Origin of the sequence: Enterobacter sp. A103, from assembly GCF_034427535.1 — a bacterium.
Taxonomy (GTDB): domain Bacteria; phylum Pseudomonadota; class Gammaproteobacteria; order Enterobacterales; family Enterobacteriaceae; genus Enterobacter; species Enterobacter asburiae_B.
Genome location: NZ_JAXQPQ010000002.1, coordinates 168,195 through 624,455 on the forward strand (window position 1 = coordinate 168,195; position 456,261 = coordinate 624,455).

The window sequence follows — 456,261 nt, forward strand, 5'->3', positions numbered from 1 at the left end:
TTTTACTGTCATCAGAGCCCTGACCAACGTCAGCACCGTTAAAGCCGCCGGTCTGGCTAATATTCAGGACGGAATTTCTGGCGTCTGTCTGCAGGGCAACCGCGGAGTTACCGCCACCGTTCTGATAAATATTCAGAGTTGAATTTGGGCCACTGTTTCCACCATGACCATGTCCATGACCCCATCCGCCCTGATTAATAGAACCCGCCATAGCACTACCAGAAACTACGATTGCTGCAAGTGCTGCCACTTTGATAAATTTCATGGTAAACCCCCATCGGATTGATTAAAGTCGTCGCGAACGCGCTAATGTTGAATAACGTTAATCGCCATTTGCGACTGTTTCTGCACTACAACTGCGGTTTTCTGCGTACCGTACTGCGTAATATTTGCTCTATTACCCGACCCTTTCTGGATAATTTTCGCGCTATTACCGTATCCATCTTGCGTAATACCTGCATCATTCCCGTTACCGCTCTGATCGATCCAGGCTAAATTGTAACTCCCTGATTGATCAACTCTCGCTCTGTTACCCGCCCCATCCTGAGATACAATGGATAAGAGTCTTGAACCGTCCTGGCTAACCTCAGCGTTATTGAAAACGCCCCGTTGACCAATAATGGCTGCCTGATTGAGTGATGAAAGACTTAATTCGTTAACCGCAAAGTTATATTCAGCATTTGCCAAATCTGAATTCGCTGCGGTTACAAATCCAGGCGCACCCAGTAATGTAAACATCATAATTAACGATGTGTTTTTCATGTTGTCACCCTGGACCTGGCTATTTAATCACGCCATAACCCTATAACAATGCTACTTGTTAAAACGACTCGTATTGTGTTAACGCGTCGTTACGGTGAAGAGTATGTCCGCTGAAACATTTTAAATATCTCACCCGCGCGGCTTATTTTTATTTATCGGCTCACCACAAAGTCGTAATTTACATCAAAAATCACTTTAATCAGGTCAGCTTATATTTTTTATTAAGCAGGTCTTGCGATCGGGTTGTACAACGGGATGAAGGCTGTCCAGGCGTCATCCCGCGTTGTTTAAACGTAACGGCTGGAGATCATTTTTCTCAGTGCGTGACACGACGCCTGTTTTCTTAAGCCAGGCAGTAGCCCATTCATGGGCTTAGAAATAATCTGAAACTCATACTTAATTACTGTTGCGCAAAAATAACAAATAATCTCAAAAATCAATCACATAAAAATATTTGTATGATTTTTAAAATCTGTGCACATCTATTTATATGTACAACTTTTTCATCAATTATTACCATTAACAACAAGCAGTTTTCACAAATTAATATTGATTTTTACATTCTGTTACACGTTTAACACTTGCTTTAAACTTCGTAAAAGCTAGATTGAAATTAGATGTACGAAATTGGTTTTATATTTACCTCCCTGTGGAGGTTATGGTCTGATTCTACACACAGCAGTGCAACATCTGTCAGTACTTCTGGTGTCCTCTAATAAACAGGAGGACAGCTGCCAGGTGCCAAAAAAAAGTGGGGTTTCATCATGTATAATGAAGTCCATAGTTTACATGGTCATACATTACTGTTGATCACAAAACCTTCTTTGCAAGCGACAGCGTTATTACAACATTTAAAGCAATCTTTATCACTGAACGGGAAATTGCATAATATTCAACGTTCTTTTGATGATATTGCACCTGGCAGCATCATTCTTTTCGATATGATGGAAGCTGATAAAAAGCTTATCCATTACTGGCAAGATATTTTAAGCAGGAAAAACAATAATATCCGCGTGCTATTGTTGAATACGCCTGATGAATATCCTTTCAGAGATATTGAAAGCTGGCCGCATATCAATGGCGTGTTCTACGTCACGGAAGAAGAAGACCGGGTGGTAGAGGGGCTGCAAGGTATATTGCGCGGAGAGTGTTATTTTTCGCAAAAGCTTGCCAGCTATCTCATCACGCACTCCGGAAATTATCGCTATAACAGTTCAGAGTCCGCACTGCTCACGCACCGTGAGAAAGAGATCCTGAACAAGTTACGCATTGGTGCTTCAAATATTGAAATCGCCCGTTCGTTATTTATCAGCGAAAATACGGTAAAGACGCACCTTTATAATCTTTTCAAGAAGATAGCTGTTAAAAACCGAACTCAGGCTGTTTCGTGGGCAAACGATAACCTCAGGCGTTAATCACATGAAGCGCACGTTGAGTTGGATCGCCGCAGCGAGTTTCCTGCTCGCTGCCGGGAATCTGAAGGCCGTCGAGGTCGAAGTTCCCGGATTGTTAACAGACCACACTGTCTCATCGGTCGGGCACAGTTTTTACCGCGCCTTCAGTGACAAATGGGACAGTACCTACACCGGAAATATAACAATCAACGAGCGGCCCAGTGCACGATGGGGAAGTTGGATAACAATAACGGCTAATCAGTACGTTATTTATCAAACGTTTTTATTCCCGACCAAAATAGACTTCGATAAAAACGTAGCCTTAGCACTGGCACAATCAGAAGACGCTATTAATCGCCTGCAAATAGATAAAGCCCTATTAAGCACCAGCGATTTAGCAAAAGACGAGTTCTAGCGAACCGATATGCGGAGGCTGTCATGCGTATTGCATATGCAGTTGTTTCGATAATGCTGATAACACCCATAAGCTGGGCCGGAAACATGACGTTTCAGTTCCGTAACCCTAACTTTGGCGGTAACCCTAATAACGGCGCGTTCCTGCTGAACGAAGCCCAGGCGCAAAACTCCTATAAGGATCCCAGCTTAAAGGATTTTAGCGTTGATACCCCGTCCGCACTGGACAACTTCACTCAAGCTATTCAGTCGCAGATTTTAGGTGGGTTACTGACCAACATTAATACCGGTAAACCCGGCCGCATGGTGACCAACGACTTTATCGTTGATATCGCCAATACTGACGGACAGCTTCAGTTGAACGTGACCGATCGTAAAACCGGAAGAATCTCCACTATTCAGGTTTCCGGTCTACAAAGTAATTCAACTGACTTTTAAACAATAGCTAAATAAGGACAACGATCATGCAGCGCTTCCTGATATTTGTTGCAGTGTGCTTATTGAGCGGTTGTTTAACTGCTCCACCTAAAGAAGCTGCAAAACCGACATTAATGCCTCGGGCCCAGAGTTATCGTGATTTAACGCATTTACCTTCACCGACGGGGAAAATATTTGTCTCCGTATACAACATTCAGGATGAAACCGGGCAATTCAAACCTTACCCGGCAAGTAACTTCTCCACGGCTGTGCCGCAAAGCGCCACCGCCATGCTGGTTACCGCGCTCAAGGATTCGCACTGGTTTATTCCGCTGGAACGTCAGGGGCTCCAGAACCTGTTGAATGAACGCAAAATCATTCGTGCCGCTCAGGAAAATGGCACCGTCGCGGACAATAACCGCATGCCTCTGCAATCTTTGGCGGCAGCGAACGTGATGATCGAAGGATCGATTATTGGCTACGAAAGTAACGTTAAGTCGGGTGGTGCAGGAGCTCGTTACTTCGGTATCGGTGCGGATACCCAGTACCAGCTTGACCAAATCGCCGTGAACCTGCGTGTGGTTAACGTCAGTACAGGCGAAGTGCTCTCTTCGGTGAACACCAGCAAAACCATTCTGTCTTATGAAGTGCAGGCAGGGGTATTCCGCTTCATCGATTACCAGCGTTTGCTGGAAGGTGAAATTGGCTACACCTCTAACGAGCCGGTCATGATGTGCCTGATGTCAGCCATTGAAACCGGCGTGATCTTCTTAATCAACGACGGTATTGACCGCGGGCTGTGGGATCTGCAAAACAAAGCAGACGTGCAGAACCCGATACTGGTGAAATACCGCGATATGTCAGTCCCTCCGGAATCCTGACAGGAAGCGCATAAAAAAGGCGAGATGATTATCTCGCCTTTTTTTATTCGCTCACCGCAGTGATGTTTTGCGCTTTTCCCCGTCGCGATGCCAGCCAAAGACCGCTGTTTTTCATGGCATAGCCAAACAGCAACCCCAGCGCCAGGGAGGGAACCACCAGCTTCCAGTCACCCTGCCCTGCAAAGGTCGCGCACGCCCCCATAAAGGTCCCCGGCACAAATGAAAGCAGCAGATGCTTAGCCTGGATGCACATTAAAAAGGCAACGACACCCGTCATGACGTACCCCAGCATCTCCAGATGTGGCGCCAGCGCGCTGCCCTTCATGATCACCAGCGCCCAGATAACACCGCTCATCAGCGTGCAGCCAGAGATAAAGAGCCCTTTGACGCCCCCCTGCGGACAGGCGAAATAGGCGGTGCAGCCGAGGAACCCGGCCCAGCTGAGCAATCCGAGAGACACGGCTACCCATCCCCAGAGCCCGGAGAGAATACCTGTCGTTAGTGCGATACAAAGTAATATATTCATGGCGCGCATCTTAGCAGATGCGCACTATAGAAATGAGATCAGAAGCACATTACGTGCAAGTTGAAATGTTGAGTTGCAGAATTTATGTGATCTAAATCACTCTTTGTTCTCTTCTTCCAGCTCATCCCACATTGCCGCGATAGCGTCGCGGGTCAGCGGAGCCAGCGTTCTCCAGAATGGCGAGGTGGCATGCGCTTCGACTTTACCCAGGAATGTCCCGACCCACGGCAGCAGGTACGTTTCGAACAAGGTTTCGATGGCTTCATTCTCATCATCACCGGCGTTGTCTTCGATCCAGGACGCCGCCAGCAGCAGCGTACCGATATGATCGGCTGGCGTATCGCTCAGCGGCATACCGCGCGTGGAGAGGAACGCGCGGACTTCCGCTTCCGTTGCCCCTTCCTGCCAGGCTGAACGGTATGGCGAAACGCGGCACTCATCGCCAACGAACAGCGCATTGTAGTCCGTCGCAATCTGCTGCATGTCGCAGCTTTTTTGCAGACGTTCCAGTAAATCATCCTGTTCCAGCGGCCAGTTCTGCGCCAGTTTGCCTTCACGAATTAACGTAAAGAGCGGAACCAACAGCGGGTCTTGCGGCTGGCGATAATAGAGCGTACCCAGCACGCGGCAGAGGATGGAAAACTCGTTCATTTTTATGATTCCATTACACAATTAAAGATCGGCAAATTCGGCTATCGGTTCCATTCCGCGCGACTCGAGGAAATCGAGCATGCGGCGTGGGGTCACGTTCAGGATTTGCGCTTCCGGGAAGTTAACATCATTCAGCACTTTCAGGCACTCGCTGAAATCGCCCAGCGTAAACGCGGTATGAGAGTCTGAGCCCAGCGCCACCATGCCACCTGCGTCACGCACGGCGGCAGCCACTTCGCGACAGTTGGCTTCACTGCCCTTACGCGAGTGCACAAAAGAGGAGTTATTAATCTCCAGCGCCACGCGGTGCTTCGCTGCCGCCTGCGCGACAGCCTGAATATCAATCGGATACCTCGGGTTACCGGGGTGGCTGATAATGTGCACATTGCCGCTGGCAATGGTAGCAATCATCGCCGCGGTGTTGGTGTCTTTATCCTGAGGCGGGAAAACCGGCTCATGAAAACCGGCGAGGATAAGGTCAAGAGACGTCAGCATCGGGCCGGTGCAGTCGATCTCACCGTCGGTATTCTTGATGTTCGCTTCAATACCGCGCAGTATCCCAATGCCGTCCACCAGGCGTGGCCAGATCCGCATATTCACAAAATGCCAGTAGTGCGGCGCATCCGCCATGTCCGGGCCATGATCGGTGATCGCGAACAGCTTGATGCCTTTAAGCTTCGCCTGGGCGATATAATCATGGAGGTTGCTATACGCGTGGGTGCTGGCGACGGTGTGCATATGCAGGTCAACGGGATACATCTCTCTCTCCTCTGCGGTTTTTCCAAAGGATAGCAGTTATCAGCGGCGAATATTAGCAAAAACCCGGCGAACGCCGGGTTTCTCTCAGTAGCCGCGCTGTCTGTGGACCTGTCCGGTGACCGCGTTACCCTTTTCCATTTCGCTGATGGTATGGGATATATACGCCACCGCTTCTGCCGGACGCGTCACGGCAGCCACGTGCGGGGTCATCGCCACGCGCGGGTGCGCCCACAGCGGGCTTTCCGCGGGCAGCGGCTCACGGCTATAGACATCCAGCATGGCGCCTTTTAGCTTTCCGCTGTCCAGCGCCTTCAGCAGATCGCCTTCCACGACATGGACCCCGCGCGCCAGGTTCATCAGGTAGCTCTGGTCGACGAGCTGATTGAGCAGGGCTTCATTGATGATCCCTACCGTTTCCGCCGTGTTTGGCAGCAGGTTAATAAGCACGCGCGTGCCTTTCAGGAATGCAGGAAGCTCATCCGTTCCGGCAAAACTCTCAACGCCCGGATAATCCTTGCGGCTGCGGCTCCAGCAGCGCAACGGGAATCCCCACGGGGCAAGCGCTTCGGCCACTTTTGAGCCCAGCACGCCCGCACCGAGTATGCCGATCGTAAAGTCTTCGCGATGGTACTCCGGCAGCGGCTCCCAGTGGGCTCGCTGTTTAAAGGCCTGATAATCATCAAAGCGGCGGAACCAGTGCAGCACCTGGCTCACGGCATATTCCTGCATTTGCTGGCCCATTCCGGTATCTTCCAGGCGGAAAAGGGGGATATCTTCCGGCAGCATTTCAGGGTGTGCCTTCAGTTTGCTCAGAATGGAATCCACGCCGGCTCCCAGGGCAAAAACGGCCTTCAGCTTGCGGCCCTGGAGCATTTCTACCGGAGGATGCCAGACCAGCGCATAGTCAGCATGTTCATTATCGCCACGCTTCCACTCGCGAACGCGGGCGCCGGGTAACGCCGCCGAAAGCGCCTTGATCCAGTATGCCGTATCAAACGTTGGGTGATAGAAAAGTATATCCATTGTCATTCCTGCCTTTTATTGCGCTGATTTATTTTGCTTTTTCACTGGACGGTCAGCATATCAAATTTATAGCGCAACTGTGTTGCTGATAAAAAAGACGCTTTCAGCACATTTAAGAATCATGTTGCCTGAAGTTTGTCTAAACGCGCTAAATTACTGAAAAAGTGAGTTGACGGCAGTTCGGCTTTTCCTTACATTAGCGCCCGTCCCGGCAACAACGGGATGACAATATGGTGAGGTGTCCGAGTGGCTGAAGGAGCACGCCTGGAAAGTGTGTATACGGCAACGTATCGGGGGTTCGAATCCCCCCCTCACCGCCATATTTAAGATGAGAGCTCGTACGAAAGTACGGGCTTTTTTCTTTTATATTCTCCGTGAAGGGGGGGAAGAGAACCCCCGACCGGGGTTCGACAACTGGCGACAGCCAGTTGGACAGACTGAGAGCGCAGCGAACAGGCTGCCCGCACAAAAACGCCGGGAGCGTTTTTGAACAACGCCTGCGTTGGCCCAAAGGGGCGAGGCCCATGGATGGGCCGAGTAACCGCGAGCGAAGCGAGTCAATCCCCCCCTCACCGCCATATTTAAGATGAGAGCTCGTACGAAAGTACGGGCTTTTTTCTTTTATATTCTCCGTAAAGGGGGGGAAGAGAACCCCCGACCGGGGTTCGACAACTGGCGACAGCCAGTTGGACAGACTGAGAGCGCAGCGAACAGGCTGCCCGCACAAAAACGCCGGGAGCGTTTTTGAACAACGCCTGCGTTGGCCCAAAGGGGCGAGGCCCATGGATGGGCCGAGTAACCGCGAGCGAAGCGAGTCAATCCCCCCCTCACCGCCATATTTAAGATGAGAGCTCGTACGAAAGTACGGGCTTTTTTCTTTTATATTCTCCGGAAAGGGGGGGATGAGAACCCCCGGTGCTATATGCAGCTCGGTGCGGTCTGAGCCCCTCACCCTGCCCCTCTCCCCAGGGGAGAGGGAAGTGTTATTCTTCCACCATCCGCGCATACTCTTCGGTCAGAAAATCCACCAGCGTCCTGACGGACGGCAGCAGGCCGCGCCGCGAAGGATAAACAGCATGAATCACTTCCCGTCTGGGTTCCCATGCGTCGAGCACCCGTACCAGTTCCCCCGTCGCCAGCTGGTCCTTAACCATCAAAATCGGCAGCTGCACCACGCCGATGCCTGCCATGGCAGCTTCACGTAGCGCCAGCATGTCGGTGGTGATCAATCGAGGATGGTAATGGATCTCCGCTTTGGCACCTCCGGGACCGGACAGCTCCCATTTATGAATATGTTTCCCCTCGTTCATGCTTAACCCGGGCCAGGCACTGAGTTCAGACGGCACGACGGGTTCTCCCATGCGTTGAATCAACGCCGGACCCGCGACCAGACAATGTCCCCTGTCAGCCAGCACCCTTAATACCAGGTCGCTGTCATCAAAGGGACGCGGGCGTACGCGGATCGCGATATCAACCCCCTCTCCCACCAGGTCTACCCGCCGGTTGGTCGCCTCAAGCTGAAGATTGATCCCGGGGTAGCGCGCCATAAATCTGGCCAGCATCGGACCCACGTGGACATGCAACAGAGTTATTGGGCACGTAATTCTGACAACACCGCGCGGTTCAGCCTGCAGTGCCGCCACGGCTTCCTCCGCGGCCTCGGCCTCCACCATCATCGCTTTACAGTGCTGGTAGAAGGTCTGCCCGACCTCGGTCACCGTAAACTGTCGGGTTGTTCGGTGGATAAGCCGCACGCCAAGGCGTTCTTCCAGCTGCGCTATCCGGCGGCTTAGCCTGGACTTTGGCAGATCAAGCGCCCTTCCCGCCGCCGCAAAGCCGCCGTAGTCCACCACCTTCACAAACCAGACGAAGTCATTGAGATCCTGCATAAATCCTCATCGTTCCATTTTCAGAACAGTGAATGCCATTTTCACTATCTACCGGAGTATTAACTCTGAATATAAGCTAATTACATCAACAGAACATCAGGAGTTAATCATGAAAAACGTAACAGGCGTTTATACCGCTCCCCGCCAGCACTGGGTTGGCGATGGTTTCCCGGTACGTTCGATGTTTTCTTACCAAACCCACGGCGAGCCGCTGAGCCCGTTCCTGCTGCTGGACTACGCGGGCCCGTACACCTTTCCGGCAGATGGGGCGAAACGCGGCGTAGGCCAACACCCTCACCGGGGTTTTGAAACGGTCACCATCGTCTATTCCGGTGAAGTAGAGCATCGCGACTCCACGGGCAAAGGCGGCGTCATTGGCCCCGGCGACGTGCAGTGGATGACGGCAGGTGCAGGCATTTTGCACGAGGAGTTCCACTCCAGCGCGTTCTCGCAGAAAGGCGGAGAACTGAAAATGATGCAGCTTTGGGTCAACCTGCCGGCCAAAGACAAGATGGCGGCACCGGGCTACCAGAGCATGACGAAGGATGCGATCCCGGTCGTGACGCTACCGGATAACAGCGGTTCGCTGCGGGTTATTGCCGGTCGCTACGAGGCTGTAACCGGCCCGGCGCACACCTTCTCACCGCTCAACGTCTGGGACATCGCGCTGAACCTGGGAAGCCATCTGACGCTCAATCAGCCCGAAGGCTGGAGCACCGCGCTGGTCGTGCTTGAAGGCAACATTACGGTGAACGGTACAACGCAGGCGGGTGAAGCCCAGCTGGTCGTTTTGAGTCAGGAAGGCGACAAACTGCACCTGGAGGCGAACAGCGATGCCAAAGTGCTGCTGATGGCGGGCGAGCCGCTGAATGAACCCATCGTGGGCTATGGCCCGTTTGTGATGAACAGTAAAAGCGAAATCAACGAAGCCATTCGTGATTTTAATTCCGGCCGCTTCGGCCAGATCTGAAATTAATAAAGGAGAAGATAATGTCTACACCTGCGAATTTTAATGGCGCACGTCCGGTTATTGATGTGAACGATGCGGTGATGTTGCTTATCGATCACCAGAGCGGTCTGTTCCAGACCGTTGGGGATATGCCAATGCCGGAACTGCGCGCCCGTGCGGCTGCGCTGGCAAAAATCGCGACTCTGGCGAAGATCCCGGTGATCACCACCGCGTCAGTCCCGCAGGGACCGAACGGACCGCTTATCCCGGAGATCCACGCCAACGCGCCGCATGCGCAGTATGTTGCCCGTAAAGGCGAGATCAACGCCTGGGATAACCCGGAGTTTGTTGCGGCGGTCAAAGCGACCGGGCGCAAGACGCTGATTATTGCGGGTACAATCACCAGCGTCTGCATGGCCTTCCCATCAATCAGCGCGGTGGCGGACGGCTATAAGGTGTTTGCGGTGATTGATGCCTCCGGCACCTACAGCAAAATGGCGCAGGAGGTCACCCTGGCGCGCGTGATGCAGGCCGGTGTGGTTCCGATGGATACGGCGGCGGTGGCCTCTGAGATCCAGAGAACCTGGAACCGTGAGGACGCAGCCGAGTGGGCTGAGGTGTATACCCACATCTTCCCGGCTTACCAGCTGCTGATCGAAAGCTACGGCAAAGCACAGGAAGTAGTTAAAAACAGCGAAGTGCTCGATTCACAGCGTTAATAACCCGTGCTGCGACAAGAGCTGATTAAGGCTTAACCGAACGAGCACGAATACAGAAAATCTGCTTGACCGTGTTAGCGCAACTCCCTATAGTAGCGCCCCGTTGCCCCCCAAGCGGTCAGGCAGCAAAACAATATGGTGAGGTGTCCGAGTGGCTGAAGGAGCACGCCTGGAAAGTGTGTATACGGCAACGTATCGGGGGTTCGAATCCCCCCCTCACCGCCATATTTAAAGAAGAGCTCGCATGAAAATGCGGGCTTTTTTTTCGTATGTTGCACACCTCTGGGGGGATGAGAATCCCCCGACCGGGGTTCGACAACTGGCGACAGCCAGTTGGACAGACTGAGAGCGTAGCGAACAGTCTGCCCGCAGGGCGAGCGAAGCGAGTCAATCCCCCCTCACCGCCATATTTAAAGAAGAGCTCGCATGAAAATGCGGGCTTTTTTTTCGCATGTTGCACGCCTGCGGGGGGGATGAGAATCCCCGACCGGGGTTCGACAACTGGCGACAGCCAGTTGGACAGACTGAGAGCGTAGCGAACAGTCTGCCCGCAGGGCGAGCGAAGCGAGTCAATCCCCCCTCACCGCCATATTTAAAGAAGAGCTCGCATGAAAATGCGGGCTTTTTTTTCGCATGTTGCACGCCTGCGGGGGGGATGAGAATCCCCGACCGGGGTTCGACAACTGGCGACAGCCAGTTGGACAGACTGAGAGCGTAGCGAACAGTCTGCCCGCAGGGTGAGCGAAGCGAGTCAATCCCCCCTCACCGCCATATTTAAAGAAGAGCTCGCATGAAAATGCGGGCTTTTTTTTCGCATGTTGCACACCTCTGGGGGGATGAGAATCCCCCGACCGGGGTTCGACAACTGGCGACAGCCAGTTGGACAGACTGAGAGCGTAGCGAACAGTCTGCCCGCAGGGCGAGCGAAGCGAGTCAATCCCCCCTCACCGCCATATTTAAAGAAGAGCTCGCATGAAAATGCGGGCTTTTTTTTCGCATGTTGCACGCCTGCGGGGGGGATGAGAATCCCCGACCGGGGTTCGACAACTGGCGACAGCCAGTTGGACAGACTGAGAGCGTAGCGAACAGTCTGCCCGCAGGGTGAGCGAAGCGAGTCAATCCCCCCCTCACCGCCATCTTTAAAGAAGAGCACGCATGAAAATGCGGGCTTTTTTTTCGCATGTTGCACACCTCTGGGGGGATGAGAATCCCCCGCTGCTATATGCAGCCCGGTGCGGCCTGAGCCCCTCACCCTGCCTCTCTCCCCAGGGGAGAGGGGATAAAAAGCACAAAAAACAAAGCCCGGTTTCCCGGGCCTTGAACACAACAGCAAACTCAATAATACGCTTGCAGCGTGCGCTGACAGAGCGCTGAACGCACGCAGTCCTCTTTAGTGAAGCGTACCACCCCAATCATCTCATCTTCCTCAAAACGTGACATGGCGTCGCTCAGCCCGGATTTCACGCCGGATGGCAGGTCACACTGGGTAATATCGCCGTTAACGATAACCGTCACGTTCTCCCCGAGGCGCGTTAAAAACATCTTCATTTGCGCAGCGGTCACGTTCTGAGCCTCGTCAAGAATGACGACCGCATTTTCAAATGTACGTCCGCGCATATAGGCGAACGGCGCGATTTCCACCTTGCCAATCTCTGGTCGCAGGCAGTACTGCATAAAGGATGCACCCAGTCGCTTCACCAGCACGTCATAGACGGGCCTGAAGTACGGAGCAAACTTCTCCGAAATATCTCCGGGCAGGAAGCCGAGATCTTCATCAGCCTGCAGTACAGGACGGGTAACAATAATGCGCTCCACATCCTTATGAATCAGCGCTTCCGCCGCTTTGGCTGCACTGATCCAGGTTTTCCCGCATCCGGCTTCACCGGTTGCAAAGATGAGCTGTTTACTCTCGATAGCATTCAGGTAGTGCGCCTGAGCCTCATTGCGCGCCACAATTGGAGAATTATCACGGCTGTCTCGGGCCATGCCAATTGCTTCTACGCCACTCATCTGCACAAGCGAGGTGACCGATTCTTCTTCACGCTGTTTATGGCTACGTGAATCCCGTCTCAGCACACGTTTTGCTTCGCGACGAGCTTTGATCACTGCTTTTTGTCTTCCCATGGATAGCACCTTGAGTTGTTGGTATTCATCACACGCGCCAGCTTCGGCACGATTATGCGCACGAACATCAGAGGGTTGGCTTCCTTGTAAGCCATTGCTTGCTTTATCGGATAACGATACGGAACAGCTACGCGCACCGTTCTGCACGTCGGTCGAATCAGATTCTTGAGGAAGGGGGGAGAATTTAGTGGTGAGGAAATCGCTGCCGGAGTCTGAGCCTCCGCGCCGGGTGCTGCGGTTGTTATGTTTACCTTGTCCAGTACAGGACGCAACCATTCGCGATCTCCATAGTGATTCAGCATCACTGCCGGGAACTACCGCTGTCTTACCTTAAGTACATCAGGAGTTATCATAAATGCAACATTTATTTTACCTGAATGCAACTTTTAAGACTGTCCCTACAGGTGAAATCAGTCTCATATAGAAATATTACAGAAATATAACAGGAGGATAGTCATATGAAAAAATAATGTCCCCGCGAACGGTTGCGGGGACAATTATCAGGCTTCAATAAGACCTTGAGCGAGGTACGCGTTCCGATCGCGCACGCCCGGCAGGGCAAAGAAATAGCCGCCGCCGATGGGCTTAATGTACTCTTCCAGCGCTTCGCCGTTGAGCCGCTTCTGCACGGTCAGGAAGCCTTTTTCCAGATCGTGCTGATAGCAGACGAACAGCAGGCCCATATCAAGCTGACCGGCGTTGGTCACGCCGAGCGAATAGCTGTAGCCACGACGCATCATCAGGCTGGACTGCGTCTCTTTGGTGCGCGGATTAGCCAGACGAATGTGGCTGTCCAGCGCGATGGTATCGCCATTGGGATCGCTGGCGTAGTCGGGCACGTCATGCTCGTTCTTCATGCCGAGCGGCGCGCCGCTTTGCTTATCGCGACCAAAGATCGTCTGCTGTTCTTTGAGCGGCGTGCGGTCCCAGAACTCCACGTGGAACTGGATAATCCGCACCGCCTGATAGCTGCCGCCCACCGCCCACGCCGGTTCGCCCTGATCCGCCGTCACCCATACCACGTCTTTCATCAACGCCGCATCGCTGCTGTCCGGGTTGGCCGTACCGTCCTTAAAGCCCAGCAGGTTCACCGGCGTCTCTTTCCCTTTACTGCGGGCGGCGTGGTCCGAGATAAAACCTTCCCGCTTCCAGCGCACGCTCAGCAGATCCGGCGTGTGCTTGATGATATCGCGCAGGGCGTGGATCACCGTGTCCTGAGTATTGGCGCAAATCTGCAGGAGCAGGTCGCCATGGCACAGCGCCGCGTCCAGAGAGTCATTCGGGAAACGCGTCATTTTCTGCAGCACTTTCGGCTTCTGTTTTGCCAGCCCATAGCGCGCGTCAAACAGCGATTCACCCAGCGAAACGGTAATGGTCAGGTTATCCGGGGCGATAAACGGCCCCAGAATGCCGGAGTCCATTGGCGGCAGACGCGGGTTCGGCGTATCGGGCGCCGGTCCGCCAGCGGTAAGAAACGCGATGCGCGTCGTCAGCAGGCGGAACAGGCGCTCCAGATCGGCTTTATCGCTGGCCAGCGAATCAAAGGCCACCAGCATCATGGACGCCTGCTGCGGCGTCAGGATGCCTGACTGATGCTCGCCATAAAACGGCTGCGTCTCCATGCGGGCATTGGGTGACAGCGTGCCGGGCGCGCTCTGCGGTTTCGCCGCATGCGCTACCGGACAGCCACCGGCCAGAGCAAGAGCGCCCCCCAGCGCCCCCACCCCTTTTAACAATCGACGACGTGAAGGCTCAACCACATCGTTCTCGTTATGCTTATTCATCGTGCTTAGTCCAGACCCAGTACGCCGCGCAGCAGAGAGAGATCTTCCGCCAGGGCGGTAATTGGGCCTTTCAGCGCGTTACGGTCGGCATCGGTCAGCTTGTCGTAGGTTTCAAACCCGTCTTTGGTACGGTACTTCGCCAGAATGGTGTCGACTTTTTTGAAGTTGGCATCCACTTTGGCCAGCAGTTCGCCGTTCTCTTTCTGCAGCTGTGGACGCAGCAGGTTAACAATTTTCTGCGCGCCGTCGACGTTGGCCTGGAAGTCCCACAGATCGGTATGGCTGTAGCGATCTTCTTCGCCGCTGATTTTGCTCGCGGCCACTTCTTCAATCAGACCAGCCGCGCCGCCCACCACTTTTGACGGCGGGAAGGCCAGCTCGCTGATGCGCTTTTGCAGCTCCAGCACGTCGCCGTTCAGCTGCTCGGCGTATTTCTCCATCCCTTTGGTGGAGTTGTCGCCAAACAGCGCTTTTTCCAGACGGTGGAAACCGGTGAATTTCGGATCGGCGGCTTTCTGCTCGTAATCGTCTTCGCGGGCATCAATGCTGCCATCAAGGTCAGAGAACAGTTCGGCAATCGGCTCGATGCGCTCGTAGTGCTGACGGGTTGGTGCATACAGGGATTTCGCTTTTTCGATGTCACCGGCCTTCACCGCATCGGTAAAGGCTTTGGTTGCCGCCGCCAGGTCCGCCGTCTCTTTCGTGACATAGGCTTTATATGCCGTAATCGCGTCGCCCAGGCTCAGCACCGCAGCGCCTTTCGCCGCATCGGCCGTCGCTTCACCTTTGACGATCAGCTTCCCTTTAGGGTTGGTCAGCAGGCCGCAGGTCATCTCATACTCGCCCGGCTGCAGGTTGGCGGTCATCTTCTGTGTGAAGCCAGGGGCGATGTTTTCACGCTCCTCCACCACCAGAACCCCTTTCAGGATTTCCCATTCCAGCGCCTTCTGGCTGTGGTTCTGAATAATGAACTGGGTTTTGCCGCTGTTCACCGTGAGGGTCATCGGCTCACACTGCTTATCATTGACGGTGACTTTGACCTGAGGAACATCCGCGCCCCAGGCGGAGAATGCAGAAGCGAACAGCGCGGCAATGCCTGCGCATAACGCACTACGACGGAACTGAATTGCCATGACTCTTCCCTTTAAAAGTATGTTGTAACTAAAACAAAAATTATGGCGTAACGCGCGACGCCTGCGTGCCGGTACGCGGCGGCATTGCGAACAGCACCAGCGCCGGAACCAGATAGATAAAGTACATCGCCACTTCGCTGACGCTCGGCGTTTCCTGATAGCCGAAGATACCTTCGAGCAGGGTGCCGGTCAGAGAGTGCGTGGAGAGCACGTTGCTGAGGTCGAACGCGACGTCCTGGAAATGGTTCCACAGGCCCGCCTCGTGGAAGGCGCGAATCGCCCCTGCCGCCAGCCCTGCCGCCACCAGCAGAATAAACAGGCTGGTCCACTTGAAGAAGGCGCCCAGGTTCAGGCGAATACCGCCCCAGTAGAGCAGAAAGCCGAGCACAACGGCGGTTGCCAGCCCGAGCATCGCGCCAACCGGCGGCCAGATCCCCACGTCCTGCTGAAATGCCGCCAGCAGGAAGAAAACGGACTCCAGGCCTTCACGCGCGACGGCAAAAAAGACCATCATGATCAGCGCCCAGCCGTGGTTATTGCCCTTTTGCAGCGCATTATCCACCGCCTGCTCCAGCTGCACCTTCACGTTACGGGAGACTTTACGCATCCAGAACACCATCCAGGTCAGGATCACCACCGCAATTACGGCGACGATCCCCTCAAACAGCTCCTGCTCTTTCTGCGGGAACTCCCCGGTGGTTTCGTTGATGAGGATACCGAGGCCCAGACAAAGTGCCGCGGCAAGGAATACCCCGACCCACATGACGCCAATCCAGCGTGCGCGCTGGGTTCGCTTCAGATAGCTGGCGATGAGACTCACGATAAGGGCAGCTTCAAGCCCTTCACGTAACATAATGAGAAATGGAACAAACATGCCGACACCTTAAATGTTTATCGCGGTCAACTGATGCAAAGAAAGGTAAATTCTTGTGATAGTGATTATCATTACGGCGAAAAGAAACACAAGCGAAATGTGTGGTGTTTTGATGACGAGTTGTAAACGCAAAGCCTGTTAATAGTTGCCGACGTTACCGTTAAGTTTATAAGTTATAATAAAATTGCCCATTTACGGTTAACCAGCGCTGTGGCTAAATATCCGCCTCAAACACCTGGTGAAAATTAACTATGTTTAAAATTGTCCATTTCCTGCTGGCGCTGGTGATTATTCTTGCGCTTGCCTGGCTGGTAAGTTTCGACCGCCGAAAAATTCGCATTCGTTATGTTTTACAGCTGATTGTTATTGAAATTGCGCTGGCGTTCTTTTTCCTGCACGCCGAAAGCGGGTTATTCCTGATTAAATATGTTTCCGGCTTCTTTGAATCACTGCTGAAATTTGCTTCGGAAGGGACCAATTTCGTCTTTGGCGGAATGGGTGAAAAAGGGCTGGCGTTCATTTTCCTCGGCGTGCTTTGCCCGATTATTTTTATTTCCGCGCTGATTGGTATTCTTCAGCACTGGCGGATCCTGCCGATTTTTATTCGGGTCATCGGCACGCTGCTGTCAAAACTGAACGGTATGGGCAAGCTGGAATCCTTTAACGCGGTGAGTTCGCTGATCCTCGGTCAGTCGGAAAACTTCATTGCCTACAAGGGCGTGCTGGGCGATCTCTCCTCTCGTCGTCTGTTCACCATGGCGGCCACGGCCATGTCGACGGTCTCCCTGTCGATTGTCGGCGCCTATATGACCATGCTCGACGCCAAGTTTGTCGTCGCGGCGCTGATTCTGAACATGTTCAGCACCTTTATTATTCTCTCGGTCATCAACCCGGCGCGCCCGGAAGCGGAGCCGGATATCAAGCTGGAAAAACTGCATGAATCGCAGAGCTTCTTCGAAATGCTCGGCGAGTATATTCTGGCCGGTTTTAAGGTGGCGATGATTATTCTGGCCATGCTGATCGGCTTTATCGCGCTTATTAGCGCCGTTAACGCCCTCTTCTCCAGCGTATTTGGCATGAGCTTCCAGCAGATCCTGGGCTATGTATTTTATCCCCTGGCGTGGCTGGTGGGTATTCCGCTGAGCGATGCCTTAAACGCGGGCAGTATTATGGCGACCAAGCTGGTGGCGAATGAATTTGTGGCGATGATTGAGCTGCAAAAAATCGCGCATCAGATGTCCCCTCGCGGGCTGGGCATTTTGTCCGTCTTCCTGGTGTCCTTCGCGAACTTCGCGTCCATCGGCATTGTGGCCGGGGCGATTAAGGGCCTGAACGAGCAGCAGGGGAACGTGGTGTCGCGGTTTGGTCTGCGTCTGGTGTACGGCGCGACGCTGGTGAGCCTGCTGTCGGCGAGCTTTGCGGGGTTGGTGCTCTGATGCAATACCGGGTGGCGCTGCGCTTACCCGGCCTACAAAACAACAACGGCGGGATTTCCCGCCGTTTTTATTAGAACTGCACGCACACCGGCTGATCGACGCGCATCACCGACTCCTGCGCGAAGCGGGATTTATAAATCCCGCGTAACGCTTCGATGTTCTTCTCGCTCTGCGCATCCTTACCGTGGATCAGCATCAGCGCTTTGCTGGGTTCACGCGCCACTTTCCCGTCGTTCCCCAGCCACTGCCCGCGCGCGTCAAACACCGTTAAGCCATCGCGGAAACGCGGCGTCACGTCCTGATCGACAAACTGCTGCCACTCGTTGCTGGTGATTTGCGCCCCGGCAGGACGATTTAAGCCGAAATAGAGCGTGGTTTGCTGCATCTGGTTACCCGCCTTGCAGGTCTCCACCGCCGCATGTTGCGATGGCGCCGTGCAGCCAGCGAGCATCAATAATGCCGCTGCCATTACCCCTGTTTTGATTGTCATGCTTCGCTATCCTCATTGTTATAAGCACAGGGATATCACAGGAAATTACGGATTTTGGCAAGAAAAAAGCCGGGTGCGCTTGCGCTCACCCGGCCTGCATTGTGCAGCGAGAATAATTATTCTGCCTGGAGCTTAGACGGCGGCGCAGTGTGGTAATGCGCGTCGGCTTCAGCAAAGCGTTTCTGCATGGAGGCAGACGGGGCTTTACCCAGCAGGCTGAACACCACGATGCCGATGCTGCCGAAGATGAAGCCCGGAATGATTTCGTACAGGCCCAGCCACGCGAACTGTTTCCAGACGATAACGGTCACCGCACCGATGATCATCCCCGCCAGCGCGCCGTTACGGGTCATACGTGACCACATGACGGAAAACAGCACGACCGGACCAAACGCCGCACCGAAGCCCGCCCACGCGTAGCTCACGAGGCCCAGCACGCGGTTTTCCGGATTGGCCGCCAGCGCGATGGCAATCAGCGCCACCAGCAGCACCATAAAGCGCCCTACCCACACCAGCTCTTTCTGGCTCGCGTTTTTACGCAGGAAGGCTTTGTAGAGGTCTTCGGTGATCGCACTGGAGCAAACCAGCAGCTGACAGCTCAGGGTGGACATCACCGCCGCCAGGATTGCGGAGAGCAGAATACCGGCAATCCACGGGTTAAACAGAATTTGCGCCAGCTCGATGAACACGCGCTCGGCGTTCTGGTTCACCGCGCCCGCCTGCGCCGGGTTGTTGTTGAAGTACGCGATGCCGAAGAAGCCGACCGCACACGCCCCCGCCAGACACAGGATCATCCACGTCATGCTGATGCGACGGGCATGAACGATGGTGTGGTGAGAATCCGCCGCCATAAAGCGCGCCAGGATATGCGGCTGACCGAAGTAGCCCAGACCCCAGCCCATCAGCGAGACGATGGCCACGAAGTTCAGCCCTTTCAGCATGTCGACGTTTTCGATGCTCTTCTGCTTGATCACTTCCAGCGATTCGCCAAAGCCGCCAACGGTGAAAATCACAATCACCGGAGTCAGGATCAGGGCGAAGATCATCAGGCTCGCCTGCACGGTGTCGGTCCAGCTTACCGCCAGGAATCCGCCCACGAAGGTATAGAGGATGGTCGCCGCCGCACCGGCCCACAGGGCGGTTTCGTAGCTCATGCCGAAGGTGCTTTCGAACAGACGCGCGCCGGCCACGATGCCGGAGGCGCAGTAGATGGTGAAGAACAGCAGGATAACCACCGCAGAGATAATGCGCAGGATGCGGCTGTTATCTTCAAAACGTCCGGTGAAATAATCCGGCAGCGTCAGGGCGTTGTTGTTGGCCTCGGTATGCACGCGCAGACGGCCTGCCACCAGCTTCCAGTTGATCCACGCGCCGACGGTCAGACCGATGGCGATCCAGCTTTCAGAGATACCGGAGATGAAAATCGCGCCGGGCAGCCCCATCAGCAGCCAGCCGCTCATGTCGGAGGCGCCCGCAGAGAGTGCGGTCACCATCGGGCCTAAACTGCGTCCGCCCAGAATGTAGTCGTCAAAGTTCTTTGTAGAACGCCACGCCAAAAACCCTATCAGGATCATGCCAAAAATATAAACGAGAAATGTCACCAGCATCGGTGTGCTAATAGCCATTCAAATTCTCCAAAATGTCGAGCGACAACCATCCGGGCTGCCTTGTTATATGATCACCGGAACGAGGTGAATGTATCTTGTGTTTCGGTTGGGCGCGCTATCCTGCCGTATGCGCCTTCCGCTGACAAACGATTTAACACTGCATTTACATCAATTTCATCCCCGGTTTGATACGAGTTTTCTATAGGTTGCACTCGCTCACGCTTTTACGGGTTGCACCTTTGAAAAGTGTTAACTACCGCATAAAACCAGGCTTCCCGCACAAAAGCCAGCGCGTTTTCCCAGCTAACTATTCGTTAACAATCCATTCATTTCCCGGGTTGCAAACCAGGTCACATTTAACACGGTTGCACAAAGTTGCAACATGGTGGATATTTCACGCTATCAACAGAACGCTATTACAGAACAACAGGAGCTTTGGCATGGGTATGACCACCATGGGGGTTAAGCTGGATGACGCAACCCGCGAACGGATTAAGACCGCAGCAACCCGCATTGACCGCACGCCGCACTGGTTAATTAAGCAGGCGATTTTTAACTATCTCGAAAGACTCGAGAGCGATGAGGGCCTGCCGGAGCTGCCTGCCCTGCTGGCCGGCGCGGCGAACGAAAGTGAAGAAGCCCCGGCCGCTGGCGACGAGAACCATCAGCCGTTCCTTGAATTCGCCGAGCAGATCCTGCCGCAGTCCGTCAGCCGTGCCGCCATTACCGGCGCCTACCGCCGTGCCGAAACCGACGCCGTACCGATGCTGCTGGAGCAGGCCCGCCTGCCGGAAGCCATTGCCGCGCAGGCGCACAGCCTGGCGTATCAGTTAGCCGACAAGCTGCGCAACCAGAAAACCGCCACCGGCCGCGCCGGGATGGTTCAGGGCCTGCTGCAGGAGTTTTCCCTCTCCTCTCAGGAAGGCGTGGCGCTGATGTGCCTCGCGGAAGCGCTGCTGCGTATTCCGGATAAAGCCACCCGCGACGCGCTGATCCGCGACAAGATCAGCAACGGCAACTGGCATTCCCACATTGGCCGCAGTCCGTCGCTGTTCGTCAACGCGGCAACCTGGGGCCTGCTGTTTACCGGCAAACTGGTCTCCACCCATAACGAAGCCAACCTCTCCCGCTCCCTGAACCGCATCATCGGCAAGAGCGGCGAGCCGCTGATCCGCAAAGGCGTGGACATGGCGATGCGCCTGATGGGCGAGCAGTTCGTCACCGGGGAAACCATTGCCGAAGCGCTGGCGAACGCCCGCAAGCTGGAAGATAAAGGTTTCCGCTACTCGTACGACATGCTGGGCGAAGCGGCCCTGACCGCCGCCGACGCGCAGGCCTACATGGTTTCTTACCAGCAGGCGATCCACGCCATTGGTAAAGCGTCCAACGGTCGCGGTATTTATGAAGGCCCGGGCATCTCCATTAAGCTCTCCGCCCTGCACCCGCGCTACAGTCGCGCGCAGTACGACCGGGTGATGGAAGAACTCTACCCGCGCCTGAAGTCCCTGACCCTGCTGGCGCGCCAGTATGACATCGGCATTAACATCGACGCCGAAGAGGCCGACCGTCTGGAGATCTCCCTCGATCTGCTGGAAAAACTGTGCTTCGAGCCGGAGCTGGCAGGCTGGAACGGCATTGGCTTCGTTATCCAGGCCTACCAGAAGCGCTGCCCGTTCGTCATTGATTACCTGATTGACCTGGCAAGCCGCAGCCGCCGTCGCCTGATGATCCGTCTGGTGAAAGGCGCCTACTGGGACAGCGAAATCAAACGCGCCCAGATGGAAGGGCTGGAAGGCTATCCGGTCTATACCCGCAAGGTATACACCGACGTCTCTTACCTCGCCTGTGCGAAAAAGCTGCTCGGCGTGCCGAACCTGATCTATCCGCAGTTCGCTACCCACAACGCCCACACCCTGGCGGCGATCTACAGCCTGGCCGGGCAAAACTACTATCCGGGCCAGTACGAGTTCCAGTGCCTGCACGGCATGGGTGAACCGCTGTACGAGCAGGTCACCGGTAAAGTGGCGGACGGCAAGCTGAACCGCCCGTGCCGAATTTATGCTCCGGTGGGAACGCACGAAACCCTGCTGGCGTACCTGGTGCGTCGTCTGCTGGAAAACGGCGCGAACACCTCCTTCGTCAACCGCATCGCCGACACCACGCTGCCGCTGGACGAGCTGGTGGCCGACCCGGTGCAGGCCGTTGAGAAGATGGCGGCGCAGGAAGGCCAGGTTGGCCTGCCGCATCCGAAGATTGCCCTGCCGCGCGAGCTGTACGGCAAAGGCCGCGTCAACTCGGCGGGTCTGGATCTCGCCAACGAACACCGTCTTGCGTCCCTCTCCTCTGCCCTGCTCAACAGCGCGCTGCAGAAGTGGCAGGCCAAACCGATGCTGGAGCAGCCCGTTGCAGACGGCGAAATGCAGCCGGTGATCAACCCGGCCGAGCCGAAGGATATCGTCGGCTACGCGCGTGAAGCGACCGAAGCGGAAGTGGATCAGGCGCTGGACAGCGCGGTGAACAACGCCCCTATCTGGTTTGCCACGCCGCCGCAGGAGCGCGCCGCGATTCTGGAGCGCGCGGCGGTGCTGATGGAAGATCAGATGCAGTCGCTCATCGGCATTCTGGTGCGCGAGGCGGGTAAAACCTTCAGCAACGCGATTGCCGAAGTGCGCGAGGCGGTTGATTTCCTCCACTACTACGCCGGTCAGGTGCGCGATGATTTCGATAACGAAACCCACCGTCCGCTGGGTCCGGTCGTCTGTATCAGCCCGTGGAACTTCCCGCTGGCGATCTTCACCGGCCAGATTGCCGCCGCGCTGGCCGCAGGCAACAGCGTGCTGGCAAAACCGGCAGAGCAGACCCCGCTGATTGCCGCGCAGGGCATCAGCATTCTTCTGGAAGCCGGCGTGCCGGCGGGCGTGATTCAGCTGCTGCCGGGCCGCGGTGAAACCGTCGGCGCCAAACTGACCTCCGACAACCGCGTGCGCGGCGTGATGTTTACCGGCTCGACCGAAGTGGCGTCGCTGCTGCAGCGCAACATTGCCACCCGTCTGGATGCGCAGGGTCGTCCTACGCCGCTCATCGCGGAAACCGGCGGGATGAACGCCATGATCGTTGACTCCTCCGCGCTCACCGAGCAGGTGGTGGTCGACGTGCTGGCCTCCGCGTTCGACAGCGCCGGTCAGCGCTGCTCCGCCCTGCGCGTGCTGTGCCTGCAGGACGACGTGGCGGACCACACGCTGAAGATGCTGCGCGGCGCGATGGCCGAATGCCGCATGGGCAACCCGGGCCGTCTCACCACCGATATCGGGCCGGTGATCGACGCGGAAGCCAAAGCCAACATCGAAAACCACATTCAGACCATGCGCGCGAAAGGCCGCCCGGTGTTCCAGGCGGTCCGCGAGAACAGCGAAGATGCCCGCGAATGGCGGACCGGCACCTTTGTGCCGCCAACGCTGATTGAGCTGGCAAGCTTCGACGAGCTGAAAAAAGAGGTCTTCGGCCCGGTGCTGCACGTGGTGCGCTACAACCGTAACAACCTGAACGAGCTGGTTGAGCAGATCAACGCCTCCGGCTATGGCCTGACGCTCGGCGTGCATACCCGTATCGACGAGACTATCGCGCAGGTGACCGGCAGCGCCAAAGTGGGCAACCTGTACGTTAACCGCAACATGGTTGGCGCGGTCGTGGGCGTGCAGCCGTTCGGCGGCGAAGGCCTTTCCGGCACCGGTCCGAAAGCGGGCGGTCCGCTCTACCTGTACCGTCTGCTGGCGAACCGTCCGGAGAACGCCCTGGGCGTCACCCTGGCACGCCAGGATGCGGACTATCCGGTGGATGCGCAGCTGAAAACCGTGCTGACGCAGCCGCTGGAGGCGCTCATTACATGGGCAGAAAAACGTCCTGAACTGCGTGCCGTCGCGAAGCAGTACGGCGAGCTGGCGCAGGCGGGCACGCAGCGTCTGCTGCCGGGGCCAACCGGCGAGCGCAACACCTGGACGCTGATGCCGCGCGAGCGCGTGCTGTGCGTGGCCGATAACGAGCAGGACGCGCTGGTGCAGCTGGCCGCCGCGATGGCAACCGGCTGTGAAGTGCTGTGGCCGGAAGATGCCCTGCATCGCGATCTCGCCAAACAGCTGCCGAAAGCGGTCTCGGCCCGCATTCGCTTCGCGAAAGCCGATAGCCTGCTGACCCAGCCGTTTGATGCGGTGATCTACCACGGTGATTCCGATCAGCTGCGCGAACTGTGCGAGCAGGTTGCGGCCCGCAGCGGCGCCATCGTTTCCGTGCAGGGCTTTGCGCGCGGAGAAACCAACCTGCTGCTGGAGCGTCTGTACGTGGAGCGCTCGCTCAGCGTCAACACCGCGGCGGCAGGCGGTAACGCCAGTCTGATGACAATAGGCTAACGCTGTGTTAATAAGGCTCCGGAGACGGAGCCTTATTTTTTTGGGGAGTATATGAAACGATTTCTTATCGCCAGTGCGGCACTGCTAATGAGCGCCAGCGCGCTGGCCGACGAGTGCGACAACGCGACCACCCAGCTTGAACTGAATACCTGTAGCGCGCAGCAGTACCAGGCTGCCGATAAAAAACTCAACCAGACGTATCAGGCCGCCATCAAACGCGCGGCAGCTCCTCAGCGCGACCTGCTGAAAAAAGCGCAGCAGGCGTGGATTACCCTGCGCGATGCGGACTGCGCGTTTATCGGTTCGGGGACGGAAGGCGGGAGCGTCCAGCCAATGATTGTTAACCAGTGCCTGGCGGAAAAAACCGTGGAGCGCGAAGCGTTTCTGGCCTCGCTGATGCAGTGTGAAGAGGGCGACTTAAGCTGCCCTCTCCCGCCGGGCTGAGGGATCCCCACAAAATAATACCTGCGCGGACGGCCCCCTCTCCCTTGAGGGAGAGGGCTGGGGTGAGGGGGAACTAGCGCAGGCGGATCCCTTCAATAATCATCCGCTGCACGTTTTCCAGGGTGCTGTGGAAAAACGCCTCGTCCTGGAGCGTTTTACCGGTCACCGCCTCAACCTGGGCCGCAAAGTCAGCGTAATGCTGGGTGGAGGCCCAAATCATAAAGATCAGATGATGCGGGTCGACCTGGGCCAGCTTTCCGCTGGCGACCCATCCGGCAATAATGGCCGACTTATCGTCCACCAGCTGTTTTAAATCTCCGGTTAATTCCGCCTGCAGCAGCGGCGCGCCCTGCAGCATCTCAAGACAAAACAGTCGCGACGCCTGCGGGTAATCGCGCGACACCTCCAGCTTCAGGCGAATGTACTCTTTGATCGCCACCAGCGGGGCCAGCTCCGCGCGGAACGCTTTGAGGGGCGCCAGCCAGATATCGAGGATCTGCTGCATCACCGCCACATAGAGCGCCTCTTTCGACGGGTAATAGTAAAGCAGATTGGTTTTGGATACGCCGGACTGCTCCGCCACCTGCTCCAGGCGCGTGCCGTGAATACCAAACTGCGAAAAAGTCTCCAGCGCCGCGCTGAGGATCGCCTGCTTCTTGGCGCTCACCGCCTGCGAACGTTTACCTGGTGTTTTCACTGCGCCTTGTGCCATTCCCGCTCTCCTTATTCTGCGTTGCCCTCAGCATAGCAAAACCCCCGACTCGCCACGACATCCTGCACTCCGATCGCGCATGAATGCCTGTTTTCTGTGCAATGTTTTTGACCAGTTAGTCCACATTTAGCCGCATCAATCTACCAACTTCTGATTAACACATTAATAACACAGCCATTTTCAAAACTGGCACCGCCTTTGCAAAAACACCGATACACCTGCGACGTAATGAAGAGAGGTTCGTGATGAAAATTGGCGTATTTGTACCCATCGGCAACAACGGCTGGCTTATCTCGACCACTGCACCGCAATACATGCCGACCTTTGAGCTCAATAAAGCCATCGTGCAGAAAGCAGAGCACTACCATTTCGACTTTGCGCTTTCGATGATCAAGCTGCGCGGCTTTGGCGGCAAAACTGAATTCTGGGATCACAACCTGGAGTCCTTTACCCTGATGGCCGGGCTGGCCGCGGTCACCTCGCGGATCCAAATCTACGCCACCGCCGCCACGCTCACCCTGCCCCCGGCGATCGTCGCGCGCATGGCCTCCACCATCGACTCCATCTCCGGCGGGCGTTTTGGCGTCAACCTGGTCACCGGCTGGCAAAAACCGGAGTACGAGCAGATGGGGCTCTGGCCGGGTGACGAGTACTTCTCGCGTCGCTACGACTACCTGACCGAATACGTGCAGGTGCTGCGCGACCTGTGGGGGACCGGCAAAAGCGATTTCAAGGGCGATTTCTTCACCATGAACGACTGCCGCGTCAGCCCGCAGCCGTCGGTGCCGATGAAGGTGATTTGCGCCGGACAAAGCGACGCGGGGATGGAGTTTTCCGCGAAATACGCCGACTTCAACTTCTGCTTCGGTAAAGGCGTGAACACGCCTGCCGCCTTCGCCCCGACCGCCGCGCGCATGAAAGAGGCCGCCGACAAAACCGGGCGCGACGTGGGCTCCTACGTGCTGTTTATGGTGATCGCCGACGAAACCGACGACGCCGCGCGCGCCAAATGGGAGCGCTATAAGGACGGCGCCGACGAGGAGGCCCTGAGCTGGCTCACCGAACAGAGCCAGAAGGATACCCGCTCCGGGGCGGATACCAACGTCCGCCAGATGGCTGACCCGACCTCCGCCGTCAATATCAACATGGGCACGCTGGTCGGCTCGTACGCCAGCGTCGCCAGAATGCTTGACGAAGTGGCGGCCGTTCCCGGTGCGGAAGGCGTTCTGCTGACCTTCGACGATTTCCTCACCGGCGTGGAGACCTTCGGCGAGCGCATCCAGCCGCTGATGCAGTGCCGCGCCCACATTCCTGCCGTCACGAAGGAGGTGGCGTAATGACGACCCTTAACGCACGCCCGGAAGCCATCACCTTTGCGCCACAGCAGAGCGCGCTGATCGTGGTGGACATGCAAAACGCCTACGCCAGCCAGGGCGGCTATCTGGATCTGGCGGGGTTCGACGTCTCCGCCACCAGGCCGGTGATCGAGAACATTAAAACCGCCGTCGCCGCCGCGCGCGCCGCGGGCATGCTCATCATCTGGTTCCAGAACGGCTGGGATGAACAGTACGTCGAGGCCGGCGGCCCCGGCTCGCCCAACTTCCACAAGTCGAACGCCCTGAAAACCATGCGTAAACGGCCCGAACTGCAGGGCAAGCTGCTGGCGAAAGGCGGCTGGGACTATCAGCTGGTGGATGAGCTGGTACCGCAGGCGAGCGATATTGTCCTGCCCAAACCGCGCTACAGCGGCTTTTTCAACACCCCGCTCGACAGCCTGCTGCGCAGCCGGGGCATTCGTCATCTGGTGTTCACCGGCATCGCCACCAACGTCTGCGTGGAGTCGACCCTGCGCGACGGCTTTTTCCTCGAGTATTTTGGCGTGGTGCTGGAAGACGCGACCCACCAGGCCGGGCCGGAATTCGCCCAGAAAGCGGCCCTGTTCAACATCGAAACCTTTTTTGGCTGGGTCAGTAACGTCAATGATTTCTGCGACGCCCTGACTCCCCCGCTTGCCCGTATCGCCTGAGGAGACGCCTGATGCCAAAATCCGTGATTATTCCGCCGGGCACCAGCACGCCGATTGCCCCGTTTGTTCCCGGCACCCTCGCCGACGGCGTGGTGTATGTCTCCGGCACGCTGCCGTTTGATAAAGACAACAACGTGGTGTTTATCAACGACCCAAAGGCGCAAACCCGCCACGTGCTGGAGACGATCAAAACCGTGATCGAAACGGCGGGTGGGACGATGGAGGATGTGACCTTCAACAGCATCTTTATCACCGACTGGAAAAACTACGCCGCGATTAACGAGATTTACGCCGAGTTCTTCCCCGGCGATAAACCGGCGCGGTTCTGCATTCAGTGCGGGCTGGTGAAGCCAGAGGCGCTGGTTGAAATCGCCACCGTTGCGCACATCGCGAAGTGAGGCAGGTATGAAACTTTCCGTCTCGCCGCCCCCGTACGAGGGCGCGCCCGTGGTGGTCTTTATTTCCGGTCTCGGCGGCAGCGGCAGCTACTGGCTGCCCCAGCTGGCCGCGCTGGAGCCGGAGTATCAGGTGGTGTGCTATGACCAGCGGGGAACGGGCAATAACCCCGCCACCCTGCCGGAAGGGTACAGCCTTGCGCAGATGGCGGACGAGCTGGCCCAGGCGCTGGCTGAAGCCGGGATTGTCCGCTACAGCGTCGTGGGTCACGCGCTGGGGGCGCTGGTCGGCCTGCAGCTGGCCCTCGACAGGCCCGACGCCCTCACCGCGCTGGTGTGCGTTAACGGCTGGTTGACCCTCAATCCCCACACCCGCCGCTGCTTTCAGATCCGCGAGCGCCTGCTGCATTACGGCGGCGCGCAGGCGTGGGTCGAGGCGCAGCCGCTGTTTCTCTACCCTGCGGACTGGATGGCCGCCCGCGCCCCCCGTCTGGAGGCCGAAGAAGCGCTGGCGCTGGCCCATTTCCAGGGTAAAACCAACCTGCTGCACAGGCTCAGCGCCCTGAAAAAGGCCGACTTCAGCCGCCATGCCGCGCGCATACGCTGTCCGGTACAGATCATCTGTTCCGCCGACGACATGCTGGTGCCCTCCGTCTGCTCGTCGGAACTGCAGGCGGCGATCCCGCACAGCCGCAGCGCGGTGATGCGCCAGGGCGGGCACGCCTGCAACGTCACCGAGCCGGATACCTTCAATACCCTGCTGCTGAACGGGCTGGCCAGCCTACTGCACAGCCCGGAACCCGCTTTATAAGGAGCTTAAATGAGCGAAGCCATTACCCCCGCCGCGCTGGAAACGCTGTTCACCGGCGCCCGCACCCATAACGGCTGGCAGGATATGCCCGTCAGCGACGAAACGCTGCGCGAAATCTACAACCTGATGAAATGGGGGCCCACGTCCGCCAACTGCTCCCCGGCGCGAATTGTGTTTGTGCGAAGCGCGGAGGGAAAAGAGAAGCTGCGCCCGGCGCTCTCCAGCGGCAACCTCGAGAAAACGCTCACCGCCCCGGTCACGGCGATTGTCGCCTGGGACGGTGAGTTCTACGAGCGCCTGCCCGAGCTGTTCCCGCACGGCGATGCAAAGAGCTGGTTCACCACCAGCCCCGCGCATGCGGAAGAGACCGCCTTTCGCAACAGCTCAATGCAGGCCGCCTACCTGATTTTCGCCTGTCGCGCCCTGGGGCTGGACACCGGCCCGATGTCGGGATTTGACCGCCAGAAGGTCGACGAAGCCTTTTTCACCGGCACGACGCTTAAAAGCAATCTGCTGATCAACATAGGCTATGGCGATACCCGCAAACTTTACGGGCGCCTGCCGCGCCTGGACTTTGACGATGCCTGCGGGCTGGCGTAAGGAGCGATGATGACATCACCGGATAAACAAACCTTTCGCGACGCCATGGCCTGCGTTGGCGCGGCGGTCAACATCATCACCACCGACGGCCCGGCGGGGATGGCAGGCTTCACCGCCAGCGCGGTGTGCAGCGTCACGGATTCACCGCCCACCCTGCTGGTGTGCCTGAACCGCGGTGCGTCCGTCTGGCCAACGTTTAGCGAAAACCGCACCCTTTGCGTGAATACCCTGAGCGCCGGACAGGAGCCTTTATCTAACCTGTTTGGCGGTAAAACGCCGATGGCGGAACGCTTTGCCGCTGCCCGCTGGCAGACGGGCGACACGGGCTGTCCGCGTCTGGAAGATGCGCTGGCCTCGTTTGACTGCCGCATCAGCCAGGTGGTGAGCGTCGGCACCCACGACATTCTGTTTTGCGACATTATTTCGATTATTCGCCACCCCGCGCCGCAAGGGCTGGTGTGGTTTGACCGCGGCTACCACGCGCTTATGCGACCCGCCTGTTAACCCGCCTTAAGGAGACAGACCATGTTCGGATTTCCCCACTGGCAGTTGAAATCGACCTCCACAGAAGCAGGCGTGGTCGCGCCGGATGAACGTCTCCCGCTCGGGCAGACGATGGTGATGGGCGTTCAGCACGCGGTCGCCATGTTTGGCGCCACGGTGTTGATGCCGATGCTGATGGGACTCGATCCCAACCTGTCTATTCTGATGTCGGGTATCGGCACGCTGCTGTTCTTTTTCGTCACCGGCGGGCGCGTGCCCAGCTATCTCGGCTCCAGCGCCGCCTTTGTCGGCGTTGTCATCGCCACCACCGGGTTTAACGGCCAGGGGATCAACCCCAACCTGAGCGTGGCCCTCGGCGGCATCATTGCCTGCGGCCTGGTGTACACCCTGATTGGTCTGGTGGTGATGAAAATCGGCACGCGCTGGATAGAGCGAATGATGCCTCCCGTCGTGACGGGCGCCGTGGTGATGGCAATTGGCCTCAACCTCGCGCCAATTGCGGTCAGGAGCGTCTCCGCCTCGCCGTTTGAAAGCTGGATGGCGGTGATCACGGTGCTGTGCATCGGCCTGGTGGCGGTGTTCACGCGGGGCATGATCCAGCGTCTGCTGATCCTGGTTGGGCTGATTGTCGCCTGTCTGGTCTACGCCCTGCTGGCTAATGTTTTCGGTCTGGGCAAGCCGGTTGACTTTACGCTGCTCCATCAGGCCGCCTGGTTCGGCCTGCCGAAGGTGACCTCGCCCACCTTTAACACCCAGGCGATGATGCTTATCGCACCGGTGGCGGTGATCCTGGTGGCGGAGAACTTAGGCCACCTGAAGGCGGTTGCGGGGATGACCGGGCGCAGCATGGATCCGTACATGGGCCGCGCGTTCGTCGGTGACGGTCTGGCGACCATGCTCTCCAGTTCCGTAGGCGGCAGCGGCGTCACCACCTATGCCGAAAATATCGGCGTGATGGCGGTAACCAAGGTCTACTCGACGCTGGTCTTCGTGGCGGCGGCGGTGATGGCGATGCTGCTCGGCTTCTCACCGAAGTTCGGCGCGCTGATCCACACCATTCCGTCCCCGGTCATCGGCGGGGCATCGATTGTGGTGTTTGGGCTGATCGCCGTGGCCGGCGCGCGCATCTGGGTGCAGCATCGCGTCGATCTCAGCCAGAACGGCAACCTGATTATGGTGGCGGTCACGCTGGTGCTGGGCGCAGGCGATTTTGCCCTGACGCTGGGCGGGTTTACGATTGGCGGGATTGGCACGGCGACCTTTGGGGCAATTCTGCTTAACGCCCTGCTGAGCCGCCGGATGGTCGCCGCGCCGCAGGGCGCCGTGGTGCATCAGGATTCGTGAAATCTACATGTCGGGTGACGGCCAGGCCTTACCCGACGTGTACATTCCTTCAGAACAACAGGTAATAAAGCAATCACTCTTGCTCAAACAGCCGTTCGATAGATTTTGTAGGGAAGAACAAAGAATGGCTGTTTTCAGCTGTCAGCGGGATAAAGCCCTGCTTCAGATAAAATCGTTTTGCCCGCTCGTTAAGGGCATCAACAAATATTCCGTGTACCCCCACAGCCTGTGAAGCCAGGTAGACAACGCGCATAGCATGCGCAACGAGCGTTGTTCCCCACTCGTTTCCCTGTAGTGTTTTATCTACAGCCAGACGTCCCAGCGTCACGCTGGGTACGTTGATATAAGGGATTCGGCGCTGCTGAGTCTTAGAAGGAAGCATCGCTCTTTCAAAACAGCTTCCCGATAAAGTGTAATAACCCAGGACTCGCGGACGATCGCGCTCTTTAAGCAGGTAGGCTCGTAAAATACGCCCATTGTGCTGACGCACCAGATGTTCAGCAAGGAAGGCATTTAGCGAGGGTTCGCCACAATCAAAATCCTCGAAGTCATAATCGGTTCCCTCTGATAACATTTCGATCGTGAGATTCTCCACGGCGCTTCACTCCATGTTTCGAAGCCGTTTTGCTGCTCGTTTCAGGCGTTCATTTGGCTCAGGCGGATTGTCGATGGCATCCATCACCGCATTCCATGATGCTTCGTTTAATACGAGACGACGGTGCTGCTCAATGACCTCTGCAGCACGCTCTGACGCACTGTTCACCATAAACTGGGTGATCGTTTGGTTCGTCATCGCCGCCGCTTCTTCAATCATTGTTTTGTCTTCGTCCGTTAAGCGAAGATCGATACGCTGTTTTTTAAGTGCTGGCATGGTTTACATCACCGTGTACGGTATTTATCCGTACACATCGTAAATAAGCCTGTCCATTTTTTCAATCTAAACCTTCTTTTGCCGTCAAATCCCTGACCTCACTCCGACGTTTTCTGAGCTTTAACTCGCTCACCAGCACCCCGGCGACAATAAATGCCGCTCCCACCAGCGCCAGAAGCGGCAAACGCTCACCTGCAATGCGTCCGAAAATCCCCGCCCAGACCGGTTCGCCGGTATAAATCACCGTCGCGCGGGTTGGCGATACGCTGCGCTGCGCCCAGTTCATGGTGACCTGAATAATGGCGCTGAAAATACCCAGCCCCAGTGCGACCACCACCAGGCCGGTGGACATCGGCGGCACGGACTCACCTGCCGGCACCATCGTCGCAAACGCCACCAGCGACGCCGTGGCGAGCTGCACCACCGTTACCCGCTTGACGTCGACCTTGCCCGCCCAGGCGCTAATCAGAATAATTTCCGCCGCAATGGCAATCGCCCCTATCAGGGTGATGATTTCGCCCGGCCCCAGCGCAAGCAGGTTGTTTTCCGGCCCGGCCAGTAAGATCAGGCCGATAAACGCCAGCACGATGCCAATACAGGACATCAGCCCCGGCAGCCGCCCCAGGCACAGCCACTGCAGCAGCGGCACCAGCGGCACATACATGGCGGTGATAAACGCGGATTTACTGCTGGAGATGGTCTGCAATCCCCATGTCTGCAGGCTGTAGCCCATCGCTATCGCCACCCCAATCGCCACGCCGGCCTTAAGTTCTTTGAGCGTCAGCCCCCGCAGCGTTTTAAGCGAAATCAGCCCCACGGCAAGCGCCGCCGTCGCAAAGCGCAGGCCAACAAAAAAGAACGGATCGCTGAGGGTCACCGCGTACTGAACGGCCAGAAACGTCCCGCCCCAGAACATGGTGATGAGAATCAGGATGGCTTCCTGCGGTTTAACGGAGAATTTGAAGCGTGAAACAGACATGCGGCACTCGCAGTTAAGATCAATTCCCTAGTGTGCGTTGCCTTTGGTTACAGTTCAATGTTGCAGAAATAAAAAAACCGCCGGGAGATCCCGGCGGCAGGGGTTCAACCCGGCGTGTTACTTACTGCTGCCGTGGCTGTTTTTCCCCCCTTTCTTGCCAGCTTCAGATGCGCGTTGCGGGTCATTCTTGAAGTTGCCCCCGCTATGCTGGCCACCTTTACGGCCTGCTTCTGATGCTCTTTCACGGTCTTCTGCGAAATTACCTGAACCACCACGATGGTTTGCCATCTCTAACCTCCAGAATGTGAAACATTAGACATCATATTGCATTCAGTAAAAGAGGATTCTTTCACCTCGCAACACAAGGACAGTGCCTTTATCTGTGCCGCGTGAAACTAAGCTTAGTGGAATGCCGCTATCCGGCAAGCCGCAGGTAATATTCTGCAACATGAACTCAGCCTTTCGGGTGAGATGACGCGGCGGCGATTCATAAACCTTTCTTATCATTTCAAAAATCTGCTGCCAAAAAGTTGTTTCATTTTGCTACAAAGCCTTTTTGTAACCATATTGTTATAAATCAAAGAAATGCCGTTCATTTTTGCAGTCTGGCTGTGATGGCATATCTTTAAAAGAACGCAGCGATCCGCTGTCAGAAAAACCAACGAGGAGTGATGCAAAATGGCAAAAGTTCTGGTGCTCTATTATTCCATGTATGGACACATTGAAACCATGGCTCACGCGGTAGCAGAAGGTGCGAACAGGGTTGATGGCGTTGAGGTTGTGGTGAAACGCGTACCGGAAACCATGCAGGCGGAAGCCTTCCTGAAAGCCGGGGGGAAAACGCAAAACGCCCCGGTCGCCACCCCGCAGGAGCTGGCGGACTATGATGCCATCATCTTCGGCACCCCGACCCGCTTCGGCAATATGTCGGGCCAGATGCGCACCTTCCTCGATCAAACCGGCGGACTTTGGGCATCCGGGGCGCTCTACGGCAAACTCGCCAGCGTATTCAGCTCTACCGGCACCGGCGGCGGTCAGGAGCAGACGATTACCTCAACCTGGACTACCCTTGCTCATCACGGGATGGTGATTGTGCCGATTGGCTACGGCGCCCAGGAGCTGTTTGACATTTCCCAGGTGCGTGGCGGTACGCCGTACGGCGCAACCACCATTGCCGGTGGGGATGGCTCACGTCAGCCAAGCAATGAAGAACTGTCTATCGCCCGCTATCAGGGTGAATACGTCGCGGGTCTGGCCAAAAAACTGAACGGCTAACACCCAACAGGAGGACAAGCATGCCAACTCAAGAATCCAAAGCTCACCACGTGGGCGAATGGGCAAGTTTACGCAACACCTCTCCGGAGATTGCCGAAGCTATCTTTGAAGTCGCGAAGTACGATGAAAAGCTGGCCGAGCAGATTTGGGAGGAAGGTAACGATGAGGTGCTGGTGCGCGCCTTCGAAAAAACGGATAAAGACTCGCTCTTCTGGGGCGAGCAAACCATCGAACGTAAAAACGTCTAAGCGTTTCCCCCCGCCGCAGCGGGGGGTTCTCCTTTACTTCGCCGCGTTATTCATCACCGCATTGAATTTATCGACAGGACAGAAGCCGTTCGCATCCACCGGGCAGCCTTTCAGCTCCAGCGTCACGCGCTGCGCGGGCGACTGCAGCGACAGGACGCTGGCGTTACGCAGCTGCTCTGAGCTCTGGTAGACATACTCAATTTTCATCAGCTCCTGGTTGGCATTTTTGTCATGCCAGCGCTGGAAAACAATCTTGCCGCCAATCGGGGTGCGCTCCTGCTGGTCGTGCAGCTGGTACGGTTTGAAATCCAGGGCCGTCAGCAGGGAAGCGATGTTCGAGTCATGCCCCACCAGCAGGGTGATTTTCGGCGCTTTTGCCTGTTCGGTGACCAGCGTTTTATCGATATATTTCACCAGCGGTTTCGCCACGTTTTGCGCCACTTCGGTGGAGGTAAACAGCGAGTCCTGATAGCCGTTCTTCAGCTTCGACAGCACGCGCCACTGCTGGTCGGTTTTGATTTCGCCCCAGGCTACCTGGTCGGCCGGGAAGCCTTCGTAATACTGCAGCGTGAACGCGTCCACCAGCGAGTTACCCACCTTCAGCGGGCCGGATACGCCAGGCTCTTTTTCATAGTCGGCGCTGAAGGTATCTTTCGCGTCAGCCAGCGAGCAGACCTTTTTCTCTTTGCAGGACGGAGAATCCGCGTAGTTCGTCATCTGCTCCAGCAGCTTATAGCTTTCGCCCAGCTGCATTTTCTGCCGCTCGGTCTCCATCGCCTTGAGCGCTTTTTCACGGAATTCCGGCGAGTTATCGGTTATCACCGGATTGAAGGTCGGATCCATGGTGCCCATTTTTTCCTGATGGTGCACGGGAACGTCGCAGCCCGGGAACGCGCCGGTGATGAAGAACTGCGCGGTCGCGACGGTACGCTGCAGGCTGTTGGCGTAAGCATAAACGCTATCCGCAGCAGGACATTCTCCCGTCTTCACCATCCCCTGCTGCGCCAGCCACTCGCGCATGTAATGGCCCATATAGACTTCCAGCACGCCGCCCTTGGTGGTGAGCTGACCGCCCGGCACCTCCCACTCCGGCCACTGCTTCGGCGTGGACTGCTCCAGCACGCTGCCGTTATTGGCGAGCGGCGCGCGCAGGTTATGACGGCTCATGATTAAAACTTGCTCCAGCTGATACCCTTCCGGCGTCTCTTGCGCCTGCACGCCAAACGTTGCTGAAATGGAACCGGCGACTGCCAGCGCGAGTAGTGCTTTTCTCATCCCTAATTCCTCACTCGTTTTAAAATGTCGCGTTCAGTGTGACAGATTCGTGACAATTTTCCGGGAAGCATTTCTCAAACTGATGATTAACGTGCTTACGGTGTGCACCAATAAGTTTTATAATAAAACCACACCCCACCGGAGAATTGACCGTGAAACGTACCCGCCTCGAAGAGAGCACCTGCCCCGTCGCCCGTTCGCTGGATATCATCGGCGACTGGTGGTCGCTGCTGATTGTGCGCGACGCGCTGCGCGGGATTAAACGCTTCGGCGAGTTCCAGAAAAGCCTCGGCATCGCGAAAAACATGCTGACCACGCGGCTGAAACTGCTGGTCGACGAAGGCATCCTCCGGCTTCAGCCCGCGTCCGACGGCAGCGCCTGGCAGGAATACGTCCTGACCGACAAGGGGCGTGCCCTGCAAACGGTGCTGGTTGCCCTCTCCCAGTGGGGCAATGAATTTTTGTTCGCGGATAACGAATGCGGCACCGTGCTGGTCGATACCGAACAGCGCAAACCCCTGCGCAAACTGGCGCTTATTGCCGACGATGGCCGCGAACTGACGCCTGAAGAGATCGTGGCAAAACTCCCATCCTGATCGTTCCCGACGGCAACAGCACAAAATGCTCGCAAATATGGTTGCATTATAAAACCAAATAGCGGAGAGTTTATTCAGTTTCATCTTGAAACCAAATAACCCACTTTGCCCTGAGGTAACACACGATGACTACGCAAATCACCACCGCCCTGATTACGGGCGCCTCTTCCGGGATTGGTGCCGTTTATGCCGACCGTCTTGCCGCGCGCGGCGCTAACCTGGTGCTGGTCGCACGTCGCGAAGATCGCCTGAACACCCTTGCCGCCGACCTTCGCGCGCGCTACGGCGTGGCCGTCGATATTCTGGTGGCCGATCTTACCGATGAAGCCGGGATCCGCGCCGTGGAAGAGGCGCTGCGCAGCAATACCGCCATTGATACGCTCATTAACAACGCGGGCACCGCGCAGATGGCGCCGTTCCTCGCGGGCGATGTGGCGCAGCATCAGGCCATTAATACCCTGAATACCACGGCGCTGATGCGTCTGACCTACGCCATCCTGCCGCGCCTGGCGCAGAACAATCGCGGCACGCTGATCAATATCGCGTCCGTGCTGGCCCTGCACGTCCGGGCGGGCAGCGCGCTCTACAGCGCCACCAAGGCGTGGGTGTTGAGCTTTACCCGTGGGTTACAGGAAGAATTTGCCGACAGCAGCGTGCGCATTCAGGCCGTGCTGCCCGCCGCCACGGCGACAGAAATCTGGAGCCATTCGGGCGTCACGGTGAACGATCTGCCGGAAGGATCGGTGATGACCACCGACGATATGGTGGATGCATCGCTGGCGGGTCTGGATCAGGGTGAACCGATCACTATCCCGCCGATGCATGACGCCGGCCTGTGGGATCGCTACGAAGCGGCGCGTCTTGAGCTGTTCAACAGCGCGCGCACCGGCATTCCGGCACCGCGCTACGCAAAACAGTAGCCTAACGCTCAAGCTGGTCGCCGTACTCACTCATCCAGGCGGCCAGCGGGGAGAGTGCGTCCTGCAGGGTTAACCCCAGCGCGGTGATCTGATACTCCACGCGCGGCGGGATCTCCAGGTAGACCGTCCGCGTCACCAGCCCGCGCTGCTCAAACAGGCGTAGCTGCTTGGTCAATTCTTTCTGAGTGATGGGTGTGGCCGCCCGCAGCAGATCGCCAAAGCGTACGGGCGTGTTGAACACAATCAGACGGTACAAAATGGGGATCGCCCATTTACCGGAAATCAGGTTCACAAACTGCGTCATCGGGCAGGTATACGCCTCAGATTTTTTTTCACAGCACACCTCCAGCATTTCTGCCATAGCACACCTCTTGCCTCTTTAGTATCCATTTGGTACCTGGTTTCCTTTCGATACTAACGTTTCTATAGTGCTTTCTCCAGAGACATTTCAGGAGAAGAACATGGGTCGTTTAACAGATAAATATACGCTGATTACCGGCGGCACTAGCGGCATCGGTCTTGCCACCGCGCAGGCGTTTATCGCCGAAGGCGCGCGCGTCGCCGTGACCGGACGCAACCCGGACACCCTCGCCGAAGCAGAACGTATTCTTGGCGATAAGGCCTGGGTGATCCCGACCGATGCGGGAGATATCGCCTCGCAAAAAGCGCTGGCGGAAACCCTCGCCGCCCGCTGGCCACGCCTGGACGCGGTGTTTCTCAACGCCGGTGACGTGACGCACGCGCCGCTGGAAGCCTGGCAGGAGGAGGCGTGGGACCGCCTGATGGGCATCAACCTGAAGGGGCCGTTCTTTTTAATTCAGGCGCTGCTGCCGCTGCTGAATAACCCGTCGTCGGTGATCCTCTGCGGCTCGGTGAGTGCGCGTATCGGCCTGCCGACCAGCAGCGTGTATGCCGCGAGCAAGGCCGCCCTGCTGTCGCTGGCGCGCACGCTGTCGGCGGAGCTGCTGCCGCGCGGGATCCGCGTCAACGGCCTGAGCCCCGGTCCGGTGGAGACCCCGGCGTTTACCAAAACGGGCTTAAGCGACGAGGTGCTTAACGCGATGATGGCGGAGATCATCAAGCTGGTGCCGCTCGGCAGAATGGGCTCGACGACGGAGCTGGCAAAAGCCGCGCTCTATCTGGCCTCCGAAGAGTCGAGCTACACGGTGGGAACCGAGCTGCTGGTCGACGGCGGAATGGGGAGTTTGTAATTCAAAAGGCGCTGATGCTGGTGACGATGCTGACATACAGCGCCGCCCATGCGCAGGCGGAAAGCAGGCTGACGGCATAGACCTTGACTGCATTCAGCCTGAGCATTCCCGCCGCCAGCGGCACGATGTAGCGCAGCACCGCCAGGAAGCGCGACGTAAACAGCACGATAACGCCGTTCTTTTGCAGCTGATGCTGTACCCGCAAGAACTTATCGGCATGCTTTGAGGTGAAACGCGTGACCAGCCGGGTGTGCCCCATCAGCTGGCCGATATGGTAGTTCAGCACCGAACCCGCCGTTGCCCCCAACACCACGGCCAGCCACGCCTGCGCAGGATGCATGCTCGCCTGGCTGACGGTAATGCCCGCCAGCAGCATCACCGAGGCGGGCGGCAGCACGGAGGAGACTAGCACCGTCGATTTACTCAGCGCCATCACAAATAACAGCGCGAAAAGATGTGCAGGATACAGCGCAAAATGATTCAGCAGATTATCAAACCACGCCATTATCCTCTCCTCCGTTGATTATTTAATCCTCCATTAGAAATGAATTAACCTAAATAAACCCTCAACATTTTATTAAAAATAATCGCTTAAACCGTTCTTAAACATTATTTAATTTTCTGAGCGGTAAATTTAAATAAGCGTATTATTCCTCACGTTTTACAACGATCTCGTTATGGCGAGGCTCCTGTACAAATACACGTTATCGCTCTGGTAGGTTCGAGAGAACCGACACAGGGTAAAACAGGCACTGTCGAATCAAGGCTTTGTCAGTATAACTTCCCTCGTGGGATACGGTGTACAGTGCTGAACCCAGGACGTGGGGATCTCCTCTTCGACATGCCCTGTCTTGCTCGCCCCTGAGAGATGTTATTATTCAAAGGGAATTCACTATGTCTTACGCTATTCACAACCAGAACCTGGCATTCAATGACAGCGCGATCGCGCAATATATGAATACCGATTTTATTGTCCTCGATATTTCATTATGCGTGGCGCTGGCGCGCGAGCAATTCTTCGAAAAATTAAAAGACGACGATATTCCGTCTCATATTTTTATTGAAGACAATGGCCGCCTGGCGGGCATGATTGCCGTGCGTAAATTGCTGCAAACCGCCGATACGGTACAGCCGGTGAAATCGCTGATGATTTCGCAGTTTTTGCAGGTCAAACCGGAGGATGAACGTGCCGACGTTGCCGGACTGCTGGCGCACGGCGGCGCGGATGTGGTGCCCGTGGTCACCCACGGCAAGCTCGTCGGCTGCCTGACCGAGCGCGAAATCGCCCATCTGCTGGAAGATGACGTCACCGAAGACGCCCAGCTTCAGGGGGCGACGCTGCCGCTGGAGAAGCCCTATCTGGACACCAGCCCGTATAGCCTGTGGAAGAAACGCTCCGTCTGGCTGCTGCTGCTGTTTGTCGCGGAGGCCTACACCAGTTCGGTGATCCAGCATTTTGAAGAGGCGCTGGAGTCCGCCATCGCGCTGGCGTTCTTTATTCCGCTGCTGATCGGCACGGGCGGCAACAGCGGGACGCAGATCACCTCCACGCTTGTGCGCGCCATGGCGCTGGGGGAAGTTCGTCTGCGCGACGTTGGCCGCGTGCTGCGTAAAGAGATGACCACCTCGCTGATGATTGCCGCCACGCTCGGTATCGCCGGGTGCATTCGCGCCTGGATGATGGGGATTGGGCTGGAAATTACGCTTATCGTCAGCCTGACGCTGGTGTGCATTACGCTCTGGAGTGCGATTGTGTCGTCCGTGATCCCGATGGTGCTCAAGCGCTGCGGCATTGACCCGGCGGTCGTCTCCGCGCCGTTTATCGCGACGCTTATCGACGGCACCGGGCTGATTATCTACTTTAAGATTGCGCAATATACGCTGGGGCTGGAGTAACGCGGTTCGCCAGCTGGATCACCGCTCGCGAAAACGCCTCAATCGCCAGGGCGACATCTTCAGCCATCACCGATTCCGCCGGATGGTGGCTGACGCCCCCTTTGCAGCGCACAAACAGCATGCCGACCGGCCAGCATTCCGCGATGGCAATCGCGTCGTGTCCCGCACCGCTGGGCAGCGATAGCGAGCGCCCCTGTACCGATGTGACGGCCTCTCCCAGCACGTTTTGCAGGTGGATATCGCACGGCGTGGCGGCAATGCGGTAAAACTCCTCGGCGCTGAAGTCCAGACCGCGACGCGAGGCGATCGCCTGCGCATGTTCCAGCAGGTCGTTAAGCAACCGATCCAGCGGCGCATCCTGCGGCCCGCGAATATCCAGCGAGAGCTGTACCTCGCCGGGGATCACGTTCACCGCCCCCGGCAGGCAGCGCAGTTCGCCAACCGTCGCCACCAGGTTGCCGCCCTGTTGTCGGGTAGCGTTTTCAATGATAACCATCCACTCGGCGGCGGCGGCCAGCGCGTCCCTACGGTGGAGCATCGGCACGGTTCCCGCGTGCCCGGCCTCGCCGGTAAAGCGGCAGTTCAGACGGCGCGCGCCGTTAATGGCTTCCACCACGCCAAGGGCGAGCGCCTCCTGCTCAAGGCACGGCCCCTGCTCAATATGCAGCTCCAGATAGGCGCTGAAATCCTCCTGACGGCGCGCGGCATGCAGCACGCGGGCAGGATCGAGCCCCATCAGGGTCATCGCCTGCGCCACGCTGATCCCGCTGGCGTCGGCTTTTTCCAGCCAGCCCTGCGGCCAGGTGCCCGTCAGCCCCCGGCTGCCTAACAGCGTAATGCCGAAGCGGGTTCCCTCTTCGTCGCAAAAGCCGACAATCTCAATGGCCTGGGCCAGATGCACCCCCTGCTGGTGCAGGCTGTCCACCACCTCAATGGCGGCAAGCACGCCGAGCATGCCGTCGTAGCGCCCGGCATTGCGCACGGTATCGAGATGCGAGCCGAGCAGCACCGCCTGCGCCCCTTCCTGCGCGCCCTCATAGCGTCCACAGATGTTGCCCACGCTGTCCTGCCAGACGGTCATTCCCGCCTGGCTCATCCACTGCCCCACCAGCTGGTTGGCCTGCAGATGCTGGGTGGAGAGATAGACCCGCGTCAGCGCATCCGGGGTTTCGCTGATGGCGGCCAGCGCGTCGGCGCGCGCCATCACCCGTTCTGCCGCCGGGCTCATTGCGGCGTCTCGCGACGATAGTGGTCCCACGCGGCCTGCATGGCGGCCCCCTGCGTGGTGGTGAATTTCAGGTAGTTCAGCACCGACTCCAGCGCGCTCAGGGTGGTCATCACGCAGTCTTTGCGCGCGTTGTAGCCCATGGTGCCAATGCGCCACACTTTGCCGTGCAGCGGGCCAAACGAGGTGCCGATTTCAATCCCGAAATCCTCCAGCATCAGCTTACGCACCTGGTCGCCGTTGACGCCCTGCGGGATAACCACGCCCAGCACGTTGTTCATCTTGTGCTTCAGGTCGCCGAAGGTCTCCAGCCCCATCGCCTGAATGCCCTTCAGCAGCGCATCGCCGTGCAGCTTATGGCGCGCGATGCCGTTATCCAGCCCTTCCTGCAGGATCAGACGCGCGCACTCGCGGGCGCCAAACAGCGCGGTGGTGGCTTCGGTATGGTGGTTAAGGCGCTCCGGCCCCCAGTAGTCCATCACCATGCCGAGATCGAAATAGTTGGAGTAGATCATCTCCTCGTCGCCATCGCGGTGGGCGTCGGTGCGGATGCCCTCCTCAACGCATTTACGGCGGCGGATCGCCTCCTCCATGCGCGCGCTCAGGGTGATCGGCGAGGTGCCCGACGGGCCGCCGAGGCACTTCTGCATCCCGGCCGATACCGCATCCAGTCCCCAGGCGTCGGTTTCCAGCGCGTTGCCGCCGAGCGACGCGGTGGCGTCGGTATAAAACAGCACGTCGTAGCGGCGGCAGATCGCGCCAAGCTCGGCGAGCGGCTGGAGCATGGTGGTGGAGGTATCGCCCTGCACGGTCAGCAGCAGGCGCGGACGAACACGCTTAATCGCATCCTCCACCTGGTCGGGGGTGAACACCTCGCCCCACGGCACCTCGATGGTATGCACCTCCGCGCGGCAGCGGCGGGCAATTTCGCACAGCAGATGACCAAAGCGGCCAAAGACCGGCACCAGCACCTTATCTCCCGGGCGGATGGCGGAGACCAGAATGGCTTCAATCCCCCCGCGGGAAGTGCCGTCCACCAGCATCGTCCAGCGGTTCTCGGTGCGGAACACCCCGCGATAGAGCGCCATCACCTCGTTCATGTAGTGGGTCATGGCCGGATCGTACTGGCCGATCAGCTGGCTCGACATGGCGCGCAGCACGCGCGGGTCGGCGTTGATCGGGCCCGGCCCCATCAGCAGGCGCTGGGGCGGGTTGATTTGCGGAAAGCGTGCGATATCCATTGTTAAGTCCTTATCAGTTGAGGCCGCGCACGGAGGAGATGAACTGCTTCAGTTCCGTGGTCTGCGGGTTGGCGAACAGCGTTTTGCTGTCGCCCTGCTCCCAGACTTTCCCCTGGTGCATAAACACCACGCGGTCGCCCACTTCGCGGGCAAAATTCATTTCATGGGTAACAAGTATGAGCGTCATCCCCTCGGCCGCCAGCTGCTCCAGCACCTTGAGCACTTCGCCCACCAGCTCCGGGTCGAGCGCGGAGGTGATCTCGTCGCAGAGTAAAACTTTCGGCGACATCGCCAGCGCGCGGGCAATCGCCACGCGCTGCTGCTGGCCGCCGGAGAGACTCGACGGGTAGTAATCCAGACGATCGCCTAAGCCCACTTTCTCCAGCATCTGCTGCGCCAGCTCGCGGCATTCGGCGGCGCTTTTCTTCAGCACCCGACGCGGGGCGAGCATCACGTTTTCCAGCGCCGTCATGTGCGGAAACAGGTTGAAGCTCTGGAACACCATCCCGACCGAGCGGCTGATTTCGCGCGCCTGAGAATCCCGGTCGGTAATGGTCATGCCGCCCAGCTTGATGCTGCCGTCCTGATAGCCTTCCAGTCCGTTGATGCAGCGCAGCAGCGTGCTTTTGCCCGATCCGCTGCGCCCGATAATGGAGATCACCTGGCCCATGTCGATATCCAGATCGACGCCCTTGAGCACGTGGTTATCGCCGTAGTACTTCTGCACCTGATTAATGGTGATGAGAGGCATTGAATTTCGTCTCCAGATAGCGGCTGTAGCGCGACAGCGGATAACACAGAATAAAGTAGCCGAGCGCCACCAGCGCAAAGACCTTAAACGGCTGATACGTCACGTTGGTCAGCATGGTCCCGGCCTTGGTCAGCTCGATAAAACCGATAATCGACGCCAGCGCGGTGCCCTTGATCACCTGCACGGCAAAGCCGACCGTCGGGGCGATACCGATGCGCAGCGCCTGCGGGGCGACCACGCGAAACAGGGTCTGGCCAAAGGTCAGCCCCAGACAGCGCGAGGCTTCCCACTGCCCCTTGGGCAGAGCGCGAATGCTGCCGAACCAGATATCGAGCAGAAACGCGCTGGTGTAGAAGGTGAGCGCCAGCGAGGCGGCGGTCCACGGCGAGACGTCGATGCCGAACAGCGCCACGCCGAAGAAGGCCAGGAACAGCTGCATCAGCAGCGGCGTGCCCTGAAACAGCTCAATATAGCCGCGGATGATGCGCCTGACCGTGCTCCCGCCCTTCAGGCGCAGCAGCAGGAGCGGCAGCGTCACCGCCGCCCCGCCGACAAACGCCACCAGCGACAGCAGCACCGTCCAGCGCCCGGCCAGCAGCAGGTTGCGAATAATGTCCCAGTCGGTAAAGGTGGTCATCATGCCTGCACCCCCAGCCATTTGCGTCCCGCCGCCATCATCAGCTGGCGAAGGGTAATCGACAGCGCTAAGTAAATCCCGGTTGTCACCAGATAAACCTCAAAGCTCAGAAACGTTCTGGACTGGATCAGGTTGGCGGCGAAGGTCAGCTCTTCATACGAGACCTGCGACACCACCGACGAGCCGAGCATCACGATGATGCACTGGCTCACCAGCGCCGGGTAAATGCGCTGCAGCGCGGGCGGCAGCACCACGCGGATAAAGGTCTGCAGGCGGGTTAGCCCCAGCACGCGTCCGGCTTCCCACTGCCCTTTCGGCGTGACCTGAATGCCCGCGCGGATAATCTCGGTGCTGTAGGCGCCCAGGTTCACCACCATGGCCAGCAGCGCCGCTTCCCCCGCCGTCATCTTCATCCCCAGGTTCGGCAGGCCGAAGACGATGAAAAACAGCTGCACCACAAACGGCGTGTTGCGGATGGTCTCCACGTACGCGCCCCAGATCCGGCTGTACCACGTTGGGCGCGCGCTGCGGATCGCCGCCCCGAAAATCCCTATTGCCAGCCCGCCGACGGTCGCCATCACCGTCAGCTGAACGGTGACCCACAGCCCCGCCAGCAGCTCCGGCCAGTGCGGCCAGAGCGCGGAGAAATCAAGTTGCTCCGTCATCGGCTCAGGCGCCAAGGTTTGCCGGCAGCGGGGCCTTCAGCCATTGCTCGGACAGGCCGTTCAGCGTGCCGTCCTTGATGCCCTGCTCAATCAGCGCGTCCACTTTTGCCTTCAGGGCCGGTTCGTTTTTCTTCAGGCCAATAAAGCACGGCGAATCTTTCAGCATAAAGCTCGGCACCGGGGCTTTATCCGCGTTCTGGCGCGAAATAGCCGCCACCACCAGGTTGCCGGTTGCCACGTACTGCACCTGTCCGGAGAGGTAGGCGGAGAGCGTGGTGTTGTTGTCTTCGTAGCGCTTCACGTCCGCGTCTTTCGGCGCCAGGCCGGTCAGCACCATGTCTTCCACCGCCCCGCGCGTCACGCCGATGGTTTTTCCGCTCAGCGCGGCGGCATCCTTCAGCTCGGCCCCTTTCGGACCAAACACGCCGAGGAAGAACGGCGCGTAGGCGCGGCTGAAGTCGATCACCTTCTCGCGCTCCGGGTTTTTACCGAGGCTTGAAATGACCAGATCCACCTTATCGGTTTGCAGGTACGGCACGCGGTTGGCGCTGGTCACCGGCACCAGCTGCAGCTTGAGCTTCATCTGTTTGGCCAGATAGCGCGCCATGTCGATGTCATAGCCCTGCGGCTGCAGATCGGTCCCCACCGAGCCAAACGGCGGGAAGTCCTGCGGAACGGCAATGCGAATGGTGCCGCGCTTCTCGATATCCTGAAGCTGGTCGGCCTTTGCCGGCAGCTGTGTGAAGAGACATGCGGCCCCGGCCAGTGCAATCAACAATTTTTTCATGGTGCTTCCCCGTAACGTTAACATGAAACAAAAGATTCTTTGAATGTGATTTTGCAACTAATGTGCCAGATAGGGCGAAGCGGGAAATTTTGTTGTAAAGCCTGATAAAACACGGACGGGTCGAAAAAACCTGCGTTTCCCCGACCCGCCACATGCACCATTTCAATGCAAAGCACCAGCCTGATGCCCCATTATCGTTGTTCGAGTTCGTCCAGCTGCTGGTAAAGGGAGGCAATCTCGTGAATGCGCGGACGGCCTTTATCGAGAATTTCATGCAGGAAGGCGTTTGCCAGCAGGTTGATCAGGCTATTAACCGAGGAGTAGCTGTCATAGGCCGAGACGCTGTCCAGCGGGGCGCAGAGCTGCCAGCTCGCCAGCGGAAACAGGCTGTGCGCCTGCGGCTCGCACATCAGCAGCACCGGAATACCGCGACTCTGAAGCTGCTGCATCAGCGGGCGGATAATGCGCGGGCGGCGGCGAAAGGCCATCATGACCACCAGATCGTCCGGCGTTAAATCCACCAGCTCCTCGCTCAGGCTCTGCCCCGGCTGCGGCAGGACCAGCACCTGACCGCGCGCCTGCAGCAGCTGCTGGCGCAGGTGCAGCGCCGCCGGATAGGCGTTACGCATGCCGATAATGACGATGCGCCGCGCCTTCACCATGCAGGCCATCGCGTCGGCAAACTGCTGCGCGTCGAGGGCGTTGACCCACTGGGTCAGGTTCGCCATCTCCTGCTTATAGTGGCGCGCCAGCAGCGTATTGCCCTGCACCGCGTCGCGGTTATCGGTGAGCGGCATCCCGCTCTGGCGCAGGGTGCGCAGCTCGTCGCGCATGTCCTTATATTTCTCATAGCCCAGACGCTTAAACAGACGGCTAACCGTGGCTTTCGACACCCCGCTCAGCTGCGCCAGCTCGGCGCTGTTGTAGCTAATGAGATCGTCAAAATGATCGAAAATAAAGTCCGCCACCCGCTGCTCCTGCGGCGACAGCGACGGGTACTGTGCTTTCAGACGTTCATCCAGTTGTTCCATAGCGCCTCTGTAACTTTTGTTTCATCACATTGTACCTTTTATTATGCGTATTCATTATACGTGCCAGTTTACTGAAACTTTTCTTTCAGAACTGGAACAGCTTTTGCAGCGCCTTGTGACTTTCAGGGTTACGAGGATTCTATATGCAAAGTAATGTCTCCACGCACGGCATGGCCGTTGCGCCCCACCATCTTGCCAGCCAGAGCGCGCTGGCTGTGCTGCGCGAAGGCGGCAGCGCGATAGAGGCGATGGTCGCCGCGGCGGCCACCGTTGCCGTCGTTTACCCGCACATGAACGGGCTGGGCGGCGATGGCTTCTGGCTTATCGTGCCACCGGAAGGCGAACCTGTCGCCATTGACGCCAGCGGCGCGGCGGGATCGCGCGCGACGCTCGCCGCCTACGACGGTCTGGCGCATATCCCCCATCGCGGCCCCCGCGCGGCGCTGACCGTCGCCGGCACGGTGAGCGGCTGGGACGAGGCGCTGAAGGTCTCGCGCGAGTTGACAGGCAAGGCGCTGCCGCTGGCCCGCCTGCTGGCCGACGCCATTGACTATGCGCAGAACGGCACGCCGGTTACGGCCTCTCAGGCCCATGCCACGGCCAGCAAATTCGACGAGCTGAAATCCATCCCCGGCTTCGCGGAAACCTGGCTGGTGGACGGCAAGCCGCCAGAGGTCGGGAGCCGCTTTTACCAGCCCGCCATGGCCACGACGTTGACGCGCCTGGTGGAAGACGGTCTGGACAGCTTTTACCGCGGCCCGCTGGCGGACGTGCTGGCGCACGGCATGGAGACGCTGGGCCTGCCCGTGACGCTGGCCGATCTCAACGCCCACGCCGCCCGACGTACCGTGCCGCTGAAGCTGCAGCATCAGCAGGGGGAGATCTTTAACCACGCCCCGCCGACGCAGGGGCTGGTCTCGCTGGCGATACTCGGCATCACCGACCGCCTGAACATGGCCGAGGCCGACGACGCCGATACCATTCACCGCATCGTTGAAGCCACCAAGCTGGCCTTTGGCCTGCGCGATGCCCACATTACCGACCCGCGCGAGCTGAAAACCGATATTCAGGGTCTGCTGGATCCCGCCGCCCTGCAGGCGCTTGCCGACAGGGTTGACGACGGCCGCGCCGCGCCGTGGGGGACCGGAAAAGGCCCCGGCGATACGGTGTGGATGGGAGTGATGGATAACAGCGGGATTGCCGTGTCGTTTATCCAGAGTATCTATCACGAGTTCGGCAGCGGCGTGGTGCTGCCCGACACCGGCATCGTCTGGCAGAACCGGGGCGCATCGTTCAGCCTCGATCCCGCTAGCCTTCTGGCCCTCGCGCCGGGCAAACAGCCCTTCCATACCCTGAACCCGGCGGCGGCGCGTCTTAAGGACGGGCGCGTGATGGTCTACGGATCGATGGGCGGTGACGGACAGCCGCAAACCCAGGCCGCGCTTTTTACCCGCTACGCGATTCAGGGCGTGCCTTTACAGGAGAGCATTTCCCGCCCGCGCTGGCTGCTGGGGCGCACCTGGGGACAAACCTCGGACACGTTAAAGCTGGAAGGACGCTTTACCGCTGAGACGGTCTCACGGCTTCAGGCACTCGGGCACGAGGTGGAAATGTTCCCTGACTTCAGCGAAGCGATGGGCCACGCGGGCGCGATTGTCCGCCACCCCAGCGGGCTGTTCGAAGGGGCATTTGACCCGCGCAGCAACGGCGCGGCCGCCGGATTCTGAGGAGAAAACTATGACGACACAACAACCCGACTGGCAGGCGTATCTGGCGCAAATGGAGTCCGTGCTCGGCGTGACGCTGGACGATGCCCGCCGCGCCGAGCTGCAGGTGCAGTTCAGCCGCATAGCAAACATGGCCGCCCCGCTGATGGCGCTGCCGCTCGATGACCGTCTGGAGATCGCAGGAGTGTACAAAGCATGAGGCTACACGAGATGAGTATCAGCGCGATCCAGCATGCGCTGGGCGCGGGCGAGCTGAGCGCTCGCGAAATTGCCCGCCAGACGCTGGAGGCGATTGCGCGCGTTAACCCGCAGATCGGCGCCTGGACCGCCGTGACGGAAGCACGCATGCTCGCCGAGGCCGAGAGCATCGATACCCTGCGCCGCGAAAAGCGCCCCCTGCCCCCGCTGGCGGGCGTGCCCTACGCGGTAAAAAACCTGTTCGACGTTGCCGGCCACACCACCCTTGCCGGGGCAGAGCTGTTCAGCCAGCGCCCCGCCGCGGCCGCTGACAGCTTCGCGGTGCGCCAGCTGCGCAGCGCGGGCGGGCTGCTGACCGGGATGGTGAACATGGACGCCTACGCCTACGGCTTCACGACCGAAAACAGCCACTACGGCACGACGCGTAACCCGCACGATCTGGCGCGCATTGCGGGCGGCTCGTCCGGGGGCTCGGCCGCCGCCGTGGCCGCCGGGCTGGTGCACTTTTCGCTCGGCACCGACACCAACGGCTCGATTCGCGTTCCGGCCTCCCTGTGCGGCATCTACGGCCTGAAGCCCACCTTTGGACGCCTGTCGCGATCCGGCAGCCATCCGTTTGTCGCGAGCCTCGATCATATCGGCCCCTTTGCCCGCCGCGTGTGCGACCTGGCGTCCGTCTACGATGCGCTGCAGGGGCGGGACAGCAGCGACGCTTTTCAGGCAGAGAGCTCGCGCGAGCAGACGCGCCCCCTGCTCGATCGCGGGCTTGACGGCCTGCGCTGCGCGGTGCTCGGCGGCTACTTCGCCACCTGGTGCGATGCGGATGCCAGAGACGCCGTGGCGCGGGTGGCGAAGGCGCTCGACGTGCGGGATGAGCTGCAGTTCCCGGACGCCGAGCTGGCGCGCTCCGCGGCGTTTATCATCAGCGCCTCCGAAGGGGGAAACCAGTACCTGCCGGCGCTTCGCCGCGAGCCCGAGCGTTTTGAGCCGCACTCCCGGGAACGCCTGCTGGCAGGCGCGATGATCCCCTCCGCCTGGTACATTCAGGCCCAGCGGTTTCGCGCGCACGCCCGACAGGCGTTTAAAACCCTGTTCGCGCAGGCCGACGTGCTGATCGCGCCGGCAACGCCGCGCAGCGCCACGCTCGCGGGTGAGCAGACCATGGAGATTAACGGTCAGCCGCTCCCCATTCGCGCCAGCATGGGGATGCTGACCCAGCCGATTTCATTTCTGGGCCTGCCCGTGACCACCGTTCCGCTGCGCACAGCACAGGGTGCGCCGATTGGCCTGCAGCTGATTGCCGCGCCGTTTAACGAGCAGGCCTGCCTGCGCGCCGCGCGCGTGCTGGAAGAGAGCGGCATCGCCGACGCCCGTCCGGCGGAGGTGGACGCATGATGAATCACGATGACATTAACCTGCCGTGGGTGGTTGCCGAGGTGACCGCCGCGTTTTATCGCTATGAAGACGCGCTGGTGAGCAACAACGTTGCGGTGCTGGACGAGCTGTTCTGGCACGACAAAAACACGGTGCGTCTGGGGGCGGGTGAAAACCTGTACGGGATTGATGAAATCCGCGCCTTTCGGGCGGCGCGCCCGTCCGCCGGGCTGCAGCGGACGCTGCGCCACACAGTGATTACCACCTTCGGGGAGGATTATGCCGTGTGCAGCACCGAGTTTACCCGCGAGGGCACGGAACGCATTGGCCGCCAGCAGCAGACGTGGGTGCGGTTTGCCTACGGATGGCGGATCGTGGCGGCACAGGTGAGTTTGATGTCGTAGTCCTAGGCCGGGTAAGGCGCAGCCGCCACCCGGCTAAACACGGCTCAGTTATTTCTGAAACGGATGCACATCCCGCCAGTGGTCGGCAATCTGCTGGCGGGTACAGACCCACACCCGCTCGTGCTGCTGCACGTAATCCAGGAACCGCTGCAGCGCGCGAAAACGCCCCGGCCGCCCCAGCAGGCGGCAGTGCATGCCGATGGACATCATCTTCGGCGCGCGTTCCCCCTCTTCGTACAGCACGTCAAAACTGTCCTTCAGATACGTATAAAACTGCTCGGCTGTGTTAAACCCCTGCGCGGTGGCGAAGCGCATGTCGTTCGCATCCAGCGTATACGGCACGATCAGGTGCGGTTTACGGGAGCCGTCGCTGCAGGCCACTTCCGTCCAGAAGGGCAGATCGTCGCCGTAGTAGTCGCTGTCATAGTCGAAGCCTCCGTGCTCCACCACCAGCTGGCGGGTGTTGGGGCTGTCGCGCCCGGTGTACCAGCCCGTCGGTGGCTTGCCGAAAAGGTCGGTCAACACGTGCACCGCCTTGTGCAGGTGTTCGCGCTCCTGGCTGATATCCATGCTCTGGTAGTGGATCCAGCGCCAGCCGTGACTGACCACGTCATAATCCGCACTCTTGATAGCCTCAACGATCTCCGGGTGACGCGCCAGCGCCATCGCCACGCCAAAGACCGTCAGCGGCAGGCCACGCTTTTGAAATTCACTGTGGATCCGCCAGAATCCGGCGCGGCTGCCGTATTCGTAGAGGGAGTCCATCGACATGTGTTTATCCGGGTAGCTGGCCGCGCCGATAATGTCCGACAGGAACTGCTCGGATCCGGCATCGCCGTGCAGAACGTGGTTTTCCGCCCCTTCCTCATAATTGAGCACAAACTGCACGGCGATGCGCGCCTGGTTCGGCCACCGCGCGTGCGGCGGGTTTCCCGCGTAGCCGCGCAGATCCCGCGGGTAATCCTGTTCAAAAAGCCCCATTGCCACCCCCAAAAATTAAAATGGATTCAGTGCCTGAAACTGTCCGCTTAACGCTTTTTTCTCCGGGAAGGCCAGATCCCCGTGCTTGCTGGTCGACAGCCCCAGCGCCACCAGCGACTCCACCATCTTCACCGCCGCGCTGACGCCGTCGATGACCGGCACGCGCAGCTCGCGCGTCAGCTCCTGCGCCAGCGTCGCCATTCCACCGCAGCCCAGCACGATGGCGCCGCAGCCGTCCTCTTTCAGCGCCTGTATACAGCGCGCGCGCACCTTCTCCTGCGCCAGACCGCTGCCGTCCTCCAGCGCCAGCACCGGGAGATCGATAGCGTGCAGCGCCGCGCAGCGATCGTGAAAGCCATACTGGTGCAGCAGATGGCGGGCAATAATCAGCGTGCGCGGCAGCGTGGTGACCACCGAAAAGCGCGTCGCCACCAGCGTCGCCATATGCATGGCGGCTTCCGCAATGCCCACCACCGGCCCCTGCGCCAGCTCGCGCGCCGCCAGCAGGCCCGGATCGCCAAAGCAGGCGATGACGTGACCGTCCACGCCCTGCTCTCTGCCGAGCTTAACCTGTTCGAGAACCCCCACGGCGGCGACGGCCTCATCAAAGTGGCCTTCTATAGACGGCACGCCCGCGCTCGGGCAAACCGCGAGGATCTCCGTACCCGGCGCCGCCACCGCGCGGGCCGCCGCGCCGATGGTTTCCGTCATCGCGAGGCTGGTGTTGGGGTTGATCACTTGTATACGGACAGAGGACATTACGACTCCTTGTGGCCGGCAAACAGCCGGGCAAAATCAGGCAGACACTCGCCCGCCCGCTCGAAGCAGAGGCTGGCGACGATATGTTCAAAATGGTGCATTAAGGCGTCGCTGAGCGGCTGTAGCGCCTTCTGGCGCAGCAGATCCACAAGCTGTTCGTGGTCGTTGCAGCGACAGCCCTGACGCCACGGCGCGCCCCAGGTGGCAATCACCAGCGACGAGCGCTGGCTCAGGCCGGTCACCATCTCCGTCAGCACCTGGTTGCCGGAGATGGCCTGCAGCTGAATGTGGAAATTGGCGGAGTGGCGAATTGCCGCCGGGCCGTCGTACGCCTCGTGCGCCTGCTGCTCCTGGCGAATAATGGCCTCCAGCGCGGCAAGGTGCGGCGGCTGGCAGCGGGCCAGCACGTCCGGCAGGTTGGCGACCTCCAGCAGGGCGCGGGTGCGGAAGATGTGCTGCGCCTCTTCCACCGTCGGGCTGGCAACGTGTGCACCACGCTTGGGCGTTAAGGTGACCATTTGCACAGCCGCGAGTCGCTGAAGCACCTTGCGGATGCCCGTGCGGCTTACGCCAAAGACCTCGGCCAGCGCCTCCTCCGGCAGTTTGCTCCCCGGCAGCAGCTGATGTTCGACAATCGCGGTCATCAGCGCCTGAAAGATCGATTCGTCTTTGTCATGCAGGTCTGGCGCGGTCTGCAGGGCGTTTATGTTGTTCATTCACCACTCCGTCTTTTACTCTTCGTTATCGAATCGTATACATAAAAATAAAATATTGCATACAAGATTTATTATTTTGGCCTGGATCCTGCAACACCGTCTGCACTCCCGCTTAACGGGTTTTCATTCACAGGAGCAGGTTTCATGCCAAACAGTCAAAACGCGCAGCAGGGTACGGCCGCTGATTCCGGTGCGGTTTACAGCCCACGTCTTTGCAATGAGGATCTGGCACCGACGCGTGACCAGAACTGGAGCTGGTACAACATCTTTTCGTTCTGGATGTCGGACGTCCACAGCATGGGGGGTTATGTTGTCGCCGCGAGCTTCTTTACGCTCGGGCTGGCAAGCTGGCAGGTGCTGCTGTGCCTGCTGGTGGGGATTTGTATCGTGCAGCTGTGCGCCAACCTGGTGGCTAAACCGAGCCAGATGGCGGGCGTGCCCTACGCGGTGATCAGCCGTCAGGCGTTTGGCGTGTTCGGGGCCAATATTCCGGCGGTGATCCGCGGGCTGATCGCCTTCGCGTGGTACGGCATTCAGACCTATCTGGCCGCCAACGCCCTGATGCTGGTGGCGCTGAAGTTCTGGCCGTCGCTCTCTTCGCTCACTACCGGCGCATTCCTGGGCCTGTCGCATCTCGGCTGGATCTGCTTTGCCATCATGTGGGTGCTGCAGGCGATGGTCTTCTGGCACGGCATGAGCGCCATCAAGCGCTTTATTGATATCGCCGGTCCGGCGGTCTACGTGGTGATGCTGGCCCTCGCAGGCTGGATTGTATACAAGACCGGTTTTGACGGCATTTCCTTCACTCTCGCCAGCAAATCCCTGAGCGCGGGGGAGCAGACCTGGCAGATGATCACCGCGACCGCGCTGGTGGTGTCTTACTTCTCCGGCCCGCTGCTCAACTTTGGCGACTTCTCCCGCTACGGCAAAAGCATGGGCGAGATCCGCCGCGGCAACCGCTGGGGGCTACCGTTTAACTTCCTGCTGTTCTCCATCGTCACCGTGGTGATTGTCTCCGGCACCCAGTCGCTGTTTGGCCGCATGATCACCGACCCGATCGAAACCGTCAGCCGCGTGGGCAACGATCTGGCCGTGGCGATTGGCCTGCTGACGATGATCACCGCCACCATCGGGATCAACATCGTCGCGAACTTTGTCTCCCCGGCGTTTGATTTCTCTAACTGCTCGCCGCAGAAAATCAGCTTCCGCACCGGGGGCATGATTGCCGCCGTCGGCTCGATCCTGCTTACCCCGTGGAACCTGTTCAACTCGCCGGAGCTTATCCACTACACCCTGGACGTGCTCGGGGCGTTCATCGGCCCGCTGTTCGGCATTCTGATTGCCGACTTCTACCTGATTAAGCGCGGCAAGGTGTCGGTTGACGATCTGTTCGACGACACGCCGAAGGGCAAATACTGGTACCGCAACGGTTTCAACCCGAAAGCCATTGGCGCGCTGATCCCGTCCGTTGCGGTGGGCCTGGTGATTAGCTTCATCCCGGCCCTGCATGAGGTGGCGAACTTCAGCTGGTTTATCGGCGTCTTCCTCGGCGGCGTGACCTACCGCTGGCTGGCGCGGGAAGATCGCGAGACGGCGGGCGCGACGTCGTTCAGCTCCCGCGTGGCGACGCAAAAAGAGTAACTTCATCCTTCCGGCCGCAGCCTATCTGCGGCCCGTTCATTCTGGCACCGTTCTTGCTGCGCCTTCTCACCCCGCTATGCAAACAATAAGGCAGGAACCATGATGGATTACCAGACAGCGATCCGCGGCGCATTTTTTGATATTGCCCAGGTCTGCGATAGCGCAGACGCGATTGCCCGGCACGCGCGCTACCTTGAGGACGGGGTGCTGTTTATACAGAACGGAAAAATTCTGGCGCACATGCCGTGGCAGGAGGGCGAGCAGTATCTTGACCCCCACAAGGGCTACACCGACCTGCGCGGTAAGCTACTGCTGCCCGGTTTTGTCGATACCCACGTCCATTATCCGCAAACGGAGATGATCGGCGCCTTTGGCGAACAGCTGCTGGAGTGGCTGACCACCTACACCTTCCCGGTGGAGAGCCAGTTTTCCGATGAAGCCTACGCGAAAGAGATCGCCGAATTTTTCATTCAGCAGCTGGTGAGCAACGGCACCACCACCGCGCTGGTGTTTTGCACGCTGCATCCGGAATCGGTCGAGGCGCTGTTTACCGAAGCCCTGCGCCTCAACATGCGCCTTATCGCCGGAAAGGTGATGATGGACAGACACGCGCCGGACTATCTGAGCGAAGACGCGAAGCAGAGCTACCGGCAGACGCGGGCGCTGATCCAGCGCTGGCACCACCGGGGACGGCTGGGCTATGCCATTACCCCGCGCTTTGCGCCGACCTCATCCCCCGAGCTGCTCGCCGCGGTCAGCCTGCTCAGAGAAGAGTTCCCGGATACCTGGATGCAGACCCACCTGAGCGAAAATCCCAACGAAGTGGCCTGGGTGAGCGACCTCTGGCCGGAGCACGAGCGCTATCTGGACGTGTATCACCACTACGGCCTGACCGGCGAGCGCAGCGTGTTTGCCCACGCGATTCACCTTCACCACAGCGAGTGGCAGTGCCTGCATGACACCGGTTCGGCGGTGGCGTTTTGCCCCACCTCTAACCTGTTTCTCGGCAGCGGGCTGTTTCGCCTGCCCGCCTGCTGGCAGCACAGGGTGCGGATGGGCATCGGCACCGACGTCGGCGCGGGTACCACCTTCAGCATGCTGCGCACCCTGGGGGAAGCCTACAAGGTCGGCCAGCTTCAGAGCTACCGCCTGCGCGCCAGCGAAGCGTTTTACCACGCCACGCTGGGCGGCGCGCACGCCCTCAGGCTCGACGATAAGATTGGCAACTTCGCGCCCGGCAAAGAGGCGGATTTCGTGGTGATCGACCCTGACGTGACGCCGCTGCAGCGCCTGCGCAATCGCCGCTGTCAGGATATCTACGAGCAGCTTTTTGTGCTGATGACCCTCGGCGACGAGCGCAACATCAGCGAGACCTGGGTCAACGGCGAGCGGGTGTGGTCAACTTCCCCGGTAGGTTGACCACCCGCCGGGCGCAATCACAAACGGCAGGTGGAAATGCTCGTCTGCCGCTTCTCCCGTCACAAAATCAATTTGCGCGCAGGGGTAGAGCGTGTCGCGGCCGGTTTCGCTAAACCACGCGCCGATCTCCGCCACCAGCCGATAGCGGCCTGCGGGCAGAGAGGGAACGAACGCGGCGATGCGCCCCTGGACGTTGGTCACGCCCGAGGCCATTATTTCGCCCTCCCGTTCGAGATGAACCGTCACGCCCTCTGCGGGTTTGCCCGTCGAGATATCCAGAATATGGGTGCTGAGTGTGCTCATTCGCTAATGACTCCTTCCAGCCGTAGCAGCGTAATTTCCCGCAGCTGTTCCAGCGCGGCACGGACTTCCTGCGCGTCGCTGTTCTCCAGCCGCGCGTGCAGCGCCTGTAAAATCTCCTCGCCGCTGCGGCCCTTCGCGCGGATCAGAAACACGCGTCCGAAGCGGGCCTCGTAGCGGGCATTGCCCTCACGCAGCGCCCGGGCAAGGGCAGCATCGCCTTCATTCACCGCGCCCTGCTCCTGGCGCGACAGCGCCGCCTCCGCCTGTGAACCTGCGGGCTTTTCCCCGATGCGCGGATGGGCGCTCAGGGCCTGCGCCAGCACCGCTTCGTCCCAGTTTTGCGTCAGCGCGTTTGCCGTATCGAACAATTCCTCCCGGCTGGCGTAGGGTCGCCCCAGAGCCAGCGCATCGGCCCACTCGGGGAGCGCCACGCAGGGATGAATCAGCGCTAACGCCTTTTCGTGGGGAAGATGATTGAAGTCGTGCAGTGCGATCATAGCGTCTCCTTTATTGTCTTCCTCCGGGCTGTTGCACAAACCACGCCACTCTGAGCGCGGGCGTGAAACAGTCGATTCCGTATAGCTCAACTGGAAATTTTTGATTCAAAAAAAGGCACGCTCACCGCGTTTGCGCACCTTAGCAGTGCAAACGTCGCCCTCACAACGCCGTTTTCGCCACTCTGCAGCCTGGTACGCAAATTGCTGAATGTCTTTACACCCTGCAAAAGGAGAGAAGCATGAGAGCAATCGTCATTGGTGCGGGTATTGGCGGCCTGAGCGCCGCCGTCGCGCTGAAGAAAGCGGGCATCGACTGTACCGTGTTTGAAGCCGTCAAAGAGATCAGGCCCGTCGGGGCGGCCATCTCCATCTGGCCTAACGGCGTGAAATGCATGCAGCACCTCGGTATGGGCGACATCATCGAGACCTACGGCGGGCCGATGCGTTTTATGGCCTACAAGGATTACCGGCGCGGCGAGACCCTGACCCGCTTCAGCCTTGCCCCGCTGGTTGAGCGTACCGGCGGGCGCCCCTGCCCCGTCTCGCGCGCTGAACTTCAGCGCGAAATGCTGGACTTCTGGGGGCGCGACAGGGTGCAGTTCGGCAAGCGCGTCGAACGCGTAAGCGAAGACGACGCGGGCGTGAGCGTGACCTTCACCGACGGCACCACGGCAGTGGGCGATTTTCTGATTGCCGCCGACGGCAGCCACTCCGCCGTGCGCCCGTACGTGCTGGGGTATACCCCGGAGCGCCGCTACGCCGGGTACGTGAACTGGAACGGGCTGGTGAAGATTGACGAAGAGATCGCCCCGGCGCACCAGTGGACCACCTTCGTTGGCGAAGGCAAACGCGTGTCGCTGATGCCCGTCTCCGGCGGACGCTTCTACTTCTTTTTTGACGTACCGCTGCCCGCGGGCCTGGCGGAGGATCGCACCACCCTGCGCGCCGACCTCACGGGCTACTTCCGCGGCTGGGCGCCGCCGGTGCAGAAGCTTATCGCGGCGCTGGATCCTGAAACGACCAACCGCATTGAAATCCACGACATTGAGCCGTTCGACAGCCTGGTGCGCGGCAACGTCGCGCTGCTCGGCGATGCCGCGCACAGCACCACGCCGGATATCGGCCAGGGCGGCTGCGCGGCGATGGAAGACGCCGTGGTGCTGGGTGAGTGCCTGCGTGAAAACCACAGCATTACGCTGGCGCTGCGCCAGTACGAAGCGCTGCGCTGCGACCGGGTGCGCGACCTGGTGCTGAAGGCGCGTAAACGCTGCGACGTCACCCACGGGAAAGACATGGCTCTGACGCAGGCCTGGTATCAGGAGCTCAAAGAGGAGACCGGTGAGCGCATCATCAACGGTCTGTGCGAGACCATTCAGGGCGGCCCGTTAGGCTGAACGCAAGAGGGACAATGATGAAAAGAGAACCGACTCCACCTGCCCACTGCACGTTTGAGCCAGAGGACTGGCTGCGCCTCGCGAAATGCTGGCATCCGGTCGCGCGCGCCTGCGACGTCGGCCCGGCGCCGGTTAAGGCGACCCTGCTGGACGAACAGCTGGTGATTTACCGGATTAACGACCAGGTCGTGGTCGCCCGTGACGTCTGCCCGCACCGCGGCGTGCCGCTGACGCTCGGCTTTCACGACGAGCACGGAATTATCTGCCCCTACCACGGCTTACGCTTTGGAGAAGACGGGCGCTGCAACCGTATTCCGTCCAGCCCCGACCAGCCCGTTCCGGCGAAGCTGAACCTGATTAACTACGCCGTGGAGGAGCGCTTCGGCCTGATCTGGACCTGCCTGGCGTTTGACCCGGACAATCCTGTGCCGCTGCCCACCATGCCGCACTGGGATGACGACGGATTTCAGCAGATCAACTGCCCGGCGTTTGAGGTGAACGGCTTTGCCGGTCGTCAGGTAGAGGGGTTTCTGGACGTGGCGCACTTTGCCTGGATCCACACCGATACCTTTGCCGACCCCAATAATCAGCGGGTCCTCACCTATCAACCGCAGGAGACGTCGTTCGGTTTTGTTACCGATTACTGGAGCTCCGTGAGCAACTATCCCGCCAGTTCACCCGTGCAGGCGCCGGAAGGGTTCCAGTGGCTGCGCCATTTTGAAATGCATCTGCCGTTTACCGCCACCCTGACGATTCATTTTCCGGGAGAATCGCGACTGGTCATCATGAACGCCGCGTCGCCCGTGTCATCGCGCGTCACCCGCATGTTCGCCCCTATCGCGCGTAACTTTGACCTGCATATTCCGGTGGAGGATGTGCATGCCTTCAATCTGCGCATTTTTGAAGAGGATCGCCTGATGGTGGAAACCCAGCGCCCGGAAAGTCTGCCGCTGGATCTGACGCTGGAAGCGCATATTCCCGCCGATAAGAGCTCAATTGCCTACCGTCGGGGACTGAAGAAGATGGGCTTTGGCGAATTTTTCCTCGTATGACGGAGGCCGATATGCTGAGCGTAATTGTTGACGGGCTGTGGCGCGAGGGCGACAAAAGCCTCGCCGTCAGGCTGGTGGCTGAAGACGGTAACGCGCTGCCGGCGTGGCAGCCCGGCGCGCACATTGATGTCCACTTGCCCTGCGGCGCGGTGCGCCAGTATTCCCTGACCGGTGCGTGTGGAGACGAGAGCTATCTTATCTGCGTGGGGCGGGAAACCGCCTCGCGCGGCGGATCGCGCTACGTTCACGAGACGCTGCGACCCGGGCAGAAATTAGCAATCTCTGCCCCGCGCAATCTGTTTCCGCTGCATCAGGCTGAGCGGGTGTTGCTGCTGGCGGCAGGCATTGGCATTACGCCGCTGTATGCGATGGCCCTGCAGCTGAAGGCGGCCGGAACGCCGTTTACGCTGCACTATTACGTCAAACGCCGCGAAAGCGCGGCGTTTGCGCGCGAACTCTCCCGGTTCGGTGAGTGCCAGATTCATACCGCCAGCCCGCGCACGGCGCTGGCAGAGCATATCCCCGCGCCTGAGGCGGGGCTTCACGCCTGGATCTGCGGCCCGGCAGGGTTTATGGAAAAAGTGCGAGACGTGGCGACGGCCAGGGAATGGGATGATGGCCATCTTCACAGCGAGGCGTTTCAGCCCGCGGCCCCTGCCGCACGCGGTGACGCGGGCGAGATCTTTACGGTCAAACTCGCCTCGACCGGGGAGCGCTGGCCGGTGCCCGCGGATAAGACCATCGCTCAGGTACTACAGGAAAACGGCGTGGACGTACCGCGTTCATGCGAAATTGGGATCTGCGGGGCGTGCCTGACGCCGGTGCTTGACGGCGTGGTGGATCACCGGGATAGCGTGCAGTCGGAGGCGGAACAAAGCGCGACGGACCAGCAGGTAGCGCTGTGCTGTTCGCGGAGCCATTCCGGGGAGCTGGTGATTGCCCTGTAAAACGAAAAAACCCTGCGATATTGCTATCGCAGGGTTTTCAAATTTGGCGGAAGCGTAGAGATTCGAACTCTAGAACCCTTTCGGGTCGCCGGTTTTCAAGACCGGTGCCTTCAACCGCTCGGCCACGCTTCCAAAGTGAGGCGCACTATAAACATCTATTAGCCCCTTGTAAAGCAGGAATTTTTCTATTTTCACCCGCCGGCGTTTGACTGCGCAAAAATCACCCAGGCGCTTGCCGCGCACCGGTCACAGCCACCTTGTACATACCGTTACACAGCAACGCTCATCCTTTTAAATCGCTCTGGTATAGAATGCCACAAAAATAAACGGTCATTTGTTGTGTAATTGTTATAAATCTGAGTACCCGCAGATTTAGAAATTACTGCCATGCAGTGTTACTGGTTGATGATGAAAATCAAAAATACGCTTTGCTTACATATCCTGATGGCAACCCTGGCCATTTTGTTCCTCTGTGTTCACCCGCTGGTGACGAGCTTCAATCCGCCCCTCACCTTCCAGCCGCTGATTAAATCAATGGCGGGCACGCCGAAAGAACAAGCGGAAAAAATTGCGACTATTTCCCATGCCTTAGAAGGGAATGCTATTTTCTTCATTGGCGCGTCTGAGGTGGCCACCTCAGAAGATGAACATTACGCTGTATATAATTACTTTAATAAGCAATTGCACAAACCCGTCGTGGCGTATGGCGATGCGTTCGTCGATGATGAAACGCAATTTTTACTGTTCTCTCGTTTTAAAAATAGCCTTAACGCAAACAGTAAAGTTGTTTTGCTTCTGGCTCCTGACAGCTTTTATTCAAAAGGGCTGCCACCGGCTATCTATGCCGATAATTTCCCCGGCTCTATTTTTAATCCGCTGATGAAGGATCCGCAGGCGCGCCCGCTGCTGGTTAATTATTTAAAGCATATTGATAGTAAAGAAATAAGCCATTTAACCTTCGGCCAAATGCGGGTCTTTGGCTGGCACCCCGATCTGATGTGGGACGAGCTGAGCTTCCAGTTTGCCAACGTCTGCACCCTGATAAAAAACGACTGGCTGGCGCTGCTCAACATCACGCCCCAGACGGTACAGCCCTGGCCGCAGCAGCCAGCCGCCCACATTGCCCCCGACTGGGATAAAGAGCTGGCGAATGCGCGCGAGTTAAATAAAAAACGCCAGCAGAGCGCGGCCACCCTGTGGATGGACAAAACGATTTACGAGGAGGACAGTACGCGGCAGCAGTGGGATGACACGCCGGTCGTGCCTGCGCAAATCGCCGCCTTCAGTAAAACCGTCCAGCTGCTTAAGGAACACCACGTGCAGGTGATTGCTATCGTCGACCCGGTTAACCCCTGGGCGCTTTACAATACCGATACCTTCCGCCCGGTTGATAAACAAATAAAAACCATTCTGGTAAAGAACCAGATCCCTTATTTAGATATGTACGCCATGCCTTATCAGAATGGCTGGAACTGGGATCGTTTGCACCCTTCCGAACTGGCCTGGGTTCCTATGATTCGCTTTATTGCACAGAGTTTTAAATGATGAAAATCGCGATCCGTCTTTTTTTCCTTTATCTCCTGCTGGCGATCACCATCGTCGCGTGGACCTCTGTCGATGACAGCATGAGTATGCAGCTGCATTTTGAATATCAAAAGTTCTGAGGCCGAATGATGTACAGCTCAGGAATGTTTTTTGTTTATTTGTTTTCATCCGCGCTGGCGTTTGCGCTGGTTAATCGCGTATTACGCCATCGTCTGACCTGGTTATCTGCACTCTCGGTGCTGACGGCGCTGGGATGGGGATATATATTTCAGGGTGATTATATTGTCCCCGTCGCCGTTTTTTTCAGCTTTTATGTTTTTGCCACGCTAAAAGAGAAGGGATGGTTAAAAACGTGGCAGGCGGTCGTTCTGACATTATTGCCGCTGCTGCTGGTGAAATTACATTTAAATAACCACTGGGGCATGATCGGCCTCTCGTTTATGACGTTCCGCGCGCTGGACGTGCTGCTCTATCGCAGTAAAAAAGAAGGTCAGAATTTCCTGCACTATTTCTGTTATCTGTTTATGCCCTTTATTATCCTGGCAGGCCCAATGTACCGCTGGCGGACGTGGATGAGTGACGTCAGCAAGCCCGTATTTGCCCTTAACCGCGAACAGTTTTTAGTCGCGTTAGAGCAAATCATTACCGGCATTGTCCAGAAGTTCCTGTTTGCCATGCTGATTGATTCCCTTGTCGTGCAGCCCTGGAGCCATAAGCCGTTTACGCTGACCGTGGGCGTGGTGATGTCGATTGCCTACAGCACCTACCTGTACTTTGATTTTGCGGGCTACAGCAATATGGCCATCGGCGCGGGCCGCCTGTTTGGGCTCAGCATTCCGGCAAACTTCAACATGCCGCTTCTGGCAAAGAACCCGCAGGATTTCTGGCGCCGCTTCCACATCAGCCTGTCTGAATGGCTGCGCGATGTGGTCTTTATGCCCGTTTATATGAACCTGATGAAATTCAACTTTTTCCGTCAGAACAAAACGCTGGCGCAAAATATCGGTATTTTTTGCACCTTATTCTGTATGGGGGCATGGAATGGCCTGGAACGCCATTACGTCATCAGCGGCGCGCTGTTTGGCGCGATTTCCGTCGCTCACAATATGCTGCTGTGGTCAGCCAAACGCAGCCCGGCATTGCACCGCGGCCTGCAGTATCCGGCCGTTGCGTTTTTAGGGCGAATTCTGACGCTGGGAAGCGCCGCAGGATCCCTTTACATCTTTAGTGGAATGTCACCTCTATGAAAAATCACTCCGATCTTCAGGAACTGCAGGATTTCTTACGTGCGGCATTATGCGATCCCGCCTCCCCGCAGCAGCTGGCCATCAGCGGCAGCGACGAAGCCTTAAGCTGGCTACAGCTTTCTGCTGCCGTGACGGACTGGGCGCAGCGCTATCAGCGCTGCCAGCCTGTTGCCGGTACGCCGGTCGTATTGTACGGTCACCAGCAGGCTGAGTTCGCCGTGGCGATTTATAGCTGCCTGCTGCACAACATTCCGTACATCCCGGTAGACTGCATCTATCCGCAGGAGCGCCTCCGGGAGATCTGCCATCTGGCCAGCGCCCCTTACTATTACGACGTCGCGACCCGGCAGTTCATCGCCACCGGGGAACCGGGCAAGGTACTGGAGGAGCAGGATCTGGCCTACATCATGTTTACTTCAGGCAGCACCGGTAAACCTAAAGGCGTGCAGATTGGGCGTGAAAGCGTATGGCACTTCATGAAATGGGTCAGCCAGGACTTTTCACTGCCGGAAAAACCGGTCCTGATGAACCACGCGGTATTCAGCTTTGATCTCTCCCTGATCCCTTTGCTGGCGAATCTGGCGATGGGCGGACACATCGTGCTGAACGCCAAAGAGGACATTCAGAAAGAGAACTGGCTGGAGCGACTGAAAAGCAACGCGGTCTCCGCCTGGGTTTCCACCCCTTCTTTTGCATACCAGCAGCTGCTTTCCCCGCAGTTCAACAGCGAGTATTTGCCCGCGCTCAACGTCTTTATCTTCATTGGCGAAGTGCTCAATAAAGCGCTGGTTAAACAGCTTCGCCGCCGCTTCCCGCAGGCCAAAATCATTAACTCGTATGGCCCAACGGAAGCGACCATCGCGACGACCGTGGTTGAAATCACGGATGCGATCCTGAACAGCGACAGCGCCGTGCTGCCGGTGGGGGTCATGATGCCTGAGAGCAAAATGGAAATTTCCGCCGACGGCGAGCTGATTATCTGGGGTAAAAACGTCATGCGCGGCTACCTTGGTCTGCCGCAGGAGAACGCGGCGAAATTACTCCGTCGGGAAGATGAAGCGTTTCGCGGCTACCGTACCGGCGATCTGGGCTATGAAGCGGGGCTGATCTACTGTCAGGGCCGCAACGACAGCCAGGTCAAACTGAACGGCTACCGTATTGAAATCAACGAGATCGAGAACCGCCTGCTGGCCATGTCCGGCATCAACGAAGCGGTGGTCCTGCCGCTGATGAAATCCTGCGGCAGCGTACTGCGCATTGCCGCGTTCTGCGTGACGGATATGGCACCGGACACCATCAAAACATCGCTGTCGAAGGTCGTTCCGCACTATATGGTGCCTTCACAAATTATCGTAAAAGACGCTTTGCCGCTGAATCCTAACGGCAAAATTGACCGCAAGCTGCTGGACGCTTACGCCCGCACAAATTAATGACTCCAGGAAAAATTATGGAACAAGAAATTCTCGCCCTGTTCGAAAAAGTGTTATCCCGCAAGGTGGGCTTTCACGATGAACTGATTGAATCCGACATTCTCGACTCCATCCTGGCGGTCGATATGGTGCTGGAAGTGCAGGACGTTTACGGCTGCATGATCCCGCCAACTGACGTGGCGACGGTGCTAAAAACCCCGGCGGACCTGGCCCGCTATATTGAAGAAAACCGCTAAACGCCCCTGCTGTTAATGCTGCCCTGAAGGCTCAGGAGGATCTCTCCAGAGCCTTCATTCGTTCCCCCTCCCCCTGAACGCTGTTCTGCTCCTTTTCACAGGAATGAAACCGACTGCTTTTACTATTTCTCCTACACTTTAGGAGTACTGTCGGTACGGGAAAGAGAAAAAAGCCAACTTAATTAAGGCATTAATGATTCGCTGTGCGCTCAGCCGGGGAACGTTTTGCCTTTAACAGAGGAGTCTGCGGTATGGCATTCGTAACAACGAAAGACGGCGTCAATATTTACTACAAAGACTGGGGCCCAAAAGAGGCTCAACCCATCGTTTTCCACCACGGCTGGCCGCTAAGTGCCGATGACTGGGATAACCAGATGCTCTTCTTCCTCGCAGAAGGCTATCGCGTTATCGCTATCGATCGTCGTGGTCACGGGCGTTCGGACCAGGTAAGTGAAGGCCACGATATGGATCATTACGCGGCCGACGCGTCAGCCGTGGTTGAAAGCCTGGACCTGCGCAATGCCGTGCACGTCGGTCACTCCACCGGCGGCGGACAGGTCGCCCGCTATGTTGCGCAGTACGGGCAACCGCAGGGGCGCGTCGCCAAAGCGGTGCTCGTCAGCGCCGTGCCGCCGCTGATGGTCAAAACGGACGGTAACCCCGGTGGTACGCCCATCGAGGTTTTCGACGGCTTCCGCAAAGCGCTGGCGGCTAACCGCGCCCAGTTTTACCTCGACGTCGCCAGCGGTCCGTTCTACGGCTTTAATCGGGATGGCGCGGACGTTTCACAGGGCACGATTCAAAACTGGTGGCGTCAGGGAATGATCGGCAGCGCCAAGGCCCACTACGAGGGGATTAAGGCATTTTCAGAGACCGACCAGACGGAGGATCTAAAAACCATCACGGTTCCCGTTCTGGTGTTGCAGGGCGATGACGATCAGGTCGTGCCGTATAAGAATGCAGCCCTGCTGCAGGACAAGCTGCTAGCGAACAGCGTACTGAAAATTTATCCGGGCTTCCCGCACGGGATGCATACCACGCACGCGGATACCATCAACGCGGACATTCTGGCCTTTATCCGCTCTTAAACGTCGCCTTTATTGCCGGGTGGCGCTGCGCTTACCCGGCCTACACTCCTGCATCCGCAACGATATCGCTAAATTGCCAGTTCAATGCATGAACGCCACCCGCGGATGGCGTTGTTTATTCCGCTTAACGATTATCCAGCGGGGCGCGAACGTTGTTCAGCCCGGTAGTGTTGATGCGGTAAGGCTGCCCGTTCACGGAACGGATCAGCTTTTTGGTGCGGAGTTTTTTAAAGACGCTAAGCGTGCAGTCGCTCAGCACCAGCCCTTCACGGGTGTAGCACTCTACGGAAGTGACGCGGCCAGAGCTGTCGCGGACGTGCACAATACGTCCACCTTTGGCGAGAACGTGTAAGGTGCGTTGTTCCTGACGGGATAAATTCATACTGGAAAACCTGTGTAATCATCATGCGTAAAAACGAGCCCACACCCGCAGGTGCGCGCGTAAGGTTTAAGCGCAGCGATAACCAGTCCGTCCTGAAAAGGGCGGGAAACTGATTATCTGATGAAAACATTCTCCAGCATCAAAGCCTCGGTAAGAGATAGCAATATATTTACGGGATGAATGATAACGCCTGTTTTTTACAGGGAAATAGCAGAGTCTTAAAAGTGTGAGGCGGATCGATCCTAAAAATCGTGTTTAGTCAGTTTTACTGCCAGACTGGGATCCCCTGATGGACACTGACTGGAGCTTTTTTATGCCTGATAACTATACCGTTGTTGAGACCGTCCCCACTGCAGAAGCGTTTTGTCGGCTGCGCGAAATCTCGGGCCTCAGCCCTCGTCCTCTGGAGGCAGCCCGGAAAGCACTGCCTGGCAGCTGTTACGGCATGCATATTCTTTATGAGGGTAAACCAGTGGGTATGGGGCGAATCGTGGGGGACGGTGCGTTGAATTTCGATATTGTCGATGTCGCCGTTGATCCCCTTTATCAGGGGAAAGGGCTTGGCAGAGTCATTATGGAAACGCTTGTAGCCTGGCTGGATACCCATGCCTGTAAAGGGGCCTACGTTTGTTTAATGGCGGATGTGCCTGAGCTTTATGCAAAATTTGGTTTTACGCTCGTTCGCCCGGAAAGCGAAGGAATGGCCAGAATCTGGTAACAGACAAACCCGCGTTAAGACAAAAGAAAAACCCCAGGTTAACGAGTAACCTGGGGTTTATATCTGGCGGAAGCGCAGAGATTCGAACTCTGGAACCCTTTCGGGTCGCCGGTTTTCAAGACCGGTGCCTTCAACCGCTCGGCCACACTTCCTAAGTGAGGCGAACTATAAACACCTCACCGCGAGCTGTAAAGAGTGGCTGCACTCGTTCGCTGTAAAAATAGTCAAAACGTGTCTAATCGGTTGAACTGACGACACATCGACGATTTTATCAGCACAGGCCTAGTGTTTTTTGATGTACATGTCTTTCGTGAAATAGTACCCCAGCTTATCCGGCGTAAATCCGCCTACCCACGGTTTCACCAGGTGCGTGCGGACGTAGTGATAAACCGGAATAGCTGGCACATCACGCCCCAGCAGATCTTCCGCCTGCTGGTAGAACTTACCCCGCTCTTCCGCTGATTTGGCTTTTGCGGCATCGAGCAGCGCCCGATCGTATTCCGGATTGCTGTACTGGCTGGTGTTTTCGCTGTCGCCAGAGCGGAAGTTGTTCAGGAAGGTCGCCGCATCGTCGTAATCGGCAATCCACGCGTACCGCACAGCGTCAAAGTTGTGGGTGTGCATGGTATCCAGCATGGTTTTCCACTCCTGGTTTTGCAGCTTTGCCTCCACGCCAAGGTTTTTCTTCCACATGGAGCTGGCCGCAATCGCGATGCGCTGGTGCGATTCAGAGGTGTTGTAGAGCAGGTTGAAGCTCAGAGGATGGCTGGCGTTATATCCGGCCTCGTTCAGCAGCTTTTTCGCCTCCGCGATGCGCTTGTCCAGCGGCCAGCTGGCGTAATCCGGGTTCTGTAGCTTCACGCCGCCGATATCCGGCTGGCTGATGAGCCACGCCGGGCGCTGCCCCTGCCCTAATACTTTTCCGGCAATGATGTCTTTATCCAGCGCCATGTTCAGCGCCTTACGCACGCGCGCGTCGTTGAACGGCGGCCGGGTGGTATTGAATTCGTAGTAATAGGTCGCCAGCTGAGGTGAAACGTCCAGCTCGCTGCCGAGGGTTTTCTTGAGCTGGGCAAACTGGTTAATCGGCACCGTGTACACGATGTCAATTTCGCCCGCCTTATAGCGGTTCACATCCGAGGCCTCGGACGTGATGGGCAGGTAGGTGACTTTGTTAATCACGGTATGCGCGTTATCCCAGTAGCGCGGGTTGCGCTCCGCCACGATGCGTTCGTTGACCACCCACTGCGACAGCTTATACGCCCCGCTGCTGACGAAATGCTCCGGCTTGGTCCACTTATCCCCGAAGCGGCCAATCAGCACTTTATCCACCGGCACCAGCGACGGGTGCGCCAGCATCGCGAGGAAGGCCGCGTTTGGCTGCGTGAGCGTCACTTCCAGCGTGGTGTCGTTAATCGCTTTTACGCCCAGCGTATCGGGCGCTTTTTTCCCCTGAGCAATATCGGCCGCGTTGACGATATGCATGTTGCCCGGATAGCTGGCATACGGCGAAGCCGTTTTCGGATCGATCAGGCGCTGCCAGCTCCAGACCACATCCTCAGCGGTAATCGCCGTGCCGTCACTCCAGGTGATGCCCGGGCGCAAATGGAACGTCCAGACGGTGTTGTCCTTGTTCTCCCATTTTTCCGCCAGTCGGGGTTGAACTTCTCCTGCCGGGGAAACGCCCACCAGCCCTTCGAATAAATCACTGATAATATTGAATTCGACATCGCTTTCGACTTTATGCGGGTCGAGCGAAGCCGGTTCACTGCCGTTGTTTCTGACCAGTTCCTGTTTGTCGGCCAGCGCGGTTCCTGCCGGCACGTTAGCCGCCCAGGCTGCCGTGCTGGCGCACAGGATCCCTGCGGTTAACAAAGAGAGCGTAAAGTGAGTGCGTGTTTGTGGTTTCATTTCCTTCGCCTTATAGTCTGTTTTATGACGATCCGGAAATAACTCTTAGCGTTCGAATGGTAATAACGCAATATTTTTCAGTAACCTATAAGAGCTTGATCTGGTAAATTGTCGCAAACCGCTGTTCATACTGGCGAAACGGATTTCTGCAGAAGAAATAACCGCCTCCAGCGCTAACGTGCTGAGTAAAGATGGGTAAAACCACTTTGAGACTGGCGTGCCGTTTCCTATTCTTTCCACTAATTACATCTGTCATAAGAGAGTGACTCATGGATCGTATAATTACTTCTTCACGCGACCGCACATCGCTACTCAGCACCCACAAGGTGCTGCGCAATACCTATTTCATGCTCAGCCTGACGCTGGCTTTCTCAGCGATCACCGCCACCGCCAGCACCGTGCTGATGCTGCCGTCTCCGGGGCTGATCCTGACGCTGGTGGGTATGTATGGTCTGATGTTCCTGACCTACAAAACCGCTGACAAGCCCGTCGGCATCCTGTCCGCGTTTGCTTTCACCGGCTTCCTGGGCTACATCCTGGGGCCGATGCTGAATGCGTATCTGTCTGCCGGTATGGGTGACCTTATCGGCATGGCGCTGGGCGGCACCGCGCTGGTGTTCTTCTGCTGCTCGGCCTACGTGCTGACCACGCGTAAGGACATGTCCTTCCTCGGCGGTATGCTGATGGCGGGTGTTGTGGTAGTGCTGGTGGGCATGGTGGCAAACATCTTCCTGCAGCTGCCTGCCCTGCATCTGGCAATCAGCGCCGTGTTTATTCTGATTTCTTCAGGCGCGATCCTGTTCGAAACCAGCAACATCATTCGCGGCGGCGAAACGAACTATATCCGCGCCACCGTGAGCCTGTATGTGTCGCTGTACAACATCTTCGTCAGCCTGCTGAGCATCCTGGGCTTCGCCAGCCGCGATTAAGCACAACGGATACGAAAAAGGAGAATGCCTGTGGCATTCTCCTTTTTTTATGCCCTACTCACCCCGGCAAATATAGGTGGGATAGCGCCGGTCCTGAATCAGCCACACGGAAGGCGAGAGTTCAGAGATCGTCAGGTAGTAGCGTGCGGTCGGATTGGCGAAGCTACCCCACTGAGCATCAGGCGTATTGTCATTGTGCCGACGCCAGGTTTTGGTGTAGCTCAATACGATGACGTTATCATCGTCCCGCTGCTGCCAGGTAAAATCCACATCCCTGTCAACGATCAAACATTGCCCGCCAGCCCTTGCCGCGCCTTTATAGGTGGTCAACCCGGTACCGTCCCGATGAAAATAGAACTGGGCAACGGTATTGACCTTCACTTCACTGGCTTTTCCCTCATTGCGCGTGAAATTAAATTCAGTGCTGCAGGCCAGCACATCCTTTTTACCCACGCTGCCGGAAAAGTAAAAAAATGCCAGCGAACAACCAACCAGGACACCGCCCACGCCAAAAAGAAGTTTTATTTTCATTTTTGTGCCCCGCTTTTATAACGTATGGTTTTACACAGGCTGGTTTTGCTGACCGGGCAGGCACCAATAAACACCTCATCTGCAGCGGAAATAGTAAAACGGGCGCTGAAATAATAAATGTCGTACTCCTCCCGTCCGCACGCCACGTTATTAGCCTCCAGCCGCTCCGCTAATTTCGATAGCACCAGCGGTCGTCCGTGATCGTTGATAATCCAGATGCTGCAACGCGCGATTTTTTCCTTAACCGGCTTGAGTTTCGCCGGAATGAAAATCCCCTGCTGTCGGCTAAAGTAGAGACTCGTCCCCAGCGCAGCGACGATCAATACGGCCACAATCGCCCATTTTTTAATGGAGGCGCGTTGAGGCTTTACTTCTTGCGGTGCGACCGAGGGCTGCGGATCGACGGATGGAATATTCTCTCCAGGCTGAAAAATCACCTCAGCATCAAAGCGAAATCCGTAACGGGGTACGGTCACAATAAATTCGTGCCCCTCTCCCAGAGACTGGAAGCTTTTACGTAATTCGCTTACCGCTTTATTGAGATTATTTCCCGATGGCGTAAAGCCAAATTCCTCCCAAACGCGAGTGATCAATTCCTCCCGACTCAGGTCGTGCCCTTTGTGTTTTATAAATTCCTGCAAAAGCCGCACGGCTGGCGCCGAAAGCGTTAATACAGATTCTGGTTGTCCAACAAGACTTATTGCATGTGCTTCAGGATCGAATAACAACGAATTATTGCATATAAAAAACATCTTTTATTCTCGGCTGTTACCGCATGCTTTTTTAATCCCTGGTACATCGACATGAAAACCGCCTCCTGACCTGCTTATTTTTTCATCAGAAGGAATTTTCTTCCTATCCCTGGTCGCGGTATTTTCGCTTAACTATACAACCTTAAAGACAGAAAAGCAGGATAAAAACCTGTATTTAACGAGTTAATTAATACAAATTTTCACAAACCGCTGTTCTGGTTAAAGTTTCCCTGCCCTGAAGCAATACGAAAGCAGACGGTGTCCTGGTGTTAACGCGCCGCCGATGAACTCAGAGCAGGCAGACTGAATGTGAAACAGAAAAATAGAGTGAACATGACAACCGCCTTTTATGTCGCCGCGCTGTCATTGCCATTTTTCTCAGAAATGGCAATGGCCAATATGAGCGTGTACCCCATGGAACTGAATGTGGACAGGTCCGGTGCGGCGCAAATTAAGGTAGCGTCGAAAACGGATGATATTCAGTTCATTCGGGTGAGGCAAAAGAAAATTCTTAATCCCGGCACGGCCCAGGAAAAAGAGATTGATGTGGCCTCGTGGAAAGAAGGTGGCGTTGTTGTCACGCCCGAAAAATTTGCTCTTGCGGCAGGCGCAATGCGCGTCGTTCGTCTGGTATCGCTTACGCCACCGGAAAAAGAGACCACCTGGCGCGTCTATTTTGAAGGGGTAAAGCAGCCTGACAGCATTATTCCCGGCAAGGCAGAAAGCCCGGCTGCGACGGCGACATTGGGCGTCAATGTGATCTGGGGCGCCCTGATCCACCTCGCCCCGGAAAAAAGTGTGGTTTCACTCTCGATAGACCCTCGCAGGGGCACGTTAAAAAACAACGGTACGCTGCGCGTGCCGCTGAGAGAGATCGGTATTTGTGACGCAGATTCGTCGTGTAAATGGGTTAAAGAAGACGCGACGATTTATCCGGATACCGAACGGAAATTAAAAACGCTCACAAATACACAAGGCCAGAAATATAAATTCCGCTACTTCAACTGGGTGAATAAAACCGCTGAAGAAGCTGATTTACCCGTCGTGCAATAACACGACGTTACCGTAAAGACCCCAAAGGGTTTGTTTAAAGAGCCAGGGTGCTCATTTGTAAATATGGAGATATCAATGCGTAAGTACTTTAAACCTCTGATGATTGTTGCCGCGATGACCACGTCCGTTAGCGCGCTGGCGATCCAAAAAGATATTACCGTCAACGCCAGCGTTGATTCACAGCTGGACATGACCCAGGCCGATAACACGCCGCTGCCGGCAAGCATCGATATGCAGTATCTGCCTGGCCGCGGTCTGGAAAGCTATCGCCTGAATACCAAGGTGTGGTCTAACTCCGCCACCAGCAACGTGAAAGTCCGTCTGGTAAGCGCCGCGAAGCTGGCAAATGCCGACGGTGCTGAGACCATCCCAATGACGGTGAAGCTGGGCGACAAAACCCTCTCTACCGCCGATGTGGAATATACCGGTACCGAACTGTTCCCGGGAAGCATTGAAAACGGTTCAGCGGTACTGCCGCTGACCATTTCTCAGACCACCAAAGGCATTCTGAAAACCGGTCAGTACAGCGGCGTTGTCAGCCTGATGCTGACGCAGGCGACTACCACGGAAGGCGGTGCGTAACACCACAGCACCTAAGGAATAACGTCAGAGGGTGCCCACCCTCTGACGTCAGGATGATGTCGAGGCTCGTTCATGGCGTTTCACAGAAATACTCTCCTCTTTGTTGCTTTGTTACCCGCATCCATCCAACTCGCCTGCGCCGGGATGGCCGTCCCGGCAGGTTTTGAAGATCTGGCTAAAACGCAGCGCCTGTGGACAGAGGTCAACCTCTACGGCGAGTCGCTTGGACTTTTTGAAACGGATATCACGCTTGAAACGGTCAGTTTTGTCGCACCTGAAACCGTGGTTGCGGCCATCAAACGTCGGTTTAACGACGACCCTGCTCTCGTTGGCACCGTGTCTGCCGCGCTGGCCGTTCCGCTTGCCCGTAACGGCAACCTGGCCTGCAGCAGCAACGGCTCCGCAGCGGGCTGCGATTACATTGATACCGACCGCGCGGCCATTATCTATGATGAGAATAACGCCCGTATTAGCCTGTTTTTGGACAAGAAATTTCTGCCTAAAGCCACCGCGGAAAATCAGTGGTATCAGCCCACGCAGGACACCGAAAATGCGCTGATCCATCAGCAGAATATTAACTTCGTTGCCGACAGGGATTATCAGTCGGCTACCGTGCAGGGCAACGGCGCGCTGGCGCTCACGCAGGACGGCTATGTTAACCTCGACTGGACCTGGCTGGGACAGCGTTCACGGCGTCAGCAGCAGCAGGAAATCACCGTCAACAACGCCTGGTTCCGCCAGGATATCCTGCGTCAGTACTATGTCCAGCTGGGCGAGATGGATACCCGCGATCTGTTCAGTAATGCCGGCGGGAATATCAACCTCAGCCAGCTGCCGCTGGGCAAAATTCGCGGTCTGCGCACGGGTTCAACACGGGCGTGGATTAATCCGGTTCAGCAGTCAAAGGGAACGCCTGTCACCGTACTGCTTTCCCATGACGCGCGTATCGACGCCCGCCGTGGCAATCAGCTGCTGGCCAGCTTTTATCTGAATGCCGGGGCGCAAACCCTCGACACGCGATCGTTTCCGGACGGGAGCTACACCGTCACGCTGTCGGTCTATGAAAATAACCGGCTGACGCGTACCGAGCAGGTGCCGTTTACCCGAACCGGCATTACGCCATTTGACCGCGTCGAGTGGTTCCTGCAGGCGGGTGAAACCGACAATAGCGATCGGAACGAAGAACGCAGCGCGGTTGCGCAGGCGGGTGTGCGCCTGCCCGTCACCCCGACCCTGGCGCTGACCAGCGGAGCAACGATAAAGAAAAACCAGCGTTTCCTGGAAAATGCGCTCGACTGGAGCCGGGGCTTCAACGCGGGCCCGATCGACGGCGTGCTGAGTACCCGGTTTAGCTACCTTTACGGCAGCGAAGGCCAGCGCGGCAATATTCAGCAAATCAGCTACAACGACGGTTTTTCGCTGAGCCTCTATCGCAACGCGCTATCAGCGGAAAACTGCAACACCCGAAGCGCGGGGTTTGACGCCGTGAACGGCTGCTATCGCACCCTCTCGGTGATGTTTTCCGTCCCTGTCGGCGCCTGGTATGCGAGCCTCGGATATTCGGATAACCGCAACGAAGGACGGTACGTTTCACGTCGGGAGCTCCCGGACAGCGACGATCGCCACGATGCGGGTTTGCCGTGGGAATCGGTCTATATGACCCGCTCGCGCTCGCGCGCCTGGCAGGGAGGGCTGAGCAATGCCTTTAGCACCCGAGGCCTCAACATTAACAGCAGCATTAACCTGTTCATGCGTCACGATGACGCCCGCGACGGCAGGGACAAAGGCGGCTACCTGAGCGTGAGCCTGTCCATGGCGCATAACCGTCAGGGTGATGCGTCGAGCTATACCTCTTTGGGCGCGACCTGGCAGCACCAGCAGCGTGAAAAAAATCAGCTGAGCTACAACGTGGCGCATAACTGGTACGCCGATGCACGCGGCGAAAATGAGTACGGTCTGAGCGCGTCGGGCATTAACAGCGACTCGCTGAATACCTCAGCCTATACGCGCCAGGGCGGGCGATACGGCAACGGCAGCCTGACCGTCAGCGACGCCTGGGATCGTCAGGACAGGCGCCATACGCTGAGCAGCAGCGGCAACTACAGCTCGACCCTTGCGCTGTCGCGTTCTGGCCTGTGGCTGGGACGCTGGAGCGACGGTCGTCCTGCTTCCGCCGTCGCGGTTAACGTTGCCACACCGGAGGATACCCAGGTTCCTAGCGTTGCCGTGTCGCTGGATAACAGCGGGAGCGCAGACATTCCGGGCAATAGCCGCGCCCTCTTCGCAGTGCCGGGCTACCAGCAGACAACGTTGACGATTAACGAATCGCTGGACGTGTCCCGGGGAGCCAGCAGTGAGATCACGCAAGGTTCAGGCAGCAGAACGCTGTTTATGGTGCCTGGCAAACTGCTGCGTCGGGATGTGCAAACCACCGCAAGCTACACCTGGCTCGGCCAGTTAACCGACGAGCGTCATTCGCCGTTTATCGGTGGCGTGCCGCTGAACGTTAACGGCTGGAGCGATCTTGGCAACGGCGGATTCAGCGCCCAGAGCGATGCCCTGCTGCATAACCTCTACCTGGTGCGCCAGCAGCAGTTTTATCAGTGCGAACTCAACGTGAAAAGTATGCGCGACGTGGTGCGCTATGTCGGCTCAATTCCTTGCCGGGAGTTAACCTTCTCCGCCCTGCCGGATGCCGTCCAGCAGCAGGCGCAGCTGATGCTCGCCGGACGATCGGTACCTGCCGGTCCAACTGCCATGAACGCCGACAACCTCACTAAAGGGAAATGATGTGATTAAGTGCTTCTTTATATTACTGTTCTTAAGCCTGTGGACAGGCCAGGCGCTGGCGGGCGCCCCTGCGGGACGAAACACCAGCGTTGGGATCAGCTTCGATCGTACGGCACCGCCTGCGCGTTTCGATATCTGGTTTCATGAATCGGGCGGCTATGACCTCGCCGACCCGCAAAAGTGGGGACGTAATACCCTGACCTGTGAGTCCCGGACTGATACCACGAACGGGGCCTGCATGAACTCACCGGTCTGGTTCTCAGCTAACCCGGCCGCGCCCTATGCCATCAATTTACGTTTCACGCATGCCCTCACCAGCAAGACGGTGGATATCAAGGTGTATGGCGATCACTATATGTTTATCAACAATAAAGTCTTTACCTTTGCCAGCTTTGTCACGGGGGGAACGGGCGATCTCAGCGCCTGGAACAGAGAGCCCTATTTCGATTTCTATATTGTGAAAAGCGAACTGGATAAGCTCGCCCTGCCGGGGATCTGGACCGCAACGCTGAAGCAGAACCTGCGTCAATGGGGGAGCGCCGACTGTGGCGGGAACTTCAATGACGTAAACGTCGGATGCCCTGGCTACCTCACCATCGCCAGGTGGCAGGCAAACATTCGCATTGAGGTGGTCGATCCGGGTAATCAGCAGATTTATCTGCCGGCATTTCCGCACTCAACGCCCATCGTTAACCTCAACCTGACCAACTTCCCGGGGCGGCCGGGAGGTAGTGAGATCCAGGGTGAAAACTCGCTGGATATGTGCCTGTACGACGGCAAAAACAGTACCAGCACCCGCGCCTATCTTCGCTTTGAGGATGACGGACTCCCCTCAGCGGATCGTGCCGAAGGCGCGTTTTCAATCAGGCGACGCGGCGGTAGCCAGACCGATGCGCGGGATCGTCTCGATTATCGGGTCTCCGTCACCAATCCAATAACAGGCGCAACCGAAGCCGTCGCGAACGGTAAAACCCTGGTCTGGCAAGGCACGAACAATCCGCAGCATCTGCGTCAGGTCGTGCTGCCCGGCGGACGCGAGAGCGTATTGTGCATTCCTGCCCCTATTATCCTGAAAACCCCAGCGTTTGCCGCCAGCAGCAAAAACGCGGGCGACTATACCGGCACGCTGCGCGTTATCTATACGCCCAGCACGTTATAACGAGGTCACCGTGAGTTACGCTATTCTCGACAATAATCGATTTTACGCCGAAGGGTTGCGCTACGCGCTGCTGCGTCGGGGCGTTCAGCCAGAGGTCCAAAGCGACACCGTGCAATGGCAGCCAGCGCTGCTTACCCGCCGCGTGGTTGTCGTACGCTGCCGTTTTTCCGTGGCGGGTACGCATCAGGCATTGATAAACATTTTGCTCAGACTGGAAGCCGCCCGCTGGCAAGGCAGCCTGTATCTGGTCTGCAATGAAAAGGGGTGGGCGCTGGCGACGCATTTACGCAAGCGTTTCAGTACGTTGACCCTTTATATCATCGATGACCGGATCGCCGTCGCTGATGCGGCATATTTGCTGGCAAAAGAGCCTCGCCGCGTCCGAAGTCTTGACTGCTGTCTTACCGGCCTTGAATTCAACGTGCTCGATCTGATGCTTACCGGCTTGCCGGTACGCCACATTGCCATCGTGACGCGTATGTCTGAGAAACAGGTTTCAACCCATAAATGCAACGCGCTGAAAAAGCTTAATGCCAACAATCTGCTGCAACTGCTCCTGTAGGGCACGACTTATCCTGCGGCGGCTTTTTTGCTACACTGTCGCCGTTTTTTTCACAGATGACAGAAGATTATGTTCATTTTTGCAGGCCAGGAAATTGAGACCGATAGCGAAGGCTATCTAAAAGATACGACGCTCTGGAGCGAGCCGCTGGCGGAGAAAATTGCGGAAAACGAAGGGATTACCCTCTCCCCCGAACACTGGGAAGTGGTGCGTTTTGTTCGCGAGTTCTATCTTGAATTCAACACCTCTCCGGCGATCCGCATGCTGGTCAAAGCCATGGCCAATAAGTTCGGCGAAGAGAAAGGCAACAGCCGCTATCTGTATCGTCTGTTCCCGAAAGGCCCGGCAAAACAGGCCACCAAAATTGCCGGCCTGCCTAAGCCGGTGAAGTGTATTTAATACCGAATCCCGAAGTTTACGTATTCGCGCCCGGGTTGATGCGGTTCCGTTAACACCTTATCAACCCGTGCGCTGCGCGGCCCGCCCGCTTTCAGCCACGCCACCAGCTTGTCGACCTGCTCCGCTTCGCCGCAGGCGACCACCTCAACGCTGCCGTCGTCCCTATTTCGCGCGTATCCCGTGAGCCCAAGCTCAACCGCTTCGCGCTGGGTGCTGTAGCGGAACCCCACGCCCTGAACAACGCCGTGAACCCAGGCAATAATGCAGATTTTGGACATTTTTCTTCTCCTTAACGTAGCGTTTTCGGCAAACAGCCATAGTGCTGCCGGAAACGGGCGGTGAAACGAGAGCTGGAAAGATACCCACATTGTAATGCGATTTCGCCAATTGGTAATCGGGTTGACTGAAGCTGTGACAAAGCAACGGCCATCCTCACCTCCTCCACGATCTGGCGAAAACTCTGCGACTCTTCACGTAAGCGTCTGCGCAGCGTCGGCACGCTTAAGGCCAGACGGCTGGCAACGTCCTGCGCGGTCCAGTCTCTGGCGGGCGACAGCATAATGAACTGCCGCACCTGCTCGGTCAGGTTACTGTTGCGCTCAACAAGCAGCGGACCCGCCACGCCATCGTGCAGCAGGGCCAGCAAAAGGCCGAAAGCCTGATGCTTTTGTAGCGCCTCCGGTAAATCCTGACGCACGGCGTGCAGCAGATTGTCCCACATAAACGCCAATCCCTCGCTCAGCGGGGCGCAGAGCGAATGCAGCGTCGTGCGCGGCCAGGATTTCAGGTAATGCGCCTTAAACTCGGCGACGATCTCCGGGGATAACATCAGCAAATCCGAGTGAAACAGACCGTTTACAGGCTGATTGATAATCTCCATCGCCGTATTGGCCGGGATAATAATGAGCTCATCCCGTGTCGCCTCCAGGCGGTTATCATCCTGAACTATCACCTTAGTGCCGTGAGTGATATGACAAATAGCCGGAAAAAACAGTTTAACCTGGTGCAGGCGATGCATTTTGCTGGCAGTCACTTCACCCGCGGTAAGATGGTTATGTCGAAAATGAAACTCCTGCACCCTGCCATCCTTATCTGCTGTAGGTTGCTGTTAACTGAGCCTTTGCCAGAACGTGACTATTGAGCATAAAACCGACCAGCGCGCCGCTGGCATTGTTGTCGACGGGCAGTTTATCCACGTCCAGGGCCCAGACGGTAATCTGATAGCGGTGAGGCTTGTCCCCTTCGGGTGGACATGCGCCGCCGAATCCAGAATAGCCGAAATCATTACGCCCCTGCACAACGCCGGCAGGTAATTTCTCGCCGTTCGGGTTACCGGCATCAGCGGGCAGCGTCATTGTCTTCGCCGGAATATTGGCTACGGTCCAGTGCCACCAGCCGCTGCCGGTGGGCGCATCCGGGTCATATACCGTGACGGCAAAACTTTTCGTACCGGCAGGCGGATTTTTCCATGCCAGCTGCGGTGAGATATTCCCACCGTGGCAGCCAAACCCCTCAAATACCTGCTGTTGCGCCAGCCGCCTTTCGCCGGAAATATCCCGGCTGGTGACGTCGAAAGGCGTTGTTGCTAAAACCTGAAAACTCATCGCCGCCAGAGCGGCTATGGCTATCACACTGCGCTTTTTCATGGGTGCTCCCTCTGCTGTACCGGAAGCCCTACTGTAAAGCCTGCTGCAATGCCGGAATGTGCCTAAGCGATTTAATTTTGTGCCGAAACGCTCAACGGTATCCGCAGATGATTGCGCCTTGCTGAATGTGGTAATCTACGCGCCATTTCCTGAAATCGACAGAACAGCAAATTATGAGTGTACGTTTAGTGTTAGCCAAAGGGCGCGAGAAATCATTACTGCGCCGTCATCCCTGGGTCTTTTCCGGCGCGGTTGCCCGTATGGAAGGCAAAGCCAGCCTCGGTGAAACCATTGATATCGTTGACCATCAGGGGAAATGGTTAGCGCGAGGCGCCTACTCGCCAGCGTCCCAGATCCGCGCTCGCGTCTGGACGTTTGATAAAGATGAAACCATCGACATCGACTTCTTCGTTCGCCGTCTGCAGCAGGCGCAGCAGTGGCGCGACTGGCTGGCAAAACGCGACGGGCTGGACAGCTACCGCCTGATTGCCGGTGAGTCCGACGGCCTGCCGGGCGTGACCATAGATCGCTTCGGTAACTTCCTGGTGCTGCAACTCCTGAGCGCCGGAGCGGAATACCAGCGTGCCGCGCTGATCAGCGCGCTGCAAATGCTGTTCCCGGAATGCGCCATTTACGACCGCAGCGATGTGGCGGTGCGCAAAAAAGAAGGCATGGAGCTGACTCAGGGGCCCGTAACGGGCGAACTGCCACCGGCCCTGCTGCCGATTGAAGAGCACGGCATGAAGCTGCTGGTGGATATTCAGGGCGGGCACAAAACGGGTTACTACCTCGACCAGCGCGACAGCCGTCTGGCTACGCGTCAGTACGTTGCCGACAAACGCGTGCTGAACTGCTTCTCCTATACCGGCGGTTTTGCCGTTTCGGCGCTGATGGGCGGCTGTGCTCAGGTGGTGAGCGTGGACACCTCGCAGGAAGCGCTGGACGTGGCAAAACAGAACGTCGAGCTCAACAAGCTGGACTTGAGCAAAGCGGAGTTTGTCCGCGATGACGTGTTCAAGCTGCTGCGTAAATATCGCGATCAGGGCGAGAAGTTCGACGTCATCGTGATGGATCCGCCGAAGTTTGTGGAAAACAAAAGCCAGCTGATGGGCGCGTGCCGCGGGTATAAAGATATCAACATGCTGGCTATCCAGCTGCTGAACCCGGGCGGGGTTCTGCTCACCTTCTCCTGCTCCGGCCTGATGACCACAGATTTATTTCAGAAAATCATCGCCGATGCCGCAATAGATGCTGGTCGTGATGTACAATTTATAGAGCAGTTCCGTCAGGCAGCCGATCACCCCGTGATTGCTACCTACCCGGAAGGACTGTATCTGAAAGGGTTTGCCTGTCGCGTCATGTAACTTGAAAAGAGAAATATTGCCCGCACATAACGTGTAAGTCGTATTTCCCGGGAGGTGACTATGATTGCCAGCAAATTCGGTATCGGCCAGCAGGTCCGCCACACTTTGCTAGGGTATTTGGGTGTGGTCGTGGATATCGACCCGGAGTATTCCCTTGATGAACCGTCAGCAGACGAGCTGGCGGTGAACGCAGAGCTTCGCGCCGCGCCCTGGTACCATGTGGTAATGGAAGGTGATGATGGACAACCCGTTCACACCTATCTGGCCGAAGCGCAGCTGAGTAGCGAGCTGCAGGAAGAGCATCCGGAGCAACCCACAATGGATGAACTTGCTCAGACTATCCGCAAACAGTTACAGGCTCCGCGCCTGCGGAACTAAGCGTGTAAAAAAAGCCCGATAACGGGCTTTTTTTTTATTACTTCGCCAGCCCCAGACGGGGGATGTCGATCGCCGGACAGCGATCCATGACGACCTTCAACCCCGCATCCCGCGCCAGCACAGCGGCCTGCTCGTTAATCACGCCCAGCTGCATCCACAGCGTTTTCGCCCCTACGGCGATAGCGTCCTGCGCCACTTCCCACGCTGCCTCGGAATTACGGAAGACATCGACCATATCAATTTTTTCCGGCACGTCCGCGAGTGTGGCGTAACCCTGCTGGCCCAGCAATGTTTTACCCGCCACTTTTGGCGAGACCGGGATAACGTGATAGCCCTGATCGAGAAGGTATTTCATCACCCGATAGCTGGGACGATCGGGTTTATCGCTCGCGCCCACCAGCGCAATGGTACGCGTGGATGTCAGAATCTCGGCAATATCGTTCTCTTTCATGGTTTTTCTCCTGGCTTTTTTAAAAGTGTACGCCAAACCGCACATCTCAACCATCCATCCCATACAGATGCATGAGGGCAAAACGGCGAAATATGTCTATATGTTAGTAAACGTGATTATCGAAAAATTTAGATACATTAATGCGGCGACAGGATTTCTGACGGGAGCCTTCTATGAAAACCGGTATTGCCACTGCCCTGATTGCGTTAGTGATGCCGGTCTGCGTTTTTGCTACCACGCTCCGGCTCTCTACCGACATTGATCTTCTTGTACTGGACGGAAAAAAGGTCTCCAGCTCGTTATTGCGCGGTGCAGACAGCATCGAGTTAGATAACGGGCCGCATCAGCTGGTCTTTCGGGTAGAAAAGTCGATCGGTCTGGCTAATCACGAGCAACGGATGTACATCTCCCCGCCGCTGATCGTCAGCTTTAATACCCGGCAAATCAGTCAGGTGAACATCACCCTGCCTCGCCTTGAAACGGAGAAGGAATCTGCGGCCTTCGACGCTTCACCCCGCGTTGAACTGCTGGACGGGAATGCGATGCCGATTCCGGTGAAGCTGGATATTCTGGCGTTAACGACCTCGCCGAAAGGCCCGGATTACGAGGCCGCGACCCAGACCTATAACAAAGCGGGAAAACGCGCATCGCTTCCGCAGTTTGCCACCATGATGGCGGATGACAGTACGCTTTTATCCGGCGTCTCTGAACTGGACGTTATTCCTCCCCAGTCCCAGACCCTGACGGAACAGCGCCTTAAATTCTGGTTCCAGCAGGCCGATCCCGACACGCGGGCCCGTTTTTTACAGTGGGCAAAACAACAACCTTCATCATAAGCCACATTTTTTACGCCTTTCTCTTGCAGCGTCAGACGGTTCCCGTCATCGTGTAGTCAGTTAACCTGATGGATATGATTATGGAACTGACAACACGCACGCTGCCTGAGCGCAAACACATTGCTCTTGTGGCGCACGATCACTGTAAACAAATGCTGCTTAACTGGGTTCGCCGCCATCAGCCTTCGCTGGAAAAGCACGCCCTGTCGGCGACCGGCACAACCGGTAATCTGATCCAGCGCGAAACGGGTCTGCAGGTGAATGCCATGCTTAGCGGCCCGATGGGCGGCGATCAGCAGGTCGGCGCGCAGATTTCCGAAGGGAAAATTGATGTGCTGATCTTCTTCTGGGACCCGCTGAACGCGGTTCCGCACGATCCGGATGTTAAAGCGCTGCTGCGCCTGGCGACGGTGTGGAATATTCCGGTGGCGACAAACCTGTCGACGGCGGATTTCATCATCGAATCGCCGCAGTTTAACTCGCCGGTTGATATCCTTATTCCGGACTATCAGCGTTATCTTTCCGATAGACTGAAGTAGCTTTTTTGCCGGGTGGCGGCTACAAAATCTTGCCTGACATCGTTATGGCTTACGCGCCACCGGCACATCAATACTCTTCAGGATATCGACAAACACGGATGGCTCCTCTTTATTGAACAGCAGCCACACGCGATGTCGCGCGCGGGTGATGGCCACATACAGCAAACGCCGCTCTTCGGCATCCGGGAAGTCTTCCGGCACCGGCAGCAGGGCCTCTTCCATCACCGACTCGCGGGCCGGGGCCGGGAAACCGTCGCTGCCCTCTTTCAGCCCCACCACAATCACATAGTCAGCCTGCTGCCCTTTGCTGGCGTGAATTGTCATAAATTCAAGCTTCAGTTTCGGCCAGCGGGTGGCGGCTTTTTCCAGCGCTGCGGGCTTAAGGTGATGGTAGCGCGCCAACACCAGAATACGTTCATCGGGCTTCGCGTAGCCGCTGAGCTTGTCCAGCAGCGGCTCCAGCTGGTCATCCGCCAGCAGGGTGACCGCTTTTTTATCCCCTGGGCGCAGGCTATTGAGCGGCTTGGCCAGCTGATGCGGGTTTTGCTGGATAAAGCGGTTGGCGATCTCACCAATGCGTGAATTGAAGCGGTAGGTGGTGTCCAGATCGCTGCGATCCCCTTCGCCAAAATAGTGGTGGAACGCGGTCGTCAGGGAGAGCTGCGCCCCGCTGAAGCGATAAATGGCCTGCCAGTCGTCCCCCACCGCAAACAGCGACGTATGTTTATTTTGCGCCCGTAGCGCCGAGAGCAGTGCAGCACGCTGCGGAGAGATATCCTGGAACTCATCCACCAGAATGTGTTTCCACGGGCTGACAAAACGTCCCTTCTCAAGAATGATGATGGCCTGATGGATTAAACCGGAGAAATCGACGGCATTTTCCTCTTTCAGCGCGGTTTTCCAGGCTTTCAGCAGCGGAGCCATCAGCTTGACCCGTTTCGAGAACAGATCGCGGATCGCCTCCGGCGCGCTTTCAATCATCTCTGCCTGCGTTCCACCGTGCATTCGCATCAGGCTGACCCAGCGGTCAAGTCGCGAACCCAGCCGACGCGCCAGTTTGTCATCCTGCCAGAAGCTGCCCTCTGGCACCTCCCAGCGGAGCTCCTCCTCCAGCCACTGACGCCACCCTTTCGCCTGCGCCTTTTTCTCACTGCACTGCTGGCGCCACGTTTTGATGAACAGCGCCTGACGCGCCTGCGCGTCGTTTTCCAGCTTACTGATGGAAGGCACTTTTTTACTGCCCTGCTGAATAATATGCAGCGCAAGGGCATGGAAGGTTCTGGCCGTGATATCCCGCGTGTGCAGGCGTTCCTGGATACGTTCGTCCATCTCCTGAGCAGCCTTGCGGCCAAAGGCCAGAAGCAGTATTTGATCGGCTACCGCTTCTCCGGTCGTCAGCAGCCAGCCGGCACGCGCCACCAGCACCGACGTTTTACCGCTACCGGCCCCCGCCAGCACCAGCAGCGACTGCTCGCCGTTGACCACCGCGCGCGCCTGGGCCGGATTGAGCGGTGAAGATTCCACCGTACTGAAAAAGTCGGCGTATTGGGTGAGCATGGCGTCCGTCCAGGCCTGGTTATGGGCGAGACGGCTTTTATCCTTATCATTCAGCCAGGCCTGACACTGGCGCCAGGCGTCGCGACAGTTGTCAAACTCGTCGAGACGCGTCACGGAGAGCGGCAGCGCCGAGAGTGCCTGTCGGATCTTTTGCTGCAGCCCGGCGGTCTGCTGACGGGTCAGCCACGCGTGCTGTGCGTTGCTCTGCGCGATATCGTCCAGCACCTGCTGCAGCACCTGGGCGGCAATTACGCTCATATCCTGGCTCCACTGCTGCCACAGTGCGTTCAGGTGATGATGAAAACGCTGGGTTTCCGCCCACTCGGTGCCGTGAAGACGCACGACTTTATCGTCAGGCAGAACGAACTCCAGCTCGCCCCACACCAGCCCGCGCTTACAGTGGATAGCCAGAAGCTGATTAAACGGAATAAGGTATTCGTGGCGTTCCCCGGAGACTTTCACCCCGGCATTAAGGAGAACCACCCTGTCGTAAGGGTGTTGCGCCAGGCGTTTGCCTAACGACGTTGCTTTCAGTTCCATGTTCCGCCAAATCCACGAAGAGATAATTTACCTGACAGTTTAACTGCCAGTTTTAAGGTGCTCCAGCCTAAAAAAACGTTACAATCATTGGGCGTTAATTTTATCGAAAGGAAGTGAGGGTTTATGCGTACCGTTCTGAATGTGTTGAATTTTGTGCTGGGCGGTTTTGCCACCACCCTTTCCTGGCTTTTTGCCACGCTGGTGAGCATCGTCCTGATTTTCACGCTTCCCCTGACTCGTTCCTGCTGGGAGATCACAAAACTCTCCTTAATCCCCTACGGGAATGAAGCTATCCACGTTGACGAACTCAATCCGGAGAGCAAAAACGCCCTGATGAATACGGGCGGAACCCTGCTGAACATACTGTGGCTGATTTTCTTCGGCTGGTGGCTGTGCATCATGCATATTTTTGCCGGTATTGCACAGTGCATCACGATTATTGGTATTCCTGTGGGGATCGCAAACTTTAAGATCGCCGCTATCGCCCTTTGGCCCGTCGGTCGCAGGGTTGTTCCGGTAGAAGTGGCCCAGGCGGCGCGTGAAGCAAACGCGCGTCGTCGTTTTCAGTAAATAAGGACCGGCCGCGTTTATGCTAAGCCCATTGCTTCGCCGTTATACCTGGAACAGCACCTGGCTATACAACGTCAGGATATTTATCGCGCTTTGCGGCACGGTTGCCCTGCCCTGGTGGCTGAATGATGTCAAGCTCACCATTCCGCTTACGCTGGGAGTGGTAGCCGGGGCGCTGGCGGACCTGGACGATCGTCTGGCCGGACGTTTACGTAACCTGGTCATTACGCTCGTCTGCTTTTTCATTGCGTCAGCGTCCGTTGAGCTGCTTTTCCCGTGGCCCTGGCTGTTTGCCCTGGGCCTTACGCTCTCAACCAGTGGGTTTATTTTGCTGGGCGGCCTCGGGCAGCGCTATGCCACCATCGCGTTTGGTGCATTGCTGATCGCCATCTACACCATGCTGGGCGTTTCCCTGTATGACCAGTGGTACCAGCAGCCGGTTCTCCTGCTGCTGGGCGCCATCTGGTATAACCTGCTGACGCTAACCGGTCATCTGATCTTCCCGGTTCGCCCGCTGCAGGATAACCTTGCCCGCAGCTTTGAGCAGTTAGCCCACTATCTGGAACTGAAATCCCGGCTGTTCGACCCGGATATCGAGGAAGAAAGCCAGGCTCCGCTCTACGATCTGGCGCTGGCAAACGGCCAGCTGGTCGCCACCCTTAACCAGACAAAAGCCTCTCTGCTTACCCGTCTGCGCGGCGATCGCGGTCAGCGTGGAACGCGAAGGACCTTACACTACTATTTTGCCGCCCAGGACATTCACGAACGTGCCAGCTCCTCGCACGTTCAATACGCGGCCCTGCGCGAGAAGTTCCGCTACAGCGACGTGATGTTCCGCTTCCAGCGCCTGTTGTCCATGCAGTCCCAGGCGTGCCAGCAGCTCTCGCGCTCCATTCTGCTGCGTACGCCCTATCAGCATGACCCCCGCTTTGAACGCGTATTCAGCCATCTTGATGCGGCGCTCGACCGCGTTCAGGCCAGCGGAACGTCACCGGAGCACATCAAAGCGCTGGGCTTTCTGCTGAACAACCTGCGGGCGATTGATGCCCAGCTGGCAACCATTGAGTCCGAACAGGCGATGGCGCTGCCGGGCAGTGAGGTGGAAAATCAGCTTGCTGATGACAGCGTGCACAGCGTTAGCGATATGTGGCTACGTCTGAGCCGTAACTTTACGCCGGAGTCGGCACTCTTTCGCCACGCGGTAAGAATGTCGCTGGTGCTGTGCGTGGGGTATGCCTTTATCCAGATAACCGGGCTGCACCACGGCTACTGGATCCTGCTGACCAGCCTGTTCGTCTGCCAGCCAAACTATAACGCCACCCGACACCGTCTTGCGCTGCGTATTATCGGCACGCTGGTCGGCGTCGCGATCGGCCTTCCGGTGCTCTATTTCGTGCCCTCCGTTGAAGGTCAACTGATTCTGATTGTGATCACCGGCGTGCTGTTCTTCGCGTTTCGCAACGTGCAGTACGCCCACGCCACCATGTTCATCACGCTGCTGGTGCTGCTCTGCTTTAACCTGCTGGGTGAAGGGTTTGAAGTTGCCCTGCCCCGCGTGATCGATACCCTGATTGGCTGTGCGATTGCCTGGGCTGCGGTCAGCTTTATCTGGCCGGACTGGCGTTTCCGCAATTTGCCGCGCGTGGTAGACAGGGCAATGAACGCCAACTGTCGATACCTTGACGCAATCCTGGAGCAGTACCACCAGGGGCGCGATAACCGCCTGGCTTACCGGATAGCCCGTCGCGACGCGCACAACAGTGACGCAGAACTGGCCTCCGTTGTCTCTAACATGTCAACGGAGCCTCGCGCCACGGCGGAGATTCGTGAGACTGCGTTCCGCCTGCTCTGTCTGAACCATACGTTCACCAGCTATATTTCGACGCTGGGTGCCCACCGTGAGAAACTCACCAACCCGGGCATTCTCAACCTGCTCGATGATGCCGTCTGTTACGTTGATGACGCACTTCATCACCGACCGGCCGATGAGCCGCGCGTTCAACAGGCCCTGGATGAACTGGCTCAACGCATTGCGCATCTTGACCCAGGAAACGACAGCAAAGCGCCGCTGGTGCTTCAGCAAATAGGCCTGCTTATCGCTCTGCTGCCTGAAATTTGCCGGCTGCAACAGCAAATCGCTACCTGGAGGAGTGATTCTCCTGTGGCTCAGGCAGCGCATTAAACCACTCCGTCAGCTCCCGGCGAATACCTGCCGGGAGTGCCGCCTCATGCAGCCCCTCGATAGCCCCTTCCAGCGCGAAGAGAACTTTAATACCGAGCGCTTTGTTTTTTGCCCGCATCTTCAGCCAGCTCGCTCTGGCACCCAGCGCCCGCAGCGTTTCCTCATCGGTAATGCCAGCTTCAAAGAGCAAGACTTCAAGCTGAAAGGTCAGGTTTGGCAGATCCTTGAGTCGGTTTCGTTGATGGCGCTGATAGCGCTCTTTTCTTGCCGCACTGAGCGCAAACGAGGAGAGCTGAAGCAACCGCTCCCTGTCCTGCCATAATCCGTCATCCACACGATAATAGTTGAGCAGCACCGGGCGGCCTCGCTTCATCAACGTCAAAAAAGAGGAGGCATTTTTTACACAGTATTTCGCACTCTCTTCACAGGCGCGAAGATAAAGCTCTCCGTCTGACACCATGGCAAAAACCGCATCATCCACCGCCAGGGTATAGCCTCCAAACAGCGCGCGATGATGAATCTCGCCCAACGGGGAGAGGTATTCCTGGGATTTATAAATCCGTTCATAAGATATCTTTTTCATGATATTTCCCTTCAAAATCATAAAGTAACAACGAAATTTCTTACTAGCGGATCCGTTAGCAGGAAAATAGGCAACTTATTGCCGATGAGCAAGATGATTTTTCGAGGGACATCAACATTGAATGAATTTTGCGAGTCGCTTTCCGAAAATGAGGTTGATCTTTATGCATACAGGGGTTACTGTATATCCATACAGTAACTACAGGGCTGGAATGAATATGCACACTTCAGGCTATGCAAATCGCTCAACCTCTCTCTCTTCTACCGCAGGCAATGTCGCGCAGAATTCCGTCGAGCGTGTTTCCACGGGGCTTATCAGTGAAGTGGTTTATCGTGAAGACCAGCCCCTGTTGACGCAACTTCTGTTGTTGCCGTTATTACAACAGCTTGGTCAGCAATCGCGCTGGCAGCTTTGGCTCACGCCTCAGCAAAAACTGAGCCGTGAGTGGGTTCAGTCCGCAGGCCTTCCGCTTACTAAGGTCATGCAAATTAATCAGCTCCCGCCGTGCGATACCGTTGAGTCGATGATCCGCGCGTTACGCACCGGAAATTACAGCGTGGTGATTGGATGGTTACCGGAAGAATTGACGGAAGAGGAACATTTCCGTCTGACTGAAGCAGCCGAAGAAGGGAATGCGATCGGGTTCATTATGCGTCCGGTTCGATCGGATTCTTACCGCAGAGGACAACTTTCTGGGCTAAAAATTCACTCAAATTTGTATCATTGAGTGAAATTAAGATTTTTCCTGGAATTTTTTTTGACCACAAGATGGCATTAAAGTTCCCGGCCTGAAAATTGCGGCAAGGCTTGTCTGGTGCGGTTCTCCTTAATTTTATTGCACAAAATTCGTTCGAAAAATGTTAAATAATCGGTATACGGAACTTTTTTTTTCATATGCCTGACGGACTTCACACTTGTAAGTTTTCAGCTACGTTGTAGACTTTACATCGCCAGGGGTGCTCGGCCTAAGCCGAAGATATCGGTAGATTTATATTTGACCACGCCCCCCGGTGAAGGATTTAACCGTGATTCTCTCCTGAGACTTTCATGGCGAATTTTGGATGATAACGAGGCGCAAAAAATGAAAAAGACAGCTATCGCGATTGCAGTGGCACTGGCTGGCTTCGCTACCGTAGCGCAGGCCGCTCCGAAAGATAATACCTGGTATGCAGGTGGTAAACTGGGCTGGTCTCAGTTCCACGACACTGGCTGGTACAACAGCAGCCTGAACAATGATGGCCCAACTCACGAGAGCCAGCTTGGTGCAGGTGCGTTCGGTGGCTATCAGGTTAACCCGTATGTTGGTTTTGAAATGGGTTACGACTGGTTAGGTCGTATGCCATACAAAGGCGACACCATTAACGGCGCTTTCAAAGCACAGGGCGTTCAGCTGACCGCTAAACTGGGCTACCCAATCACTGACGATCTGGACGTGTACACCCGTCTGGGCGGCATGGTATGGCGCGCAGATTCCAGCAACAACATCTCTGGTGACAACCATGACACCGGTGTTTCCCCAGTATTCGCTGGTGGCGTTGAGTGGGCTATGACCCGTGACATCGCTACCCGTCTGGAATACCAGTGGGTTAACAACATCGGCGACGGCAACACCGTTGGTGTTCGTCCAGACAACGGCATGCTGAGCGTAGGTGTTTCCTACCGTTTCGGCCAGCAGGAAGAAGCAGCTCCAGTTGTTGCTCCAGCGCCGGCTCCAGCTCCAGAAGTACAGACCAAGCACTTCACTCTGAAGTCTGACGTTCTGTTCAACTTCAACAAAGCGACTCTGAAACCAGAAGGCCAGCAGGCACTGGATCAGCTGTACACCCAGCTGAGCAACCTGGATCCTAAAGACGGTTCCGTAGTGGTTCTGGGCTTCACCGACCGTATCGGTTCTGACGCTTACAACCAGAAACTGTCTGAGAAACGTGCTCAGTCTGTTGTTGATTACCTGATCTCTAAAGGTATCCCAGCTAACAAGATCTCCCCTCGTGGTATGGGCGAATCTAACCCAGTTACTGGCAACACCTGTGACAACGTGAAAGCTCGCGCTGCACTGATCGACTGCCTGGCTCCAGATCGTCGCGTAGAGATCGAAGTTAAAGGCATCAAAGACGTTGTAACTCAGCCAGCGGCATAAGTTATCGTCTTATAAAAAAACCCCGCCATGCGGGGTTTTTTATTGTCTGAAGAAAAGAAAAATCTATTTTTTACCCAACAGAGCCTGAAGGTCGTTCTTCAGCGTCGACATCTGGTTGGCGTACTTCTCTTTATGTTCGGCATCCTCGATCAGCTGCACGATGGTTTCCGACAGCGTTTTGCCCCGTCGTTGTGCCAGCCCAGCCAGGCGTTGCCAGACAACGAACTCCAGGTCGATTGATTTTTTGCGAGTGTGCTGATGCTCAGCATTAAAATGCCGTTTGCGTCGCGCGCGGATAGTTTGCTTCATCCGGTTTAACAGCGCAGGATTGATATGTTTCTCAATCCAGCCGTTAACCTGTACCGGTTCATTTTCGAGGGTCAGCAAAATATCCACGGCTTCTTGCGCAGCGCTGGCTTCGACGTAGCAGGTGATCAGCTCCCCTTCACGGTGCTTTTTGACCAGGTACTTCCATTTCCAGCCGCTTTCGAGATTTTCCAGTTGTTGATATTTCATTGCGATCTCAGTGTTACCACGTAACTCTGTTCAGAATATCAGTTTTTTAGCAATCTGCTGAAAAGAAATCATATCCTGTGAGTGAATGCAGCCAATCGCCCTGTCGAAATCCCCAATCCTGCTTGGGTACAGCCCCCCGCTTACGGTATACTCCACGCTTTTACATCTGACTAAAAAACATCAACTTTGACCATTACGAAACTTGCATGGCGTGACCTTGTTCCGGATACCGAAAGTTACCAGGAACTGTTTGCACAGCCCGAACTCGCAAAAGAACACGAATTCATCCTTAGCGATACGCAGCCTCGTTTGCATTATGCGCTGGAGCAGGTGTTAAGCCCATGGGCAACAGCGCCCTTCATGCTGCTCAAGGCCCCGGAAGAAGCGGAATACCTGACGCTGCTCGGTGATGCCGTGCGCCAGCTGAAGCCGGAAGCGAACGCAGTTTTTGGCGGCCAGTATCGTATTGCGGGACATGATGTCACTTTCGAACCGGCGGCGCAGGCCGATGGCCGTTTTGCCGCTAAGGGCGAAGTGATTACCGCTAACTGGGTCGAGGCGGAACAACTCTTTGGTTGTCTGCGCCAGTTTAATGGCGAACTTTCGCTGCAGCCGGGGCTGGTGCATCGCGCAAATGGCGGTGTTCTCATCATCTCACTGCGAACCCTGCTCTCGCAGCCGCTGCTGTGGATGCGTCTGAAAACCATCGTCCACCAGCAGCGTTTCGACTGGGTCGGCTACGATGAGTCTCGTCCTCTGCCTGTCTCTGTTCCGTCTATGCCGCTGTCGCTGACCGTCGTGCTGACGGGCGACCGTGAATCGCTGGCGGACTTCCAGGAAATGGAGCCAGAACTCGCTGAGCAGGCGGTGTATAGCGAATACGAAGACAACACCCAGATTGCTGACGCCGACGATATGGCGCAGTGGTGCCAGTGGGTTATGGCCGTTGCTGAGCGTTTTGCGCTGCCAACCCCTGTGGCTGACGCGTGGCCGGGCTTAATCCGCGAAGCGGTACGCTATACCGGTGACCAGGAAACGCTGCCGCTATGCCCGCTCTGGATCGGCAAACAGCTGCGTGAAGTGGGTGTGATCAGCGGTAACGGTGCGTTCACCGGAGAACAGCTCACTCAGATGCTGGCTCAGCGTGAGTGGCGAGAAGGCTATCTTGCCGACCGTATGCAGGATGAAATTCTGCTGGAACAAATTCTGGTGGAAACCGAAGGCGAACGCGTCGGGCAGATCAACGCCCTGTCGGTGATTGAATTTCCTGGCCATCCGCGCGCATTCGGGGAGCCGTCCCGTATCAGCTGCGTTGTGCACATTGGCGATGGCGAGTTCACCGATATTGAACGAAAAGCCGAGCTGGGCGGCAACATTCACGCGAAAGGCATGATGATCATGCAGGCGTTTTTGATGTCAGAGCTGAAGCTTGAGCAACAGATCCCCTTCTCCGCCTCGCTGACGTTTGAGCAGTCCTACAGCGAAGTGGATGGCGATAGCGCCTCTATGGCCGAGCTTTGCGCCTTAATCAGCGCCCTGGCGGAAGTGCCCATCAATCAGAACATCGCGATCACCGGTTCGGTGGACCAGTTCGGTCGTGCACAGCCAGTGGGAGGCCTCAACGAAAAAATTGAAGGCTTCTTCTCTATCTGTCAGCAGCGCGGTTTAAACGGCAAACAGGGTGTGATTATTCCTGCTCCCAACGCACGCCATTTGAGCCTCAGCCAGGATATTCTGGATGCGGTTGAGCAAGAGCAATTCACCATCTGGGCCATCGAAGGGATTGAGGATGCGCTACCCTTACTGACAAATCTGGTTTGGGATGGCGAAGGGCAAACCACCCTGATGCAGACTATCCAGGAGCGCATAGCTCAGGCGACACAGCAGGATGCTCGTCATCGTTATCCATGGCCGTTACGCTGGCTGGGCTGGTTTAGTTCGAACTGATCGGACTTGTTCAGCGTACACGTGTTAGCTATCCTGCGTCCTTCACTAAAATAAGGCTTACTGAGAACATGGTAGATAAACGCGAATCCTATACAAAAGAAGATCTTCTTGCCTCTGGTCGCGGTGAACTGTTTGGCGCTAAAGGCCCACAGTTACCGGCCCCGAACATGCTGATGATGGACCGTGTCGTGAAAATGACCGAAACCGGCGGCAACTTCGATAAGGGTTACGTAGAAGCAGAACTCGATATCAACCCGGACCTGTGGTTCTTCGGTTGCCACTTTATTGGCGATCCGGTAATGCCTGGCTGTCTGGGCCTGGATGCCATGTGGCAGCTGGTTGGCTTCTATCTGGGCTGGCTGGGCGGCGAAGGTAAAGGCCGCGCGCTGGGCGTGGGCGAAGTAAAATTCACTGGCCAGGTTCTGCCTACGGCGAAGAAAGTGACCTATCGTATTCACTTCAAGCGCATCGTTAACCGCCGCCTGATTATGGGCCTGGCAGATGGCGAAGTGCTGGTCGACGGTCGTCTGATCTATAGCGCAAGCGACCTGAAAGTTGGCCTGTTCCAGGATACTTCAGCTTTCTGATTGTGCTTTTGGCCCCCCCCAGAAAGGCGAAACCTCCGCATTGCGGAGGTTTCTTTTTTGAAAGAGACGTTATCAGGCTATGAGTGCCCTGTCGCCGATGGCTTCTCGCCAGCCTCCAAGCCATTGTGACCTTTGATTTATCGTCTGATAAGGACACATTTCTTTAGAACGTCCAGCGATGCCGGCCTGATAACCACGTTGATGAGCCCGTTCCAGGCGATCTCGTTTCTGTCTCTTCATGCCTCGTTTCCCTCATTCTTTTGTCTGGTGGAAAGAAAACAGTGTCTGCACTCAATGCACAGGCACAGATAACGAATACCCCGAATTAGTCGCATCGTCAATGTTCAAAATTCATACGGGTGTCATATTTGTGAGCTAGCCGGAAGTTCATTTGTACAAAAATTGTGACGTGGCACAAGTAACAAACTGAACTGAAAACGAAAAAAAACCGCAATCAGCAACAGGCCAACTGCGGTTTTTGATGATGAATTTTACTTATGGCAGCCGGGAAATTTCTCTCGCGATGCTGGCCGACTCCTGTGCCCAACCCTGAGCCAGGACTTTCACCATTTCATCATAGCCATCTTTCTGCTGCTTCAGCTCCAGATGGAAAGGACGCTTAATCAGCTGCCCCTGATGGTTCAGCAACCACTCCCCGCTGATCACCACCGCACCGTCATAACGGCCGTGGAAGCCTGTTACCGTGACGTTAAGCGTATCCTGGTCGTTACCCAGCGGCTGCGACGCGACAACCCAGCCCGGAAGCTGGCTGCCCAGATTGGCCACCAGCGTGTTGCGCAGCTGCTGATCCAGCGGGCTGGCCCACAGGTTGTTCGTCGCAATCACGTATTTAACGTCGCTGGTCTGATAGACCACGCCGTTTCCTGCCAGATAATCCGGCACGGCAACCTGCTCAACCCACAGCTGGCGGTTTCCCAGGCTGGCCGTGCTTTGCCCACCGCTGTGGGTAGCCACAGGCAGCTGATAGTAGCTTTTATTATCTACCCCTGAACTGCACGCCGTTAACAGCAGAGCGCCAACCATCAATAGCCACTTTTTCATTCTTTTGCCCTCTTCGGCTCAGGATCCTTTTTATCTTTCGCTTCGAACACCAGCGCATTGCTCTTCTCGTTGAGAGTTTTCAGCACCGGCTGCAGTTCACGCAAGACCTGATCAAGACGCTGCATATCTGCCACCATCTTATTGTACGCCGCTGAACCCGGCTGGAAGCCCTGCATGCTGCGGTTCAGCTCACGCAGCGTTTTCTGCATATCCTGCGGCAGCTGCTGCATGCTCTGGCTCGCAGTGATCTTGTTGATGTTATCCAGCGTGGTTTGCAGACGACGCATCGTTGCCTGGCTTTCGCTCAGAGAATTCGTCGCCGCTTCAATCATCGGATTCAGTGGCAGATTGTTGATCTTATCCAGCGTTTCCATCAGACGCTGCTGGATCTGAGCCAGACCGCTGCTCACCGTTGGGATGATCTTGTAGCCACCAAATTCACGAATACCGGTAATCGGCGGTGCTTTCGGGTAGAAGTCCATATCCACATACAGCGCGCCGGTCACCAGGTTACCCGTTTTCAAGGATCCACGCAGACCACGGTTCATCAGTTCGTTAATATGCGCCGCGATATCCTGGTTCTCGCCAATCTGGTTAAGCAGACGCTCCGGCTCAATGCGGATCAGCACCGGAATACGATAATCATCGTCCAGCATCTGGCTCAGGCCCGGTACAAAGAACGGAACTTGACCAACCGTACCAAGACGAATACCGCGGAACTCAACGGGTGCGCCCGGCTGCAGACCGCGGACGGAATCCTTGAAGAACATCAGGAAGTCGATGTGGTCGGTATAGAGCGCGTCCTGAATGCTTCGCTGATCGTCAAAGAGTCTGAACGCCGTTTTCTCGGCAACCGGCTGCCCCAGATCCTGCCCTTCCGGCACATCAAAGCTCACCCCGCCGCCAAACAGCGTGGTTAAGGAACCCATTTCTACGCGCATCCCCGCCGACGTAAGATCGACCGCGATCCCGCTGTCCTTCCAGAAGCGAACGTTGCTGGTCACCAGACGATCGTTTGGCGCATTGATGAAAAGCTGATAGCTGATGGTACGCTTTTGCGCATCGAAGGTGCTGGTTTCAACGGAACCGACGCGGTAGCCGCGGAACAGTACTGGATCACCCGCCGTAAGCTGGCCCGCTTTTTTGCTGTCGAGGATCACGCGGATACCCTTGGCATCAGGCGGCGCAAGCGGCGGTGAGTCGAGAAGCTGATATTGCCCAGGCTGGCTGCCCTTCGTGCCGGGCTGCAGTTCAATGTAGGCTCCAGAGAGCAGCGTCCCTAAGCCGCTGATCCCTTCGCGCCCCACCTGCGGTTTAACGACCCAGAAAACGGAATCGCCGTGCAGCAGTTTTTCCATGCCGGCATTAAGGCGCGCCTTAATTTCCACATGGGTTAAATCGTCGGTCAGGGTTGCGCTTTCGACCACGCCCACGTCCACGCTACGGCTTTTGATGGTCGTTTTACCGCCCTCAATCCCCTCGGCATTGGTGGTTATCAGCGTGACTTCCGGTCCCTGATGGCTGTAATGATAAAACAGGATCCATGCACCGATCAGCGCGGTCACGATGGGGAAAATCCACACCGGCGACCAGTTTTTGACCTTCTGCACTTTCGCCTCTCCACTCTTATTTTCCATGCTCTTACTCTTCCTCATGGCTTGATTCAGGCTCACGATCCCACGATAAACGAGGGTCGAAGGTCATGGCCGCAAACATGGTCATAATCACGACCAGTGCAAACATTAAAGCCCCCATCGCGGGATAAATACTCATCAAACCGCCCATCCGCACCAGTGCAGAGAGAACGGCGATGACAAACACGTCAATCATTGACCAGCGTCCGACAAACTCGACCACTTCATAAATCAGGTGCATGCGCTCGCTGTCGCGTTTTCCATGCCCCTTCGCATCCCAACAGAGCCAGGCGATGGCGATCATTTTTAAGGTTGGCACCATAATACTGGCGATAAAGATCACGCCGGCGACAGGATAGGAACCTTCGCCCCACAGCAGGATCACCCCGGCGAGGATCGTCGAGGGCATTTTATCGCCGAGCAAATCGGTGATCATGATCGGTAGAATATTGGCAGGCAGATACAGCATGATGGAGGTGACCAGCAGGGCCATCGTCCACTGCAGGCTATTTTTACGGCGTACGTGACCTTTCGTTTCGCAGCGCGGACAAACGTCGAGATCGGCGGGCAGCACGGCGGTACAGCACGGGCAGGAACGCAGCCCCTGACGAATGCCGGGCACGCCGACTTTTACCGTTTGCGCAAGCGTCGGTGCCGGGGCGATATCATCCCACGCCCAGCGTCTGTCCACGCACTGGAAGGCACGCAGCTGCAGGACACAGTACAGGCACCACGGAATAAAGCTGCTGCCGATCCCCACGTCGCCGTATGCCATAAGCTTCACGAAACTGACCAGAATGCCCGCCAGAAAGATCTCGGCCATACCCCAGCTTTTAAGCTGAAAAAGGATACGCGCCAGCCGGATTTTCAGCGATGTCGGCATCCTGACGCGGTTGACCAGCAAAAGGATAACGACCAGGCAAAAAGCCGGGACTATCTGGACAAACAGGAGAAAAAAGGTGCCGAGGCTGGCGTAATCTTCCGAGAACATCACGCCCGGGATTTCAAGCAGATCCACCTGGCTGGTTATCCCCCCCACCTTCATATAGATGAAGGGGAAGAGATTGGAGAGCAGCAGCATGAACAATGCTGCCAGAGCGTAAGCAGTGGGACGCTGCCGCGGCGCGTCCCACTCGGTTGTCAACGTTGCGCCGCAACGTGGACACAGGGCTTTATGTCCGTGACCAAGCTCTGGCAACGCCACGAGCATATCGCATTGCGAGCATAAAATATGCCTGTCGGCATGGTGCTGGTCACACATATGTTATCCCTGTCTATGCGCCGTTTTTCAGAGACTCAAGGTACTCCCAGCGCTCAAATGCTTCTTCCAGGGCTTTTTCAGCCGCGGACAGTTCAGCCAGTACTTTCTGAGTATAGTCATGCGATTGGGTAAAGAATGACGCATCAGCAACCTGTTTTTGCAGATCCTCAAGCGCGGCCTCCAGCTCTTCAAGACGCTGCGGTAGCCCCTCCAGTTCGCGCTGCAGGTTATAGCTTAGTTTAGCCGAGGTTTTCTTGACAGTTTCTGCTTTTGTTACAGCAGGTTCTGAACTTATTTTGGACTTTGACTGTTTCTGCGCCAGAGACTGCGATTGCTGCCCTTTTGCATCGTGATAACCACCTACGTATTGTCCAATTCCCCCTTCACCTTCGAAGATCCAGCACTCGGTTACGGTGTTATCCACGAACTGACGATCGTGGCTGACCAGCATTACGGTCCCCTGATAACCGTCAATCAATTCTTCGAGCAATTCCAGCGTTTCGACATCCAGGTCGTTCGTTGGTTCATCGAGAATCAACAGGTTACTTGGTTTCAGGAATAGACGCGCCAGCAGCAGACGATTACGCTCTCCGCCAGATAACGCACGCACTGGGGTCATCGCACGTTTCGGATGGAACAGGAAGTCCTGCAGATAGCCCAGTACGTGGCGCGGTTTGCCGTTTACCATCACCTCTTGCTTGCCTTCGGCGAGGTTATCCATCACCGTGCGGTCCGGATCCAGCTCCGCGCGGTGCTGGTCGAAGTAGGCCACTTCCAGCTTAGTCCCACAATGAATGCGGCCGGTGTCGGCCTGCAGCTGGCCCAGCATCAGCTTCAGCAGCGTGGTTTTACCGCAGCCGTTCGGGCCGATAAGCGCAATTTTGTCGCCGCGCTGAACCTGGGCGGAGAAATCTTTCACCAGCACTTTGCCATCAACCTGATAGTTGACGTTTTCCATTTCGAAGACAATCTTGCCGGAACGGGACGCTTCTTCCACCTGCATTTTGGCGCTACCCATCACTTCACGGCGTTCGCTGCGCTCACGGCGCATTGCCTTCAGAGCGCGCACGCGGCCTTCGTTACGGGTACGGCGGGCCTTGATGCCCTGGCGGATCCACACCTCTTCCTGCGCCAGCTTGCGGTCGAACTCCGCATTTTGCAGCTCTTCCACGCGCAGGTTTTCTTCTTTCTCCAGCAGATAGGTGTCGTAATCGCCAGGATAGGTGACCAGCTTGCCGCGGTCGAGATCGACAATACGCGTCGCCATGTTGCGAATAAACGAACGGTCGTGCGAGATAAAGATGATGGTGCCGCTGAAGGTTTTCAGGAAGCCTTCCAGCCAGTCAATCGCTTCGATATCCAGGTGGTTCGTCGGTTCGTCCAGCAGCAGCACCTTCGGCCCGCTGACCAGCGCGCGGCCCAGGGCCGCTTTACGCAGCCAGCCGCCGGAGAGCGCCGACAGCTCCATGTCCGGTTCCAGACCAAGCTGGGCCAGAACCTCGTTAATGCGGTTTTCGAGCTGCCACAGACCGTGGTGATCGAGCATCTCCTGCACTTTCGCCAGTTCGTTGAGGTTCTTGTCGCTCGGGTCGGTCATCACCAGATGCGAAATCTCGTGATAGCGCTTCAGGTATTCGGCCTGCTCAGAAATGCCTTCCGCTACGAAATCGTAAACGCTGCCTGTCACGTGACGCGGCGGGTCCTGCTGGAGGCGGGAGACGATCAGATCCTGCTCGTAAACGATGCGACCGTCATCCAGCCCCTGTTCGCGGTTGAGGATTTTCATCAGCGTGGATTTACCCGCGCCGTTACGGCCCACCAGACAGACGCGCTCGTTATCTTCGATATGCAGCTCTGCATTATCGAGAAGCGGCGAGTCGCTGAAAGAGAGCCACGCGCCGTGCATACTAATTAAAGACATTTATTTTTCCTTTCAGGCCGCGGTAATCAACCAGCAGTTATGAATTTGACGGTTACGGGCAAAGTCCTGAGACAGCGTTTTTTGGCTGATTTCTTGTGCTTTCAGTCCCAGGGCTGCTAAGCCGTCATGATCCATACGGAAGCCGCGTTTGTTGTTCGAGAACATAATGGTACCGCCCTTACGCAGCAGGCGCTTCAGGTCGGTCATCAGGCGCAGGTGATCGCGTTGAACGTCAAAGCTATCCTCCATGCGCTTGGAGTTGGAGAAGGTCGGCGGATCGATAAAGATCAGGTCGAACTGCTCGTCGGTATCACGCAGCCAGCCCAGCACGTCGGCCTGCATCAGACGATGCTGACGTCCGGTCAGCCCGTTAAGACGCAGGTTGCGCTCCGCCCACTCCAGATAGGTGCGGGACATATCCACCGTGGTGGTGCTCCGCGCACCGCCCAGACCCGCATGCACGCTCGCGCTGCCGGTATAGGAGAACAGGTTGAGGAAATCTTTGCCCTTGCTCATCTGGCCCAGCATGCGACGCGCGATACGGTGGTCGAGGAACAGGCCGGTATCCAGATAGTCGGTCAGGTTCACCCACAGGCGAGCGTTGTATTCGCCCACTTCGATAAAGTCACCCTTCTCGCCCATCTTCTGGTACTGATTTTTCCCTTTCTGACGCTCGCGGGTTTTCAGCACCAGCTTGTTTGGCGCAATGCCGAGCACGGCGATGGTGGCCGCGATAACGTCCAGCATGCGCTGACGCGCTTTTTGCGCATCAATGGTTTTCGGTGGCGCATATTCCTGAATCACCACCCAGTCCGCGTAGCGGTCAACCGCCACGTTGTACTCCGGCAGGTCGGCGTCGTACAGGCGGTAGCATTCAATCCCTTCCTGCTTCGCCCACTTTTCATATTTTTTCAGGTTCTTGCGCAGGCGGTTGGCGTAATCTTCCGCCACGCCGGATGGCTTGCTGTCCGCCGCTTTCTCCGCCAGATGGTAGTTTTTCTGCACGCAGTCCAGCGGGCCGTTTTTCGCTTTAAACTGGCGATCGGCACGCAGCTGCAGACAGCTCAGCAGCTCCGGCGAGGCGCTAAACAGCGACAGGTTCCAGCCGCCGAAGTAGTCCTTCATATTGCGGCCCAGCAGGCTGTGAAGGGCAATCAGCGCCGGCTCGCTGTCCAGACGCTCGCCGTATGGCGGGTTGCTGATCACGGTACCGTACGGGCCTTTTGGCAGCGGGTTGGTCAGATTCGCCACGTCTTTCACCTCGAAGGTGACCAGCTCGCCGATACCGGCGCGACGGGCGTTGCTGCGCGCGCGTTCGATTACGCGCGGGTCGCTGTCCGAACCGTAGAAGTGGGAGGTGTACTCCGCCAGACCTTTACGCGCGCGGGTCTGCGCGTCGTCTTTGACCTCTTTCCAGAGCGCTTCGTCGTGCTGGGCCCAGCCTTTAAAGCCCCAGTGACCGCGATGCAGGCCTGGCGCGCGGTCGGTTGCCAGCATGGCCGCTTCAATCAGTAACGTACCGGAACCACACATCGGATCGAGCAGCGGCGTGCCCGGCTGCCAGCCGGAGCGCATCACAATAGCGGCTGCCAGGGTTTCTTTAATTGGCGCCATACCGGTACGATCGCGGTAGCCGCGCAGGTGCAGGCCCGCGCCGCTCAGATCGAGAGAAATACTCGCCGAGTCACCGTTGAGCCAGACGTTAATACGCAGATCCGGATTTTCGCGATCGACGTTCGGACGTTCCTTATTTTTACGCGTGAAGCAGTCCACAATGGCGTCTTTTACGCGCAGGGCACCGTACTGGCTGTTGCGGATCTCGTCATTCACGCCGTTGAAATGCACCGCAAAGGTGGCATTGGGCGTGAAGATCTCTGTCCAGTCGATCATCTGTACGCCGGTATAGAGGTCCAGGTCGCTATAGACCTTGCACTCCTTCATCGGCAGCATGATGCGCGACGCCAGACGGCTCCACATCAGGCTCTGGTAAATAAGCCGCGTGTCGCCCTCAAAGTGGACACCACCCTGAACCACCTGGCACTCTTGCGCGCCCAGGCTTTCCAGTTCAGTTTTTAACAGCTCTTCCAGCCCACGGGCCGTACTGGCAAACAGAGAATTCATATCGTCACTTTTACTCTTAGAAAATTGTCGCGCATTATAGCTAATATGGCGTGTATGTCATAAAGTTGAAGGCTTATTTTCATTTGTGGGAGTGTGCAGTGGCGACGTTATCCAGGCTTTTTATTCATCCGGTGAAATCCATGCGCGGCATCGGCGTCTCTCACGCGCTGGCCGACATGAGCGGATTCGCCTTCGATCGTATTTTTATGGTCACCGAGCCTGACGGCACGTTCATCACCGCACGCCAGTTCCCGCAGATGGTTCGCTTTACCCCTTCCCCGCTTCATGACGGTTTGCACCTTACCGCGCCGGACGGTTCCAGCGCGGTCATTCGCTTTGCTGATTTTGCGCCTGTCGATGCGCCAACGGAAGTGTGGGGCAATCATTTTACCGCGCGCATCGCCCCGGATGAGATTAACCGCTGGCTGAGCGGTTTCTTCTCCCGCGACGTGCAGCTGCGCTGGGTAGGTCCTGAACCGACGCGTCGCGTGAAGCGCCACGACGCCGTTCCCCTCTCCTTCGCCGATGGTTTCCCATTCCTGCTGACTAACGAAGCCTCGCTGCGTGATTTACAAGGCCGCTGCAAGGCCAGCGTTCAGATGGAACAGTTCCGTCCGAACCTGGTGGTTACGGGTGCCGACGCCTGGGAAGAAGACACCTGGAAAGTGATCCGCATCGGCAGCGTCATCTTTGATGTCGTAAAACCCTGCAGCCGCTGCATTTTCACCACGGTGAGCCCTGAGAAAGGCCAGAAGCACCCTTCCGGCGAACCGCTGAAGACGCTGCAGTCTTTCCGCACCGCGCAGGACAACGGCGATGTGGATTTCGGCCAGAACCTGATCCCTCGCTCCAGCGGTGCAATCCGCGTCGGTGATGAGGTAGAAATTCTTGCCAGAGGGCTTGCAAAAGCCTACGGCTCGGGTCAGGAAGAAGAAATGGTCGACGTTGTGACAAATGTCGCTTCTGCGGTAGATATTCACTGGCAGGGCAACGTCATCCGTGGCAACAACCAGCAGGTATTACTGGAGCAACTGGAGCAGGCAGGTATTCGCGTACCCTATTCCTGTCGCGCAGGCATTTGCGGATGCTGCCGCATCAGGCTGGTGGATGGAGAGGTTAGTGCGCTGAAAAAATCGGCAATTGGAAATGACGGCACAATTCTGTGCTGTAGCTGCATACCGAAAACGTCCGTACAGCTGGAAGCTTAAACCGCCTGTTCAAGGCTGAAGGAATCTACGCGCAGCTGCGGCTTCAGCCTGTCGTTCATCACTTTAATGGCATCGCCAAGCTGCATCGTCCGCCCGGCAATGGTTACGCCGGGCTGTGCCAGCAGGCAGAGTGCAGCATTTTCACCTGGCTCAACCACCAGCAGGCTCACCTCTTCTGCGGTATCGCTCAGATTGACGCTGGCCGCGTCACCCGTTGCCGGGGTCCAGCTCATACCATGCGCAAGAAAATGCCAGCTTTTTGGCATTTGCGGTTTCAGGAAGCGGATAGCCACCAGCGCATTTAATACCAGCTCGGCACGCTGCTCTTTAGAGAGCACCAGATCGCGGCATTTTTCTTCAAAAGAGAAATAAAGCGCCGCATCGTCAACGCAAAAGCCCGACGGGGAAAATGCATCCGGGGTTAACATTCGGCGGGCAAAACGAGAACGAAACAACATGCCATTGGCTAAATCGAGCATCATTCGGTCATGCTCGTCGCAAAAATACCAGCGCCAGTTATCGTCAGGTTTAATTCGCATGTGTCTCTCCCGTCCCCAAACGTCCTGTACTAAAAATGTCCTGTTTGCCGCCTCGTTTATAACACCATTAATAAAAGACTATAATGACTAAATAAGCAACAGTGACGGAATATAAAACAACCAGGGCTGGAAATAAAGCCCTGGTTGTCTGATTAAGAGAAAAGATTAGATATGAGTAACGATTTCTTTAATCAGCGGCGGTCCTTTAAAAATAAAGCCGGAATAGATTTGCACCAGTGACGCACCTGCCGCCATCTTCTCGCGCGCAGCAATCACTGAGTCAATGCCGCCGACGCCAATAATCGGCAGACGTCCTTTTAATTCCGCAGACAGGGCGCGAATAATTTCGGTGCTTTTTAATTGCACCGGACGTCCACTTAACCCACCCGCTTCGTCACAGTTTTTCATTCCCTGCACGAGGGAACGATCGAGAGTGGTATTGGTCGCAATAACACCATCAATATTATGGCGAACCAAACTGTCGGCAACCTGGATCAATTCTTCAGGAGAAAGATCCGGGGCGATCTTAACCGCGACCGGAACATATTTATGGTGGATCGTCTGGAGTTCATTTTGTTTATTTTTAATGGCACTCAGAAGATCGTCCAGCGCTTCGCCATATTGTAAGGAACGCAGACCCGGAGTATTGGGTGAAGAAATATTCACCGCGATATAACCGGCATAGGCGTAGACTTTTTCCATACAAATCAGATAGTCATCTTTACCCTGCTCTACCGGCGTGTCTTTATTTTTACCGATATTGATGCCTAATATTCCGTCAAAATGGGCTTTTTTTACGTTCTCAACCAGGTGATCAACACCGAGGTTATTAAAGCCCATGCGGTTGATCAGCCCTTCGGCTTCAACCAGGCGGAACAGGCGCGGCTTGTCATTTCCCGGCTGCGGGCGCGGCGTGACGGTACCGATTTCAATGGAGCCAAAGCCCATCGCGCCCAGGGCATCAATGCACTCGCCATTTTTGTCCAGACCGGCCGCCAGACCCAGCGGATTCTTAAAGGTCAGACCCATGCACTGCACAGGTTTTTCCGGCACATTCTGACGCACCAGAGCGGCCAGCGGCGTTCCGGTAATACGACGTAATTGCTGGAATGTAAATTCATGAGCGCGCTCAGGGTCGAGCTGGAAAAGGGCTTTACGAACGAAGGGGTAGTACATGAACTCTCCTGGATTCCCGGTGTGCAAACCGGGAGGGGATTATGGGCGATCCACGCGCGAAAGGGAATTGACCTGCGGCAAAAAATCAGCGTAAAACGCAATCGTTTACCTCCCCGTCTATTTCTTATGCACTTTTTCGCATTTTAATTGCAGATAAATCATTTAGTGGAATAACCGCGCAGTGTCACACTCCTGAAAATTGTTATGAATGTTAGATAAAAGCAAACAATTGGTTATAAGGAGGAAGTATGCGCGTCATTACCCTGGCCGGAAGTCCACGATTCCCTTCGCGCTCCAGCGCCCTGCTGGAATATGCCCGCGAAAAACTCAATGCCCTGGATGTGGAAGTGTGCCACTGGAACCTGCATAACTTCGAACCTGAAGATCTGCTCTACGCCCGCTTCGACAGCCCAGCGCTGAAAACGCTCATCGAGCAGCTTAACGGCGCTGACGGCTTAATTGTGGCAACGCCTATTTATAAAGCCTCTTTTTCCGGGGCGCTGAAAACCCTGCTCGATCTGCTTCCGGAGCGCGCCCTGGACGGCAAAGTCGTGCTGCCGCTGGCAACGGGCGGTACGGTTGCCCATTTACTGGCCGTGGATTATGCCCTGAAGCCGGTGCTGAACGCGCTGAAAGCGCAGGAGATCCTCCACGGCGTTTTCGCAGATGACTCCCAGGTTATCGATTATCAACATAAACCTCATTTTACGCCGAACCTGCAAACCCGCCTCGATACTGCCCTGGAAACCTTCTGGCATGCTCTGCACCGCCGGGATATCCAGGCGCCGGCGTTTGGTCAGCCTCAAGGAGTCGCACATGTTTAAAACGTTAACCCGCATCGGCCTGGCAGGTCTGATGGCGCTTACCTCGCTGGCCCATGCAGCAGAAACGGCTCCGGAAAGTTTACGCATTGGCTATCAGAAAGGCAGCGTCAGCATGGTGCTGGCGAAAAGCCACCAGCTTCTGGAAAAACGCTTCCCGGACACCAAATTCTCCTGGGTGGAATTCCCGGCTGGCCCGCAGATGCTGGAGGCCCTGAACGTCGGCAGTATCGATCTCGGCAGCACGGGTGATATTCCGCCGATATTCGCCCAGGCGGCGGGAGCGGACCTCGTCTATGTTGGCGTTGAGCCGCCCAAACCGAAGGCCGAAGTGATCCTGGTGCCTGAAAACAGCGACATTAAAAGCGTCGCCGACCTCAAAGGGCATAAAGTGGCTTTCCAGAAAGGTTCCAGCTCGCACAACCTGCTGCTGCGTGCCCTGCAGGAAGCCGGACTCAAGTTCACTGACATTCAGCCCGTTTACCTGACGCCTGCCGACGCGCGCGCCGCGTTCCAGCAGAAGAACGTTGATGCCTGGGCCATCTGGGATCCGTACTACTCCGCCGCATTGCTGCAGGGCGGCGTTCGCGTGCTGAAAGACGGTACCACGCTGAAGCAGACCGGCTCGTTCTATCTGGCCGCGCGTCCTTATGCGGAAAAGAACGGCGCATTTATTCAGGGCGTACTGGATACCTTTACTCAGGCCGATGCGCTGACCCAGACCCAGCGTCAGGAGAGCATTGCCCTGCTGGCGAAAACCATGGGCTTACCTGAGCCGGTGATTGCGAGCTATCTCAACCACCGTCCGCCGACCACCATTACGCCCGTGGACGCGCACGTCGCCGCGCTTCAGCAACAAACGGCTGACCTTTTCTATCAAAACCACCTGGTGCCAAAACAGGTCACTATTCGCGAACGCATCTGGCAGCCCGCAGGCAAAGAAGGAGCTAAATCATGAGTCTGAATCTTTTCTGGTTTTTACCCACCCACGGTGATGGACACTATCTTGGTACAGAAGAGGGCTCGCGCCCGGTTGACCACGGCTACCTGCAGCAGATTGCGCAGGCGGCGGACCGAATCGGTTTCACCGGAGTGCTGATCCCGACCGGACGTTCATGTGAAGATGCCTGGCTGGTCGCCGCGTCGATGATCCCGGTCACCCAGCGTCTGAAGTTCCTGGTTGCCTTACGCCCGAGCGTTGTCTCCCCCACCGTGGCGGCGCGTCAGGCGGCAACGCTGGACAGGCTGTCCAACGGCCGCGCCCTGTTTAACCTGGTGACGGGCAGCGATCCGCAGGAGCTTGCGGGCGATGGGGTGTTCCTCGACCATACCGAGCGCTATGAAGCCTCCGCCGAGTTCACCCGCGTCTGGCGACGTCTGCTGGAAGGTGAAACCGTCACCTTTGAAGGCAAGCATATTCACGTTCGTGACGCGAAGCTCTACTTCCCGCCGGTGCAGCAGCCGCGACCGCCGCTCTATTTTGGCGGATCGTCGGACGTAGCCCAGGATCTGGCGGCAGAGCAGGTCGATCTCTATCTGACCTGGGGCGAACCGCCTGAGCTGGTGAAAGAAAAAATTGCCCAGGTACGCGCTAAGGCGGCCGCCCATGGTCGCAAGGTGCGCTTCGGCATTCGCCTGCACGTAATTGTGCGGGAAACCAATGAAGAAGCCTGGCAGGCCGCCGACCGCCTGATTTCCCACCTGGACGATGAGACCATCGCCAGGGCGCAGGCCGCCTTTGCCAAAACCGACTCCGTCGGACAGCACCGAATGGCGTCCCTGCACAACGGCAAGCGCGAGAACCTGGAGATTAGCCCGAACCTGTGGGCGGGCGTTGGCCTGGTGCGCGGCGGTGCGGGCACAGCGCTGGTCGGCGACGGACCGACCGTAGCCGCCCGGATTAATGAATACGCAGACCTGGGTATCGACAGCTTTATTCTCTCCGGTTATCCGCATCTGGAAGAGGCGTACAAGGTGGGCGAGCTGTTATTCCCGCATCTGGATGTCGCCATCCCGGAGATCCCGCAGCCGCAGCGGCTTCAGCTTCAGGGCGAAGCCGTGGCGAACGAGTTTATTCCACGCAAAGCCGCACAGAGCTAAGGAGTGACTATGTCTGCCACCTCCCAAAAATGGCTGCTGCGCGCCGCGCCGTGGTTTTTACCCGTCGGCATTGTGGCTCTCTGGCAGCTCGCGTCGTCCACCGGCTGGCTGTCGAGCCGCATTCTGCCCTCTCCGGAGGGCGTCGTAGAAGCGTTCTGGTCGCTGAGCGTCAGCGGTGAGCTGTGGCAGCATCTGGCGATCAGCTCCTGGCGCGCCGTGATTGGGTTTTCCATCGGCGGCAGCATCGGTCTGGTTCTGGGCCTGATCAGCGGCCTTTCCCGCTGGGGCGAGCGGTTGCTGGATACCTCCATTCAGATGCTGCGCAACGTGCCGCATCTGGCGCTGATCCCGCTGGTTATCCTGTGGTTTGGTATTGATGAGAGCGCCAAGATCTTCCTCGTGGCGCTGGGCACACTGTTCCCGATTTACATCAACACCTGGCACGGCATCCGCAATATCGATCGCGGTCTGGTGGAGATGGCGCGCAGCTATGGCTTATCGGGTTTTTCCCTCTTTATTCACGTGATTCTGCCGGGCGCCCTGCCCTCCATTATGGTCGGGGTGCGTTTTGCGCTCGGCCTGATGTGGCTGACGCTGATTGTGGCGGAGACCATCTCGGCCAACTCAGGCATTGGCTACCTGGCGATGAACGCCCGCGAATTCCTGCAAACGGACGTGGTGGTGGTTGCCATCATTCTGTATGCCCTGCTCGGCAAACTCGCCGACGTCAGCGCCCAGTGGCTTGAGCGCAGCTGGCTGCGCTGGAACCCGGCCTATACCCTTCAGGAGGCGAAAGCATGAATACTGCACGACTGAACCAGGGAACGCCGTTACTGCTGAACGGCGTGACCAAACGCTACGGCGAAAACACCATTCTTAACGGGCTGGATCTGCATATTCCCGCCGGACAATTTGTGGCCGTTGTCGGGCGCAGCGGCGGCGGCAAGAGTACCTTGTTACGACTTCTGGCCGGGCTGGAAGCCCCCAACGGCGGTGACATTCTGGCAGGAACGACGCCGCTTTCGAATATTCAGGACGATACCCGCATGATGTTTCAGGATGCACGCCTGCTGCCGTGGAAAACGGTTATCGACAATGTCGGGCTCGGTCTTAAGGGCAGCTGGCGGGATGAAGCCCGCCAGGCGCTGGCTGCCGTTGGGCTGGAAAATCGTGCGGGTGAATGGCCTGCCGCCCTCTCGGGTGGGCAGAAGCAGCGCGTGGCGCTGGCGCGGGCGTTGATTCACCGTCCGGGCCTGCTGTTGCTTGATGAACCGCTCGGCGCGCTCGACGCCCTGACGCGGATCGAAATGCAGGATTTGATTGGCTCCCTGTGGCAGGCTCACGGCTTTACGGTACTGCTGGTGACGCATGACGTGAGCGAGGCCGTCGCGATGGCTGACCGGGTGCTGCTAATTGAGGACGGGAAAATAGGTCTGGATCTGACGGTGGATCTTCCGCGCCCTCGCCGCGTGGGCTCGGCAAGGCTGGCGGAGCTGGAAGCTGAGGTATTGGATCGGGTGATGAAGCGCGGGGGGACGGAGTTACAGCGAGCCAAGGCTAATGCCTGATGCCCTCACCCCGGCCCTCTCCCACGGGAAGAAAACACTAAAAACGGCAACCGAGGTTGCCGTTTTGCTTTTACCTGCCTACCGGGCAATTTTTTATTACGCTAAGGCTTTAGCAATCTTCTCGTACAGATCGCCAGACAGGTTCTCCAGCCCTTTCAGCTGCTCAAGCGCGGCACGCATCTTCGCCTGACGCTTCGCATCGTAGCGTTTCAAACGGATCAGCGGCTCAATCAGGCGCGACGCCACCTGCGGGTTACGGCTGTTCAGCTCGGTCAGCATTTCCACCATGAACTGATACCCGCTGCCGTCTTCGGCGTGGAACGCGGCCGGGTTGCTGCTGGCAAACGCGCCAATCAGAGAACGCACGCGGTTTGGGTTGCTCAGGGTAAAGGAGCGATGCTTCAGCAGGCTGCGCACGTTGCTGAGCGCATCGGCCGCCGGGCTGGTCGCCTGCAGGATGAACCATTTGTCCATCACCAGGCCATCCTGATGCCACTTGTCGTCGTACTCCTGCATTAACGCATCACGGCACGGAAGTTCAGCGGCAACGCTTGCACCCAGCGCGGCCAGGGCGTCGGTCATGTTATCCGCTTCGTGGTACTGCTTGCTCACCAGAGTGTTCGCCAGCTCGGTTTCACCAAACGCCAGATAGCGCAGGCAGGTATTGCGCAGAGAACGTTTGCCAATGTCCGCGTGCTCAACGCGATAAGCATCAAGCTTATTGGCGTTATATATAGCCAGGAACTCATCGGCCAGCTCTGCAGCCAGCGTACGGGTCAACGCTTCACGCACCGCCACGATGGCAATCGGGTCGATGATGTCAAACAGCTCGGCGATTTCAGTCGCTGACGGCAGGGTCAGAATTTCAGCGGCCAGGGCCGGGTCAATCTTCTCATCCAGCAGGATCGCGCGGAACGCGTCAGCCACATGGACAGGCAGCGACAGCGGCTGGCCCTGCTGATGGCGGTTTACGTTGAGCTTGATGTAGGTCGCCAGCAGGCTTTGCGCCGCGTCCCAGCGGGAGAAGTCGTTACGCGCGTGACGCATCAGGAACGTCAGCTGCTGATCGCTCCACTTGTATTCCAGCTTCACCGGCGCGGAGAATTCACACAGCAGCGCAGGCACCGGCTGGAAGTAGACGTTATCGAAGATAAAGGTCTGCTCGGCCTGAGTCACGTTCAGCACGTGGTGTACCGGGTGGCCGCCCTTCTGGAGCGGGATGACTTTGCCTTCGTTATCGTACAGCTCAATGCTGAACGGAATATGCAGCGGATATTTCTCTTCCTGCTCCGCCGTCGGCGGCGTGCGCTGGCTGATGGTCAGGGTGTACTGCTCGGTTTCCGGATTGTAATCGTCTTTGACGGTGACAACCGGCGTCCCGGCCTGGCTGTACCAGCGGCGGAAGTGAGAGAGATCGACATTAGAGGCATCTTCCATCGCCTGCACAAAATCGTCGCAGGTGGCCGCGCTGCCGTCATGACGCTCGAAGTACAGCTGCATCCCTTTCTGGAAGTTCTCCTCGCCCAGCAGGGTGTGGATCATGCGGATAATTTCAGCGCCCTTCTCGTACACCGTCAGGGTGTAGAAGTTGTTCATCTCGATGACTTTATCCGGACGGATCGGGTGCGCCATTGGGCTGGCATCTTCCGCAAACTGCAGACCACGCATGGTGCGCACGTTGTTGATGCGGTTCACCGCGCGTGAACCCAGATCGGAGCTGAACTCCTGATCGCGGAAGACGGTTAGGCCCTCTTTCAGGCTCAGCTGGAACCAGTCGCGGCAGGTAACGCGGTTACCGGTCCAGTTGTGGAAATATTCGTGGCCGATAACGCGTTCGATATCAAGGTAGTCTTTGTCCGTTGCGGTATCGGTACGCGCCAGCACGTATTTGGAGTTAAAGACGTTAAGGCCTTTGTTCTCCATTGCGCCCATGTTGAAGAAATCGACGGCGACGATCATATAGATGTCGAGATCATATTCGAGGCCGAAGCGCTCCTCGTCCCACTTCATGGAGTTGATGAGTGAGGTCATCGCCCACGGCGCGCGGTCAAGGTTGCCGCGGTCAACAAACAGCTCCAGCGCCACCTCGCGGCCTGAGCGCGTTTTGAAGGTGTCGCGCAGCACGTCGAAGTCCCCCGCCACCAGCGCAAACAGGTAGCACGGTTTCGGGAAGGGATCCTGCCACTGCACCCAGTGACGGCCATTCTCCAGCTCGCCTTCGCCTACGCGGTTACCGTTGGAGAGCAGGAAGGGATACAGGGTTTTATCGGCGATGATTTTGGTGGTGAAGCGCGCCAGGACGTCCGGACGGTCGAGATACCAGGTTATATGGCGGAACCCTTCCGCTTCACACTGGGTACACAGCGCCACGCCCGACTGGTAAAGCCCTTCCAGCGCGGTGTTTGCGGCTGGGCTGATTTCATTCACGATGCGCAGCGTAAACTGTTCCGGCAGGTTGTCGATGACCAGCTGGTTGTTTTCTTCTTTATAGTCTGACCAGGCTTCATCATTAATATGCAGGGAGACCAGCGTCAGGTCTTCACCATCCAGACGCAGCGGCACCGCAGTTGAGCTATGGCGCGTCACCTGGCTCACCGCCGTGACAACGGTTTTTGTGGCATCCAGGTCAAAAGTCAGATCGATTTCGCTAATCAGGTAATCCGGCGCACGGTAGTCGTGGCGGTATTTGGCTTGTGGCTGTTGTGTCATAGAAAACCTTATGCATCGTTTGTCGAGTAACGTTTCAATATATTCCTGTTGCGCAAATCGCGCTATGCAGAATGTTCATCTTTTCAGGGTCAAAACCTTTTTTTGCTACATTTGTATAACACGGGGCACAAAATGCCCTCGACCATAAAACGCGCTTATGTTGTGATCGGGGTTCAATAAATCACTAAACAAGGTATACTCCGGAGTTGTTTATTGTACTAAACGCTCCTGTGAGAGGATGCTACTGCGCACCTATGACTCAATTCGCTTCTCCAGTTCTGCATACGTTGCTGGATACCGACGCGTATAAACTGCATATGCAGCAAGCCGTTTTCCACCATTACTATGACGTTCACGTCGCGGCGGAATTCCGCTGTCGTGGCGACGACTTGCTCGGTATCTACGCAGACGCCATTCGTGAACAGGTCGATGCTATGCAGCATCTGACGCTGCAGGACGAGGAATATCAGTGGCTTTCTGGCCTGCCCTTCTTCAAAGCCGACTACCTGAACTGGCTGCGCGATTTCCGCTATAAGCCGGAGCAGGTCAGCGTGGTTAATGATAACGGCAAGCTGGATATTCGCCTTGAAGGTCCGTGGCGGGAAGTGATCATGTGGGAAGTGCCGCTTCTGGCGGTGATCAGTGAACTGGCTCACCGCTACCGTTCGCCGGAAAAAGGCGTCGAGCAGGCGGTTGCCGCGCTGGAAAATAAACTCGCAGCCTTCTCCACGCTGACCGAAGGGCTGGACATGTCCCGCTTCCGCCTGATGGACTTTGGCACGCGTCGCCGTTTCTCGCGTGACGTTCAGGAGGCCATCGTTAAACGTCTGCAGCAGGAGCCGTGGTTCGTGGGCACCAGCAACTACGATCTGGCACGACGCCTCAGCCTGACGCCAATGGGCACCCAGGCGCACGAGTGGTTCCAGGCGCATCAGCAGATCAGCCCCGATCTGGCTAACAGCCAGCGCGCGGCACTGGCCGCATGGCTTGAGGAGTACCCGAATCAGCTAGGGATCGCCCTCACCGACTGTATTACGATGGATGCTTTCCTGCGCGACTTTGGTCCAGAGTTCGCTGAACGTTACCAGGGGTTACGCCACGACTCCGGGGATCCGGTTGAATGGGGCGAGAAAGCCATTGCCCATTACCAAAAACTCGGCATTGACCCGATGAGCAAAGTGCTGGTCTTCTCGGATAATCTCGACCTGGCGAAAGCGGTCGACCTCTATCGCCATTTCAATACCCGTGTGAACCTGAGCTTCGGGATTGGTACCCGTCTGACCTGCGATATTCCTCAGGTAAAACCTCTGAATATCGTCATCAAACTGGTGGAATGTAACGGCAAGCCGGTGGCAAAACTCTCCGACAGCCCGGGTAAAACCATCTGCCATGACAAAGCGTTTGTCCGCGCGTTGCGCAAAGCGTTCGACCTCCCCTTGATCAAAAAAGCCAGTTAAGCGCTTACGGGAGCCTTTATGGCTCCCTTCTTCTTATTTATTTCTCAATTCTTCTCTTTTGACTGCGAAATTTACTTGTCTGATAGCGGATGGCAGGTAACATAGATATCCCCCCATAAGGGTGGACAAGTGTTTATTTTTTCCGACTATTAACAGAGAGAATATTATGAGCGTTGTGCCTGTAGCCGACGTACTCCAGGGCCGTGTCGCCGTTGACCAGGAAGTCACCGTGCGCGGATGGGTGCGTACCCGCCGAGATTCTAAAGCTGGCATCTCCTTCCTCGCCGTCTATGACGGTTCCTGCTTTGATCCTGTACAGGCCGTCATTAATAATTCTCTGCCCAATTACAATGATGACGTTCTGCGACTGACAACGGGTTGCTCCGTCATTGTTACCGGCGTGGTTGTGGCTTCACCGGGTCAGGGCCAGAGCTTCGAAATTCAGGCCACTGCGATTGAAGTCACTGGCTGGGTTGAAGATCCGGACACCTATCCGATGGCGGCAAAACGCCACAGCATCGAATATCTGCGTGAAGTCGCCCACCTGCGTCCGCGTACCAACCTGATTGGTGCGGTGGCGCGCGTGCGTCATACGCTGGCGCAGGCGCTGCATCGTTTCTTCGATGAGCAGGGTTACTTCTGGGTGTCTACCCCGCTGATCACCGCGTCCGATACGGAAGGTGCCGGTGAGATGTTCCGCGTTTCGACGCTGGACATGGAAAACCTGCCGCGCACGCCTGAAGGTAAAGTGGACTATGACAAAGACTTCTTTGGTAAAGAAGCCTTCCTGACGGTATCTGGTCAGCTCAACGGCGAAACGTACGCCTGCGCGCTGTCTAAGATCTACACCTTTGGCCCAACCTTCCGCGCCGAAAACTCCAACACCAGCCGTCACCTGGCGGAATTCTGGATGCTGGAGCCTGAAGTGGCCTTCGCCAACCTCGACGATGTTGCGGGTCTGGCTGAAGCCATGCTGAAGTATGTCTTCAAAGCGGTACTGGAAGAGCGTCCTGACGACATGAAATTCTTCGCAGAACGCGTAGACAGCGATGCTGTAGCGCGTCTGGAGCGTTTCGTCTCTGCCGACTTTGCGCAGGTGGACTATACCGACGCGGTGGCGATCCTCGAGAAATGCGGTGAGACGTTCGAGAACCCGGTTTACTGGGGCGTTGACCTGGCGTCTGAGCACGAACGCTATCTGGCCGAGAAGCATTTCAAAGCGCCGGTTGTCGTTAAAAACTACCCGAAAGACATTAAGGCCTTCTATATGCGCCTTAACGAAGACGGTAAAACCGTGGCAGCGATGGACGTACTGGCGCCGGGCATTGGTGAAATCATCGGTGGCTCTCAGCGTGAAGAACGTCTTGACGTGCTGGACGCGCGTATGGAAGAGATGGGCCTCAACCCCGCTGACTACAGCTGGTACCGCGATCTGCGCCGTTACGGTACCGTACCGCACGCCGGTTTTGGTCTGGGCTTCGAGCGTCTGATTGCCTACGTTACCGGTGTTCAGAACGTACGAGACGTGATCCCATTCCCACGCACTCCACGTAACGCCAGCTTCTAATCGGTAAAAGACTGAAATGGCCAGCAGATGCTGGCCATTATTTTATTCTGTATTGTCAGTTTTCGTCAGCGCAAAGTCAGCGTCTTTAAACCTTCCCCCCGTCACAACCACTACCTGTTACGTTTTGTTTCCGCGAAATATCCAGCCACAAAAAATAAACCCCATTCTTATTGCGATTATTACACCCTCAATCGATAGCACAAATTTCGACCAATCTTACAGCCATCCGGAAGGCCTTTTGCAGTCATAAGAAAAAACGAGCCGTTTAAGGTCTGTTTATACGAATCGCCTTTATCTCAATTAATCATAAGGAATTCATATATATAGGATAGCCATTGCTGTTTAATTCGCCAGGGAGTTCTGAAGTTTGAGATGGTTCACAAAGTTCCCAAAAATACATATTTAGTTACACATATTTTCTTTCGGTTACTTAATCTTGAGAATTGTAGCACTTTCAGGCTAGCGAAACGCTTCGCCGAATGGAAAGATGCCTGTCAGATACATAAAGACACCAAACTCTCATCAATAGTTCCGGAAATATTTATTGACAGAATTTATTGACGGCAGTGGCGAGTGTCATAAAAAAACCAATGAGGGTAATAAATAATGATGAAGCGCAATATTCTGGCAGTGGTAATCCCTGCCCTGCTGGTAGCCGGTGCAGCTAACGCTGCAGAAATCTATAACAAGAACGGCAACAAACTGGACTTCTACGGTAAAGTTGTGGGCGAACACGGCTTCACCACTTCTGGCGTACACAAAAACGCTGACTCCTCTTACGGCCAGATCGGCTTCAAAGGCGAAACTCAGATCAATGACCAGCTGACCGGTTACGGTCAGTGGGAATACCGTGCACGCGCCGGTGCAGCTGAAGGTGATCAGACTAACGTAACTCGTCTGGCTTTCGCTGGCCTGAAAATCGCTGACGCGGGTTCTCTGGACTACGGTCGTAACTACGGTATCGTGTATGACGTAGAATCCTACACCGATATGGCTCCGTCCTTCTCTGGCGAAACCTGGGGTGGCGGCTATGTTGATAACTACATGACCAGCCGTTCTACTGGCCTGCTGACCTACCGTAACAACAACTTCTTCGGTCTGGTTGATGGTCTGAACTTTGGCGTTCAATACCAGGGTAAAAACGATCGTAAAAACCTGAATGAAGCAAACGGCGACGGTGTTGGCCTGTCCCTGGGTTACGAGTTCGGTGAAGGCTTCGGTCTGATCGGTGCCTACAGTACCGCTAACCGTACGCTTGAGCAGAAAAAAGATGGTAAAGGCGATAAAGCTGAATCCTGGGCTGTTGGCGCGAAATACGACGCGAACAACATCTACCTGGCGACCGTTTATGCAGAGACTCGCAACATGAGCCGCCTGGGTAACAGCGGCGAAAACTATGTTCCGAATGATGATGGTAATGTTTATAACATTGCTAACAAGACCCAGAACTTTGAAGTTATCGCTCAGTACCAGTTCGACTTCGGCCTGCGTCCTTCCGTTTCTTACGTTCAGTCCAAAGGTAAAGACCTGAACGGCATCGGCGACCGTGACCTGGCGAAATACATCACCACTGGTGCGACTTACTACTTCAACAAGAACTTCAACGTGTACGGTGACTACCGCTTCAACCTGCTGGACGACAAAGATGCGTCCACCAGCTGGGTTGGCTCTGACAACCAGGCTACCGTTGGCGTAACCTACCAGTTCTAATCAGTACACCACTTTGTTATATGCTTAATGAACAGGGCTTCGGCCCTGTTTTTTTATGCGTGACAGAAAATAATGGCGACTTTTGAAAAGCCGCACGCTTTTCGTCGCAAACGGTTGGCATTTTGTAAATCTACCGTTAACCTGATAGCGGATTTCACTTCTGTAATCACAATGGAACTTCGTCATGTTTGAGAACATTACCGCCGCTCCTGCCGACCCTATTCTGGGCCTGGCCGATCTGTTTCGTGCCGACGACCGCCCTGGCAAAATCAACCTGGGTATTGGTGTATATAAAGATGAAACCGGCAAAACTCCGGTACTGACCAGCGTTAAGAAAGCTGAGCAGTATCTGCTGGAAAACGAAACCACCAAAAACTACCTCGGTATTGATGGTATCCCTGAGTTTGGTCGCTGCACCCAGGAGCTGCTGTTCGGTAAAGGCAGCGCAATTGTGAGTGACAAACGTGCCCGTACAGCACAGACCCCAGGCGGTACCGGTGCGCTGCGCGTGGCGGCGGATTTCCTTGCGAAAAACACCTCTGTTAAGCGCGTATGGGTGAGCAACCCAAGCTGGCCGAACCACAAGAGCGTGTTTAACTCTGCGGGTCTGGAAGTGCGTGAATATGCATACTACGACGCGGCAAACCACTCTCTCGACTTTGACGGCCTGCTGGCGAGCCTGAGCGAAGCGCAGGCAGGTGACGTGGTGCTGTTCCACGGCTGCTGCCACAACCCAACCGGTATCGATCCGACGCTTGAGCAGTGGCAACACCTGGCGAAACTGTCCGTTGAAAAAGGCTGGCTGCCGCTGTTTGACTTTGCCTACCAGGGCTTCGCCCGTGGTCTGGAAGAAGATGCCGAAGGCCTGCGCGCGTTCGCAGCCGTTCACCAGGAGCTGATTGTCGCAAGCTCGTATTCCAAGAACTTCGGTCTGTACAATGAGCGCGTGGGTGCCTGTACGCTGGTTGCCGCTAACGAAGAGACTGTCGATCGCGCGTTCAGCCAGATGAAATCGGTTATCCGCGCTAACTACTCTAACCCACCAGCACACGGTGCGTCTGTTGTTGCCACTATCCTGAGCAACGATGCGCTGCGAGCTATCTGGGAACAAGAGCTGAACGATATGCGTCAGCGTATTCAGCGCATGCGTCTGCTGTTTGTGAACACCCTGGCTGAGAAAGGCGCGGACCGCGACTTCAGCTTTATCATCAAACAGAACGGCATGTTCTCGTTCAGCGGCCTGACCAAAGAGCAGGTTCTGCGTCTGCGTGAAGAGTTTGGCGTGTACGCCGTGGCCTCTGGCCGCGTGAACGTTGCTGGCATGACGCCTGACAACATGGCGCCACTGTGCGAAGCGATTGTCGCCGTACTGTAATTTGCGTCCATAAAAAAGCCTGCGTTATGCAGGCTTTTTTTATTCTGGTTACCAGACAGGCATCTCATCCTGAAGGAACGGATTATGGAGCCGTTCGTAGCCCAGCGTCGACATCGGACCGTGTCCAGGGATAAACGTAACGTCATCGCCCAGCGGCAATAACTTTTGCTTAATCGACTGAATCAGCTGCCCGTGATCGCCGCGCGGAAAATCGCTGCGTCCTACGCCACCTTTGAAGATCACATCGCCGGAAATCAGCAGACGGGACTGGTCATCAAAGAAGACGATATGGCCTGGCGTATGCCCAGGACAATGCAACACCTGTAAAGTCACATTCCCTACGTTAACGCGCTCTCCTTCGTTCAGCCAGCGATCGGGCGTCAGGGGCTGACACTCATCAAGGCCAAACATGCGGCTTTGGGCGGGTAACCCCTGCAGCCAGAACTCATCTTCTTTTTCCGGACCGACGATCGGCACACCGTAGTGTTTAGCGAGTTCAGCCGCTGCACCCACATGGTCGAGGTGACCGTGCGTCAGTAAAATCTGCATGAGCGTCACGCCGCTGTCGGCGACTTCCTGCTTGATTTTCTCAGCGTCACCGCCGGGATCGACAAGCGCGGCCAGTTTAGTCTGTTCGCACCAGATCAATGAACAATTCTGGGAGAACGCGGTAACCGGAATAATACGATAGTTCATACTGCTCCTGTGTTTCGTTATTACCAGTGCCGAACCGGACCGGTATCAATATGCACAAAGTTGCTGCTGGGGTAATATCCTACACCACCTGCGCGCATAGATAACGCGGCTTTGCGAATATTGGCTAACGAAACGCCTTCAATATGGAAATCCATTGCCTGTCCCTTCGTGTGATAGCTTTTTTTGGCTACCCCGCGACTGTGGGCGCGCAGTTCATTATTGGTATCAATCGAACGATAGCCAGAAATGAGCTGCACCGGCCTGCTGGTGCCCAGCAGGCCCTGAAGGCGGAAAATCTGATCAAACAGTCCTGGATCGATGGCTTTTATTTTATTCGCGCGGAAATCACGGAAAAAATGGTTAAGTCTTGCTAATTCATCCTGAATATAGCCTCTGCCATCGAAAAACTCCGCTTTTAGCGACTCACCGGTATGCAGGTTGTTGAGCGTTAAAACTCGCGGACGAGGTGTCGAGAGGGTGGCAAATGCTGGCGTCGGCAAGATGGCCGCTGCGCCAAGCGCAACACCACCTAACGCCAGCAGTTTGCGGCGATTAGCGTCAAATTTGTCCATGATAATCAGGTCTACAGGTAAAAGAAATCGTAATATGCTTAGCGCACGAAGGGCACCTTAACTGGCAAAACCAGGTACGTCAAGGCGCCCAACCCCAGTGAATACGCGGCTTACAGCGATATTGCCCCCTATTCACCCTAACTTACGACAATCATTTTTCCCGAACTGCTTCATTTACCTGATTAATTGTTCCGCTTTTGGCAAAATTTGTGCGCCGGATCGCGCGGTGAGATCATAATTGTAAATATCTGTACGATACTGGGTACGCCCGTCCTCCCCCACAAATGCCGTCAGATAGTAAAGATTGACCGGAATATTGTGGCGAATATTCACGTAACGCGTATCCCCCTGCTTCAGGGCATCCGAGATACGCGTGTCGTTCCAGCCCGCATCCTGCAACAGCATATTGGCCAGCTCCGAGGCTTTGTTCACGCGCACGCAGCCAGAACTCAGCGCGCGCGTATCTTTCTGGAACAGGTTGTGGTTCGGCGTATCGTGCAGGTAGATCGCTTCTGAACTCGGCATGTTGAATTTGTAGCGCCCTAAAGAGTTATGCGCTCCGGGAGCCTGCTGGAAGCGGAACGGCAGATTCGACGCTGTGATCGTCGACCAGTCGACCATATAAGGATCGATGGCCTCTTTACTGTTCCATCCACGCATCACCGTGTAGCCATGACGCTCCAGATAACCCGGATCGTTCCAGACCTTCGGCAGAATGTCTTTACGCGCCAGCGTCGGCGGCACGTTCCACGGCGGGTTAACCACCACGTTATTCAGCGCGCTGCTCATCATCGGTGTTTTACGATCCGGACGCCCGACAATCACGCGCGACGCCAGCACTTCGCTGCCGTTCTGGTAATAGACCAGGGAATACGCCGGGATGTTAACCATAATTCCGGTAGAGAGCGTTCCCGGCAGCAAGCGCAAACGCTGGATATTGAGCGCCAGCACCCCTGCCCGCTGCGCAGGCGATACGTTCAGCCAGTCGCGCGTCGTCTGGCCAATGACGCCATCGGCCCCCAGTCCCTGAGCGGCCTGGAACTGTTTAACGGCCGCAACCAGCTCGCGATCGTAAGCAGCGGGTTTGTTGCTCAGGGCAACGGCTTTCTTCTCTTTAACTGGCGCTGACGGGCTGACGGCGACGTTTTGTGGATCGTCACCCGGGAGAACAATCTTTGGCCCGCCGTCAAGAAGACCAGAACGCGTCAGGATCTCGCGCAGGGCAGGAACATCGCTGCTCCACTGTCCCGGACGCAGCGTCGCGGTGCCGCGCATCTGCGGCCATGGACGCGTGTCCCCCACCAGCGTGAGGAGCGACTGGTGCAGAGTGGCATAGTGCGGATGCGCCGGTGCCAGGCTGGCAATAAAGCGCGGCAGTTCGCCGTTATCCAGCGCGAGCTGCCACTGGTTAATCACCGACAGCGCCGGCGTCGCCAGCTTGTACGGCTTATCGCTGTACAGCCAACGGTTGCCGTTGACCGGAATACCCGCCACGAACTGCAGGTAGCCCATCATGGCATCGGAAAGCACCACGTCCCGCGCCTGCCCGGTGACGGCAGGATCGGTTAACAGCTCAACCCACTTTGTAAACTGCGGCTGAAACCCTGCAATCGCAACCTCTGCCAGCTGCTGCTGGAAGGCGCGCACGGCATCGCGATTTTCCCACATCGGTTTCATATCGCGGGCAGCATAGAGGAGCGTGAGCTGGTTGATATAGACAGGCGTGTAGCCTGACGGCAGCTCCGACTGCAGCTGCTGACTGAGCGATTCCGCGTCGATGCCTTCCGGCAGCGGTTTAATACCGGCCATGATAGCCGTCGCCGGAGACTGCTCCAGCGGCTGGGACAACGACGTTGGCTGAGCGCCTGTCGTTGCCGAGCTGTCAGTCGGCACAATTTCAGGCTCGTCGGCCTGGGCGGTTAACAGCGGAGCAAACATCACTGCCAGGCATAAACTCAGCGCAGACAGCTGACGACCACATTCTTTCTTTAGCAACATCCCTTGCCCCCTGTTTTCACGACATGCCCATCACGCTGGGGCTTTCTTTCATTATAGGTAGACGCCTAAGCTGTTGCCTTACCTTATGTAAAGAAGTTTAAAGATAACGCAGCCCCAAGCACAAGTTAAGTTTAAAAAAAAAGCGGCGCCAGTGCGCCGCTTCGGGTCAGAAAACGCTTCAGGAAGCGTCCGCCGTGGTTTCCGTCAATGACTCCGGCGGCTGCGGCGCAAAGCCGCGCAGCCCCACAACGTGAACGTGTTCGCTGTTCTGGAACACCTTACGCACCAGTTTGTAGGTGGTGCCCTTCTCGGGGCTGATGTTCTCCGGCGCCGCGATAATGAGCTGCATATCGAGACGTTCGCAAAGCTCGAACAGCGTGGCAATTGAGCGGGCATCAAGTCGCGCCGCCTCATCCAGGAACAGCAGTCGGCATGGCGAGATATCTTTGCCGCGCAGGCGGCGCGCTTCATCTTCCCAGCTCTGTACGACCATCACCAGAATTGACATCCCGGTACCGATCGCTTCACCGGTAGAGAGCGCCCCGGATTCCGCACGCAGCCAGCCGTCTGAGCCACGGTTTACCTCAACTTCCATTTCCAGGTAGTTACGGTAGTCCAGCAGCTCTTCACCGATGGTTTGTGGCGTACGCTGGCCCATATCAATCTGCGGGTTCAGGCGCTGATACAGCTTCGCCAGCGCTTCGGAGAAGGTCAGACGGTTGCTGTTGAACAGATCCTGATGCTGCTCGTGCTGCTCTGAGAGCACTTCCAGCAGCGTCGCGTGGGCCTCACGCACGTTGACGTTGAGGCGCACGCTGTTCACCTGGCCAAACGACACGCTCTGCAGGCCCTGGTTCAGCTGGCGGATACGGTTCTGCTCGCGCTGAATGGTTTTACGAATAATGTTCGCCACGCTGCGGGAGCTGATCGCCAGCTTCTGCTCGCGGGAGGTCAGTTCTTCCGTCAGACGGCCCAGCTCGATTTCCATCTGTTCGATGGCTTCAACCGGATCGTCGGTACGGATGATGTCCTGACGAATACGCTCGCGCAGGTGCTGGTAAACTGCCACGAAGAACTGGATTTTACGTTCCGGACGTTTCGGATCCTCCGACATGCGCAGCACGTCGCGCAGGTGTTCGTTATCCGCCACCGCCAGACGCAGCGCACCCAGCGCCTTATCCGACATGGAGCGCAGCTCATCGGCAGAGAGATACGCCAGCTCGCGGCGGTGCAGACGACGCTCAACGTTATTGTCTTTCACCATGCGCATCACCGCGCACCAGCCCGCCTTGGCGGTCACGACCTGCTCGCGCATTTCGTGATAGTCGCGTTCCAGCTTGCGCAGGCGACGGGTCAGGTTATCCATTTCGGCTTCGCAGAAGGTCAGCGCTTTTTCCAGCTGATTACGACGCGCGCGGTTATTGCTGAGCTGCGAATGCAGCTCGTCACGACGAATACGCGCGCGCTCTTCTGCCCCGCTGTCGGCACGCACGCCGATGTCCTTAAGCTCTTTCTGCAGATCGTTTAACAGCTCTTTCTTGGTGTCGAAGGAGCTTTTCAGCGAGGCCAGCACCTGGTTGTACTGGTTCAGCTGAGCGGAGTGGCTGCGCATCGCTTCGCGGGCGCGAGTACGTTCCGCCTCCGCCTGCTCAAGGCGCTGACGCAGTTTTTCATTCAGATCGCTGTTACCGCTCAGCATTTCAGCCGAATCGGAGTAGCCAAAGTGGGCCCGACGCTGCACCACTTCCGTCAGGGCAAACGCCTGCTGACGCGCTTCGCGCTGCACCTGCTGCGACCAGGCATAATCTTCTTTTAACTGCTCGAACTGTTCCGGGTCGCTCTGCAGGACAGACACGACGGGCTCCAGCTTCGCCAGCTGATTGCCGTGCTGCTGAACGAAACGCGCGGCTTCCTGCGCTTCATCCAGACGCTCCTGGATCTCATCCACACGGTCAGCCAGCGTGTCATCCGCCAGCAGATTCAGGCGCGGCAGAATGCGGTTAAGGGCAGCGACGCCCTCTTTCGCCTGTTCAAACTGAACGCGACTCTGCTGGTTATCGCTTTCATGGCTTGCAATCGCACGTTCCAGCTCGCCACGGCGGGTATTGAGCTTGCGGATTTCGGCTTCCGGATCCGCGTCAAACGCTACGGCGAGATGGCTGCCGATAAAGCGGCTGAACGACTGGTGCAAACGCTGGGTTTTCTGCACGTCAAACGACAGGGTCGCAAAACGTTCAGACAGCGTTTCACGCTCGGCGTGCAGGCTCTCGATGCGGCTTTCGCGCGCGGCGCGGCCAAACAGCGGCAGCTCCGGGAAGCGGGAATAACGCCACTGACGGTCGGCAATTTTCACCACCACCGCTTTTTCCAGCTCGTCGACGCTGAATACGCTGTCATCGAACGACTGCGGATCCCCTTCGATCAGGTAGAGATCTTCCGGGCAATCTTCCAGGCCGGCAAGCTGCTCAGAAATCAGCGACAGATCCGGGACCACAATCGCGTTGCGGGATGGACCGTACAGCGCGGAGAAGTACGGAGCATCGTCCAGGCCAACGTCGTCATAAATCTCGGACAGCAGCACGCCGCCAAAACGCTCCGCTAGCGCATTCAGGCGTGGATCTTCTGACCCGCCCGGCTGGCTTAAGCGCTCAATTTCTTCATCGACGTCGCGCTTGCGGGCGCCCACTTCATCACGCTCAACGATGGCTTCACGTTCGCGCTCCAGCAGCTGCTGCAGGTATTCGGTCACTTCCTGACTGGATTCGAACTGCTCGCCGCACTGCTCGCTGAGCTGGTTCAGGCTGCTTTGAGCCGCCAGCCAGACCGGCGCACGCTCCAGGAGCGTCTTCGAACGGGACTGAATCTGCTCCAGCTCCTGACGCAGCGTCATACGCTGTTCGCTGGCGTTTGATACGGTATCGGACAGGGCCGCAATACGCGCTTCCAGCTCCTGATGCAGGGCCTCAAGCTCGTCGAAATCGTAATTTTTTCCCTGACGCTTGCAGAATTCCGCCAGCAGACGCTCGGCTTCCTGCTGCTCGCGCAGGCGCTGCTCCAGTTCGTTCAGACGCATACGCAGCGGCTGAACCTGCTCGGCCAGATGGCGCTGGTTCACACCGTCGCGCAGCAGTTCACGGGCAACGTCCCAGGCTTCGTTACGCGCCAGCGGGCCGTTAATCGCGACTACCAGCTGATAAGCCTGCTCAAACTGGCTGTGCGCCGTTTGCGCGACGCTCATTTTCTGTTCAAGGGAGAGCAGTTTCTCGGTGGCTTCCTGCTCTTTGGCCTGGAAGGTATCCAGCCACTCGTCGGCGCTGTCCGGCGTCAGGTCAGGCAGATGGCACAGCTCTTTTGCACGCTGTAATGCCTGCAGTGCCTGGGTGTACTGAATCGCTCGCGTCTGCTGCACGTCGAGTGCCTGCTGGTAATCGGCAAGCTGGCTTTTCAGCTCATCCACTTCCAGCTCGGCCGCTTCGGCGCGGGCTTCGTTCTCTTCCTGCATGTCGGCGGCTTCAGCCACCACTTCATTTTGCTCTTCGAGACGAATCTGCAGCTCATCGAGGTCCGCTTCATAGCGCTCGATTTTTTCCTGCTGACGCAACGCGGTCTGCACCAGGTTCAGGTGATCGCTGGCGGCCTGGTAATCGGCTTCCAGGTCGCCTTCAGCACCGTTGTGCTCACCCAGCTCGCGCGCCATTTCGACGTGCTTGTACTGCTCGGCCACAAGCTGTTTACGGGAGGTAAACAGCTCGCGACGGTATTCTAATGCCTGATCGAGATGCACGCGGCGCTCGTTGGCGTGGCGCATGTAGTCTGCCGCCACGTAGTTGGTGGCTTCGCTGATCAGGTGTTTAAACAGGTCGCGGTCAGACTGGGTAACGCGAATCGCTTCCAGCGTCATGCGGTTTTCGCGCAGCGCCGCTTCCATATCCTGGAAGGCCTTACGTACGCCGCTGTTTTCCGGCAGCAGGTAGTCGCGCAGGGAGCGGGTAATCGCGCTGGAGATACCGCCGTACAGAGACGCTTCGATCAGGCGGTAGTATTTGCTACGGTCTGATGCCGTGCGCAGACGACGCGCCACCACGCCCAGATCGAACATCAGCGAGTGGTAGTCGGTAATGGAGTTGAACTGCTTGAACTGTACGCCTTCGATGGCTTCAAGCTTGTCTTTCAGCTCCTGCAGCGTCAGCACGCGCGCCTGGCGTTCGTTCAGGGTTTCCGTCAGCAGCGCCGTCGGCTGCACGGAGGTCGGCAGTCCCTGGATCGCAAACGGCTTGATATCCACTTTACGGTCGCGACCGGCGACCTGCTGCAGGCGCACGCCCACTACCACACGCTGATGACGGGAGTTAATGACGTCCAGAACCGAATAACAGACGCCGGCCTTCAGCTTACCGTGCAGACCTTTATCACGTGAGCCGCTTGTGGCTCCCGCTTCGGTGGTGTTACGGAAGTGAAGCAGCGTCAGATCGGGGATCAGCGCCGTAACAAAGGCCGCCATGGTGGTGGATTTACCCGCACCGTTACCGCCGGAGAGCGTCGTGACCAGCTCATCCAGATCGAAAGTTCGGGCAAAGAAGCCGTTCCAGTTAATCAGCGTCAGTGAGCGAAATTTACCGCGTTCAATCATTACTCTTCCTCCCCGCTATCCGGCAGATTCTCTTCATGCTCGTCATTGAGCTGCAAATGGTTTTCCACCGGCATCGCTTCACCGTCGCGGATCATGCGGAGCTGCGCTTCACGCGCGTCATCGCCCGCGCGCACGTCGGCGCCGAAGCGGAAGACAGATTCCGTAATGCGGAATTTGCTGCTGTCGTGGCCCATAAACCAGACCATCCCCAGACGGCGCAGACGGTTCAGGGAAGAGCGAACTTTTTCCTGTAATTTCTGACGGTCAAGATCCGACCCCGTGGAGCGGTTGTTCACCAGCTTCAGCAGCTTGCTTTCATCTGCCAGCGTCAACAGCTCGTCGTAAAGTTCCTGCTGGGTGAAGATCCCTTCATTCGCCAGACGTTCCGGGCTGAGGTAGAGGTAGCAAAGAATTTTGCCTACCATCATATCCAGCTCGGAGAGCACGGAACGCGGGATCAGCGTCGTGGAGCGCGGACGCAGGTAGAAAAACCCTTCCGGCGCGCGGATAAGCTCCACGTTGTAGCGCGCGTAAAACTCTTCCAGGTACTCCTGGAAGTCCATCAAAAAGGCGTGATTATCCAGCTCGTCTAAGCCAATGTGACGACCGGCACGCAGCTGGCTGTCCAGCGCCGGAAATAACGGATTCGCCAGCGCCTGTGCCAGCTTAACTGGCATCACTTGTTCAATATTTGTCAATGACATGCGCCTGTACCTTGGCTCCGTAATCGTTGATTGGCTGCCACTTCGGCGGCAGTCCGGTGAAATCTGCTTGCGCAACGCCCAGGCGCACCGCCTGGTCTACCACAATGCGGGCAATGTCGAAGTGGCGCGCGCGTGGATATTGCGCCAGATAGTCGCGCACCACGAGCCCAAGATCCAGCGGCACTTGTCTGGTTTTGTAGACAGCGAGCTGTTCTTCAATCATCGCCGCAAGCTGCTCGCGAATTTCGTTAAATTCTTCGTATTCCAGATCCGGCGGCAGTTCACCGGTCACCTCTTCATCGCGCAGCGCCATCTCTTCGTCGCGCATATCCAGCAGACGATCGGCATTGGCGTAGGTCAGCGCCCACGGCGCATCGAAATAGGTCTGCACCGACTGACGCAGACGCTGAGCAAAGACGCGGTTTTTATCCATATCAATCGCGGTACGGATAAATTTATGCACGTGTCGGTCGTAGCCGATCCACAGGTCGATCGACTGCTGGCCCCAGCTGATAATGCGATCGAGTTTGCTCTGCAGATCGAACACCAGGCGGTCGACAAAATGCAGATCGTCGTGTGCCAGCGTCGCATCCTGGATACGCAGCAGGTTAGCCTGCAGCTTGTCTCCTGCGGCTTCCAGCGTATCCTGGAGCTCACGCAGCGTGCCGGAGGTTTCTGACAGCAGAAGTTCACAGCTGGAGATGGCCGCTCGCCAGTCTTTATTAAGCAGCTGGGCGATATCGTCTTTCACCTGCTGCTGCTGTTCGTCCATCAGGCGCTGGGTGAGATCGATACTGTCGAAAATCTCGGCCACCGAATATTTCAGCGGCGCGTAGACGTTACGGTGCCAGTGGAATTCGTCACCGTTTTCATCCGCCGCGTCGGCGGCGCGCTTAAGCTCACCCGCCACGATCGAGAGCTGCATGGAAAGACGCAGCGTAGAAAATTCACGCTGGCGAATATAGTAATCGGTGATGCCGATGCCCAGCGGCGTCAGGCGATAGATGGCGTTTCCTTCCGCCTGCTCGCTGGTAAAGCGGTTCAGCAGACGTTGACGCACCATATCGTTGATTGCGTTGTTGGCACGCACGCTAATGGTTTCGCTGGTTTGCTCAAACGCATCACTGACATGGCGGAACGCATCCACCAGTTCACCCTCGCTCATTTCACCGTCCAGCCGTTCGCCGTTCAGTGTCGCAACCGCCAGCAGGAAAGAGAGTCTGTCTACCGGCAGCGAGATGGAGAAATCGTTTTTCCTGGCCCAGGCAACCAGTTCGGGGACTGTCTGGGAAAATTCACTCATAGGTTATCCTTGCATCTGCGGCTTGTGCGCGGTGACGTGAATATAGCGGCCAAGGCTGATAAAAGGCTCCTGACGGCAATACCGCGTTTCTAATTCTGTTAAGGTGTCAAAACAGTCACGCTGTTTGTGTTTTTCACGCAGATAATCATGAAACACCCTGACGCCCGTCTTCCCGACGATCTGCCAGCCAATCGCTTCCAGCCAGCCATAAACCTGCTGTGGATCGCGCGGATAGTCCGGGGAAAGCGTGCGCTTTTTCTTTTTGGGCATCCCGACCTGCACATAGTCGAAGTTTCCTGCAACCATGTTGTGCATCAGGAAGCCGTTAGCATTGTAGAACATCAGCGACAGCGTGCCGCCCGGGCGCAACATAGACCACAGGGTTTGTAACACGCTTTGCGGATCGGCAACCCACTCCAGCACCGCATGAAACAATATCAGATCAACCTGTGTTTCCAAATGCTGTGCGATGTCCTGAGCGGCGCATTGTATAAAATGCATGTTGTCGCTCACACCTTTCTCTTCTGCAGCACGCGTCGCGCGGGCGACCATTTCAGCAGAAAGATCGCAAAGCGTGACGTGATGACCGCGCTCGGCCATTTTTATCGCCGTCTGCCCTTCACCGCCACCGGCGTCCAGCACGCGCAACGTTTGACCACCAAAGGTAGCCAGAATGGTGTCCAGATCCTGCCAGAGGATCGTCTGACGGAGCTGACCTTTCGTGGTGCCATAAATGTTGCGCGAAAACTTTTCCGCGATGTCATCAAAATTGCGATCCCGCATTGGGAGAGTTCCACTCGCTAACTGCAAAACCGCTATTTTGTCACACCCGCGCGGAGAATGAACCTCTCTGGTGTAATATCACGGGTAATCACCTGCTATATGGTCAAAAAAGGAACCAAAAAGGATGCTTTTTACCCTTAAGAAATACATTGGAGGGATGATGCTTCCCCTTCCGCTGCTGCTCATCACCATCGCGCTGGGGCTGGCGCTGGTGTGGCTCAGTCGCTTTCAGAAGAGTGGCAAAACGCTTATCTCGCTCGGCTGGTTTGTCCTGCTGCTGTTGAGCCTGCAGCCGGTCGCGGATGGTCTGCTACGCCCCATCGAAAACAAATACCCAACATGGCAGGGAAATCAGAAAGTGGCGTACATCGTGGTGCTGGGCGGCGGATATACCTGGGATCCTGACTGGGCCCCCAGTTCAAACCTGATCAACAACAGCCTGCCGCGGCTAAACGAAGGCATTCGCCTCTGGCTGGCGAACCCGGGTTCAAAAATGATCTTCACCGGCGCGGCGGCCAAAACGAACCCGGTAAGTACGGCTGAAGCGGGTGCCAGGGTCGCAGAATCACTCGGCGTGCCGCGTTCCTCGATTATCACTCTGGACAGTCCAAAAGATACCGAAGAAGAGGCTGCCGCAGTGAAGCAGGCAATTGGCGATGTCCCGTTCTTACTGGTGACCTCCGCCTCACACCTGCCCCGCGCGATGATTTTCTTCCAGAAGCAAGGCCTGCACCCGCTTCCCGCACCGGCAAACCAGATGGCCATCGACGCGCCGCTCAACCCGTGGGAACGGGCGATCCCATCCCCGGCCTGGCTGATGCATAGCGATCGCGTCGGTTATGAGACGCTCGGGCGCCTCTGGCAGTGGCTGAAAGGATCGTCAGGCGAGCCAGGGCAGGAGTGATTTTGTTGCCAGATCGAAATTTGCGCGATTAAAACGTCCGGTGTTAACCAACTGCGCGACTTCGTCCCAGAGCAGGTAAAGCCAGCGCCGCCAGAGAAACGCTTCTGCAACGGGCGCGCGTTGAAGGTAGTGCCACAGTAGACCTTCCGCCGCCCCGCTGTCGCTGAGCCTGAACAGCTCGTATTCGCGCGGAGCCCAGAGCATGATCCCCGGCCCAAGCATCGCCAGAAGCTGATCGCTGCGGGAGTCCTTGAGCATGCTGCGCAGGGTGAAATTACCGTGAATCAGCACGCAGTTGTCATTAAAACCGTCGAATAGCGCCGGTAAGCACTCGCGGGTGCGAAACAGAATACGTTTGTCCTGCATGGTTAAACCGGTATTGCTGAACTGGTTAAGCGTTCCCCACAGCACTTCCACCCGCTGGCGATACCACAGCGGCCACAGGTTTTCCTGAGTGCTGTCGACCGGACCGACAAGCCCGCGGCTATCCTGACGGTGCCAGGCCAGTAGCGCCTCGACAATCTGGTCTTTTAACTGCTCCCAGCGTTCCGGCGTGCGCGCGGGCGCTTCAACGGGCACGCCGCGTAAACGCTCAATCAGCAGCACGTCCGGGCCGGGGTGTTCCTCGTGGGTCATCACGCCGTACACCGTCGGCATACGGACGGTTCCCTCCCGCGCCAGCATCGACATTTTCCATGCCAGCTGCCTGGCAACGCCCGGCGAGGTGAAACTTCTGGCCATCAGCGGCATTGGGTTGCCCTGACTGTCATACAACGACCAAAGCGCGGTATCGGCCTTTTCACTCACGCATTCGACCCGGCTTAATTTCTCACCCAGCAGATGGCTAAGTTCGGCACGCAGCTGTTCCATATGAGATTACCCCCATTAAGACTACTGCTTTTATAATGAGCGTCCTGAAGGGAGATGTCACCCGGAAGAGAACAATTAGGAAAAAGAAAGGGGAATTAGCGAGGGAGAGAACATCCCTCCGACAGGAGGGATGCAGGCGGGATTAGCGCAACTCGGCGCGAACGCGCTCAAGATCTTCCGGCGTATCAACGCCCGTTCCAGGCACTTTGCTGGCAACGGCAACGTGAATTTTTTCGCCGTACCAGAGCACGCGAAGCTGCTCCAGCATTTCGATCTGCTCCAGCGGACTCGGCGCCCAGGTAACATATCGACGAATAAAACCGGCCCGATAGCCGTAGATCCCGATATGACGCAGGAAAGTATCACCGATTGTCTCTTTAGAGAGCGCAAAGCGATCGCGATCCCACGGGATGGTGGCGCGTGAGAAATAGAGCGCATAGCCTTCGGCATCCATGACCACCTTCACCGCATTCGGATTGAATGCCTCTTCAGCGTGGTGAATGGGCACCGCGAGCGTCGCCATACCGACCTGACGCTGAGCCAGGTTTTCTGCCACCTGACGGATAATCACCGCCGGGATCATCGGCTCGTCACCCTGCACGTTCACGATGACCGTATCATCACTGAAGCCACATTTCTCAACCACTTCCGCCAGACGCTCGGTGCCGGACTGGTGATCGGCGCGGGTCATGCATACCTCACCGCCTGCCGCCTCAACCGCACGGGCGACGTCAGGATGATCGGTAGCAACAATCACGCGATCGGCACCGGATTCACGCGCACGCTCAAGGACATGCACAATCATCGGCTTGCCGTTGATATCCACCAGCGGTTTACCCGGCAGACGCGTTGAGGCATAACGCGCAGGAATAATGACAACAAAACTCATGGTTTGCTCTCTTCTGCCACCAGGGAACGAGCTTCATTTTCCAGCAGTACCGGAATGCCGTCACGCAGCGGGAAAGCCAGGCTGTCCAGCTTGCAGATCAGCTCCTGTTTGTCCTGGCTGTAGTAGAGTTTGCCGTTGCATACCGGGCAGGCAATAATTTCAAGTAAACGGTGATCCATAGTTCCTCCGTATGGGTAATCGCTAAAGCTTAACACATTCCCTTTTCAGGGAGTGCCTGTTTCCCAGCCACTTCGACAGGATGTAAACAGTCCGTCGGGCATCCGGCCCAGCGTCACGTCGCAGGCACCCTGCCAGCGCGCGAATTCGCTAATGGCGAACGTTAACCCTTTTTCCAGGCTCGCCGTCACCCTGACACCCTCTTCCAGATAAAGCGCAATAATTTCAAGCGTGCCTGTCTTGCGGTGCATTTTGGCGTCCATACGCCCGACCAGTTGCCCCTTATGCAGCAGCGGGAGAACAAAGTAACCATACTGGCGCTTTGGCGCTGGGGTATAACATTCCAGCCGGTAGCTAAAATCGAACAGCTGCTCGGCACGTTTTCTGTCCCAGACGACCGGGTCGAAAGGCGACAACACCGCACTGTGGGTTGCCTGAAGTTTCCCCTCCTGGGCCAGAGGCAGTAGCGGGAGGAGATCCGCATGCAGCCACATTTCGCCCAGCGTTTCCACCGTGACGGGGATGATGCGCTGTTCGCGTTGCCAGATATCCAGCAGCGGTTTCAGCGCGGGCTGGCGAAGGCGATAATAATCAGCCAGCCATTGCGGGCGGAAAATTCCCAGGCTGCGGGCGCTGTTTTCGAGCATGATAGCCTCGGCCGCCTCCTGGGTAAGCAGGTCACGCTCGTCGTCCCAGTGCGGCATCACGCGATGCGTCAGGTCGTAGACGCGCTGAAAATTACGCCGCTCAATCACCATGACTTTGCCAGAGGTAAACAGCCCTTCGAGATGACGTTTATGCGGCTTCCACTCCCACCAGCCGCTGGTGCCTTTGCGCGGGTGTTCAAAATCGGCGGAGCGTACGGGACCGTTTTCCTGAATATGCGCGATAAGCTGCTCAATTTCGGCAGCATGTTCCAGCATCCACGCCTGACGGTATTTCCAGCCCATCTTTTGAGGGGCAAGCATACGGTGGCGAACCAGGGCAAAATCGCTGCGGGGCAGGAAGCAGGCTTCGTGCGCCCAGTACTCCATTAACTCCCCCTTGCTGAGCGCCTCATCCAGCCACTGCGAAGGATAATTTCCCAGTCGGCTAAACAGCACCAGGTAAGGGCTACGGGCCACAATGTTAATGGTGTCAATTTGAAGCAGCGACATGCGCTGGACGGTAGAGAGAATATCGGCAGGCTGCGCGCGGCGGCGGGGCTTTTTAAGCAGTCCCTGGGCGGCAAGATGTAAATGACGTGCGGCTGAAAGCGAGAGTTGCGGTAAAGACATGCGTTATCCTGTCAGTCAAAGCGCCACCAGAACCGCGTAAGCGTTTATTTCACCAACGCAATCAGTTCCTTGAGCAAACGTTCCGGCTGCTCGCCGCTGAGTTCAGCGTCAACCGGCAGATACCACCAGTTATCTTTCGCAAAGGCACGGCATTTTACCGCATCTTTTTCGGTCATGATCAGCGACTGCCCGGGTACGGTCAGGGCGTCTACCTCCCCTTCCACCAGCGCCTGGTGGTCGGCCAGCGGAACGCGTTTTTCCAGCCGGGCCCCACACTGTTCCAGCGTCGCGAAGAAGCGCGGGGGATGACCAATCCCCGCCATCGCCACCGGTGAAGGCAGCTCAGCAACTGACCGGCGTTCCCCCGTCACCAGGTTGATCGCCAGGCCTGGCTGCAGGTACATCGGGATTTCACCCGCGTTTGCCTCACCGCCGTTCACAATCACCGCATCAACGGACTTAAGACGCGAAGCTCGTTCGCGCATAGGCCCGGCCGGCAGCCACCAGCCGTTACCGAAGCGGCGAACCCCGTCGATGACCACAATTTCTTTATCACGCGCAAGGGCGTAATGCTGCAGGCCATCGTCAGTGATAATGATTTGTACCGCGTGTTCGGCAAGCAGTGCCTGAACGGCGTCGCTGCGCACCGGGGAGACCGCAACCGGCGCGCCGGTACGCTGGAAAATCAATACCGGCTCATCACCCGCTTCGGCAGTCGTGGTTTCCGCCGTCAGCAGCAGCGGATAACGCGCCGCTTTACCACCATATCCGCGCGATACCACCCCCGGGCGGATACCGCGTTTTTGCAATTGCTCCACCAGCCAGATCACCACCGGCGTTTTACCGTTGCCGCCCGCCGTAAGATTCCCGACCACCACCACCGGAACCGGCGCGCGCCAGGCACGTTTCAGCCCCAGACGGTAAAGCAGACGGATAATGCCGCTCACCAGGCCGTATAGCCAGGAGAGCGGCAAAAGCAGCAGCCACAGCGGGGATTCACCGGACCAGATGCGTGCAATCATTCGCCAAACTGCATCTTATGAAGCTGGGCGTAAACGCCGCGGTGTTCCAGCAAATCAGCATGGCTTCCGCGTTCAACAATGATACCGTCCTCAACCACGACGATTTCGTCAGCCTGCTCGATAGTCGACAGACGGTGCGCAATCACCAGCGAGGTACGGTTCTTTTGCAGCTCATCCAGGGCAGACTGAATAGCGCGTTCAGATTCCGTATCCAGCGCGGAGGTAGCTTCGTCCAGGATCAGAATCGGGCTATCGCGCAGCAGCGCACGCGCAATGGCGATACGCTGACGCTGACCGCCGGAGAGCAGTACACCGTTCTCACCGATTATCGTATCCAGACCGTTATCCATCTTGTTGATAAAGTCCATTGCGTAGGCCATACGCGCGGCATTCTCAATCTGCTCACGGCTGTATTCATCCGTGCGCGCATACGCAATGTTGTTTGCCACAGTATCGTTGAACAGGTGCACGTTCTGGGAAACCAGCGCCACCTGGTTACGCAGCGACTGCAGGGTATACTCCCGCAGGTCATGACCGTCCAGGAGGATCTCACCTTCGTTAATATCATAGAAACGGGTGATCAGGCTGGCAATCGTCGATTTACCCGAGCCGGAACGGCCCACCAGCGCCACGGTTTTACCCGCCGGAATGGACAGGTTGATATTACGCAGCGCCGGCGTTTCACGTCCAGGATAGGCGAAAGTGACATTGCGGAATTCAACATCGCCACGGGCGCGCTCAATCTCGCGTGTCCCTTCGTCTTTTTCCTGTTCGGAATCCAGAATGCTGAACAGCGTCTGACAGGCGGCCATCCCGCGCTGGAACTGGGCGTTCACGTTCGTCAGGGATTTCAGCGGACGCATCAGGGCGATCATTGAGGAGAAGACCACGGTGATAGTACCCGCCGTCAGCGTCTCCATCACGCTAGGGAAACTTGCCGCATAGAGGACGAATGCCAGCGCCAGTGACGCAATCAGCTGAATAATCGGGTCAGAGATGGAAGAGGCCGAGACCATTTTCATCCCCTGCAGACGCATTTTATTGCTGACTTTATCAAAGCGTTTGGTTTCGACGTCCTGACCGCCAAAAATCAGAACTTCTTTATGCCCTTTCAGCATCTGTTCCGCGCTGGTCGTCACCTGCCCCATCGTGTTCTGCATATTCTTACTGATATTGCGGAAGCGCTTTGAGACGACGCGGATAGCAATAGAAACTATCGGCGCCAGAACGATAAGGATGATCGACAGCTGCCAGCTGTAATAGAACATCATCGCGAACAGGCCGATGATTGACGCACCCTCACGCACAACGGTGATCAGTGCGCTCGAGGACGAGGAGGCAACCTGCTCTGAGTCGTAGGTAATACGGGACAGCAGCGTCCCGGTAGACTGCTTGTCAAAGAACGAGACCGGCATGCCCATCATGTGGCTGAACAGGCGACGGCGCATGGTCATCACCACTTTCCCTGATACCCAGGAAATACAGTAGCTGGAGATATAGCTGGTGATGCCGCGTAAGATCATCAGTCCGATAACCACCAGAGGCATCCATAGCAACACTGAGCGATCCGTTTTACCAAAACCGTCGTCCAGTAACGGTTTGAGAAGCGATAGCATAAAAGTATCGCTGGCTGCGTTGAGGATTAACGCTACTCCCGCCACGATCAGGCCTGTTTTAAAGGGCGCAATCATCGGCCAGAGTCGGCGGAAGGTTTGCCACGTGGAGAGATCTTTGTCGTTATGCATTCAAAAAACCAGCATTCGTTGAAATAGCCGCATATTCTACCCGTTATCGACGGGCTCGCCAAACCACTGATGATACCAAACGGGTAAAAATTGCTCTCGCAAGCGCCGGATTTGCCAGTGATGTTGCGAGAATGTCACCGATATTTGTCCAGAATGAGGGGTATCGTGCCAGATATACCCCTCTTTTCGATAACGTCGAACAACTTTTGCCGACGGGAATCGCCATGCGTTATAGCGGGCCGCTGAATCCAGGGCGATCTGACCTTCCACCCGCTGTACCAGCGGCAATGACGACGAAGTATTGCTGCCATGATGGGGCACCTGTATAAGCGTGGACGTCAGATAACGCCAGTAATGGCTAAGCATAGCCTGTTCCGCTTGCGCTTCAATATCCCCCGTAAGCAGAACACTCTGCTCACCGTCGTCCACCTTGACCACGCAGGAATGGTTATTTCCCTGAGCCGGGTAATTTTCGGGGGGCCAGTGGACGGTGAAGGAGAGTCCCTGCCATTTCCATCTCTGCCCGCGAAAACAGGGGCGATGTCCCGCCTGGCGCAATGGGCTTCTTACCCACGCGTCAGGCCACGCTTTTTGCAACGATGCGAGTCCTCCCGCATGGTCGAGGTGCTCATGACTGAGAATAACGCCTTCAGGCCGCAGGTGATGCCAGCGAAGCCACGGGATGATCAACCGCTGCGCGCTGTCCCCGCCCGGCCAGGCGAGCCCGGTATCATAGAGAATGGCTTTTCCCTGCCGTTCAATGACCATCGCTAGCCCCTGTCCCACATCCAGCATATGCAGCGTCCAGCTCTCGCTTTTTTCCGTTCGCCACAGAGGAAATGTCAGTAAGGCACTTCCTGCAAGACAAACGGCAGGAAGGGTTTTCCAGGCACGAAAGCGCCAGCCGATGATGATAAGCCAGGGCAGTAATGTCATGTACTGCCAGCGTTGGTCGACATTTTGCCAGCCGTCAGGCAGGCGCATGAGGAGCCAGAACAGCCCCGCAAGTGATTTATCGGCTGCGAACCAGACGACGCTTTCAGGTGCCGCCAGCGGCAGCAGATGAAGCAGCATACCGAGCAGAATCAGCGGCACGGAGACAAACGTCACCAGGGGAACGGCAAAGAGATTCGCGACCAGAGAAGAAATGCTGAAGCCATGGAAAATCAAAACCTGTAACGGCATCAGCAGCATCAGCATGCCCACCTGCAGATAGATCAGGTTCAGCAGCGGCCGTAGACGTCGTGCCCTGCGCCAGCCAGGAAGAGGCAGCCACTGAAACCAGAAAATCAGCGCGGCGACGGCAAATGCAGATAAGAGCAGACTCTGCGAGAGTATGGCTAAGGGATCGCTTATCAGGATCGCCGCGATACAGCAGACCCACACCTGCCAGGGAGACCATTGTCGGGCAGCGATCCGCAACATTGCAAGCACAGCAAGCGCGATGACCGTTCGTAGCGCAGGCGGTTGAAGACCGGTAAGCCACGCGTAGAAAGCGGCAAAGCATAACCCGGCCAGAAGAGGCATTTGCCAGTGGATACGGTGGCTGGGTAATAAAAACTGTAGCCCACGTGCGAGTAACCAGGCGAGGGATGCCGCCAGCGCGATATGCAGTCCCGAAATCGCCATCAGATGCAGCGTCCCGGTTTCGCGCATCAGGTCTTGTATTTCCCAGGGCATATCCAGACGTTCACCCATTCCCAGTCCGAGGATAACCGCCCCCCATCGGTAAGCAGAAAGGCGGTTTTGCAGTGACATGAGATATTGCGCTCGCAGGCTGCAGCGTCCATCAACGAGTTCCGCACGGGTGAAACGCCCGCTCAGCGTTTGGTGGCGGGCAAAAGCGCTGCGCTGAGAATCATAACCGCCGTCGTTCAGCTCGCCGTGGGCAGGCCTGAGCCTGAGCGTCATGGTCCAGCGCTGACCGGCACACGCTTTCTGTGGCAGATAATTGCCATACAGCGTTATGCCGGTAGAGGCCCACCAGCGCTTGCCATCAACGCTAAGAATGTTTCCCTGATGCTGCGTTGCGCCATCTGTGGCGGCGATCGCTACCTCAGCCTGCACGGCCCCCGTGGTTAAATGCTGCATCGACCAGACGCTCTCCTTCGCAGCCAAAATACCCCACACGCAAAATAACAGCGTGATACCCGCATACTTCAGTCGTACGTTTCGCCGTGCGGCCAGCACGATCCCGCCAACAATCATTATCCACACGGTATGACGTGATGGCAGTTCAGGTAACCAGAGTAACGGGGCTATCGCCAGAATGGCGCAGATACTAAGCGCGGGAATTCCCATTGCTACCTCCCTGTTTCAGAGGGGCAGTATGTAATCAGGTAGAAGGAATTGTCAGATGGTAAGAATGCGTTTTACAGCGCGCGCTGTGCTGTTTTTATCGGTTTGCAGAAAACGAAACGGAAAATGCGGGGTATCTTCAGAATGAAAGCGACAGAGACAAAAAAAGCACCCGCAGGTGCTTTCTTTCGAACCCAGTTTAACCGACTGGCTAAACTCAGTTACCGTAAATATTGGCGCGATCGCGCAGTTCTTTACCCGGCTTAAAGTGTGGAACGTACTTACCTTCCAGCTCGACTTTATCGCCAGTTTTCGGGTTACGCCCGGTACGTGGAGCACGATAGTGCAGAGAAAAACTACCGAAACCGCGGATTTCAATGCGCTCGCCCTGGGCAAGAGTGGAGGCCATATGCTCCAGCATCTCTTTTACGGCATCTTCCACTGCCTTGGCAGGGATATGCGGTTGCTGACTGGCAAGTCTTTCAATCAATTCTGACTTGGTCATGATTCCTCCGGTTCCTTTCAAACCAATTAGCTGAACAGCTCATTAAACAAGGGCGGCCGTAGCCGCCCTTTGTTATTGATTACAGGACGAATCCTGCAATCTGTCAAGTTTGCTCCTCATCCTTCACGCTGTAAATGCGTTACAGCGCAAATGATGCTGAGAACCTGATATTACTCGCCTTTAGCTGCTTTGAAAGCTTCAGCCATTGCGTTGTTAGAGAAGTTTGCATCTTCCTGTTTGTTAACAGTTGCGATTGCATCTTTCTCATCAGCTTCGTCTTTAGCACGAACAGACAGGCTGATTGCACGGTTCTTACGGTCAACACCGGTGAACTTAGCTTCAACGTCGTCGCCTACGTTCAGAACCAGAGTGGCATCTTCAACGCGGTCACGTGAAGCTTCAGAAGCGCGCAGGTAGCCTTCAACGCCGTCAGCCAGTTCTACGGTTGCGCCTTTAGCGTCAACTGCAGTCACTTTACCGTTTACGATTGCGCCTTTCTTGTTCAGTGCAACCCAGTTGTTGAACGGATCTTCTGCGAGCTGTTTAACGCCCAGGGAGATACGCTCACGCTCTGCGTCAACCTGCAGAACAACTGCAGCGATTTCGTCGCCTTTTTTGTATTCACGAACTGCTTCTTCGCCTGCAACGTTCCAGGAGATGTCAGACAGGTGAACCAGGCCATCGATGCCGCCGTCCAGGCCGATGAAGATACCGAAGTCAGTGATAGACTTGATTTTACCTTCAACACGGTCGCCCTTGTTGTGGGTTTCCGCGAACTGCTGCCATGGGTTGTTTTTGCACTGTTTCAGGCCCAGGGAGATACGACGACGTTCTTCGTCGATATCCAGAACCATCACTTCCACTACATCACCAACGTTAACAACTTTGGATGGGTGGATGTTTTTGTTGGTCCAGTCCATTTCGGAAACGTGCACCAGACCTTCAACGCCTTCTTCGATTTCAACGAAGCAGCCGTAGTCAGTCAGGTTGGTTACGCGACCAGTCAGTTTAGTACCTTCTGGGTAACGCTTAGCGATAGCTACCCATGGATCTTCGCCCAGCTGTTTCAGGCCGAGGGATACACGAGTACGCTCGCGGTCGAACTTCAGCACTTTAACAGTGATTTCGTCGCCCACGTTCACGATTTCGCTTGGGTGCTTAACGCGTTTCCACGCCATGTCGGTGATGTGCAGCAGGCCATCAACGCCGCCCAGGTCAACGAATGCGCCGTAGTCAGTGAGGTTCTTAACGATACCTTTGACTTCCATGCCTTCCTGCAGGTTTTCCAGCAGCTGATCGCGTTCTGCGCTGTTTTCGGATTCGATAACGGCACGACGGGAAACAACAACGTTGTTACGCTTCTGGTCCAGCTTGATTACTTTGAATTCAAGCTCTTTGCCTTCCAGGTGCAGAGTGTCACGAACTGGACGAACGTCTACCAGAGAACCTGGCAGGAACGCACGAATACCATTCAGCTCAACAGTGAAGCCACCTTTAACTTTGCCGTTGATAACACCGACCACAGTTTCAGCTTCTTCGTAAGCTTTTTCCAGCGTGATCCATGCTTCGTGACGTTTAGCTTTCTCACGAGAAAGCAGGGTTTCACCGAAGCCGTCTTCTACTGCGTCCAGAGCAACGTCAACTTCGTCACCTACCTGGATTTCCAGCTCGCCCTGGGCGTTTTTGAACTGCTCTGCCGGAATGGCGGACTCAGATTTCAGACCGGCGTCAACCAGTACTACGTCTTTGTCGATAGCAACAACAACACCGCGAACGATGGAACCCGGGCGGGTTTCGATTGTTTTTAAGGATTCTTCAAACAGTTGAGCAAAAGATTCAGTCATGTTTAATCTTCAGGTTAATATTAACGTCCACCTGGCTCCGTGCCGGATGGGGTTGTTTCACATACCCGCCGTCAATCCATTGCAGCGGGGGTACTGCTAAATCGGTCGCGATTACGCGAGTGCCAGTTTTTGGCGCGCATATTGTAGCGCTTTTTCAATCACTTGCTCAATAGTTAAACTGGTTGAATCCAGAACTAATGCATCTTCTGCAGGAACAAGTGGGGCGACGGCGCGGTTACGATCGCGGTCATCGCGCTCTTTTATCTCGGATAAAAGGCGATCAAAGTTAACACTAAACCCCTTTTCCTGCAACTGAAGCATGCGGCGTTGAGCACGTTCTTCCGAAGAGGCGTCAAGGAAAATTTTCACTGGCGCATCAGGGAATACCACCGTTCCCATATCGCGTCCGTCAGCGATCAGCCCCGGGGCTTCACGGAACGCGCGCTGACGACGTAACAGGGCCTCGCGAACGCGCGGGAACGCCGCGACCTGAGAGGCCGCATTAGCCACTTCCTGCGTACGGATTTCGCCGCTCACGTCTTCCCCTTCAAGGATGACTTCCAGGTTGCCATCGGTCGATACGAAACGCACATCCAGATGCGCAGCCAGCGGAACCAGCGCTTCTTCAGACGCGACATCCACATGGTGATGTAGCGCGGCCAGCGCCAGCACGCGATAGATTGCTCCCGAATCTAAAAGATGCCATTGCAATGCTTCCGCCATCGCTTTGCACAGAGTACCTTTCCCTGCGCCACTCGGCCCATCAATGGTGATTACCGGGGCAACTGCCGTCATCTTTTTCTCCTTAAATAAGGCATACCGTTTACATGAACGCCGCGCATTATACGCGCCAACGTGCGCAACTGTTACCTTTGCGTGCAAATTACGGAATGATTGAAGCAGAGTGTAGAAGAAATGAGCGGAGGTGTTCGTAATGAAGCGTAAGCAAATGCCGCATCGGGCGATGCGGCAATACGTTATCAGGCCAGCGTGCTAATGCGTGCCAGCTGTTCGAAGTAGTCCGGGAAGGTTTTCGCCGTACATTTCGGGTCAAGAATGGTGACAGGCGTGTCTGACAGCGCCACCAGCGAGAAGCACATCGCCATACGGTGATCGTTATAGGTGCCGATTTCCGCAAACTGCAGTTTTGCCGGAGGGGTCACACGAATGTAGTCTTCGCCCTCTTCCACCTCGGCACCGACTTTTCGCAGCTCTGTCGCCATTGCGAACAGGCGGTCCGTCTCTTTTACGCGCCAGTTGTAGATATTACGCAGCGTGGTCGTGCCTTTGGCAAACAGCGCCGCCGTGGCAATGGTCATCGCCGCATCCGGGATATGGTTCATGTCCATGTCGATGGCGTTCAGCTCGCCGTGGGTACAGGAGATGAAGTCATCGCCCCAGGTGACAATGGCACCCATTTTTTCCAGCACGTCCGCAAAACGGATGTCGCCCTGCACGCTGTTACGGCCAATACCGGTCACTTTTACCGTGCCGCCTTTAATCGCCCCCGCAGCCAGGAAGTAAGACGCGGATGACGCATCCCCTTCAACCAGGTAGTTGCCCGGAGACTGGTACTGCTGCGCCCCGCGCACCACGAAGCGCTGATAAGACTGATTTTCCACCTCAACGCCGAAGGTTTTCATCAGGTGCAGCGTGATATCAATGTACGGTTTGGAGACCAGCTCACCTTTAATGGTGATAACCGTATCCTGCGGTGCCAGCGGCGCGGTCATCAGCAGTGCCGTCAGGAACTGGCTGGAGACGCTGCCGTCCACCTCGACGTGACCGCCGGTAAAACCGCCGCGCAGACGCAGTGGCGGATAGTTTTCCTGCTCCAGATACTCAATCTGCGCGCCGCCCTGACGCAGAGCATCCACAAGGTGACCAATCGGACGCTCCTTCATGCGCGGCTCGCCGGTCAGCACAATGTTGTTGCTACCCAGACACAGGGCCGCCGCCAGCGGGCGCATCGCGGTACCGGCGTTGCCCAGAAACAGCTCAAGCTCTTCGCCCGAGCGCAGCGCGCCGCCGTTGCCGATCACTTCGCAGCGGGTACGATCGTCGGAGAGAGTGTAATGAACGCCCAACGCTTTCAGCGCATTGAGCATATGGCGCACGTCATCGCTGTCCAGCAGGTTTGTGAGGACGGTGGTGCCGTTTGCCAGAGCTGCCAGCAGCAGAGCGCGGTTCGAGACACTTTTTGAACCAGGCAGATTGATGGTGCCATCTACCCGCGCGATAGGTTGTAACGTCAGGGATTCCATGAAAACTAAACTCTCAACTCAACATAATAAAAACCCCGCAGGGACGCTGCGGGGGTGAAAAACAGCAAATTAACCGTGACGACGTTCGAAGTCGATCATGAAATCCGTCAGGGCCTTAACGCCTTCCAGCGGCATCGCGTTATAGATGGAGGCACGCATGCCGCCAACGACACGGTGACCTTTGAGCGCATGCAGACCTGCCGCGAAGGACTCTTCCAGGAACACTTTGTCCAGGCTGCTGTCCGCCAGCTGGAACGGCACGTTCATACGGGAACGGTTAGCTTTCGCCACATCGTTGCGGTAGAAATCGCTCTTGTCGATCACGCCATACAGCAGTTCAGCTTTCTGCTGATTGACCTTGTCCATCTGCGCCACGCCGCCGTTTTGCTTCAGCCATTTGAAGACCAGGCCGGAGAGATACCAGGCAAACGTTGGTGGGGTGTTGAACATCGAATCGTTATCGTTCAGCACGGTGTAATCGAGAATCGACGGACAGGATTTATGTGCTTTACCCAGCAGGTCTTCACGCACAACGACGATAGTCAAACCGGCCGGGCCGATATTTTTCTGCGCGCCCGCATAGATAACGCCGTAGCGGCTGACATCAATTGGCGCAGACAGAATGGTGGAGGAGAAGTCGGCGGCAACCACGACATCGCTACCGAAGTTTGGCGTCTCGTCGATGGCAATCCCGTCAATGGTTTCGTTCGGGCAGTAGTGCAGATACGCTGCGTTATCGGAAAGCTGCCACTCGCTCATTGGCTTCACGGCGCGCAGACCGTCAACGGTCACTTTGGCGTCGATAACATTCGGCGTGCAGTATTTATGCGCTTCTTTAACGGCGCTTGCCGCCCAGTAACCCGCGTCAACGTAGTCAGCCGTCGTTTTGTCGCCGAGGATATTCAGCGGAACGCCTGCAAACTGGCCACGTCCACCGCCGTGACAGAACAATACTTTGTAGTTCGAGGGAATATTCAGCAGATCGCGAAAATCCTTTTCTGCCTCTTCCGCCACCTGAATAAACTCTTTACCACGGTGGCTGATTTCCATCACCGACGTACCGAGACCGTTCCAGTCACAGAGTTCCTGTTGAGCCTGTTTAAGCACGTCTGCCGGTAACATCGCCGGACCTGAACTGAAATTAAAGACTTGAGCCATTTCCCCTCACCACGCTAAAAGCCATAAGTTATAACTGTGGATATCGGTTTTATCATTCAGTGACACGCGCCGCAATGTCTAAAACTTATGACCCGTGAAATGTGCCCCGCGTCACACAAAACAATCTGCCGCCTCGCCAGGACAAAACCGACAAAATGGCTGTCAGGTGATGCGTTTGGCCCGGCTAACCTTCGTCCATTCCGGATTTGCACAGCGGGGGCATAATTGGCGATCCCCCGGCTGCATCGCGACTACATGGCTACATCTTACGCAAGCATACTCGCCTGACTCAGGTACGGTTCTGAAACGCTCAATGAGCATATCCGGCAGAATACACAGTCCCGGCTTCACCTCGTCGTCAGAATAGTAATAGACGCTGATCTGCCCGTTGGTTTCCATGATCGCCAGACGCACCTGCCCGAGCTGTTCAACGCTGTTCAGGCGAAGCTCCATAAAGAACTCAAACTCGGTCATATTGGCGCTTTGTACATTTTCCCAGGCCAGCTGTCCGTCCTCGACGATAACGACCGGCTTCCCTTCAAGCAGATCTTCCAGCTTTTCGCTTTTCGACATCAGCCACATGACAAGGCGATAAAGTAGCGCCAGTGAGACAAAAACGATAAACACCGGCACCATCGGCACGTCGTCATAAAAGGCGACGTCACCCGCCGCCGAGCCCAGCGTAAGGATGATCAACACCTCAAAGAGCGACATCTGCCGCACGCCGCGGCGGCCGGTGATTTTAAGAAACAGGAAGACGAGGACGAAGGTATACAGGCTGCGCAGCGCCACTTCGCCCAGAAATTCAGGAGGAACTTTATCAAACGCCATCCGCTGGAGATCAAATGCTTTCATTTTTCTATGCCTTTACAGTCAGTTACTGCCACTAAGCATAGCCCAGCCTTTTATTTTCGCCGAAGATAGCACCCGTCACGCAAAACCCGTATCATTGCGCGCTTTACGTACGATAAAAGTGAACGCCATGACTCAAACGTTTATCCCCGGCAAAGACGCCGCTCTGGAAGATTCCATCGCTCGCTTCCAGCAGAAACTGACCGACCTGGGTTTTAACATCGAAGAAGCCTCCTGGCTCAATCCGGTACCTCACGTCTGGTCCGTGCATATTCGCGATAAAGACTGTGCCCTGTGCTTTACCAACGGTAAAGGCGCGACAAAAAAAGCGGCACTGGCCTCTGCGCTGGGTGAGTATTTTGAGCGTCTGTCCACCAACTATTTCTTCGCTGACTTCTGGCTGGGCGAAACCATCGCTAACGGCCCGTTCGTTCACTATCCAAATGAAAAATGGTTCCCGCTGACCGAAGATGACGAGCTGCCGGAAGGTATTCTCGACGCGCGCCTGCGTGCCTTCTACGATCCAGACAGCGAACTGACCGCCAGCATGCTGATCGATCTGCAGTCTGGCAATGAAGACCGTGGGATCTGCGCCCTGCCGTTCACCCGTCAGTCTGACGAGCAGACCGTATATATTCCGATGAACATCGTCGGCAACCTGTATGTGTCCAACGGTATGTCCGCCGGTAACACCCGCAATGAAGCACGCGTGCAGGGTCTGTCTGAAGTTTTCGAACGCCACATTAAAAACCGAATCATCGCTGAATCCATCAGCCTGCCTGAAATTCCGGCAGACGTGCTGGCGCGCTACCCGGGCGTAGTGGAGTCCATCGCTAAGCTGGAAGCAGAAGGTTTCCCGATCTTTGCCTATGACGGTTCGCTGGGCGGTAAGTATCCGGTTATCTGCGTAGTGCTGTTTAACCCGGCCAACGGTACCTGCTTCGCCTCATTCGGCGCGCACCCTGACTTCGGCGTGGCGCTGGAGCGTACCGTTACCGAGCTGCTGCAGGGCCGTAGCCTGAAAGATCTCGACGTCTTCACCCCGCCAACGTTTGACGATGAAGAAGTGGCCGAGCATACCAACCTTGAAACCCACTTCATCGACTCCAGCGGTTTAATTTCCTGGGATATGTTCAAGCAGGACGCCGACTATCCGTTCGTGGACTGGAGCTTTGCCGGTACCACGGAAGAAGAGTTCGCCACGCTGATGGCGATCTTCAACGCGGAAGATCGGGAAGTTTATATTGCCGACTACGAACACCTTGGCGTCTACGCGTGCCGCATTATTGTTCCAGGCATGTCCGACATCTACCCGGCTGAAGATCTGTGGCTGGCGAATAACAGCATGGGCGCGCACCTGCGCGAAACGCTGCTGGCTCTGCCGGGCAGCGAGTGGGAGAAAGAAGATTATCTGAACCTGATCGCCCAACTGGACGAAGAAGGCCACGATGACTTTACCCGCGTACGCGAACTGCTGGGCCTGGCGACCGGTAAAGACAACGGCTGGTATACCCTGCGCATCGGTGAGCTGAAAGCGATGCTGGCCCTGGCAGGTGGCGATTTGGATCAGGCCCTGGCCTGGACCGAGTGGACCATGGAATTCAACCAGTCGGTCTTCTCTGCCGAGCGCACCAATTATTACCGCTGCCTGCAAACCCTGCTGCTGCTGGCCCAGGAAGAGGATCGCGAGCCGCTGCAATACCTGAATGCTTTCGTGCGGATGTACGGAGCTGAGGCCGTAGAAGCAGCCAGTGCAGCCCTGAGCGGCGAAGAGCCCTTCTATGGCCTGCAGGCTGTTGATAGCGATCTGAAAGCCTTCCCGGCGCATCAGTCGCTGCTGAAGGCCTACGAAAAACTGCAGAAAGCAAAAGCCGCTTACTGGTCAAAATAAGCGCACATAACATTACCAGCTGTAGGCGTATTCAATCGTCTGGGCTATATTACGGGGCAATTTCATTGCCCCGTTTTTTATTTTCTTCGGCAATGACTGTTGATTGTAATAATAAAGTTAAACATGGGTAAATATAATAATATTTACCTGGGCTTTACTGTTACTTTTTATGGTAAATACTCCATATTAATTAACTGTGTCAGAGGTGGCTGAACGAAAAAATTCAACTCTTTTCATAACTTTTAAAATTTATTTTTATACGGATAATCAATTACTTACTCCGCATTTGCTGTAAAACCATACACACTGCGGGCCTATAAGCCAGGCGAGATATGATCTATATCAATTTCTCTTCTATAATGCTTTGTTAGTATCTCGTCGCCGACTTAATAAAGAGAGAGTTAGTGTGAAAGCTGACAACCCTTTTGATCTTTTACTCCCTGCTGCGATGGCCAAAGTTGCCGAAGAAGCGGGTGTCTATAAAGCAACGAAACACCCGATGAAGACGTTCTATCTGGCGATCACGGCTGGTGTGTTCATCTCTATCGCTTTCGTCTTCTACATCACCGCCACCACCGGTACTGCCGGAATGCCTTTCGGCATGGCCAAACTGATTGGCGGCATTTGCTTCTCACTGGGTCTGATTCTCTGCGTCATCTGCGGCGCCGACCTCTTCACCTCAACGGTGCTGATTGTCGTGGCAAAGGCCAGCGGAAGAATTACCTGGGGTCAGCTGGCACGTAACTGGCTTAACGTCTACGTGGGTAACCTGGTTGGCTGTCTGCTCTTTGTTTTGTTGATGTGGCTTTCTGGCGAGTACATGACCGCCAACGGTGGCTGGGGCCTAAACGTCCTGCAAACCGCCGACCACAAAATGCACCACACATTTATCGAAGCCGTTGCTCTCGGCATCCTCGCTAACCTGATGGTCTGCCTGGCTGTATGGATGAGCTACTCGGGTCGTAGCCTGATGGACAAAGCCTTAATTATGGTTCTGCCGGTTGCGATGTTTGTTGCCAGCGGCTTTGAGCACAGTATCGCGAATATGTTCATGATCCCAATGGGCATTGTCATCCGCGACTTTGCAAGCCCGGAGTTCTGGACCGCAGTTGGTTCATCCCCGGAAAGTTTCTCTCACCTGACTATTATGAATTTCATTACTGATAACCTGATCCCTGTCACTATCGGGAACATTATCGGTGGGGGTCTGTTAGTTGGGTTGACATACTGGGTCATTTACCTGCGTGGCGACGATCATCATTGATGGTTTTCTCAGGCAGTAAATAAAAAATCCACTTAAGAAGGTAGGTGTTACATGTCCGAGCTTAATGAAAAGTTAGCCACAGCCTGGGAAGGTTTTGCGAAAGGTGACTGGCAGAATGAAGTAAACGTACGTGACTTCATTCAGAAAAACTATACCCCGTATGAAGGTGACGAATCCTTCCTGGCTGGCGCAACTGACGCGACCACCAAGCTGTGGGACAGCGTAATGGAAGGCGTTAAACTGGAAAACCGCACTCACGCGCCAGTTGATTTTGACACCTCCGTTGCTTCCACCATCACTTCTCACGATGCTGGCTACATCAACAAAGCCCTTGAGAAAATCGTTGGTCTGCAGACTGAAGCACCACTGAAACGCGCAATCATCCCGTTCGGTGGTATCAAAATGGTTGAAGGTTCCTGCAAAGCGTATAACCGCGAGCTGGACCCAATGCTGAAAAAAATCTTCACCGAATACCGCAAAACCCACAACCAGGGTGTATTCGATGTTTACACCAAAGACATTCTGAACTGCCGTAAATCTGGCGTTCTGACTGGTCTGCCAGATGCGTATGGCCGTGGCCGTATCATCGGTGACTACCGTCGCGTTGCGCTGTACGGTATCGACTTCCTGATGAAAGACAAGTACGCGCAGTTTGTTTCCCTGCAGTCCGATCTGGAAAACGGCGTAAACCTGGAAGCGACTATCCGTCTGCGTGAAGAAATCGCTGAACAGCACCGCGCGCTGGGTCAGATCAAAGAGATGGCGGCAAAATATGGCTGCGATATCTCTGGTCCGGCTACCAACGCTCAGGAAGCTATCCAGTGGACCTACTTCGGCTACCTGGCCGCTGTTAAGTCTCAGAACGGTGCAGCAATGTCCTTTGGTCGCGTATCCACCTTCCTGGATGCGTACATCGAACGCGACATCAAAGCAGGCAAAATCACCGAGCAAGACGCTCAGGAAATGATTGACCACCTGGTCATGAAACTGCGTATGGTTCGCTTCCTGCGTACCCCTGAATACGATGAGCTGTTCTCTGGTGACCCAATCTGGGCAACAGAATCAATCGGTGGTATGGGCGTTGACGGCCGTACTCTGGTAACCAAAAACAGCTTCCGCTTCCTGAACACCCTTTACACCATGGGTCCTTCTCCGGAGCCGAACATCACCGTTCTGTGGTCTGAAAAACTGCCTCTGAACTTCAAGAAATTCGCCGCTAAAGTGTCCATCGATACCTCTTCTCTGCAGTACGAGAACGATGACCTGATGCGTCCGGACTTCAACAACGACGATTACGCTATCGCTTGCTGCGTAAGCCCAATGGTTGTTGGTAAACAAATGCAGTTCTTCGGTGCGCGTGCAAACCTGGCGAAAACCATGCTGTACGCAATCAACGGCGGCGTTGATGAAAAACTGAAAATGCAGGTTGGTCCTAAGTCTGAGCCGATCAAAGGCGACGTTCTGAACTTTGACGAAGTGATGGAGCGTATGGATCACTTCATGGACTGGCTGGCTAAACAGTATGTCACTGCGCTGAACGTAATCCACTACATGCACGACAAGTACAGCTACGAAGCCTCTCTGATGGCGCTGCACGACCGTGACGTTATCCGCACCATGGCGTGTGGTATCGCTGGTCTGTCCGTTGCTGCTGACTCCCTGTCTGCAATCAAATATGCGAAAGTTAAACCAATTCGTGACGAAGACGGCCTGGCTGTAGACTTCGAAATCGAAGGTGAATATCCGCAGTTTGGTAACAACGACTCTCGCGTTGATGACATGGCGGTTGACCTGGTAGAACGTTTCATGAAGAAAATTCAGAAACTGACTACTTACCGTAACGCTATCCCGACTCAGTCTGTTCTGACCATCACCTCTAACGTTGTGTATGGTAAGAAAACCGGTAACACCCCAGACGGTCGTCGTGCTGGCGCGCCATTCGGCCCAGGTGCTAACCCAATGCACGGTCGTGACCAGAAAGGTGCGGTTGCCTCTCTGACCTCCGTTGCTAAACTGCCGTTTGCTTACGCGAAAGATGGTATCTCTTATACCTTCTCTATCGTGCCAAACGCGCTGGGTAAAGACGACGAAGTGCGTAAAACTAACCTCGCGGGTCTGATGGATGGTTACTTCCACCACGAAGCGTCCATCGAAGGTGGTCAGCACCTGAACGTGAACGTCATGAACCGTGAAATGCTGCTCGACGCGATGGAACACCCTGAGAAATATCCTCAGCTGACCATCCGCGTATCTGGCTACGCAGTACGTTTTAACTCCCTGACTAAAGAACAGCAGCAGGACGTTATCACCCGTACTTTCACTCAGTCCATGTAACTGGAATTGACTGAAATCACGCGTTAAAAAGCGTACAATAAAGGCTCCACGTCAGTGGGGCCTTTTTAGCACCCTCTCCACCTCAGTCTCTTTTGTCCGCTATCTATACTCTATGGATATCAGCCAAAACAGACTTCAACACAGCCGGCTTTGAGCTGTGCATACTCAGGCCCCGGACGGGCCGATGCTGGAGATATCACCGCAATGTCAATTATTGGTCGCATTCACTCCTTTGAATCCTGTGGCACCGTCGATGGCCCGGGTATCCGTTTCATCACCTTTTTCCAGGGCTGCCTGATGCGCTGCCTGTACTGCCATAACCGTGACACCTGGGATACCCATGGCGGTAAAGAAGTGACCGTTGAAGACTTGATGAAAGAGGTGGTGACCTACCGCCACTTTATGAACGCGTCCGGCGGCGGCGTCACCGCATCCGGCGGTGAAGCCATTCTGCAGGCTGAATTTGTCCGCGACTGGTTCCGTGCCTGCCACAAAGAAGGCATTCATACCTGCCTCGACACCAACGGCTTTGTACGCCGCTACGATCCGGTTATCGACGAGCTGCTTGAAGTGACCGATCTGGTGATGCTCGATCTCAAACAGATGAACGATGAGATCCACCAGAACCTCGTTGGCGTCTCAAACCACCGCACGCTGGAATTCGCCAAATACATTGCCGATAAAGGCATCAAAACCTGGATCCGCTACGTGGTGGTTCCCGGCTGGTCAGATGACGACGACTCCGCGCACCGCCTGGGGGAATTTACCCGCGACATGGGCAACGTCGAGAAAATCGAACTTCTGCCCTATCACGAGCTGGGTAAACATAAATGGGTGGCAATGGGCGAAGAGTACAAACTCGATGGCGTGAAGCCGCCGAAGAAAGAGACGATGGAACGCGTCAAAGGTATTCTTGAACAGTACGGCCACAAGGTGATGTATTAAAGAAAAGGCCCGGTGAGAACCGGGCCTTTTTATATTCTATTTAAAGACGCCGTTAATAACGGAGGTCACAATGGCTGTACTCAGCGCAATTAAGACCAGGTCATCTCCGACCACGCGCCATTCATAGCCCGGGTAGGAAGGAAGCTGGCCCAGCATTGAGGCCGGCACGGTTTTCTTCGCAATGCCCGGAGGCAACGGCTTACCGCGCGCCAGGTTTTTCGCGATACCCGGAGGCAGAGAGTCATAGCCCGTTAAGCCATAATTCAGCGCCAGATGGCGGGCATGATCGAAGCTCACGCGAGCGTCGACATCGTTACCGACATCTTTACTGCTTTTAAAGCTTTTATCCGATTTTCCAGGGTTATCCTGACCGTTATTTTGCTTATTGCCATGGTTACCAGAATTCCCGTTACCATGATTACCGCCATTACCTTGCCCGCCACCGTTTCCGTGACCACCGCCATTCCCGTTTCCAGGATTAGCCATGACCGGAGCCGTTGCAAACGTTAAAGACAACACTACGGCAAGTGCGGTAGTGGAAAAACGACGAATAGACATGATTGCTGCCTTATAGTGGTAGGACTCACATGAATTATCGCCTGGCGCAATAAACAAACAATAAGTAAAACTCTTAGTTGTGACAGGGACAAAAAAGCCTGTCATCGACAGGCTTTTATTTAATCAGGCATGTGCCACAGGCGTTGGATGCTCGCCTGCTTTGCGCAGCAGCATCAAGAGATAAATAAACGACACGCTGGCGATCATGATAAACAATAAATTATCGGAATAATTCTGCATCAGCATCGCGGTAAACGTCGGCCCTAATAAACTGCCGATGGTATAGCTCAGTAACAGCGCCTGGTTCATTGCCACCAGCTGGTGATGTTCAACTTTCTCACAGGCCCAGGCCATCGCGACCGGATAGAGCGTAAAGCCAGCCGCCCCGAGAATAAACAGCGCAGGCGCCATCGCGGCGTTGCTGAGCATGGCAAGGCATCCCATAATGACCACAAAGACCTGCACGCGCAGCACCAGCAGACGACCGAAGCGGTCCGCCAGACGGCCAATCGGCCACTGCCCGACGATCCCCGCACTCACCATCACCGCCATCCAGAAGCCAATTCCAGAATCGCTGACGCCCTGATGATTCAGATAGAGCGGCATCAGGCCGTAGAGCGAGCCCAGTACAATCCCCGAGATAATGCAGCCGTTAACGCCCAGGCGCGCCTGACGGAGTCTGAGCATCGGCCAGACGTGGGTCGCTTCCTGATGCTCGCTGTTCTGGTTCACAATGCGCGTGAAGAGCAGCGGCAGGATCGCGGCCAGCACCATGCCCGTGACCCACGGCAGAACGCTCATCAGATCGGTTGGCAGCTTGCTGACCATCAGTTGACCCAGCACGGTGCCGACGTAATAAACCATCATATAGGCTGCCAGCAGGCGTCCACGGTTGCGCGAAGTGCCGCTGCACATCAGCGCGCTTTCAACCACCACCCAAATCATCGCGCAGCCTACGCCTGCGATAAAGCGCCATGCCATCCAGCTCCAGAAGCCGACCATCAGGCCCAGCCCGGCACACCCGGCGGCGAAAATCAGCGAAGCCAGATAGTAGCTGCGATTAAAGCCAAAGCGCTTAATCAGGCTCCCGGTCATTAGCGTACCCAGCAGGTTCCCGGTAAAAAAGGACGAGCTGACCATACCCACCTGCCAGGTCGGTAAGTTTTCATGGGCGAGCCATAGCGGGACGAGCGTATTTAACACTGCGATCGCCAGGGTCAACAGAAGCAGGCCACAAAGCAACAGAAGCACTGGCCGGGTATAGGTGGTCATGGATTAAAAACCGTGAGGAAGTTCAGATTTCGTGCGCATCATGCCACTGGCAAAACCAAAGTCAATCCACTGATTTAGCCGCCTCGCACAATATGTTCCCTGTCGATTTAAAAAACTTATCCTGCTAATGCCACGCCTGCTATAGATATTAATTATGTGTCTGTTTTTATTTATTAATGGGCGAAATTAAAACAAAACGACAGTCGAAAAATTTCATGATCGAAAAAAGAAAAGCCGGGCACTCAGGCCCGGCTTGATATAACTCAATGCAACGTTAACTGGCGATAGCCATACCTACGGTCATATGCAACCCGTAGAACACACCGCGACCAATCAGTTCACCCGCCAGGACCAGCACAAAGGCCAGTGACAGCAGCGGCAGCGCAGGCTGATAACCTTTGAGCTGAGGAGCAATCCAGAATACCAACGCAGCGACCAGCAGAACGATGCGCCAGGCCATAAGAGAACCGTAGTCCGGCACCAGGGCGGAAGCCTGCTGGATAGAGCTGTGAATGGTTGCCAGTTCGGCACCCTGCATCAGGGCGACCATCGCACTCACCACCAGCGCCAGCAGCGAAACAGCCGGCAGCAAACGCATTGCCCACCCGTCTACGCCCGCCACGCGCAGCAGCAGGTAGCCCAGCAGCGGCCCGCCGATAAACATCGTCAGGAAGAAGCTCATCGGCGTCCAGACGCTGTACCAGGTTGGAACGGTATCGATGGTGTTATAGACGCGCACCATCATCCACACGAACACCACGCCCAGCACCATGGTCACGATCAGCCACAGGCTGCGCAGACCCGCAGGCAATTTCTTCAAAGCGGCCAGCAGCCAGCCCAGCCCACCGACGGCAAAGAAAATTGCCCCGCTGGCAATCTCGTTACTGAGGGATGAGGCCCCCACGCGGTTCAGAGAGTTAAACGCGCGCATCGGCGAACCCAGGTGCAGCGTAGAGGCGATAAACCCAATCCCCATCAGCACCCACAGGCCAAACATGCTCAACACTAAACGCTGCTGCTGTTCAGCGTTGAGATTCCCCTTCAGCAGCGCCAGCGCGAGCACAATGAAACCGCCCGCCACGCACTGGCCAAAGACCGTGAAGATCATCAGCGGCCATTCATGCCATCCACTTCCCATCTCACACCTCCTTCGGATTTGCCAGGTAGCCGGTGGTGTCACCTGTAGGACGGCTGTTGGCGTTAGGTTTAATCACAATGCTCGGCTTCGTGAAGTGCGCAGACGGCAGTGGTGCCACTGCGGCAAGCTGACCGTGTTTTTGACGCAGCTCTTCAATCGGGCCGAAGTCCAGCGCGCGCAGCGGACAGGACTCGACGCAAATCGGCTTTTTGCCGTCCGCCACGCGGGTGTGGCAACCGTCGCATTTGGTCATATGACCTTTGGCGGCGTTGTACTGCGGCGCGCCGTACGGGCACGCCATGTGGCAGTACCGACAGCCGATGCAGACATCTTCGTTCACCACCACAAAACCGTCTTCACGCTTGTGCATCGCCCCACTCGGGCAGACCTTGGTGCAGGCCGGATCTTCACAGTGGTTACAGGCAATCGACAGGTAATAGGCAAAGACGTTCTGATGCCAGACGCCGTTATCTTCCTGCCAGTCGCCACCGGCGTATTCGTAAATACGGCGGAAGCTGACGTCAGGAGTCAGGTCTTTGTAATCTTTACAGGCCAGCTCGCAGGTTTTGCACCCGGTGCAACGGCTGGAATCAATAAAAAATCCATACTGGGTTGTCATCGGCTACTCCTTAAACCTTTTCAACCTGGACAAGGTTTGTGTGGGATGGGTTGCCCTTCGCCAGCGGCGACGGACGCTGCGTGGTCAGTACGTTAATACTGCCCGCCTGGTCGATGCGGTTGGCATCAGGGTTGTACCAGGCCCCTTCCCCCAGCGCCACCACGCCTGGCATCATGCGCGGCGTCACTTTGGCCTCAATGTGCACCTCGCCGCGGCCGTTGAAGATACGCACGCGATCGCCATTGCTGATGCCGCGTGCTTTGGCATCCATCGGATTGATCCACATCTCCTGACGGCAGGCGGCCTTGAGTACGTCGACGTTACCGTAGGTGGAGTGCACGCGCGCTTTGTAGTGGAAACCGGTCAGCTGCAGCGGGAATTTCGCCGTCAGCGGATCGTTATAGTTCTCGAAACCTGGCGTGTAGATCGGCAGCGGATCGATAACGTCCCCTTCCGGCAGCTCCCAGGTCGACGCGATTTTTGCCAGCTCTTCTGAGTAGATTTCGATTTTGCCCGACGGCGTGGTCAGCGGGTTCGCCTGCGGATCTTCACGGAACGCTTTGTACGCCACGTGATGCCCTTCCGGATCGCGCTGTTTGTACATACCCTGCTTGCGGAAGGTATCGAAATCAGGCAGGTCAGGGACCGCCTTACGGGAGAGTTCATGCAGATGGCGCATCCACCCTTCCTGTGTACGCCCCTCGGTAAACTGCTGCTCAACGCCAAGACGTTTCGCCAGCTCAGAGGTCATCTCATAAATGGTTTTGCACTCGAAGCGCGGTTTAATCGCCTGATCGGTAAAGATCACATAGGACATGTTGCCGCAGGAGGCGTCCAGCGCGAAATCCATCTGCTCAGAGGCCGTGCAGTCCGGCAGCAGGATATCGGCATATTTCGCCGAGGAGGTCATGTGGCAGTCGATGACCACAATCATCTCGCACTTCTTATCATCCTGCAGGATTTCATGGGTGCGGTTGATTTCGGAGTGCTGGTTGATGAGACAGTTACCGGCATAGTTCCAGATCATCTTGATCGGCACGTCCAGCTTGTCCTTGCCGCGCACGCCGTCGCGCAGGGCGGTCATTTCAGGACCACGTTCGATCGCATCGGTCCACATAAACATGGAGATGCTGGTCTGAACCGGGTTATCCAGCGTCGGCATGCGTTCGAACGGGACTTCATACGAGCCTTCACGCGCGCCGGTGTTACCGCCTTGAATACCGACGTTGCCGGTCAGAATGGAGAGCATGGAGATGGCGCGAGTCGCGATTTCGCCGTTCGCATGGCGCTGCGGTCCCCAGCCCTGGCTGATGTAGGCCGGTTTGGCCGAGCCAATCTCACGCGCCAGCTGAACGATACGCTCGGGCGGAATACCGGTGATGGTGGACGCCCACTCGGGCGTTTTCGCCACGCCGTCGCTGCCCTGCCCGAGAATATAGGCTTTATAATGACCGTTAGCAGGCGCGCTGGCTGGCAGGGTTTTCTCGTCATAGCCGACGCAGTATTTATCCAGGAAAGGCTGATCGACGAGGTTTTCTGTGATCATTACCCACGCAATCGCCGAGACCAGCGCTGCATCGGTACCCGGACGGATTGGGATCCACTCGTCTTCACGTCCGGCGCCGGTGTCGGTATAGCGCGGATCGATAATGATCATGCGGGCATTGGATTTGGCGCGGGCCTGTTCGAGGTAATAGGTTACCCCGCCGCCGCTCATGCGGGTTTCGCCCGGGTTGTTACCGAACAGGACGACCAACTTACTGTTTTCGATATCGGACGGGCTGTTGCCGTCCGCCCAGCCGCCGTAGGTGTAGTTCAGGCCCGCAGCAATCTGCGCCGATGAGTAGTCACCATAGTGATTGAGATAACCGCCGCAGCAGTTCATCAGGCGTGCCACCAGCGTTTTACCCGGTGGCCAGGAGCGGGTCAGCGTACCGCCGAGCGTCCCGGTGCCGTAGTTCAGGTAGATGGATTCGTTGCCGTACTCTTTGATAAGGCGCTGCATATTGGTGGCGATAATGTCGTAGGCTTCATCCCAGCTAATCCGCTCGAACTTCCCTTCGCCACGCTTACCGACGCGCTTCATCGGATATTTCAGGCGGTCCGGATTATACACGCGACGACGCATTGATCGGCCGCGCAAGCAGGCGCGAACCTGATGTAACCCTTCGTGGTTATCGTCGCCGGTATTGTCGGTTTCGACATATTTAATTTCGCCATCCACCACGTGCATACGCAGCGGACAACGGCTACCGCAGTTAACGGTACAAGCACTCCACACCACTTTTTCCGGAGCTGAAGCTGGGGATAGTGCATCCGCCGCTGAGGCCAGTCGGGTAAAAGGAAGCGTGAAGGCGCTGCTGGCTACGGCCAGGCCGCCTATTGCCGTGGTTTTCATCAACCCACGGCGAGTGACCTCGGCAGCCATTAATGCTTCAGGCGCGTTGATTTTCATAGAGACTCACTTTGGTTGCTCACAAAGAAAAGAGTGGCGGCGCAAACCGCTATGTAGTTTTATATACAACGAATTTTTACGTAATCAGCTTTTTATGCTGACTTTCATTCGGAGGAGTATTACTACTTTAGAGGGAGGGGGTATTGCGTCGTGTCAATTCAGAGGCATAAAAAAAGCGCCCAAAGGCGCTTTTTTGTTGTGAGGCAAAGAATTAGCCGATGTACTGCTGGCCTTTCATGTATGGACGCAGCACTTCAGGGATCTCAATACGACCGTCTGCCTGCTGATAGTTTTCCAGCACGGCAACCAGCGTACGGCCTACAGCCAGACCAGAACCGTTCAGGGTATGCACCAGACGGGTTTTCTTGTCAGATTTGCTGCGGCAGCGTGCCTGCATACGACGCGCCTGGAAATCCCAGACGTTAGAGCAGGAGGAGATCTCACGATAGGTGTTCTGCGCAGGCACCCACACTTCCAGATCGAAGGTTTTGCAGGCGCCAAAGCCCATATCACCGGTGCACAGGGCCATACGACGGTACGGCAGGCCCAGCAGCTCCAGCACTTTCTCAGCGTGGCCGGTCATCTCTTCCAGCGCGTCCATGGACTCTTCAGGACGGACGATCTGCACCATCTCAACTTTGTCGAACTGGTGCATACGGATCAGACCGCGCGTGTCGCGACCGTAAGAACCTGCTTCAGAACGGAAGCACGGTGAATGTGCCGTCAGCTTAATTGGCAGGTCGTCTTCATCGATGATCTCATCACGCACGAGGTTAGTCAGCGGCACTTCAGCGGTTGGGATCAGCGCGTAGTTGCTGCTGTCTGCTTCCTCGTCCAGCGGACGGGTATGGAACAGATCGCCGGCAAATTTTGGCAGCTGGCCTGTACCGTACAGCGTATCGTGGTTGACCAGATACGGCACGTAGGTTTCGCTGTAGCCATGCTGCTCGGTGTGCAGATCCAGCATGAACTGCGCCAGCGCGCGGTGCAGATGGGCAATCTGGCCTTTCATCACCACAAAACGGGAGCCGGTCAGCTTAACCGCTGCCGCAAAGTCCAGGCCCGCGTGCATTTCGCCCAGCGTCACGTGATCGCGCACTTCGAAGTCAAACTCACGAGGCGTACCCCAGCGTTTCACTTCAACGTTGTCGTTTTCATCTTTGCCGACAGGCACGCTGTCGTCAGGAATATTCGGGATAGCCAGGGCAATATCACGAATCTCGGCCTGAAGAACGTCCAGCTCAGCTTTAGCCTGATCCAGTTCTTCACCCAGTTTGTTCACTTCCAGGCGTAATGGCTCAATATCTTCCCCGCGCGCTTTCGCCTGGCCGATGGATTTCGATCGAGAGTTACGCTCTGCCTGCAGATTTTCAGTTTGTACCTGCAGAACTTTACGACGCTCTTCGAGAGCGCGCAGCTTATCTACATCCAGCTTAAAGCCCCGGCGTGCCAGTTTTTCAGCGACTGCGTCTGGCTCATTACGCAGCAGATTGGGATCGAGCATGCTTATCCTGTGCTTATCGAATTAAAATAGGAAAATGTGACCACAGCCTGCGGCCACAAGGATACATTGCAAACATTACCGCAACGATTGAACTAACGGTAGCGTTTTATAGGGCTATTTTGATCCTGTCCGGCGAGCCAGGTGAGCTTTTCACCAATCTTGCCTTCAAGACCTCTGTTTGTGGGGTGATAATAGCGCGTTTGTGCCATCTCCTGCGGGAAATATTCCTCCCCGGCAGCGTAGGCATTGGGTTCATCATGAGCGTAACGGTACTCCTGCCCATATCCCATCTCTTTCATCAGCTTGGTCGGCGCGTTACGCAGGTGAACCGGCACATCGTAGTCCGGACGTTCACGCGCATCGGACATCGCCGCTTTAAAGGCGGTATAAACCGCATTGCTTTTCGGCGCGCAGGCCAGATAAACAATCGCCTGCGCAATGGCACGTTCGCCTTCCGCAGGTCCAACGCGGGTGAAGCAGTCCCAGGCCGACAGCGCAACCTGCATGGCGCGAGGATCGGCATTGCCGACATCTTCTGACGCAATCGCCAGACAGCGACGCGCGACATACAAAGGATCGCCGCCCGCAGTGATAATGCGCGCGTACCAGTAAAGCGCCGCATCCGGCGCGCTGCCGCGCACGGACTTATGCAGCGCCGAGATCAGGTCGTAAAAACGGTCGCCTTTGTTATCGAAACGCGCGCTGCGCTCCCCCGCAATTTCGGTGAGCAGTTCCGGCTTCAGCACCCGCTTCCCGGCATCGTCGATTTCGGCCATATCGGCCATCATTTCCAGCGTGTTCAGCGCCCGACGCGCATCGCCGTTGACCAGCTCGGCAATCGCACGACGCGTGTCGTCAGGCAGAACGATATCCTGCCCGCCGTAGCCGCGCGCTTTGTCGTCCATCGCCTGGGTGAGAACCTTTTCGATATCCTCGGTGGTGAGCGATTTGAGCAGGTAAACGCGCGCGCGGGAAAGCAGCGCCGAGTTCAGTTCAAACGATGGGTTTTCGGTGGTCGCACCGATGAAGAAGATCGTGCCGTCTTCAATATGCGGCAGGAAGGCATCCTGCTGGCTCTTGTTGAAGCGGTGGACTTCGTCCACGAAGAGGATGGTACGCCGCCCGGCGTTGCGGTTCTGCCGCGCACGCTCGATCGCCTCACGGATCTCTTTCACGCCGGAGGTAACCGCCGAGATACGTTCAACGTCCGCGTTGGCATAGCGGGCGATAACTTCTGCAAGCGTAGTCTTGCCGGTGCCAGGGGGGCCCCAGAGGATCATGGAGTGAAGATGCCCGGCCTCAATGGCGCGCGGCAATGGTTTACCGGCAGCCAGCAGGTGTTGCTGGCCGATGTACTGCGCTAAATTTTCTGGCCGCATACGGGCGGCCAGAGGTTGAAACGCGTTATCTGAAAAATCGAGCGACAGATTGCCCACTCACGCCTCTTACTTATTGCGTTGGTCGTCCACCGTTACGCCCTGCGGCGGGGTAAAGGTGAATTTCGATGCATCAACGGCGCCGTTTTGCTGAGACTTGAGCTGGTAGCTGCTGCGCTGATCGTCCTGCTCAACCGCGCCAAACTGATTAATCGTACCGTTGGTGCTTACGTTAATGGTGAACTGCTTCAGGTTGCCGTTACTGCCTTTCGGCGTCAGGACAAACTCGTCACCCGTCTGTTTAATATTGTACTGCTGCCAGTCGCTGGACTGGTTACGGGCAATCAGCATAAACGGCGTATTGCTGGTGGCATCTTTCAGCCAGGTCGCCGTTGCCTGCTCAACGAACGGGTTGAAGAACCATAAGGTTTTGCCGTCAGACACCAGGATGCTCTCATCCGGCTGGGTCATGTGCCAGTTGAACAGATTTGGGCGTTTTACCCACAAATCTCCCTGACCTTCCTGCACCGCGTTGCCGCTGCCGTCAGTCACTTTTTGCGTGAAGCTGGCGTGGAAGCTGCTTACTTTATCCAGTCGGCTTTTAAGGTCGCTGGCTGCATCAGCCCAGACGCTGCTGGCGACAAAACTGGTGAGTAATGCACAGGCGATGGCGATTTTTTTCATTGTTATTCCTTAAAATACGTCTTCCCGATATGGGGTTTCCGTCTTCTATTCTGGACCTGCCCGAAGGCAGGCGACAGAAGAAAATGCTTAATTTTGGCTGATTTACCCTTCTTTGCAATCGCTGAAGGTTAATCAAACGGCGGCGGCGCCAGCACCTCGCGGTTACCGTTATGCCCCTGCTCGCTCACAATGCCCTGCGCTTCCATCTGCTCGATGATGCGCGCTGCGCGGTTATAGCCGATGCGGAACTGACGCTGCACGCCTGAGATGGACGCTTTGCGTTTTTCGGTAACGAAGTTAACCGCCTGATCGAATAACGGATCCAGCTCTTCGCCGCCGTCGAAGCCACCGCCGCCGCCTTCGCTTTCCGTGTCGCTGGTAATACCGTCAACGTATTGCGGACGACCGCGCGCTTTCCAGTCCTGCACGACGGCGTGAACTTCCTCATCGCGGACGAACGCACCGTGGACACGCACCGGAGAGGTGGAGTTCGGGCCTGAATAGAGCATGTCACCCATACCCAGCAGCGATTCTGCGCCGCCCTGGTCAAGAATGGTACGGGAGTCAATTTTACTGGATACGGTAAAGGCGATACGCGTCGGGATGTTCGCTTTGATAAGACCAGTGATCACGTCCACGGAAGGACGCTGGGTCGCCAGCACAAGGTGAATACCGGCCGCACGCGCTTTCTGCGCCAGACGGGCAATCAGCTCTTCTACTTTCTTACCGACGGTCATCATCAGGTCAGCGAATTCATCGACCAGCACGACGATATAAGGCAGTTTTTCCAGCACCGGATGCTGGGCATCCATGCTGTCACCCGGCTTCCAGTAAGGATCCGGGATCGGACGCCCCATGCGCACAGCCTGGGCAATTTTCTCGTTATAACCGGCCAGGTTACGCACGCCCAACGCAGACATCAGCTTGTAGCGGCGTTCCATCTCGTTGACGCTCCATCGCAGGGCGTTGGCGGCGTCCTTCATATCGGTGACCACTTCGGTCAGCAAATGTGGGATGCCTTCGTAGACCGACAGTTCGAGCATTTTCGGGTCGATCATAATGAAACGCACATCTTCCGGCTGCGCTTTATAGAGCATGCTGAGGATCATGGCGTTCACACCAACAGACTTACCGGAACCGGTGGTACCTGCTACCAGCAGGTGAGGCATTTTGGCGAGATCCGCGACTACCGGATCGCCAGCGATATCTTTACCCAGCACCACGGTCAGCGGAGATGGGTTATCGCGGAATTTGGTGTTATCCAGCACTTCACGCAGGTAGACGGTCTGACGTTTCTTGTTCGGCAGCTCAAGGCCAACGTACGGTTTGCCCGGTATCACTTCCACCACACGCACCGCCACGGTCGAGAGAGAACGCGCCAGGTCGCGGGACAGGTTGGAAATACGCGCGGCTTTAACGCCTGGCGCCAGGTTCAGTTCAAAACGGGTGATCACAGGACCCGGCGAGTAGTTCACCACGTCCGCCTTGATGCGGAAGTCAGCCAGACGCGCTTCAACCAGACGCGCCATCTGCTCCAGCGCGAAGGTATCGACCGGCTCCACTTCTGACGGCGGAGGCGTTAACAGATCCAGCGACGGCAGCGGAGTGCTTGGACGCTGCAGCGGACGGCTGTCACCGTTACGCATCAGCAGCGGGTGAATCAGACTTTCCTGCGGCTGAGGCGCAGGCTGCTGGAACTGCGGCGGCTGTGGTGGCTGCTGCGGTTGCTGAACAGATTGATGCGGCTGCGCATACGGCTGCTGAACAGGCGGCTGCGCGTAGGCCTGTGGTGCTGGCTGCTGGCGCACAAGCTCCGCTTCCGGCATCACGCTCGGGGTAAATAAAGGCTCGCTAGGGCCATCATCCACCAGATCCTTCATCGGCGAGAATTCAAAATCAGACAGCGAGAACGGATTTGCTCCAGCCGGTTGTTCACCGGAATAGCGCTGCTGCTGGGTGGCGGCGAACTGGCGCGCCAGTTCTGCTTCAGCCGCGTCCTCTTCGTCTTCCAGCATAGGTTCATCGTGCTGGTATTCATTACCGTAGCGCTGATTCTGCTGCGCGGCGAACTGACGGGCCAGCTCGTCCTGCTGCATTTCATCGGCGTCATCTTCGTACTCAGGCTCGCGCGCTTTCTCTTCCGCCATACGCTGGGAAGGCAGCTTGATGCCATAAGAGGCAAGCTCACGGCGGGTTGGAACGCGAACGCGGTTAGGGCGAGGCAGTTGCGGACCAATCCCCTCCTTCACCTGAGGACGTGGTGTGCCACTGGTTGCCAGGCTAAAGACAGGTGCAGCTACGGCTGCGGCCGCGGTAGCCTGCTTCACGCTTTCCGCTACGGGTGCGACTGCAGGCGTCGGGTCGATCGGTGGAACGGAAACAGAAGGCGCTTTCGTCACCGGCTCCTGCACCGGTTCAGGCACAGGCTGGTACCAGGCCGCCAGCTGCTCGCGTTCACGCGCGCGACGCTCTTCAACTTCTTCAAAATAGTACATCGGCGGACGAGAGGGTTTTACCTCTTCCACGATTTCAGGTTCAGGCTGCGGCTCTACATAAGGCTGCACAGGTTCAACCGGTTCAGGCACATACTCCTGATAAGGTTGGGCCACAGGCTGTTCATAGTGCGGGTACTCTTGTGGTTCATACGCAGGCTGCGGCGGCTGATATGGCTGCTGCCACTGCTCCTGCTGCACAGGGATGTAGCTCTCTGGTTCAGGTGCGATAACCGGCTCCGGCGTGTGAACGCCTGGCGCAGTCTGCCAGTCAACCTGAGGCTGCTGAATAACGGATTCCGGCGGCGAAACCGGCGCGGATGGCATCACGGCATCGACAGGCGCGGCATACGCCTGCGCAGCGGTCGTCGCGGCTGCGGCGGCTGCAACCGGCTCGGTAACCGAATGGCCATTTAACAGCGGATCGTATTCGTCGAAGTCACCCGGAGTGGCCCGGCTGCCGGAGAAGAGCACATCGTCAGGATCGACGGCGACACCTGCAGCGCGATACGCCACCTGCTCGTCTTCATCCATGCGTTTACCGGAGAAGAGCGCCGCATCGGTTTTACGACCTAGCGGGTTGGCAAATTTCTCAGCAACACGCTGACGACGGGCCAGCGCGCCGCGCAGAATACGCGCACGACGAGACTCGCGACGCTGCACAGGCGCGTCATCTTCCTCTTCATCTTCGTATTCGTCTTCATCAACCCACGTATCGTCACGGCGGGTACGGTTGCTGGCGAAAGTCAGAATGGTGAGGATAAAACTTCCGATCTTCTCAGCAATGCTTACCCAGGACCAGCCGGTAAACAGCGTCAGCCCGGCAGCCCAGATGCACAGCAGCGCCAGCGTGCCGCCGCTGCTGTGCAGCATCGGCTGCAGCGCAGAACTGAGTAAACTGCCGATCACTCCGCCAGAGGCGAAGTACCAGATATCATCCGCATTGATTGCCGCCAGCCCGCACGAGGTGAGGATCAGCGCCAGCGCGCCAATCAGGCGCAGCGACACGGCAAAATAGTCGATGTAATCATCGTTCTGACGATGACGCCACGCAAACCAGCATCCGCCAATGATAATGACGGGAAGGGTGTAGGCCATCACACCGAAAATGAAGAACAGCGTGTCCGCAAGCCAGGCACCGGGGACACCGCCTAAATTATGGATAGGCTCATGCCATGCAGTTTGTGACCAGCTGGGATCTGAGGGGTTGAAACTGAGTAAGGCTGCCATCAGCCAGACGGCAAAAAGGGCAATAACAATCAGCAAAGCCTCGAGGAGACGACGTCCGCTGCTTAGCTTCGATAGTGTGACTTCTTTGTCTTCAGTGTATTCCTGGCTCAAAAAAGGCTCTCCAGGTATCAGGCATATCCTGCCTTTTTGCTAAAACGGACAACAGCGCCGGGACTCCCCGGCACTGTTGCTGTATGGATTAACAGGAGTGTAATCAAACTACGCTGATTTTGCACCTGTTCCGTGTTAGCGCGTCTTAATAACCAGACGATTGCTCTGTTTGACCTCTTCCATCACCACATACGTACGGGTGTCGTTCACGCCTGGCAGACGCAGCAGGGTTTCCCCCAGCAGCTTACGGTAGGCGGACATATCAGGCACACGGGTTTTCAACAGGTAGTCGAAATCACCGGACACCAGATGACACTCTTGAATTTCTTCAAGTTTTTGTACAGCGGCGTTAAATTGCTCAAACACATCCGGCGCACCACGATTCAGAGTAATCTCAACAAATACCAGAAGTGAGGCATCCAGATAATGCGGGTTCAGCAGAGCAGTATAGCCCTGAATGAAACCCTGTCTTTCCAGTCGGCGCACACGCTCAAGGCACGGCGTCGGGGAAAGTCCCACACGTTTTGAAAGCTCGACGTTGGAAATACGCCCATCCTTTTGCAATTCATTAAGAATGTTACGATCGATACGGTCGAGATCTTTGCCAGGGCGCTTCTTGCTATCTACCATTATTATTGTCTCTCTGTATTCCTTCCCTACTCCTGCCTGGACCCTGTGCACATCACTGTTCAGAGCCTGTACCCGTTAGTCATCACATCGCCTGGTTTTGTATTAGACGCGATGCGGATTCGGGTTCTGTTGGTAAGAAGACCGTTGCCCGAAGGCAGTCACCGACATCACGTATGGCGTCTGTCCACGCCATGCGTAGATTTCACTGACCCGGTAAAAATGGCATTTACGTGCATGCCTATGCGGCATACGGTTAACGCGGTTTTTTTTCTTCCTTGAATGTTTTCGCAAAAGCGCAGGGGATTGTCAAAGCAAAACATCGTTTTTTAGTACAACATGCCGGATATTCATTACGGCAGGGTATTAATCCTCATTTTATTGCCTTACAAACGACCGGTTTTCAGGCGAAAGCGTGATGTTATAGCGCCTCATTCATCGCCCGTGGCTATTACACAGATTGATATCAAAATTGCTGCGCTCTTTTTTTACGACAACAAATTCCCTACAATCCAGCCAAATGTCTGCCAACAACAATGGGGATCTCATGGGCACGGCCAAACACAGTAAGCTGCTAATCCTTGGTTCTGGACCTGCGGGATATACCGCAGCGGTCTATGCTGCACGCGCTAACCTGCACCCGGTACTCATCACCGGCATGGAAAAAGGCGGTCAGCTGACCACCACCACCGAAGTGGAAAACTGGCCAGGGGACCCGAACGACCTGACCGGGCCGCTGCTGATGGAACGTATGCACGAGCATGCCGCTAAATTCGAAACTGAAATTCTGTTCGACCACATCAATAAGGTCGATCTGCAGAACCGTCCGTTCCGCCTGTCGGGCGATAGCGGCGAATACACCTGTGACGCGCTGATCGTTGCCACCGGCGCCTCTGCCCGTTACCTCGGTCTGCCATCCGAAGAAGCGTTCAAAGGCCGCGGCGTCTCTGCCTGCGCAACCTGTGACGGTTTCTTCTACCGTAATCAGAAAGTCGCGGTCATCGGCGGCGGCAACACCGCAGTGGAAGAAGCGCTCTACCTGGCGAACATTGCCTCTGAAGTGCACCTGATCCACCGTCGCGAAACCTTCCGCGCGGAGAAGATCCTGATCAAACGTCTGATGGATAAAGTGGCCAGCGGCAACATCGTGCTGCACACCAACCGTACCCTGGAAGAGGTGACGGGCGACCAGATGGGCGTTGCCGGTCTGCGTATCCGTGATACCCAGAACACCGATAACGTCGAAACGCTTGAAGTGGCGGGTCTTTTCGTGGCGATCGGTCACAGCCCGAACACCGCGATCTTCGACGGTCAGCTGGAGCTGGAAAACGGCTACATCAAAGTGCAGTCCGGCATTCACGGTAACGCGACCCAGACCAGCATCCCGGGCGTGTTCGCGGCTGGCGACGTGATGGACCATATTTATCGTCAGGCGATCACCTCTGCTGGCACCGGCTGTATGGCCGCGCTGGACGCTGAACGCTACCTCGATGGACTGGCTGAACAAGGTAAATAATCTTTACAAGTCAGTAACAAACGTAAATAAAGGCGGCGATAAGTCGCCTTTATTGTCTCCCCGTTGTAACATTGCGCTGCCCAATTTCTAATAACGTCACCTGCAAAGTACGCAATGGAAAAAACCCGTCAACAAGAGTTAACACGCTGGCTGAAACAGCAAAGCGTTATTTCCCGCCGCTGGCTTACGATTTCCCGTCTCCTGGGGTTCGTTAGCGGTCTGTTGATTGTTGCCCAGGCATGGCTGCTGGCCCGCATTCTTAATCACATGATCATGGAGAACATCCCGCGCGAAGCGCTGTTGCTGCCTTTTATTGTCCTGATCCTGATTTTTATCCTGCGCGCCTGGGTGGTGTGGCTGCGTGAGCGCGTCGGTTTTCACGCCGGACAGCATATCCGCTACGAGATCCGCCGCCAGGTGCTCGATCGTCTTCAGGAAGCCGGGCCCGCGTGGATCCAGGGTAAACCTGCCGGTAGCTGGGCGACGCTGATCCTTGAGCAGATTGACGATATGCACGACTACTATGCGCGCTATCTGCCGCAAATGGCCCTTGCCGTCTTCGTTCCGCTGCTGATCGTGATCGCCATCTTCCCAGTGAACTGGATGGCTGCGCTGATTCTGATGGGCACCGCCCCGCTGATCCCGCTGTTTATGGCGCTGGTCGGCATGGGGGCAGCGGATGCCAACCGCCGTAACTTTCTGGCACTGGGTCGCCTGAGCGGCCATTTCCTCGATCGTCTTCGCGGCATGGAGACGTTACGCATTTTTGGCCGCGGTGAAGCGGAAACCGAAAATATTCGCCAGGCATCGCAGGACTTCCGTCAGCGCACCATGGAAGTGTTACGCCTCGCCTTCTTGTCTTCCGGCGTACTGGAATTCTTTACCTCGCTGTCGATTGCCCTCGTGGCGGTCTACTTTGGCTTCTCCTACCTTGGCGCGCTGGATTTCGGCCATTACGGCACGGCGGTGACCCTTTCTGCCGGGTTCCTGGCGCTGATCCTGGCCCCGGAGTTTTTCCAACCGCTTCGCGATCTGGGGACCTTCTATCACGCCAAAGCGCAGGCGGTTGGCGCAGCCGATAGCCTGAAAACATTCCTTGAAACGCCGCTGGCACACCCGGAGCGGGGTGACGTGACGCTGAATGCTAAAGATCCCGTGACCATTGAAGCGCAGGACTTTTCTATTCTGTCACCCGAAGGCAAAGTGCTCGCGGGTCCGCTGAATTTTACCTTACCTGCCGGACAACGGGTGGTGCTCGTCGGCACCAGCGGTTCCGGTAAAAGCTCGCTCCTGAATGCGCTATCCGGCTTTATGGCCTACACGGGTTCACTGCGGATCAACAAAACCGAACTGCGTAACCTCGATCCAGACGCCTGGCGTAAACAGCTCAGTTGGGTAGGACAAAACCCGCAGCTTCCAGCCTCTACGCTGCGTGAAAACGTCCTGCTGGCGCGCCCGGACGCGCGTGAAGATGAACTGCAGTCGGTGCTCGACCGCGCCTGGGTCAGCGAGTTTCTGCCGCTGCTTCCGCAGGGGGTAGATACCGTGGTCGGCGACCAGTCCGCCGGGCTGTCGGTCGGACAGGCGCAGCGCGTGGCCGTTGCCCGCGCGTTGTTGAATCCTTGTCAGCTGATGCTGCTGGATGAGCCCGCCGCCAGCCTGGATGCCCACAGCGAGCAGCGCGTAATGGAGGCCCTGAACGCCGCCTCCCGGCAGCAAACCACCCTGATGGTTACCCATCAGCTGGAGGGGATTGCCGACTGGGATCAGATCTGGGTTATGGAGAACGGCCGTATTGTTGAGCAAGGCGATTACGCCTCTCTCGTTGCCGCGCAGGGACCGTTTGCCGCCCTGCTGGCGAACCGTCAGGAGGACATCTGATGCGTGCTCTGCTGCCTTATCTTGCGCTCTATAAACGCCACAAATGGATGCTGACGCTGGGGATTGTGCTGGCGATTGTCACGCTGCTCGCCAGCATTGGCCTGCTCACGCTTTCCGGCTGGTTCCTGTCGGCCTCGGCCGTCGCGGGCTTTGCCGGTTTATACAGCTTCAACTATATGCTCCCGGCTGCCGGCGTTCGCGGTACCGCCATCACGCGGACTGCCGGACGCTATTTCGAACGGCTGGTCAGCCACGACGCCACTTTCCGCGTGCTGCAGCACCTGCGCATCTACACCTTCAGCAAACTGCTGCCCCTCTCCCCTGCCGGGCTGGCGCGTTTTCGTCAGGGTGAGTTACTTAACCGTGTCGTTGCGGATGTCGACACGCTGGATCACCTTTACCTGCGCGTGATTTCCCCGATCGTGGGCGCGTTTGTGGTGATTGTGGTGGTCACGCTGGGGCTGTCTGTTCTGGATGTTTCCGTTGCGCTGACGCTGGGCGGGATCATGCTGCTGACGCTCATCATTCTGCCGCCGCTGTTTTACCGCGCCGGGAAATCCACCGGGGAAAACCTGACGCGCCTGCGCGGGGACTACCGCCAGCAGCTCACCTCCTGGCTTCAGGGGCAGGCAGAGCTGACGATATTTGGCGCCAGCAAGCGCTATCGCGCCCGCATGGAAAGTACGGAGCTTAACTGGCATGAGGCCCAGCGCCGCCAGTCGGAGCTGACGGCCTTCTCTCAGGCGCTGATGATGTTAATCGGCGGCGTGGCGGTGATTGCCATGCTGTGGCTGGCTTCCGGCGATGTCGGGGGGAATTCACAGCCGGGTCCTCTTATTGCCCTTTTCGTCTTCTGCGCGCTGGCGGCGTTTGAGGCGCTGGCCCCGGTAACGGGCGCCTTCCAGCATCTGGGCCAGGTGATCGCCTCTGCCCTGCGCATCACGCAGATTGCCGAACAGGAGCCTGAAGTCACGTTCAGTGCCGGGCAGACCGCGGTACCAGAGCAGGTCGCGCTGACGCTTGAAGATGTCACCTTCGCCTATGACAAACAGGCGCAGAACGCGCTGGACGGTATTAACCTTTCTGTTAACGCAGGACAGCGGATGGCGATCCTCGGCCGTACCGGCTGCGGTAAATCGACGCTGCTGCAGTTGCTGACCCGCGCCTGGGATCCGCAGCGCGGCCAGATTCGTTTTAATAACACGTTGCTGACTGATTTTAGCGAGCAGGCCCTGCGCAAGACGGTGAGCGTCGTTCCGCAGCGCGTGCACCTGTTTAGCGCCACCCTGCGCGATAACCTGCTGCTGGCCGCGCCAGAGGCCTCTGATGATGCGCTTCGCGCCGTGCTGGAGCAGGTCGGGCTGCAAAAACTGCTTGAGGACGACGGGCTAAACAGCTGGCTGGGCGAAGGCGGCCGTCAGCTGTCCGGCGGTGAACTGCGCCGTCTGGCAATTGCGCGCGCGCTGCTGCACGATGCGCCGCTGATGCTGCTCGACGAACCCACCGAAGGGCTGGATGCCACAACCGAGAGCCAAATCCTTGATTTGCTGGCGAATGTCATGACCGGCAAAACCGTGCTGATGGTCACACACCGCCTGCGCGGACTGGCGAGTTTTGATCAGATAATTGTGATGGACAACGGACACATTATTGAGCAAGGTAGTCACGCAGAGCTGTTGGCGAAACAGGGTCGCTACTACCAGTTTAAACAGCGTCTGTAGACTATATTTGTAGCGTCCTTACTCGCGTACTGGAGTTTTGCTGTCATGCGCCTGGTCCAGCTTTCTCGTCATAACATCGCGTTCCCTTCTCCGGAAGGGGCGCTGCGTGAGCCCAACGGGCTGCTGGCCCTTGGTGGTGACCTCAGTCCCGCACGGCTTTTAATGGCGTACCAGCGCGGTATATTTCCCTGGTTTTCCCCCGGCGATCCGATTTTATGGTGGTCCCCCGATCCGCGTGCCGTGCTGTGGCCAGCGCAGTTTCACGCGAGCCGCAGCATGAAGCGTTTCCATGCGAAATCACCCTACCGCGTCACCCTCAACCACGCCTTTGGTCAGGTCATTGAAGGCTGTGCCGAAGACCGCTATGAAGGGACATGGATAACCCGCGATATCATTACCGCCTACCACCAGCTCCATGAGCTTGGCTATGCCCACTCCATCGAGGTGTGGGAAGGCGGAGCACTCGTCGGCGGCATGTACGGCGTGGCGCAAGGCACCCTATTTTGCGGCGAGTCGATGTTCTCTCGTGCGGTTAACGCCTCGAAAACCGCGCTGCTGGTCTTCTGCGAGGCGTTTGCCCAGCGCGGCGGACGCCTGATCGATTGTCAGGTGCTCAACGAGCACACGGCCTCGCTGGGTGCTGTTGAAATCCCGCGACGCCAGTATATCGAGCATCTGGACGTCAGCCGTCAGGAGAAGCTTCCGCGCGACTTCTGGATACCGAGAACGCTCTTTATGCCCAATGCCTAAATGTTTTCCGCATATTTTTTGTGAGGGTGTTATAATTATGCCGCAGAGTAGCTTCTGCCTGTTGCCCCGCCGCCGTTTGGGACCCTCGCTTCAGATAACGTCCTGACGTTTATCCTGTTGTCTCCCCTTTACGAATGCGCTTCCTGTTCGGTTGTACCGTGACGCTTGGGCAATGCGCCGAAACTGTTTTGCTGCGTTTTAATCGCGCAATTCTTTACTTAATTGATGAATTTCGGCATTATCTTGCCGGTTCAAAACTTGGTAGTGATACCCCAGAGGATTAGATGGCCAAAGAAGACAATATTGAAATGCAGGGTACCGTACTTGATACGTTGCCTAATACCATGTTTCGCGTAGAGCTGGAAAACGGTCACGTGGTAACTGCGCACATCTCCGGTAAAATGCGCAAAAACTACATCCGCATTTTGACGGGCGACAAAGTGACTGTTGAACTGACCCCGTACGACCTGAGCAAAGGCCGCATTGTCTTCCGTAGTCGCTAATTGTTTTCGCCTGTAATGGCAGATGAATATTAATTAAGGCCGGGATTTTCCCGGCCTTACTTTTTTGTGCTGCAGGCTATTATTTGAACAATTATTTGTCCGTTCGATTCAGCGTCAGGGCTGTATGTTCGACAGCAATGCCCTTTTAATGGCTGTGTCTGGCTATGCTACCAGCCGTTTGCCACCTGATAACCTATATTTATCAAAGCATCAAGCTCGTCTTTTGCAAACAACCTTGCCCGGTAGCATTCACCAGGGAACTCTGGATAGCCATCCATCGAGCAAATCAGATCGTAGATTGTGGCAATAATATGGCCAGTTGCATCGCTGATAAAGAAAGAGCGTGCGTGGTTGGTGTAGATGCCATAGTAGTCACCATAATCAATTGCTGCTCCCATAAAATCAGTGATTTGAGGAACACGTTCGGAGGGTAACTGGATAATGCTACCTGTCTGGGTTGCTGTATTGGCGACGAGATCAACAGCATAGAACATGACTCTCGCAGGATCGGTTTTGTAAGAATCAGCCGTTGAATCACGTGTAATATCTCGAGTAACCGCATTGCCTTCATTATCAACGCAGGAGCGATTATCAAAGAGCGAAAGAACAAATTTTCCTTCAGTCTCATTGCTTAACCCAGCAAAAGCGCTATTTTTAGTGACGAATACGGTATGAGCGCCATTTTCAAAACTCTCAATACCGGAAGTATCTATCTGCGTAACGCCCTGTCCTGCTGCGAAATTACTGTTAAATCCCCCGGTATTAATACTCCATAATATCTTGCCGTCGGCAGGAGAAATACCAAATGTCAGGCCTGCAGAGCGAGTATGGACAACAATCGCTTCAGCATTTGCCTCGCCTGAGGGGATCCAGGAAAGCGAGTTAAGGTGAGCATCGTTTGTGGGGCTATTATTCAGGATCTGAGTATTATCAAATGCACGGGTATAATTTTTTGCCCACAGCATCACGCCTGTCTTTTCATCAAATTTTAAAATTGATGCGTCCTGTCTCATCGTGTTGGTCGAACGGTCCGGGTTATCATTACCAATCATGAAAAGATTATCGGCTGAATCCCAAATCAGATCGTGGGTATTAGCATAGCGGTTACCATCGCGGTCACGTAAATCAAACTCCAGAATCTCGTTGCCTAAAATATCGATTTTGAAAAAGCGTCGCCCATACCAGTGTTCATCTTCATCACTGCCGATATAGAAATAACCATGTTAGCAGGAGCGAGCTCCATTCCAGGATAGGTAATTGCCATATTATTCACCTGTTGTTAATTATTACTGTGTAACTTCTTTTACTCGCATCTCATTCACCTGTTGGGGAATGATCTTATTTCCTTTCACCAGATAATCAATAACCGCATTGGAAAGGTTATATCCACCTTTTACCTGTTTGTTCTGACCATCAATGAATGCAGTAAAGCCATCGCCACCAGGAGCAAGGAAACTATTTGTCGCTACGCGATAGGTTTCAGAGTCTACAATTGGCTTGCCATTAAGCGTAAATAGTACAACGCGTTGTCCGACAGGTTTATGTTGGTCGTAGCGCATCTCCAGTCCTTTCGACATCTGCAAAACACCGTTAGTGAGTGACGCACTGTGCTCCATAAGATTTCGTAAGGATTTCCCATTCAAATCCATTACGGTAAGCTCATTTGGAAACGGAAACGCGCTGATAACATCGCCGAGGGTTATCGGACCGGCATTCAAATCAGCCCGCAGACCACCTGAATTAGTGAGCGCCAGTTGCGCATCAGGCGCAGCAGCAAGCATTGCATCGGTAAATAAATTGCCCAGCGAAGATGATTCTCCGTAGGCGCGCGTAAGCGTAACAGGCGTCTCTCCAACTTTTTGGCGAACCGTTTCGGAGAGCTGTTTATTCCAGCTATCAATAACACTCTGAGTTGCCGGATCGGGTTTCCATTCATCAGCGTAAAGGGTTTTAAGTTCGAAGCTTTTTATTTTGTTGTGATGTTTTTTTAGATCCACATCCAGGACCAGCTTACCAATATCAATCCCACCGCTGTCAGTCGAAAGCACCAGCGTGTTACCTACTTTAAGCGGCTCCGGCGTTCCAACATGCGCATGTCCGGTAATCAGAATATCCAGTCCTTTCACCTGCTTCGCCGTCTGGATATCCTTATCAAGGGCGCGTTTGACATCAGTATTGCCGATACTGGACTGGCGTGCAGGGAAACCTTCATGCATGAGTGCAACGGTTATATCTACTTTTCCACGTAGTTCATCCAGATAACGCTGGAGATATTTCACCTCGTCACGCGCTTCAATACCCTGACGCATTGACGATGAAACGGTATCATCGAAAGCGAATACGCCATGCAACCCAATGACCCCAATTTTAACGCCATCCTTTTCGATGATGGTATACGGCTTATTCCAGAAAAGGACATTACTATTTTTATAAAACACGTTCCCTAACAGTATCGGGAATTTAGCCTGACTGAGCTGTATCAGCGTATTATCCCAACCATGGTCGAACTCATGATTGCCGACAGACGCAGCATCAAATGACATTGTATTCATAATATCTATGATTGCCCGTCCTTTTGTCAGGCTGCTAATGTACGGGCCGGTAAAGTAATCTCCAGCATCGAAATAAAAAGTAGCCTTATTCTTTTGCTTTTCTTGCTTAACGTAAGTTGCAATGTTTGCGAAGCCACCGACAGCTCTTTTACCTTCTGCAACATAAGGGAGTTTATAGGGCTCAACATGTGCATGCAGGTCATTGGTATAAATGACGGTAACGTCCTGCGCTGGACTTAGCGAAGCATATCCCGATAGTAATAAAACCGCGATTACTGTTTTTTTCATTTTTTAACTCTCGAATTAAAGAAAGAATTTCATTATCGATTAGCAAAAAACAGATTTTGTGAACCTTCTCACGACATATGGAAAAGGGAGACGCGAAAATTTACGACTAACAGAATCAGTTGGTGAAGCACATGGAATCCGCTCCAAAAATAGATCTCAATGTTTGTAAAAGCTGGTCATGTCCAAATCTCGGAATACCAGATGCGAGTGATTATGTTTTTCCTGTTTATCGTCTGGGCTACGCTGCACTTGAATGTCAAAAATGTGGCAGTCTTCCTCCACTGTTTAATACAAAAGAATGTGACGAGTGGTTCAGTCAATTCATGCAACGAAAATTAGGACATACAGGACAAGGTTGTCCCCGCTGTTTTACAGCTCACATCATTCGCTATGGATACACAAAAGCCAGAACCCCCCGCTTTCAATGTTGTACCTGCCGTTATGTATTTACTCCACACTATGACAATGCTGTAGGCCTGAATAAAAATATCACCCTTCTTTCCCAGCTCGAACAAGGGGTGCACTCTGGTGAAACGACAAACAAAAGGGTCCTTGCGCAAGCGGTTAACGGTTTCGAACACGATCTGCATGTTTCGCTCCCTGCGCTAACAAGGGTGTCAACGACCACAATGGTTATACCGTTTCAGGGTCATTCTGCCAGGCAGAAACTGTATGTTGTGATCAGTGCCGATGCTGACTCCGGCAAAATTATTCAAATAACAACCAACTATTGCGACTGGAAGGCAGGTGATTCGTTGCTCTATCAGGGTTCTAAGTCTTTCCCTTCTTCGATACTACCGTCGAGCGATACCGATCTTATTCGGGAGCAAGAGATGCAATTTCTTAAACGGAGCCAATTTGATGAAATTCAGTACGGTAGTGCCGAGCTTAAGCGAAACGACCGGGGAAGCATGGTTCGTCCTGTCATTACCATACACAGTCATTTCCAGCGATTAAAACGACGCTTCCCGGGTGTAACCGATCATTATCTCGCCCACGAGTGCGTTTTGCGCGGCGGGGCTATAACGGCCTGGTCAACAGAAGTCCGACTTGGGAAAACCGATCTTTGGTTTGTGTCTGAAAATATTGAAAACGCCAACCTCTCTGACAAAGCATTTTGCCTTACTGGTAGCTGGAAAATGGGATGGTGGAAAAATGTGTGGCAGCGTTGGGATAATGGCGAGATATGCAAGATGATTGGCCTGCTGACCGGACAGCAAAGTACAGCGGAACCCGCGTTGATTTCACTTGCATCCTGCACTGCATTTGCTGTCTGGCTGAAATCCCATCCATGGTCATTACAGTGTCATAACTTTGGGGCGCGGGTAGTGAGCCAGCATTTAGTGGGTCTTGGCTGTATTTATAACCAACAGATAAAGGAAAATTCAGGCAGTTAAGGGCTACATAACGCGAGCTGTACGGCAGCGAACTGCACTATTTTATTGTCATCAAAAGTTATTAACATCTTCCTGTAACACCCACTTTTCCGAAGATTAATCCATTTGGCGTCAGAGGAACTCACCCGACGCCTCGGATCGACGTCAGGAAATAATGTGAATTACCGTTTTTGCACTTTGAGGTGCAACGACATCTGCGGCCATAGAATGAGCCATGTCGTGGAGTAATCCAGTCAGGTGCGGCAACATTTCGCGGTCAAAATGCGATACCAGCAGTACGTGGTTTAACGCCCGGCAGTAGTCACACTTTGTTTCGGTATCTTCCAGCAGCCACTCTTTTTGTCTCGGTTGTTCCGCGTCGTCCTCAAATTCCACCACCTGAAAATCACGCATTGATTCTGTGAGGCCAGCTTTCATTTCTTCCAGATACGCACCCAGGCAGCGGCAGACGGGCTGCTTTTGTGGGAGTGATGTGCAGTCGAGGAGGATTTCAGTGAGCAGTTTGCAGCGCTCTGCAAGGGTTGGGAGATCGGGGTTGAGGGAGAGTTCGCTATAAAGCTGGGAGATAGACTGGTTTTCCATAATCATAATTTCCATATTAGATGCTGAAAACTACCACCAGAAACGCCAACTTCGGGTGGCAGACTGAACCGGTTTGGCGTACCGACCATATGGAAAATCGGCGCTTCAAAAGAAGCCCCGGTTCAGCCCACCATATTTGAAGGTACGGATTATACCGCAGCTAACAAAAGAGTGAACGAAACCAGTGACATTGCTGTGAGCAACATCTTTCCATATGTGTGTAATCAGGACGCCAATCCCGGCACCTGATTTTGCAGGTGCGCCGCCATTTTATTACTGTAGATTTATCCAGCAACTGACTTCGAAAGAAACTGGAAAGCGCCTCGCAAAATTCCTCTGCGGCCTGATGCCCTCACCCCCGCCCTCTCCCACAGGGAGAGGGAGAAAACACTAGAAACGACAATACTGTTGTCGTTTTGTTTTTACCTTGGCAGGCATAAAAAAACCGGGCAAATGCCCGGTTTTTAACATTAACGTTTAACTCAGTGAGCCGCTTCCGGCTTGTGCTTCGCCGCACTCTGGAAATCATACGTCAGTTCGTTCTTCGCCTGGTCCAGCGCCACGGTCACCTGACCGCCGTCCACCAGCGAGCCAAACAGCAGCTCGTTCGCCAGCGGTTTCTTCAGGTTGTCCTGAATCACGCGCGCCATCGGACGGGCACCCATCGCACGGTCGTAGCCTTTCTCGGCCAGCCAGTTGCGGGCCTCCTGGCTCACTTCCAGCGACACGCCTTTCTGATCCAGCTGAACCTGCAGCTCGACGATGAACTTGTCCACAACCTGATGGATCACCTCGGTAGACAGGTGATCGAACCAGATAATGTTGTCCAGACGGTTACGGAACTCCGGCGTGAAGATCTTCTTGATCTCCTCCATCGCATCGGTGCTGTTATCCTGGTGGATCAGGCCGATGGATTTACGCTCGGTTTCACGCACCCCGGCGTTGGTGGTCATCACCAGCACTACGTTGCGGAAGTCCGCCTTGCGCCCGTTGTTGTCGGTCAGCGTCCCGTTGTCCATCACCTGCAGCAGGATGTTGAACACGTCCGGGTGCGCTTTCTCGATTTCATCGAGCAGCAGGACCGCGTGCGGATGCTTGATCACCGCGTCGGTGAGCAGGCCGCCCTGGTCAAAGCCCACGTAGCCCGGAGGCGCACCAATCAAACGGCTGACGGTGTGACGCTCCATATACTCGGACATATCAAAGCGCAGCAGCTCAATGCCCAGCGCTTTGGAGAGCTGAACCGTCACCTCGGTTTTCCCCACGCCGGTCGGGCCAGCGAACAGGAAGGAACCGACAGGCTTGTGGTCATGCCCCAGCCCGGCGCGGGCCATCTTGATTGCTTCGGTTAAGGCCTCAATGGCTTTATCCTGACCAAAGACCAGCATTTTCAGGCGATTGCCGAGGGTGCGCAGCGTGTCGCGGTCGCTCTGAGAAACGCTCTTCTCAGGGATACGCGCGATGCGGGCCACCACGGACTCAATATCCGCCACGTTGACGGTTTTCTTACGCTTACTGGCCGGCATCAGGCGCGCACGCGCCCCTGCCTCATCAATCACGTCAATCGCCTTATCCGGCAGATGACGGTCGTTGATGTATTTCACCGCCAGCTCCACCGCCGCACGTACCGCTTTCGCGGTGTAACGCACGTCGTGGTGCGCTTCATACTTCGGCTTCAGGCCGTTGATGATCTGCACCGTTTCCTCGACGGACGGCTCGGTCACGTCGATTTTCTGGAAGCGACGCGCCAGCGCACGGTCTTTCTCAAAGATGTTGCTGAACTCCTGGTAGGTCGTGGAGCCAATCACGCGGATCTTGCCGCTGGAGAGCAGCGGTTTGATCAGGTTCGCGGCATCTACCTGGCCACCGGAGGCCGCACCTGCGCCGATGATGGTGTGGATCTCATCGATAAACAGGATGCTGTTGGTGTCCTGCTCCAGCTGTTTCAACAGCGCCTTGAAGCGTTTTTCAAAATCACCGCGGTATTTGGTGCCCGCCAGCAGCGAGCCGATATCCAGCGAGTAGATGGTGCAGTCGGCAATCACTTCCGGCACGTCGCCCTGCACAATGCGCCAGGCAAGCCCTTCGGCAATCGCGGTTTTACCCACGCCTGACTCACCCACCAGCAGCGGGTTGTTCTTGCGGCGACGGCACAGCACCTGGATCGCGCGCTCCAGCTCTTTATCGCGACCAATCAGCGGGTCGATACCGCCAACGCGAGCAAGCTGGTTAAGGTTGGTGGTGAAGTTTTCCATACGATCCTCCCCGCCTGCTTGCTCTTCATTGTTATTGACCTGATTGCTGGAATCCGATGCCTGGTTAGGCTCGTCTTTGCGCGTTCCGTGAGAAATAAAGTTAACCACGTCGAGGCGGCTGACTTCGTGTTTGCGCAGCAGGTAGGCAGCCTGTGACTCCTGCTCGCTGAAGATGGCGACTAAGACGTTTGCGCCAGTCACTTCGCTACGCCCGGAAGACTGGACGTGGAATACCGCGCGCTGCAGCACGCGCTGGAAGCTGAGCGTCGGCTGCGTATCGCGCTCTTCTTCACTGGCTGGCAGCACCGGTGTGGTTTGTTCGATGAAGGCTTCGAGTTCCTGACGTAGCGCCACCAGATCCACGGAGCAGGCTTCCAGCGCTTCGCGGGCAGATGGGTTGCTAAGCAGTGCGAGCAGTAAATGCTCGACGGTCATAAACTCATGTCGGTGCTCACGCGCTCTGGCGAAAGCCATGTTTAAACTGAGTTCCAGTTCTTGATTGAGCATAGGCACCTCCCCCAATTTTATGCCTTATCAGGCCTTTTCCAGCGTACACAGCAACGGATGCTCGTTCTCCCTCGCATAGTCGTTCACCATCGCCACTTTGGTTTCCGCCACTTCGGCTGTGAAGATGCCGCAGATAGCTTTGCCACGATAATGAACGGTAAGCATCAGTTGCGTTGCACGTTCTACATCATAAGAAAAGAACTTTTGTAGCACGTCAATAACAAATTCCATCGGCGTGTAATCATCGTTCATTAACATAACTTTATACATAGATGGCGGTTTTAGCGCGTCGCGCACTTTGTCTTCCGCCAGCTGGTCGAAATCCAGCCAATCGTTGGTCTTACCCATTATGCATAACCACTTTGAATCTACCTCAGATGTTAGATAACAATCATCTATTACTGTCATCCGCGATGTCTGTCACAAACTGTTGCAATAGCGTTAACTGCTTCAAACTTTGGTTGATTATTGTCCCATCTCCAGCGCCAAACGCTTGACGACTTCTTTCGTTTCTCTAAATTGTACAAGCGTGAGATGGCGAGGTTTTGAACAGCCCCCACTCCACCACCGGTTCATTCCATCTTAACTTATAAGATTTACGAAGGATGTCGAAGCATGGAAATGGGTACTGTTAAGTGGTTCAACAACGCCAAAGGGTTTGGCTTCATCTGCCCCGAAGGCGGCGGCGAGGATATCTTCGCTCACTATTCCACCATTCAGATGGATGGTTACAGAACGCTCAAAGCCGGGCAGTCCGTCCGGTTCGATGTACATCAGGGACCAAAAGGCAATCATGCCAGCCTAATCGTACCCGTTGAAGCAGAGACGGTTGCATAGCTCTCTGTTTTATTGTGTACATCCCGCAGTCAAAATGCCAGCCCGATCAGCTGGCATTTTTATTTTCGGGTTATTCCCGAGCCAGCGCGTCCACCGGATCCAGCCGCGCCGCGTTGCGTGCGGGCAACCAGCCAAACAAAATGCCGGTAAAGGTCGAACACAAAAATGCGGTGATAATGGCAACCGGCGAGAAGCCAATCTCCCAGCCGGGTAAAAAGAGCTGAAGCGCAAACGCGATCATCATCGAGAGCGCAATGCCCATCGCCCCGCCAACCAGACACACCAGCACCGCTTCAATCAAAAACTGCTGCAGCACGTCGCTGGCCCGGGCCCCGACCGCCATGCGAATGCCGATCTCCCGGGTACGTTCGGTGACCGACACCAGCATGATATTCATCACCCCGATGCCGCCGACGACCAGCGAGATCACCGCCACCAGCGTGAGGAACAGCTGAAGAGTACGTGTGGTCTTTTCCGCCGTTTTCAAGAGGCCGTCCATATTCCAGGTGAAGAAATCTTTCTTCCCGTGGCGCAGGGTTAACAGCCGTTCAAGCTGCTGTTCGGCCAGCGCGCTGTCGTAGCCCTCCTTCACGCGTACGGTGATGGAGTTGAGCCATGACTGCCCCATAATCCGCCCTGAGATGGTGGTGTAGGGCAGCCAGACGCGCAGGATCTTACTGCTGCCAAACATCGACTGCTTCTCTTCCGCCACGCCGATGACAGTGGCAGGCATGTTGCCGACCAGAATCACTTCGCCCACCACGTTGGCTTTGTTTGGGAAGAGCTGCCTGCGCGAGTTCGCGTCCAGCACCACCACCTGCGCCCTTCCCGCCAGCTGCTCGGCGTTGAAGGTAGCGCCTTCGCTGAAGGTCATGCCGTAGACGTTGAAGTAGTCTCCGCTGACGCCGTTAGCGCTGGCGGCCACGTCAACATTGCCCACGCGCAGACGCAGGTTCTGCGAAACCGCAGGCGTGGCGGAGTTCACCCACGGCTGCTTCTGAATCGCCGCCAGATCGTCGTATTTCAGCGCCTGCTGATACTGCGGCTCGTCGTCGCCAAAGTCTTTGCCGGGATAGACGTCAATGGTATTGGTGCCAATGGCGCGAATATCGGCCAGCACCAGCTGCTTCGCCGCGTCGCCCACCACCACGATCGACACCACCGAGGCGATACCGATAATGATGCCGAGCATCGTCAGCAGGGTGCGCATTTTATTGGCCGCCATCGCCAGCCAGGCCATGGTCAGCGCTTCGCGAAAGCCGCTGGAGAACTGCCCCCAGCCGGTTGATGCCGGCAGCGCTTCTTTCGGCGCCGCTGCCCTGGACTCACGCGGCGGCGGATTGCTGACCAGCTCGCCGTCGTGGATCTCAATAATGCGTTCCGCCTGCGCCGCCACCTGCGGATCGTGGGTAACAATGATGACAGTGTGGCCCTGATCGCGAAGCTGGTGAAGGATCGCCATCACCTCTTCGCCGGAATGGCTGTCAAGTGCCCCGGTCGGTTCATCCGCGAGGATCACCTGCCCGCCGTTCATCAGCGCACGGGCAATACTCACGCGCTGCTGCTGGCCGCCGGACAGCTGCGAGGGCTGGTACTCCACCCGCTCCGCCAGCCCCAGACGCGTCAGCAGCATCTGCGCGCGCTCAAGCCGCTTTTTCCGCTCGACGCCCGCATACACCGCAGGCACTTCCACGTTCTGCGCCGCATTCAGGTGAGAAAGCAAATGGTAACGCTGGAAGATAAAGCCGAAATGTTCCCGGCGCAGCTTCGCCAGCGCGTCGCCGCCCAGCGTGGAGACATCCGTCCCGGCCACGCGATAGGTACCGCTGGTCGGTTTATCCAGACAGCCGAGAATGTTCATCAGCGTCGATTTACCGGAACCCGATGCCCCGACAATCGCCACCATCTCGCCCGCTTCCACGCGCAGGGAGATGCCCTTCAGCACCTCCACCGGACCGTCGCCTGACGGATAGCTGCGACGAATGTTATTCAGTTCAAGCAGCGCCGTCATTTAGCGGCTCCGGGCAGGCTTTCGCTGACAACAACCTCCTCGCCCTCTTCCAGACCTTTCACCACCACCACGTCGGTGTCGTTGCGCGCGCCGATCACGACCTCGCGCTCGCGCGTTTCGCCGTTGCGCAGCACTTTCACTTTATAACGGCTCTCCCCGGCGGACTCGCCGAGCGCAGAGAGCGGAATGGTCAGCACGTTCTTCACGCCGGTCAGCTGGATATGCACTTGTGCGGTCATGTCCAGACGCAGCACGCCCTGCGGGTTTGGCACCTCAAAGCGGGCATAGTAGAAGATAGCGTCGTTAACTTTTTCCGGCGTCGGCAGAATGTCTTTCAGCACGCCTTCGTAGCGCGTCTGCGGGTCGCCAAGCACCGTAAACCAGGCATTCTGCCCCGGCTTAAGATGGATCACATCCGCCTCTGAGACCTGGGCTTTGACCAGCATAGTGCTCATGTCCGCCAGCGTCAGAATGTTCGGCGCCTGCTGCGCGGCAATCACCGTCTGGCCCTGCAGCGTGGTGATCTGGGTGACTTCGCCCGCCATCGGCGCGACAATTTTGGTGTAGTCGAGGTTGGTTTTTGCCGTATCCAGCGAGGCCTGGTTGCGTTTGATCTGCGCGTCAATCGTGCCAATTTGCGCCTGTTTCACCGCCAGTTCAGTGGTGGCAGTATCTAAATCCTGTTTTGAAATAGCCTGGGTTTTGGCCAGCGCCTGCTGACGGGTCAGCGTTACCTGAGCCAGGTTACGTTCTGCCAGCGCCTGCGCACGCTGCGCGCGCAGCTCCATCAGCGTAGCTTCCACCTCGCGGAGCTGGTTCTCAGCCTGCTCAGGATCGATAACGCCGAGCAGCTGGCCTTTTTTCACCTTGTCGCCAATCTCAACCGACAGCGTTTTCAGCTGGCCGCTGACCTGAGCGCCGACGTCAACCTTGCGCAGCGCGTCAAGCTTGCCCGTCGCGAGGACGTTTTGCTGCAGTTCGCCCGGGCGAACAATCAGCGTCTGATACTGCGGCACCGGCGCATTCAGCACCTGCCATAGCCAGTACCCACCGGCTAAAACCGCGACCGCCAGCAGCAGAAACAGCGTTCTGCGTTTTCCCTTGAGGTTCATAAATATTCCAAATAAATGTTCTGGCAATTATAAATGTTGATTCTATCTAAACGACTCCTCAACGAAACCCCTGTTCTCCGAAATCGCCCTAATTTGTTTACGAGACGTTGACATTTCCCCTGTTGAAATAGCGATATTCCAAAAGGATCAGGATCTACCATGTCTTCTATCGTCGATACATCACTTTCAAACCTGCCGCAGCCAAAAACCGGCTGGCAACTCTTCAAAAACCTGGCTTTTGGTGAGATCGCACCCGGGCTGGCATGGGAAAAAACCGCCTACCGACGTAAGTTCATGCTGCGTTCACTGGCGACACCGCTCAGCACCGCTCGCCTGCTGTCTGATCTTGCGAAACATCCGCACCTGATGCAAATGCTCCAGGTTCAGCCGGGGCTGCCGTGCCGCCTTCATCGTCCGTGGCTGACGGTCAATATGGATCGACAGCGTGCGCTGGAATCGCTGTCCTGGCACTATCAGATGATGTGCCGCCAGCTGCCGGCGACGCTGACTCAAGGTTACCTTTCAAAGCAGGGCGTGACTCTGCTGACCTTAACCGGAAAAGATGAACAGCAATTTACCGTCCGCCTGTGTGCCGACGCGTTTATGGATAAAGAGGGAGAAGCTACCCTCGTTTTCTGTGACAGTCAAAATACGGCGCTGGCGGAGATGACCTTTACGCTGTGCCAGTTTGAGGGAAAATCAACGCTGTTCATTGGCGGTTTGCAGGGCGCAAAAGCGCATGTTCCCCATGAGCTGATCCAGGGAGCGACAAAAGCCTGCCACGGTCTGTTCCCGAAACGTCTGCTGGTCGAGGCCGCAATGACGCTCGGCGCCGCGTTCCCGGTAGAACAGATTGTCGCCGTCAGTAACGATACCCATATTTATCGCAGCTGGCGCTACCGCAAGAAAAAAGAGGGCAAACTGCTGGCCGACTACGACAGTTTCTGGATCTCCATCGGCGGTGAAAAGCAGGACAACGGTAACTTTATGCTGCCGCTCGTCATGCCGCGTAAACCGATGGAAGAGATTGCCAGCAAAAAACGTTCCGAATATCGCCGCCGCTACGAACTGCTGGATAGCCTGATTCAGCAGGTGAAACAGGCGACCCAGCGCTAATCCGCTTTCCCGCGTGCCAGCCACAGCACGCGGGAGAACATCTTCCGCAGCAGGGTCGGTACCGCCTCCACGCCCCGCCTGCCAGCTTCTGTCGCCACTTCAATGGCTAAATCCGGTTTTGACGAACGGTGAATCGCTTTGGCGATCACCCGCCGCATGTTCATCGGGACATCGACCGGCACCATGGCAATTCGGTGAAAGACGTCGTCGAACCCCTGGCGATACATAAAGTGTTCCATGTCCATCGCGGGCAGCATGGTTAAATGGTCGCGCTCTTCCTCGCGCTCGTTATTCAGCAGGCTCCGCACGGTCGAGGCATATTTTTTACCCGCCTCATCACCGTCTACCAGCACGTGCCACTCGATCCCCATCCGGCGGGCAAATTTTATCAGCGGCTTTAATCCCGACTGCGCGAATTCGATCACCTTAATGCCTTCCGCATCAAAATGGTGGCCGCACTGGCGCGCCAGTTCGTTGATGACCCAGGTTTCCGTCTCCCCCTCCACCAGCAGCCAGCAGCGGGCAAAGAGCGACGACGCCCGGTTAAAGCGAATATGAAACGCGATGCGCCGCCCGTCTTCCGCGTTCAAACCGCCCGGCCCAAGCCGGAAAGCGGAGACGCGGGCGGATTCACGCACCAGGCGACAGACGTGTTCTACGGGCGTCAGGGATAATAACTCCCCAGAATTGGTGGTCGTGATGCGCTGGAGCGGCAGCAGGTTCAGCAGATGCCAGGCCACGGAGAGCATGATGGGATGCAGGCGCGTTTCCGGGTCTTCCACCAGCAGCAGCGGCCTGGCGTCCCGGTCCAGACGAACGGTGCCTTTGGCCTGCAGAAGCGTTGAAAACAGCCCCAGCAGAATCACCCGATGGGTGCGACCGCCGGGCCGGTCGATCATCCGGTTAATGATGTCGAGGTAACGCCAGCTTCGCTGCTCATCATGAGAGCGGCGGCGCATCAGACGGTGGCGCGATTCCGACGTGCCCTGCTCGGAAAAATAGTGCTCCAGGAGTTGCACCATTGCGGACAATCCCTGACGAATTTGACCATCGGTCAGATTCTGCGGACGCGACACCAGCTCTCTGGCCAGAAAATCCAGCTCGCGGGCGGTGACTTCCACTTCCGGCATATTGGGTACGGTTCCGTTACGAATACGCCGCATAAAGCGCGCATCGCGCAGGCGTAACACCGGCGTCAGGCGGATCAGGTGACGGGCCAGATCGTCGATATTGTCCAGCGGGATCGGGTTGGCTTTCTCATCGAGAAAATCACGCAGGGTGAGTACCCCTTCGTTCTCCGCCATCTCGCCTTCCAGCCGATAGAAAATCCGGTGGAAACCGTCATCGCAAGGCACCCAGCAGGGTGACAGCGGGCGGAAGCGACGCACGCGGTGACGTCCGGGCTCGGATTCGCGGAACGTCAGGATGATATGCAGATGCTTCTCGCGCCCCGTTACGTCGCCGGGCGGGAACCAGAAATCGTCGCGGACGAAGTGATACAGATCGTCTTCGGGCGAAAGCAGTAGCGTCAATGCATCCAGCAGGCTGGACTTACCCCACGCGTTCTCGCCGATCAGGACGTTGTTCTGCTCCAGCTGCAGCGACAGGCGGTTAATACCGCGAAACCCGACAATTTCCACACGTTCGAGAAGCATAAATCCCCCGCGATATGATCACTTTTTCCTTCAAGTAATCAGCAGTATAGCGGGATGCAGACGGGCTTGACACTGCAATCCGCATCCATAATCTGGCGGAAGCACGAAAAATTCAGAATTTATCCATCAGGTTTCATTTGAAATAACCCACATCTCACAAGATACTACCGCCCGCAAATTGGTCTATGCTCTATTTACCGCTGATTTGAACAAGGATTGACATCACATTGCCTTAAATCAAATTAATCGAATTTATTTAAGTGGCGAAGGGGTGTTGTTGGTTTTTAAAATACGGGCTCTTTGAGTCGTCATCCCTTTATGGCGATATATCCCGCGCGCGGGAAAGCGTGCGGATAATTATTTGAGGTGGTTATGTTTAGAAAATTGGCAGCAGAATGCTTTGGTACATTCTGGCTGGTATTTGGTGGCTGCGGTAGCGCCGTTCTGGCAGCAGCATTCCCGGAATTAGGTATCGGTTTTGTCGGCGTCGCGCTGGCGTTTGGTTTAACCGTATTAACCATGGCATTTGCCGTGGGACATATTTCCGGCGGTCATTTTAACCCGGCAGTGACGTTAGGTTTATGGGCGGGCGGCCGTTTCCCCGCGAAAGACGTAATTGGCTACATTGTGGCGCAGGTAGTTGGCGGTATTATTGCGGCGGGCGTTCTGTACGTGATTGCCAGCGGTAAAGCCGGCTTCGACGCGGCGGCCAGCGGCTTTGCCTCTAACGGCTTCGGCGAACACTCTCCGGGCGGCTACTCCATGCTGTCTGCCATCGTGATTGAAATCGTTCTGACCGCCGGCTTCCTGCTGGTGATCCACGGCGCAACGGACAAACACGCGCCAGCCGGTTTTGCCCCGATTGCCATTGGTCTGGCGCTGACGCTTATCCACCTGATTTCTATTCCGGTCACCAACACCTCCGTTAACCCGGCACGCAGCACCGCCGTCGCCATCTTCCAGGGCGGCTGGGCGCTTGAGCAGCTGTGGCTGTTCTGGGTGATGCCAATTATCGGCGGTATTCTGGGTGGCGTGCTGTATCGCACCCTGCTGGAAAAACGCGATTAATCTTTCCCTCCCTCTCCCCGTGGGAGAGGGCCGCGGTGAGGGCCACAGGCCGCACACCCCACATAGACACAAGCCGGGTAAGGCGTAGCCGCCACCCGGCTTTCTTTTGCCGCTTTACTGAACAGCCTTTATTGGGTAGTGTCACTGGCGTTTAACCGATACTCCAAAAGGACCGGCTGTTCATGTTTTCAGGACTCCTCATCATTTTGCTGCCCTTGATCGTGGGCTATCTTATTCCGCTGCATCGTGAATCCGCATTAAGGCTCATTAATCGATTCCTGAGCTGGATTGTCTACGTTATTCTTTTCTTTATGGGGATTAGCCTGGCATTCCTGGACAACCTGTCGGCGAATTTACTCTCCATCCTCCATTATTCTGTCGTCACCGTAGTGGTTATTTTGCTGTGCAATATTGCCGCGCTGCTGTGGCTGGAACGCACTATTCCATGGAAAAATCACCATCATCAGGAAAAACTCCCTTCACGAATTGCAATGGCGCTTGAATCATTAAAATTATGCGGCGTCGTGGTGATCGGTTTTCTTCTTGGGCTGACAGGTTGGGCATTTTTACAGCACGCGACAGAGGCCAGTGAATATACGCTGATCTTCCTGCTGTTCCTGATTGGTATTCAATTGCGAAATAATGGCATGACGCTGAAACAAATTGTCCTGAACCGTCGGGGGATGATGGTTGCCGTTATGGTTGTCGCCAGTTCAATGGTGGCGGGCGTCATCAACGCCTTTATTCTCGATCTGCCGCTGAAAACCGGCCTGGCGATGGCGTCCGGTTTTGGCTGGTACTCCCTCTCCGGTATTCTGCTGACCGAATCATTCGGCCCAGTGATCGGCAGCGCCGCCTTCTTTAACGATTTGGCGCGAGAGCTGATTGCCATCATGCTGATCCCGAGCCTGGTTCGGCGCAGTCGTTCTACCGCGCTGGGCCTGTGCGGCGCAACGTCGATGGACTTTACCCTGCCGGTACTACAGCGCTCCGGAGGTCTGGAGATGGTGCCCGCGGCTATCGTGCACGGCTTTATTTTAAGCCTGCTGGTTCCTGTTCTGATGGCCCTCTTCTCTGCCTGATACTTCTTTGGCGGTAGGTTTCCTGCCGCCAAAATTGCGCTAAATCAATCTCCCTCTATTTTGTAGCAGAAAGCCCTTTTCTCCGTTCTGGCACAGGCATAACCTTAAACATGTATATTAAATATAACTTTAACAGGTGTGATTATGTTTTGTGTGCAATGTGAACAAACCATCCGTACCCCGGCAGGCAATGGCTGCTCTTACGCACAGGGTATGTGCGGCAAAACCGCAGAAACATCTGACCTGCAGGACCTGCTGATTGCGGCCCTGCAAGGCCTTTCCGCATGGGCGTTCAAAGCCCGCGAATACGGCATTGTCGACCACTACGTCGACAGCTTCGCCCCGCGCGCGTTTTTCTCCACGCTGACCAACGTTAACTTCGACTCTCCGCGCATTGTCGGCTACGCCCGCGAAGCGATTGCCCTGCGTGAGGCGCTGAAAGCCCAGTGCCTGAAGGCGGATGCCTCCGCTCGCGTGGAAAACCCGATGTCAGAACTTCAGCTGGTCAGCGACGATTTGGGCGACCTCCAGCGTCAGGCGGCAGAATTCACCCCGAATAAAGACAAAGCGGCGATTGGCGAGAACATTCTCGGCCTGCGCCTGCTGTGCCTGTACGGCCTGAAAGGCGCTGCGGCCTATATGGAGCACGCACACGTTCTGGGTCAGTACGACAATGAGATTTATGCCCAGTACCACAAAATCATGGCGTGGCTGGGCACCTGGCCTGCCGATATGAACGCGCTGCTGGAATGCTCAATGGAAATCGGCCAGATGAACTTCCGCGTGATGAGCATTCTGGATGCCGGTGAAACCAGCACCTACGGCCACCCGACGCCGACGCAGGTCAACGTCAAGGCAACCGAAGGCAAGTGCATTCTGATTTCCGGTCACGACCTGAAAGATCTCTACAACCTGCTGAAGCAAACCGAAGGCACCGGCGTTAACGTTTATACCCACGGCGAAATGCTGCCGGCGCACGGCTACCCGGAACTGCGTAAATTTAAGCATCTGATCGGTAACTACGGCAGCGGCTGGCAGAACCAGCAGGTTGAGTTCGCCCGCTTCCCTGGCCCTATCGTGATGACCTCTAACTGCATCATCGACCCTACCGTCGGCGCGTACGATGACCGTATCTGGACCCGCAGCATTGTCGGCTGGCCGGGCGTGAGCCACCTTGAAGGCGACGATTTCGGTCCGGTTATCGCCCAGGCGCAGCAGATGGCGGGCTTCCCGTACAGCGAAATCCCGCACCTGATCACCGTCGGCTTTGGTCGTGAAACCCTGCTCGGCGCCGCTGATTCGCTGATCGATCTCGTCAGCCGTGAAAAGCTGCGCCACATCTTCCTGGTCGGCGGCTGCGACGGCGCGCGCGGCGAGCGTAACTACTTCACCGATTTCGCCACCAGCGTGCCGGAAGACTGCCTGATCCTGACCCTGGCGTGCGGCAAATACCGTTTCAACAAGCTGGACTTCGGCGACATCGAAGGTCTGCCGCGCCTGATCGATGCGGGCCAGTGTAACGATGCATACTCGGCCATCATTCTGGCGGTCACCCTGGCGGAGAAACTGGGCTGTGGCGTGAACGACCTGCCGCTGTCGCTGGTGCTGTCATGGTTCGAGCAGAAAGCGATTGTCATCCTGCTGACCCTGCTCTCTCTCGGCGTCACCAACATCGTGACCGGTCCGACCGCGCCTGGCTTCCTGACGCCGGACCTGCTGGCGGTGCTGAACGAAAAATTCGGTCTGCGTTCCGTGACCAACGTTGAAGATGATATGAAACAGCTGCTGAGCGCGTAAGGAGTTATTCATGACCATGCCAACCTCACAATGCCCGTGGCGGATGCAGGTTCATCACATCCATCAGGAGACGCCGGATGTGTGGACGCTGTCGCTGCTGTGCCACGACTACTATCCGTACCGTGCAGGCCAGTACGCGCTGGTCAGCGTTCGCAATTCGGCGGACACGCTGCGCGCCTACACGATCTCCTCCACGCCGGGCGTGAGCGAGTACATTACGCTCACCGTCCGCCGCATTGACGACGGCGCGGGCTCTCAGTGGCTGACGCGGGACGTCAAGCGCGGGGATTACATCTGGCTGTCTGACGCGCAGGGCGATTTCACCTGTGACGACAAAGCAGACGATAAATTCCTGCTGCTGGCGGCGGGCTGTGGCGTAACGCCGATTATGTCGATGCGCCGCTGGCTGGCGAAGAACCGCCCGCAGGCCGACGTGCAGGCGATCTTCAGCGTCCGTTCCCCGGAAGATGTGATTTTTGCCGGGGAATGGCGTGATTATCCGGTGACGCTGGTGGCGGAGCACAACGCGACCCACGGCTTTGTGCCCGGTCGCCTGAGCCGCGAGCTGCTGCAAAGCGTGCCGGATATCGCGAACCGCACCGTGATGACCTGCGGCCCGGCGCCGTACATGGATATCGCGGAGAAAGAAGTGAAAGCGCTTGGCGTGACCCGCTTCTTCAAAGAGCAGTTCTTCACGCCGGTGGCGGAAGCGGCAACCAGCGGCATTACCTTCACCAAACTGCAGCCTGCGCAGACCTTCTTTGGCCGCGTGGGAACCACCCTGCTGGAGGCGCTGGAAAGCAACCAGGTGCCGGTAGTGGCTGCCTGTCGTGCGGGCGTGTGCGGCTGCTGTAAGACGAAGGTGGTTTCCGGGGAGTACACCGTCACCAGCACCATGACGCTGTCCGACGCGGAAATTGCCGAGGGTTACGTGCTGGCGTGTTCTTGCCATCCACAGGGCGATCTGGTCCTCGCATAAACGGTAATCGTTCGATCGTAGGCCCGGTAAGCGTCAGCGCCACCGGGCTTTTTGTCGGGTGACACTGCGTTTACCCGACCTACAACAACCTCACCGCCACGCGGGCGCTTTACCCAGCGCAAACCGCCCCGCCCCTAAAAACGCGACCGCCAGCGAGCCGATAAAGAAGTACACCAGGCTTTCAATCGCCCATGCGCCTACCTTATCGAGGGCGAGCGTTTCACCCATTCCCACCATCAGCCACGCCACAATCATCGTAAAGGCCAGCACCAGCGCGGCCGGACGCGTAAAGAGCCCGACAATAATCAGGATCGGCGCCACCACTTCGCCAACCAACACGCCGTAGGCGATAAATCCCGGCAGCCCTTTTTCCACCAGCATGCCGCTGATAAAGCCCACGCCGCCAAAAAGCTTGTGTAAACCGTGAAAAAGCATCAGCCCGCCGACGGCAAGTCGTAACAAGAGTTTGCCAAGATCGTCGCACGATAGCTTTTCATTAACAGCGATTAACAATGATTTAACCATTTGAAATAATTCCTGTTTTTACTGAGGTAACACCAGATTATGCCGAATAGTTGCGCGTGAAAAGCACCTTTTAATTGGGGGCATGCGACGGGCAATACGGAGACTTTCTTCTAAGCTTGTATGCGATATCACAAAAAGGAGATGGACAACCATGAAACAAACCGTGGCTGCATATATAGCGAAAACGCTCGAACAGGCTGGCGTGAAACGTATCTGGGGCGTGACCGGCGATTCCCTGAACGGACTTAGCGACAGCCTCAACAAGATGAAGACCATCGAATGGATGCCCACCCGCCATGAAGAGGTTGCCGCCTTCGCCGCAGGTGCTGAAGCACAGATCACGGGGGAACTGGCCGTCTGCGCCGGCTCGTGCGGTCCCGGCAACCTGCATCTGATCAACGGGCTGTTCGACTGTCACCGCAATCACGTGCCGGTGCTGGCGATTGCCGCCCATATCCCCTCTTCCGAAATCGGCAGCGGCTATTTTCAGGAGACGCATCCGCAGGAGCTGTTCCGTGAATGCAGCCACTATTGCGAGCTGGTTTCATCCCCGGAGCAGATCCCGCAGGTGCTGGCGATCGCCATGCGCAAGGCCGTGCTGAACCGCGGCGTTTCTGTGGTCGTTATCCCGGGCGATGTGGCCCTCAAGGCCGCGCCGGAAGGGGCCAGCACCCACTGGTATCACGCCCCGCAGCCGGTGGTGACGCCTGCGGAAGAGGAGCTGAAAAAGCTGGCTCAGCTGCTGCGTTACTCCAGCAATATCGCCCTGATGTGCGGCAGCGGCTGCGCGGGCGCGCACAAGGAGCTGCTTGAATTCGCCGGTAAGCTTAAGGCCCCCATTGTTCACGCCCTGCGCGGCAAAGAGCACGTCGAGTACGACAACCCCTTTGATGTGGGGATGACCGGTCTGATCGGTTTCTCCAGCGGCTTCCACACCATGATGAACGCCGACACGCTGATCCTGCTCGGCACCCAATTCCCGTATCGCGCGTTCTACCCGACGGATGCGAAAATCATTCAGATTGATATCAACCCAGCCAGCATCGGCGCGCACAGCAAGGTTGATATGGCGCTGGTGGGCGACATCAAATCCACGCTTGCCGCCCTGCTGCCGCTGCTTGAAGAAAAAACGGACCGCAAGTTCCTTGATAAGGCCCTGAGCGACTATCGCGACGCCCGCAAGGGGCTGGACGACCTCGCCAAACCGAGCGACAAAGCGATTCACCCGCAGTATCTGGCGCAGCAGATCAGTCATTTCGCGGACGACGACGCCATCTTCACCTGCGACGTGGGCACGCCAACCGTCTGGGCGGCACGCTATCTGAAGATGAACGGCAAGCGTCGACTGCTCGGCTCGTTCAACCACGGCTCGATGGCCAACGCCATGCCGCAGGCGCTGGGCGCAAAAGCGACGGCCCCGGAGCGTCAGGTGGTAGCGATGTGCGGCGACGGCGGGTTCAGCATGCTGATGGGGGATTTCCTGTCGGTGGTGCAGATGAAGCTCCCGCTGAAAATCGTGGTCTTTAACAACAGCGTGCTGGGCTTCGTGGCGATGGAGATGAAGGCCGGAGGCTATCTCACGGACGGCACCGAGCTGCACGACACCAATTTCGCACGCATCGCCGAGGCCTGCGGCATCACCGGTATTCGCGTGGAGAAAGCCTCAGAGGTAGACGAAGCCCTGCAGCGCGCATTTTCCATCGACGGCCCGGTGCTGGTGGATGTCGTCGTCGCCAAAGAAGAGCTGGCGATCCCGCCGCAGATCAAGCTTGAACAGGCCAAAGGCTTTAGCCTGTATATGCTGCGCGCCATCATCAGCGGGCGCGGCGACGAGGTGATCGAACTGGCAAAAACCAACTGGCTCAGGTAAAACATTTCGCATGACCTCTTAAAATAAAGGGATGTGAAATGATTGATTTACGCAGTGATACCGTAACCCGCCCGAGCCGCGCCATGCTCGAAGAGATGATGGCCGCCCCGGTCGGGGATGACGTCTACGGCGATGACCCAACGGTTAACAAACTGCAGCGTTACGCGGCAGAGCTGAGCGGCAAGGAAGCCGCCCTGTTTCTGCCAACCGGCACGCAGGCTAACCTGGTGGCGCTGCTCAGCCACTGCGAGCGCGGGGAAGAGTATATCGTCGGCCAGGGTGCGCATAACTATCTCTACGAAGCCGGCGGCGCGGCGGTGCTCGGCAGCATTCAGCCGCAGCCGATTGACGCTGCGCCGGACGGCTCCCTGCCGCTCGATAAAGTCGCGGCGAAAATCAAAGCTGACGATATTCACTTCGCCCGCACCAGGCTGCTCAGCCTCGAAAACACCCACAACGGCAAAGTGCTGCCGCGCGAATACCTGAAAGCAGCGTGGGAATTCACCCGCGAGCGCCGGCTCGGCCTGCACGTTGACGGCGCGCGTATCTTTAACGCCGTCGTGGAGTACGGCTGCGGGCTGAAAGAGATTGCGCAATACTGCGACTCGTTCACCATCTGCCTCTCTAAAGGGCTGGGCACGCCGGTGGGTTCTCTGCTGGTGGGCAACGCGGACTATATCAAGCGCGCCAACCGCTGGCGCAAAATGACCGGCGGCGGCATGCGTCAGGCGGGTATTCTGGCGGCTGCCGGGCTGTATGCCCTGAAAAATAACGTGGCGCGTCTGAAGGACGATCACGACAATGCCGCGTGGATGGCGGCGCAGCTGCGCGAGATTGGCGCCGACGTGATGCGCCACGACACCAACATGCTGTTCGTACGCGTGGGCGATGACCGCGCCGCCGCGTTGGGTGAGTTTATGAAATCACGTGGCGTGCTGATCAACGCCTCACCCGTTGTGCGCCTGGTCATGCATCTCGACGTGAGCCGCGAACAGCTGGCGGACGTGGTGAAACACTGGCAGGCGTTTTCACAGCGATAAGGAGCATCACGTGCCGCAACGAATTCTGGTGCTCGGCGCCAGCGGGTACATCGGTCAGCATCTCACCGCGGCGTTAAGCCAGCAGGGACACCAGGTGCTGGCAGCGGCACGCAACACCGAACGCCTGCAAAAGCTCAGTTTGCCTGGCGTCACCTGCCACAGCGTTGACCTCAACTGGCCGAAGGAACTTCCCGCCCTGCTGGAAGGGGTCGACACGCTTTACTACCTGGTGCACAGCATGGGCGAAGGCGGGGATTTCATCGCCCACGAGCGGCAGGTGGCGATGAACGTTCGCGACACCCTGCTGCAAACCCCGGTGAAGCAGGTCATTTTTTTAAGCTCGCTCCAGGCGCCCGAACACGAGCAGTCCGATCACCTGCGCGCCCGCCAGCTGACGGCTGACACCCTGCGCGGGGCGAATATCCCCGTCACCGAACTGCGCGCCGGGATCATCGTCGGCGCAGGCTCCGCCGCCTTCGAAGTGATGCGCGATATGGTTTACAACCTGCCCGTACTCACGCCGCCGCGCTGGGTACGCTCGCGCACCACGCCGATTGCGCTGGAGAATTTACTGCATTATCTGGTGGCCCTGCTGGATCACCCGGCGGAGCAACACCGCGTGCTGGAGGCGGCAGGCCCTGAAGTGCTGAGCTATCAGGAGCAGTTCGAACATTTCATGCGCGTCAGCGGCCGCCGCCGCTGGCTGATCCCCATCCCCTTCCCGACCCGCTGGATTTCGGTGTGGTTTTTGAATGTGATCACCTCGGTGCCGCCGACGATCGCCAAAGCGCTGATCCAGGGGCTCAAACACGATTTACTGGCGGACGATCGCGAACTGCGGGCACTCATTCCCCAGGACCTGATCCGCTTTGACGATGCCGTGCGCAATACGCTGAAAGAGGAAGAGCAGCTGGTGAACTCCAGCGACTGGGGCTACGACGCCCAGGCGTTTGCCCGCTGGCGGCCGGAGTACGGCTATTACCCGAAACAGGCGGGCTGCACGGTGAAAACTTCCGCCAGCCTTGCAGATCTGTGGGAAGTCGTGAACCAGATTGGCGGCAAAGACGGTTATTTCTTCGGCAATATCCTCTGGCAAACGCGCGGAGCAATGGATCTGCTGGTGGGGCACAGGCTGGCAAAAGGCCGTCCGGCACGCCCGTATCTTGAGGTGGGCGACGCGGTCGACAGCTGGAAGGTCATCATCGTCGAGCCGGAAAAACAGCTGGCGCTGCTGTTCGGTATGAAAGCCCCGGGGCTGGGCCGACTCTGCTTTACCCTGAAAGACAAAGCCGATTGTCGTGAACTGGACGTCCGCGCCTGGTGGCATCCGCACGGAATGCCGGGTCTGTTCTACTGGCTGTTGATGATCCCCGCCCACCTGTTTATCTTCCGCGGGATGGCAAAGCGGATTGCGCAACGGGCAGAACAAAAGACGGAAAAGATCTAAATAAAACTCTCTTTCTTTCACCTTTCCCATTGCATAGCGCCGTAATTCACGAAAGAATGCGCACGAAATTCTTTTCAACACAGTGGATTGATATGAAGGTACTGGTTACCGGGGCGACCAGCGGCTTAGGCCGAAATGCGGTCGAATTTCTGCGCAACAAGGGCATCAGCGTCAGGGCTACCGGTCGCAACGAAGCGATGGGAAAACTGCTGCAAAAAATGGGCGCGGAGTTCGTCCATGCTGACCTGACGGAGCTGGTCTCCTCTCAGGCGAAAGTGATGCTCGCCGGTATCGACACGCTGTGGCACTGCTCCAGCTTCACCTCCCCGTGGGGTACCCAGGAAGCCTTCGATCTCGCCAACGTGCGGGCAACCCGCCGTCTGGGCGAATGGGCCGTTGCCTGGGGCGTGCGTAACTTTATTCATATCTCGTCACCTTCACTCTATTTCGACTATCACCACCATCGTGACGTGCAGGAAGATTTCCGTCCCGCTCGCTTTGCCTGCGAGTTTGCCCGCAGCAAGGCGGCCAGCGAAGAGGTGATCGACCTGCTGGCACAGTCCAACCCGCATACGCGCTTTACCGTGCTGCGCCCCCAGAGCCTGTTCGGGCCGCACGACAAAGTGTTTATTCCGCGCCTGGCGCAGATGATGCACCACTACGGCAGCGTGCTGCTGCCGCGCGGCGGCGATGCGCTGGTGGATATGACCTATTACGAAAACGCCGTTCACGCCATGTGGCTGGCAAGCCAGCCGGACTGCGATAAGCTGATCTCCGGTCGCGCCTACAACATCACGAACGGCGAACCCTGCACGCTGCGCAGCATCGTGCAGCGTTTAATTGACGAGCTGCAGATCGACTGCCGCATCCGTTCAGTCCCTTACCCAATGCTGGATATGATTGCCCGCAGCATGGAGCGTTTTGGCAGTAAATCGGCCAAAGAGCCTGCGCTGACGCATTACGGCGTATCGAAGCTGAACTTTGATTTCACGCTGGATATTTCGCGGGCGGAGAACGAGCTTGGGTACAAACCGATCGTGACGCTGGATGAAGGGATTACGCGTACGGCGGCGTGGCTGCGGGATCACGGGAAGCTTCATCGGTAGATCGGGTCCTGCATTTTTACGATAAGAAAAAAAACGGCAACCCGAAGGTTGCCGTTTGTCATTTTGCTGTTTTGCTGTTTTGCTGATTACAGCGCAGTCCACGCGTCCTGCCATGCAATCCCTTTACCTGGCTCGTAGTAGGATGGCGCGTTATTGCACCAGCCGCTGTACGGATAAGGTTTGCACTGGAACAGCTGGCCGCGGTTGTTAACGATATCGCCTGCTTTCCATTTGGTTTTGGAGGTCCAGGTCGGGTAAGTCCCGGTCTGGCCGCCGTTGGTCTGCTTAGCCTGTACGTTCAGCGTATAGGTAGTGGTGCTGCTCAGCTCGCCGTCACTGACGGTAAGGTTGATCGGGTACTGCGTCGCCGCCGCCACTTCCGGTGCGTTGAACGTAATAATCGCTTTATCATCGCCGCTTACGGTCTGGCCGTTCGGAGCCGTCCAGGTATAAGTCAGGTGGTTACCGTCTTCGTCGGTCGAGCCAGACGCGTTCAGAGAAACAGATTTACCCGCTTCAACCGCCCCCACCGGACCGGCGATTTTTGCTACCGGCGCATGGTTTACCGGCGCTGGCGTATTATCTTCCGGAGCCGGGGTGTTATCGTCCGGCACCGGCGTGGTGTTGCCTTCGTCCGTTGGGTCGACAGGGGTCGGGGTCGGAGCTGGCGTGACGCTACCGCCGTCGGAAGTCCCGTCTTCACCCACCACGTTGACGTTGAAGTAATGCTTCACGCATTTGGTGTAGTCACCCTCTTTAAAAGCGCTGAATGGCGTCTGGTAACCCACCAGCTGGCAAGAGTAGGTCTGGCCTGACGGGGTATCCGCGCTCCATCCCCAGTCCTGTTCCCAGTAGATCTTCAGCGCGCCGGCACCGCCTTCGTCGAACTGCTTCATGTTGGCGCAGCCCAGCACTTCGTTAGACGGAACAGGCACCTTCAGGTAGTTGGCAAACTCTTTGTAGTATTTGATACGGTTTTGAGACTGGGCGATCTCAGTCGGGCCACCGCACTCCACGCCGCCGTTGATGATCTGCGTGGTCACGCCGAAGCCCGGAACCAGACCATTCGCCTTATCGTGATCGTTCGGCTGCCAGGTGCCGTCGATAACCTGCAGCATGCTCGGTTTTGGCGGCTGCGGGTAGGCGAAGAAGAAGATCGCGGAAGCAAGGTTCAGCCAGGTGTCCGCCACCAGCTCAGGTTTGTCCAGCAGTACGCGGACGTCGCCGTACATCGCTTCAGAGAACGGGCCGTAGTTGTAGTTATAGGAGAGCTGTTTCGCACCGCGACCAAAGTAGCTAACGAAATCACCATCTTTGTCTTTACCGCACGGCCAGGTCTGCCCCTGCCAGACATCCGGGTTACATTCGCCGTTATAGCCGCCCTTCTGACCTTCGCTCCAGCCCATCTCACGCACGTAAACCAGCGCCTGACGCCACTCGGCTTCCGGACGCCAGGACTCGTGGCCGCCGGTTTCCTGCGCGAAGTGCGCGAACATGGTTGCAAGAGACTTACGGCAGATGGCATCGCTGTTACGACCATCGGTATAGGTCTGGCACAGTGCCGGGAATTTACCGACCGCTTTCAGGAAGTTGCTGTAGGTATATTCCGGCGCACGCAGTGGGAAGAGATATTCCCAGTCGCTGGCCTTGATAATCCCTTCCACGCGCTTGACGTTTTCCGGGTTTGTCGATTTACCCGGCTCAATTTGTTCCACCAGGCTGTTGTCCAGCGTGCGGATGGTTGACTTCACTGAAGCCATCAGCGGGAAGTTGGTCAACTCCTGCTCTTTCTTCTGCAGATCGCTGGCCTTAACGGTGTAAGGTTCGCTGCTGGCCTGCAGCTGGGTTGCCTGAGCCATAAACGGTGCAACACATGCGCCCGCAATAAGAACACTGAGTAATGTTCTTTTGTTCATGTCAATGGTCCTCTTAATTATATTAAGGGTATATAAAAGTTAATTTGTTTCGCGGTTTATTTATTAATCATTTAATAAATAAACCCGGGAGCAGTTTTCGTTTTATGAAGAACACCAGTCGGTACTCTTCAAAAAACAAAAATCAATAATAATAACGGTTACGGGTGCTACGTTTTAATTTCTGATATTTATTCCAGACCTTACGGGCATAGACCATACGCTGCGGGTAATTCTCTTTTTTCAGACCCGCGTTATAGGCGCCGACCGCCTCCCAGCTATAGCCATAAACTTTAATCATTCCGGATAATATCGATGCGCCAACCATAATCGAGGTGCAGGGCTCGGTAATTAACCGGTACTCATTAATGCCTTTTCGCTCCAGCTCGGAAAAATGTGAACTATTAATCTGCATCAGGCCGACATCACGCGTTCCATCATTATTCTGTCCAATCGCATTGGGATTCATTCCCGATTCAACATTAGCAATGGCATACAACAGATAAGGATCCACATGGTAATAACTGGCGGCTTTATCCCAGCAGTTGGCAAAGACGCTATGGCTTATTATCAGCAACAATAAAAATAACGTTTTCATTTTCAGTCCGGCTCTTTTTCATTGTCTCCTTACGCGCTTATCACTCTGTTTCCTGATTTACGGTCCACGTCCGTCGCGGGACGTGGACCGTGATGGCGGGCAAGTTACTTACCCGCATCGTTATGGCTGTGACTTACTGGCAGTCAGCCGCAGGGCCTTTTTTCACCCATACATCGCTGCTACCGGGTTTATCACCCTTCGTCCACCATTTCGCGGTGTAGGAGTAACCGTTGTAGGTAGTGGTGTCGCCGCCGTTATAGACCACGTCGGAGCGCCAGTTGAATTTCACCTGACTTACCAGCTCCCATGCATCCACACCGAAGCCCGGCTGGTTGCCCTGAGTCCAGTATTTTGCTTTCCAGACCAGGTTGTCGAAGCTGACGGTATTGCCCGCGTTGTAAACCTTGCTTGCACTCCAGGCAGCGTATTTGCTGGCGTTGGCGTCAACAGGCTTATCGCAGCTACTGGTGGCAGAACCTTCGTCAGACGGCGTGTTGCCTTCATCGGAAGGGGTATTGCCTTCGTCAGACGGCGTTTCAGCCGCTTTAGGCGTTACCGTTACCTGTACGTTAGTCTGTACGCTGGACTTGCCATCGCTTACCACCACGGTCAGCGTGTAAGTTGATTCCGCATCCACGTCCGGCGCGGTGATGTTCAGGTTCGCGGTGTCTGCGCCTGTCGCCTGCATATTCGCAGGAACGCTCCAGGAGTAGGTCAGCGCGTCGCCATCAGGATCGTTAGCCTGAGCGTGCAGAGAGTAGCTCTGGCCCGCTTCCAGCGTCACGGCTTCCATCTGGTTCACGACCGGCGCCTGGTTTGCTTTCGGCGCTTTGTTCACGACCTGGACGTCAGCGGTGCTGCTCAACCCTTTCGCGTCAGTGACCGTCAGGCGGAACGCCAGAGTCTGGTTACTGGTGACAGCGGCAACGTTGAAGGTCGCTTTCGCTTTGGTGCTGTTGGTGAGGGTCACCGACGGGCCAGAGATCTGCGTCCACTTGTAGGTAATGGCATCGCCATCCGGATCGGTAGAAGCCGAACCATCCAGGGTCACCGTCGCCGGACCGGTTACGCTCTGGTCAGCGGAAGTCGCTACCGGCGCATGGTTGGTCACCACCGGATCAACCGGCGCAGCGCCGCCTGTCAGGCTTTCATTCATCGCGTTCAGAATGTCTCCGGTATCGGAGTCGATAGACCAGGCAAACAGACCGCCCAGGTTTTTCGCCAGCACATACTGACCTTTCGCCGTTGCGGAACGCGCATCCTCATAGGTGATCAGATCGCCGGTGGTTTTGTTAAACAGATACGGCGCTTCAGCGGTAGCATCATAGTTGTATTCCCAGCCCGGTTTGCCTTTGTACTCGTTAACGATCTGACGATAGTCAACCACGCCCGGTTCCCAGGTCCCTTTCACCATGCCCGTTGCCGTGCCGGTGAACGGATTGTTATTGCTGTAACCGTGAACACCGGTCCAGCCGCGACCATACATGGCCGTCCCCACGACAATTTTGCCGGGCTGTACACCCTGCGCCAGCAGCGCATTGACGCCGTTTTCGGTGGTGTAATTGGTATCCGGTTTGTTCGCCGGCGCACGCAGTGCCGCCTGGTGACCCAGATCGGTGTTGCTCCAGCCGCCGTAGAAGTCGTAGCTCATCAGGAAGATGTGATCCATGTACTGCTGGGCAGTCGTGTAATCAACGTCTTCAATTTTGTCGCTGCCTGAACCGATTGCGGAGGTCAGTTCAAAGGTACGGCCGGTTTCGGCTGACAGTTCATTCATCATGGCGCGCAGTTCGCGCATCAGTGCGGTATACGTCTCTTTATCCTGCTGCGGGTTGCCCAGCGTTTCGTTCTGACCGCCGCCGCCCGGGAATTCCCAGTCGATGTCCACGCCGTCGAAGAATTTCCAGGTTTTCAGGAAATCTTTCACGGAAGCCACGAAGCGATCGCGGATCGCTTTGTCATGCATTTTGAAGAACGGATCGGAGAGGGTCCAGCCACCGATAGACGGCAGCACTTTCAGCCCTGGATTGGCTTTCTTCATTGCCATCAGCTGGCCGAAGTTGCCTTTGTAGGGCTCGTCCCAGCTGTCGAGGCCAGTCCGGGATTCCTGCAGTGCGGCCCACGGGTCGTGAATCGCCACCTGGAAGTCCTGACGGCCCGCACAGGCGCGCTTCAGCGCTTCGAAGCTGTTACCCCCTTCGATGGTTTTCAGGCTGTCGTTGATGCCATCGCCGCCGCAGATTGGAATGAAGCCATACAGAATGTGGTTAAGGTTAGCTGCCGGGATTTTATCCACCGGGAATTTACGGTCATAAACGCCCCACTCAGGGAAATAGGCACCGACCACTTTATCGGTATGCTTAGAGAGGGTTTTATTATTTTCCTGCATGGTGGTATTAAGCGGCAGCAGATGGCTACCGTCGGTATCCGCGACGATAATCAGTTTGCTGGCGCTGGTGCTGCACCCGCTGGCGTTGCAGAGTTCAACCGTTTCCTGATAGCGACCGCCTTTGGTCACTTTAAATGTTGCCGTGCCGGACATGCTGCCTGCACCGGTCCAGACGGTTTTGCCGTCGAGCAACACTTTCGCTGAAGTCGGCGCCGCGCCGCTCCAGACATCCCACTGCACTTTAACATCGGCGCCATCATGGACTTTGACGAGGTTGTTGTAAGCAGTAGCAGACTGATCAACTTCGACAATGGCAAATTTATCATTACCACTGGCGATAGTTGCTTTACCTGGCACGGCTGCGAACACCGGGCTTGCAGCCGCTGCAACGAAGAGTGCCAGATATTTAGGCTTCAGAAATTTCATTATTTGATCCTGATAATACGATTTGTGAAATTAAATACCCATGCTTTTCCATTAAACATGGACAAACGTTATTTACTGATAAATTAATCGTGAACGTTTCTGGTTCGCGAAAGACCTGCTTATTATTGCGCTGTACCTTCCTCCACTCATAAACTTCGACAAATGTTTTATTGCGTAGAGAAGAATACAGTGGGGAATTTATTTTCGCCTTTCATTCCCCCGATGAAAAAATCTCAAAAAAAACTTGACTGCATTATTTAAAAGATGAGACATGGGATTTGCGCGATAAATACAACCAGCCCGGAAAATGCAATATATGGACCAAAGGAAATAAGGTTATTTTTATTCTTAAAGGGCTTTAACAGGCAATGCATGATAATGCCCCCCAGCGCCGCGATCAGCACGATAGAGGGTAACGCTTGCCAGCCGCACCAGGCGCCCAGCGCCGCCAGCAGCTTAAAATCACCATAGCCTAATCCTTCCCGGCCGGTCAGAAGGCGGAATGCCCAGTAAACCAGCCAGAGCGAGAGATATCCCGCCACTGCGCCATAGATAGCATCGGTCAGCGGTAGCGTACGGAACAGGGCATGGAACATCAGCCCCGTCCACAGCAGCGGCTGGGTCAGACAGTCCGGCAGCAGCATATGGCGCGCGTCGATCACCACCAGCGGCAGCAGCAGACTCCACATCACCCACAGCGCGATCAGCGCCAAAAACGACGGCGCCAGCGCGGCGCTGGCGGCAAAGAAGAGAGCGCTACAGACTTCCACCAGCAGCAGTCGCAGCGGAATCGCGCTATGGCAGTGGCGGCAGCGGCCGCGCAGCGCACACCAGCTAATGATGGGAATATTTTCCCACGCGCTCAGGGCGTGGTTGCATTCCGGGCAGTGAGAGGCGGGAAACAGTAGATTGCCTGCCCCCTCTTCTTCCATTACCAGCGGCGGAATACGCTCCGCCACGACGCCGAGGAAACTGCCGAGGATCGCGCCCAGAGCTCCGCTCATGACGCACAGACCCGGCAGATTCGCCTGCTGCAACAGCATTAGTGAGTTCATGCGCTTTTCGCCCAGCTCAGCGTAATGTGCGCTTTCACGTCACTCTGACGATCCACCGGCGTCAACGCGAGTTTCTCCAGATGGATACCGGAAGAGACGTTCATCTCACGCAGCCAGTTTTGCAGGGCAGTGACGCTGACGCGCTCGACATCAAAGGTCAGCGACTGATCTTCCTGACGCACGTTTGTCAACGCGACGTGCACGACTTTGGCACTTTCCTCCACCACGCTGCGCGGGTTCGGGGTATTGACGATTCTGGACTGGAGATGGTTTTTATCAATTTCCTGGCGCATCCAGTTCAGCGTCTGCTTCTGCTTAAATAACACGGCCTCGTTATTTTTGATGAGAGTATCGAGCGGCATCATCGCGCCGTAATAAACCATCGCACAGCAGAGTGCCCCGCCGCAGAGTTTAAATAAATTACGCTCGCGTGGACTGTAATGTTGCCAGCGGTTTTTTAGCTGGGCTATTTGCATTTTCATTTATAGCTCCCGGTAATAATGGCGGTATAAGGCGCCTCGCCGGAAATCGGCTGCATCGTAAATTCAAAGGTTTCGGCGCTGCGGGCGACAAAATCCTGCAGGGTCTGTTTATCCATGGATTTCACATTCAGCGTCAGCTGATTTTGCGTTTCGCCATATTCCACGCTATTGATCTCCAGCGACGGCAATGACTGCCTGATTTGATTCAGCGCTTCGAGCTGCAGGAAGACCCCTTTCTTCGCCTTGCTGATATTTTGCCCGACGTAGTACTTCAGGTTGCTGGTCTGGCGCAGGGTCGGGAAATAGTGCTGCGCTACGGTGGTCATCTCCCGGTGGATCTCGTTTTGCTGATGAGTGAGCATCCACGCCATACCAACGCGGGGGCCGATCAGCAGGCCAAAGCAAAGCAGCGCCGCCGCCGCGAGGGCCGTTTTCGCGTGGCGGAAACGCAGGCCGCCGGCGCTGCGCCCGGAAAACTCCCCGTGCAGCATGTTGATACGACAGCCCTGCCACTGGGGCTGGATCAGCACCATCGGATGCTGCCACGCCAGCCGTTCATCCACCTGTACCTCCTGCGGCGCATCGCCGTAGCAGCACACCTCACCCGCCCGGCATTTACTCAACAGCAGCGGCAGCAGAACCGTATCGGCTTCGCCAGCGCTGCCGGGGGAAAAGCGCAGCCAGTAGCTCTCCTCCAGGCTCACCAGCGTCGTGCCCCCTTCGCTCACCGGCAGCAGCCAGGCATCCGGCAGCGCCTGGGCCACCGTGAGCCCCGCCTGAGCGAACAGCTCAAGCCAGTGGCGCAGACGTTCAGCGTCGATGGCCACGGCATCCACCTCCGGCCCCTTTTTGTTCAGCACCGTCCAGTGCAGCGTCTCCACCTCGCCGAGCAGCGTCTCTTCCGCCATCCACGAGAACTGCGCCGTCTGGGCGGAAAGCCCTTTTTTCGGCAGGGTAAAATGACGAAAGATCGTCTCGCTCGCCGGCAGCAGCAGGCACACCTGCTGAGAAAGCGGGTGGCAGGAAAGTTCGCTCAGTGCGCTCCAGCCCGTCAGATATTCCACCCGATCGTTACCGGATTCACACCACCAGATTTTGCCGTCCTCACGGGTGTCGGGACGAATAAAAAGCACCTTTTTCATTATCTTCATCTTATTCAACCATTCGGTAGCGGCGTTGCCAGGTCACGACCTTGCCAGCCTCACTGTCAACGTGAAGCTGGCTGACGACGCGCAGCGTTAAATCATCGGTATTGCCGGTGGTTTCCACCCGAAAATAGCGACTGTTGACCGCAATCCTGTCCTGAATCTGCGCCAGGATATCTTTGGTCTGCGGATAGTTGCTCTCCAGCACTTTGCTGAATGCCTCCAGCGACGCCCACCCCTCATCCGGGCGTGAATCGAGCAGGCGGGCAGCGTCGTCCGTGTTTAACACGCCGGTAAAAACCGCCGCCAGCAGCGGCGCCTGTTCGCGTGTTAAGGTATTCACATTTATGGTGCCATCCGTATCCGGCAAGGCGCACAGCAGCTTGCTGACCTTCGGCCACGCAGCCTGCGGAAAGGCGGGCAGCAGTCTGATTTCGTTGATGGTGCGCATCATTTGATTCGCCGGACCGCGGGCGGGCGTCACGCTCGCCCAGGCATCGGCCTCCTGGCCCTGTTTCGCCGTCACGTCGTCGGCGTCAAGATAATCCACCAGCTGCTGGTAAATCTCTTCTGCCGCCAGCGTACCGACGCCACTTTCCGTCAGCAGTTGTTCAATAATCTGCTCTTTGACCGGTTTTTCCGGCAGCGCAGTTGGGTCGGCCGGGGCCGCTGGCGCCGCGTCACCGGCCAGCAGACTATTGACGTTAAAGCAGGTCCGGGCATCCTCCACCTGACTCACCACGGTGTAATTATCCCCGTGGGTTTCCAGCGGCTGCGCCCAGTCACCCTGCGGTGACAGCCCCGCCCCTTCTGAACTGGCCGCTTTCTGCAATACGTTTTCCAGTACCTTCTGTTGACGGGCAATGGCCCAGCGCAGCGTCTGCTGGCTGACCTGATAATGCGTTTTTTGCAGGTGGCGGCAGAACTGCTGACTGATTTTCGCCGCCAGGGCGGACATCATCACCAGCAGGATCAGCACCACCAGCAGCGCCACGCCACGCTCTTTTCGCGCTGTTTTGCCGCTCATGAACTCACTCCTGGATCGACTGCCGTATCGGGCTGCGGGGTTGTTACGGGCTGGGCCGCATTCTCCGCTGCCGGCTGCGCCGGGTCCGCATTCGTCTCTTTTGGCGCGGTCTGGATCTCAGGCATATCGCCGGGAGTGAGAAAAACCCAGCGCCAGGTTTCGCCGTTTTCCATGGTCAGATTCAGCTCAACGCCATCAGGCTGATGGGCGATGTCGGTCCATTTTTCCTTCCAGCCTTCGTGCCAGAAGCGCCATTTCATCTCTTTCACATCGCTCAGAATCGGCACTTCTTCCGGCTGCGCGCTGGCAGGACCGTCGATAGCAGCCCAGACGTTGCGCCACACGCGCTTGTCCTTTAACGTCCAGCGCACCCGCTCCAGCTGCACCTGGCCGCTAATGCCGTTCAGGGTTGTCATTTCCACCCCATTCTGCTGCTGGACGAACACCTCGCCGCTGTTGCGCGGCGCGCGCGCCTGTTGCTGATAAAAGTCACGCGAGAGGAGGTTGTACGTGCGCTGAAGCGCCGTCACTTTTGTCGCCGCCTCGTCGCTGGCCGTCGAGGTCCGCATCGCGCCGTCGAGCGTTTGCCAGGCGAGAATGCTGATCACCGCGAAGATGGCCAGCGCAATCATAATTTCCAGCAGGGTAAAGCCCTGCTGACGCTGCACCTTACTCACGATCTACCTCCGGTTCGGCGAGCTGAAGCGCCACCACCGGTTGCGCATCGCTTGCTTCGCTGTAAACCCGTACCTCATCGGCAAAGGTATTTTCGGCGGTTTTCACCCGCTGGATATGCCAGGTCCAGGTTTGTCCGCCCATGGTTTCGGTACCCACCTGCTCGGCGTCCGGGAAGTCGGTCTGAGCCAGCTGCGCTTGCGCCAGCTGATTTTCCGCCACCCAGCCGGCCTGCAGCGTTTCCGACAGGCTGTGGGTAAAGCGCACGTTCAGGGTGACGGAGTTCATCAGCGCCAGCGCCGCGGTGGAGAAAATCACCAGCGCCACCATCACTTCCAGCAGGGTCATCCCCTGCTCTTTGGTTTTGCGTTTAGTCATCGTTTTCCACCACCACGGGAACAGAGCCCTGTGACGTCACGTGAAAGCGCTGCTTTTTATCCAGGCTTTCGAGGCTGAGCGTGAAGCGGCTAAGCTCGCCGTCCGGCAAAAAAATGATTTGCGGTTCATCGTCCAGCGTGGCCGCCAGCGTTCGCGATGAGAGGGAGACATGCATCTCCTCAGGAAACTCGCCGCGTGTGGCGATCCGCCCCGACTTTAACGGTGCCCAGTGGCGCTCGCCGTTATTTACAACCTGCGTCACCAGTTCAAATTCTGACGAGGTCATCACCAGCCCGACAATATTTCCGTCCATTACCGCACGGTCAGAACCATATTCAACGAGGGATTTTAGCTGCTGACCAAATGTATCTGCGCCGCTGCGTGATGGAATGGTAGTGACCACCATCATGGCGCTCAGGGCGAATATCACCAGCGCCACGATAATTTCCAGCAGGGTAAATCCACGTTGCTTATTCATTACTTAGCTTTTTTATCAAAAGACCAGTTGCTGATATCGTCGGCAGTATTAGCTTCTGCATCCGGACCGGCTGAGAAAATATCAACAGCGCCATGTTCACCCGGGCTGACCAGAATATAGTCATTGCCCCATGGATCCTGCGGCAGGCGACGAATATAGCCATCGTCACGGTAGCCTTTCGGAATAGGCGCAATTTCAGGTTTGGTCACCAGCGCCTGCAACCCCTGCTCGGTGGTCGGATAGCGATGATTGTCGAGTTTGTACATATCCAGCGAACCTTCCAGCGCCACAATATCGCTGGTCGCTTTCTGAATATCGGCTTTTTCTTTATTGCCCATTAAATTAGGCACAACCATACTGGCCAGCACACCGAGAATAACGATAACTACCATTAATTCGAGCAGCGTGAACCCCGCCTGACGCTTCAGGCTATTTTTTTTCAAAGACATGATTAACCCACCATATTATTAAGTTGAAGAAGCGGTTGTAATATTGAAAGAACGATAAATAAAACAACGGTCGCCATAGTTACTACCAGTGCCGGTTCAAATACCGACAGCGTTAACGTAATTCGATGCTGTAATGCAGATTCCTGGTTTTCCGCCGCACGATCCATCAGCGAGCCCAGCTCGCCGCTCTCCTCCCCGGAGGCCACCATGTAGAGCATGGTGGGTGGAAAAATTTTCGCCTGTTCCAGCGCGTTGTAGAGGGAAGCCCCCTGGCGCACGGTGTCCGCCGCCTGCTCAAGCACCTGCCGGGCATAGAGGTTTTCAATCCCGTCCATCGCGATGTACATCCCCTCCAGCAGCGGAACGCTGCTGGCCTGCAAAATACTCAGCGTACGGATGTAGCGCGCGCTGTTGATGGCGCAGACCAGTTTTTTCAGCGGTGACTTTAGCAACAGCCACCGATGGTAAACAAACCGGTTCTTTTCTACTTTTATCCAAAATTTAAAGCTCGCCGACGCCCCGAACAGGCCGCTGGCAATAACGATGCCCCAGGCCTGTAAAAAGTCGCTCACCGCGATCAGCGTGCGGGTGGTCACCGGCAGCTCTTGTTTCATGTGGGTGAACTGGTCGATGACCTGCGGCACCACGGCGACCAGCAGAATGGAGATCACCGCGATCGCCACCACCGTCAGGGTGATGGGGTAGACCATCGCCTGAGTGAGCTTGCTTTTCATCTTCTGGCGCTGCTCGTTGTACTCGGCGAGCTTTTCCAGCACGCCACCGAGATGACCGGTCTTTTCACCGGCCATCACCAGGGTGCAGTAGAGCTTGTCGAAGCTGCGCGGAAACTGGCTGAAGGCGTCGAACAGCGTGTGACCTTCCACAATCTTGTCGCGGATTTCGGTCACCATCGCCGCCAGGGTTTTATCTTCCGTCTGCTTCGCAATCGCCTTCAGCGCACTCTCCAGCGGCAGCGCGGCATTGACCAGCGTCGCGAGCTGTCGGGTAAACATCGACAGCACCGGAATCGACAGTTTTGCCCCTTTACGGGCGTTTTTTCCCGCCGCCGGATCGCTGGTCGGCGCAATGTTCACTGGCATCAGCTTCTGTTCGCGCAGCATCTGGCGCACCTGCTTTGGCCCTTCGGCCTGCAGGGTGCCGCGCTGGGTTTTCCCCGCGGCGTCCGTCGCGGACCACGCATACCAGGCCATTACGCATCCCCCCCGCGCTCGGCGGTGACGCGCATCACCTCTTCCAGCGAGGTCACGCCGGTTATCACCTTCAGCAGACCGTTTTCACGCAGGCTGTACGCCTCTTTGAAAAGCTGCGTTTCGATGGACATCTCATCTTTATCTTCATGGATCGCACGGCGCATGGCGCTGTCGACCACCAGAAATTCATGGATGCCTGCGCGTCCCTGGTAGCCGCTCTGGCGACACTGTTCACAGCCCACGGCGCGATAAATCGCTTTCGGCGGCGTTTCCATAAAGGTGAACAGCGCTTTCTCATTGTCATCCAGCGGACTGGTCGTGCGACAGTGCGGACACAGCCGACGCACCAGACGCTGGGCAATGACGCCAAGCAGCGACGAACCAATTAAAAATGACTCCAGCCCCATATCACGCAGACGGGTAATAGCGCCCGCAGCGCTGTTGGTGTGCAGCGTGGACATCACCAGGTGTCCGGTGAGCGAGGCCTGTACCGCGATTTGCGCGGTTTCCCCGTCACGAATTTCCCCGATCATCACCACGTCCGGGTCCTGGCGCAGAATGGCGCGCAGTCCGCGCGCAAAGGTCATGTCCACGCGCGGGTTGACCTGGGTCTGCCCGACCCCTTCCAGTTCATACTCGATCGGGTCTTCCACGGTCAGAATGTTGCGTTCATGGCCGTTAAGCGCCGACAGCAGCGCGTACAGGGTGGTGCTTTTCCCCGAACCGGTCGGGCCGGTCACCAGGATGATGCCGTGCGGACGTTCAATCAGTCCTTTTAACTTCACCAGCTCTTCGTCAATCAGACCGAGCTTGTTGATGTCCGGCTTAAGGTTGCTTTTGTCCAGCAGACGCATCACCACGCGTTCGCCGTACTGAGACGGGATAGTGGAGACACGCACGTCAATGGCCTTACGACCAATGCGCAGCGAGATACGACCGTCCTGGGGAAGACGTTTTTCGGCGATGTCCAGTCTGGACATCACTTTGATACGCGACACCAGCAGCGGCGCGAGCTTGCGCGCTGGCTGCAGCACCGGACGCAGCACGCCGTCAACGCGAAAACGAATGCTCAGGGTGCGCTCGAAGGTCTCGATATGAATATCGGAGGCCCCCTCTTTCACCGCTTCGCCCATAATGGCGTTGATCAGGCGGATCACCGGCGAGTTCTCGTCGTTATCGAGCAGATCTTCGTTGTCAGGGATCTCCTCGGTTAACGCCATCAGGTCAATATCGGCGTCCATGTCGTCCACCAGCTGCTGCGAGACGCCGCTGTTCTGCTGCCAGATGTTGGTCAGCAGTTCGTCAAACGCTTCCGCCGTCAGGATCGTCGGGGCATAGGAGCGCCCCAGCACGCGGCGCATCTCCAGCAGGGCATACGCCTGCGCATCCTCGCGGATATAAACCTCATCGTTATAGAACAGGACCCCGTTCTCTTTCGCCCAGGTGCTGGTACAGAGCGCATTACTCATCTCGGTCATATCGCTTGCGCCTTACTCTTTAAACGGGTTGCGGGACGACACCGGCGCACTGGCGCTCACCGGCGCGGCGCGGCTCTGGGACGGATAGGCTGGCAGCATCGGTGAATCCGCATTCTCTACGATGCCCAGCTTGTGCTCTTCCATACGCTGCTGCTGACGCACCTGGATCTGCTCATATTTCTCTTTCGACACCGCGCCGTAGTTGTCGTCGTCGCGCAGTACGGTGGTGTGGATAAACACCATCAGGTTACGTTTGGCGCTGTCCTGGGAGGTATAGCGGAACAGCTGGCCCACCACCGGAATATCGCCCAACAGCGGCACTTTCGAGACCGACTGTTTGGTGACGTTTTCCATCAAACCACCCAGCACCACCGTCTGCCCGCTGTGGACCATCACTTCGTTGTTGATGGTGCGGGTGTTGAACGTTGGGCCCAGGCTGGCATCGGCCGTCGAGGTGTTATCCACGCTGGAAACTTCCTGCTCGATCTTCAGATGGATCATGTCGCCATCGTTGATCTGCGGTACGATTTTCAGCTTCGTACCGACGGTTTTACGTTCCACCGAGTTAAAGACGTTATCGCCGCTGGTGGTCTGCGAACCGGAGAGGACCGGAACGTCCTGACCAACGTTGAACGACGCCTCTTTGTTATCCAGCGTCACCACGCTCGGCGTCGACAGAATGTCGTTTTTGCCGTTAGTGGACAGCGCCGTCATCAGCGCGCCAAAGTCGCCGTTAAAGAAACCGGTCGCCAGGCCCGTATAGCTGCCAATGACTTTTGACTTCTTGATCTGGCTGATCGGCAGGCCGGTCGAACCAAACTGAACCCCACCGTGTTTACTGGTCCACTGCACGCCCAGATCCAGACCGTTACCGTCCTGAACTTCGGCGATGATCGCCTCCACCAGCACCTGCGGACGGCGGATATCCAGCTTGTCGATCACTTTTTCCAGTGAATTCATGACGTTTGGCTGGGCGGTGATCACCAGCGAATTGGTAGACTCGTCGGCGGAAATATTCAGATCGCCTGCCATCGGCGCGGCTTTGCTCTTGCCACCGCCCGTTTTGTCCTTCAATTGCTCGCCGATCCCCGTCAGCACCGGCACAACTTTGCTGGCGTTGGCGTATTTCAGATAGAAGACGCGGGTGTTGCCCTCGTTATTCTGCTCGCGATCGAGCTGGGAGATCAGCGTCCGGGTGCGCTGACGCGCCTCCGGGCTGCCGCTGATCACCAGGCTGTTAGTTTCATCGTCGGCGACCACTTTGGTCGCCAGCTGCGGAGCGTTTTGCCCTTTCTGCTCTTCGTTGTTGAGGTTGTTCAACATGTCAGAAAGCTCTTTGGCCGAGGCAAAACGCAGTGGCACGATTTCACGGCGCTGGACGCCGCTTTGGTCCACACGCTGCACCAGATCCACCAGGCGGTTAACCACCGAGGCTTTGCCGGTTAACAGCAGCACGTTTGACGGTTCAAAATGGACCACGTTACCGATGCCGGAGGCGTCGTTCAGCTGACGCAACAGGGGGGCCAGCTCACGTACCGGAACGTTCTCCATCCGCACCACGCGGGTGATGACTTCGTCGCCTTTGCCAGGGTTTTTGCTGTCGGCAATCGGTGCGCCCGACATGCGCGCTACCGACGAGCGCACGACTTTCACCATCCCGTTATCCATCGGAATCACCGACAGACCATAGAGATCCAGCACGCTCAGGAAGAACTGGTAATATTCATCTTCCGTCAGGACGTTGTAGGTGCGAACCGACACCGTTCCCTGAACGGAAGGATCGACCAGAATGGTTTTATTGAGGTTACGCCCGACGGTATCGATAAATTCGCGGACATCGGTATTTTTAAAACTGGCGCTAAAGTTCGCCGCGAACAGCGAACCTGAATATAACGACAATGCGGTCAGCGCTACGCACGCCCATGGAAATTTCTTCATGTCTGTACACTTATTAATTGTTAAGAACATTGACCCGAATATTTTCAAGGTGAGCGTGACGCCGGATAACGACATCCGCTTCTTTCATTTTTGACCAGCGGGCAACGAGCTCTTTTGCCTGCGCCTCTTTAGTCATATCCACATCGTCAACTTTTACCACCACATCACCTTTTTCCAGGCCAGCATGGCTGTAGAAAAGCGACGCATTGCGTGGATTAATGTTGTAGCCTTCCAGCTGGCCTTTTTCGATTAATGGTTTTAACACCAGATAATCATCCAGATGCAGATTATCTAACCCTGCATCTTTCTTCGATTTGGTTACCGGGGCGCTGTCAACGCCGCCTTTGAAATATTCTGGTTTTTTTAGTGAAATAACCTGCGGCGCGCCTTCATAATTCACCACCACATTATCAGGATGAATTTCGGCAATATAGGCATTGTCAAAACCGGCGAGCATTTCGCCCTCGCGATAGCTCTTTTGTCCTGCGGGAGTTTTTATCACCGCAAAGGACAGCCAGGCTTCATCGCTGCTGAGAATACCTTCGATTTCCGCACTGAGCGGCTTTTTCACCGCCGCTGGCTGTTTCGCTGGCATCACCGCCGGCGTAAAAAGCACAAACTGGGTTTCATCGTGACTTTTTTTTTGCATAGTCTTTTTTGAATCAGACAACCTGTTCGTCACTTTTTTATAATCTTTATAAACCATATACCCTTGCTGGCCGCAGAATATAAGCAGCACAAACATGACGCAGGGCATAATCAATTGAGTAACAAATGACATCCGCATTTTTTAACGAGCCTTTCTGCCAGTCAGTAATTCACAGCACAGGGCTGTATGAGTAAGTGGCGTAAATACTAATGTGTATCCTCACTCCCGACTATTCACACTTCCGCTAACAATAATTTAGAAAAAGATTGATCGTTAAATAAACCTATGATAGAGGCGTAGACAGAATATTTTTATCCTGCATTCAAATTGCCCCTTCCGCCTATATCCTTTACTTTTCCGGCTCCTTGCTATGAATCAAAGAGACGGTAATACGCTATGTATATGCGCCATTTTAATTTCACTACCCAGCCTTTCCGGGCTATCACCCGGATGTCAGGTGATTTTTTTGTTCCGTATCATCAGGATGTGTTCGGTTTGCTGAAAGAGAAGTGCCAGACAACAGGCGTCACTGCGCTCTTTAGCGACGACAGCTATCTCGCCTCGCAGTTTTGCGATGCGCTGAAAAAGCATGAAGGCACGCTGCTTGCCATTAACGCCTTCCCAAAACTCAGCGCCAGCGGCCTGCTCTATAAACTCAACGCCACCACTAAAGAGAGCAAAACCCGGATCCAGGCTATTGATGCCGTGCTGCGTCAGTGGCAGGACGAGATGTTGTCCCGCAAAACCACGCGTAAAGTGCTGGTCATTTCGCATATTCAGTCGATGAAAGCGAATTGCCATGACGCACTGTCCATGTTGTTAACCCGCGCGCAGGAGCTGGATGTGCCTCTGTCGGTTGTGCTGATGGGATCGGCCGACCAGGAAGCCGCCCTCCAGCAGTCCGGGTTGCGTGAATCTCTTCATACGCATCACACGCTCCGGCCCCTCACCTGCCGCGAGTCCCTGAGCTATGTTCAGGCCCAGTGTGAAGCACATGGCAGCGACGCAACGCCGTTCACCCGGGCCCGCATGCGCAGGATGCATGTTCTGACCAAAGGACAGACAGGCAAACTCAACGAACTGGCGCACCTTGCGATGCTAGCCGCCTGGACCGAGCGTTCAGCGCAGGTATCGCCGCGCCATCTGCGCCTCGCCGCAGGAGAAGTTCTGCCGGCGAAACCAAAGGGCAAACGCCTTGCCGTTATGGGCCTTTTTGCCTCCGTACTGTTTGCCGCCTGCGGCTGGACATTGATGCCCACCATTACCGCCAGACTGCCGGTACAGCTGCCCGTGATGGCCAGCTGGAAACCGCAGGCGCCAAAAACCGACGCCCCAGCGGTGCCGGTTATCGATAATGAAGTGGTGAATAAGCCCGATGCGATGCATCAGCTCTATACCATGTGGGGTTATGACGCCACGATGGAAGAGGCGCTCTGCCAGAACGCCGGGCAGGTCAACCTGATGTGTAAGGAGGGCAGCGCTCCGGTCGAAGAGCTGGCAAAAGAGGGTTACCCGTGGATCGGCGAGATCAAAACAGGCGATCACCTGAACTATGCCGTGGTGGCCAGAGTAGATGATAACTCGCTGGATCTGCTGATGAATAATCGCACCTGGCAGGTGAGCCGCAGCTGGTTTAACCAGCATGCAACCGGCAATTACACCCAATTGCACCGCCTTACGCCGCAGGGGAAAGATGCCGTGAGCGCCGAAAGCAGCGCCAAAGATCTGGGCTGGATGGATCAGCAGCTTAGCCTGGCGCTGAATCTACCTGAAACCCATACAAAGGCGTGGACGGCCGAACTGATGCAACGTACCCGCGAGTTTCAGCAGAAAATGCATCTGCATGTGGACGGGATTGCGGGTGAAGATACATTGATGCAGTTAATGCGTGAAACCAGGACTACGCCAAGCGTACTTATTCAGTCCGCAAATATATCTGCGACCCCCACCGCGCAGGAGAAACATTCATAATGTCGACGATTACTCTGGCTGCCCAGCGCAGCTATACCCTGAACGCACCGGTCTGGTTTTCTTACCGGCGCCCCTCGCTGAAAAAAGCGGTCTGCGCCACCCTGCTCTGGGTGGTGGGAATAGTGATGACGATCGCTGCGGGACTCTATGCTCATCTCTACTGGGATCTGCGCCATCCGGCACCTGAGCCAATAAAAGCAAGCGCCGTTAAGCCAGAAACGACGCTATCGGATATGCATTATGTCTATGTCAGTAAACCGTTCCCGCAGCCTGAACCAAAGCCAGAACCGGTAACAAAAGAGATGCCGCCGCTGCAGGAGATGCCCATTGATAGCGGCGATGCCGACTGGCAGCAGGCGCCCGACGGTGAAATGCCGAATAATCTTTCCCGGGATACACTGCCAGGGACAGAAGTGAGCCATTCTGCTATCCCCGAACGGGATAATACCGGTCAGACAGTTGATGACGGGGCGATCAAGGCATTATTGATGAAGGCGTTAAAAGAGCAGGAAAAAGATTATTCGCAAGGGAAAATGCCCGCGCCTCCTGTAGATGAATCCACGGCAGGAACGCAGGCAAATAATGTAATGAACCATAGCCCTCCTTTCAGTTAAAAAGGAGATAAATAGCGATTAATATTTCTCCGGCAATGCTGATAAATACATAAGGCGGCCTTTCTCAACCTGAATATAATTACCTTTTTTCAGGTCGGCGAGTATTTTAATAATGGTACTGCGGGCCAGGCTGGTATATTCCTGAATATAGTCATAAATATTGATATCGCGCTGATGGTGCACAATCAGTTCGTTAATTTCCAGCAAGAACTCGCGAACAATCGAGTACGCGCTGCGGGCCACCAGCACTTCGTCACGCTTGCTGAGCAGGCAAACGTACCAGGAGAGGACTTTACTCAAGGCTTCCCACAGGTTTTTTTCGCTTATCAGACGGACAAAATCATCTTTTTTAATGGTGCGCACCACGGTATTGGCACGAACCAGGCCGTACATATGCGTTGAGTTGTAATAAATTGAGGAGAGACCAAAAATACATTTATTCTGTAAGGTGAACATACACAGTTCATCCGACTCGCGGCGGAATTCAACTTCACCGCTCACGATAAAATGAATATCTTCGTTGTTATCGGTACTGATACGCTGCCATTTGCGTAAGGTTCTTTCTTCAAAACCTTCAGTTGCCGCGATAAGGGCGTCAAGTTCTGCTTGTGGACGGCTATTTTTACTGTAGATACTTAACATTGTTATACCTATTAATATTAAATTGAAAAAGGTGAACGTGTGCAATCACAGCGCATAAATGCGTAGTCCATTTAACAAATGTAAAGTAAAGTTAAGACTTTAGAACATCCGTATTTCTTATTTGTCGTGCTGATATATTGTCAACCACGTTTGCGAGTAATTTCGACTGAGGAAACTATAAAACATTTACGACGTGAATGTGATTAAAATATCAGTCCAAAAGAAGACCCTGTAAAGGTGAAGTCGGGTAACCCGAAGGATTACCCCTGCCCGTAGCGCTCCAGCAGCGCCTCCGCGATAGCCAGCGTTTCGCGATCGGCCACGCCGTCCCAGCGCGCCGGGCGAAAATGCATCTGAAACGCGACGATAACGCGCTTCTGCTGCGCATTTGTCATGTTATCGGTCACCTCATAGCCGTAGCGCGCCAGCAGATCGAGCAGCACCTTCGGCTCCACGAGCTCGTCGCGCGGCTTGCCGTTCAGGTAAAACGCCACCCGCGCCGGGTCGGGCCATGCACCAATCCCCTGCTGCGCCAGATCACGCCACGGGAACAGCGGGCCGGGATCGTCTTTGCGCTGCGGGGCGATGTCGGAATGGGCCACCACATTTTCAGGCCTGATGTTGTAGCGGGTAATAATGTCTTTGGCGAGCGGCACCAGCGCCGCAATTTGCGCCGGCTCAAACGGCGTAAAATGCTTAACGCCCGACGTTTTTTGCCAGCCGCGGTTCTCCAGCTCAATGCCGACAGACGTATCGTTAATCCGGTTGGTGCCGCGCCAGAAGCTGATGCCCGCATGCCAGGCCAGTTCGCTTTCGGGCACCAGCTGCCAGATGCGCGGCTTACCGTCCGGAGCAGGGGGTTTAGCCGGGATCAAATAGTGAGAGCTGACGTTCTTATCCGTCAGCGTGGCGAGCGAGCTGTCAAAGTCATCCGCGGTGTAGTGGATCACCAGCACCTTGATGCGCGGGTAAGCCGCCTGCGCCTGATGATGCGTGTCCAGCTCGTAGGCGCCTTTGTCGATAATCCCTTTTTCCGTGACGCATCCTGCCAGCAGCAGCGCCAGCAGGAGCGTGGCAAACGAACGCGTCATCGAAGGGTTTTCACCGCCGTACCGCTTACGCTCACCATCAGCATGCTGGCATCTTTCCCGACCGTTTCGTAGTCGATATCAATCCCCACAACCGCATCAGCGCCGAGGGCTTCCGCCTGCTCGCCAAGCTCTTTAAAGGCGATTTCACGCGCTTTGCGCAGCTCTTTTTCGTATGCGCCCGAGCGGCCGCCAACGATATCGCGGATACCGGCAAAAAAGTCGCGGAAGATATTGGCGCCGAGAATCGCTTCGCCGGTAACCACACCGCAATACTCGGTTATTGTTTGCCCTTCCAGGGTTGGCGTTGTTGAAAACTGCATGGTTTCTCTCCTTCTTTAGCGTTCAATGCCTTAGGCACAGCATTATCGGTTCGTTACGCTATGATTGAAAGGATAGTTAATAAATAAGGAAATCAACATGCGCTATTCTGCTTTAACACTTTTGGTGCCCTGCGCGCTGGTGCTCAGCGCCTGTACCACCACGGTCACGCCAGCCTTTAAGGATATCGGTACCCGCAGCGGCCCCTGCATTGAGGGCGGCCCGGACGCCGTGGCGCAGCAGTTCTATGATTATCGCATTCAGCACCGCAGCAACGATCTCACCGGCCTGCGCCCGTATCTGAGCGACGGTCTGGCAAAACTGCTTAACGACGCTACCCGCGATCCGCAGCATAACGCCCTGCTGAAATCCGATCCGTTCTCGAGCCGCACCACGCTGCCGGACAGCGCCGAAGTAGCCAGCGCGTCAACCATCCCGAACACGGATGCGCGTAATATTCCGCTGCGCGTTAAGCTGACGCAGGGAACCCAAACCTGGCAGGATGAAGTACTGATGATCCGTGAAGGACAGTGCTGGGCGGTAGACGACGTGCGCTACGTTGGCGGCAGCGTTCATGCCCCGGCAGGCACGCTTCGCCAGTCGATTGAGAATCGCTAAACTCGCCGATATAACCTGGTAACCCCCGTAAAATGTGCGGCATTTCATGCGGAATGCCGACATTTATTCTCGCCGACCTTACCGTTCGCTATTTTGTGCTATGTTTAAGAGGAAACACGGGTTATATTTAACTTTTAACGCATAAATATTGCATAACTATTCTGTCAACGGTACTATCTGCGGCCTCAATTGCTATAGATTGCCTGGATGAGTAAAGACTGCCCCGATGAGTATTAAACTAAACGGCATTAACTGCTTCTACGGCGCACACCAGGCGCTGTTTGACATCACGCTGAACTGCCCGGAAGGCGAAACGCTGGTTTTGCTTGGCCCAAGCGGTGCAGGCAAAAGCTCCCTTCTGCGCGTCCTTAATCTGCTTGAGATGCCCCGTTCAGGTACGCTGGCAATTGCCGGTAACCATTTTGACTTTGCGAAAACGCCGTCTGATAAAGCGATTCGCGAACTGCGTCAAAACGTCGGCATGGTCTTCCAGCAATACAATCTCTGGCCGCATCTGACCGTCCTGCAAAACCTGATTGAAGCGCCGTGCCGCGTGCTGGGGTTAAGCAAGGATCAGGCGATCGCGCGCGCTGAAAAGCTGCTGGATCGTCTGCGCCTTAAGCCTTACAGCGACCGCTATCCGCTGCACCTTTCCGGTGGCCAGCAGCAGCGCGTAGCCATTGCCCGCGCGCTGATGATGGAGCCTGCGGTACTGCTGTTTGATGAACCGACCGCGGCGCTGGACCCGGAAATCACCGCCCAGATCGTCAGCATCATTCGCGAGCTGGCGGAAACCAATATTACTCAGGTTATCGTCACCCACGAAGTGGAAGTGGCGCGTAAAACCGCCAGCCGTGTGGTCTACATGGAAAACGGGTATATCGTTGAGCAAGGTGATGCGAGCTGCTTCGCGAACCCGCAAACCGATGCCTTCAAAAACTATTTATCTCATTGATTGTGTCAGGGGAAATATAATGAAAAAAGTATTACTTGCCGTGCTGCTTGCTGGCGTTACCCTTTCCGCTACCGCAGCTCAGACCATTCGTTTCGCCACGGAAGCCTCTTACCCTCCGTTTGAGTCGATTGATGCGAACAACAAAATTGTTGGCTTCGACGTGGACCTGGCTAACGCCCTGTGTAAAGAGATCGACGCGACCTGTACCTTCAGCAACCAGGCGTTCGACAGCCTGATCCCAAGCCTGAAGTTCCGCCGTATAGACGCCGTGATGGCCGGTATGGACATCACCCCGGAGCGTGAAAAGCAGGTTCTGTTCTCTACGCCTTACTACGACAACTCCGCCCTGTTCATTGGTCAGAAAGGTAAATTTGCCTCTGTCGATCAGCTGAAAGGCAAAAAAGTTGGCGTGCAGAACGGCACCACGCACCAGAAATTCATCATGGATAAACATCCGGAAATCACAACCGTTCCGTATGACAGCTACCAGAACGCGAAGCTGGATCTGCAAAATGGCCGTATCGACGGCGTATTTGGTGATACCGCGGTCGTAACCGAGTGGCTGAAAGCCAACGATAAACTGGCGCCAGTGGGCGACAAAGTGACCGATAAGGATTACTTCGGTACCGGTCTGGGGATTGCCGTTCGTCAGGGCAACACTGAGCTGCAGCAGAAATTCAACGCTGCGCTGGAAAAAGTGAAGAAAGACGGCACCTACGAAACCATCTACAAAAAATGGTTCCAGAAGTAATTCCTGATGAATGAAATTTTTCCTTTAGCAAGCGCCGCCGGGATGACCGTCGGCCTTGCCGTTTGCGCACTGATTATCGGCCTCGTGCTGGCGATGTTCTTTGCGGTGTGGGAATCCGCGAAATGGTTCCCCGTCGCCTGGACAGGCTCCGCGCTGGTCACAGTGCTGCGTGGGCTTCCGGAAATTCTGGTGGTCCTGTTTATCTATTTCGGCTCCTCACAGCTGCTGCTGACGCTGTCGGACGGTTTTACGATCAATCTTGGCTTTGCGCAGATCCCGATGCAGATGCAGATTGAAAACTTCGACGTCAGCCCGTTCCTGTGCGGCGTGATTGCCCTCTCCCTGCTCTACTCCGCGTACGCGTCGCAAACCCTGCGCGGTGCGCTGAAAGCCGTGCCGCAGGGTCAATGGGAGTCGGGTCAGGCGTTAGGTCTGTCGAAATCAGCGATCTTCTTCCGTCTGGTCATGCCGCAGATGTGGCGCCATGCCCTGCCGGGCCTCGGCAACCAGTGGCTGGTGCTGCTGAAAGATACCGCGCTGGTGAGCCTGATCAGCGTTAACGATTTGATGCTGCAAACCAAAAGCATCGCCACCCGCACCCAGGAGCCTTTTACCTGGTACATTGTGGCGGCGGCTATCTACCTGGTGATCACGTTGCTCAGTCAGTACATCCTCAAGCGTATTGACCTGCGTGCGACGCGCTTTGAACGGAGACCAGGCTGATGCTTGAATATTTCCCCGAGCTGATGAAAGGGCTGCACACCAGCCTGACGCTGACCGTGGCGTCCATTATCGTGGCGCTGATCCTGGCCCTTATCTTCACCATCATCCTGACGCTGAAAACGCCGGTGCTGGTGTGGATTGTGCGCGGCTACATCACCCTGTTTACCGGTACGCCGCTGCTGGTGCAGATCTTCCTGATTTACTACGGCCCGGGCCAGTTCCCGTCGCTGCAGGAGTATCCGGTTATCTGGCATCTGCTTTCTGAACCGTGGCTGTGTGCCCTGATTGCCCTTTCGCTGAACAGTGCGGCCTATACCACCCAGCTGTTCTACGGCGCGATCCGCGCCATTCCGGAAGGACAATGGCAGTCCTGCGGAGCGCTGGGCATGAGCAAGAAGGACACGCTGGCGATCCTGCTGCCGTACGCCTTTAAGCGCGCGCTCTCCTCTTACTCCAACGAAGTGGTGCTGGTGTTCAAGAGTACCTCTCTGGCCTACACCATCACCCTGATGGAGGTAATGGGTCACGGACAGCTGCTGTACGGGCGCACCTATGACGTGATGGTGTTCGGTGCGGCAGGCGTGGTCTATCTGGTGGTTAACGGCCTGTTGACGCTGATGATGCGCCTGATCGAGCGTAAAGCGCTGGCGTTTGAGCGCAGATCGTAGGCCGGGTAAGCGCAGCGCCGCCCGGCAAGAAGTGCATAAATGTGATTAATCAATGCGGATAACTTTCTGGTTATCCGCTTTTTTTTGCCATAAAAATAATACTTAATCATTTTGATTGCATATAAATTCATTAAATGGCATTGTACATCCATGCCGCAGACACGGCGCATAAATAAGACAGACGGGAGCATTACAATGAAAAAGTTAGTTCTGGCCGCATTACTCGCCACCTTCGCCGCTGGCGCATCCGCAGCTGATAAAATCAATTTTGGCGTGTCCGCCACCTATCCGCCGTTTGAATCGCTGGATGCCAGCAACCAGATCGTGGGCTTCGACATTGACCTGGCGAAAGCGCTGTGCAAACAAATGCAGGCCGACTGCACCTTTACCAACCATGCCTTCGACAGCCTGATCCCGTCGCTGAAATTCAAAAAATACGACGCGGTGATCTCCGGGATGGACATCACGCCTGAGCGCAGCAAGCAGGTTGCGTTTACCGACCCGTACTACGCCAACTCGGCGGTCGTGATTGCGAAGAAAGGCGCCTATACCTCTTTCGATCAGCTGAAAGGCAAACGCATCGGGATGGAAAACGGCACCACGCACCAGAAATACCTCCAGGACAAACATCCTGAAGTGAAAACCGTGGCTTATGACAGCTACCAGAACGCGATTATCGACCTGAAAAATGGCCGTATCGACGGCGTGTTCGGCGATACCGCCGTGGTGAACGAATGGCTGAAAACCAATCCGCAGCTGGGCACCGCAACCGAGAAAGTGACCGATCCGCAGTACTTCGGCACGGGTCTGGGCATCGCGGTACGTCCGGATAACAAGGCCCTGCTGGAAAAACTGAACGGCGCGCTGAAAGCGATTAAAGCTGACGGTACGTACCAGAAAATCAGCGAGCAGTGGTTCCCGCAGTAAGATTTTTTTGCCGGGTGGCCCGGCCTACGGGGGTGGTAGTCTGTAGGCCGGGTAAGGCGAAGCCGCCACCCGGCACTCTCTCACAACGGCACAAAGAACCTGAACCGCGCCCCGCTCACCGACTCCATCAGCCTGATCCCACCGCCGTGCAGCTCCAGCATACGTTTCACGATTAACAGCCCCAGTCCGCCGCGATTCTCCCGCGATGCCTGGGTGTTCAACGCCGATGGCCGCTGGAACAGATCGTCGCGCAGCGAGGCATCCACGCCCGTTCCGCTGTCAGCCACTTCGACCTGAAGCCGTTCATTCTCCTGCCAGACCGCCAGACGAATTTCCCCGCCAGATGGCGTATGGCGCATCGCGTTATCGAGCAGGTTGGTCACCACGCGTTCGATCATCGACACGTCGGCGTTAATCAGCGGCAGCGGTCCCGGCACGTCAATATGCAGATTCACCTCGCGCGTGCGGGCGGTGAGCTCAAACTTCTGCGCCACGTCGGAAATCAGCTCCCCCATCGCGAAACGCTCGCGCTGCGGCTTAATGCCGCCGTGCTCAAGGCGCGCCAGCTCGAACAGCTGCTGCGAAAGATGACGGACTTTTTGCCCCTGACGCAGCGCGGTGGCGAGATACTGCTGGTGCTCCTGCGGCGTCAGCGTGGCGGATTTTAGCGACAGGGTTTCCAGATAGCCCAGCAGCGAGGTCAGCGGCGTACGGAGATCGTGCGAAATGTTGGCGATAAACTCCCGGCGCTGGCGATCGCTGTCGGCCAGCTGGTCCCACTGGCGGGTGATTTTGCGTGCCAGCTCGATAAAGCTGTTGCGCAGGATCGCCACTTCATCTCTGGCCGCCGCGTCCAACGGCTGCGCCGCCAGCTGTCTGATAGCGCTGATGCTGTCCTGCTCCAGCCCGGCGACCTCCACCGTCAGCTGTTTTACCGGGCGCGTGACCCAGTACCAGACCAGTAAACCTGCCAGCAGGCCAAACAGCGCGACCCACAGCAATGACCACAGTACCGTGCTCCACAGCGCCTTATGCCAGGCCATTTCAGCCAGGGCGTTTGACTCTTCGCCCTGCAAAATAATGTACAGATAGCCTTTTAGCTCACCGTCCTGCCGCAGCGGCGTGGCGCTAAAGACCTTTTTATTTTGACTGCGAGGATCGTCGCCCAGAACCGGTATGGCGGTACCGCTCAGGAAGGTCTGAACCGGGGCCAGATCGATTTTTTGCCGCTGAATGTGGCCAGGCGGTGCGGCATCGGCCAGGATATCGCCGTCCGGGGAGACAACGTACAGCTCAACGCTCGGATTAAAGGTCATCAGCCGATCGAACAGCGGCTTGAGCGCCGTTCGGTCGACCCTGCCCTGCGCGTCCAGAATCGCTTCACGCTGAACGATCTGCTGCGCCAGCCCGCCCGACAGCCGCTGCACCATCGCGTTGCCGTACTGCGTACTGGTGTAGAGTTGTACCGCACAGGCGACGGTGGCGCAGAGCATCATCAGCAGGATGAACAGCAGCGTCAGGCGCTGGCCCAGGCTAAAGCGGCGCATCATGATTTGGCTCCGCAAATTTATAGCCCTTGCCCCAGACGGTGCGAATAATCTCCGGCTCGGCGGCGTCCTTCTCAATCTTGATGCGCAGGCGGTTGATATGGGTGTTAACGGTGTGCTCATAGCCTTCGTGCTGATAGCCCCAGACCTGCTCCAGCAGCGCCAGACGCGAAAAGACCTCGCCAGGATGACGGGCAAAGAAGTACAGCAGCTCGAATTCACGCGGGGTGAGATCCACCACCTGGCCGTGAAGCAGCACGCTGCGCGCCAGCGGATCGATGGTCAGACCGTGGGCCTGAATTTGACCGTCGGTTTGCGCCTGCCCCATCGCCTGCTGGCGGCGGAAAAGCGCTTTGATGCGCGCAATGAGTTCCTGCACCGAGAACGGCTTCGCCAGATAATCATCGGCGCCGGTTTCCAGCCCGGTAATGCGGTCGGTCTCGCTGCTGCGGGCGCTGATGATGATCACCGGCAGGTAGCGCGTCATCTGACGGATGCGGCGGCAAATCTCCAGACCGTCAACGCTGGGCAGCATCAGGTCGAGGATCACCGCATCCCACGGCTGTTTTTCAAGACGCAGTAAGGCCTTGCCCCCGTCGGGCTCGTGGGTGATGGCGTAGCCTTCGTCTTCTAAATTGAGTCGCAGAAGCGCCGCGATATCGTGGTCGTCTTCCACCAGCAGGATCTGCTTCATGGGTAAGCCTTTATTCATCTCTTATGACGTAAGCTTACCTGATTTCGAGCGGGGGAAGAGTTCACATTTTGTTTAAGATTTCACGAGCAACGTCAGCACTTCGTAATGCGCGGTATGCGGGAACATATCGAAAAGCTGAACGCGTTCAATGCGGTAGCCCGGCAGGCTGGCGATGTCTTTCGCCATGGTCTGGGCGTTACAGCTGGAATAGACGATGTACTCGGGTGCCATCTGGCTCAGGTAGTCGCACAGCGCCTTGCCGATGCCGCGGCGCGGCGGGTTGACCAGCACCAGCTCCGGCACGTTGCCCTGGCCGGTCGCAAACTGCGTGGAGTCGAGCGCCTGGAAGTGCAGATTCGTTAACCCCAGCCCGGCGGCGGACTGCTTCGCGCAGGCAATCGCTTCGGCAGAGATCTCAATGCCGGTGAGCTGCATCTCGGGCGTGGCGCAGTGCAGACCAAAGCCGCCCACGCCGCAGAAGAGATCCCACATATGAGGGACGTTTAACGCACGAACCCAGTCGCGGGCGGTGGCGTACAGGCTGCTTGCCACGGTCGGGTTGGTCTGGAAGAAGCTTTGCGGGCGGATCCACAGCGGCACGCCGTTGAAGCTTTCGGCCAGCGCGTGCTGGTCGGTGAAGAAAATCTCTTTCTCCCCTTCCATGATCGCCATATGCACCGGCTGAACGTTTGCCGTAATGACCTTCAGCTGCGGCAGCTGTTCCTGCAGCCACGGCAGCGCCGCGCGCAGCTGCTCCAGCTTGGCTTCCGAGCGCAACACAAAGCGCAGCATCATGCCGCCGTCGAGTTGGCTTTCCGTCAGCAGAAGGTATTTCAGCTCGCCGCGCCTGCGGGCAACGCTGTAAGGCGTTAACCCTGCACGCGCGATAAACGGTTTCAGCGCGGCAAAGACGGGCTCAAAGGAGGCGGGATACAGCGGGCAGTCGGTTAAATCTTCCGGCGTGCCGTCGCGGTGCAGCATTCCCAGCAGCGGTTTTTCAACGCTGCCGCTGACCACCATTTTGGCCTTATTACGAAAGCCCAGCTCCGGGCCACTGACGGGTGCGCACCACTCGCCCACCGCTTGTGCTGCCAGCAGCTGTTGCAGGTCGGCCATTTTGGCGGTGAGTTGTTGAGAGACCGGCTGTTCTATCCACTGACAGGAGCGGCAGCGTCCGGCGTCATAGAGTGCGCACTGCATATGAAAACCTTAAGAATCACGAGGGCTGCGATTATACACATTATTGCAGGCGGAAGAACCGCCGGCTTGAGGCCGGAACGAAGAGTAGACAGAGCACCAGCATATCCGGAAGTTTTTGCATAAACAGCGCGCGCAGGATCTCGCGTTTGGATTCCCCGGCAATGCTGAACAGCTCCGGGTAACCGTATCCCAGCGAGGCGGCCCACAGATAGCTGGCGGCGGTAATTTGCGTCAGCAGATAGACCCAGCGCGCCCAGTTGCGCCCTTTGACCAGCGAAAACGCGCAGTAGATCTCGATAAACACCAGCACCAGGCTGCTCAAAAAGACAAGCGTCAGATTCCACGTCTGCACGCTGCGGTGAATGAATTCACCGATGCCGCGCACGCCCAGGGTGTTCAGAATCATCAGCACGTCCAGGCAGCGGATCATAATAATGGCGAGCGCCGCCACCTGAACCAGTGCAGGTACGTTAGGACGCGCGTGCGTAGTACGTGATTTTTTTAATAATCCCAATGTTTTACTTCCCTGAAAAACAGTGCCGCGTCATGCGCGGCACATCACTGGAAATTTTAAATCCTTCAGCCGCGTCTTGCACGCTGGATATCGCGCACGCGCTGTTTTTCCGCGCGCGCCATCAAATACCAGGCGATAAATCCGACAATTCCGACCACGCCGAGGATGATGGAAGCCAGGGCGTTGATCTCCGGGTTGACTCCCATGCGCACGCTGGAGAAGACCAGCATCGGCAGCGTCGTCGCGCCCGGTCCGGAGACAAAGCTGGCGATAACCAGATCGTCCAGCGACAGCGTAAACGCCAGCAGCCAGCCGGAGATCACCGCCGGCATAATCATCGGCAGGGTAATGATGAAAAAGACCTTCAGCGGCGTCGCGCCAAGATCCATCGCCGCCTCTTCAATGGAGCGATCCAGCTCGCGCATGCGCGAGGAGATCACAACCGCCACGTAGGCCGTACAGAAGGTGACGTGCGCCAGCCAGATGGTGAGCATGCCGCGATCCGCCGGCCAGCCGATGGCGTGCGCCAGGGCCACGAACAGCAGCAGCAGCGCGAGACCGGTGATCACGTCCGGCATGACCAGCGGCGCGGTGATCATAAACGCGAACCCGTTTGAGCCACGAAAACGCCCGAAGCGTACCATCACCAGCGCGGCGATCGTGCCCAGCACCGACGCCATTGTCGCCGCAAGGGCAGCAATGGTCAGGCTCAGCCCCACCGCGCTCATCATCGCATCGTCGTGGAACAGCTCGCTGTACCAGCGCGTCGACCAGCCAGCCCAGACCGTTACCAGCTTAGAGCTGTTGAACGAGTAGATCACCAGCATCAGCATCGGCGCATACAGGAAGGTAAAGCCGATCACCAGGATCGCAATTCGCCACGGGGAGCGCACTACCGGTAAGTTGTTCATCCGTGGTCTCCCATCTGTTTCTGCTGATGCTTGTGGAACCACATGATCGGCACGATCAGCAGCAGGAGCATAACAATCGCTACCGCCGAGGCCACCGGCCAGTCGCGGTTATTGAAGAACTCCTGCCACAGCACGCGGCCAATCATGATGCTGTCCGGGCCGCCGAGCAGTTCAGGGATCACAAACTCCCCTACCGCCGGGATAAAGACCAGCATTGACCCGGCGATAATGCCGCCTTTGGTCAGCGGGACAATGACGCTGAAGAAGGTTTTTAACGGACGGGCGCCAAGATCGAGCGACGCTTCCACCAGCGAGTAATCAATACGCGTCAGGGCCGTGTAGATCGGCAGCACCATAAACGGCAGATAGGCGTACACAATGCCGATATAGACCGCGAGGTTGGTGTGCAGGATCGTCAGCGGCTGATCGATAACCCCGAGCCACATCAGGAAGTTATTCAGCACGCCGTTGTTTTTCAGGATCCCCATCCAGGCGTAAACGCGGATCAGGAACGAGGTCCACGACGGCAGGATCACCAGCAGCAGCAGGATGTTGCGCGTCGACGGCTTGCTGTGCGCCACCGCCCACGCCAGCGGGTAGCCCATCACGAGACAGCAGAGCGTCGAGATCGCCGCCACCTGCAGCGACTGCAGATACGCTTCGAAATAGAGCGGATCGTCGGTGAGCTGCAGGAAGTTGCCGAGATTAAGCGTCAGCGTCAGCTGCCCGTCGGCCCAGTCCAGCAGGTTGGTATAGGGCGGGATCGCCCGCGCCATTTCCGCCAGGCTTATCTTGAAAACAATCAGGAACGGCAGCAGGAACAGCAGGATCAGCCACACATACGGCATGGCAATCACCAGCTTGCGGCCGTGGTTCATCTGCAAGCGCGTTAGCCACTGGGCAAAACCGCCCGGCTTTTCTGCGCGAGCTGGAGGTTCAAGTGCACCCATTTGCCGCTCCTTATACCGTCAGCACGACGCAACTGTCAGCATCCCAGCACAGGCGCACTTCGTCACCCCATGTTGGCTGCCCCTTGCGGTAGCGATGTTCGTTCTGTAGCTGCGCGCTGAGCATCTGCCCGCTTTTCAGCCGCACGTGGTAGATAGACAGATCGCCCAGGTAGGCAATGTGCACCACTTCGCCCACGGCAAAGTTATAGCCATCGGCAGGCGGATCCTCACAGAGCATGATCTTCTCCGGACGCAGCGCGACGTAGACCGGCACGTTATCCACCACGGAGTTATCCGGATCGACCTTAAGCGGATGCTGCAGCCCCGGCGATTCGATGACCAGGCCATCCTCCTGACGATCTTTCAGCAGCCCTTCGAAGACGTTGACCGAGCCGATAAACTCCGCGCTGTAGCGGGTGGTCGGGTGCTCATAAATCTCTTCCGGCTCGCCAATCTGCACGAACTTCCCGCGGTTCATGATCGCGATGCGTCCGGCCATGGTCATCGCTTCTTCCTGGTCGTGGGTCACCATCACGCAGGTCACCCCCACGCGCTCGAGGATATCCACCACTTCGAGCTGCATACGGTCGCGCAGTTTTTTATCCAGCGCGCCCATCGGCTCATCGAGCAACAATAATTTCGGGCGTTTTGCCAGACTGCGAGCCAGAGCCACGCGCTGGCGCTGGCCGCCGGAGAGCTGGTGCGGCTTACGCTTCGCGAACTCCTGCATGTGCACCAGGCTCAGCATCTCGGCCACGCGCGCGGTAATTTCGGCCTTCGGCAGCTTGTCCTGCTTCAGGCCAAAGGCGATGTTCTGCTCCACCGTCATGTGCGGGAACAGCGCGTAGGACTGGAACATCATGTTAATCGGGCGCTGATACGGCGGCACGCTGGAGAGATCCACGCCATCAAGCATGATTTGCCCGGCGGTGGGCTGTTCAAAACCGGCCAGCATACGCAGCAGGGTCGATTTTCCGCAGCCAGAAGCTCCCAGGAGGGCAAAAATTTCGCCTTTATAGATAGTCAGGCTGACGTCGTCCACGGCATGCTGGCCATCGAAAGATTTGGTGAGGTTACGAATTTCAAGAAGCGGGGTCAGCGCTTTACGGACTTTCGCCTGCGGGCGGGGGATCGCGTCATTCACGGGGTGTTCTCCGGCATAGATCAGTACTGGTGCAAACGCACCGTCAGGGTGCGCATCGCCGGGCGGCGCTAACGCTTGCCCGGCCTACGGGTTGTACAGGCCCGGTAGGCGACAGCGCCACCGGGCAACAATACCCAACGCCGTTATTTACCGCTTTTCACCTTGGTCCACGCGCGGGTACGCACGCGGTCAATTTTTGGATCCTGAACTTTCAGGGTGAAGAGCTTGGCGAACACATCCGCTGGCGGATAGATAGCCGGGTTGTTACGGATTTCTTCGCTTACCAGCGGCACGGAGGCCTTGTTACCGTTCGCGTAGTAAACGTGGTCGCTGATGTGGGCGATCACCTCAGGACGCATCAGGTAGTTGAGGAACTGATAGGCTTCGTCTTTGTTCTTCGCATCAGCCGGCATCGCGAAGACGTCGAAGAAGGCCAGCGCCCCCTCTTTCGGAATGAAGTAAGAGACGTTCACGCCGTTTTTCGCCTCTTTCGCGCGGTTAGCCGCCTGCCACACGTCCCCTGCCCAGCCGATCGCGACGCAGATATCGCCGTTCGCCAGGTCGTTAATGTACTGAGACGAGTGGAAGTAACGAATGTTTGGACGCAGCTTCAGCAGCAGATCGGTCGCCGGGCCGGTGTAATCATCGGCTTTACTGCTGTTCGGGTCTTTGCCCAGGTAGTTCAGCACGGTGGCGAAAATCTCTTCCGGCGCATCGAGGAAGGAGACGCCGCAGCTTTTCAGCTTCTCAAGGTTTTCCGGCTTCAGCACCACGTCCCAGCTGTCCAGCTTGACGTCCGGCCCCAGCACCGCTTTGACTTTATCCACGTTGTAGCCGATACCGGTGGTCGCCCACAGGTAAGGCATGGCGTATTTGTTGTCCGGGTCATGCTTCGCCACCAGCTTCAGCACTTCCGGATCGAGGTTTTTCCAGTTCGGTAACTTGCTCTTGTCCAGCGGCTGGAAGACGCCTGCCGTCAGCTGGCGCTCGAGGAAGCTTGCGGAAGGCACCACGAGATCAAACCCGGTGCTGCCCGCCATCAGCTTTCCTTCCAGCACTTCGTTGGAATCGAATACGTCGTAGACCACTTTAATGCCGGTCTCTTTTTCAAAATTCGCCACCGTGTCCGGCGCGATATAGTCAGACCAGTTGTAAACGTGCAGCGTTTTTTGTTCCGCAGCGAGCGTGCCGGCAGAGACGGCCATCAGAGCACCCGCAACCAGACCCGATAACCATTTTTTATTCAAGGCGATCATATCTTTATTCCTTCTGAAAGCTCGTTAACAAACGAACTAAAACTGTGCAATCTGAAGATATGCAATAATCATGCATAGTTTGTCGCTCTGCCCAAAATAAAAAGAAACCTCTTTACCCGGCAGCTTCCGCTCGCTTTTTTTAAGCATCGCAAGAATAACTGTAGCCCGTGTCTCCGGCTATAGCCCAGACGAAAAAACGCCTTTTATCAATTTTTTATGCAGGTTATGTCTACGTGATAAGCCGAAACGGCCTTCAGGGAGGTGAAAAATTCTTTAAAGAAAGGTTAAAAGCAGCAGAAAAAATGGCCTTATGCAGCCGCTATGGCAGCGACTGCGCAAAAGTCAGACAGGTTCAGTGAAGAAAATTGGGAGATGCATCATTATTCTCTGCATCATCTTCCGCGCTATACAGCAGATGGTGTGCATTGGCTTCCATCATGACCATGGAAATTTGCTCTTCGCTCAAGCGCATAAACCAGGAGAACTGCTTGAACGACAGCCCGGCACCGGAGAATAAAGACTGGCAAACGACCAGTTTTGGCAGATTATCATCCTGTATGTCGAGAAATGCTTTCACCGTCAAAGAACTGGCGTTGATCGCTGACAGGTCGGAGGCCAGCGCCAGCAGCGCGGAGGGCTTCACTTCGGCCAGCGCGGAGAAAAGGATCACGTCGTTAATGAGATCGATTTTGGCATCGAAAATGCCGTCGAAATTCTGCATATGAGGCAGATGCAGCGCCTGGCAGGAATCGCATTCGAAGAACGTAATTCCGGCATCATCAAGCCATTGACGTAACGTATCCAGTGTAGGTACGACCTGTAAATCCATCGCTGTGCAGCCTCTTAATTAAAAACTTCGCATATACCCGTCATACTTCAAGTTGCATGTGCGTTGGCTGCGCTCGTTCCCCCCAGTCACTTACTAATGTAAGCTCCAGGGGATTCACTCCCTTGCCGCCTTGCTGCAACTCGAATTATTTAGGGTATAGATTACGCAAAAAGTGCGTTCAATACCATTTAACCGCCCGTTTTCAGACAGTAGCCCGGCGTGGCATGACGCTCGATCCATGCGATCATTTTACCCGCAATATCGACACCTGTGGTTTTTTCTACGCCTTCCAGCCCCGGCGAGGCGTTCACCTCCATGACCAGCGGCCCGCGCGTCGCGCGCAGAAGGTCTACGCCCGCCACGTCCAGCCCCAGGGTTTGCGCCGCTTTTACGGCAATTTCACGTTCGCGATCGCTAATATCAGCTACCCGCGCCACGCCGCCGCGGTGAAGGTTAGAGCGGAAGTCGCCCTCTTTCGCCTGGCGCTCGATGGCCGCCACCACTTCATTGCCGACCACGAAGCAGCGAATATCGCGCCCTTTCGCCTCTTCGATGTACTCCTGCACCAGGATGTGGGCATTGAGGCCCCTAAAGGCGTCAATCACGCTCTCCGCCGCCTGACGCGTTTCCGCCAGCACTACGCCAATGCCCTGCGTGCCTTCCACCAGTTTGATGACCAAAGGCGCGCCGCCCACCATGTCGATGAGATCGCTGGTGTCGTCAGGTGAATGGGCAATCCCCGTGACGGGGAGATCGATCCCCTGACGGGCGAGGAGCTGCAGCGAGCGCAGCTTGTCGCGGGCGCGCGAAATGGCGACGGATTCATTGAGCGGATAGCTGCCCAGCATCTCGAACTGGCGCAACGCGGCGGTGCCGTAATAGGTGATCTGGGAGCCGATGCGCGGGATCACGGCATCAAAGTGCGGCAGCTTGCGGCCTTTGTAGTGAATCGACGAGGCGGCCGGGTCAATATTCATATAGCAGGACATCGGGTCGAGGATCTCAACCTGATGCCCGCGTTTCGCCGCCGCGTCTCGCAGGCGCTTACATGAATAGAGCGTTCCATCCCGGGACAATATGGCAATTTTCACCCTGCACCTCTCTGAAGACATGGAAAAAGCCTGCATATCATATACGCAGGCAGGCGCAGGCGGAATGGACTATCGCGTCGCCCAGCCCTGTTTGTGCAGGTAATCAAGAATAAACGGGCGGTTTTCTTTAATGATGGTGCGACGAATATGGTCAGTCCAGGTATCCCGACGGTTATTGCTGCCGCGCGTCAGGTAGTAGTTCGCCAGCTCTTCATCATATTGATTCAGGACGTCCTGATCGACCGGCTGGTAGTGGTTTTCGTGCACCAGCATGGCGGCAGGAATGCGCGGCTTCAGATCCGGGTTATCCGCCGGCCAGCCGAGGCACAGGCCGAACAGCGGCAGGACGTGTTTTGGCAGCTTCAGCAGCTCGGTCACGCTTTCGATGTTATTACGCAGGCCACCGATGTAGACACCGCCTAATCCCAGCGACTCCGCCGCCGTAAAGGCGTTTTGCGCCATCAGCGCGGTATCCACCACGCCCAGCAGCAGCTGTTCGGCCAGCCCCAGCTCGGCCTCAGGGCAGATCTGCAGGTGGCGGTTAAAGTCGGCGCAGAACACCCAGAACTCCGCGGCCTGGGCCACATGCTTCTGTCCGCCGGTCAGCGCGACCAGCTGTTCACGCATGGCCGGGTCGGTAATGCGGATAATCGAGCTGCACTGCAGAAAGCTGGAGCTGGAGGTCGCTCTGGCGCTGTTAATAATCGCTTCGCGCTGCGCCTCGGTAATCGGCTCGTCGGTGAAGTGGCGAATGGAACGGTGGGATGTGAGCAGGTCTATGGTTGGCGTCATCTTGTCTCTCTTTGTCTTGCTTAAACCTTATGGCAGCCAGTATAGGCAATGATTTGCGCGGTGTAATTGGCGAAACATAGCCTTACTGTATCAAAGCGACAGGCGAAACCTTCTTTAATGGCGACAGGTTATCGGGCACTATATGTCCTATTCGCCGTCAGGCTTGTTTTTTGAGGAGAGAGAAATGTTTGCAGTAATTTTTGGTCGTCCAGGGTGCCCTTACTGTGTGCGCGCGAAAGAGCTGGCTGAGAAACTGACCGAAGAGCGCGATGACTTCAACTTCCGCTACGTGGATATCCACGCGGAAGGCATCTCCAAAGCGGATCTCGAAAAAACCGTCGGTAAGCCGGTTGAAACCGTACCGCAGATCTTCCTCGATCAGAAACACATCGGTGGTTGCACTGACTTTGAAGCTTACGCCAAAGAGCATCTGGGCCTGTTTGCCGCCCAGTAATGCGAAGACGCCCTCACCCGGAGGGCGTTTTTATTTGTGGTGCCGTCGATGCTTAATCAGGCTGCACACAAACAAATAGCACAGCGCGCCGAGGGCGCACCAGAAGACGCCGCTCAGCAACCACGCCATCTCCTGCCAGAAACTTCGCGTTGACACATACAGCATGCGCATCAGCAGCAGACACAGCGGTGCCGCCAGCATTGCGCCAATAAGCGGCTTGACCACCTCCCCTTTACGGGAAAGAAAACTGGCTGCCGCTCCCGGCAGGGTAAAAAAGAGCAGCCCCAGCTCCGGGTGTCCGGCAGCCCTGAATGCCCCCTTCACATTAAAAGCGAGCGACATGCACACGACGGTAAACAGCAAAAAGCAGCTGATCACCCCCGCCCAGTTTCGTTTAATGTTCAAACTATCCTCCTGACTTATCTCTATCAAATACACCTTCGTCGGGTAGACGCCCAGTCAGATAAAGCAATGCGGCAATCCTTGCCAAAGTACGCACAGGGTGATGCGATAATAGGTAGCTGTCAGTAGCTAATACGATTAAACTATCGGCCAGCTAATGTTTTAGGGAATAAATTAGGTAACAGGGAGGGTTGAACACGTTCCCTGGCTCAGAAAACAGTAGCCCAAATAGTCCTTTCATTCAACAACTTACTGGTAAACAAGAAGTTAGCCTCCGTGAATATAAACGTCGCAGACTTGTTAAATGGGAATTACATCCTGTTATTATTTGTGGTACTGGCGCTGGGCCTTTGCCTGGGTAAATTGCGCCTGGGTTCAGTTCAACTTGGTAATTCCATTGGCGTTTTAGTCGTATCCTTATTATTAGGCCAGCAGCACTTCAGCATTAACACGGACGCGCTCAACTTAGGCTTTATGCTGTTTATTTTTTGTGTTGGCGTGGAAGCGGGACCGAACTTTTTTTCAATTTTCTTCCGCGACGGCAAAAATTATCTGATGCTGGCGCTGGTGATGGTCGGCAGCGCGCTGCTGATCGCGTTAGGGCTGGGTAAACTGTTTGGCTGGGATATCGGGTTAACGGCCGGTATGCTGGCAGGCTCCATGACCTCCACCCCCGTGCTCGTGGGTGCCGGTGATACCCTGCGCCATTCCGGCATGGCCGGCGCGCAGCTTTCTACCGCCCTCGACCACCTGAGCCTGGGCTATGCCCTGACCTATCTGATTGGTCTGGTGAGCCTGATTGTCGGCGCACGCTACCTGCCAAAACTGCAGCACCAGGATCTGCAGACCAGCGCCCAGCAAATCGCGCGCGAGCGCGGTCTCGATACCGATTCCAAACGTAAAGTCTATCTCCCGGTGATCCGCGCCTATCGCGTCGGGCCAGAGCTGGTGGCATGGGCTGACGGCAAAAACCTGCGCGAGCTGGGGATTTATCGCCAGACGGGCTGCTATATCGAACGTATCCGCCGCAACGGCATTCTGGCGAACCCGGACGGCGACGCGGTGCTGCAGATGGGCGACGACATCGCGCTGGTGGGTTACCCGGACGCCCACGCCCGTCTCGACCCGAGCTTCCGTAACGGCAAAGAGGTGTTCGACCGCGACCTGCTCGACATGCGTATCGTCACCGAAGAGATCGTGGTGAAAAACCATAACGCCGTGGGCCGCCGTCTGGCGCAGCTGAAGCTGACCGACCACGGCTGCTTCCTCAACCGCGTGATCCGCAGCCAGATTGAGATGCCTATCGACGATAACGTCGTGCTCAACAAAGGCGATGTTTTGCAGGTCAGCGGCGACGCGCGACGCGTGAAAACCGTTGCCGACCGCATCGGCTTTATCTCCATTCACAGCCAGGTCACCGACCTGCTGGCCTTCTGCGCCTTCTTTATCGTTGGCCTGATGATCGGGATGATCACCTTCCAGTTCAGCAACTTCAGTTTTGGCATCGGTAACGCCGCCGGGCTGCTGTTTGCCGGGATCATGCTGGGCTTCCTGCGAGCCAACCACCCAACCTTCGGCTACATTCCACAGGGCGCGCTGAACATGGTGAAAGAGTTCGGTCTGATGGTCTTTATGGCAGGCGTGGGCTTAAGCGCGGGAAGCGGGATTGGCCACAGCCTGGGCGCCGTCGGCTGGCAGATGCTGGTTTCCGGACTTATCGTCAGCCTGGTGCCGGTGGTGATCTGCTTCCTGTTCGGCGCCTACGTGCTGCGCATGAACCGCGCCCTGCTGTTCGGGGCGATGATGGGCGCACGTACCTGTGCGCCGGCCATGGAAATCATCAGCGACACCGCGCGCAGCAACATCCCGGCGCTGGGGTATGCGGGCACGTACGCTATCGCTAACGTGCTGCTCACGCTGGCGGGTACGCTGATCATCATCATCTGGCCCGGACTCGGATAACTCCTAAGTTTGCGCGCGGGGAAAATTATTTTCGTCACGCGCAGAACTTTTTTATCAGGGGGCAGTCATAACTAGTGCCACTGCTTTTCTTTGATGTCCCCAATTTGTGGAGCCCATCAACCCCGCCGTTTTGGTTCAAGGTTGATGGGTTTTTTGTTGCCTGAAATTCCCATACCTCTCATCTCCGCTTCTATCCTGCAATCAAAACATATATGATTAAACATATATAAATCATTCCACCTGCAGGAACGCCCATGCTCCACCCACTCCAGCTCTTTAAAACCCTCTCCGACGAAACGCGGCTCGCCATCGTCATGCTGCTCCGCGAAGCGGGCGAGCTGTGCGTCTGCGATCTCTGCTCCGCAACCACCGAGTCGCAGCCTAAGGTCTCCCGCCACATGGCGTTGCTGCGCGAGTCCGGGCTGGTTATCGACCGTCGCGAGGGGAAATGGGTCCATTACCGTTTGTCTCCCAACATGCCTGCATGGGCGGCAACCGTTATCGACAACAGCTGGAACTGCCTGCGGGAAGAGACGCGCATGAAGCTGAAAAACCGACTCTCAGGTTCGTGCTAGGTAAAACACATTCACAAAAACAGATATAACGGAGTAGAAGATGTTTCTGGCAGGGGCTATTTTTCTGTTTACGCTGGTACTGGTCATCTGGCAGCCCAAAGGGCTCAGTATCGGCTGGAGCGCGACTATCGGCGCCGTACTGGCGCTGGCCAGCGGCGTGATTCACATTAACGATATTCCGATCGTGTGGAATATCGTCTGGAACGCCACGGCAACGTTCATTGCCGTCATCATCATCAGCCTGCTGCTGGATGAGTCCGGCTTTTTCGAGTGGGCGGCGCTGCACGTTGCCCGCTGGGGGAACGGTCGCGGACGATTGCTGTTTACGTATATCGTGCTGCTGGGCGCAGCCGTGGCGGCGCTGTTTGCCAATGACGGTGCGGCGCTGATCCTGACCCCTATCGTGATCGCCATGCTGCTGGCGCTGGGGTTCAGCAAGCAGGCCACGCTGGCGTTTGTGATGGCGGCGGGCTTCATCGCCGATACCGCCAGCCTGCCGCTGATTGTGTCCAACCTGGTCAACATCGTGTCGGCAGACTTCTTTAAGCTGGGGTTCAGCGAATACGCCTCGGTGATGATCCCGGTAGATATCGCCGCGATTGCCGCAACGCTGGTGATGCTGCATCTGTTCTTTCGCAAGGAAATCCCCCCGGAATATGACCTGGCAAAACTCCGCGAGCCCGCGCGGGCCATTCACGACCTCCCGACGTTCAGAACGGGCTGGATCGTCCTGCTGCTGCTTCTCGTCGGTTTCTTTGTGCTTGAACCTCTCGGCATTCCGGTCAGCGCCATCGCGACCGTCGGCGCGCTGATTTTATTCGCTGTCGCAAAACGCGGACATGCGATAAACACCGGAAAAGTGCTGCGCGGCGCGCCGTGGCAGATCGTTATCTTTTCGCTGGGGATGTATCTGGTGGTGTATGGCCTGCGCAATGCCGGGCTGACGGACTCTCTCACAGGCGTACTGGATAGCCTGGCCGGACACGGGCTGTGGGCCACCACGCTGGGAACCGGGTTCATCACCGCGTTCCTGTCATCCATAATGAACAATATGCCCACGGTGCTGATTGGCGCGCTCTCCATCGAGGGCAGTACGGCGACAGGACTGATCAAGGAAGCGATGATTTACGCCAACGTGATTGGCTGCGATCTGGGACCGAAACTCACGCCTATCGGCAGCCTCGCTACCCTGCTCTGGCTCCACGTGCTGGCGCAGAAAAACATGACGATCACCTGGGGCTACTATTTCCGGACGGGCATCGTTATGACGCTGCCGGTCCTGTTTGTGACGCTCGCCGCGCTGGCGCTACGTCTCTCCTTCACACTGTAATGAGCCACTGATATGAGCCACATCACCATTTATCACAACCCGGCCTGCGGAACCTCGCGCAACACGCTGGAGATGATCCGCAACAGCGGCACGGAGCCAGAGATTATCCTTTATCTGGAAACCCCGCCGTCGCGCGATAAGCTGACCACCCTGATTGCCGAGATGGGCATTTCAGTGCGGGATCTGCTGCGTAAAAACGTGGAGCCCTATGAACAGCTCGGCCTTGCCGACGATAAGTTCACCGACGACCAGCTTATTGATTTTATGCTGCAGCACCCGATCCTGATTAACCGTCCGATCGTGGTGACGCCGCTGGGCACCCGCCTGTGCCGACCGTCTGAAGTCGTCCTCGACATCCTGCCGGGTGTGCAGAAAGGGGCGTTTACGAAAGAAGATGGTGAAGCCGTCGTGGACGCCAGCGGCAAAAAAATCTCGCCAAAGTAACCCGTTGATAATGGCGCAGTAAGGCCTTCCAGCCGCATACCCCACCCATCTGCCAGGTTGCATCAGCCGAAACCCGGCACATACTTCTGAGGGTTAATCCTGGTGAGGGTATGCAGCTATGGGCTTTAAGAACAAAACCGCCGTTATCTTCGGCGGAAGCGGCGTCATCGGCAGTTCAGTGGCGCACGCTCTGGCGCGTGAAGGGGCGGATGTGTACCTCGCCGCACGCGACCACGCCAGGCTGGAGCAGGTCGCCAGCAGCATTCGCGCCGCGGGCGGTTCTGCCAGCACGTTTGTTTTCGATGCGCTCGAGGAGTCCTCGCTGCTCACCGACCTTGCCCGCATTGATATCGTCGTCAACGCCACGGGCTTTATGCACGATCAGGGCAAACGCCTTGAGGCGTTAACGCTCGATGAGTTCAGGCAGGGTTTTGATCCCTTCCTGGCTGCCTACTTTAACATTGCGAAAGCCGTGTCGCCCCGCATGGGCGGCGAGCATGGTGGAGTCATTATTACCGTCGTCGCGCCTGCCGCGAACATGACGATCGCGGGCCACCTCGGGCATATCGTCGGCTGCGCGGGAACGGAAGCCTTTACCCGGGCGCTGGCGGCGGAGCTGGGGACACACAATATTCGCGTACTGTGCGTGCGTTCGCACGCGATAGCAGACGCTGTGCAGGCGGGTTCGTATGTGGGAGCCATTTTCGCCGCCCGGGCGCAGGCGATGGGGATTACGGTTGAGCAGTTTCTCAGCGGTGCCGCGCAAAGCACCCTGACGCATCGCCTGCCGACGCTGGCACAGGTGGCAGACACGATTACGTTTCTGGCCTCAGATGCGGCAGGCGCTATGACGGGAACCACCGTCAATATGACCGCGGGCGCAACCTAGCATCCGCCCTCGCCCGCAATTCTCCCCACCATCGCCCGGATCTCCTCCCGGGTTAACGGCGCCCGGTCGGTGACATAGTGCAGCGTCATCCCTTCGATAAACGCGTCCAGGGCGCGGGTGGTAACCGGGTCGAACCACTGCTCCAGCGTGGTCTGGCTCATTTTCATCCAGTCCTGCATCACCGTTTTCAGCGCCGCGCTGCGGTGCATAAAGGCGTAGAGCTGATACATCAGCGCCATGTTGTGCGGCGTGGTCACCTGCGAGCTGTGGATCAGCGTGGTGATAGATTCGCACGCCATTTCCGGCCCGGTGACGCCGGCGAAGAAATCCCGGTACTGCTGCGACATCTGCCGGGTAAACCACGTGAAGGCCTCCTCCAGCAGCGGCTCCATGCCGTCGAAATAGTAGGTCATCGACCCCAGCGGCACGCCCGCGCAGGTGGCGATTTTACGGTGCGTGACGGCGTGAATGCCGTGCTCGGCGATGGTATCGAGCGTTGCCTGCAGGATCTTCTCCCGGCGATGCGGATCGTTCGGTGGTCTGCTCATAAATTCCTCACGTGGTTTGTGTACAAATGTACACAAACTTGCTAGTGTTGTCGCTATTGTTGTACTTCTGGTGCTATCCCAATGACGCAGACCTCTCCCCGTAAAGCCCTACAGCGACGCCTGTGGGCGCTGTTTATGTTCTTCTTTATTCCCGGCCTGCTGATGGCCTCCTGGGCCACGCGCACCCCCGCCATTCGCGATATTTTGTCCGTTTCTACCGCCGAGATGGGCATCGTGCTGTTCGGCCTGTCGATAGGCTCCATGAGCGGCATCCTCTGCTCCGCGTGGCTGGTAAAGCGCTTTGGTACGCGAGCGGTGATCCGCACCACCATGTGCTTTGCCGTGTTCGGGATGGGCATATTAAGCGTGGCGCTGTGGTGTGCCTCGCCGGTGCTGTTCGCCCTGGGACTGACGGTATTTGGTGGAAGCTTTGGGTCGGCGGAAGTTGCCATCAACGTGGAAGGGGCGGCGGTCGAACGTGAGATGAATAAAACCGTGCTGCCGATGATGCACGGTTTTTACAGCCTCGGCACGCTGGCCGGTGCGGGCGTGGGGATGGCGCTGACGGCCACCGGCGTGAGCGCGAATCTGCATATCCTGCTGGCGGCGCTGGTGTGCATCATTCCGATCCTGACCGGCATCCGGGCCATCCCGGACGGCACCGGTAAGAACTCCGCTGACGAACAGCACTCGGCCGAAAAAGGGCTGCCCTTCTACCGCGACTTCCAGCTGATGCTGATCGGCGTGGTGGTGCTGGCGATGGCGTTCGCGGAAGGTTCCGCCAACGACTGGCTGCCGCTGCTGATGGTGGACGGTCACGGCTTTAGCCCGACCTCCGGCTCGCTGATTTACGCCGGGTTTACGCTGGGGATGACCGTCGGGCGCTTCACCGGCGGCTGGTTTATCGACCGCTACAGCCGCGTGGCGGTGGTGCGCGCCAGCGCCCTGCTGGGCGGCCTGGGTATCGCGATGATCATCTTTGTGGACGTGGACTGGATTGCGGGCGTTTCCGTGATCCTCTGGGGACTGGGGGCATCACTTGGCTTCCCGCTGACCATTTCCGCCGCCAGCGACACCGGCCCGGATGCCCCGACGCGCGTCAGCGTGGTGGCAACTACCGGTTACCTCGCCTTCCTGGTGGGGCCGCCGCTGCTCGGCTTCCTCGGCGAGCACTACGGGCTGCGCAGCGCCATGCTGGTGGTGTTAGGGTTGGTCATCATCGCGGCGCTGGTGGCGCGCGCGGTGGCAAAGCCGGAAACGAATCAAACGACACTGGAGAAGGGATATGAGCGTTAAACTGATCGCCGTCGACATGGATGGTACTTTTCTGAGCGATGCCAAGACCTATAATCGGCCGCGCTTTCTGGCGCAGTACGCCCGCATGAAGGCGCAAGGCATTCGCTTCGTGGTCGCCAGCGGCAACCAGTATTACCAGCTGATCTCCTTTTTCCCGGAGATTGCGCATGAAATTGCGTTCGTCGCCGAAAACGGTGGCTGGGTCGTGAGCGAAGGTGAGGATGTCTTTAACGGTGAACTGTCGAAAGCCCATTTCGAGACCGTCGCGAACGTGTTAAACGAGGTTCCGGGCATTGAGATTATCGCCTGCGGGAAAAGCAGCGCGTACACGCTGAAATGCTATGACGAGGGCTTTAAGGATATCGCGGCGAAGTATTACCACCGCCTCGAAATGGTCAGCGATTTCCATAACCTGAACGATATTTTCTTCAAGTTCGGGCTTAACGTCTCTGATGATGAAATTCCGCGAATTCAGGCGCTGCTGCATGAAAAGCTGAGCGACATCATGGTGCCCGTCACCACCGGTCACGGCAGTATCGATCTGATTATCCCCGGCGTGCACAAAGCTAACGGTCTGCGGATCCTGCAAAAGCGCTGGGGCATTGACGACAGCGAAGTGGTGGCCTTCGGCGACAGCGGCAACGACGTGGAGATGCTGCGCCAGTCCGGGTTCAGCTTTGCGATGGCGAATGCCAGACCGCACATCAAAGAGGCGGCGCGTTTTGAAGCGCCGCACAATAACGATGAAGGCGTTTTAAACGTGATTGAGAAGGTGTTGAACGGGGAGACACCGTTTAATTGACCGCGTGCGGTCTGGCGCCCTCGCCCCTCACCCTGGCCCTCTACCCAAAGGGGAGAGGGAAAAAAGATTATGGTTGCAGGGCGTTCCCGACGCGTTTATCTTTCAGGAACACCACCATCAGGCCAACCCACAGCGCGCCGTTGGCGAGGTTAAACAGGCTGAACAGCCCGTTGCCGCCCATCGCGTAGGCATGCTTGCTCACTTCAATACCGACGGTAAAAATCAGCATCTGCAGCATTCCCATCGCCGCTGACACCGTGCCTTTACTCATCTCGCTGGCAAACAGCGTCAGGCGCACCAGCCCGGCGTTGGCCACGCCAATTCCGAAGGCATAGAGGCTCAGCCCCGCCGTCATCCACAGGTAGGCGTGGGATGACGCGACGGTCGCCACCGCAGCCAGAATCAGCCCTGCCGCAATCGGCCAGCCGCCCATGATAATCAGGGAACGCACGGTCCGGCGTGACGTCAGGCGTGCCAGCACCAGGTTACCGATAATCAGCGCGCCAAAGATCGGCACCTGCAGCAGGCCATACTCGTAGCTGCTGAGTTTTTCACCGCTGATGATAATGACCGGCGACTGCGCGATCCACGCCAGCAGCGGCAGGCTAACGAACCCGGTCGCCAGCGCGCCCGCCACAAATCGGCCATTCTTCAGCACTTCTTTGTAATCCCGACCCAGCTCTTTCAGCGAGAGTTTCTCGCCGATGCGGGTGGCCGTTTCCGGCATCGCCCGGTGCAGGCCAAAGAACGCGAAGGCGGCGAGAAGCGCAAAGAGCACAAACATCCCTTCCCACGGCGCAACGTGCACCCACGCGGCCCCCACCAGCGGCCCGAGCAAGGGGGCGATCAGCGCGACGTTCGCCATCAGCGCGGTAATTTTGATACATACCGCCTCTTCAAACGACTCCTGAATGGCGGCATACCCCACGGCGCCGATAAAGCACAGGCTCACCCCCTGCAGGAAACGCAGCAGGGTAAATTGTTCAATGTTTTGCGCCAGCAGCGTGGCGAGACAGGTGACGATGAACCACACCACGCCCGTCAGCATTACCGGACGACGGCCAATACGATCCGACAGCGGGCCTAACAGCCACTGTAAAAACATGCCGCCGGCCAGATAGGCGGTCATGGAGGTCGGCACCCACTCAATACCCGCGTTGTACTGCGCCACAACGGCCAGCATACCGGGCTGGATCATATCGTTGCCGATATAGGTAGAGAATTCGTAGAGCACCAGACACAGAGGGAAAAGCAACGCCTGACGACCCAGACGTGAACCAGAAGAAGAACGGTTTAACATGCAATCTCTTTATAATGACAAAATCGCGACGAGTTTAATGAAATGCCGCAGCCCGAGATAGTGATTTATCGAGGATAAACAGAAATAAAGCACATATCGTCTTCGTTTAAGGTTTCCTTAAGTTGACACTTTTATGATAGCGCGATTACTCGTCAACGATCCCAAATTATGGCACTCACCTCCAGCCGTTCAGAATTGTCTAACTTACAGACAAATAAGACAAAACGACTTTACCGCTTGCCGACCCGCTTTTATGGTTATCAGCTTTTCGTACTGATCGCCCTTGCCGTGGTCTTTACGTGGCTATCGCGCAGTGAAGCGCTCGACAGATGGATCACCGGCTTTTGGTATGACGCGGCAACGCAGAGCTTTCCGCTGCAGAAGGACCACCTGCTGGATCTGCTGAACCACCGACTGGCGAAGTACATCGCCATCGGCTTAGGTGCCGTAGCGCTGTTTTACGGCGCCTACAAGCGCAACGCAAGGCTAGTGACGGCGGCGCTACTGATGGGCGTTGGCGCGCTGGTGGTAGGCGTGCTGAAAAGCGTGAGCCATCACAGCTGCCCGTGGGATCTGGTGGAATATGGCGGTAAGGCTATGTCTTATCCCCTGTTCAGCGCCGTCCCTGCTGACAGCGGTCCGGGGCGCTGTTTTCCCGGCGGTCATGCATCCAGCGGCTTTATGGTGATGGGGCTGTTTTTTGCCTTCTGGCGCGAGCGTCCGCGTCTCGCCTGGTGCTTCGTCGCGCTGGGCGTGGTGTTAGGTCTGGCGATGGGCTACGGCCAGGTCATGCGCGGGGCGCATTTTTTCTCTCACAACCTGTGGGCCGGGTGGTGGGTCTGGTTTTCCCAGGTGGTGGTCTACGGACTTATTTCCATCCGGTTTGCTAAAGAGTGATAACGCTATGTTAGAGAATCTGAATTATCAGCTGTTTTATCTGATCAACGCCACGCCGGCCTCGCCTGAGTGGACGATCGATTTTGCCACCTTTCTGGCAAAAGATCTGATCAGCATCGTGCCTGCACTGGCTGCGATTCTCTGGCTGTGGGGTCCCCGCAGCCAGGTGAAGGCGCAGCGCCAGCTGGTGATTAAAGTCGCGATGGCGCTCGGGGTAAGCGTCCTGGTCAGCTACATTCTCGGCCATGCGTTCCCGCACGATCGTCCTTTTGTCGATCATGTCGGCTATACCTTCCTGCACCACGCGCCGGATGACTCGTTCCCGAGCGATCACGGAACGGTGATCTTTACCTTCGCGCTGGCTTTCCTGTTCTGGCATCGCCTGTGGTCCGGTGCGGTCCTGATGGTGGCGGCCCTGGCTATCGCCTGGTCTCGTGTTTACCTGGGCGTTCACTGGCCGCTGGATATGGTGGGCGGTTTCCTGGTGGGGCTGATTGGCTGCGTGAGCGCGGCTATCCTGTGGAGCCTCTTCGGTGAAGCGCTCTACCGCACGCTGTCTTCGCTTTATCGCGCCATTTTCGCTATCCCGATCCGCAAAGGCTGGATACGTGACTAACCCCAACCTGACAGGTTACACTTGAGCCCCCGCCCTGCGGGGGTTCACTTTTTTATCCCGAGGAACTATGGAAACACGTCGCGATGACCGCATTGCTCAGCTGCTACAGGCGCTGAAGCGCAGCGATAAGCTGCATCTTAAGGAAGCCGCCAACCTCCTCGGCGTCTCAGAGATGACCATTCGTCGGGATCTGAACAGCGAAAGCGCGCCCGTCGTGCTGCTCGGCGGATATATTGTGCTTGAGCCGCGTAGCGCCAGCCATTATCTGATCAGCGACCAGAAGACGCGCCTGGTGGAAGAGAAACGCAAAGCCGCCCGGCTTGCGGCCTCACTGGTACAGCCGCACCAGACGCTGTTTTTTGACTGCGGAACCACCACACCGTGGATTATCGAAGCCATCGACAACAGCATCCCTTTTACCGCCGTGTGCTACTCCCTGAACACCTTTCTGGCGCTTCAGGAGAAACCGGAGTGCCGGGTGATCCTCTGCGGCGGCGAGTTTCACGCCAGCAACGCCATCTTTAAGCCGCTCAACCTGCAGGATACGCTCAGCAATCTCTGCCCGGATATCGCGTTTTATTCCGCCGCAGGCGTCAACGTGCGTCAGGGTGCGACCTGCTTTAACCTGGAAGAGCTACCGGTGAAGCACTGGGCGTTAAGCGCCGCGCAGTACCATGTGCTGGTGGTCGATCACAGCAAGTTTGGCAAGGTACGTTCGGCAAGAATGGGCGAGCTGGCGCAGTTTGACGCCATCGTCAGCGACTGCCGCCCGGACGACGAGATCGTGGCCCACGCGAAGGCGCAGCAGGTTAAGTTAATGTATTAAGGGGGTGCGGTCTGATGCCCTCACCCCGGCCCTCTCCCACAGGGAGAGGGAGAAAAAACGTAGGCCGGGTAAGCGCAGCGTCACCCGGCAAAAAACTTAGCTAAACCAGCTGCCGAACCACCCGTGGAATTTCATCATCACGAAATCCCACATCCGGCTGAAGAAGCCGCCCTCTTCCACCGCTTCCATTACAATCAGCGGACGCTGTTCAATCGACTTACCGTTTAGCTGGAAATCAATCGTCCCGACCACCTGGCCTTTTTTCAGCGGAGCCGTAAGCTGCGGGTCGGTCAGGGTATAGCTGGCCTTCAGGTTTTTCAGCTGACCGCGCGGAATGGTCACCGAGCCGCCTTCACCCGCCCCGAGATTGACTTCACTCTTATCGCCAAACCAGACGCGCTGGCTGACGAACGTGGCATCCGGTTTAATCGGCGTCACGGTTTCATAGAAGCGGAAGCCCCAGGTCAGCAGTTTTTCTGACTCATTAAAGCGAATACGGTCGGTTTTGGTGCCCAGCACCACCGAAATCAGGCGCATGTCGCCCTGGGTCGCGGAGGCCACCAGGTTATAGCCCGCGCCCGCCGTGGTGCCGGTCTTCATTCCGTCCACGTTAACATTGCTGCTCCACAGCAGGCGGTTGCGGTTCGGCTGGCGGATTTTATTGAAGGTAAACTCTTTCTCTTTATGGATGGCGTATTCATCCGGCACGTCGTGGATCAGCGCTTTCCCCAGCAGCGCCATGTCACGCGCGGTACTGAACTGTCCCGGCGAATCCAGACCGTGAACCGTTTTGAACGTGGTGTTGGTTAAGCCCAGTTTCTGCGCGTAGCCATTCATCAAGCCAATGAAAGAATCCTGGCTGCCGGCAACGTAATCGGCCAGCGCGATGCACGCATCATTTCCCGACTGAATAATTACCCCTTTGTTCAGATCGGAAACGGAGACCTGATCCCCAGGCTTCAGGAACATCACCGAAGAGCCCCGCAGCGCCGGGTTGCCGGTCGCCCAGGCATCTTTCCCGATGGTGACCATATCGTCCAGCTTGATCTTGCCCGCTTTCAACGCCTGGCCGACCACATAGCTGGTCATGATTTTGGTCAGGCTTGCCGGATCGAGTTTCTCATCCGCGTTGCCTTCCGCCAGCACTTTACCGCTGGAGTAGTCCATCAGGATCCAGGCGCGCGCATCCACAGGCGGCGCTTCGGGCGCAGCCTGTTCAGCTGCGTAGAGCGTTGGTGCAAACAGGAAAAGGAGCGCAGAGCCTGTCGCAAGGCTGCGCAGAGAAGTCATTTTACGCGTCATAAATGCCACCCGAGTGTCCATTCAAAAATTACGTCACATCACCGTGTCGCAAGAAGCGATGAGTAATAGCGCACTAAAACGGTTAAAGAAACCCAACGAGGGTAAAGTTATTAAAGTTTATGCAATAACATTCAGATACGCTTTGATTCAGACGATTTTTTTGTCTTCTGTTGCGTAATTGTTAGGTTTATCTCACCATGGCGAAAGCTGACCCGGATTCACATCTCATCAGGAGTAAATATGATTACGCTATGGGGCAGGAACAACTCGACCAACGTTAAGAAAGTGCTCTGGACGCTCGAAGAGCTGGATTTACCGTTCAATCAAATCATGGCCGGCATGTCGTTCGGCGTGAACAAAGAGGCCGACTATCTGGCCATGAACCCGAACGGCCTGGTGCCGCTGCTGCGCGATGATGAAACCGACGCGACGCTTTGGGAATCCAACACCATTGTCCGTTACCTCGCCGCTCAGTACGGTCAGGGCCGCCTGTGGGTGGAAAGCCCGGCCCGTCGCGCCCAGGGTGAAAAGTGGATGGACTGGGCGAACCAGACGCTATCGCCAACCCACCGCGTGATCCTGATGGGGTTAGTCAGAACCCCTGAAGCCGAGCGCGACTACCCTGCCATTCATGCCGCTCAGGATGCGTGTGAAAACCTGTTTGCGATGATGGATGACGAACTGGCGAAGCACGCCTGGTTCTCCGGTGAGGCGTTCGGCGTGGGCGATATTGCCGTGGCGCCGTTCGTCTGGAACCTGACCAACCTCGGCCTGAAGTGGACGCCGCGCCCTCACCTTGAGCGCTGGCTAAAACAGCTGAGCGATCGCCCGGCGTACCGCAACGTGGTAATGATCCCGGTCACCTGATTACGCACCGGACGGGCTGACTTTTAACAGCTGCCCGTCCGTCTCGTCGGTCAGAACGTATAAATAGCCGTCCGGCCCCACCCGCACATCGCGAATACGTTTATCCCGGTCGCCGAGAATTCGCCCATCCTCCGTGACCTTATTGCCGTCCACGCTCAGCACGATAACGTCCTTTTCCTTCAGCGCGCCGATAAACAGCTTGTTTTTCCACTGCGGGAAGACGTCGCTGTTGTAAAACGCCATACCGCTCACGGCAGGCGACACTTTCCAGACGAACAGCGGTTTTTCGGTTCCCTCAACGTGCTCGCCTTTGGCTTCCGGAATTTTCAGACCGCTGTAGTTAATGCCGTGCGTCGCCAGCGGCCAGCCGTAGTTCTTTCCTTTCTCCGGGATGTTGATCTCATCCCCGCCGCGCGGACCGTGCTCGTTCAGCCACAGCGCGTCGCTCCAGGGATTCATCGCCATCCCCTGTGGGTTGCGAATGCCGTAAGACCAGATTTCGGGTCGCGCACCGGGGGTATTCACAAACGGGTTATCCGGCGGCACTTTTCCGTCTTCGGTGAGGCGCACCACTTTACCCTGCAATTTATCCAGATCCTGCGCCGTCGGACGCTGGTTATTCTCGCCGAGTCCGATAAAGAGCGAGCCTTTGCCGTCGAATACCAGTCGCCCACCAAAATGGTTCCCGGTGGAGAGTTTCGGCATCTGGCGGAACACCACCTGGAAGGCTTCAATGCGCGTCAGATCGTCGCTCAGCCGGCCATAGCCCACCGCCGTTCCGGCCTTGCCGTCACTCCCGGCTTCGGCGAAGCTCAGCCAGATGCGGCGTGATTTTTCAAAATCCGGGTCGAGGACCACGTCCAGCAATCCTCCCTGACCGTTTGCCCAGACCTTCGGCACGCCGACAATCGGATCGGACAGCCCTTTTCCGGCCTGCCAGCGTTTGAGCTGACCGCCCTTCAGGGTTACCAGCAGGCCTTTATTGTCCGGCAGAAACGCCAGAGACCAGGGGTGATCGAGTTTGTTTTGCAGCACCTCAACCTTGACCGCCTCCGGGGCAGCAAGAAGCGAAAACGGAATGAACAGCGCAGGCAGGGAAATTAGCGAGGATCGAGGCATAACGCGCTCCTTTATCGGCATATGGCATAAAGGTTAGCCACTGCATCCGGGCGCGTTACCACTTTTACAAAAGCTTAATCAGAAGGGGGAGTTGCCTCCCCCTGGGTCAGTGCTGTTCAAGCTTCTCGTGCTCGTTCAGGCACATGATGCATAGAGAGAGCGTGGTCAGGCAGTTTTCAAGCTTCTCCGCGTTAACAGCGATAAAATTCGGGCAGTCGTGGCGTCCGTTCATCAAACATACCCCAGCGATGGAAAGTACCTCAGCGGCGCGGCGCAGGGCGATCAGCTCACTTTCGCCGTATTCCGCCTTCAGGGTCGGTGCTTTTTCACGCATGAAATTGCAAAGTTCAAACAGGTTATCACGCAGATGTTCGCTTTCGCTGACTGACATATACCCTTTTGCCTTCCTCAACTGCAGGTACGCGGCCAGGTCGATTCGGGCGTTGATCAGCTTGTTAAGCAGATCGCGTTTTAGTCTGTCAACGGTCATGCTCTTTCCTCCTCTGTCAGCCATTGTGCATAATCAGGATAAGTACATTTTTTGTACAGTTTAATGCCTGGGATCAATTTTTATTAACTGATTAACATTATTTACAATGTTACAACGTCTGCCCGGCGCTTCCGCCTTGCAAAGAGTGTATAAATCCCCCGCGATACGCTGTAAAATCCCGCCCTGATAACTCCATAATTGATGAATTTTTAACCTATGAGCAATGTTACGCACCAGCCGAAAATCGGCTTCGTCTCCCTGGGCTGCCCGAAAAACCTCGTGGATTCCGAACGCATCCTGACCGAACTGCGCACCGAGGGCTATGACGTGGTGCCAAGCTACGACAACGCCGATATGGTGATCGTGAACACCTGCGGGTTTATCGACAGCGCGGTTCAGGAATCACTGGAAGCCATCGGTGAAGCCCTGACGGAAAACGGCAAAGTGATTGTTACCGGCTGTCTGGGCGCGAAAGAAGACCAGATCCGCGAAGTGCACCCGAAGGTGCTGGAGATCACCGGCCCGCACAGCTACGAGCAGGTGCTGGAACATGTTCATCACTACGTGCCAAAACCAAAGCACAACCCGTTCCTGAGCCTGGTGCCAGAGCAGGGCGTGAAGCTGACGCCGCGCCACTACGCGTACCTGAAAATTTCCGAAGGCTGCAACCATCGCTGCACCTTCTGCATCATCCCGTCCATGCGTGGCGATCTGGTGAGCCGTCCGATTGGTGAAGTGCTGGCGGAAGCTAAACGTCTGGCCGACGCGGGCGTGAAGGAGCTGCTGGTCATCTCCCAGGACACCTCGGCTTACGGCGTGGACGTTAAACACCGCTCCGGTTTCCACAACGGCGAGCCGGTGAAAACCAGCATGGTCGGCCTGTGCGAACAGCTGTCTAAGCTCGGTATCTGGACGCGTCTGCACTACGTCTATCCGTATCCGCACGTTGACGACGTGATCCCGCTGATGGCGGAAGGCAAAATTCTGCCGTACCTGGATATCCCGCTGCAGCACGCCAGCCCGCGTATCTTGAAGCTAATGAAGCGTCCTGGCTCCGTTGATCGTCAGCTGGCGCGCATCAAGCAGTGGCGCGAGATCTGCCCGGATCTGACCCTGCGCTCCACCTTCATCGTCGGCTTCCCGGGTGAAACCGAAGAAGACTTCCAGATGCTGCTCGACTTCCTGAAAGAAGCGCGTCTGGACCGCGTAGGCTGCTTCAAGTACAGCCCGGTAGAAGGCGCAACCGCCAACGAGCTGGCGGACCAGGTGCCGGAAGAGGTGAAAGAAGAGCGCTGGAACCGCTTCATGCAGCTGCAGCAGCAGATCTCTGCCGAGCGTCTGCAGGAAAAGGTGGGCCGCGAGATCATGGTGATCGTTGACGAAGTGGACGAAGAAGGCGCGATTGGCCGCAGCATGGCGGATGCCCCTGAAATCGACGGCGCGGTGTACCTGAACGGCGAAACCAACGTTAAGCCGGGTGATATTATTCGCGTGAAGGTTGAAAACGCGGACGAGTATGATCTGTGGGGTAGCCGGGTTTAATCTCCTTTCCCCCTCACCCTAACCCTCTCCCCACTGGGGAGAGGGGACTGCTGGGTGCGGTTTTTCACCCTCGCCCCTTTGGGGAGAGGGCCGGGGTGAGGGGCAAGCAAAAGCCTACCCCTTAATCCTCGGATCCAGCGCGTCGCGCAGCCCGTCCCCCAGCAGGTTAAACGCCAGCACGGTGAGGAAAATCGCCAGACTCGGGAAGATCGCCACGTGCGGCGCAATCACCATATCCGCCCTCGCCTCGTTCAGCATCGCGCCCCACTCCGGCGTCGGAGGCTGCGCCCCTAGCCCCAGAAACGACAGGCTGGCCGCCGAGATAATCGACACGCCGATGCGCATGGTGAAATAGACCACGATGGACGACACCGTACCCGGCAAAATATGGCTGAACAGGATGGTGGCATCGCTGGCCCCCATGCTGCGCGCGGATTCGATAAACGTCTGCTGTTTCAGCACCAGCGTATTGCCGCGCACCAGCCGCGCGAACGCCGGAATCGAAAAGACCGCGACCGCAATGATGACGTTCGCCATGCCGCTGCCCATGATCGCCACCACGGCAATCGCCAGCAGAATGCCGGGAAAAGCAAACAGCACGTCGCAGATGCGCATGATGATGCGGTCCCACCAGCCTTCGTAATACCCGGCAACGAGGCCCAGCACGGTACCGATGGCCGCGCCAATCAGCACCGCGAACACCCCGGCGGCAAGCGAGATCTGCGCCCCGACCAGCACGCGGCTAAAGATATCGCGCCCGAGTGAGTCCACGCCGAACCAGTGAAGCATCGACGGTCCGTCGTTCAGACGGTCGTAGTCAAAATAGTTTTCCGCATCAAACGGCGCCACCCACGGCGCAATCACCGCCACCGCAATCAGCAGCAGCACAAACAGCCCCGCGGTCATCGCGACCGGCTGACGGCGAAAACGCCGCCAGAATTCAGACCACGGGGTGCGGACGTGGTCCGGTTTTAGCCCCGGCATCGCGTTTAAAACGGCCTGACGTCGCCAGTTCAACAATCGCATCTTACTTGTACCTGATGGCCGGGTTAATGGCGGCGTAGAGCACGTCCACCACTAAGTTGATAAGAATAAACTCCAGCGAGAAAAGCAGGACTTCCGCCTGAATCACCGGGTAGTCGCGCATCTCGACGGAATCAACAAGCAGGCGTCCCAGCCCCGGCCAGTTGAAGACCTTTTCCACGACGATCGAGCCGCCGAGCAGAAAGCCAAACTGCAGCCCCATCATCGTCACTACCGGGATCATCGCATTGCGGAATCCGTGCTTGAGAATGACCCACTTCTCGCTGACCCCTTTCGCCCGCGCGGTGCGAATATAATCTTCGCTCAGCACGTCAACGAACGAGGCGCGGGTAAAGCGGGCCATTACCGCCGAAACGGCAGCCCCCAGCGTCATGGAAGGCAGGATGTAGTGCTTCCAGGTATCAGCCCCGACGGTCGGCAGCCAGCCCAGTTCGACGGAGAAGATCTGCATCAGCAGCATCCCCAGCGCGAACGCCGGGAAGGAGATGCCGGTCACCGCCAGCGCCATGCCGAGCTTGTCCGGCCAGCGGTTGCGCCAGACGGCCGCGATAATCCCGGCGCCAAGCCCGAACACGACCGCCCAGCTCATGCTGGCTATCGTTAACCAGAACGTCGGCATAAAGCGGCTGGCAATCTCCTCCGACACCGGACGGCGCGACACCATTGAGATACCAAAATCGCCCTGCAGAACGTTGCAAATGTAATGGATGAACTGCATATACAGCGGCTGGTCGAGGCCAAGCTGCTTACGCACCAGGTCAATAACGGTGGCATCCGCCTCAGGCCCGGCGACCAGACGCGCCGGATCGCCCGGCAGCATATGGACAAACAAAAACACCAGGACCGCCACAATCAGCAGCGTCGGAATAAGCCCCAGCAGGCGTTTACAAACATAATTCAGCATGAGGTTTATTTTAAATCCGCATCGTCAAAGCTAAAGCCCGTGTCCGGCATGATGTAGAACCCGGTCAATGCTTTGTTATGGGCTGACACCAGTTTCTCCACCACCAGCGGCACCCACGGTGACTCTTTCCAGATAATATCCTGCGCGTCTTTGTAGAGGCGCGCCTTCTCTTCCGGTTTGGTGGTTTTCAGGGCATCGGCCAGGTCTTTGTCCACCTGCGGGTTGCTGTAAAACGCGGTGTTGAACAGGGTTGGCGGCCAGTTTTGCGAGGCAAACAGCGGCGACAGCGCCCAGTCGGCTTCACCGGTCGAGGCCGTCCAGCCGGTGTAGAACATCCGCACGCCGCTCTCTTTCTGCCCTTTCCCCTCCACTTCTGCCGCACGCTGTCCGGCATCCATTGCGGTGACCTGTACCTTGATCCCCACCTGCGCCAGCTGCTGCTGGGTAAATTGCAGCACCTTCTGGGCGGTACTGTGATTATGCGAGGACCACAGCGTGGTGCTGAAACCGTTCGGGAAGCCCGCCTCTTTCAGCAGCTCGCGCGCTTTAGCCGGATCGTACGGCCACGGCTGATAGCTTTGCGCATAGGCGATCGCCGGCGGCAGCACGCCGGTGGCCGGGGTGGCATAGCCGGCAAAAGCGACCTTCACCAGCGCCTGACGGTTAATGGCGTAGTTGATGGCTTCACGCACCTTCGGGTTATCGAACGGCTTTTGCGTGACGTTCATGCTGATGTAGCGCTGCATGATCGACGGGCTGGCGACCAGCTCCAGCTTGCTGTTTTTCTGCAAAATGGCGGCCTGCTCATAGGGGATCGGGAAGGCAAACTGCGCCTCGCCGGTTTGCAGCATCGCCGCGCGGGTGTTGTTGTCCACCACCGGGCGCCAGGTGATGGTGTCGAGCTTCGGCAGCCCCTGCTGCCAGTATCCCGCGAATTTCTTCACCTTCACAAAATCGGTCTGGTTCCAGGTGAGCAGTTCGTAAGGGCCGGTGCCAACAGGGTGGAAGCCGATCTCCTTGCCGTATTTTTTCAGCGCGGCAGGGGAAATCATCGCCGTTGCCGGATGCGCCAGGATATTGATAAACGCGGAGAACGGCTCTTTCAGGGTGATTTTGACCGTCGCCGGGTCGACCACCTCGGTGCTGGCGATATTTTTATACAGGTTATAGCGCTTGAGGCTATTTTCCGGATTGCTGGCGCGGTCCAGGTTAACCTTCACCGCCTCCGCATTGAAGTCTGTCCCGTCCTGGAACTTCACGCCGGTCCTGAGTTTGATGGTATACACCAGCCCGTCGTCGGACACGGTATACCCCTCCGCCAGCACGTTTTTGAGCTTCATCTCTTTATCGAGGCCAAACAGGCCCTGATAGAACGATTTCGCCACCGCCTGAGAGAGCGTGTCGTTGGCGTCATACGGATCGAGCGTGGTGAAATTGGAGCCGACGGCGACCACCACATCTTTGGCAGCGAACGCGGGGGCAGCGGCCAGGGCTGCCGTCACGCTCGCGGCTAACAACCATCTACGCGCTACAAATGTAACCATTGTGTTCTCCTGCCTGTTGTAAGTTATAACCGCGAAAAAGCGTTGTCCTGACGCGGGGGAGCGACGAAATGACCCGGCCCGACCTCGCGCAGCGTCACGCGCTCCACGGCCTCGCCGCGTTTATGAATATTGCTCGGCATTTCATCCTGCAGCAGCACGCGCTGGCCGTGACGATGCGCCGGATCGGCAACCGGGACCGCCGCAATAAGCTTGCGGGTGTACGGGTGCTGCGGGTTTTCAAACACCGCCCTTCGCGGCCCAATCTCCACGATCTGCCCCATAAACATCACCGCCACGCGATGGCTGATGCGCTCGACCACCGCCATATCGTGCGAGATAAACAGGAAGGCAATGCCCATATCCCGCTGTAAATCCAGCAGCAGGTTGATGATTTGCGCCCGGATAGAGACATCCAGCGCCGAGACGGATTCATCGGCAATCACCACTTTCGGGTTCAGCGCCAGCGCGCGGGCGATGCAGATACGCTGCCGCTGTCCGCCGGAAAACTCGTGCGGATAACGCCATGCGTGCTCCGGCTTCAGGCCGACGCGCTCCAGCAGCCAGGCCACGCGACGCTGGGCCGCTTCGCCGTCGAGCAGGTTATGTACCCGCAGCGGCTCCATGATCGAATACCCCACCGTATGGCGCGGATCGAGGGAGGCATACGGGTCCTGGAAAATAAACTGAATATCCCGCCGCACCGCCTGCAGCTTGCTGTCCGGAAGGGTATCAATGCGCTCGCCGTTAAAGGTAATGCTGCCTTCCTGTGATTCCACCAGACGGAGCAACGCGCGCCCGGTGGTGGATTTACCGCAGCCGGACTCCCCCACCAGCGCCAGCGTTTCGCCCGGCCAAAGATCGAAACTGACGTTTTCAACCGCGTGCACTTCGCGCTTAACGCGGTTCAGTACGCCGCTGCGCAGCGGAAAACGGGTGACCAGATCGCGCACTTCCAGAATGGGCTTACCCGGCACCACGGTGTCCTGCTCGCGCTCCTCCTCCTGCAGCTCAGACGCCTCAAGAGAAATCAGCGGGAAGCGGCGCGGCAAATCGCTGCCGTTCATCGCCCCCAGGCGCGGAACCGCCGCCAGCAGCGCTTTGGTGTAAGGATGCACGGGCGCGTGAAAAATCTGCTCAACCGGGCCGGTTTCCACCGCGCTGCCCTTGTGCATCACCAGCACCCGATCGGCGATATCGGCGACTACGCCCATATCGTGGGTGATGAATATCACCCCCATCTCCATCTCCTGCTGCAGCACTTTGATGAGCTGCAGGATCTGCGCCTGAATCGTCACGTCCAGCGCCGTCGTCGGTTCATCGGCAATCAGCACCGCCGGACGGCAGGAGAGCGCCATGGCAATCATCACCCGCTGGCGCATGCCGCCGGAAAGCTGATGCGGGTAGCGACCCAGAATGGCCTGCGCCTCCGGGATGCGCACCAGTTCCAGCATCCGTCGGGCCTCTTTGAGCGCTTCATCGCCGCTCAGCCCCTGATGCAGGCGGATGGACTCGGCGATTTGTTCCCCGACCGGGAAAACCGGGTTCAGGGAGGTCATCGGCTCCTGGAAGATCATCGCAATATCCGCCCCGCGCACGCCCTGCATCTGCGAACCGCTCAGCTCATTTAAATCAATGACCTGACGGTTACGGCGGCGCAGGAGCATTTTCTCGCTGCTGATTTGCCCGCCCGTCTGTTCCAGCAGGCGCATCAGCGCCAGCGCGGTGACCGATTTACCGGATCCGGACTCGCCAACAATCGCCAGCGTCTCGCCGCGCCTGAGCGTGAACGATAAATTCTGTACTGCGGGGATGAACTGCCGCTCTTCCTGAAACGCAATATTGAGCTGATGGACAGCCAGCACTTCGCGGTTGTCCAGTTCTTCACTGTGCGGCACGCGCTGCCCCCTTATTCACGATAGATGCCCGTGCTCGGTTCATCACCGGCATAGCCCCAGGCGCGGTACATACCTTCGCTGTTGAACGGCAGGGCCACGTTGCCCTCACGATCCACCGCAATGAGCCCGCCGACGCCGCCCAGGGCAGGCAGTTTCTCCATCACCACGCGCTCGCAGGCTTCGCTGAGGCTTAAACCGCCGTAATCCATCAGCGCGGTGATGTCGTAGGCCGCGAGGGCGCGAATAAACACTTCCCCGGTTCCGGTACACGACACCGCCGCCGTCGCGTTATTGGCGTAGCAGCCGGCGCCCGGCAGCGGGCTATCGCCGACGCGCCCGGGCAGCTTGTTGGTCATCCCGCCCGTTGAGGTTGCCGCCGCGAGGTTTCCGGCCTTATCCAGCGCCACCGCGCCGACCGTGCCCATTTTGGTGGTTTCATCAAGCGGCGCTGTATGGTCAAGCTGCGTCATGCCCGCCGAACGGGCTTCCAGCAGCTGCTGATAGCGCTCCTCGGTGGAAAACAGATCCGGCGATACCGGTTCCATTCCGTGCCCGAAGGCAAACGCCTCTGCCCCGGCCCCTGTGAGCAGGACGTGCGGACTCGCCTCCATCACCAGACGCGCCGCCAGCACCGGATTGCGCAGATGACTCACGCCCGCCACGGCGCCCGCTTTCAGGGTGACGCCGTCCATCACGCAGGCATCCAGCTCGTGCGTTTCATCCCGGGTAAAGACCGAACCGATCCCCGCATTAAATAACGGGCACTCTTCCAGCAGGCGCACCGCCTCGGTGACCACGTCCAGCGCGCTTTCGCCCGCCTCCAGCATTTTCTGACCCGTTTCCACAATGGCGTACAGCGCGTCGATATAGCGCTTTTCCTGCTCGGGACTGAGCTGTGCTCGGGTGATTGCCCCGGCGCCACCATGAATTGCGATTACCGCATTAACCATTCGCATCACCCGTTAGCCTGATTTGCGGCTTTTTCTATAAATATCATTATCGTCGATGAAACTTCAGATGATTTTTGAATATAGAAAGACGTAACTGTGATGTAAAGCGTACACCCATCGGGTCATACAATTAGCCGCACTTTTCTGCCATAATGAGCGCTTTCGTTGTTACTCCGCAGGAGCCCACCATGGATTTTACCGCCGGACTGATGCCGCTTGAGACGGCACTCACGCAGATGCTTGACCGTATTTCCCCGCTGCATGACGTTGAGACGCTGCCCCTCGTGCGCTGTTTTGGCCGTATTGCCGCGCGCGATATCGTCTCTCCGCTTAACGTGCCGGGGTTTGATAATTCCGCGATGGACGGTTACGCGGTGCGCCTGGCGGATCTCCAGACGGGTAACGCCCTACCGGTGGCGGGTAAAGCCTTTGCGGGTCAGCCGTTTAGCTGTGAATGGCCTGCGGGCACCTGCGTACGCATCATGACCGGCGCGCCGGTTCCGGCCGGCTGCGACGCCGTGGTGATGCAGGAAGAGACCGAACAGACCGACGACGGCGTGCGTTTTACCGCGAACGTTAAAGCGGGCCAGAACATCCGCCGCACGGGCGAAGATATCACCCTTGGCGCGACGGTCTTTGCCGCCGGGCAGAAGCTGACGGCAGGTGAGCTGCCGGTGCTGGCGTCGCTCGGCGTGGCTGAAATCGACGTTATCCGTAAAGTGCGCGTGGCCGTTTTCTCCACCGGCGACGAGCTGCAGCTTCCGGGCCAGCCGCTGCAGGACGGCCAGATTTACGACACCAACCGCCTGGCGGTACACCTGATGCTGGAGCAGCTGGGCTGCGAGGTGATTAACCTCGGCATTATTCCTGACGATCCGGAAAAACTGCGAGCCGCGTTTATCGAGGCGGATAACGCAGCCGACGTGGTCATCAGCTCCGGCGGCGTCTCCGTGGGCGAAGCGGATTACACCAAAACCATCCTTGAAGAGCTGGGTGAAATCGCCTTCTGGAAGCTGGCCATCAAGCCGGGAAAACCGTTCGCGTTTGGCAAGCTCACGCGCGGCTGGTTCTGCGGCCTGCCGGGTAATCCGGTCTCGGCGGCACTCACCTTCTACCAGCTGGTGATCCCGCTGCTGGCGAAGCTTTCCGGCAACAGCGCCAGCCCGCTGCCGGAACGCCAGCGCGTGCGCGCCGCCACGCGCCTGAAAAAATCGCCGGGCCGCCTCGATTTCCAGCGCGGCATCCTGGCGCGCAACGCTGACGGCGAGCTGGAAGTGAGCACCACCGGGCACCAGGGCTCACACATTTTCAGCTCCTTCAGCCAGGGCAACTGCTTTATCGTCCTGGAGCGCGAGCGCGGCAATGTGGAAGCAGGCGAGTGGGTTGAGATCGAGCGTTTTAACCACCTGTTCGGAGGCTGACATGACGGTGGAGCTGAGCGACCCGGAGATGATGCGCTACAACCGCCAGATTGTGCTGCGCGGGTTTGATTTCGAAGGCCAGGAAGCGCTTAAGGCAGCAAGCGTGCTGGTTGTTGGTCTGGGTGGCCTGGGCTGCGCCGCCGCGCAGTATCTTGCGGCGGCGGGCGTGGGCAGAATGACGCTGCTGGATTTTGATACCGTGTCGGTGTCAAATCTCCAGCGCCAGACGCTGCACAGCGATGCGACGGTTGGAAAGCCTAAAGTGGACTCTGCCCGCACGGCGCTGGCGCGCATCAACCCCAACGTTCAGTTCACCCTGATTGACGCGATGCTGGATGACGACGTGCTGTCCGCGCAGATTGCGCAGCATGACCTGGTGCTGGACTGCACCGATAACGTCACGGTCCGTAACCAGCTGAACGCGGGCTGCTTTGCCCACAAAATCCCGCTGGTCTCCGGCGCGGCGATCCGCATGGAGGGGCAAATCAGCGTCTTCACGTATGCGGAAGGTGAACCCTGCTACCGCTGCCTGAGCCGCCTGTTCGGCGAGAACGCGCTGACCTGCGTTGAGGCGGGCGTGATGGCGCCGCTGGTCGGCGTGATTGGCTCCCTGCAGGCGATGGAAGCGATCAAAGTGCTGGCGCGCTACGGCACCCCTGCGGCGGGGAAAATCGTAATGTATGACGCGATGACCTGCCAGTTCCGCGAGATGAAGCTGATGCGTAACCCGGGGTGTGAGGTTTGCGGAGGTTAAAGCAAACGGCAACCTTCAGGTTGCCGTTTTAGTGTTTGCTCCCTCTCCCTGTGGGAGAGGGTTGGGGTGAGGGCATCAGGCCGCACCCGTTAGATCGACGTCCGTCCAAACGCCCCCTGCCAGTCCTGCTCAAACTTCACAATCGCCGCATCCACGGCCGGAGAGGTAATAAACTGCTGCGCCACGTCCAGCGGCAGCGTGATGGACTCGCAGCCCGTCAGCAGGCAGTCCAGCGCCTGACGCGGCGTTTTGAAGCTCGCGGCCAGCACCTTTGACTGCGGGGCGTGCAATGTCAGCAGCTGTTGCAGTTCAACCACGGTCTGGATCCCGTCCCCGCCCTGCGCGTCCACGCGGTTAACGTAAGGCGCTACATACTCCGCCCCCGCCAGCGCGGAGAGCATCCCCTGCGCAGCACCGTAAACCGCCGTACCCAGCGTCGGGATCCCTTCCGCTTTCAGCATCTTGATCGCCGCCAGCCCTTCTGCGGTCACCGGCACTTTTACTACAAGGTCGTTAATGATGGCGCGCAGCTTGCGCGCGTCCTCCACCATCCCTTCGGCGGTGGTCGCCATCACCTGGGCGAACAGACGGCCTTTGCCGCCCAGCGCGTCGTGCAGCGCTGGCAGCAGCTCGTCCAGCGGCGTTTTACCTGCCGCCACAATGCTTGGGTTGGTGGTTACACCTGCCAGCGGGAAGATACGCGCCAGCTTTTTGACTGCCGCAACGTCAGATGTGTCGAGATAAAGTTCCATGATGTCACCCTCAAATTTAGCCTGCACTTACCCTATCACGACAAAACCTGCTCAGTAGTTGACCTGTATCAAGATAACTTTCATTCGAAAGTAATTTAATCTTCATATGCAATACGAGAGGCGAAATCATGATCTTCAATATTCAGCGTTACTCTACCCACGATGGCCCCGGTATTAGAACCGTGGTGTTCCTGAAAGGCTGCTCGCTGGGCTGTCGCTGGTGCCAGAACCCGGAAAGCCGCTCCCGCAGCCGGGACGTGCTGTTTGACGCGCGCCTGTGCCTGGACGGCTGTGACCTGTGCCAGCAGGCGGCACCGGGCTGCATCGAACGCGCGCTGAACGGGCTGGTTATCCACCGCGAGAAGCTTGATGAAGCCACGCTCAACGCCCTTGCTGACTGCTGCCCGACGCAGGCGCTGACCGTCTGCGGTGAAGAACAGCAGGTCGAGGAGATCATGGCGACCGTACTGCGCGATAAACCCTTCTACGACCGCAGCGGCGGCGGGATCACCCTCTCCGGCGGCGAGCCGTTTATGACCCCTGAGCTGGCACATGCCCTGTTTAAAGCCAGCCACGAACAGGGGATCCATACCGCCGTGGAAACCTGCCTTCACGTGCCGTGGCACTATATCGAGCCGTCATTACCCTACGTCGATCTGTTCCTCGCCGACCTGAAGCACGTCGACGGTGAGGTGTTCAAACAGTGGACGGACGGTTCGGCTAAGCGAATCCTGGACAACCTGAAGCGCCTTGCCGTCGCCGGGAAAAAAATCACCATCCGCGTGCCGCTGATCCAGGGCTTTAACGCTGACGAAGCGTCCATCACCGCCATTACCAACTTCGCCGCCGACGAGCTCGGCGTCGACGATATTCATTTTCTGCCGTATCACACGCTGGGCATGAACAAATACACCCTGCTCGGCCAAGCCTACTCTGCCCCTGACAAACCGCTGGATAACCCTGCCCTGCTGGATTTCGCGCAGCAATACGCCTGCCAGAAAGGGTTAACCGCGACCTTACGAGGATAAACCTATGACAACCCTGAATCTCAACACCCTCAGCGAGCGCATTAAAGCGCACAAAACGGCGCTGGTGCATATCGTTAAGCCGCCGGTCTGTACCGAGCGCGCCCAGCATTACACCGAAATGTACCAGCAGCACATGGACAAGCCGATCCCGGTACGCCGCGCTCTGGCGCTGGCGCATCACCTGGCCGAGCGTACCATCTGGATCAAACACGACGAGCTGATTATCGGTAACCAGGCAAGCGAAGTGCGCGCCGCGCCGATTTTCCCGGAATACACCGTCTCCTGGATTGAGAAAGAGATCGACGATCTGGCGGACCGCCCGGGCGCGGGCTTTGCGGTGAGCGAAGAGAACAAGCGCGTGCTGCACGACATCTGCCCGTGGTGGCGCGGCCAGACGGTGCAGGACCGCTGCTACGGCATGTTCACCGACGAGCAAAAAGGCCTGCTGGAAACCGGCATTATCAAAGCCGAAGGCAACATGACCTCCGGCGACGCGCACCTGGCGGTCAACTTCCCGCTGGTGCTGGAAAAAGGCCTCGACGGCCTGCGCGCTAAGGTGGCCGAGCGCCGCACGCGCATCAACCTGACGGTGCTGGAAGACCTGCACGGCGACCAGTTCCTGAAGGCGATCGATATCGTGCTGGAAGCCGTAAGCCTGCACATCAAACGCTTTGCCGATCTGGCGCGTGAAATGGCGTCCACCGAAACCCGCGAAAGCCGCCGCGACGAGCTGCTGGCGATGGCGGAAAACTGCGACGTGATTGCCCACGAGCCGCCAAAAAACTTCTGGCAGGCGCTGCAGCTGTGCTACTTCATTCAGCTGATCCTGCAGATTGAGTCCAACGGCCATTCCGTCTCCTTCGCGCGTATGGACCAGTATCTCTATCCGTACTACCGCCGCGACGTCGAGTTGAACCACAGCCTCGACCGCGAACACGCTATCGAGCTGCTGCACTGCTGCTGGCTGAAGCTGCTGGAAGTGAACAAAATCCGCTCCGGCTCGCACTCCAAGGCTTCCGCCGGTAGCCCGCTGTACCAGAACGTCACCATCGGCGGCCAGAAGCTGGTCAACGGTGAGCCGATGGACGCGGTGAACCCGCTCTCCTACGCGATTCTGGAATCGTGCGGTCGCCTGCGCTCCACCCAGCCGAACCTGAGCGTGCGCTACCACGCGGGCATGAGCAACGACTTCCTCGACGCCTGCGTGCAGGTGATCCGCTGCGGCTTCGGGATGCCCGCGTTCAACAACGATGAAATCGTCATTCCGGAATTCATCAAGCTCGGCGTTGAACGAGACGACGCCTACGACTACGCGGCCATCGGCTGCATCGAAACCGCGGTTGGCGGCAAGTGGGGCTACCGCTGCACCGGCATGAGCTTTATCAACTTCGCCCGCGTGATGCTGGCCGCGCTGGAAGGCGGCCGCGACGCCACCAGCGGCAAGGTGTTCCTGCCGCAGGAGAAAGCGCTCTCCGCCGGTAACTTCGACAACTTCGACGAAGTGATGGCGGCGTGGGACAGCCAGATCCGCTACTACACCCGCAAATCCATCGAGATTGAGTACGTGGTGGACACCATGCTGGAAGAGAACGTCCACGATATTCTCTGCTCGGCGCTGGTGGACGACTGCATCGAACGCGCGAAAAGCATCAAGCAGGGCGGCGCGAAGTACGACTGGGTCTCCGGCCTGCAGGTGGGTATCGCCAACCTCGGCAACAGCCTGGCTGCGGTGAAGAAGCTGGTGTTCGAACAGGGCACTATTGGTCAGCAGCAGCTGGCGGCGGCGCTGGCGGATGACTTCGACGGGCTGACCCACGAGCAGCTGCGTCAGCGTCTGATCAACGGCGCGCCGAAGTACGGCAACGACGACGACAGCGTGGACATGCTGCTGACGCGCGCCTACCAGACCTACATCGAAGAGCTGAAGCATTACCACAACCCGCGCTACGGCCGCGGCCCGATTGGCGGTAACTACTACGCGGGCACCTCTTCCATCTCCGCAAACGTGCCGTTTGGCGCAGCAACTATGGCCACGCCGGACGGACGTAAGGCGCACACCCCGCTGGCGGAAGGGGCAAGCCCGGCCTCCGGTACGGACCACCTCGGCCCGACGGCGGTAATTGGCTCGGTGGGTAAACTGCCGACGGAAGCGATTCTCGGCGGCGTGCTGCTTAACCAGAAGCTGAACCCGTCGACGCTGGAAAACGACAGCGATCGCCAGAAGCTGATGGTGCTGCTGCGCACCTTCTTCGAGGTGCATAAAGGCTGGCATATCCAGTACAACATCGTCTCGCGCGAAACGCTGCTGGAAGCGAAGAAACATCCTGACCAGTATCGTGACCTGGTGGTGCGCGTCGCGGGCTACTCGGCGTTCTTCACCGCCCTGTCGCCGGATGCGCAGGACGATATTATCGCCCGTACTGAGCACACGCTGTAACGGCATATCCCCTCACCCCGACCCTCTCCCACGGGGAGAGGGAGAAAACACTAAAAACGGCAACCCAGGTTGCCGTTTCGCTTTTACTTTCGAATGAAATTAAATTTGTGCTCCCCGTCACCTTGTTATTAGAATGTTTCAAAACGCAGTGACCCAGGAGCACAGTATGACCGTTAAAGTTATCGTCACCGATATGGACGGAACTTTCCTTGATGATGCCAAGCAGTACGATCGTGACCGCTTCCAGGCACAGTTTGAACAGCTTAAAGCCCGAGACATTGAATTCGTTGTCGCCAGCGGCAACCAGTATTACCAGCTCATCTCCTTCTTTCCGGCGCTGAAAGACAGGATCTCCTTCGTGGCGGAAAACGGCGCGCTGGTGTTCGATCGCGGCGAACAGATTTTCCACGGCGAGCTGACGCGTCATGAATCGCAGATCGTGATTGGCGAACTGCTGAAAGACAAAGGGCTGAACTTCGTGGCCTGCGGGCTGGAGAGCGCCTGGGTCAGCGACCAGGCTCCTGAAGAATTCGTGGCGCTGATGTCAAAGCACTATCATCGCTTAAAGCGCATCAGCGATTACCGCGAAATTGACGACGTGCTGTTTAAGTTCTCCCTGAACCTGCCGGACAGCGATATCCCTAATCTGGTGGATAAACTGCACGTCTCCCTGGACGGCATCATGAAGCCGGTCACCAGCGGCTTTGGTTTTGTTGATTTGATTATCCCCGGCCTGCACAAGGCCAACGGCATTAGCCGTCTGCTGAAACGCTGGAAAATCTCCCCGCAGGAGTGCGTGGCCATTGGCGACAGCGGCAACGATGCCGAGATGCTGAAGCTGGTGAAATATTCCTTTGCGATGGGCAACGCAGCAGAGAGCATCAAAGAAATCAGCCGCTACGGCACCGACGACAACAACCATCAGGGCGCGCTGAACGTCATTCAGGCCGTGCTCGACAACCATTCCCCGTTCGACGTCTGATCCTTTCCTCGCCGGAGCGTCGCTCCGGCCTCTCACTCTTTTTCCGTCCTGTGGCTTGCGTCAAGTTTTTAAACTTGCATTAACTTATTTTTAACTTAAAGTATCACTTGTAGATATTTTTACTTTCGAATGAAAGATGCGAGGCAGTTATGACCTTTACCAGTGAAACCTTACCATCGGACCACAAAGCGGCAATCCGTCAGTTAAAACGTGAGCTGCGCGCGCAGATCGGCGACGTGCAGGCAGTGTTTAATAAGCTCAGCGACAAAATTGCCACCCGCGTGGCGGAAATCAACGCGCTTAAGAACAAAGGCGAATCCGTCTGGCCGGTGATTCCGTTTGCGGATGTGAAAAACGGCACGATTACCGACGCACAGCGCGAGGCCGTTAAACGCCGCGGCTGCGCGGTGATTAAAGGTCATTTCCCGCGCGAGCAGGCGCTGGCGTGGGATCAGTCGATGCTCGACTACCTCGATCTGAACAAGTTTGACGAGGTCTACAAAGGCCCGGGCGATAACTTCTTCGGCACCCTGACGGCCTCTCGTCCGGAGATTTACCCGATTTACTGGTCTCAGGCGCAAATGCAGGCGCGCCAGAGCGAAGAGATGGCGCAGGTGCAGTCGTTCCTGAACCGTTTGTGGACATTCGAGAGCAACGGCAAGCAGTGGTTCGACCCGGACGTGAGCGTGATTTACCCGGACCGTATCCGCCGCCGTCCGCCGGGTACTACCTCGAAAGGACTGGGCGCGCATACCGACTCCGGCGCGCTGGAGCGCTGGCTGCTGCCTGCCTATCAGCAGGTCTTTGCCCGCGTGTTTGACGGTAACGTCGAGAAATACGATCCGTGGAACGCCGCGCACCGTACCGAAGTGGAAGAGTACACCGTCGATAACACCACCAAATGCTCGGTATTCCGGACCTTCCAGGGCTGGACGGCGCTGTCGGATATGATCCCCGGTCAGGGGCTGCTGCACGTCGTGCCCATCCCGGAAGCGATGGCCTACATTCTGCTGCGGCCGCTGCTGGACGACGTGCCGGAAGACGAGCTTTGCGGCGTGGCGCCGGGGCGCGTGCTGCCGGTTTCCGAGAAGTGGCACCCGCTGCTGATCGAGGCGCTGACAAGCATTCCGGCACTCGATGCGGGCGATTCCGTGTGGTGGCACTGCGATGTGATCCATTCCGTCGCGCCGGTGGAAAATCAGCAGGGCTGGGGCAACGTGATGTACATTCCTGCCGCGCCGATGTGCGAGAAAAATCTCGCCTACGCGAAAAAGGTCAAGGAAGCGCTGGAAACCGGCGCATCGCCGGGAGACTTCCCGCGCGAGGATTATGAAAAGAGCTGGCAGGACCGCTTTACCGTGAACGATCTCAACATCCACGGCAAGCGCGCGCTGGGCATGGTTTAACTGTCGTACAGCCCTTCCCGCTCCACGGCGGTGCGTCGTTTCCCCTGACGTATCCGCCGTACCGATTCCCGCACGGCCAGCGTGCCGTTAAGCAGTAACGTCCCCACCGGCGCGTCCTGGCGCATCAGCCGCTGCTGGAGCATATATACCGCTTCGGTTCCCAGCTCATCGCGCGGAACGTGCACCGCCGTTAATGGAACATCCTGAATCGCCGCCAGGTTAAAGCCGTCAATGCTCATCACCGACACGTCCTGCGGCACGCGCAGGCCGTGGTTTTGTAAGGCGCTAATGGTGCCCGCCGCCATAAAGTCGCCGCCGACCAGGAACGCGGTAGGTAAATCCTTCCCCTGCACTTCACTGAGCCAGCTGCTGACCATCTGTTCCGTTTCGCGCGCGCTGAAGCTGGGCACCACCAGCAGATCGCGTTTATCGTTAAATTTCAGGTTGTGAGACTGCCACGCGTCGCGGATCCCCGCCAGGCGCAGCTCCATGGTGTAGCGGCGCAGGCACAGCACGTTCATCACCTCACGATGTCCCATCTCGAACAGATATTCCGCCGCCCGCTCGCCGATAGCGCGATGATCCGGCGCGACGGCAGGCAGACGCATGTGCCGGTCGCGGCAGTTAATCAGCATGCAGGGTTTACCGACGTCCACTGCCAGATCGTGGATATGGGGATCGTCGATGCCAAGAAGGATTGCCGCCTGGGTGTCCGCTTCGTTCATGCGTGCCAGAAACAGCTGGGCGTCACTGTCGTTCTCTTCCAGCGCGCAGTAGCGAAGACGCACATCGTGGGACGCCAGGCCTTTACTCACGCTCTGGATCACGCGGTAGTAAAAGATGTCGGACCGCTCGTCAAACGCCCGCTGCGGGGCAAAAACCACCAGGCTGTTAAGCAGCAGACGCCCTGCCGCCATGCCGTCCATCACCCCCAGCTCCCGCGCGCACGCCAGCACCTTCGCGCGCGCTTTCTCACTGGTATTCGCTTTTCCCGCCAGCACTCGCGACACGGTGCTGATCGAGAGCTGCGTCCGGGCCGCGATTTCGCTGATTTTTAGCCTTTTGTCCATTTTGTGATCTGGCTCCATTTGCGAAATGAAAAAATTTTCATAGCGTATTGGTCAGGCAATAGCTGACATAAAGGGCATCATGCCAGAGGGTTTACGTCAGTTATGAGAAATTTTGCACAAAATCCACTTTTGCCCACTCATTTTCTTCCTTAAGGTGAACTTGTCACACAACTTCCATACTAGTTGTATACCAACTTAAGCATTTTAAACGGATAGAAATCAAAGGCATAAAAATCCGTGTGACACCTGAACCTCCGTCCCCTTACCGTCCGTCTTGTGGAGAGTAAAATGAGTCAGGACATCAATAACACCGTAGCGACAAGCAAAACCCGTCGCGTCATCAAGAACCTGCGCTGGTACGTGCTGGTGCTGTTCTTACTTGGCGTCACCGTTAACTACATCACCCGTAACTCACTCGGGATCCTCGCCCCGGAACTGAAAGAGAGCCTCGGGATCACCACCGAGCAATACTCCTGGATCGTCGGCGCGTTCCAGATCGCCTATACCATTTTCCAGCCCCTGTGCGGCTGGCTGATTGACGTCATCGGCCTGAAGATTGGCTTTATGGTCTGCGCCGGGATCTGGGCGCTGATGTGTATCTTCCATGCGGGCGCCGGAAGCTGGCTGCACCTCGCTATTCTGCGCTTCTTTATGGGTGCCTCTGAGGCCGCCGCTACCCCGGCAAACGCCAAAACCATCGGCGAATGGTTCCCGAAATCAGAGCGACCTGTTGCCGCTGGCTGGGCTGGCGTGGGATTCTCCATCGGCGCGATGCTGGCCCCGCCTATCATCTACTTTGCTCACGCCTCGTTCGGCTGGCAGGGTGCGTTTATGTTTACCGGCGTGCTGGCGCTGCTGTGGGTGATCCTCTGGTGGGCGTTCTACCACAACCCGGAGCAGCACCCGAACCTGAGCAAGGACGAGCTGGCGTTTATCAAGCAGGACAACGAACCGCCTGCGGTGAGACTGCCCTTCCTGACCGCGCTGAAAACCGTCTCGAAAAACAAACGCTTCTACGGTATCGCCATCCCGGCCTTTATGGCGGAACCGGCCTGGGCGGTGCTGAGCTTCTGGGTGCCGCTGTACCTCGCCAAAGAGCACGGCATGGATCTGAAGCAGATTGCGATGTTTGCCTGGCTGCCGTTCCTCGCCGCCGACCTCGGCAGCGTGGCGAGCGGCTACCTGACGCGTCTGTACACCCGTCTGTTCGGCTGCTCGCGCGTTAACTCGGTCGTTGCCAGCTCCGTGACGGGCGCGTTCCTGATGATCTCTTTGGGCATCGTGGCTATTACCCGCGACCCGTATATCACCATCGTGCTGATCTCCATCGGCGGCTTCGGGCACCAGATTATCTCCTGCATGTTGAGCGCCCTGGTCGTTGAGTCGTTCGACAAAGGCCAGATGGCGACCGTCAACGGCATGCGCGGCTCTGCGGCGTGGATCGCCAGCTTCCTGTTCTCGCTGTTAATCGGCGTGACCGCCGACAAAATCGGTTTTAACCCGCTCTTTATTGCCATGGGCTTCTTTGACCTGATTGGCGCTGTCTTCCTGGTAGCATTTATTGCTGAACGTCGCGCCAAGCGCGCCTGATAGTGGATGTATTGCATATGAAAACCCTGAAAAACTGGACCCTTGATACGCAGTCGGCAAACCATCTGGAACTGCTGGTCGATAACCAGCACCGCCTGTGCCTGTATGTGCTGGAAGAGAACCTTTTCCGCGTGCTGATCAAACGCAAAGGCGAGCTGGCGCTGGACCGTACCTGGAGCATCGCGCCGGAAAAAGACGTGCCGTGGGAAGGCCGCCGTCGTGACGATATAAGCGGTTTCTCCTGCCCGGCCTGGACACTGACGCAGCAGGAAGAGACGCTCACCGTGGCAACCGAACAGCTGCGCGTAACGGTCCACCAGCCGCTGTGGCTGGAGTGGCACTACCGCAATGAGGCGGGCGAGTGGCAGCCGCTGGTCAACGACCGTCCGACCAGCGCTTATCTGCTGAATGCCCACGGTGACGGCGTGGCGCACTACCTGAGCCGCCGCAAGGACGAGCGTTTTTACGGTCTGGGCGAGAAAGCGGGCGATCTGCAGCGCAACGGCAAGCGCTATGAGATGCGCAACCTCGACGCAATGGGGTACAACGCGGCCAGCACCGACCCGCTGTACAAGCATATTCCGTTCACTATCGCCCGCCGCGACGACGTCAGCTACGGCCTGTTCTACGACAACCTGAGCAGCTGCTGGCTGGATCTGGGTAACGAAATCGACAACTACCACACCGCCTATCGTCGCTGGCAGGCGGAAGCGGGCGATATCGATTACTACATCTTTACCGGCAAGCGCGTGCTGGACGTCACCAAAGCCTTCGTGCGCCTGACCGGGAAAACGCTGTTCGGACCGAAATGGAGCCTGGGCTACAGCGGCTCGACCATGCACTACACCGACGCGCCGGACGCGCAAAACCAGCTGATGAACTTCATCCGCCTGTGCGAAGAGCACGCCATTCCGTGCGACTCGTTCCAGCTCTCCTCCGGCTATACCTCTATCAACGGCAAGCGCTACGTCTTCAACTGGAACTATGACAAGGTGCCGCAGCCGAAGGTGATGAGCCAGGCCTTCCACGACGCGGGGCTGAAGCTGGCGGCAAACATCAAGCCGTGCCTGCTGCAGGACCATCCGCGCTATAACGAAGTGGCGGAGAGCGGCCTGTTCATTCGCGATTCAGAAACCGATGCACCGGAACGTTCCAGCTTCTGGGATGACGAAGGCTCGCACCTCGACTTTACCAACCCGCAGACGGTGCAGTGGTGGCAGAACGGCGTGACCACGCAGCTGCTGGAGATGGGCATCGACTCTACCTGGAACGACAACAACGAATATGAAGTGTGGGACGGGGAGGCGCGCTGCTTTGGCTTCGGCAAAGAGATCGCCATCAAGCACATTCGCCCGGTGATGCCGCTGCTGATGATGCGCGCCTCGCTGGAAGCGCAGCAGCGTTTCGCGCCGGAAAAACGTCCGTACCTGATCTCCCGCTCCGGCTGCGCCGGGATGCAGCGCTACGTTCAGACCTGGAGCGGCGACAACCGCACCAGCTGGGACACTCTGCGCTATAACATCCGCATGGGGCTGGGCATGAGCCTGTCCGGTCTGTTCAACGTCGGTCACGACGTCGGCGGTTTCTCCGGCGACAAGCCGGACGCCGAGCTGTTCGTGCGCTGGGTGCAGAACGGCGTGATGCACCCGCGCTTTACCATTCACTCGTGGAACGATGACCACACCGTGAACGAGCCGTGGATGTACCCGGGCGTCACGCCAGCCATTCGCGGTGCGGTTGAGCTGCGCTACCGCCTGCTGCCGTACCTCTATACCCTGCTCTGGCAGGCGCACGCCGACGACGAGCCGATGCTGCGCCCGACCTTCCTCGATCACGAGCATGATGCGCAGACGTTTGAGGAGTGCGATGACTTCCTGCTGGGCCGCGACCTGCTGGTCGCCAGCGTCGTCGAAGCCGGGCAGCGCGAGCGCCGCGTCTGGCTGCCGGATAACGCCACCGGCTGGTATGATTTTTACACCCACGCGTGGTATGCGGGCGGCCAGTCAATCGTCCTCGACGCGCCGCTGGAAAAACTGCCGCTGCTGGTGCGCGCCGGTGCCGCTCTGCCGCTGAGCGAACGCATTACGCATGTGAGTGCCGAAAACGATACGACCCGCGAGCTGAAGCTGTTCCCGGTGAAGGGCGTCGGCACGACCACCGGAATGCTGTTTGAAGACGACGGCGAAAGCTGGGGCTACCAGAACGGCAACGCGCTGTGGGTGGAGTGGGAAATGGTGTGCGACGGCGCAACCATCAACCTGAAGGTCAACGCGCGCGGGGATTATCGTCCGGCGTGGAAATCGCTTAAGGTGTCGCTGCCTGCAGGGGAAAAACGTACGCTGCTGGTGAACGGGGTCGAAGGGGGCGAGTGGGTGGTCTAGTGCGGCCTGATGCCCTCACCCTAACCCTCTCCCACGGGGAGAGGGAATAGAACGTAGGCCCGGTAAGCGTAGCGCCACCGGGCTTTTTTTTAGCCGTCGATACCTTTACTGCGCAGGTAATCTTCGTAATTACCGGTGAAGTCCACCACGCGCTCTGGCGTAATTTCGATCACGCGGGTCGCCAGCGAGCTGACGAACTCACGGTCGTGAGAGACGAAGATCAGGGTACCCTGATACATCTCCAGCGCCATGTTCAGGGATTCGATAGATTCCATGTCCAGGTGGTTAGTCGGTTCGTCCATCACCAGGATGTTTGGTTTTTCCATCATCAGCTTGCCGAACAGCATGCGTCCCTTCTCACCACCGGAGAGCACCTTAGCCGGCTTTTTGATGTCGTCCTGGCTGAACAGCAGACGACCCAGAATGCTGCGCACCGCCTGCTCGTCGTCGCCTTCCTGCTTCCACTGGCTCATCCAGTCAAAGACGGTCAGGTCGTTTTCGAACTCGTACTCATGGTCCTGCGCGTAGTAGCCAATCTGCGCGTTTTCAGACCACTTCACGGTGCCGTTGTCCGGCTGCAGTTCGCCGACCAGGGTTTTCAGCATGGTGGATTTACCCACGCCGTTGGCACCGAGGATGGCAATCTTCTCGCCCACTTCCAGCAGCAGGTTGAATTTTTTAAACAGCGGACCGTTCTCAAAGCCTTTTTCAAGGGCTTCCACTTCCAGCGCGTTACGGAACAGTTTCTTGTCCTGCTCGAAGCGGATGAACGGGTTCTGACGGCTGGAGGCTTTGACTTCGTCCAGCTTGATTTTGTCGATCTGACGGGCACGCGAGGTCGCCTGACGCGACTTAGAGGCGTTGGCGCTAAAGCGGCTGACGAAGGACTGCAGGTCAGCAATCTGCGCTTTCTTCTTGGCGTTATCCGCCAGCAGACGTTCACGCGCCTGGGTAGCCGCCGTCATGTACTCGTCGTAGTTGCCCGGATAAACGCGCAGCTCGCCGTAGTCCAGATCCGCCATGTGCGTACAGACCATGTTCAGGAAGTGACGGTCGTGCGAGATGATGATCATGGTGCTGTCGCGATCGTTCAGCGTCTGCTCCAGCCAGCGGATGGTGTCGATGTCCAGGTTGTTCGTCGGTTCGTCGAGCAGCAGGATGTCCGGGTTAGAGAACAGCGCCTGTGCCAGCAGCACGCGCAGCTTCCAGCCTGGCGCCACTTCGCTCATCGGGCCGTAATGCTGTTCAACAGGAATACCCACGCCCAGCAGCAGCTCGCCCGCGCGCGCTTCCGCAGAGTAGCCGTCCATCTCGCCGTACTGCGTTTCCAGATCGGCTACTTTATAGCCGTCTTCTTCGCTCATTTCGGCCAGCGCGTAGATGCGATCGCGCTCCTGCTTCACTTCCCACAGTTCCCCATGCCCCATGATCACGGTGTCGAGCACGGTGAACTCTTCGAAGGCGAACTGATCCTGACGCAGCTTACCGATACGCTCGTTAGGGTCGAGCGATACGTTACCGAGCGTCGGCTCCAGGTCACCGCCGAGGATCTTCATAAAGGTGGATTTTCCGCTACCGTTGGCACCAATCAGGCCGTAACGGTTGCCGCCGCCAAATTTGACGGAAATGTTTTCGAACAGCGGCTTACTGCCAAACTGCATAGTGACGTTGCTGGTAACTAACACGGGGAGATTCCTGCGAAAAGTGTGATAAACACGGCATTATGCCACAATTCCGAATTGAGATCCCGTGTTGCGGCAATCCACTAAACTTTAACAAAATCGAAAAAAATGTGATTTCGTACACATCTGAATTCCCTGTTAGCGGGAATGCACATATAATGCGCTCCCATCACAGATTCAGACTTATCAACTCATCGCCAGAATGGCTTAGATACCTCGCACAACATGAACATGAAATTAACAACGCTTTTAGCGGCGGCGTTAGCCGTAGTAGGTTTTTGTAAGACCGCGTCTGCGGTGACGTATCCCCTGCCAACAGACGGTAGCCGTCTGGTAGGCCAGAACCAGGTTGTGACGGTACCAGAAGGTAACTCTCAGCCACTGGAGTATTTCGCTGCGCAGTACCAGCTGGGCCTGTCTAACATGCTGGAAGCGAACCCGGGCGTTGACCCGTATTTGCCGAAAGCGGGCACCGTGCTGAATATTCCTCAGCAGCTGATCCTGCCGGATACCGTTCATGAAGGTATCGTGATTAACAGCGCCGAAATGCGTCTGTATTACTACCCGAAAGGCACCAACACCGTTATCGTGCTGCCAATCGGTATCGGCCAGCTGGGTAAAGACACCCCAATGAACTGGACCACCAAAGTTGAGCGTAAGAAAGCGGGCCCAACCTGGACGCCGACTGCCAAAATGCACGCGGAATACATCGCTGCGGGCGAACCGCTGCCAGCCGTTGTGCCGGCAGGCCCGGATAACCCAATGGGTCTGTACGCACTGTACATTGGCCGCCTGTACGCTATCCACGGTACCAACGCCAACTTCGGTATCGGCCTGCGCGTAAGCCACGGCTGCGTGCGCCTGCGTAACGACGACATCAAATTCCTGTTTGAAAACGTGCCGGTCGGTACGCGCGTGCAGTTCATCAACGAACCGGTGAAGGCGACCTCTGAGCCAGACGGCAGCCGCTACATCGAAGTGCACAACCCGCTGTCCACCAGCGAAGACCAGATCAACAACAACGAAATCGTCCCTGTTACGCTGAACAGCGCGGTGCAGGCGGTGACTTCTCAGCCAGACGTAGAAACGGCGATTGTTGACCAGGCCGTGCAGAACCGCTCTGGTATGCCGGTGCGTTTGAACTGATAGCGAAGCATTAAAAAAGCGGGCCTCGTTGCCCGCTTTTTTTTATCCGTTATTCACGATCACGATCCCGCCGTGGTCGTACCGATAGTGGCAGTGGGCATACTCCAGCGGCGTGCCGTCCTCCAGATAAATCACCTGCTCCACTTCCAGGACGGGATCGGTCTGCTCGCAGACCAGATGCTCCCTGTCCAGAGCGTTGGGCTTAAGCGCCCGCACCACCCGATACGACCCCATAATTTTCAGCCCCAGCGTCTCCTGCACGTACTGGAACACTGAACCTTCAAGATGGTTTTTCGTCAGGCCCGGCACCAGATTCATCGGCATCACCGTGGAATCCAGCGACATCGGTTCGCCGTTCAGCAGACGGAGGCGAACGAAGTCATAGATCGGCGCATCGGCGTTAATCATCAGCGACGCCTGCTCTTTTTCGTTCGGGAAGCGCAGCTCGAAATGCACCACCCGGCTGGTCACCGTGCCCAGATGCGCCCAGGTTTTGGTCGCACCAAAATAGTCGCTGCCGGAGAGGTCCCACTGCGAGAGCTGAAGGAAGTTTTTGCGGATGAACGTGCCCTGGCCCTGGCGGGTATAGACCAGACCTTCGACGATCAGCTGGCGCATCGCCTGCTGAATGGTCATCCGGCTGGAGTTGAACTCCGCCGCTAGCGCAAACTGGTCCGGCAGGGGTTCATTGGCGGCGTACTGCTGGCTGATAATGCGTTTCTTAATTTCCCGCGCTATGGTGATGTACTTCGCCGCCATCGTTCTTCCTTTCAGTTAGTTTTCTATCCCGCTGTTTTTCAACGCCACTCTCTCGGCAATCTTGAGGAAAGGCAGGTAGAAGAATACACCAAATACGATGATTGCCAACTGCACCACCACCGCCCGCCAGTCCCCTGCCGTGGCCAGCCAGGCGCTGAGAATGGGCGGCGTGGTCCAGGGGATCATCACCACGCAGCGCGACATTAGCCCCAGCGTGGTACAGAGCCAGGCGAAGTAAATGCCGATGGCGGGCAGCAGCACAAACGGGATCATCAGCGGCAGGTTAAACACGATCGGCAGGCCGAAAATCACCGGCTCGTTGATGTTGAACAGACCGGGCGCCAGCGACAGACGCGCCACCTGCTTCGCCGATTTTTGTCGGGAGAAGATAAAGATGGCGATCAGCAGCGAGATCGTGCTGCCCGTGCCGCCCACCATGCCAAACGTCGGCACGAAGATGTTGTTGATGATATGCGGGATGGGCTGGCCGTTGGCGAAAGCCAGCATGTTCTCGTTGGTGTTGATCAGCAGGAACGGCTCCAGCACCACGCTGTTAACGACTGACTGATGAATACCGAGCGTGAACAGGAAGTTACCGAAGCTGTAGATAAAAATCGTCCCCGGCAGGCTGGTGTTGATCAGCCGCAGCGGCTGCTGGATAAAGGTGGTAATAAGATGGATCAGGTCCGTGTGCAGCACGTTTGCCAGCACGGCCGCCAGCACCGCGAACAGGGAGAGCGTGAGGATGGTCGGGATCAGCGCGGTAAAGGATTTGCTCACCGCCGGAGGCACGTTTTCTCCGAGGGAAATGTGCAGCGCCTTCAGGCGCGAAATGGCGATAAACACTTCCGTTGAGAGCAGCCCGATCAGCACCCCGGCGAAAATCCCGGTTGAGCCAATATTGGTGAACGTCAGCACCTGGGTGATGTTCACCGCGGCATCGCTGCCGACGGGCGTAATCTGCAGGCGCATCGGCATCATGATGATGAAGCTGCTGACGGCGATAACCACTGCCGAGACCGGATTGTCGAAATCTTTGTTGCGCGCCAGCGACCAGGCAATCATCGGGGCCAGCAGCAGCGCGGCAATGTTCAGCGTGCCGTTGATAATCGCCTCGCCCCACACTTTGAATTGTGCCAGCGTGTCGCCGTGAAAAATCCACGGAAATACCACGTTGTTCACCAGCACCGCCAGACCGGCGAGGATGAAAATCGGCATCACCGTGGCGAAAGCGTCGCGCAGGGAGCGCAGGTGCACCTGATTTGCCAGGCGCGCCGAGAACTCTACAAATTTATCGACAAAAGACTGCATGTGCGGTGTTATTTTTGTTTCAGACATAGCGGATAGTTCCCATCAATCAGTCACAAAAACGGCCCGGCAGCGTACGGCTTACATCTCGCGTCCGTTGGTATGGATAACCTGTTTTAACCACGCGTAGCTCTTCTTCGGCACGCGCTTCAGGTCTTTCAGGTCATGGTTTTCACGGTTGACATAGACCACGCCGTAGCGTTTACGCATGTCGCCCTGGGAGCTGAGAATGTCGATTAACCCCCAGCCGAGGTAGCCGATCACCTCTGCCCCGTCCTCGAACATCGCCTCCTTCATGGCATTGATATGCGCCCGGTGGTAGTCGATGCGGTAGGTGTCCTCGATCGGATTGACGCCGTCCCAGGACTCAATCACCCCGATGCCGTTTTCGATCGGGAAGACCGGCATCCGCCAGTCGTTGGCGTAGCGGGTGATGATGGTGCGAAAGCCCAGCGGATCGATCTGCCAGTTCCACTCGGTGGCCTTCAGGTACGGATTGTTTTTCTCGCCGTGCAGCAGGTAATAGTTCACCGGCGTGCCTTCCGGGATCGCATCGCTGTCCAGCGTTTTGCTGGCGTAGTAGCTGAAGGCCATATAGTCGTTTTTAGTCCGCGCCAGCAGCGCTAAATCCTCGGCGCGGTAGATATCGCCAAAGCCCTCCTGCTCCACCACCGCCATAACCGCGGGGCTGTAGCCCTGCCCTGCGAAGACGCGTAGCAGGTTCTGGTTGAGGAACTCGTCGTACTGCTGGGCGCAGAAGATATCGCGCGGTTTGCAGGTGGCCGGGTAGATCAGCTGGTGCGCCAGCATGCCGCCCATCAGCTGGCCCGGTCTGGTCTGATGCAGATATTCGGTCAGCGCCATGTGCGCCACCATCGTATGGTGCTGCAGCTCGTACAGCTCGCGCAGGGTTTTCTCACCGTGCATATAGCCGGAAATGCGGAACGCTTCAGGCATATGGAAGATGTTCTGCTCGTTGAAGGTCAGCCAGTACTTCACGCGGTCGCCATAGCAGTCGATCATCTTTTTGCCGTAGCGGATAAAGGCCTCCATCACGCGGCGGTCGTTGAAGCCGTTGTATTCCTGCGCCAGCGCCAGCGGCATATCGAAGTGGTACAGGCAGACCATCGGCTCGATGCCGCGGGCGATGAGATCGTCAATAAAGCGGTCGTAAAACGCGATGCCCTCGTCGTTGAACGCGCCGTCGCCCTGCGGGCAGACGCGGCTCCATGAGATCTGAAAGCGATAGCAGTTCATGCCCAGATCTTGCATCAGGTCGAAATCTTCCCGGTAGCGGTGGTAGGAGTCGGTCGCGACTTTCCAGTCGGAGACGTTCTCCCCGGCTTCGCGAATGTCGTACACCGACATCCCTTTCCCGCCCTCGTTCCATGCCCCTTCCGTCTGCATGCTGGACACCGAGTTGCCCCATAAAAAGTTGGCCGGCAGCGAATTGTTCATGCTCTCTCCCTATATGACTAGTCATTTAAAATTTAATGACTAGTCATATAGGCGAAGATGAAATGGGGATCAAAGAGGAGGATCGTTTTTTGTGAGCAATGCGGGAAAAAAAGCCCCGGTTAGCGATGCACTACCGGGGCAAGGAAGGTTATTGTTGCGCGAGCTGATTGCGGCGATATTCCCCCTGCCGCTCCAGCATCCAGCCCGGGTATTCGCGCGGCAGCGCGCTCACCGCATCAAGCTGCTTGAGTTCGTCTTCGCTCAGTCGGATCCCGGTCGCGGCGATATTGTCGTCCAGCTGTTCAACGCGTTTCGCGCCAATGATGACGCTGGTCACCGCTTTCTGATGCAGCAGCCACGCCAGCGCAATTTGCGCGACGGAGACGCCCTTGCTTTCGGCGATAGTGCGCATCACGTCCACACAGTCGAAGGCGCGTTCTTTGTTCACAGGCGGGAAGTCAAACTCCAGACGACGACCGCCGGCTTCACTCTGCCCGTCGCGGCCATATTTTCCGCTCAGCAGACCGCCTGCCAGCGGGCTCCAGACCATCAGCCCGACGCCTTCGCTCTGCATCATCGGTACCAGCTCGCGCTCCAGATCGCGCCCGGCAATGGTGTAATACGCCTGCAGCGACGCGAAACGCGCCAGCCCAAGACGTTCAGAAATACCGAGCGCTTTGGCAATCTGCCACGCCGCCCAGTTAGAGACGCCGATGTAGCGCACGTGGCCGTGCTGCACCAGGTTATCCAGCGCGTAGAGCATCTCTTCAATCGGCGTTGCGGGGTCGAAGCCGTGAAGCTGGTAGAGATCGATATGATCGAGCTGCAGGCGGCGCAGGCTCTCCTTCACGCTGCTGATGATGTGATAGCGCGAGCTGCCGCGCGAGTTCACCCCTGCCGTTCCCGTTTCGCCGAACACTTTCGTCGCGACCACCACGTTCTCGCGAGGGATCTTCAGGTTTTTCAGCGCCTGACCGGTGATCTCCTCCGAGCGTCCTTCCGAGTAAACGTCCGCGGTGTCGATAAAGTTGATCCCAGCATCCAGCGCGCGGCCCACCAGCTGCTCGGCTTCACTTTGCTGGAGCTGGCCAATCTTGCCCCACATGCCGCCCTCACCGCCAAAGGTCATGGTGCCGAGGCACAGTTCAGAAACAAACAGACCGGTGTTGCCCAGTTTTTGATAACGCATAAGTTATTCCTCGCATGTCGATTGGGTACCCGATAGTTATACCCGCCCCTCAGCCATCGCGAATGTGGTGTTCCTGTCCGTTTCTTGCCCAATCCTCTGAATTTATCCGCGCGGGGCGTCGCCAAAGACGCTGTAGTCTGGTAATTGCACCTGCTGATACGGCTCCCAGCCGCCGCCGAGGGCCTTGTAGAGCGCCACCAGATCGAGCGCGCTCTGCACCTGCGCCTGTGCGCGCTGCTGCTGGGCCTGCGCCAGCTGACGCTGGGCGTCCAGCACGTCGATAAAGCTGGCGATCCCCTGCCGGTAGCTGTCGCTCGCTAAATCAAAGGCGTTTTGCAGGGCGTCGATCGTTTTTGCGAGACCCGCTTCACGCTGCTGGTCGGTGCGATAGCTCACCAGCGCGTTTTCCACATCCCCGAGCGCGGTCAGCACCGTCTGGCGATAGTCCAGCACCGCCGCCCCCTGCTGCGCGCGCGCCACCTTGACGCTGGAGACCAGTCGACCGCCCTGGAAGATGGGAATGGAGACCTGCGGGCCGAAGCTGTAGAAGTGGCTGCTCCAGTCGGTCAGCCAGTTGGTTTCGCTGTTGCGCAGGCCAAACTGCCCGGAGAGCGTAAAGCTCGGGAACAGCTCCGCCACCGAGACGCCGATTTGCGCCGTGGCGGCATGAAGGTTCGCCTCCGCTTCGCGCACGTCCGGACGGCGTCGTGCCAGCGTGGACGGAATGCCGGTCTGCACAATATCCGGCAGGGCCGGCATCGGCTGCACGCTTTGCAATTCCGCATCCAGCGCCCCTGGCGGCTTGCCGAGCAGGATCGCCAGGCCGTTCATCGCCTGCCGCTCCTGCGCCTGATATTGCGGAAGCTGGGCCTCAAGATTGCCTAACTGCGCCCGGGCGTTTTCCACGTCCATCTGCGGCGACAGCCCGCCGCGCTGGCGGCTTTCCGTCAGATCCAGCGTCTGCTGCGCGCTTTTAATCTGGGTGTTCAGCGTGGCGATAATGCTCTGCGCCCCGCGCAGCTGGAGCCACGCGCGCGCCACTTCGGCCTCCAGCGATACCAGCGCGTCGTTACGCTGCTCGATAGCCGCTTTCTGCTGCGCTTCGGCGGCTTCCACCTGACGACGCACCTTGCCCCACAGGTCGATTTCCCACTGGGCGTCGAAGCTGCCCTGGTAGAGGTTAATCGGCTGCGTCAGCGGCCCTAGCGCGCCCTTCAGGTTGGGATCGATACTATCCACCTGGTCATACACGCCGTGGGATTTCAGCTCTCCTTCCAGGCCAAGCTGCTGGCGCGTCGCCTGCAGATTGCCGTTCACCGACGGATAAAACGCCCCGCCCGCCTGGTTAATCTGCTCTCGCGCCCCGGCGATGCGCAGCACCGTCTGCTGCAGCGTCAGGTTTCCGGCAATGGCGCGCTCAACCAGGCTGTCGAGCTGCGGCGAGCCGAAGGTCTTCCACCAGCGCGGATTGGTCGCAGCGGAAGTAGTTTGCGATTTCACCGCGCTGTCGCCCTTATCGTTCCAGTGCGTAACGGCGGGCGGCGCAGGCTGCTGGTAGTCAGGCCCGACGGCGCAGCCCGCCAGCAGCATCATTATCATCAGGGGGTGTAAACGTCTGTGTATCATCAATGTGCTCCTGCACTCCCCTCGCTCTTAACCGGCGAGAGCAACAAACAAAACGGAATCAGTAACAAGGCCACCGCGCTCAGGATGGTAAAGACGTCGATGTAGGCCAGGATGCGTGACTGCTCAATCATGGTCTGGTACATGCGTCCGGTGGCGATGCCGGTGGGGTCGCCCACCTGGGTGGTGAAGTTCTGGATCGCCTGGGCGCTTTCGCGTATCGCCTGCTGGAACTGCTCGTTAAGCGGCGAGGCGTGGTACGCAAGATGCGCGCTGTGCGCCTGGGCGCGTTCGGTGATGGCCGCCGTCGAAAGGGATATGCCAATCGAGCCCGCGACGTTGCGGAACATGGTAAACAGCGCCGCCGCATCGGCATTCAGCCGCCTCGGTATCGAGATAAACGCAATCGTCGTGAGCGGCACAAACAGGAACCCCAGCCCTATCGACTGGGCGCTGCGGAACAGCACCAGCGTTTCGAAGTCGATATCCGGCGTCAGCGTGCGCGACCAGAAGAACGACACCGCCAGACAGGTAAAGCCAAAGGCGATGATCCAGCGCGTCTGCACCACCGGCATCAGCTTCAGCACCAGCGGGATAGTTAATACGATCAGCACCGCGCCGGGCGACAGCACCAGCCCGGACCAGGTAGCGGTGTAGCCCAGGTCCTGCTGCGCCAGCTGCGGGATCACCACCGAGCTGCCGTACAAAATCATCGCCATCCCCGCCATCAGCAGGCTGGAGATGGCAAAGTTGCGGTCCTTCATGCAGTGCAGATCCACCACCGGCTTTCTGGCATACACCAGCCAGTAGATGGCGCCGATAATGCCGACAAGCGTCAACACGCCGAAGGTGCGGATAAAGTTCGAGTAGAACCAGTCCTCATCTTCTCCCCGGTCGAGCATCACCTGCAGACAGCCCAGCCCCAGCGCGATCAGGCCGATCCCCGTCCAGTCGATAGTCAGCTTCTCTTTTGATTTACTCTCCCACGGCGGATCTTCCAGCAGCTGGTAGATCGCCAGCACCGTCACAATCCCCACCGGAATGTTAATAAAGAACACCCAGCGCCAGGAATAGTTGTCGGTGATCCAGCCGCCCAGCGTCGGGCCGAGCACCGGCGCAACGATAATCGCAATGGAGGACAGACCAAACGCTTTGCCCCTGTCCTCCGGCTTGAAGTAGTCGAGCAGCACCGACTGCTGCGTGGGCTGCAGCCCGCCGCCAAAAAAGCCCTGCATCACGCGGAACAGGATGATCTGCCACAGCTCGGTGGCAATCCCGCACAGGAACGAGCAGACGGTAAACATCACGATGCAAATCAGGAAGAACTGCTTGCGGCCAAACACCCGGCTCAGAAACGCCGAGATGGGCAGCACGATGCCGTTCGCGACCAGATAGCTGGTTAACACCCAGGTGGATTCGTCATAGCTGGACGAGAGCGAGCCTGCCACGTGGGGGAGCGCCACGTTGACGATGGTGGTATCCAGAATTTCCATGAATACCGCCAGGGTAACGACAATCGCCACCGCCCACGGATTGCTGGCGGGTTTCCAGCTGTCGTGGCTGTGATCCGTCATTCCACCGTCACCTTCGGTGCAACCGACAGCCCCAGCGGCAGCGGTTTGTTTGGATCCAGGCCCTTATCAATCACGATTTTGACCGGCACGCGCTGCACAATTTTGACGAAGTTGCCGGTGGCATTTTCTGCCGGGAAGGCGGAGAAGCGCGAGCCGCTGCCCTGCTGGATACTGTCGACGTGGCCCTCAAGCTCCATATCCGGCCACGCGTCGACGGACACGGTGACCTTATCGCCCGGCTTCATACGCTCAAGCTGCGACTCTTTAAAGTTAGCAACCACCCACACGTTCGGGGAAACCAGCGAGAACAGCGCCGTCCCCGCCTGCACCAGCGTGCCGGGCTGTACGTTGCGTTTGGTGACGACGCCGTCGAACGGGGCGCGGACTTCGGTATAGGAGAGATTAAGGTTGGCCGTTTCCAGCTGCGCTTTAGCCTGATCGACCTGACGCTCGCGCGCTTCAACGTTGGTTTCCTGCTGGCGGATTTGCAGCTGGACCTGCTCTGCCACTTCCAGCTGCGCCTGAACGCTGGCCAGCCCCGCCTGTGCGCTACGCAGCTGTGCGTTCGCGGAGTCGATACTTTGCTGAGTGGTCGCACGCGGGTCGACGCCGCGCTGACGACGGTACTCTGCCTGCGCGTTCGCCAGATCGGCCTGCGCTTTCAGCACCTGCGCTTTGGCTTCGTCACGCTGGGCGGGATATTGCACCTTCGAGAGCGCCAGCTGTGCCTGCGCCTGATGCAGCTGCGCGATAGCCAGCCCAAGCTGGGCCTGAGCCTGATCGCGCTGCGCGGTGGTGTCCCGCGGATCGATAACCACCAGCAGATCGCCCTTTTTCACGCGCTGGTTATCGCGCACGCGCAGCTCGGTAACGTAGCCCGCCGCTTTGGGGGCAATCGTCACCACGTCGCCGTCGGTAAAGGCGTCGTCGGTCGTCTCTTCGTTACGGGTTAAAAACCACCAGACCAGCGCCACGACGACCATCACCACCACGACAATGCCGAGGATAATTAACGGTTTCTTGCCCGGGCGCTTACGCTCATTATTGTTTTTGTCCTGCTCGTCAGCAGGCGGGTTTTGATCTTCAGCCATAGTTCAGCAACGGTCCTGTCAGTGAGCGGCATCACACTATGCCGTTCACTAAAGCTAGGACGTTGCTATACGTTTGCCAGGAAAAACTGACAAATTGCGCACTATATGAGAAGGAATATTCCGAAACCGATCGCCGCGGCCCAAACCAGCATCGGAATCGACCAGACGTGGAAACGCCACCAGATACGACGGTCATTGGCCATGCGCAGAGCGATCAGGTTTGCCAGCGAGCCGGGCAGCAGCCCAAACCCGCCGATGTTGACAGCCCAGGCCAGAAGCGTATCGGGCGGAACATAGTTGAGCAGCAGAATGGTGGACGGCACGTTGCTTATAAACTGCGACAGGCCAATCGCCGTCAGCCACAGTCCCGGCTGAGACAGCGTGCTGACGCTGTGCAGAACGTTCTGCAGTACCGGAAGCTGGATAAGGAGATGCACATCAATAAACATCGCCATAAAGACCAGCAGCAGCGTCCAGTCCACGCTCACCAGCACGCGACGCGCCAGGACGACAAAGCCTGCGGCAACGAGCAGGACGCCCGCCAGCTCATACTTCAGCTCCAGCGCGAACAGGAAGACGATGTATAACCCGAGACAGCTCCACACCAGGCGCGGCTGCCACTGCGGGCCGGTTGTGCCGCTGTGGTACTGCAGCTTTTTATCCGGAAACGCAAACCAGCACACCGCCATCAGCGACAGCATCATCACCAGCGCCAGAGGGGCCATCTGCCAGGTAAAGGCGGCGAACGACAGCCCGGACCGTCCCCAGAGAAGGATATTTTGCGGGTTGCCGATTGGCGTCAGAAGCGAGCCCGCATTGACGGCCAGCGCTTCAAAGATGATCAGCCGGCTGACGGGGATCTCGCAAAGTTTACGCAGCGTGAGCGTGAGGGGTACGATGATAAACAGCGCCACATCGTTGGTCAGAAACGTCGACAGCACCGCGGCGGAGAACACCATAAACAGGGACAGCCTGCGCTCGGTGGCAAAGCGGCGCACCATTTTACGGCCCAGAACGTCAAAGTAGCCGCTCAGCTCGACCCCTTTGGTGAGCATCATTAAACCGCTCAGGGTAATGATGGTGCGCCAGTCAATTGCAGCGGGCCAGGCGTGTGGCGCAAAAGGCACAAAGAGGCTTAACGCTGCGCCAATGATTAATAAGAGATGGAAGAAACGATCGCGTGCCAGGGCCTGCAGTCCGGGGATTTTCATTCAGCGGAGGGACCATATTTAAGGGTAAATTCGCGAAACTTCACCAGCGTCTCTTCGCTGACGTGGTGTTCCATGCCTTCCGCATCCCGGCGGGCAATCTCCGGGCTGACGCCCAGCACCAGCAAAAAATTCTCGACAAGCTGATGGCGCTCGCGGCTCTCCTGCGCGAGTTTCTCCCCTTCCGGCGTCAGAAAAACACCGCGCCAGGGGATCATTTCAATTAAGCCCACGGAGGCCAGGCGTTTTAACATTTTAGCGACAGTTGGCTGTGAAACCCCCAGCCTGGCGGCCATATCGACCTGGCGCGCTTCACCGACCTCACGAATCAGATCGGAAATGAGTTCAACATAATCATCAATCAGTTCACGCCGGTGCGCTTCACGGACCTGGCGAAAACCTTCGACATGTTCTTCAACATTCACCAGTTGCGTCGTTTTCCTCATTGTCGGATGACCTGCGCGACGGTTCATTGTACTTCCTCAGTGGGGTGACGCTTCCAGCGCCCGGATTCGAGAGCGCACATTGTAAACCATAGCTCCGCAAGCACAAAAAATTAACGAAATAGCCATAGCTATACAATATAGCCTGTGCTATATCTGTATGTAATGCAGTCACCCTTCACGGATCGAAGGGATCAAAACTCAGGAGGTCTTATGAACGAATTCAAGAGGTGCATGACCGTGTTTACCCACTCTCCCTTTAAAGTGCGCTTAATGCTGTTGAACATGCTGTGCGATATGTTTAACAACAAACCGCATCAGGACGACAAACCTTCCCACTAAGCGGCGTTGCGGTACGCCGCTTCATTTTCCCGTCACAATCTCGCTCTAAACTGGCTTCCAGCCGCCTTATTCCCGATCTTTTTTACGGATTTGCAGTCCCCTTCGCAAAACATCTGCTTAGCAACTGTTGATATTCTTTAGCGCTCGCACTATCTTCTTGCAGCCCTGCACAATTTGCGGCTCGCTGAAGCGGACCCTCATTCCCTCTCCACGCACTGTCAGGCAGGTTATGACCCTTGACGCCAGGGTGAGCACATGGCGTTTTCATCCATGATAGTGACCTATGAATGTAACCCTGATAGATACCGTTGTGACCCGCAGCCGGGCCTTAAGCCCGTGGACGGGTTTTTACTTTTTGCAGTCATTGCTGATTAACTTTGCGCTGGGTTATCCCTTTAGTCTGCTCTACGCGGTGGCTTTCACCTGCGTTCTGCATGTGCTGTGGCGAACCGCACCGCGCGTGCAAAAAGCGTTAATCGGGATCTGCTCGCTGGTCGCTGCACTCTATTTCCCGTTTGGTCAGGCTTACGGCGCGCCAAACTTTAATACCCTGCTGGCGCTGCACTCGACCAATATGGAAGAGTCAACGGAGATCCTGACGATCTTCCCGTGGTACAGCTACGTGGTCGGGATCTTTATCTTCGCGTTGGGCGTCATCGCCATCCGCCGTCAGCCGGGCGAGAAAAAACCCTGGGGTAAGATCGAAATACTCTGTCTGGTGTTCAGCGTTGCCGTGGCGTTTGTCGCTCCCATCCAGAATATTCCCTGGGACGGTAAGCTAAGGCTCACCAATATCGGCTATCCGGTTTTCCGCTTCGTGAAGGACGTCGTTGTCAATAATAAAGAGGTTCTCGACGAGCAGGCGCGCATGGCTGAGCTTTCCAATATGAAAGACACCTGGAACGTGCTGGCCGTTAAGCCGAAATATCACACCTATGTGGTGGTGATTGGCGAAAGTGCCCGTCGCGATGCAATGGGAGCCTTCGGCGGACACTGGGATAACACACCGTTTGCCAGTTCGGTTAAAGGCACGCTGTTTACCGATTATGTCGCGGCCAGCGGCTCGACGCAGAAATCGCTCGGCCTGACCCTAAACCGTGTCGTCGACGGCAAACCCCAGTATCAGGATAATTTTGTCACCCTGGCAAACCGCGCGGGTTATCAGACCTGGTGGTTCTCCAATCAGGGGCAAATTGGCGAATACGATACGGCCATCGCCAGTATCGCCAAACGTGCCGACGAAGTGCAGTTCCTGAAGAACGGCGACTTTGAAGCCGACAAAAACACCAAAGACGAAGCGCTGTTGAAAATGACGGCACAGGTCTTCGCCACTCCGCGCACCCAGCCTCAGCTGATCGTCCTGCACCTGATGGGGTCGCACCCGCAGGCCTGCGATCGGACCGGCGGGAAGTACGCGGAGTTCGTGCAGTCCAAAGAGACCTCTTGCTATCTCTACACCATGACGCAAACCGATGAGCTGCTGAGCAAGCTGTACGATCAGCTGCGCAATACGGGCGACAGCTTCTCCATGGTCTATTTCTCGGATCACGGGCTGGCGTTTAAAGAGCGTGGTAAAGAGGTGCAGTACCTGGCGCACGATGACAAGTTCCAGCAGAACTTCCAGGTGCCGTTTATGGTGCTGTCGAGTGATGATAAAACGCATCGCGTGATTAAAGCGCGCCGTTCGGCTAATGATTTCCTGCAGTTCTTCTCGCAGTGGACGGGGATTACAGCCGAGCAGATAAAAACGGCTTACCCGTTTGTCTCTAACAAGAAAGCTCCCCCAGTGTACGTTACCAACTTCAAGTTACAGAAAGTTGACTACAACCATCTGGGTACGGATATTTTTGATATTAAGAGTAAGTAATTGCCGTCTCGTGCGGACTGATGCCCTCACCCTGGCCCTCTCCCACGGGGAGAGGGAACAAACACTAAAAACGGCAACCTGGGGTTGCCGTTTTGCTTTTACCTTCAAAAAAAAATCCGCCACAGTGGGCGGATTTTTTATTTAATCACCGAAGTGATTAGAAGCGGTAACCTACGCCCGCGATCCAGGTGCCAACGTCAACGTTGCGGATACGGCTCTGCTCATAGGAGAAGTCCAGAGCAACGTCCTGGATTGGGTTGAACTGCAGGCCTGCGCCATAGGAGAAGCCATAGTCGCTGTTGCTTGCAGTGCGGCTTTCGCTCTGGTTTTCAGTCTGCTGGAATTTACCGTAGCCAACACCTACAACACCGTAGATGCTCGCCCAGTCATTCAGACGGTAAGCTGGACCAGCGGTGATACCGTAGTACTGGCCTTTGTTGTATGCGCCGTTTTCAGAACGATCTTTCTCGGTGTAGGTGAAAGAACCGATCACGCCCAGTGGGTTGTTATCCTGCTCGTAGCGATACTTCAGGTTGAAACCGTTAGCTTTGTTCATCACGCCCTGATAGTCGCTCTGAGCGTAACCACCAGTAACAGTAGAAGTAGCAGCTACAGCGGTACCTGCGGAAACAGCCAGTACAGCGGCCAGTGCTGAAAGACATGCAATTTTTTTCATAACCACCTCAAATGTGCTTCAAGTAAGTCCGTAAGTTTTAAATATATCAAAAAAATTTGCGAAACTCTTTGTGATTCGTGATGTCTAATGAAACCTTTCCTGTAACAGAACGTTTCCAGCATCAGCTATCTCTTTCAAATCACATGCAATTTTCACTACTAAATGCGCATATTGCGCGTACGCGCCGTTACATTCATCCAGATTATTCCTAATCTATCAGGCGATAAATCCACCAGCGCTTAACCATTTTACGGATTTGACACGGTTTTTTTTCAACAGCACCTCAACCGTTGCCGCTTATTTCCTTTACACTGCAACCTTTACCTCATTTGACATAAGCTGACAGGAGAAAGGATGCCTGGGTTATCCCGCACGTCGTCGGTCTGGTTGCCGGTGGCAGTCATACTCATTGCCATGTTGTCCATTCAAAGCGGTGCTTCGCTGGCAAAATCACTTTTCCCGCTGGTTGGTGCGCCAGGCGTGACTGCCCTGCGTATCGTGCTGGGCACGGCGATACTGGTGGTCATTTTCAAACCCTGGCGTCTGCGCTTCAAAAAGGAGCAGCGTTTACCCCTGCTGTTTTATGGACTTTCCCTCGGGGCAATGAACTATCTGTTCTACCTCTCTATTCAGACGATACCGCTGGGGATCGCCGTCGCGCTGGAGTTTACCGGCCCGCTGGCGGTGGCGCTTTTCTCCTCGCGACGTCCGGTCGATTTTATCTGGGTCGTGTTAGCCGTTCTGGGCTTATGGTTCCTGCTGCCGCTGGGCCAGAGCGTCGCTGAGATCGATCTGACGGGCGCAGCCCTGGCGCTGGGTGCTGGCGCCTGCTGGGCCGTCTATATACTTACGGGCCAGCGTGCAGGAGAAGAGCACGGTCCGGCGACCGTCGCGTTAGGTTCCCTGATCGCAGCCATCGTCTTCGTGCCTATCGGCATGGCGCAGGCGACCGAATCTATCTGGCAATGGTCCGTCATGCCCATCGGGCTGGCGGTCGCGATTCTCTCTACCGCACTCCCCTACTCTCTGGAGATGATTGCCCTTACGCGTCTGCCGACGCGTATATTTGGCACCCTGATGAGCATGGAGCCTGCGCTAGCCGCCATTTCCGGAATGGTGTTTCTCGGCGAAACCCTGACATTGACCCAGACGCTGGCGCTCTGCTCGATTATCGCGGCATCAATGGGCTCGACGCTCACCATGCGCCCGGAACCTAAAGTTGAGAAAGTGGATATCAGCTAAGGCCATATATTCTGCATGGCTTCCATGCCATGCAGAATAAAGGCCAGAAAGACAGTCGTTATAATTTCTTACACACTTTGTTCTATTTCCGAAATATCCCTCTGCGTTTACATCCCCATCCAGCAATTAAGATTGATCTGTATCAATTTTAAAATTACCCATTCATTTCAATGAATTAAATTCACAAGCCACTTCTCGCTATTAAACCGATAGGCACAGCCAAACCGCAGAGAAAAAATCCGGTGCTATACTTAATTCCGTAATTACCTGGGACATAAACATCAAGAGGATATGAGATTATGAGTACCGCTAAACTGGTGAAAACGAAAGCGTCTAATCTGCTTTATACCCGTAACGATGTATCGGATAGCGACAAAAAGGCGACCATTGAGTTGCTGAATCGCCAGGTGATCCAGTTCATCGATCTTTCGCTGATCACCAAACAGGCCCACTGGAATATGCGCGGTGCAAACTTTATTGCCGTTCATGAAATGCTGGATGGCTTCCGCACAGCACTGGTGACCCACCTCGATACGATGGCTGAACGCGCCGTTCAGCTGGGCGGCGTGGCGCTGGGCACCACGCAGGTGATCAACAGCAAAACGCCACTGAAGAGTTATCCGCTGGATATCCATACCGTTCAGGATCACCTGAAAGAGCTGGCGGACCGCTACGCGATTGTGGCCAATGACGTGCGCAAAGCGATCGGCGAAGCCAAAGACGAAGATACCGCAGATATTTTCACCGCCGCCTCCCGCGACCTGGACCAGTTCCTGTGGTTTATCGAATCTAACATCGAATAATTCATACGAATTTTCTATCAAACCCTCGCCCTCCGGTGAGGGTTTTGCACATCTATGGTGCACAGTTTTTGTCTGCACACCTGCAAAAGTGAACGAAATGTAATAATCACCTCACACAACCGTTAACGGAAGATTGTTTTTTCGTCAGAATTTACGCTAAATATCTCCCCGTCAGTTGAGCCAAACGAAGCGCACCAAAACGGTGCTCCACTTTGGTGCAATAAAGCCTCATTGCCCCATTTATTGTGCAATGCATGACATCATCCCCTTTGCAAAACAATAGCTTGTAAAGTTGGCACGATTTTTTCATTGTGCCACCTGTTCTCGCAGGGGATCGCCCCGTGGATATAAAAGGAAATGCTATGAAGTCTGTATTAAAAGTTTCACTGGCTGCACTTACCCTGGCTTTTGCAGTGTCCTCTCAGGCTGCCGACAAACTGGTTGTGGCGACCGACACGGCGTTCGTTCCGTTTGAATTCAAACAGGGTGATAAATACGTTGGTTTTGATGTGGATCTGTGGGCCGCTGTCGCAAAAGAACTCAAGCTGGATTACACCCTGAAGCCTATGGACTTCAGCGGCATCATCCCGGCACTGCAAACCAAAAACGTTGATCTGGCGCTGGCAGGCATCACCATTACCGATGAACGTAAAAAAGCGATCGACTTCTCTGACGGCTACTACAAAAGCGGCCTGCTGGTCATGGTCAAAGCCGATAATAACGACGTAAAAAGCGTGAAAGATCTCGACGGCAAAGTAGTGGCAGTGAAGAGCGGCACCGGTTCTGTTGATTACGCGAAAGCAAATATCAAAACCAAAGACCTGCGTCAGTTCCCGAACATCGACAACGCGTACATGGAACTCGGCACCAGCCGTGCTGACGCTGTTCTGCACGACACGCCTAACATCCTGTACTTCATCAAGACAGCCGGTAACGGCAAGTTCAAAGCCGTTGGCGAGTCTCTGGAAGCACAGCAGTACGGTATCGCCTTCCCGAAAGGCAGCGACGACCTGCGCACGAAAGTTAACGGCGCGCTGAAAACGCTGAAAGAGAACGGCACCTATAACGAAATCTACAAAAAATGGTTCGGTACCGAGCCTAAATAATAAGACGTAAAAATGACGTTCACTCGGGGGCGACCTTTCGCCCCTGCTATTTTTGAAACACGGTAACAGTAACAGGAAATTATCATGCAGTTTGACTGGAGCGCCATCTGGCCTGCCATTCCTATCTTGCTTGAAGGCGCTAAAATGACCCTGTGGATTTCGGTCCTGGGTCTGGTTGGTGGGTTGATTATCGGTCTTGTCGCCGGTTTCGCCCGCACCTACGGCGGCTGGATCGCAAACCACATCGCACTGGTTTTCATCGAAGTGATCCGCGGCACCCCAATTGTCGTGCAGGTCATGTTCATCTACTTCGCCCTGCCAATGGCGTTCACCGACCTGCGCATCGACCCGTTCAGCGCAGCCGTCGTCACCATTATGATCAACTCAGGCGCCTACATTGCGGAAATCACCCGCGGTGCGGTGCTGTCGATTCATAAAGGTTTCAGTGAAGCCGGTCTGGCGCTAGGTCTTTCTCGTCGCGAAACGATCCGCCACGTTATTCTGCCGCTGGCGCTGCGTCGCATGCTGCCGCCGCTCGGTAACCAGTGGATCATCAGCATTAAAGATACGTCGCTGTTCATTGTTATCGGCGTGGCCGAGCTGACCCGTCAGGGGCAGGAGATCATTGCTGGCAACTTCCGCGCGCTGGAAATCTGGAGTGCGGTAGCCGTTGTCTACCTGATCATTACTCTGGTTCTGAGCTTCGTTCTGCGTCGTCTTGAAAGAAGGATGAAAATCCTGTGATTGAATTTAAAAACGTTTCCAAGCACTTTGGCCCAACCCAGGTGCTGCACAATATCGATCTGAACATCAAACAGGGTGAAGTGGTGGTGATTATTGGGCCATCCGGCTCCGGTAAATCCACCCTGCTTCGCTGCATCAACAAGCTGGAAGAGATCACCAGCGGCGATCTGATCGTCGACGGCCTGAAGGTAAACGACCCAAAAGTGGACGACCGTCTGATTCGTCAGGAAGCGGGCATGGTGTTCCAGCAGTTCTACCTGTTCCCGCACCTGACGGCGCTGGAAAACGTGATGTTTGGCCCACTGCGCGTGCGCGGTGCCAGCAAAGCGGCGGCGGAAGCGCTGGCAAAAGATCTGCTGGCGAAAGTCGGCCTGGCAGAACGTGCGCACCACTTCCCTTCCGAGCTGTCCGGCGGTCAACAGCAGCGTGTGGCGATTGCCCGCGCCCTGGCGGTCAAACCGAAAATGATGCTGTTTGATGAGCCTACGTCCGCACTCGACCCGGAGCTGCGCCACGAGGTGCTCAAAGTCATGCAGGATCTGGCGGAAGAAGGGATGACGATGGTGATCGTGACCCACGAAATCGGCTTTGCCGAGAAAGTGGCGTCCCGCCTGATCTTTATTGATAAAGGCCGTATCGCGGAAGACGGTAACCCGCAGGAATTGATCGTGAACCCGCCGAGCCAGCGTTTGCAGGAGTTCCTGCAGCACGTCTCCTGATCCATCGCTTTACGCTAAGCCGGGCTTGCCCGGCTTTTTTACGCCAGATTGTTCCCAAAAATCCCCCTCCTCGTCTCGACTTCTATACTTATCATTTTGTTCGACATTTTCACCGGAGGACGCCGTGCCGTGGATCCTGCTGCTGTTGATTAGCCTGTTTAGTGCGCCTTCGTTCGCCGTCGCGATCCCCGGCGTCACCACCGGAACCCCTGCGACCCAGCAAAATACGCCGCCTCCGGAACCCGATGTTGAACAGAAAAAAGCCGCCTACGGTGCGCTTGCCGACGTCCTTGAAAACGACACCTCCCGGCAGGAGCTCATTGGCCAGCTGCGCAAAGCCGCCGCCACGCCGCCGCAGGAGTCGGTGCCAACCCTCACCCCGCCGCAGGTTGAGGAGCAAAAAACGGTGCTGGAAAACGTCACCGACGTGAGCCGCCACTATGGGGAAGCGCTCTCCTCACGCTTCGCTCAGCTGTACCGCAACCTGATTGGCTCACCGCACAAGCCGTTTAACCCGCAAACGTTTACCGCCGCCGCCACGCAGTTTCTGATGCTGGCGGGTGCGGTATTTCTTTTTTACTGGCTGGTGCGCCTGTGCGCGTGGCCGCTGTACCGCAAAATGGGGCAATGGGGACGCAGGAAGAATCAGCATAAAAGCAGCTGGCTGCACCTGCCGTTGATGATAGCCTCAGCGTTTATCATTGATTTGCTGCTGCTGGCGTTGACGCTGTTTTTAGGCCAGATGCTGGCCGACAGGCTGAATGCAGGCAACAAAACCATCGCCTTCCAGCAGTCGCTTTTCCTGAATGCCTTTGCCCTGATTGAGTTCTTCAAGGCGCTGCTGCGGTTACTCTTTTGTCCGCACGTGCCGGAGCTGCGGCCTTTCTCCATTCGGGATGCGAGCGCGAAGTACTGGGCGCTGCGTCTGAGCGTGCTCAGCGGGCTGATTGGCTACGGCCTGCTGGTTGCCGTGCCGATCATCTCCAATCAGGTGAACGTCCAGTTTGGCGCGCTGGCAAACGTCCTAATCATGATCTGCATTACCGTCTGGTCGCTGTATCTGATCTTCCACAACAAAAAAACCATTACCCAAAGCCTGCTGAATCTGGCCGATCGCTCCCTCTCGTTCTTTAGCCTCTTTATTCGCGCGTTCGCCCTGGTGTGGCACTGGCTGGCAAGCGCTTACTTCATCGTGCTGTGCTTCTTCTCGCTGTTTGACCCGGGCAATAGCCTGAAATTTATGATGGGGGCGACGTTCAAAAGCCTGGCCATTATCGGCATCGCGGCCTTTGTGTCGGGGCTGCTGTCGCGCTGGATTTCAAAAACCATCACCCTGTCGCCGCAGGTGCAGCGCAATTACCCGGAACTGCAAAAGCGGGTAAACGGCTGGATGTCGGTATCGCTCAAAGTGGCGCGCATTCTCACCGTCTGCGTGGCGATTATGCTGCTTCTGAATGCGTGGAGCCTGTTTGATTTCTGGAACTGGCTGCACAACGGTGCGGGTGAAAAAACGGTCGACATCCTGATTCGCATCGCGCTGATTCTCTTCTTCTCCGCCGTCGGCTGGACGCTGCTGGCGAGCCTTATTGAGAACCGCCTGGTATCGGATATTCACGGCAGGCCCCTACCCAGCGCCCGGGCAAGAACGTTGTTAACCCTGTTCCGCAACGCGCTGGCGGTAATTATCAGCACCATCACCATTATGATTGTGCTGTCGGAAATCGGCGTGAATATTGCCCCGCTGCTGGCGGGTGCCGGTGCCCTGGGGCTGGCCATCTCCTTCGGCTCACAAACGCTGGTGAAGGATATTATTACCGGCATCTTTATCCAGTTTGAGAACGGGATGAACACGGGCGATCTGGTGACCATCGGGCCGTTAACCGGCACCGTGGAGAGGATGTCCATCCGTTCGGTTGGCGTGCGTCAGGACACCGGGGCCTACCACATCATCCCCTGGTCTTCGATCACCACCTTCGCCAACTTTGTGCGCGGGATTGGTTCCGTTGTGGCGAACTATGATGTGGATCGCCACGAGGATGCAGATAAAGCGAAGCAGGCGCTGCGCGATGCGGTAGAAGAACTGATGGGGATGGAGGATATTCGCGGGCTGGTGATCGGAGAGCCGTCATTTGCCGGCATCGTCGGGCTGACGAACACGGCGTTTACCCTGCGCGTGTCGTTCACCACCCAGCCGCTGAAGCAGTGGACGGTGCGCTTTGCCCTCGACAGCATGGTGAAAAAACACTTCGATATGGCGAACGTGCGGATGCCCGTGCAGACGTATCAGGTATTGCCGCCGCCCGCATCGCCGCTCCCGCCGCAGGAGCCGACGCTGTAACCGAGCCGGGTGGCGGCTTTCGCCTTACCCGGCCTATGACAGGGTGCTATTTGCGACGTTTGTTATTGTCCATAAACGTCCAGGCGATAAACCGGCTCTGTTTCTGGCCCTGCGCCATCTCTTTTTTCACCACTTTTACGGCGCCCGCTTCGGTCAGCGCGCGGTAGAGCGGCGGCAGGTTATCCCCGCGGGAAACCAGCGTAGTGAACCATTTCACCTGGCGGCCAAACTGTTTGCTTTCCGCAATCATGCGCAGGATAAACGCCACTTCGCCCCCTTCACACCAGAGCTCCTGCTGCTGTCCGCCGAAGTTCAGCGCGGCGTCTTCAGCCTGACCCAGGTTACGGCGCTTGCGCTCGCTGCCCGCACGGGCCGATGCCGCTGAATCATGGAACGGCGGATTGCACATCGTGGCGTCATAGCTTTCGTTTTTGTGAATAATGCCGTTGAATATCGACGCCGCGTCTTTCTGACGACGCAGGCGAATAGCGCGGCTCAATCCCGGGTTAGCGCTGATAATCGCCTGGGCGCTGGCAAAGGCCTCGTCACCGATTTCGCTTCCGGTAAAGCGCCACTGATATTCATGCGCCCCGATCAGCGGGTAAATCAGGTTCGCCCCGGTGCCAATATCCAGAATGGTGGCCTGCTGTGGCACGACACCCTCATTGCCTTCGGCAAGAAGGTCGGCAAGGTGATGAACGTAATCCGCGCGGCCCGGCACGGGTGGACAGAGAAAGCCTTCCGGAATATCCCAGTGAGCCACACCGTAAAAATGCGCCAGCAGGGCTTTGTTCAGCATTTTAACCGCGTGCGGGTCGGCAAAGTTAACCGAGGGCTCACCCGCTGGGGTCTGAACAAGATAGTCCTGCAGCGGCGGACAGCTCAGGCATAACGCGTTCATGTCGTAGCGGCTGCGGTGGCGATTTCGCGGGTGCAATCCCGGCTTTTGGGCAGTCATGGCATTCTCCTTTAAACAGCGGCGTAAGATACCCTTTGCTGGCCCAACGGTAAATCTTTCTCTGCGGCGTTCAAAAAATAGCCATAAATCAAACACCTTTATGTCTATGATCCGTCAGCGAATTGTCAATTTATATCGTTCAAAAAATAAGCAGATCATCATCAAATATTTGCGCTAAGTCACACTCGTCAGGCTTCTAAACTTAAAGGGAATCACCTGTTGTTTCCTCATGAGGATGTGATTATGAAAAAGTACCTGACCCTTGCTGTTATCGCAGCCGCCCTGGCGACCGCGTCCTTCTCTGCCATGGCCGTCCAGTCGCTGACCCAGAGTACTGACACCAGCCAGCTACGCCCTGCGGGCACCGTTTCGGTAAGCCGTGCCAGTAACCTTGACGATCTGCAGGCTAAGCTCGCCGAAAAAGCCCGTCAGGAAGGTGCAAAAGGATTCGTAGTGAACTCCGCTGGCGGAGATAACCATATGTACGGCACTGCGACCATCTATAAATAACCTGTCTCTTCCACAAGACTGCATCTGTCCAACGGGTGCAGTTCTCTTCTCCCTTCGCCTTGATTGTTCATTTTTTAACCCCATAGTAACCATATGGCCTAAACCGATTTCAGGAGGACGCTATGGCTTCCGGCTGGGCAAATGACGACGCTGTTAACGAACAGATCAACAGTACAATTGAAGATGCGGTTGCGCGTGCCCGCGGTGAAATTCCGCGCGGCGAAAGCTTAACGGAATGTGAAGAATGCGGAGAACCCATTCCGGAGGCGCGTCGAAAAGCCATCCCCGGCGTGCGGCTTTGCATTACGTGTCAGCAGCATAAAGATTCGAAAAACTCATCGCACTCAGGATATAATCGCAGAGGTTCGAAAGACAGCCAGTTGCGTTGACTTTACTTTACCCGGGCTAACCGAGCCTGCACGTTCCTTTACGCTCACGGTTTTTAGCCAGACGCGTAGCAAAACGTGCCCTTCGTATCGCTTCTGTAAAGCGCATCCGCAAGAAGTGTAAAGGGGTGCTTTGAATTTATTAATATTCAATAAGTTATTTGTCATTCAATTTTTTTGAGCAACCACGTCAATTCTCTTCGATTTTATCACTCGCAAAAAACCGTGATACTTATCACATCGACGGAACATCGTCCCCTTAACAGAAACACCTGCGAGAGATTAATTATGAAAACCATCAAATATGCTGTAGCTGCTGTTGCCCTGTCCGCTCTGTCTTTCGGCGCTTTCGCCGTAGAGCCTGTCTCTTCTACTCAGGCACAGAACATGAACAAAGTCGGTGTGGTGAGTGCTGATGGCGCAACCACTCTGGACGGCCTGGAAGCCAAACTGGCTGAGAAAGCCGCTGCTGCCGGTGCAAGCGGATACACCATTACCTCCGCTAACGGCAATAACAAGCTGAGCGGTACCGCGGTTATCTACAAATAATCGACTGAATGAATGCTGTACCCTCGCCATACCCTCTGGTGAGCTGCTCCACCCTCATTGACCCTGTTGTTGTTACCCTTGCTTGCCCGTCCGCCACTGGACGGGCTTTTTTTTTGTCTAAAACGCCTGCGCCACGCGTTCAAGCCCGGCCTGAACGGATTCCACTTCTCCGGTCGCCAGCAAACAGCAGGCCATATGCAGCTTGATCGAATGCGGAACAGGAACATTGCCGGCAAGGCACTGCTCAATCCAGTGGGCTGTGGTATGGGGATCTTTTGCCTCAGGCAATATCACTCCGGCATTCTCTTCCCCGCGTTCCAGAACGGCGCGCGTACCGGCAGAATCGATCAGCATCACCTGCGGACAGCGCTGCGGGTTCGCATAAACCTCGCCTTCCATGCCGTGCATTAGCAACGCCCTTGCGCCAATTGCCTCAAAGAATTGGCCCACGCGCGCCACGTATTCCGGATGAGAAACGCTGGAGAGACGCAGGGCGGCATCTTCGCCAAACGGCGTGGCCAGTTTCGCCAGCGTGTGCGCGCTGTTGCGCACGCCCATGCGCCAGCGCATATCGAGCTGCTTTTCCAGCGGCGGGCAGAGCGTGCCGACCGGGATATAAACAGGCTGATGGCCATCCAGCTTCGCCTGCGCCTGGCCGGCATGACGCGTTGGCTCGATGCCCAGCATCCCGAAAATGGTCTCCGTCAGCACGCGAGTGGGATCTTCGCTAACGCCGTGCACCACCACCGGGAACCCCAGCTTGTGTAACAGGATAGCGAGCAGCGGGGTTAAGTTTGCCTGCTTGCGCGCGCCGTTATAGCTCGGGATCACAATCGGCATCGGTTTAGCCACCGGCGGCGTTAAGCGCAGCGTTTGCGCCTGCATGGCATCATAGAAGCCGCGCATCTCCGCTTCACCTTCGCCTTTAATACGCAGCGCAATCAGGATACCGCCCAGCTCCAGCTCCGGTACCTCGCCGTTAAGCATGCGGGTATAAAGCGCACGCGCGGTTTCATGGTCCAGATCGCGGGCGTGGTTTTTGCCTCTGCCTACCTCTTTGATAATTTTACGATAATCCACGACATTTCTCCTTACAGCAGGTTATCAACAATATAGCCCTGATGATGACTCCGCTGTTAGTTTTTTTGCCCACCCTGCGGTTTTTTATAATCAGTTGTTTTAGTAAGAAAAATTATTTTTCAAGAATTAATTGAATTATTTGGAAGCCGCGCGGGACCTTCCCCGGCCTGAATTTTCTGATTAAATAGTCGGCGGTGAGTAGTTGAGACATAACTTCGAATAATGCGGGATGCAGATGTCGAAAGGAGAAACATACAGGTTTAAATATGAAAAAAGTCACTTTAGTTTTATTCATTGCTGCCGCTTTGGGATGCTCTGCATCTTCTTTCGCAGCATCCACCGGTGAAGGGCAAATTAACTTCACAGGTGAAATTATCGATTCCGCCTGTCAGGTGGTTAACGGCTTAAGCAGTCCGCTGAATGTTGCGCTGGGCAAAGTCTCCAAAACAGCGTTTACCGGCGCAGGCTCTACCAGCACCTTAACGAAATTTGATATTCAGATAAAAAAACTGCCCGGAAACGGTCACATCAGCAGCCATCAACTTCGGTGGTACGCCAGATGCGGATAATAACACCACGCTGGCCTTGACCCCGGGTGCGACGACGGCAACTGGCGTGGCGATTCAGCTGGTGGATTCTTCCGAACAGCCCGTCAGTTTATATACGCCTTCGAAGCAGTATCCTTTAGCTGCTGGCACGACGGTAAATAATCTGGAGTTTGGCGCACGTTATATACAGACACAGGCATCGATCACTGCCGGCCAGGCTAACTCAGCGTCTACTTTTACAGTTATTTATAACTGATACGATCAATAAGGAGATATTCGCCTTCACGCGAAGGTTAATATCTCCTCTTTCTTTGAGACAGATTTATGCGACACAGTTATTTATTAAGCGCACTTTTACTGACCGCAGTAACAGCCCATGCAGGTGTGATTATTAATGGCACCCGACTGGTTTATCAGGGAGAGAAAAAAGAGTCTTCGATTGGGATTTCCAATCCGGATGATATTAACTATCTGGTACAGTCCTGGGTGGATACCGGCTTGAAAAAAGGCGGTAAAGCGCCATTTCTGATTACCCCGCCTCTGTTCCGTCTGAACGCTAAAGAAGATAACGTGCTGCGCGTGGTGCGCACCGGCGGAAATATGCCAGAAGATCGCGAGTCGTTGTACTGGTTAAATATTAAAGCCATTCCTTCTTCAAGTCATGAAGAGGGCGTTAATACATTACAAATAGCCATTAATACCCGTATTAAATTGCTGTATCGCCCTGCATCGATTAAAGGCAAACCTGAAGCAGTGGCTGATAAACTGGAATGGCACCGCGAAGGTAATGATCTGGTGGTAAACAACCCCACGCCTTTCTATATGAATTTCCAGAGCGTAACGCTGAACGGCCAAAAAGTGGCAAAAGCTACCTGGGCTGTGCCAGATACCTCTACCCGCTTTGCCCTTCCGGCAAATATGAGCGGTAACACCGTAAGCTGGTCGGTCATTAACGATTACGGAAGCATCAGTAAAACCTGGTCTGCATCCGTTCGTTAATACTCTATTTGACGCCTGGATAATCATGTACAGCACAACTAAGCCGCTATTACGTCGACTGCGTGAAATGCTGCCCACTTTTTGTGGGATAGCGGTGACATGCTGCGCGCTGCAGGCCCACGCTGATGATTATTTTAACCCTGCCCTGCTGGATATTGATAATCCAGAGCAGGCAAAGACCGATCTCTCTGTTTATGAAAACGGTCCCGGTCAGGCGCCAGGCAAATATCAGGTCACGATGTTCGTCAATAACAATAAAATCGACACCCGTGACGTCCTTTTTACATTACAAAAAGATGCGCAGGGAGATGATTCCCTGCAGCCCTGCCTGAGTCTGGATGAATTAACGCATCTGGGCATCAAAACCAAAGATTATCCAAAGCTGGCGGCAAAAGGGGAATGCGCGGATCTCAGCGCCATCCCTTCGGCCTCGGCGACTTTCCGTATCAAAAACCAGCAACTACTGCTGAGTATTCCCCAGTCGGCGCTGGGCCAGGTGCCTCGCGGCTATATCGATCCGAAAGAGTATGACGAAGGGATCACCGCGGGCATCCTGAACTATAGCGTTAACGCCAGCCAAAGCCACGCCCGCCAGCATGGGAAAGCGGACAACAGCAGCCAGTTTATTAACCTGCGCCCCGGTTTTAACACCGGTGCCTGGCGCGTGCGAAATTACAGCACCTGGAACCACAATTCGGATGGCGGTCAGGGCGACGGCAAGCTGACCCCGGTCTATACCTATGCCCAGCGCGATATCGTGGGGCTGAAGAGCGAGCTGACCGTGGGACAGAGCAGCACCCAGGCCGACGTTTTCGACAGTGTCTCTTACACTGGCGCACAGCTGGCTACCGAAAGCGACATGCTGCCGGACAGCGAGCGCGGGTATGCCCCGGTGGTGCGCGGTACGGCGCACAGTAACGCCCAGGTGGTGGTTCGCCAGAATGGCTACGTTATCTACCAAAACACCGTCGCCCCCGGCGCGTTTGAGATTAACGATCTCTACCCCACCGGCAGCAGCGGCGATCTGAACGTCACGGTAAAAGAGACCGACGGCAGCGAGAGTCACTTCGTGGTGCCGTTTGCCTCCGTGCCGGTGCTGCAGCGGGAAAAACACCTGAAGTACAGCGTCGCTGCAGGGCGCTACCGTTCATACGATAAAGAGGTTGAGAAGACCCCTTTCGCCCAGGGCAGCGCCATCTATGGTCTGTCACACGGAGTCACCGTTTACGGCGGTACGCAGCAGAGTTCGCATTACCACTCCGCCGCGCTCGGCGCAGGGAAAAACGTTGGTGACCTCGGGGCGTTCTCCGTAGACGTTACCCGCGCCAAAGCGTTACTGAAAAAGCGCAAAACCAGCAACGGGCAATCCCTTCGTCTGCGCTACAGCAAAAATTTTACCGCGACCGGCACTCACTTTTCGCTGGCGGGTTATCGCTACAACAGCAAAGGCTTTTACACCCTACAGGACACCATGGAGTCCTGGACCAGTGCAAACGACTGGTCCGCTCCACAGCAGCGCCGCGCACGGGCGGAGGCCACCGTCGACCAGACGCTTGGCGACAAGTGGGGTTCAGTGACGCTAAGCCTGGTGAAAGAGAGTTACTGGAGCCAGCGTCAGGATATGACCTCCCTGAGCGTTAACTACAACAATAGCTGGCACGGCGTGAGCTATAGCCTGAGCTACAGCGTCAATAAAAACAGCGACGACACGGACGAGGACGGTAAATCCATCAGCTATGACCGACAAATCGGCCTTAACGTGTCGGTTCCGCTCGACCGCTGGCTGCCTAACACCTGGGCAAACTACAGCCTGAACAACGGTAAAGACGGCACCACCCACAACCTGGGCCTGAATGGTACCGCGCTGGAGGGAGACAAGCTGAGCTGGAACGTTCAGCAGGGACTGGACAGCGCCAATAACAACACCTCCACCAGTATGAATGCGGATTACAAAGCCACCTACGGTGAAGTGCGCGGCGGCGTAAGCCAGGACAGCCATCAGTACACCGTGAACGCCGGGATCCAGGGCGGCATCGTCGCCCACTCTGACGGCGTCACCTTTGGTCAGACCCTGGGCGAAACCGTGGTGCTGATTAAAGCGCCGGGAACGCACGGCACGCACGTTGCCAACCAGACGGGCGTGGAAACGGACTATCGCGGCTATACGCTGGTGCCCTTTGTCACTCCGTGGCGTCACAACCCAATTTCGCTGGATACCGAGACGCTGCCAGACGATGCCGACGTGACACACGCCTCGCAGACGGTGACACCAACGCGCGGCGCGATAGTTCGCGCCAGCTTCGATACTCGCGTGGGCAACCGCGTCTTAATGACGCTGGCCTGGAAAGACAAACCGCTGCCCTTTGGCGCAACGGTCACCACGGAAGACAAGAGCAGTGAATTTATCGTCGGTAACGACGGCCTGGTGTATCTCACCGGACTGCCGCAGCACGGACGCCTTTTCGTTTCCTGGGGCAAGGAGGCGAGCGAGCATTGCGTCGCCGATTACGCCCTGACGCAAGAGAAGGATGACACCAACATTATTAACGCTGCCGCGCAGTGTCACTGATTAACACCGGACCGATCATAATGCAGATAGCAAAATCGTTTTTCTTACTTTTAGTTCTGGCGACGGCAGCACTCTTTATGCCGCACGCAAAGGCCAACTGTGTCTCACCAAATTTACCAGCGCTGCTGTCGTTAGCGTCTATTTCAGTGCCTACCAGCCTTCCCGTGGGAGAGACCATCCCGGGAACGGAACGTTCGGCTCACATTGCGGGGGGCTGCTATACAGCCGAAGACGCAGGCCGTCAGATCATTGCCTGTTACCACGGTCTGGGTAGAGAGACTCCCAATATCCCTGGTGTTTATGAGTCGGGTGTTGCCGGGATCGGCGTGTCGCTCCGAAACAGTAAAGGGGAGCGTGTGATGGGAGCAGCAGACCAAATCTGCACAACTAAGTCTTCTGTGGGTCAAGTGTCTGATTCGAGCGGTAGCGATGGTTCATTTGCGTTTAGCTTCGACGTCTCGCTGGAACTGGTGAAAACCAGCGAGGTGGTAACCGCCGGTACACTCACATCCAGTAATACACAATTTGGCTTTGGTGTTGAGCAAGTAGAAAGCTTGAGTTATCCAAACACCCTCTCCTACTCAGGTAACGTGGTGGTTAAAGCAGTCACCTGTACCGTATCACCCAAATCTCTGACCGTCACGCTGGGGGATTTTCCGGTGAGCCGTTTTACCGGTCCGGGAACCCTGGTCTCCCAGTCGGTATTCAATATCGACATGCTCTGCGATCAGGATGTACAGCCGGAAATGATGGTCACCAGCGCCAATGGCTATGAAACGAATTTTCCTGGCGTGATCAAATTAACGCCGGAAAACGGCGTGGCGACCGGCGTGGGGGTGAGAATGCTCTTTAACGGTCAGATACCTGTTTTCGGGCAATACATGGATACCTTTACCGCCTATGCCAATATCCGCTCGCAATATCCCTTCAGCGTCTCTTACGAACAAACCAGTTCGGAGGTGACGCCCGGAACGGCGAATGCCGTCGCAACCATTACGGTGGCCTACAAATGAAAACCTTATTAGCCCTTTTACTCCTTGGAGTCGCCAGCCAGAGCCTGGCGGAAGAGATTCAGCTCGATATTCGCGGAAACATTTACGCCAACGCCTGCCAGGTAGACAGCGCCAGCCAGAACCTGACGGTCAATCTGGGCAAAGCGAATACCGGCGATTTTAAGGATGTGGGCGATACCGGACAATGGAGATCATTCGACTTAACCCTGTCGAAATGCCCAACCACTTCCGTGCTGGCCACGGCCACCTTTCACGGTCAGCCAGACAGCATTCATCCGACTAAATTCGCCAGCACCGGAACCGCGAAAGGACTGGCGCTGGAGCTTGCCGACCCGCAGGATCAGATCTCGCTTGCCCCGGACGCCAGCTTCAGCGTGTTGATCAACCAGGACAATCACACGGCGGATTTCCCGCTGGCCGCCCGCTATTACGCCACCTCATTGCCGGTCACGGCAGGAACGTTCAGCAGCGTGGTGCAGGTGACCTTCATTTACCAGTAGGACCGCGCCCCCTAGCACGGAGGCTTTTCTTGCGCCCTGCGGTCAGTTTGACCGGCGGTTTTTTTACCTCGGGCACTTCCGGCTGTTCGATCGGGAAGATCGGCAGCGCGTTCAGGAGCCGTTGGCCGTAATTTTTGGTGAGCAGACGTTTGTCATAAATCACCACCTCGCCCCAGCAGCCGTGGCTACGAATCAAGCGCCCGACCTGCTGAATCAGGTTAAACGACGCCGCAGGCAAACTCTGCACCTCAAACGGATAGCGGTTGAGGCTTTTCAGCCATTCCCCCTCGGTGATCACTACCGGGCTGTCGATGGGCGGGAAGGCGATTTTATGGATATGCACCTGCGTGAGGTAGTCGCCTTTCAAATCCAGACCTTCAGCAAACGACTGCAACCCCACCAGCACGCTGCGCTCGCCGTTATCAATGCGCTTACGGTGGGTTTCCACCAGCCGGTAGCGCGGCTGATCCCCCTGCACCAGCAGGAGTAAACGCAGATCGGTGACGTGTTCGAGGAAGCGCTGCATCGCCCGCCCGCTGGCAAACAGCACCAGCATACCGGGGTACTTTTTACTCTCGATCTGCTCGCGGAAGTAGGCCGCCATTTCCGCGATGTGCTGCTCTTCGTTGTCGATGAGCGGCTCAAATTTCATGCGCGGAATGACCAGCTTTCCCTGCTCGCAGTGGTTAAACGGCGAGTCCAGCGCCACGAAACGGTCGCCCGCTTTCTCTTTTAGCCCGCTCATCTCCTGCAGCCTTGAGAAGCTGTTCAGGGAACGCAGCGTGGCAGAGGTGACAACCACGTGCGGCACGCTGCGCCAGATCAGCTTTTCCAGCTGATCTGCCACGCGGATGCCCACGCAGTGGAAAAAGAGGTGCACCTGCCCGTCCCGCACTTCGCGGGTGGCCCATTTGGTGACCGGCGCGCCGGACGCCTGCGCCATCGAGGCCAGCCGCCAGAGCTTGCTCTGCGCTTCGAACATCCCCAGCGCGCGGTTCATCTGCAGCAGAACGCGGTGCAGACGCACCACGTCATGCGAGCCGGTTTTCTCGCTGAGATCGTTTAAGAACATCTCCGCCAGCCCGCGCAGCTTTTCCAGATGTTTCGCCAGCTGCTGGCAGATCTCCATCACCTCTTCCGGTAGCTCACCCATCGCAAAGCGGTGTTCGGCTTCCTGGGTTGCCGGAAGATAAAGATTCAGGATGTTGTTCAGGGATGAAATGAGGCTATAGACCTCTTCACAGTGGTCGCTCAGCCGCTCCGGCACCGCCAGCGGCGGCGTGGTTTTCGGGCGGAACTGCTCCATGCAGGTCGCCACCAGCTTACAGAAGAGATCCAGCTGCAGGCGGAACCACGGAGCGGTGATTTCGGCGCTCATCTCCAGCGCATCCCGCGCCACGTCCGGCAGATGGTGGCCTTCATCGAGCACAAGCAGCAGGTTTTTGGGCTCCGGCAGCACCGCTTCGCTCTCCAGCGCCGCCATCACCAGCGCGTGGTTTGCGACCACAACCTCCGCCTCCTGAATCTCGCGCCGGGCGACAAAGAACGGGCACTCGCGGTAGTAGTGACAGTTGCGGTTCAGGCAGCTGGCTTTGTCGGTGCTGAGCCTGCGCCACAGGTCGTCGCTGATGGCCTGGCTGGTGTGATCCCGCAGGCCGTCCCACTTATAGCCGTCGAGCTCGACTTTGAGTTTTGCACACTGCTCCTGCTCGGCCTTATTGTTTGGCGTTAGCTCGTCATCCAGAAACGCGAGCAGATCCTGCTGATTCGGCTCGCTGCTGGCCAGCGCCGCCAGGTTGCGCGGGCACACGTAACGCCCGCGGCCAAAGGCTGCCGTAAACCGCAGGTCGGGGATGATTTTGCGCAGCAGGGGTAAATCTTTGCTGAAGATCTGATCCTGCAGCGCCACGTTGGCGGTGCTGACCACCAGCGTTTTGTCCTCTTCCCGCGCAATCGCGATGCCGGGAATGAGATACGACAAGGTTTTCCCGACGCCGGTCGGGGCTTCAATCGCCAGATGTCGCCCGTCGTCCCCGGCGAGCGTTTTTGCCACGTCAGCAATCATCTGCCGCTGCGGCGCTCGGGGGATAAAGTCGGGGATCTGCTGCTGTAGCGCCTTATACCATGCGCCAATTTGCGCCTTGAGCGCAGCGGTTAAAGCCATTGGAAAACCTGAAATACTGTATAAACAGCCACTATTGTGGCACTTTCTCTTCGCTGCCGCAAAAAGAAAAGCCCGGCTTTACGACCGGGCTTCCAGATTACTGCGGGTTAGCAGGCTTGCGCGGGCGGCGTCGACGCTGCCCTTCTCCTGCCGGTTTCCCCTCGCCGCTGCGCCACGGGTTTTCACCCGCCGGTTTGCTGTCGTTGTTACGACGCGGCGGTTTGCCGGATGATTTCGGCGCGCCGCCTTCGGCACGACGCGGCTGCTGACCGCGACCGCCGCCGCCCTGACCACGTCCACCGCCGCCCTGACGACCGTTCTGAATCGGCTCGGCTTTGATTGACGGGTCCACTTCGTAACCCGGGGTTTCGATGCGCGGGATCTCTTTCTTCAGCAGGCGCTCGATGTCACGCAGCAGCTTGTGCTCGTCCACGCAGACCAGAGAGAGCGCTTCACCGGTTGCCGCCGCGCGGCCGGTACGGCCGATACGGTGAACGTAATCTTCCGGCACGTTTGGCAGCTCGTAGTTCACCACGTGCGGCAGCTCTTCAATGTCGAGGCCACGGGCGGCGATGTCGGTCGCCACCAGCACGCGGATGTCGCCGGATTTGAACTCAGCCAGCGCACGGGTACGCGCGCCCTGGCTCTTGTTGCCGTGGATCGCCGCACTGCGAATGCCGTCTTTGTTCAGCTGTTCCGCCAGGTGGTTGGCGCCGTGCTTGGTGCGGGTAAAGACCAGCACCTGCTGCCAGTTGCCCTGGCCGATCATCTGGGAGAGCAGTTCCCGCTTGCGCTTTTTATCCACAAAGTGAACGTGCTGCGTCACCTGTTCGGAGGCGGTGTTGCGGCGCGCCACTTCCACTTCCAGCGGGTTATGCAGCAGCTTTTCCGCCAGCGCCTTGATCTCGTCGGAGAAGGTCGCGGAGAAGAGCAGGTTCTGACGACGCGCAGGCAGCTTGGCCAGCACGCGACGAATATCGTGGATAAAGCCCATGTCGAGCATGCGGTCGGCTTCGTCCAGCACCAGAATTTCAACCTGGTCCAGCTTCACCGCATTCTGGTGCTCCAGATCCAGCAGGCGACCTGGAGTCGCAACCAGAACGTCGACGCCGCTGCGCAGCTTCATCATCTGCGGGTTGATGCTTACCCCGCCGAAAACCACCAGCGAACGAATGTTGAGATAGCGGCTATAGTCACGCACGTTCTCACCAATTTGCGCCGCCAGCTCGCGGGTTGGGGTCAGGATCAGGGCACGAACCGGACGACGGCCTTTGGCGTGCGGCTGGTTTTTTACCAGCAGTTCCAGCAGCGGCAGGGTAAAACCGGCGGTTTTGCCGGTACCGGTCTGGGCGCTCGCCATCAGGTCACGGCCCTGAAGAACGGCGGGGATCGCCTGCTGCTGGATTGGGGTTGGCTCAACGTAGCCCTGCTCTGCGATCGCGCGCAGAATTTCCGGGTTCAGGCCAAGGGAATCAAAAGACATAAAAACTCCGAACCGCCCCGACCATCACAGGTGTAGTTTTCAGGGAGATATAACGAATAGGGGAGGACAAAAACCACAATGTCGCGAAGGAGCGGAGTGTAGCAGCTTTTGTGACGTGGCGCATAAAATATCCCTCAGCGTTCCCTCGACGTTAGCGGGAATCAGGCATAATCTTAATCAATCGATTGATTAATTCTTAATGCCGCCATGAATACGACCCCCACAACAACCAAAGGTGAACAGGCCAAAAATCAGCTTATCGCCGCCGCGCTGGCGCAGTTTGGTGAGTACGGGCTGCATGCCACCACGCGCGATATTGCCGCGCTGGCCGGGCAGAACATTGCGGCGATTACCTACTATTTTGGCTCAAAAGAGGATTTATACCTCGCCTGCGCCGAGTGGATCGCCGATTTTATCGGCACGCAGTTTCACCCGCACGTTGAGGAAGCCACCGCGCTGCTCGGCCAGCCGTCGCCCGATCGCGCCGCCGTTCGCCAGCTTATTCTCTATGCCTGCCACGATATGATCCGCCTGCTGACGCACGACGATACGCTCAACCTGAGCAAGTTTATCTCCCGGGAGCAGCTCTCCCCGACCGTCGCCTACCAGCGGGTACACGATCGGGTGATTGAGCCAATGCACTCGCACCTGACCCGGCTGATCGCCGCCTATACCGGTCGGGACGCCAGTGATACCGAGACAGTTTTGCATACCCACGCCCTGCTGGGTGAAATCCTTGCCTTCCGTCTGGGCAGGGAAACCATCCTGTTACGCACCGGCTGGACACAATTTGATGAGGATAAAGCCGCGCAGATTAGCAAGGTGATCGCCTGTCACGTCGATCTGATCCTGCAAGGCTTAACGCAAAGGAGCCTGAAGTCATGAAAAAACCTGTCGCCATCATTCTGGTGGTTATTGTTTTGCTTGCCGCCGGAGTCGGTGGATGGCTGTGGTATCAGAGCCATCAGGATAAAGGCCTGACGCTGTACGGCAACGTGGATATTCGCACGGTGAACATGAGCTTCCGCGTGGGCGGACGTCTCGCCTCACTGAGCGTTGACGAAGGCGATGCCATTAAAAGCGGGCAGACGCTGGGGATGCTGGATAAAGCGCCCTATGAGAATGCGCTGCTGCAGGCCAAAGCGGGCGTGTCCGTCGCCCAGGCGCAGTATGACCTGATGCTGGCAGGCTATCGCGACGAAGAGATCGCCCAGGCCGCCGCCGCCGTTAAGCAGGCGCAAGCCGCCTATGACTACGCGCAGAACTTCTACGCGCGCCAGCAGGGGTTGTGGAAAAGCCGCACTATTTCTGTCAACGATCTGGAAAATGCGCGCTCGTCCCGCGACCAGGCGCAGGCCACGCTGAAGTCCGCGCAGGATAAATTAAGCCAGTACCACACCGGTAACCGCCCGCAGGATATCGCCCAGGCGAAAGCCAGCCTTGAACAGGCGCAGGCGCAGCTGGCCCAGGCAGAGCTGGATCTGCACGACACCACCTTAATCGCGCCGTCTGACGGCATGCTGATGACCCGCGCCGTGGAGCCGGGCAGCATGCTCAGCGCGGGCAGCACCGTCTTAACGCTCTCCCTGACCCGCCCTGTCTGGGTACGCGCCTACGTTGATGAGCCGAACCTTGGCCAGATGCAGCCGGGCCGCGAGCTGCTGCTCTATACCGACGGTCGCCCGGACAAGCCGTATCACGGCAAAGTGGGCTTTGTCTCCCCTACCGCCGAATTCACGCCGAAAACCGTTGAAACACCTGATCTGCGTACCGACCTGGTGTATCGCCTGCGCATCATCGTGACCGATGCGGACGACGCGCTGCGTCAGGGCATGCCCGTCACCGTAAAAGTGAACAACGGGGAACGACATGAATGACGCAGTTATTCAGCTCAACAATCTGGTTAAACGCTTCGCGGGAATGGACAAACCGGCCGTCGCGCCGCTGAACTGCACCATCCGGAAAGGCTATGTGACCGGGCTGGTCGGCCCGGACGGCGCGGGGAAAACCACGCTGATGCGGATGTTGGCGGGGCTGCTCAAGCCGGATGAAGGAAGCGCCAGCGTGCTCGGCCTTGACCCGACCGAGGATGACGGAGCCCTTCACGCCATGCTCGGCTATATGCCGCAGAAGTTTGGCCTGTATGAAGACCTGACGGTGATGGAAAACCTGAACCTGTACGCCGACCTGCGCAGCGTCACCGGCGAAACGCGGCAGAAAACCTTCGCGCGCCTGCTCGAGTTTACCTCCCTCGGCCCGTTCACCGACCGGCTGGCGGGCAAGCTCTCCGGCGGGATGAAGCAGAAGCTGGGGCTGGCCTGCACGCTGGTCGGCGAGCCGAAAGTGCTGCTGCTGGACGAGCCCGGCGTCGGCGTAGACCCGATTTCGCGCCGCGAACTGTGGCAGATGGTGCACGAGCTGGCGGGCGACGGGATGCTGATCCTCTGGAGCACCTCCTACCTCGACGAAGCGGAACAGTGCCGGGACGTGCTGCTGATGAACGAAGGCGAACTGCTTTATCAGGGCGAGCCGACGACGCTGACGCAGAGCATGGCCGGGCGCAGCTTCCTGCTGCACAGCCCGCAGGAGTCTAACCGCAGGCTGCTGCAGCGGGTGCTCAGGCTGCCGCAGGTCAGCGACGGGATGATCCAGGGCCGCTCGGTACGGGTGATCCTCAAAAAAGAGGCCACCGTCGACGATATTCGCCAGGCGCCCGGCATGCCTGAGATTGAGATGGAAGAGACCGCGCCGCGCTTTGAGGACGCGTTTATCGACCTGCTGGGCGGCGCGGGTACCTCAGAGTCGCCGCTTGCCGCCATTCTGCATACGGTGGAAGGCACGCCGGGCGAAACGGTGATTGAAGCCAAATCCCTCACCAAAAAGTTCGGGGATTTCGCCGCCACCGACAACGTCAACTTTGCGGTGAAGCGCGGGGAGATTTTTGGCCTGCTCGGACCGAACGGCGCGGGAAAATCGACCACCTTTAAGATGATGTGCGGCCTGCTGGTGCCGACGTCCGGCAAGGCGCTGGTGCTGGATATGGATCTGAAGGTCAGCTCCGGCAAGGCGCGCCAGCATCTCGGCTATATGGCGCAGAAGTTTTCCCTGTACGGCAACCTGACGGTCGAGCAGAATCTGCGCTTTTTCTCCGGCGTGTACGGCCTGCGCGGGCGGGCACAGAACGAGAAAATCCGCCGCATGAGCGATGCCTTCGCCTTAACCAACATCGCCTCCCACGCCACCGACGAGCTGCCGCTCGGCTTTAAGCAGCGGCTGGCCCTGGCATGCTCGCTGATGCACGAGCCGGATATTCTGTTTCTGGATGAACCCACTTCTGGCGTTGATCCCATTACCCGCCGCGAGTTCTGGCTGCACATCAACAGCATGGTGGAAAAAGGGGTGACCGTGATGGTGACCACCCACTTCATGGACGAGGCGGAGTACTGCGACCGCATCGGGCTGGTGTATCGCGGCAAGCTGATCGCCCACGGTACCCCGGACGACCTGAAAAACCAGGCCGCCGACGATGAGGTTCCGGATCCGACCATGGAGCAGGCGTTTATCACCCTCATCCACGACTGGGATAAGGAGAATGCCCATGCGCAGTAATGCCATTTCCTGGCGCAGGGTGCGCGCGCTGTGCATTAAAGAGACGCGGCAGATCGTGCGTGACCCCAGCAGTTGGCTGATTGCGGTGGTGATCCCCCTGCTGCTGCTGTTTATCTTTGGCTACGGCATTAACCTGGATTCCAGCAAGCTGCGGGTCGGGATTTTGCTGGAGCAGCAGAGTGAAGATGCGCTGGACTTTACTCACGCCATGACCGGTTCACCCTACATTGACGCCACCATCAGCGATAACAGGCAGGAGTTGATCCAGAAAATGCAGGCCGGGAAAATTCGCGGTCTGATCGTCATTCCGGTGGATTTTGCCGCCAATATGGCGCGGGCGAATACCGATGCGCCGATCCAGGTGATTACCGACGGCAGCGAGCCGAACACCGCCAACTTCGTGCAGGGCTACGCGGAGGGGATCTGGCAGCTCTGGCAGATGCAGCGGGCGGAAGATCGGGGTGAAGAATTTAAACCGCTGATCGACGTGCAGACGCGCTACTGGTTTAACCCCGCCGCCATCAGCCAGCACTTTATTATTCCGGGCGCGGTGACGATTATCATGACGGTAATCGGCGCGATCCTGACCTCGCTGGTGATCGCCCGCGAGTGGGAGCGCGGCACCATGGAGGCGCTGCTTTCTACCGAAGTGACGCGCGTCGAGCTGCTGCTGTGCAAGCTCATCCCCTACTACTTCCTCGGCATGCTGGCGATGCTGCTCTGCATGCTGGTGTCAGTTTTTATCCTCGGCGTGCCGTATCGCGGCTCGCTGGTGGTGCTGTTTTTTATCACCAGCCTGTTTTTACTCAGCACGCTGGGCATGGGGCTGCTCATCTCCACCATCACCCGCAACCAGTTCAACGCCGCGCAGGTGGCGCTGAACGCCGCTTTTTTACCATCAATTATGCTGTCCGGGTTTATCTTCCAGATAGACAGTATGCCTGCGGTGATCCGCGCCGTGACCTATGTTATCCCGGCGCGCTACTTTGTGAGCACGCTGCAAAGCCTGTTCCTGGCGGGGAATATTCCGGTGGTGCTGATCGTCAACACGCTGTTTTTAATGGCGTCAGCGGCGATGTTTATCGGGTTGACGTGGATGAAAACCAAACGGCGACTGGATTAAGGAGCGAACATGTTTCACCGATTATGGACGTTGATACGCAAAGAGCTGCAATCCCTGCTGCGCGAGCCGCAAACCCGCGCCATTCTGGTATTGCCGGTGCTGATCCAGGTTTTACTGTTCCCGTTTGCCGCCACCCTTGAGGTGACCAACGCCACCATTGCCATTTACAACGAAGACAACGGCAAGCATTCCGTCGAGCTAACGCAGCGTTTTGCCCGCGCGAAGGCCTTTACCCACATCCTGCTGCTGAAAAGCCCGCAGGAGATCCAGCCCACCATCGACACGCAAAAAGCGCTGCTGCTGGTGCGGTTCCCGGCGGATTTTTCCCGCAATATCGATACCTTCCAGACCGCGCCGATGCAGCTGATCCTCGACGGGCGTAACTCCAACAGCGCCCAGATAGCGGCCAACTACCTGCAGCAGGTGGTGAAGGATTACCAGCAGGAGCTGATGGAGGGCAAACCGAAGCCCAACAACAGCGAGCTGGTGGTGCGTAACTGGTACAACCCGAACCTGGACTACAAGTGGTTCGTGGTGCCGTCGCTGATCGCCATGATCACCACTATCGGGGTGATGATCGTGACTTCTCTTTCCGTCGCCCGCGAGCGCGAACAGGGCACGCTGGACCAGCTGCTGGTCTCCCCGCTCGCCACCTGGCAAATTTTCGTCGGCAAAGCGGTCCCGGCGCTGATCGTCGCGACGTTCCAGGCCACCATCGTGCTGGGGGTGGGAATTTGGGCCTATCAGATCCCGTTCGCCGGTTCGCTGGCGCTGTTTTACTTCACGATGGTCATTTACGGGCTGTCGCTGGTGGGATTTGGACTGCTGATCTCGGCGCTCTGCTCGACGCAGCAGCAGGCGTTTATCGGGGTGTTCGTCTTTATGATGCCCGCGATTTTGCTCTCGGGGTATGTTTCACCCGTCGAGAACATGCCGGTGTGGCTTCAGGATCTGACGTGGGTAAACCCGATTCGGCACTTTACGGACATCACCAAGCAAATCTATCTGAAGGATGCGAGTCTGGATATTGTCTGGGGAAGTTTGTGGCCGCTACTGGTCATAGCGGCCACGACGGGCTCAGTGGCGTACGCGATGTTTAGACGCAACATTGCGTAGCTTTTTCTCTTTGGTCAGCAGCGAGACGACCGCAGGCCCTGCGAGGATTGCCAGACCCGCCAGGGCCAGCAGCAGGTTGTTTTGCAGCACGCGCGACAGCAGCCAAAGCACGATCATCGCCGCACCAAAATACCATGTGGTGGTGAGCTCTTCGAGCACATCACCCACCTCGCGCCAGCGCGCTTCATGGTGGCGCTGTAAGAACAGCATCGACAGCACGGTGACGCCATAAAGGACGCATAGCCCCAGGCCAACACGCACCAGCGTGCCGCTCATCCAGCCCATCACCAGTACGGCCACGACCAGTAAATGCAACATTATCTGCCAGCAACTCAGGCCAGTTGCGACACGAACACGTTGTTGCCACTTCATGGCTTCTCTCCTGAAGGATTTTTCTCTGCTTAATCAGACTACCGCACTTTACGGAAAATTCCGTAACGCCGCATCTTTTTGTGACGACGACTACACTTTATTTTCATTGGGATAGTCACTCAGGAAGGAGCTTATGACTCAAAAAATGCAGCATTTCTCGCTTAAGGTGCTGACGATAAACATTCATAAGGGCTTCACAGCATTTAACCGCCGCTTCATTTTACCGGAGCTGCGCGACGCGGTACGCACCGTCAGCGCGGATATTGTCTGCCTGCAGGAGGTGATGGGCGCACACGAAGTGCATCCGCTCCACTTTGAGAACTGGCCCGACACGCCGCACTATGAATTTCTGGCCGACACCATGTGGAGTGACTACGCCTACGGCCGCAACGCGGTCTATCCGGAAGGGCATCACGGAAACGCGGTGCTGTCCCGCTACCCCATTGAACATTACGAAAACCGCGACGTTTCCGTCGGGGAAAGCGAAAAACGCGGCCTGCTTTACTGCCGCATTACGCCGCCAGACCTCGAGCGACCTGTCCATGTCGGCTGTGTTCACCTGGGCCTTCGCGAAGCCCATCGTCAGGCGCAGCTGAAAATGCTGGCCGAATGGGCCAACGCGCTTCCCGAAGGTGAACCGGTGGTGGTAGCGGGCGATTTCAACGACTGGCGACAGCGGGCAAACCATCCGTTGAAAGTGGATGCCGGGCTGGAGGAGATTTTTACTCGCGCCAACGGCAGGCCTGCGCGCACCTTCCCGGTCCGTTTCCCGCTGCTTCGGCTTGACCGCATCTACGTGAAAAATGCCCACGCCAGCAGCCCGACCGCCCTGGCGCTCCTTAACTGGCGACATCTTTCCGACCATGCCCCGCTCAGCGCGGAGATCCACCTATGAAATGTTCCTGGCAGGAAGGCAACCGAATCACGCTGCTGGTCAACGGGGACGAGTATTATCCGGCCGTGTTTAAAGCGATTGACCATGCACAGCAGAAGGTGATCCTCGAAACCTTTATCTGGTTCGAAGACGACGTCGGCAAGCAGCTGCATGGCGTGCTGCTGCGCGCCGCCCGGCGCGGCGTCAAAATTGAAGTGCTGCTTGATGGCTATGGCTCGCCGGATCTCAGCGATACGTTTGTGAATGAGTTGACCGCTGCGGGCGTGGTGTTCCGCTACTACGATCCCGGCCCTCGCCTGTTCGGCATGCGTACCAATCTTTTCCGCCGGATGCACCGCAAAATTGTGGTGGTGGACGAGACGGTGGCGTTTGTCGGCGGCATTAACTACTCCGCTGAGCATATGTCCGACTACGGCCCGGAGGCGAAGCAGGACTACGCTATTCGCATTGAAGGCCCCGTGGTTCAGGACATCTTACTGTTTGAGCTGGAGAACCTGCCGGGTAAAGAGGCCGTTCGCCGCTGGTGGAGACGTCGCCATCGCCCGGAAGAGAACCGGAAGCCCGGCGAAGCGCAGGCCCTTTTCGTCTGGCGGGATAACGGCGAGCACCGGGACGACATTGAACGTCATTATCTCAAGATGCTCGCCAACGCGAAGCGCGAAGTGATTATTGCTAACGCCTACTTTTTCCCCGGCTATCGTCTGCTGCACGCCATGCGCAATGCGGCCCGACGCGGGGTACGCGTGAAGCTGATTGTGCAGGGCGAGCCGGATATGCCGATTGTCAAAGTGGGCGCACGCCTGCTGTATAACTATCTGGTGAAGGGCGGCGTGCAGATCTACGAATATCGCCGCCGACCGCTGCACGGCAAGGTCGCGCTGATGGACGATCACTGGGCAACCGTGGGCTCCAGTAATCTCGATCCGCTGAGCTTATCGCTCAATCTCGAGGCTAACCTGATCATTCACGATCGCCAGTTTAACCAGACCCTGCGGGATAACCTGCAGGCGCTAATCGTTAACGACAGCGTGCGCGTGGACGAATCCATGGTCCCCAAACGCACCTGGTGGAATCTGGGCATCAGCGTGGTGGTGTTCCACTTTCTGCGCCATTTCCCGGCCATGGTCGGCTGGCTGCCGGCGCATACGCCTAAGCTTGCGCAGGTGGACCCGCCGGTACAACCCGAAATGGAAACCCAGGACCGTATTGAAGCGGAAGACGGAGGCAAACCCTGATGTCGAAATCGCATCCGCGCTGGCGGCTGGCAAAAAAGATCCTGACCTGGCTGTTTTTTATTGCGGTCGCGGTTCTGCTGGTGGTCTACGCGCAGAAAGTTGACTGGGAAGAGGTGTGGAAAGTCATCCGCAACTATAACCGGATGGTGCTGCTGGGCGCTGTGGGGCTGGTTATCGTGAGCTACCTGATGTACGGCTGTTATGACCTGCTGGGCCGCGCTTACTGCGGCCACAAGCTGGCCAAACGTCAGGTTATGCTGGTGTCGTTTATCTGCTACGCCTTTAACCTGACGCTGAGCACCTGGGTCGGCGGCATTGGCATGCGCTATCGCCTCTACTCGCGGCTCGGCCTGCCGGGCGGGACCATCACGCGCATTTTCTCGTTAAGCATCACCACCAACTGGCTGGGCTATATTCTGCTCGGCGGGGTGATCTTCACCATCGGCGTGGTGCAGCTGCCCGCGCACTGGTATATCGATGAGGCCACGCTGCGCATTCTGGGCATTGTGCTGCTGCTGATTATCGCCGTTTATCTGTGGGCCTGCGCGTTTGCTAAACGCCGCCATATGACCATTAAAGGGCAAAAGCTGGTGCTGCCCTCGTGGAAGTTTGCGGTGCTGCAGATGGCGGTCTCCAGCGCCAACTGGATGGCGATGGGGGCGATTATCTGGCTGCTGATTGGCGAGGACGTGAACTACTTCTTCGTGCTGGGCGTGCTGCTGGTGAGCAGTATTGCGGGCGTGATTGTGCATATTCCTGCGGGGATCGGCGTGCTGGAGGCGGTCTTTATCGCGTTGCTGGCCGGGGAGCATGTCTCTCAGGGAACGATTATCGCCGCCCTGCTGGCGTACCGCATGCTGTATTACTTCCTGCCGCTGGCGCTGGCAACGGTGTGTTATCTGTTGCTGGAGAGTCGGGCGAAAAAGCTGAGAGCGAAGAACGAGAAGGCGTTAGCGAAATAAAAGCAAAACGGCAACCTTGTTGCCGTTTTTAGTGTTTGTTCCCTCTCCCGTGGGAGAGAGTCAGGGTGAGGGCACCAGACCGCCACCCGGCAAAACAACCTTAGCGACGGTTGCCGAAAATCCGCAGCAGCATCAGGAACAGGTTGATGAAGTCCAGATACAGCGTCAGCGCGCCCAGAATCGCGTATTTGCGCAGGTTCGAACTGTCGCGTACGTCGATCTGCTCGCCGATGTTTTTCAGCTTCTGGGTGTCATACGCCGTCAGTCCAACGAAGATCACCACCCCGATGTAGGTCACGGCCCACATCAGCGCGTCGCTCTTCAGCCACAGGTTTACCAGCGACGCCAGCACAATCCCAATCAGCCCCATAAACAGCATGCTGCCAAAACCGCTCAGATCGCGCTTCGTGGTGTATCCGTACAGGCTCATCGCACCGAACATCCCGCCGGTGACCACGAAGGTGCTGGCGATGGAGGAGTAGGTGTAAACGATGAAGATACTGGAAAGCGTCAGCCCGGTTAGCGCCGAATAGAGCATAAACAGCGTAGTCGCCATTCCGGCACTGAGCTTTTGCACCAGACCCGAAAGCACAAACACCAGCGCCAGCTGCGCGATAATCAGCCCAAAGAAGGTGATTTTGCTGGAGAAGATAAACATCATCAGCTCAGGCGTGTTCGCCGCATACCACGCGATAAACGCGGTAAGCAGCAGGCCAACCGTCATCCAGCCGTACACCTGAGCCATATACGTCTGCAGGCCGCTACGGGTCTGCTGTACTATTGAATCGGAACGCGGAAATCGGTCCATGATTCACTCCTGATTAAGTTTAAGTAGACACACACGTTAAGATTAACACATCCACGTAAACCGACTACCAACGGCTGGCGGCTTGTTTATCGCTGTCGCGCGATTCTACCCAGCGGTCACCTTCCGGCGTGGCTTCGCGCTTCCAGAACGGCGCTTTGGTTTTGAGGTAATCCATAATGAACTCCCCTGCCGCAAACGCGCTGCTGCGGTGCGCGCTGGTCACCCCGACGAAGACAATCTCCTCGCCAGGCCACATCTCGCCGATGCGGTGAATAACCGTGACGCGACCAAGCGGCCAGCGGCCTCTCGCCTCGTCGACAATCTCCGCCAGCGATTTCTCGGTCATCCCCGGATAGTGCTCCAGCGTCAGCGCCTTCACGCTGTCACCGAGGTTGTGGTTGCGCACCTTGCCGGTGAAAGTGACGACCGCGCCGTCTTCATCGCGTTCCGCCAGCCAGCTGTATTCTGTCCCTACGTTAAAACGCTCGGGGCTCACCAGAATTCGGGTTTCAGCCATCTTAGCCCCCCGTAACCGGAGGGAAGAAGGCCACTTCATCGCCCTCCTTCAGCGGATGGGTGAACTCCACCAGCGTTTGGTTAACGGCGGCCAGCAGCTTGCCTTCGTCGAGCGCCAGCGCCCAGCGGTCGCTTTGTGCCGCCAGATGCGCGCGCAGGGCGGCGACGTTTTCGAAGGACGCATCCAGCGTCAGGCTGTCGGTATTCACCAGCTCGCGCACCTGCGCAAAAAAGAGCACCTTAATCATGGCTGTCCACCTTAAAATCACCGGATTTGCCGCCGCTTTTTGCCAGCAGGCGAACCGGGCCAATCACCATATCTTTCTGCACCGCTTTGCACATGTCGTAGATGGTCAGCGCGGCGACTGAGGCCGCCGTCAGCGCCTCCATCTCCACGCCGGTTTTGCCGGTTAAGCGGCAAAGTGACTCAATGCGCACGCGATTATGCTCCGGCTGTGCCTGCAGGTTCACTTCCACCTTGCTCAGCATCAGCGGATGGCACAGCGGAATGAGATCCCAGGTCCGTTTGGCGGCCTGAATCCCCGCGATGCGGGCGGTGGCAAAGACGTCGCCCTTGTGATGGCTGCCGTCGATAATCATCGCCAGCGTCTCCGGCAGCATGGTGACGAACGCTTCCGCGCGCGCCTCGCGCACCGTTTCCGCTTTGGCGGAGACGTCCACCATATGCGCTTCGCCGGCGGCGTTAATGTGGGTCAGTTGTGACATAGCTTATTTCTTTAAATGGGGATGGAAATTACACGGACGGGTACGGGCGTCCAGCTGCGGGGCGATGATGTTTTCCCACGCGGTGCGGCAGGCTTTGGTCGAGCCCGGCATCGCGAAAATCAGGGTTTTGTTAGCCACCCCGGCAACGGCACGCGACTGGAGCGTGGAGGTACCAATCTCTTCAAAGGAGAGCATGCGGAACACTTCGCCGAAGCCTTCCACCTCGCGGTCGAACAGCGGGATCAGCGCTTCAGGGGCCTGATCGCCTGCGGTAAAGCCGGTGCCGCCGGTGATCAGCACCACCTGCACCTCATCGCTGGCAATCCACTGCGAAACCTGAGCGCGAATGGCGTAGCGGTTCTCCTTCACGATCGCTTTATCGACGATGTGATGCCCGGCGTCATGGGCCGCCTCGCGCAGCCAGTGGCCAGAGGTATCATCCTCTTCGCCACGGCGGTCGGAAACGGTAAGGATAGCAATGCGTGTCGGGATAAATTCTGCGCTTACCTGACTCATCTTCTGGTTCCTTCTTAAGCCTGATTACCCGCCAATGTAAGACAGGTTCTGAGTAATACCGGTATTGCCCTGATGCAGGAAGTGGGTCTGTTTTTTATGCGTCAGCGCGTCAGAAATGCGTGCTTCAAGCGCGTCCTGCTGCGCATCGTCTTCCAGCAGATCGCGAAGATCCACGCCGCCGTCGCCGAACAGGCAAAGATGGAGCTTGCCAACGGAGGAGACGCGCAGGCGGTTGCAGCTGGCGCAGAAGTCTTTCTCATAGGGCATGATAAGCCCAATCTCACCTTCGTAATCCGGGTGACAGAAGACCTGCGCCGGGCCGTCGCTGCGCTGGCGGATTTGATGGATCCAGCCGCGTTTCAGCAGCTCGTCGCGCAGCACCATGCCGGAGATGTGATGGCGACGGAACAGCTCGCTGCCCTCGCCGGTTTCCATCAGCTCGATAAAACGCAGCTGAATGGGGCGGGTTTTGATCCACCCCAGGAAGGTATCGAGCTGGTGATGGTTCACATCACGCATCAGCACTGTGTTGACTTTGACCTTCTCGAACCCGGCCGCAAATGCCGCGTCGATGCCGTCCATGACCTGCTGAAATTTATCCTGGCCGGTAATGGCGTGGAACTGACGGGCATCCAGGCTATCGACGCTGACGTTGATCGCCGTCAGCCCCGCATCGCGCCAGTTCGCCACGTCACGCGCCATGCGGTAACCGTTGGTGGTCACCGCAATCTGGCGGATACGTTCGTTTTCACGCACGGCGGCGATGATGTCGGGGAAATCGCGGCGTAGGGAGGGTTCGCCGCCGGTCAGACGCACTTTTTCGGTGCCGAGCTCAGAGAAGGCGCGCGTGACGCGGCGCACTTCATCCACGGAGAGAAAGCCGTTATTGGTGACGCTGCCCGGTTTGTAGCCATCGGGCAGGCAGTAGGTGCAACGGAAGTTGCACACATCGGTAATCGACAGACGTAAGTAATAAAACTTACGCGCGAAAGCATCAGTAAGTTGTGAAGCCATGTACACCTTTCCAGATCGGGAGGCACAGTCATTTCTTTCTGTACCCTGGTGGCAAATTCGCCACGGCCAGAGCGCCATATCTTTCGACACAGGCACAAGGGCTAGAGTGTATGTTTTCAATTTTGAAAACGTGGTTAGGGCGATAGTAGCGCGGAAATTCTGACGACGCCATTATCGCTTCACGCTATATAATCATCTATATAGCGAATCGATCCTGCATTTTCGCTACAGAATACCTAAAAACCGCATTTTCACATTGATATACGTCATTTTGCATCGGGTGAGGCATCGTCTTTTAGGGGTAGTTAGGTTACTGTTACGCGATCGAACGTGATAAGGAATACGTATGCGCAATCGCACTTTTGCGGATCTTGACCGAGTGGTCGCTCTTGGCGGAGGACACGGCTTAGGCCGGGTTATGTCCTCTTTGTCGTCACTCGGCTCAAGGCTGACAGGGATAGTGACCACCACCGACAACGGCGGCTCAACCGGGCGCATTCGTCGTGCCGAAGGCGGCATTGCCTGGGGAGACATGCGCAACTGCCTGAACCAGTTAATTACCGAGCCAAGCGTCGCGTCGGCGATGTTTGAGTACCGTTTTGGCGGTAATGGCGAACTTTCCGGGCATAACCTCGGAAATCTGATGTTAAAGGCGCTCGATCACCTGAGCGTAAGGCCTCTGGAAGCCATCAACTTAATCCGTAATCTGCTCAAAGTGGACGCATTCCTGATCCCCATGTCCGAACAACCGGTTGACTTGATGGCAATCGACGCCGAAGGGCATGAAGTTTACGGCGAGGTGAATATTGACCAGCTCATTCTGCCGCCAGCGGAGTTGATGACCTATCCGAGCGTACCCGCCACGCGAGAAGCGGTGGAGGCCATCGGGGAAGCGGATCTTATCCTGATCGGTCCGGGCAGTTTTTATACCAGCCTGATGCCCATTCTGCTGGTGAAAGAGCTGGCGCAGGCGCTGCGCCGCACCCCTGCCCCGATGGTTTACATCGGTAACCTGGGACGTGAGCTGAGTCCGGCGGCGGCGAGCCTGTCGCTGGCTGACAAACTGGAATTAATGGAGCATTACGTCGGCAAGAAAATCATTGACGGCGTAGTCGTGGGCCCAAAAGTGGATGTGTCAGGGATTGGCAATCGTCTGGTGGTGCAGGAGCCGCTGGAGGCCAGCGATATCAAGTATCGCCACGATCGTCACCTGCTGCGCGAGGCGCTGGAGAAGGCGATTCAGGCGCTGGGCTAGGTTCGTTTTGTGCGGCCTGATGCCCTCATAATAATGCCCGCACGGACGCCCCCCTCTCCCTTGAGGGAGAGGGCTGGGGTGAGGGGGAACATACGACTCTGGTGGTCATTCCGTTCACTTTATGTTCCTTGCTACTCTGTAACGACATGACCGGTGAACGTGCCAGGGTGGCTCAGTCGCCACCACCCTGGCAACCCCGGCTCCCGGCGGTAAATCGCCGCTGCGCGGATTGTTCGCCCCATCCCTGGGGCTCACCCCTTCGGGGCCAGCACAAGCGCTGTCCAAAATTGCTCCCGGCAATTTTGTCATCGGCTTATTCCTTTCGGCTGATCGGGTACGGGCGGAGGTAACGTCCCTGTAAAGCCCGCCCTCTCGGCGCATCCCTGCGCCTCGCCCCGGCCTGCAGGAAACGCCTAAGCGATTTACAGCCGGACCAGAGCATCGCTGATAGCCTTCAATCGCGTTGAAACAACATTATTGCTTCTGTTCAAAAATTACTGGGGACCCCTCTCCCACCGGGAGAGGGAGAAAACAACGCTTTACTCACGATGCCGCGATGAAAAGATCCCGCAGCTGATGAAGCTGGTCGCGGATCTGCGCCGCCTCTTCGAACTCCAGATTCTGCGCGTGCTGCATCATCTGCCCTTCCAGCTCGTGGATTTTCTGCTGCAGCGCTTTCGGCGTCAGCACGACGGTATCTTCTTCCACCACTGAACGCGCCTTGCCGCGGCCTTTCGCTTTGGTTTTGGCGATGTTCTGACCCAGCGCCAGAATATCCACGACCTTCTTGTTCAGCCCCTGTGGGGTAATGCCGTGCTCTTCGTTGTAACGCTGCTGTTTCTCGCGGCGGCGCTCCGTTTCGCCAATCGCTTTCGCCATCGAAGGGGTGATTTTGTCACCATACAGAATCGCTTTACCGTTGACGTTACGCGCCGCACGGCCGATGGTCTGGATCAGGGAGCGTTCAGAACGCAGGAAGCCCTCTTTGTCCGCATCCAGAATTGCCACCAGCGAGACTTCCGGCATGTCCAGACCTTCTCGCAACAGGTTGATCCCCACCAGCACGTCAAACTCGCCCAGACGCAGGTCGCGGATAATCTCCATGCGCTCCACGGTGTCGATATCCGAGTGCAGATAGCGCACCTTCTCGCCGTGCTCTTCGAGATACTCGGTGAGGTCTTCCGCCATACGCTTGGTGAGCGTAGTGACCAGCACGCGCTCGTTGATGGCGGAACGGGCGCGGATCTCTGAGAGCAGATCGTCCACCTGCGTGGCCACCGGACGCACCTCGATAATCGGGTCCAGCAACCCGGTCGGACGCACAACCTGATCGACAACGTCTTCACCGGATTTCTCCAGCTCGTAGTTGCCCGGCGTGGCCGAGACGTAAATGGTTTGCGGCGCTAGTGCCTCAAACTCTTCAAACTTCATCGGACGGTTATCCAGCGCCGACGGCAGGCGGAAGCCGTACTCTACCAGCGTCTCTTTACGCGCCCGGTCACCGCGGTACATCCCGCCGATCTGCGGGATCGTGACGTGGGATTCGTCGATCACCAGCAAACCGTCTGCCGGCAGGTAATCAAACAGCGTCGGCGGCGGCTCGCCCGGCCCGCGCCCGGAGAGGAAGCGCGAGTAGTTTTCAATGCCGGAGCAATAGCCCAGCTCGTTCATCATCTCAAGATCGAACTGGGTGCGCTGGCTCAGGCGCTGCTCTTCCAGCAGCTTATTGTTCGCCAGCAGCACCTTACGGCGCTCGGCCAGCTCCACTTTGATCTCTTCCATCGCCTGCACGATACGCTCGCGCGGCGTTACGTAGTGCGTTTTCGGGTAGATGGTGAAGCGCTGGATCACTGACTCAACGTGTCCGGTCAGCGGGTCGAAGAGCGACAGGCGTTCAACCTCTTCGTCAAACAGCTCGACGCGCAGCGCCATATCGTCCGATTCCGCCGGGAAGATGTCGATCACCTCTCCGCGTACGCGGAAGGTGCCGCGCTGGAACGCCTGATCGTTACGGGCGTACTGCAGCTCTGCCAGACGGCGGACGATGGCGCGCTGGTCGATAATCATCCCCTGCGTCAGGTGCAGCATCATCTTGAGATAGAGGTCCGGATCGCCCAGACCGTAGATCGCGGACACCGACGCGACGACGACCACATCGCGACGCTCCAGAAGCGCCTTCGTGGCCGACAGACGCATCTGCTCGATGTGTTCGTTCACCGAGGCATCCTTCTCGATGAAGGTGTCAGAGCTCGGTACGTAGGCTTCAGGCTGGTAGTAGTCGTAGTAGGAGACGAAATACTCCACCGCATTTTCCGGGAAGAACTCTTTCATCTCGCCGTAAAGCTGCGCGGCCAGGGTTTTGTTGGGCGCCAGCACCATCGTTGGGCGCTGGAGATCCGCAATCACGTTGGCGATGGTGAACGTTTTACCCGAGCCGGTTACCCCCAGCAGCGTCTGGTGCGCCAGCCCGTCTTCCAGCCCCTCTTCCAGACGACGGATCGCCTCAGGCTGATCGCCAGATGGACGGAAAGCAGAATTCAATTTGAACGGTTTACTCATGGGCGACAACCTGATGACGTTATAAGCGGCAGGTGAGTAATTTTACTCGTTGTTGCCAGGAATGCCAGTAAAAAACACTGGATGAAAAACCAGTAGCATGTCAGGATATTTAGCATAGCGCCTGAATGATTAGTGGGATAACGGCCAAAATTTGGACTGTGACAATATAAAACACCAGTCAGGTCAGGTTATCCCCAGAACTTTTTCTTTTTTAACATTTGTCAAGCCAGGTAATGATAGTTTTGTGGCAACGGGTGACACTTTCATGACGGGAATTGCTTTTATCTAAGCAATTAAATAATAAACGATATTTTCTAAAGCCGCGTTTCGCGCCAATTTGGGCGTAAGCCGCGTCTTCTCTCGCTTATCGCGTGTTTTCTAACTCTAATGCACATGGTTATCCACAGGAATAGTGGATAACTGCTTCCAGCCCATACAGACTGGCGCTCGGCAAATTCCCGGTTTTTCCCACGAGACGGTAGTAAAAAATTTTTATAGCTATTTTTTGATGATTAACAGTTGCGTCATTCATAACCAACCGATGGGATCTTGCTCACATTTTCATCATTTTGGGTTCTGCACCACAACTCACCACCTCCAGCACCGTCGCTGTGCAATCCGGTTTTTTATAAACCGCTTTCTGGTGATTCATTCCTAAAAAAGCCGTTTTTTTGAACACTTTTCGGTTTCTGGCAGGGGTTTTGCAGATTCAAACACGAGCCTCACCTACACACATTTTTAAGGAGAAAAAGATGTTGAGTCTGCGTGCTGTGAATCAGTTTTACGGAAGCCAACATACGCTATGGAACGTGAATTTGGATTTTCCGCAAGGGATGTGTACAGGCGTCGTTGGCCTGCCGGGGATGGGGAAAACCACCCTCATGAATTGCATCGCCGGGAGAGTGCCCGTTGAAAGCGGCAGCATCATCTGGCACGAGGCGGGCGCGCCGCCGCGCGACTTGCTTAACCAGCCGCCAGAACCATGCTCAGGACCGGGGATAGGCTATGTCCCGCAGGACAGGCGGATCTTCTCCCAGCTAACGATTGAGGAGAATCTGCATATCGCCATGCGGGCGATGGGGAAACCCAACCCGGAAGCGAAAAGTGACGTTTACGACCTGTTTCCGGCGCTCTACGCATTGCGACAGGCCCGTGCGAACACGCTCTCTCCGGACGACCAGTACCAGCTGGCGCTGGCTAATGCGCTGGTGAACCGTCCGCACCTGCTGATCCTCGATGAGCCCCTGCACGGCGCAGGACACAGCTTCGCCCAGAAGCTGGGGCAGCTGCTGGCGCGCTTAAACCGGGAGTTAGGTATGACGGTGCTGCTAGCGGAGCAGCAGCTGTCGTTTATCCGCCGGGTTGCGGACCGTTTCTGCATGCTCTATCGCGGGCGTAACGTGGCGCAGGGCCACGTTAACGAGCTGGATGATGAGCTTATCGCGCACTGGATGTCGCGGGAAGCAAGACGCTGAGATCGAGATAACGCCCGGTGTCGGCATTTTCCGCGCCGTCAGCAAGCCAGGGAATTTCCCCGAGGCACGGGGCGGGAAGTACTCGCCTGAGCGTCGCCAGATACTCCTGGTGTCGTTTTCCCGGCGCAACCACGTCGTTGGCTATCCAGCCCGCCAGCGTCAGCCCGGCCTGCTGGACGGCCTGCGCGGTCAACATGGCGTGATTGATGCAGCCCAGCCTGACGCCGACGACCAGAATCACCGGAAGCTGCTCGGCCTGCACCCAGTCAGCAAACGTCTGCGTCTCCGAAAGCGGCGTAAACCAGCCGCCTGCACCTTCCACCAGCACCCAGTCGGCATGGCTTTCCAGCGTCCGTAACCCGGCTGACAGCACGGTGAAATCAATCGGACGACCTTCATCAGCGCTGATGATGTGCGGCGAGGTCGGTTCGGCAAAGGTGTACGGATTGACCGCTGAATAGGCGAGTTCAAGGGTGCTGTTACGCTGGAGCGCCAGCGCGTCGGTGTTGCGTAATCCTTCCGCCGTCACCTCGCTGCCGGAAGCAACGGGCTTATATCCGGCGGTGTTTTTTCCGAGCAGTCGTGCCGCCTGCAGCAGCGCCGAGCTGGCCACCGTTTTGCCCACTTCCGTATCCGTGCCGGTAACAAAATAACGTTCAGTCACGTTCGATAATCCCATGAAAAAGTTGATAAGAGAGCGGGAAATGTCCCCGCTGCTGCGGCCAGGCCAGCTCCAGACGCTGCAGCTGGCCCCGGGTCAGCGGTTTCTTCTCCCGTCCGGCATGCAGGTGCGTGGCCCCGATGCCCTTCAGCGAGCGCATGGCGCTGAACGCATCGCTAAAATTGAGGGTGATGGTCTGCACCGTGCTGCGGTAGCGCCAGCCTGCCAGCGCCTGCGTCACCTGGTCATGCGATAAAAAGCGGTTAGCGTGCGGCTGCTCATCCACCGCTTTCCACGCCTGATTCAGCTCCGGCAGCGAGCTTTCCAGCAGGGTGGTAAAGGCCACCTTCCCGCCCGGTCGCGCCACGCGATAAAGCTCGCGCAAGGCCTGCGGCAGGCTGCTGCACCACTGGACCGCCAGATGACTCCAGACCAGATCGAACTGCGCATCCGCCAGCGGGATCGCCTCGATATCCGCCAGCAGATAGCGATCCGCTGCCTGCCGCTGTCGCGCCTCGTCGAGCATCTGTTCTGAGAGGTCGATAGCCGTGACCTGGCTTCCCGTCCCGCGCCAGTAGCGGCTGTTGCTGCCGGGACCACAGCCCGCGTCCAGCACCTGCGGAAAGCGGTTGTCGCCAAGCGCGGCCAGAAGCCCCTGCGCGCTCAGACGCTGCAGCTCATCGTGCTGCGAATAGCTCTGCGCGGCCCGACCAAATGCCGCCGCGACGGCCTGCTTATTCACCGGCGTCATGGAGCGCCTCCAGCAGCGTCTGGATATCCCGAGCGTCATGCGCCGCCGTCAGGGTTAAACGCAGCCGCGCGGTGCCCGGCGGGACCGTTGGCGGGCGAATGGCGGTCACCCACATGCCGCGCTCGCGCAGCGCCTGTGCCAGCGCCAGCGCGCGACCGTTTTCGCCGACAATCACCGGCTGGATGGCGCTCTGCGAATCGGGGCTGTGGAAGGGCAGCGCCGCTAACCCCTGGCGGAAGCGGGAGATATGCTCTGCCAGCCGCTGACGACGTTCATCCCCTTCTGCGCTGCGGATCACCGCCAGCGACGCAGACAGCGCCACGGCCTGCGCCGGAGGCATGCTGGTGCTGTAGATCAGGTGTCGGGCAAACTGCAGCAGATAGTCGGCGACGGACTCACTGCACAGCACGGCGGCGCCGCTGGCGCCAAAGCCTTTGCCGAAGGTGACGATCAGCAGCTCGGGCTTCACGTTTTGCTGGTATGCGCTGCCGCGACCTTCGTCACCCATTACGCCAATGCCGTGGGCATCGTCGACCAGCAGCCAGGCGTTTTGCCGCTTTGCTGCCTCGTGCAGCGCGGCAAGCGGCGCGCTGTCGCCGTCCATGCTGAACACGCCTTCGGTGACCGCCAGCTGTTGTCCGTCGCAGGGTTTATCCAGCAGCGCGGCGAACTGCCCCGCATCGTTATGGGCAAAGCGGCGCAGCTGCGCCGGGCTTAAACTTGCCGCCTCCAGCAGCGAGGCGTGGCTCAGGCGGTCGGCGACAATACGGTCCTCTTTTCCCATCAGGGCGGTAATGACCGCCTGGTTGGCGGCAAAGCCGGAGATGAACAGCAGCGCGCGCGGGTAGCCGAGCCAGTCGGCAAGCGCCTCTTCCAGCGCCTGATGCGCGGTGGTATATCCGCTGACGTGTCCCGAGCCGCCGCTGCCCACGCCAAACCGCTCCGCACCCTGCTGCCAGGCGCGGATGATGGCCGGATGCTGGCTCAGCCCGAGATAGTCGTTGCTGGAGAAATTACAAAACTGCCGCCCCTCGCGGGTAAGAAAACGGCCCGCGCCGTTTTCCACCACCCTGCGAACGCGAAACGCCTCTGCCGCCCGGCGTTCGTCCAGCGCGGTATTTATTCGTGCCTGCCAGGTCATACGGCTGCCGCGTTGTAGAACTGGTCGGTGTCGGCGTTGAAAATCTGCTGCTCCAGCTGCTGCTGTTGCTCGTTATCGCCCGTCAGCACTTCGGTCTGATGCGGGTTAAGCCCCAGCTTGCGGAACAGCTGAACGTCTTTGTCTTCTTCCGGGTTCGGCGTGGTCAGCAGCTTGCAGCCGTAGAAGATGGAGTTGGCTCCGGCCATAAAGCACATCGCCTGGGTCTGCTCGTTCATCTGCTCGCGACCGGCAGAGAGGCGCACGAAAGAGGTCGGCATCATGATGCGCGCCACCGCGATGGTGCGAATAAAATCAAACGCATCCACGTCGTCGTTGTCCGCCAGCGGCGTGCCCTTGACCTTCACCAGCATGTTGATCGGCACGCTTTCCGGCGGGGTCGGCAGGTTCGCCAGCTGCAGCAGCAGGCCCGCGCGGTCTTTCACCGTTTCGCCTAAGCCCACGATACCGCCCGAGCAGACCTTGATCCCCGCGTCACGCACTTTATCCAGCGTGTCCAGACGCTCCTGATAGGTCCGCGTGGTGATGATGTTGCCGTAAAACTCCGGCGAGGTGTCGAGGTTATGGTTGTAGTAGTCCAGCCCCGCCGCAGAGAGGCGCTGCGCCTGCTCCTCGTTCAGCGTGCCGAGCGTCATACAGGCTTCGAGGCCCATCTCCTTCACGCCCTTCACCATCTGTTCCAGATACGGCATGTCGCGGTCGTGCGGGTTCTTCCACGCTGCGCCCATGCAGAAGCGGGTTGAACCGGCGTTTTTCGCCTTGCGAGCGGAGTCGAGCACCTGCTCCACCTCCATCAGCCGTTCGGACTCCAGGCCGGTTTTGTAGCGCGCGCTCTGCGGGCAATATTTGCAGTCTTCAGGACAGGCACCGGTTTTGATCGACAGCAGCGTGCTGACCTGAACATGGCGCGGATCGAAGTGCTGACGATGCACCTGTTGGGCTTCGAACATCAGCTCAAGGAAAGGTTTGTTGAATAATTCAGTGACTTGCGACATCGTCCAGCGTGCGTGGTGAGCCATCGGGCTTCTCCAAAGGGTTTTGTTAATTTTCGGTTCGGTTTATACTCGTAAACCTAAAACTTTTCAAAATGGTTTACAAGTCGATTATGACCCTGGACGATCTCGCCTTCGACAAGCAGCATATCTGGCACCCTTACACTTCCACTACCCGCCCTCTTCCCGTCTATCCGGTGGCCTCGGCCCACGGCTGCGAGCTGCACCTCGCCAGCGGCGAACCGCTCGTAGACGGGATGTCTTCGTGGTGGGCGGCCATTCACGGGTACAACCACCCGCGCCTTAATGCGGCGATGAAGGCCCAGATTGACCAGATGTCGCACGTGATGTTTGGCGGGATCACCCATCAGCCCGCCGTGGATTTATGCCGTCGCCTGGTGGCGATGACGCCTGAATCGCTGGAGTGCGTGTTCCTGGCCGATTCCGGCTCCGTGGCGGTGGAAGTGGCGATGAAAATGGCGCTGCAGTACTGGCACGCGAAGGGCGAAACGCGCCAGCGGTTCCTCACCTTCCGCAACGGCTATCACGGGGATACCTTCGGGGCGATGTCGGTGTGCGATCCGGACAACTCCATGCACAGCCTGTGGAAGGGCTATCTGCCGGAAAACCTGTTCGCCCCTGCCCCGCAGAGCCGCTTCGACGGCGAGTGGAACGAGATGGACATGGTCGGTTTCGCGCGGCTGATGGCGGCGCATCGCCATGAAATCGCCGCCGTGATCCTGGAGCCGATTGTGCAGGGCGCTGGCGGAATGCGGATGTACCACCCGGAATGGCTGAGGCGTATTCGCAAGATGTGCGACCGCGAGGGCATTCTGCTGATTGCCGATGAGATCGCCACCGGCTTTGGCCGCACCGGCAGGCTGTTTGCCTGCGAGCATGCAGGCATTGCGCCGGATATTCTGTGTCTGGGTAAAGCGCTGACCGGCGGCACCATGACGCTCTCCGCCACGCTCACGACCCGCCAGGTGGCCGACACCATCAGCGACGGCGAGGCGGGCTGCTTTATGCACGGCCCGACGTTTATGGGCAACCCGCTGGCCTGCGCCGTCGCAAGCGAAAGCCTTGCCATTCTGGAGAGCGGCGAGTGGCAGACGCAGGTTGCGGCGATTGAGGCGCAGCTGAAAGATGAACTGAGCGCCGCCTCGGGCGCGAATTTTGTGGCAGACGTGCGCGTGCTGGGCGCCATCGGCGTGATTGAAACCACCCATCCGGTGAATATGGCGGCGCTGCAGCGCTTCTTCGTGAACCAGGGCGTGTGGGTACGGCCCTTCGGCAAGCTTATCTACCTGATGCCGCCGTACAGCATTACGCCGGAGCAGCTGCGTAAATTAACCGACGCGGTTGTAACAGCCGTTAACATTCCCGCGCATTTCACGATGTAACCCTATGCATTACACTTGCTGAACGAGCGATCAACGAGGGTAAACCGTATGAAAATCATCAGTAAAGATCTGCGCGACGGTGAAAAACTGCCGGAACGCCACGTATTCAACGGCATGGGGTATCAGGGAGACAACATCTCCCCGCACCTGGCGTGGGACGAGGTTCCGGCCGGAACCAAAAGCTTTGTCGTGACCTGCTACGACCCGGATGCGCCGACCGGCTCCGGCTGGTGGCACTGGATTGTGGCGAACCTGCCTGCCGACACGCGCGTCCTGCCGCAGGGTTCCGGTTCAGACCTGGTTGCCCTGCCTGAAGGCGCCATTCAGACGCGCACTGACTTTGGTAAAGCGGGCTACGGCGGCGCGGCGCCGCCAAAAGGGGAAACCCACCGCTATATCTTCACGGTGCACGCGCTGGATGTGGAGAAGATTGAGGTCGATGAAGGGGCGAGCGGCGCGATGGTAGGGTTTAACGTGCATTTCCATTCGCTGGGCAGCGCGTCGATTACGGCGATGTATTCGTACTAGTGCGGGCTGATGCCCTCACCCCGGCCCTCTCCCACAGGGAGAGGGAGAAAACCGGGCAATTCCCTCTCCCTGTGGGAGAGGGTTAGGGTAAAAAAATCACAGCACCGAAGGTAACAGCCCTACCAGCCTTCCCTCTTCCAGAAGCTGCATCGCCTTATCAATATCCGGCGCAAAGAAGCGGTCATCATCGTAGTGCGATACGTGCTCGCGCAGCACATGACGCGCCTGCTCCAGCAGCGGGCTGGATTTTAACCCTTCACGCAGATCGACACCCTGACATGCCGCCAGCCATTCCACCGCCAGCACGCCGCGGGTGTTGGAGGCCATTTCCCAGAGGCGACGCCCGGCAGCCGGCGCCATCGAAACGTGATCTTCCTGGTTCGCTGACGTTGGCAGGCTGTCCACGCTGTGCGGGTGCGACAGGGCTTTGTTCTCGCTCGCCAGCGCCGCCGCGGTCACCTGGGCAATCATAAAGCCCGAGTTGACCCCGCCGTTACGCACCAGGAACGGCGGTAGCTGGGACATATGTTTATCCATCATCAGCGCGATGCGGCGCTCGGACAACGCGCCGACTTCGGCAATCGCCAGGGCGATATTATCCGCCGCCATTGCCACCGGCTCGGCGTGGAAGTTGCCTCCGGAGACCACCTCGTTTTCCAGGGCGAACACCAGCGGGTTATCGGACACCGCGTTGGCCTCCACCAGCAGCACTTCTGCCGCCTGGCGCAGCTGCGTCAGGCACGCGCCCATCACCTGCGGCTGGCAGCGCAGGGAATACGGATCCTGAACCTTCTCGCAGTTATGGTGTGAATCGGCAATTTCGCTGGTGTCGGTAAGCACGTGACGGTACATCGCGGCGGCATCAATCTGCCCGCGCTGACCGCGCACCTCGTGGATGCGGGCATCGAACGGGCGGCGCGAGCCCAGCACGGCTTCGGTGGTCAGCGCACCGCACACCACCGCCGAGGCAAACAGATCTTCCGCTTCAAACAGGCCGCGCAGCGCGAAAGCGGTCGATGCCTGCGTGCCGTTCAGCAGCGCCAGCCCCTCTTTCGCCGCCAGCGTAATTGGCGTTAATCCGGCTTTTTTCAGCGCCTCCTTCGCAGGAAGCCACTCGCCCTGCCAGCGCGCTTTGCCTTCGCCCAGCAGCAGCAGCGACATGTGCGCCAGCGGCGCAAGATCGCCGGATGCGCCAACGGAACCTTTTGCCGGGATCCACGGATAGACTTCCGCATTGACCAGCGCCATCAGCGCCTGAATCACGCTCAGGCGAATGCCGGAGAAGCCGCGGGCCAGGCTGTTGATTTTGAGCACCATCATCAGACGGACAATCTCATCGTCCAGCGGCTGACCCACGCCCGCCGCATGTGACAGCACCAGCGAACGCTGTAAGTTTTCCAGATCGTGTGTCGCGATGCGGGTCTGCGCCAGCAGGCCAAATCCGGTGTTAATCCCGTAGGCGGTGCGCCCTTCGGCAACGATGGCTTCGACGCAGGCGACGCTGTCGTTAATGGCGGCGTGGGCACTTGCATCCAGCGAAAGGGTGACCGGTTTACGCCAGACGTTACGCAGCTGCTTGAGCGTCAGCGAGCCGGGAGTGAGTGTTAATGCGTTCATTAATGCTTTCCTTGTGTGGCAGGGATCATCGGCAGGTTAAGGCCCTGCTCTTTGGCACAATCAATGGCAATTTCGTAACCCGCATCCGCGTGACGCATCACGCCGGTGGCCGGGTCGTTGTGCAGCACGCGAGCGATACGCGCGGCGGCTTCATCGGTTCCGTCGCAGACGATGACCATCCCGGAATGCTGGGAGAAGCCCATCCCCACGCCGCCGCCGTGGTGCAGCGACACCCAGGTCGCGCCGCTGGCGGTGTTCAGCAGAGCGTTCAGCAGCGGCCAGTCGGAGACCGCATCCGAGCCGTCGCGCATGGCTTCGGTTTCGCGGTTCGGGCTGGCGACGGAGCCGGAGTCCAGGTGATCGCGGCCGATGACGATCGGCGCGGAAACTTCACCGCTGCGCACCATTTCGTTGAAGGCGAGGCCGAGTTTTTGACGCCACTCCAGCCCTACCCAGCAGATACGCGCCGGCAGGCCCTGGAAGTTAATGCGCTCGCGGGCCATGTCCAGCCAGCGATGCAGGTGTTCGTCATCGGCGACGATCTCCTTCACTTTGGCGTCGGTTTTGTAGATGTCCTCCGGATCGCCGGACAAGGCAACCCAGCGGAACGGACCGATGCCGCGGCAGAACAGCGGGCGAATATAGGCAGGAACGAATCCCGGGAAGTCGAACGCGTTATTCACGCCCATCTCTTTCGCCATCTGGCGGATGTTGTTGCCGTAGTCAAAGGTCGGAATGCCCATCTGGCTGAAGGCCAGCATGGCGGAGACGTGCTCGGCCATGGCGCGTTTCGCGGCAAGCACCGTGCCTTCCGGGTCGGTTTCCGCTTTTTGCTGATATTCTTCCCACGTCCAGCCTTTTGGCAGGTAACCGTGCAGCGGGTCATGGGCGCTGGTCTGGTCGGTGACCAGATCCGGACGCACGCCGCGGGCGACGAGCTGCGGGAGAATGTCCGCCGCGTTGCCGCACAGGGCAATCGACACCGCTTTGCCTTCGGAGGTGTATTTTTTGATGCGCGCCAGCGCATCGTCCAGATCGGTTGCCTGCTCATCGACGTAGCGGGTGCGCAGACGGAAATCAATGCGGCTCTGCTGGCACTCAATATTCAGCGAGCACGCGCCGGCAAGCGTGGCGGCCAGCGGCTGCGCGCCGCCCATGCCGCCAAGACCCGCAGTCAATACCCAACGGCCTTTGAGCGAGCCGTTATAGTGCTGGCGACCGGCTTCCACGAAGGTCTCGTAGGTGCCCTGCACGATCCCCTGGCTGCCGATGTAGATCCAGCTCCCCGCGGTCATCTGGCCATACATCGCCAGCCCTTTCGCGTCCAGTTCGTTGAAGTGTTCCCAGGTGGCCCAGTGCGGCACAAGGTTAGAGTTAGCGATCAGCACGCGCGGCGCGTTTTTGTGCGTTTTGAACACGCCAACCGGCTTGCCGGACTGCACCAGCAGGGTTTCGTCGTGTTCGAGTTCGGTCAGGGATTTTACAATTGCGTCATAGCATTCCCAGTTGCGCGCGGCGCGGCCTATGCCGCCGTAGACCACCAGCTCGTGGGGGTTTTCCGCCACCTCAGGGTCGAGGTTGTTCATCAACATGCGCAGCGGGGCTTCGGTGAGCCAGCTTTTGGCGGTAAGCGTGGTGCCGCGCGCGGCGCGGACGTCCTGCTGGCGGTATTTACCTGACGACATTGTGTGCTCCTCATAGGGGACAGATGATGCATTTAGATATACTTGTATAGACAAGCACACACAAGGTCAGATTTAACAAAAAAGATACAATTTTGTTATATTGCGTTAGCGATCACGCTTATAAAACTTATGACATGAAGTGGCCCTGCAGCCGGTAGCGATTCCCCGGGAAAAGCAGCCGGGCATGCGACACAATGTGCGACGAGGACCAGGTTCGACGGCGGATCAGCAGGCACGGATCGTGCTCTTTAATGCGCAGCCTTTCGCACTCCTGCGGCGTGGCGCGCACGGCCTCCACAATGTGCTCCCCTTCCGTCAGCGGTGCGACGAGCGAGAGATAGGCATGCGGCGTGGTCTGGGTGTAATCCTGGTTCAGATAGTCCGGTATCCGCTCAGCGTTAACGCAGCGATCTTCAATCTGCACCGGAATGTCGTTTTCGAAATGCACCATCACGGAGTGGAAAATGCGGCTTCCCTCCTTGACGTTAAGCTCCGTGGCCTGCTCGGCACTGGCCTGGGTCTCTTCGAGCACCAGCACCTCGCAGCGGTGCTGATGATTACGCGCGGCTATCTCGTCCGCAATGCTGCGGATTTCAAACAGGGCCGACTGTCCTTTCGGTTCCGCCACAAAAGTCCCCACGCCCTGCAGGCGCACCAGAAGCCCTTCGTCGGTCAGCTCGCGCAGCGCCCGGTTGACGGTCATCCGGCTAAAACCAAACTGCGCCACCAGCTCGGCCTCCGAAGGAATACGATCGTGCGGGCGCCAGACGCCGGTAGCGATTTTTTCGCTAATTGCCTGCTTCACCTTTTCATAGAAAGGCGCGGGAGGGCTCGACTGCGGCAGAGGTGAGCGTGAAAACATCGTGACTCCTTGAATAGTGTTATGCCCACCAGTGAGCAATTTGCCAGGCCAGGCGGGCGGCGAGCTTAGCGCCCTGTCCGTCCCGATCGTACTGCGGGTTAAACTCTACCAGATCGGCGGCCTGTAGCTTACCGCTACGGCAGATTTGTTCGATAACCGGGAGAAGATCCAGCGCCGGTATGCCTAACGCAGCCGGTGCGGACACGGCAGGCATTTCGCTGGCGGGGAGGACGTCCAGATCGATCGTCAGATAGATACGATCGGCCTGCGCCAGCACCCTTTCCAGGGCGGATAGCGCATCGCGCCTGAAATGGAGATCTTCCACCAGCGTGACGTTCAGGCGTTCGGCCTCGTCCCACAGCGCCAGCGTGTTCGCCGCCCGGCTCACGCCAAGGCAGGCGTAGTGAAATTCCCGCCCGCGCTCATCGCAGTAGCGCGCCAGCTGGCGAAACGGGGTGCCGGACGTCGCCCGGTCGGCCTTGCGCAGATCGAGATGGGCATCAAGGTTGATAATGACAACCCGCTCGTTCGGGAAGGCTTCCAGCACGCCGCGACCGTGCGCCCAGGCGGTTTCGTGCCCGCCGCCAAACACCAGCGTCCGCATCCCGGACTGCTGACAGGCCGTGACGGCATCGCTTAACGCCTGCTGCGCCGCTTCCAGCTCGTCGCCTTCAACATACACCGAGCCCATATCCGCCAGCCGGTCATGCCCCTGATGGCTTGCCATATTTGCCAGCGCTTTTCGCAGCATATCCGGTGCCTGCACGGCGCCGGGCCTGCCCTGATTGCGTTTTACCCCTTCATCACATTCAAAGCCTATCAGCGCGATGCCGGATGAAAGCGGCGTGAACTGGCCCTGCTGCTTTATCGTCTGGAAAATGCGCTTTGCACTGCTGGCCTCGGCGCTGTCGTCGCGCCCCTGCCAGACCGTTTCGGCTACGGGCCGCCATAACCTCATACTGCCTCCCCACGGAAAATACGTTGATACAGCGGATTGCGTCCCGGCTCGTAGACCATCTCAACCGGATGATGAGCATCCCAGACGATAAAATCGGCGACAAACCCTGCCCGCAGCTGCCCGTGGGTTGCGCCACGGCCCAGCGCCTGCGCGGCATGCCGCGTGACGCCAGCCCAGGCTTCTTCCGGGGTCAGGCCAAACTGGACGCAGGCCATGTTCATCGCCAGGTGCAGGCTCGCAAACGGGCTGGTACCGGGGTTATAGTCGGTGGCGACCGCCATCGGCACGCCCTGTTTTCTGAGCTGTTCAACCGGTGGACGCTGGCGCTCCTGAAGAAAATAGAACGCACCCGGCAACAGGACGGCAACCGTGCCGCTTTCCGCCATCGCCTGAACGCCTGCGTCGTCGAGATACTCAATATGATCGGCGGAAAGGCCCTTATACTGGCTGACCAGCGCCGCGCCGCCCTGATTCGACAGCTGTTCGACATGCCCTTTCACCGGGATACCGAGCGCGGCGGCAGCCCGGAAAAGGCGCTCGGTTTGCGACGGGGTAAAGCCGACGTTTTCACAAAACACGTCGACTGCTTCATATAACTCTTTTTGCCACAGCGTGGGCAGTATCTGCTCGCAGACCAGCGTGAGGTAGGCATCCGGATCCTGCCGGTATTCCGGCGGAACCGCATGGGCCGCCAGCAGCGTTGGGCTGATATCGATCGGATTACTGAGGCCCAGCTGGCGGGCAACCTGCAGCATCTTCTCTTCGGCCTCGGCGTTGAGCCCGTATCCCGATTTGATTTCAACGGTCGTCACGCCTTCATTCATGAGACGCTGGAGCCGCTGCTGCGCCAGTTTCAGCAAGGTTTCGGCTGAGCTGCTGCGCGTCGCCGTCACGGTAGCGTTAATCCCGCCCCCCTGGGCGCTGATGGTTTGATAAGAGACGCCGTTCAGACGCTGCTCCCACTCCGCCGCGCGGTCGCCGCCAAATACCAGGTGGGTATGGCAGTCAATCAGGCCAGGCGTGACCAGACGTCCCTGAAGATCGACACAGTGTCGGTGTCCGGAAGGAATGTCAGATTCAGGGATCGCGGCCAGAATAGTGTGGCCGCGCACGACCAGGGCGTGTTGCTCTTTCAGTCCATAAGGCGCAGGTACGTCCGGCGCCATCGTAGCCAGTCGCGCATTTCGCCATATTACATCGTCGGGATGAATCTGCTGCATGGGGCATTCCACTTGTCTTAGGTTGTATAGACATTTATTTGCATCCACCGTCTACTGTCAACCGCCTTAACTGAAAATGTTATTTATTTGTGATCACCTACCTGCCGCTCCGGGGCTAAAAATGCAACTTTTACCCTTTTTATCTTCCCGTTTCGCTCAACTTAGTATAAAAAAGCAGAGCGCGAAACGTTAATATTGAATTAATTCAATAACATATGAGGTATATTGATTTATTAATATACAACAAAATACGGTAAAATACGTCACTTTCAGTCACTAACAATCAATAACTTACGATACATTAGTGACCTGTAGCAGAGCATTAGCGCAAGGCGGCATTCGTCATCTTGCGCTAATTTTTTGTCTCACCACTAAGCAATTTGCATTGCTAAAAATTAACCGCTATCCTTGATTTACAGTTGCAAAGGTGTAGCGGTAGGTAATCCTCCATACACATTGGGAATACTGCAAATATTCCCGACCAAAAAGCCCCGTTCCAGCGGGGCTTTGTTTTTCCTGTCTCACATCACTGGACAATCATCAATCTCGCCAGAACGCGCATCGTTGATGATGTAGGTGCAATAAAAAACCCGCCGAAGCGGGTTTGAGTAATTAAGCTGCTTTTGAGTGGATAAGAAGGTGTCGAAGTGCTTCGACTCCTGCCTGGTTATAGCGGAATGCCTCAACCTGTTTGTCTGAGTGCTTCGATTTATCTAGGAAGAACTTTCCGTACTGTTCCGTCTTCAGGTTGTGCTTGTTGGCGAGGCGACCAATCTTATTGGCGGTACAGCCAAGTTTCCCAGCAACTTCTCCGGCAGTTGAGTAATGCTCCTCAAGCACGGGGAGAGGAACGACTTCATGACCAAGCAGCGGATTAACCAGCGTGGCGACAATCACCTGATTGGCTGCATCACCAAGACGCGGGAACATCGACATAAGCTCACGAGCAGATGCAATATTCTTTTCTAGTGCCTGAGCTTTCAGTTGCTCAGCCTTGGCGCGGCGATACTCAGGTAATCCAGAGTTGCTTTGCGTCGGTAGTTGGATGGTTTGCATGTCTTCAAGCTTATCAACCAGTGAGCGACGAACCGCTTTCGACTCACGAGCAGCAACGCGAAGCGCCTGTTTGATGGTCATATCAATCACTTCAACAGGACGGCCACCGCTACTCCCAGAGGGTTTTACACTTTTTGTGTAAAACTCACCCTCAAGCTCATCCTCAATTTTCTCAATAAGCTTGTTGTTGCGAACTGGTGGCTCACCACACTGATTGCGGGCTGCGTTAACCATTTCAAGCAGAGACTGAGAGTCGATAGTTTTTTCCGTGACAACTGATCCAGGCACTGCTAAATTATTAGTAAGCATTGATGTATACCTTATCGGGTAGTTGATGTAAGCCAGCAGCTGACTCCTGCTGGCTTTTCTTTTGCGCCATCCTGTGCACCTATCAATGAACCTTCCTTATGCGCTCCAAATCCATCGGAATCTGAGAGAAACCAGATGGTTCAAGACCAATGGTGCGGCACATTCCAGTAGCCATAGCATTCAAGCTGTTAGATTTCCCGTAGAACTCAATTTCACCACCAAAAACGTTATCTTTTATGATGACCTTGGTATGGTATCTATAGAGTGGCGATTCCTCTGGTTGGCACTGAACCTCACGATCAAGAATATCCAGCACCCAGCGGCGAAACTCTTTGGCCACATCAGTACGTGCGAACATGGCGATTAAGTGAGCGCCTCGCAGGGAGAAAACGCGTACTTTCATGCGACGGGATGAACCGTTAATACCATTGGTCACTGATTCAATGACCATTGTCATTCCTTGGGAAAATTCATCCTCATACTGTGTAAATAGGTTTGAAATGGACTTTGTGCTTTTGTACCCCAGCGCCTTAGCTATGTCTGCCGATGTTAGCCAGATACCAGCCACGCGCTCCACTGGAACCAAGTTAACGCCGTGGAAGTTATATTCTGATTTTGCTACAATATTCATTGTTAGTTTGCTCTCAACAGTTAGCTGACATAGAAACCCGGTTTGTGTTCGCGCACTGCCGGGTTTCGCTATTTTTACTGCACATGCATCTGCTCTCTGAACTTCAAAGCCCACACCAATGCCTGCACCAAGGCAGCGTTTTCTGACAAACCCTCTTCCTCAGCAATCCGCTTAAACTCTTCTTTCACTTTCTGCGGATAGCGCAGGGTTGTTTTTGCTTCATTTCTTTCCATTTATTACTCCTCACAAGGTCATAATGCCACCACGAGGCCATAATGCCACCATTGAAACGGTATGGCAATATGGCACCATTGGTTTTTTTTGAGGAATTAGTGATGACTGACAAGCAAGTTAAAGACTACGACAAGTTCAACCTGCGCTTTCCAGACGGTATGCGTGATGCCATTGCGGATAGAGCTAAGCGCAACAGCAGGTCAATGAACTCTGAGATCATAAAGATTCTTGGAGAGGCACTATATCTTGAAGAGAAGCCGGATGCGTGGCTGGAGAGGCTGATGAGTTACATCGAAGAAAAAGACCCATCTAGTGATGATGATCGCGAGCTATTTGCTCACGCCATAAGCGAGGCTCTGAAGGAGGTGACTATGCGCATAGGGAAGGAAAATGATAGACTGATTGCTATTGCAAACGCTCAGTTTAAGTTTCAGAAAAAACCAACATAAATTAACCAAAAAATAACGGGATGATGTTGCGATGTCGGCCAGCGCCTTGAACACTAACAAGACCTTAAACTCAATACAGGCAATGCGAGGGATTGTTGCACGTTCACATACTAAAAGGCGCTCTAAAGCGCCATCTGTAGATTATGCATTTGATGGTTTCGGGCAAAGCTGAACGCCTGCAAAGTTAAAGTTTCCACTGCCCATCTCGTTTGAAGATTCAATTCCTATAATGTGAAAACCTGCTGAAAGAAAGCATTTTTCTGAATTGAATACTTGGTCATGCTTTAAACCACTGGAAATTTTGTAGTTAATCTTTCCAGAGTATCTTAAGTCATCACTTTTCCCAAAGTAGGTGATATTCGAAATGCCACCTGCCTCGCTAGTGAAACCGCATATGGACAGTGTAGAATGGTCTGTAGGCGAGTCAAGCAACAGTGGGAAGTTTATGATCTGCTTCTCAGGAAGAGAATCACCAGTTAGAACAGAACCAAATCTATTCTCAACATCCCATATCGCTCTCGAATGTTTAATATTATCATAATATTGAGTTGTAGAAAGGCCACACAGATCGTAATTATTAATCAACGTATTTGGCAATACTAATGGTATAGCCATATTCCAACCTGCATTCTGATAAGCAGAATCTGTCAGGTGAACACCATCCCCGTTTATCTTATTGGCTGGAATCATTCTGCTAGTTTTAAGTGAATAGTAGAAATTATCAACCAAATCAACGTTCATTTCCGCAGCCACATCACGCTGTGCCTGAATAAATGCAGGCATGCGCTTCATCATAAATTCTTTGCCATCTCTAATCGGTGATATCACCGAGGGTGTCACTATTACAGGTATCTTTCCATACCGCCTTGTAATATTCACAAACTCCATGATATTACTTTTATACTCATGCTCATCGCTTTGATATGAGTTACAGTCATTCAGGCAGTGGTTACAATAAATCACAAGAGCGTCAGATTTGGATAATCTTTCCTCATATGAACCCACCCCACCGTCTGTCCCATTAAGTAATTTTTTTATTGTAGTGCCAGGTATTGCATCATTTGAAACGGTAGTAAGACCTGGATAAATTAAATCAAGAGCAAGTTGCAAGGAGTTCGGTGGGTTAGAGTAATTCTTGGTCGTAGTAGCGCCAGGTATAGATCCCCACATAGTGGAGTCACCGAAGCAGGCTATACCAACTTTCTTTCCATCCGCGAGTAAATTTGCTGCTCTTGAAGCCCTGACGATGCTTGCTTGTGCTGACACAGTTTTTTTACTTTTGCCACCGAATGCCTGAGGAGCAGCGCCAGCAGCCAAAGCAGCCGGCGCAGCCATTGAAAGCAACTTTCTTCTAGAAATTGACATGTGGAATCCCAACCAAAACATTTGGCTGGGATTCTACAATGTATCACAACACAGTCAAATCACTACGCTATGGTTTTCTTACACTGTATACTCCGGGTGAAGACACGTAGCACGTAGGTAAGGAAGCGCTCATAGCTGTCGATGTGGCTGAAAATACGCCAACGCTAACGCTAATTGTCCGGTCATCATTGAGTACTATCCTGCAATCCTGGAAACCGCTTTGAGTTAGCGTTCCAATATTAGTAGTTACACCTCCAGCAACCATGGTTAGCACGCCAAGAGCATTATTAATTACAAGTGAATTTGATGTATCTGTATACAAATTTCCCTTTAATGAAAATGCGACTTGGCTGGTAGCATCTTTAGCAAAATAAGCAGAAAAACGAATTTCATCTCCTGTGCAAATTAACCTTGACTGTGCTCTACCTGTTCCGTCGGGATAGCCAGTGCTGACTTCTCTACGCGGGAGAAGCATAGCCCCGCCGAAAGTAAAGTTAAGGCCATTAAGCCCTGTACTGGCAAGCACGCCTAAAATATGCAATCCAGCCCCTAATTTACATATTTTAGGGATAAATAAGGCGTCATAATCCTGAGAATTTGAACGTTTAAAGTCAATAATTCCGCTAAATCTTGCGTCTCCGTTGGCCCCTGAATACGTGAATACGCCATACCCGCCGCCGGTGCCCTGCAACCCTCCGATCGCGATCGTTGTATCGTCGGTCGGGTTATCCAGAACAACTGGATAATAAATATTCTGTGGCGTAGCTATTGAATCACCTGACAAGACAGAGCCAAATCGTGAGTCAACTTTAAAGGTAGCGCGTGCATTTGTAATCGTATCTTTCCAGTACGATGTCGCGAGACCGCTAAGGTCGCCTGGCCTTTTCAAAAAATGAGGTTCAATCAGAGGGATGGCAAGGTTTCTTCCAGCTGACTGGTAAGATGACTGAGTTAAATGAACACCATCACCAGCTATGTCAGTAACTTTAAACATGCGCGATGTTTTATACGAGTAGTAGAAATTATCCACCAAATCGACATTCATCTCAGAAGCTACATCACGCTGCGCCTGAATAAATGCAGGCATGCGCTTCATCATGAATTCTTTGCCGTCATCTGTTGGTGAGATGATGGTTGGAGTTACTATTACGGGTATTTTGTTATATTTCCTTACTATATTCACCCATTTATAAAGGTTATCTTTATACTCATGCTCATCGCTTTGATATGAGTTACAGTCATTCAGGCAGTGGTTGCTGAATATAACCAGCGCGTCTGAGGCAGCCATTCGAGAATCAAACGTGCCGGGGCCACCGTCAGTACCATTTAGAAGTGATTCGAGATTAGTCCCAGGTAATGCTTTATTGCGAACAGTGGCTTTTCCTGGGAAAAGAAGGTTCAGCGTTGTCTGCAACTCAGCAACTGAGTTTTTCGGGTCCTGAGTAGTAGTAGCGCCAGGTATAGATCCCCACATAGTGGAGTCACCGAAGCACTCAATAATGATAGAACTTCCATCTGCTAATAAATTAGCAGCATGTGTGCAGCGCTGTGGAATCGCCAAAATATTATTAATTGCCTTTTGGACTGAATCACCACTTTCCAATACAACCAGTGAAGCCCCCTTCCCGGGTGATGACGATGCCAGATCTTTACGCAGGACATCTGCTACATCAACCGGCTGCCATTTACCAACCCCCGTACCACCAGCTGATGCCGGGGTAGAACCAGAAGGAACGGTTTTTGGCAAAGTTTCGAGGTCATCCCAGCGGTACCAAATATTCGTGCTCTCATCCTGGAGAAGGTCGCCAGCTGACGTCACAGTTCCGCCATCCTGGAAAGAACCCCTCAGGTTCCATCCAAGGTTGTATATCTGCTGAAGCACTAACTGCTTCAGACCTTCAATCGTATAGTGCGCTTTGCCAAAACGATCGATGTATTGCTGAACAAATGAAGTGACAAACTCATCAATTTTTCCAGCGTTAAACTTCAGGTCGCGGGGTGATTCGCTTGGTACAGCGTTTTGAGTTGGTTGAGTAGCCATATTGATTCCATAAAAAACCCGGCGCGGTGGCCGGGTCTGGGTGATCGGGATGGGTCTTATTGGTAAATCAGATCGCTATACTCAGCGAGGGTTAATGCGGTGCTTCCCTTTCCGTCTGGTTGCTTTGCCGTGATAGTCCACTGCCCTGCATCGAGCTCCTGTGAGGTGGCAATGACGTACCGGGAAGGTGACTGGACATCGATACCATCAAACAGGTTGAGATCAATGTTAGGGATGGCAGCGGTAAAGCCGAAAGCGGTATCAGCACGCGGAGACGCCGGGTATCGCGCTGTGGTGGCGCCGTACGAATCCGTGACCTGCACAAACATGGTTCCGGAGAAGTTGATGCGTTCACTCGTCTCGAAGTCGTTTCCGACCCGCGACACAATATAACCGGCCTGCTGGTTGGTATCGTATGTGTCAGGTACCTGAACCATATCGCCAATGTTTACCCACTCTCCGTCAGCCATGGCCGTTACCTGCATCGTCATACGGGAGTATATAAGCCGCCTGCATTCCCGAAGCGCGCGCTCCGCCGCCTGGAACCTGTTTCTGACGTACAGCATTTCGAATTTTTTCGCTTTGGCCGGCGATCCTTCAATTATGGAATTGCCGGATATACGGTACCGGACAAAGTCCTGCTTATTGGTGTCCGGGTTGCGATACTGCACCTCTACGCCATCGTAACCACCAGGCAGCGTCATGTCGTAGGAGAGCGAGTAACCATCAGGTTTGGTGTTTGAGCGGTTGAATATCGTGGCCGCTGATGCCTTTTTGCTGTCTCTGGTGAATGACAGCACGCCATTGTCGTCGTAAACCGATACGCTGGCAGCGTCACAGATGGTCTCCATGCGCGAACCGAGCGATACATCCTCATCGTCAAAGGTGTAATCGAAATACCCCAGCCGCTGGTCGGTAGCGTCGATTTCGGCCTGGATCTGGTACAGGCCATAAATATCAATGCTCGACTCCGGCTGCTGCCCGACCACCAGCCAGTTAAACAGCGCAATATCTGCAAACTTGCGCGATGGCCGGAGCGTGTAGTCGACCTGCTGCGTCGTCATGTTGTAGCTGATGACGTGGCGGGTGATCAGCGCGTTATACTTCCTGTCGCGACCGCTTGAGGCATTCTCGGTTGCCCGAACTTTCACCATTACCAGCGAATCTTCAGCGTGAACGACGTTCGTCCTGACGTTTACCGCATGAATCTCTTCGACCTGCAGCTTGCTCGCGTCGCTGCTGTTATCGGTCCTCTGGAAGGTGATCGCATAGCGCCCAAACCCGCCCGCCGGGGTAAGCTTGTCAGTTCGGTTAAACGTCTCCGACATGTAGTCGTGTGGCGTCGTCTGCTGGTACGTAAAAGTCTGCTCTGTTCCGGGGATCAGGTTGTTGTCATTGTCGACTTTCCAGATGTTAACCACCCAGTTCGTTTCGCTGTTCCCACCGAGCCCGGACTGCGTATGCAGCCACAGCTGGCTTGATGGTATCGGCGAGAAGAACGGACCGACGATCAGCGCGGCGTTATCGTTCAGAATGAACTTCGTCGTGTTGATAGTCGCATCCTGAATCGGAATGGATGGGCCATTCAGGTTGTCGAAAGTGAACGTGTAGTAATATTTCGGGTTAACAACGGCGCCGTCGTTCGTCTCAGCAAAACTGATGAGTCTACCGGAAAGCGTGACGTCTTCAGTGCGGGTTCCGCCGGTGATCGGATACGTCACGTTGATAGTGAACGTTACCGGATGAGGGAAAGTCAGGTCGGCGAAGTAGTCGAAGTCTGCCTGTTTAAGGATTTTCATCGCAATCTGTCCACCGGCATAAACGCCACTGATGACAGTGTTTGCCGTCGCCGTCTCGATCGGGAAATCGCCACTTTCATTCAGGCCTGGCACTTCCTGCCCGTCGACGTCGTCGAACTGATATCCCTCATTTACCACCGGTATGACATCACCTGGCTGGTAAATGGTGTAGCTAGCACCGGCCATAGAACCAAGATTCGACTCCGAGAAACGAACAGACGTTACATCGTACTTCCCCAGGCCAAACACCATCAGCTCAGTGATGTATTTCAGGTTGCTGATGTATTCAAAGAGCGACTCCTGAGCCAGATCAGGGAAAGAGCGGACCTGGCCGAAATTGTCCGGCTTCGCCTCGCCATTGCGTGCGATGTTAGTCTGCCCCTTCAGGCTGTTATTAGGTGAGGTCTTATTGTTCCCACCGCCGGCGTTCGTGTTTGGCTTCGGCATCAGCGAAGACAATACCTTTTGGGTGAACTTGATCGGATTCAGGTGCTCAAGAGGGTTTAACAACGTGCCGACAAGACCGCCGTTCTTCGGCTGGTCGAAAATTATTACCCGGTCGTCGTCCTGAAGTGCAAACTCCAGCTCATCATCTGGTTGCAGTTCTTTGCCGTTAACGTTGATGCGAATATCGCGGTGAAAACTTTCCTGCTCAAGCCACTCGGAAAATAACGTGCCGGCTTTAACAATCGCCCGGTCCTTCGGCATCCCCGGAACGCGCTGAATCTCGATTACCGGCATAGGTGTAAAACTCCACTCTGGTGAATAGCTTCTGTATTGTCCGGATAGCGTCGAACCGGACGTGTCCATTTTCCCCGCGGCTGTGCAGCGCGCGACCATCAACAATCAGGCCGACATGCACAGGCTGGCTGCCAACCCAGGCGACGAAGATCCCGTTATCGGTGAACGTGTCAGCACGCCGCCAGAACACGACATCAGAGTCATAGCACGTCATGAAGTCGCGCCCTGATTCGTAATCCACCGTCTGGTGAATTTCGATCCCCAGAACGTGGCGGTAATAGAGGACCACCAGGCCCCAGCAGTCAGTAGCGTCAAAGCTGCAGGCGCGGTTACTCCAGTGGATGCCCTCAACCCGCGATAGGAAATCGTCTTTAAGCATTCTGGAGCCCCGGATATTCTTCGACTGTGTACAGCCGCCCTACGTTACGGTTAAGCGGGTTAACACGCGTCAGGCTGCACGTCACGTCCTTGTCGTCCATCGAGCAGTCGCTGACGTAGAGCGTCCATGACTTGATGGCCGTGGACATGTCGGCTGCGTCAAATTGCTGATAAGTTGCGGATATAGGCGTGATGCGCGAGTAGGCTTTCCACTGCTTGAGTTGCTGCTTAAAGTCCTGCGCCAGTCGTCCAAATTTGACGGTGCTGTCGAGGATCGGCGTGTTGCTCTGCTGGCTTTCGGTTAACTCCATGCGGCAAGGCGTGTAGACCTGCCCGCCGAGCGTTTTGGGGAAAATCTGGTTATTAACGAGCCTGATATAGCCAAAGACCGGGCTGTAAAACGTGATAGTTTCGTACAGGATTCGGTTTGGCCTTCGGCTCTGAAATTCTCTGAGCGTCGGCATTATGGCACCTTCGGTAAACTCTCCGGGTCGCGCCCGTCAGGATAGCCCGTGACAATGATGTCCAGCCAGGAGGCCCAAGGTGGCGGCAGCTCAATGATGATGTCGTCAAACTCGTCATCGGAGTTAACCAGCTCGCGCGCAATGACATCACCGCTCCACGTGAAGATGGACCCGGACTGTGACCATGACGGCCAGGAGAGAAAGTGTAATTCCTGCACCTCAACGCCGGTATCTCCTGTTCCGGTGCCGAGTGGCATCGTGAACCACTGATTGCAGTTGTCGAGGTAGTTCGGGCTGCGCAACCACTGCATGAATGCCCGGTGCTGGTCCTGGGTGAATATCCACGTCAGGGAGACAGACGTCTTCAGATCGTCGGTTAATTTCTGGAATACCGGCGCGCCGACCGTCGGCTGGTCGACGCGAAATCCGGTATCGGTGGTTGGCGATTTCCCTTTCTGGGCCAGCGGCAGCCAGTCAGGGTACGGAATTGGCATGTTATCCCCTTGCTTTGCGTGGTGCCTGGTGATTTTGCTGGATAGCCTGGCCGATGCGCCCACCCTGGCTGATATCGGCAACAATCATATCGATCGTCACTCCATTGCCGTTCTGGGTCGCCTGCGCGTCGACAGTTGCACCGGTATAGTTCTGAATGTTGATAGTGACAGGCACGGAACTACCGCCGGCACCGGAATTCATTTGCTTGTTGCTGATGACTTTTCCGTTGTCACCGGGGATCATGTACTGGCTACCATTCGACGCCTGGTAGATTTCAGGCATACCGCCCTCACCAACCTGATACGTACGTCCAGCCGATACCGGGCCGCCGTTCTTACGCTTGCCAGCAATACCACCAGCCATCGCCATAGCCGCGATAAGGGCAGCAATACCGATAGCCGCAGCACCACCGAATGAACCGATTGAGGCAACGGCCGCCGCTGGGGTCCAGACAGCCATCGTGGTCGTGGCCGCCGCAGTGCTTGCCGCAGTGGTTGTCGCTAAGCCTGCGGTTTGAGCCGCAGTAGTGGTGGCAATCGCAGAGGTTTGCGCCGCAGCCCCCATGACGGCAGATTTCACCCAGTCGACGCCCATCTGAACGAAGCCGTTAATCAGGCTATTCAGGGCGTTGCTGGCGAGAGATTGCATAGCCTCCTGCGCCGACATGCTCCCGGTGATGATGCCGGTTAAGGCATTGGATGCATTGCCTGCGAGAGAGTCAAAGCTCGCGGCCAGCAACTCATTACCCATACTCTGGTTACGGAAAATCTCCCACTGGGCAGCGATGCGCGCCTGCTCATACTGCGTGTCAGTTGCAGCACGCAATGCCATGGCGTTCTGGTGAGTAATCAGCCCCTGCTGCTCGTATGACTGAATAAGCGCGAGTTTCTGGGCGTTCTCGTTAGCCAACTGCTGAACAGGGTCAACTCCGCCGACAGCCTCCTGCTGTGGTGTTACGGCCTGTTGAGCCTGAATTTTCGCGAGGTTAGCCTGGTGTGTTGCTGCCAGTCGTTCTGAGGTCTGGTTGTACTGCTCTTGGCTTATTTTCTTCGCGGCCAGCGCCGTATTCAGATCCTCAACATCCTGTTTGTAACTGGCGTTCTCAGCCGCTTCAGGGAGAAGCTTCTGGGCTGCAGCTTCAGCTTTGATGGCGTTGGCTGTGTCCCATTTTTTTGCCGCATACTGACCGGCCAGAGCTATTTGCTCTTTGGTGGCGCCTTTCCCAAGAGACTGCTGGGCAGCCAGAATAGCCTGCTCGCGACTCAGCTTATTCGTTGAGTCTGCCGCCAGTTCTGACTGCTGTTTGAGGTTCGCCAGCTTCTGGGCAATAGAATCAGCTTGGGAAGCTCCCTTCTTCTGCTCAGATTGAAGCGTCTTCTGCGCCTGCGTATTTTTGTACGTAGCAGCAGCATCATCTTCCATCTGCTTGGCATGCGGATCATCCTTCGCAAACCCGGCATCTTCAGCGGCGTATTGCGCCTGCAGCCGCGCGCGGGCCTCGCCCTGCAACTTCGAGAGCGCCAGGTTGCGCTCTGACTGCTTGATGAGGTTCTTCTGTCCGGCCGTGAGGTTGTCGGTGGACTTGTTCAGGCTGTCGACGTTTATCTTCGCGTTGGCCGCCTCTCTCGCCAAATCGACAAGTTTACCAGCCAGTTCAGCAATGGCTGACTGCCCATCTTTGGATGATGACTGCATTTCCTGGAGTTTTTTCGCCAGTTCCTGAAGTGCTTCCGGGGACGGGTTATTGCTCAGGTCTGAAAGTTCTCTCGCCAGATCAAACGCTGATTGTTTGCTGATGCCAAGGCGAGAAGAAAGTGTGCTGACCGTTGAAGATAAAGAGTTCACAATGCCAGAGGCATATTGCCCCTGGCTGTTGGCCTGCTGAATGGCCTGGCTCCAGTCAGTGGTGGTAACACCAAGCGCAGAAAGCTCATCGTTGAATTTCTTGATGCTCGGAGACGCCCCACCTACCGCCGCCAGTGCGCGATCGCCTAACGTGATGAAAGCATCAGACGCGTCACTAATGGCCTTCGGAATCTTTGAGATGGCCTGGTTGTACTCGAGCAATGCCTGATTTCGCAGCAAAGTAGCCACGTCAGCATTAACACGCGCCAGTGCTGCATACTTGTCTGATAGAGCGGCCACGCCTTGCGAGGAAATGGTGATCACTTTATCCATCGCTTCAGCTGCTTCTTTCAGCGCATCCATGGCGTTTTTCCCGCCATTCAGCGAAGTAATCAGAACGCCAGCGATAACTGAGCTCAACGCAATTACCGCACCTAATACAGCTCCGCCAGGACCGAATGCACCGGCAAGCTGTGAACCCTGCTGAGCGAAAGCCACCAGCGCAGACTGCCCACCCTGCACCTGCACGATGAAGTCCTGAACCTGGTACCCGGCCTGCTGCATGCTGGACTTCCAGCCCTTGTTGCTGCCCATCGATGTGTCAGCAGCGCCTTTCATGTCGAACAGTCGCCCGGTCAATTCGCCGATCTTCTGCTTCTCTTCGTCGGTGGCTTTCGACCCTGCGCGCAACTGTGCAGCCAGTATTGCGGCACTACGCGCGCCATTCTCCTGCGCCTCATCCAGCACAGCCAGCTGGTTACCCAGCGCCTCGATGATGGATTCTGCACGGCTGAATTCACTGCTCGCGCCACCGGTACCGCTGCGGGCCTCTTCCATTGCGCGGGCAATTCCGCTCACGTTGGTGTTCAGCTTGCGCAGCTGGTTATCCATGGAGTTGGCGTAGCCGGCCAGTTCAGTAAACGCGGACCCGGTCTGGGACGCACTCTGGTCGAGGTTATCCATTCCCTTGCCGGACTGCTGGGCTGCAGCATCCAGTTTGTCCAGAGCATCAATGGCCTGTTTCCCGCCCTGCAGCAGCGGCTCAACGTCGGCGCTGATTTCATACACGATGCTACCGGCGTTCTTCTCACCTGCCATGTCATTCTCCGGTTATTGCTTTGCTTTTGCCCTGCGTGCAGCCTGTTTAGCCAGGTACTCGTCGGCGATGCTGTCGTACTCTTCTCGAGTGAAGCCTTTCTGGTCCGGGTATTTCGCCGCCAGCAGCATCTGGAACTCGGTCATCGTTAACTGAGAGGCTTCAGCGCGGTTCATTTCAAAGTGGCTGCGCGCTGCGCTGATGTAGTCGAAGGCTTTAAATTCGTTCGTTCTCGCGCCCGTTTCGTGGCGCTGCAGCTGGCGGACCTTAGCTTTGCCGACGACTCCGTGCTGCATGAGGTGCTGCGCCAGCACTATGATGTCGTTCTTCGGCATTTGTCCGGGTCGGTAGACGACGCAGTGCCGCCACCCCTTCCACTCGCCGATCATGGGCGTAAGGTCTTCCTCGCAGCACGCCTGCAGCACCAGCATGCTCGTTGATAGCAGCTTCTCAGCAGCGCGATTGAATGATGGGGCCAGCCATTCAGGAAATCGCCACAGCGCGCCTGCGCACACCTCAATCAGCTGAGCGACATCATTGCCGTGTATGGTGGCGTAGGCCTGCACAATCTCTTCCGGAGTGCCGATCCTGGTCATGGCCTCAAATGAAGGTCGCAACAGGTAATCTTTCCCGCCTTCGCGGCTGTCGCTGATAGAGAGTTCGCCAATATCGGTTAAAGCGGTCATAGGCCTTCCAGTAAACGGTCATTATCAAGGGCAGCACGCCGCCCTTTGGAATGTCCGTTAGGTAACGGTAACCGTATGCACGGCCACAAAGTTGCCGTCTTCGGTATTGATGATGATTTGCGCGCTGCCAGTGGCGACACGCGTCACGGTAACGGTATTGCCGGAGGCGGTAGCTGTTGCCTTGGTCGCATCGGTAGTCGCTACAGTGAAGTCTTTGTTGGTAGCGCCGCTTGGTGCGATGTTCACCGTGAAGGTGCTGGTTCCGCCTGCCGTGCCGGTGCTGGTTGCCGGAGTTACCGTTACGCCAGTCACTGCCACATCGCTGATCTCATTCACCTCGATGGTGCTGGCATCACCGACTTTGAACTCAGTCGAGAACGTGACTATATCGTTGGTACCACCGTCAGAGCTCAGTGCAGTGATGTTCATGTAGCCGATAAATTCGACGGGGCCATATTCCATTCGCACCCAGATACCTGTCTGACGCTTGGCCTTCAACTCACCCGAGAAATACTTGATGAACTTGCCTACACCGTACTGATCCAGCTTATCTTTTTTGCGCACTTCACCTTCAAAGCTGAAGGTGAGATCACTGTTGGTGATGATGGTTTCGACATAGCCGCCGCCGTCATCCGCATCAGAGGTAACCGTGTTAGGGTTGAAGTCGAAGCCTTTAGACGTGCCTGCAGCCAGAGACTTCCACTCAGACTCAAGTGGTTTGACATCCGGGCAGCCATCGGCGACTTCCAGCACGACCGCACCGCCGAACAGGCGCTCGTTCGAGTTCTGGCAATTAGCCATGTGAAACTCCTCTTTGACGTATAAAAGAAAACCCGCCGGAGCGGGTTATTTGGTTGGGATGGCTATTCGCCGTAAGTGCAGGCGAACTGGAGTCGGAAGACTATTCGCCCTTCTTCTGTGAGAACCGGTGCGGGAATTGCGCCCATGTTCTGGATGTAGCCGACGCACTCATCAGCCATAGGGTTATCCTGGACGTACTCGACGATGCGCCGCACGGCGTTGAGTGCTTCTTTACGCTTATCTTTTGCGCCTACGACATCGACAAGGACATAATAATCAGTCCCCAATCCATACCTTATCGCAGAGCCGCCATTGGGCCTGAATACCATGACCGCCTTCGACAGATCTCCCGGGTCGTCGTACATCAGCTGCTGCACCGTGAAGCCGGTCGTTAGCCCGGCGTCGCCGAACATGTTGCGCACCCGCTCGTGCATCATAGGTGTCATAGCGAAAGCTCCTTGCGCATCACCGCGTCGACATTGTCGCGCTCGTCATTCGCGCCTTTTGTCAGAAATTGCGGTTCACCATGCGGATCCCAGTAATTGCCCGTTCCGGTCCCGCCGCCGAACTCTTTCGGTTTCTGCGGGCCGAACTCAGAACGGTTGCTGGTCACGCCGAAGTGCGCGCGCGGCTGACCTTTCAGCTTGCCTGACGCCTCATGCACGTAGGCGGCATAGTTGGCTGAGTAACCGATTCGCCCGGTGATGAACACGCCGCCAGCGTCGATCTCGCGGAACTGGCTGTTAATCAGCGTAGAGGTGTCGATCGGGGTGTAATAGGCAGCCCGCGCCCCGATAAGTATCATCGCCGACTGCAGCGCGCGAATTACCTTGCGCCCCTTCACATCGTTGATGACATCGTTCAGATGCTTCTTCGCCTGGCTAATGCCTTTCACTTTGATGCCCATGGCTACACTCCCGTCAGGATGGCGTAATCATCCGCCAGGCGCTCGAACGTGTCGGCGTAGCGAATAACCTGCCGCACCTCGTCGGCACCGGCTACAACCGGGTCGAGCTCGGTCGATACGCCAATAAGCAGGTAATCACCTGCGGCCGCCAGCGCGAACTCCGTCCAGACAGTGTTCTTAACGACGATTTCGGCGCCCAGGCTGGCTAACTTCTTGCTGAGCCCGCCCTCGTAATCACAGAGGATTTGCTCAGGTTCGGCATAGCCAAGCGGATCTCCGTATTCATCATTTCCTTCCAGCTTGCGCCAGATGGTTGCCGTGGCTGTGTATGACCAGTTTGCAACGGTAGACATCGCTCACCCCTCAAAGCTCTGGTAACGGCACCGTCATGCCTGCCATGCTATGTGTACAGTCATTCAGATATTGAATCTGCCCATCTGTCACAAATGAATGGCAGGTAAACGGTTTGTCTTTCGTGGCGTCGTCAAACTCCTCTGGGTCATCGCTGGGCAAGAAGCCAGTAACCAAAACGCTTGGAGTCAGCGTCGGCTTATCAACGCTGCCATTCCATCCCCATCGCGGACCATTGCCAATGCCAACCTGCACCACATGGCGACTTCCGCACCCAGGGCACATGAACGATAAACGGCTATCGCTCGCTTTCTTTACTCGCTCTGTCATTCTTTCCACCTCAGCACCTTCGCGCCAGTAGCCCGGATGCGCGGGCAGTTGATGAACCACTCACCGTCCGATTTCACGTAGCCGGTAGTCTCCCGCCCGGTGTCGGTCATCACCCAGACGCGGGTGAACGAACGCGGCAGCCCATGCTTCACTGATTTGTACGTCATCAGCAGCCTCCGACCACCATGAACAGACCGACACTGTTACCAGCGCTGATCGGCAGCTCGCCGGTGCAGCCGCTGGTATCGAGACGGGCCAGCGAGTCGCGCAGCCATGTGATGCTGTCGTCGCCATATTCAAACGAACGGGACGCGCCAGACGGCGCACCCTGCGATTTGATGCGGCGCGCGCCGGAGGACGTAGCCATAAGAGCGGCGGCGTACATCAGGATCAGTTTTGCAGTGCACTCGTCATACCCCGCGCCATCGAGGCACGGGATAATCTTGTTCACCACGCAGAGGATCGGTTCCAGCAGCGCGCCCGGGATGGAGTAACCCAATTCACCGAGGAACGCCTGCACGTCTGCCGCTGTGATTGGGTCAGCCATGGTTATTTCGCCTTCTTGATTGCTTCCGCCAGTGCTGCTTCGGCTTCGTCAGCGCGTTTGGTTTCTGCTGCCAGCGCGTCGGCATGAGCCTTGTCTTTTGCTTCTGCGTCTGACTGCGCCTGCTTCAGCTGCTCAAGGGCTTCGTTGAGTTTTGACTGCAAATCGGATGCACCGGATGCAACCGGCGCAGACGGCGTAGCCACTTCGAAGACGAGCTTTTCACCCTTCTTCTCAGTGGATTTCTCAACCCTGCCCTGCTCAATCCACTTTTCAGCGATTGAGTCATCAACGTCATAAACCTGACCAGCCTCCAGCTTTTGAAGGCTGGCACCGGCAAAGAGGTTTGCTACCAATACCTTTACGAGTGCCATGTTGTTTCCTTAGCTTGAAGCGTGAATAACAGAATAGTGGCCGTTGATGTCCTGCTTGACCATAAGGCCAGCAGCACCCCAGGTGCGCCAAACGTAATCTGAGTTATAGAACTGACGCGGATCAGCGACGGTACCGAACGCCTGGCCGACGATAGGTGCAATCACGCCAGCCTGCAGCGGCACGATTACGATTTCGTTACCGGTCAGCTCAGCATCTTCTTTGATTGCCGCAATGCCTGAAAGCTTGGAGATCTCTTCCAGTACGGTGCGGAGAGAGTTCACATCGAAATACTGTTCCCAGTTGGACATGATTTCGCTGGAGACGTACCACGTTTGCTGGCCGTACTGCATGTTTTGCAGCTTGAGGACATCACGCAGGGCGATCGCCGCGGCACGCATGGCTTTCGGGTCTGTGCTGGTTGCAAAGTTTACGGTCAGTGTCACCTGCGCCACACGCTCATCGTGACGTAAACCCTTCCAGGTCTTGTCATCGAATTTGATGTAGTTACCGGCCGCATCACGGAAGCCTTCCCAGATGTAGTCCACATACTGGCGACGCACATCATCAACAGATCCGGCCTGAGCATCAGCCAGGGATGAGAGCGCTGAGCCTTTATTAAATACCGGGTCACGCCAGTTGAATTTAAAGCCGCTGTCGTGGATCGGCACCATGGTGCCATCGAAGGTGTAAGACTTCGCATCCAGCGCAGCGCCAATCTGACCGGACATTGAGGTGTGCGCCCAGCCACGGCCGCCGGTGCGAGCGTATTCGTACACAGACTCTTCAAGACGAACAGAACGAGACAGAGGCATCAGGTCGTTCAGCAGCGTGAATTCGGTGTTCGGTTCGAATTGCTTCAGCACGGTCTGGTCATAGGCCTTGTACAGACGGCGGATGTCGTCGACTGCGTTTACTGCGTCCAGCACCGGGGCATTTGCCGCTTCACCGCGAACACGGGTACGAGCAATAAAGTCTGCCACGGCCTGAGCGCTGGAATTACGAGCGAACGTCAGTTCATTGAACTGAGCCATGTTGGCTTCGAGGTTCCCGGTTTCGGTCGCCTGCTTAGTGGAGAATACAAACATTCAGGTGCTCCTTATTTAATGACCACGCGCAGGAGGTCACCTGCCGTTGCAATGGTGTATGAGCGGTCTTCTTCTACGTAGCAGCGGACCGATTCATCAGTGCCTACAGCTTTAACGCGGCCGTTGGCAACGGAGAGCGGCTGCCCTTTTGTGTAAGTGCCTGCAGCGGCGGGAACGTTGAAGAAAACGCCAGGGGTTGGGTGGAAAGCAACAACCCAGTCGCCAGCCTTGATAACGTCATCTACGGTTTTGCAACGCAGGTAGTCATAGTTGGCTACGTAGAGGATCGCGGCTTCATTGCCATCCACGGAGGCGGTGAATTTCTTCGTGGTGTTGTCGAAGAAACCAATCGTACCGGGAGGAGTATCAGCGGCTGCAGCACCTTCACGGTGAAGTTGTGGGTTCGCGAAGATACCGCCCGCGTGAATTACATGTTTTCCGTCTTTAGCCATTTTTTACTCCGGCATTTCGCTGACTGATTGAGAGGAATTGACCTGGCGGAATGCACCATTCAGGCCGAAGGATGTCTGGCACTTGGCGTACATGGCGTCGAGGGCCTTACCATCCAGATCTGCGACTTCTTCATCGCTCATGTTCATCGCCAGCTTCACAGCCGCGCGCTTTTCGTCTTTCTCTTTGTCGGCGTTCGCGTTCAGGCTGTTGAAAACGACGTCCACGCGATCGGCGAGTGTTTTCGCCCACGCTGGCATCTCTTCATTATTGGTGACCTGTTCTTTTTTCTTGGGCTTGCCGGTTTCCGGGTCGATTTCTTCATCGCCTTTTTTCTTGGCGGTGGCTTCTTCGGCCTTCATCTGGTTGTATGCGTCCATCAGCTCGGCGTCGGACTTGCCTTCAGTCGGCTTACCAGCGGCTTGCAGCGCATTGATAATCAGTTGTTTCATCGGATCGTTCTCTCCGTTGGTTTTAATCTCGTACTCAGTGGGTTTGCGCACGACTTCTACAGGTTCGCCGACGAACACGGCCTTGCCGTCATCATCGATGAGGTACTTCTGCTTCAGGTATTTGGTGTCATTGCGGTAGATGAAGCTGTCCGGCCACACCGTTTCAGGCCAAAGCCACTTATCTTCGGTGTCACCCTCGCGCAGCTTGTCGCTGATGGCGCGGGAGATGTCATCAAAAGAAAAGTTGGAGGCATTGGTGAAGAAGAATTTGGTTTTGTTAAGCAGGCCCTCGCGGGTGCAGTCGATACCATCAGCCAGGCGGGCAACCTCAATCTGTTGCTCATCACCTTCTGAGTTAACGAAGATGCCAACGCCCTCCTCCGGCGTACCGGCACCGGGCTCATCGAGCAGCACCGCCACATGGTCAAACATCATGTTGGTGGCGATCTCGTTGTACTTCTTGCCCTTTGATTCGCCGTTGGCAGCAATGCCGGAATACAGCAGGCCGGTGGAGATGTGGATCGGGTCTGAGTTGGTACCAGCCATCATCTCATCCAGACGGTTAATCAGGCGCTTACCCTTGTCGCTCGACTCGGCGTACTGGCGGTTAACGTACATGTCCCCCGTCACCTTCCCGTCGTTGTGGCTGACGTTCTGCAGCCAGGCCCCGACGTGATACTCGTTTACCGCCCGGACATCGCGCGCCGATACATGCTTGCCGTCAACTTTCGGGTGGCCCAGCGGCATCGGGTTACGCTCGAGCGTGTTGTAGGCCTTTTCGATTTCTGCTGCCGGGTACAACTTCCGGTTCATCACGATATCGTCCACGACAGGCGTGATGCCGCGAACCACGATATGTGGCTTGCCGTCGATGGTTTCAGTAGTGATGTTTGAAGCGGAGTTGACGACGGTCAGCACGTTTACGCGGTTGCGTTTCATGCTGGGTCCTCATTGGTGGATTTCAGGCAATAAAAAAGGCCGCCGTAGCGACCTCATAAGGTGATTACAGTTTGCTATCCTTCCCGAGGGAGAAGCCGCCAACTTTCTCAATTGGTATTCGAACGATGGAGCCATGGACACTTATCCATCCCCCGTCACCTTTCATGTATGACGGATTTTTAATATGAAGGAAGTTTAATGGAATTGTGTGACCATCTTCGCTTCTGTACTCAAGCGCTAAATTATCAAAGAATGATGCCATCGCATCTTTAAGTTCAGGGCTGGCATTAGCAGTCCTGAGATTGCTTGCAATAGTTTCAGCGTACTCCTTGCCTGATACCAATTGTCCTGCAACTACCTGCCCACTTACGATAACGGTAACGTCGACACCGGCATTGAGGTTGGCGCAAAGTACCAGGTGCGCCAAAGCGCTATCTTTCAGGTTCTGAGGGTGTGCAATAACTTCTTGAAGTTTTTCTTCTTTGTCCATGATATTCCTCCATTAATGACTCAAGAAGATTGCCACCCTTTTCTTTCTTTCGCCAGCTTATCCGCCAGCCCTTCGTTGAAAATACTGCCGTCGTCGTTGAGCAGCACCGGAATCTGGCTGCAATAGCAATGAAATTTATTGCCGTCCACCGCATACCAGTCGCGGACCTCTTGCGTAGTCCTGACCTTTCCATGCCAGAAAGCATGAGTCTGTCGTGTGGTGGGCTTCAGTGCCGATAAGTGAAGCAGCCCAGTATTCAACCCCAGCCTATCTGCTGCCCAATCCGTCTCGTTCCATTGCGCTTCACGCAGCGCACCGACTTGCTCAGTCTGAGCGATGGTCTTTGCCTTCGACATCGAGACATCAAGGCGCTTACTGACGATGCTGGCCGTCTCGCGCGGGTTAATGCCTCGACCGATCGAATCGGCAATGACATTGGCCAGGTCGGCGCGCGCGGTATCGCTGATCCCCTTCCAGTCGCTGTACGTTCTGATGTAGGCACTCGCAATCTGGTTCTGATATGCAGCACTCGAAAGCAACTGCTGCAGCGTCGTCTGGCTTGCGTACACCGGTGACTGCACCGAAAGATTCGTGAATGCCCCAAGCGTGCCACGCTCGTACTCTGCGGTGACGTAATCCATCGCCCAGATATTCTGACTGCCACCTTCAAGCAGCTCGTCATCCAGTATCGACTGAACCACCTGCAGGAGGTCGGCCAGTTCAGCAGCCGTCATGTCATAGATGAACTTACCGGCATTGACCTGATACAGCGAAGGCTCTGCACCTTCGTTGTTGCACATCATCCATGACCGCTGCGCGTTCGCCTCTCGCTGCTGTCCTGTCAGCCTTTGGTCAAAGAGTGTCTTTAGCCTGCGCTTAATGTTCAGATACCGATCTTCGATATCATTGAACATCCTGCTGACCTGCCGCGAGGACTGCGTAGGGTCAGCTTTATTGCGCGGTACGATTGGCGTCCCGATTCTGGTTTGCGCTGTCATCATCATCTGTCAGCGGATCCTTATCGGTTTGCTTTACATCAGGGTTAGGTGGCTGAACGACCTTGCGAGGCTCCAGCTCGCCGACTGCGCGGATTTCGTTTTCATCCACTGCCGGAGTGCCGTATGCCTGCTGTGTGTCTTTCGCCACGACGGCCATTGCCTGCATGTTGGCAATCTTCTCTTTTTCGCTCGGCGCGAGCAGATCAGACCATGCCAGCGTGACCTCTCCGGATGATGGCGGGTCAATTACTCCTACGGTCCAAAAGCGTTCAAGCACGCTCTCTACAATCGTTGACTGGAATCCCCAGCGGCGGCCGTTACAGCGCTTCGCCCAGTCCGTCTTGTCCTCATCGGATGCAAGGCGCCCCGTCTGCTGACCAAACAGTATGGTGAACGGGCACTGAATCGAAGATGCAAACTCGTTGGCGGCCACTGTCCAGGTTGGAGACGGGTCTGCCGCCGCAACGGAGAGAACCGACGGCGTGCCGGCCTGCATAACCAAGGCCGCATCCGTGCCACGGTTCATCTTGGCGACTTTGTCGTTAAGCGCTTCGCCCAGGTCTTTGTAGCCAGATTCTGTGGCTTGCTTTGACAGGTTCGCAATGTTGGTTTCTTTGTCGAACGCAATCCCGAGCTGGCGACTTGCATTCTTCAGGAACCCTTCGGCACTACCACCAGATACCTTTTCGAGGTCGAGAAGTTTGTTGTAACCAGCGCGCAGGAAAGGCACGCCAGAGAGCATGTTCTCGTCTTCTGAGCCTTCGCAGAGAATGATGATTCGCTCGGGATGTACGGTAACGCCGCGCACCGGGCCGTACGTGCCATCATCACCAACTGGCTGCTCGTTGAAGTTGTACGAAACTGGCTGGCCGTACGTTTCTGAAAGTGTATCGGTATCGAAGTTGCCTGGCTTGATCTGCGATTCCCACGCGGGTATCAGCTTAACAATGGCCTTGTCTTTCAGTCGTGCCACCACCAACCTGTCTACCGGCTCACTCCATTCCCTTCCGTCGCGGAACTGAATGAGTAATGCCGAGTACCGGCCAACCAGATTACGGCGATCCGCATCCTTAATTTTCGGCCAGTGCTTCTTCAGCAGCTTAGTGGCTGACTTTTCCCAGTCCGTTGTCTCGGTTGACTCCTTTCCGTCGTCACCGTCGATGATCGTCGGGTTATCAACCCAGCACGAATCGAGAAGCTTATGAACTGCGGCAAACGCCACCGCGTTGCGCTCGTATGCCCGGTAGTATCGGTCAAACTCGAGACTGTTTGGATAGCCGAACTCATCCCACAACTTCGTGCGTTTGGTGTTTCCCGGCTGGCCTGCGTACAGCATGCGCTGCCGCCCGATAGCATCAGCAAGGGCATTAACGAGGAATGAAACCTCGCTTTGTTGTTCACTCACTGATGAGCTCCTTAGAAGAATACTGCGCCGACCTGCTTGTGGTTGTTCTTCGCTACTGCAAAGTAACGGAAGCTGTCAGCACCGTGTGATGTGAAGTCATGAAGCGGTTTATCTTTCCAGCACCCGCGCTTGTCGTCCCACTCCTTGCGGTAGCCTTCGAGGTGAGATATGCCCTCGGCACATTTCTCCTCATCGAAGACGCAGGACGGGAGAATTTCACGCACCGACTCAATGCCGGTATCGACACCAGTTTTCGGAACAACATTGAAGGTCATCGAGTACACCTGGCCGTCTATTTCATAGCCTTCCTGTGCAAGTTCTTTGCGCGATTTTGCATCGGCACCGAATTCGCGGTTCTCGATGTCGTGCGGCCCCCAGTGCTCTCCGTACTCATAGCCGCGGTCTTTCAGCACCTTCATGTAGTGCCTCAGCCCCTCGCCGGAGTTTTCGTAGTAGTCGATGATGTGGAACTCTTCGCCGACCTCACGAACGAACCATATCGCCGTGGAGTCACCCACACCGATATCCCAGAACGTGTGCACCGGAAGATGTGAGTTATCCGGGATTTGCCCGATCCGCTTGTTGGTGTAGAGCCAGCGGAACTGCTTGGCGTAGTACGCGCCCTCGGCCGACTGCTGGAACGCCTCGGCCGGAATGGTCGGGTATTCGCGCTTCATGTCATCGCCGAGCGTTTTCTCTTTGGCGTAGTACCAGGCTTTCTGGCGCTCGTTGACTACTACGCCGTGCTTCGCTTCCATCTCTGCGAAGTATTCCAGCAGGCGCACCGGCAGAGGTTCGACCGGGTCGATTGCGTACTGCGGATTTTTCCACCAGGAGAAGAAGAAAAACTTCCAGTCCAGTGCGGACAAGGATTTGCCCTGCAGCAGCGCTTTCTCTGCCGTCTGGCAGTAATCGAAAAAGTAACCCGCCCGGCCCTCTGCAGTGCTCTCGATAGTAGCGAAGCATCCGGTAGATACCGCCTCAAACGCACCAGTGACAATCTCACGGGCTTTGTCCGGATACTTGGCGCATATCTTCCCGAACTCTGAAACGTGCAGGTAACGCAGCGTACCACCACGAAACGACGTGCTGACGTAGAGTGAGCCGCCCTTCTTGAAGACGAGCTCGCCGGAAGAGTCGTTGCTGGCCGGGTTGGCCGCCTTTATCTCTGCTGGCAGCTTGTCGTATGCGTACTTCACCTTTTCTCTGAACAGGCGCTTTGCGTCATTCAGCGTGTGGGCAATCAGTGCGCACTTCGCCGACTCGAACAGGGCTGCGTCGAGCTGAATGATGCATACCTCAGTGGTGAAACCGAGTTGCCTGGCCTTCAGGATGATGTTTCGGGTGTGGATCCCCTCGAAGTATTCCCGCTGCTCAGGCGTCATCCTGAACCGCGTTGGCTTACCCTCTTTGTCGGTGATCCAGTAAAGATTGTTCAACCGCCAGTCTTTGTCGGCCAGCAGCTTGAGGTGCTCAGGTTTCATTAAGCCCCCTGAGACAATGAATCCATCAGGTTAGACAGGTCATCAACCGTCTTATTGCCTTCTTCGGTGTCAAGGTTATATGCCTTGCGCTCAGCGTTTATCACTTTGATTTGAGCATCAACACCGGCAGTGATCGAGCGAGACATTGAGGCATGATTCTCTTCCGTGATATCTGCATCTTCGAGGAAGTCGCGGAGCTTATTTGTGATGCCGCGCCACGCCGCCAGACTTTCCCGATGAGCCATGACTACAGCAGCCGCCTCATCGGAGGCCTGGTCAATAATCTGCTCATCAGTAACCACTGGTGACTGGTTACCGTCTTTGGTTACCGACTTGGTTACCTTGGCCTTGGTTGCCGCCCTGACCTTTTCTGTCAGGTCTCTCTGCCATCCTTCTTTGTTTGCTCTCTTCAGGATGGTGGCGTGGTTAACGCCATGCTTTTCACCGATTGCCCTTACTGACAATGAACCAGCCCGGTAAGCCGATTCAATGGCCTCCCAATCTGGTTTGCTCATTGGTTACTCCGTTGTTTGTTCTTCTGGCTGTTCCGTTTGCTCTGCCTGTACCGGCGTGAACTCCACGCGCTTAACGTCGACAGGAGCGAAGTACAGCCACTGTCCCGTTTCCGTCGCCAGCGGCACAAAGCCGTTAACCAGCTCAGGCTGACGTCGTGACATCTTGCCCGTGAAGGTTTCGCCTGTTTGGGTGGTTAGCGTGATTTGGTAGATGTCAGACATGATTACCTCTTTGCCTTGTCGCAGCTGTTGCCCTGCTTCTCAGAAGTGCTTAGCCACTTACGGCTTACCCGCCAGCAAGATGTGATCACAATCCTTGCGGGGTTACACAGATCATTATCGAAGCCCCTCAGTGAAGGGCTCCTGTAATGTCAATCAGCCAATCAGCAATTCTGGCTGTGTCACCTGCATGATGTGCTCATGCTCGAGCTCCAGAACGCGCTTCTCTTTCTTCCGCTCATTCATCAAACGGCTGCCGATCGTACCTTTCAACTTTGACCTGGTTTCTTTGATGGCGTAGCGGTGCTGCATTTCTTCACCCATCGCCATGCGCCGGCTGAGTTGTTCGGCCATCCAGTTAAAGGCGGCGATGTATTGCTCTTTAATTGCGGTCGCCGTCTTTCCGGTGAAACCCATTACAAGCATCATCCAGCCATCTTTCGTGATGTTGTACATCAGGCGCATCTCCCCTTTTTTATCGAGGTATTCAACGGGCTCAAAATTGAGCCGGTTAAAGTCAGGGGAGCAATCAGACTCCAGCCGCTTGATAGTGCGAAGAACGTTTTTATGCGCCTTGCCGAAAAAGCGGGCGATCTTCATGGACGTCGTGATGACCTTTCCGTTGGATGGCAAAACCATTTCGCGGAAGTCGAAGGCCGGAATAACTGACGGATTATTCATAGCGTGTACCTTTCTTTGAGATGAACCTTTGCCGCATAGGAAATCAGCCCGTCGAGGCTCGCCAGCACTAACTGACTTCCTCAAAGGCTCATTTCAAAGGGTTTGGTTCGACGTGGTTTGAATGCGCTGCGGTGCGCGGTGAAATGCGGATACAAAAAAGCCCCGGCGATTGCCGAGGCTCAGAATTTTGTTTTTGACACTTGATGATTTTTCTTCAGCTGGACTGCTCACAGCATGACTGACTTTTACTACTTTCATTTCTCGATTTCAATTTATTTTTCTCGCCTCTTCAATTTCCCGAATTGCCGCCTTATCCAGATTGCACTGCCCCAGCGCCGTATAGAGCTGAGCGTTTAACTCCAGACTTGCCTGCCACGTGAACGGAACCACCATTCTGGGGATCGGCGTGCCTGCGGTCAGGTCAGCGCTTATCGGAACCACCGGAACCGGAACGTAAACTGTCTGCTTGTTCCCGCAGGCTGTCAGAAGCGGCAGAAGGAACAAGCTGGTTAGCGCACGGATCGCCTTCAAGCGCCTGCCTGATGTAGACAATGCGCGTCTCGCCTTTTTTGGCCAGTTCGTTCTTTGCATTCTGGGTAGCCTGTGAGATGTCACGGATGAGGTTCATCGTGGTGATCACGTTGTTGGTGATCGCCTCAGATGTGTCGGCCCTGACCGTCGCCTTATCGCGCTGGTATTTGTAGTTGATGGCGTTTTCTCGGTAGTGGTTAATCGCCCAGGCCATGGAAACCAGCAGGCAGATAACGACAGCGCAGATGATGGCGGTTAATCGGCTCATTTCACACCATCCAGGCAGAGCGCCTTTTCTTTCCCGGCGCGAATAACCAGACCAGACAGAACCTTACCGCCGCCCCATACCCAGCGAGGGAACTGGTTGCATGCCGCCGTGATGTCCCCGCTTCTGAGAAGAGAGAACATCGTGGATGTGCGCATATTTCCGCAGCCAGCACGAAACGTTACTGATACAGCTGCCGAGAAAGTATTATCAGACAGCTTGCGCCCATTCCCGTAGCGGTTAACGCAGGACTCGGCATCAAGGATGTTGCGTTCCCACTCGGCTGCGATCTGCTGGTCGGACTTAACGGTGCCGGGCTTCACGCCATGCGTGTTCCCCATGCCGTCAGTAAGCACACCCGCCGGGCAGACATACGGATCACGGCGGCAAGATTCAGCGTTGCCGATTAACTCCAGCCCGCGCTCGTTAGTCCTGACATGGCCCGCATTCATCACAATGGCGATGATCGTTCCGACGGAGCAGACAATGCCCGCGGCACCGCTTTTCTTACTCAGTTTCAACTGTGCCACCGGAAATTCTCCGCATTGCCTCCGTAACCACCTCGGCGGCAGCCGGACGATCGGAGCGAGGTTTTTTACCTACATCAGATAAGTAGTTTTCCAGCAGTTGGGTTCGTTTCCTTTCCTCAGCCATACGCTCACGCTCTTCTTTCCGTTTTGCGTAATAGGTTTTTATCGTGAAGAACGCCGATACCAGCGCGCCGATAATAAACACGTAATCCTGCAGGCTAAGCAAAGAGAACAGGCCCAAGGCCGCCGACCACCAGTACGGTAGATCGTGTCCATTTGTTGGGTTCATACGTTGCATTCCACACCTCCGGGTCCGGGGTGCTGTGTGGTAGTTGGGGAAAGGCCGTCAGACACGATAGCTACGGGGCATCTGGAATTGATTGTCTGCGGCCTGAATAAAAAACCCGACGACAGGCCGGGAAGATGAGGGTAAGGCAATGCCGGCTCTATGGCCGAAGGGTCCCAGGCAGTGGGTTTGTTTGTGGTGGCGGGTGCTGATCTCCCGCTCAGGGTTGTAGCAAGCCCCATGAAGCGCGCACTACTGTAGTCATGGCGCATCAGCCTGCGCATTCACCACAACGGACAGAGCACTCGGTGCATTTAAGCCAAGCCCCATACGGGAGAATGCTCTTTCCTGTTGTGCAGATACGAAAAAGCCCAAGGCGTTAACCTCAGGGCTTGTTTGTTTGGCTGCTCTGTTCGCTTTTGCTCCGAGCATACACAAAATGTACTACTTCCATTTCGCGGTGGCAAGTTTTTTAGGACAATTTACCTAAATATTATGCCGCTTGTGGAAATTCCTTCTCAATTTCTCGCCTCATCGCATAAAAGATTTCCGAATCGAGCACATTCTCGCACCAAACGACCCTGCGCCTGCACGACTGGATATCCATTCCGGTGACAGCATTCATCAGCCTGGCGATATCTTGCGTGCAATTGCGATTGCAATATCGCTTAATAGCTACATCGCGGACGGGGCTTTCTCGGTGAAACGTCTTGACCATCACACGTTCAACGAAAGCAGCATCATCGGATTCTTTGGCGAGAGCGATGATGTTGCTAAACGATGATTGAGGGATGACCAGTTCGCGAGCTTTCTTGTAGAGCGCATCTCCACGCAGTCCATCTTCTTCGTACAGGCGCATGACGACAGATTCAATCTGTTTAGCCTTGTCATCGCTCCACTGGCTACGAATCATCAGGCGACCGATAACGTTGATTGCACCACCTGGAGAATCATCACCGGCGTTAACCTTCCCCCAAACCTGCAGCATGTAGTGAACCCATGCTTTCTGGCGTGAGTTGATGGTTTTCTTCGGGTGCTTCCACACTCGGCGGAAATGAGCATCGTCGATGAAGTTGACCATTCCGAATATCGGTGTGTGTCTCATGCAGCCTCCGGGTCATGGTCTGGCTTATTCGTTCCGAGTCGGTTGCGCACTTCCCGCAGTTGCTCACGTACATAATCAAGACTGCGCTCAAGCTCATGCTCTTTTCCAATCAGCACCTGCTCGGTATGCATATCGCGCTGACGCTGCCATTTGACTTGCTGGATGTTAGTTACGGTACTCATGCTGCCTCCCGGATAAGCTCGAAATCATTCAGGTAAAGGCCGCCGAAACTGTACAGAACGTCTTCTCTGATGTTTTCTAATGTGCAGAAAGGGAAATAGCTCAGGTAGAACTCAGCGGCTCTGTCAGCCTTATCCAGAACTTCAGATGCATCATTAAGCCGCATGACGAAAAGCACATCCTGAAAGATTGCTGCCGTTTCGCATGGGTAGTGGATTTTCTTGACATATTCTCTGGTCATGCCGCCTCCAGTTCTGTGATGATTATTTCAAGCTTCCCACCCTTCATAACTTCACATCGCACCATGCGAACGTCATCAATGAGGCTGTCATCAGCGATAACGCCAGCTTTGGTGAGAGAATCGAGAGGTGCTTTGAAGAGGTTGTCCAGGTCACGCCTGGTGCGTGTAGGTGGATATGCGAGGATTTTTACTTTCAGCCTGCCGGCCAGTTGGTATTGCTGATTTGCTTTGATGATTTGCTGCGTTACTGCTTCCGTGTACTCCCTTCCCTTTTTGCTTTTTATCTTTCGCCCTCGGAACACAGAGAAGAGATGATTGTTCCCGGGCGGCCAGGGCAACTCTATTCGGTATTCATTCATCGCTTCACCTTACCCTCTTTCAGCAGGGCATCCTGCGTTCTAATAACGCCTTCAAGGTGCGCTATGCGGGCCTGAGTGACATCGCAGCGACAGGTGCGCCGGTCTATCTCATCATGACAAGCTGAGCACGCCCATGCACCAAACAGATCATCTGGTTTCATTCCGGTTCCGCAGATACCAGCCATGCGGTAATGCGCGAGCACTACTGTTTCAGGATTACCGTTGCAAATTCCTGGCAGCCTGACCTGGCATTCCCTGCCCCGCGCTTCTTTTCGAAGATTAGCCATCATCTTCCTCCGTCATAAATCCGTTAGGGTCTCGATACGCTATTGCCAGCGATGCGCATTCTTCACAAACGTGAGTCTCATCGTCGGTTAACTCCTTCGTGCAGCCTGCGCACAACGTTCGACGTATGCTCTGCTGCTCGTATGATTGGGCTTCGTGTGCGCTAAGCATTATTGGCCTCGTATACTGCTCGTGCGAAACCGCGCGGCGTCAAAGATCGAAGTTGTTTTGTTTTAGCGCTGTTTCCGCCAAGTGATTTCCATCCCCAGAAATAACCGATGTTTATAGGGCCGGGTCTTTTTGCTGGCATGACAAACCCACCTCCAGCCCAAATACAGGTTTTTTTGGTATACCCGTCGCATGGTGGCATTCTCGGGTGATAGGAACCTTCATCCGGATGTAGATGCGCTCCGTATTCGTGGGGGTCGAAGTAATAATCCGGCTTGCGCCAGTGGGTAGACATTTTTCCAACTGGATTCTCCACCATCCATGCCGCGCCGAACTCCTCTGCCATTTTCTCTACCATCTTTGCATGCCTAACTGAATCCAGTGATGTATGCCCTTCATGCTTTGCCCCTGACACCGCCAAATCTGTGCAATCAGGGAAGGCGAAAATCATCTTTGGCTTAGGGATTCCTGTAAGATCTGGCTTGTATGGAAAATTCTCACTAATCCAGCAATTCACATAATGCAGATTTTCATGCTGCATCTTGATGTGATATTCCCCGTGATTTCCCTCGTCAGCATTGAAGCAGTAAACATCATGCCCCGCCTCTGCCCATGGGAGGCCCATAATTCCTGAACCATCAAAAAGTGACCAAATGACCATTATTTTTTCCCCTTCATCATCAGAAAGACCAACATCGCAGCGCGGAGAGGGTTTTTATCTTCTGCAGATAAATCAGATGCCATGCCGTGGCGTGATGACCAAGCAAAGGCCTCGCTGGGATATGGTGCTATTCCGATGTGGTTATCAGCGATAATCGGCCATGCGTCTGTCGGGTTATGGCATGGGTCAAATACCTTCCAGCCAAGACATATTCCCTTGAATTCACCACAATCTGCATATTCATGGATAACGGCATTTCCATCTGATGCGATAATTGAGAGGCCATCTTTGCTGACTATCTTCCCAACCATTGCGTTAATTTCTTGGTCTGATAACTGTGAATAGTCCATATCAATGCAACCTCGCTGCTGTGGTTTCTTCCGGTTCCTGTAACTGGATAATCATGTCGGCATCTTCGAACTGGTACATGTAAGCTTCTGCGCCATTAACCTCTATCCTTCCCTGAACATATCCGGCTACCCAGTTCATAATCATTCCGACTGAGTCAACGCCGTCACCTTCCATATCTTCGAGAAGGTCAGCGAGTCGGTCTGCGTAGTCATCATCTAAGCTGCTCATAGCTATTTCCTCGCACGGTCACGCAGCCAGCGGATATCCCACAGGTGCGCAGTGTAATTAAACGTGGTTACGTCTGATTCGGTGGGTACTGGCTTGAGTTTGTTTCTGGAGCGTTTGGTGGGGATGAATATCAGGTTGTCCATTGCGATTTGGGTTATGCTTCGTCGCTGTTTAGCCATTTCGTATCCTCATGATATTGCAGGGCATCCGTGAAGCACCCATTCAGCTATTAGGTACCAACCCCATGGCGGAAAGAATACGCTGAATAGCGTCGACCAGAACCCGCTGGCAAGAACAACACCAACAACCCATGCAATGATAAAAATCAGCGATACCAGCGTTTCAGTAAGGTATTTCATGCCGCATCTCCGAATCGCTTGTTAAACTCCAGCTCGCGGCGTGAATCATCACTCCACTTTACGTTTCGCTCTGAACCGAACCAGAACATGATTTCGATAAGTTCTGTCATGCTGGCCTTTCGCATCTTGCTGGTACGCACGCCGAACATAACCACACCACCTTCAATCCCTGGGGCGCTCCTCTGCTTCTTGTCTTTCATCTTCAGCCAGAAAGCAGTAAATATGTCTTTCCAGTCCGATTCGTCGTAACGATTTCCATGCCATAGCACCTGCTGAGAAACGTCATGCAGCATCGGCCATAAACGGTCGTTCTGCGCTTTGGTTCTCTTGGGCTCTTTGATGTGGACTTCGTGTGGTGACTTTTCGTCTAGAGGTATTGCAAGGATGGCGTTTATTGCTGACTGCTGTTGCTGCTTACTCCTGAGGAAGATTGTCTGCTTCATCTCCAGCTCTCCGGTTCCAGGCTAATGCTGCTTTAACCTTTGTCTTTTCCTCAGGACCATTTGCACCGCATTCTGTGCAGTAGACAAAGAACCAGCTCGCAACGCTGTGTGCAACGGTTTCCATATTTCCGCTCCCGCAGAATGGACATGGTTTTGGTAAGCTCACGGTTTGGCTCCTTCGACATTTTTTAAGCTGTTCCACTCATTCACAGCGCTTCGATAGTTTGCTGCTACCACTGTGGCATGATTGGTGCAATAAATCTGACACCCGCTTTCCATGTCGAAGATGGTCGGCGACTTTCCGCATTTGCACTTTTTGGCTCTCGGTGCGTCTGAACACATACCGTTTACTGTATCGCTCATACTCACTCCTTCACTTTGATTCCAGCGTCATCGAGCACCCTCGATATCGTTTCTACCGGAAGCATTAAGCAGCCATCCTCGCCATATGTATCTGTTGCGGTGGAGTAAACAAGTTCGGCTTGAGGAAGCTTAATCTCGATAGCTGCGCGAGATGCCTGCCATGCTTTGCTCCATAGCTTCCAGCGTGCGCTTAAGAATTCGTTAGCACTATAATCTTCTTTTCCCCTCCAATACTCTATGCGCTCCTTTGGATAACCGAACTCATCCATTAAATTCTGCTCGAAAGCCTTTCTTGATTCGTCCATATTCCTCTCCATCAAAAACTATCGTTGATTTGTTTAAGCGCTATAGCCATAACCAGAAGAAGAACCAATCCGGGAGGCGACATAAGAGCGTCAATAAGTTCCATTATTAAACTTCTCGGTTATAGCTCGAATGTTCATACTAATAATCTTGAATAGAACTCGGTCGCGTGGTGACTTTTTAGGGAGCGGCCTTTCTGCTATCTTTTCGTGAAGCGGAAGGTTGCTTGAACTCATGCATTTTTTCTTGCGGTGTGCTGCCTCTTTGATATCCGCATTCAATAACTGTTGTGCTGTACTCATCATTCCTCTCCATCAGCGTGCTGGGGTGTTAATTAAATAGCTTCTTGAATTCTGCATTCTGAAAGTTGTCATGCGCTGTTGAGTAAGCGCTCCAAAGCTTCCGCATGGTTTTGAAGCGTGGTCTGCTTTGGAATTTTTTACCGACTCCCTGTCCGTTGACCCGAACAAGATGACCGAATGAATAGTATTTATTTGCTGCCCAAACAGTTATCGCATTCCCTTTGTGCATGTAAGTGATAGTGCAATCGCTTGTCTGAATAACTCTTCCTGTATCCATGATTTCATTCAGCTCCAAATCCCATTCTTCAGAAAATGGTTCTTGGTACATCCCAAATACGGTATTCGCTATGTGTTTGATGAACTCACTCATGATGTACGCACCTCTTTTAATGCCTTGTTGATAAATGCAGTCAGTGGGTTGGCCGCGCCAAAGTTAAATACCGGCTTCTTGCTGTATACCCATGCGTTCTTGTGGCACCAGTCGCGATGAAGCTCGCCGTTTTCATGAAGGTGCTTGAGCATCTTCGTAACGAGGCGCTTGTCGATTCCTGTTGCTGTGGATATCTCAACTGCCATTCCGGTTTCATGCTCATCCAGATAGCGCAGGACGGCTTCTGTGTGCTCATGATGTAACGACGCTAACCGGTAATACTTCACGCTCTTACTGATGCGCTCAATCTCAATCTGACCGTCTGCGATAAGTTCACGCAGTAGCAGGTTGATATGTGATTTCTGGCATCCGAGGAGTTTTGCGAATTGTGGTGCTGAGGTGGGAATGTTTGTTTCAAGGTGGTTGAGTATTTTGTCTCGTGTATTCACTAGTAGCCCCCCTTCTTGCTCTTGGGTTTCTCTTCGCGCTCTGTATTTCGTCGTTTGGCTTGTTCCTGGTCAACGTGGTAAATAATCCCGTTGCGTTGTTCAGCATAAACAACACCAGATTCACCATGGCGGTTTAACCTAAGCAGATATTCAGTTTCAGCCTGATTAACGTTTTCTTCGTATGCCCCCTCTCGATAAATGCCAAGCCAGTAGTCACAGTCCTGCTCAATCTGACCGGTATCGCGTGAATCACTTGGCAAAGGTCGCTTATTCTGTCGCTTTTCAAGGTCTCGATTGAGCTGAGTCAGCAACACAACAACGCAGTTAAGTTCTTTCGCTAGATTCTTCAGTCCTTTGGTGATGATTCCATAGGCAAGGTCATTCCTCTCCGCTTTTTCTGCCTTCATCAGCGTCAGATAGTCGACAAGTATCATCCCTACAACGCCCCTCTCTCGTTTAATTCTGCGAGACTCTGCAACGATGTGCGCCAAAGGAAGCCCTGGAGTATCGTCGATGTACAGGTTTCCATTTTGAGCAATCTCAAACCCTTTAGCTGTAGCCAGAGAGAATTTGTTATCGTCGTAATCGTTGAGGTAGAAGACTTTTGAATTAACCCCGGAGTTCTGGCTAATTATGTTTTCCGCCAACTGCACACGAGGCATTTCTAAGCTGAAGGCTAGTGCAGGAAGGTTTTCGTTCAGTGCGCAATGAATTGCCATGCTGGTATAGAGCGTTGTCTTGCCCATTTTAGGGCGGGCGCCAATAACAAATAGCGAACCTTTGACTATTCGTTTTGGCTCAAGCATTGCATCAAGAGCCTGAATTCCAGATGTGATGCCAATCGATGCTGGGTCCTGAGCCAAACGACCATCAACAACATCCAGCCATTCGCTAAAAACATCAGAGAACGGCATCAGTCCGCCACGTTTTACAGTCTTCGCCCTCTCATCAATTTGCATGGAAAGAGCTTGTACGGCCTCAATTTTATCCTCTGTGCTCATACCGTTTCTGGAATACAGAATTTCCAGCATGCGATTTGCCTGAGTGATTGCCATGCGTTCTGTTGCCTTGTCTTTTACGGCATTGGCATAGTGGATAACGTTAGCGGCGCTTGGCGTGTTCTTTGATAGTTCAGCAAGGTATGCAAAGCCGCCTACATTCTGCAGATCGCCAGAAGCCTCAAGCACGTCCGCGAGAGTCAAAAGGTCAAGTGGTTTACCTTTCGTGTTGAGGTCACTAAGTGATTTAAAGATATGCCCATGCTGTCTGCTGTAGAACATATCCGGCTTCAGAAAAGAAAAAACGCGCTGAATGTTGTCACTCTGCGCGTCCAGCATGATTGAACCCAGCACAGCTTGCTCAGCCTCGTAATTGTTGGGTGGCAATTTGTAATCATCGATCATCGTGCTCTCCCTCGCGTACTTTGAGGTATGTATTGTCGTTCAGTAGGAAGTCGAATCCCTTCTTATGCCAGACTGTGCCGCGCTGAGGATTTTGTCTTTCCTCGAACATCCAGCGGCAGTTTGAAGCGACATAGCTCAGGTAGGACTTCCAGTCTTCCAGAGTGAAACCATGCCCATCAAGTTGGCGCGTGATGACACCGGCCTTTCTCCAGAACGTCTGAATCTGGTTTTTGCGTTTGTCATTAAGCGCCCTGACTCTTGGTGCTTCAGGTATTAACTCGTGGTAGACATCGACGACTTGCTGACAGCTGAGAGACGATTTCTTTTTCTCAGTTTTTGGCGCTGCTACGGCACTCTCTTCTACGTTAGTAGAAGAGATATTATTAAATTCTTTATCTGTGGTAATTTGCTGGTAATCTGCTGGTACAGTATCGCTCGCAGACATTGGTATCACTGGCTTATGGCTGGTAATTTGCTGGTAATCTGCTGGTACAAAATTTGACTGATAATCGTCATATTTCTCTACCGAGAATACTGAGAATTTACCGTGTGAAACCCAGTCAATCATGCCGAGCTTCTTGAACTTTCTCAGCAGGTACTGAACGCGATCAGGATTGAGTCCTGTCTCAAACGCCAGAGCGTTTCTTCCGCTAAGAAGATTCCCTCTGCCTACCAGAATTTCTCCTGCGTCTGTCATTACATGCTCAGGTGCATGCTTGGCTTTCAGGATTAAGTGAACCCACAGATGTGATGCTTCAGCGTCCTTGTAGAACGGCACATCCATAATTTTACGGTGCAGCAAGGCATACCCCTTACCGCTGCTTTGATGCGGTTGCTGGAGCCTTCTGGCCTCTCTGGCTTCGGCTAGATTGGATACGTTACTCATGACCTTTCTCCTTCTGCATCAGCTTCACTTTCTCCAACTCAGCCCGAAATCGACCAGGCTGCTTGAAGCTGGACAGGAAGCGATCACGTAGTATGTTTTTGTGCATTTTGTCCTGGTAAGGACTGAGTGGTTTTGTCATAATTACTCCTGTTACTTGGCGTAACACAGTGTGCTTAAGCCCTAAACGAGTTACCGCTCGTTTGGGGTTTTTCTTTTGTGAGATAGCTAGCCAGCCGCTTTGTAAGCTCAGCCATTTCCTCGTCTTCGATTCCGTATTCCAGAACCGCCAGCATCATGCTCATGGTCTTGAAGAAGCTGTTCTTCTCCCTTCCCTTTGCCACCTTCATGCGGCAAATCTGCGCTTCGTCTATGCCGGTTAGCTTTGAAAGCTTCGACTGACCAAACGCGGCGATCTTATTAAGCAATGTTGATTCGATTTGCATTGCTTTCTTGCGATACATTGATTCTTCCATTTGTAATACTTCCTTTAGTTAATAAGTGTTTACGCATCGGTTGATGCGTTGGTTGTCCTCAGGTTCTGAGGGGCAGATTATTAAAGAGCGGTACTTCTTATGCTGCGTTCTTGGTGTTCCCGTACAACAACCAGAGCGGGTCACAATTCAGGGCTTGAGCCAGTTCAACAATGTATCGAGGTCGCTTAGTTTTACCTGATTCAACTTGCTGTACTGTTTGCTGATTAGTCCCTGACAACTCAGCCAGTTGCGTCTGGGTGAGATTCAGTTCAATTCGCTTCTGTTTGAGTCGGTCAGATAACGTTTCCATACAACCTCCTTACAAACTAATTTGTATTTTATTGTCAAACTACCTTGTTTGTCAAATACCGTGTTTCTTGTAAATATGGAGGGATTAATCAAGAGGTTTTTATGAGCATTTCAGAAAGGGTCAAACTCAGAAGAGCCGAGCTTGGCTTAACTCAGGCTGAGCTGGCTGTTAAAGCCAACACTTCTCAGCAGGCCATTCAGCAGCTTGAGGATGGGAAGACGCAGAGGCCGAGGTATCTCCCGGAGCTTGCAGTAGCTCTTGGTTGCGATGTTTCTTATCTTCTCGGGAGATCTAGTGTCATTAGGCAGGATGAACTTCCACCTGAAAAGGAATGGGGGGCGGTCGATGTTTGGGATAGCAAAACTCCACTGAGGGATGATGAAGTGGAAGTACCTTTTCTTAAAGATATTGAGTTCGCGTGCGGAGATGGTAGCTACAGCGAAGATGACTACAACGGATTCAAGTTGCGATTTTCTAAGTCAACCTTGCGTCGAATTGGTGCCAGCACTGATGGTCATGGGATTCTATGCTTCCCGGCTCGCGGCAATAGTATGGAGCCAAACATACCTGACGGCACAACTGTAGCGATCAACACCGAAGACAAGAAAATCGTTGATGGGAAGATATACGCGATTAGCGAGGACGGATGGAAGCGCATTAAGATGCTTCATCGGGTTGGTCCGGATACTGTAAGTATTCGCAGCTACAACTCAGAAGAATATCCACCAGAAAATAAACCGCTAAACAGCATAGAAATCATTGGGCGCGTGTTCTGGTGGTCAGTACTGGACTGCTAGCAGTGGCCTGACGAGACGTTTGGATAGGGTATACAACTGAGCTACCTGGCGGAAAGATAACCAATCGCGTATCCAAAGAAGGGAAAAAGAGTCCAGGAATAATGCCAAAGGAAATCATTGAAGGTCATAAGTATATCCAACATTCTCTGCCCCTTATCGCTTTGGGATGGACGGTTATATCCTTCCTGCTTGGTCATTTTATGGGGCATAGAAGCGCCATAAAACGTGATAAGAGGAAGGAGTTCAATGAAATCGCCGAGCCGCTGTTGGAGTTTTATGAAGAGCTTTTGATCCAGCTACAGCATGACGGCTATTTCAGCACTACTAAATTTCCGATTGAGTTACTTGGTAAAATAGAACGAAGACTTTCACCGAGATATCAAAAGGAATTCAATCATTTAGTGAAAGACATAATTGCCATGCAACACACAAAAAATGGCACTGACAGAGAAGTGTTAATCAAAAAGATTAAGCGCATGTGCAAAATCATTCACCTCCGTTAATACTGATCGCACATACAGTAAAAGTCAACCCGGCCACCGAGCCGGGTTTTCTTTGTCAATTCGCTGGATCCATTTTAGGCCTTTTTTTCCCATAAAAACCCTAGCAAACCCAGAAATGATGCAGGTTCTACGGCGATCCATTTTCCACTACTATTTTGGCAAGCTCAGTACATCAATAGCCAGCTCTACAGCCAAGTCCACACCATCTTCCTGCCATAGAACCTGAATCATCTCTATCAGCGCCTCCCTTGAAGGCTCGCGCTGCTCTACCAAAACCTGCATCACCGCCGTGCCAAGTATCTCCACCACCTGCGGGTGAAGATCTGCAAAGAACTCATCCTCACTTTTCATACCAATCCCTCGTTCATTTTTCACTCGTAGCAGTATCGCACGAAGATTTTACAAAAATAAATAACCTTTAAATACAACAAGAAACAATAATAAAACAATAAAATACAAATTTATGTGTTTACAAGAAAGTTTGTTATCTTGTATATTCTAGCCATCAGCAGGACGCACTACTCACCAGGACGGTGAATGCTCTTTAAAAATTTAATCCTCAGAATCTGAGGCCGAAGTGAATGCTTCGGGGTGTGGTGAAGCTTAACGGCGAGCTAGGGAATAGCCTTGCGGTGAAGATTCTAGATAACTAACCACAAGGCGCGCGCAACCCAATCGGCAGCGCACCGATGGAAGCTGGTTCGACTCCAGCCGCCACACCACCAAAGCATTCACAGATGAGGAGTTAATTATGAGGTCTATTGCAAGGAACTTAGCTTGGCTTTTTCTTCGATTATATGAGCCCCGTCTCTTTGAATTGCAGGGAGTACGGACAGCAGTGTTAGTGCTGCCTTCGGCTCCATCAGAAAGCGAAACTTCTGAGTCTTCCCACCAATCAGTTGGAAGCATTCAAAAACCAGCTCTCCTGTATTGGGGTCGAGGCTGACTTTTAACGGGTGAGTCAGGCCAATAGGAAATGTCATTGATGGAATTTCGTCCATGTTAATTACTCTCATGCTGTAAGGGTAATTCGATTTTACACAACTTCTCGCTGTAGGGGTACACGAGAACCACCGAGCCTGACGTGGTTAAAAGACAGGCATGAGGAGCAAATATGAACAGAAATCAAGCTCGTCGCCTTGCAGCTTTCAACGCAAAGAAGGCAGCAGAGAAGTTAGAGATGAAAGCCTACTGTAAAAAGATTGACCGTGCATTTTCACGGCTGTCGGAAGGCTGTAGTGAGCGCGTAACCAAAGCCATTTCGCTTGCCGGGACGCGTCAGAAGGAAGTTGAAGGTGGGGCTGTGTGCCTGCCAGAAGTTGCGCTTTTCGCAGCTGGTCATCGTAAGTCTAATAACGTAACAGCGAGGTAGTTATGGGTAAGCAGGTGCAGTTATCGGGGAAATGCACATTGAAGATTGACACCATCGTTGGTAGCACAACGATAGACATTCCGAAGGTCAATCGTGAAGGTGAAAACAACGCTGATGTGTTAATTCGAAATGTTATCCACTTCGGCGTGATGCGTCATGGCAAGGCTGCTTTGCGAAAGTTGATTGAGGAGAAGCTAGCTAATTATGGCGACGAATACGAAAACAAAGGCTTGAGTTACGACGATGAATAGGCCGCATAGTCGGCCTTCTTTTGGCAGCAAGCCACAGAGGTGAATATGAAGTCGATAGTAATTCATTACAAAGATCAGACTTCTGAGCAGGTAGATAACGTGCATGAAGCTATCGACCACGGCGATGGTGAGATTAGCTACTTTATCGGTTCAGGTTTTACCAGATATCACGCGCTTGGTGTCGAGAGGTTCGTGATCATTGATGCAGCCATCAGCAAGGCTCTGGGGGAGGAGTGATATGAAACGTTCAGATGCAGATGCAGCTAGCCAAAGGTCATATAGCAGCGCAGAAACTCGTAACGCTGTGTCTCACATACAAGCTGCAGAATCGCTGCATGAAATCTCTGTAAAAACGCCGACTTTGCGTGATTACTTCGCAACTGAAGCTCTCGGGTTGTGCTTCGCTCAATATCTCAATCATGCTGAGGTTGAAGGGTTTAGTGAGAACTGGAGAGATGGTGTAGCAGCTGATGCTTATCTTATGGCTGACGCAATGCTCAAAGCGCGTGGATAGCAGCTGATAGCTAATTCTCTGAGTTAGCTATTGGGTGTAATACCGCACCGTACTATCGGAGACGATTCGATAGTGTCTGATAGATGGAAAAATCCCTTGTTATGTCTTTGCCGCCAGCAGTCAGGGCGGCATTCTTTTTGCCTGGAGAAAATATGAGCTTTGATTTTGGTGATTACGCGCTGATTGAGCAAAAGCGCTTTGGCGTTCCAAACGAAATGTTCGTCTACAAAGTCGTTAGCCAGATTAGCTCAAATACCTGGGTTGAAGTGCCTGTCACTGTTGGTAAGAAAGAGGAAATTCACTACGACTCTGAGCCTGTTTGTCTCTGCATTTGCTGTGGCGTGGATGAAACAGAGGTCAGGAGATTCCGAGTAAAAGACATGCAAAAGATTTCTAAATAGCCGCCTAGCAAGCGGCTTTTTCATACCTGCATATCAGTGCGCTCAACGAACGCAGCGCTATGCAATCACACACAACATAAGGAATCCCACGATGACATTTGCTATCGCGGGCGGTGCCGTCGTGGCCGCCTATTACCCAACCGAATCTGAATTATCCAAACGTGTTCGCCGTCTTATTCGTGCTGCCCGTAAGCACCTGGAGGGTTTATGTCACCAGTTATAAATCACAGCCTGCTCAAAGCGGCGCAGAGCAAAGCAGTCATTGCTCGCTATCTCGGTGATGGTCGCATGTGGCAAGAGGCTCATCAAGCCATGAAAACCGCAATCAATTATCCGTGGTACCGCAAATCATGAGCATTGCAGATACCTGGTCAGAAGATGCCTTTGTGCGTCTCATGAAAGATTTAATTGGCAGCGAAGGAGGTTTCCATGCAGCCAACAACAACAGTGAAAGAGAGTCAGCTACAGCGCCGCATGACAACGACACAAGCTCTGTGGTGGCGTCACAAGGGTGACAGAGAGCGCATGCGTATGTATCTCAACCTGTCGCGCTTAGAAGTGCTTAATCAACGTTATTTCCTGGGCGGATGCCCGTTCTAAAAGGTGAATATCATGAAATTCGAAAAAGCCATGAGAAAGAAAGCCAAGCTACGGCTGGCACTTACCGGGCCAAGTGGATCAGGTAAAACATACAGCGCATTGCTGGTTGCAAAAGGTATTGGCGGCAAGATCGCTTTCATCGATACCGAGAAAGGAAGCGCATCACTTTATTCCGATGTGGCTGAGTTCGATGTGCTGGAACTGGATCCGCCATTCTCTCCTGAGCGCTTCATTGAGGCGATTAAGTCAGCAGAGGATGCTGGATATGATTCTCTGGTTATCGACAGCATCACGCACGAATGGGGCGGCGTCGGTGGCTGCCTTGAGCTGGTAGACACCATTGCCAAAGCAAAATATCGCGGTAACAGCTGGTCAGCGTGGAGCGAGATTAACCCGCGACATCGCCTGTTCCTCGACGCAATTTTGCGTTCGCCTATGCATATCATCGCAACCATGCGCAGCAAGACTGAAACGGCACAGGTTGAAGAGAACGGCCGCAAGAAGGTCGCCAAGCTTGGTATGAAGTCAGAGCAGCGTGATGGCGTTGAATACGAGTTCACTACCGTACTGGATATCGCGCATGAAACACATCATGCGATCGCCAGCAAAGACCGTACAAAACTCTTCTCTAACTCAGACCCTGTAATCCTCAGCGAGGAAACCGGCAAGCAGCTTCTTAACTGGCTGGAGTCAGGCGTAAATCCTCACGAAGAAACGCTTAAATCATTCGTTGATATGGCTGGCAATGCACAAAGCATGGATGAACTTAAGCCATTGTTTGAAGAGGCGTGGAGAACGCTTCGCGGCACCGAATACCAGTCAAAAGCAAAAGAGGTTTACGACGCTCGTAAATCGGATTTCGAACCAGCAGATAAGGCGGCATAAATGGCTAGCAGAGGCGTCAACAAGGTAATCATCGTAGGTCGATTAGGTCAGGACCCGGAAGTGCGCTATGCGCCTTCTGGCGCTGCATTTGCCAACATGACAGTAGCAACATCTGAACAGTGGCGAGACAAGCAGACGGGCGAGCAGAAAGAGCAAACAGAATGGCACCGTGTGGTGCTGAGCGGAAATATAGCGAAAGTTGCTGGTGAATACCTGCGGAAAGGCTCTGAGGTGTATCTGGAAGGGAAGCTGCGCACTCGCAAATGGACAGACCAATCAGGCACTGAAAAGTATACCACCGAGGTTCTGGTTGGCGTTGGCGGCACGCTGCAAATGCTTGGAGGAAAGCGCGAAGCTGATAGCCAGCCAAAGCAACAAAATAGCCAGCCGCAACAACCTAAGCAGGCTAGCGAACCTCCAATGAACTTCGACGATGAAATACCATTTTAGAAGACGGGAGTAATCATGATTACTTGCAGAAAATGCGGAGAGGAGAAGCCGCTCGATGGCTTCTATCCACGAAACAAAGTGTGCAAGGAATGCACCAAAAAGCGAGTTTCTGAATACCAAAAAGGCACAGGCAAGCATATTCACAATAAAGCTTGCCGTAATTACAACAAGACCGAAAAGGGAAGGATCGCTTTACAGCTTGCCAGAGATAATTACAACGAAAGCCAACCCCTAAAACAAAAGGCTAAATGGGCCATCAAACGCGCCATCAAGAAGGGAAAACTGATTAGACCGGGAACGTGTGAGACTTGCGGCAGCAGTTGTACGCCAGATGCTCACCACTGCGACTACAGCAAGCCAACGGATGTTATGTGGCTATGTAAGGCCTGCCATGTTGAATGGCACAAGCACTTCAGACCTTCCTATCCAGAAGACCTAAAAGCAGCATAACCACCACCTGAACACTCTATTTCACCTCACGGAGGCGGCATAACTTCGCCTCCAGTTTAAGGATTAAGCCATGTCACCTGATGAAAATGGTTACTTCCGTGCGCCTAAAAAACTGGAATCGAAGGACGAAGTTATTGCCCGGATATGTGCAGGCCTGGAGATTTATTACCAGCAGAAAGAGAGTGGAACTCTGCCAAAGGATGAGCGCACGCCGGAGCAGATTCAGGATGCTCAGGACGATTACTGGATAGAGAAGCTCACAAGGAAGTACGAGTCAAAGCTCTGGCATGACAACTTCATGGCCTCATTTCATCCAATGTGGGAAACCACAGGACCGAAACAACAAACCTTCTACAGCGACTTCTATCGCGACACTTATGGTCGCCTTGGCGCTGTACGCAGCAGCTGAGGAATTCATCATGATCGGAAATTACTACGACCCTTTCATCACACCAAATGAGCTCATCGCCGGACACCGCTTCAAACCCATCAACGACATCCCACGCGAAGAAATGCTGAAGCGTCAATCATTCCCAAGCGTGAACGAGAATAAATTCCTGACAGCGTGGTTAAACCAGAGGGCGAAGAAATGAGCGTGACGAGATATGGAATCAATGCACAGGGAATATTTACCAATCTGACAGATGGTGGATACGTAAGCTATCAGGATTACGAGAAGCTGGCTGCGGAGAATGCAGGGCTGAAGGCTGCAAAAGAAATTATTCGGCACCTTAATGCTAACCGCGAAGAAGCGAATTTTTGCGGTATTGATGATTGTTACATCGACGATGCAGTGGCAGCGATGATTACCCCAGAAACCGACACTTTCCTGGCTGAAGTGCGGGCCAGTGGTGTTGAGATGTTTGCTGATAGCCTGAAGGTTGCCGGTGGTCATGAGCATCCATATTCAGCGGTAGCCAATGAGTTCGCCGCCGAAATTCGCAAAGGAGTGCAGTCATGAGCGACAAAATTCAAGTGCTGAAAGCGTATTACGTGCAGGGCGACGAATACGGGATTATCCGTTTCGCTACAAGTAATGTCGTGGCTCGCCGTGAAGGTGCAAACGAACTGGAAGAGGAATTCAACTGCGTATCATGCAAGCGTATTCCTGGCGCTGATAAATATGCAGAACTTGGTCGCGTTCCTTCTCGCGTTATGGTTGAAGAGTTTGGTTTTTGGCAAGAGTGCGCCTATTGCAGCTGTCACGTTGATGAAGAAACAGAGGGGCGCGTATGGGATGGCGATTCTGTGTATTGCGATATGGAGTGCGAGGCGCGCTGGATTAATCATCGCCTTGATTGCGAAGCGGAACGCAAACGTACTCATGAGGCAGAGAAGGTAGCCATTGCGGAAGCGGAAGCAAAATTCCCTGGAATTACAGACGTCACGGCCTACATCGGGCACAAGAAAGACATCACGGTTTATTTTAGATTCCCTGGTGGATTAGCAAAGGCCTCATGGACTGTTGGCGAGAATCATGCGGGCACCAGCCGTGATGATGGAGATGCGTTTAAAGCGTACATCAACTCAATTCGCCAGGGGGAGGCCGCCCAATGAGCAACATCGACAAACGCGCATTACGTGAAGCGGCGGAAAAGGCGACTCCTGGCGATTGGAAGTATTCCACTTTTGACTGTGCCATTACTGATGACACCTCATCGTTGGCCATTGTGAGGATGGATAGTGGTCACCTCAACGATGAGCAATCTGCGCTAAATGGAGCTTTCATCGCCGCAGCCAACCCCGCCACCGTGCTGGCGCTGCTGGATGAGCTGAAAGCCAAGGGCAAGAGGATTGCTGAGCTGGAGGCGCGGGAGGTTGTACTTCCACAGCGCTATAGCATGTTGCATCGCGTCGATTTCGATGAGCCGTATCACACGGAAATGGCTTACAAGCAGCATCAGGTGCTTGAGGCACTGCACGATGCTGGTGTCAACGTCGCCGCAGCCGGTAAAGGAGAGGCATCATGAGCACTATTACCAAAGAGCAGATAGATCAATACGCAAATGCAGCAAGGCTCATTCAGGTTAGCGACTTTGATAAGGGTAAATTAATCACTGTCGTACCAGACCACATGCTGGAGCTGGCGCGTATCGCGGTGGGATCGCTCGAAGCGGAGCCTGTAGAGTGGCGAGTGGCTTTTACACTCGATGGTCAGTCAGGTAGTGATTTCGAAAAGACTTTCGAAAACCAGGCGAAGATGAATGAGGTGATTTCGCTTCATGAGCGCGCAGGATTCCGTGCCAGCATCACGCCACTCTACTCCGCCCCTCCAGCGCCGGTATCTGTGCCTGATGCCGCTACAGCAATCCGCGCATGCATGGAAGAATTTCCAGAGTCAGTGCACGACATCGTTGAAGAATGCGCAGCTATCGCAGAAAGCGCCTGCCGCGCCGCCATGCTTAATGGAGATAAATCATGAAGCTATTACCTTGCCCATTTTGCGGCGGTGAACCAGAAGAAGACGGCGGCATGTTCTTTGAATTCTACGGCCATGAGCGCCAAGACTATTCTATAACCTGCAAGAAATGTGGAGCAGAGGTGCGTTGCGATGTTGGCGAGCATGAAGGGGCTGATGCTCCATGCTCATGCCACCACGACACAAGGAAAATATGCGCAGAGAAATGGAATAGCCGCGCCGCCATGCTTCAGGGTGCCGATGTCAACTCTCCGGTGATTCCGGATGACGTACGCCGCATGGACTGGCTGGTATCGAAAACCGTTGATGTTCGTGAGCCTATGGTTTACGGAAGCCATAGCCTTTTCTGGTCGCAGACCATCACGGATGAAGAGGACGATTATCACGCGACAAAATTACGCGAGCAAATTGATGCGGCTATGGAAGCTGAGCAGGCAGCAGAACCGAAGCGGGAGGTGTGATGGATAAGTGCAATGGATTATTCGGTGCTGTATTTGGACATAGCTTTGTTCCAGTGATAACCAAATCATCTCCAACGCGACCAGTCCAGATTGAAGGTGATGCAAATTTCACTTTAAAAGTGGTTGATGCGCACAGGGAGCAAACCTATCACGGCTGCTACTGCAAACGCTGCGGGAAGGTGATTAATGCCTAACCCATTCGACGCATAACAAACCCGCGCCCAGCGGGTTTTTCTTTATCCGGAGTCACCATGCACGCCAATCCAATTATCTGGCTCATAGTCGGAATTATGGCTCTGAGCGCTATCTCTTCACTCATTCACATGTCAGAGGGCTTGTTATGGCTAAATTTGCTGTGGGCGCGTTAGTGCAGCTTAAGTCTGGAGGCATCAGAGGGATGGTTGAGAGCCAGATTGAACCGGATAGTGACCATCCGAAGTGCTGGTGCAAATGGGATGATGGCAACTACTCGGTGCATCACGAACACGAACTACGTGCGGCTACTGTTGATGAGCCTCGCGTGTATAAGAAATTAGCGTAAGGAGATGAATGTGAAACTTATTGAGTTTTTAGTATTAAAGGGACGTGAAGGGTGGTGCTGGCCGAATGGAATAACAAAAGCGGCAGTTATTCTAGGAGGAGGAGCCGTTAGTTTTTTTTACAATGACAATTTGCCGCCTGCTTTGTCTGAGACTCTGATTTCTCCTCGTTACTTTCGTGATCATGAATGCGTCACACGAGAGCAATACGAAGCCGCACTTGCAGCCAGCAAGACAGAATGGGATGGCAATGGCTTGCCTTTGGTGGGTTGTGAGTTTGAATTCAGAGCTAATGTGAATTCCTCATGGAACCGAGGGGTTATGTGCGTAGTTGATTATACGAACCCATTTAATGTTGTGGTAGATGATCAGTGCGGAATTTACCGCGTGCATGAATTGGAATTTCGCCCTATCCGCTCAGAAGCAGATAAGAGGCGCGATGAGGCCATTGATGCTATGGATGCTACTTTTAGAGAGGCCGCAGCTAATGGTGCAAATGGTCAACGCGCTGTGTTTACAGCGATTTACGACGCTATCAAGTCAGGAAAAAACGTAATCGACTAGACCGCCGCAATGGCGGTTTTTTATTGGAGATAGATAATGTCAGACCAAAGCAAATATTACGACTACTACATGGTTGAAGGTGATGATGTTAAGGCGCTTATCAGCTCATACGATGCCATTAACGAACAACGCAACTCAATCCTCCCAGCCGCAGCGGAACGGGTTGGCGCTATAGCATGGACAACAACTAGTAGTTGGGGCGGCGGTGGAGGCTTGCTGCAAAGCTTCGCTTGGGAGAAGGGTTATGAGTTCCCATGCGCGATGACAATCAAGCGTGAGGACTTTTTTGACGGGAAGCGAGTAGTGATCGCTCGCGGTAAAGGAAACACAAAAGAAGGTCGCGCGTATAACAAGGAGCTTGATGCTGTTATCCATGAAGCCAACGCCAAGCTAAAGGCTCTACCTGAGTGGAATGACTACATCACTAATCATTACGGGATTATGCGTACAGGCATTGGCGGTCAATCTGGTAGTGGTTTTGGTTTCGCTATGTTATCCACGTATGGAGGGAAGCACCCGCAGCGCGATGATTGCCTTATCTTTGCAATACCCAATAACAAAGAAGAAAAGCACGGTGAAGTTGTTATCCCTGACAGCTTCAAAAAAATAACTTATGGGCAGTTCTACGATATCGCTAACGCAAAAGATGCCGAAGAAGAAACGGCGGAGTAACCATGGAATCACACAGCCTCACACTCGATGAGGCATGTGCATTTCTCAAGATATCAAATCATCGATAACCAGCCTAGTGCTGGTTTTTTCTTGCGTGTAATTGCGGAGAAAATCCTATGTACTTAACACTTCCAGAATGGAATGCGAGACAGTTACGGCCAAAGAGCCTTGAGACTGTTCGTCGGTGGGTAAGAGAGAGCCGGATATCCCCTCCTCCAATTAAAGATGGAAGGGAGTATCTGTTTCATGAATCCGCAGTAAAAATTAACAATTCCAGCACTACAACTGGAAGCTTAGTGAAGAGGATAAAAAATGGGAAGAAGGCGAAATAGCGACCGCCGAAATTTGCCTCCAAATCTCTACATCAGGAACAACGGGTACTATTGTTACAGGGACCCAAGGACGGGTAAGGAGTTCGGTCTCGGCAGGGACAAAAGACTGGCGGTGAATGAGGCTATACAGGCCAATATTGAGATATTCTCTGGCAGCGAACACAAGACTTTGGTTTCGAGAATCAATAGCGATGATGTCGTAACAATGCATGCGTGGCTCGATAGATATGAAATTATCATTGCTGGTCGTGGCCTTAAGCAGAAGACAATCACAGACTACGGGAGCAAGCTAAGGGCGATACGGGAGAGGATTTCTGACATTCCTATAGCTGATGTCACGACAAAGCAGATCGCATCATTACTCAATGACTACGTGAGCGAAGGTAAAATCGCCACAGCGAAGCTCATCAGGTCAACCCTGAGCGATATTTTCAGGGAGGCTATAGCAGAAGGTCATATTGGCGTTAATCCTGTGACTGCAACCAGAGCGGCGAAGTCAGAAGTAAAGCGAGCCAGACTGACTGTAGAAGAGTATAGAAGTATTTACCAGGCAGCCGGTTCTCTTCCTGAGTGGGTACAACTCGCCATGGATTTAGCTGTTGTTACAGGCCAGAGAGTTGGCGACCTGTGCGAAATGAGATGGTCTGACATCACCGATGGATATCTTTATGTTGAGCAGAGAAAAACAGGGGCCAAGCTTGCCATACCAACAAAACTAAAAGTCGATGTGCTGGATGTATCAATGGAGGATATCTTAGATAGGTGTAAAAAATTGGGTGGAGAAACCATTATCTCATCAACTCGTCGCGAGCCCCTTTCATCAGGCACCATATCAAGGTATTTTATGCGGGCGCGAAAAGCATCAGGCCTATCCTTCTCAGGAGAACCTCCGACATTTCACGAGCTACGTAGTTTGTCGGCAAGGATTTATGAGAAACAAGTCAGTGATAAATTTGCTCAACACCTTCTCGGACATAAGTCGGACAGCATGGCATTGCAGTATCGAGACGACCGCGGAAGAGAGTGGGACAAGATAGAATTCAATTAATGATTTCATTTTGACTTATAGTGACCTGACATCCGCAACAAACTGATATGGCAGGCTTTTTTTGATGCTCAACTTAGTATAAAAAAGCAGGCTATTTCGTCTATCCCGTTTAAGACTTGCATACCCAGGAGCTCTACCTTGAACATTTCCAGGATTTCCCGTCTGGCGTTAGCACTCGCCTTTGGCGTGACCTTATCCGCATGCAGTTCAACACCACCGGATCAGCGTCCTTCTGAGCAGGTTGCGCCCGGTACCGCCTCCCGCCCGATTTTGTCCGCTGATGAAGCGAAGAACTTCGATCGTGCGCACTACTTCTCGGCGATGGATCCTAACGCTGCGCCGTGGACACCGTCGTCTATTAACCTGCCTAAACAGCCTGACTTCGTGGTTGGCCCGGCGGGTGCGCAGGGCGTAACGCATACCTCTATTCAGGCTGCGGTTGATGCTGCCATCACTAAACACAGCGCGTCTCGCCAGTACATCGCGATCCTGCCGGGTGAATATGAAGGCACCGTGTATGTTCCGGCGGCCCCTGGCAGCATTACGCTTTACGGTCTGGGCGAAAAAGCGATCGACGTAAAAATTGGCCTGGCGATTGATTCCGAAATCGACAGCAACACCTGGCGTCACCTGGTGAATCCGGCCGGTAAATATATGCCGGGCAAACCGGCGTGGTATATGTTTGATAACTGCCAGAGCAAGCGTTCCGCCACTATTGGCGTGATGTGCTCGGCGGTATTCTGGTCTCAGAATAACGGTCTGCAGCTGCAGAACCTGACCATTCAGAATACCCTGGGCGACAGCGTTGATGCCGGCAGCCACCAGGCCGTTGCGCTGCGTAGCGATGGCGATAAGGTGCAGATTAATAACGTCAACATTCTGGGCCGTCAGAACACCTTCTTCGTGACCAACAGCGGCGTGCAGAACACCCTGCAGAATAACCGCCTGACCCGTACCCTGGTGACCAACAGCTACGTTGAAGGTGACGTGGATCTGGTGTCCGGTCGCGGCGCGGTGGTGTTTGATAATACCGATTTCCGCGTGGTGAACTCCCGCACTCAGCAGGAAGGTTACGTGTTTGCTCCGGCAACCCAGTCTAACCTCTTCTACGGCTTCCTGGCCGTGAACAGCCGCTTTAACGCTGCCGGTGACGGCGTGGCGCAGCTGGGACGCTCCCTGGACGTGGACTCTGCGACCAACGGCCAGGTCGTGATCCGCGACAGCGTGATCAATGAAGGCTTCAACATGGCGAAGCCGTGGGCTGATGCCGCGATCTCTAAACGTCCATTCTCCGGCAATACCGGTGCGGTGGATGATAAAGGGAACGTGCAGCGCAACCTGAACGACGCTAACTTCAACCGCATGTGGGAATACAACAACCGCGGTCTGGGTAGCAAAGTGGTTGCTGAGCCGAAGCAGTAAGCTGTTTTGCCCGGTGGCGCTGCGTTTACCGGGCATAAAAAAACCTCGCATTCGCGAGGTTTTTTGTTTTTAGCCGCTTAGTGAGCGTTTACCACCACCCACATTGGCCCCTGGCCTACGGCATAACGCCCTTTCTCTTCCAGCAGCCCCTGCTCGCCTTTAATTTCATACAGCGCGATGTGGTGGGATTTCTGCCCCGCCGCAATCAGGTATTTACCGCTGTGATCGATATTAAAGCCGCGCGGCTGGGTTTCCGTTGGCTGGAACCCTTCAATCGCCAGCACGCTGCCGTCTTCAGAGATGCTAAAGACGGTAATCAGGCTGGAGGTACGGTCGCAGGCGTACAGATGGCGGCCATTTGGCGTAATGTGGATATCCGCCGCCCAGCGGGTATCGGAGAAATCAGACGGCATCATGTCCAGCGTCTGCACGCACTCAATCTGACCGTTTGGATCTTTCAGCTTCCATACGTCCACAGAGCTGTTCAGCTCATTGACCACGTAGGCGTACTGCTGGTTCGGATGGAAGACCATATGACGCGGACCGGCGCCTTCAACGGTAGTCACTTCGGCAGGATTCTGCGCCACCAGGTGACCATCGTCGCTTAGGGTGAACAGGCAGATACGATCTTGCTTCAGCGCAGGCACCCACAGCGTGCGGTTATCCGGAGAGATATTCGCCGAGTGGCAGCCTTCAAGCCCTTCCACCACATCCACGGTTTCGACCGGAATACCATCTTCCAGACGCGTTACGCTGACGCAGCCCGCGTTATAAGAGCCGCTGAAGACAAAGTTGCCTTTACGATCGGTCGAGATATGGGTTGGGCTGCCCGGCAATGGGGCTTCGGCAGTGTACGTCAGCGCGCCATCGTCCGGAGAAATGCGATAGGCCAGCACGCGGAACTCCGGACGCACACCCACGTACAAGAAACGTTTATCCGGGCTGATGACCATCGGTTGCACCTGGCCTGGCACATCAACAACCTGAACCAGCGTGAGTGTCCCTTCGGTATTTAAACGCCAGACGTGGATCTGCTGGCTTTCAGGACTGGCGGTATAAACGGTTTGTTTCATGAAAATTCACTCCTCACTGCGCATGAAAGTAGTTAACTTTTGACGGTGAATGCTGAATTGTCGACAGGAGTTTTGAAGCGTTCGCCTCTCGGTGTACCATCCCATCAAAACGTAAATTCAATATTAACCCGGGAAAACAGATGACCTCGCGTGTGATTGCTCTGGATTTAGACGGTACCTTACTGACGCCGCAAAAAACCCTTCTCCCCTCCTCCCTTGAGGCGCTAAAACGCGCGCAGGAAGTGGGATATCAACTCCTTATCGTAACGGGTCGACATCACGTTGCCATTCACCCTTTTTATCAGGCACTGGCGTTAGATACACCTGCAATTTGTTGTAATGGCACTTATTTGTATGATTATCAGGCAAAAAAGGTTTTAGAATCCGACCCGCTGCCGGTTCCCCAGGCGCTGCAGCTGATCGATCTGCTGGATGAGCATGCCGTTCACGGCCTGATGTACGTGGATAACGCGATGGTGTACGAGCGCCCTACAGGCCACGTGGTGCGCACCAGCAACTGGGCGTTGTCCCTGCCTGAAGCGCAGCGTCCGGTCTTTACCCAGGTTTCCTCCCTGCGTCAGGCAGCCCAGGACGTTGAGGCTATCTGGAAATTCGCCCTGACCGATGAAGACACCACCAAACTGAATACCTTCGCAAAACACGTGGAACAAACGCTGGGTCTGGAGTGCGAATGGTCCTGGCATGACCAGGTGGATATTGCCCGCAAAGGCAACAGCAAAGGCAAGCGCCTGACGCAGTATGTGGAATCGCAGGGCGGGTCGATGCGTGACGTGATCGCCTTCGGCGACAACTATAACGACATCAGCATGCTGGAAGCCGCCGGTACCGGCGTGGCGATGGGCAATGCCGACGACGCGGTAAAAGCCCGCGCCAACGTGGTAATTGGTGACAACACCACCGACAGCATCGCACAGTACATTTATACCCACCTGCTGTAATCAGGCGGTGATCGAGACGCTCTTAATTTGCGCGTAAAGCCACAGGCCGGGTTTGATCCCTAACTCATCCCTCGCCCACGGGCTGATGCGCGCCCAGAGCGTCCTGCTGCCGACTTCAAGCTTCACTTCCACCTGCCCGTTATCATCAAAACACTCCGCAACTTTGGCGCGCAGAATATTTCGAATACTGGTTTGCAGCGGCGGCTGCAGCACCAGCGAGACGTCCGACGCCTGGATGCGAATTCGCAGCGCGGACTGTAGCGGTTTGTCGATCTTATTGACCCAAAGATGCTGATCGCCCAGCGCCAGGGCGGTCATCGCGTAGTGCGGATGATGTTCCAGAACGCTCACTTTAAGAATGCTGCTCTGCTGTTCCCGGGGTAACCAGGGGTGCATTACGCTGCTGCCCCACACCTCTTCCAGGTTGCCAAACGCCTTAACGCTGCCCTCTTCCAGCACCAGCACCTTGTCGGCCAGATGGAGGATCTCATCCAGCGAATGGCTGACGTAGAGCATCGGAATATTAATTTCGCGCGTCAGGCGCTGCAGATAAGGCAGAAGTTCGCGTTTACGCGGAATATCGAGCGAGGCCAGCGGCTCGTCGAGCAGCAGCAGCTCGGGGGCGGTCAGCAACGCGCGGCCAATGGCCACACGCTGTTTTTCTCCGCCGGAGAGCGAGGATGGCAGCCTGTCGAGCAGAGGCTCAATGCCTAAAAGCGTCACCAGCTTGTCAAACTGCCCGACCATGCTTTTCGCCATGCCGTAACGCAGGTTGCCGCGCACGCTGTAGTGCGGGAACAGGCGCGCGTCCTGGAAAACATAGCCGATGCGGCGTTTATCCGGCGAGAGGTAAATTTTGTTCTCCACGTCATTCAGGACGCGGTCATTCAGGACAATACGGCCTGACTGCGGGCGGGTCAGGCCGCTGATGGCATTAATCAGCGACGTTTTTCCCGCTCCCGACACGCCAAAGATAGCGGTGATTCCGCTTGCCGGCAGCGTCTCGTTAAGCGTCAGGGTATGGTTTCCCAGCGTCTGGGTGAAATGGAGTTCCAGCATGCTTATTTCCCCATCCGCTCGCGGCTGAGCCGCGCCAGCCATTCAGACACCATCAGCGATACCAGCGCCAGCACAATTGAAATAATACACAGCCGCGCCGCCGCGCCTTCACCGCCCGGCGTTTGAATCAGGGTATACATTGCCGACGGGATGGTTCGCGTCTCGCCGGGGATGTTCGACACAAACGTGATCGTCGCGCCAAACTCGCCCAGCGAGCGGGCGAAGGCCAGCACCGTCCCGACAATAATGCCCGGCAGCGTAAGCGGGAGCGTGATGGTGAAAAAGACGCGCCAGCGCCCTGCGCCCAGCGTGCGGGCCGCCTGTTCGAGCTTCATGTCCACGCCTTCCAGCGCGAGGCGGATCGCCCTCACCATCAGCGGGAATGACATCACCGCCGCCGCCAGTACCGCACCGCGCCAGCTAAACGCAAACGTCAGCCCAAACCAGTCGTAGAGCTTCTCGCCGATAAAACCGCGTCGCCCCATCGAAATCAGAAGCAGGTAACCGACCACCACGGGCGGCAAAACGAGCGGAAGATGCAGCACGCTGTCGAGCAGCGTTTTGCCGGGAAACTGACAGCGAACCAGTAGCCAGGCAAAGAAGATCCCAAAGGGCAAGCTCAGCGCAACCGCCAGGGAAGAGACTTTTAGGCTCAGCAGAACAGCCTGCCATTCAGGATCGGTCAATATCATCAGTGAGTCGTAAATCCATAACGTTTAAAGATCGCGGACGCCTCCGGGCCCTTCAGGTAATCGCGGAAGGCCGTCACGGTCGCATTTTTATGTCCATCAACAATCGCAACAGGATATTCCACTTTCTTGTGGGAGTCTTCCGGGAACGTTGCGACCACTTTTACACCTTTACTGGCAACGGCATCAGAGCCATACACAATGCCCAGCGGGGCTTCGTTGCGCTCAACCAGCGCCAGCGCGCCGCGCACGTCTTCCGCCGGGGCCAGCTTCGGTGACAATGTCTCCCATGCGCCCAGCTTTTGCAGCGCTTCTTTGGCATAAATCCCGGCCGGAACGTGCTCCGGGTCGCCCACGGCCAGACGGCCACCGTTCAGCAGGCTCGTCCAGTGGGTCTGTTTGTTGATGGTGATGTCCGCCTGCGCGCTGGCTTTTGGCGCCACGACAACCAGGCTATTCCCCAGCAGCGTTTCGCGGGTTGTCGCATCAATCGATTTCTTCTCCGCCGCGTAATCCATCCACTTCTGGTCAGCCGAGATGAACAGATCCGCCGGTGCGCCCGCTTCTATCTGGCGCGCCAGCGTCGAGGAAGAGGCAAAAGAGGAGACCACCTCGACGTTTTTCTCTTTTTTATACGCCGCCGCGATGTCCTGCAGCGCGTTGGTCAGCGACGCCGCGGCAAAGACGGTGATTTTACCCTCGTCCGCCAGCGCGTGTCCGGTAAGTGAAAGCGTCAGCGTTGCCCCTGCGAAAAGGCGTACCCATGAACGTGCCATCTGTAACTCCTGTGAGTAGCGTTATATACATCTTAATATAACGGTAACATCAGGGAGATCCCAGCGTTTAATCGTACCGCTGAAGGGGTAAACCGGTGTGATGCGTTAAATAATATCGGCGTAGACGGGAAAATCTTGAGAGCAAAACGCCCGGACTCGCCGGGCGTTTTGTGGGGAATCAATGCTGCTTTTTAGCCTGGTCTTTGTGACCAATGTTCGAAAAGACGTTGAACACTTCACCCAGGCCGTAGATGGCACCGAGGATGATGGCCATCACTACTGGTACCATGATCACGGCGAATACCAGACTTTTCAACAACTCTAACATGGTTTTCTCCAGATATTGTGAACGGCTCATTCTACCCTTTCAAGTGAGAAAAACATCCCCTTTTGTGCGGTACCCTTTGCGCCCTGCACCATTTGGGTCACAATACTCTTTTTGCCAGGACACTGTTATGCAGGCCGAAATTCTTCTCACTCTACGACTTCAGCAAAAGCTTTTCGCCGATCCGCGACGTATCGCCCTGCTTAAACAAATAGAACAAACGGGCTCGATTAGCCAGGGGGCGAAAAACGCGGGCATCAGCTACAAAAGTGCCTGGGACGCCATCAACGAAATGAACACCCTGAGCGAACACCCGCTGGTGGACAGAGCCACAGGCGGCAAAGGCGGCGGCGGTGCGATCGTGACGCGCTATGGCCAGCGCCTTATTCAGCTTTACGATCTGCTGGCCCAGATCCAGCAAAAGGCGTTCGATGTGTTGAGCGACGACGATAACGTTCCGCTGGACAGCTTGCTGGCCGCCATTTCCCGCTTCTCGTTACAAACCAGCGCCCGCAACCAGTGGTTTGGAACGGTGACGGCGCGCGACAATCTGCAGGTACAGCAGCATATTGAGATCCTGCTTGCCGATGGCACCACCCGTCTGAAGGCCGCAATAACGGCGCAGAGCGCAGAGCGCCTGGAGCTTTATGAAGGTAAAGAGGTGCTGGTGCTGCTGAAAGCGCCGTGGGTCAATATCACGCGCGATCCCGACGCCGCAAAGGCGGCCGATAACCAGCTCCAGGGCGCTATTAGCCATATCGAACGCGGCCAGGCGCAGTGCGAAGTGCTGATGACCCTGGCAGATGGGCAACCGCTTTGCGCGACGATACCGCTTAGCGAAGCGGACGGTTTAGAAGAAGGTTCTGTCGTTACCGCCTGGTTCAACGCAGACCGGGTGATTATCGCCACATTGTGCTGAGCGCATTGACAATCGCGCCGACAGTGCGTATCCCTGATATCTGTTGCTGCAAAAACAGGGATAAACCATGTCATCATTGCATATTTCGCAAGGCACGTTTCGTCTTAGCGATACCCGAACGCTGACGATTGCTGATTTAACGCTACGCGCGGGTGAAAGCTGGGCGTTTGTCGGCACTAACGGCAGCGGTAAATCCGCGCTGGCCCGCGCGCTGGCCGGCGAGCTCCCCCTCCTCAAGGGCGAATGCCAGGGCGACTTTACGCGCCTGACGCGCCTGTCATTTGAACAACTGCAAAAGCTGGTAAGCGACGAGTGGCAGCGCAATAACACTGATTTACTCAGCCCTGGCGAAGAAGATACCGGCCGTACGACGGCGGAAATTATTCAGGATGAGGTGAAAGATCCCGCCCGCTGTCAGCGCCTGGCAGAACGGTTCGGCATCACCGCCCTGCTGAACCGGCGCTTTAAATACCTTTCTACCGGCGAGACGCGAAAAACGCTGCTTTGCCAGGCGCTGATGAGCGAGCCCGAGCTGCTTATCCTCGACGAACCGTTTGACGGCCTTGACGTGCAGTCCCGTGCGCAGCTGGCGGCCCTGCTGGAGTCGCTTAATCAGCAGGGCTATACCCTGGTTTTGGTGCTTAACCGCTTCGATGAAATTCCGGACTTTATTCAGCACGCGGGCGTACTGGCCGACTGTAACCTGACCGAGACCGGTGAAAAAACCGCGCTGCTTAAGCAGGCGCTCATTGCCCAGCTCGCACACAGTGAACAACTCGACGGAATTACGCTTCCGGAACCTGACGCCCCTTCGGCCCGCCATGCGCTCGATCCCCACCAGCCGCGCATCGTGCTGCGAGATGGGATTGTCTCTTATGACGATCGCCCGATCCTCAACCGTCTTAGCTGGACGGTCAATCCCGGCGAACACTGGCAGATTGTCGGCCCTAACGGCGCGGGAAAATCCACGCTGCTGAGCCTTATCACCGGCGATCACCCGCAGGGCTATAGCAACGATCTGACGCTGTTTGGTCGGCGTCGCGGCAGCGGCGAAACCATCTGGGATATTAAAAAACATATCGGCTACGTCAGCAGCAGCCTGCATCTGGATTACCGGGTCAGTACCACGGTACGCAACGCGATCCTTTCCGGGTATTTTGATTCCATCGGTATTTATCAGGCGGTGTCTGACAAACAGCACAAGCTCGCCCAGCAGTGGCTGGATATTCTGGGCATGGACAACCGGGTCGCTGACGCGCCGTTTCATAGTCTGTCGTGGGGGCAGCAGCGTCTGGCCCTGATCGTTCGCGCGCTGGTGAAACACCCTACGCTTCTGATCCTCGACGAACCGCTGCAGGGACTCGATCCGCTGAATCGCCAGCTTATCCGCCGCTTTGTGGACGTGCTGATTAGCGAAGGTGAAACGCAGCTGCTGTTCGTTTCACATCATGCCGAAGATGCCCCCGCCTGCATCACGCATCGTCTGGAGTTTGTGCCGGACGGTGAGGGTTATCGCTATCTTCTCAGCAACGTCGATTAACCGTGGAGGGCTCTGCCCTCCTCTTTTTCAGATAACTTGCATCAATACATCGCTATCTCTTTGATCTAGAATGCACTCAGTCATTAAAAAAGCGAGTGTGAAAACGAGTGTAAACGATTCCACTATTTTATCCCATGTCACACTTTTCGCGTCTCTGTTATGCTATGGTTATTACATACCATAAGCCCAATGGAGCGAAATATGCGAGTTCTGGTAACAGGTGGTAGCGGTTACATAGGTAGTCATACCTGCGTGCAACTGCTGCAAAACGGTCACGACGTCATCATCCTCGACAACCTGTGCAACAGTAAGCGCAGCGTGCTGCCGGTGATTGAACGCCTTGGCGGTAAACAACCGACTTTCGTGGAAGGCGACATCCGCAACGAAGCGCTGATGACCGAGATCCTTCACGACCATGCCATCGAAGCGGTGATCCACTTCGCGGGTCTGAAAGCGGTCGGTGAATCCGTTGCGAAGCCGCTCGAGTATTACGACAACAACGTCAACGGTACCCTGCGTCTCATCTCCGCCATGCGTGCGGCCAACGTCAAAAACTTCATCTTTAGCTCCTCCGCCACCGTCTACGGCGATCAGCCCAAAATCCCTTACGTTGAAAGCTTCCCGACCGGTACCCCGCAAAGCCCGTACGGCAAAAGCAAGCTGATGGTAGAGCAGATCCTGACCGACCTGCAAAAAGCGCAGCCGGAGTGGAGCATCGCGCTGCTGCGCTACTTCAACCCGGTCGGCGCGCATCCTTCTGGAGACATGGGTGAAGATCCGCAGGGTATCCCGAACAACCTGATGCCGTATATCGCCCAGGTTGCCGTGGGTCGCCGCGACTCGCTGGCGATTTTTGGCAATGACTACCCTACCGAAGACGGCACCGGCGTGCGCGACTACATCCACGTGATGGATCTGGCCGACGGTCACGTTGCGGCCATGCAGCAGCTGGCCAACAAACCGGGCGTGCATATTTACAACCTCGGCGCCGGGGTCGGCAGCAGCGTGCTGGACGTGGTTAACGCCTTCAGCAAAGCCTGCGGTAAGCCGGTGAACTACCACTTCGCTCCGCGTCGTGATGGCGACCTGCCTGCTTACTGGGCTGATGCTACCAAAGCCGACAAAGAGCTTAACTGGCGTGTGACGCGCACGCTTGATGAAATGGCACAGGATACCTGGCACTGGCAGTCACGCCACCCGCAAGGCTATCCGGACTAAGGATCCGTCATGACGCAATTTAATCCCGTCGATCATCCGCATCGTCGTTTTAACCCGTTAAGCGGGCAATGGATTTTGGTCTCTCCGCATCGCGCCAAGCGCCCCTGGCAGGGGGCGCAGGAGACGCCTGCAAAACAGACGCTGCCACAGCACGACCCGGACTGCTTCCTCTGTCCGGGCAACACGCGCGTCACCGGGGATAAAAACCCGGACTACAAAGGCACCTTCGTGTTCACCAACGATTTTGCCGCGCTGATGACCGACACGCCGGACGCGCCGCAAAGCCACGATCCGCTGATGCGCTGCGAAAGCGCGCGCGGAACCAGCCGCGTGATCTGCTTCTCGCCGGATCACAGCAAAACGCTGCCCGAGCTGAGCGTGGACGCGCTGAAAGAGGTCGTCAGCACCTGGCAGGCGCAAACCGCAGAGCTGGGGCAGAGCTATCCGTGGGTGCAGGTGTTCGAAAACAAAGGCGCGGCCATGGGCTGCTCTAACCCGCACCCGCACGGCCAGATCTGGGCGAACAGCTTCCTGCCTAACGAAGCCGAGCGTGAAGACCGTCTGCAGAAAGCGTATTTCGCGGAAAACGGTTCGCCGATGCTGGTGGACTATACCCAGCGTGAGCTGGCCGACGGCAGCCGCACCGTGGTGGAAACCGAACACTGGCTGGCCGTCGTCCCCTACTGGGCCGCCTGGCCGTTTGAAACGCTGCTGCTGCCGAAAGCGCACGTGCAGCGCATCACCGATCTCAGCGACGCGCAGCGCGACGACCTTGCCCTGGCGCTGAAAAAGCTGACCAGCCGTTACGACAACCTCTTCCAGTGCTCTTTCCCGTACTCCATGGGCTGGCACGGCGCCCCGTTTAACGGCGAAGAGAATCAACACTGGCAGCTGCACGCCCATTTCTATCCGCCGCTGCTGCGCTCTGCGACGGTGCGTAAATTCATGGTGGGCTATGAAATGCTGGCGGAAACCCAGCGTGACCTGACGGCGGAACAGGCGGCAGAACGTCTGCGTGCCGTTAGCGACGTCCACTATCGCGAATCAGGAGTCTAAAAAATGAGTCTGAAAGATAAAACACAATCCCTGTTTGCTGAGAAATTTGGCTACCCTGCCACCCACGTTATCCAGGCGCCAGGCCGCGTTAACCTGATCGGTGAACACACCGACTATAACGACGGTTTCGTGCTGCCGTGCGCCATCGATTACCAGACCGTCATCAGCTGCGCGAAGCGCGACGACCGTAAAGTTCGCGTGATTGCGGCGGATTACGGTAATGAAACGGACGAGTTTTCCCTCGATGCCCCGATTGTGACGCACGACAGCCAGCAGTGGTCTAACTACGTGCGCGGCGTGGTGAAACACCTTCAGAAGCGTAACAAGAACTTTGGCGGTGCCGATTTAGTTATCAGCGGCAACGTGCCGCAGGGTGCGGGCTTAAGCTCCTCTGCGTCGCTGGAAGTCGCCGTTGGCACCGTGTTCCAGCAGCTTTATCATCTGCCGCTGGATGGTGCGCAAATCGCCCTGAACGGTCAGGAAGCAGAAAACCAGTTCGTGGGCTGCAACTGCGGCATTATGGACCAGCTGATCTCCGCACTGGGCAAAAAAGAGCATGCCCTGTTAATTGATTGCCGCTCGCTGGGCACCAAAGCCGTTCCCCTGCCGAAAGGCGCGGCTGTGGTGATCGTCAACAGCAACTTTAAGCGCACGCTGGTGGGCAGCGAATACAACACCCGCCGCCAGCAGTGCGAAACCGGCGCCCGCTTCTTCCAGCAGCCTGCTCTGCGCGACGTGACGCTCAATGAATTTAACAAAGTGGCGCACGAGCTGGATCCGGTTGTCGCCAAACGCGTTCGTCACGTGCTGACGGAAAATGCCCGTACCGTTGAAGCCGCGTCCGCGCTGGCGAAAGGTGACCTGAAACGCATGGGTGAGCTGATGGCGGAATCTCACGCCTCCATGCGCGATGATTTTGAAATCACCGTTCCGCAAATCGACACCCTGGTGGACATCGTTAAAGCGACCATCGGCGACAAAGGCGGCGTGCGCATGACGGGCGGCGGTTTTGGCGGCTGCATCGTTGCGCTGGTGCCAGAAGAGCTGGTCCCTGCCGTACAGGATGCCGTGGCGAAGCAGTACGAAGCAAAAACGGGCATCAAAGAAACCTTCTATGTTTGTAAAGCATCACAAGGAGCCGGACAGTGCTAAACGAAACACCTACCCTTGCACCGGATGGTCTGCCGTATCGCCTGTTAACCCTGCGCAATAGCGCGGGGATGGTCGTTACGGTGATGGACTGGGGGGCAACCCTTCTTTCTGCCCGCGTACCGATGCCGGACGGCAGCGTGCGCGAGACCCTGCTCGGCTGCGCCTCGCCTGAGCAGTACATCAATCAGTCCGCCTATCTGGGCGCGTCCGTTGGTCGCTATGCTAACCGCATCGCGAAGAGCCGTTTTGAACTCGACGGCGTGCAGTACACCCTGCTTCCAAGCCAGGGTGAGAACCAGCTGCACGGTGGTCCGGACGGATTCGATAAACGCCGCTGGAAGATTGTTCGTCAAAACGATGGCGAAGTGCTGTTCTCGCTGGATTCGCCTGATGGCGATCAGGGCTTCCCGGGGAACCTTGTCGCGTCCGCGCGCTTTACGCTGACCGACGACAACCGTATCGCCATCGAATACCGTGCGACGGTCGATAAGCCGTGTCCGGTCAATCTGACCAATCACGCGTATTTCAACCTGGACGGTAGCCAGTGCGACGTGCGTAACCACAAGCTGCAGATCCTGGCGGATGCATATCTTCCAGTTGACGAGATGGGCATTCCGTATCAGGGCCTCAAAGACGTGAGCGGCACCAGCTTTGACTTCCGCAGCGCGAAGTCCATCGCCCAGGATTTCATGAGCGATGACGATCAGCGTAAGGTAAAAGGCTACGACCATGCTTTCCTGCTGCAGGCCAAAGGCGATGTGAAACAGCCTGCCGCACAGGTCTGGTCTGCGGATGAGAAACTGCAGATGACGGTTTATACCACAGCCCCTGCACTGCAGTTTTACTCAGGCAACTACCTCGGCGGGACGACGGCGCGCGAACACGATGAGTACAGCGACTGGCAAGGCCTGGCGCTGGAGAGCGAGTTCCTGCCGGACAGCCCGAACCATCCGGAATGGCCGCAGCCAGACTGCGTGCTGCGTCCGGGTAAAGAGTACGTGAGCATGACGGAATATCATTTTATTCCACATTAATATCCAGCCCTCCCTCCGGAGGGCTTTTTTCTGCGCGCCTTGCTGAAAATAGCGCCGATCGCAGACAAAATCATAACCCTGGATTCACAAGCATCTTACACTCAGAGACTATTTTCGCTATGGTTAGGGTTAAGCGTTGCTGGTGGCACGGCCACGGCAATATAATGAGAATTGTTATCATTCTAAAAATGCTTGAGGAGTAAGAGATGGCTATAACTAAGCTGGTCCTGGTGCGTCACGGCGAAAGCCAGTGGAACAACGAAAACCGCTTTACCGGTTGGTACGACGTTGATCTGTCTGAGAAAGGCGTAAGCGAAGCAAAAGCAGCGGGTAAACTGCTGAAGGAAGAAGGCTTCAGCTTTGATTTTGCTTACACCTCTGTGCTGAAACGTGCCATCCACACCCTGTGGAACGTGCTGGACGAACTGGATCAGGCCTGGCTGCCGGTTGAGAAGTCCTGGAAACTGAACGAACGTCACTACGGTGCGCTGCAGGGCCTGAACAAAGCGGAAACCGCTGAGAAATATGGCGATGAGCAGGTTAAACAGTGGCGTCGCGGCTTCGCAATCACCCCACCAGAGCTGACCAAAGATGACGAGCGCTACCCGGGCCACGACCCGCGTTACGCGAAGCTGACCGACGCTGAGCTGCCAACCACCGAAAGCCTGGCGCTGACCATCGACCGCGTTGTGCCTTACTGGAACGAAACAATTCTGCCACGCCTGAAAAGCGGCGAGCGCGTGATCGTCGCTGCTCACGGTAACTCCCTGCGTGCGCTGGTGAAATACCTGGACAACATGGGTGAAGACGAAATCCTCGAACTGAACATCCCAACCGGCGTACCGCTGGTGTATGAGTTCGACGAAAACTTCAAGCCAATCAAACACTACTATCTGGGTAACGCAGAAGAGATCGCGGCGAAAGCAGCGGCTGTCGCGAACCAGGGTAAAGCGAAGTAATTTTCGCAAGGCATAAAAAAAGCGCGGAGCCTTCCGCGCTTTTTTATTTGTGCCTGAGAATTCAGCCGCGGCGCGCTTTTACCGCATTCGCCAGCTGACGCAGGATGGTGTCGGTATCGTCCCAGCCAATGCAGGCATCGGTGACGCTTTTGCCATACACCAGCGGCTCGCTGCCTTCCAGGTTCTGGTTACCTTCAACCAGATGGCTTTCGATCATTACCCCAATCACCGCCTTCTCACCGCCGGCAATCTGCTGGCAGACGTCTGCACCCACTTCCATCTGCTTTTTAAACTGCTTGCTGGAATTGGCATGGCTGAAATCGATCATCACCTGCGGTGGCAGCCCGGCTTTTTCCAGCCCGACCTTCACTTCCGCCACGTGTTTCGCGCTGTAGTTCGGCTCTTTGCCGCCGCGCAGAATGATATGGCAATCACCGTTACCGCTGGTGTTAACGATGGCGGAATGGCCCCATTTGGTTACGGACAGGAAGCAGTGCGGCGCACCCGCTGCGTTGATGGCGTCGATAGCCACCTTAATGGTGCCGTCAGTGCCGTTTTTGAAACCCACCGGGCAAGAGAGACCGGACGCCAGCTCGCGGTGCACCTGGGATTCGGTTGTGCGGGCACCAATTGCGCCCCAGCTCATCAGGTCTGCCAGGTATTGTGGCGTAATCATGTCCAGGAATTCACCGGCCGCAGGCAGGCCGCTGTCGTTGATCTCCAGCAGCAGCTTGCGCGCAATGCGCAGACCGTCGTTGATCTGGAAGCTGTTATCCATATGCGGATCGTTAATCAGCCCTTTCCAGCCCACGGTGGTGCGCGGTTTCTCAAAATAGACGCGCATCACGATTTCCAGCTCGTCTTTCAGCTCTTCACGGAGGGTGAGCAGACGGGCTGCGTACTCTTTCGCAGCTGCAGGATCGTGAATAGAGCACGGACCAATCACCACCAGAAGACGATCGTCATTACCTTTCAGGATCTTATGGATCGCTTTACGAGCATGAGAAACCGTATTTGCGGCATTTTCAGTGGCGGGGAATTTCTCAAGGAGCGCTACAGGAGGTAATAACTCATTGATCTCTTTAATACGTAAATCGTCGTTCTGATAATTCATTTTCTTTCCAGCTCTGCCATATCTTTAGTAATGAAAGCAATCCTTTCAATCTATCTTGTCGACCAGGAAGTGTAAACACGGTTTTACACTTCACGCAGATAATTCCTGGAATTCGCCTAAAAATCGCCACAAAATAGCGAAAAATGAGATCTAACCTAAGCTTTTTAACTGTAACAACCAATTTTACACGCTTAAACGCGATTCCCTACTGACGTAAGTCCGTAAGGCGGAATCTTTCGCCTCAGAAAAAGATGCACTGTTGGAGAATGTTATCCAGCGTAACGACAAGAACAGGAGCACCATGATGAAAATGACAAAACTGGCAACCCTCTTCCTGACCGCCACACTCACTCTGGCCAGCGGCAGCGTCCTGGCCGCGGAAACGGGCACATCAGACAGCAACGGTGATGCGAATGCCGCTGCAGCAGCAGGCCAGCCCGCACCTGATGCGAAACAGAATATCGCCCCGAATAATGTCGACAACAGCCAGATCAATACCGGCAACACCAACACCGGCGGCACCATGCTGCATCCCAACGGCAGCGGTTCCGGCACCATGAATCATGACAATATGAGCTCGGACGAGGTTCATAAGAACTCAATGTGCAAGGACGGCAAATGCCCTGACCCTAATGACAAAGTAGGAAACGACGCGAATACCAAAACCGATGGCACCACCCAGTAATGGGGATGTTCGGTAAGAAAAAGGAGAGCTCTGGCTCTCCTTTCTTTTTGGAGTAACCTATTAAAAACGCTACACTAAAAACAATAACACATCAGGAAAGCAGACATGGCGCACTCCCATTCCCACTCACCCTCTCCCGGCAACGACAACGCTAAACGACTGATGCTGGCCTTTGGCGTCACGGCAACGTTTATGGTTATCGAGGTCATTGGCGGCCTGATTTCCGGCTCTCTGGCGCTACTGGCTGATGCCGGGCATATGCTGACCGATGCCGCAGCGCTGCTCTTCGCCCTGCTAGCGGTGCAGTTTGCGCGTCGTCCTCCCAATGCGCGCCATACCTTCGGCTGGCTGAGGCTAACAACCCTCGCCGCGTTTGTTAACGCCATTGCGCTGGTGGTCATTACCGTTCTTATCGTCTGGGAGGCCGTACAGCGCTTCAGACACCCGCAGCCGATCGCCGGGGCGACAATGATGGTGATTGCCGTGGCGGGGCTGCTGGCGAATATCCTCGCCTTCTGGATTTTGCACCGCGGCAGCGGGGAAAAGAACCTCAACGTGCGCGCTGCGGCTCTGCATGTTCTGGGTGATTTACTCGGCTCAGTCGGGGCGATTGTCGCCGCGCTGGTGATCCTCTACACCGGCTGGACGCCTGTCGATCCGATTCTGTCCGTGCTGGTGTCATGTCTGGTCTTGCGCAGCGCCTGGCGACTGCTGAAGGAGAGCGTGAATGAACTGCTTGAAGGGGCACCGGCATCGATGGATATTGACGAGCTGAAGCGCAACCTGCGCCGTTCAGTCCCGGAAGTCCGCAACGTTCATCATGTGCACGTCTGGCTGGTAGGGGAAAAACCTGTCATGACGCTGCACGTCCAGGTGATCCCGCCTCACGACCACGATGCGCTGCTTGAACGCATCCAGCATTTTCTTGAACATCACTACGAAATTGGCCACGCCACCATCCAGATGGAGTATCAGCCCTGTAACGGGCCGGACTGCCACCTTAACGAGGCGCAGTCCGGACATTCACATCAGCATCACCACTAGCTGGAAAGCGCGTGAGAACCTCGCTCACGCGCGCTCTTAATCCACATCCGGCTGCCGTTCAGCGCAATGAAGGTCAGCAGCAGATATTCCAGCGACATCGCATAGACGCCCTGCAGGGCGAAGATCGCCACGCTGATCACGTTGATGATGACCCACAGCAACCAGTTCTCAACGTATTTACGGGTCATCAGGATCATCGCCGCAATCGACAGCACCATCATGCAGGAATCCCAGAACGGGAAAGCATCCGGCTGGAGCTCGGGCATCGTCACGTTCAGGCCGAAACCGGACATGACCGAAACGGCAACGCGGGTCAGGAACGCAAACACCGGGTTGATATAGACGGTCATTAAACCAATGGCGACCACGCAGGCGACAAACCAGGCGATGGCTTTCGGCAAGGGCAGCCAGCGGATCTGCAGTTCTGCCTCCTGCTGGCTGTTCTGACGCGACCACGCGTACCAGCCGTAAATATTGGCGGCGAAGAAGAACAACTGCAAAAGCAGACTGGCGTACAGCTGGATCTGGAAGAAGATAATCGCAAACAGCGTAACGTTAATCAGCCCGAACGCGTAGTTGCTGATCTTCTCCAGGCTTGCCAGCCAGATACAGAGTAATCCCGCCAGCGTGCCAACGGCCTCAATCCATGACAGGTCATAGCCACCTGCACCAATCGGTATATGAACCAGAATGTTCTGCGTGCTAAAAAAATCCATCTTTTCCCCGGGCGTTTTGAATTAAGTACGTAGTGTAGCCGCAAAATCCAGCATGCGGTTAAGCGGAATTAACGCACCTTCACGCAGGGCGGCATCCACATGGATTTCATGTGCTGCACCGCCCGTCTCGAGCCCTTCGGCAATGGCCTTCAGGCCGTTCATCGCCATCCACGGGCAATGCGCACAGCTGCGGCACGTTGCGCCCTCACCCGCCGTTGGCGCTTCAAGGAGCTCTTTCTCCGGCACGGCCTGCTGCATCTTGTAGAAGATACCGCGATCGGTTGCCACGATGAGCTGCCTGTTAGGCAGCGTTCTGGCCGCGTTGATAAGCTGGCTGGTTGAGCCCACGGCGTCCGCCATCTCGACAATAGACTGCGGTGATTCAGGGTGAACAAGAATCGCGGCGTCAGGATAAAGTGCCTTCATGCGCGCCAGCGCCTGGGTTTTGAATTCGTCGTGCACAATGCAGGCACCCTGCCAGCAGAGAACGTCAGCCCCTGTCTGCTTCTGGACATAATTTCCAAGATGGCGGTCAGGCGCCCAGATAATTTTCTCGCCCAGGCTATCCAGATGTTCAATCAGCTCAACGGCGATGCTGGAGGTGACAACCCAGTCTGCCCGCGCTTTTACCGCCGCAGAGGTGTTGGCGTAAACCACCACGGTCCGGTCGGGGTGGGCGTCACAGAAGGCCGTGAATTCGTCAATCGGGCAGCCGAGATCCAGCGAACACTCCGCATTAAGCGTCGGCATCAGAATGGTTTTTTCAGGGCTCAGGATCTTTGCCGTTTCGCCCATAAAACGCACGCCAGCAACCAGCAGCGTGGAAGCAGGATGTTTTGCACCGAAGCGTGCCATCTCCAGTGAATCTGAAATACAGCCCCCGGTCTCTTCCGCTAGCTGCTGAATTTCCGGGTCGGTGTAGTAATGGGCCACCATCACCGCATCTCGTTCTTTGAGAAGACGTTTGATCTTCTCACGGTAGGATTGCTTTTCGTCCTGGCTCAGCGGGACAGGCTTTGGCGGAAACGGATAGATTGCGGCTTCAGGATCAAACATCACACTCATTATGGCTTCTCGTTTTACGGGCTTAACAATATTGCCTTTCTTTTGCATGACATAGCAAAACGCATGGCAATTGTGTTTTGTATACTAAACAAGATAGCGAATATGAGAGGAAAAGTCACCGGAAATAGGTGCGGATAGCATTTGTCGGCTGGCGGATTCGCCTTGCCCGACCTGCACAGACGGCAGATAGCAAAAAGGCGCCTTTAGGGCGCCTTTCTACACTGGTGGGTCGTGCAGGATTCGAACCTGCGACCAATTGATTAAAAGTCAACTGCTCTACCAACTGAGCTAACGACCCCTTGCGGGATGTACTTCAAATTTATTCAGGCTGGTGGGTCGTGCAGGATTCGAACCTGCGACCAATTGATTAAAAGTCAACTGCTCTACCAACTGAGCTAACGACCCTTTTGGGTGTTGCCTGAATTATCACTCGGAACCAATAAAATTGGTGGGTCGTGCAGGATTCGAACCTGCGACCAATTGATTAAAAGTCAACTGCTCTACCAACTGAGCTAACGACCCGAGTGGTGGGTGATGACGGGCTCGAACCGCCGACCCCCTCCGTGTAAAGGAGATGCTCTACCAACTGAGCTAATCACCCACTCTGTACTGCTGGTGTGCGTTAAGTGGTGGGTCGTGCAGGATTCGAACCTGCGACCAATTGATTAAAAGTCAACTGCTCTACCAACTGAGCTAACGACCCACTTTTACGCTGTTTTCACGTTGTTTGATATCCCGTGGCAACGGCGGCATATATTACTGATTTAAGAATTCAGCGCAACAAAAATTTCGATGAAGATCACTTAACTGCTTACGAATCATGCTGCACGACCAGAAATAACGCGATTTCTGGTCATGCGATAATCATCCCATCGAATTCAGACGTTTTTGCGCCTGCTTAGCACCTTCAGTACCCGGGAATTTGGAGACCACCTGCTGGTAAACCGCTTTGGCTTTCGCAGTGTCGCCTTTGTCCTGCATGATGACGCCCACTTTATACATCGCATCAGGCGCTTTTGGCGATTTCGGGTAATTTTTCACCACTGAGGCAAAATAAAACGCCGCATCGTCCTTTTTACCCTTGTTGTAATTCAGCTGACCGAGCCAGTAATTCGCATTTGGCTGATAAGTGGAATCAGGGTATTTCTTAACAAAGTTCTGAAACGCAGCAAGCGCGTCATCCTGACGAGATTGATCCTGCACCAGGGCAATGGCCGCGTTGTAGTCCGTATTCGCGTCACCGCTCTGTACAGGCGCACCTGTTGAAGCAGAAGCATCCGCAGCCGGAGCTGATGTCGCCGCACCGGTCTGATCGCCCGCGGCTGGCTGTGCTTGTGCTGCTGCACCACCGCTGCTCAGACTATCCATCTGCAGCAAAATCTGCTTCTGACGTTCCACAACCTGGTTCAACTGATACTGGCTTTCCTGAATCTGGCCGCGGAGAGAGTCAATATCGTTTTGGTTATCAGAAAGTTGTTGCTGGAGTTGGGTTAAAAGCTGGCTGTGAGCGTTAGAAATACGCTCGAGTTGAGTGACCCGGTCTTCTACCGAGCCTGAGCCGACACTACTGATTGGTGCCTGAGCAAAAGCGGCCCAGGGGGCCGCTATTCCAACCAGTAACGACAGACTCAACAGATGATGTCTGAAGTTACTGCTCATGCAATTCTCTTAGTAAACCAGTACGGCACGACGGTTTTTGGAGTAAGCCGCTTCGTCGTGACCCAGTACTGCAGGTTTTTCTTTACCGTAAGAAACGATGGAGATCTGGTCAGCAGAAACGCCTTTACCCTGCAGGTACATTTTAACAGCGTTAGCACGACGTTCACCCAGGGAGATGTTGTACTCTGGAGTACCACGTTCGTCCGCGTGACCTTCTACGGTGACTTTGTAAGAAGGGTTGCTACGCAGGAAGTTAGCGTGAGCGTCCAGCATCGCAGCGAAGTCAGAACGGATGTCGTATTTATCCAGATCGAAGTAAACGATGTTGTTCTGCTGCAGCTGCTGCATCTGAAGACGCGCCTGCTCTTCAGAAGACATGTTGCCATTGCCGTTCGCGTCCATACCGGTGCCGGCACCCATCATGCCTTCGCCGCTCTGGTCATTGCTGGCGTTCTTGTTAGAAGAACACGCTGCGATTGCCATTACAGGCAGAGCGATCATCAGCCCCTTCAGCACTTTGTTCAGTTGCATTTCTATGATTCCTTTAGTAATCAATTAATTATTATTTACAGATACGGCGACCAGGCAGGTGATTTTACCTGTCCATCAGTTGCCGGAATACGCGCTTTGAAACGCCCATCTGTAGAAACCAGATTCAGCACAGATCCCATCCCCTGAGAAGAGCTGTAGATTACCATCGTGCCGTTAGGTGCCAGACTTGGCGTTTCATCCAGGAACGTTGACGACAGAACTTGAACGCCACCCGCTACCAGATCCTGTTTGGCAATGTGCTGCTGCCCACCGTTGGAGCTCACCATTACCATAAATTTACCGTCGCTGCTCACGTCTGAGTTCTGGTTCTGCGAACCTTCCCAGGTAATACGCTGCGGAGCACCGCCGTTGATGTTGACTTTATAGATTTGTGGACGGCCAGCCTGGTCAGAAGTAAACGCCAGGTTTTGACTATCCGGGAACCATGAAGGTTCAGTGTTGTTGCTGCGACCGTCGGTCACCTGACGGATCTGGCCAGAGCCAATGTCCATCACGTACAGGTTCAGGCTACCGGTTTTTGACAGCGCAAACGCCAGTTTAGACCCGTCCGGAGAGAAGGAAGGCGCACCGTTGTGACGTGGGAAAGACGCCACCTGACGAACAGCACCGTTTGCCAGCGTCTGGATAACCAGCGCTGAACGGCCGCTTTCGAAGGTTACATAGGCCAGTTTAGAACCGTCCGGAGACCAGGCTGGAGACATCAGCGGCTGAGAAGAACGTTTCACCAGGAACTGGTTGTAGCCGTCGTAGTCAGATACGCGCAGCTCATACGGGAACTGACCACCGTTGGTCTGTACCACATAAGCAATACGGGTACGGAACGCCCCTTTAATGCCGGTCAGTTTTTCAAATACCGCATCGCTGGCAGCGTGTGCCGCGTAGCGCAGGTACTGCTTAGTGACCTTGTAAGAGTTCTGTGCCAGAACGGTACCCGGTGCACCGCCGGTATCCACCAGCTGCCAGGCCACGTTGTAAGAGCCGTCCGGGTTAGGCGTAACCTGACCCACAACCACGGCATCAATACCCAGTGCAGACCATGCTGCAGGCTGTACTTCCTGCGCGCTGCCCGGCTGCTGAGGCAGACGAGAACGATCTAACGGGTTGAATTTACCGCTGTTACGCAGGTCAGCCGCCACGATGCCACCGGCATCTTCAGGTGCAGCGCCAGGACCGGCCCACTGGAACGGAACAACACCGATTGGGCGTGCCGAGTCCACCCCCTGGGTGATCTCGATACGTACTTCTGCGTGCAGTACTGCTGCCCACAGCATTAAAAAACTAAATGCTACACGTAATGCCTGCTTCATCATATCTCCCTTATCCGGGTAACCTTACCCACGATAATTTAGCAGAATGTTAACAAACTCAAATAGACAAAACTACCAGAACCCTGTGACTAAACCTGGTCTATTTTTCCCCGTTTGCACGGGGAAAATGTAACTTAAGGTTTGAAGTCCAGCGGCGCATTTTTGAAGACTTCGTAAACTGCCTGAGACGGCGGTTTAGGCATCTTCGCCTGACGCGCTGCAGCCAGGGCCGCAGTACATAAAGCCGGGTCGCCACCTTCAGACTTGATATCCAGCAGCATGCCGTCCGGAGCCAGTTTTATACGCAACGTACACGTTTTACCGGTATAGGAAGACGCATCATAGAATCGGCTTTCAATAGCGGATTTAATCTGCGCGGCATAACCGTTGATTTCAGCCCCTGTCGCACCGTTACTCTTAGTGTTACCACTTCCCGTCGGCGCTGCGTTGTTTCCTTTCGCCCCACCGCCCGTTTTCGGTGCATTCTTACCGGAGCTCAAATCGCCCAGCAGATCGTCAACCCCTGCGGCAGCAGCAGCTTTTTCAGCAGCAGCGGCCTTTTTGGCTGCCGCTTTATCAGCAGCAGCTTTTTTATCGGCAGCGGCCTTCTCAGCAGCAGCTTTCTTATCGGCGGCAGCCTTCTCAGCTGCTGCTTTTTTATCGGCAGCGGCTTTCTCAGCAGCGGCAGCTTTTTCTGCAGCCGCTTTCTCAGCAGCAGCCGCTTTCTTCGCGGCCTCGGCAGCAGCTTTCTTCTCTGCTTCCTGAGCGGCTTTTTTCGCGGCTTCCGCTTCAGCTTTCTTCTGAGCATCAGCAGCGGCTTTCTTCGCGGCTTCCGCTTCAGCTTTCTTCTGAGCATCGGCAGCGGCTTTCTTCGCGGCTTCCGCTTCAGCTTTCTTCTGAGCATCAGCAGCGGCTTTCTTCGCCGCTTCTGCCGCTAATTTTGCCTGGGCATCAGCCTGTGCTTTCGCGTCCGCTGCGGCTTTTGCTGCCGCCTCTTCCGCCTGCTTTTGCTGTTCCTGTGCTTTCTTCGCGGCCTCTTCGGCTTGCTTCTGCTGTTCCGCTTGCTCTTTCGCAGCTTCCTGCGCCTGCAAACGCTCTTTCTCAAGCTGCTTCAGACGCTCCTGCTCTGCGGCCTGCTTTTCACGCAGTTCTTCCGCCTGCTGTTGCGACTGTTTTTCACGCTGCTCTTCGGCCCGTTTGGCACTCGCCTTCTGCTGCTGTTCGCGATTATAGTTCTGTACTACCGCACCGGGATCCACCATCACGGCGTCAATGGAAGACCCTCCACCGCCGCCGGCTGATGCATCAATATGCTCGTCGAACGAACTCCAGATCAGCGCTGCAAAGAGAATCACGTGCAGCACTGCGGAGACGATTATCGCTCGCTTAAGCTTGTCGTTCTGTTCGGTTGCCTTTGACACTATCGGTTCCCAAAAACTACGCGGATGATCAAATAGGTTGGGTCATTAAGCCAACTGACTTAACACCCGCACTATGTAGCAAGTTCAGCGCTTTAATAATTTCATCGTAGGGTACGTCTTTCGCGCCACCGATTAAGAAGACCGTTTTCGGATTTGACTCCAGACGACGCTGCGCTTCAGCAATAACCTGCTCAGGCGGCAGCTGATCCATACGATCTTTCTCTACCACGACGCTGTATTGCCCTACGCCGGAAACCTCAATGATAACCGGAGGATCGTCATTGGTGCTCACCGCCTGTGATTCTGTCGCATCCGGCAGATCCACTTCCACGCTCTGAGTAATGATTGGCGCTGTCGCCATGAAGATCAGCAGCAGTACCAGCAGGACGTCCAGCAGTGGAACGATATTGATTTCGGACTTGAGCTCGCGACGACCTCGTCCACGCGATCTGGCCATGGTTTACCCCTTGTTGCTCTCGGTGCTGGTAAACGCCTGACGGTGCAGAATCGCAGTGAACTCTTCCATAAAGTTGTCGTAGTTCAGTTCCAGTTTGTTCACGCGCTGGTTCAGACGGTTGTAAGCCATAACCGCAGGAATTGCCGCAAACAGACCGATAGCGGTCGCAATCAGTGCTTCAGCGATACCCGGTGCAACCATCTGCAACGTCGCCTGCTTCACCGCGCCCAGCGCGATAAAGGCGTGCATGATCCCCCACACGGTACCAAACAGGCCGATATACGGGCTGATGGAACCGACAGTGCCGAGGAATGGAATATGCGTTTCGAGATTTTCAAGCTCACGGTTCATAGAGATACGCATCGCACGCGAGGCACCTTCTACAACCGCTTCCGGCGCATGATTGTTTGCACGATGCAGACGAGCAAACTCTTTGAAACCGCTATAAAAAATTTGCTCGGAGCCTGTAAGGTTTTCACGGCGTCCCTGGCTTTCCTGATAAAGACGAGAAAGCTCAATACCCGACCAGAACTTATCTTCAAACGCTTCAGCTTCACGGCCAGCGGCATTGAGGATACGCGTTCTCTGGATGATGATGGCCCAGGATGCGATTGAAAAACCAATCAAAATCAACATGATAAGTTTAACCAGAAGGCTTGCCTTCAGGAACAAATCAAGGATATTCATGTCAGTCACTGCTTAAACTCCGCGACAATAGACTTAGGAAGCGCACGAGGCTTCATTATGGTTGGATCAACACAAACAATCAGCACTTCAGCTGAGTTCAGTACGGTATTCTCTGCGTTGACTATCCGCTGCGTGAAAACCAGTGAGGTCCCGCGCATTGATGTAATTTCAGTTTGGACTTCGAGCATATCGTCGAGTCTGGCAGGCGCAAAATACTCAAGCGTCATCTTGCGTACCACGAAGGCAACTCGCTCAGCCAACAGCACCTGTTGACTAAAGTGATGATGGCGCAGCATCTCTGTGCGTGCCCGTTCATAAAAAGCAACGTAGCTGGCGTGGTAAACCACACCACCGGCATCGGTATCTTCGTAATAGACACGAACCGGCCATCGAAACAGCGTTGTATTCACTTTACATCCCGGTAATGCAACAAAAGTTAATGCTTTTAAACTTCGCTACTATACGCGCGGGAAAGAGGGTTGGGAATGGGAGAAAGTAAACGGAGAGTAAATTTTTATGGGCTCGGGTAAGCCCATAACGTTAACGGACATTTCTTATTCAGAAGAAGAAGAAAATCAAACCGGCGAGAAGCACCAGATCGGCAATCAGCGGGCAAAAAATTCCCTGCCAGTGAACGGCTTTCGGACGAAAGCCCACGCCGTGGATCACACCTGCACACACCGCCCACATAATGAGGAAGCCGTGCCAGATTTCAAGCTCGCTGGTTTTCGCTGCAAAGCGCGAAGGGTCCCAGAAGATACAACCTGCCAGCAGTAATGCCATCACTAAAGAAAGCGCCCGTAACGGGCGCTTGTCCATTACCGCGTAAAGCGTCGCGATAATATTCATCAGTGTTTTTCTTCACCCGCTTTGGTCGCTTCGACGTGCTCAAGCGCCAGGGCAGTGATGACACCAAATGCACAGGCAAGAAGCGTCCCTAAAATCCATGCGAAATACCACATATTCAGCTCCTTACTTAGTACATAGAGTGGGTGTTGCTTTCGATATGTTCTTTAGTGATGCGACCGAACATTTTCCAGTAACACCAGATGGTGTAGGCCAGAACAATCGGAACGAACACGCAGGCAACATACGTCATCAGGTTCAGCGTCATATGGCTGGACGTTGCGTCCCACATGGTCAGGCTAGCATTCAGCATGGTGCTGGATGGCATGACGAATGGGAACATCGCGATACCCGATGTCAGGATGATGCACGCCAGGGTCAGCGAAGAGAACACGAACGCCAGCGCGCCTTTCTCCAGACGAGACGTCAACATGGTCAGCAGCGGCAGCAATACGCCCAGAGCCGGGATAGCCCACAGCGCAGGGGTATTGTTAAAGTTCACCAGCCATGCGCCAGCCTGACGCGCCACTTCTTTGGTCAGCGGATTAGACGGCGCAGTATGGTTGATTGCAGACGTCACCACGTAGCCATCGATGCCGTACACCACCCATACGCCGGCCAGTGCAAAGCAGACCAGCGTCACCAGCGCAGCGACCTGAGCCGTCGCGCGAGAACGCAGGTGCAGTTCACCAACCGTACGCATCTGCAGATAGGTTGCGCCCTGAGTGATGATCATCGCCACGCTCACCACGCCGGCCAGCAGACCAAACGGATTCAGCAGCTGGAAGAAGTTACCGGTGTAGTAAAGACGCATGTATTCGTCCAGGTGGAACGGTACGCCCTGAAGCAGGTTACCGAACGCCACGCCGATCACCAGCGGTGGAACGAAGCTACCGATGAAGATGCCCCAGTCCCACATGTTGCGCCAGCGGGTGTCTTCAATCTTGGAACGGTAGTCGAAACCAACCGGACGGAAGAATAAAGAGGCCAGCACCAGAATCATCGCCACGTAGAAGCCGGAGAACGCAGCCGCGTAGACCATCGGCCAGGCAGCGAACAGCGCGCCGCCTGCGGTGATCAGCCACACCTGGTTACCGTCCCAGTGAGGGGCGATGGAGTTGATCATGATTCGACGCTCGGTGTCATTACGACCGAGGAAACGGGTGAGCATCCCCACCCCCATGTCGAAACCATCCGTGACGGCGAAACCGATCAGCAGAACGCCGATCAACAGCCACCAGATAAAACGCAATACTTCATAATCGATCATTTGATGACTCCTGTCTTAGCGTGCCGGCTGAGTAGTCACAGTGGACTGCTCGTAGTGATAGCGACCGGTTTTCAGGCTGCTTGGGCCAAGGCGCGCGAACTTGAACATCAGGAACAGTTCAGCCACCAGGAACAGGGTGTACAGACCACAAATCAGCAGCATGGAGAAGATCAGGTCGCCCGCTGTCAGGGACGAGTTCGCTACCGCCGTTGGCAGTACCTCACCAATCGCCCATGGCTGACGGCCGTACTCCGCAACAAACCAGCCGGATTCGATAGCGATCCACGGCAGTGGAATACCGTACAGCGCGGTGCGCAGCAGCCATTTTTTCTCGCCGATGCGGTTGCGAATCACGGACCAGAAGGACGCCGCAATGATCAGCAGCATGATGATGCCGCAGCCCACCATGATACGGAATGCGAAGTACAGTGGCGCAACGCGTGGAATCGAGTCTTTGGTTGCCATCTGGATCTGCGCTTCTGTCGCATCAGAAACGTTCGGGGTATAACGCTTCAGCAGCAAACCGTAACCCAGATCTTTCTTCACGTTGTTGAACTGGTCGCGAACGGCCTGGTCGGTAGAACCGGCACGCAGCTGTTCCAGCAGCGAGTAAGCTTTCATACCGTTACGGATACGCTCTTCGTGCTGAACCATCAGCTCTTTCAGACCGGTCACCTGCTTATCAACAGAACGGGTGGCGATGATACCCAGCGCATAAGGGATCTGAATGGCGAAGCGGTTTTCCTGCGCGTCCTGATCCGGAATACCGAACAGCGTAAAGGCAGCAGGCGCCGGTTGGGTTTCCCATTCGGCTTCGATGGCGGCCAGTTTGGTTTTCTGCACGTCACCCATTTCGTAACCGGATTCATCACCCAGAACGATAACAGAGAGGATAGCAGCCATACCGAAGCTTGCAGCGATAGCAAAGGAGCGCTTAGCAAACGCGAAGTCACGACCGCGCAGCATGTAGTAAGAACTGATGCCCAGTACAAACATCGCGCCGCACACGTAGCCAGAGGCGACGGTGTGAACGAATTTAACCTGCGCAACCGGGTTCAGGACCAGCTCGGCAAAGCTGACCATCTCCATACGCATGGTTTCGAAGTTGAAATCAGACGCGATAGGGTTCTGCATCCAGCCGTTCGCCACCAGGATCCACAGCGCGGACAGGTTCGAACCTAATGCCACCAGCCAGGTCACCGCCATATGCTGGACTTTACCCAGACGATCCCAGCCGAAGAAGAACAGACCTACAAAGGTGGATTCGAGGAAGAATGCCATCAGACCTTCAATGGCCAGCGGCGCACCGAAGATATCCCCTACATAGTGGGAATAGTAAGACCAGTTAGTCCCGAACTGGAACTCCATGGTCAAACCGGTTGCCACGCCCAGCGCGAAGTTGATACCAAACAACTTGCCCCAGAACTTGGTCATATCTTTATAAATCTGTTTGCCGGAGAGAACGTATACCGTTTCCATAATGGCCAGCAGGAACGCCATACCGAGCGTCAGTGGCACAAACAGGAAGTGGTACATCGCGGTCAAGGCAAACTGTAAGCGCGACAGTTCGACTATATCTAACATCATGACTCCTTGCTCATCGCATGAAGACTCCGAGAGTGAACCCCGTCAGAGAGAGATCCACACGCATGCCCCAATACAAATTATTCGCATCCTTGTCGTCGTTATTACCCTGAAGGAGGATAAAAACGATGACGTGAGGTTACAAATACGTTAATAAAAAACTCAAATTGATCCCGCAAATATAATACGCTGCAAAACCCTTACAATAAACAGGTTTTTATTGAATCACATTTACGTTTTTCGACGGCGATCAATTTATAGCAAAATTACCACTTTTCGGCCATTTTGATCGGGGACAATTTACCGCCTTTTGATGGGTTTTTCCAAGTATTAAACATTGATTTAAATCAAAAACAATCCGTTGTGTTAAATGTGTTTTGATGCGGTGAACATAGTAAAAACCATGTTAAAGATATGTATATAAAATACAATTAAGGTTATCAAGTCGATTGATGAATATAAACAGAAGTGATTTTTATTAACTCAGAAGCCCGAATGCCTAATTTATTCAGGACATAAATTTTAGTGCGTTTTTCGTTTTTTTCCATCCGCTCTCTTTAAGGTAAATAAATAACAATTATTTTACTTTTATCCCCCTCTCTAATTAACACCATTTAGTGACTATTGCATGACGCCCGGCAGGCAATAAAAAAGGCCGCTTTACAGCGGCCAACCATGTCGAAACGGACATTTTTATACTTCAACGCCCCCCTTTCGGGGAGCAGAGAGGACTTACTTAATGATGGATTTCAGTGCTTCGCCGATATCCGCCAGGCTGCGAACGGTTTTCACGCCTGCGGCTTCCAGCGCTGCGAATTTCTCATCAGCCGTACCCTTACCACCGGCGATGATCGCGCCTGCGTGACCCATACGCTTGCCTTTCGGCGCGGTCACACCCGCGATGTAACCGACTACTGGCTTGGTCACGTGTTCTTTGATGTAAGCAGCGGCTTCTTCTTCCGCGCTACCACCGATCTCACCGATCATCACGATCGCTTCGGTCTGTGGATCTTCCTGGAACAGCTTCAGGATGTCGATGAAGTTAGAGCCCGGAATTGGGTCACCGCCGATGCCCACGCAGGTGGACTGGCCGAAGCCGTAATCGGTAGTCTGCTTAACGGCTTCATAGGTCAGCGTACCGGAACGGGACACGATGCCCACTTTACCCGGCTTGTGAATGTGGCCCGGCATGATGCCGATTTTGCATTCGCCCGGGGTGATAACGCCAGGGCAGTTCGGGCCGATCATGCGCACGCCTGCTTCATCCAGCTTCACCTTCACGGTCAGCATATCCAGCGTCGGGATGCCTTCAGTGATGGTGATGATCAGCTTGATGCCTGCGTCGATCGCTTCCAGAATGGAGTCTTTGCAGAACGGTGCCGGAACGTAGATCACGGTCGCGGTTGCGCCCGTCGCTTCTACGGCTTCACGCACGGTGTTGAATACCGGCAGGCCCAGATGCGTGGTGCCGCCTTTACCTGGCGTTACGCCGCCAACCATCTGCGTGCCGTAGGCAATCGCCTGTTCGGAGTGGAAAGTCCCCTGGCTACCGGTGAAGCCCTGGCAGATAACCTTGGTATCTTTATTAATTAAAACTGACATTATTTCCCCTCCACTGCGGCAACAACCTGCTGAGCTGCATCCGTCAGACTTTTCGCTGCAATAATATTCAGGCCGCTGTCAGCCAGTTTTTTCGCGCCGAGTTCAGCGTTGTTACCTTCCAGACGCACAACCACCGGAACGTTAACACCCACTTCTTCTACCGCACCGATGATACCGTCGGCGATCAGGTCGCAACGAACGATGCCGCCGAAGATGTTAACCAGAACGGCCTTCACGTTGTCGTCAGAGAGGATGATTTTGAACGCTTCGGTTACGCGCTCTTTGGTTGCGCCACCGCCTACGTCGAGGAAGTTTGCTGGCTCACCGCCGTGCAGCTTAACGATGTCCATGGTGCCCATTGCCAGGCCCGCACCGTTAACCATGCAGCCGATGTTGCCGTCCAGCGCCACGTAGTTCAGCTCCCACTGTGCAGCCTGCGCTTCACGCGGATCTTCCTGAGACTGGTCGCGCATTTCGCGCAGATCGGACTGGCGGAACAGCGCGTTGCCGTCAGCGCCCAGCTTGCCGTCGAGGCAGATCAGGTCGCCCTGGGTGGTGATCACCAGCGGGTTGATCTCGATCAGCGCCAGGTCGCGCTCCAGGAAGATGTTCGCCAGACCCATGAAGATCTTGGTGAACTGCTGAACCAGCTTGCCTTCCAGGCCCAGTTTGAACGCCAGCTCGCGACCCTGGTAAGGCATCGGGCCCGCCAGCGGATCGATTGCCACTTTGTGGATCAGGTGCGGGGTTTCTTCCGCCACTTTTTCGATTTCCACGCCGCCTTCGGTAGACGCCATGAACACCACGCGACGGGAGCTACGGTCAACAACCGCGCCCAGGTACAGTTCTTTCGCGATGTCGGTCGCCGCTTCAACCAGGATCTGGTTAACCGGCTGGCCGTTCGCATCTGTCTGGTACGTTACCAGACGCTTGCCGAGCCAATGTTCAGCAAACGCACGAATCTCTTCTTTGCTCTTAACAACCTTCACACCGCCCGCTTTACCACGGCCACCAGCGTGAACCTGACACTTAACTACCCAAGGGCCGGAACCGATTTTAGATGCGGCTTCTTCTGCTTCACGCGGGGTAGTACAGGCATAACCCACCGGAGCCGGTAAGCCATACCGGGCAAACAGCTGTTTGGCCTGATATTCATGTAAGTTCATGTGTTCTATCCATCCTTCAGGTAATCGTTAGGTCGTGCTTTTATTGGCCCGGCAGCCATACGCCGCCGGGCAAGACTGCAAAACTAGACGTCCAGCAGCAGACGGGTTGGATCTTCCAGCAGCTCTTTAATCGCGACCAGGAAGCCCACGGACTCGCGGCCGTCGATCAGGCGGTGATCGTACGAGAGCGCCAGGTACATCATCGGCAGGATCTCAACTTTACCGTCTACCGCCATAGGGCGATCTTTAATGGCATGCATACCCAGGATCGCGCTCTGCGGCGGGTTAATGATCGGGGTAGACATCAGCGAGCCGAATACGCCGCCGTTGGTAATGGTGAAGTTACCGCCGGTCAGGTCGTCTACGGTCAGCTTGCCGTCGCGGCCTTTTACAGCCAGCTCTTTAATGTTTTTCTCGATGTCAGCCATACCCAGGGTATCTACATCACGCAGAACCGGGGTGACCAGGCCGCGTGGAGTAGAAACCGCCATGCTGACGTCGAAATAGTTGTGGTAAACCACGTCATCGCCATCGATAGACGCGTTCACTTCCGGGTAGCGTTTCAGCGCTTCAACTACCGCCTTAACGTAGAAGGACATAAAGCCCAGACGGATACCGTGACGTTTTTCAAACGCGTCACCGTACTGCTTGCGCAGGTCCATGATTGGCTTCATGTTCACTTCGTTGAAGGTGGTCAGCATCGCGGTGGAGTTTTTCGCTTCCAGCAGACGCTCGGCCACGCGCTTGCGCAGGCGAGTCATTGGCACGCGTTTTTCGCTGCGGGCACCCAGAGCAGGCTGTGCTGCTGGTGCTGCCGCAGGGGCTTTCGCTTCTGCCTGAGCTGGCGCTTTCGCAAGGTGTTTGTCGATGTCTTCGCGGGTCAGACGACCGCCCACACCGGTGCCTTTGATGGCTGCCGGGTCAAGGCTGTGTTCAGCCAGCAGGCGACGGATCGCCGGGCTGAGGGCGTCGTTAGACTGTTCTTCCAGAGAAGCCTGCTGGCGCTGAGCCGGCGTAGAGGCTTTCTCTTCAGATTTCGCGCTGGACTCTTTGCCCGCGCTGTTGCCTTCACGCAGGCGACCCAGGATCTGACGAGAGGTTACGGTGGTGCCTTCATCTTCCAGCACCGCGTCCAGAACGCCATCCGCCGAAGCCGGTACTTCCAGTACCACTTTGTCAGTTTCGATTTCTACCAGCACTTCATCGCGCTTAACGGCATCGCCTGGTTTTTTGTGCCAGGTAGCGACGGTCGCATCTGCTACGGATTCAGGCAGGTCGGGAACAAGAATATCTACGCTACTCATTTTGTATCCTTTAATTAATCGACGTTCAGCGCGTCATTGACCAGATCTTGTTGCTGCTTCTGGTGAACGGACATATACCCTACCGCCGGAGAGGCGGAGGCCGGGCGACCTGCATAACGCAGGGCTGACCCAAATGGAATCACTTCACGGAAATGATGCTGGCTGCAGTACCATGCGCCCTGGTTGAGCGGCTCTTCCTGGCACCAGACAAAATCATGTACGTGAGCATATTGTTTCAGCACTTCCTGCATCGCCTGATGCGGGAACGGATAAAGCTGTTCGATACGCACGATGGCGACATCTTTCTGATCGTTCTTGCGGCGCTGTTCCAGCAGGTCGTAATAAACCTTACCAGAACACATCACCACGCGCTTCACGCCCTGCGGATCCAGCTCGTCAATTTCACCGATGGCTGGCAGGAAGGTTCCGTTCGCCAGTTCTTCCAGGCTCGACACCGCCAGCGGGTGACGCAGCAGGGATTTCGGCGACATCACCACCAGCGGACGGCGCATACCGCGCAGCGCCTGACGACGCAGCATGTGGTAGACCTGAGCCGGGGTGGACGGTACGCAGACCTGCATATTCTGCTCGGCGCAGAGCTGCAGATAACGTTCCAGACGCGCGGAGGAGTGCTCCGGACCCTGACCTTCATAACCGTGCGGCAGCAGCATCACCAGGCCACACATGCGGCCCCACTTCTGCTCGCCGGAGGAGATGAACTGGTCGATAACCACCTGCGCGCCGTTGGCGAAGTCACCGAACTGCGCTTCCCAGATGGTCAGGGTGCGTGGTTCAGCGGTGGCATAACCGTATTCGAAGGCCAGAACCGCTTCTTCAGACAGCACGGAGTCCCAGACCTTGAACTGGCCCTGACCGTTGTGCACGTGCTGCAGCGGGGTGTAGGTTGAACCGTTGGACTGGTTGTGAACAACCGCGTGACGGTGGAAGAAGGTCCCACGGCCCGCATCTTCACCGGACAGACGAACAGGAATGCCTTCGTCAACCAGCGTTGCGTAAGCCAGCGTTTCCGCGCCGCCCCAGTCGAACAGCTTCTCGCCTGCCGCCATGGACTGACGGTCAGCGTAAATTTTCGCCACGCGAGACTGCATCTCGATAGCGTCCGGTACGGTGCTGATGCGTTTAGCCAGCTCCTGCAGGCGCTTCATCTCAACCTTGTTCGGGTAGCTCTCATCCCACTCGTGGTTGAGGTACGGCGACCAGGTAAAGGAGTGCATGTTCATCGGGCGCAGTTCTTTCACCACGCATTCACCCGCATCCAGCGCGTCGCGGTAGAGGTTGACCATTTCGGTCGCATCTTCCAGCGTCGTCACTTTGTCGCTCTCCAGCTTGTCAGCATAGATTTTGCGCGGGGTCGGGTGTTTTTTGATTTTCTGATACATCAACGGCTGGGTTGCACTTGGCTCGTCCGCTTCGTTGTGGCCGTGACGGCGGTAGCAGAAGAGGTCAATGAATACATCGCGTTTAAAGGTATTACGGAAATCCAGCGCCAGACGGGTAACGAAAGCAACGGCTTCCGGGTCATCCGCGTTAACGTGGAAGATTGGCGCCTGCACCATCTTACCGATGTCGGTGCAGTATGGGGTAGAACGCGCGTCCAGCGGGTTAGAGGTGGTAAAGCCCACCTGGTTGTTGATCACGATGCGAACGGTACCGCCCACTTCGTAACCACGCGCTTTCGACATGTTCAGGGTTTCCTGAACCACGCCCTGCCCTGTTACCGCCGCATCGCCGTGGATGGTAATTGGCAGCACTTTATTGCTGCTCGGTTCGTCCAGACGATCCAGACGCGCACGCACGGAACCGATAACCACCGGGCTAACGATTTCCAGGTGTGACGGGTTAAACGCCAGCGCCAGGTGAACCAGACCGCCTTCGGTTTCGATATCCGACGAGAAGCCCATGTGGTACTTCACGTCGCCGGTGCCGAGGTGTTCTTTATGTTTGCCCGCGAATTCGTCGAACAGGTCCTGCGGTTTTTTACCCAGCACGTTGACCAGCACGTTCAGACGACCACGGTGCGCCATGCCCAGTACCACTTCACGGGTGCCGCTCTTGCCTGCGTGACGAATCAGCTCTTTGAGCATCGGCACCAGCGCGTCGCCGCCTTCCAGCGAGAAGCGTTTTGCACCCGGGAATTTCGCGCCCAGATAGCGCTCAAGCCCTTCCGCTGCGGTCAGTTCGTTCAGGAAGCGTTTTTTCTCGTCAGCCGAGAAGGTCGCGTGGCCCGCTACGGATTCGATGCGCTGCTGGATCCAGCGTTTCTCTTCGGTAGAGGTAATGTGCATGTATTCCGCGCCGATGGAGCCGCAGTAGGTTTGCTTGAGCGCGTCAATCAGATCGCCCAGCTTCATCGTGTCTTTGCCGATGGCAAAGGAACCTACGTTAAAGCTTTCCTGGAAATCGGCCTCGGTCAGATCGTGATACGCCGGATCGAGATCGGCCACACGGTCTTGCTGCCACAGTCCCAGCGGATCGAGATTCGCATGCTGGTGACCGCGGAAGCGATAAGCGTTGATAAGCTGCAGGACTTTAACCTGCTTCGCATTAGTGTCAGGGTCGGAAATCGCAGAAGAGTAACGTGAGGCATCCTTCGCCAGACGACGGAAATAATCACGTGTTTTGGAATGGAATTGATCCGGTTTGACCCCTGTGCCAGGCAACTGCTGGAACATGGAACGCCAGTTTGCGTCCACTGAGTCAGGATCGGTTAAGAAGTCTTCATAGAGCTGTTCAATCCAGCTCTGGTTCGCACCAGAAAGGAAAGAAGAGTCCAGCCAGGCTTTCATTGCGCCGTTCTGCATCGTGATCCCTTAAGCATTTTTATGCTTACTTTCGCCGTAGAAACTACCACGCACACACCGTGTACGTGCCGGGGTTCACCTGCGAGCTCTTTTACTTTGGCCCGCGAAGGAACCTTTAGAAACTGTCTAAATAATCTTCGTCGTTCCGGCTGCGACTGCGTTGCGGCTTTCACTCACCCCAGTCACATAGTTCACTATGCTCCTGGGATTCGTTCAACCGCGCCTTGTCTCGCGCTGAACGTCTCGATTATTTACTTATCTGGCAGTTTTTAAAGGTTTCTGCAATCTGTTCCCTCTCCCTTTGGGAGAGGGTTAGGGTGAGGGGAACAGCGCTCCCCTCTCACTACTTACGCACTGCGCTGCAGCAGCATCGACTTAATATGGCCGATGGCGCGCGTCGGGTTCAGCCCCTTCGGACACACACTGACGCAGTTCATGATGCTATGGCAGCGGAATACGCTGAAAGCGTCACTCAGCCCTTCCAGACGGCTGTCGGTTTCGGTGTCGCGGCTATCGATCAGGAAGCGATAGGCAGCCAGCAGACCGGCCGGGCCGATAAACTTGTCCGGGTTCCACCAGAACGAAGGGCAGGACGTTGAACAGCATGCGCAGAGAATACACTCGTACAACCCATCGAGTTTTTCACGCTGCTCAGGAGACTGTAAGTGCTCGCGAGCGGGTGGATTTTGCCCATTATTCAATAAGTAAGGCTTAATCTTCTCATATTGTGCATAGAATTGCCCCATGTCTACCACCAAATCACGCACGACCGGCAGGCCTGGCAGAGGACGGATAACAATTTTCTGACCAGGACGCTGCAACGCTGAAATTGGCGTGATGCAGGCCAGGCCATTTTTGCCGTTCATGTTCACACCGTCAGAGCCACAAACCCCTTCACGGCAGGAGCGGCGGAACGACAGCGTAGGATCTTTTTCTTTCAGCTGGATTAAGGCATCCAGCAGCATCATGTCGCGACCTTCTTCCGCTTCCAGGGTGTAGTCCTGCATACGCGGAGCGTCATCAACATCCGGGTTATAACGATAAACTGAGAATTCGAGTTTCATTATCCTGTCTCCGCATTAGTAAGTACGAATCTTCGGCGGGAACGCCGGACGCAGTTTCGGTTCCATGTTGACGCTACGACGCGTCATGGATTCCGACTCTGGCAGATACAGGGAATGGCACAGCCAGTTTTCGTCATCACGATCCGGGAAGTCGAAGCGGCTATGCGCGCCACGGCTTTCGGTACGGAAGTTTGCCGACATCGCCGTCGCGAACGCGGTTTCCATCAGGTTATCCAGCTCCAGGCACTCAACGCGCTGGGTGTTGAATTCGCTGGAGGTGTCGTCCAGACGGGCATTTTTCAGACGCTCGCGGATAGCTTTCAGCTGCTCAAGACCTTTGGCCATCGCGTCGCCTTCGCGGAATACCGAGAAGTTGTGCTGCATGCATTCCTGCAGCGCTTTACGGATTTCCACCGGATCTTCGCCGTTACGGTTACCGTTCCAGCGGTTGAGGCGCTCAAGAGAGGCATCAATTTCGTCGTCGGTTGCGTCACGCAGCGCGCCCTGCTCGGCAATGGATTCCTGCAGATGCAGACCGACTGCACGACCAAACACCACCAGGTCCAGCAGGGAGTTGCCGCCCAGACGGTTTGCACCGTGTACGGATACGCAGGCAATTTCGCCTACCGCGAACAGGCCAGGAATGACCACGTCTTCGCCCTGCTCGTTTACGGTCAGCGCCTGACCGGTCACTTTGGTCGGAATACCGCCCATCATGTAGTGGCAGGTTGGGATAACCGGAATCGGCTCTTTCACCGGGTCGACGTGTGCGAAGGTGCGGGACAGCTCCAGGATGCCCGGCAGACGGGACTCCAGAACTTCTTTACCCAGGTGGTCGAGCTTCAGCTTCGCGTGTGGACCCCATGGGCCGTCACAGCCGCGGCCTTCACGGATTTCGATCATGATGGAACGCGCCACCACGTCACGACCCGCCAGGTCTTTCGCATTCGGGGCATAACGCTCCATGAAGCGCTCGCCGTGCTTGTTCAGCAGGTAACCACCTTCACCGCGGCAGCCTTCTGTTACCAGAACGCCCGCACCGGCGATACCGGTTGGGTGGAACTGCCACATCTCCATATCCTGCACCGGCACGCCCGCGCGGATAGCCATACCGACACCGTCACCGGTATTGATGTGGGCGTTGGTGGTGGACTGATAGATACGGCCTGCGCCGCCGGTAGCCAGCACGGTAGCGCGGGCTTTGAAGTAAACCACTTCACCGGTTTCGATGCACAGCGCGGTACAGCCGACGATTGCGCCATCGGCGTTTTTCACCAGATCCAGCGCGTACCACTCGGAGAAGATGGTGGTATGGTTTTTCAGGTTCTGCTGATACAGGGTGTGCAGCAGTGCGTGACCGGTACGGTCAGCCGCCGCCGCGGTACGTGCCGCCTGCTCGCCGCCGAAGTTTTTCGACTGGCCGCCAAACGGACGCTGATAGATGGTGCCATTTTCCAGACGGGAGAACGGCAGACCCATGTGGTCCAGCTCCAGAATCGCTTCCGGGCCGGTTTTACACATATATTCGATGGCATCCTGGTCGCCGATGTAGTCGGAACCTTTTACCGTGTCGTACATGTGCCATTCCCAGTTATCTTCATGGGAGTTGCCCAGCGCAACGGTGATACCGCCCTGCGCAGACACAGTGTGGGAACGGGTCGGGAAAACTTTAGAGAGCAGCGCACAGGTCTGGCCGCTCTGGGAAATTTGCAGTGCGGCACGCATACCTGCGCCACCGGCACCAATTACAACAGCATCAAATTCTCTGACTGGCAGTTTCATTACACACCCCACACCACAACGAATCCATAAATAACGTAAACCACCAGTGCAACAACAATGGCCAGCTGCAGTGGGAGGCGAATCGCCAGCGGTTTAACGTAATCGGTCAACACCTGCCACATGCCAATCCAGGCATGAATAAGGATGGAGAACAGAGCCAGCAGGGTGAACACTTTGGTGAAGGCGGATCCGAAGAACCCACTCCAGATTTCCCACGTCAGCGTGCCGCTGGTCGCGAAGAAACCGATCATATAGATGATGTAAAGAGTGAGAACGATGGCGGTAGCACGGACCAGAATGAAGTCATGTACGCCGTTGCGTCCTAATGCGGAGGCGTTGCTTACCATACGAGAACTCCTGCGAGAAGTGAAAGCACGACAGTAATCACAAATGAAATGTTAGCGGAGCGTTTCCCGGCTTCGAAAGTCTCTTCCAGGTAGCCAAAGTCCATCAGCATATGGCGAACACCCACGACGACGTGGTACGCCAGCGCGGTCAGAATGCCCCACATGATAAATTTCACGAAGAAGCTGTTCATGATGGCGGAGGCCTGGAGGAATCCTTCAGGGGAAGAGAGGCTGGTGCCCAGTAACCACAGCAAAATACCGACCGCCACAAACGTAATCACACCAGAAACACGGTGCAGAATGGACGCTATTGCTGTTACAGGGAACCGGATCGTTTTGAGATCCAGATTGACAGGTCTTTGTTTTTTCACATTTCTTATCATGAATAACGCCCACATGCTGTTCTTATTGTTTCCTTCCTCCGGACTGCGATGCGGGTCAAGCAGCGTTCCTTTTCTATAACTGCGCGTCATGCAAAACACTGCTTCCAGATGCTTAAACGACACGTTACAACGCTGGGTGGCTCGGGATTGCAGGGTGTTCCGGAGACCTGGCGGCAGTATAGGCCGTTCACAAAATCATTACAATTAACCTACATACAGTTTGTCGGGTTTTCTCTGGAACAGTGATCAGGGTCACGATAACAACATATTTTTAATTTTTAATCATCTGATTTGACAAATGTTAAACAATATTGTTACAAACGTCATCAGAAAAGGCATATAATGCGCAAAAGTTATGAGGTCTCTCTTTCACCTGACAAATAGTTATGTAACAGTGTGATGGTATTGACCGAAGTTATCAGGACAGTTATTAGTGATATACAGGTTTGAATAATTCGGACTGCAAAAACGCTGATTTGCTGTTGTTTCACTGATATTTCATTCGTTTACCTGCAAGGCGCCATAGCTCTGTACCCTGGTTTGTCCTCGTGAGCTGAGCGGTAAGCCAAATAACAATCTGGTAACGGTGATTAACAGCTGAAAGCAAATCCGGTAAAGCGCAGTCTTAAGCATAAGGCGCTAAGGAGACCGTAAATGGCTGATACAAAGGCAACGCTCACCCTAAATGGTGACACTGCTATTGAACTGGATGTGCTAAAAGGCACGCTCGGTCAGGATGTTATTGATATCCGTACGCTGGGTTCTAAAGGTGTGTTCACCTTTGACCCTGGATTTACCTCTACCGCATCTTGCGAATCCAAAATCACCTACATTGACGGTGACGAAGGTATCCTGCTCCATCGCGGCTTCCCCATCGATCAGTTAGCCACCGAATCCAACTATCTGGAAGTGTGCTACATCCTGCTGAACGGCGAAAAACCGACGCAGGCACAGTACGATGAATTCAAAACCACCGTGACCCGTCACACCATGATCCATGAGCAGATTACCCGTCTGTTCCATGCGTTCCGCCGTGACTCTCACCCGATGGCGGTGATGTGCGGGATTACCGGTGCGCTGGCGGCGTTCTACCACGACTCCCTTGACGTGAATAATCCGCGTCACCGCGATATCGCGGCGTTCCGCCTGCTGTCCAAAATGCCTACCATGGCGGCGATGTGTTACAAATACTCCATCGGCCAGCCGTTTGTGTATCCGCGCAACGACCTCTCCTACGCGGGTAACTTCCTGCGCATGATGTTCTCCACGCCGTGCGAAGAGTACGAAGTGAACCCGGTGCTGGAACGCGCGATGGACCGTATTCTGATCCTGCACGCTGACCACGAACAAAACGCCTCTACCTCTACCGTCCGTACCGCGGGCTCTTCGGGCGCAAACCCGTTCGCCTGTATCGCTGCGGGCATCGCCTCCCTGTGGGGACCGGCGCACGGTGGCGCGAACGAAGCAGCACTGAAGATGCTGGAAGAGATCAGCACCGTTGAGCACATTCCTGAGTTCGTGCGTCGTGCGAAAGACAAGAATGACTCCTTCCGCCTGATGGGCTTCGGTCACCGTGTTTACAAAAACTACGACCCGCGCGCCACCGTCATGCGTGAGACCTGCCACGAAGTGCTGAAAGAGCTGGGTACCAAAGATGACCTGCTGGAAGTGGCGATGGAGCTGGAACACATCGCTCTGAACGACCCGTACTTCATCGAGAAGAAACTCTACCCGAACGTCGATTTCTACTCTGGCATTATTCTGAAAGCGATGGGCATTCCGTCTTCCATGTTCACCGTGATCTTCGCCATGGCCCGTACCGTAGGCTGGATTGCGCACTGGAACGAAATGCACAGCGAAGGCATGAAAATCGCCCGTCCTCGTCAGCTGTATACCGGCTACGAGCAGCGTGATTTTAAGTCTGATATTAAGCGCTAACAGGAGTTGGGTGCGGCCTGATGCCCTCACCCCGGCCCTCTCCCACAGGGAGAGGGTGAACACCTTAAAAACGGTAACCCCTGAGTTACCGTTTTACTTTTATTTCTGGCAGTGCGGGCACCAGTAAAAGGGTCTCGAAGAAAGCATAATCCTGTCAATAATCCCGCCGCATCGCTCGCACTTTTTCCCCGCCCGATGAAACACCTTGAACCGGAACAGCGCCCCGTGATGCGTGTTCTCATCCGCCACGCCGCGCGTGTTGTACGACAGCCGCGGAATATCCAGCAGCGCGTGGGATAACGCCTCCAGCTGTTCATCGCTCAGCTGAGACGCTTTATGCTGCGGCGCCAGCCCGACTTCCCATAAGATTTCAACCCGCAAATAGTTGCCTAAGCCAGCCAGAAAAGCCTGATCGAGCAATAACCCGGAAAACTGCCGGTTGCGGAATTTAGGGGATAGCAGTCGGGCCTTCACGTCGCTTGCCGTCAGGCGCATGTCCAGCACGTCAGGCCCGACCCGCTGCAGGAACGGGTGCGTCAGCAGCTGCTCCGGCGTTAACATTTCGATATCCGACGCGCTATAGAGCAGGATCGCCTTATCCGCCGTTTGCAGCCTGACGCGCAGCACGCGGGTGGTTTGCGGCTGCTCGTCCGCCTCCACCACGCGCCAGACGCCGTAAAGCTGGTTATGGCTATATAACGTCAGGTTATGTGAAAAGTGCGTGAGCAAGGCCTTGCCACGCGTTTCAATATGGGTCACCGTCTGGCCCACCAGCTGTGATTCAAACGGTTTCAGTTGAGGAAAAGCAAACCAGACATCCGTCAGGGGTTTGCCCTTTATCGCCGCCTCCAGGCTATCCGCCGCGCGGCGGATCTCCGGACCTTCAGGCATTTTTGTGTCCTTATCGTCATTATTCGGCGCTGACGAGGATACCCTCTTCAGAAAACGCTGCCCGCAAGCGGCGCGCGAACTGGAGCGCATGCTCGCCGTCGCCGTGTAAACATACCGTATCGGCCTGAACGTTTGCCGCTGTTCCATCCACGGCGGTCACCCGCCCGGCGCGCACCATCTCCAGCGTCTGCGCCAGCGCTTTGCCTTCATCGGTAATCAGCGCCCCGGCCTGCGTCCTCGGCACCAGGCTGCCGTCCGGCTGGTATCCCCGATCGGCAAACACTTCCTGACGCGTGGTCAGCCCCAGCCGTTGTCCGGCGCGAATCAGCTCGCTGCCCGCCAGACCCACAAGGATCAGCTGCGGGCTGCAGTCCCACACCGCGCGGGCAATGGCGTCCGCCAGATCCGCATCTTTCGCCGCCTGGTTGTAAAGCATGCCGTGCGGCTTCACGTGGCGCATCACGCCGTTCTGGGCGCGCACCATCGCCTCCAGCGCGCCGATCTGGTAGAGCACCTGCGCATAGACCGTCGCAGGGGGCAGATCCATCGCCGTGCGGCCAAAGTTTTCCCGATCGGGAAAGCTGGGGTGAGCCCCAATCGCGACGCCGTTTTCAATGGCATTACGCACGCTCTCCAGCATGGTTTGCGCATCGCCAGCGTGAAAGCCGCAGGCTATATTGACCGAGGTGACCAGGGTCATCAGTTCCGCATCAGCGCTGCTTCCCTCCCCCAGATCGGCGTTCAAATCAATCTTTACCATCAAGCCTCCACGCCAGCTGTTCGAGATAACGCTGCCGATCCTGCCGCGCTTTCAGCGCCTCCTCCAGCGAACATTGCACGAAGTGAATCGGCTGACCGAGGGGAATTTGCGCCAGATGGTAGCGATCCGCTTCAATGATGCAGGCAATGCGCGGATAACCGCCGGTAGTTTGCGCATCGTTCATTAACACGATGGGCTGACCGTTCCCCGGCACCTGAATAACCCCCGGCAATAAACCGTGGGAGAGCAGTTCCCGATCCGTCGTGCGGGTCAGCGGCTGACCCTGCAGGCGGTAGCCCATGCGGTTACTCTGCGGGCTGATCTTCCACGGCGCGCGCCAGAAGGACTCTTTAGAAGCCTCGTCAAACTCATGATATTCCGGCCCCGGTAAGGCACGGATCTGGTTTCCCCACAGCAGCTGTTTTACGCCCTGCGTGGTCGAGAAATGGCGCGCGGAGGCTTTGATTGCCAGCCGATCGCCGTCGCGCAACAAACGCCCTTCGTGACCGCCGATCCCGGCTTTTTGATCGGTACTGGATGAACCCAATACCTCCGGCACGTCGATGCCGCCAGCCACCGCGAGATAGCTACGCACGCCGTGCAGCGGACGTTTGAGCGTCAGGCGCTGCCCGGCTTTCGCCCGCAGCCGCCAGCCGGTCCACACCGCTTTGCCATCCAGCGTCGCATCACACCCTGCGCCGGTTAAGGCAAACCAGGTCTCCTGACCAAACTCAATCACACACTGACCCAGCGTAATTTCTAGCGCCGCCGTGCTGCCTGGGTTGCCCACAAGCAGGTTGGCAATCTCCAGCGAAGGACGGTCAAGCGCACCGCAGTAGCTCACGCCCGACTGGCGAAGACCAAAGCGCCCGGCATCCTGTACGGAGGTGTAAAGCCCGGCGCGAATAAGCGTTAACATACCCCCTCCTTCTGCGGGATAAAGCGAAGGGTATCGCCGGGACGCAGGAGTATTGGCGTCTCCAGCCCGGGTTCAAATAACGGTGTAGCGGTATGCCCAATAAGCTGCCAGCCGCCAGGCGATGTCAGCGGATAAACGCCGGTCTGCTCGCCGCCGATAGCCACCGTTCCCGCCGGGACGCTCAGGCGCGGCTCGGCACGGCGTGGCGTATGCAGCCGGGGAGATAACCCGCCCAGATACGGGAATCCGGGCTGAAACCCCAGGAACCAGACCACGTAGTCAACCGAGCTGTGCAGCTCAACAACCTGCTTTTCGGTTAATCCGCAGTGGTCTGCCACCACGCCAAGATCCGGCCCACCCGTACCGCCATAAACGACCGAGATCTCAATGGCGCGCGATTCCGGCTCCAGCGCCTCGCTCTCTTCCCACCAGCGCTGCAAACGCTCAATGGCATCCAGCGCCAGGGTATGCGGGCTACGCAGCACCACGGTGATGTTATTCATCCCCGGAATGGCTTCAACCACCTCCGGTAGTTCGGCCAGACGCTGGGTCAGCCGCCAGATACGCTTTTGCGTGGCAAGCGTCACCGGTGGTTCAAGCTCCAGAACCACGGCGGTTTCACCCAGAAGATAACAACGCGCTCGCTGCACTTAACTACCTCTCGTCAGGCTGGGTTAGGGATATCAATAAAGGTCACATCCAGATCGGTATTTTCCGTCAGCCACTCGCTGAGGGCGCGAATGCCGCCGCGCTCGGTGGCGTGATGGCCAGCCGCGTAAAAATGCAGCCCCTGTTCACGCGCCGAATGAATGGTCTGCTCGGAAACTTCGCCGGTGATAAAAGCATCGACGCCGAAACGCGCGGCGCTGTCGATAAAGCCCTGACCGCCACCGGTACACCATGCGACACGCTTCACCGTATCCGGACCGGTATCACCGCTCCACAGCGGACGACGGCCCAGGCGCGCTTCAATCCATGATGCCAGCTCCAGCCCTGGAACCGGCATCGCCAGCTCGCCCCACGGCACCAGCGGCTCAATTTCACCCATCACGGTAATCCCCAGTAGCTGCGCCAGCTGGACGTTGTTGCCGAGCTCCGGGTGCGCATCCAGCGGCAGATGATAGCCGTACAGGTTGATGTCATTAGCCAGCAGCGTTTTCAGACGATTGCGCTTCATCCCGCGAATAATCGGCGATTCGTTTTTCCAGAAGTAACCGTGATGAACAATCACCGCGTCGGCGTTCTGACGAACGGCCTCGTCCAGCAGCGCCTGGCTTGCCGTCACGCCGGTGATAATTTTTTGCACCGTCTCACGACCTTCAACCTGGAGCCCGTTCGGGCCGTAATCGCTGAAGGAGGTACTGTTCAGTTTTTCGTTAATCAGGCTTTCCAGTTCGCTGTTTTTCATCATCACTCTCTTATGCTTTGCGGGCAGCTTCGTACGCCGCCAGCGTGGCGACACGCGCCTGTTTATGGTCGACAATCGGACGAGGGTAATCCAGCTTTACACGTTGTTTATCCGCCCATGCCCACGGTTCGTGGATCGCTTTAGCAGGTATTCCGTTAAGTTCAGGAACCCAGCGGCGGATAAACTCGCCGTCCGCATCAAATTTTTGCCCCTGCGTGGTCGGATTGAAAATCCGGAAATAGGGCGCGGCATCGGTGCCGGTAGAGGCTGCCCACTGCCAGCCGCCGTTATTCGCTGCGAGATCGCCATCGATCAGCTGAGAGATAAAATAGCGCTCTCCGATACGCCAGTCGATAAGCAGATCCTTCACCAGAAAGCTGGCGGTAATCATCCGCAGGCGGTTATGCATCCACCCCGTCTCGTTAAGCTGACGCATGGCGGCATCGACTATCGGGTAACCCGTCTGCCCGCTTTGCCAGGCTTTAAGCTGCTTATCATTCGATTGCCACTTTACATTATCGGTCCAGCCAATGAAGGGCCGATGTTTACATAAATCAGGGTGATACGTCATCAGATGGCGGTAGAACTCGCGCCAGATGAGTTCATTCAGCCAGACGGACCCTGCGCCCCCCTCCAGCGCCTGCGGCTGCTCCGCCAGCAGACGATGCAAACACTGGCGCGGTGAGATCGCGCCCAGCGCCAGACAGGCCGACAGGCGGCTGGTACCCTCGATGGCGGGAAAATCCCGACGCGCGTCGTAACTGGCTGCGTCCTGCTTGCAGAACTGGCGCAGTTGGGCGATGGCCGCTTTCTCATCGGCGGGGAACAGCGTTTCATCAAACGGCTGCTGAGGGTAATCAAACGTCAGCTCAGGCAGATCCTTTATGGCTTCGCCTCGCACGGCAGGCGCGGCAACGCACTCCGGCAGCGCCTCTTTCAGACGTTTGATAAAGGCATTTTTAAACGGCGTAAAAACTTTATACATCTCGTGGTTGCCGGTCATCACGCTGCCCGGTGCTAGCATCACGCTGTCATCAAACCCTTCACAGACCACCCCTTCCAGCATCTTCTCCAGCTGACGGTCGCGCTGCTGTTCGTTGAATTCGTACTGATAGTTGTAAAAAAGATGCGTGACGTTGTGCTGCTTACATGTCTCCTGCACCGTCTGAAGCTGTGCGGCAAAATCACCCACTTCTTTATAGAGAAGCGGTATGCCTTTCCCGGCAAGCGAGTGCTGCAGATCGTTCAGATACGCCCGGAGCAAAGCCGCCTGCCGGGGGGCCATATCGTGCTGCCGCCACTGCTCGGGCGTGGCCATAAACAGGGCCAGTACGTTAGCGTCTTTGGCGCGGCAGGCTGCCGCAAGGGCGATGTTGTCATGTACGCGCAGGTCCGCGCGAAACCAAACCAGATGGGTGGGCATAAAACTCCAGGCAATTATCCATTATGTCCGTAAGGGCATGCCGTAAAAGGAAAAAGCATGCATTGAACTACTTTGCCATGAAGTGTAGACGGGATGAAATAAAAAAGGCCGTCAGGGCGGCCTTACAGACTGCTAACAAAGTATTTGATGTGCGTTTCGCCCGGCGGCGCTACGCTTGCACGGGCCTATAATGAAACATGCAATACTAGATATCTTTGCACTGTGTAGGCCGGGTAAGCGCAGCGTCACCTGGCAAGAAAGAGGGCTAAATATATGTCTGTAACCTCTGACGAAGGCCTGAAGCCACCCAACGGACCGCGAATCCCGAGGGACAAAAAAACCGCCAACAGTAATGTGGCGGTTTTTTTTATTGCTATGTGTAGTCTTAGTATCAGTAGAAATCGCAGGTCGCTTTCTCGGCCTGATCCATCCACACCGGCTTCTCGCTGGTTTTCGCCCAGACGCGGTGCAGATAGCTGTAAAAACGTGCACGATCTTTCCAGAACAGCATCACCGGCAGAGCCAGCACGCCAGCCACTACGGCGAAAGCGCGGCGCAAAAACACGATATGAGCCGGATACTCTTTATAAAGATCCATATTTTCTCCCCTATAGTTGGCCGGAAACGTCATCCGGAAAATTCAAAATCTGTGACCTGGCTAAAATAATATCGCTTTGTTTGTAATTTTACTACTCATCCGACCACTTATTTTTGCCCATTTAGTGAATATTTACATTCACGCCGTAATTAAGTTACAAAAAAGTTAACGGTTTACTTATCAATAGTTAAATTGTGGGCTTTGCCATTTTTATACTTTTTTTACACCCGCCCTCCCCATTTTTGCGAAATCTTTGCGCCGGAAATCCTACCGTTAGTACAACAACGAAAGTCACCTGGAGGTGGATTGTGAGTGCAGGTCTTATTGCCGGCATCGTGCTGGTGTTCCTGTTATTGGGTTATCTGGTCTATGCCCTGATAAATGCGGAGGCCTTCTGATGGCTGCTCAGGCGTTTCTGCTTATTGCCAGCTTCTTAGTGGTACTGTTCATTCTGGCAAGGCCACTGGGATCGGGACTGGCACGATTGATCAACAACGTTCCTTTGCCCGGCACGGGAAGCGTTGAAAAAGGGATCTGGCGCGTGCTGGGAATAGACGATCGGGAGATGAACTGGCGTCAGTATCTGATCGCCATTTTGCTGCTGAATATCGTTGGGCTCATTGCGCTTTTTGCCATGCTGATGCTGCAGGGCATCCTGCCGCTGAATCCGCAACAGTTACCGGGCCTGTCCTGGCATCTTGCGCTGAACACGGCGGTGAGCTTTGTCACTAACACCAACTGGCAGTCCTACGCCGGTGAAACCACGCTGAGCTATTTCAGCCAGATGGTCGGGTTAACCGTGCAAAACTTCCTCTCGGCCGCCAGCGGTATCGCCGTGATCTTCGCACTGACGCGTGCGTTTGCGCGTCAGAAAATCAATACCCTGGGTAACGCGTGGGTGGATTTGACGCGCATTACGCTGTGGATCCTGCTGCCAATTGCGCTGCTGATCGCGCTGTTCTTTATCCAGCAGGGCACCCTGCAAAACCTGATGCCTTACGCGCCCTATACCTCGCTGGAAGGTGCAAAACAGCTCCTGCCGATGGGGCCAGTAGCGTCACAGGAAGCCATCAAAATGCTCGGGACGAACGGGGGTGGCTTCTTCAACGCCAACTCTTCGCATCCGTTTGAAAACCCTACCGCATTAACCAATTTTGTGCAGATGCTGGCGATTTTCCTGATCCCCGCCGCGCTCTGCTTCGCCTTTGGTGACGTGGTTAACGATCGACGTCAGGGCCGCACCCTGCTCTGGACGATGTCACTTATCTTTGTAGTCTGCGTGGCGCTGGTGATGTGGGCTGAATGGAGCGGCAACGGCCATTTCATGCAGCTGGGGGCCAACAGCAATATCAATATGGAAGGTAAAGAGAGCCGCTTTGGCATTCTTGCCAGCAGCCTGTATGCGGTAGTCACCACGGCGGCCTCGTGCGGGGCAGTCAACGCCATGCATGATTCCTTTACGGCGCTGGGTGGCATGATCCCGATGTGGCTGATGCAGATTGGCGAAGTCGTCTTTGGCGGCGTGGGCTCGGGTCTTTACGGCATGCTGCTGTTCGTGCTGCTGGCGGTATTTATTGCCGGTTTGATGATTGGCCGCACTCCGGAATACCTCGGTAAAAAAATCGACGTTCGCGAGATGAAATTAACCGCGCTGGCGATTCTGGTCACCCCTGCGCTTGTGCTGCTCGGCACCGCGCTGGCGCTGATGACCGAGGCCGGACGCAGCGGCATCTTTAACCCCGGCATTCACGGTTTTAGCGAAGTGCTGTATGCCGTCTCCTCTGCCGCCAACAACAACGGCAGCGCCTTTGCGGGCTTAAGCGCCAACTCACCGTTCTGGAACTGCCTGCTGGCGTTCTGCATGTTTGTGGGTCGCTTTGGGATCATTGTGCCGGTGTTGGCGATTGCCGGATCGCTGGTGAATAAAAAAATCCAACCGACCACCACCGGGACATTACCGACCCACGGCGCGCTGTTTATCGGCCTGCTGACGGGTACCGTGTTACTGGTCGGCGCCCTGACCTTTATCCCCGCCCTCGCGTTAGGCCCGGTCGCGGAATACCTCTCTTTACGCTGATTTTGCGGAGAAATTGTCATGAGTCGTAAACAACTGGCCCTGTTCGAACCGTCATTAGTTCGCCAGGCGCTCATGGATGCGGTGAAAAAGCTGAGTCCGCGCGTGCAGTGGCACAACCCGGTGATGTTTATTGTCTGGGCGGGAAGCGTCCTGACCACCGCCCTGGCGATTGCCATGGGAACGGGCCACATGCCGGGAAATGCAACGTTTACCGGCGCCATCAGCCTGTGGCTGTGGTTTACCGTGCTGTTCGCCAACTTTGCGGAAGCGCTGGCGGAAGGCCGGAGTAAAGCCCAGGCCAACAGCCTGAAAGGGGTGAAGAAAACCGCCTTCGCGCGCAAGCTGCGTGAACCGAAATACGGCGCGCAGATGGACCACGTTCCGGCGGATGAACTGCGCAAAGGCGATGTGGTGCTGGTGGAAGCCGGTGACATTATCCCTTGCGACGGTGAAGTCATCGAAGGGGGCGCCTCGGTGGATGAAAGCGCCATTACCGGGGAGTCCGCGCCGGTTATCCGTGAGTCCGGCGGCGATTTCGCCTCCGTGACGGGCGGGACGCGCATTCTCTCCGACTGGCTGGTGATCCAGTGTAGCGTTAACCCGGGGGAAACCTTCCTCGACCGGATGATCGCCATGGTGGAAGGCGCCCAGCGCCGTAAAACACCGAACGAGATCGCCCTGACCATCCTGCTGGTGGCCCTGACCATCGTCTTCCTGCTGGCAACCGCGACCCTGTGGCCGTTCTCCGCCTATGGCGGCACCGCGGTCACCATCACGGTGCTGGTGGCGCTGCTGGTCTGCCTGATCCCCACCACCATTGGTGGCCTGCTGTCAGCCATCGGCGTAGCCGGCATGAGCCGTATGCTCGGTGCCAACGTCATCGCCACCAGCGGGCGTGCGGTTGAAGCCGCCGGTGACGTGGACGTCTTACTGCTGGATAAAACCGGGACCATTACCCTCGGTAACCGCCAGGCGTCAGATTTCCTGCCCGCCCCGGGCGTGGATGAAAAAACGCTGGCGGATGCCGCGCAGCTCTCTTCGCTTGCCGATGAAACCCCGGAAGGACGCAGTATCGTGATCCTCGCCAAGCAGCGCTTTAACCTGCGCCAGCGCGACGTTCAGAGCCTGCACGCCACTTTCGTGCCCTTCACGGCGCAAACCCGCATGAGCGGCATTAACATTCAGGATCGCATGATCCGTAAAGGCTCTGTTGACGCCATCCGTCGCCACATTGAGGCTAACAACGGCCACTTCCCACCGGAAGTGGACACCCTGGTCGAAAGCGTGGCCCGTCAGGGGGCGACGCCGCTGGTGGTGGCCGAAGGGGCACACGTGCTGGGGGTAATTGCCCTGAAGGATATCGTCAAAGGCGGCATCAAGGAGCGCTTTGCCCAGCTGCGTAAAATGGGGATCAAAACGGTGATGATCACCGGGGATAACCGTCTTACCGCCGCGGCGATTGCCGCCGAAGCGGGCGTGGATGATTTTCTTTCTGAAGCCACACCGGAAGCGAAACTGGCGCTGATTCGTCAGTATCAGGCGGAAGGCCGTCTGGTGGCGATGACGGGCGACGGCACCAACGACGCCCCTGCCCTGGCGCAGGCCGACGTGGCGGTGGCAATGAACTCCGGTACCCAGGCGGCAAAAGAGGCGGGCAACATGGTCGACCTCGACTCTAACCCGACCAAGCTGATTGAAGTGGTGCACATTGGCAAGCAGATGCTGATGACGCGCGGGTCGCTGACCACGTTCAGTATTGCCAACGACGTGGCGAAATATTTCGCCATCATTCCGGCGGCGTTTGCTGCGACCTACCCGCAATTAAACGCGTTGAACGTGATGCACCTGCACTCTCCGGCATCGGCCATTCTGAGCGCAGTGATCTTTAACGCCCTGATTATTGTCTTCCTGATCCCGCTGGCGCTAAAAGGCGTGAGTTATAAGCCGCTCACCGCCGCCGCCATGCTGCGCCGCAACCTGTGGATTTACGGCCTGGGCGGGCTGGTGGTGCCTTTCATCGGTATCAAGGTTATCGACCTGCTGTTGACGCTGTTCGGCCTGGTTTAAAAGGTGAATCAAATGACGATGTTACGCCCCGCTATACTTCTGTTTATTCTGCTGTCTCTCATTACCGGCGGGCTGTACCCGCTGGTGACCACCGCGCTGGGACAGTGGTGGTTTAAGGATCGGGCCAACGGCTCGCTGATTATGCAAAACGGTGAAAACCGCGGTTCGCGCCTGATTGGTCAGAACTTTACGGATGCCCGTTACTTCCAGGGACGCCCTTCCGCCACTGCCGAAAGCCCGTATAATCCGATGGCATCCGGCGGCAGTAACCTGGCGGGCAGCAACCCCGAGCTGGACAAAGCCGTTGCTGAGCGCGTGGCAGCCCTGCGCGCCGCTAATCCGCAGGCCAGCCGTGAGGTGCCCGTAGAGCTGGTGACCGCCTCGGCCAGCGGGCTGGACTACAGCCTGACGCCGGCAGCCGCGGCATGGCAAATCCCGCGCGTCGCCGCCGCCCGTCAGCTGACCGTCGAACAGGTTAGCCAGCTGGTTGCAGAGCACACGCAAAAGCCGCTGGTCAGCTTTATCGGCATGCCCGTGGTGAATATTGTTGAGCTGAATCTGGCGCTGGACGCGCTAAGGAAAAACTAAATGACCGACGAGCCCATGCGCCCGGATCCGGACAGGCTGCTTGAACAGACGGCCGAAGCCCATCGCGGCAAACTGAAAATTTTCTTTGGCGCCTGCGCAGGCGTCGGGAAAACCTTCGCCATGCTGACGGAAGCCCAGCGGCTTCGGGCGCAGGGGCTTGATATATTGATAGGCGTGGTAGAAACCCACGGACGCAAAGAGACCGCATCGCTGCTGAAGGGGCTGGCCACCCAGCCGCCCCGCCGCATCAGCCACCGCGGTCGGCTAGTCACCGAATTCGATCTCGATGCCGCCCTCGCCCGCCGTCCCGCCCTTATCCTGATGGACGAACTGGCGCACAGCAATGCGCCAGGCTCACGCCACCCAAAGCGCTGGCAGGATGTAGAAGAGCTGCTCGAAGCCGGCATCGATGTATTCACGACGGTTAACGTTCAGCATCTCGAAAGCCTGAACGACGTGGTCAGCGGCGTGACCGGCATTCAAGTGCGCGAGACGGTGCCCGACCCCTTCTTTGATTCCGCCGATGAAGTGGTGCTGGTTGACCTGCCCCCTGACGATTTGCGCCAGCGCCTGCACGAAGGCAAGGTTTATATTGCCGGCCAGGCCGAGCGCGCCATCGAACATTTCTTCCGTAAAGGTAACCTGATTGCCCTGCGCGAGCTGGCCCTGCGTCGTACTGCCGATCGCGTCGACGATCAGATGCGCGCCTGGCGCGACCTGCAGGGCCAGGAGCGCGTCTGGCATACGCGAGATGCCATCCTGCTGTGCGTAGGCCACGGCAGCGGCAATGAAAAGCTTGTCCGCACCGCCGCGCGCCTGGCGGCCAAATTTGGCAGCGTCTGGCATGCGGTGTATGTCGAAACGCCGCAGCTGCACGCGCTGCCCGAGAACCAGCGCCGCGCGATATTGAGTTCGCTTCGCCTGGCGCAGGAGCTGGGTGCCGAAACCGCCACCCTTTCCGACCCTCAGGAAGATAAAGCCATCCTGCGCTACGCCCGTGAGCACAATCTGGGGAAAATCGTGATTGGCCGTCGCCAGCATCGACGCTGGTTTAGCCGCGAATCGTTTGCCGACAAGCTGGCCCGCCGCGCACCGGATCTGGACCTGGTGATCGTGGCGCTGGATGATAAGCCCACGCCGTTACCCAGCCGCGCGCCGGACAGCCGTGCCTTCAGCGATAAATGGCGCATTCAGCTGCGCGGCTGTCTTGTCGCCGTCGTGCTCTGTGCCCTGATTACCGTGATTGCCAGCCAGTGGCTGATCGCGTTTGATGCCGCCAACCTGGTGATGATCTACCTGCTTGGCGTAGTGGTGGTGGCGCTCTTTTACGGGCGCTGGCCGTCGGTACTGGCGACGGTGATTAACGTCATCAGCTTCGATCTGTTCTTTATTGCCCCGCGCGGGACGCTCGCCGTGTCGGATGTTCAGTACATTCTCACCTTTGCGGTGATGCTCACCGTCGGGCTGGTGATCGGGAATCTGACGGCGGGCGTGCGCTACCAGGCGCGTATTGCCCGCTATCGCGAACAGCGCACGCGCCATCTCTATGAGATGTCGAAATCGCTGGCGGTGGGCCGCACGCCGCTGGATATCGTGCAGACCAGCGAGCAGTTCATTCGCTCGACGTTTCATGCCAGCAACCTGATTTTGCTCCCGGACGAACACGGCAAGCTGCGCCCGCTGACGTCGGCCTCAGGCATGACGCCCTGGGACGAAGCCATCGCGCGCTGGAGCTTTGATAAAGGGCTGCCTGCGGGCGCAGGGACCGACACCTTGCCCGGTGTGCCCTACCAAATTCTGCCGCTGCGCAGCGCCGATAAAAATCAGGGGCTGGTGATTGTTGAGCCCTCAAACCTGCGCCAGCTGATGATCCCCGAACAGCAGCGGCTGCTGGAGACCTTTACGCTGCTGGTTGCCAGCGCGCTGGAGCGGCTGGCCCTCACCGCCAGCGAAGAGCAGGCCCGGCTGGCGAGCGAGCGTGAAAGCATTCGTAACTCGCTGCTGGCGGCGCTCTCTCACGATCTGCGAACCCCGCTCACCGTCCTGTTTGGTCAGTCAGAAATCCTGACGCTGGACCTGGCGGCGGAAGGCTCTAAACACGCCCTTCAGGCCAGCGAGATCCGCCAGCATGTGCTGAATACCACGCGTCTGGTGAATAACCTGCTCGATATGGCGCGTATCCAGTCAGGCGGTTTTAACCTCAAAAAAGAGTGGCTCACGCTTGAAGAGGTGGTGGGCAGCGCCCTGAAAATGCTCGAACCCGGCCTGGGCGGGCGGCATATTGCGCTGAACATGCCCGAGCCCCTGACCTTAATTCACGTTGATGGTCCGCTGTTTGAACGGGTGCTGATCAACCTGCTGGAAAATGCCGGTAAATATGCGGGCGCCAGCGCGCGAATTGGCGTGGATGCGACGGTAGACGACGGCACGCTTCGCCTTGACGTCTGGGATACCGGACCCGGCATTCCCGCCGGGCAGGAGTTGGCTATTTTCGAAAAATTCGCGCGCGGCAATAAGGAGTCGGCCATTCCGGGCGTGGGGCTGGGGCTGGCGATTTGCCAGGCGATCATTGACGTCCATGGCGGGTCCATCTCCGCTGAGAATCGCCCCGAAGGCGGCGCGCGGTTTTGTGTTACACTTCCTCTGGAAACCCCGCCAGAACTAAATGAATTACCAGAGGATTTGTGATCAACGTTCTGATTGTTGAAGATGAGATCGCCATTAGCCGTTTTCTGCGCGCTGCGCTGGAAGGGGATGGTCTGCGCGTTCATGATGCGGGCACGCTTCAACGGGGTTTAATTGAAGCCGCCACCCGCAAGCCGGACCTGGTGATCCTCGATCTTGGTTTGCCGGACGGCGACGGCATCGATTTTATCCGGGAAGTGCGTCAGTGGAGCCAGATGCCGATCCTCGTGCTCTCCGCGCGTACTGAAGAGACGGATAAAATCGCGGCGCTGGATGCCGGGGCGGATGACTATCTGATTAAACCTTTTGGTATCGGCGAGTTACAGGCTCGCCTTCGCGTGGCGCTGCGTCGCCACAGCGCAACCACGCCAGCTGACCCAACCTACACGTTTGGGGATATCCGGGTTGACCTGGCCGCGCGGCGTATTGTGCGCGGTGAAGAAGAAATCCATCTGACGCCAATAGAATTTCGCCTGCTCGCCGTTCTGCTCAACAACCACGGCAAGGTACTCACCCAACGCCAGCTGTTAAGTCAGGTGTGGGGGCCCAACGCGGTGGAACATAGTCATTATTTACGCATATATATGGGACACCTTCGTCAGAAACTCGAAGTTGACCCCGCTCGCCCTCGCCATTTATTAACTGAAACCGGTATCGGTTATCGGTTTATGCTTTGAATAACTATTCATTTTATTTTTAAATAAAAACGAAATCCCTCAGACAATATTTCACAAATAACCCATAAATTATTTTTACGGGCTATTTTCGCTCATTTAAAACATTGACAACACAACCTGTTAACGCATCATCAACAAATCAGAATTTTGATCTGCGATATTCATCTAAAACGAATATTTATTTCTGATTTGATCGGTTAACGGTGATCTACCTCACGGTTAATCGCCTTTCCATGGATAAAATGACCATGCTTTCAATTACTGAAAGGAAAATGAAACATGGAAAACAACAATCGCTTAATGCCCCATATAAGGCGGACAACACATATCATGATGTTTGCCCACCGAAACTGCTTTGACTTTCATCTCTTTAATGCCCGGTAGTCCTTCGACTTCTGGCGCACTCGCTTACAGGTTATCCTGAAACACCTTATTTTACAGGCCATTGCCTGTGAACTCGTGCGCTCATTCATTTTAATTCAGACTCATCCGCACCGGGCGGACTGAATTTCAATCATCAAAAAAGCAATTCACTGATTTTAATCAGCGGCCACCCTTTGCTTTTTTTCCGGTAAATTATCGATTTCTTTCTTGCAAGAAATCGAGGGACGCTTATTACCTAAAATAAAGAGAGAAAGATGAAAAGTTTAAAAATCGCAGCCAGCCGTGCATGTCCGGATTGCTTTACTACCCAGCGTGAACTGGTAGATGTCCGCGCCTCTGATTATATTGATGTTGCCGCCATTGTTCTGGCGGTCACGGATATTGCCAGCGGTATCCTGGACGAAATAGAAGCCACCGGTTTTGGCATTCCTGTTTTTGTCGCGACCCACAAAGAAGAGTTCATCCCGGCAGACTATTTATCGCGCATTCACGGCGTATTTGAGTATTCAGACACCAGCAACGACTTTTATGGACGCCAGCTGGAAGCGGCCGCCCAGAAGTATGAAACCCAGCTGCGCCCGCCGTTTTTCCGCGCCCTTGTCGACTATGTGAAGCAGGGCAATAGCGCGTTTGACTGCCCGGGGCATCAGGGTGGTCAGTTCTTCCGCCGCCATCCAGCCGGTAATCAGTTTGTCGATTTCTTTGGTGAGATGCTTTTCCGCTCCGACCTGTGTAACGCCGACGTGGCGATGGGCGATCTGCTGATCCACGAAGGCGCACCGTGCATCGCCCAGCAGCATGCTGCAAAAGTCTTTAATGCTGATAAGACCTACTTCGTGCTGAATGGCACCTCGTCATCCAACAAAGTGGTGCTTAACGCCCTGCTCACCCCGGGCGACCTGGTACTGTTCGACCGTAACAACCACAAATCCAACCATCACGGTGCCCTCCTCCAGGCTGGCGCAACGCCGGTCTATCTGGAAACCGCGCGCAACCCGTACGGCTTTATTGGCGGCATTGACGCCCACTGCTTTGAAGAAAGTTATCTGCGCGAGCTGGTGGCAGAGGTGGCGCCAGGCCGTGCACGCGATGCGCGTCCGTTCCGTCTGGCGGTGATCCAGTTGGGTACCTACGATGGCACCATCTATAACGCCCGTCAGGTGGTGGATAAGATTGGGCACCTGTGTGATTACATCCTGTTTGACTCGGCCTGGGTGGGTTACGAGCAGTTTATTCCGATGATGGCCGACTGCTCTCCGCTGCTGCTGGAGCTGAACGAAAACGATCCGGGGATCCTGGTCACCCAGTCCGTGCATAAACAGCAGGCCGGCTTCTCGCAGACCTCGCAAATCCATAAGAAAGACAGCCACATCAAAGGGCAACAGCGCTATGTCCCGCATAAGCGCCTGAATAATGCCTTTATGATGCACGCCTCCACCAGCCCGTTTTATCCGCTGTTCGCTGCGCTGGACATCAACGCCCGTATGCACGAAGGCCAGAGCGGCCGCAACATGTGGATGGACTGCGTGGTGAACGGTATCGAAGCGCGCAAGCTGATCCTGGAGAACTGCCGGTATCTGCGCCCCTTCGTGCCGGAAACGGTGGATGGCCGTCCGTGGGAAAGCTGGGACACGGCGGAAATTGCGACCGATCTGCGCTTCTTCCACTTCGTACCGGGTGAAAACTGGCACGCTTTTGAAGGCTACGCTGAGCATCAGTATTTTATCGACCCGTGCAAGCTCCTGCTGACCACGCCGGGTATTAACGCCCGCACCGGGGAGTATGACGACTTCGGCGTGCCCGCCACTATCCTCGCCAACTTCCTGCGTGAAAACGGCATCGTGCCGGAAAAATGCGATCTCAACTCGATCCTGTTCCTGCTCACGCCTGCGGAAGATATGGGAAAACTGCAGCAGCTGGTGGCGCAGCTGGTGCGCTTCGAAAAACTGCTCGAGAGCGATGTTCCGCTGAAAGACGTCCTGCCATCTCTCTACAAACAGCATCCGGAACGTTACGCGGATTACACCCTGCGCCAGATCTGCCAGGAAATGCATGACCTGTACGCCCGCCACAACGTGAAACAGCTGCAGAAAGAGATGTTTCGCAAGTCTCACTTCCCGCGCGTGATGATGAACCCGCAGGACGCGAACTACGCCTATCTGCGCGGTGAGGTTGAACTGGTCTCTCTGCGCGATGCGGAAGGCCGCATCGCCGCCGAAGGCGCCCTTCCTTATCCACCGGGGGTACTGTGCGTGGTTCCAGGGGAAGTCTGGGGCGGTTCCGTGCTGCGCTACTTTGCCGCGCTGGAAGAAGGCATCAACCTGCTGCCGGGCTTCGCGCCGGAGCTGCAGGGTGTGTACGTCGAGGAGTGTGAGGGTCGCAAACAGGTTCGCTGTAACGTCATCAAACAACCCGCCGCTCAGCCCGCGCTGCTGAAAGGAGAGAAATTATGAGTAAGTCCAACAAGATGGGCGTGGTGCAGCTGACCATCCTCACCATGGTGAACATGATGGGCTCCGGGATTATCATGCTGCCCACCAAACTGGCAGAGGTGGGCACCATCTCTATCATCTCCTGGCTGGTGACGGCAGTCGGCTCAATGGCGCTGGCGTGGGCGTTTGCCAAGTGCGGAATGTTCAGCCGTAAGTCAGGCGGCATGGGCGGCTATGCCGAATACGCTTTTGGCAAGTCGGGCAACTTTATGGCCAACTATACCTACGGGGTGTCGCTGCTGATCGCCAACGTGGCGATTGCCATCTCCGCCGTGGGTTACGGTACGGAGCTGTTTGGCGCGACGCTCAGCCCGGTGCAAATTGGGCTGGCGACCATCGGCGTGCTGTGGATCTGTACCGTGGCTAACTTTGGCGGCGCGCGTATCACCGGACAGCTCTCCAGCATCACCGTCTGGGGCGTGATTATCCCGGTTGTCGGCCTGTGCATCATCGGCTGGTTCTGGTTCAGCCCGACACTCTACGCCAACTCCTGGAACCCGCACCACGTGCCGTTCTTTACCGCGGTCGGCTCTTCTATCGCCATGACGCTCTGGGCCTTCCTGGGTCTGGAATCCGCCTGTGCGAACGCGGAAGTGGTAGAGAATCCGGAAAAGAACGTGCCGATTGCGGTCCTCGGCGGCACGCTGGGCGCGGCGGTGATCTATATCGTCTCGACTAACGTGATTGCGGGTATTGTGCCAAACATGGATCTGGCAAACTCTACGGCGCCGTTTGGGCTGGCCTTCGCGCAGATGTTCACGCCTGAGGTCGGGAAAGTGATCATGGGGCTGATGGTGATGTCCTGCTGCGGTTCACTCCTCGGCTGGCAGTTCACCATCGCACAGGTGTTTAAATCCTCGGCTGATGAAGGTTACTTCCCAAAAATCTTCTCCCGCGTGACCAAAGCGGATGCGCCGGTGCAGGGCATGCTGGCGATTGTTATCTTCCAGAGCGGATTGTCGCTGATGACCATTAGCCCGTCGCTGAACAGCCAGTTCAACGTGCTGGTCAACCTGGCGGTGGTGACGAACATCATTCCGTATATTCTGTCGATGGCAGCGCTGGTGATCATTCAGAAGGTAGCGAAGGTGGATCCACGCAAAGCGCGTGCGGCCAATATCGTGGCGCTGATCGGTGCAATCTACAGCTTCTATGCGCTCTACTCATCCGGCCAGGAAGCGATGCTGTATGGAGCGATGGTGACCTTTATGGGCTGGACGCTGTACGGTCTGGTGTCACCAAGGTTTGAATTGAAGAACAAACATAGTTAGGTAAAAGCAAAACGGCAACCCAAGGGTTGCCGTTTTTAGTGTTTTCTCCCTCTCCCTGTGGGAGAGGGCCGGGGTGAGGGCATCAGCCCGCCCCCGAACATCACTTACGCGTTTTTCAGCACTTCGCTGACAATCTCTACCGCTTCTTTCTCAATCTGCTGACGGTGCTCAGCGCCGAGGAAGCTTTCGCAATAGATTTTATACGCATCTTCCGTACCGGACGGACGCGCGGCGAACCAGCCGTTCTCAGTCATCACTTTCAGACCACCAATGGATGCGCCGTTGCCCGGTGCAGCCGTCAGACGCGCGGTGATCGGATCGCCCGCCAGGGTGCTTGCGCTGACCATCTCCGGAGAGAGTTTGGACAGGGCCGCTTTCTGGGCTGACGTCGCGCTAGCCTGAATACGGTTATAGCTTGGTGCACCAAAGCGTGCCGCCAGGTCGTTGTAGTGTTCCTGCGGGTTCTTACCGGTGACTGCAGTGATCTCCGCCGCCAGCAGGCACATGATGATGCCGTCTTTATCGGTTGACCATGGCGTGCCGTCGAAACGCAGGAAAGATGCGCCCGCGCTCTCTTCACCGCCGAAGCCGAAGCTGCCGTCGTGCAGACCGTCAACGAACCATTTGAAGCCGACCGGCACTTCCACCAGCTTGCGGCCCAGCGCCTCGACCACGCGGTCGATCATCGCGGAGGAAACCAGCGTTTTACCGACGGCCACCTCTTTGCCCCACTGCGGGCGGTGCTGGAACAGATAGTTAATTGCAACAGCCAGATAGTGGTTCGGGTTCATCAGCCCGGCAGGCGTGACGATACCGTGACGGTCATAATCCGGATCGTTAGCAAACGCCAGATCGAATTTATCACGCAGCGCCAGCAGGCCCGCCATCGCGCACTCGGAGGAGCAGTCCATACGGATCGCGCCGTCTTTATCCAGGTGCATAAAGCGGAAGGTCTGATCGACGTGATCGTTCACGATGGTCAGATCCAGCTTGTAGTGCTCGGCGATACGTTTCCAGTATTCGATACCGGAGCCGCCCAGCGGATCCACGCCCAGCTTCAGGCCGGCTTTCTGGATGGCCGCCATATCGACGATATCCGCCAGCCCTTCCACGAACGGCTGAACCAGATCCTGCTCTTTCACGTGACCGGACGCCATGGCAGCATCCAGAGAAATACGCTTCACGCCTTTCAGACCGTCAGCCAGCAGCGCGTTCGCACGATCTTCCACCACTTTGGTGACGTTAGTGTCGGCCGGGCCACCGTTAGGCGGGTTGTATTTGATACCACCGTCTTCCGGCGGGTTGTGGGATGGCGTGATAACGATACCGTCCGCCAGCGCGCCACCTTTTTTGTTGTGCACCAGGATGGCGTTAGAGACCGCAGGCGTTGGGGTGAAGCCATTGTTCTCCTGAACAATCACATCAACGCCGTTTGCCGCCAGCACTTCCACAACAGAGATGAACGCCGGTTCAGACAGGGCATGGGTATCTTTCCCCACGTAGCACGGACCGGTAACGCCGTTTTTAGCGCGCTCTTCCGCAATGGCCTGAGCAATGGCCAGAATGTGCGGTTCGTTAAAGCTGTGGCGCGCCGCGCTGCCGCGGTGACCAGATGTACCAAACTTCACTGCGTGTTCTGCGTTGCCCACGACCGGTTTCAGCACGTAATACTGCGCGGTCAGCTGAGCGACGTTAATCAAATCGCTTTGTTGTGCAGGTTGGCCTGCACGGCTGTGATTTGCCATTACCGGGTCCTTCTGATGCAAGGGTTAAATTGTACCGCAAACCTTTTCAATCAATTCCGCCGGGAACTGCATGGACTGCATGATGTGTTCAATCATGCTGCACTTGCGGCCCGTATTGGTATTGGTGATCACCCAGTACGGGGTGCCAGGAACATGTTTGGGTTTGGTTTGATTGCCATTTTGCAGCAGCGTTTGCTCGTCGCCCGCGAAATAGACGCGAGTACGGCCGTGAAGCGACTCGGTCGCTTCAGCAAACGCTTTGTTATCCAGTGAGTAAAGTGTAGACAGCACCAGCATAAAGCGGTTAACCGCCTTTTTCTGCTCCGCGTATTCATCGGAGAGCAGCAGCTCGCGCATCGCGCGCACTTTATCTTTTGCCGGCGTCACGGCAGGTTTTGCTTGTGCAACAACGCTCGGCTGAGACACGACATCTTTGGTGACTGGGGTAGCAGGCTGTGAAGCGGCGGAAATTTTAAGCATGCGCCGTAAAATGTCGGACGCGCTCTCCCCGATATGCCGCGTCTGGCTGGCAATATACTGATAGAGTTCGTCATCAACTTCGATTGTTTTCATCTTAATCCAGTGCGATATCTTATCTGAATACAAGTCATTGGGATTATAAGGTCAAATCCCAACAGCGGATAGCGTCAAACCAGGTTGGCAGCAAAAGTCAGATTAAACTGGAACCTTGCAGCCGGGCGGCAGAATGGTCAACATGATACCCTAACCTGACATACGTAAAAAAAGAACTTTGCCATGAAATTGAATACCCGAGCGCAAACTGCACAATCGCCGAACAATAATTCTCCCATCGTACTGGTTCACGGGCTTTTTGGCAGTCTGGATAACCTGGGCGTGCTGGCGCGCGATCTGGTTACCGACCACGATATTTTACAGGTCGATATGCGCAATCATGGTCTTTCCGGGCGTTCCGACGAGATGACCTACGCGGCGATGGCACAGGATCTGCTGGATACGCTGGATGCTAACGATCTGCAAAAGGTGACCCTCATCGGGCATTCAATGGGTGGCAAAGCGGTGATGGCCCTGACGGCACTGGCCCCGGACCGTATTAGCGGCCTGGTGGTGATTGACGTCGCGCCCGTGGATTATGACGTCCGCCGTCACGACGAGATTTTTGCCGCCATTAATGCGGTCACAGAAGCGGGTGTCGCTACGCGCCAACAGGCGGCTGCCGTCATGCGTGAGCATCTTGATGAAGAAGGCGTCGTGCAGTTCCTGCTGAAGTCGTTTGTTGACGGGCAATGGCGTTTTAACGTGCCGGTGCTCTGGGATCAATACAATAACATCGTGGGCTGGGAAACCGTCCCCGCCTGGCCACACCCTACTCTCTTTATTCGCGGCGGAAACTCACCTTACGTTACCGACGCGTACCGCGACACGCTGCTGGCCCAATTCCCGCAGGCTCGCGCCCACGTGATTGCCGGGGCCGGGCACTGGGTGCATGCGGAAAAACCGGATGCTGTGCTGCGCGCCATTCGCCGCTATCTTGCTGATACTGCAATTTGATTAAAAAGAAAGCGACTGGAAGGCTGCGGGCTTCCAGTCGTTGGCGTGCCGTTTTTGGTGATGTATGATGGCGCGCTTATCGCCCGGGCATTAGCAGGGCGGCGTGTTTCCCCCGAAGTCTCAGAATCATGGCCAAAGAACAAACGGACCGTACGACACTAGATCTGTTCGCGAATGAGCGTCGCCCGGGACGACCCAAGACGAATCCGCTTTCGCGCGATGAACAGCTGCGTATCAATAAACGCAACCAGCTTAAACGCGATAAAAATCGTGGGCTTAAGCGTGTCGAACTGAAGCTTAACGCCGACGCCGTCGACGCGCTGAACGAGCTGGCTGACGTGCGAAATATCAGCCGCAGCGAGCTCATTGAAGAGATGTTGCTCGTCCAGCTTGAGACGTTACGCAGCCAGGCATAAGTCTGAAAATCCCCTTTCTCACCCTTTTCATGTAGCACAGAGTGCAGTCCTGCGCGATAGCTGTTTCCGCAGGGTTGCCAGTTCTGCTATTATTGCCCTTATCCGTGGCCGAATTGCGCCACCATACTATTAAGTTTCAAGAGGTTATTTTACTCATGGCAATCATCGGCATTTTCTTTGGCAGTGATACCGGCAATACCGAAAATATCGCAAAAAACATTCAAAAACAGCTCGGTAAAGATGTTGCTGATGTGCATGACATCGCCAAGAGCAGCAAAGAAGATCTGGAAGGCTATGACATTCTGCTGCTGGGTATCCCAACCTGGTACTACGGTGAAGCCCAGTGCGACTGGGATGATTTCTTCCCGACGCTGGAAGAAGTGGACTTCAACGGTAAGCTGGTCGCCCTGTTTGGCTGTGGCGATCAGGAAGACTACGCCGAATACTTCTGTGACGCGCTGGGCACCATCCGCGATATCATTGAGCCGAACGGCGCGGTTATCGTAGGCCACTGGCCGACCGCCGGTTACCACTTCGAAGCGTCTAAAGGCCTGGCCGATGACGATCATTTCGTAGGCCTGGCCATCGACGAAGATCGTCAGCCAGAACTGACCGCAGAGCGCGTTGAGAAATGGGTGAAGCAGATCCGTGAGGAACTGCACCTGGATGATATTCTGAACGCCTGATTTTATCGCGGCGCAACTGCGGTTGCGCCCATGCTCCAGGTCAAACCGATTAAATTAATCGCTACAATCTTTTAACTTTTTCGCCCAGACCTGTACAATGTCTCCCTGATAAAACGTGGTTTTCCATTGAGCAAGTTTGTTGGTGATACCACGTTTTTATAAGCATATTTTGCCTGAGACTTGCAGTTTTCATTTAGCCATGGCAGTTCTATAATGAGACGCATTATCCCGGGTGCATTTTCTGTCACTTCCTACAGAAGTGAATCGTTTAGCAACAGGACAGATTCCGCATGACTGACAACAATACCGCATTAAAGAAGGCTGGCCTGAAAGTTACGCTTCCTCGGTTAAAAATCCTTGAAGTGCTTCAGGGTCCAGACAATCACCATGTCAGTGCGGAAGACCTTTATAAACGTCTTATCGACATGGGTGAAGAGATTGGGCTGGCTACCGTCTATCGCGTGCTGAACCAGTTTGATGACGCGGGCATTGTTACCCGTCATAATTTCGAAGGCGGTAAATCTGTTTTCGAACTGACCCAGCAGCAGCACCACGATCACCTGATCTGCCTCGATTGCGGCAAGGTCATTGAATTTAGCGATGATTCCATCGAAGCGCGCCAGCGTGAAATCGCGGCGCGTCATGGCATCCGCCTGACGAACCACAGCCTGTACCTTTACGGTCACTGCGCTGAAGGCGATTGCCGCGAAGACGATCACGCGCACGACGCGAAATAATAAGACTCATACTCTGAGCCAGCCGCAAGGTTGGCTTTTTTTTGCCAAAAAAAAGCCCGGTGGCGCAGAGCCACCGGGCATGATAACAGCGAATTAGTTACTGTTATTGCTACGTATTTCTTTCCAAATCTGGTCGCAACGCTTCGCCACTTCCTGATCGTTACCGGTTTTACGCGCCTGGATACAGGCCTGATAATCCATCACGCGGACGTTTTCCTGCGTCGCGAACTGCTCATGCGCTTTCTCTTTCTTCAGCACGTTCAGCACGCTCTGACAGGCTTGAATTTTCTCCGGCGATCCTTCCGCAGTATTTATGCAGGCGCTATACGCCTCCTTCAGACGGGAGTCCTCTTTCGGCGCCTGATTCTGAGCACACGCCACCAGCCCTGATGCCAGCAACGCGACGATTACGATTTTTTTCATCATGTGCAGTCTCCATACCGGCGGGACTCAGCCCGCCGGTGCGTTCATCAGAAGATGGTGAATGGGGCAATAACCATGAATTTCACATCACGCTCATCCTGGAAGATGTTGCCGTAACCGCCCGCATAGCTCGGGATATCGGAGTGGTTGTCATACTGGGTGAAGTGCAGTTTGAACATCGTGCCTTTCGCACGGCCATCCTGCAGGGTATAGATAGCATCGAGGCTGTAGGAAGACTCTTTCAGGCGATAGTTGGGATCGTAGTATGCGTCCGGCGTGGCCATATCGGCAGGTTTTGCGTCCCAGGCGTAAGCGTAAGAAGCGCCCACCGCCCAGCCAGGCAGGTTCCAGTTTTTCAGGTCATACATTGCGCCGAAGAAGACCGCTTTCTCGCCGTCGGCGTTGAAGTCTGAGCGGTTATCCCACCAGATATCAAGACGACCGTTGGAGGAGGCGTAGGTCGGGGTCATGCGCTGCAGGAAGTAGCCCTGCTGCCCTTCCGCCTTCACCCATGTGCCTTCCAGACGCAAATCAACCTGACCAACCTTGTAGCCGAAGGTTAACGCCTGCAGCCACGCGGTGCCGTCATAAATGTCGTTAACGCCACCGTTGCTGACCTTGTCGCGCGTACCGTAGAACTGGTAGCTGGTGCTCAGCGGGCTACCCGCGACATCGAATTTATAGCTGGCCTTGGCAAAATACTGATCGATATAGCCCTGTGCCTGACCGAATGCCGCTTCAAGCACCAGATCGTTTTTGAAGTCGTACTTCGCGCCCAGCGAGTGCAGGTAATCAACTTTGGTTTTTTTATCGTTCTGGTAGAACTTGTCCATTTCGATGTGCCACGGTGCTTTGTACTCGTTGGTCCACATATAGGAGAAGCTCAACGCACCCGCATCACCGTAGTCAAAGTTCGCCCCGGCTTCGGCACCCTGATAGGTACCCGGCATAAAGCTCCAGTGCGGTGCTAACAGAGTCTGGCCAGTTGGCTGAATATAACCACCACGCGCCCAAACCGGACCGTATTTAAATTTTGCAGCGGCTTTGTAAAGGCTGATACCGCTCTTATCCCCGGACCAGTCTTCTTTATAGGCTTTGTTGCTGGAGGAGAAGGCAATTTCGTTCGGGTGGGCGCTGTCGCCGTTTTCCGCCATTTCAATCGCGGTAAACGCAGCAATATCCAGACCGAACATGTCCGCGGCATAGCCTGACTGGAAGTCCAGGTTGGCGTTCCAGGTGGAGTGAGAAAGGTTGGTTTTGTATTTGTCTTCGGTGACGTCTTTACGGTCACGTTCACGCTGCCAGTAATAAATACCGCCCGTGAGGGTAGAATCATCGATAAAGCCCGCCGCTTTCGCCTCTGGTGTCACCACCAGGCCCGACATTGCTGTCACACCGGCAATAGCCAGCGCCAGCGCACTACGTTTGCCACTGAACGTACGCATAGATTATTCCTCTTTGACGAATTAAAACGCCTGAAGCGGCGTAAATAAAAAAGACCAAATGGTCAGGGGTAGCTTTAAATACCCTCGAATTAACTACCGTCTTTAGGTTATTTTTCGCGACGCGAATTATCAATGCTTTTTAGCGGACAAAAGTCAGGATTATGACGAAGTGCACATAATTGGTAGCGCTTTGTAACATTTGTGAGGAGGCGAGGAATGGCGGGGAATTATCAAGTATTTCAGTAGCTAGATGTGAGAATTCTTTCCTTTTTTATAACCTTTTTAATTTCCGCAATGATACAAACTTTTTTTTGAAAAATAAGTAGCACCTCATTGACCTGATATTTTTATGACGCCTTTTTAGGCCCTGGCTTAATACCCTGATCGTAAAATAAAAAAACGCCGCATAGTGCGGCGCTTGTCTCTCATTGACCAGACCAGCAATATTATTCGCCGATCTTCGTCCAGGTATCACGCAGACCTACGGTACGGTTGAATACCGGTTTTTCCGCCGTGCTGTAACGGCTGTCCAGGCAGAAGTAACCTTCACGTTCGAACTGGAACGCTTTGCCCGCTTCAGCGGCTTTCAGAGAAGGCTCCGCATAACCCTGCTTGATCACCAGAGATTCCGGGTTGATGGTCGCCAGGAAGTCTTCCGCTGCACCTGGGTTAGGCACGCTGAACAGACGATCGTACAGACGAATTTCTACCGGCAGCGCGTGGGAAGCGCTCACCCAGTGAATAACGCCTTTCACCTTGCGGCCATCCGCCGGATCTTTGCTCAGCGTTTCAGCGTCATAAGAACAGAAGATGGTGGTGATATTCCCTTCAGCATCTTTCTCTACGCGCTCGGCTTTGATGACGTAGGCATTACGCAGACGCACTTCTTTACCCAGCACCAGACGCTTGTACTGCTTGTTGGCTTCTTCACGGAAGTCAGCGCGGTCAATCCAGATGTCACCGCTGAACGGTACGTCACGGCTACCCATTTCCGGTTTGTTCGGATGGTTAGGCATGGAGACCAGCTCGCTTTCACCCTGCGGATAGTTTTCGATAACCAGTTTCACCGGGTCGATAACGGCCATCGCGCGCGGGGCGTTTTCGTTAAGATCTTCGCGAATGCAGGATTCAAGGGAGGCCATCTCGATGGTGTTGTCCTGCTTGGTCACGCCGATGCGTTTGCAGAACTCACGAATAGAGGCTGCAGTGTAACCACGACGACGCAGACCAGAGATGGTTGGCATACGTGGGTCATCCCAGCCCTCAACGTGCTTGTCGGTCACCAGCAGGTTCAGCTTACGCTTGGACATCACGGTGTATTCCAGATTCAGACGAGAGAACTCGTACTGGCGTGGATGCACAGGAATGGTGATGTTATCCAGCACCCAGTCGTACAGACGACGGTTGTCCTGGAACTCCAGCGTACACAGGGAGTGCGTAATGCCTTCCAGCGCATCGCTGATGCAGTGCGTAAAGTCGTACATCGGGTAGATGCACCACTTGTTGCCGGTCTGATGGTGTTCCGCAAACTTAATGCGGTACAGCACCGGATCGCGCATCACGATGAACGGAGACGCCATGTCGATTTTGGCACGCAGGCACGCTTTGCCTTCTTCGAAGCCACCGGCACGCATTTTTTCAAACAGCGCAAGGTTCTCTTCCACGCTGCGATCGCGGAACGGGCTGTTTTTGCCCGGCGCGGTCAGCGTACCGCGATATTCACGGATTTCATCAGCAGACAGTTCGTCAACATACGCCAGACCCTTGTTGATCAGTTCAACCGCGTAGGCGTACAGCTGATCAAAATAGTCAGAGGAGTAGCAGATATCGCCAGACCAGTTGAAGCCCAGCCATTGCACGTCATTCTTGATGGACTCAACGTATTCGATGTCTTCTTTTACTGGGTTGGTGTCATCGAAACGCAGGTTGCACTGTCCCTGGTAGTCTTGCGCAATGCCAAAGTTCAGGCAGATGGACTTCGCATGCCCGATATGCAGGTAGCCGTTCGGCTCCGGCGGGAAACGGGTATGAACTGTGGTGTGCTTACCACTGGCCAGATCTTCATCGATGATCTGACGAATAAAGTTACTCGGGCGGGCTTCTGCCTCACTCATCGTGGATTCCTCAAAGCGTAAACAACGTATAACGGTATATGATCTTATAAGCCGGACGTAGTGACAACCCTTAAAACGTCTCTGAAGAAAATAATGGGGGCTTTTGCTGCAAAAAAAAGCGGCGGAGGATATCCCCCGCCGCTTAAGGCATGACTCTACTCAGGAGCGATTACTTGCCTTTAATCTCATACAGCGGTGTTTGACCCGCAACAACCTGACCTTTCGCCTGAATGACCAGGCCACTGAAGTCATCGATGTTGCTGCAAACGACCGGGCTTATCATGGAGCGCGCGTTGGCGTTCAGGAAGTCCAGATCCATTTCCAGAATCGGCTGCCCGGCCACCACTTCAGCGCCCTCTTCCACCAGGCGAGTAAAGCCCTGACCGTTCAGCGCAACGGTATCGATACCCATATGGACAACGATCTCCGCGCCATTTTCGGTTTCGAGGCAGAACGCGTGGTTGGTGTTGAAGATTTTCACGATGGTACCGGCCGCCGGAGACACAACGGTTTTGTCCGTTGGTTTCACCGCCACACCGTCACCAACCGCTTTGCTGGCGAAGGCTTCGTCAGGCACCTGCTCAATCGCAACCACTTCACCGGTTACCGGCGAAACCAGCGCGGCTACCGTTTTGGCGTTCGGTACCGCCTGCGGTTTTGCGGCCGCTGGCGCGGCGGCAGGTGCGGCAGAAGCGTCTGCTGCGGCTACCGGACCAGTGGTTTTCATGGCGTTAGCAATTTTCTCTGCCACGAAGCCAACGATAATCTGCACGCTGGTTTTGTTCAGGCGGATAACGCCGGAAGCACCCAGACGTTTAGCCAGCGCTTCGTTCACCAGGGAAGAGTCTTTGACGTTCAGACGCAGACGAGTGATACAGGCGTCGATACCGGTCAGGTTGTCAGAACCGCCGACAGCGGCGATGTACTGACGCGCCAGGCCTGAAACGTCCTGATCCTCAGCACCGCTCACGTTCACATCCTGACCATCCGCTTCGCTACCGGCCACGGCCAGTTCACGACCCGGGGTCATCAGGTTGAATTTGGTGATAGTGAAACGGAACACCATGTAGTAGATCGCGAAGAACACCAGACCTTGCGGGATCAGCATCCACCAGTGGGTCGCCAGCGGGTTACGGGACGACAGCACCATATCCACCAGACCGGCGCTGAAGCCGAAACCGGCAATCCAGTGCATGCTGGCAGCGATGAACACGGAGATACCGGTCAGCACGGCGTGGATCACATACAGAACCGGCGCCACGAACATGAAGGAGAACTCCAGCGGCTCGGTGATACCGGTGAAGAAGGCCGCGAACGCCCCCGCCATCATGATACCCAGCACTTTCGCTTTGTTCTCTGGACGCGCGCAGTGGTAGATAGCCAGCGCAGCACCCGGCAGACCAAACATCATGATCGGGAAGAAGCCCGCCTGGTAACGACCGGTGATACCGACAACCGCTTTACCTGCTTCGATGGACTGTGCGCCACCCAGGAAGTTAGGGATATCGTTAATACCGGCAACGTCGAACCAGAATACGGAGTTCAGCGCGTGGTGCAGACCGACCGGGATCAGCAGACGGTTGAAGAACGCGTACACGCCCGCACCGACAGAACCCAGTTTCTGGATGTGCTCACCGAAGTTCACCAGACCGTCGAAGATCATCGGCCAGACGTACATCATGATGAACGCAACAACGATCATCACAAACGAGGTCAGGATAGGAACCAGGCGGCGACCGCTAAAGAAGGAGAGCGCTTTTGGCAGCTCTACGCTGCTGAAGCGGTTATACAGTTCGGCGGAGATGATACCCACAAGGATACCGACAAACTGGTTGCTGATCTTACCGAACGCCGCCGGAACCTGGTCCGCCGGAATTTTTTGGATCATGGCCACCGCTGCAGGCGAGCAGAGGGTGGTTAACACGAGGAAACCGACAAAACCGGTCAGCGCAGCGGCACCGTCTTTGTCTTTGGACATACCGTAAGCCACACCAATCGCGAACAACACGGACATGTTGTCGATAATGGCGGAACCTGACTTGATAAAGAACGCCGCCAGCGCGCTGGTATTACCCCAGCCGTTGGGGTCGATCCAGTAGCCGACACCCATCAGGATGGCTGCGGCAGGCAGCGTGGCGACCGGCACCATAAGCGCGCGGCCAACCTTTTGTAAATAACCTAGAATACTCACTTTCTTCCCCCTATGAGACCCCGTTTAAGGCATGTTCTCAGCTCTGTTTTTTATTGTGTCACGAACTATAGATACAGTTGATGCTTCACTGGCATTGTGAGTGTGTGAAAAATTAATTCGTATCGCAAATTAAACGCGTACTTTTTGTGATTTTTGTCACCAAATATCGTTATTCACCCTCCCTTATACTGGCTAACAGCGAAAACTTATTTTATCATTCAAAAAATCAAGACGGATTGATCCGGCCTGAAAGTTTCCAGGTTACGCTTAAGTATCAGGTCCCGATAGCCATCCGCCCACTCTTCTACTTAAACTCTTGAGGTGAACAATGAGACTGATTCCCCTGGCAACTGCTGAACAAGTCGGTAAATGGGCCGCTCGCCATATCGTTAACCGTATTAACGCCTTTAAACCGACCGCCGATCGTCCTTTCGTTCTTGGACTTCCGACAGGCGGCACGCCGCTGACCGCCTATAAGGCGCTGGTTGAGATGCATAAAGCAGGCCAGGTTAGCTTTAAACATGTTGTGACCTTCAATATGGATGAATA

General features: G+C 56.0%; 453 protein-coding genes, 10 tRNA genes, 3 other RNA genes, 3 pseudogenes and 2 riboswitches (2 of these 471 running past the window's edge). Of the genes and pseudogenes, 202 read left to right on the plus strand and 267 right to left on the minus strand.

The features are described 5' to 3' along the window. On the minus strand, window positions 1–265 hold the 5' portion of the coding sequence (csgA, locus tag SPH27_RS06230; RefSeq protein WP_033145184.1) for a curli major subunit CsgA. The gene continues 188 nt to the left of window position 1, outside the view; 265 of the gene's 453 nt are visible here — the first part of the coding sequence; it begins with the start codon at window positions 263–265; its stop codon lies beyond the left edge, outside the window. A gap of 41 nt (window positions 266–306) precedes the next feature. Beyond that, window positions 307–762, minus strand: a complete 456-nt coding sequence (gene csgB, locus SPH27_RS06235) for a curli minor subunit CsgB (protein ID WP_033145183.1) — start codon at window positions 760–762, stop codon at window positions 307–309. A 764-nt stretch (window positions 763–1,526) separates the two neighbouring features. On the opposite strand from csgB, the gene csgD reads away from it, so the two are divergent. Genes csgD through csgG form a run of 4 tightly spaced genes read left to right on the plus strand, consistent with a single transcriptional unit; the run spans window position 1,527 to window position 3,868 of the window. After that, entirely contained in the window at window positions 1,527–2,177 is a 651-nt protein-coding gene (csgD, locus tag SPH27_RS06240) for a biofilm master transcriptional regulator CsgD (protein WP_021240790.1), read from the plus strand. Between the two features lie 4 nt (window positions 2,178–2,181). Then, complete coding sequence (gene csgE / locus SPH27_RS06245) at window positions 2,182–2,571, plus strand: curli production assembly/transport protein CsgE (protein WP_033145182.1); 390 nt, start codon at window positions 2,182–2,184, stop codon at window positions 2,569–2,571. Between the two features lie 23 nt (window positions 2,572–2,594). After that, complete coding sequence (csgF, locus tag SPH27_RS06250; protein WP_008500846.1) at window positions 2,595–3,008, plus strand: curli production assembly/transport protein CsgF; 414 nt, start codon at window positions 2,595–2,597, stop codon at window positions 3,006–3,008. A gap of 26 nt (window positions 3,009–3,034) precedes the next feature. After that, window positions 3,035–3,868 carry a curli production assembly/transport protein CsgG gene (gene csgG, locus SPH27_RS06255; protein ID WP_025755858.1) on the plus strand — a complete coding sequence of 278 codons (834 nt, stop codon included), beginning with the start codon at window positions 3,035–3,037 and terminating at the stop codon, window positions 3,866–3,868. A 43-nt stretch (window positions 3,869–3,911) separates the two neighbouring features. Here csgG and SPH27_RS06260 read toward each other — a convergent pair whose 3' ends face one another. From SPH27_RS06260 to ghrA, 4 genes are all read right to left on the minus strand, one after another. Further along, window positions 3,912–4,394, minus strand: a complete 483-nt coding sequence (locus tag SPH27_RS06260) for a DUF1097 domain-containing protein (RefSeq protein WP_074399111.1) — start codon at window positions 4,392–4,394, stop codon at window positions 3,912–3,914. A gap of 96 nt (window positions 4,395–4,490) precedes the next feature. Further along, window positions 4,491–5,045: a TorD/DmsD family molecular chaperone gene (locus tag SPH27_RS06265; RefSeq protein ID WP_182072970.1), complete on the minus strand. Its 555-nt coding sequence runs from the start codon at window positions 5,043–5,045 to the stop codon at window positions 4,491–4,493. 21 nt (window positions 5,046–5,066) lie between these two features. Further along, the gene (locus tag SPH27_RS06270; protein ID WP_033145179.1) at window positions 5,067–5,804 is read right to left on the minus strand and encodes a phosphatase; all 738 of its coding nucleotides are present in this window, start codon (window positions 5,802–5,804) and stop codon (window positions 5,067–5,069) included. Window positions 5,805–5,888: 84 nt separating this feature from the next. Beyond that, window positions 5,889–6,827, minus strand: a complete 939-nt coding sequence (gene ghrA / locus SPH27_RS06275) for a glyoxylate/hydroxypyruvate reductase GhrA (protein ID WP_182072971.1) — start codon at window positions 6,825–6,827, stop codon at window positions 5,889–5,891. 232 nt (window positions 6,828–7,059) lie between these two features. Here ghrA and SPH27_RS06280 point away from each other — a divergent pair. Next, window positions 7,060–7,147: transfer RNA gene (locus SPH27_RS06280), tRNA-Ser, on the plus strand. 663 nt (window positions 7,148–7,810) lie between these two features. Here SPH27_RS06280 and SPH27_RS06285 read toward each other — a convergent pair. After that, on the minus strand, window positions 7,811–8,716 hold the full coding sequence (locus SPH27_RS06285) for a LysR family transcriptional regulator (RefSeq protein WP_094934946.1): 906 nt from the start codon (window positions 8,714–8,716) through the stop codon (window positions 7,811–7,813). A 109-nt stretch (window positions 8,717–8,825) separates the two neighbouring features. Here SPH27_RS06285 and SPH27_RS06290 point away from each other — a divergent pair, with 109 nt between their 5' ends. The 6 genes from SPH27_RS06290 to SPH27_RS06315 all read left to right on the plus strand — a co-directional run bounded on the left by SPH27_RS06290 (window position 8,826) and on the right by SPH27_RS06315 (window position 11,520). Then, a complete protein-coding gene (locus SPH27_RS06290) occupies window positions 8,826–9,686 on the plus strand; it encodes a pirin family protein (RefSeq protein ID WP_064672263.1) in 861 nt (286 codons plus the stop codon). A 20-nt stretch (window positions 9,687–9,706) separates the two neighbouring features. Then, the gene (locus SPH27_RS06295; protein ID WP_048979238.1) at window positions 9,707–10,384 is read left to right on the plus strand and encodes an isochorismatase family protein; all 678 of its coding nucleotides are present in this window, start codon (window positions 9,707–9,709) and stop codon (window positions 10,382–10,384) included. 137 nt (window positions 10,385–10,521) lie between these two features. Next, window positions 10,522–10,609: transfer RNA gene (locus SPH27_RS06300), tRNA-Ser, on the plus strand. Window positions 10,610–10,837: 228 nt separating this feature from the next. Continuing rightward, window positions 10,838–10,973, plus strand: a non-coding RNA gene (locus tag SPH27_RS06305) — RtT sRNA. A 46-nt stretch (window positions 10,974–11,019) separates the two neighbouring features. Then, window positions 11,020–11,155, plus strand: a non-coding RNA gene (locus tag SPH27_RS06310) — RtT sRNA. A 227-nt stretch (window positions 11,156–11,382) separates the two neighbouring features. Beyond that, a non-coding RNA gene (locus SPH27_RS06315) (RtT sRNA) lies at window positions 11,383–11,520 on the plus strand. A 199-nt stretch (window positions 11,521–11,719) separates the two neighbouring features. Here SPH27_RS06315 and phoH read toward each other — a convergent pair. From phoH to efeU, 4 genes are all read right to left on the minus strand, one after another. After that, window positions 11,720–12,508, minus strand: a complete 789-nt coding sequence (gene phoH / locus SPH27_RS06320; RefSeq protein WP_024908976.1) for a phosphate starvation-inducible protein PhoH — start codon at window positions 12,506–12,508, stop codon at window positions 11,720–11,722. A 500-nt stretch (window positions 12,509–13,008) separates the two neighbouring features. After that, a complete protein-coding gene (gene efeB, locus SPH27_RS06325; RefSeq protein ID WP_284593222.1) occupies window positions 13,009–14,292 on the minus strand; it encodes an iron uptake transporter deferrochelatase/peroxidase subunit in 1,284 nt (427 codons plus the stop codon). A gap of 5 nt (window positions 14,293–14,297) precedes the next feature. Next, entirely contained in the window at window positions 14,298–15,425 is a 1,128-nt protein-coding gene (efeO, locus tag SPH27_RS06330) for an iron uptake system protein EfeO (protein WP_096150549.1), read from the minus strand. Window positions 15,426–15,465: 40 nt separating this feature from the next. Continuing rightward, window positions 15,466–16,299, minus strand: a complete 834-nt coding sequence (gene efeU, locus SPH27_RS06335) for an iron uptake transporter permease EfeU (protein ID WP_048979081.1) — start codon at window positions 16,297–16,299, stop codon at window positions 15,466–15,468. Between the two features lie 251 nt (window positions 16,300–16,550). Here efeU and SPH27_RS06340 point away from each other — a divergent pair, with 251 nt between their 5' ends. Beyond that, window positions 16,551–17,735, plus strand: a complete 1,185-nt coding sequence (locus SPH27_RS06340) for a NupC/NupG family nucleoside CNT transporter (RefSeq protein WP_029740188.1) — start codon at window positions 16,551–16,553, stop codon at window positions 17,733–17,735. Window positions 17,736–17,805: 70 nt separating this feature from the next. On the opposite strand, the gene SPH27_RS06345 is transcribed toward SPH27_RS06340, so the two are convergent. Together SPH27_RS06345 and putP are read right to left on the minus strand one after the other, a co-directional pair. After that, window positions 17,806–18,225 (minus strand): DUF3574 domain-containing protein, encoded by a 420-nt coding sequence (locus SPH27_RS06345; protein WP_182071668.1) that lies wholly within the window; start codon window positions 18,223–18,225, stop codon window positions 17,806–17,808. 116 nt (window positions 18,226–18,341) lie between these two features. Beyond that, window positions 18,342–19,850, minus strand: a complete 1,509-nt coding sequence (putP, locus tag SPH27_RS06350; protein WP_023311090.1) for a sodium/proline symporter PutP — start codon at window positions 19,848–19,850, stop codon at window positions 18,342–18,344. Window positions 19,851–20,272: 422 nt separating this feature from the next. Between putP and putA the strand changes: the two genes are divergently transcribed. Continuing rightward, window positions 20,273–24,235 carry a trifunctional transcriptional regulator/proline dehydrogenase/L-glutamate gamma-semialdehyde dehydrogenase gene (gene putA, locus SPH27_RS06355; RefSeq protein ID WP_182071669.1) on the plus strand — a complete coding sequence of 1,321 codons (3,963 nt, stop codon included), beginning with the start codon at window positions 20,273–20,275 and terminating at the stop codon, window positions 24,233–24,235. Between the two features lie 51 nt (window positions 24,236–24,286). Further along, window positions 24,287–24,679, plus strand: a complete 393-nt coding sequence (locus SPH27_RS06360; RefSeq protein WP_039261695.1) for a lysozyme inhibitor LprI family protein — start codon at window positions 24,287–24,289, stop codon at window positions 24,677–24,679. A gap of 73 nt (window positions 24,680–24,752) precedes the next feature. Here SPH27_RS06360 and rutR read toward each other — a convergent pair whose 3' ends face one another. Further along, window positions 24,753–25,391, minus strand: a complete 639-nt coding sequence (gene rutR / locus SPH27_RS06365) for an HTH-type transcriptional regulator RutR (RefSeq protein ID WP_182071670.1) — start codon at window positions 25,389–25,391, stop codon at window positions 24,753–24,755. A 245-nt stretch (window positions 25,392–25,636) separates the two neighbouring features. Here rutR and rutA point away from each other — a divergent pair, with 245 nt between their 5' ends. Genes rutA through rutG form a run of 7 tightly spaced genes read left to right on the plus strand, consistent with a single transcriptional unit; the run spans window position 25,637 to window position 31,071 of the window. Next, window positions 25,637–26,728 (plus strand): pyrimidine utilization protein A, encoded by a 1,092-nt coding sequence (rutA, locus tag SPH27_RS06370; protein ID WP_045142971.1) that lies wholly within the window; start codon window positions 25,637–25,639, stop codon window positions 26,726–26,728. Then, window positions 26,728–27,417 carry a pyrimidine utilization protein B gene (rutB, locus tag SPH27_RS06375; protein ID WP_182071671.1) on the plus strand — a complete coding sequence of 230 codons (690 nt, stop codon included), beginning with the start codon at window positions 26,728–26,730 and terminating at the stop codon, window positions 27,415–27,417. Before rutA ends, rutB begins: the two co-directional genes overlap by 1 nt. 11 nt (window positions 27,418–27,428) lie before the next feature. Then, complete coding sequence (gene rutC, locus SPH27_RS06380; RefSeq protein ID WP_010429508.1) at window positions 27,429–27,815, plus strand: pyrimidine utilization protein C; 387 nt, start codon at window positions 27,429–27,431, stop codon at window positions 27,813–27,815. 7 nt (window positions 27,816–27,822) lie between these two features. Continuing rightward, window positions 27,823–28,623, plus strand: coding sequence for a pyrimidine utilization protein D (gene rutD / locus SPH27_RS06385; RefSeq protein WP_182071672.1), 801 nt, complete (start codon window positions 27,823–27,825; stop codon window positions 28,621–28,623). 9 nt (window positions 28,624–28,632) lie between these two features. Then, window positions 28,633–29,223 carry a malonic semialdehyde reductase gene (locus tag SPH27_RS06390; protein ID WP_047061542.1) on the plus strand — a complete coding sequence of 197 codons (591 nt, stop codon included), beginning with the start codon at window positions 28,633–28,635 and terminating at the stop codon, window positions 29,221–29,223. 9 nt (window positions 29,224–29,232) lie between these two features. Beyond that, on the plus strand, window positions 29,233–29,727 hold the full coding sequence (gene rutF, locus SPH27_RS06395; RefSeq protein ID WP_032658088.1) for an NADH-dependent FMN reductase RutF: 495 nt from the start codon (window positions 29,233–29,235) through the stop codon (window positions 29,725–29,727). 21 nt (window positions 29,728–29,748) lie between these two features. Beyond that, on the plus strand, window positions 29,749–31,071 hold the full coding sequence (gene rutG, locus SPH27_RS06400; RefSeq protein WP_182071673.1) for a pyrimidine utilization transport protein G: 1,323 nt from the start codon (window positions 29,749–29,751) through the stop codon (window positions 31,069–31,071). A gap of 73 nt (window positions 31,072–31,144) precedes the next feature. Here the strand turns inward: rutG and SPH27_RS06405 are convergent, their stop codons facing one another. The 4 genes from SPH27_RS06405 to SPH27_RS06420 form a co-directional block, all read right to left on the minus strand. After that, the gene (locus tag SPH27_RS06405; RefSeq protein WP_172421424.1) at window positions 31,145–31,645 is read right to left on the minus strand and encodes a GNAT family N-acetyltransferase; all 501 of its coding nucleotides are present in this window, start codon (window positions 31,643–31,645) and stop codon (window positions 31,145–31,147) included. A gap of 27 nt (window positions 31,646–31,672) precedes the next feature. Further along, entirely contained in the window at window positions 31,673–31,942 is a 270-nt protein-coding gene (locus SPH27_RS06410) for a DUF1778 domain-containing protein (protein WP_008499829.1), read from the minus strand. 61 nt (window positions 31,943–32,003) lie between these two features. After that, complete coding sequence (locus SPH27_RS06415; RefSeq protein ID WP_033145161.1) at window positions 32,004–32,921, minus strand: DMT family transporter; 918 nt, start codon at window positions 32,919–32,921, stop codon at window positions 32,004–32,006. 117 nt (window positions 32,922–33,038) lie between these two features. Then, window positions 33,039–33,209, minus strand: a complete 171-nt coding sequence (locus tag SPH27_RS06420; protein ID WP_023311077.1) for a general stress protein — start codon at window positions 33,207–33,209, stop codon at window positions 33,039–33,041. Window positions 33,210–33,599: 390 nt separating this feature from the next. Between SPH27_RS06420 and wrbA the strand changes: the two genes are divergently transcribed. Together wrbA and SPH27_RS06430 are read left to right on the plus strand one after the other, a co-directional pair. Continuing rightward, the gene (gene wrbA / locus SPH27_RS06425; RefSeq protein WP_023311076.1) at window positions 33,600–34,196 is read left to right on the plus strand and encodes an NAD(P)H:quinone oxidoreductase; all 597 of its coding nucleotides are present in this window, start codon (window positions 33,600–33,602) and stop codon (window positions 34,194–34,196) included. 20 nt (window positions 34,197–34,216) lie between these two features. After that, window positions 34,217–34,444 (plus strand): YccJ family protein, encoded by a 228-nt coding sequence (locus SPH27_RS06430; RefSeq protein ID WP_008499832.1) that lies wholly within the window; start codon window positions 34,217–34,219, stop codon window positions 34,442–34,444. A 33-nt stretch (window positions 34,445–34,477) separates the two neighbouring features. Here SPH27_RS06430 and agp read toward each other — a convergent pair whose 3' ends face one another. Beyond that, complete coding sequence (agp, locus tag SPH27_RS06435; protein ID WP_182071674.1) at window positions 34,478–35,719, minus strand: bifunctional glucose-1-phosphatase/inositol phosphatase; 1,242 nt, start codon at window positions 35,717–35,719, stop codon at window positions 34,478–34,480. A 152-nt stretch (window positions 35,720–35,871) separates the two neighbouring features. Here agp and SPH27_RS06440 point away from each other — a divergent pair, with 152 nt between their 5' ends. Then, window positions 35,872–36,315, plus strand: a complete 444-nt coding sequence (locus SPH27_RS06440; RefSeq protein WP_032658095.1) for a winged helix-turn-helix transcriptional regulator — start codon at window positions 35,872–35,874, stop codon at window positions 36,313–36,315. A 125-nt stretch (window positions 36,316–36,440) separates the two neighbouring features. Further along, the gene (locus SPH27_RS06445; RefSeq protein WP_033145158.1) at window positions 36,441–37,235 is read left to right on the plus strand and encodes an SDR family NAD(P)-dependent oxidoreductase; all 795 of its coding nucleotides are present in this window, start codon (window positions 36,441–36,443) and stop codon (window positions 37,233–37,235) included. Between the two features lies 1 nt (window position 37,236). Here SPH27_RS06445 and SPH27_RS06450 read toward each other — a convergent pair whose 3' ends face one another. Next, window positions 37,237–37,596, minus strand: coding sequence for a winged helix-turn-helix transcriptional regulator (locus SPH27_RS06450; RefSeq protein ID WP_182071675.1), 360 nt, complete (start codon window positions 37,594–37,596; stop codon window positions 37,237–37,239). Window positions 37,597–37,696: 100 nt separating this feature from the next. Between SPH27_RS06450 and SPH27_RS06455 the strand changes: the two genes are divergently transcribed. Continuing rightward, entirely contained in the window at window positions 37,697–38,446 is a 750-nt protein-coding gene (locus SPH27_RS06455) for an SDR family oxidoreductase (protein WP_182071676.1), read from the plus strand. Window position 38,447: 1 nt separating this feature from the next. Here SPH27_RS06455 and SPH27_RS06460 read toward each other — a convergent pair whose 3' ends face one another. Then, the gene (locus SPH27_RS06460; protein ID WP_182071677.1) at window positions 38,448–38,951 is read right to left on the minus strand and encodes a DedA family protein; all 504 of its coding nucleotides are present in this window, start codon (window positions 38,949–38,951) and stop codon (window positions 38,448–38,450) included. A gap of 159 nt (window positions 38,952–39,110) precedes the next feature. After that, window positions 39,111–39,280: riboswitch (M-box (ykoK) riboswitch) on the plus strand. 60 nt (window positions 39,281–39,340) lie between these two features. Here SPH27_RS06460 and SPH27_RS06465 point away from each other — a divergent pair. After that, window positions 39,341–40,342: a magnesium transporter gene (locus SPH27_RS06465; protein WP_029741838.1), complete on the plus strand. Its 1,002-nt coding sequence runs from the start codon at window positions 39,341–39,343 to the stop codon at window positions 40,340–40,342. Here SPH27_RS06465 and hpxK read toward each other — a convergent pair. The 7 genes from hpxK to hpxU all read right to left on the minus strand — a co-directional run bounded on the left by hpxK (window position 40,308) and on the right by hpxU (window position 46,679). Further along, window positions 40,308–41,570 (minus strand): allantoate amidohydrolase, encoded by a 1,263-nt coding sequence (gene hpxK / locus SPH27_RS06470; RefSeq protein WP_182071678.1) that lies wholly within the window; start codon window positions 41,568–41,570, stop codon window positions 40,308–40,310. The genes SPH27_RS06465 and hpxK overlap by 35 nt on opposite strands. Then, window positions 41,567–42,808 carry a pyridoxal-phosphate-dependent aminotransferase family protein gene (locus tag SPH27_RS06475; RefSeq protein ID WP_048983636.1) on the minus strand — a complete coding sequence of 414 codons (1,242 nt, stop codon included), beginning with the start codon at window positions 42,806–42,808 and terminating at the stop codon, window positions 41,567–41,569. The genes hpxK and SPH27_RS06475 overlap by 4 nt, the downstream gene beginning before the upstream one ends. 13 nt (window positions 42,809–42,821) lie before the next feature. Next, the gene (locus SPH27_RS06480; protein ID WP_032638731.1) at window positions 42,822–43,559 is read right to left on the minus strand and encodes an amino acid ABC transporter ATP-binding protein; all 738 of its coding nucleotides are present in this window, start codon (window positions 43,557–43,559) and stop codon (window positions 42,822–42,824) included. Next, the gene (locus SPH27_RS06485; RefSeq protein WP_182071704.1) at window positions 43,540–44,196 is read right to left on the minus strand and encodes an amino acid ABC transporter permease; all 657 of its coding nucleotides are present in this window, start codon (window positions 44,194–44,196) and stop codon (window positions 43,540–43,542) included. The genes SPH27_RS06480 and SPH27_RS06485 overlap by 20 nt, the downstream gene beginning before the upstream one ends. Beyond that, window positions 44,196–44,861 (minus strand): amino acid ABC transporter permease, encoded by a 666-nt coding sequence (locus SPH27_RS06490; RefSeq protein ID WP_182071679.1) that lies wholly within the window; start codon window positions 44,859–44,861, stop codon window positions 44,196–44,198. Before SPH27_RS06490 ends, SPH27_RS06485 begins: the two co-directional genes overlap by 1 nt. A gap of 4 nt (window positions 44,862–44,865) precedes the next feature. Further along, entirely contained in the window at window positions 44,866–45,648 is a 783-nt protein-coding gene (locus tag SPH27_RS06495) for a transporter substrate-binding domain-containing protein (RefSeq protein ID WP_023311064.1), read from the minus strand. Window positions 45,649–45,839: 191 nt separating this feature from the next. After that, window positions 45,840–46,679, minus strand: a complete 840-nt coding sequence (gene hpxU, locus SPH27_RS06500) for a MurR/RpiR family transcriptional regulator HpxU (RefSeq protein ID WP_039261664.1) — start codon at window positions 46,677–46,679, stop codon at window positions 45,840–45,842. 143 nt (window positions 46,680–46,822) lie between these two features. Between hpxU and hpxW the strand changes: the two genes are divergently transcribed. From hpxW to hpxZ, 4 genes are read left to right on the plus strand one after another with little or no spacing between them, the layout of a single operon-like run. Further along, window positions 46,823–48,406, plus strand: coding sequence for an oxamate amidohydrolase (hpxW, locus tag SPH27_RS06505; RefSeq protein WP_182071680.1), 1,584 nt, complete (start codon window positions 46,823–46,825; stop codon window positions 48,404–48,406). Between the two features lie 10 nt (window positions 48,407–48,416). Beyond that, window positions 48,417–48,605 (plus strand): oxalurate catabolism protein HpxX, encoded by a 189-nt coding sequence (hpxX, locus tag SPH27_RS06510; protein ID WP_033145148.1) that lies wholly within the window; start codon window positions 48,417–48,419, stop codon window positions 48,603–48,605. Continuing rightward, complete coding sequence (locus tag SPH27_RS06515; protein ID WP_047061531.1) at window positions 48,602–49,999, plus strand: AtzE family amidohydrolase; 1,398 nt, start codon at window positions 48,602–48,604, stop codon at window positions 49,997–49,999. The genes hpxX and SPH27_RS06515 overlap by 4 nt, the downstream gene beginning before the upstream one ends. Continuing rightward, window positions 49,996–50,382: an oxalurate catabolism protein HpxZ gene (gene hpxZ / locus SPH27_RS06520; RefSeq protein WP_042718752.1), complete on the plus strand. Its 387-nt coding sequence runs from the start codon at window positions 49,996–49,998 to the stop codon at window positions 50,380–50,382. Before SPH27_RS06515 ends, hpxZ begins: the two co-directional genes overlap by 4 nt. Before the next feature lie 48 nt (window positions 50,383–50,430). On the opposite strand, the gene puuE is transcribed toward hpxZ, so the two are convergent. The 3 genes and pseudogenes from puuE to SPH27_RS06535 form a co-directional block, all read right to left on the minus strand. After that, the gene (gene puuE, locus SPH27_RS06525) at window positions 50,431–51,330 is read right to left on the minus strand and encodes an allantoinase PuuE (RefSeq protein ID WP_233476988.1); all 900 of its coding nucleotides are present in this window, start codon (window positions 51,328–51,330) and stop codon (window positions 50,431–50,433) included. Beyond that, window positions 51,248–52,122 (minus strand): annotated as a pseudogene (gene hpxA / locus SPH27_RS06530) (allantoin racemase). The gene puuE and the pseudogene hpxA overlap by 83 nt, the downstream one beginning before the upstream one ends. Then, complete coding sequence (locus SPH27_RS06535) at window positions 52,122–52,838, minus strand: GntR family transcriptional regulator (RefSeq protein WP_010429412.1); 717 nt, start codon at window positions 52,836–52,838, stop codon at window positions 52,122–52,124. Before SPH27_RS06535 ends, hpxA begins: the two are co-directional and overlap by 1 nt. A gap of 144 nt (window positions 52,839–52,982) precedes the next feature. On the opposite strand from SPH27_RS06535, the gene SPH27_RS06540 reads away from it, so the two are divergent. Both SPH27_RS06540 and guaD read left to right on the plus strand, forming a co-directional pair. Continuing rightward, entirely contained in the window at window positions 52,983–54,479 is a 1,497-nt protein-coding gene (locus SPH27_RS06540; RefSeq protein ID WP_029741848.1) for an NCS1 family nucleobase:cation symporter-1, read from the plus strand. A gap of 102 nt (window positions 54,480–54,581) precedes the next feature. Beyond that, on the plus strand, window positions 54,582–55,898 hold the full coding sequence (guaD, locus tag SPH27_RS06545) for a guanine deaminase (RefSeq protein ID WP_182071682.1): 1,317 nt from the start codon (window positions 54,582–54,584) through the stop codon (window positions 55,896–55,898). Here the strand turns inward: guaD and uraH are convergent. Next, window positions 55,878–56,201: a hydroxyisourate hydrolase gene (gene uraH, locus SPH27_RS06550; protein ID WP_182071683.1), complete on the minus strand. Its 324-nt coding sequence runs from the start codon at window positions 56,199–56,201 to the stop codon at window positions 55,878–55,880. The two genes, guaD and uraH, sit on opposite strands and share 21 nt — an antisense overlap. Further along, window positions 56,198–56,698 (minus strand): 2-oxo-4-hydroxy-4-carboxy-5-ureidoimidazoline decarboxylase, encoded by a 501-nt coding sequence (gene uraD, locus SPH27_RS06555; RefSeq protein WP_182071684.1) that lies wholly within the window; start codon window positions 56,696–56,698, stop codon window positions 56,198–56,200. The genes uraH and uraD overlap by 4 nt, the downstream gene beginning before the upstream one ends. Before the next feature lie 239 nt (window positions 56,699–56,937). On the opposite strand from uraD, the gene hpxO reads away from it, so the two are divergent. From hpxO to SPH27_RS06570, 3 genes are read left to right on the plus strand one after another with little or no spacing between them, the layout of a single operon-like run. Continuing rightward, complete coding sequence (gene hpxO / locus SPH27_RS06560) at window positions 56,938–58,092, plus strand: FAD-dependent urate hydroxylase HpxO (RefSeq protein ID WP_182071685.1); 1,155 nt, start codon at window positions 56,938–56,940, stop codon at window positions 58,090–58,092. Window positions 58,093–58,106: 14 nt separating this feature from the next. Next, the gene (gene hpxD, locus SPH27_RS06565) at window positions 58,107–59,144 is read left to right on the plus strand and encodes a molybdenum cofactor-independent xanthine hydroxylase subunit HpxD (protein ID WP_182071686.1); all 1,038 of its coding nucleotides are present in this window, start codon (window positions 58,107–58,109) and stop codon (window positions 59,142–59,144) included. Between the two features lie 11 nt (window positions 59,145–59,155). Further along, window positions 59,156–60,091 carry a PDR/VanB family oxidoreductase gene (locus SPH27_RS06570; RefSeq protein WP_322435617.1) on the plus strand — a complete coding sequence of 312 codons (936 nt, stop codon included), beginning with the start codon at window positions 59,156–59,158 and terminating at the stop codon, window positions 60,089–60,091. Window positions 60,092–60,135: 44 nt separating this feature from the next. Here the strand turns inward: SPH27_RS06570 and SPH27_RS06575 are convergent. Continuing rightward, window positions 60,136–60,223, minus strand: a tRNA-Ser gene (locus SPH27_RS06575). A 276-nt stretch (window positions 60,224–60,499) separates the two neighbouring features. Between SPH27_RS06575 and SPH27_RS06580 the strand changes: the two genes are divergently transcribed. The 6 genes from SPH27_RS06580 (at window position 60,500) to SPH27_RS06605 (ending at window position 65,637) form a co-directional block, all read left to right on the plus strand. Then, window positions 60,500–61,636 (plus strand): D-alanyl-lipoteichoic acid biosynthesis protein DltD, encoded by a 1,137-nt coding sequence (locus SPH27_RS06580; protein WP_182071705.1) that lies wholly within the window; start codon window positions 60,500–60,502, stop codon window positions 61,634–61,636. Further along, a complete protein-coding gene (locus SPH27_RS06585) occupies window positions 61,633–61,755 on the plus strand; it encodes a hypothetical protein (protein ID WP_023335174.1) in 123 nt (40 codons plus the stop codon). The genes SPH27_RS06580 and SPH27_RS06585 overlap by 4 nt, the downstream gene beginning before the upstream one ends. Window positions 61,756–61,764: 9 nt before the next feature. Continuing rightward, window positions 61,765–62,883, plus strand: a complete 1,119-nt coding sequence (locus tag SPH27_RS06590; protein ID WP_048980325.1) for an MBOAT family O-acyltransferase — start codon at window positions 61,765–61,767, stop codon at window positions 62,881–62,883. Next, entirely contained in the window at window positions 62,880–64,313 is a 1,434-nt protein-coding gene (locus SPH27_RS06595) for an AMP-binding protein (RefSeq protein WP_047061520.1), read from the plus strand. The genes SPH27_RS06590 and SPH27_RS06595 overlap by 4 nt, the downstream gene beginning before the upstream one ends. A gap of 17 nt (window positions 64,314–64,330) precedes the next feature. Further along, a complete protein-coding gene (locus SPH27_RS06600; RefSeq protein WP_008499867.1) occupies window positions 64,331–64,549 on the plus strand; it encodes an acyl carrier protein in 219 nt (72 codons plus the stop codon). A gap of 251 nt (window positions 64,550–64,800) precedes the next feature. Beyond that, window positions 64,801–65,637, plus strand: coding sequence for an alpha/beta fold hydrolase (locus SPH27_RS06605; RefSeq protein WP_054830320.1), 837 nt, complete (start codon window positions 64,801–64,803; stop codon window positions 65,635–65,637). Between the two features lie 124 nt (window positions 65,638–65,761). On the opposite strand, the gene SPH27_RS06610 is transcribed toward SPH27_RS06605, so the two are convergent. Next, window positions 65,762–66,019 carry a YjhX family toxin gene (locus SPH27_RS06610; RefSeq protein ID WP_322435618.1) on the minus strand — a complete coding sequence of 86 codons (258 nt, stop codon included), beginning with the start codon at window positions 66,017–66,019 and terminating at the stop codon, window positions 65,762–65,764. Window positions 66,020–66,332: 313 nt separating this feature from the next. On the opposite strand from SPH27_RS06610, the gene SPH27_RS06615 reads away from it, so the two are divergent. Next, window positions 66,333–66,737: a GNAT family N-acetyltransferase gene (locus tag SPH27_RS06615; RefSeq protein ID WP_033146518.1), complete on the plus strand. Its 405-nt coding sequence runs from the start codon at window positions 66,333–66,335 to the stop codon at window positions 66,735–66,737. 64 nt (window positions 66,738–66,801) lie between these two features. On the opposite strand, the gene SPH27_RS06620 is transcribed toward SPH27_RS06615, so the two are convergent. Then, window positions 66,802–66,889 (minus strand) — tRNA-Ser (locus SPH27_RS06620). A 130-nt stretch (window positions 66,890–67,019) separates the two neighbouring features. Continuing rightward, on the minus strand, window positions 67,020–68,648 hold the full coding sequence (locus tag SPH27_RS06625; protein ID WP_182071687.1) for an ABC transporter substrate-binding protein: 1,629 nt from the start codon (window positions 68,646–68,648) through the stop codon (window positions 67,020–67,022). A gap of 269 nt (window positions 68,649–68,917) precedes the next feature. Here SPH27_RS06625 and yccA point away from each other — a divergent pair, with 269 nt between their 5' ends. Next, entirely contained in the window at window positions 68,918–69,577 is a 660-nt protein-coding gene (gene yccA, locus SPH27_RS06630; protein WP_023335168.1) for an FtsH protease modulator YccA, read from the plus strand. A 54-nt stretch (window positions 69,578–69,631) separates the two neighbouring features. Here the strand turns inward: yccA and SPH27_RS06635 are convergent, their stop codons facing one another. Together SPH27_RS06635 and SPH27_RS06640 are read right to left on the minus strand one after the other, a co-directional pair. Beyond that, window positions 69,632–70,108, minus strand: coding sequence for a hypothetical protein (locus tag SPH27_RS06635; RefSeq protein ID WP_039261633.1), 477 nt, complete (start codon window positions 70,106–70,108; stop codon window positions 69,632–69,634). Next, window positions 70,105–70,860: a winged helix-turn-helix domain-containing protein gene (locus SPH27_RS06640; protein ID WP_048976878.1), complete on the minus strand. Its 756-nt coding sequence runs from the start codon at window positions 70,858–70,860 to the stop codon at window positions 70,105–70,107. Before SPH27_RS06640 ends, SPH27_RS06635 begins: the two co-directional genes overlap by 4 nt. 309 nt (window positions 70,861–71,169) lie before the next feature. On the opposite strand from SPH27_RS06640, the gene SPH27_RS06645 reads away from it, so the two are divergent. From SPH27_RS06645 to tusE, 6 genes are all read left to right on the plus strand, one after another. Beyond that, window positions 71,170–71,913, plus strand: coding sequence for a fimbrial protein (locus SPH27_RS06645; protein ID WP_045142968.1), 744 nt, complete (start codon window positions 71,170–71,172; stop codon window positions 71,911–71,913). Between the two features lie 75 nt (window positions 71,914–71,988). After that, a complete protein-coding gene (locus SPH27_RS06650) occupies window positions 71,989–72,495 on the plus strand; it encodes a CS1 type fimbrial major subunit (RefSeq protein ID WP_021240847.1) in 507 nt (168 codons plus the stop codon). A 72-nt stretch (window positions 72,496–72,567) separates the two neighbouring features. Next, window positions 72,568–75,285, plus strand: a complete 2,718-nt coding sequence (locus SPH27_RS06655) for a TcfC E-set like domain-containing protein (RefSeq protein WP_182071688.1) — start codon at window positions 72,568–72,570, stop codon at window positions 75,283–75,285. Between the two features lies 1 nt (window position 75,286). Next, entirely contained in the window at window positions 75,287–76,444 is a 1,158-nt protein-coding gene (locus tag SPH27_RS06660) for a CfaE/CblD family pilus tip adhesin (protein ID WP_101744469.1), read from the plus strand. A 10-nt stretch (window positions 76,445–76,454) separates the two neighbouring features. Then, window positions 76,455–77,006: a LuxR C-terminal-related transcriptional regulator gene (locus SPH27_RS06665; protein WP_047061513.1), complete on the plus strand. Its 552-nt coding sequence runs from the start codon at window positions 76,455–76,457 to the stop codon at window positions 77,004–77,006. A gap of 69 nt (window positions 77,007–77,075) precedes the next feature. Continuing rightward, entirely contained in the window at window positions 77,076–77,405 is a 330-nt protein-coding gene (gene tusE / locus SPH27_RS06670) for a sulfurtransferase TusE (protein WP_008499913.1), read from the plus strand. Here the strand turns inward: tusE and yccX are convergent. The 3 genes from yccX to SPH27_RS06685 are packed head-to-tail and all read right to left on the minus strand — an operon-like array spanning window position 77,402 to window position 79,051. After that, a complete protein-coding gene (gene yccX / locus SPH27_RS06675) occupies window positions 77,402–77,683 on the minus strand; it encodes an acylphosphatase (protein WP_182071689.1) in 282 nt (93 codons plus the stop codon). The genes tusE and yccX overlap by 4 nt on opposite strands. A gap of 11 nt (window positions 77,684–77,694) precedes the next feature. Further along, a complete protein-coding gene (locus SPH27_RS06680) occupies window positions 77,695–78,483 on the minus strand; it encodes an AraC family transcriptional regulator (RefSeq protein WP_039261622.1) in 789 nt (262 codons plus the stop codon). A 10-nt stretch (window positions 78,484–78,493) separates the two neighbouring features. Then, window positions 78,494–79,051, minus strand: a complete 558-nt coding sequence (locus SPH27_RS06685) for a kinase inhibitor (RefSeq protein ID WP_039261620.1) — start codon at window positions 79,049–79,051, stop codon at window positions 78,494–78,496. Window positions 79,052–79,224: 173 nt separating this feature from the next. Here SPH27_RS06685 and rlmI point away from each other — a divergent pair, with 173 nt between their 5' ends. Together rlmI and hspQ are read left to right on the plus strand one after the other, a co-directional pair. Continuing rightward, window positions 79,225–80,415, plus strand: a complete 1,191-nt coding sequence (gene rlmI, locus SPH27_RS06690) for a 23S rRNA (cytosine(1962)-C(5))-methyltransferase RlmI (RefSeq protein ID WP_047061512.1) — start codon at window positions 79,225–79,227, stop codon at window positions 80,413–80,415. Between the two features lie 60 nt (window positions 80,416–80,475). Next, window positions 80,476–80,793: a heat shock protein HspQ gene (hspQ, locus tag SPH27_RS06695; protein WP_008499919.1), complete on the plus strand. Its 318-nt coding sequence runs from the start codon at window positions 80,476–80,478 to the stop codon at window positions 80,791–80,793. Between the two features lie 37 nt (window positions 80,794–80,830). Here hspQ and SPH27_RS06700 read toward each other — a convergent pair whose 3' ends face one another. Then, the gene (locus SPH27_RS06700; protein WP_028012609.1) at window positions 80,831–81,244 is read right to left on the minus strand and encodes a CoA-binding protein; all 414 of its coding nucleotides are present in this window, start codon (window positions 81,242–81,244) and stop codon (window positions 80,831–80,833) included. A gap of 173 nt (window positions 81,245–81,417) precedes the next feature. Between SPH27_RS06700 and csgI the strand changes: the two genes are divergently transcribed. Then, complete coding sequence (csgI, locus tag SPH27_RS06705; protein ID WP_033145125.1) at window positions 81,418–82,080, plus strand: curli synthesis inhibitor; 663 nt, start codon at window positions 81,418–81,420, stop codon at window positions 82,078–82,080. 80 nt (window positions 82,081–82,160) lie between these two features. After that, window positions 82,161–82,619, plus strand: coding sequence for a methylglyoxal synthase (gene mgsA, locus SPH27_RS06710; RefSeq protein ID WP_033145124.1), 459 nt, complete (start codon window positions 82,161–82,163; stop codon window positions 82,617–82,619). Between the two features lie 42 nt (window positions 82,620–82,661). Here the strand turns inward: mgsA and helD are convergent, their stop codons facing one another. After that, the gene (gene helD / locus SPH27_RS06715; protein WP_182071690.1) at window positions 82,662–84,716 is read right to left on the minus strand and encodes a DNA helicase IV; all 2,055 of its coding nucleotides are present in this window, start codon (window positions 84,714–84,716) and stop codon (window positions 82,662–82,664) included. A gap of 123 nt (window positions 84,717–84,839) precedes the next feature. Here helD and SPH27_RS06720 point away from each other — a divergent pair, with 123 nt between their 5' ends. Then, the gene (locus SPH27_RS06720) at window positions 84,840–85,286 is read left to right on the plus strand and encodes a YccF domain-containing protein (protein ID WP_023311032.1); all 447 of its coding nucleotides are present in this window, start codon (window positions 84,840–84,842) and stop codon (window positions 85,284–85,286) included. 19 nt (window positions 85,287–85,305) lie between these two features. Continuing rightward, entirely contained in the window at window positions 85,306–87,468 is a 2,163-nt protein-coding gene (gene yccS / locus SPH27_RS06725) for a YccS family putative transporter (RefSeq protein ID WP_033145122.1), read from the plus strand. On the opposite strand, the gene SPH27_RS06730 is transcribed toward yccS, so the two are convergent. Then, on the minus strand, window positions 87,425–88,051 hold the full coding sequence (locus SPH27_RS06730; RefSeq protein ID WP_182071691.1) for a TfoX/Sxy family DNA transformation protein: 627 nt from the start codon (window positions 88,049–88,051) through the stop codon (window positions 87,425–87,427). The genes yccS and SPH27_RS06730 overlap by 44 nt on opposite strands. A gap of 217 nt (window positions 88,052–88,268) precedes the next feature. On the opposite strand from SPH27_RS06730, the gene sulA reads away from it, so the two are divergent. Continuing rightward, on the plus strand, window positions 88,269–88,778 hold the full coding sequence (gene sulA, locus SPH27_RS06735) for an SOS-induced cell division inhibitor SulA (RefSeq protein WP_033145120.1): 510 nt from the start codon (window positions 88,269–88,271) through the stop codon (window positions 88,776–88,778). 354 nt (window positions 88,779–89,132) lie between these two features. Then, entirely contained in the window at window positions 89,133–90,188 is a 1,056-nt protein-coding gene (ompA, locus tag SPH27_RS06740) for a porin OmpA (RefSeq protein ID WP_023311028.1), read from the plus strand. Window positions 90,189–90,251: 63 nt separating this feature from the next. On the opposite strand, the gene matP is transcribed toward ompA, so the two are convergent. Further along, complete coding sequence (gene matP, locus SPH27_RS06745) at window positions 90,252–90,704, minus strand: macrodomain Ter protein MatP (protein WP_032658161.1); 453 nt, start codon at window positions 90,702–90,704, stop codon at window positions 90,252–90,254. A 186-nt stretch (window positions 90,705–90,890) separates the two neighbouring features. Between matP and SPH27_RS06750 the strand changes: the two genes are divergently transcribed. Then, on the plus strand, window positions 90,891–92,651 hold the full coding sequence (locus SPH27_RS06750) for an AAA family ATPase (RefSeq protein ID WP_182071692.1): 1,761 nt from the start codon (window positions 90,891–90,893) through the stop codon (window positions 92,649–92,651). Between the two features lie 68 nt (window positions 92,652–92,719). Continuing rightward, the gene (gene fabA / locus SPH27_RS06755) at window positions 92,720–93,238 is read left to right on the plus strand and encodes a 3-hydroxyacyl-[acyl-carrier-protein] dehydratase FabA (RefSeq protein ID WP_008499931.1); all 519 of its coding nucleotides are present in this window, start codon (window positions 92,720–92,722) and stop codon (window positions 93,236–93,238) included. A 72-nt stretch (window positions 93,239–93,310) separates the two neighbouring features. Here the strand turns inward: fabA and rmf are convergent, their stop codons facing one another. From rmf to rlmKL, 6 genes are all read right to left on the minus strand, one after another. Then, window positions 93,311–93,478: a ribosome modulation factor gene (gene rmf / locus SPH27_RS06760; RefSeq protein ID WP_013097261.1), complete on the minus strand. Its 168-nt coding sequence runs from the start codon at window positions 93,476–93,478 to the stop codon at window positions 93,311–93,313. 255 nt (window positions 93,479–93,733) lie between these two features. Continuing rightward, window positions 93,734–94,300 carry a membrane integrity-associated transporter subunit PqiC gene (gene pqiC / locus SPH27_RS06765; RefSeq protein WP_182071693.1) on the minus strand — a complete coding sequence of 189 codons (567 nt, stop codon included), beginning with the start codon at window positions 94,298–94,300 and terminating at the stop codon, window positions 93,734–93,736. Further along, on the minus strand, window positions 94,297–95,937 hold the full coding sequence (gene pqiB, locus SPH27_RS06770; protein ID WP_048979353.1) for an intermembrane transport protein PqiB: 1,641 nt from the start codon (window positions 95,935–95,937) through the stop codon (window positions 94,297–94,299). The genes pqiC and pqiB overlap by 4 nt, the downstream gene beginning before the upstream one ends. Before the next feature lie 4 nt (window positions 95,938–95,941). After that, the gene (gene pqiA, locus SPH27_RS06775) at window positions 95,942–97,195 is read right to left on the minus strand and encodes a membrane integrity-associated transporter subunit PqiA (RefSeq protein WP_033145116.1); all 1,254 of its coding nucleotides are present in this window, start codon (window positions 97,193–97,195) and stop codon (window positions 95,942–95,944) included. Window positions 97,196–97,208: 13 nt separating this feature from the next. Continuing rightward, entirely contained in the window at window positions 97,209–99,116 is a 1,908-nt protein-coding gene (locus SPH27_RS06780; RefSeq protein WP_182071694.1) for an ABC transporter ATP-binding protein, read from the minus strand. 12 nt (window positions 99,117–99,128) lie between these two features. Next, window positions 99,129–101,237, minus strand: a complete 2,109-nt coding sequence (gene rlmKL, locus SPH27_RS06785) for a bifunctional 23S rRNA (guanine(2069)-N(7))-methyltransferase RlmK/23S rRNA (guanine(2445)-N(2))-methyltransferase RlmL (protein WP_182071695.1) — start codon at window positions 101,235–101,237, stop codon at window positions 99,129–99,131. Between the two features lie 98 nt (window positions 101,238–101,335). Between rlmKL and SPH27_RS06790 the strand changes: the two genes are divergently transcribed. Next, entirely contained in the window at window positions 101,336–102,445 is a 1,110-nt protein-coding gene (locus SPH27_RS06790) for a YcbX family protein (RefSeq protein WP_182071696.1), read from the plus strand. Here the strand turns inward: SPH27_RS06790 and zapC are convergent. Both zapC and pyrD read right to left on the minus strand, forming a co-directional pair. Continuing rightward, window positions 102,442–102,984 carry a cell division protein ZapC gene (gene zapC, locus SPH27_RS06795; protein WP_023311020.1) on the minus strand — a complete coding sequence of 181 codons (543 nt, stop codon included), beginning with the start codon at window positions 102,982–102,984 and terminating at the stop codon, window positions 102,442–102,444. The two genes, SPH27_RS06790 and zapC, sit on opposite strands and share 4 nt — an antisense overlap. Before the next feature lie 165 nt (window positions 102,985–103,149). After that, window positions 103,150–104,160 (minus strand): quinone-dependent dihydroorotate dehydrogenase, encoded by a 1,011-nt coding sequence (gene pyrD, locus SPH27_RS06800; RefSeq protein ID WP_023311019.1) that lies wholly within the window; start codon window positions 104,158–104,160, stop codon window positions 103,150–103,152. A 248-nt stretch (window positions 104,161–104,408) separates the two neighbouring features. On the opposite strand from pyrD, the gene ssuE reads away from it, so the two are divergent. The 5 genes from ssuE to ssuB are packed head-to-tail and all read left to right on the plus strand — an operon-like array spanning window position 104,409 to window position 108,649. Further along, window positions 104,409–104,984, plus strand: coding sequence for an NADPH-dependent FMN reductase (gene ssuE / locus SPH27_RS06805; protein WP_023335146.1), 576 nt, complete (start codon window positions 104,409–104,411; stop codon window positions 104,982–104,984). Then, window positions 104,977–105,939 (plus strand): sulfonate ABC transporter substrate-binding protein, encoded by a 963-nt coding sequence (locus SPH27_RS06810; RefSeq protein ID WP_032638812.1) that lies wholly within the window; start codon window positions 104,977–104,979, stop codon window positions 105,937–105,939. The genes ssuE and SPH27_RS06810 overlap by 8 nt, the downstream gene beginning before the upstream one ends. Continuing rightward, window positions 105,936–107,081: an FMNH2-dependent alkanesulfonate monooxygenase gene (gene ssuD / locus SPH27_RS06815; protein WP_039261601.1), complete on the plus strand. Its 1,146-nt coding sequence runs from the start codon at window positions 105,936–105,938 to the stop codon at window positions 107,079–107,081. Before SPH27_RS06810 ends, ssuD begins: the two co-directional genes overlap by 4 nt. 9 nt (window positions 107,082–107,090) lie before the next feature. Next, complete coding sequence (ssuC, locus tag SPH27_RS06820) at window positions 107,091–107,882, plus strand: aliphatic sulfonate ABC transporter permease SsuC (protein ID WP_023311016.1); 792 nt, start codon at window positions 107,091–107,093, stop codon at window positions 107,880–107,882. Beyond that, complete coding sequence (gene ssuB / locus SPH27_RS06825) at window positions 107,879–108,649, plus strand: aliphatic sulfonates ABC transporter ATP-binding protein (RefSeq protein ID WP_032658179.1); 771 nt, start codon at window positions 107,879–107,881, stop codon at window positions 108,647–108,649. Before ssuC ends, ssuB begins: the two co-directional genes overlap by 4 nt. A gap of 96 nt (window positions 108,650–108,745) precedes the next feature. Here ssuB and pepN read toward each other — a convergent pair whose 3' ends face one another. Then, on the minus strand, window positions 108,746–111,358 hold the full coding sequence (pepN, locus tag SPH27_RS06830) for an aminopeptidase N (RefSeq protein ID WP_047174499.1): 2,613 nt from the start codon (window positions 111,356–111,358) through the stop codon (window positions 108,746–108,748). A gap of 254 nt (window positions 111,359–111,612) precedes the next feature. Here pepN and pncB point away from each other — a divergent pair, with 254 nt between their 5' ends. The 4 genes from pncB to aspC all read left to right on the plus strand — a co-directional run bounded on the left by pncB (window position 111,613) and on the right by aspC (window position 117,467). After that, the gene (gene pncB, locus SPH27_RS06835) at window positions 111,613–112,815 is read left to right on the plus strand and encodes a nicotinate phosphoribosyltransferase (RefSeq protein WP_182071697.1); all 1,203 of its coding nucleotides are present in this window, start codon (window positions 111,613–111,615) and stop codon (window positions 112,813–112,815) included. A gap of 166 nt (window positions 112,816–112,981) precedes the next feature. After that, window positions 112,982–114,382: an asparagine--tRNA ligase gene (gene asnS, locus SPH27_RS06840; protein WP_033145107.1), complete on the plus strand. Its 1,401-nt coding sequence runs from the start codon at window positions 112,982–112,984 to the stop codon at window positions 114,380–114,382. Between the two features lie 606 nt (window positions 114,383–114,988). After that, complete coding sequence (locus tag SPH27_RS06845; protein ID WP_047651295.1) at window positions 114,989–116,092, plus strand: porin; 1,104 nt, start codon at window positions 114,989–114,991, stop codon at window positions 116,090–116,092. A gap of 184 nt (window positions 116,093–116,276) precedes the next feature. Next, window positions 116,277–117,467, plus strand: coding sequence for an aspartate transaminase (aspC, locus tag SPH27_RS06850; RefSeq protein ID WP_033145106.1), 1,191 nt, complete (start codon window positions 116,277–116,279; stop codon window positions 117,465–117,467). Between the two features lie 48 nt (window positions 117,468–117,515). On the opposite strand, the gene SPH27_RS06855 is transcribed toward aspC, so the two are convergent. The 7 genes from SPH27_RS06855 to cmoM all read right to left on the minus strand — a co-directional run bounded on the left by SPH27_RS06855 (window position 117,516) and on the right by cmoM (window position 128,153). Then, the gene (locus SPH27_RS06855) at window positions 117,516–118,163 is read right to left on the minus strand and encodes an MBL fold metallo-hydrolase (RefSeq protein ID WP_033145105.1); all 648 of its coding nucleotides are present in this window, start codon (window positions 118,161–118,163) and stop codon (window positions 117,516–117,518) included. Window positions 118,164–118,183: 20 nt separating this feature from the next. Then, a complete protein-coding gene (locus SPH27_RS06860) occupies window positions 118,184–118,735 on the minus strand; it encodes a YcbK family protein (protein WP_033145104.1) in 552 nt (183 codons plus the stop codon). Window positions 118,736–118,909: 174 nt separating this feature from the next. Beyond that, on the minus strand, window positions 118,910–120,733 hold the full coding sequence (ldtD, locus tag SPH27_RS06865; RefSeq protein ID WP_033145103.1) for a L,D-transpeptidase: 1,824 nt from the start codon (window positions 120,731–120,733) through the stop codon (window positions 118,910–118,912). 178 nt (window positions 120,734–120,911) lie between these two features. Beyond that, a complete protein-coding gene (mukB, locus tag SPH27_RS06870) occupies window positions 120,912–125,363 on the minus strand; it encodes a chromosome partition protein MukB (protein ID WP_182071698.1) in 4,452 nt (1,483 codons plus the stop codon). After that, on the minus strand, window positions 125,363–126,067 hold the full coding sequence (mukE, locus tag SPH27_RS06875) for a chromosome partition protein MukE (RefSeq protein ID WP_008499954.1): 705 nt from the start codon (window positions 126,065–126,067) through the stop codon (window positions 125,363–125,365). The genes mukB and mukE overlap by 1 nt, the downstream gene beginning before the upstream one ends. Beyond that, window positions 126,048–127,370: a chromosome partition protein MukF gene (gene mukF / locus SPH27_RS06880; protein ID WP_033145101.1), complete on the minus strand. Its 1,323-nt coding sequence runs from the start codon at window positions 127,368–127,370 to the stop codon at window positions 126,048–126,050. The genes mukE and mukF overlap by 20 nt, the downstream gene beginning before the upstream one ends. A gap of 3 nt (window positions 127,371–127,373) precedes the next feature. Next, the gene (gene cmoM, locus SPH27_RS06885; protein ID WP_023311004.1) at window positions 127,374–128,153 is read right to left on the minus strand and encodes a tRNA uridine 5-oxyacetic acid(34) methyltransferase CmoM; all 780 of its coding nucleotides are present in this window, start codon (window positions 128,151–128,153) and stop codon (window positions 127,374–127,376) included. 124 nt (window positions 128,154–128,277) lie between these two features. Between cmoM and elyC the strand changes: the two genes are divergently transcribed. Beyond that, window positions 128,278–129,057 carry an envelope biogenesis factor ElyC gene (gene elyC / locus SPH27_RS06890; RefSeq protein WP_182071699.1) on the plus strand — a complete coding sequence of 260 codons (780 nt, stop codon included), beginning with the start codon at window positions 128,278–128,280 and terminating at the stop codon, window positions 129,055–129,057. Here the strand turns inward: elyC and SPH27_RS06895 are convergent. From SPH27_RS06895 to SPH27_RS06955, 13 genes are all read right to left on the minus strand, one after another. After that, window positions 129,034–129,927: a YcbJ family phosphotransferase gene (locus SPH27_RS06895; RefSeq protein WP_047651301.1), complete on the minus strand. Its 894-nt coding sequence runs from the start codon at window positions 129,925–129,927 to the stop codon at window positions 129,034–129,036. The genes elyC and SPH27_RS06895 overlap by 24 nt on opposite strands. A 142-nt stretch (window positions 129,928–130,069) precedes the next feature. After that, window positions 130,070–130,816, minus strand: a complete 747-nt coding sequence (gene kdsB / locus SPH27_RS06900) for a 3-deoxy-manno-octulosonate cytidylyltransferase (RefSeq protein ID WP_182071700.1) — start codon at window positions 130,814–130,816, stop codon at window positions 130,070–130,072. Continuing rightward, window positions 130,813–130,995 (minus strand): protein YcaR, encoded by a 183-nt coding sequence (gene ycaR / locus SPH27_RS06905; protein ID WP_006174474.1) that lies wholly within the window; start codon window positions 130,993–130,995, stop codon window positions 130,813–130,815. The genes kdsB and ycaR overlap by 4 nt, the downstream gene beginning before the upstream one ends. 45 nt (window positions 130,996–131,040) lie before the next feature. Continuing rightward, entirely contained in the window at window positions 131,041–132,270 is a 1,230-nt protein-coding gene (locus SPH27_RS06910) for a winged helix-turn-helix domain-containing protein (RefSeq protein WP_048979727.1), read from the minus strand. A 44-nt stretch (window positions 132,271–132,314) separates the two neighbouring features. Next, window positions 132,315–133,292, minus strand: coding sequence for a tetraacyldisaccharide 4'-kinase (gene lpxK / locus SPH27_RS06915; protein WP_048979725.1), 978 nt, complete (start codon window positions 133,290–133,292; stop codon window positions 132,315–132,317). Further along, window positions 133,289–135,037, minus strand: a complete 1,749-nt coding sequence (gene msbA, locus SPH27_RS06920; RefSeq protein ID WP_033145094.1) for a lipid A ABC transporter ATP-binding protein/permease MsbA — start codon at window positions 135,035–135,037, stop codon at window positions 133,289–133,291. The genes lpxK and msbA overlap by 4 nt, the downstream gene beginning before the upstream one ends. Before the next feature lie 36 nt (window positions 135,038–135,073). Then, a complete protein-coding gene (locus SPH27_RS06925) occupies window positions 135,074–137,338 on the minus strand; it encodes a ComEC family protein (RefSeq protein WP_182071701.1) in 2,265 nt (754 codons plus the stop codon). A gap of 214 nt (window positions 137,339–137,552) precedes the next feature. Continuing rightward, window positions 137,553–137,840, minus strand: a complete 288-nt coding sequence (gene ihfB, locus SPH27_RS06930) for an integration host factor subunit beta (RefSeq protein ID WP_008499965.1) — start codon at window positions 137,838–137,840, stop codon at window positions 137,553–137,555. Between the two features lie 170 nt (window positions 137,841–138,010). Beyond that, entirely contained in the window at window positions 138,011–139,684 is a 1,674-nt protein-coding gene (rpsA, locus tag SPH27_RS06935; protein ID WP_014169387.1) for a 30S ribosomal protein S1, read from the minus strand. Window positions 139,685–139,795: 111 nt separating this feature from the next. Beyond that, entirely contained in the window at window positions 139,796–140,479 is a 684-nt protein-coding gene (gene cmk / locus SPH27_RS06940; RefSeq protein WP_013097305.1) for a (d)CMP kinase, read from the minus strand. Between the two features lie 185 nt (window positions 140,480–140,664). Then, window positions 140,665–141,948, minus strand: coding sequence for a 3-phosphoshikimate 1-carboxyvinyltransferase (aroA, locus tag SPH27_RS06945; RefSeq protein ID WP_182071702.1), 1,284 nt, complete (start codon window positions 141,946–141,948; stop codon window positions 140,665–140,667). A 69-nt stretch (window positions 141,949–142,017) separates the two neighbouring features. Then, window positions 142,018–143,106 carry a 3-phosphoserine/phosphohydroxythreonine transaminase gene (serC, locus tag SPH27_RS06950; RefSeq protein WP_029739497.1) on the minus strand — a complete coding sequence of 363 codons (1,089 nt, stop codon included), beginning with the start codon at window positions 143,104–143,106 and terminating at the stop codon, window positions 142,018–142,020. A 162-nt stretch (window positions 143,107–143,268) separates the two neighbouring features. Beyond that, a complete protein-coding gene (locus SPH27_RS06955) occupies window positions 143,269–143,961 on the minus strand; it encodes a DUF421 domain-containing protein (RefSeq protein WP_023310994.1) in 693 nt (230 codons plus the stop codon). A 127-nt stretch (window positions 143,962–144,088) separates the two neighbouring features. Here SPH27_RS06955 and ycaO point away from each other — a divergent pair, with 127 nt between their 5' ends. The 4 genes from ycaO to pflA all read left to right on the plus strand — a co-directional run bounded on the left by ycaO (window position 144,089) and on the right by pflA (window position 150,392). Further along, a complete protein-coding gene (ycaO, locus tag SPH27_RS06960; RefSeq protein WP_033145089.1) occupies window positions 144,089–145,849 on the plus strand; it encodes a 30S ribosomal protein S12 methylthiotransferase accessory factor YcaO in 1,761 nt (586 codons plus the stop codon). A 406-nt stretch (window positions 145,850–146,255) separates the two neighbouring features. Further along, on the plus strand, window positions 146,256–147,113 hold the full coding sequence (focA, locus tag SPH27_RS06965) for a formate transporter FocA (protein WP_008499974.1): 858 nt from the start codon (window positions 146,256–146,258) through the stop codon (window positions 147,111–147,113). 51 nt (window positions 147,114–147,164) lie between these two features. Next, a complete protein-coding gene (gene pflB, locus SPH27_RS06970; protein ID WP_033145088.1) occupies window positions 147,165–149,447 on the plus strand; it encodes a formate C-acetyltransferase in 2,283 nt (760 codons plus the stop codon). A gap of 204 nt (window positions 149,448–149,651) precedes the next feature. Next, complete coding sequence (gene pflA, locus SPH27_RS06975) at window positions 149,652–150,392, plus strand: pyruvate formate lyase 1-activating protein (protein WP_023310991.1); 741 nt, start codon at window positions 149,652–149,654, stop codon at window positions 150,390–150,392. 36 nt (window positions 150,393–150,428) lie between these two features. Here pflA and SPH27_RS06980 read toward each other — a convergent pair whose 3' ends face one another. The 10 genes from SPH27_RS06980 to lrp form a co-directional block, all read right to left on the minus strand. Then, complete coding sequence (locus SPH27_RS06980) at window positions 150,429–150,950, minus strand: anti-virulence regulator CigR family protein (RefSeq protein ID WP_023310990.1); 522 nt, start codon at window positions 150,948–150,950, stop codon at window positions 150,429–150,431. Between the two features lie 123 nt (window positions 150,951–151,073). Next, window positions 151,074–152,222: an MFS transporter gene (locus SPH27_RS06985; protein WP_047742311.1), complete on the minus strand. Its 1,149-nt coding sequence runs from the start codon at window positions 152,220–152,222 to the stop codon at window positions 151,074–151,076. 274 nt (window positions 152,223–152,496) lie between these two features. Next, on the minus strand, window positions 152,497–153,360 hold the full coding sequence (locus SPH27_RS06990; protein WP_029739492.1) for a dimethyl sulfoxide reductase anchor subunit family protein: 864 nt from the start codon (window positions 153,358–153,360) through the stop codon (window positions 152,497–152,499). A gap of 1 nt (window position 153,361) precedes the next feature. Next, window positions 153,362–153,979 carry a DMSO/selenate family reductase complex B subunit gene (locus SPH27_RS06995; RefSeq protein WP_047061494.1) on the minus strand — a complete coding sequence of 206 codons (618 nt, stop codon included), beginning with the start codon at window positions 153,977–153,979 and terminating at the stop codon, window positions 153,362–153,364. Between the two features lie 10 nt (window positions 153,980–153,989). Next, complete coding sequence (dmsA, locus tag SPH27_RS07000) at window positions 153,990–156,434, minus strand: dimethylsulfoxide reductase subunit A (protein ID WP_182072866.1); 2,445 nt, start codon at window positions 156,432–156,434, stop codon at window positions 153,990–153,992. A gap of 211 nt (window positions 156,435–156,645) precedes the next feature. Further along, window positions 156,646–157,938, minus strand: a complete 1,293-nt coding sequence (serS, locus tag SPH27_RS07005) for a serine--tRNA ligase (RefSeq protein ID WP_008499983.1) — start codon at window positions 157,936–157,938, stop codon at window positions 156,646–156,648. A 92-nt stretch (window positions 157,939–158,030) separates the two neighbouring features. Continuing rightward, complete coding sequence (rarA, locus tag SPH27_RS07010; RefSeq protein ID WP_033145084.1) at window positions 158,031–159,374, minus strand: replication-associated recombination protein RarA; 1,344 nt, start codon at window positions 159,372–159,374, stop codon at window positions 158,031–158,033. Between the two features lie 9 nt (window positions 159,375–159,383). Then, window positions 159,384–159,998 (minus strand): outer membrane lipoprotein chaperone LolA, encoded by a 615-nt coding sequence (gene lolA, locus SPH27_RS07015; RefSeq protein ID WP_023310983.1) that lies wholly within the window; start codon window positions 159,996–159,998, stop codon window positions 159,384–159,386. 128 nt (window positions 159,999–160,126) lie between these two features. Further along, window positions 160,127–163,831 carry a DNA translocase FtsK 4TM domain-containing protein gene (locus SPH27_RS07020; RefSeq protein ID WP_182072867.1) on the minus strand — a complete coding sequence of 1,235 codons (3,705 nt, stop codon included), beginning with the start codon at window positions 163,829–163,831 and terminating at the stop codon, window positions 160,127–160,129. Window positions 163,832–163,966: 135 nt separating this feature from the next. Next, entirely contained in the window at window positions 163,967–164,461 is a 495-nt protein-coding gene (lrp, locus tag SPH27_RS07025) for a leucine-responsive transcriptional regulator Lrp (RefSeq protein WP_000228469.1), read from the minus strand. A 544-nt stretch (window positions 164,462–165,005) separates the two neighbouring features. Between lrp and trxB the strand changes: the two genes are divergently transcribed. From trxB to infA, 5 genes are all read left to right on the plus strand, one after another. Further along, window positions 165,006–165,974: a thioredoxin-disulfide reductase gene (gene trxB / locus SPH27_RS07030; RefSeq protein ID WP_207168031.1), complete on the plus strand. Its 969-nt coding sequence runs from the start codon at window positions 165,006–165,008 to the stop codon at window positions 165,972–165,974. A gap of 114 nt (window positions 165,975–166,088) precedes the next feature. Beyond that, window positions 166,089–167,855 (plus strand): heme ABC transporter permease/ATP-binding protein CydD, encoded by a 1,767-nt coding sequence (gene cydD, locus SPH27_RS07035; protein WP_032658216.1) that lies wholly within the window; start codon window positions 166,089–166,091, stop codon window positions 167,853–167,855. Beyond that, window positions 167,855–169,576: a heme ABC transporter ATP-binding protein/permease CydC gene (gene cydC / locus SPH27_RS07040; RefSeq protein WP_039261552.1), complete on the plus strand. Its 1,722-nt coding sequence runs from the start codon at window positions 167,855–167,857 to the stop codon at window positions 169,574–169,576. The genes cydD and cydC overlap by 1 nt, the downstream gene beginning before the upstream one ends. Before the next feature lie 45 nt (window positions 169,577–169,621). Then, complete coding sequence (gene aat, locus SPH27_RS07045) at window positions 169,622–170,326, plus strand: leucyl/phenylalanyl-tRNA--protein transferase (protein WP_069303878.1); 705 nt, start codon at window positions 169,622–169,624, stop codon at window positions 170,324–170,326. A gap of 284 nt (window positions 170,327–170,610) precedes the next feature. Beyond that, complete coding sequence (infA, locus tag SPH27_RS07050) at window positions 170,611–170,829, plus strand: translation initiation factor IF-1 (RefSeq protein WP_002211347.1); 219 nt, start codon at window positions 170,611–170,613, stop codon at window positions 170,827–170,829. 167 nt (window positions 170,830–170,996) lie between these two features. On the opposite strand, the gene SPH27_RS07055 is transcribed toward infA, so the two are convergent. Next, on the minus strand, window positions 170,997–172,037 hold the full coding sequence (locus SPH27_RS07055) for an aryl-sulfate sulfotransferase (protein WP_182072878.1): 1,041 nt from the start codon (window positions 172,035–172,037) through the stop codon (window positions 170,997–170,999). Window positions 172,038–172,115: 78 nt separating this feature from the next. Beyond that, window positions 172,116–173,669 (minus strand): bifunctional metallophosphatase/5'-nucleotidase, encoded by a 1,554-nt coding sequence (locus SPH27_RS07060; protein ID WP_182072869.1) that lies wholly within the window; start codon window positions 173,667–173,669, stop codon window positions 172,116–172,118. A gap of 122 nt (window positions 173,670–173,791) precedes the next feature. On the opposite strand from SPH27_RS07060, the gene SPH27_RS07065 reads away from it, so the two are divergent. Next, window positions 173,792–175,066: an IS1 family transposase gene (locus SPH27_RS07065; RefSeq protein ID WP_207168029.1), complete on the plus strand. Its 1,275-nt coding sequence runs from the start codon at window positions 173,792–173,794 to the stop codon at window positions 175,064–175,066. Between the two features lie 144 nt (window positions 175,067–175,210). On the opposite strand, the gene SPH27_RS07070 is transcribed toward SPH27_RS07065, so the two are convergent. The 3 genes from SPH27_RS07070 to clpS all read right to left on the minus strand — a co-directional run bounded on the left by SPH27_RS07070 (window position 175,211) and on the right by clpS (window position 178,758). Then, window positions 175,211–175,663, minus strand: a complete 453-nt coding sequence (locus SPH27_RS07070; protein WP_182072871.1) for a hypothetical protein — start codon at window positions 175,661–175,663, stop codon at window positions 175,211–175,213. Window positions 175,664–176,130: 467 nt separating this feature from the next. Continuing rightward, window positions 176,131–178,410 (minus strand): ATP-dependent Clp protease ATP-binding subunit ClpA, encoded by a 2,280-nt coding sequence (gene clpA, locus SPH27_RS07075; RefSeq protein ID WP_008499992.1) that lies wholly within the window; start codon window positions 178,408–178,410, stop codon window positions 176,131–176,133. A gap of 27 nt (window positions 178,411–178,437) precedes the next feature. Further along, window positions 178,438–178,758 carry an ATP-dependent Clp protease adapter ClpS gene (gene clpS / locus SPH27_RS07080; RefSeq protein ID WP_006174393.1) on the minus strand — a complete coding sequence of 107 codons (321 nt, stop codon included), beginning with the start codon at window positions 178,756–178,758 and terminating at the stop codon, window positions 178,438–178,440. Between the two features lie 267 nt (window positions 178,759–179,025). Between clpS and cspD the strand changes: the two genes are divergently transcribed. Then, window positions 179,026–179,247: a cold shock-like protein CspD gene (gene cspD, locus SPH27_RS07085; RefSeq protein WP_006809408.1), complete on the plus strand. Its 222-nt coding sequence runs from the start codon at window positions 179,026–179,028 to the stop codon at window positions 179,245–179,247. A gap of 70 nt (window positions 179,248–179,317) precedes the next feature. Here the strand turns inward: cspD and macB are convergent, their stop codons facing one another. Next, entirely contained in the window at window positions 179,318–181,258 is a 1,941-nt protein-coding gene (macB, locus tag SPH27_RS07090) for a macrolide ABC transporter ATP-binding protein/permease MacB (protein WP_182072872.1), read from the minus strand. Then, on the minus strand, window positions 181,255–182,370 hold the full coding sequence (gene macA / locus SPH27_RS07095) for a macrolide transporter subunit MacA (protein WP_322435620.1): 1,116 nt from the start codon (window positions 182,368–182,370) through the stop codon (window positions 181,255–181,257). Before macA ends, macB begins: the two co-directional genes overlap by 4 nt. A gap of 159 nt (window positions 182,371–182,529) precedes the next feature. Between macA and SPH27_RS07100 the strand changes: the two genes are divergently transcribed. After that, window positions 182,530–183,486 (plus strand): VirK/YbjX family protein, encoded by a 957-nt coding sequence (locus SPH27_RS07100; RefSeq protein ID WP_182072873.1) that lies wholly within the window; start codon window positions 182,530–182,532, stop codon window positions 183,484–183,486. On the opposite strand, the gene SPH27_RS07105 is transcribed toward SPH27_RS07100, so the two are convergent. Continuing rightward, window positions 183,483–185,141: an ATP-dependent endonuclease gene (locus SPH27_RS07105; protein ID WP_182072874.1), complete on the minus strand. Its 1,659-nt coding sequence runs from the start codon at window positions 185,139–185,141 to the stop codon at window positions 183,483–183,485. The two genes, SPH27_RS07100 and SPH27_RS07105, sit on opposite strands and share 4 nt — an antisense overlap. Before the next feature lie 372 nt (window positions 185,142–185,513). Here SPH27_RS07105 and aqpZ point away from each other — a divergent pair, with 372 nt between their 5' ends. The 4 genes from aqpZ to hcr all read left to right on the plus strand — a co-directional run bounded on the left by aqpZ (window position 185,514) and on the right by hcr (window position 190,067). Beyond that, entirely contained in the window at window positions 185,514–186,209 is a 696-nt protein-coding gene (gene aqpZ / locus SPH27_RS07110) for an aquaporin Z (protein WP_014883193.1), read from the plus strand. Between the two features lie 182 nt (window positions 186,210–186,391). Further along, window positions 186,392–187,291 carry a lysine exporter LysO family protein gene (locus SPH27_RS07115; RefSeq protein ID WP_182072875.1) on the plus strand — a complete coding sequence of 300 codons (900 nt, stop codon included), beginning with the start codon at window positions 186,392–186,394 and terminating at the stop codon, window positions 187,289–187,291. A gap of 144 nt (window positions 187,292–187,435) precedes the next feature. Then, window positions 187,436–189,088 carry a hydroxylamine reductase gene (gene hcp / locus SPH27_RS07120; RefSeq protein ID WP_033145071.1) on the plus strand — a complete coding sequence of 551 codons (1,653 nt, stop codon included), beginning with the start codon at window positions 187,436–187,438 and terminating at the stop codon, window positions 189,086–189,088. 10 nt (window positions 189,089–189,098) lie between these two features. Continuing rightward, window positions 189,099–190,067 carry an NADH oxidoreductase gene (hcr, locus tag SPH27_RS07125; RefSeq protein WP_182072876.1) on the plus strand — a complete coding sequence of 323 codons (969 nt, stop codon included), beginning with the start codon at window positions 189,099–189,101 and terminating at the stop codon, window positions 190,065–190,067. A 90-nt stretch (window positions 190,068–190,157) separates the two neighbouring features. On the opposite strand, the gene SPH27_RS07130 is transcribed toward hcr, so the two are convergent. Continuing rightward, window positions 190,158–190,592 (minus strand): DoxX family protein, encoded by a 435-nt coding sequence (locus tag SPH27_RS07130; RefSeq protein WP_033145069.1) that lies wholly within the window; start codon window positions 190,590–190,592, stop codon window positions 190,158–190,160. A 151-nt stretch (window positions 190,593–190,743) separates the two neighbouring features. Here SPH27_RS07130 and poxB point away from each other — a divergent pair, with 151 nt between their 5' ends. From poxB to SPH27_RS07150, 4 genes are all read left to right on the plus strand, one after another. Continuing rightward, window positions 190,744–192,462: a ubiquinone-dependent pyruvate dehydrogenase gene (gene poxB / locus SPH27_RS07135; protein ID WP_039261536.1), complete on the plus strand. Its 1,719-nt coding sequence runs from the start codon at window positions 190,744–190,746 to the stop codon at window positions 192,460–192,462. Between the two features lie 38 nt (window positions 192,463–192,500). After that, the gene (gene ltaE / locus SPH27_RS07140) at window positions 192,501–193,502 is read left to right on the plus strand and encodes a low-specificity L-threonine aldolase (RefSeq protein ID WP_322435621.1); all 1,002 of its coding nucleotides are present in this window, start codon (window positions 192,501–192,503) and stop codon (window positions 193,500–193,502) included. A gap of 10 nt (window positions 193,503–193,512) precedes the next feature. After that, on the plus strand, window positions 193,513–194,949 hold the full coding sequence (locus SPH27_RS07145; protein ID WP_182071452.1) for an SDR family oxidoreductase: 1,437 nt from the start codon (window positions 193,513–193,515) through the stop codon (window positions 194,947–194,949). Between the two features lie 92 nt (window positions 194,950–195,041). Next, window positions 195,042–196,055 carry an NAD-dependent epimerase/dehydratase family protein gene (locus tag SPH27_RS07150; protein WP_045354430.1) on the plus strand — a complete coding sequence of 338 codons (1,014 nt, stop codon included), beginning with the start codon at window positions 195,042–195,044 and terminating at the stop codon, window positions 196,053–196,055. Window positions 196,056–196,141: 86 nt separating this feature from the next. Here the strand turns inward: SPH27_RS07150 and SPH27_RS07155 are convergent, their stop codons facing one another. The 15 genes from SPH27_RS07155 to gspC all read right to left on the minus strand — a co-directional run bounded on the left by SPH27_RS07155 (window position 196,142) and on the right by gspC (window position 212,442). Continuing rightward, window positions 196,142–197,971 (minus strand): chitinase, encoded by a 1,830-nt coding sequence (locus tag SPH27_RS07155; protein ID WP_029739472.1) that lies wholly within the window; start codon window positions 197,969–197,971, stop codon window positions 196,142–196,144. A gap of 142 nt (window positions 197,972–198,113) precedes the next feature. Beyond that, the gene (iagB, locus tag SPH27_RS07160; RefSeq protein ID WP_182071451.1) at window positions 198,114–198,566 is read right to left on the minus strand and encodes a type III secretion system invasion protein IagB; all 453 of its coding nucleotides are present in this window, start codon (window positions 198,564–198,566) and stop codon (window positions 198,114–198,116) included. Window positions 198,567–198,699: 133 nt separating this feature from the next. After that, window positions 198,700–201,381 (minus strand): glycosyl hydrolase family 18 protein, encoded by a 2,682-nt coding sequence (locus SPH27_RS07165; RefSeq protein WP_182071450.1) that lies wholly within the window; start codon window positions 201,379–201,381, stop codon window positions 198,700–198,702. Window positions 201,382–201,638: 257 nt separating this feature from the next. Further along, the gene (locus SPH27_RS07170; protein ID WP_182071449.1) at window positions 201,639–202,436 is read right to left on the minus strand and encodes a prepilin peptidase; all 798 of its coding nucleotides are present in this window, start codon (window positions 202,434–202,436) and stop codon (window positions 201,639–201,641) included. Further along, a complete protein-coding gene (gene gspM, locus SPH27_RS07175) occupies window positions 202,433–202,918 on the minus strand; it encodes a type II secretion system protein GspM (RefSeq protein WP_182071448.1) in 486 nt (161 codons plus the stop codon). Before gspM ends, SPH27_RS07170 begins: the two co-directional genes overlap by 4 nt. Then, window positions 202,915–204,060: a type II secretion system protein GspL gene (gene gspL, locus SPH27_RS07180; RefSeq protein ID WP_182071447.1), complete on the minus strand. Its 1,146-nt coding sequence runs from the start codon at window positions 204,058–204,060 to the stop codon at window positions 202,915–202,917. The genes gspM and gspL overlap by 4 nt, the downstream gene beginning before the upstream one ends. Before the next feature lie 10 nt (window positions 204,061–204,070). Further along, entirely contained in the window at window positions 204,071–205,090 is a 1,020-nt protein-coding gene (gene gspK / locus SPH27_RS07185) for a type II secretion system minor pseudopilin GspK (protein ID WP_182071446.1), read from the minus strand. Beyond that, entirely contained in the window at window positions 205,087–205,767 is a 681-nt protein-coding gene (gene gspJ, locus SPH27_RS07190; protein WP_096151227.1) for a type II secretion system minor pseudopilin GspJ, read from the minus strand. Before gspJ ends, gspK begins: the two co-directional genes overlap by 4 nt. Next, window positions 205,760–206,143, minus strand: a complete 384-nt coding sequence (gene gspI / locus SPH27_RS07195) for a type II secretion system minor pseudopilin GspI (protein ID WP_023310955.1) — start codon at window positions 206,141–206,143, stop codon at window positions 205,760–205,762. Before gspI ends, gspJ begins: the two co-directional genes overlap by 8 nt. Further along, a complete protein-coding gene (gene gspH / locus SPH27_RS07200; RefSeq protein ID WP_023310954.1) occupies window positions 206,136–206,621 on the minus strand; it encodes a type II secretion system minor pseudopilin GspH in 486 nt (161 codons plus the stop codon). Before gspH ends, gspI begins: the two co-directional genes overlap by 8 nt. Then, complete coding sequence (gspG, locus tag SPH27_RS07205) at window positions 206,621–207,070, minus strand: type II secretion system major pseudopilin GspG (RefSeq protein ID WP_072196680.1); 450 nt, start codon at window positions 207,068–207,070, stop codon at window positions 206,621–206,623. Before gspG ends, gspH begins: the two co-directional genes overlap by 1 nt. Window positions 207,071–207,072: 2 nt before the next feature. Next, window positions 207,073–208,281, minus strand: a complete 1,209-nt coding sequence (gene gspF / locus SPH27_RS07210; protein WP_101744461.1) for a type II secretion system inner membrane protein GspF — start codon at window positions 208,279–208,281, stop codon at window positions 207,073–207,075. Next, complete coding sequence (gene gspE, locus SPH27_RS07215; protein WP_101744460.1) at window positions 208,281–209,759, minus strand: type II secretion system ATPase GspE; 1,479 nt, start codon at window positions 209,757–209,759, stop codon at window positions 208,281–208,283. Before gspE ends, gspF begins: the two co-directional genes overlap by 1 nt. Before the next feature lie 12 nt (window positions 209,760–209,771). After that, on the minus strand, window positions 209,772–211,697 hold the full coding sequence (gspD, locus tag SPH27_RS07220; RefSeq protein WP_182071445.1) for a type II secretion system secretin GspD: 1,926 nt from the start codon (window positions 211,695–211,697) through the stop codon (window positions 209,772–209,774). A gap of 13 nt (window positions 211,698–211,710) precedes the next feature. Beyond that, window positions 211,711–212,442, minus strand: a complete 732-nt coding sequence (gene gspC / locus SPH27_RS07225; RefSeq protein ID WP_182071455.1) for a type II secretion system protein GspC — start codon at window positions 212,440–212,442, stop codon at window positions 211,711–211,713. A 300-nt stretch (window positions 212,443–212,742) separates the two neighbouring features. On the opposite strand from gspC, the gene SPH27_RS07230 reads away from it, so the two are divergent. After that, window positions 212,743–214,317 carry an ExeA family protein gene (locus SPH27_RS07230; protein WP_182071444.1) on the plus strand — a complete coding sequence of 525 codons (1,575 nt, stop codon included), beginning with the start codon at window positions 212,743–212,745 and terminating at the stop codon, window positions 214,315–214,317. Continuing rightward, on the plus strand, window positions 214,317–214,931 hold the full coding sequence (locus SPH27_RS07235; RefSeq protein WP_143347315.1) for a hypothetical protein: 615 nt from the start codon (window positions 214,317–214,319) through the stop codon (window positions 214,929–214,931). Before SPH27_RS07230 ends, SPH27_RS07235 begins: the two co-directional genes overlap by 1 nt. Before the next feature lie 18 nt (window positions 214,932–214,949). On the opposite strand, the gene SPH27_RS07240 is transcribed toward SPH27_RS07235, so the two are convergent. The 3 genes from SPH27_RS07240 to SPH27_RS07250 all read right to left on the minus strand — a co-directional run bounded on the left by SPH27_RS07240 (window position 214,950) and on the right by SPH27_RS07250 (window position 216,984). Further along, the gene (locus tag SPH27_RS07240; RefSeq protein WP_058842134.1) at window positions 214,950–215,573 is read right to left on the minus strand and encodes a helix-turn-helix domain-containing protein; all 624 of its coding nucleotides are present in this window, start codon (window positions 215,571–215,573) and stop codon (window positions 214,950–214,952) included. Between the two features lie 260 nt (window positions 215,574–215,833). Next, window positions 215,834–216,664 (minus strand): N-acetylmuramoyl-L-alanine amidase, encoded by an 831-nt coding sequence (locus SPH27_RS07245; RefSeq protein ID WP_182071443.1) that lies wholly within the window; start codon window positions 216,662–216,664, stop codon window positions 215,834–215,836. Then, a complete protein-coding gene (locus SPH27_RS07250) occupies window positions 216,661–216,984 on the minus strand; it encodes a heavy metal-binding domain-containing protein (protein ID WP_023310944.1) in 324 nt (107 codons plus the stop codon). Before SPH27_RS07250 ends, SPH27_RS07245 begins: the two co-directional genes overlap by 4 nt. Before the next feature lie 97 nt (window positions 216,985–217,081). Between SPH27_RS07250 and SPH27_RS07255 the strand changes: the two genes are divergently transcribed. From SPH27_RS07255 to artJ, 6 genes are all read left to right on the plus strand, one after another. Beyond that, window positions 217,082–217,600 carry a lipoprotein gene (locus SPH27_RS07255; protein WP_023310943.1) on the plus strand — a complete coding sequence of 173 codons (519 nt, stop codon included), beginning with the start codon at window positions 217,082–217,084 and terminating at the stop codon, window positions 217,598–217,600. A gap of 226 nt (window positions 217,601–217,826) precedes the next feature. Further along, the gene (gene artP / locus SPH27_RS07260) at window positions 217,827–218,555 is read left to right on the plus strand and encodes an arginine ABC transporter ATP-binding protein ArtP (protein ID WP_023310942.1); all 729 of its coding nucleotides are present in this window, start codon (window positions 217,827–217,829) and stop codon (window positions 218,553–218,555) included. A 19-nt stretch (window positions 218,556–218,574) separates the two neighbouring features. Continuing rightward, window positions 218,575–219,306, plus strand: coding sequence for an arginine ABC transporter substrate-binding protein ArtI (artI, locus tag SPH27_RS07265; protein ID WP_182071442.1), 732 nt, complete (start codon window positions 218,575–218,577; stop codon window positions 219,304–219,306). Between the two features lie 6 nt (window positions 219,307–219,312). Beyond that, window positions 219,313–220,029, plus strand: coding sequence for an arginine ABC transporter permease ArtQ (gene artQ, locus SPH27_RS07270; protein ID WP_182071441.1), 717 nt, complete (start codon window positions 219,313–219,315; stop codon window positions 220,027–220,029). Then, window positions 220,029–220,697, plus strand: coding sequence for an arginine ABC transporter permease ArtM (gene artM / locus SPH27_RS07275; RefSeq protein ID WP_033145048.1), 669 nt, complete (start codon window positions 220,029–220,031; stop codon window positions 220,695–220,697). The genes artQ and artM overlap by 1 nt, the downstream gene beginning before the upstream one ends. Before the next feature lie 195 nt (window positions 220,698–220,892). Further along, entirely contained in the window at window positions 220,893–221,624 is a 732-nt protein-coding gene (artJ, locus tag SPH27_RS07280; RefSeq protein ID WP_021240923.1) for an arginine ABC transporter substrate-binding protein ArtJ, read from the plus strand. An 80-nt stretch (window positions 221,625–221,704) separates the two neighbouring features. Here the strand turns inward: artJ and SPH27_RS07285 are convergent, their stop codons facing one another. From SPH27_RS07285 to nfsA, 11 genes are all read right to left on the minus strand, one after another. Beyond that, the gene (locus tag SPH27_RS07285) at window positions 221,705–223,174 is read right to left on the minus strand and encodes a sensor histidine kinase (protein WP_182071440.1); all 1,470 of its coding nucleotides are present in this window, start codon (window positions 223,172–223,174) and stop codon (window positions 221,705–221,707) included. Further along, entirely contained in the window at window positions 223,158–223,865 is a 708-nt protein-coding gene (locus SPH27_RS07290; protein WP_033145045.1) for a response regulator transcription factor, read from the minus strand. Before SPH27_RS07290 ends, SPH27_RS07285 begins: the two co-directional genes overlap by 17 nt. A 72-nt stretch (window positions 223,866–223,937) precedes the next feature. Beyond that, entirely contained in the window at window positions 223,938–225,065 is a 1,128-nt protein-coding gene (gene rlmC / locus SPH27_RS07295; RefSeq protein ID WP_182071439.1) for a 23S rRNA (uracil(747)-C(5))-methyltransferase RlmC, read from the minus strand. Window positions 225,066–225,105: 40 nt separating this feature from the next. Next, window positions 225,106–225,579, minus strand: a complete 474-nt coding sequence (locus SPH27_RS07300) for a YbjO family protein (RefSeq protein ID WP_023310935.1) — start codon at window positions 225,577–225,579, stop codon at window positions 225,106–225,108. A 65-nt stretch (window positions 225,580–225,644) separates the two neighbouring features. Further along, window positions 225,645–226,490 (minus strand): putrescine ABC transporter permease PotI, encoded by an 846-nt coding sequence (gene potI / locus SPH27_RS07305; protein WP_029739447.1) that lies wholly within the window; start codon window positions 226,488–226,490, stop codon window positions 225,645–225,647. After that, a complete protein-coding gene (potH, locus tag SPH27_RS07310; RefSeq protein WP_182071438.1) occupies window positions 226,487–227,440 on the minus strand; it encodes a putrescine ABC transporter permease PotH in 954 nt (317 codons plus the stop codon). The genes potI and potH overlap by 4 nt, the downstream gene beginning before the upstream one ends. A 10-nt stretch (window positions 227,441–227,450) precedes the next feature. After that, a complete protein-coding gene (gene potG / locus SPH27_RS07315; RefSeq protein ID WP_024907855.1) occupies window positions 227,451–228,584 on the minus strand; it encodes a putrescine ABC transporter ATP-binding subunit PotG in 1,134 nt (377 codons plus the stop codon). A 143-nt stretch (window positions 228,585–228,727) separates the two neighbouring features. Beyond that, window positions 228,728–229,840: a spermidine/putrescine ABC transporter substrate-binding protein PotF gene (gene potF / locus SPH27_RS07320; RefSeq protein ID WP_023335062.1), complete on the minus strand. Its 1,113-nt coding sequence runs from the start codon at window positions 229,838–229,840 to the stop codon at window positions 228,728–228,730. 352 nt (window positions 229,841–230,192) lie between these two features. After that, window positions 230,193–230,669, minus strand: a complete 477-nt coding sequence (locus SPH27_RS07325) for a YbjN domain-containing protein (RefSeq protein WP_014169308.1) — start codon at window positions 230,667–230,669, stop codon at window positions 230,193–230,195. 188 nt (window positions 230,670–230,857) lie between these two features. After that, window positions 230,858–231,760 carry a 30S ribosomal protein S6--L-glutamate ligase gene (rimK, locus tag SPH27_RS07330; protein ID WP_033145042.1) on the minus strand — a complete coding sequence of 301 codons (903 nt, stop codon included), beginning with the start codon at window positions 231,758–231,760 and terminating at the stop codon, window positions 230,858–230,860. Between the two features lie 69 nt (window positions 231,761–231,829). Beyond that, the gene (nfsA, locus tag SPH27_RS07335; RefSeq protein WP_033145041.1) at window positions 231,830–232,552 is read right to left on the minus strand and encodes a nitroreductase NfsA; all 723 of its coding nucleotides are present in this window, start codon (window positions 232,550–232,552) and stop codon (window positions 231,830–231,832) included. A 184-nt stretch (window positions 232,553–232,736) separates the two neighbouring features. On the opposite strand from nfsA, the gene SPH27_RS07340 reads away from it, so the two are divergent. Next, window positions 232,737–233,006 carry a GrxA family glutaredoxin gene (locus tag SPH27_RS07340; protein ID WP_014169305.1) on the plus strand — a complete coding sequence of 90 codons (270 nt, stop codon included), beginning with the start codon at window positions 232,737–232,739 and terminating at the stop codon, window positions 233,004–233,006. A gap of 30 nt (window positions 233,007–233,036) precedes the next feature. Here SPH27_RS07340 and SPH27_RS07345 read toward each other — a convergent pair whose 3' ends face one another. After that, window positions 233,037–233,411 carry an inner membrane protein YbjM gene (locus SPH27_RS07345; RefSeq protein ID WP_033145040.1) on the minus strand — a complete coding sequence of 125 codons (375 nt, stop codon included), beginning with the start codon at window positions 233,409–233,411 and terminating at the stop codon, window positions 233,037–233,039. Between the two features lie 273 nt (window positions 233,412–233,684). Between SPH27_RS07345 and SPH27_RS07350 the strand changes: the two genes are divergently transcribed. The 5 genes from SPH27_RS07350 (at window position 233,685) to SPH27_RS07370 (ending at window position 238,608) form a co-directional block, all read left to right on the plus strand. Then, window positions 233,685–235,370 (plus strand): aspartate:alanine antiporter, encoded by a 1,686-nt coding sequence (locus SPH27_RS07350; RefSeq protein WP_014169303.1) that lies wholly within the window; start codon window positions 233,685–233,687, stop codon window positions 235,368–235,370. Window positions 235,371–235,624: 254 nt separating this feature from the next. Beyond that, window positions 235,625–235,945 carry a metalloregulator ArsR/SmtB family transcription factor gene (locus SPH27_RS07355; protein ID WP_045142923.1) on the plus strand — a complete coding sequence of 107 codons (321 nt, stop codon included), beginning with the start codon at window positions 235,625–235,627 and terminating at the stop codon, window positions 235,943–235,945. 40 nt (window positions 235,946–235,985) lie between these two features. Beyond that, a complete protein-coding gene (locus SPH27_RS07360; RefSeq protein ID WP_182071437.1) occupies window positions 235,986–237,275 on the plus strand; it encodes an arsenic transporter in 1,290 nt (429 codons plus the stop codon). A 12-nt stretch (window positions 237,276–237,287) separates the two neighbouring features. After that, entirely contained in the window at window positions 237,288–237,719 is a 432-nt protein-coding gene (gene arsC, locus SPH27_RS07365) for a glutaredoxin-dependent arsenate reductase (RefSeq protein WP_182071436.1), read from the plus strand. Between the two features lie 118 nt (window positions 237,720–237,837). After that, window positions 237,838–238,608, plus strand: coding sequence for an SDR family NAD(P)-dependent oxidoreductase (locus SPH27_RS07370; protein WP_182071435.1), 771 nt, complete (start codon window positions 237,838–237,840; stop codon window positions 238,606–238,608). On the opposite strand, the gene SPH27_RS07375 is transcribed toward SPH27_RS07370, so the two are convergent. Next, the gene (locus SPH27_RS07375; RefSeq protein WP_023335053.1) at window positions 238,605–239,156 is read right to left on the minus strand and encodes a TetR/AcrR family transcriptional regulator; all 552 of its coding nucleotides are present in this window, start codon (window positions 239,154–239,156) and stop codon (window positions 238,605–238,607) included. The genes SPH27_RS07370 and SPH27_RS07375 overlap by 4 nt on opposite strands. An 81-nt stretch (window positions 239,157–239,237) precedes the next feature. Here SPH27_RS07375 and SPH27_RS07380 point away from each other — a divergent pair, with 81 nt between their 5' ends. After that, window positions 239,238–240,452: an MFS transporter gene (locus tag SPH27_RS07380; protein ID WP_048976812.1), complete on the plus strand. Its 1,215-nt coding sequence runs from the start codon at window positions 239,238–239,240 to the stop codon at window positions 240,450–240,452. Beyond that, on the plus strand, window positions 240,442–241,254 hold the full coding sequence (locus tag SPH27_RS07385) for a Cof-type HAD-IIB family hydrolase (RefSeq protein WP_182071434.1): 813 nt from the start codon (window positions 240,442–240,444) through the stop codon (window positions 241,252–241,254). The genes SPH27_RS07380 and SPH27_RS07385 overlap by 11 nt, the downstream gene beginning before the upstream one ends. A gap of 67 nt (window positions 241,255–241,321) precedes the next feature. Here SPH27_RS07385 and SPH27_RS07390 read toward each other — a convergent pair whose 3' ends face one another. Further along, window positions 241,322–242,554: an MFS transporter gene (locus SPH27_RS07390; RefSeq protein WP_032661345.1), complete on the minus strand. Its 1,233-nt coding sequence runs from the start codon at window positions 242,552–242,554 to the stop codon at window positions 241,322–241,324. A gap of 168 nt (window positions 242,555–242,722) precedes the next feature. Here SPH27_RS07390 and SPH27_RS07395 point away from each other — a divergent pair, with 168 nt between their 5' ends. From SPH27_RS07395 to deoR, 3 genes are all read left to right on the plus strand, one after another. Beyond that, window positions 242,723–243,451 carry a phosphatase PAP2 family protein gene (locus tag SPH27_RS07395; RefSeq protein WP_058841660.1) on the plus strand — a complete coding sequence of 243 codons (729 nt, stop codon included), beginning with the start codon at window positions 242,723–242,725 and terminating at the stop codon, window positions 243,449–243,451. Window positions 243,452–243,458: 7 nt separating this feature from the next. Continuing rightward, window positions 243,459–244,067 carry an undecaprenyl-diphosphate phosphatase gene (gene ybjG / locus SPH27_RS07400; protein WP_167818287.1) on the plus strand — a complete coding sequence of 203 codons (609 nt, stop codon included), beginning with the start codon at window positions 243,459–243,461 and terminating at the stop codon, window positions 244,065–244,067. Window positions 244,068–244,134: 67 nt separating this feature from the next. Next, the gene (gene deoR, locus SPH27_RS07405; protein WP_047061464.1) at window positions 244,135–244,893 is read left to right on the plus strand and encodes a DNA-binding transcriptional repressor DeoR; all 759 of its coding nucleotides are present in this window, start codon (window positions 244,135–244,137) and stop codon (window positions 244,891–244,893) included. A gap of 96 nt (window positions 244,894–244,989) precedes the next feature. Here deoR and dacC read toward each other — a convergent pair whose 3' ends face one another. Further along, entirely contained in the window at window positions 244,990–246,195 is a 1,206-nt protein-coding gene (gene dacC / locus SPH27_RS07410) for a serine-type D-Ala-D-Ala carboxypeptidase (protein ID WP_032661393.1), read from the minus strand. Window positions 246,196–246,435: 240 nt separating this feature from the next. Between dacC and SPH27_RS07415 the strand changes: the two genes are divergently transcribed. Further along, window positions 246,436–247,062 carry a glutathione S-transferase family protein gene (locus tag SPH27_RS07415; protein ID WP_039261465.1) on the plus strand — a complete coding sequence of 209 codons (627 nt, stop codon included), beginning with the start codon at window positions 246,436–246,438 and terminating at the stop codon, window positions 247,060–247,062. Here SPH27_RS07415 and SPH27_RS07420 read toward each other — a convergent pair whose 3' ends face one another. Together SPH27_RS07420 and bssR are read right to left on the minus strand one after the other, a co-directional pair. Then, window positions 247,063–248,181 (minus strand): PQQ-dependent sugar dehydrogenase, encoded by a 1,119-nt coding sequence (locus SPH27_RS07420; protein WP_033145028.1) that lies wholly within the window; start codon window positions 248,179–248,181, stop codon window positions 247,063–247,065. A gap of 106 nt (window positions 248,182–248,287) precedes the next feature. Next, window positions 248,288–248,671, minus strand: coding sequence for a biofilm formation regulator BssR (gene bssR / locus SPH27_RS07425; protein WP_064672152.1), 384 nt, complete (start codon window positions 248,669–248,671; stop codon window positions 248,288–248,290). 216 nt (window positions 248,672–248,887) lie between these two features. Here bssR and rimO point away from each other — a divergent pair, with 216 nt between their 5' ends. Further along, window positions 248,888–250,213 carry a 30S ribosomal protein S12 methylthiotransferase RimO gene (rimO, locus tag SPH27_RS07430; RefSeq protein ID WP_023310913.1) on the plus strand — a complete coding sequence of 442 codons (1,326 nt, stop codon included), beginning with the start codon at window positions 248,888–248,890 and terminating at the stop codon, window positions 250,211–250,213. A 114-nt stretch (window positions 250,214–250,327) separates the two neighbouring features. On the opposite strand, the gene gsiD is transcribed toward rimO, so the two are convergent. Genes gsiD through iaaA form a run of 5 tightly spaced genes read right to left on the minus strand, consistent with a single transcriptional unit; the run spans window position 250,328 to window position 256,550 of the window. Beyond that, window positions 250,328–251,239, minus strand: a complete 912-nt coding sequence (gsiD, locus tag SPH27_RS07435) for a glutathione ABC transporter permease GsiD (RefSeq protein ID WP_024908682.1) — start codon at window positions 251,237–251,239, stop codon at window positions 250,328–250,330. A 1-nt stretch (window position 251,240) separates the two neighbouring features. Beyond that, on the minus strand, window positions 251,241–252,161 hold the full coding sequence (gsiC, locus tag SPH27_RS07440; RefSeq protein ID WP_023310911.1) for a glutathione ABC transporter permease GsiC: 921 nt from the start codon (window positions 252,159–252,161) through the stop codon (window positions 251,241–251,243). A 5-nt stretch (window positions 252,162–252,166) separates the two neighbouring features. After that, entirely contained in the window at window positions 252,167–253,705 is a 1,539-nt protein-coding gene (gsiB, locus tag SPH27_RS07445) for a glutathione ABC transporter substrate-binding protein GsiB (protein WP_033145024.1), read from the minus strand. A gap of 23 nt (window positions 253,706–253,728) precedes the next feature. Beyond that, the gene (gsiA, locus tag SPH27_RS07450) at window positions 253,729–255,600 is read right to left on the minus strand and encodes a glutathione ABC transporter ATP-binding protein GsiA (RefSeq protein WP_182071432.1); all 1,872 of its coding nucleotides are present in this window, start codon (window positions 255,598–255,600) and stop codon (window positions 253,729–253,731) included. 11 nt (window positions 255,601–255,611) lie between these two features. Next, window positions 255,612–256,550 carry a beta-aspartyl-peptidase gene (gene iaaA / locus SPH27_RS07455; RefSeq protein WP_033145022.1) on the minus strand — a complete coding sequence of 313 codons (939 nt, stop codon included), beginning with the start codon at window positions 256,548–256,550 and terminating at the stop codon, window positions 255,612–255,614. 188 nt (window positions 256,551–256,738) lie between these two features. Here iaaA and moeA point away from each other — a divergent pair, with 188 nt between their 5' ends. Together moeA and moeB are read left to right on the plus strand one after the other, a co-directional pair. Beyond that, a complete protein-coding gene (gene moeA / locus SPH27_RS07460; RefSeq protein WP_182071431.1) occupies window positions 256,739–257,971 on the plus strand; it encodes a molybdopterin molybdotransferase MoeA in 1,233 nt (410 codons plus the stop codon). Between the two features lies 1 nt (window position 257,972). Continuing rightward, window positions 257,973–258,725: a molybdopterin-synthase adenylyltransferase MoeB gene (gene moeB, locus SPH27_RS07465; protein WP_182071430.1), complete on the plus strand. Its 753-nt coding sequence runs from the start codon at window positions 257,973–257,975 to the stop codon at window positions 258,723–258,725. Between the two features lie 89 nt (window positions 258,726–258,814). Here the strand turns inward: moeB and fsa are convergent, their stop codons facing one another. Next, window positions 258,815–259,477 carry a fructose-6-phosphate aldolase gene (gene fsa, locus SPH27_RS07470; protein WP_182071429.1) on the minus strand — a complete coding sequence of 221 codons (663 nt, stop codon included), beginning with the start codon at window positions 259,475–259,477 and terminating at the stop codon, window positions 258,815–258,817. A gap of 128 nt (window positions 259,478–259,605) precedes the next feature. Here fsa and SPH27_RS07475 point away from each other — a divergent pair, with 128 nt between their 5' ends. The 4 genes from SPH27_RS07475 (at window position 259,606) to SPH27_RS07490 (ending at window position 265,330) form a co-directional block, all read left to right on the plus strand. Then, window positions 259,606–260,505, plus strand: coding sequence for a glycyl-radical enzyme activating protein (locus SPH27_RS07475; RefSeq protein WP_182071428.1), 900 nt, complete (start codon window positions 259,606–259,608; stop codon window positions 260,503–260,505). Window positions 260,506–260,509: 4 nt separating this feature from the next. After that, entirely contained in the window at window positions 260,510–262,942 is a 2,433-nt protein-coding gene (locus SPH27_RS07480) for a formate C-acetyltransferase/glycerol dehydratase family glycyl radical enzyme (protein ID WP_182071427.1), read from the plus strand. A 166-nt stretch (window positions 262,943–263,108) separates the two neighbouring features. Continuing rightward, window positions 263,109–263,924, plus strand: coding sequence for a Cof-type HAD-IIB family hydrolase (locus SPH27_RS07485; protein ID WP_047061452.1), 816 nt, complete (start codon window positions 263,109–263,111; stop codon window positions 263,922–263,924). A 149-nt stretch (window positions 263,925–264,073) separates the two neighbouring features. Continuing rightward, a complete protein-coding gene (locus SPH27_RS07490) occupies window positions 264,074–265,330 on the plus strand; it encodes a DUF1479 domain-containing protein (RefSeq protein ID WP_182071426.1) in 1,257 nt (418 codons plus the stop codon). On the opposite strand, the gene SPH27_RS07495 is transcribed toward SPH27_RS07490, so the two are convergent. Further along, window positions 265,327–266,400: a LacI family DNA-binding transcriptional regulator gene (locus SPH27_RS07495; protein ID WP_182071425.1), complete on the minus strand. Its 1,074-nt coding sequence runs from the start codon at window positions 266,398–266,400 to the stop codon at window positions 265,327–265,329. The genes SPH27_RS07490 and SPH27_RS07495 overlap by 4 nt on opposite strands. A gap of 288 nt (window positions 266,401–266,688) precedes the next feature. Between SPH27_RS07495 and SPH27_RS07500 the strand changes: the two genes are divergently transcribed. Together SPH27_RS07500 and SPH27_RS07505 are read left to right on the plus strand one after the other, a co-directional pair. Beyond that, window positions 266,689–267,990 (plus strand): MFS transporter, encoded by a 1,302-nt coding sequence (locus SPH27_RS07500; protein WP_023335029.1) that lies wholly within the window; start codon window positions 266,689–266,691, stop codon window positions 267,988–267,990. A gap of 17 nt (window positions 267,991–268,007) precedes the next feature. Next, a complete protein-coding gene (locus SPH27_RS07505; protein ID WP_182071424.1) occupies window positions 268,008–270,371 on the plus strand; it encodes a glycoside hydrolase family 31 protein in 2,364 nt (787 codons plus the stop codon). Window positions 270,372–270,460: 89 nt separating this feature from the next. Here the strand turns inward: SPH27_RS07505 and SPH27_RS07510 are convergent, their stop codons facing one another. Continuing rightward, complete coding sequence (locus tag SPH27_RS07510; protein WP_045887590.1) at window positions 270,461–272,056, minus strand: ABC-F family ATPase; 1,596 nt, start codon at window positions 272,054–272,056, stop codon at window positions 270,461–270,463. A gap of 222 nt (window positions 272,057–272,278) precedes the next feature. Between SPH27_RS07510 and ldtB the strand changes: the two genes are divergently transcribed. Next, a complete protein-coding gene (gene ldtB, locus SPH27_RS07515) occupies window positions 272,279–273,199 on the plus strand; it encodes a L,D-transpeptidase (RefSeq protein WP_023310896.1) in 921 nt (306 codons plus the stop codon). Between the two features lie 42 nt (window positions 273,200–273,241). Here ldtB and SPH27_RS07520 read toward each other — a convergent pair whose 3' ends face one another. The 9 genes from SPH27_RS07520 to mntR form a co-directional block, all read right to left on the minus strand. Next, window positions 273,242–273,958, minus strand: coding sequence for a GntR family transcriptional regulator (locus SPH27_RS07520; RefSeq protein WP_182071423.1), 717 nt, complete (start codon window positions 273,956–273,958; stop codon window positions 273,242–273,244). 15 nt (window positions 273,959–273,973) lie between these two features. Beyond that, window positions 273,974–275,296, minus strand: a complete 1,323-nt coding sequence (locus SPH27_RS07525) for a PTS sugar transporter subunit IIC (RefSeq protein WP_048976796.1) — start codon at window positions 275,294–275,296, stop codon at window positions 273,974–273,976. Between the two features lie 51 nt (window positions 275,297–275,347). Next, window positions 275,348–276,724 (minus strand): glycoside hydrolase family 1 protein, encoded by a 1,377-nt coding sequence (locus SPH27_RS07530; RefSeq protein ID WP_045887588.1) that lies wholly within the window; start codon window positions 276,722–276,724, stop codon window positions 275,348–275,350. A 148-nt stretch (window positions 276,725–276,872) separates the two neighbouring features. Beyond that, on the minus strand, window positions 276,873–277,913 hold the full coding sequence (locus SPH27_RS07535) for an aldo/keto reductase (protein ID WP_048976794.1): 1,041 nt from the start codon (window positions 277,911–277,913) through the stop codon (window positions 276,873–276,875). Window positions 277,914–278,015: 102 nt separating this feature from the next. Further along, window positions 278,016–279,539 carry an efflux transporter outer membrane subunit gene (locus tag SPH27_RS07540; protein WP_048979640.1) on the minus strand — a complete coding sequence of 508 codons (1,524 nt, stop codon included), beginning with the start codon at window positions 279,537–279,539 and terminating at the stop codon, window positions 278,016–278,018. Then, window positions 279,539–281,110, minus strand: coding sequence for a DHA2 family efflux MFS transporter permease subunit (locus SPH27_RS07545; RefSeq protein WP_047061442.1), 1,572 nt, complete (start codon window positions 281,108–281,110; stop codon window positions 279,539–279,541). Before SPH27_RS07545 ends, SPH27_RS07540 begins: the two co-directional genes overlap by 1 nt. Then, window positions 281,107–282,201, minus strand: coding sequence for an HlyD family secretion protein (locus SPH27_RS07550; RefSeq protein ID WP_182071422.1), 1,095 nt, complete (start codon window positions 282,199–282,201; stop codon window positions 281,107–281,109). Before SPH27_RS07550 ends, SPH27_RS07545 begins: the two co-directional genes overlap by 4 nt. A 101-nt stretch (window positions 282,202–282,302) precedes the next feature. After that, complete coding sequence (locus SPH27_RS07555) at window positions 282,303–283,412, minus strand: anion transporter (RefSeq protein ID WP_033145002.1); 1,110 nt, start codon at window positions 283,410–283,412, stop codon at window positions 282,303–282,305. Beyond that, window positions 283,409–283,882, minus strand: coding sequence for a manganese-binding transcriptional regulator MntR (gene mntR / locus SPH27_RS07560; RefSeq protein WP_023310887.1), 474 nt, complete (start codon window positions 283,880–283,882; stop codon window positions 283,409–283,411). The genes SPH27_RS07555 and mntR overlap by 4 nt, the downstream gene beginning before the upstream one ends. A 183-nt stretch (window positions 283,883–284,065) precedes the next feature. On the opposite strand from mntR, the gene mntS reads away from it, so the two are divergent. Beyond that, entirely contained in the window at window positions 284,066–284,194 is a 129-nt protein-coding gene (gene mntS, locus SPH27_RS07565) for a manganase accumulation protein MntS (RefSeq protein WP_014831181.1), read from the plus strand. A 283-nt stretch (window positions 284,195–284,477) separates the two neighbouring features. Then, window positions 284,478–286,061, plus strand: a complete 1,584-nt coding sequence (locus tag SPH27_RS07570; RefSeq protein ID WP_182071421.1) for a phosphoethanolamine transferase — start codon at window positions 284,478–284,480, stop codon at window positions 286,059–286,061. Window positions 286,062–286,218: 157 nt separating this feature from the next. Here the strand turns inward: SPH27_RS07570 and ompX are convergent, their stop codons facing one another. Then, a complete protein-coding gene (gene ompX, locus SPH27_RS07575) occupies window positions 286,219–286,737 on the minus strand; it encodes an outer membrane protein OmpX (protein WP_023310884.1) in 519 nt (172 codons plus the stop codon). Between the two features lie 354 nt (window positions 286,738–287,091). On the opposite strand from ompX, the gene rhtA reads away from it, so the two are divergent. From rhtA to ybiO, 6 genes are all read left to right on the plus strand, one after another. Then, window positions 287,092–287,979, plus strand: coding sequence for a threonine/homoserine exporter RhtA (gene rhtA / locus SPH27_RS07580; protein ID WP_023334998.1), 888 nt, complete (start codon window positions 287,092–287,094; stop codon window positions 287,977–287,979). Window positions 287,980–288,278: 299 nt separating this feature from the next. Then, window positions 288,279–288,782, plus strand: a complete 504-nt coding sequence (dps, locus tag SPH27_RS07585; protein ID WP_010428924.1) for a DNA starvation/stationary phase protection protein Dps — start codon at window positions 288,279–288,281, stop codon at window positions 288,780–288,782. Window positions 288,783–289,144: 362 nt separating this feature from the next. Beyond that, window positions 289,145–289,888: a glutamine ABC transporter substrate-binding protein GlnH gene (gene glnH / locus SPH27_RS07590; protein WP_033144999.1), complete on the plus strand. Its 744-nt coding sequence runs from the start codon at window positions 289,145–289,147 to the stop codon at window positions 289,886–289,888. 84 nt (window positions 289,889–289,972) lie between these two features. Beyond that, window positions 289,973–290,632, plus strand: a complete 660-nt coding sequence (gene glnP, locus SPH27_RS07595; RefSeq protein ID WP_014169254.1) for a glutamine ABC transporter permease GlnP — start codon at window positions 289,973–289,975, stop codon at window positions 290,630–290,632. Further along, complete coding sequence (gene glnQ / locus SPH27_RS07600; protein WP_182071420.1) at window positions 290,629–291,351, plus strand: glutamine ABC transporter ATP-binding protein GlnQ; 723 nt, start codon at window positions 290,629–290,631, stop codon at window positions 291,349–291,351. Before glnP ends, glnQ begins: the two co-directional genes overlap by 4 nt. A gap of 124 nt (window positions 291,352–291,475) precedes the next feature. Next, a complete protein-coding gene (gene ybiO, locus SPH27_RS07605; RefSeq protein ID WP_182071419.1) occupies window positions 291,476–293,689 on the plus strand; it encodes a mechanosensitive channel protein in 2,214 nt (737 codons plus the stop codon). Window positions 293,690–293,735: 46 nt separating this feature from the next. Here the strand turns inward: ybiO and rlmF are convergent, their stop codons facing one another. Next, window positions 293,736–294,647, minus strand: a complete 912-nt coding sequence (gene rlmF, locus SPH27_RS07610) for a 23S rRNA (adenine(1618)-N(6))-methyltransferase RlmF (RefSeq protein WP_182071418.1) — start codon at window positions 294,645–294,647, stop codon at window positions 293,736–293,738. Window positions 294,648–294,890: 243 nt separating this feature from the next. Between rlmF and mcbA the strand changes: the two genes are divergently transcribed. The 3 genes from mcbA (at window position 294,891) to ybiJ (ending at window position 296,092) form a co-directional block, all read left to right on the plus strand. Further along, window positions 294,891–295,157: a DUF1471 family periplasmic protein McbA gene (gene mcbA, locus SPH27_RS07615; RefSeq protein ID WP_032661263.1), complete on the plus strand. Its 267-nt coding sequence runs from the start codon at window positions 294,891–294,893 to the stop codon at window positions 295,155–295,157. A 122-nt stretch (window positions 295,158–295,279) separates the two neighbouring features. Then, window positions 295,280–295,546: a DksA/TraR family C4-type zinc finger protein gene (locus SPH27_RS07620; RefSeq protein WP_033144995.1), complete on the plus strand. Its 267-nt coding sequence runs from the start codon at window positions 295,280–295,282 to the stop codon at window positions 295,544–295,546. Between the two features lie 285 nt (window positions 295,547–295,831). Continuing rightward, entirely contained in the window at window positions 295,832–296,092 is a 261-nt protein-coding gene (gene ybiJ, locus SPH27_RS07625; protein ID WP_023310874.1) for a DUF1471 family protein YbiJ, read from the plus strand. A 117-nt stretch (window positions 296,093–296,209) separates the two neighbouring features. On the opposite strand, the gene ybiB is transcribed toward ybiJ, so the two are convergent. After that, complete coding sequence (gene ybiB, locus SPH27_RS07630; RefSeq protein WP_322435622.1) at window positions 296,210–297,172, minus strand: DNA-binding protein YbiB; 963 nt, start codon at window positions 297,170–297,172, stop codon at window positions 296,210–296,212. 266 nt (window positions 297,173–297,438) lie between these two features. Here ybiB and SPH27_RS07635 point away from each other — a divergent pair. The 5 genes and pseudogenes from SPH27_RS07635 to SPH27_RS07655 all read left to right on the plus strand — a co-directional run bounded on the left by SPH27_RS07635 (window position 297,439) and on the right by SPH27_RS07655 (window position 302,801). Then, window positions 297,439–297,976, plus strand: a pseudogene (locus tag SPH27_RS07635) (fimbrial protein). Between the two features lie 68 nt (window positions 297,977–298,044). Continuing rightward, window positions 298,045–298,719, plus strand: coding sequence for a molecular chaperone (locus tag SPH27_RS07640; protein WP_182071415.1), 675 nt, complete (start codon window positions 298,045–298,047; stop codon window positions 298,717–298,719). Between the two features lie 25 nt (window positions 298,720–298,744). Next, window positions 298,745–301,288 (plus strand): fimbria/pilus outer membrane usher protein, encoded by a 2,544-nt coding sequence (locus SPH27_RS07645; RefSeq protein WP_182071414.1) that lies wholly within the window; start codon window positions 298,745–298,747, stop codon window positions 301,286–301,288. A gap of 20 nt (window positions 301,289–301,308) precedes the next feature. Beyond that, complete coding sequence (locus SPH27_RS07650) at window positions 301,309–302,301, plus strand: fimbrial protein (RefSeq protein WP_182071413.1); 993 nt, start codon at window positions 301,309–301,311, stop codon at window positions 302,299–302,301. Continuing rightward, window positions 302,298–302,801, plus strand: coding sequence for a fimbrial protein (locus SPH27_RS07655; protein ID WP_182071412.1), 504 nt, complete (start codon window positions 302,298–302,300; stop codon window positions 302,799–302,801). The genes SPH27_RS07650 and SPH27_RS07655 overlap by 4 nt, the downstream gene beginning before the upstream one ends. Here the strand turns inward: SPH27_RS07655 and dinG are convergent. Both dinG and rhlE read right to left on the minus strand, forming a co-directional pair. Beyond that, entirely contained in the window at window positions 302,788–304,965 is a 2,178-nt protein-coding gene (gene dinG, locus SPH27_RS07660) for an ATP-dependent DNA helicase DinG (protein WP_182071411.1), read from the minus strand. The two genes, SPH27_RS07655 and dinG, sit on opposite strands and share 14 nt — an antisense overlap. Before the next feature lie 97 nt (window positions 304,966–305,062). Next, window positions 305,063–306,448, minus strand: a complete 1,386-nt coding sequence (gene rhlE, locus SPH27_RS07665) for an ATP-dependent RNA helicase RhlE (protein ID WP_033144989.1) — start codon at window positions 306,446–306,448, stop codon at window positions 305,063–305,065. 207 nt (window positions 306,449–306,655) lie between these two features. On the opposite strand from rhlE, the gene cecR reads away from it, so the two are divergent. The 5 genes from cecR to SPH27_RS07690 are packed head-to-tail and all read left to right on the plus strand — an operon-like array spanning window position 306,656 to window position 312,296. Further along, the gene (gene cecR, locus SPH27_RS07670; protein ID WP_058841687.1) at window positions 306,656–307,333 is read left to right on the plus strand and encodes a transcriptional regulator CecR; all 678 of its coding nucleotides are present in this window, start codon (window positions 306,656–306,658) and stop codon (window positions 307,331–307,333) included. Next, a complete protein-coding gene (gene hlyD, locus SPH27_RS07675; RefSeq protein ID WP_182071410.1) occupies window positions 307,330–308,325 on the plus strand; it encodes a secretion protein HlyD in 996 nt (331 codons plus the stop codon). Before cecR ends, hlyD begins: the two co-directional genes overlap by 4 nt. Continuing rightward, entirely contained in the window at window positions 308,318–310,057 is a 1,740-nt protein-coding gene (locus SPH27_RS07680; protein ID WP_322435623.1) for an ATP-binding cassette domain-containing protein, read from the plus strand. The genes hlyD and SPH27_RS07680 overlap by 8 nt, the downstream gene beginning before the upstream one ends. Continuing rightward, complete coding sequence (locus SPH27_RS07685; RefSeq protein ID WP_045142921.1) at window positions 310,047–311,180, plus strand: ABC transporter permease; 1,134 nt, start codon at window positions 310,047–310,049, stop codon at window positions 311,178–311,180. Before SPH27_RS07680 ends, SPH27_RS07685 begins: the two co-directional genes overlap by 11 nt. Before the next feature lie 9 nt (window positions 311,181–311,189). Then, complete coding sequence (locus SPH27_RS07690) at window positions 311,190–312,296, plus strand: ABC transporter permease (RefSeq protein WP_048979619.1); 1,107 nt, start codon at window positions 311,190–311,192, stop codon at window positions 312,294–312,296. Here the strand turns inward: SPH27_RS07690 and SPH27_RS07695 are convergent. Then, a complete protein-coding gene (locus SPH27_RS07695; RefSeq protein WP_014883088.1) occupies window positions 312,258–312,668 on the minus strand; it encodes a YbhQ family protein in 411 nt (136 codons plus the stop codon). The genes SPH27_RS07690 and SPH27_RS07695 overlap by 39 nt on opposite strands. A 133-nt stretch (window positions 312,669–312,801) precedes the next feature. Between SPH27_RS07695 and SPH27_RS07700 the strand changes: the two genes are divergently transcribed. Genes SPH27_RS07700 through SPH27_RS07710 form a run of 3 tightly spaced genes read left to right on the plus strand, consistent with a single transcriptional unit; the run spans window position 312,802 to window position 315,760 of the window. Then, the gene (locus tag SPH27_RS07700; RefSeq protein ID WP_023334979.1) at window positions 312,802–313,563 is read left to right on the plus strand and encodes an endonuclease/exonuclease/phosphatase family protein; all 762 of its coding nucleotides are present in this window, start codon (window positions 312,802–312,804) and stop codon (window positions 313,561–313,563) included. Further along, window positions 313,560–314,798 (plus strand): cardiolipin synthase ClsB, encoded by a 1,239-nt coding sequence (gene clsB, locus SPH27_RS07705; protein ID WP_182071409.1) that lies wholly within the window; start codon window positions 313,560–313,562, stop codon window positions 314,796–314,798. The genes SPH27_RS07700 and clsB overlap by 4 nt, the downstream gene beginning before the upstream one ends. Then, window positions 314,798–315,760: a lysylphosphatidylglycerol synthase transmembrane domain-containing protein gene (locus tag SPH27_RS07710; protein WP_182071408.1), complete on the plus strand. Its 963-nt coding sequence runs from the start codon at window positions 314,798–314,800 to the stop codon at window positions 315,758–315,760. Before clsB ends, SPH27_RS07710 begins: the two co-directional genes overlap by 1 nt. Before the next feature lie 100 nt (window positions 315,761–315,860). Here the strand turns inward: SPH27_RS07710 and SPH27_RS07715 are convergent, their stop codons facing one another. The 6 genes from SPH27_RS07715 to moaA form a co-directional block, all read right to left on the minus strand. After that, complete coding sequence (locus tag SPH27_RS07715; RefSeq protein ID WP_033144982.1) at window positions 315,861–316,568, minus strand: Bax inhibitor-1 family protein; 708 nt, start codon at window positions 316,566–316,568, stop codon at window positions 315,861–315,863. A 64-nt stretch (window positions 316,569–316,632) separates the two neighbouring features. After that, the gene (gene moaE / locus SPH27_RS07720) at window positions 316,633–317,085 is read right to left on the minus strand and encodes a molybdopterin synthase catalytic subunit MoaE (protein WP_029742165.1); all 453 of its coding nucleotides are present in this window, start codon (window positions 317,083–317,085) and stop codon (window positions 316,633–316,635) included. A gap of 1 nt (window position 317,086) precedes the next feature. Continuing rightward, window positions 317,087–317,332: a molybdopterin synthase sulfur carrier subunit gene (moaD, locus tag SPH27_RS07725; RefSeq protein ID WP_023334974.1), complete on the minus strand. Its 246-nt coding sequence runs from the start codon at window positions 317,330–317,332 to the stop codon at window positions 317,087–317,089. Then, window positions 317,325–317,810, minus strand: coding sequence for a cyclic pyranopterin monophosphate synthase MoaC (gene moaC / locus SPH27_RS07730; RefSeq protein WP_008501142.1), 486 nt, complete (start codon window positions 317,808–317,810; stop codon window positions 317,325–317,327). Before moaC ends, moaD begins: the two co-directional genes overlap by 8 nt. A 3-nt stretch (window positions 317,811–317,813) precedes the next feature. After that, on the minus strand, window positions 317,814–318,326 hold the full coding sequence (gene moaB / locus SPH27_RS07735) for a molybdenum cofactor biosynthesis protein B (protein ID WP_024908761.1): 513 nt from the start codon (window positions 318,324–318,326) through the stop codon (window positions 317,814–317,816). Window positions 318,327–318,350: 24 nt separating this feature from the next. Next, complete coding sequence (gene moaA / locus SPH27_RS07740; protein WP_182071407.1) at window positions 318,351–319,340, minus strand: GTP 3',8-cyclase MoaA; 990 nt, start codon at window positions 319,338–319,340, stop codon at window positions 318,351–318,353. Next, window positions 319,328–319,461: riboswitch (molybdenum cofactor riboswitch) on the minus strand. It overlaps the preceding gene by 13 nt. Window positions 319,462–319,686: 225 nt before the next feature. On the opposite strand from moaA, the gene yvcK reads away from it, so the two are divergent. Next, the gene (gene yvcK, locus SPH27_RS07745; protein WP_182071406.1) at window positions 319,687–320,595 is read left to right on the plus strand and encodes a uridine diphosphate-N-acetylglucosamine-binding protein YvcK; all 909 of its coding nucleotides are present in this window, start codon (window positions 319,687–319,689) and stop codon (window positions 320,593–320,595) included. 543 nt (window positions 320,596–321,138) lie between these two features. On the opposite strand, the gene uvrB is transcribed toward yvcK, so the two are convergent. Then, window positions 321,139–323,154, minus strand: a complete 2,016-nt coding sequence (gene uvrB, locus SPH27_RS07750; RefSeq protein WP_029742168.1) for an excinuclease ABC subunit UvrB — start codon at window positions 323,152–323,154, stop codon at window positions 321,139–321,141. A gap of 752 nt (window positions 323,155–323,906) precedes the next feature. On the opposite strand from uvrB, the gene SPH27_RS07755 reads away from it, so the two are divergent. Beyond that, the gene (locus SPH27_RS07755; protein WP_167818310.1) at window positions 323,907–324,629 is read left to right on the plus strand and encodes an ABC transporter ATP-binding protein; all 723 of its coding nucleotides are present in this window, start codon (window positions 323,907–323,909) and stop codon (window positions 324,627–324,629) included. On the opposite strand, the gene bioD is transcribed toward SPH27_RS07755, so the two are convergent. From bioD to bioB, 4 genes are read right to left on the minus strand one after another with little or no spacing between them, the layout of a single operon-like run. Beyond that, window positions 324,592–325,293, minus strand: a complete 702-nt coding sequence (gene bioD / locus SPH27_RS07760; protein ID WP_058841693.1) for a dethiobiotin synthase — start codon at window positions 325,291–325,293, stop codon at window positions 324,592–324,594. The genes SPH27_RS07755 and bioD overlap by 38 nt on opposite strands. Then, window positions 325,286–326,041, minus strand: a complete 756-nt coding sequence (gene bioC, locus SPH27_RS07765) for a malonyl-ACP O-methyltransferase BioC (protein WP_182071405.1) — start codon at window positions 326,039–326,041, stop codon at window positions 325,286–325,288. The genes bioD and bioC overlap by 8 nt, the downstream gene beginning before the upstream one ends. Beyond that, window positions 326,025–327,182, minus strand: coding sequence for an 8-amino-7-oxononanoate synthase (gene bioF / locus SPH27_RS07770; RefSeq protein ID WP_182071404.1), 1,158 nt, complete (start codon window positions 327,180–327,182; stop codon window positions 326,025–326,027). Before bioF ends, bioC begins: the two co-directional genes overlap by 17 nt. Beyond that, window positions 327,179–328,219 (minus strand): biotin synthase BioB, encoded by a 1,041-nt coding sequence (gene bioB / locus SPH27_RS07775; RefSeq protein WP_033144975.1) that lies wholly within the window; start codon window positions 328,217–328,219, stop codon window positions 327,179–327,181. Before bioB ends, bioF begins: the two co-directional genes overlap by 4 nt. 86 nt (window positions 328,220–328,305) lie before the next feature. Between bioB and bioA the strand changes: the two genes are divergently transcribed. Next, complete coding sequence (gene bioA, locus SPH27_RS07780; RefSeq protein WP_404851812.1) at window positions 328,306–329,595, plus strand: adenosylmethionine--8-amino-7-oxononanoate transaminase; 1,290 nt, start codon at window positions 328,306–328,308, stop codon at window positions 329,593–329,595. Between the two features lie 48 nt (window positions 329,596–329,643). Further along, a complete protein-coding gene (locus tag SPH27_RS07785; RefSeq protein WP_322435624.1) occupies window positions 329,644–330,123 on the plus strand; it encodes a kinase inhibitor in 480 nt (159 codons plus the stop codon). 96 nt (window positions 330,124–330,219) lie between these two features. Here SPH27_RS07785 and hutH read toward each other — a convergent pair whose 3' ends face one another. The 8 genes and pseudogenes from hutH to SPH27_RS07825 form a co-directional block, all read right to left on the minus strand. Further along, on the minus strand, window positions 330,220–331,740 hold the full coding sequence (hutH, locus tag SPH27_RS07790) for a histidine ammonia-lyase (RefSeq protein ID WP_182071402.1): 1,521 nt from the start codon (window positions 331,738–331,740) through the stop codon (window positions 330,220–330,222). After that, a complete protein-coding gene (gene hutU, locus SPH27_RS07795) occupies window positions 331,740–333,425 on the minus strand; it encodes a urocanate hydratase (protein WP_182071401.1) in 1,686 nt (561 codons plus the stop codon). Before hutU ends, hutH begins: the two co-directional genes overlap by 1 nt. Window positions 333,426–333,552: 127 nt before the next feature. Further along, a complete protein-coding gene (locus tag SPH27_RS07800; RefSeq protein ID WP_023310841.1) occupies window positions 333,553–334,287 on the minus strand; it encodes a histidine utilization repressor in 735 nt (244 codons plus the stop codon). Between the two features lie 19 nt (window positions 334,288–334,306). Beyond that, entirely contained in the window at window positions 334,307–335,245 is a 939-nt protein-coding gene (hutG, locus tag SPH27_RS07805) for a formimidoylglutamase (protein WP_182071400.1), read from the minus strand. After that, window positions 335,242–336,465: an imidazolonepropionase gene (hutI, locus tag SPH27_RS07810; RefSeq protein ID WP_182071399.1), complete on the minus strand. Its 1,224-nt coding sequence runs from the start codon at window positions 336,463–336,465 to the stop codon at window positions 335,242–335,244. Before hutI ends, hutG begins: the two co-directional genes overlap by 4 nt. A 612-nt stretch (window positions 336,466–337,077) precedes the next feature. Continuing rightward, window positions 337,078–337,830 (minus strand): hypothetical protein, encoded by a 753-nt coding sequence (locus tag SPH27_RS07815; RefSeq protein WP_322435625.1) that lies wholly within the window; start codon window positions 337,828–337,830, stop codon window positions 337,078–337,080. A 277-nt stretch (window positions 337,831–338,107) separates the two neighbouring features. Then, a pseudogene (locus tag SPH27_RS07820) lies at window positions 338,108–338,492 on the minus strand (Bro-N domain-containing protein); the annotation flags it as partial. Between the two features lie 43 nt (window positions 338,493–338,535). Beyond that, a complete protein-coding gene (locus SPH27_RS07825) occupies window positions 338,536–338,694 on the minus strand; it encodes an Arc family DNA-binding protein (protein ID WP_322435626.1) in 159 nt (52 codons plus the stop codon). A 102-nt stretch (window positions 338,695–338,796) separates the two neighbouring features. On the opposite strand from SPH27_RS07825, the gene SPH27_RS07830 reads away from it, so the two are divergent. Then, window positions 338,797–339,144: an Arc family DNA-binding protein gene (locus SPH27_RS07830; RefSeq protein WP_322435627.1), complete on the plus strand. Its 348-nt coding sequence runs from the start codon at window positions 338,797–338,799 to the stop codon at window positions 339,142–339,144. 141 nt (window positions 339,145–339,285) lie between these two features. Here SPH27_RS07830 and SPH27_RS07835 read toward each other — a convergent pair whose 3' ends face one another. The 49 genes from SPH27_RS07835 to SPH27_RS08075 all read right to left on the minus strand — a co-directional run bounded on the left by SPH27_RS07835 (window position 339,286) and on the right by SPH27_RS08075 (window position 372,931). Further along, window positions 339,286–340,509, minus strand: coding sequence for an SGNH/GDSL hydrolase family protein (locus tag SPH27_RS07835; protein ID WP_322435628.1), 1,224 nt, complete (start codon window positions 340,507–340,509; stop codon window positions 339,286–339,288). A gap of 67 nt (window positions 340,510–340,576) precedes the next feature. After that, a complete protein-coding gene (locus SPH27_RS07840) occupies window positions 340,577–342,550 on the minus strand; it encodes a GDSL-type esterase/lipase family protein (RefSeq protein ID WP_322435629.1) in 1,974 nt (657 codons plus the stop codon). Window positions 342,551–342,606: 56 nt separating this feature from the next. Continuing rightward, window positions 342,607–345,090, minus strand: coding sequence for a host specificity factor TipJ family phage tail protein (locus SPH27_RS07845; protein WP_322435630.1), 2,484 nt, complete (start codon window positions 345,088–345,090; stop codon window positions 342,607–342,609). Next, window positions 345,032–345,469: an NlpC/P60 family protein gene (locus tag SPH27_RS07850; protein ID WP_322435631.1), complete on the minus strand. Its 438-nt coding sequence runs from the start codon at window positions 345,467–345,469 to the stop codon at window positions 345,032–345,034. The genes SPH27_RS07845 and SPH27_RS07850 overlap by 59 nt, the downstream gene beginning before the upstream one ends. Next, on the minus strand, window positions 345,462–345,932 hold the full coding sequence (locus SPH27_RS07855) for a hypothetical protein (protein ID WP_032657161.1): 471 nt from the start codon (window positions 345,930–345,932) through the stop codon (window positions 345,462–345,464). The genes SPH27_RS07850 and SPH27_RS07855 overlap by 8 nt, the downstream gene beginning before the upstream one ends. After that, the gene (locus tag SPH27_RS07860) at window positions 345,932–346,426 is read right to left on the minus strand and encodes a hypothetical protein (RefSeq protein ID WP_150182561.1); all 495 of its coding nucleotides are present in this window, start codon (window positions 346,424–346,426) and stop codon (window positions 345,932–345,934) included. Before SPH27_RS07860 ends, SPH27_RS07855 begins: the two co-directional genes overlap by 1 nt. A gap of 1 nt (window position 346,427) precedes the next feature. Continuing rightward, entirely contained in the window at window positions 346,428–349,370 is a 2,943-nt protein-coding gene (locus SPH27_RS07865) for a tail protein (tape measure) (protein WP_322435632.1), read from the minus strand. Between the two features lie 12 nt (window positions 349,371–349,382). After that, window positions 349,383–350,054, minus strand: coding sequence for a DUF6246 family protein (locus tag SPH27_RS07870; RefSeq protein ID WP_322435633.1), 672 nt, complete (start codon window positions 350,052–350,054; stop codon window positions 349,383–349,385). Window positions 350,055–350,111: 57 nt separating this feature from the next. Beyond that, the gene (locus SPH27_RS07875) at window positions 350,112–350,855 is read right to left on the minus strand and encodes an Ig-like domain-containing protein (RefSeq protein WP_322435634.1); all 744 of its coding nucleotides are present in this window, start codon (window positions 350,853–350,855) and stop codon (window positions 350,112–350,114) included. Window positions 350,856–350,917: 62 nt separating this feature from the next. After that, the gene (locus SPH27_RS07880; protein ID WP_322435635.1) at window positions 350,918–351,301 is read right to left on the minus strand and encodes a hypothetical protein; all 384 of its coding nucleotides are present in this window, start codon (window positions 351,299–351,301) and stop codon (window positions 350,918–350,920) included. Next, window positions 351,298–351,762, minus strand: a complete 465-nt coding sequence (locus SPH27_RS07885) for a hypothetical protein (RefSeq protein ID WP_046619674.1) — start codon at window positions 351,760–351,762, stop codon at window positions 351,298–351,300. Before SPH27_RS07885 ends, SPH27_RS07880 begins: the two co-directional genes overlap by 4 nt. A gap of 2 nt (window positions 351,763–351,764) precedes the next feature. Next, window positions 351,765–352,115, minus strand: a complete 351-nt coding sequence (locus tag SPH27_RS07890) for a hypothetical protein (protein ID WP_322435636.1) — start codon at window positions 352,113–352,115, stop codon at window positions 351,765–351,767. A 10-nt stretch (window positions 352,116–352,125) separates the two neighbouring features. After that, window positions 352,126–352,443, minus strand: coding sequence for a DUF6527 family protein (locus SPH27_RS07895; RefSeq protein WP_322435637.1), 318 nt, complete (start codon window positions 352,441–352,443; stop codon window positions 352,126–352,128). After that, the gene (locus SPH27_RS07900; RefSeq protein ID WP_013097716.1) at window positions 352,440–352,610 is read right to left on the minus strand and encodes a hypothetical protein; all 171 of its coding nucleotides are present in this window, start codon (window positions 352,608–352,610) and stop codon (window positions 352,440–352,442) included. The genes SPH27_RS07895 and SPH27_RS07900 overlap by 4 nt, the downstream gene beginning before the upstream one ends. Beyond that, window positions 352,610–352,990, minus strand: a complete 381-nt coding sequence (locus tag SPH27_RS07905) for a hypothetical protein (protein ID WP_006808952.1) — start codon at window positions 352,988–352,990, stop codon at window positions 352,610–352,612. The genes SPH27_RS07900 and SPH27_RS07905 overlap by 1 nt, the downstream gene beginning before the upstream one ends. A gap of 2 nt (window positions 352,991–352,992) precedes the next feature. Beyond that, a complete protein-coding gene (locus SPH27_RS07910; protein WP_322435638.1) occupies window positions 352,993–353,361 on the minus strand; it encodes a hypothetical protein in 369 nt (122 codons plus the stop codon). 9 nt (window positions 353,362–353,370) lie between these two features. Further along, window positions 353,371–354,447, minus strand: a complete 1,077-nt coding sequence (locus SPH27_RS07915; protein ID WP_063159380.1) for a major capsid protein — start codon at window positions 354,445–354,447, stop codon at window positions 353,371–353,373. A gap of 11 nt (window positions 354,448–354,458) precedes the next feature. Then, window positions 354,459–354,899, minus strand: coding sequence for a hypothetical protein (locus SPH27_RS07920; protein WP_047647778.1), 441 nt, complete (start codon window positions 354,897–354,899; stop codon window positions 354,459–354,461). A 3-nt stretch (window positions 354,900–354,902) separates the two neighbouring features. Next, complete coding sequence (locus SPH27_RS07925; RefSeq protein ID WP_322435639.1) at window positions 354,903–356,288, minus strand: DUF2213 domain-containing protein; 1,386 nt, start codon at window positions 356,286–356,288, stop codon at window positions 354,903–354,905. A 64-nt stretch (window positions 356,289–356,352) separates the two neighbouring features. After that, complete coding sequence (locus SPH27_RS07930; RefSeq protein WP_322435640.1) at window positions 356,353–356,778, minus strand: hypothetical protein; 426 nt, start codon at window positions 356,776–356,778, stop codon at window positions 356,353–356,355. A 20-nt stretch (window positions 356,779–356,798) separates the two neighbouring features. Further along, window positions 356,799–357,776: a phage minor head protein gene (locus SPH27_RS07935; RefSeq protein WP_322435689.1), complete on the minus strand. Its 978-nt coding sequence runs from the start codon at window positions 357,774–357,776 to the stop codon at window positions 356,799–356,801. Beyond that, window positions 357,730–359,181 (minus strand): DUF1073 domain-containing protein, encoded by a 1,452-nt coding sequence (locus SPH27_RS07940; protein WP_322435641.1) that lies wholly within the window; start codon window positions 359,179–359,181, stop codon window positions 357,730–357,732. Before SPH27_RS07940 ends, SPH27_RS07935 begins: the two co-directional genes overlap by 47 nt. 11 nt (window positions 359,182–359,192) lie before the next feature. Next, on the minus strand, window positions 359,193–360,665 hold the full coding sequence (locus SPH27_RS07945) for a terminase (RefSeq protein WP_322435642.1): 1,473 nt from the start codon (window positions 360,663–360,665) through the stop codon (window positions 359,193–359,195). Continuing rightward, window positions 360,665–361,180: a hypothetical protein gene (locus tag SPH27_RS07950; RefSeq protein WP_039025437.1), complete on the minus strand. Its 516-nt coding sequence runs from the start codon at window positions 361,178–361,180 to the stop codon at window positions 360,665–360,667. Before SPH27_RS07950 ends, SPH27_RS07945 begins: the two co-directional genes overlap by 1 nt. 3 nt (window positions 361,181–361,183) lie before the next feature. After that, window positions 361,184–361,402 (minus strand): hypothetical protein, encoded by a 219-nt coding sequence (locus tag SPH27_RS07955; RefSeq protein ID WP_322435643.1) that lies wholly within the window; start codon window positions 361,400–361,402, stop codon window positions 361,184–361,186. Between the two features lie 153 nt (window positions 361,403–361,555). Continuing rightward, window positions 361,556–362,080 (minus strand): Rha family transcriptional regulator, encoded by a 525-nt coding sequence (locus tag SPH27_RS07960; RefSeq protein ID WP_322435644.1) that lies wholly within the window; start codon window positions 362,078–362,080, stop codon window positions 361,556–361,558. 421 nt (window positions 362,081–362,501) lie between these two features. Continuing rightward, a complete protein-coding gene (locus tag SPH27_RS07965) occupies window positions 362,502–362,879 on the minus strand; it encodes a DUF2570 domain-containing protein (protein WP_322435645.1) in 378 nt (125 codons plus the stop codon). Further along, window positions 362,876–363,328: a lysozyme gene (locus tag SPH27_RS07970; RefSeq protein WP_322435690.1), complete on the minus strand. Its 453-nt coding sequence runs from the start codon at window positions 363,326–363,328 to the stop codon at window positions 362,876–362,878. The genes SPH27_RS07965 and SPH27_RS07970 overlap by 4 nt, the downstream gene beginning before the upstream one ends. A 55-nt stretch (window positions 363,329–363,383) precedes the next feature. Beyond that, a complete protein-coding gene (locus SPH27_RS07975) occupies window positions 363,384–363,704 on the minus strand; it encodes a hypothetical protein (RefSeq protein ID WP_322435646.1) in 321 nt (106 codons plus the stop codon). A gap of 481 nt (window positions 363,705–364,185) precedes the next feature. Then, window positions 364,186–364,797, minus strand: a complete 612-nt coding sequence (locus SPH27_RS07980) for a hypothetical protein (protein WP_248270085.1) — start codon at window positions 364,795–364,797, stop codon at window positions 364,186–364,188. Beyond that, window positions 364,794–364,979, minus strand: a complete 186-nt coding sequence (locus SPH27_RS07985) for a hypothetical protein (protein ID WP_322435647.1) — start codon at window positions 364,977–364,979, stop codon at window positions 364,794–364,796. The genes SPH27_RS07980 and SPH27_RS07985 overlap by 4 nt, the downstream gene beginning before the upstream one ends. Next, on the minus strand, window positions 364,976–365,218 hold the full coding sequence (locus SPH27_RS07990; RefSeq protein ID WP_322435648.1) for a hypothetical protein: 243 nt from the start codon (window positions 365,216–365,218) through the stop codon (window positions 364,976–364,978). Before SPH27_RS07990 ends, SPH27_RS07985 begins: the two co-directional genes overlap by 4 nt. Further along, window positions 365,215–365,577, minus strand: coding sequence for a RusA family crossover junction endodeoxyribonuclease (locus SPH27_RS07995; protein ID WP_322435649.1), 363 nt, complete (start codon window positions 365,575–365,577; stop codon window positions 365,215–365,217). Before SPH27_RS07995 ends, SPH27_RS07990 begins: the two co-directional genes overlap by 4 nt. After that, window positions 365,574–365,864, minus strand: coding sequence for a DUF1364 domain-containing protein (locus SPH27_RS08000; protein WP_322435691.1), 291 nt, complete (start codon window positions 365,862–365,864; stop codon window positions 365,574–365,576). The genes SPH27_RS07995 and SPH27_RS08000 overlap by 4 nt, the downstream gene beginning before the upstream one ends. Beyond that, a complete protein-coding gene (locus SPH27_RS08005; RefSeq protein ID WP_322435650.1) occupies window positions 365,857–366,033 on the minus strand; it encodes a protein NinF in 177 nt (58 codons plus the stop codon). The genes SPH27_RS08000 and SPH27_RS08005 overlap by 8 nt, the downstream gene beginning before the upstream one ends. Further along, window positions 366,026–366,691, minus strand: coding sequence for a DNA cytosine methyltransferase (locus tag SPH27_RS08010; protein ID WP_322435651.1), 666 nt, complete (start codon window positions 366,689–366,691; stop codon window positions 366,026–366,028). The genes SPH27_RS08005 and SPH27_RS08010 overlap by 8 nt, the downstream gene beginning before the upstream one ends. After that, on the minus strand, window positions 366,691–367,041 hold the full coding sequence (locus tag SPH27_RS08015; RefSeq protein WP_248203096.1) for a phage protein NinX family protein: 351 nt from the start codon (window positions 367,039–367,041) through the stop codon (window positions 366,691–366,693). Before SPH27_RS08015 ends, SPH27_RS08010 begins: the two co-directional genes overlap by 1 nt. A gap of 1 nt (window position 367,042) precedes the next feature. Next, window positions 367,043–367,270 (minus strand): hypothetical protein, encoded by a 228-nt coding sequence (locus tag SPH27_RS08020; protein ID WP_069720278.1) that lies wholly within the window; start codon window positions 367,268–367,270, stop codon window positions 367,043–367,045. Window positions 367,271–367,272: 2 nt separating this feature from the next. Continuing rightward, entirely contained in the window at window positions 367,273–367,449 is a 177-nt protein-coding gene (locus SPH27_RS08025) for a NinE family protein (protein WP_322435652.1), read from the minus strand. A gap of 176 nt (window positions 367,450–367,625) precedes the next feature. Continuing rightward, entirely contained in the window at window positions 367,626–368,072 is a 447-nt protein-coding gene (locus SPH27_RS08030) for a recombination protein NinB (protein ID WP_095429002.1), read from the minus strand. After that, window positions 368,044–368,196 (minus strand): Lar family restriction alleviation protein, encoded by a 153-nt coding sequence (locus SPH27_RS08035; protein WP_322435653.1) that lies wholly within the window; start codon window positions 368,194–368,196, stop codon window positions 368,044–368,046. The genes SPH27_RS08030 and SPH27_RS08035 overlap by 29 nt, the downstream gene beginning before the upstream one ends. Window positions 368,197–368,437: 241 nt before the next feature. Continuing rightward, complete coding sequence (locus SPH27_RS08040; RefSeq protein WP_322435654.1) at window positions 368,438–368,740, minus strand: hypothetical protein; 303 nt, start codon at window positions 368,738–368,740, stop codon at window positions 368,438–368,440. 328 nt (window positions 368,741–369,068) lie between these two features. Then, the gene (locus tag SPH27_RS08045; protein ID WP_322435655.1) at window positions 369,069–369,410 is read right to left on the minus strand and encodes a hypothetical protein; all 342 of its coding nucleotides are present in this window, start codon (window positions 369,408–369,410) and stop codon (window positions 369,069–369,071) included. Then, window positions 369,407–369,859, minus strand: a complete 453-nt coding sequence (locus tag SPH27_RS08050; RefSeq protein ID WP_322435656.1) for a transcriptional regulator — start codon at window positions 369,857–369,859, stop codon at window positions 369,407–369,409. Before SPH27_RS08050 ends, SPH27_RS08045 begins: the two co-directional genes overlap by 4 nt. After that, entirely contained in the window at window positions 369,859–371,262 is a 1,404-nt protein-coding gene (locus SPH27_RS08055) for a DnaB-like helicase C-terminal domain-containing protein (protein WP_322435657.1), read from the minus strand. The genes SPH27_RS08050 and SPH27_RS08055 overlap by 1 nt, the downstream gene beginning before the upstream one ends. Beyond that, window positions 371,252–372,148: a DNA replication protein gene (locus tag SPH27_RS08060; RefSeq protein WP_322435658.1), complete on the minus strand. Its 897-nt coding sequence runs from the start codon at window positions 372,146–372,148 to the stop codon at window positions 371,252–371,254. The genes SPH27_RS08055 and SPH27_RS08060 overlap by 11 nt, the downstream gene beginning before the upstream one ends. Beyond that, window positions 372,141–372,287: a DUF2740 family protein gene (locus SPH27_RS08065; protein ID WP_088130987.1), complete on the minus strand. Its 147-nt coding sequence runs from the start codon at window positions 372,285–372,287 to the stop codon at window positions 372,141–372,143. Before SPH27_RS08065 ends, SPH27_RS08060 begins: the two co-directional genes overlap by 8 nt. Window positions 372,288–372,321: 34 nt before the next feature. Continuing rightward, on the minus strand, window positions 372,322–372,621 hold the full coding sequence (locus SPH27_RS08070) for a CII family transcriptional regulator (RefSeq protein ID WP_322435659.1): 300 nt from the start codon (window positions 372,619–372,621) through the stop codon (window positions 372,322–372,324). 97 nt (window positions 372,622–372,718) lie between these two features. Beyond that, window positions 372,719–372,931, minus strand: a complete 213-nt coding sequence (locus SPH27_RS08075) for a helix-turn-helix transcriptional regulator (protein ID WP_322435660.1) — start codon at window positions 372,929–372,931, stop codon at window positions 372,719–372,721. Between the two features lie 101 nt (window positions 372,932–373,032). Between SPH27_RS08075 and SPH27_RS08080 the strand changes: the two genes are divergently transcribed. After that, complete coding sequence (locus SPH27_RS08080; RefSeq protein ID WP_322435661.1) at window positions 373,033–373,728, plus strand: helix-turn-helix transcriptional regulator; 696 nt, start codon at window positions 373,033–373,035, stop codon at window positions 373,726–373,728. Window positions 373,729–373,829: 101 nt separating this feature from the next. Further along, window positions 373,830–374,231 carry a hypothetical protein gene (locus SPH27_RS08085; RefSeq protein ID WP_322435662.1) on the plus strand — a complete coding sequence of 134 codons (402 nt, stop codon included), beginning with the start codon at window positions 373,830–373,832 and terminating at the stop codon, window positions 374,229–374,231. 150 nt (window positions 374,232–374,381) lie between these two features. Here the strand turns inward: SPH27_RS08085 and SPH27_RS08090 are convergent, their stop codons facing one another. After that, on the minus strand, window positions 374,382–374,582 hold the full coding sequence (locus SPH27_RS08090; protein WP_322435663.1) for a hypothetical protein: 201 nt from the start codon (window positions 374,580–374,582) through the stop codon (window positions 374,382–374,384). 239 nt (window positions 374,583–374,821) lie between these two features. On the opposite strand from SPH27_RS08090, the gene SPH27_RS08095 reads away from it, so the two are divergent. Then, window positions 374,822–374,956, plus strand: a tRNA-Arg gene (locus SPH27_RS08095). A 33-nt stretch (window positions 374,957–374,989) separates the two neighbouring features. On the opposite strand, the gene SPH27_RS08100 is transcribed toward SPH27_RS08095, so the two are convergent. After that, window positions 374,990–375,232, minus strand: a complete 243-nt coding sequence (locus SPH27_RS08100) for a hypothetical protein (protein WP_322435664.1) — start codon at window positions 375,230–375,232, stop codon at window positions 374,990–374,992. A gap of 113 nt (window positions 375,233–375,345) precedes the next feature. On the opposite strand from SPH27_RS08100, the gene SPH27_RS08105 reads away from it, so the two are divergent. From SPH27_RS08105 to SPH27_RS08220, 24 genes are all read left to right on the plus strand, one after another. Beyond that, window positions 375,346–375,603: a transcriptional regulator gene (locus tag SPH27_RS08105; protein ID WP_416208284.1), complete on the plus strand. Its 258-nt coding sequence runs from the start codon at window positions 375,346–375,348 to the stop codon at window positions 375,601–375,603. 2 nt (window positions 375,604–375,605) lie between these two features. Beyond that, entirely contained in the window at window positions 375,606–375,854 is a 249-nt protein-coding gene (locus SPH27_RS08110; RefSeq protein WP_322435665.1) for a hypothetical protein, read from the plus strand. A 45-nt stretch (window positions 375,855–375,899) separates the two neighbouring features. Beyond that, a complete protein-coding gene (locus SPH27_RS08115) occupies window positions 375,900–376,091 on the plus strand; it encodes a hypothetical protein (RefSeq protein WP_322435666.1) in 192 nt (63 codons plus the stop codon). Between the two features lies 1 nt (window position 376,092). Beyond that, on the plus strand, window positions 376,093–376,368 hold the full coding sequence (locus SPH27_RS08120; RefSeq protein WP_322435667.1) for a hypothetical protein: 276 nt from the start codon (window positions 376,093–376,095) through the stop codon (window positions 376,366–376,368). Between the two features lie 83 nt (window positions 376,369–376,451). Further along, the gene (locus SPH27_RS08125) at window positions 376,452–376,769 is read left to right on the plus strand and encodes a hypothetical protein (protein WP_322435668.1); all 318 of its coding nucleotides are present in this window, start codon (window positions 376,452–376,454) and stop codon (window positions 376,767–376,769) included. A gap of 91 nt (window positions 376,770–376,860) precedes the next feature. Further along, the gene (locus SPH27_RS08130; RefSeq protein ID WP_267933666.1) at window positions 376,861–376,992 is read left to right on the plus strand and encodes a hypothetical protein; all 132 of its coding nucleotides are present in this window, start codon (window positions 376,861–376,863) and stop codon (window positions 376,990–376,992) included. Beyond that, on the plus strand, window positions 376,977–377,123 hold the full coding sequence (locus SPH27_RS08135; RefSeq protein ID WP_322435669.1) for a host cell division inhibitory peptide Kil: 147 nt from the start codon (window positions 376,977–376,979) through the stop codon (window positions 377,121–377,123). Before SPH27_RS08130 ends, SPH27_RS08135 begins: the two co-directional genes overlap by 16 nt. Window positions 377,124–377,198: 75 nt before the next feature. Continuing rightward, entirely contained in the window at window positions 377,199–377,369 is a 171-nt protein-coding gene (locus tag SPH27_RS08140) for a hypothetical protein (RefSeq protein ID WP_013098078.1), read from the plus strand. A 12-nt stretch (window positions 377,370–377,381) separates the two neighbouring features. Beyond that, complete coding sequence (locus tag SPH27_RS08145; RefSeq protein ID WP_013098079.1) at window positions 377,382–378,254, plus strand: ATP-binding protein; 873 nt, start codon at window positions 377,382–377,384, stop codon at window positions 378,252–378,254. After that, window positions 378,255–378,704: a single-stranded DNA-binding protein gene (gene ssb, locus SPH27_RS08150; protein WP_322435670.1), complete on the plus strand. Its 450-nt coding sequence runs from the start codon at window positions 378,255–378,257 to the stop codon at window positions 378,702–378,704. 15 nt (window positions 378,705–378,719) lie between these two features. Continuing rightward, window positions 378,720–379,154: a hypothetical protein gene (locus tag SPH27_RS08155; protein WP_322435671.1), complete on the plus strand. Its 435-nt coding sequence runs from the start codon at window positions 378,720–378,722 to the stop codon at window positions 379,152–379,154. 70 nt (window positions 379,155–379,224) lie between these two features. Next, on the plus strand, window positions 379,225–379,563 hold the full coding sequence (locus tag SPH27_RS08160) for a hypothetical protein (protein WP_322435672.1): 339 nt from the start codon (window positions 379,225–379,227) through the stop codon (window positions 379,561–379,563). A gap of 10 nt (window positions 379,564–379,573) precedes the next feature. After that, complete coding sequence (locus tag SPH27_RS08165) at window positions 379,574–379,747, plus strand: DUF2737 family protein (protein WP_083261523.1); 174 nt, start codon at window positions 379,574–379,576, stop codon at window positions 379,745–379,747. Further along, window positions 379,744–380,115, plus strand: a complete 372-nt coding sequence (locus SPH27_RS08170) for a hypothetical protein (protein WP_322435673.1) — start codon at window positions 379,744–379,746, stop codon at window positions 380,113–380,115. Before SPH27_RS08165 ends, SPH27_RS08170 begins: the two co-directional genes overlap by 4 nt. After that, a complete protein-coding gene (locus SPH27_RS08175) occupies window positions 380,112–380,711 on the plus strand; it encodes a hypothetical protein (protein ID WP_322435674.1) in 600 nt (199 codons plus the stop codon). The genes SPH27_RS08170 and SPH27_RS08175 overlap by 4 nt, the downstream gene beginning before the upstream one ends. Further along, window positions 380,708–381,124, plus strand: a complete 417-nt coding sequence (locus SPH27_RS08180) for an ead/Ea22-like family protein (RefSeq protein WP_322435675.1) — start codon at window positions 380,708–380,710, stop codon at window positions 381,122–381,124. The genes SPH27_RS08175 and SPH27_RS08180 overlap by 4 nt, the downstream gene beginning before the upstream one ends. Next, the gene (locus SPH27_RS08185; protein WP_322435676.1) at window positions 381,121–381,576 is read left to right on the plus strand and encodes a hypothetical protein; all 456 of its coding nucleotides are present in this window, start codon (window positions 381,121–381,123) and stop codon (window positions 381,574–381,576) included. Before SPH27_RS08180 ends, SPH27_RS08185 begins: the two co-directional genes overlap by 4 nt. After that, a complete protein-coding gene (locus SPH27_RS08190; RefSeq protein WP_322435677.1) occupies window positions 381,573–382,034 on the plus strand; it encodes a Lar family restriction alleviation protein in 462 nt (153 codons plus the stop codon). Before SPH27_RS08185 ends, SPH27_RS08190 begins: the two co-directional genes overlap by 4 nt. A 340-nt stretch (window positions 382,035–382,374) precedes the next feature. Further along, window positions 382,375–382,575: a hypothetical protein gene (locus SPH27_RS08195; protein ID WP_275156724.1), complete on the plus strand. Its 201-nt coding sequence runs from the start codon at window positions 382,375–382,377 to the stop codon at window positions 382,573–382,575. A 10-nt stretch (window positions 382,576–382,585) separates the two neighbouring features. After that, window positions 382,586–383,137 (plus strand): hypothetical protein, encoded by a 552-nt coding sequence (locus SPH27_RS08200; protein WP_322435678.1) that lies wholly within the window; start codon window positions 382,586–382,588, stop codon window positions 383,135–383,137. A gap of 36 nt (window positions 383,138–383,173) precedes the next feature. Then, window positions 383,174–383,809 carry an Eac protein gene (locus SPH27_RS08205; RefSeq protein WP_322435679.1) on the plus strand — a complete coding sequence of 212 codons (636 nt, stop codon included), beginning with the start codon at window positions 383,174–383,176 and terminating at the stop codon, window positions 383,807–383,809. A 116-nt stretch (window positions 383,810–383,925) separates the two neighbouring features. Continuing rightward, complete coding sequence (locus SPH27_RS08210) at window positions 383,926–384,141, plus strand: excisionase (RefSeq protein WP_322435680.1); 216 nt, start codon at window positions 383,926–383,928, stop codon at window positions 384,139–384,141. Beyond that, entirely contained in the window at window positions 384,122–385,189 is a 1,068-nt protein-coding gene (locus SPH27_RS08215) for a tyrosine-type recombinase/integrase (protein WP_322435681.1), read from the plus strand. The genes SPH27_RS08210 and SPH27_RS08215 overlap by 20 nt, the downstream gene beginning before the upstream one ends. A gap of 138 nt (window positions 385,190–385,327) precedes the next feature. Further along, the gene (locus SPH27_RS08220) at window positions 385,328–386,611 is read left to right on the plus strand and encodes a putative acyl-CoA thioester hydrolase (protein ID WP_033144970.1); all 1,284 of its coding nucleotides are present in this window, start codon (window positions 385,328–385,330) and stop codon (window positions 386,609–386,611) included. Window positions 386,612–386,688: 77 nt separating this feature from the next. Here SPH27_RS08220 and pgl read toward each other — a convergent pair whose 3' ends face one another. Further along, window positions 386,689–387,684 carry a 6-phosphogluconolactonase gene (pgl, locus tag SPH27_RS08225; protein ID WP_182071398.1) on the minus strand — a complete coding sequence of 332 codons (996 nt, stop codon included), beginning with the start codon at window positions 387,682–387,684 and terminating at the stop codon, window positions 386,689–386,691. A 140-nt stretch (window positions 387,685–387,824) separates the two neighbouring features. Between pgl and SPH27_RS08230 the strand changes: the two genes are divergently transcribed. Beyond that, entirely contained in the window at window positions 387,825–388,643 is an 819-nt protein-coding gene (locus tag SPH27_RS08230) for a pyridoxal phosphatase (protein ID WP_126795114.1), read from the plus strand. On the opposite strand, the gene modC is transcribed toward SPH27_RS08230, so the two are convergent. From modC to SPH27_RS08250, 4 genes are all read right to left on the minus strand, one after another. Further along, window positions 388,644–389,702, minus strand: a complete 1,059-nt coding sequence (gene modC, locus SPH27_RS08235; RefSeq protein ID WP_096150612.1) for a molybdenum ABC transporter ATP-binding protein ModC — start codon at window positions 389,700–389,702, stop codon at window positions 388,644–388,646. It abuts the gene before it with no gap. Window positions 389,703–389,704: 2 nt separating this feature from the next. After that, complete coding sequence (modB, locus tag SPH27_RS08240; protein WP_033144966.1) at window positions 389,705–390,394, minus strand: molybdate ABC transporter permease subunit; 690 nt, start codon at window positions 390,392–390,394, stop codon at window positions 389,705–389,707. Continuing rightward, window positions 390,394–391,167, minus strand: a complete 774-nt coding sequence (modA, locus tag SPH27_RS08245) for a molybdate ABC transporter substrate-binding protein (protein WP_182071397.1) — start codon at window positions 391,165–391,167, stop codon at window positions 390,394–390,396. The genes modB and modA overlap by 1 nt, the downstream gene beginning before the upstream one ends. Before the next feature lie 178 nt (window positions 391,168–391,345). Continuing rightward, window positions 391,346–391,495: an AcrZ family multidrug efflux pump-associated protein gene (locus SPH27_RS08250; protein ID WP_023310811.1), complete on the minus strand. Its 150-nt coding sequence runs from the start codon at window positions 391,493–391,495 to the stop codon at window positions 391,346–391,348. A 127-nt stretch (window positions 391,496–391,622) separates the two neighbouring features. Here SPH27_RS08250 and modE point away from each other — a divergent pair, with 127 nt between their 5' ends. The 7 genes from modE to gpmA all read left to right on the plus strand — a co-directional run bounded on the left by modE (window position 391,623) and on the right by gpmA (window position 399,370). Further along, window positions 391,623–392,411: a molybdenum-dependent transcriptional regulator gene (gene modE / locus SPH27_RS08255; protein WP_182071396.1), complete on the plus strand. Its 789-nt coding sequence runs from the start codon at window positions 391,623–391,625 to the stop codon at window positions 392,409–392,411. A gap of 67 nt (window positions 392,412–392,478) precedes the next feature. Then, the gene (modF, locus tag SPH27_RS08260) at window positions 392,479–393,951 is read left to right on the plus strand and encodes a molybdate ABC transporter ATP-binding protein ModF (protein WP_182071395.1); all 1,473 of its coding nucleotides are present in this window, start codon (window positions 392,479–392,481) and stop codon (window positions 393,949–393,951) included. Between the two features lie 201 nt (window positions 393,952–394,152). After that, a complete protein-coding gene (gene galE, locus SPH27_RS08265; RefSeq protein ID WP_023334950.1) occupies window positions 394,153–395,169 on the plus strand; it encodes a UDP-glucose 4-epimerase GalE in 1,017 nt (338 codons plus the stop codon). Window positions 395,170–395,178: 9 nt separating this feature from the next. Continuing rightward, complete coding sequence (gene galT, locus SPH27_RS08270; protein WP_058841705.1) at window positions 395,179–396,225, plus strand: galactose-1-phosphate uridylyltransferase; 1,047 nt, start codon at window positions 395,179–395,181, stop codon at window positions 396,223–396,225. Window positions 396,226–396,228: 3 nt separating this feature from the next. Next, window positions 396,229–397,377 (plus strand): galactokinase, encoded by a 1,149-nt coding sequence (gene galK, locus SPH27_RS08275; RefSeq protein ID WP_029739550.1) that lies wholly within the window; start codon window positions 396,229–396,231, stop codon window positions 397,375–397,377. Further along, entirely contained in the window at window positions 397,371–398,411 is a 1,041-nt protein-coding gene (galM, locus tag SPH27_RS08280; protein WP_047061378.1) for a galactose-1-epimerase, read from the plus strand. Before galK ends, galM begins: the two co-directional genes overlap by 7 nt. Window positions 398,412–398,617: 206 nt before the next feature. Next, window positions 398,618–399,370, plus strand: coding sequence for a 2,3-diphosphoglycerate-dependent phosphoglycerate mutase (gpmA, locus tag SPH27_RS08285; RefSeq protein ID WP_033144959.1), 753 nt, complete (start codon window positions 398,618–398,620; stop codon window positions 399,368–399,370). Between the two features lie 61 nt (window positions 399,371–399,431). Here gpmA and aroG read toward each other — a convergent pair whose 3' ends face one another. After that, window positions 399,432–400,484 carry a 3-deoxy-7-phosphoheptulonate synthase AroG gene (aroG, locus tag SPH27_RS08290; RefSeq protein ID WP_024908788.1) on the minus strand — a complete coding sequence of 351 codons (1,053 nt, stop codon included), beginning with the start codon at window positions 400,482–400,484 and terminating at the stop codon, window positions 399,432–399,434. Window positions 400,485–400,788: 304 nt separating this feature from the next. Here aroG and SPH27_RS08295 point away from each other — a divergent pair, with 304 nt between their 5' ends. Then, window positions 400,789–401,169, plus strand: coding sequence for a protein YbgS (locus SPH27_RS08295; RefSeq protein ID WP_032661161.1), 381 nt, complete (start codon window positions 400,789–400,791; stop codon window positions 401,167–401,169). 105 nt (window positions 401,170–401,274) lie between these two features. Next, window positions 401,275–402,213 (plus strand): CDF family zinc transporter ZitB, encoded by a 939-nt coding sequence (gene zitB / locus SPH27_RS08300; protein WP_058841708.1) that lies wholly within the window; start codon window positions 401,275–401,277, stop codon window positions 402,211–402,213. On the opposite strand, the gene pnuC is transcribed toward zitB, so the two are convergent. The 26 genes from pnuC to sdhC form a co-directional block, all read right to left on the minus strand. Beyond that, window positions 402,210–402,929 (minus strand): nicotinamide riboside transporter PnuC, encoded by a 720-nt coding sequence (pnuC, locus tag SPH27_RS08305; protein ID WP_047061376.1) that lies wholly within the window; start codon window positions 402,927–402,929, stop codon window positions 402,210–402,212. The two genes, zitB and pnuC, sit on opposite strands and share 4 nt — an antisense overlap. A gap of 21 nt (window positions 402,930–402,950) precedes the next feature. Beyond that, on the minus strand, window positions 402,951–403,994 hold the full coding sequence (nadA, locus tag SPH27_RS08310) for a quinolinate synthase NadA (protein ID WP_182071394.1): 1,044 nt from the start codon (window positions 403,992–403,994) through the stop codon (window positions 402,951–402,953). 222 nt (window positions 403,995–404,216) lie between these two features. Next, a tRNA-Lys gene (locus SPH27_RS08315) sits at window positions 404,217–404,292 on the minus strand. A 31-nt stretch (window positions 404,293–404,323) separates the two neighbouring features. Continuing rightward, window positions 404,324–404,399, minus strand: a tRNA-Lys gene (locus SPH27_RS08320). A 41-nt stretch (window positions 404,400–404,440) separates the two neighbouring features. After that, a tRNA-Lys gene (locus SPH27_RS08325) sits at window positions 404,441–404,516 on the minus strand. A 3-nt stretch (window positions 404,517–404,519) separates the two neighbouring features. Beyond that, window positions 404,520–404,595, minus strand: a tRNA-Val gene (locus tag SPH27_RS08330). A 26-nt stretch (window positions 404,596–404,621) separates the two neighbouring features. After that, a tRNA-Lys gene (locus tag SPH27_RS08335) sits at window positions 404,622–404,697 on the minus strand. 161 nt (window positions 404,698–404,858) lie between these two features. After that, the gene (gene cpoB / locus SPH27_RS08340; protein WP_023310799.1) at window positions 404,859–405,653 is read right to left on the minus strand and encodes a cell division protein CpoB; all 795 of its coding nucleotides are present in this window, start codon (window positions 405,651–405,653) and stop codon (window positions 404,859–404,861) included. 9 nt (window positions 405,654–405,662) lie between these two features. Continuing rightward, the gene (pal, locus tag SPH27_RS08345) at window positions 405,663–406,184 is read right to left on the minus strand and encodes a peptidoglycan-associated lipoprotein Pal (protein WP_003858578.1); all 522 of its coding nucleotides are present in this window, start codon (window positions 406,182–406,184) and stop codon (window positions 405,663–405,665) included. A gap of 35 nt (window positions 406,185–406,219) precedes the next feature. After that, window positions 406,220–407,512: a Tol-Pal system beta propeller repeat protein TolB gene (gene tolB / locus SPH27_RS08350; RefSeq protein ID WP_008501103.1), complete on the minus strand. Its 1,293-nt coding sequence runs from the start codon at window positions 407,510–407,512 to the stop codon at window positions 406,220–406,222. A 134-nt stretch (window positions 407,513–407,646) separates the two neighbouring features. Then, complete coding sequence (gene tolA, locus SPH27_RS08355; RefSeq protein WP_029740419.1) at window positions 407,647–408,933, minus strand: cell envelope integrity protein TolA; 1,287 nt, start codon at window positions 408,931–408,933, stop codon at window positions 407,647–407,649. Between the two features lie 28 nt (window positions 408,934–408,961). Further along, a complete protein-coding gene (gene tolR / locus SPH27_RS08360) occupies window positions 408,962–409,390 on the minus strand; it encodes a colicin uptake protein TolR (RefSeq protein WP_003858589.1) in 429 nt (142 codons plus the stop codon). A gap of 3 nt (window positions 409,391–409,393) precedes the next feature. Then, window positions 409,394–410,086 (minus strand): Tol-Pal system protein TolQ, encoded by a 693-nt coding sequence (gene tolQ, locus SPH27_RS08365; protein WP_008501101.1) that lies wholly within the window; start codon window positions 410,084–410,086, stop codon window positions 409,394–409,396. Next, on the minus strand, window positions 410,083–410,487 hold the full coding sequence (gene ybgC, locus SPH27_RS08370; RefSeq protein ID WP_003858593.1) for a tol-pal system-associated acyl-CoA thioesterase: 405 nt from the start codon (window positions 410,485–410,487) through the stop codon (window positions 410,083–410,085). The genes tolQ and ybgC overlap by 4 nt, the downstream gene beginning before the upstream one ends. Window positions 410,488–410,635: 148 nt before the next feature. Further along, the gene (gene ybgE, locus SPH27_RS08375; RefSeq protein WP_010428735.1) at window positions 410,636–410,926 is read right to left on the minus strand and encodes a cyd operon protein YbgE; all 291 of its coding nucleotides are present in this window, start codon (window positions 410,924–410,926) and stop codon (window positions 410,636–410,638) included. After that, window positions 410,926–411,039 (minus strand): cytochrome bd-I oxidase subunit CydX, encoded by a 114-nt coding sequence (cydX, locus tag SPH27_RS08380; RefSeq protein ID WP_003858598.1) that lies wholly within the window; start codon window positions 411,037–411,039, stop codon window positions 410,926–410,928. Before cydX ends, ybgE begins: the two co-directional genes overlap by 1 nt. Before the next feature lie 14 nt (window positions 411,040–411,053). Further along, window positions 411,054–412,193, minus strand: a complete 1,140-nt coding sequence (cydB, locus tag SPH27_RS08385; protein ID WP_182071393.1) for a cytochrome d ubiquinol oxidase subunit II — start codon at window positions 412,191–412,193, stop codon at window positions 411,054–411,056. A 15-nt stretch (window positions 412,194–412,208) separates the two neighbouring features. After that, window positions 412,209–413,777, minus strand: coding sequence for a cytochrome ubiquinol oxidase subunit I (cydA, locus tag SPH27_RS08390; RefSeq protein ID WP_182071454.1), 1,569 nt, complete (start codon window positions 413,775–413,777; stop codon window positions 412,209–412,211). A 732-nt stretch (window positions 413,778–414,509) separates the two neighbouring features. Further along, window positions 414,510–415,379 (minus strand): succinate--CoA ligase subunit alpha, encoded by an 870-nt coding sequence (sucD, locus tag SPH27_RS08395; RefSeq protein WP_008501094.1) that lies wholly within the window; start codon window positions 415,377–415,379, stop codon window positions 414,510–414,512. Continuing rightward, complete coding sequence (sucC, locus tag SPH27_RS08400) at window positions 415,379–416,545, minus strand: ADP-forming succinate--CoA ligase subunit beta (RefSeq protein WP_023310791.1); 1,167 nt, start codon at window positions 416,543–416,545, stop codon at window positions 415,379–415,381. Before sucC ends, sucD begins: the two co-directional genes overlap by 1 nt. An 83-nt stretch (window positions 416,546–416,628) precedes the next feature. Next, on the minus strand, window positions 416,629–417,849 hold the full coding sequence (odhB, locus tag SPH27_RS08405) for a 2-oxoglutarate dehydrogenase complex dihydrolipoyllysine-residue succinyltransferase (RefSeq protein ID WP_008501093.1): 1,221 nt from the start codon (window positions 417,847–417,849) through the stop codon (window positions 416,629–416,631). 14 nt (window positions 417,850–417,863) lie between these two features. Beyond that, complete coding sequence (gene sucA, locus SPH27_RS08410; RefSeq protein ID WP_033144953.1) at window positions 417,864–420,671, minus strand: 2-oxoglutarate dehydrogenase E1 component; 2,808 nt, start codon at window positions 420,669–420,671, stop codon at window positions 417,864–417,866. A gap of 347 nt (window positions 420,672–421,018) precedes the next feature. Next, a complete protein-coding gene (sdhB, locus tag SPH27_RS08415) occupies window positions 421,019–421,735 on the minus strand; it encodes a succinate dehydrogenase iron-sulfur subunit SdhB (protein WP_008501090.1) in 717 nt (238 codons plus the stop codon). 15 nt (window positions 421,736–421,750) lie between these two features. Continuing rightward, complete coding sequence (sdhA, locus tag SPH27_RS08420; protein ID WP_023310789.1) at window positions 421,751–423,517, minus strand: succinate dehydrogenase flavoprotein subunit; 1,767 nt, start codon at window positions 423,515–423,517, stop codon at window positions 421,751–421,753. Next, entirely contained in the window at window positions 423,517–423,864 is a 348-nt protein-coding gene (gene sdhD, locus SPH27_RS08425) for a succinate dehydrogenase membrane anchor subunit (protein ID WP_008501088.1), read from the minus strand. Before sdhD ends, sdhA begins: the two co-directional genes overlap by 1 nt. Continuing rightward, window positions 423,858–424,262, minus strand: coding sequence for a succinate dehydrogenase cytochrome b556 subunit (gene sdhC / locus SPH27_RS08430; protein WP_020684965.1), 405 nt, complete (start codon window positions 424,260–424,262; stop codon window positions 423,858–423,860). The genes sdhD and sdhC overlap by 7 nt, the downstream gene beginning before the upstream one ends. 639 nt (window positions 424,263–424,901) lie before the next feature. Here sdhC and SPH27_RS08435 point away from each other — a divergent pair. Then, window positions 424,902–426,185, plus strand: coding sequence for a citrate synthase (locus SPH27_RS08435; RefSeq protein ID WP_023334930.1), 1,284 nt, complete (start codon window positions 424,902–424,904; stop codon window positions 426,183–426,185). A gap of 99 nt (window positions 426,186–426,284) precedes the next feature. On the opposite strand, the gene nei is transcribed toward SPH27_RS08435, so the two are convergent. From nei to SPH27_RS08470, 7 genes are all read right to left on the minus strand, one after another. Beyond that, window positions 426,285–427,076: an endonuclease VIII gene (gene nei, locus SPH27_RS08440; protein WP_182071392.1), complete on the minus strand. Its 792-nt coding sequence runs from the start codon at window positions 427,074–427,076 to the stop codon at window positions 426,285–426,287. Between the two features lie 19 nt (window positions 427,077–427,095). Next, window positions 427,096–427,836 carry a 5-oxoprolinase subunit PxpA gene (pxpA, locus tag SPH27_RS08445; RefSeq protein ID WP_182071391.1) on the minus strand — a complete coding sequence of 247 codons (741 nt, stop codon included), beginning with the start codon at window positions 427,834–427,836 and terminating at the stop codon, window positions 427,096–427,098. Then, a complete protein-coding gene (gene pxpC, locus SPH27_RS08450) occupies window positions 427,823–428,755 on the minus strand; it encodes a 5-oxoprolinase subunit PxpC (RefSeq protein ID WP_045887707.1) in 933 nt (310 codons plus the stop codon). Before pxpC ends, pxpA begins: the two co-directional genes overlap by 14 nt. Continuing rightward, window positions 428,749–429,405: a 5-oxoprolinase subunit PxpB gene (pxpB, locus tag SPH27_RS08455; protein WP_182071390.1), complete on the minus strand. Its 657-nt coding sequence runs from the start codon at window positions 429,403–429,405 to the stop codon at window positions 428,749–428,751. The genes pxpC and pxpB overlap by 7 nt, the downstream gene beginning before the upstream one ends. Before the next feature lie 14 nt (window positions 429,406–429,419). Continuing rightward, window positions 429,420–430,163, minus strand: coding sequence for a type 2 GTP cyclohydrolase I (locus SPH27_RS08460; RefSeq protein ID WP_023310783.1), 744 nt, complete (start codon window positions 430,161–430,163; stop codon window positions 429,420–429,422). 10 nt (window positions 430,164–430,173) lie between these two features. Continuing rightward, window positions 430,174–431,586: a deoxyribodipyrimidine photo-lyase gene (gene phrB, locus SPH27_RS08465; RefSeq protein ID WP_182071389.1), complete on the minus strand. Its 1,413-nt coding sequence runs from the start codon at window positions 431,584–431,586 to the stop codon at window positions 430,174–430,176. Window positions 431,587–431,977: 391 nt separating this feature from the next. Then, window positions 431,978–432,184 carry a YbfA family protein gene (locus tag SPH27_RS08470; protein WP_023310781.1) on the minus strand — a complete coding sequence of 69 codons (207 nt, stop codon included), beginning with the start codon at window positions 432,182–432,184 and terminating at the stop codon, window positions 431,978–431,980. A 308-nt stretch (window positions 432,185–432,492) separates the two neighbouring features. On the opposite strand from SPH27_RS08470, the gene kdpF reads away from it, so the two are divergent. From kdpF to potE, 9 genes are all read left to right on the plus strand, one after another. Further along, entirely contained in the window at window positions 432,493–432,582 is a 90-nt protein-coding gene (gene kdpF / locus SPH27_RS08475; RefSeq protein WP_014069365.1) for a K(+)-transporting ATPase subunit F, read from the plus strand. Beyond that, window positions 432,582–434,261: a potassium-transporting ATPase subunit KdpA gene (gene kdpA, locus SPH27_RS08480; protein ID WP_048981056.1), complete on the plus strand. Its 1,680-nt coding sequence runs from the start codon at window positions 432,582–432,584 to the stop codon at window positions 434,259–434,261. The genes kdpF and kdpA overlap by 1 nt, the downstream gene beginning before the upstream one ends. An 18-nt stretch (window positions 434,262–434,279) precedes the next feature. Then, a complete protein-coding gene (gene kdpB / locus SPH27_RS08485; RefSeq protein WP_048981055.1) occupies window positions 434,280–436,328 on the plus strand; it encodes a potassium-transporting ATPase subunit KdpB in 2,049 nt (682 codons plus the stop codon). 12 nt (window positions 436,329–436,340) lie between these two features. Beyond that, on the plus strand, window positions 436,341–436,916 hold the full coding sequence (gene kdpC, locus SPH27_RS08490) for a potassium-transporting ATPase subunit KdpC (RefSeq protein WP_023310778.1): 576 nt from the start codon (window positions 436,341–436,343) through the stop codon (window positions 436,914–436,916). After that, on the plus strand, window positions 436,917–439,604 hold the full coding sequence (kdpD, locus tag SPH27_RS08495) for a two-component system sensor histidine kinase KdpD (protein WP_047061355.1): 2,688 nt from the start codon (window positions 436,917–436,919) through the stop codon (window positions 439,602–439,604). It begins immediately after the preceding gene. After that, entirely contained in the window at window positions 439,601–440,278 is a 678-nt protein-coding gene (gene kdpE / locus SPH27_RS08500) for a two-component system response regulator KdpE (RefSeq protein ID WP_008501074.1), read from the plus strand. The genes kdpD and kdpE overlap by 4 nt, the downstream gene beginning before the upstream one ends. 279 nt (window positions 440,279–440,557) lie before the next feature. Then, entirely contained in the window at window positions 440,558–440,662 is a 105-nt protein-coding gene (gene speFL / locus SPH27_RS08505; protein ID WP_003858645.1) for a leader peptide SpeFL, read from the plus strand. 254 nt (window positions 440,663–440,916) lie between these two features. Continuing rightward, window positions 440,917–443,115: an ornithine decarboxylase SpeF gene (gene speF / locus SPH27_RS08510; RefSeq protein ID WP_182071388.1), complete on the plus strand. Its 2,199-nt coding sequence runs from the start codon at window positions 440,917–440,919 to the stop codon at window positions 443,113–443,115. Next, window positions 443,112–444,425, plus strand: coding sequence for a putrescine-ornithine antiporter (gene potE / locus SPH27_RS08515; protein ID WP_014831099.1), 1,314 nt, complete (start codon window positions 443,112–443,114; stop codon window positions 444,423–444,425). The genes speF and potE overlap by 4 nt, the downstream gene beginning before the upstream one ends. 104 nt (window positions 444,426–444,529) lie before the next feature. Here the strand turns inward: potE and pgm are convergent, their stop codons facing one another. After that, complete coding sequence (pgm, locus tag SPH27_RS08520) at window positions 444,530–446,170, minus strand: phosphoglucomutase (alpha-D-glucose-1,6-bisphosphate-dependent) (RefSeq protein WP_032649535.1); 1,641 nt, start codon at window positions 446,168–446,170, stop codon at window positions 444,530–444,532. A gap of 24 nt (window positions 446,171–446,194) precedes the next feature. Continuing rightward, complete coding sequence (gene seqA / locus SPH27_RS08525; RefSeq protein ID WP_008501070.1) at window positions 446,195–446,743, minus strand: replication initiation negative regulator SeqA; 549 nt, start codon at window positions 446,741–446,743, stop codon at window positions 446,195–446,197. Between the two features lie 183 nt (window positions 446,744–446,926). On the opposite strand from seqA, the gene ybfF reads away from it, so the two are divergent. From ybfF to fur, 4 genes are all read left to right on the plus strand, one after another. Then, the gene (gene ybfF, locus SPH27_RS08530; RefSeq protein ID WP_182071387.1) at window positions 446,927–447,700 is read left to right on the plus strand and encodes an esterase; all 774 of its coding nucleotides are present in this window, start codon (window positions 446,927–446,929) and stop codon (window positions 447,698–447,700) included. 128 nt (window positions 447,701–447,828) lie between these two features. After that, a complete protein-coding gene (ybfE, locus tag SPH27_RS08535) occupies window positions 447,829–448,116 on the plus strand; it encodes a LexA regulated protein (RefSeq protein ID WP_182071386.1) in 288 nt (95 codons plus the stop codon). Window positions 448,117–448,271: 155 nt separating this feature from the next. After that, the gene (gene fldA / locus SPH27_RS08540) at window positions 448,272–448,802 is read left to right on the plus strand and encodes a flavodoxin FldA (protein WP_008501067.1); all 531 of its coding nucleotides are present in this window, start codon (window positions 448,272–448,274) and stop codon (window positions 448,800–448,802) included. 290 nt (window positions 448,803–449,092) lie between these two features. Further along, complete coding sequence (gene fur, locus SPH27_RS08545) at window positions 449,093–449,539, plus strand: ferric iron uptake transcriptional regulator (RefSeq protein WP_014169146.1); 447 nt, start codon at window positions 449,093–449,095, stop codon at window positions 449,537–449,539. Window positions 449,540–449,632: 93 nt separating this feature from the next. On the opposite strand, the gene chiQ is transcribed toward fur, so the two are convergent. The 4 genes from chiQ to nagE form a co-directional block, all read right to left on the minus strand. Continuing rightward, window positions 449,633–449,962 (minus strand): ChiQ/YbfN family lipoprotein, encoded by a 330-nt coding sequence (gene chiQ / locus SPH27_RS08550; RefSeq protein ID WP_047061876.1) that lies wholly within the window; start codon window positions 449,960–449,962, stop codon window positions 449,633–449,635. 47 nt (window positions 449,963–450,009) lie between these two features. Then, the gene (gene chiP / locus SPH27_RS08555; protein ID WP_032661118.1) at window positions 450,010–451,407 is read right to left on the minus strand and encodes a chitoporin ChiP; all 1,398 of its coding nucleotides are present in this window, start codon (window positions 451,405–451,407) and stop codon (window positions 450,010–450,012) included. Window positions 451,408–451,853: 446 nt separating this feature from the next. Further along, the gene (gene glnS / locus SPH27_RS08560; protein WP_029740147.1) at window positions 451,854–453,521 is read right to left on the minus strand and encodes a glutamine--tRNA ligase; all 1,668 of its coding nucleotides are present in this window, start codon (window positions 453,519–453,521) and stop codon (window positions 451,854–451,856) included. Window positions 453,522–453,690: 169 nt separating this feature from the next. Continuing rightward, window positions 453,691–455,712: an N-acetylglucosamine-specific PTS transporter subunit IIBC gene (nagE, locus tag SPH27_RS08565; RefSeq protein WP_072210859.1), complete on the minus strand. Its 2,022-nt coding sequence runs from the start codon at window positions 455,710–455,712 to the stop codon at window positions 453,691–453,693. Between the two features lie 328 nt (window positions 455,713–456,040). Between nagE and nagB the strand changes: the two genes are divergently transcribed. Beyond that, window positions 456,041–456,261, plus strand: partial view of a glucosamine-6-phosphate deaminase gene (gene nagB, locus SPH27_RS08570; protein ID WP_023310765.1) — the beginning only. The gene runs 580 nt beyond the window's last position; 221 of the gene's 801 nt are visible here — the first part of the coding sequence; it begins with the start codon at window positions 456,041–456,043; the stop codon falls past the right edge of the window.

Bases quoted from the DNA above. Each gene is read 5' to 3' on its own strand.
- SPH27_RS06845 (WP_047651295.1), top strand. From the start codon at position 114,989: ATGATGAAGCGCAATATTCTGGCAGTGGTAATCCCTGCCCTGCTGGTA.
- bioA (WP_404851812.1), top strand. From the start codon at position 328,306: ATGACCCTGGACGATCTCGCCTTCGACAAGCAGCATATCTGGCACCCT.
- moeB (WP_182071430.1), top strand. From the start codon at position 257,973: ATGACGGTGGAGCTGAGCGACCCGGAGATGATGCGCTACAACCGCCAG.
- dps (WP_010428924.1), top strand. From the start codon at position 288,279: ATGAGTACCGCTAAACTGGTGAAAACGAAAGCGTCTAATCTGCTTTAT.
- rutF (WP_032658088.1), top strand. From the start codon at position 29,233: ATGACATCACCGGATAAACAAACCTTTCGCGACGCCATGGCCTGCGTT.
- nfsA (WP_033145041.1), bottom strand. From the start codon at position 232,552: ATGACGCCAACCATAGACCTGCTCACATCCCACCGTTCCATTCGCCAC.
- SPH27_RS07800 (WP_023310841.1), bottom strand. From the start codon at position 334,287: ATGTTTTCACGCTCACCTCTGCCGCAGTCGAGCCCTCCCGCGCCTTTC.
- SPH27_RS06595 (WP_047061520.1), top strand. From the start codon at position 62,880: ATGAAAAATCACTCCGATCTTCAGGAACTGCAGGATTTCTTACGTGCG.
- serC (WP_029739497.1), bottom strand. From the start codon at position 143,106: ATGGCTCAAGTCTTTAATTTCAGTTCAGGTCCGGCGATGTTACCGGCA.
- fur (WP_014169146.1), top strand. From the start codon at position 449,093: ATGACTGACAACAATACCGCATTAAAGAAGGCTGGCCTGAAAGTTACG.
- SPH27_RS06980 (WP_023310990.1), bottom strand. From the start codon at position 150,950: ATGTCTATTCGTCGTTTTTCCACTACCGCACTTGCCGTAGTGTTGTCT.
- pflA (WP_023310991.1), top strand. From the start codon at position 149,652: ATGTCAATTATTGGTCGCATTCACTCCTTTGAATCCTGTGGCACCGTC.
- hpxU (WP_039261664.1), bottom strand. From the start codon at position 46,679: ATGGAACAACTGGATGAACGTCTGAAAGCACAGTACCCGTCGCTGTCG.
- SPH27_RS06415 (WP_033145161.1), bottom strand. From the start codon at position 32,921: ATGTCTGTTTCACGCTTCAAATTCTCCGTTAAACCGCAGGAAGCCATC.
- mukF (WP_033145101.1), bottom strand. From the start codon at position 127,370: ATGAGTGAATTTTCCCAGACAGTCCCCGAACTGGTTGCCTGGGCCAGG.
- hcr (WP_182072876.1), top strand. From the start codon at position 189,099: ATGACCATGCCAACCTCACAATGCCCGTGGCGGATGCAGGTTCATCAC.
- SPH27_RS08040 (WP_322435654.1), bottom strand. From the start codon at position 368,740: ATGGACGAATCAAGAAAGGCTTTCGAGCAGAATTTAATGGATGAGTTC.
- cecR (WP_058841687.1), top strand. From the start codon at position 306,656: ATGAATACGACCCCCACAACAACCAAAGGTGAACAGGCCAAAAATCAG.
- gspI (WP_023310955.1), bottom strand. From the start codon at position 206,143: ATGACTAAACGCAAAACCAAAGAGCAGGGGATGACCCTGCTGGAAGTG.
- cydC (WP_039261552.1), top strand. From the start codon at position 167,855: ATGCGTGCTCTGCTGCCTTATCTTGCGCTCTATAAACGCCACAAATGG.
- SPH27_RS07550 (WP_182071422.1), bottom strand. From the start codon at position 282,201: ATGGCTGAAGATCAAAACCCGCCTGCTGACGAGCAGGACAAAAACAAT.
- SPH27_RS07690 (WP_048979619.1), top strand. From the start codon at position 311,190: ATGTTTCACCGATTATGGACGTTGATACGCAAAGAGCTGCAATCCCTG.
- SPH27_RS07325 (WP_014169308.1), bottom strand. From the start codon at position 230,669: ATGGATTTACAGGTCGTACCTACACTGGATACGTTACGTCAATGGCTT.
- SPH27_RS07905 (WP_006808952.1), bottom strand. From the start codon at position 352,990: ATGGCTGACCCAATCACAGCGGCAGACGTGCAGGCGTTCCTCGGTGAA.
- uraD (WP_182071684.1), bottom strand. From the start codon at position 56,698: ATGATCGCACTGCACGACTTCAATCATCTTCCCCACGAAAAGGCGTTA.
- SPH27_RS06580 (WP_182071705.1), top strand. From the start codon at position 60,500: ATGAAAATCAAAAATACGCTTTGCTTACATATCCTGATGGCAACCCTG.
- artJ (WP_021240923.1), top strand. From the start codon at position 220,893: ATGAAAAAGTTAGTTCTGGCCGCATTACTCGCCACCTTCGCCGCTGGC.
- SPH27_RS07845 (WP_322435630.1), bottom strand. From the start codon at position 345,090: ATGCCGGTAATCGAGATTCAGCGCGTTCCGGGGATGCCGAAGGACCGG.
- zitB (WP_058841708.1), top strand. From the start codon at position 401,275: ATGGCGCACTCCCATTCCCACTCACCCTCTCCCGGCAACGACAACGCT.
- SPH27_RS06270 (WP_033145179.1), bottom strand. From the start codon at position 5,804: ATGTATCCCGTTGACCTGCATATGCACACCGTCGCCAGCACCCACGCG.
- SPH27_RS07420 (WP_033145028.1), bottom strand. From the start codon at position 248,181: ATGCCTCGATCCTCGCTAATTTCCCTGCCTGCGCTGTTCATTCCGTTT.
- SPH27_RS07710 (WP_182071408.1), top strand. From the start codon at position 314,798: ATGTCGAAATCGCATCCGCGCTGGCGGCTGGCAAAAAAGATCCTGACC.
- SPH27_RS07535 (WP_048976794.1), bottom strand. From the start codon at position 277,913: ATGCGTTATCAAAAACTGGGCAACACCGGTCTGTTTGTTTCTGAACTG.
- SPH27_RS06265 (WP_182072970.1), bottom strand. From the start codon at position 5,045: ATGAACGAGTTTTCCATCCTCTGCCGCGTGCTGGGTACGCTCTATTAT.
- SPH27_RS07390 (WP_032661345.1), bottom strand. From the start codon at position 242,554: ATGTTAAACCGTTCTTCTTCTGGTTCACGTCTGGGTCGTCAGGCGTTG.
- moaC (WP_008501142.1), bottom strand. From the start codon at position 317,810: ATGTCACAACTGACCCACATTAACGCCGCCGGCGAAGCGCATATGGTG.
- SPH27_RS06625 (WP_182071687.1), bottom strand. From the start codon at position 68,648: ATGAAACCACAAACACGCACTCACTTTACGCTCTCTTTGTTAACCGCA.
- potF (WP_023335062.1), bottom strand. From the start codon at position 229,840: ATGATCGCCTTGAATAAAAAATGGTTATCGGGTCTGGTTGCGGGTGCT.
- glnH (WP_033144999.1), top strand. From the start codon at position 289,145: ATGAAGTCTGTATTAAAAGTTTCACTGGCTGCACTTACCCTGGCTTTT.
- gspE (WP_101744460.1), bottom strand. From the start codon at position 209,759: ATGACCGAGATGAGTAATGCGCTCTGTACCAGCACCTGGGCGAAAGAG.
- SPH27_RS06445 (WP_033145158.1), top strand. From the start codon at position 36,441: ATGACTACGCAAATCACCACCGCCCTGATTACGGGCGCCTCTTCCGGG.
- SPH27_RS08140 (WP_013098078.1), top strand. From the start codon at position 377,199: ATGCAGCCAACAACAACAGTGAAAGAGAGTCAGCTACAGCGCCGCATG.
- SPH27_RS07925 (WP_322435639.1), bottom strand. From the start codon at position 356,288: ATGAAACGCAACCGCGTAAACGTGCTGACCGTCGTCAACTCCGCTTCA.
- SPH27_RS08295 (WP_032661161.1), top strand. From the start codon at position 400,789: ATGAAAATGACAAAACTGGCAACCCTCTTCCTGACCGCCACACTCACT.
- gspM (WP_182071448.1), bottom strand. From the start codon at position 202,918: ATGAAAATGCAAATAGCCCAGCTAAAAAACCGCTGGCAACATTACAGT.
- dacC (WP_032661393.1), bottom strand. From the start codon at position 246,195: ATGACGCGTAAAATGACTTCTCTGCGCAGCCTTGCGACAGGCTCTGCG.
- pqiA (WP_033145116.1), bottom strand. From the start codon at position 97,195: ATGTGTGACCAGCACCATGCCGACAGGCATATTTTATGCTCGCAATGC.
- SPH27_RS08130 (WP_267933666.1), top strand. From the start codon at position 376,861: ATGACATTTGCTATCGCGGGCGGTGCCGTCGTGGCCGCCTATTACCCA.
- pyrD (WP_023311019.1), bottom strand. From the start codon at position 104,160: ATGTACTACCCCTTCGTTCGTAAAGCCCTTTTCCAGCTCGACCCTGAG.
- SPH27_RS07545 (WP_047061442.1), bottom strand. From the start codon at position 281,110: ATGACGGATCACAGCCACGACAGCTGGAAACCCGCCAGCAATCCGTGG.
- glnP (WP_014169254.1), top strand. From the start codon at position 289,973: ATGCAGTTTGACTGGAGCGCCATCTGGCCTGCCATTCCTATCTTGCTT.
- SPH27_RS07230 (WP_182071444.1), top strand. From the start codon at position 212,743: ATGTATATGCGCCATTTTAATTTCACTACCCAGCCTTTCCGGGCTATC.
- SPH27_RS06585 (WP_023335174.1), top strand. From the start codon at position 61,633: ATGATGAAAATCGCGATCCGTCTTTTTTTCCTTTATCTCCTGCTGGCG.
- SPH27_RS07885 (WP_046619674.1), bottom strand. From the start codon at position 351,762: ATGGGCATCAAAGTGAAAGGCATTAGCCAGGCGAAGAAGCATCTGAAC.
- SPH27_RS07165 (WP_182071450.1), bottom strand. From the start codon at position 201,381: ATGAAATTTCTGAAGCCTAAATATCTGGCACTCTTCGTTGCAGCGGCT.
- SPH27_RS08155 (WP_322435671.1), top strand. From the start codon at position 378,720: ATGATTACTTGCAGAAAATGCGGAGAGGAGAAGCCGCTCGATGGCTTC.
- SPH27_RS06285 (WP_094934946.1), bottom strand. From the start codon at position 8,716: ATGCAGGATCTCAATGACTTCGTCTGGTTTGTGAAGGTGGTGGACTAC.
- SPH27_RS06420 (WP_023311077.1), bottom strand. From the start codon at position 33,209: ATGGCAAACCATCGTGGTGGTTCAGGTAATTTCGCAGAAGACCGTGAA.
- SPH27_RS08120 (WP_322435667.1), top strand. From the start codon at position 376,093: ATGAAACGTTCAGATGCAGATGCAGCTAGCCAAAGGTCATATAGCAGC.
- SPH27_RS06260 (WP_074399111.1), bottom strand. From the start codon at position 4,394: ATGAATATATTACTTTGTATCGCACTAACGACAGGTATTCTCTCCGGG.
- SPH27_RS07850 (WP_322435631.1), bottom strand. From the start codon at position 345,469: ATGCTTAAAGACGATTTCCTATCGCGGGTTGAGGGCATCCACTGGAGT.
- SPH27_RS06390 (WP_047061542.1), top strand. From the start codon at position 28,633: ATGAGCGAAGCCATTACCCCCGCCGCGCTGGAAACGCTGTTCACCGGC.
- SPH27_RS06985 (WP_047742311.1), bottom strand. From the start codon at position 152,222: ATGACCACCTATACCCGGCCAGTGCTTCTGTTGCTTTGTGGCCTGCTT.
- lrp (WP_000228469.1), bottom strand. From the start codon at position 164,461: ATGGTAGATAGCAAGAAGCGCCCTGGCAAAGATCTCGACCGTATCGAT.
- SPH27_RS07100 (WP_182072873.1), top strand. From the start codon at position 182,530: ATGTCTTCTATCGTCGATACATCACTTTCAAACCTGCCGCAGCCAAAA.
- SPH27_RS06720 (WP_023311032.1), top strand. From the start codon at position 84,840: ATGCGTACCGTTCTGAATGTGTTGAATTTTGTGCTGGGCGGTTTTGCC.
- poxB (WP_039261536.1), top strand. From the start codon at position 190,744: ATGAAACAAACCGTGGCTGCATATATAGCGAAAACGCTCGAACAGGCT.
- SPH27_RS07060 (WP_182072869.1), bottom strand. From the start codon at position 173,669: ATGAAAAAAACAGTAATCGCGGTTTTATTACTATCGGGATATGCTTCG.
- mukE (WP_008499954.1), bottom strand. From the start codon at position 126,067: ATGTCATTGACAAATATTGAACAAGTGATGCCAGTTAAGCTGGCACAG.
- clpA (WP_008499992.1), bottom strand. From the start codon at position 178,410: ATGCTCAATCAAGAACTGGAACTCAGTTTAAACATGGCTTTCGCCAGA.
- modB (WP_033144966.1), bottom strand. From the start codon at position 390,394: ATGATATTGACCGATCCTGAATGGCAGGCTGTTCTGCTGAGCCTAAAA.
- dinG (WP_182071411.1), bottom strand. From the start codon at position 304,965: ATGGCTTTAACCGCTGCGCTCAAGGCGCAAATTGGCGCATGGTATAAG.
- cspD (WP_006809408.1), top strand. From the start codon at position 179,026: ATGGAAATGGGTACTGTTAAGTGGTTCAACAACGCCAAAGGGTTTGGC.
- SPH27_RS07415 (WP_039261465.1), top strand. From the start codon at position 246,436: ATGATTACGCTATGGGGCAGGAACAACTCGACCAACGTTAAGAAAGTG.
- SPH27_RS07070 (WP_182072871.1), bottom strand. From the start codon at position 175,663: ATGGAAATTATGATTATGGAAAACCAGTCTATCTCCCAGCTTTATAGC.
- sdhA (WP_023310789.1), bottom strand. From the start codon at position 423,517: ATGAAACTGCCAGTCAGAGAATTTGATGCTGTTGTAATTGGTGCCGGT.
- sucD (WP_008501094.1), bottom strand. From the start codon at position 415,379: ATGTCAGTTTTAATTAATAAAGATACCAAGGTTATCTGCCAGGGCTTC.
- SPH27_RS07995 (WP_322435649.1), bottom strand. From the start codon at position 365,577: ATGAATGAATACCGAATAGAGTTGCCCTGGCCGCCCGGGAACAATCAT.
- SPH27_RS07370 (WP_182071435.1), top strand. From the start codon at position 237,838: ATGGGCTTTAAGAACAAAACCGCCGTTATCTTCGGCGGAAGCGGCGTC.
- kdpC (WP_023310778.1), top strand. From the start codon at position 436,341: ATGACGATGTTACGCCCCGCTATACTTCTGTTTATTCTGCTGTCTCTC.
- gpmA (WP_033144959.1), top strand. From the start codon at position 398,618: ATGGCTATAACTAAGCTGGTCCTGGTGCGTCACGGCGAAAGCCAGTGG.
- gspD (WP_182071445.1), bottom strand. From the start codon at position 211,697: ATGAAGAAATTTCCATGGGCGTGCGTAGCGCTGACCGCATTGTCGTTA.
- SPH27_RS06995 (WP_047061494.1), bottom strand. From the start codon at position 153,979: ATGACAACCCAGTATGGATTTTTTATTGATTCCAGCCGTTGCACCGGG.
- pxpC (WP_045887707.1), bottom strand. From the start codon at position 428,755: ATGTTAACGCTTATTCGCGCCGGGCTTTACACCTCCGTACAGGATGCC.
- ldtD (WP_033145103.1), bottom strand. From the start codon at position 120,733: ATGTTGCTAAAGAAAGAATGTGGTCGTCAGCTGTCTGCGCTGAGTTTA.
- SPH27_RS07700 (WP_023334979.1), top strand. From the start codon at position 312,802: ATGACTCAAAAAATGCAGCATTTCTCGCTTAAGGTGCTGACGATAAAC.
- modF (WP_182071395.1), top strand. From the start codon at position 392,479: ATGTCATCATTGCATATTTCGCAAGGCACGTTTCGTCTTAGCGATACC.
- cydA (WP_182071454.1), bottom strand. From the start codon at position 413,777: ATGTTAGATATAGTCGAACTGTCGCGCTTACAGTTTGCCTTGACCGCG.
- SPH27_RS07500 (WP_023335029.1), top strand. From the start codon at position 266,689: ATGAGTCAGGACATCAATAACACCGTAGCGACAAGCAAAACCCGTCGC.
- SPH27_RS08230 (WP_126795114.1), top strand. From the start codon at position 387,825: ATGACCTCGCGTGTGATTGCTCTGGATTTAGACGGTACCTTACTGACG.
- cmoM (WP_023311004.1), bottom strand. From the start codon at position 128,153: ATGCGGGATCGCAATTTTGATGACATCGCGGAAAAGTTTTCGCGCAAC.
- trxB (WP_207168031.1), top strand. From the start codon at position 165,006: ATGGGCACGGCCAAACACAGTAAGCTGCTAATCCTTGGTTCTGGACCT.
- gsiB (WP_033145024.1), bottom strand. From the start codon at position 253,705: ATGGTTACATTTGTAGCGCGTAGATGGTTGTTAGCCGCGAGCGTGACG.
- rlmC (WP_182071439.1), bottom strand. From the start codon at position 225,065: ATGCAGTGCGCACTCTATGACGCCGGACGCTGCCGCTCCTGTCAGTGG.
- SPH27_RS07620 (WP_033144995.1), top strand. From the start codon at position 295,280: ATGGCTTCCGGCTGGGCAAATGACGACGCTGTTAACGAACAGATCAAC.
- SPH27_RS06340 (WP_029740188.1), top strand. From the start codon at position 16,551: ATGTTTAAAATTGTCCATTTCCTGCTGGCGCTGGTGATTATTCTTGCG.
- sdhB (WP_008501090.1), bottom strand. From the start codon at position 421,735: ATGAAACTCGAATTCTCAGTTTATCGTTATAACCCGGATGTTGATGAC.
- phrB (WP_182071389.1), bottom strand. From the start codon at position 431,586: ATGCCCACCCATCTGGTTTGGTTTCGCGCGGACCTGCGCGTACATGAC.
- sdhC (WP_020684965.1), bottom strand. From the start codon at position 424,262: ATGTGGGCGTTATTCATGATAAGAAATGTGAAAAAACAAAGACCTGTC.
- SPH27_RS07830 (WP_322435627.1), top strand. From the start codon at position 338,797: ATGACTGACAAGCAAGTTAAAGACTACGACAAGTTCAACCTGCGCTTT.
- efeB (WP_284593222.1), bottom strand. From the start codon at position 14,292: ATGAATAAGCATAACGAGAACGATGTGGTTGAGCCTTCACGTCGTCGA.
- SPH27_RS07155 (WP_029739472.1), bottom strand. From the start codon at position 197,971: ATGAACAAAAGAACATTACTCAGTGTTCTTATTGCGGGCGCATGTGTT.
- pgm (WP_032649535.1), bottom strand. From the start codon at position 446,170: ATGGCAAATCACAGCCGTGCAGGCCAACCTGCACAACAAAGCGATTTG.
- lpxK (WP_048979725.1), bottom strand. From the start codon at position 133,292: ATGATTGCACGCATCTGGTCCGGTGAATCCCCGCTGTGGCTGCTGCTT.
- moaA (WP_182071407.1), bottom strand. From the start codon at position 319,340: ATGGCTTCACAACTTACTGATGCTTTCGCGCGTAAGTTTTATTACTTA.
- hutU (WP_182071401.1), bottom strand. From the start codon at position 333,425: ATGTCGTCAGGTAAATACCGCCAGCAGGACGTCCGCGCCGCGCGCGGC.
- rutC (WP_010429508.1), top strand. From the start codon at position 27,429: ATGCCAAAATCCGTGATTATTCCGCCGGGCACCAGCACGCCGATTGCC.
- SPH27_RS06730 (WP_182071691.1), bottom strand. From the start codon at position 88,051: ATGAAAAAGATATCTTATGAACGGATTTATAAATCCCAGGAATACCTC.
- SPH27_RS07785 (WP_322435624.1), top strand. From the start codon at position 329,644: ATGAAAATCATCAGTAAAGATCTGCGCGACGGTGAAAAACTGCCGGAA.
- ssuE (WP_023335146.1), top strand. From the start codon at position 104,409: ATGCGCGTCATTACCCTGGCCGGAAGTCCACGATTCCCTTCGCGCTCC.
- SPH27_RS07840 (WP_322435629.1), bottom strand. From the start codon at position 342,550: ATGGCTACTCAACCAACTCAAAACGCTGTACCAAGCGAATCACCCCGC.
- SPH27_RS07870 (WP_322435633.1), bottom strand. From the start codon at position 350,054: ATGACCGCTTTAACCGATATTGGCGAACTCTCTATCAGCGACAGCCGC.
- kdsB (WP_182071700.1), bottom strand. From the start codon at position 130,816: ATGAGTTTTGTTGTCATTATTCCTGCGCGTTATGCCTCAACGCGTCTG.
- SPH27_RS08435 (WP_023334930.1), top strand. From the start codon at position 424,902: ATGGCTGATACAAAGGCAACGCTCACCCTAAATGGTGACACTGCTATT.
- SPH27_RS06615 (WP_033146518.1), top strand. From the start codon at position 66,333: ATGCCTGATAACTATACCGTTGTTGAGACCGTCCCCACTGCAGAAGCG.
- SPH27_RS06570 (WP_322435617.1), top strand. From the start codon at position 59,156: ATGCTGAGCGTAATTGTTGACGGGCTGTGGCGCGAGGGCGACAAAAGC.
- SPH27_RS08015 (WP_248203096.1), bottom strand. From the start codon at position 367,041: ATGGACTATTCACAGTTATCAGACCAAGAAATTAACGCAATGGTTGGG.
- SPH27_RS07860 (WP_150182561.1), bottom strand. From the start codon at position 346,426: ATGCCAATTCCGTACCCTGACTGGCTGCCGCTGGCCCAGAAAGGGAAA.
- SPH27_RS06635 (WP_039261633.1), bottom strand. From the start codon at position 70,108: ATGAAAATAAAACTTCTTTTTGGCGTGGGCGGTGTCCTGGTTGGTTGT.
- gspG (WP_072196680.1), bottom strand. From the start codon at position 207,070: ATGTCTTTGAAAAAAAATAGCCTGAAGCGTCAGGCGGGGTTCACGCTG.
- ssuD (WP_039261601.1), top strand. From the start codon at position 105,936: ATGAGTCTGAATCTTTTCTGGTTTTTACCCACCCACGGTGATGGACAC.
- modA (WP_182071397.1), bottom strand. From the start codon at position 391,167: ATGGCACGTTCATGGGTACGCCTTTTCGCAGGGGCAACGCTGACGCTT.
- cmk (WP_013097305.1), bottom strand. From the start codon at position 140,479: ATGACGGCAGTTGCCCCGGTAATCACCATTGATGGGCCGAGTGGCGCA.
- SPH27_RS08160 (WP_322435672.1), top strand. From the start codon at position 379,225: ATGTCACCTGATGAAAATGGTTACTTCCGTGCGCCTAAAAAACTGGAA.
- rlmI (WP_047061512.1), top strand. From the start codon at position 79,225: ATGAGTGTACGTTTAGTGTTAGCCAAAGGGCGCGAGAAATCATTACTG.
- SPH27_RS06475 (WP_048983636.1), bottom strand. From the start codon at position 42,808: ATGGATATCGCACGCTTTCCGCAAATCAACCCGCCCCAGCGCCTGCTG.
- SPH27_RS07285 (WP_182071440.1), bottom strand. From the start codon at position 223,174: ATGATGCGCCGCTTTAGCCTGGGCCAGCGCCTGACGCTGCTGTTCATC.
- SPH27_RS08135 (WP_322435669.1), top strand. From the start codon at position 376,977: ATGTCACCAGTTATAAATCACAGCCTGCTCAAAGCGGCGCAGAGCAAA.
- hpxK (WP_182071678.1), bottom strand. From the start codon at position 41,570: ATGAGCCCGGCGGCAGAACGGGTGATGGCGCGCGCCGACGCGCTGGCC.
- msbA (WP_033145094.1), bottom strand. From the start codon at position 135,037: ATGCATAACGACAAAGATCTCTCCACGTGGCAAACCTTCCGCCGACTC.
- SPH27_RS06430 (WP_008499832.1), top strand. From the start codon at position 34,217: ATGCCAACTCAAGAATCCAAAGCTCACCACGTGGGCGAATGGGCAAGT.
- SPH27_RS08250 (WP_023310811.1), bottom strand. From the start codon at position 391,495: ATGTTAGAGTTGTTGAAAAGTCTGGTATTCGCCGTGATCATGGTACCA.
- pal (WP_003858578.1), bottom strand. From the start codon at position 406,184: ATGCAACTGAACAAAGTGCTGAAGGGGCTGATGATCGCTCTGCCTGTA.
- moeA (WP_182071431.1), top strand. From the start codon at position 256,739: ATGGATTTTACCGCCGGACTGATGCCGCTTGAGACGGCACTCACGCAG.
- aspC (WP_033145106.1), top strand. From the start codon at position 116,277: ATGTTTGAGAACATTACCGCCGCTCCTGCCGACCCTATTCTGGGCCTG.
- speFL (WP_003858645.1), top strand. From the start codon at position 440,558: ATGGAAAACAACAATCGCTTAATGCCCCATATAAGGCGGACAACACAT.
- SPH27_RS07385 (WP_182071434.1), top strand. From the start codon at position 240,442: ATGAGCGTTAAACTGATCGCCGTCGACATGGATGGTACTTTTCTGAGC.
- pxpA (WP_182071391.1), bottom strand. From the start codon at position 427,836: ATGGTAAAGATTGATTTGAACGCCGATCTGGGGGAGGGAAGCAGCGCT.
- SPH27_RS07150 (WP_045354430.1), top strand. From the start codon at position 195,042: ATGAAGGTACTGGTTACCGGGGCGACCAGCGGCTTAGGCCGAAATGCG.
- yccX (WP_182071689.1), bottom strand. From the start codon at position 77,683: ATGTCCAAAATCTGCATTATTGCCTGGGTTCACGGCGTTGTTCAGGGC.
- SPH27_RS08060 (WP_322435658.1), bottom strand. From the start codon at position 372,148: ATGAGTAACGTATCCAATCTAGCCGAAGCCAGAGAGGCCAGAAGGCTC.
- SPH27_RS08080 (WP_322435661.1), top strand. From the start codon at position 373,033: ATGAGCATTTCAGAAAGGGTCAAACTCAGAAGAGCCGAGCTTGGCTTA.
- SPH27_RS07915 (WP_063159380.1), bottom strand. From the start codon at position 354,447: ATGTTTGTATTCTCCACTAAGCAGGCGACCGAAACCGGGAACCTCGAA.
- tusE (WP_008499913.1), top strand. From the start codon at position 77,076: ATGTTCATTTTTGCAGGCCAGGAAATTGAGACCGATAGCGAAGGCTAT.
- SPH27_RS07950 (WP_039025437.1), bottom strand. From the start codon at position 361,180: ATGAGCAAACCAGATTGGGAGGCCATTGAATCGGCTTACCGGGCTGGT.
- elyC (WP_182071699.1), top strand. From the start codon at position 128,278: ATGCTTTTTACCCTTAAGAAATACATTGGAGGGATGATGCTTCCCCTT.
- mntS (WP_014831181.1), top strand. From the start codon at position 284,066: ATGAACGAATTCAAGAGGTGCATGACCGTGTTTACCCACTCTCCCTTT.
- SPH27_RS06650 (WP_021240847.1), top strand. From the start codon at position 71,989: ATGCGTAAGTACTTTAAACCTCTGATGATTGTTGCCGCGATGACCACG.
- glnS (WP_029740147.1), bottom strand. From the start codon at position 453,521: ATGAGTGAGGCAGAAGCCCGCCCGAGTAACTTTATTCGTCAGATCATC.
- bssR (WP_064672152.1), bottom strand. From the start codon at position 248,671: ATGACCGTTGACAGACTAAAACGCGATCTGCTTAACAAGCTGATCAAC.
- SPH27_RS07170 (WP_182071449.1), bottom strand. From the start codon at position 202,436: ATGAACTCACTAATGCTGTTGCAGCAGGCGAATCTGCCGGGTCTGTGC.
- SPH27_RS07520 (WP_182071423.1), bottom strand. From the start codon at position 273,958: ATGGCGGCGAAGTACATCACCATAGCGCGGGAAATTAAGAAACGCATT.
- SPH27_RS07815 (WP_322435625.1), bottom strand. From the start codon at position 337,830: ATGCTTACTAATAATTTAGCAGTGCCTGGATCAGTTGTCACGGAAAAA.
- pnuC (WP_047061376.1), bottom strand. From the start codon at position 402,929: ATGGATTTTTTTAGCACGCAGAACATTCTGGTTCATATACCGATTGGT.
- SPH27_RS08145 (WP_013098079.1), top strand. From the start codon at position 377,382: ATGAAATTCGAAAAAGCCATGAGAAAGAAAGCCAAGCTACGGCTGGCA.
- ybfE (WP_182071386.1), top strand. From the start codon at position 447,829: ATGGCCAAAGAACAAACGGACCGTACGACACTAGATCTGTTCGCGAAT.
- kdpD (WP_047061355.1), top strand. From the start codon at position 436,917: ATGACCGACGAGCCCATGCGCCCGGATCCGGACAGGCTGCTTGAACAG.
- fsa (WP_182071429.1), bottom strand. From the start codon at position 259,477: ATGGAACTTTATCTCGACACATCTGACGTTGCGGCAGTCAAAAAGCTG.
- ycaR (WP_006174474.1), bottom strand. From the start codon at position 130,995: ATGGATCACCGTTTACTTGAAATTATTGCCTGCCCGGTATGCAACGGC.
- SPH27_RS06410 (WP_008499829.1), bottom strand. From the start codon at position 31,942: ATGCCAGCACTTAAAAAACAGCGTATCGATCTTCGCTTAACGGACGAA.
- SPH27_RS08025 (WP_322435652.1), bottom strand. From the start codon at position 367,449: ATGGCTAAACAGCGACGAAGCATAACCCAAATCGCAATGGACAACCTG.
- SPH27_RS06955 (WP_023310994.1), bottom strand. From the start codon at position 143,961: ATGAAAGCATTTGATCTCCAGCGGATGGCGTTTGATAAAGTTCCTCCT.
- uvrB (WP_029742168.1), bottom strand. From the start codon at position 323,154: ATGAGTAAACCGTTCAAATTGAATTCTGCTTTCCGTCCATCTGGCGAT.
- SPH27_RS08010 (WP_322435651.1), bottom strand. From the start codon at position 366,691: ATGGTCATTTGGTCACTTTTTGATGGTTCAGGAATTATGGGCCTCCCA.
- SPH27_RS07685 (WP_045142921.1), top strand. From the start codon at position 310,047: ATGCGCAGTAATGCCATTTCCTGGCGCAGGGTGCGCGCGCTGTGCATT.
- SPH27_RS06910 (WP_048979727.1), bottom strand. From the start codon at position 132,270: ATGTCTTTACCGCAACTCTCGCTTTCAGCCGCACGTCATTTACATCTT.
- SPH27_RS06455 (WP_182071676.1), top strand. From the start codon at position 37,697: ATGGGTCGTTTAACAGATAAATATACGCTGATTACCGGCGGCACTAGC.
- ihfB (WP_008499965.1), bottom strand. From the start codon at position 137,840: ATGACCAAGTCAGAATTGATTGAAAGACTTGCCAGTCAGCAACCGCAT.
- seqA (WP_008501070.1), bottom strand. From the start codon at position 446,743: ATGAAAACAATCGAAGTTGATGACGAACTCTATCAGTATATTGCCAGC.
- rutA (WP_045142971.1), top strand. From the start codon at position 25,637: ATGAAAATTGGCGTATTTGTACCCATCGGCAACAACGGCTGGCTTATC.
- galE (WP_023334950.1), top strand. From the start codon at position 394,153: ATGCGAGTTCTGGTAACAGGTGGTAGCGGTTACATAGGTAGTCATACC.
- SPH27_RS06450 (WP_182071675.1), bottom strand. From the start codon at position 37,596: ATGGCAGAAATGCTGGAGGTGTGCTGTGAAAAAAAATCTGAGGCGTAT.
- ssuC (WP_023311016.1), top strand. From the start codon at position 107,091: ATGTCTGCCACCTCCCAAAAATGGCTGCTGCGCGCCGCGCCGTGGTTT.
- SPH27_RS08075 (WP_322435660.1), bottom strand. From the start codon at position 372,931: ATGGAAACGTTATCTGACCGACTCAAACAGAAGCGAATTGAACTGAAT.
- SPH27_RS07650 (WP_182071413.1), top strand. From the start codon at position 301,309: ATGCAGATAGCAAAATCGTTTTTCTTACTTTTAGTTCTGGCGACGGCA.
- SPH27_RS07250 (WP_023310944.1), bottom strand. From the start codon at position 216,984: ATGCAGTTTTCAACAACGCCAACCCTGGAAGGGCAAACAATAACCGAG.
- bioC (WP_182071405.1), bottom strand. From the start codon at position 326,041: ATGACGCCGGTGAATAAGCAGGCCGTCGCGGCGGCATTTGGTCGGGCC.
- SPH27_RS07570 (WP_182071421.1), top strand. From the start codon at position 284,478: ATGAATGTAACCCTGATAGATACCGTTGTGACCCGCAGCCGGGCCTTA.
- hutI (WP_182071399.1), bottom strand. From the start codon at position 336,465: ATGCAGCAGATTCATCCCGACGATGTAATATGGCGAAATGCGCGACTG.
- infA (WP_002211347.1), top strand. From the start codon at position 170,611: ATGGCCAAAGAAGACAATATTGAAATGCAGGGTACCGTACTTGATACG.
- artP (WP_023310942.1), top strand. From the start codon at position 217,827: ATGAGTATTAAACTAAACGGCATTAACTGCTTCTACGGCGCACACCAG.
- rlmKL (WP_182071695.1), bottom strand. From the start codon at position 101,237: ATGAATTCTCTGTTTGCCAGTACGGCCCGTGGGCTGGAAGAGCTGTTA.
- SPH27_RS07640 (WP_182071415.1), top strand. From the start codon at position 298,045: ATGCGACACAGTTATTTATTAAGCGCACTTTTACTGACCGCAGTAACA.
- hspQ (WP_008499919.1), top strand. From the start codon at position 80,476: ATGATTGCCAGCAAATTCGGTATCGGCCAGCAGGTCCGCCACACTTTG.
- agp (WP_182071674.1), bottom strand. From the start codon at position 35,719: ATGAGAAAAGCACTACTCGCGCTGGCAGTCGCCGGTTCCATTTCAGCA.
- gsiD (WP_024908682.1), bottom strand. From the start codon at position 251,239: ATGCGATTGTTGAACTGGCGACGTCAGGCCGTTTTAAACGCGATGCCG.
- tolR (WP_003858589.1), bottom strand. From the start codon at position 409,390: ATGGCCAGATCGCGTGGACGAGGTCGTCGCGAGCTCAAGTCCGAAATC.
- serS (WP_008499983.1), bottom strand. From the start codon at position 157,938: ATGCTCGATCCCAATCTGCTGCGTAATGAGCCAGACGCAGTCGCTGAA.
- yvcK (WP_182071406.1), top strand. From the start codon at position 319,687: ATGCGCAATCGCACTTTTGCGGATCTTGACCGAGTGGTCGCTCTTGGC.
- ybjG (WP_167818287.1), top strand. From the start codon at position 243,459: ATGTTAGAGAATCTGAATTATCAGCTGTTTTATCTGATCAACGCCACG.
- SPH27_RS07355 (WP_045142923.1), top strand. From the start codon at position 235,625: ATGCTCCACCCACTCCAGCTCTTTAAAACCCTCTCCGACGAAACGCGG.
- SPH27_RS06700 (WP_028012609.1), bottom strand. From the start codon at position 81,244: ATGAAAGAGAACGATATTGCCGAGATTCTGACATCCACGCGTACCATT.
- ldtB (WP_023310896.1), top strand. From the start codon at position 272,279: ATGAACATGAAATTAACAACGCTTTTAGCGGCGGCGTTAGCCGTAGTA.
- rimO (WP_023310913.1), top strand. From the start codon at position 248,888: ATGAGCAATGTTACGCACCAGCCGAAAATCGGCTTCGTCTCCCTGGGC.
- wrbA (WP_023311076.1), top strand. From the start codon at position 33,600: ATGGCAAAAGTTCTGGTGCTCTATTATTCCATGTATGGACACATTGAA.
- SPH27_RS08170 (WP_322435673.1), top strand. From the start codon at position 379,744: ATGAGCGTGACGAGATATGGAATCAATGCACAGGGAATATTTACCAAT.
- SPH27_RS08215 (WP_322435681.1), top strand. From the start codon at position 384,122: ATGGGAAGAAGGCGAAATAGCGACCGCCGAAATTTGCCTCCAAATCTC.
- SPH27_RS06810 (WP_032638812.1), top strand. From the start codon at position 104,977: ATGTTTAAAACGTTAACCCGCATCGGCCTGGCAGGTCTGATGGCGCTT.
- galK (WP_029739550.1), top strand. From the start codon at position 396,229: ATGAGTCTGAAAGATAAAACACAATCCCTGTTTGCTGAGAAATTTGGC.
- cydB (WP_182071393.1), bottom strand. From the start codon at position 412,193: ATGATCGATTATGAAGTATTGCGTTTTATCTGGTGGCTGTTGATCGGC.
- SPH27_RS07825 (WP_322435626.1), bottom strand. From the start codon at position 338,694: ATGGAAAGAAATGAAGCAAAAACAACCCTGCGCTATCCGCAGAAAGTG.
- rpsA (WP_014169387.1), bottom strand. From the start codon at position 139,684: ATGACTGAATCTTTTGCTCAACTGTTTGAAGAATCCTTAAAAACAATC.
- SPH27_RS07555 (WP_033145002.1), bottom strand. From the start codon at position 283,412: ATGAAAATCCCCGGACTGCAGGCCCTGGCACGCGATCGTTTCTTCCAT.
- moaD (WP_023334974.1), bottom strand. From the start codon at position 317,332: ATGATTAAGGTGCTCTTTTTTGCGCAGGTGCGCGAGCTGGTGAATACC.
- SPH27_RS06590 (WP_048980325.1), top strand. From the start codon at position 61,765: ATGTACAGCTCAGGAATGTTTTTTGTTTATTTGTTTTCATCCGCGCTG.
- modE (WP_182071396.1), top strand. From the start codon at position 391,623: ATGCAGGCCGAAATTCTTCTCACTCTACGACTTCAGCAAAAGCTTTTC.
- putP (WP_023311090.1), bottom strand. From the start codon at position 19,850: ATGGCTATTAGCACACCGATGCTGGTGACATTTCTCGTTTATATTTTT.
- SPH27_RS07855 (WP_032657161.1), bottom strand. From the start codon at position 345,932: ATGCCGACGCTCAGAGAATTTCAGAGCCGAAGGCCAAACCGAATCCTG.
- SPH27_RS06600 (WP_008499867.1), top strand. From the start codon at position 64,331: ATGGAACAAGAAATTCTCGCCCTGTTCGAAAAAGTGTTATCCCGCAAG.
- SPH27_RS06495 (WP_023311064.1), bottom strand. From the start codon at position 45,648: ATGAAAAAATTGTTGATTGCACTGGCCGGGGCCGCATGTCTCTTCACA.
- SPH27_RS07985 (WP_322435647.1), bottom strand. From the start codon at position 364,979: ATGAGTACCGTAACTAACATCCAGCAAGTCAAATGGCAGCGTCAGCGC.
- aroA (WP_182071702.1), bottom strand. From the start codon at position 141,948: ATGGAATCCCTGACGTTACAACCTATCGCGCGGGTAGATGGCACCATC.
- pgl (WP_182071398.1), bottom strand. From the start codon at position 387,684: ATGAAACAAACCGTTTATACCGCCAGTCCTGAAAGCCAGCAGATCCAC.
- potI (WP_029739447.1), bottom strand. From the start codon at position 226,490: ATGAACAACTTACCGGTAGTGCGCTCCCCGTGGCGAATTGCGATCCTG.
- csgB (WP_033145183.1), bottom strand. From the start codon at position 762: ATGAAAAACACATCGTTAATTATGATGTTTACATTACTGGGTGCGCCT.
- ssuB (WP_032658179.1), top strand. From the start codon at position 107,879: ATGAATACTGCACGACTGAACCAGGGAACGCCGTTACTGCTGAACGGC.
- SPH27_RS08030 (WP_095429002.1), bottom strand. From the start codon at position 368,072: ATGAAGCAGACAATCTTCCTCAGGAGTAAGCAGCAACAGCAGTCAGCA.
- iaaA (WP_033145022.1), bottom strand. From the start codon at position 256,550: ATGGTTAATGCGGTAATCGCAATTCATGGTGGCGCCGGGGCAATCACC.
- cpoB (WP_023310799.1), bottom strand. From the start codon at position 405,653: ATGAGCAGTAACTTCAGACATCATCTGTTGAGTCTGTCGTTACTGGTT.
- SPH27_RS08000 (WP_322435691.1), bottom strand. From the start codon at position 365,864: ATGGCTAATCTTCGAAAAGAAGCGCGGGGCAGGGAATGCCAGGTCAGG.
- macB (WP_182072872.1), bottom strand. From the start codon at position 181,258: ATGACGGCGCTGCTTGAACTGAATAACATTCGTCGCAGCTATCCGTCA.
- phoH (WP_024908976.1), bottom strand. From the start codon at position 12,508: ATGGGAAGACAAAAAGCAGTGATCAAAGCTCGTCGCGAAGCAAAACGT.
- arsC (WP_182071436.1), top strand. From the start codon at position 237,288: ATGAGCCACATCACCATTTATCACAACCCGGCCTGCGGAACCTCGCGC.
- SPH27_RS07290 (WP_033145045.1), bottom strand. From the start codon at position 223,865: ATGAAGCAGATCCTGCTGGTGGAAGACGACCACGATATCGCGGCGCTT.
- csgF (WP_008500846.1), top strand. From the start codon at position 2,595: ATGCGTATTGCATATGCAGTTGTTTCGATAATGCTGATAACACCCATA.
- ybfF (WP_182071387.1), top strand. From the start codon at position 446,927: ATGAAATTGAATACCCGAGCGCAAACTGCACAATCGCCGAACAATAAT.
- asnS (WP_033145107.1), top strand. From the start codon at position 112,982: ATGAGCGTTGTGCCTGTAGCCGACGTACTCCAGGGCCGTGTCGCCGTT.
- SPH27_RS08175 (WP_322435674.1), top strand. From the start codon at position 380,112: ATGAGCGACAAAATTCAAGTGCTGAAAGCGTATTACGTGCAGGGCGAC.
- gspK (WP_182071446.1), bottom strand. From the start codon at position 205,090: ATGAGCGGCAAAACAGCGCGAAAAGAGCGTGGCGTGGCGCTGCTGGTG.
- SPH27_RS07240 (WP_058842134.1), bottom strand. From the start codon at position 215,573: ATGTTAAGTATCTACAGTAAAAATAGCCGTCCACAAGCAGAACTTGAC.
- SPH27_RS07990 (WP_322435648.1), bottom strand. From the start codon at position 365,218: ATGACCAGAGAATATGTCAAGAAAATCCACTACCCATGCGAAACGGCA.
- SPH27_RS08460 (WP_023310783.1), bottom strand. From the start codon at position 430,163: ATGAAAAACAGCGAACTGGAAAGCCTGATTAACGAAAAACTGAACAGT.
- SPH27_RS07645 (WP_182071414.1), top strand. From the start codon at position 298,745: ATGTACAGCACAACTAAGCCGCTATTACGTCGACTGCGTGAAATGCTG.
- artQ (WP_182071441.1), top strand. From the start codon at position 219,313: ATGAATGAAATTTTTCCTTTAGCAAGCGCCGCCGGGATGACCGTCGGC.
- SPH27_RS06360 (WP_039261695.1), top strand. From the start codon at position 24,287: ATGAAACGATTTCTTATCGCCAGTGCGGCACTGCTAATGAGCGCCAGC.
- SPH27_RS08020 (WP_069720278.1), bottom strand. From the start codon at position 367,270: ATGAGCAGCTTAGATGATGACTACGCAGACCGACTCGCTGACCTTCTC.
- SPH27_RS07395 (WP_058841660.1), top strand. From the start codon at position 242,723: ATGGCACTCACCTCCAGCCGTTCAGAATTGTCTAACTTACAGACAAAT.
- guaD (WP_182071682.1), top strand. From the start codon at position 54,582: ATGGATTACCAGACAGCGATCCGCGGCGCATTTTTTGATATTGCCCAG.
- SPH27_RS06490 (WP_182071679.1), bottom strand. From the start codon at position 44,861: ATGACGGAGCAACTTGATTTCTCCGCGCTCTGGCCGCACTGGCCGGAG.
- SPH27_RS06515 (WP_047061531.1), top strand. From the start codon at position 48,602: ATGAGGCTACACGAGATGAGTATCAGCGCGATCCAGCATGCGCTGGGC.
- gspH (WP_023310954.1), bottom strand. From the start codon at position 206,621: ATGAATAAGCAACGTGGATTTACCCTGCTGGAAATTATCGTGGCGCTG.
- mcbA (WP_032661263.1), top strand. From the start codon at position 294,891: ATGAAAAAGTACCTGACCCTTGCTGTTATCGCAGCCGCCCTGGCGACC.
- SPH27_RS07875 (WP_322435634.1), bottom strand. From the start codon at position 350,855: ATGGCTAATTGCCAGAACTCGAACGAGCGCCTGTTCGGCGGTGCGGTC.
- SPH27_RS07235 (WP_143347315.1), top strand. From the start codon at position 214,317: ATGTCGACGATTACTCTGGCTGCCCAGCGCAGCTATACCCTGAACGCA.
- hcp (WP_033145071.1), top strand. From the start codon at position 187,436: ATGTTTTGTGTGCAATGTGAACAAACCATCCGTACCCCGGCAGGCAAT.
- SPH27_RS07375 (WP_023335053.1), bottom strand. From the start codon at position 239,156: ATGAGCAGACCACCGAACGATCCGCATCGCCGGGAGAAGATCCTGCAG.
- ompA (WP_023311028.1), top strand. From the start codon at position 89,133: ATGAAAAAGACAGCTATCGCGATTGCAGTGGCACTGGCTGGCTTCGCT.
- efeO (WP_096150549.1), bottom strand. From the start codon at position 15,425: ATGGCAATTCAGTTCCGTCGTAGTGCGTTATGCGCAGGCATTGCCGCG.
- csgG (WP_025755858.1), top strand. From the start codon at position 3,035: ATGCAGCGCTTCCTGATATTTGTTGCAGTGTGCTTATTGAGCGGTTGT.
- rutD (WP_182071672.1), top strand. From the start codon at position 27,823: ATGAAACTTTCCGTCTCGCCGCCCCCGTACGAGGGCGCGCCCGTGGTG.
- SPH27_RS07380 (WP_048976812.1), top strand. From the start codon at position 239,238: ATGACGCAGACCTCTCCCCGTAAAGCCCTACAGCGACGCCTGTGGGCG.
- mntR (WP_023310887.1), bottom strand. From the start codon at position 283,882: ATGAACCGTCGCGCAGGTCATCCGACAATGAGGAAAACGACGCAACTG.
- SPH27_RS07360 (WP_182071437.1), top strand. From the start codon at position 235,986: ATGTTTCTGGCAGGGGCTATTTTTCTGTTTACGCTGGTACTGGTCATC.
- potH (WP_182071438.1), bottom strand. From the start codon at position 227,440: ATGGGTGCACTTGAACCTCCAGCTCGCGCAGAAAAGCCGGGCGGTTTT.
- SPH27_RS06925 (WP_182071701.1), bottom strand. From the start codon at position 137,338: ATGGGAATTCCCGCGCTTAGTATCTGCGCCATTCTGGCGATAGCCCCG.
- fabA (WP_008499931.1), top strand. From the start codon at position 92,720: ATGGTAGATAAACGCGAATCCTATACAAAAGAAGATCTTCTTGCCTCT.
- modC (WP_096150612.1), bottom strand. From the start codon at position 389,702: ATGCTGGAACTCCATTTCACCCAGACGCTGGGAAACCATACCCTGACG.
- dmsA (WP_182072866.1), bottom strand. From the start codon at position 156,434: ATGAAAATCAACGCGCCTGAAGCATTAATGGCTGCCGAGGTCACTCGC.
- tolB (WP_008501103.1), bottom strand. From the start codon at position 407,512: ATGAAGCAGGCATTACGTGTAGCATTTAGTTTTTTAATGCTGTGGGCA.
- yccS (WP_033145122.1), top strand. From the start codon at position 85,306: ATGCTAAGCCCATTGCTTCGCCGTTATACCTGGAACAGCACCTGGCTA.
- gspF (WP_101744461.1), bottom strand. From the start codon at position 208,281: ATGGCCTGGTATGCGTGGTCCGCGACGGACGCCGCGGGGAAAACCCAG.
- SPH27_RS07960 (WP_322435644.1), bottom strand. From the start codon at position 362,080: ATGAATAATCCGTCAGTTATTCCGGCCTTCGACTTCCGCGAAATGGTT.
- SPH27_RS08110 (WP_322435665.1), top strand. From the start codon at position 375,606: ATGGGTAAGCAGGTGCAGTTATCGGGGAAATGCACATTGAAGATTGAC.
- SPH27_RS07130 (WP_033145069.1), bottom strand. From the start codon at position 190,592: ATGGTTAAATCATTGTTAATCGCTGTTAATGAAAAGCTATCGTGCGAC.
- SPH27_RS07495 (WP_182071425.1), bottom strand. From the start codon at position 266,400: ATGGACAAAAGGCTAAAAATCAGCGAAATCGCGGCCCGGACGCAGCTC.
- SPH27_RS07245 (WP_182071443.1), bottom strand. From the start codon at position 216,664: ATGACGCGTTCGTTTGCCACGCTCCTGCTGGCGCTGCTGCTGGCAGGA.
- rutG (WP_182071673.1), top strand. From the start codon at position 29,749: ATGTTCGGATTTCCCCACTGGCAGTTGAAATCGACCTCCACAGAAGCA.
- SPH27_RS07965 (WP_322435645.1), bottom strand. From the start codon at position 362,879: ATGAGCCGATTAACCGCCATCATCTGCGCTGTCGTTATCTGCCTGCTG.
- helD (WP_182071690.1), bottom strand. From the start codon at position 84,716: ATGGAACTGAAAGCAACGTCGTTAGGCAAACGCCTGGCGCAACACCCT.
- SPH27_RS08190 (WP_322435677.1), top strand. From the start codon at position 381,573: ATGAAGCTATTACCTTGCCCATTTTGCGGCGGTGAACCAGAAGAAGAC.
- deoR (WP_047061464.1), top strand. From the start codon at position 244,135: ATGGAAACACGTCGCGATGACCGCATTGCTCAGCTGCTACAGGCGCTG.
- SPH27_RS06535 (WP_010429412.1), bottom strand. From the start codon at position 52,838: ATGAACAACATAAACGCCCTGCAGACCGCGCCAGACCTGCATGACAAA.
- rmf (WP_013097261.1), bottom strand. From the start codon at position 93,478: ATGAAGAGACAGAAACGAGATCGCCTGGAACGGGCTCATCAACGTGGT.
- SPH27_RS07680 (WP_322435623.1), top strand. From the start codon at position 308,318: ATGAATGACGCAGTTATTCAGCTCAACAATCTGGTTAAACGCTTCGCG.
- SPH27_RS06685 (WP_039261620.1), bottom strand. From the start codon at position 79,051: ATGAAAAAGCGCAGTGTGATAGCCATAGCCGCTCTGGCGGCGATGAGT.
- SPH27_RS08470 (WP_023310781.1), bottom strand. From the start codon at position 432,184: ATGGATCTTTATAAAGAGTATCCGGCTCATATCGTGTTTTTGCGCCGC.
- pqiC (WP_182071693.1), bottom strand. From the start codon at position 94,300: ATGAAAAAGTGGCTATTGATGGTTGGCGCTCTGCTGTTAACGGCGTGC.
- SPH27_RS07485 (WP_047061452.1), top strand. From the start codon at position 263,109: ATGACCGTTAAAGTTATCGTCACCGATATGGACGGAACTTTCCTTGAT.
- SPH27_RS07980 (WP_248270085.1), bottom strand. From the start codon at position 364,797: ATGAGACACACACCGATATTCGGAATGGTCAACTTCATCGACGATGCT.
- SPH27_RS06345 (WP_182071668.1), bottom strand. From the start codon at position 18,225: ATGACAATCAAAACAGGGGTAATGGCAGCGGCATTATTGATGCTCGCT.
- SPH27_RS07975 (WP_322435646.1), bottom strand. From the start codon at position 363,704: ATGCAACGTATGAACCCAACAAATGGACACGATCTACCGTACTGGTGG.
- SPH27_RS06895 (WP_047651301.1), bottom strand. From the start codon at position 129,927: ATGGAACAGCTGCGTGCCGAACTTAGCCATCTGCTGGGTGAGAAATTA.
- SPH27_RS06780 (WP_182071694.1), bottom strand. From the start codon at position 99,116: ATGTCTTTAATTAGTATGCACGGCGCGTGGCTCTCTTTCAGCGACTCG.
- efeU (WP_048979081.1), bottom strand. From the start codon at position 16,299: ATGTTTGTTCCATTTCTCATTATGTTACGTGAAGGGCTTGAAGCTGCC.
- ssb (WP_322435670.1), top strand. From the start codon at position 378,255: ATGGCTAGCAGAGGCGTCAACAAGGTAATCATCGTAGGTCGATTAGGT.
- chiP (WP_032661118.1), bottom strand. From the start codon at position 451,407: ATGCGTACGTTCAGTGGCAAACGTAGTGCGCTGGCGCTGGCTATTGCC.
- SPH27_RS06605 (WP_054830320.1), top strand. From the start codon at position 64,801: ATGGCATTCGTAACAACGAAAGACGGCGTCAATATTTACTACAAAGAC.
- SPH27_RS08205 (WP_322435679.1), top strand. From the start codon at position 383,174: ATGTCAGACCAAAGCAAATATTACGACTACTACATGGTTGAAGGTGAT.
- pepN (WP_047174499.1), bottom strand. From the start codon at position 111,358: ATGACACAACAGCCACAAGCCAAATACCGCCACGACTACCGTGCGCCG.
- SPH27_RS07655 (WP_182071412.1), top strand. From the start codon at position 302,298: ATGAAAACCTTATTAGCCCTTTTACTCCTTGGAGTCGCCAGCCAGAGC.
- SPH27_RS08065 (WP_088130987.1), bottom strand. From the start codon at position 372,287: ATGACAAAACCACTCAGTCCTTACCAGGACAAAATGCACAAAAACATA.
- sucC (WP_023310791.1), bottom strand. From the start codon at position 416,545: ATGAACTTACATGAATATCAGGCCAAACAGCTGTTTGCCCGGTATGGC.
- clsB (WP_182071409.1), top strand. From the start codon at position 313,560: ATGAAATGTTCCTGGCAGGAAGGCAACCGAATCACGCTGCTGGTCAAC.
- SPH27_RS07695 (WP_014883088.1), bottom strand. From the start codon at position 312,668: ATGAAGTGGCAACAACGTGTTCGTGTCGCAACTGGCCTGAGTTGCTGG.
- SPH27_RS07930 (WP_322435640.1), bottom strand. From the start codon at position 356,778: ATGGACAAAGAAGAAAAACTTCAAGAAGTTATTGCACACCCTCAGAAC.
- SPH27_RS07255 (WP_023310943.1), top strand. From the start codon at position 217,082: ATGCGCTATTCTGCTTTAACACTTTTGGTGCCCTGCGCGCTGGTGCTC.
- speF (WP_182071388.1), top strand. From the start codon at position 440,917: ATGAAAAGTTTAAAAATCGCAGCCAGCCGTGCATGTCCGGATTGCTTT.
- aqpZ (WP_014883193.1), top strand. From the start codon at position 185,514: ATGTTTAGAAAATTGGCAGCAGAATGCTTTGGTACATTCTGGCTGGTA.
- hpxD (WP_182071686.1), top strand. From the start codon at position 58,107: ATGATGAAAAGAGAACCGACTCCACCTGCCCACTGCACGTTTGAGCCA.
- odhB (WP_008501093.1), bottom strand. From the start codon at position 417,849: ATGAGTAGCGTAGATATTCTTGTTCCCGACCTGCCTGAATCCGTAGCA.
- SPH27_RS06485 (WP_182071704.1), bottom strand. From the start codon at position 44,196: ATGACCACCTTTACCGACTGGGACATTATTCGCAACCTGCTGCTGGCC.
- SPH27_RS08195 (WP_275156724.1), top strand. From the start codon at position 382,375: ATGGCTAAATTTGCTGTGGGCGCGTTAGTGCAGCTTAAGTCTGGAGGC.
- ybiJ (WP_023310874.1), top strand. From the start codon at position 295,832: ATGAAAACCATCAAATATGCTGTAGCTGCTGTTGCCCTGTCCGCTCTG.
- rutR (WP_182071670.1), bottom strand. From the start codon at position 25,391: ATGGCACAAGGCGCAGTGAAAACACCAGGTAAACGTTCGCAGGCGGTG.
- SPH27_RS06990 (WP_029739492.1), bottom strand. From the start codon at position 153,360: ATGGGAAGTGGATGGCATGAATGGCCGCTGATGATCTTCACGGTCTTT.
- SPH27_RS07935 (WP_322435689.1), bottom strand. From the start codon at position 357,776: ATGACAGCGCAAACCAGAATCGGGACGCCAATCGTACCGCGCAATAAA.
- SPH27_RS06480 (WP_032638731.1), bottom strand. From the start codon at position 43,559: ATGCCTCTCATCACCATTAATCAGGTGCAGAAGTACTACGGCGATAAC.
- ycaO (WP_033145089.1), top strand. From the start codon at position 144,089: ATGACTCAAACGTTTATCCCCGGCAAAGACGCCGCTCTGGAAGATTCC.
- pncB (WP_182071697.1), top strand. From the start codon at position 111,613: ATGACTCAATTCGCTTCTCCAGTTCTGCATACGTTGCTGGATACCGAC.
- SPH27_RS08105 (WP_416208284.1), top strand. From the start codon at position 375,346: ATGAACAGAAATCAAGCTCGTCGCCTTGCAGCTTTCAACGCAAAGAAG.
- SPH27_RS08180 (WP_322435675.1), top strand. From the start codon at position 380,708: ATGAGCAACATCGACAAACGCGCATTACGTGAAGCGGCGGAAAAGGCG.
- SPH27_RS07115 (WP_182072875.1), top strand. From the start codon at position 186,392: ATGTTTTCAGGACTCCTCATCATTTTGCTGCCCTTGATCGTGGGCTAT.
- putA (WP_182071669.1), top strand. From the start codon at position 20,273: ATGGGTATGACCACCATGGGGGTTAAGCTGGATGACGCAACCCGCGAA.
- clpS (WP_006174393.1), bottom strand. From the start codon at position 178,758: ATGGGTAAGACCAACGATTGGCTGGATTTCGACCAGCTGGCGGAAGAC.
- SPH27_RS07945 (WP_322435642.1), bottom strand. From the start codon at position 360,665: ATGAAACCTGAGCACCTCAAGCTGCTGGCCGACAAAGACTGGCGGTTG.
- bioF (WP_182071404.1), bottom strand. From the start codon at position 327,182: ATGACCTGGCAGGCACGAATAAATACCGCGCTGGACGAACGCCGGGCG.
- SPH27_RS07865 (WP_322435632.1), bottom strand. From the start codon at position 349,370: ATGGCAGGTGAGAAGAACGCCGGTAGCATCGTGTATGAAATCAGCGCC.
- SPH27_RS06640 (WP_048976878.1), bottom strand. From the start codon at position 70,860: ATGTTTTTTATATGCAATAATTCGTTGTTATTCGATCCTGAAGCACAT.
- hutH (WP_182071402.1), bottom strand. From the start codon at position 331,740: ATGAACGCATTAACACTCACTCCCGGCTCGCTGACGCTCAAGCAGCTG.
- SPH27_RS07530 (WP_045887588.1), bottom strand. From the start codon at position 276,724: ATGAACAATTCGCTGCCGGCCAACTTTTTATGGGGCAACTCGGTGTCC.
- hpxX (WP_033145148.1), top strand. From the start codon at position 48,417: ATGACGACACAACAACCCGACTGGCAGGCGTATCTGGCGCAAATGGAG.
- rlmF (WP_182071418.1), bottom strand. From the start codon at position 294,647: ATGACTGCCCAAAAGCCGGGATTGCACCCGCGAAATCGCCACCGCAGC.
- rhtA (WP_023334998.1), top strand. From the start codon at position 287,092: ATGCCTGGGTTATCCCGCACGTCGTCGGTCTGGTTGCCGGTGGCAGTC.
- SPH27_RS07475 (WP_182071428.1), top strand. From the start codon at position 259,606: ATGATCTTCAATATTCAGCGTTACTCTACCCACGATGGCCCCGGTATT.
- SPH27_RS06855 (WP_033145105.1), bottom strand. From the start codon at position 118,163: ATGAACTATCGTATTATTCCGGTTACCGCGTTCTCCCAGAATTGTTCA.
- SPH27_RS07890 (WP_322435636.1), bottom strand. From the start codon at position 352,115: ATGTCTACCGTTGCAAACTGGTCATACACAGCCACGGCAACCATCTGG.
- SPH27_RS08035 (WP_322435653.1), bottom strand. From the start codon at position 368,196: ATGGAAACCGTTGCACACAGCGTTGCGAGCTGGTTCTTTGTCTACTGC.
- csgI (WP_033145125.1), top strand. From the start codon at position 81,418: ATGAAAACCGGTATTGCCACTGCCCTGATTGCGTTAGTGATGCCGGTC.
- SPH27_RS08055 (WP_322435657.1), bottom strand. From the start codon at position 371,262: ATGATCGATGATTACAAATTGCCACCCAACAATTACGAGGCTGAGCAA.
- matP (WP_032658161.1), bottom strand. From the start codon at position 90,704: ATGAAATATCAACAACTGGAAAATCTCGAAAGCGGCTGGAAATGGAAG.
- bioB (WP_033144975.1), bottom strand. From the start codon at position 328,219: ATGGCTCACCACGCACGCTGGACGATGTCGCAAGTCACTGAATTATTC.
- gsiC (WP_023310911.1), bottom strand. From the start codon at position 252,161: ATGCTGAATTATGTTTGTAAACGCCTGCTGGGGCTTATTCCGACGCTG.
- SPH27_RS08210 (WP_322435680.1), top strand. From the start codon at position 383,926: ATGTACTTAACACTTCCAGAATGGAATGCGAGACAGTTACGGCCAAAG.
- uraH (WP_182071683.1), bottom strand. From the start codon at position 56,201: ATGAGCACACTCAGCACCCATATTCTGGATATCTCGACGGGCAAACCC.
- SPH27_RS07340 (WP_014169305.1), top strand. From the start codon at position 232,737: ATGTTTGCAGTAATTTTTGGTCGTCCAGGGTGCCCTTACTGTGTGCGC.
- SPH27_RS07105 (WP_182072874.1), bottom strand. From the start codon at position 185,141: ATGCTTCTCGAACGTGTGGAAATTGTCGGGTTTCGCGGTATTAACCGC.
- iagB (WP_182071451.1), bottom strand. From the start codon at position 198,566: ATGAAAACGTTATTTTTATTGTTGCTGATAATAAGCCATAGCGTCTTT.
- SPH27_RS06610 (WP_322435618.1), bottom strand. From the start codon at position 66,019: ATGAATTTATCCCGTCAGGAACAACGCACCTTACACGTTCTCGCCAAA.
- ybgE (WP_010428735.1), bottom strand. From the start codon at position 410,926: ATGAATATTATCGCGACGCTTTACGCGGTAATGGACAAGCGCCCGTTA.
- SPH27_RS08115 (WP_322435666.1), top strand. From the start codon at position 375,900: ATGAAGTCGATAGTAATTCATTACAAAGATCAGACTTCTGAGCAGGTA.
- hpxZ (WP_042718752.1), top strand. From the start codon at position 49,996: ATGATGAATCACGATGACATTAACCTGCCGTGGGTGGTTGCCGAGGTG.
- ompX (WP_023310884.1), bottom strand. From the start codon at position 286,737: ATGAAAAAAATTGCATGTCTTTCAGCACTGGCCGCTGTACTGGCTGTT.
- cydD (WP_032658216.1), top strand. From the start codon at position 166,089: ATGGAAAAAACCCGTCAACAAGAGTTAACACGCTGGCTGAAACAGCAA.
- zapC (WP_023311020.1), bottom strand. From the start codon at position 102,984: ATGCGAATTAAACCTGACGATAACTGGCGCTGGTATTTTTGCGACGAG.
- macA (WP_322435620.1), bottom strand. From the start codon at position 182,370: ATGAACCTCAAGGGAAAACGCAGAACGCTGTTTCTGCTGCTGGCGGTC.
- SPH27_RS08100 (WP_322435664.1), bottom strand. From the start codon at position 375,232: ATGGACGAAATTCCATCAATGACATTTCCTATTGGCCTGACTCACCCG.
- SPH27_RS06290 (WP_064672263.1), top strand. From the start codon at position 8,826: ATGAAAAACGTAACAGGCGTTTATACCGCTCCCCGCCAGCACTGGGTT.
- SPH27_RS07970 (WP_322435690.1), bottom strand. From the start codon at position 363,328: ATGAATGCGGGCCATGTCAGGACTAACGAGCGCGGGCTGGAGTTAATC.
- SPH27_RS08045 (WP_322435655.1), bottom strand. From the start codon at position 369,410: ATGAGTGAGTTCATCAAACACATAGCGAATACCGTATTTGGGATGTAC.
- pflB (WP_033145088.1), top strand. From the start codon at position 147,165: ATGTCCGAGCTTAATGAAAAGTTAGCCACAGCCTGGGAAGGTTTTGCG.
- SPH27_RS06465 (WP_029741838.1), top strand. From the start codon at position 39,341: ATGTCTTACGCTATTCACAACCAGAACCTGGCATTCAATGACAGCGCG.
- lolA (WP_023310983.1), bottom strand. From the start codon at position 159,998: ATGAAAAAAATCGCCATCGCCTGTGCATTACTCACCAGTTTTGTCGCC.
- SPH27_RS06540 (WP_029741848.1), top strand. From the start codon at position 52,983: ATGCCAAACAGTCAAAACGCGCAGCAGGGTACGGCCGCTGATTCCGGT.
- artM (WP_033145048.1), top strand. From the start codon at position 220,029: ATGCTTGAATATTTCCCCGAGCTGATGAAAGGGCTGCACACCAGCCTG.
- hpxW (WP_182071680.1), top strand. From the start codon at position 46,823: ATGCAAAGTAATGTCTCCACGCACGGCATGGCCGTTGCGCCCCACCAT.
- kdpB (WP_048981055.1), top strand. From the start codon at position 434,280: ATGAGTCGTAAACAACTGGCCCTGTTCGAACCGTCATTAGTTCGCCAG.
- yccA (WP_023335168.1), top strand. From the start codon at position 68,918: ATGGATCGTATAATTACTTCTTCACGCGACCGCACATCGCTACTCAGC.
- SPH27_RS08090 (WP_322435663.1), bottom strand. From the start codon at position 374,582: ATGAAAAGTGAGGATGAGTTCTTTGCAGATCTTCACCCGCAGGTGGTG.
- SPH27_RS08165 (WP_083261523.1), top strand. From the start codon at position 379,574: ATGATCGGAAATTACTACGACCCTTTCATCACACCAAATGAGCTCATC.
- SPH27_RS07920 (WP_047647778.1), bottom strand. From the start codon at position 354,899: ATGGCTAAAGACGGAAAACATGTAATTCACGCGGGCGGTATCTTCGCG.
- cydX (WP_003858598.1), bottom strand. From the start codon at position 411,039: ATGTGGTATTTCGCATGGATTTTAGGGACGCTTCTTGCCTGTGCATTT.
- gspC (WP_182071455.1), bottom strand. From the start codon at position 212,442: ATGTTTGTGCTGCTTATATTCTGCGGCCAGCAAGGGTATATGGTTTAT.
- SPH27_RS06860 (WP_033145104.1), bottom strand. From the start codon at position 118,735: ATGGACAAATTTGACGCTAATCGCCGCAAACTGCTGGCGTTAGGTGGT.
- galT (WP_058841705.1), top strand. From the start codon at position 395,179: ATGACGCAATTTAATCCCGTCGATCATCCGCATCGTCGTTTTAACCCG.
- nei (WP_182071392.1), bottom strand. From the start codon at position 427,076: ATGCCTGAAGGTCCGGAGATCCGCCGCGCGGCGGATAGCCTGGAGGCG.
- SPH27_RS07895 (WP_322435637.1), bottom strand. From the start codon at position 352,443: ATGACAGAGCGAGTAAAGAAAGCGAGCGATAGCCGTTTATCGTTCATG.
- SPH27_RS08005 (WP_322435650.1), bottom strand. From the start codon at position 366,033: ATGCTTAGCGCACACGAAGCCCAATCATACGAGCAGCAGAGCATACGT.
- kdpA (WP_048981056.1), top strand. From the start codon at position 432,582: ATGGCTGCTCAGGCGTTTCTGCTTATTGCCAGCTTCTTAGTGGTACTG.
- potE (WP_014831099.1), top strand. From the start codon at position 443,112: ATGAGTAAGTCCAACAAGATGGGCGTGGTGCAGCTGACCATCCTCACC.
- SPH27_RS06295 (WP_048979238.1), top strand. From the start codon at position 9,707: ATGTCTACACCTGCGAATTTTAATGGCGCACGTCCGGTTATTGATGTG.
- artI (WP_182071442.1), top strand. From the start codon at position 218,575: ATGAAAAAAGTATTACTTGCCGTGCTGCTTGCTGGCGTTACCCTTTCC.
- SPH27_RS07480 (WP_182071427.1), top strand. From the start codon at position 260,510: ATGACAACCCTGAATCTCAACACCCTCAGCGAGCGCATTAAAGCGCAC.
- SPH27_RS07540 (WP_048979640.1), bottom strand. From the start codon at position 279,539: ATGATACACAGACGTTTACACCCCCTGATGATAATGATGCTGCTGGCG.
- mgsA (WP_033145124.1), top strand. From the start codon at position 82,161: ATGGAACTGACAACACGCACGCTGCCTGAGCGCAAACACATTGCTCTT.
- SPH27_RS06405 (WP_172421424.1), bottom strand. From the start codon at position 31,645: ATGTTATCAGAGGGAACCGATTATGACTTCGAGGATTTTGATTGTGGC.
- SPH27_RS08125 (WP_322435668.1), top strand. From the start codon at position 376,452: ATGGAAAAATCCCTTGTTATGTCTTTGCCGCCAGCAGTCAGGGCGGCA.
- sucA (WP_033144953.1), bottom strand. From the start codon at position 420,671: ATGCAGAACGGCGCAATGAAAGCCTGGCTGGACTCTTCTTTCCTTTCT.
- sulA (WP_033145120.1), top strand. From the start codon at position 88,269: ATGCACACTTCAGGCTATGCAAATCGCTCAACCTCTCTCTCTTCTACC.
- chiQ (WP_047061876.1), bottom strand. From the start codon at position 449,962: ATGAAAAAAATCGTAATCGTCGCGTTGCTGGCATCAGGGCTGGTGGCG.
- ltaE (WP_322435621.1), top strand. From the start codon at position 192,501: ATGATTGATTTACGCAGTGATACCGTAACCCGCCCGAGCCGCGCCATG.
- rhlE (WP_033144989.1), bottom strand. From the start codon at position 306,448: ATGTCTTTTGATTCCCTTGGCCTGAACCCGGAAATTCTGCGCGCGATC.
- SPH27_RS06460 (WP_182071677.1), bottom strand. From the start codon at position 38,951: ATGGCGTGGTTTGATAATCTGCTGAATCATTTTGCGCTGTATCCTGCA.
- SPH27_RS08185 (WP_322435676.1), top strand. From the start codon at position 381,121: ATGAGCACTATTACCAAAGAGCAGATAGATCAATACGCAAATGCAGCA.
- SPH27_RS07900 (WP_013097716.1), bottom strand. From the start codon at position 352,610: ATGACGTACAAATCAGTGAAGCATGGGCTGCCGCGTTCGTTCACCCGC.
- sdhD (WP_008501088.1), bottom strand. From the start codon at position 423,864: ATGGTAAGCAACGCCTCCGCATTAGGACGCAACGGCGTACATGACTTC.
- SPH27_RS06655 (WP_182071688.1), top strand. From the start codon at position 72,568: ATGGCGTTTCACAGAAATACTCTCCTCTTTGTTGCTTTGTTACCCGCA.
- nadA (WP_182071394.1), bottom strand. From the start codon at position 403,994: ATGAGTGTGATGTTTGATCCTGAAGCCGCAATCTATCCGTTTCCGCCA.
- csgD (WP_021240790.1), top strand. From the start codon at position 1,527: ATGTATAATGAAGTCCATAGTTTACATGGTCATACATTACTGTTGATC.
- SPH27_RS07490 (WP_182071426.1), top strand. From the start codon at position 264,074: ATGACCTTTACCAGTGAAACCTTACCATCGGACCACAAAGCGGCAATC.
- aat (WP_069303878.1), top strand. From the start codon at position 169,622: ATGCGCCTGGTCCAGCTTTCTCGTCATAACATCGCGTTCCCTTCTCCG.
- SPH27_RS08085 (WP_322435662.1), top strand. From the start codon at position 373,830: ATGCCAAAGGAAATCATTGAAGGTCATAAGTATATCCAACATTCTCTG.
- hpxO (WP_182071685.1), top strand. From the start codon at position 56,938: ATGAGAGCAATCGTCATTGGTGCGGGTATTGGCGGCCTGAGCGCCGCC.
- mukB (WP_182071698.1), bottom strand. From the start codon at position 125,363: ATGATTGAACGCGGTAAATTTCGCTCACTGACGCTGATTAACTGGAAC.
- SPH27_RS07715 (WP_033144982.1), bottom strand. From the start codon at position 316,568: ATGGACCGATTTCCGCGTTCCGATTCAATAGTACAGCAGACCCGTAGC.
- SPH27_RS07955 (WP_322435643.1), bottom strand. From the start codon at position 361,402: ATGTCTGACATCTACCAAATCACGCTAACCACCCAAACAGGCGAAACC.
- ghrA (WP_182072971.1), bottom strand. From the start codon at position 6,827: ATGGATATACTTTTCTATCACCCAACGTTTGATACGGCATACTGGATC.
- rutB (WP_182071671.1), top strand. From the start codon at position 26,728: ATGACGACCCTTAACGCACGCCCGGAAGCCATCACCTTTGCGCCACAG.
- SPH27_RS07835 (WP_322435628.1), bottom strand. From the start codon at position 340,509: ATGTCAATTTCTAGAAGAAAGTTGCTTTCAATGGCTGCGCCGGCTGCT.
- SPH27_RS07880 (WP_322435635.1), bottom strand. From the start codon at position 351,301: ATGACACCTATGATGCACGAGCGGGTGCGCAACATGTTCGGCGACGCC.
- csgE (WP_033145182.1), top strand. From the start codon at position 2,182: ATGAAGCGCACGTTGAGTTGGATCGCCGCAGCGAGTTTCCTGCTCGCT.
- moaB (WP_024908761.1), bottom strand. From the start codon at position 318,326: ATGAGTCAGGTAAGCGCAGAATTTATCCCGACACGCATTGCTATCCTT.
- pqiB (WP_048979353.1), bottom strand. From the start codon at position 95,937: ATGGAAAATAAGAGTGGAGAGGCGAAAGTGCAGAAGGTCAAAAACTGG.
- SPH27_RS07525 (WP_048976796.1), bottom strand. From the start codon at position 275,296: ATGTCTGAAACAAAAATAACACCGCACATGCAGTCTTTTGTCGATAAA.
- gspL (WP_182071447.1), bottom strand. From the start codon at position 204,060: ATGAAAAAGGTGCTTTTTATTCGTCCCGACACCCGTGAGGACGGCAAA.
- fldA (WP_008501067.1), top strand. From the start codon at position 448,272: ATGGCAATCATCGGCATTTTCTTTGGCAGTGATACCGGCAATACCGAA.
- SPH27_RS07505 (WP_182071424.1), top strand. From the start codon at position 268,008: ATGAAAACCCTGAAAAACTGGACCCTTGATACGCAGTCGGCAAACCAT.
- SPH27_RS07910 (WP_322435638.1), bottom strand. From the start codon at position 353,361: ATGGCACTCGTAAAGGTATTGGTAGCAAACCTCTTTGCCGGTGCCAGC.
- hlyD (WP_182071410.1), top strand. From the start codon at position 307,330: ATGAAAAAACCTGTCGCCATCATTCTGGTGGTTATTGTTTTGCTTGCC.
- aroG (WP_024908788.1), bottom strand. From the start codon at position 400,484: ATGAATTATCAGAACGACGATTTACGTATTAAAGAGATCAATGAGTTA.
- SPH27_RS08070 (WP_322435659.1), bottom strand. From the start codon at position 372,621: ATGGAAGAATCAATGTATCGCAAGAAAGCAATGCAAATCGAATCAACA.
- SPH27_RS07755 (WP_167818310.1), top strand. From the start codon at position 323,907: ATGTTGAGTCTGCGTGCTGTGAATCAGTTTTACGGAAGCCAACATACG.
- hutG (WP_182071400.1), bottom strand. From the start codon at position 335,245: ATGAGGTTATGGCGGCCCGTAGCCGAAACGGTCTGGCAGGGGCGCGAC.
- moaE (WP_029742165.1), bottom strand. From the start codon at position 317,085: ATGGCTGAAACCCGAATTCTGGTGAGCCCCGAGCGTTTTAACGTAGGG.